385 protein-coding genes, 1 tRNA gene, 5 pseudogenes and 1 CRISPR repeat array (1 of these 392 only partly in view) are annotated in these 461,373 nt (G+C 36.1%); of the genes and pseudogenes, 180 read left to right on the forward strand and 211 right to left on the reverse strand.

The features are described 5' to 3' along the window. Positions 1 to 49: 49 nt before the first annotated feature. The 6 genes from hisB to OZP11_RS02040 form a co-directional block, all read right to left on the reverse strand. A complete protein-coding gene (hisB, locus tag OZP11_RS02015) occupies positions 50 to 1,186 on the reverse strand; it encodes a bifunctional histidinol-phosphatase/imidazoleglycerol-phosphate dehydratase HisB (RefSeq protein ID WP_281233576.1) in 1,137 nt (378 codons plus the stop codon). Between the two features lie 53 nt (positions 1,187 to 1,239). Then, a complete protein-coding gene (gene hisC, locus OZP11_RS02020; RefSeq protein ID WP_281233577.1) occupies positions 1,240 to 2,289 on the reverse strand; it encodes a histidinol-phosphate transaminase in 1,050 nt (349 codons plus the stop codon). Positions 2,290 to 2,457: 168 nt separating this feature from the next. Then, the gene (gene hisD / locus OZP11_RS02025; RefSeq protein WP_281233578.1) at positions 2,458 to 3,741 is read right to left on the reverse strand and encodes a histidinol dehydrogenase; all 1,284 of its coding nucleotides are present in this window, start codon (positions 3,739 to 3,741) and stop codon (positions 2,458 to 2,460) included. Positions 3,742 to 3,896: 155 nt separating this feature from the next. Further along, positions 3,897 to 4,754 carry an ATP phosphoribosyltransferase gene (gene hisG / locus OZP11_RS02030; protein ID WP_281233579.1) on the reverse strand — a complete coding sequence of 286 codons (858 nt, stop codon included), beginning with the start codon at positions 4,752 to 4,754 and terminating at the stop codon, positions 3,897 to 3,899. 328 nt (positions 4,755 to 5,082) lie between these two features. Further along, positions 5,083 to 6,465: a sensor histidine kinase gene (locus OZP11_RS02035; RefSeq protein ID WP_281233580.1), complete on the reverse strand. Its 1,383-nt coding sequence runs from the start codon at positions 6,463 to 6,465 to the stop codon at positions 5,083 to 5,085. Further along, a complete protein-coding gene (locus OZP11_RS02040; RefSeq protein WP_281233581.1) occupies positions 6,466 to 7,134 on the reverse strand; it encodes a response regulator transcription factor in 669 nt (222 codons plus the stop codon). 193 nt (positions 7,135 to 7,327) lie between these two features. Between OZP11_RS02040 and OZP11_RS02045 the strand changes: the two genes are divergently transcribed. Continuing rightward, entirely contained in the window at positions 7,328 to 9,469 is a 2,142-nt protein-coding gene (locus OZP11_RS02045; protein WP_281233582.1) for an LTA synthase family protein, read from the forward strand. A 239-nt stretch (positions 9,470 to 9,708) separates the two neighbouring features. Here OZP11_RS02045 and OZP11_RS02050 read toward each other — a convergent pair whose 3' ends face one another. Then, the gene (locus OZP11_RS02050) at positions 9,709 to 10,707 is read right to left on the reverse strand and encodes a zinc dependent phospholipase C family protein (RefSeq protein ID WP_281233583.1); all 999 of its coding nucleotides are present in this window, start codon (positions 10,705 to 10,707) and stop codon (positions 9,709 to 9,711) included. A gap of 172 nt (positions 10,708 to 10,879) precedes the next feature. Between OZP11_RS02050 and OZP11_RS02055 the strand changes: the two genes are divergently transcribed. Beyond that, complete coding sequence (locus OZP11_RS02055; RefSeq protein WP_281233584.1) at positions 10,880 to 11,830, forward strand: hypothetical protein; 951 nt, start codon at positions 10,880 to 10,882, stop codon at positions 11,828 to 11,830. Positions 11,831 to 11,836: 6 nt separating this feature from the next. Here OZP11_RS02055 and OZP11_RS02060 read toward each other — a convergent pair whose 3' ends face one another. The 20 genes from OZP11_RS02060 to OZP11_RS02155 form a co-directional block, all read right to left on the reverse strand. After that, the gene (locus OZP11_RS02060; RefSeq protein ID WP_281233585.1) at positions 11,837 to 12,799 is read right to left on the reverse strand and encodes a YeiH family protein; all 963 of its coding nucleotides are present in this window, start codon (positions 12,797 to 12,799) and stop codon (positions 11,837 to 11,839) included. A 74-nt stretch (positions 12,800 to 12,873) separates the two neighbouring features. Next, complete coding sequence (locus OZP11_RS02065) at positions 12,874 to 13,770, reverse strand: LysR family transcriptional regulator (protein ID WP_281233586.1); 897 nt, start codon at positions 13,768 to 13,770, stop codon at positions 12,874 to 12,876. An 89-nt stretch (positions 13,771 to 13,859) separates the two neighbouring features. Next, complete coding sequence (locus OZP11_RS02070; protein ID WP_281233587.1) at positions 13,860 to 15,887, reverse strand: hypothetical protein; 2,028 nt, start codon at positions 15,885 to 15,887, stop codon at positions 13,860 to 13,862. 126 nt (positions 15,888 to 16,013) lie between these two features. After that, on the reverse strand, positions 16,014 to 16,760 hold the full coding sequence (gene fabG / locus OZP11_RS02075; protein WP_281233588.1) for a 3-oxoacyl-[acyl-carrier-protein] reductase: 747 nt from the start codon (positions 16,758 to 16,760) through the stop codon (positions 16,014 to 16,016). A 176-nt stretch (positions 16,761 to 16,936) separates the two neighbouring features. Next, positions 16,937 to 17,158 (reverse strand): hypothetical protein, encoded by a 222-nt coding sequence (locus OZP11_RS02080; protein ID WP_281233589.1) that lies wholly within the window; start codon positions 17,156 to 17,158, stop codon positions 16,937 to 16,939. A 140-nt stretch (positions 17,159 to 17,298) separates the two neighbouring features. Further along, entirely contained in the window at positions 17,299 to 18,639 is a 1,341-nt protein-coding gene (locus OZP11_RS02085) for a DUF4302 domain-containing protein (RefSeq protein WP_281233590.1), read from the reverse strand. A gap of 30 nt (positions 18,640 to 18,669) precedes the next feature. Beyond that, positions 18,670 to 19,542, reverse strand: a complete 873-nt coding sequence (locus OZP11_RS02090) for a zinc-binding metallopeptidase (protein WP_281233591.1) — start codon at positions 19,540 to 19,542, stop codon at positions 18,670 to 18,672. 19 nt (positions 19,543 to 19,561) lie between these two features. Further along, positions 19,562 to 21,046 (reverse strand): RagB/SusD family nutrient uptake outer membrane protein, encoded by a 1,485-nt coding sequence (locus tag OZP11_RS02095; protein WP_281233592.1) that lies wholly within the window; start codon positions 21,044 to 21,046, stop codon positions 19,562 to 19,564. A gap of 11 nt (positions 21,047 to 21,057) precedes the next feature. Next, a complete protein-coding gene (locus OZP11_RS02100) occupies positions 21,058 to 24,774 on the reverse strand; it encodes a SusC/RagA family TonB-linked outer membrane protein (RefSeq protein WP_281233593.1) in 3,717 nt (1,238 codons plus the stop codon). 307 nt (positions 24,775 to 25,081) lie between these two features. Beyond that, positions 25,082 to 26,191 (reverse strand): FecR family protein, encoded by a 1,110-nt coding sequence (locus OZP11_RS02105; RefSeq protein WP_281233594.1) that lies wholly within the window; start codon positions 26,189 to 26,191, stop codon positions 25,082 to 25,084. Between the two features lie 89 nt (positions 26,192 to 26,280). After that, entirely contained in the window at positions 26,281 to 26,892 is a 612-nt protein-coding gene (locus OZP11_RS02110) for an RNA polymerase sigma factor (protein ID WP_281233595.1), read from the reverse strand. A gap of 410 nt (positions 26,893 to 27,302) precedes the next feature. Further along, on the reverse strand, positions 27,303 to 27,731 hold the full coding sequence (locus OZP11_RS02115; protein WP_281233596.1) for a hypothetical protein: 429 nt from the start codon (positions 27,729 to 27,731) through the stop codon (positions 27,303 to 27,305). Between the two features lie 136 nt (positions 27,732 to 27,867). After that, the gene (sucD, locus tag OZP11_RS02120) at positions 27,868 to 28,740 is read right to left on the reverse strand and encodes a succinate--CoA ligase subunit alpha (protein ID WP_057118027.1); all 873 of its coding nucleotides are present in this window, start codon (positions 28,738 to 28,740) and stop codon (positions 27,868 to 27,870) included. A gap of 86 nt (positions 28,741 to 28,826) precedes the next feature. Continuing rightward, positions 28,827 to 29,189: a nuclear transport factor 2 family protein gene (locus OZP11_RS02125; protein WP_281233597.1), complete on the reverse strand. Its 363-nt coding sequence runs from the start codon at positions 29,187 to 29,189 to the stop codon at positions 28,827 to 28,829. 1 nt (position 29,190) lies between these two features. Further along, positions 29,191 to 30,120: a UDP-3-O-(3-hydroxymyristoyl)glucosamine N-acyltransferase gene (locus OZP11_RS02130; protein WP_281233598.1), complete on the reverse strand. Its 930-nt coding sequence runs from the start codon at positions 30,118 to 30,120 to the stop codon at positions 29,191 to 29,193. 120 nt (positions 30,121 to 30,240) lie between these two features. Continuing rightward, the gene (gene efp, locus OZP11_RS02135) at positions 30,241 to 30,807 is read right to left on the reverse strand and encodes an elongation factor P (protein ID WP_207296332.1); all 567 of its coding nucleotides are present in this window, start codon (positions 30,805 to 30,807) and stop codon (positions 30,241 to 30,243) included. A 124-nt stretch (positions 30,808 to 30,931) separates the two neighbouring features. Further along, on the reverse strand, positions 30,932 to 31,717 hold the full coding sequence (lpxA, locus tag OZP11_RS02140; RefSeq protein WP_012024961.1) for an acyl-ACP--UDP-N-acetylglucosamine O-acyltransferase: 786 nt from the start codon (positions 31,715 to 31,717) through the stop codon (positions 30,932 to 30,934). 70 nt (positions 31,718 to 31,787) lie between these two features. Next, the gene (locus OZP11_RS02145; protein ID WP_281233599.1) at positions 31,788 to 33,176 is read right to left on the reverse strand and encodes a bifunctional UDP-3-O-[3-hydroxymyristoyl] N-acetylglucosamine deacetylase/3-hydroxyacyl-ACP dehydratase; all 1,389 of its coding nucleotides are present in this window, start codon (positions 33,174 to 33,176) and stop codon (positions 31,788 to 31,790) included. Beyond that, positions 33,169 to 34,212, reverse strand: coding sequence for a UDP-3-O-(3-hydroxymyristoyl)glucosamine N-acyltransferase (gene lpxD / locus OZP11_RS02150; RefSeq protein ID WP_281233600.1), 1,044 nt, complete (start codon positions 34,210 to 34,212; stop codon positions 33,169 to 33,171). The genes OZP11_RS02145 and lpxD (OZP11_RS02150) overlap by 8 nt, the downstream gene beginning before the upstream one ends. Before the next feature lie 39 nt (positions 34,213 to 34,251). After that, complete coding sequence (locus OZP11_RS02155; protein WP_281233601.1) at positions 34,252 to 35,481, reverse strand: HD domain-containing protein; 1,230 nt, start codon at positions 35,479 to 35,481, stop codon at positions 34,252 to 34,254. Positions 35,482 to 35,702: 221 nt separating this feature from the next. Here OZP11_RS02155 and porX point away from each other — a divergent pair, with 221 nt between their 5' ends. The 5 genes from porX (at position 35,703) to OZP11_RS02180 (ending at position 40,235) form a co-directional block, all read left to right on the forward strand. Beyond that, on the forward strand, positions 35,703 to 37,256 hold the full coding sequence (gene porX, locus OZP11_RS02160) for a T9SS response regulator signal transducer PorX (RefSeq protein WP_281233602.1): 1,554 nt from the start codon (positions 35,703 to 35,705) through the stop codon (positions 37,254 to 37,256). An 80-nt stretch (positions 37,257 to 37,336) separates the two neighbouring features. Next, the gene (tsaE, locus tag OZP11_RS02165) at positions 37,337 to 37,744 is read left to right on the forward strand and encodes a tRNA (adenosine(37)-N6)-threonylcarbamoyltransferase complex ATPase subunit type 1 TsaE (protein ID WP_281233603.1); all 408 of its coding nucleotides are present in this window, start codon (positions 37,337 to 37,339) and stop codon (positions 37,742 to 37,744) included. Positions 37,745 to 37,751: 7 nt separating this feature from the next. Beyond that, complete coding sequence (locus OZP11_RS02170) at positions 37,752 to 38,519, forward strand: DUF4262 domain-containing protein (protein WP_281233604.1); 768 nt, start codon at positions 37,752 to 37,754, stop codon at positions 38,517 to 38,519. A gap of 105 nt (positions 38,520 to 38,624) precedes the next feature. Further along, a complete protein-coding gene (locus tag OZP11_RS02175) occupies positions 38,625 to 39,824 on the forward strand; it encodes an alanine dehydrogenase (RefSeq protein ID WP_281233605.1) in 1,200 nt (399 codons plus the stop codon). Between the two features lie 36 nt (positions 39,825 to 39,860). After that, positions 39,861 to 40,235, forward strand: coding sequence for a DUF4258 domain-containing protein (locus OZP11_RS02180; protein ID WP_281233606.1), 375 nt, complete (start codon positions 39,861 to 39,863; stop codon positions 40,233 to 40,235). Between the two features lie 194 nt (positions 40,236 to 40,429). On the opposite strand, the gene OZP11_RS02185 is transcribed toward OZP11_RS02180, so the two are convergent. Further along, positions 40,430 to 41,095, reverse strand: coding sequence for a uracil-DNA glycosylase (locus OZP11_RS02185; RefSeq protein WP_281233607.1), 666 nt, complete (start codon positions 41,093 to 41,095; stop codon positions 40,430 to 40,432). Positions 41,096 to 41,254: 159 nt separating this feature from the next. On the opposite strand from OZP11_RS02185, the gene OZP11_RS02190 reads away from it, so the two are divergent. Both OZP11_RS02190 and OZP11_RS02195 read left to right on the forward strand, forming a co-directional pair. Next, the gene (locus OZP11_RS02190; RefSeq protein ID WP_281233608.1) at positions 41,255 to 43,420 is read left to right on the forward strand and encodes an endonuclease MutS2; all 2,166 of its coding nucleotides are present in this window, start codon (positions 41,255 to 41,257) and stop codon (positions 43,418 to 43,420) included. A 346-nt stretch (positions 43,421 to 43,766) separates the two neighbouring features. Beyond that, entirely contained in the window at positions 43,767 to 44,210 is a 444-nt protein-coding gene (locus OZP11_RS02195) for a thiol-disulfide oxidoreductase DCC family protein (protein WP_281233609.1), read from the forward strand. A gap of 214 nt (positions 44,211 to 44,424) precedes the next feature. On the opposite strand, the gene ettA is transcribed toward OZP11_RS02195, so the two are convergent. From ettA to holA, 3 genes are all read right to left on the reverse strand, one after another. Beyond that, complete coding sequence (gene ettA, locus OZP11_RS02200; RefSeq protein ID WP_198855721.1) at positions 44,425 to 46,116, reverse strand: energy-dependent translational throttle protein EttA; 1,692 nt, start codon at positions 46,114 to 46,116, stop codon at positions 44,425 to 44,427. A gap of 61 nt (positions 46,117 to 46,177) precedes the next feature. Continuing rightward, positions 46,178 to 46,360, reverse strand: coding sequence for a CAL67264 family membrane protein (locus OZP11_RS02205; protein ID WP_281233610.1), 183 nt, complete (start codon positions 46,358 to 46,360; stop codon positions 46,178 to 46,180). Between the two features lie 65 nt (positions 46,361 to 46,425). After that, on the reverse strand, positions 46,426 to 47,430 hold the full coding sequence (gene holA, locus OZP11_RS02210) for a DNA polymerase III subunit delta (RefSeq protein ID WP_281233611.1): 1,005 nt from the start codon (positions 47,428 to 47,430) through the stop codon (positions 46,426 to 46,428). 98 nt (positions 47,431 to 47,528) lie between these two features. On the opposite strand from holA, the gene OZP11_RS02215 reads away from it, so the two are divergent. Genes OZP11_RS02215 through OZP11_RS02225 form a run of 3 tightly spaced genes read left to right on the forward strand, consistent with a single transcriptional unit; the run spans position 47,529 to position 49,880 of the window. Beyond that, on the forward strand, positions 47,529 to 47,981 hold the full coding sequence (locus OZP11_RS02215; RefSeq protein WP_281233612.1) for a type I restriction enzyme HsdR N-terminal domain-containing protein: 453 nt from the start codon (positions 47,529 to 47,531) through the stop codon (positions 47,979 to 47,981). Positions 47,982 to 47,992: 11 nt separating this feature from the next. Further along, entirely contained in the window at positions 47,993 to 49,012 is a 1,020-nt protein-coding gene (locus OZP11_RS02220; protein ID WP_281233613.1) for a glycosyltransferase family 2 protein, read from the forward strand. A 34-nt stretch (positions 49,013 to 49,046) separates the two neighbouring features. Next, positions 49,047 to 49,880 (forward strand): OmpA/MotB family protein, encoded by an 834-nt coding sequence (locus OZP11_RS02225; RefSeq protein ID WP_281233614.1) that lies wholly within the window; start codon positions 49,047 to 49,049, stop codon positions 49,878 to 49,880. Between the two features lie 191 nt (positions 49,881 to 50,071). Here the strand turns inward: OZP11_RS02225 and OZP11_RS02230 are convergent, their stop codons facing one another. From OZP11_RS02230 to OZP11_RS02240, 3 genes are all read right to left on the reverse strand, one after another. After that, positions 50,072 to 50,692, reverse strand: coding sequence for an L-threonylcarbamoyladenylate synthase (locus OZP11_RS02230; RefSeq protein WP_281233615.1), 621 nt, complete (start codon positions 50,690 to 50,692; stop codon positions 50,072 to 50,074). An 86-nt stretch (positions 50,693 to 50,778) separates the two neighbouring features. Beyond that, positions 50,779 to 53,115 (reverse strand): ATP-dependent helicase, encoded by a 2,337-nt coding sequence (locus OZP11_RS02235; protein WP_281233616.1) that lies wholly within the window; start codon positions 53,113 to 53,115, stop codon positions 50,779 to 50,781. Positions 53,116 to 53,411: 296 nt separating this feature from the next. Further along, positions 53,412 to 54,179 (reverse strand): sulfite exporter TauE/SafE family protein, encoded by a 768-nt coding sequence (locus tag OZP11_RS02240; protein WP_281233617.1) that lies wholly within the window; start codon positions 54,177 to 54,179, stop codon positions 53,412 to 53,414. A 124-nt stretch (positions 54,180 to 54,303) separates the two neighbouring features. Here OZP11_RS02240 and OZP11_RS02245 point away from each other — a divergent pair, with 124 nt between their 5' ends. After that, positions 54,304 to 54,828 carry a DUF7935 family protein gene (locus OZP11_RS02245; RefSeq protein WP_281233618.1) on the forward strand — a complete coding sequence of 175 codons (525 nt, stop codon included), beginning with the start codon at positions 54,304 to 54,306 and terminating at the stop codon, positions 54,826 to 54,828. 88 nt (positions 54,829 to 54,916) lie between these two features. Here OZP11_RS02245 and OZP11_RS02250 read toward each other — a convergent pair whose 3' ends face one another. Continuing rightward, positions 54,917 to 55,822: a patatin-like phospholipase family protein gene (locus OZP11_RS02250; RefSeq protein WP_281233619.1), complete on the reverse strand. Its 906-nt coding sequence runs from the start codon at positions 55,820 to 55,822 to the stop codon at positions 54,917 to 54,919. Between the two features lie 98 nt (positions 55,823 to 55,920). Next, positions 55,921 to 57,981, reverse strand: a complete 2,061-nt coding sequence (locus OZP11_RS02255; protein ID WP_281233620.1) for a M1 family aminopeptidase — start codon at positions 57,979 to 57,981, stop codon at positions 55,921 to 55,923. A 100-nt stretch (positions 57,982 to 58,081) separates the two neighbouring features. Here OZP11_RS02255 and OZP11_RS02260 point away from each other — a divergent pair, with 100 nt between their 5' ends. The 3 genes from OZP11_RS02260 to OZP11_RS02270 are packed head-to-tail and all read left to right on the forward strand — an operon-like array spanning position 58,082 to position 59,699. After that, positions 58,082 to 58,804 carry a Dph6-related ATP pyrophosphatase gene (locus OZP11_RS02260; RefSeq protein WP_281235496.1) on the forward strand — a complete coding sequence of 241 codons (723 nt, stop codon included), beginning with the start codon at positions 58,082 to 58,084 and terminating at the stop codon, positions 58,802 to 58,804. A gap of 3 nt (positions 58,805 to 58,807) precedes the next feature. Next, positions 58,808 to 59,194, forward strand: coding sequence for a hypothetical protein (locus OZP11_RS02265; protein WP_281233621.1), 387 nt, complete (start codon positions 58,808 to 58,810; stop codon positions 59,192 to 59,194). A gap of 1 nt (position 59,195) precedes the next feature. Beyond that, positions 59,196 to 59,699, forward strand: coding sequence for a hypothetical protein (locus OZP11_RS02270; protein ID WP_281233622.1), 504 nt, complete (start codon positions 59,196 to 59,198; stop codon positions 59,697 to 59,699). Positions 59,700 to 59,709: 10 nt separating this feature from the next. Here the strand turns inward: OZP11_RS02270 and OZP11_RS02275 are convergent, their stop codons facing one another. The 3 genes from OZP11_RS02275 to OZP11_RS02285 form a co-directional block, all read right to left on the reverse strand. After that, positions 59,710 to 60,102 carry a DUF4348 domain-containing protein gene (locus OZP11_RS02275; protein ID WP_281233623.1) on the reverse strand — a complete coding sequence of 131 codons (393 nt, stop codon included), beginning with the start codon at positions 60,100 to 60,102 and terminating at the stop codon, positions 59,710 to 59,712. After that, complete coding sequence (locus tag OZP11_RS02280; protein ID WP_281233624.1) at positions 60,102 to 60,641, reverse strand: DUF1697 domain-containing protein; 540 nt, start codon at positions 60,639 to 60,641, stop codon at positions 60,102 to 60,104. The genes OZP11_RS02275 and OZP11_RS02280 overlap by 1 nt, the downstream gene beginning before the upstream one ends. A gap of 114 nt (positions 60,642 to 60,755) precedes the next feature. Then, complete coding sequence (locus tag OZP11_RS02285) at positions 60,756 to 62,513, reverse strand: hypothetical protein (RefSeq protein WP_281233625.1); 1,758 nt, start codon at positions 62,511 to 62,513, stop codon at positions 60,756 to 60,758. A 293-nt stretch (positions 62,514 to 62,806) separates the two neighbouring features. On the opposite strand from OZP11_RS02285, the gene recG reads away from it, so the two are divergent. Then, positions 62,807 to 64,915 carry an ATP-dependent DNA helicase RecG gene (gene recG / locus OZP11_RS02290; RefSeq protein WP_281233626.1) on the forward strand — a complete coding sequence of 703 codons (2,109 nt, stop codon included), beginning with the start codon at positions 62,807 to 62,809 and terminating at the stop codon, positions 64,913 to 64,915. A gap of 288 nt (positions 64,916 to 65,203) precedes the next feature. Here recG and OZP11_RS02295 read toward each other — a convergent pair whose 3' ends face one another. The 3 genes from OZP11_RS02295 to OZP11_RS02305 all read right to left on the reverse strand — a co-directional run bounded on the left by OZP11_RS02295 (position 65,204) and on the right by OZP11_RS02305 (position 67,370). Continuing rightward, on the reverse strand, positions 65,204 to 65,806 hold the full coding sequence (locus OZP11_RS02295; protein WP_281233627.1) for a PAS domain-containing protein: 603 nt from the start codon (positions 65,804 to 65,806) through the stop codon (positions 65,204 to 65,206). An 80-nt stretch (positions 65,807 to 65,886) separates the two neighbouring features. Then, positions 65,887 to 66,741: a hypothetical protein gene (locus tag OZP11_RS02300; protein WP_281233628.1), complete on the reverse strand. Its 855-nt coding sequence runs from the start codon at positions 66,739 to 66,741 to the stop codon at positions 65,887 to 65,889. A gap of 29 nt (positions 66,742 to 66,770) precedes the next feature. Continuing rightward, positions 66,771 to 67,370 carry a TlpA family protein disulfide reductase gene (locus OZP11_RS02305; RefSeq protein ID WP_281233629.1) on the reverse strand — a complete coding sequence of 200 codons (600 nt, stop codon included), beginning with the start codon at positions 67,368 to 67,370 and terminating at the stop codon, positions 66,771 to 66,773. A 547-nt stretch (positions 67,371 to 67,917) separates the two neighbouring features. On the opposite strand from OZP11_RS02305, the gene OZP11_RS02310 reads away from it, so the two are divergent. Together OZP11_RS02310 and OZP11_RS02315 are read left to right on the forward strand one after the other, a co-directional pair. After that, positions 67,918 to 68,979, forward strand: coding sequence for an efflux RND transporter periplasmic adaptor subunit (locus tag OZP11_RS02310; RefSeq protein ID WP_281233630.1), 1,062 nt, complete (start codon positions 67,918 to 67,920; stop codon positions 68,977 to 68,979). A 73-nt stretch (positions 68,980 to 69,052) separates the two neighbouring features. Next, positions 69,053 to 72,151: an efflux RND transporter permease subunit gene (locus tag OZP11_RS02315; RefSeq protein ID WP_281233631.1), complete on the forward strand. Its 3,099-nt coding sequence runs from the start codon at positions 69,053 to 69,055 to the stop codon at positions 72,149 to 72,151. On the opposite strand, the pseudogene OZP11_RS24960 reads toward OZP11_RS02315, so the two are convergent. Beyond that, a pseudogene (locus tag OZP11_RS24960) lies at positions 72,077 to 72,262 on the reverse strand (hypothetical protein); the annotation flags it as partial. The gene OZP11_RS02315 and the pseudogene OZP11_RS24960 sit on opposite strands and share 75 nt — an antisense overlap. Between OZP11_RS24960 and OZP11_RS02320 the strand changes: the two are divergent. From OZP11_RS02320 to pheT, 3 genes are all read left to right on the forward strand, one after another. Then, positions 72,213 to 73,523: a TolC family protein gene (locus OZP11_RS02320; protein ID WP_281233632.1), complete on the forward strand. Its 1,311-nt coding sequence runs from the start codon at positions 72,213 to 72,215 to the stop codon at positions 73,521 to 73,523. The pseudogene OZP11_RS24960 and the gene OZP11_RS02320 overlap by 50 nt on opposite strands. Before the next feature lie 29 nt (positions 73,524 to 73,552). After that, positions 73,553 to 74,416, forward strand: a complete 864-nt coding sequence (locus OZP11_RS02325; protein WP_281233633.1) for a bestrophin family protein — start codon at positions 73,553 to 73,555, stop codon at positions 74,414 to 74,416. 191 nt (positions 74,417 to 74,607) lie between these two features. Next, entirely contained in the window at positions 74,608 to 77,028 is a 2,421-nt protein-coding gene (gene pheT / locus OZP11_RS02330) for a phenylalanine--tRNA ligase subunit beta (RefSeq protein ID WP_281233634.1), read from the forward strand. Between the two features lie 260 nt (positions 77,029 to 77,288). Here the strand turns inward: pheT and OZP11_RS02335 are convergent, their stop codons facing one another. Next, positions 77,289 to 78,110, reverse strand: a complete 822-nt coding sequence (locus OZP11_RS02335) for an N-acetylmuramidase domain-containing protein (RefSeq protein WP_281233635.1) — start codon at positions 78,108 to 78,110, stop codon at positions 77,289 to 77,291. 262 nt (positions 78,111 to 78,372) lie between these two features. On the opposite strand from OZP11_RS02335, the gene OZP11_RS02340 reads away from it, so the two are divergent. The 4 genes from OZP11_RS02340 to OZP11_RS02355 are packed head-to-tail and all read left to right on the forward strand — an operon-like array spanning position 78,373 to position 80,859. Further along, a complete protein-coding gene (locus OZP11_RS02340) occupies positions 78,373 to 78,807 on the forward strand; it encodes a hypothetical protein (protein ID WP_281233636.1) in 435 nt (144 codons plus the stop codon). A 9-nt stretch (positions 78,808 to 78,816) separates the two neighbouring features. Continuing rightward, positions 78,817 to 79,464, forward strand: a complete 648-nt coding sequence (locus tag OZP11_RS02345; protein WP_281233637.1) for a hypothetical protein — start codon at positions 78,817 to 78,819, stop codon at positions 79,462 to 79,464. Continuing rightward, positions 79,437 to 80,219: a sensor histidine kinase gene (locus OZP11_RS02350; RefSeq protein ID WP_281233638.1), complete on the forward strand. Its 783-nt coding sequence runs from the start codon at positions 79,437 to 79,439 to the stop codon at positions 80,217 to 80,219. Before OZP11_RS02345 ends, OZP11_RS02350 begins: the two co-directional genes overlap by 28 nt. Next, complete coding sequence (locus tag OZP11_RS02355; RefSeq protein ID WP_281233639.1) at positions 80,209 to 80,859, forward strand: response regulator transcription factor; 651 nt, start codon at positions 80,209 to 80,211, stop codon at positions 80,857 to 80,859. The genes OZP11_RS02350 and OZP11_RS02355 overlap by 11 nt, the downstream gene beginning before the upstream one ends. Position 80,860: 1 nt before the next feature. Here the strand turns inward: OZP11_RS02355 and OZP11_RS02360 are convergent, their stop codons facing one another. Further along, positions 80,861 to 81,373: an adenine phosphoribosyltransferase gene (locus OZP11_RS02360; protein ID WP_281233640.1), complete on the reverse strand. Its 513-nt coding sequence runs from the start codon at positions 81,371 to 81,373 to the stop codon at positions 80,861 to 80,863. Positions 81,374 to 81,486: 113 nt separating this feature from the next. Here OZP11_RS02360 and OZP11_RS02365 point away from each other — a divergent pair. Further along, positions 81,487 to 81,560, forward strand: a tRNA-Arg gene (locus tag OZP11_RS02365). Here OZP11_RS02365 and OZP11_RS02370 read toward each other — a convergent pair. After that, positions 81,526 to 83,076 (reverse strand): recombinase family protein, encoded by a 1,551-nt coding sequence (locus tag OZP11_RS02370; RefSeq protein WP_281233641.1) that lies wholly within the window; start codon positions 83,074 to 83,076, stop codon positions 81,526 to 81,528. The two genes, OZP11_RS02365 and OZP11_RS02370, sit on opposite strands and share 35 nt — an antisense overlap. Continuing rightward, the gene (locus OZP11_RS02375; protein ID WP_281233642.1) at positions 83,073 to 83,243 is read right to left on the reverse strand and encodes a hypothetical protein; all 171 of its coding nucleotides are present in this window, start codon (positions 83,241 to 83,243) and stop codon (positions 83,073 to 83,075) included. Before OZP11_RS02375 ends, OZP11_RS02370 begins: the two co-directional genes overlap by 4 nt. Positions 83,244 to 83,743: 500 nt before the next feature. Here OZP11_RS02375 and OZP11_RS02380 point away from each other — a divergent pair, with 500 nt between their 5' ends. Continuing rightward, complete coding sequence (locus tag OZP11_RS02380; RefSeq protein ID WP_281233643.1) at positions 83,744 to 83,920, forward strand: histone H1; 177 nt, start codon at positions 83,744 to 83,746, stop codon at positions 83,918 to 83,920. A 779-nt stretch (positions 83,921 to 84,699) separates the two neighbouring features. Here the strand turns inward: OZP11_RS02380 and OZP11_RS02385 are convergent. The 12 genes from OZP11_RS02385 to OZP11_RS02440 form a co-directional block, all read right to left on the reverse strand. Next, on the reverse strand, positions 84,700 to 86,799 hold the full coding sequence (locus OZP11_RS02385) for an N-6 DNA methylase (RefSeq protein ID WP_281233644.1): 2,100 nt from the start codon (positions 86,797 to 86,799) through the stop codon (positions 84,700 to 84,702). Beyond that, positions 86,792 to 88,555 (reverse strand): AAA family ATPase, encoded by a 1,764-nt coding sequence (locus tag OZP11_RS02390; RefSeq protein ID WP_281233645.1) that lies wholly within the window; start codon positions 88,553 to 88,555, stop codon positions 86,792 to 86,794. Before OZP11_RS02390 ends, OZP11_RS02385 begins: the two co-directional genes overlap by 8 nt. A gap of 390 nt (positions 88,556 to 88,945) precedes the next feature. Continuing rightward, on the reverse strand, positions 88,946 to 89,638 hold the full coding sequence (locus OZP11_RS02395) for a PP2C family protein-serine/threonine phosphatase (RefSeq protein ID WP_281233646.1): 693 nt from the start codon (positions 89,636 to 89,638) through the stop codon (positions 88,946 to 88,948). Further along, positions 89,638 to 95,064, reverse strand: coding sequence for a methylation-associated defense system ATP-binding protein MAD8 (gene mads8, locus OZP11_RS02400; RefSeq protein WP_281233647.1), 5,427 nt, complete (start codon positions 95,062 to 95,064; stop codon positions 89,638 to 89,640). Before mads8 ends, OZP11_RS02395 begins: the two co-directional genes overlap by 1 nt. Before the next feature lie 6 nt (positions 95,065 to 95,070). Beyond that, positions 95,071 to 96,627 (reverse strand): methylation-associated defense system protein MAD7, encoded by a 1,557-nt coding sequence (gene mads7 / locus OZP11_RS02405; protein ID WP_281233648.1) that lies wholly within the window; start codon positions 96,625 to 96,627, stop codon positions 95,071 to 95,073. Between the two features lie 2 nt (positions 96,628 to 96,629). Further along, positions 96,630 to 101,093: a methylation-associated defense system protein kinase MAD6 gene (mads6, locus tag OZP11_RS02410; protein WP_281233649.1), complete on the reverse strand. Its 4,464-nt coding sequence runs from the start codon at positions 101,091 to 101,093 to the stop codon at positions 96,630 to 96,632. Beyond that, a complete protein-coding gene (gene mads5, locus OZP11_RS02415) occupies positions 101,078 to 102,469 on the reverse strand; it encodes a methylation-associated defense system restriction endonuclease subunit S MAD5 (RefSeq protein ID WP_281233650.1) in 1,392 nt (463 codons plus the stop codon). The genes mads6 and mads5 overlap by 16 nt, the downstream gene beginning before the upstream one ends. A 6-nt stretch (positions 102,470 to 102,475) precedes the next feature. Further along, the gene (gene mads2, locus OZP11_RS02420) at positions 102,476 to 104,485 is read right to left on the reverse strand and encodes a methylation-associated defense system DNA methyltransferase MAD2 (protein ID WP_281233651.1); all 2,010 of its coding nucleotides are present in this window, start codon (positions 104,483 to 104,485) and stop codon (positions 102,476 to 102,478) included. Beyond that, positions 104,478 to 105,206 (reverse strand): DUF6577 family protein, encoded by a 729-nt coding sequence (locus tag OZP11_RS02425; RefSeq protein WP_281233652.1) that lies wholly within the window; start codon positions 105,204 to 105,206, stop codon positions 104,478 to 104,480. The genes mads2 and OZP11_RS02425 overlap by 8 nt, the downstream gene beginning before the upstream one ends. Before the next feature lie 359 nt (positions 105,207 to 105,565). Next, on the reverse strand, positions 105,566 to 106,561 hold the full coding sequence (locus OZP11_RS02430; RefSeq protein ID WP_281233653.1) for a BAR domain-containing protein: 996 nt from the start codon (positions 106,559 to 106,561) through the stop codon (positions 105,566 to 105,568). A 310-nt stretch (positions 106,562 to 106,871) separates the two neighbouring features. Continuing rightward, positions 106,872 to 107,300 carry a hypothetical protein gene (locus OZP11_RS02435; RefSeq protein ID WP_281233654.1) on the reverse strand — a complete coding sequence of 143 codons (429 nt, stop codon included), beginning with the start codon at positions 107,298 to 107,300 and terminating at the stop codon, positions 106,872 to 106,874. A 270-nt stretch (positions 107,301 to 107,570) separates the two neighbouring features. Next, positions 107,571 to 107,888, reverse strand: a complete 318-nt coding sequence (locus OZP11_RS02440) for a hypothetical protein (protein ID WP_281233655.1) — start codon at positions 107,886 to 107,888, stop codon at positions 107,571 to 107,573. Between the two features lie 603 nt (positions 107,889 to 108,491). On the opposite strand from OZP11_RS02440, the gene OZP11_RS02445 reads away from it, so the two are divergent. The 3 genes from OZP11_RS02445 (at position 108,492) to OZP11_RS02455 (ending at position 115,496) form a co-directional block, all read left to right on the forward strand. Next, positions 108,492 to 111,536 carry a SusC/RagA family TonB-linked outer membrane protein gene (locus OZP11_RS02445; RefSeq protein ID WP_281233656.1) on the forward strand — a complete coding sequence of 1,015 codons (3,045 nt, stop codon included), beginning with the start codon at positions 108,492 to 108,494 and terminating at the stop codon, positions 111,534 to 111,536. A 10-nt stretch (positions 111,537 to 111,546) separates the two neighbouring features. Continuing rightward, positions 111,547 to 112,935 carry a RagB/SusD family nutrient uptake outer membrane protein gene (locus tag OZP11_RS02450; RefSeq protein WP_281233657.1) on the forward strand — a complete coding sequence of 463 codons (1,389 nt, stop codon included), beginning with the start codon at positions 111,547 to 111,549 and terminating at the stop codon, positions 112,933 to 112,935. A 68-nt stretch (positions 112,936 to 113,003) separates the two neighbouring features. Continuing rightward, the gene (locus tag OZP11_RS02455; RefSeq protein WP_281233658.1) at positions 113,004 to 115,496 is read left to right on the forward strand and encodes an alpha/beta hydrolase family protein; all 2,493 of its coding nucleotides are present in this window, start codon (positions 113,004 to 113,006) and stop codon (positions 115,494 to 115,496) included. A gap of 32 nt (positions 115,497 to 115,528) precedes the next feature. Here the strand turns inward: OZP11_RS02455 and OZP11_RS02460 are convergent, their stop codons facing one another. The 4 genes from OZP11_RS02460 to OZP11_RS02475 form a co-directional block, all read right to left on the reverse strand. Then, a complete protein-coding gene (locus OZP11_RS02460; protein WP_281233659.1) occupies positions 115,529 to 115,804 on the reverse strand; it encodes a DUF6520 family protein in 276 nt (91 codons plus the stop codon). A gap of 80 nt (positions 115,805 to 115,884) precedes the next feature. After that, positions 115,885 to 117,384 carry a MauE/DoxX family redox-associated membrane protein gene (locus tag OZP11_RS02465; protein ID WP_281233660.1) on the reverse strand — a complete coding sequence of 500 codons (1,500 nt, stop codon included), beginning with the start codon at positions 117,382 to 117,384 and terminating at the stop codon, positions 115,885 to 115,887. Positions 117,385 to 117,464: 80 nt separating this feature from the next. Further along, entirely contained in the window at positions 117,465 to 118,364 is a 900-nt protein-coding gene (locus OZP11_RS02470) for a helix-turn-helix domain-containing protein (RefSeq protein ID WP_281233661.1), read from the reverse strand. 90 nt (positions 118,365 to 118,454) lie between these two features. Continuing rightward, positions 118,455 to 118,838: a DUF7793 family protein gene (locus OZP11_RS02475; RefSeq protein ID WP_281233662.1), complete on the reverse strand. Its 384-nt coding sequence runs from the start codon at positions 118,836 to 118,838 to the stop codon at positions 118,455 to 118,457. Between the two features lie 252 nt (positions 118,839 to 119,090). Between OZP11_RS02475 and OZP11_RS02480 the strand changes: the two genes are divergently transcribed. The 6 genes from OZP11_RS02480 (at position 119,091) to OZP11_RS02505 (ending at position 127,492) form a co-directional block, all read left to right on the forward strand. Then, positions 119,091 to 121,517, forward strand: a complete 2,427-nt coding sequence (locus OZP11_RS02480) for a bifunctional aminotransferase class I/II-fold pyridoxal phosphate-dependent enzyme/GNAT family N-acetyltransferase (protein ID WP_281233663.1) — start codon at positions 119,091 to 119,093, stop codon at positions 121,515 to 121,517. A gap of 100 nt (positions 121,518 to 121,617) precedes the next feature. After that, the gene (locus tag OZP11_RS02485) at positions 121,618 to 122,469 is read left to right on the forward strand and encodes an RteC domain-containing protein (RefSeq protein WP_281233664.1); all 852 of its coding nucleotides are present in this window, start codon (positions 121,618 to 121,620) and stop codon (positions 122,467 to 122,469) included. A 228-nt stretch (positions 122,470 to 122,697) separates the two neighbouring features. Further along, entirely contained in the window at positions 122,698 to 123,006 is a 309-nt protein-coding gene (locus OZP11_RS02490; RefSeq protein ID WP_281233665.1) for a helix-turn-helix domain-containing protein, read from the forward strand. Between the two features lie 81 nt (positions 123,007 to 123,087). Further along, on the forward strand, positions 123,088 to 124,524 hold the full coding sequence (locus OZP11_RS02495) for a DUF3945 domain-containing protein (RefSeq protein WP_281233666.1): 1,437 nt from the start codon (positions 123,088 to 123,090) through the stop codon (positions 124,522 to 124,524). 6 nt (positions 124,525 to 124,530) lie between these two features. After that, positions 124,531 to 126,624 (forward strand): type IA DNA topoisomerase, encoded by a 2,094-nt coding sequence (locus OZP11_RS02500; protein WP_281233667.1) that lies wholly within the window; start codon positions 124,531 to 124,533, stop codon positions 126,622 to 126,624. Then, positions 126,614 to 127,492, forward strand: coding sequence for an ORF6N domain-containing protein (locus OZP11_RS02505; RefSeq protein ID WP_281233668.1), 879 nt, complete (start codon positions 126,614 to 126,616; stop codon positions 127,490 to 127,492). The genes OZP11_RS02500 and OZP11_RS02505 overlap by 11 nt, the downstream gene beginning before the upstream one ends. 94 nt (positions 127,493 to 127,586) lie before the next feature. Here the strand turns inward: OZP11_RS02505 and mobC are convergent, their stop codons facing one another. The 4 genes from mobC to OZP11_RS02525 form a co-directional block, all read right to left on the reverse strand. Then, a complete protein-coding gene (gene mobC / locus OZP11_RS02510) occupies positions 127,587 to 129,605 on the reverse strand; it encodes a conjugal transfer protein MobC (protein WP_281233669.1) in 2,019 nt (672 codons plus the stop codon). Between the two features lie 102 nt (positions 129,606 to 129,707). After that, the gene (gene mobB, locus OZP11_RS02515) at positions 129,708 to 130,997 is read right to left on the reverse strand and encodes a conjugal transfer protein MobB (RefSeq protein ID WP_281233670.1); all 1,290 of its coding nucleotides are present in this window, start codon (positions 130,995 to 130,997) and stop codon (positions 129,708 to 129,710) included. Positions 130,998 to 130,999: 2 nt separating this feature from the next. Then, a complete protein-coding gene (mobA, locus tag OZP11_RS02520) occupies positions 131,000 to 131,437 on the reverse strand; it encodes a conjugal transfer protein MobA (protein ID WP_281233671.1) in 438 nt (145 codons plus the stop codon). Between the two features lie 421 nt (positions 131,438 to 131,858). Next, positions 131,859 to 132,938: an IS110 family RNA-guided transposase gene (locus tag OZP11_RS02525; RefSeq protein WP_253785194.1), complete on the reverse strand. Its 1,080-nt coding sequence runs from the start codon at positions 132,936 to 132,938 to the stop codon at positions 131,859 to 131,861. 800 nt (positions 132,939 to 133,738) lie between these two features. On the opposite strand from OZP11_RS02525, the gene OZP11_RS02530 reads away from it, so the two are divergent. The 15 genes from OZP11_RS02530 (at position 133,739) to OZP11_RS02600 (ending at position 145,205) form a co-directional block, all read left to right on the forward strand. Beyond that, on the forward strand, positions 133,739 to 134,506 hold the full coding sequence (locus OZP11_RS02530) for a ParA family protein (protein WP_281233672.1): 768 nt from the start codon (positions 133,739 to 133,741) through the stop codon (positions 134,504 to 134,506). A 4-nt stretch (positions 134,507 to 134,510) separates the two neighbouring features. Next, positions 134,511 to 134,948: a DUF3408 domain-containing protein gene (locus OZP11_RS02535; RefSeq protein WP_281233673.1), complete on the forward strand. Its 438-nt coding sequence runs from the start codon at positions 134,511 to 134,513 to the stop codon at positions 134,946 to 134,948. A 10-nt stretch (positions 134,949 to 134,958) separates the two neighbouring features. Beyond that, positions 134,959 to 135,231, forward strand: a complete 273-nt coding sequence (locus OZP11_RS02540) for a DUF3408 domain-containing protein (RefSeq protein WP_281233674.1) — start codon at positions 134,959 to 134,961, stop codon at positions 135,229 to 135,231. Positions 135,232 to 135,233: 2 nt separating this feature from the next. Further along, positions 135,234 to 135,872: a conjugal transfer protein TraD gene (locus OZP11_RS02545; protein WP_281233675.1), complete on the forward strand. Its 639-nt coding sequence runs from the start codon at positions 135,234 to 135,236 to the stop codon at positions 135,870 to 135,872. 210 nt (positions 135,873 to 136,082) lie between these two features. After that, positions 136,083 to 136,388: a DUF4134 domain-containing protein gene (locus OZP11_RS02550; RefSeq protein ID WP_281233676.1), complete on the forward strand. Its 306-nt coding sequence runs from the start codon at positions 136,083 to 136,085 to the stop codon at positions 136,386 to 136,388. Positions 136,389 to 136,396: 8 nt separating this feature from the next. Further along, a complete protein-coding gene (locus OZP11_RS02555) occupies positions 136,397 to 136,729 on the forward strand; it encodes a DUF4133 domain-containing protein (RefSeq protein ID WP_281233677.1) in 333 nt (110 codons plus the stop codon). Then, a complete protein-coding gene (locus OZP11_RS02560; protein ID WP_281233678.1) occupies positions 136,726 to 139,230 on the forward strand; it encodes a TraG family conjugative transposon ATPase in 2,505 nt (834 codons plus the stop codon). The genes OZP11_RS02555 and OZP11_RS02560 overlap by 4 nt, the downstream gene beginning before the upstream one ends. A gap of 27 nt (positions 139,231 to 139,257) precedes the next feature. Continuing rightward, a complete protein-coding gene (locus OZP11_RS02565) occupies positions 139,258 to 139,890 on the forward strand; it encodes a DUF4141 domain-containing protein (protein WP_281233679.1) in 633 nt (210 codons plus the stop codon). A 1-nt stretch (position 139,891) separates the two neighbouring features. Continuing rightward, positions 139,892 to 140,887, forward strand: a complete 996-nt coding sequence (gene traJ / locus OZP11_RS02570; protein WP_281233680.1) for a conjugative transposon protein TraJ — start codon at positions 139,892 to 139,894, stop codon at positions 140,885 to 140,887. A gap of 19 nt (positions 140,888 to 140,906) precedes the next feature. Then, on the forward strand, positions 140,907 to 141,530 hold the full coding sequence (gene traK / locus OZP11_RS02575) for a conjugative transposon protein TraK (RefSeq protein ID WP_281233681.1): 624 nt from the start codon (positions 140,907 to 140,909) through the stop codon (positions 141,528 to 141,530). Between the two features lie 9 nt (positions 141,531 to 141,539). After that, entirely contained in the window at positions 141,540 to 141,968 is a 429-nt protein-coding gene (locus OZP11_RS02580; protein ID WP_281233682.1) for a hypothetical protein, read from the forward strand. Between the two features lie 19 nt (positions 141,969 to 141,987). Further along, positions 141,988 to 142,257, forward strand: a complete 270-nt coding sequence (locus OZP11_RS02585) for a nitrogen regulatory IIA protein (protein WP_281233683.1) — start codon at positions 141,988 to 141,990, stop codon at positions 142,255 to 142,257. 4 nt (positions 142,258 to 142,261) lie between these two features. Further along, positions 142,262 to 143,542 (forward strand): conjugative transposon protein TraM, encoded by a 1,281-nt coding sequence (gene traM / locus OZP11_RS02590; protein WP_281233684.1) that lies wholly within the window; start codon positions 142,262 to 142,264, stop codon positions 143,540 to 143,542. A gap of 23 nt (positions 143,543 to 143,565) precedes the next feature. Further along, positions 143,566 to 144,459 (forward strand): conjugative transposon protein TraN, encoded by an 894-nt coding sequence (gene traN, locus OZP11_RS02595; protein WP_281233685.1) that lies wholly within the window; start codon positions 143,566 to 143,568, stop codon positions 144,457 to 144,459. 188 nt (positions 144,460 to 144,647) lie between these two features. After that, positions 144,648 to 145,205: a hypothetical protein gene (locus tag OZP11_RS02600; protein WP_281233686.1), complete on the forward strand. Its 558-nt coding sequence runs from the start codon at positions 144,648 to 144,650 to the stop codon at positions 145,203 to 145,205. A 235-nt stretch (positions 145,206 to 145,440) separates the two neighbouring features. On the opposite strand, the gene OZP11_RS02605 is transcribed toward OZP11_RS02600, so the two are convergent. The 7 genes from OZP11_RS02605 to OZP11_RS02635 form a co-directional block, all read right to left on the reverse strand. After that, entirely contained in the window at positions 145,441 to 146,244 is an 804-nt protein-coding gene (locus OZP11_RS02605) for a PRTRC system ThiF family protein (RefSeq protein ID WP_281233687.1), read from the reverse strand. Continuing rightward, positions 146,241 to 146,969, reverse strand: a complete 729-nt coding sequence (locus OZP11_RS02610) for a PRTRC system protein B (protein ID WP_281233688.1) — start codon at positions 146,967 to 146,969, stop codon at positions 146,241 to 146,243. The genes OZP11_RS02605 and OZP11_RS02610 overlap by 4 nt, the downstream gene beginning before the upstream one ends. Continuing rightward, positions 146,962 to 148,137 (reverse strand): hypothetical protein, encoded by a 1,176-nt coding sequence (locus OZP11_RS02615; protein ID WP_281233689.1) that lies wholly within the window; start codon positions 148,135 to 148,137, stop codon positions 146,962 to 146,964. Before OZP11_RS02615 ends, OZP11_RS02610 begins: the two co-directional genes overlap by 8 nt. A gap of 15 nt (positions 148,138 to 148,152) precedes the next feature. Next, entirely contained in the window at positions 148,153 to 148,371 is a 219-nt protein-coding gene (locus OZP11_RS02620; RefSeq protein WP_281233690.1) for a PRTRC system protein C, read from the reverse strand. A gap of 24 nt (positions 148,372 to 148,395) precedes the next feature. Beyond that, complete coding sequence (locus OZP11_RS02625) at positions 148,396 to 149,052, reverse strand: PRTRC system protein E (protein ID WP_281233691.1); 657 nt, start codon at positions 149,050 to 149,052, stop codon at positions 148,396 to 148,398. A 121-nt stretch (positions 149,053 to 149,173) separates the two neighbouring features. Next, positions 149,174 to 150,247 carry a DUF932 domain-containing protein gene (locus tag OZP11_RS02630; RefSeq protein WP_281233692.1) on the reverse strand — a complete coding sequence of 358 codons (1,074 nt, stop codon included), beginning with the start codon at positions 150,245 to 150,247 and terminating at the stop codon, positions 149,174 to 149,176. A gap of 44 nt (positions 150,248 to 150,291) precedes the next feature. Beyond that, positions 150,292 to 150,720 carry a single-stranded DNA-binding protein gene (locus OZP11_RS02635; RefSeq protein ID WP_281233693.1) on the reverse strand — a complete coding sequence of 143 codons (429 nt, stop codon included), beginning with the start codon at positions 150,718 to 150,720 and terminating at the stop codon, positions 150,292 to 150,294. Positions 150,721 to 151,566: 846 nt separating this feature from the next. On the opposite strand from OZP11_RS02635, the gene OZP11_RS02640 reads away from it, so the two are divergent. From OZP11_RS02640 to OZP11_RS02650, 3 genes are read left to right on the forward strand one after another with little or no spacing between them, the layout of a single operon-like run. Next, positions 151,567 to 152,775: a hypothetical protein gene (locus OZP11_RS02640; protein WP_281233694.1), complete on the forward strand. Its 1,209-nt coding sequence runs from the start codon at positions 151,567 to 151,569 to the stop codon at positions 152,773 to 152,775. Positions 152,776 to 152,780: 5 nt separating this feature from the next. Beyond that, positions 152,781 to 153,806, forward strand: a complete 1,026-nt coding sequence (locus OZP11_RS02645; RefSeq protein WP_281233695.1) for a hypothetical protein — start codon at positions 152,781 to 152,783, stop codon at positions 153,804 to 153,806. A gap of 53 nt (positions 153,807 to 153,859) precedes the next feature. Then, entirely contained in the window at positions 153,860 to 154,555 is a 696-nt protein-coding gene (locus OZP11_RS02650; RefSeq protein ID WP_281233696.1) for an AbiH family protein, read from the forward strand. A gap of 745 nt (positions 154,556 to 155,300) precedes the next feature. Here the strand turns inward: OZP11_RS02650 and OZP11_RS02655 are convergent. Beyond that, positions 155,301 to 157,340 carry an ATP-binding protein gene (locus OZP11_RS02655; RefSeq protein WP_281233697.1) on the reverse strand — a complete coding sequence of 680 codons (2,040 nt, stop codon included), beginning with the start codon at positions 157,338 to 157,340 and terminating at the stop codon, positions 155,301 to 155,303. Between the two features lie 495 nt (positions 157,341 to 157,835). Here OZP11_RS02655 and OZP11_RS02660 point away from each other — a divergent pair, with 495 nt between their 5' ends. Genes OZP11_RS02660 through OZP11_RS02675 form a run of 4 tightly spaced genes read left to right on the forward strand, consistent with a single transcriptional unit; the run spans position 157,836 to position 164,022 of the window. Beyond that, complete coding sequence (locus OZP11_RS02660; RefSeq protein WP_281233698.1) at positions 157,836 to 159,056, forward strand: MBL fold metallo-hydrolase; 1,221 nt, start codon at positions 157,836 to 157,838, stop codon at positions 159,054 to 159,056. After that, positions 159,056 to 160,345 carry a S1 family serine peptidase gene (locus OZP11_RS02665; RefSeq protein ID WP_281233699.1) on the forward strand — a complete coding sequence of 430 codons (1,290 nt, stop codon included), beginning with the start codon at positions 159,056 to 159,058 and terminating at the stop codon, positions 160,343 to 160,345. The genes OZP11_RS02660 and OZP11_RS02665 overlap by 1 nt, the downstream gene beginning before the upstream one ends. Next, on the forward strand, positions 160,332 to 160,880 hold the full coding sequence (locus OZP11_RS02670) for an ABC-three component system middle component 1 (protein WP_056209783.1): 549 nt from the start codon (positions 160,332 to 160,334) through the stop codon (positions 160,878 to 160,880). The genes OZP11_RS02665 and OZP11_RS02670 overlap by 14 nt, the downstream gene beginning before the upstream one ends. Continuing rightward, complete coding sequence (locus OZP11_RS02675) at positions 160,867 to 164,022, forward strand: AAA family ATPase (protein WP_281233700.1); 3,156 nt, start codon at positions 160,867 to 160,869, stop codon at positions 164,020 to 164,022. The genes OZP11_RS02670 and OZP11_RS02675 overlap by 14 nt, the downstream gene beginning before the upstream one ends. A gap of 194 nt (positions 164,023 to 164,216) precedes the next feature. On the opposite strand, the gene OZP11_RS02680 is transcribed toward OZP11_RS02675, so the two are convergent. The 3 genes from OZP11_RS02680 to OZP11_RS02690 all read right to left on the reverse strand — a co-directional run bounded on the left by OZP11_RS02680 (position 164,217) and on the right by OZP11_RS02690 (position 167,074). Continuing rightward, positions 164,217 to 164,924 carry an HNH endonuclease signature motif containing protein gene (locus OZP11_RS02680; protein WP_281233701.1) on the reverse strand — a complete coding sequence of 236 codons (708 nt, stop codon included), beginning with the start codon at positions 164,922 to 164,924 and terminating at the stop codon, positions 164,217 to 164,219. Then, on the reverse strand, positions 164,908 to 166,218 hold the full coding sequence (locus tag OZP11_RS02685; RefSeq protein WP_281233702.1) for an AAA family ATPase: 1,311 nt from the start codon (positions 166,216 to 166,218) through the stop codon (positions 164,908 to 164,910). The genes OZP11_RS02680 and OZP11_RS02685 overlap by 17 nt, the downstream gene beginning before the upstream one ends. A 577-nt stretch (positions 166,219 to 166,795) precedes the next feature. Continuing rightward, a complete protein-coding gene (locus tag OZP11_RS02690) occupies positions 166,796 to 167,074 on the reverse strand; it encodes a hypothetical protein (RefSeq protein ID WP_281233703.1) in 279 nt (92 codons plus the stop codon). Between the two features lie 61 nt (positions 167,075 to 167,135). Between OZP11_RS02690 and dinB the strand changes: the two genes are divergently transcribed. Genes dinB through OZP11_RS02705 form a run of 3 tightly spaced genes read left to right on the forward strand, consistent with a single transcriptional unit; the run spans position 167,136 to position 172,047 of the window. Beyond that, positions 167,136 to 168,317, forward strand: a complete 1,182-nt coding sequence (gene dinB, locus OZP11_RS02695) for a DNA polymerase IV (protein ID WP_281233704.1) — start codon at positions 167,136 to 167,138, stop codon at positions 168,315 to 168,317. 3 nt (positions 168,318 to 168,320) lie between these two features. Beyond that, on the forward strand, positions 168,321 to 171,377 hold the full coding sequence (locus OZP11_RS02700; RefSeq protein ID WP_281233705.1) for a DNA polymerase III subunit alpha: 3,057 nt from the start codon (positions 168,321 to 168,323) through the stop codon (positions 171,375 to 171,377). A gap of 55 nt (positions 171,378 to 171,432) precedes the next feature. Then, a complete protein-coding gene (locus OZP11_RS02705; protein ID WP_281233706.1) occupies positions 171,433 to 172,047 on the forward strand; it encodes an alpha-ketoglutarate-dependent dioxygenase AlkB family protein in 615 nt (204 codons plus the stop codon). Between the two features lie 462 nt (positions 172,048 to 172,509). Here OZP11_RS02705 and OZP11_RS02710 read toward each other — a convergent pair whose 3' ends face one another. Continuing rightward, on the reverse strand, positions 172,510 to 172,644 hold the full coding sequence (locus tag OZP11_RS02710; RefSeq protein ID WP_281233707.1) for a hypothetical protein: 135 nt from the start codon (positions 172,642 to 172,644) through the stop codon (positions 172,510 to 172,512). A gap of 355 nt (positions 172,645 to 172,999) precedes the next feature. Here OZP11_RS02710 and OZP11_RS02715 point away from each other — a divergent pair, with 355 nt between their 5' ends. Together OZP11_RS02715 and OZP11_RS02720 are read left to right on the forward strand one after the other, a co-directional pair. Then, positions 173,000 to 173,575 carry a Crp/Fnr family transcriptional regulator gene (locus OZP11_RS02715; RefSeq protein ID WP_281233708.1) on the forward strand — a complete coding sequence of 192 codons (576 nt, stop codon included), beginning with the start codon at positions 173,000 to 173,002 and terminating at the stop codon, positions 173,573 to 173,575. A 68-nt stretch (positions 173,576 to 173,643) separates the two neighbouring features. After that, complete coding sequence (locus OZP11_RS02720; RefSeq protein ID WP_281233709.1) at positions 173,644 to 174,096, forward strand: carboxymuconolactone decarboxylase family protein; 453 nt, start codon at positions 173,644 to 173,646, stop codon at positions 174,094 to 174,096. A gap of 398 nt (positions 174,097 to 174,494) precedes the next feature. Here the strand turns inward: OZP11_RS02720 and OZP11_RS02725 are convergent, their stop codons facing one another. Then, entirely contained in the window at positions 174,495 to 174,635 is a 141-nt protein-coding gene (locus tag OZP11_RS02725) for a hypothetical protein (RefSeq protein WP_281233710.1), read from the reverse strand. Between the two features lie 820 nt (positions 174,636 to 175,455). Between OZP11_RS02725 and OZP11_RS02730 the strand changes: the two genes are divergently transcribed. Continuing rightward, positions 175,456 to 175,674, forward strand: coding sequence for a hypothetical protein (locus OZP11_RS02730; protein WP_281233711.1), 219 nt, complete (start codon positions 175,456 to 175,458; stop codon positions 175,672 to 175,674). Positions 175,675 to 175,849: 175 nt separating this feature from the next. Further along, positions 175,850 to 176,230, forward strand: a complete 381-nt coding sequence (locus OZP11_RS02735; protein WP_281233712.1) for a response regulator — start codon at positions 175,850 to 175,852, stop codon at positions 176,228 to 176,230. Between the two features lie 222 nt (positions 176,231 to 176,452). Here the strand turns inward: OZP11_RS02735 and OZP11_RS02740 are convergent, their stop codons facing one another. From OZP11_RS02740 to OZP11_RS02750, 3 genes are all read right to left on the reverse strand, one after another. Then, the gene (locus tag OZP11_RS02740) at positions 176,453 to 176,671 is read right to left on the reverse strand and encodes a DUF4287 domain-containing protein (RefSeq protein ID WP_281233713.1); all 219 of its coding nucleotides are present in this window, start codon (positions 176,669 to 176,671) and stop codon (positions 176,453 to 176,455) included. A 452-nt stretch (positions 176,672 to 177,123) separates the two neighbouring features. Next, entirely contained in the window at positions 177,124 to 178,728 is a 1,605-nt protein-coding gene (locus OZP11_RS02745; RefSeq protein ID WP_281233714.1) for an arylsulfatase, read from the reverse strand. A gap of 607 nt (positions 178,729 to 179,335) precedes the next feature. Next, positions 179,336 to 179,791 carry a response regulator gene (locus tag OZP11_RS02750; protein WP_281233715.1) on the reverse strand — a complete coding sequence of 152 codons (456 nt, stop codon included), beginning with the start codon at positions 179,789 to 179,791 and terminating at the stop codon, positions 179,336 to 179,338. 565 nt (positions 179,792 to 180,356) lie between these two features. On the opposite strand from OZP11_RS02750, the gene OZP11_RS02755 reads away from it, so the two are divergent. From OZP11_RS02755 to OZP11_RS02770, 4 genes are all read left to right on the forward strand, one after another. Then, the gene (locus tag OZP11_RS02755) at positions 180,357 to 183,614 is read left to right on the forward strand and encodes a PAS domain S-box protein (protein WP_281233716.1); all 3,258 of its coding nucleotides are present in this window, start codon (positions 180,357 to 180,359) and stop codon (positions 183,612 to 183,614) included. A 46-nt stretch (positions 183,615 to 183,660) separates the two neighbouring features. Further along, positions 183,661 to 184,044 (forward strand): response regulator, encoded by a 384-nt coding sequence (locus tag OZP11_RS02760; RefSeq protein WP_177209583.1) that lies wholly within the window; start codon positions 183,661 to 183,663, stop codon positions 184,042 to 184,044. A gap of 467 nt (positions 184,045 to 184,511) precedes the next feature. Then, positions 184,512 to 186,296: a chloride channel protein gene (locus OZP11_RS02765; protein WP_177209584.1), complete on the forward strand. Its 1,785-nt coding sequence runs from the start codon at positions 184,512 to 184,514 to the stop codon at positions 186,294 to 186,296. A gap of 140 nt (positions 186,297 to 186,436) precedes the next feature. Then, positions 186,437 to 187,747, forward strand: a complete 1,311-nt coding sequence (locus OZP11_RS02770; RefSeq protein ID WP_281235497.1) for a DUF389 domain-containing protein — start codon at positions 186,437 to 186,439, stop codon at positions 187,745 to 187,747. Here the strand turns inward: OZP11_RS02770 and nhaA are convergent. Next, positions 187,744 to 188,937 carry a Na+/H+ antiporter NhaA gene (gene nhaA, locus OZP11_RS02775; RefSeq protein WP_177209585.1) on the reverse strand — a complete coding sequence of 398 codons (1,194 nt, stop codon included), beginning with the start codon at positions 188,935 to 188,937 and terminating at the stop codon, positions 187,744 to 187,746. The genes OZP11_RS02770 and nhaA overlap by 4 nt on opposite strands. Before the next feature lie 185 nt (positions 188,938 to 189,122). Here nhaA and OZP11_RS02780 point away from each other — a divergent pair, with 185 nt between their 5' ends. Further along, complete coding sequence (locus OZP11_RS02780) at positions 189,123 to 189,593, forward strand: DinB family protein (protein WP_255462966.1); 471 nt, start codon at positions 189,123 to 189,125, stop codon at positions 189,591 to 189,593. A 77-nt stretch (positions 189,594 to 189,670) separates the two neighbouring features. Here the strand turns inward: OZP11_RS02780 and OZP11_RS02785 are convergent, their stop codons facing one another. After that, a complete protein-coding gene (locus tag OZP11_RS02785) occupies positions 189,671 to 190,351 on the reverse strand; it encodes a DinB family protein (protein WP_177209587.1) in 681 nt (226 codons plus the stop codon). 140 nt (positions 190,352 to 190,491) lie between these two features. Between OZP11_RS02785 and OZP11_RS02790 the strand changes: the two genes are divergently transcribed. The 3 genes from OZP11_RS02790 to OZP11_RS02800 all read left to right on the forward strand — a co-directional run bounded on the left by OZP11_RS02790 (position 190,492) and on the right by OZP11_RS02800 (position 193,300). Next, positions 190,492 to 191,478: a GlxA family transcriptional regulator gene (locus OZP11_RS02790; RefSeq protein ID WP_177209588.1), complete on the forward strand. Its 987-nt coding sequence runs from the start codon at positions 190,492 to 190,494 to the stop codon at positions 191,476 to 191,478. A 503-nt stretch (positions 191,479 to 191,981) separates the two neighbouring features. Continuing rightward, positions 191,982 to 192,512 carry an RNA polymerase sigma factor gene (locus OZP11_RS02795; protein ID WP_177209589.1) on the forward strand — a complete coding sequence of 177 codons (531 nt, stop codon included), beginning with the start codon at positions 191,982 to 191,984 and terminating at the stop codon, positions 192,510 to 192,512. Beyond that, on the forward strand, positions 192,512 to 193,300 hold the full coding sequence (locus OZP11_RS02800) for an anti-sigma factor (RefSeq protein ID WP_281233717.1): 789 nt from the start codon (positions 192,512 to 192,514) through the stop codon (positions 193,298 to 193,300). The genes OZP11_RS02795 and OZP11_RS02800 overlap by 1 nt, the downstream gene beginning before the upstream one ends. Before the next feature lie 863 nt (positions 193,301 to 194,163). Here the strand turns inward: OZP11_RS02800 and hemA are convergent. The 5 genes from hemA to OZP11_RS02825 form a co-directional block, all read right to left on the reverse strand. After that, positions 194,164 to 195,468 carry a glutamyl-tRNA reductase gene (hemA, locus tag OZP11_RS02805; protein WP_177209591.1) on the reverse strand — a complete coding sequence of 435 codons (1,305 nt, stop codon included), beginning with the start codon at positions 195,466 to 195,468 and terminating at the stop codon, positions 194,164 to 194,166. Between the two features lie 253 nt (positions 195,469 to 195,721). Continuing rightward, complete coding sequence (locus tag OZP11_RS02810) at positions 195,722 to 196,315, reverse strand: globin family protein (RefSeq protein WP_142452369.1); 594 nt, start codon at positions 196,313 to 196,315, stop codon at positions 195,722 to 195,724. Positions 196,316 to 196,336: 21 nt separating this feature from the next. Beyond that, on the reverse strand, positions 196,337 to 196,771 hold the full coding sequence (locus tag OZP11_RS02815) for a hypothetical protein (protein WP_177209592.1): 435 nt from the start codon (positions 196,769 to 196,771) through the stop codon (positions 196,337 to 196,339). A 130-nt stretch (positions 196,772 to 196,901) separates the two neighbouring features. Next, the gene (locus tag OZP11_RS02820; RefSeq protein WP_177209593.1) at positions 196,902 to 197,741 is read right to left on the reverse strand and encodes a DUF5777 family beta-barrel protein; all 840 of its coding nucleotides are present in this window, start codon (positions 197,739 to 197,741) and stop codon (positions 196,902 to 196,904) included. A 27-nt stretch (positions 197,742 to 197,768) separates the two neighbouring features. Next, on the reverse strand, positions 197,769 to 198,158 hold the full coding sequence (locus OZP11_RS02825; protein WP_177209594.1) for an OB-fold protein: 390 nt from the start codon (positions 198,156 to 198,158) through the stop codon (positions 197,769 to 197,771). Positions 198,159 to 198,329: 171 nt separating this feature from the next. Between OZP11_RS02825 and OZP11_RS02830 the strand changes: the two genes are divergently transcribed. The 6 genes from OZP11_RS02830 to OZP11_RS02855 all read left to right on the forward strand — a co-directional run bounded on the left by OZP11_RS02830 (position 198,330) and on the right by OZP11_RS02855 (position 202,617). Beyond that, a complete protein-coding gene (locus OZP11_RS02830) occupies positions 198,330 to 198,698 on the forward strand; it encodes a hypothetical protein (protein ID WP_177209595.1) in 369 nt (122 codons plus the stop codon). Between the two features lie 14 nt (positions 198,699 to 198,712). Then, entirely contained in the window at positions 198,713 to 199,252 is a 540-nt protein-coding gene (locus OZP11_RS02835) for a YceI family protein (RefSeq protein WP_177209596.1), read from the forward strand. A gap of 47 nt (positions 199,253 to 199,299) precedes the next feature. Continuing rightward, positions 199,300 to 199,851 carry a YceI family protein gene (locus OZP11_RS02840; protein WP_177209597.1) on the forward strand — a complete coding sequence of 184 codons (552 nt, stop codon included), beginning with the start codon at positions 199,300 to 199,302 and terminating at the stop codon, positions 199,849 to 199,851. Between the two features lie 48 nt (positions 199,852 to 199,899). Then, complete coding sequence (locus OZP11_RS02845; protein WP_281233718.1) at positions 199,900 to 200,793, forward strand: AraC family transcriptional regulator; 894 nt, start codon at positions 199,900 to 199,902, stop codon at positions 200,791 to 200,793. 108 nt (positions 200,794 to 200,901) lie between these two features. Continuing rightward, positions 200,902 to 201,915, forward strand: a complete 1,014-nt coding sequence (gene hemH, locus OZP11_RS02850; RefSeq protein ID WP_177209599.1) for a ferrochelatase — start codon at positions 200,902 to 200,904, stop codon at positions 201,913 to 201,915. A 147-nt stretch (positions 201,916 to 202,062) separates the two neighbouring features. After that, positions 202,063 to 202,617: a fasciclin domain-containing protein gene (locus tag OZP11_RS02855; RefSeq protein ID WP_177209600.1), complete on the forward strand. Its 555-nt coding sequence runs from the start codon at positions 202,063 to 202,065 to the stop codon at positions 202,615 to 202,617. Positions 202,618 to 203,494: 877 nt separating this feature from the next. Here the strand turns inward: OZP11_RS02855 and OZP11_RS02860 are convergent. From OZP11_RS02860 to OZP11_RS02890, 7 genes are all read right to left on the reverse strand, one after another. After that, positions 203,495 to 203,740 (reverse strand): hypothetical protein, encoded by a 246-nt coding sequence (locus OZP11_RS02860; RefSeq protein WP_177209601.1) that lies wholly within the window; start codon positions 203,738 to 203,740, stop codon positions 203,495 to 203,497. 274 nt (positions 203,741 to 204,014) lie between these two features. Continuing rightward, a complete protein-coding gene (locus OZP11_RS02865) occupies positions 204,015 to 205,505 on the reverse strand; it encodes a DUF1254 domain-containing protein (RefSeq protein WP_281233719.1) in 1,491 nt (496 codons plus the stop codon). A gap of 15 nt (positions 205,506 to 205,520) precedes the next feature. Then, entirely contained in the window at positions 205,521 to 206,975 is a 1,455-nt protein-coding gene (locus tag OZP11_RS02870; RefSeq protein WP_281233720.1) for a DUF1254 domain-containing protein, read from the reverse strand. A 567-nt stretch (positions 206,976 to 207,542) separates the two neighbouring features. After that, the gene (locus OZP11_RS02875; protein ID WP_281233721.1) at positions 207,543 to 209,477 is read right to left on the reverse strand and encodes an OmpA family protein; all 1,935 of its coding nucleotides are present in this window, start codon (positions 209,475 to 209,477) and stop codon (positions 207,543 to 207,545) included. A 14-nt stretch (positions 209,478 to 209,491) separates the two neighbouring features. After that, complete coding sequence (locus tag OZP11_RS02880) at positions 209,492 to 210,409, reverse strand: PorP/SprF family type IX secretion system membrane protein (protein ID WP_229355295.1); 918 nt, start codon at positions 210,407 to 210,409, stop codon at positions 209,492 to 209,494. 44 nt (positions 210,410 to 210,453) lie between these two features. Then, positions 210,454 to 222,255: an Ig-like domain-containing protein gene (locus OZP11_RS02885; protein WP_281233722.1), complete on the reverse strand. Its 11,802-nt coding sequence runs from the start codon at positions 222,253 to 222,255 to the stop codon at positions 210,454 to 210,456. Between the two features lie 1,505 nt (positions 222,256 to 223,760). After that, positions 223,761 to 225,254: a DUF1254 domain-containing protein gene (locus tag OZP11_RS02890; protein WP_113678646.1), complete on the reverse strand. Its 1,494-nt coding sequence runs from the start codon at positions 225,252 to 225,254 to the stop codon at positions 223,761 to 223,763. Positions 225,255 to 227,181: 1,927 nt separating this feature from the next. On the opposite strand from OZP11_RS02890, the gene OZP11_RS02895 reads away from it, so the two are divergent. Then, positions 227,182 to 227,607, forward strand: coding sequence for a response regulator (locus OZP11_RS02895; RefSeq protein ID WP_229350971.1), 426 nt, complete (start codon positions 227,182 to 227,184; stop codon positions 227,605 to 227,607). 100 nt (positions 227,608 to 227,707) lie between these two features. Here OZP11_RS02895 and OZP11_RS02900 read toward each other — a convergent pair whose 3' ends face one another. The 3 genes from OZP11_RS02900 to OZP11_RS24905 form a co-directional block, all read right to left on the reverse strand. Next, positions 227,708 to 228,088 (reverse strand): response regulator, encoded by a 381-nt coding sequence (locus tag OZP11_RS02900; protein ID WP_281233723.1) that lies wholly within the window; start codon positions 228,086 to 228,088, stop codon positions 227,708 to 227,710. Between the two features lie 87 nt (positions 228,089 to 228,175). Then, a complete protein-coding gene (locus OZP11_RS02905; protein WP_281233724.1) occupies positions 228,176 to 232,195 on the reverse strand; it encodes a PAS domain-containing protein in 4,020 nt (1,339 codons plus the stop codon). A 686-nt stretch (positions 232,196 to 232,881) separates the two neighbouring features. After that, positions 232,882 to 233,163 carry a DUF1214 domain-containing protein gene (locus OZP11_RS24905; RefSeq protein ID WP_432419658.1) on the reverse strand — a complete coding sequence of 94 codons (282 nt, stop codon included), beginning with the start codon at positions 233,161 to 233,163 and terminating at the stop codon, positions 232,882 to 232,884. Positions 233,164 to 233,327: 164 nt separating this feature from the next. Between OZP11_RS24905 and OZP11_RS02910 the strand changes: the two genes are divergently transcribed. The 6 genes from OZP11_RS02910 (at position 233,328) to OZP11_RS02935 (ending at position 241,467) form a co-directional block, all read left to right on the forward strand. Beyond that, positions 233,328 to 234,089 (forward strand): phosphatase PAP2 family protein, encoded by a 762-nt coding sequence (locus OZP11_RS02910; protein ID WP_281233725.1) that lies wholly within the window; start codon positions 233,328 to 233,330, stop codon positions 234,087 to 234,089. Positions 234,090 to 234,144: 55 nt separating this feature from the next. Next, complete coding sequence (locus OZP11_RS02915) at positions 234,145 to 234,822, forward strand: response regulator transcription factor (protein ID WP_057119489.1); 678 nt, start codon at positions 234,145 to 234,147, stop codon at positions 234,820 to 234,822. Beyond that, positions 234,815 to 236,080, forward strand: coding sequence for a sensor histidine kinase (locus OZP11_RS02920; RefSeq protein WP_281233726.1), 1,266 nt, complete (start codon positions 234,815 to 234,817; stop codon positions 236,078 to 236,080). Before OZP11_RS02915 ends, OZP11_RS02920 begins: the two co-directional genes overlap by 8 nt. Positions 236,081 to 236,143: 63 nt before the next feature. After that, entirely contained in the window at positions 236,144 to 238,555 is a 2,412-nt protein-coding gene (locus tag OZP11_RS02925) for a TonB-dependent receptor (protein WP_281233727.1), read from the forward strand. Between the two features lie 75 nt (positions 238,556 to 238,630). Then, complete coding sequence (locus OZP11_RS02930) at positions 238,631 to 240,583, forward strand: LTA synthase family protein (RefSeq protein ID WP_281233728.1); 1,953 nt, start codon at positions 238,631 to 238,633, stop codon at positions 240,581 to 240,583. Further along, on the forward strand, positions 240,583 to 241,467 hold the full coding sequence (locus OZP11_RS02935) for a diacylglycerol/lipid kinase family protein (RefSeq protein ID WP_281233729.1): 885 nt from the start codon (positions 240,583 to 240,585) through the stop codon (positions 241,465 to 241,467). Before OZP11_RS02930 ends, OZP11_RS02935 begins: the two co-directional genes overlap by 1 nt. Positions 241,468 to 241,536: 69 nt before the next feature. Here the strand turns inward: OZP11_RS02935 and OZP11_RS02940 are convergent, their stop codons facing one another. The 3 genes from OZP11_RS02940 to OZP11_RS02950 form a co-directional block, all read right to left on the reverse strand. Further along, positions 241,537 to 242,295, reverse strand: coding sequence for a phosphatase PAP2 family protein (locus OZP11_RS02940; RefSeq protein WP_281233730.1), 759 nt, complete (start codon positions 242,293 to 242,295; stop codon positions 241,537 to 241,539). Positions 242,296 to 243,435: 1,140 nt separating this feature from the next. After that, positions 243,436 to 244,530, reverse strand: a complete 1,095-nt coding sequence (locus OZP11_RS02945; RefSeq protein ID WP_281233731.1) for a hypothetical protein — start codon at positions 244,528 to 244,530, stop codon at positions 243,436 to 243,438. A gap of 143 nt (positions 244,531 to 244,673) precedes the next feature. Then, positions 244,674 to 245,819, reverse strand: a complete 1,146-nt coding sequence (locus OZP11_RS02950) for a hypothetical protein (RefSeq protein WP_281233732.1) — start codon at positions 245,817 to 245,819, stop codon at positions 244,674 to 244,676. A 968-nt stretch (positions 245,820 to 246,787) separates the two neighbouring features. Here OZP11_RS02950 and OZP11_RS02955 point away from each other — a divergent pair. From OZP11_RS02955 to OZP11_RS02995, 9 genes are all read left to right on the forward strand, one after another. After that, on the forward strand, positions 246,788 to 247,120 hold the full coding sequence (locus tag OZP11_RS02955) for an ArsR/SmtB family transcription factor (protein WP_281233733.1): 333 nt from the start codon (positions 246,788 to 246,790) through the stop codon (positions 247,118 to 247,120). Between the two features lie 10 nt (positions 247,121 to 247,130). Then, positions 247,131 to 247,616, forward strand: coding sequence for a GNAT family N-acetyltransferase (locus OZP11_RS02960; RefSeq protein ID WP_281233734.1), 486 nt, complete (start codon positions 247,131 to 247,133; stop codon positions 247,614 to 247,616). A 33-nt stretch (positions 247,617 to 247,649) separates the two neighbouring features. Further along, positions 247,650 to 248,123, forward strand: coding sequence for a DUF6428 family protein (locus OZP11_RS02965; RefSeq protein ID WP_281233735.1), 474 nt, complete (start codon positions 247,650 to 247,652; stop codon positions 248,121 to 248,123). 44 nt (positions 248,124 to 248,167) lie between these two features. Next, positions 248,168 to 248,782, forward strand: coding sequence for an arsenate-mycothiol transferase ArsC (locus tag OZP11_RS02970; RefSeq protein ID WP_281233736.1), 615 nt, complete (start codon positions 248,168 to 248,170; stop codon positions 248,780 to 248,782). A gap of 1 nt (position 248,783) precedes the next feature. Continuing rightward, positions 248,784 to 249,863 carry an ACR3 family arsenite efflux transporter gene (arsB, locus tag OZP11_RS02975; RefSeq protein WP_281233737.1) on the forward strand — a complete coding sequence of 360 codons (1,080 nt, stop codon included), beginning with the start codon at positions 248,784 to 248,786 and terminating at the stop codon, positions 249,861 to 249,863. 20 nt (positions 249,864 to 249,883) lie between these two features. Next, positions 249,884 to 250,459, forward strand: coding sequence for a Crp/Fnr family transcriptional regulator (locus OZP11_RS02980; protein WP_281233738.1), 576 nt, complete (start codon positions 249,884 to 249,886; stop codon positions 250,457 to 250,459). Positions 250,460 to 250,527: 68 nt separating this feature from the next. Then, positions 250,528 to 251,091 carry a hypothetical protein gene (locus OZP11_RS02985; protein WP_281233739.1) on the forward strand — a complete coding sequence of 188 codons (564 nt, stop codon included), beginning with the start codon at positions 250,528 to 250,530 and terminating at the stop codon, positions 251,089 to 251,091. Positions 251,092 to 251,124: 33 nt separating this feature from the next. After that, positions 251,125 to 251,688, forward strand: coding sequence for an RNA polymerase sigma factor SigZ (gene sigZ, locus OZP11_RS02990; protein ID WP_281233740.1), 564 nt, complete (start codon positions 251,125 to 251,127; stop codon positions 251,686 to 251,688). A gap of 474 nt (positions 251,689 to 252,162) precedes the next feature. After that, a complete protein-coding gene (locus tag OZP11_RS02995; protein ID WP_281233741.1) occupies positions 252,163 to 253,467 on the forward strand; it encodes a hypothetical protein in 1,305 nt (434 codons plus the stop codon). 676 nt (positions 253,468 to 254,143) lie between these two features. Here the strand turns inward: OZP11_RS02995 and OZP11_RS03000 are convergent. The 5 genes from OZP11_RS03000 to OZP11_RS03020 all read right to left on the reverse strand — a co-directional run bounded on the left by OZP11_RS03000 (position 254,144) and on the right by OZP11_RS03020 (position 261,156). Continuing rightward, positions 254,144 to 257,194 carry an efflux RND transporter permease subunit gene (locus OZP11_RS03000; RefSeq protein ID WP_281233742.1) on the reverse strand — a complete coding sequence of 1,017 codons (3,051 nt, stop codon included), beginning with the start codon at positions 257,192 to 257,194 and terminating at the stop codon, positions 254,144 to 254,146. Between the two features lie 8 nt (positions 257,195 to 257,202). Continuing rightward, positions 257,203 to 258,288, reverse strand: coding sequence for an efflux RND transporter periplasmic adaptor subunit (locus OZP11_RS03005; protein ID WP_281233743.1), 1,086 nt, complete (start codon positions 258,286 to 258,288; stop codon positions 257,203 to 257,205). Positions 258,289 to 258,299: 11 nt separating this feature from the next. Beyond that, entirely contained in the window at positions 258,300 to 259,631 is a 1,332-nt protein-coding gene (locus OZP11_RS03010; protein WP_281233744.1) for a TolC family protein, read from the reverse strand. Between the two features lie 56 nt (positions 259,632 to 259,687). Then, the gene (locus tag OZP11_RS03015; RefSeq protein WP_229350995.1) at positions 259,688 to 260,305 is read right to left on the reverse strand and encodes a TetR/AcrR family transcriptional regulator; all 618 of its coding nucleotides are present in this window, start codon (positions 260,303 to 260,305) and stop codon (positions 259,688 to 259,690) included. Positions 260,306 to 260,388: 83 nt separating this feature from the next. Further along, positions 260,389 to 261,156 carry an SDR family oxidoreductase gene (locus tag OZP11_RS03020; RefSeq protein ID WP_281233745.1) on the reverse strand — a complete coding sequence of 256 codons (768 nt, stop codon included), beginning with the start codon at positions 261,154 to 261,156 and terminating at the stop codon, positions 260,389 to 260,391. A 102-nt stretch (positions 261,157 to 261,258) separates the two neighbouring features. On the opposite strand from OZP11_RS03020, the gene OZP11_RS03025 reads away from it, so the two are divergent. Then, a complete protein-coding gene (locus OZP11_RS03025; protein WP_281233746.1) occupies positions 261,259 to 261,672 on the forward strand; it encodes a winged helix-turn-helix transcriptional regulator in 414 nt (137 codons plus the stop codon). Positions 261,673 to 262,281: 609 nt separating this feature from the next. On the opposite strand, the gene OZP11_RS03030 is transcribed toward OZP11_RS03025, so the two are convergent. From OZP11_RS03030 to OZP11_RS03040, 3 genes are all read right to left on the reverse strand, one after another. Further along, the gene (locus tag OZP11_RS03030) at positions 262,282 to 263,436 is read right to left on the reverse strand and encodes a cation:proton antiporter (RefSeq protein WP_281233747.1); all 1,155 of its coding nucleotides are present in this window, start codon (positions 263,434 to 263,436) and stop codon (positions 262,282 to 262,284) included. A 67-nt stretch (positions 263,437 to 263,503) separates the two neighbouring features. Then, entirely contained in the window at positions 263,504 to 263,956 is a 453-nt protein-coding gene (locus OZP11_RS03035) for an Hsp20/alpha crystallin family protein (RefSeq protein WP_281233748.1), read from the reverse strand. 592 nt (positions 263,957 to 264,548) lie between these two features. Next, a complete protein-coding gene (locus OZP11_RS03040) occupies positions 264,549 to 265,052 on the reverse strand; it encodes a response regulator (RefSeq protein WP_281233749.1) in 504 nt (167 codons plus the stop codon). A gap of 865 nt (positions 265,053 to 265,917) precedes the next feature. Here OZP11_RS03040 and OZP11_RS03045 point away from each other — a divergent pair. Together OZP11_RS03045 and OZP11_RS03050 are read left to right on the forward strand one after the other, a co-directional pair. Then, on the forward strand, positions 265,918 to 266,913 hold the full coding sequence (locus OZP11_RS03045) for an SDR family NAD(P)-dependent oxidoreductase (protein ID WP_281233750.1): 996 nt from the start codon (positions 265,918 to 265,920) through the stop codon (positions 266,911 to 266,913). Between the two features lie 30 nt (positions 266,914 to 266,943). Continuing rightward, on the forward strand, positions 266,944 to 267,762 hold the full coding sequence (locus tag OZP11_RS03050; protein ID WP_281233751.1) for a helix-turn-helix domain-containing protein: 819 nt from the start codon (positions 266,944 to 266,946) through the stop codon (positions 267,760 to 267,762). Positions 267,763 to 268,081: 319 nt separating this feature from the next. Here OZP11_RS03050 and OZP11_RS03055 read toward each other — a convergent pair whose 3' ends face one another. From OZP11_RS03055 to OZP11_RS24910, 4 genes are all read right to left on the reverse strand, one after another. Beyond that, positions 268,082 to 268,522, reverse strand: coding sequence for a nuclear transport factor 2 family protein (locus OZP11_RS03055; RefSeq protein WP_281233752.1), 441 nt, complete (start codon positions 268,520 to 268,522; stop codon positions 268,082 to 268,084). A gap of 29 nt (positions 268,523 to 268,551) precedes the next feature. Beyond that, positions 268,552 to 268,923, reverse strand: a complete 372-nt coding sequence (locus OZP11_RS03060; protein WP_281233753.1) for a hypothetical protein — start codon at positions 268,921 to 268,923, stop codon at positions 268,552 to 268,554. A gap of 140 nt (positions 268,924 to 269,063) precedes the next feature. Continuing rightward, positions 269,064 to 269,594, reverse strand: a complete 531-nt coding sequence (locus OZP11_RS03065; RefSeq protein WP_281233754.1) for a hypothetical protein — start codon at positions 269,592 to 269,594, stop codon at positions 269,064 to 269,066. Between the two features lie 226 nt (positions 269,595 to 269,820). Next, positions 269,821 to 270,030: a DUF6922 domain-containing protein gene (locus tag OZP11_RS24910; RefSeq protein ID WP_432419650.1), complete on the reverse strand. Its 210-nt coding sequence runs from the start codon at positions 270,028 to 270,030 to the stop codon at positions 269,821 to 269,823. 272 nt (positions 270,031 to 270,302) lie between these two features. Between OZP11_RS24910 and OZP11_RS03070 the strand changes: the two genes are divergently transcribed. Next, complete coding sequence (locus OZP11_RS03070) at positions 270,303 to 271,196, forward strand: bestrophin family protein (protein ID WP_281233755.1); 894 nt, start codon at positions 270,303 to 270,305, stop codon at positions 271,194 to 271,196. 79 nt (positions 271,197 to 271,275) lie between these two features. On the opposite strand, the gene OZP11_RS03075 is transcribed toward OZP11_RS03070, so the two are convergent. After that, a complete protein-coding gene (locus OZP11_RS03075; RefSeq protein ID WP_281233756.1) occupies positions 271,276 to 271,410 on the reverse strand; it encodes a histone H1 in 135 nt (44 codons plus the stop codon). A 73-nt stretch (positions 271,411 to 271,483) separates the two neighbouring features. On the opposite strand from OZP11_RS03075, the gene OZP11_RS03080 reads away from it, so the two are divergent. The 6 genes from OZP11_RS03080 to OZP11_RS03105 all read left to right on the forward strand — a co-directional run bounded on the left by OZP11_RS03080 (position 271,484) and on the right by OZP11_RS03105 (position 276,184). Continuing rightward, the gene (locus OZP11_RS03080) at positions 271,484 to 272,362 is read left to right on the forward strand and encodes an alpha/beta hydrolase (RefSeq protein ID WP_281233757.1); all 879 of its coding nucleotides are present in this window, start codon (positions 271,484 to 271,486) and stop codon (positions 272,360 to 272,362) included. After that, positions 272,352 to 272,843 (forward strand): RNA polymerase sigma factor, encoded by a 492-nt coding sequence (locus OZP11_RS03085; protein ID WP_281233758.1) that lies wholly within the window; start codon positions 272,352 to 272,354, stop codon positions 272,841 to 272,843. Before OZP11_RS03080 ends, OZP11_RS03085 begins: the two co-directional genes overlap by 11 nt. A gap of 1 nt (position 272,844) precedes the next feature. Next, positions 272,845 to 273,447 carry a hypothetical protein gene (locus tag OZP11_RS03090; RefSeq protein WP_281233759.1) on the forward strand — a complete coding sequence of 201 codons (603 nt, stop codon included), beginning with the start codon at positions 272,845 to 272,847 and terminating at the stop codon, positions 273,445 to 273,447. 187 nt (positions 273,448 to 273,634) lie between these two features. Beyond that, positions 273,635 to 275,323 carry a TolB-like translocation protein gene (locus OZP11_RS03095; RefSeq protein WP_281233760.1) on the forward strand — a complete coding sequence of 563 codons (1,689 nt, stop codon included), beginning with the start codon at positions 273,635 to 273,637 and terminating at the stop codon, positions 275,321 to 275,323. A gap of 74 nt (positions 275,324 to 275,397) precedes the next feature. Then, a complete protein-coding gene (locus OZP11_RS03100) occupies positions 275,398 to 275,700 on the forward strand; it encodes a DUF1304 domain-containing protein (protein ID WP_281233761.1) in 303 nt (100 codons plus the stop codon). Positions 275,701 to 275,791: 91 nt separating this feature from the next. After that, on the forward strand, positions 275,792 to 276,184 hold the full coding sequence (locus tag OZP11_RS03105) for a VOC family protein (protein WP_281233762.1): 393 nt from the start codon (positions 275,792 to 275,794) through the stop codon (positions 276,182 to 276,184). Positions 276,185 to 276,589: 405 nt separating this feature from the next. On the opposite strand, the gene OZP11_RS03110 is transcribed toward OZP11_RS03105, so the two are convergent. Then, positions 276,590 to 276,835, reverse strand: a complete 246-nt coding sequence (locus OZP11_RS03110) for a hypothetical protein (protein WP_281233763.1) — start codon at positions 276,833 to 276,835, stop codon at positions 276,590 to 276,592. 470 nt (positions 276,836 to 277,305) lie between these two features. On the opposite strand from OZP11_RS03110, the gene OZP11_RS03115 reads away from it, so the two are divergent. Beyond that, a complete protein-coding gene (locus OZP11_RS03115) occupies positions 277,306 to 278,412 on the forward strand; it encodes an adenylate/guanylate cyclase domain-containing protein (RefSeq protein ID WP_281233764.1) in 1,107 nt (368 codons plus the stop codon). Here the strand turns inward: OZP11_RS03115 and OZP11_RS03120 are convergent. Next, on the reverse strand, positions 278,409 to 279,203 hold the full coding sequence (locus tag OZP11_RS03120; protein WP_281233765.1) for a sensor histidine kinase: 795 nt from the start codon (positions 279,201 to 279,203) through the stop codon (positions 278,409 to 278,411). The genes OZP11_RS03115 and OZP11_RS03120 overlap by 4 nt on opposite strands. Before the next feature lie 502 nt (positions 279,204 to 279,705). Between OZP11_RS03120 and OZP11_RS03125 the strand changes: the two genes are divergently transcribed. The 6 genes from OZP11_RS03125 (at position 279,706) to OZP11_RS03150 (ending at position 283,894) form a co-directional block, all read left to right on the forward strand. Further along, entirely contained in the window at positions 279,706 to 280,281 is a 576-nt protein-coding gene (locus tag OZP11_RS03125) for a porin family protein (RefSeq protein WP_281233766.1), read from the forward strand. Positions 280,282 to 280,450: 169 nt separating this feature from the next. After that, positions 280,451 to 281,494: a sensor histidine kinase gene (locus OZP11_RS03130; RefSeq protein WP_281233767.1), complete on the forward strand. Its 1,044-nt coding sequence runs from the start codon at positions 280,451 to 280,453 to the stop codon at positions 281,492 to 281,494. Further along, positions 281,491 to 282,255 carry a LytR/AlgR family response regulator transcription factor gene (locus tag OZP11_RS03135; protein ID WP_281233768.1) on the forward strand — a complete coding sequence of 255 codons (765 nt, stop codon included), beginning with the start codon at positions 281,491 to 281,493 and terminating at the stop codon, positions 282,253 to 282,255. The genes OZP11_RS03130 and OZP11_RS03135 overlap by 4 nt, the downstream gene beginning before the upstream one ends. A gap of 136 nt (positions 282,256 to 282,391) precedes the next feature. Then, entirely contained in the window at positions 282,392 to 282,841 is a 450-nt protein-coding gene (locus OZP11_RS03140; protein WP_281233769.1) for a DUF2141 domain-containing protein, read from the forward strand. Positions 282,842 to 282,869: 28 nt separating this feature from the next. Further along, a complete protein-coding gene (locus tag OZP11_RS03145; protein WP_281233770.1) occupies positions 282,870 to 283,550 on the forward strand; it encodes a DUF4397 domain-containing protein in 681 nt (226 codons plus the stop codon). 83 nt (positions 283,551 to 283,633) lie between these two features. Continuing rightward, positions 283,634 to 283,894 (forward strand): hypothetical protein, encoded by a 261-nt coding sequence (locus OZP11_RS03150; RefSeq protein ID WP_281233771.1) that lies wholly within the window; start codon positions 283,634 to 283,636, stop codon positions 283,892 to 283,894. Between the two features lie 538 nt (positions 283,895 to 284,432). Here the strand turns inward: OZP11_RS03150 and OZP11_RS03155 are convergent. From OZP11_RS03155 to OZP11_RS03180, 6 genes are all read right to left on the reverse strand, one after another. After that, complete coding sequence (locus OZP11_RS03155) at positions 284,433 to 284,990, reverse strand: hypothetical protein (protein ID WP_281233772.1); 558 nt, start codon at positions 284,988 to 284,990, stop codon at positions 284,433 to 284,435. 219 nt (positions 284,991 to 285,209) lie between these two features. Next, the gene (locus OZP11_RS03160; RefSeq protein WP_281233773.1) at positions 285,210 to 285,665 is read right to left on the reverse strand and encodes a hypothetical protein; all 456 of its coding nucleotides are present in this window, start codon (positions 285,663 to 285,665) and stop codon (positions 285,210 to 285,212) included. Between the two features lie 184 nt (positions 285,666 to 285,849). After that, positions 285,850 to 286,359 carry a hypothetical protein gene (locus tag OZP11_RS03165; RefSeq protein ID WP_281233774.1) on the reverse strand — a complete coding sequence of 170 codons (510 nt, stop codon included), beginning with the start codon at positions 286,357 to 286,359 and terminating at the stop codon, positions 285,850 to 285,852. Positions 286,360 to 286,466: 107 nt separating this feature from the next. After that, a complete protein-coding gene (locus tag OZP11_RS03170) occupies positions 286,467 to 288,599 on the reverse strand; it encodes a TonB-dependent siderophore receptor (protein WP_281233775.1) in 2,133 nt (710 codons plus the stop codon). A 672-nt stretch (positions 288,600 to 289,271) separates the two neighbouring features. Further along, positions 289,272 to 290,411 (reverse strand): PepSY-associated TM helix domain-containing protein, encoded by a 1,140-nt coding sequence (locus OZP11_RS03175; protein WP_281233776.1) that lies wholly within the window; start codon positions 290,409 to 290,411, stop codon positions 289,272 to 289,274. A gap of 17 nt (positions 290,412 to 290,428) precedes the next feature. Then, the gene (locus OZP11_RS03180; RefSeq protein WP_281233777.1) at positions 290,429 to 292,771 is read right to left on the reverse strand and encodes a TonB-dependent receptor; all 2,343 of its coding nucleotides are present in this window, start codon (positions 292,769 to 292,771) and stop codon (positions 290,429 to 290,431) included. Between the two features lie 400 nt (positions 292,772 to 293,171). Here OZP11_RS03180 and OZP11_RS03185 point away from each other — a divergent pair, with 400 nt between their 5' ends. The 4 genes from OZP11_RS03185 to OZP11_RS03200 all read left to right on the forward strand — a co-directional run bounded on the left by OZP11_RS03185 (position 293,172) and on the right by OZP11_RS03200 (position 295,577). Beyond that, positions 293,172 to 293,375 (forward strand): hypothetical protein, encoded by a 204-nt coding sequence (locus tag OZP11_RS03185; RefSeq protein WP_281233778.1) that lies wholly within the window; start codon positions 293,172 to 293,174, stop codon positions 293,373 to 293,375. 236 nt (positions 293,376 to 293,611) lie between these two features. After that, on the forward strand, positions 293,612 to 293,803 hold the full coding sequence (locus OZP11_RS03190; protein ID WP_281233779.1) for a hypothetical protein: 192 nt from the start codon (positions 293,612 to 293,614) through the stop codon (positions 293,801 to 293,803). Between the two features lies 1 nt (position 293,804). Beyond that, positions 293,805 to 294,062, forward strand: a complete 258-nt coding sequence (locus tag OZP11_RS03195) for a response regulator (RefSeq protein ID WP_281233780.1) — start codon at positions 293,805 to 293,807, stop codon at positions 294,060 to 294,062. Positions 294,063 to 294,080: 18 nt separating this feature from the next. Then, a complete protein-coding gene (locus OZP11_RS03200; protein WP_281233781.1) occupies positions 294,081 to 295,577 on the forward strand; it encodes a PAS domain-containing sensor histidine kinase in 1,497 nt (498 codons plus the stop codon). 176 nt (positions 295,578 to 295,753) lie between these two features. Here the strand turns inward: OZP11_RS03200 and OZP11_RS03205 are convergent, their stop codons facing one another. The 4 genes from OZP11_RS03205 to OZP11_RS03220 form a co-directional block, all read right to left on the reverse strand. Next, complete coding sequence (locus OZP11_RS03205) at positions 295,754 to 296,200, reverse strand: response regulator (protein ID WP_281233782.1); 447 nt, start codon at positions 296,198 to 296,200, stop codon at positions 295,754 to 295,756. Between the two features lie 405 nt (positions 296,201 to 296,605). After that, the gene (locus OZP11_RS03210) at positions 296,606 to 298,873 is read right to left on the reverse strand and encodes an ATP-binding protein (protein WP_281233783.1); all 2,268 of its coding nucleotides are present in this window, start codon (positions 298,871 to 298,873) and stop codon (positions 296,606 to 296,608) included. Positions 298,874 to 298,993: 120 nt separating this feature from the next. After that, entirely contained in the window at positions 298,994 to 299,449 is a 456-nt protein-coding gene (locus OZP11_RS03215; RefSeq protein ID WP_281233784.1) for a response regulator, read from the reverse strand. Positions 299,450 to 299,768: 319 nt separating this feature from the next. Next, positions 299,769 to 301,187, reverse strand: a complete 1,419-nt coding sequence (locus OZP11_RS03220) for an SDR family oxidoreductase (protein WP_281233785.1) — start codon at positions 301,185 to 301,187, stop codon at positions 299,769 to 299,771. A gap of 166 nt (positions 301,188 to 301,353) precedes the next feature. On the opposite strand from OZP11_RS03220, the pseudogene OZP11_RS03225 reads away from it, so the two are divergent. Together OZP11_RS03225 and OZP11_RS03230 are read left to right on the forward strand one after the other, a co-directional pair. Then, positions 301,354 to 301,643, forward strand: a pseudogene (locus OZP11_RS03225) (TIGR03643 family protein). 139 nt (positions 301,644 to 301,782) lie between these two features. After that, the gene (locus OZP11_RS03230) at positions 301,783 to 301,920 is read left to right on the forward strand and encodes a DUF2256 domain-containing protein (protein ID WP_281233786.1); all 138 of its coding nucleotides are present in this window, start codon (positions 301,783 to 301,785) and stop codon (positions 301,918 to 301,920) included. 6 nt (positions 301,921 to 301,926) lie between these two features. Here OZP11_RS03230 and OZP11_RS03235 read toward each other — a convergent pair whose 3' ends face one another. The 8 genes from OZP11_RS03235 to OZP11_RS03270 form a co-directional block, all read right to left on the reverse strand. Continuing rightward, positions 301,927 to 303,648 (reverse strand): FAD/NAD(P)-binding protein, encoded by a 1,722-nt coding sequence (locus tag OZP11_RS03235; protein WP_281233787.1) that lies wholly within the window; start codon positions 303,646 to 303,648, stop codon positions 301,927 to 301,929. A gap of 421 nt (positions 303,649 to 304,069) precedes the next feature. Next, positions 304,070 to 305,701 (reverse strand): sensor histidine kinase, encoded by a 1,632-nt coding sequence (locus OZP11_RS03240; RefSeq protein ID WP_281233788.1) that lies wholly within the window; start codon positions 305,699 to 305,701, stop codon positions 304,070 to 304,072. A gap of 6 nt (positions 305,702 to 305,707) precedes the next feature. Continuing rightward, positions 305,708 to 306,721: a SpoIIE family protein phosphatase gene (locus tag OZP11_RS03245; protein WP_281233789.1), complete on the reverse strand. Its 1,014-nt coding sequence runs from the start codon at positions 306,719 to 306,721 to the stop codon at positions 305,708 to 305,710. After that, on the reverse strand, positions 306,714 to 307,127 hold the full coding sequence (locus OZP11_RS03250) for an anti-sigma regulatory factor (protein ID WP_281233790.1): 414 nt from the start codon (positions 307,125 to 307,127) through the stop codon (positions 306,714 to 306,716). The genes OZP11_RS03245 and OZP11_RS03250 overlap by 8 nt, the downstream gene beginning before the upstream one ends. Further along, positions 307,108 to 307,506, reverse strand: coding sequence for an STAS domain-containing protein (locus OZP11_RS03255; protein ID WP_281233791.1), 399 nt, complete (start codon positions 307,504 to 307,506; stop codon positions 307,108 to 307,110). Before OZP11_RS03255 ends, OZP11_RS03250 begins: the two co-directional genes overlap by 20 nt. 18 nt (positions 307,507 to 307,524) lie before the next feature. Further along, on the reverse strand, positions 307,525 to 308,352 hold the full coding sequence (locus OZP11_RS03260) for an STAS domain-containing protein (protein ID WP_281233792.1): 828 nt from the start codon (positions 308,350 to 308,352) through the stop codon (positions 307,525 to 307,527). A 120-nt stretch (positions 308,353 to 308,472) separates the two neighbouring features. Then, entirely contained in the window at positions 308,473 to 309,129 is a 657-nt protein-coding gene (locus tag OZP11_RS03265) for a DUF6766 family protein (RefSeq protein ID WP_281233793.1), read from the reverse strand. A 27-nt stretch (positions 309,130 to 309,156) separates the two neighbouring features. Beyond that, positions 309,157 to 309,339, reverse strand: a complete 183-nt coding sequence (locus OZP11_RS03270; protein ID WP_281233794.1) for a hypothetical protein — start codon at positions 309,337 to 309,339, stop codon at positions 309,157 to 309,159. 310 nt (positions 309,340 to 309,649) lie between these two features. Here OZP11_RS03270 and OZP11_RS03275 point away from each other — a divergent pair, with 310 nt between their 5' ends. Both OZP11_RS03275 and OZP11_RS03280 read left to right on the forward strand, forming a co-directional pair. Next, positions 309,650 to 311,791 carry a catalase gene (locus tag OZP11_RS03275; RefSeq protein WP_281233795.1) on the forward strand — a complete coding sequence of 714 codons (2,142 nt, stop codon included), beginning with the start codon at positions 309,650 to 309,652 and terminating at the stop codon, positions 311,789 to 311,791. Positions 311,792 to 311,808: 17 nt separating this feature from the next. Further along, complete coding sequence (locus OZP11_RS03280; RefSeq protein WP_281233796.1) at positions 311,809 to 312,378, forward strand: YciE/YciF ferroxidase family protein; 570 nt, start codon at positions 311,809 to 311,811, stop codon at positions 312,376 to 312,378. Between the two features lie 12 nt (positions 312,379 to 312,390). Here OZP11_RS03280 and OZP11_RS03285 read toward each other — a convergent pair whose 3' ends face one another. From OZP11_RS03285 to OZP11_RS03315, 7 genes are all read right to left on the reverse strand, one after another. Beyond that, positions 312,391 to 312,543, reverse strand: coding sequence for a hypothetical protein (locus OZP11_RS03285; protein ID WP_281233797.1), 153 nt, complete (start codon positions 312,541 to 312,543; stop codon positions 312,391 to 312,393). Positions 312,544 to 313,169: 626 nt separating this feature from the next. Further along, the gene (locus OZP11_RS03290; RefSeq protein ID WP_281233798.1) at positions 313,170 to 313,439 is read right to left on the reverse strand and encodes a ubiquitination-like system serine protease family protein; all 270 of its coding nucleotides are present in this window, start codon (positions 313,437 to 313,439) and stop codon (positions 313,170 to 313,172) included. Beyond that, the gene (locus OZP11_RS03295; RefSeq protein ID WP_281233799.1) at positions 313,420 to 314,598 is read right to left on the reverse strand and encodes a ThiF family adenylyltransferase; all 1,179 of its coding nucleotides are present in this window, start codon (positions 314,596 to 314,598) and stop codon (positions 313,420 to 313,422) included. Before OZP11_RS03295 ends, OZP11_RS03290 begins: the two co-directional genes overlap by 20 nt. Then, positions 314,573 to 315,274, reverse strand: a complete 702-nt coding sequence (locus OZP11_RS03300; RefSeq protein ID WP_281233800.1) for a multiubiquitin domain-containing protein — start codon at positions 315,272 to 315,274, stop codon at positions 314,573 to 314,575. The genes OZP11_RS03295 and OZP11_RS03300 overlap by 26 nt, the downstream gene beginning before the upstream one ends. A 318-nt stretch (positions 315,275 to 315,592) precedes the next feature. Further along, on the reverse strand, positions 315,593 to 315,838 hold the full coding sequence (locus OZP11_RS03305) for a DUF2188 domain-containing protein (RefSeq protein ID WP_281233801.1): 246 nt from the start codon (positions 315,836 to 315,838) through the stop codon (positions 315,593 to 315,595). A 20-nt stretch (positions 315,839 to 315,858) separates the two neighbouring features. Continuing rightward, complete coding sequence (locus OZP11_RS03310) at positions 315,859 to 318,339, reverse strand: S8 family peptidase (protein WP_281233802.1); 2,481 nt, start codon at positions 318,337 to 318,339, stop codon at positions 315,859 to 315,861. A 3-nt stretch (positions 318,340 to 318,342) separates the two neighbouring features. Beyond that, entirely contained in the window at positions 318,343 to 319,530 is a 1,188-nt protein-coding gene (locus OZP11_RS03315; protein ID WP_281233803.1) for an ATP-binding protein, read from the reverse strand. Positions 319,531 to 319,946: 416 nt separating this feature from the next. Between OZP11_RS03315 and OZP11_RS03320 the strand changes: the two genes are divergently transcribed. The 5 genes from OZP11_RS03320 (at position 319,947) to OZP11_RS03340 (ending at position 324,379) form a co-directional block, all read left to right on the forward strand. Further along, positions 319,947 to 320,906 (forward strand): ATP-binding protein, encoded by a 960-nt coding sequence (locus OZP11_RS03320; protein WP_281233804.1) that lies wholly within the window; start codon positions 319,947 to 319,949, stop codon positions 320,904 to 320,906. A 434-nt stretch (positions 320,907 to 321,340) separates the two neighbouring features. After that, positions 321,341 to 321,646, forward strand: a complete 306-nt coding sequence (gene rbp, locus OZP11_RS03325; RefSeq protein ID WP_281233805.1) for an RNA-binding regulator — start codon at positions 321,341 to 321,343, stop codon at positions 321,644 to 321,646. A 326-nt stretch (positions 321,647 to 321,972) separates the two neighbouring features. Further along, positions 321,973 to 322,956, forward strand: coding sequence for a UDP-3-O-(3-hydroxymyristoyl)glucosamine N-acyltransferase (gene lpxD, locus OZP11_RS03330; RefSeq protein WP_281233806.1), 984 nt, complete (start codon positions 321,973 to 321,975; stop codon positions 322,954 to 322,956). A gap of 32 nt (positions 322,957 to 322,988) precedes the next feature. Beyond that, entirely contained in the window at positions 322,989 to 323,237 is a 249-nt protein-coding gene (locus tag OZP11_RS03335; protein ID WP_281233807.1) for a hypothetical protein, read from the forward strand. A 692-nt stretch (positions 323,238 to 323,929) separates the two neighbouring features. Next, positions 323,930 to 324,379 (forward strand): response regulator, encoded by a 450-nt coding sequence (locus tag OZP11_RS03340; RefSeq protein ID WP_281233808.1) that lies wholly within the window; start codon positions 323,930 to 323,932, stop codon positions 324,377 to 324,379. A gap of 348 nt (positions 324,380 to 324,727) precedes the next feature. Here OZP11_RS03340 and OZP11_RS03345 read toward each other — a convergent pair whose 3' ends face one another. Both OZP11_RS03345 and OZP11_RS03350 read right to left on the reverse strand, forming a co-directional pair. Continuing rightward, complete coding sequence (locus OZP11_RS03345) at positions 324,728 to 325,180, reverse strand: response regulator (RefSeq protein WP_281233809.1); 453 nt, start codon at positions 325,178 to 325,180, stop codon at positions 324,728 to 324,730. Positions 325,181 to 325,507: 327 nt separating this feature from the next. Continuing rightward, entirely contained in the window at positions 325,508 to 327,076 is a 1,569-nt protein-coding gene (locus OZP11_RS03350; protein WP_281233810.1) for a recombinase family protein, read from the reverse strand. A 535-nt stretch (positions 327,077 to 327,611) separates the two neighbouring features. Between OZP11_RS03350 and cas1 the strand changes: the two genes are divergently transcribed. Together cas1 and cas2 are read left to right on the forward strand one after the other, a co-directional pair. Continuing rightward, positions 327,612 to 328,526 (forward strand): type II CRISPR-associated endonuclease Cas1, encoded by a 915-nt coding sequence (cas1, locus tag OZP11_RS03355; RefSeq protein ID WP_281233811.1) that lies wholly within the window; start codon positions 327,612 to 327,614, stop codon positions 328,524 to 328,526. After that, on the forward strand, positions 328,502 to 328,831 hold the full coding sequence (gene cas2, locus OZP11_RS03360; protein WP_073485070.1) for a CRISPR-associated endonuclease Cas2: 330 nt from the start codon (positions 328,502 to 328,504) through the stop codon (positions 328,829 to 328,831). Before cas1 ends, cas2 begins: the two co-directional genes overlap by 25 nt. Before the next feature lie 169 nt (positions 328,832 to 329,000). Next, positions 329,001 to 332,463: direct repeats of the CRISPR family, unit length 36 nt; unit sequence AATATCGTGTTTTCTAATCTTTAATCAAACCACAAC. 634 nt (positions 332,464 to 333,097) lie between these two features. On the opposite strand, the gene cas9 is transcribed toward cas2, so the two are convergent. After that, a complete protein-coding gene (gene cas9 / locus OZP11_RS03365; RefSeq protein WP_281233812.1) occupies positions 333,098 to 336,490 on the reverse strand; it encodes a type II CRISPR RNA-guided endonuclease Cas9 in 3,393 nt (1,130 codons plus the stop codon). Positions 336,491 to 337,346: 856 nt separating this feature from the next. Between cas9 and OZP11_RS03370 the strand changes: the two genes are divergently transcribed. Further along, positions 337,347 to 337,532 carry a hypothetical protein gene (locus tag OZP11_RS03370; protein ID WP_281233813.1) on the forward strand — a complete coding sequence of 62 codons (186 nt, stop codon included), beginning with the start codon at positions 337,347 to 337,349 and terminating at the stop codon, positions 337,530 to 337,532. A gap of 252 nt (positions 337,533 to 337,784) precedes the next feature. Here the strand turns inward: OZP11_RS03370 and OZP11_RS03375 are convergent, their stop codons facing one another. Continuing rightward, positions 337,785 to 338,639 carry a hypothetical protein gene (locus tag OZP11_RS03375; RefSeq protein ID WP_281233814.1) on the reverse strand — a complete coding sequence of 285 codons (855 nt, stop codon included), beginning with the start codon at positions 338,637 to 338,639 and terminating at the stop codon, positions 337,785 to 337,787. Between the two features lie 47 nt (positions 338,640 to 338,686). Continuing rightward, positions 338,687 to 343,930, reverse strand: a complete 5,244-nt coding sequence (locus OZP11_RS03380; RefSeq protein ID WP_281233815.1) for an NACHT domain-containing protein — start codon at positions 343,928 to 343,930, stop codon at positions 338,687 to 338,689. A 643-nt stretch (positions 343,931 to 344,573) separates the two neighbouring features. Between OZP11_RS03380 and OZP11_RS03385 the strand changes: the two genes are divergently transcribed. Then, positions 344,574 to 346,337, forward strand: a complete 1,764-nt coding sequence (locus tag OZP11_RS03385) for a hypothetical protein (protein WP_281233816.1) — start codon at positions 344,574 to 344,576, stop codon at positions 346,335 to 346,337. A 130-nt stretch (positions 346,338 to 346,467) separates the two neighbouring features. On the opposite strand, the gene OZP11_RS03390 is transcribed toward OZP11_RS03385, so the two are convergent. The 9 genes from OZP11_RS03390 to OZP11_RS03430 form a co-directional block, all read right to left on the reverse strand. Next, positions 346,468 to 346,992: a hypothetical protein gene (locus OZP11_RS03390; RefSeq protein WP_281233817.1), complete on the reverse strand. Its 525-nt coding sequence runs from the start codon at positions 346,990 to 346,992 to the stop codon at positions 346,468 to 346,470. A gap of 28 nt (positions 346,993 to 347,020) precedes the next feature. Then, positions 347,021 to 347,287, reverse strand: coding sequence for a hypothetical protein (locus tag OZP11_RS03395; protein ID WP_281233818.1), 267 nt, complete (start codon positions 347,285 to 347,287; stop codon positions 347,021 to 347,023). A gap of 354 nt (positions 347,288 to 347,641) precedes the next feature. Next, the gene (locus OZP11_RS03400) at positions 347,642 to 348,856 is read right to left on the reverse strand and encodes a putative phage abortive infection protein (RefSeq protein WP_281233819.1); all 1,215 of its coding nucleotides are present in this window, start codon (positions 348,854 to 348,856) and stop codon (positions 347,642 to 347,644) included. A 22-nt stretch (positions 348,857 to 348,878) separates the two neighbouring features. Beyond that, the gene (locus tag OZP11_RS03405) at positions 348,879 to 349,253 is read right to left on the reverse strand and encodes a hypothetical protein (protein WP_281233820.1); all 375 of its coding nucleotides are present in this window, start codon (positions 349,251 to 349,253) and stop codon (positions 348,879 to 348,881) included. Positions 349,254 to 349,288: 35 nt separating this feature from the next. Further along, positions 349,289 to 349,714 (reverse strand): hypothetical protein, encoded by a 426-nt coding sequence (locus tag OZP11_RS03410; RefSeq protein WP_281233821.1) that lies wholly within the window; start codon positions 349,712 to 349,714, stop codon positions 349,289 to 349,291. 76 nt (positions 349,715 to 349,790) lie between these two features. Further along, positions 349,791 to 350,543 carry a hypothetical protein gene (locus OZP11_RS03415; protein WP_281233822.1) on the reverse strand — a complete coding sequence of 251 codons (753 nt, stop codon included), beginning with the start codon at positions 350,541 to 350,543 and terminating at the stop codon, positions 349,791 to 349,793. 88 nt (positions 350,544 to 350,631) lie between these two features. Further along, a complete protein-coding gene (locus OZP11_RS03420; protein WP_281233823.1) occupies positions 350,632 to 351,372 on the reverse strand; it encodes a hypothetical protein in 741 nt (246 codons plus the stop codon). Between the two features lie 65 nt (positions 351,373 to 351,437). Continuing rightward, positions 351,438 to 352,103 (reverse strand): hypothetical protein, encoded by a 666-nt coding sequence (locus tag OZP11_RS03425; RefSeq protein ID WP_281233824.1) that lies wholly within the window; start codon positions 352,101 to 352,103, stop codon positions 351,438 to 351,440. A 142-nt stretch (positions 352,104 to 352,245) separates the two neighbouring features. Further along, entirely contained in the window at positions 352,246 to 352,785 is a 540-nt protein-coding gene (locus OZP11_RS03430) for a hypothetical protein (protein WP_281233825.1), read from the reverse strand. Between the two features lie 1,236 nt (positions 352,786 to 354,021). On the opposite strand from OZP11_RS03430, the gene OZP11_RS03435 reads away from it, so the two are divergent. Next, positions 354,022 to 354,654 carry a sulfatase-like hydrolase/transferase gene (locus OZP11_RS03435; RefSeq protein WP_281233826.1) on the forward strand — a complete coding sequence of 211 codons (633 nt, stop codon included), beginning with the start codon at positions 354,022 to 354,024 and terminating at the stop codon, positions 354,652 to 354,654. A gap of 9 nt (positions 354,655 to 354,663) precedes the next feature. Further along, positions 354,664 to 355,593, forward strand: a complete 930-nt coding sequence (locus OZP11_RS03440; RefSeq protein ID WP_281233827.1) for a sulfatase-like hydrolase/transferase — start codon at positions 354,664 to 354,666, stop codon at positions 355,591 to 355,593. A gap of 734 nt (positions 355,594 to 356,327) precedes the next feature. Here OZP11_RS03440 and OZP11_RS03445 read toward each other — a convergent pair. Further along, the gene (locus OZP11_RS03445) at positions 356,328 to 357,020 is read right to left on the reverse strand and encodes a LytR/AlgR family response regulator transcription factor (RefSeq protein WP_281233828.1); all 693 of its coding nucleotides are present in this window, start codon (positions 357,018 to 357,020) and stop codon (positions 356,328 to 356,330) included. Further along, positions 357,017 to 357,823, reverse strand: a complete 807-nt coding sequence (locus tag OZP11_RS03450; RefSeq protein ID WP_281233829.1) for a sensor histidine kinase — start codon at positions 357,821 to 357,823, stop codon at positions 357,017 to 357,019. Before OZP11_RS03450 ends, OZP11_RS03445 begins: the two co-directional genes overlap by 4 nt. Before the next feature lie 205 nt (positions 357,824 to 358,028). Between OZP11_RS03450 and OZP11_RS03455 the strand changes: the two genes are divergently transcribed. Then, a complete protein-coding gene (locus tag OZP11_RS03455) occupies positions 358,029 to 359,201 on the forward strand; it encodes a metallophosphoesterase (protein WP_281233830.1) in 1,173 nt (390 codons plus the stop codon). 343 nt (positions 359,202 to 359,544) lie between these two features. On the opposite strand, the gene OZP11_RS03460 is transcribed toward OZP11_RS03455, so the two are convergent. From OZP11_RS03460 to OZP11_RS03480, 5 genes are all read right to left on the reverse strand, one after another. Then, positions 359,545 to 360,312, reverse strand: coding sequence for a LytR/AlgR family response regulator transcription factor (locus OZP11_RS03460; RefSeq protein ID WP_281233831.1), 768 nt, complete (start codon positions 360,310 to 360,312; stop codon positions 359,545 to 359,547). Then, the gene (locus OZP11_RS03465) at positions 360,309 to 361,247 is read right to left on the reverse strand and encodes a sensor histidine kinase (RefSeq protein WP_281233832.1); all 939 of its coding nucleotides are present in this window, start codon (positions 361,245 to 361,247) and stop codon (positions 360,309 to 360,311) included. Before OZP11_RS03465 ends, OZP11_RS03460 begins: the two co-directional genes overlap by 4 nt. Positions 361,248 to 361,413: 166 nt before the next feature. Then, positions 361,414 to 362,160, reverse strand: a complete 747-nt coding sequence (locus tag OZP11_RS03470; RefSeq protein ID WP_281233833.1) for a hypothetical protein — start codon at positions 362,158 to 362,160, stop codon at positions 361,414 to 361,416. 144 nt (positions 362,161 to 362,304) lie between these two features. Continuing rightward, entirely contained in the window at positions 362,305 to 362,766 is a 462-nt protein-coding gene (locus OZP11_RS03475; protein ID WP_281233834.1) for an alpha/beta hydrolase, read from the reverse strand. Between the two features lie 270 nt (positions 362,767 to 363,036). After that, positions 363,037 to 364,014 carry a GlxA family transcriptional regulator gene (locus OZP11_RS03480; RefSeq protein WP_281233835.1) on the reverse strand — a complete coding sequence of 326 codons (978 nt, stop codon included), beginning with the start codon at positions 364,012 to 364,014 and terminating at the stop codon, positions 363,037 to 363,039. Positions 364,015 to 364,156: 142 nt separating this feature from the next. On the opposite strand from OZP11_RS03480, the gene OZP11_RS03485 reads away from it, so the two are divergent. From OZP11_RS03485 to OZP11_RS03490, 3 genes are all read left to right on the forward strand, one after another. Beyond that, complete coding sequence (locus OZP11_RS03485; protein WP_281233836.1) at positions 364,157 to 364,603, forward strand: SRPBCC family protein; 447 nt, start codon at positions 364,157 to 364,159, stop codon at positions 364,601 to 364,603. A gap of 81 nt (positions 364,604 to 364,684) precedes the next feature. Further along, positions 364,685 to 364,891 (forward strand): transposase, encoded by a 207-nt coding sequence (locus tag OZP11_RS24920; RefSeq protein ID WP_432419652.1) that lies wholly within the window; start codon positions 364,685 to 364,687, stop codon positions 364,889 to 364,891. Between the two features lie 6 nt (positions 364,892 to 364,897). Next, entirely contained in the window at positions 364,898 to 365,290 is a 393-nt protein-coding gene (locus OZP11_RS03490) for a helix-turn-helix domain-containing protein (RefSeq protein ID WP_281233837.1), read from the forward strand. A 650-nt stretch (positions 365,291 to 365,940) separates the two neighbouring features. Here OZP11_RS03490 and OZP11_RS03495 read toward each other — a convergent pair. After that, positions 365,941 to 366,783 (reverse strand): MBL fold metallo-hydrolase, encoded by an 843-nt coding sequence (locus OZP11_RS03495; RefSeq protein WP_281233838.1) that lies wholly within the window; start codon positions 366,781 to 366,783, stop codon positions 365,941 to 365,943. A gap of 281 nt (positions 366,784 to 367,064) precedes the next feature. Here OZP11_RS03495 and OZP11_RS03500 point away from each other — a divergent pair, with 281 nt between their 5' ends. From OZP11_RS03500 to OZP11_RS03525, 6 genes are all read left to right on the forward strand, one after another. After that, on the forward strand, positions 367,065 to 367,610 hold the full coding sequence (locus OZP11_RS03500; protein WP_281233839.1) for a cysteine hydrolase family protein: 546 nt from the start codon (positions 367,065 to 367,067) through the stop codon (positions 367,608 to 367,610). Between the two features lie 113 nt (positions 367,611 to 367,723). Further along, positions 367,724 to 368,596: a helix-turn-helix domain-containing protein gene (locus OZP11_RS03505; protein ID WP_281233840.1), complete on the forward strand. Its 873-nt coding sequence runs from the start codon at positions 367,724 to 367,726 to the stop codon at positions 368,594 to 368,596. Between the two features lie 162 nt (positions 368,597 to 368,758). After that, a complete protein-coding gene (locus tag OZP11_RS03510; RefSeq protein ID WP_281233841.1) occupies positions 368,759 to 369,361 on the forward strand; it encodes a TetR/AcrR family transcriptional regulator in 603 nt (200 codons plus the stop codon). Between the two features lie 115 nt (positions 369,362 to 369,476). After that, positions 369,477 to 370,562, forward strand: a complete 1,086-nt coding sequence (locus OZP11_RS03515) for an HlyD family secretion protein (RefSeq protein ID WP_281233842.1) — start codon at positions 369,477 to 369,479, stop codon at positions 370,560 to 370,562. Between the two features lie 3 nt (positions 370,563 to 370,565). Then, positions 370,566 to 372,185, forward strand: a complete 1,620-nt coding sequence (locus OZP11_RS03520; protein ID WP_281233843.1) for a DHA2 family efflux MFS transporter permease subunit — start codon at positions 370,566 to 370,568, stop codon at positions 372,183 to 372,185. A gap of 40 nt (positions 372,186 to 372,225) precedes the next feature. Beyond that, positions 372,226 to 373,560 (forward strand): TolC family protein, encoded by a 1,335-nt coding sequence (locus OZP11_RS03525; RefSeq protein WP_281233844.1) that lies wholly within the window; start codon positions 372,226 to 372,228, stop codon positions 373,558 to 373,560. A gap of 612 nt (positions 373,561 to 374,172) precedes the next feature. On the opposite strand, the gene OZP11_RS03530 is transcribed toward OZP11_RS03525, so the two are convergent. The 4 genes from OZP11_RS03530 to OZP11_RS03545 all read right to left on the reverse strand — a co-directional run bounded on the left by OZP11_RS03530 (position 374,173) and on the right by OZP11_RS03545 (position 378,109). Beyond that, positions 374,173 to 374,625, reverse strand: coding sequence for an Lrp/AsnC family transcriptional regulator (locus tag OZP11_RS03530; RefSeq protein ID WP_083694586.1), 453 nt, complete (start codon positions 374,623 to 374,625; stop codon positions 374,173 to 374,175). A gap of 245 nt (positions 374,626 to 374,870) precedes the next feature. Continuing rightward, complete coding sequence (locus OZP11_RS03535) at positions 374,871 to 375,869, reverse strand: bile acid:sodium symporter family protein (RefSeq protein WP_281233845.1); 999 nt, start codon at positions 375,867 to 375,869, stop codon at positions 374,871 to 374,873. A 125-nt stretch (positions 375,870 to 375,994) separates the two neighbouring features. Further along, a complete protein-coding gene (locus tag OZP11_RS03540; protein ID WP_281233846.1) occupies positions 375,995 to 377,026 on the reverse strand; it encodes a methionine synthase in 1,032 nt (343 codons plus the stop codon). Between the two features lie 30 nt (positions 377,027 to 377,056). Then, positions 377,057 to 378,109, reverse strand: coding sequence for a DUF1852 domain-containing protein (locus OZP11_RS03545; RefSeq protein ID WP_281233847.1), 1,053 nt, complete (start codon positions 378,107 to 378,109; stop codon positions 377,057 to 377,059). A gap of 267 nt (positions 378,110 to 378,376) precedes the next feature. On the opposite strand from OZP11_RS03545, the gene OZP11_RS03550 reads away from it, so the two are divergent. The 3 genes from OZP11_RS03550 (at position 378,377) to OZP11_RS03560 (ending at position 382,154) form a co-directional block, all read left to right on the forward strand. Beyond that, a complete protein-coding gene (locus tag OZP11_RS03550) occupies positions 378,377 to 379,006 on the forward strand; it encodes a nitroreductase family protein (RefSeq protein WP_281233848.1) in 630 nt (209 codons plus the stop codon). A gap of 436 nt (positions 379,007 to 379,442) precedes the next feature. Then, the gene (locus OZP11_RS03555) at positions 379,443 to 380,318 is read left to right on the forward strand and encodes a DUF4421 family protein (protein ID WP_281235498.1); all 876 of its coding nucleotides are present in this window, start codon (positions 379,443 to 379,445) and stop codon (positions 380,316 to 380,318) included. A gap of 225 nt (positions 380,319 to 380,543) precedes the next feature. Further along, positions 380,544 to 382,154, forward strand: coding sequence for a serine hydrolase (locus OZP11_RS03560; RefSeq protein WP_281233849.1), 1,611 nt, complete (start codon positions 380,544 to 380,546; stop codon positions 382,152 to 382,154). A 235-nt stretch (positions 382,155 to 382,389) separates the two neighbouring features. Here OZP11_RS03560 and OZP11_RS03565 read toward each other — a convergent pair whose 3' ends face one another. From OZP11_RS03565 to OZP11_RS03590, 6 genes and pseudogenes are all read right to left on the reverse strand, one after another. After that, a complete protein-coding gene (locus OZP11_RS03565) occupies positions 382,390 to 382,806 on the reverse strand; it encodes a putative quinol monooxygenase (protein WP_281233850.1) in 417 nt (138 codons plus the stop codon). 7 nt (positions 382,807 to 382,813) lie between these two features. After that, entirely contained in the window at positions 382,814 to 383,482 is a 669-nt protein-coding gene (locus tag OZP11_RS03570) for a carboxymuconolactone decarboxylase family protein (RefSeq protein WP_281233851.1), read from the reverse strand. Positions 383,483 to 383,554: 72 nt separating this feature from the next. Next, positions 383,555 to 384,049 (reverse strand): (R)-mandelonitrile lyase, encoded by a 495-nt coding sequence (locus OZP11_RS03575; protein WP_281233852.1) that lies wholly within the window; start codon positions 384,047 to 384,049, stop codon positions 383,555 to 383,557. Positions 384,050 to 384,057: 8 nt separating this feature from the next. After that, positions 384,058 to 384,405, reverse strand: a complete 348-nt coding sequence (locus OZP11_RS03580; protein ID WP_281233853.1) for a cyclophilin-like fold protein — start codon at positions 384,403 to 384,405, stop codon at positions 384,058 to 384,060. A 104-nt stretch (positions 384,406 to 384,509) separates the two neighbouring features. Then, positions 384,510 to 385,265 (reverse strand): annotated as a pseudogene (locus tag OZP11_RS03585) (SDR family NAD(P)-dependent oxidoreductase). Between the two features lie 11 nt (positions 385,266 to 385,276). Further along, positions 385,277 to 386,470 carry an NAD(P)-dependent alcohol dehydrogenase gene (locus OZP11_RS03590; protein ID WP_281233854.1) on the reverse strand — a complete coding sequence of 398 codons (1,194 nt, stop codon included), beginning with the start codon at positions 386,468 to 386,470 and terminating at the stop codon, positions 385,277 to 385,279. Between the two features lie 216 nt (positions 386,471 to 386,686). On the opposite strand from OZP11_RS03590, the gene OZP11_RS24880 reads away from it, so the two are divergent. Both OZP11_RS24880 and OZP11_RS03595 read left to right on the forward strand, forming a co-directional pair. After that, on the forward strand, positions 386,687 to 386,833 hold the full coding sequence (locus tag OZP11_RS24880; RefSeq protein WP_349293773.1) for a hypothetical protein: 147 nt from the start codon (positions 386,687 to 386,689) through the stop codon (positions 386,831 to 386,833). Beyond that, entirely contained in the window at positions 386,799 to 387,575 is a 777-nt protein-coding gene (locus tag OZP11_RS03595) for a helix-turn-helix domain-containing protein (RefSeq protein WP_349293774.1), read from the forward strand. Before OZP11_RS24880 ends, OZP11_RS03595 begins: the two co-directional genes overlap by 35 nt. 173 nt (positions 387,576 to 387,748) lie before the next feature. Here the strand turns inward: OZP11_RS03595 and OZP11_RS03600 are convergent, their stop codons facing one another. Next, positions 387,749 to 388,129 (reverse strand): hypothetical protein, encoded by a 381-nt coding sequence (locus OZP11_RS03600; protein WP_281233855.1) that lies wholly within the window; start codon positions 388,127 to 388,129, stop codon positions 387,749 to 387,751. Positions 388,130 to 388,186: 57 nt separating this feature from the next. Here OZP11_RS03600 and OZP11_RS03605 point away from each other — a divergent pair, with 57 nt between their 5' ends. Beyond that, on the forward strand, positions 388,187 to 389,692 hold the full coding sequence (locus tag OZP11_RS03605; protein WP_281233856.1) for a S41 family peptidase: 1,506 nt from the start codon (positions 388,187 to 388,189) through the stop codon (positions 389,690 to 389,692). Positions 389,693 to 389,803: 111 nt separating this feature from the next. Here OZP11_RS03605 and OZP11_RS03610 read toward each other — a convergent pair whose 3' ends face one another. Continuing rightward, positions 389,804 to 390,829 carry a hypothetical protein gene (locus OZP11_RS03610; RefSeq protein WP_281233857.1) on the reverse strand — a complete coding sequence of 342 codons (1,026 nt, stop codon included), beginning with the start codon at positions 390,827 to 390,829 and terminating at the stop codon, positions 389,804 to 389,806. A 194-nt stretch (positions 390,830 to 391,023) separates the two neighbouring features. Between OZP11_RS03610 and OZP11_RS03615 the strand changes: the two genes are divergently transcribed. The 12 genes from OZP11_RS03615 (at position 391,024) to OZP11_RS03665 (ending at position 399,535) form a co-directional block, all read left to right on the forward strand. Beyond that, positions 391,024 to 391,539 carry an RNA polymerase sigma factor gene (locus OZP11_RS03615; protein ID WP_281233858.1) on the forward strand — a complete coding sequence of 172 codons (516 nt, stop codon included), beginning with the start codon at positions 391,024 to 391,026 and terminating at the stop codon, positions 391,537 to 391,539. A 51-nt stretch (positions 391,540 to 391,590) separates the two neighbouring features. Then, a complete protein-coding gene (locus OZP11_RS03620; RefSeq protein WP_281233859.1) occupies positions 391,591 to 392,490 on the forward strand; it encodes a FecR family protein in 900 nt (299 codons plus the stop codon). A 59-nt stretch (positions 392,491 to 392,549) separates the two neighbouring features. Next, the gene (locus OZP11_RS03625; RefSeq protein WP_281233860.1) at positions 392,550 to 395,024 is read left to right on the forward strand and encodes a TonB-dependent receptor; all 2,475 of its coding nucleotides are present in this window, start codon (positions 392,550 to 392,552) and stop codon (positions 395,022 to 395,024) included. A 130-nt stretch (positions 395,025 to 395,154) separates the two neighbouring features. After that, positions 395,155 to 395,559: an OB-fold protein gene (locus tag OZP11_RS03630; protein ID WP_281233861.1), complete on the forward strand. Its 405-nt coding sequence runs from the start codon at positions 395,155 to 395,157 to the stop codon at positions 395,557 to 395,559. 6 nt (positions 395,560 to 395,565) lie between these two features. Beyond that, positions 395,566 to 396,408 (forward strand): DUF5777 family beta-barrel protein, encoded by an 843-nt coding sequence (locus tag OZP11_RS03635; RefSeq protein ID WP_281233862.1) that lies wholly within the window; start codon positions 395,566 to 395,568, stop codon positions 396,406 to 396,408. Positions 396,409 to 396,429: 21 nt separating this feature from the next. After that, entirely contained in the window at positions 396,430 to 396,822 is a 393-nt protein-coding gene (locus OZP11_RS03640) for a cytochrome c family protein (RefSeq protein WP_281233863.1), read from the forward strand. A 5-nt stretch (positions 396,823 to 396,827) separates the two neighbouring features. Then, positions 396,828 to 397,379 carry a YceI family protein gene (locus OZP11_RS03645; protein ID WP_281233864.1) on the forward strand — a complete coding sequence of 184 codons (552 nt, stop codon included), beginning with the start codon at positions 396,828 to 396,830 and terminating at the stop codon, positions 397,377 to 397,379. Between the two features lie 92 nt (positions 397,380 to 397,471). After that, on the forward strand, positions 397,472 to 397,867 hold the full coding sequence (locus tag OZP11_RS03650) for a hypothetical protein (protein ID WP_281233865.1): 396 nt from the start codon (positions 397,472 to 397,474) through the stop codon (positions 397,865 to 397,867). 281 nt (positions 397,868 to 398,148) lie between these two features. Beyond that, positions 398,149 to 398,310 carry a carbonic anhydrase gene (locus OZP11_RS24925; protein ID WP_432419659.1) on the forward strand — a complete coding sequence of 54 codons (162 nt, stop codon included), beginning with the start codon at positions 398,149 to 398,151 and terminating at the stop codon, positions 398,308 to 398,310. Next, entirely contained in the window at positions 398,264 to 398,494 is a 231-nt protein-coding gene (locus OZP11_RS03655; RefSeq protein ID WP_281233866.1) for a carbonic anhydrase, read from the forward strand. The genes OZP11_RS24925 and OZP11_RS03655 overlap by 47 nt, the downstream gene beginning before the upstream one ends. 6 nt (positions 398,495 to 398,500) lie before the next feature. Then, positions 398,501 to 399,280 (forward strand): DUF2490 domain-containing protein, encoded by a 780-nt coding sequence (locus OZP11_RS03660; protein WP_281233867.1) that lies wholly within the window; start codon positions 398,501 to 398,503, stop codon positions 399,278 to 399,280. A gap of 15 nt (positions 399,281 to 399,295) precedes the next feature. After that, positions 399,296 to 399,535 (forward strand): helix-turn-helix domain-containing protein, encoded by a 240-nt coding sequence (locus tag OZP11_RS03665; RefSeq protein ID WP_281235499.1) that lies wholly within the window; start codon positions 399,296 to 399,298, stop codon positions 399,533 to 399,535. A 147-nt stretch (positions 399,536 to 399,682) separates the two neighbouring features. Here OZP11_RS03665 and OZP11_RS03670 read toward each other — a convergent pair whose 3' ends face one another. Continuing rightward, complete coding sequence (locus OZP11_RS03670) at positions 399,683 to 400,339, reverse strand: outer membrane beta-barrel protein (RefSeq protein WP_281233868.1); 657 nt, start codon at positions 400,337 to 400,339, stop codon at positions 399,683 to 399,685. 593 nt (positions 400,340 to 400,932) lie between these two features. Here OZP11_RS03670 and OZP11_RS03675 point away from each other — a divergent pair. After that, entirely contained in the window at positions 400,933 to 402,891 is a 1,959-nt protein-coding gene (locus OZP11_RS03675) for an LTA synthase family protein (protein ID WP_281233869.1), read from the forward strand. A gap of 3 nt (positions 402,892 to 402,894) precedes the next feature. After that, complete coding sequence (locus OZP11_RS03680) at positions 402,895 to 403,773, forward strand: diacylglycerol/lipid kinase family protein (RefSeq protein WP_281233870.1); 879 nt, start codon at positions 402,895 to 402,897, stop codon at positions 403,771 to 403,773. Positions 403,774 to 403,963: 190 nt separating this feature from the next. Here the strand turns inward: OZP11_RS03680 and OZP11_RS03685 are convergent, their stop codons facing one another. After that, a complete protein-coding gene (locus tag OZP11_RS03685) occupies positions 403,964 to 404,524 on the reverse strand; it encodes a hypothetical protein (RefSeq protein WP_281233871.1) in 561 nt (186 codons plus the stop codon). Positions 404,525 to 404,708: 184 nt separating this feature from the next. On the opposite strand from OZP11_RS03685, the gene OZP11_RS03690 reads away from it, so the two are divergent. Beyond that, a complete protein-coding gene (locus tag OZP11_RS03690; RefSeq protein WP_281233872.1) occupies positions 404,709 to 405,113 on the forward strand; it encodes a helix-turn-helix domain-containing protein in 405 nt (134 codons plus the stop codon). A gap of 97 nt (positions 405,114 to 405,210) precedes the next feature. Here OZP11_RS03690 and OZP11_RS03695 read toward each other — a convergent pair whose 3' ends face one another. The 20 genes and pseudogenes from OZP11_RS03695 to OZP11_RS03795 form a co-directional block, all read right to left on the reverse strand. Beyond that, a complete protein-coding gene (locus tag OZP11_RS03695; RefSeq protein WP_281233873.1) occupies positions 405,211 to 405,789 on the reverse strand; it encodes a hypothetical protein in 579 nt (192 codons plus the stop codon). A gap of 309 nt (positions 405,790 to 406,098) precedes the next feature. Further along, positions 406,099 to 406,623 (reverse strand): hypothetical protein, encoded by a 525-nt coding sequence (locus OZP11_RS03700; protein WP_281233874.1) that lies wholly within the window; start codon positions 406,621 to 406,623, stop codon positions 406,099 to 406,101. 101 nt (positions 406,624 to 406,724) lie between these two features. Then, positions 406,725 to 407,330, reverse strand: coding sequence for a hypothetical protein (locus OZP11_RS03705; RefSeq protein ID WP_281233875.1), 606 nt, complete (start codon positions 407,328 to 407,330; stop codon positions 406,725 to 406,727). Between the two features lie 58 nt (positions 407,331 to 407,388). Beyond that, positions 407,389 to 407,613: a hypothetical protein gene (locus tag OZP11_RS03710; protein ID WP_281233876.1), complete on the reverse strand. Its 225-nt coding sequence runs from the start codon at positions 407,611 to 407,613 to the stop codon at positions 407,389 to 407,391. A gap of 42 nt (positions 407,614 to 407,655) precedes the next feature. Further along, the gene (locus OZP11_RS03715) at positions 407,656 to 408,267 is read right to left on the reverse strand and encodes a hypothetical protein (RefSeq protein ID WP_281233877.1); all 612 of its coding nucleotides are present in this window, start codon (positions 408,265 to 408,267) and stop codon (positions 407,656 to 407,658) included. 364 nt (positions 408,268 to 408,631) lie between these two features. Further along, positions 408,632 to 409,297 carry a hypothetical protein gene (locus OZP11_RS03720; RefSeq protein ID WP_281233878.1) on the reverse strand — a complete coding sequence of 222 codons (666 nt, stop codon included), beginning with the start codon at positions 409,295 to 409,297 and terminating at the stop codon, positions 408,632 to 408,634. A 350-nt stretch (positions 409,298 to 409,647) separates the two neighbouring features. Further along, positions 409,648 to 410,139 (reverse strand): hypothetical protein, encoded by a 492-nt coding sequence (locus tag OZP11_RS03725; protein ID WP_281233879.1) that lies wholly within the window; start codon positions 410,137 to 410,139, stop codon positions 409,648 to 409,650. A 157-nt stretch (positions 410,140 to 410,296) separates the two neighbouring features. After that, positions 410,297 to 410,856: pseudogene (locus OZP11_RS03730) on the reverse strand (REP-associated tyrosine transposase). Between the two features lie 276 nt (positions 410,857 to 411,132). Continuing rightward, positions 411,133 to 411,531, reverse strand: coding sequence for a hypothetical protein (locus tag OZP11_RS03735; RefSeq protein WP_281233881.1), 399 nt, complete (start codon positions 411,529 to 411,531; stop codon positions 411,133 to 411,135). A gap of 482 nt (positions 411,532 to 412,013) precedes the next feature. Then, on the reverse strand, positions 412,014 to 413,153 hold the full coding sequence (locus OZP11_RS03740) for a hypothetical protein (RefSeq protein ID WP_281233882.1): 1,140 nt from the start codon (positions 413,151 to 413,153) through the stop codon (positions 412,014 to 412,016). Between the two features lie 220 nt (positions 413,154 to 413,373). Continuing rightward, positions 413,374 to 413,484, reverse strand: a pseudogene (locus OZP11_RS24930) (REP-associated tyrosine transposase); the annotation flags it as partial. A 119-nt stretch (positions 413,485 to 413,603) separates the two neighbouring features. Beyond that, positions 413,604 to 414,092 (reverse strand): hypothetical protein, encoded by a 489-nt coding sequence (locus OZP11_RS03750; protein WP_281233883.1) that lies wholly within the window; start codon positions 414,090 to 414,092, stop codon positions 413,604 to 413,606. Positions 414,093 to 414,557: 465 nt separating this feature from the next. Further along, on the reverse strand, positions 414,558 to 415,160 hold the full coding sequence (locus OZP11_RS03760) for a hypothetical protein (RefSeq protein ID WP_281233884.1): 603 nt from the start codon (positions 415,158 to 415,160) through the stop codon (positions 414,558 to 414,560). A 24-nt stretch (positions 415,161 to 415,184) separates the two neighbouring features. Continuing rightward, a complete protein-coding gene (locus tag OZP11_RS03765) occupies positions 415,185 to 415,355 on the reverse strand; it encodes a hypothetical protein (RefSeq protein ID WP_281233885.1) in 171 nt (56 codons plus the stop codon). A 232-nt stretch (positions 415,356 to 415,587) separates the two neighbouring features. Further along, on the reverse strand, positions 415,588 to 417,030 hold the full coding sequence (locus OZP11_RS03770; RefSeq protein ID WP_281233886.1) for a hypothetical protein: 1,443 nt from the start codon (positions 417,028 to 417,030) through the stop codon (positions 415,588 to 415,590). Positions 417,031 to 417,297: 267 nt separating this feature from the next. Further along, the gene (locus tag OZP11_RS03775) at positions 417,298 to 418,473 is read right to left on the reverse strand and encodes a hypothetical protein (RefSeq protein ID WP_281233887.1); all 1,176 of its coding nucleotides are present in this window, start codon (positions 418,471 to 418,473) and stop codon (positions 417,298 to 417,300) included. A gap of 373 nt (positions 418,474 to 418,846) precedes the next feature. Further along, on the reverse strand, positions 418,847 to 420,292 hold the full coding sequence (locus OZP11_RS03780) for a hypothetical protein (protein ID WP_281233888.1): 1,446 nt from the start codon (positions 420,290 to 420,292) through the stop codon (positions 418,847 to 418,849). Positions 420,293 to 420,819: 527 nt separating this feature from the next. Beyond that, positions 420,820 to 421,332: a hypothetical protein gene (locus OZP11_RS03785; RefSeq protein ID WP_281233889.1), complete on the reverse strand. Its 513-nt coding sequence runs from the start codon at positions 421,330 to 421,332 to the stop codon at positions 420,820 to 420,822. Positions 421,333 to 421,363: 31 nt separating this feature from the next. Then, positions 421,364 to 422,791: an amino acid permease gene (locus OZP11_RS03790; protein WP_281233890.1), complete on the reverse strand. Its 1,428-nt coding sequence runs from the start codon at positions 422,789 to 422,791 to the stop codon at positions 421,364 to 421,366. A gap of 156 nt (positions 422,792 to 422,947) precedes the next feature. Beyond that, positions 422,948 to 423,646, reverse strand: a complete 699-nt coding sequence (locus tag OZP11_RS03795) for a DUF1826 domain-containing protein (protein ID WP_281233891.1) — start codon at positions 423,644 to 423,646, stop codon at positions 422,948 to 422,950. 285 nt (positions 423,647 to 423,931) lie between these two features. Between OZP11_RS03795 and OZP11_RS03800 the strand changes: the two genes are divergently transcribed. The 5 genes from OZP11_RS03800 to OZP11_RS03820 all read left to right on the forward strand — a co-directional run bounded on the left by OZP11_RS03800 (position 423,932) and on the right by OZP11_RS03820 (position 429,480). Beyond that, a complete protein-coding gene (locus tag OZP11_RS03800; RefSeq protein ID WP_281233892.1) occupies positions 423,932 to 424,459 on the forward strand; it encodes an RBBP9/YdeN family alpha/beta hydrolase in 528 nt (175 codons plus the stop codon). Between the two features lie 185 nt (positions 424,460 to 424,644). Continuing rightward, entirely contained in the window at positions 424,645 to 425,841 is a 1,197-nt protein-coding gene (locus tag OZP11_RS03805) for a helix-turn-helix domain-containing protein (RefSeq protein ID WP_281233893.1), read from the forward strand. A gap of 88 nt (positions 425,842 to 425,929) precedes the next feature. Next, positions 425,930 to 426,484, forward strand: a complete 555-nt coding sequence (locus OZP11_RS03810; protein ID WP_281233894.1) for a porin family protein — start codon at positions 425,930 to 425,932, stop codon at positions 426,482 to 426,484. A 261-nt stretch (positions 426,485 to 426,745) separates the two neighbouring features. Beyond that, positions 426,746 to 427,801 carry a M14 family metallopeptidase gene (locus OZP11_RS03815; RefSeq protein ID WP_281233895.1) on the forward strand — a complete coding sequence of 352 codons (1,056 nt, stop codon included), beginning with the start codon at positions 426,746 to 426,748 and terminating at the stop codon, positions 427,799 to 427,801. Positions 427,802 to 427,992: 191 nt separating this feature from the next. Next, complete coding sequence (locus OZP11_RS03820) at positions 427,993 to 429,480, forward strand: hypothetical protein (RefSeq protein WP_281233896.1); 1,488 nt, start codon at positions 427,993 to 427,995, stop codon at positions 429,478 to 429,480. A gap of 59 nt (positions 429,481 to 429,539) precedes the next feature. Here the strand turns inward: OZP11_RS03820 and OZP11_RS03825 are convergent, their stop codons facing one another. From OZP11_RS03825 to OZP11_RS03840, 4 genes are all read right to left on the reverse strand, one after another. Beyond that, complete coding sequence (locus OZP11_RS03825) at positions 429,540 to 429,935, reverse strand: hypothetical protein (RefSeq protein WP_281233897.1); 396 nt, start codon at positions 429,933 to 429,935, stop codon at positions 429,540 to 429,542. After that, positions 429,935 to 430,843 carry an SGBP N-terminal domain-containing protein gene (locus tag OZP11_RS03830; RefSeq protein WP_281233898.1) on the reverse strand — a complete coding sequence of 303 codons (909 nt, stop codon included), beginning with the start codon at positions 430,841 to 430,843 and terminating at the stop codon, positions 429,935 to 429,937. Before OZP11_RS03830 ends, OZP11_RS03825 begins: the two co-directional genes overlap by 1 nt. A 66-nt stretch (positions 430,844 to 430,909) precedes the next feature. Further along, a complete protein-coding gene (locus OZP11_RS03835; RefSeq protein ID WP_281233899.1) occupies positions 430,910 to 439,429 on the reverse strand; it encodes a T9SS type A sorting domain-containing protein in 8,520 nt (2,839 codons plus the stop codon). 10 nt (positions 439,430 to 439,439) lie between these two features. Next, entirely contained in the window at positions 439,440 to 440,303 is an 864-nt protein-coding gene (locus OZP11_RS03840) for a tail fiber protein (protein WP_281233900.1), read from the reverse strand. Between the two features lie 526 nt (positions 440,304 to 440,829). On the opposite strand from OZP11_RS03840, the gene OZP11_RS03845 reads away from it, so the two are divergent. Both OZP11_RS03845 and OZP11_RS03850 read left to right on the forward strand, forming a co-directional pair. Further along, complete coding sequence (locus tag OZP11_RS03845) at positions 440,830 to 442,497, forward strand: tetratricopeptide repeat protein (RefSeq protein WP_281233901.1); 1,668 nt, start codon at positions 440,830 to 440,832, stop codon at positions 442,495 to 442,497. A gap of 218 nt (positions 442,498 to 442,715) precedes the next feature. Next, positions 442,716 to 443,600 (forward strand): DMT family transporter, encoded by an 885-nt coding sequence (locus OZP11_RS03850; protein WP_281233902.1) that lies wholly within the window; start codon positions 442,716 to 442,718, stop codon positions 443,598 to 443,600. A gap of 81 nt (positions 443,601 to 443,681) precedes the next feature. Here the strand turns inward: OZP11_RS03850 and OZP11_RS03855 are convergent, their stop codons facing one another. After that, positions 443,682 to 444,359, reverse strand: coding sequence for a hypothetical protein (locus OZP11_RS03855; RefSeq protein ID WP_281233903.1), 678 nt, complete (start codon positions 444,357 to 444,359; stop codon positions 443,682 to 443,684). Between the two features lie 92 nt (positions 444,360 to 444,451). Here OZP11_RS03855 and OZP11_RS03860 point away from each other — a divergent pair, with 92 nt between their 5' ends. Beyond that, positions 444,452 to 445,309: a helix-turn-helix domain-containing protein gene (locus tag OZP11_RS03860; RefSeq protein WP_281233904.1), complete on the forward strand. Its 858-nt coding sequence runs from the start codon at positions 444,452 to 444,454 to the stop codon at positions 445,307 to 445,309. A 99-nt stretch (positions 445,310 to 445,408) separates the two neighbouring features. On the opposite strand, the gene OZP11_RS03865 is transcribed toward OZP11_RS03860, so the two are convergent. From OZP11_RS03865 to OZP11_RS03890, 6 genes are all read right to left on the reverse strand, one after another. Continuing rightward, positions 445,409 to 446,284 (reverse strand): ABC transporter ATP-binding protein, encoded by an 876-nt coding sequence (locus OZP11_RS03865; RefSeq protein ID WP_281233905.1) that lies wholly within the window; start codon positions 446,282 to 446,284, stop codon positions 445,409 to 445,411. Further along, entirely contained in the window at positions 446,284 to 446,958 is a 675-nt protein-coding gene (modB, locus tag OZP11_RS03870) for a molybdate ABC transporter permease subunit (protein ID WP_281233906.1), read from the reverse strand. Before modB ends, OZP11_RS03865 begins: the two co-directional genes overlap by 1 nt. Next, on the reverse strand, positions 446,951 to 447,355 hold the full coding sequence (locus tag OZP11_RS03875; RefSeq protein WP_281233907.1) for a TOBE domain-containing protein: 405 nt from the start codon (positions 447,353 to 447,355) through the stop codon (positions 446,951 to 446,953). Before OZP11_RS03875 ends, modB begins: the two co-directional genes overlap by 8 nt. Beyond that, a complete protein-coding gene (gene modA, locus OZP11_RS03880; protein ID WP_281233908.1) occupies positions 447,352 to 448,119 on the reverse strand; it encodes a molybdate ABC transporter substrate-binding protein in 768 nt (255 codons plus the stop codon). Before modA ends, OZP11_RS03875 begins: the two co-directional genes overlap by 4 nt. 119 nt (positions 448,120 to 448,238) lie before the next feature. Then, entirely contained in the window at positions 448,239 to 450,035 is a 1,797-nt protein-coding gene (locus tag OZP11_RS03885) for a S41 family peptidase (protein WP_281233909.1), read from the reverse strand. 77 nt (positions 450,036 to 450,112) lie between these two features. Then, positions 450,113 to 450,883, reverse strand: a complete 771-nt coding sequence (locus OZP11_RS03890) for an AraC family transcriptional regulator (protein ID WP_281233910.1) — start codon at positions 450,881 to 450,883, stop codon at positions 450,113 to 450,115. A gap of 166 nt (positions 450,884 to 451,049) precedes the next feature. Between OZP11_RS03890 and OZP11_RS03895 the strand changes: the two genes are divergently transcribed. Genes OZP11_RS03895 through OZP11_RS03905 form a run of 3 tightly spaced genes read left to right on the forward strand, consistent with a single transcriptional unit; the run spans position 451,050 to position 453,351 of the window. Beyond that, on the forward strand, positions 451,050 to 451,421 hold the full coding sequence (locus OZP11_RS03895; protein ID WP_281233911.1) for a hypothetical protein: 372 nt from the start codon (positions 451,050 to 451,052) through the stop codon (positions 451,419 to 451,421). A gap of 12 nt (positions 451,422 to 451,433) precedes the next feature. Beyond that, entirely contained in the window at positions 451,434 to 452,852 is a 1,419-nt protein-coding gene (locus OZP11_RS03900) for an aminotransferase-like domain-containing protein (protein ID WP_281233912.1), read from the forward strand. Positions 452,853 to 452,859: 7 nt separating this feature from the next. Continuing rightward, entirely contained in the window at positions 452,860 to 453,351 is a 492-nt protein-coding gene (locus tag OZP11_RS03905; RefSeq protein ID WP_281233913.1) for a GNAT family N-acetyltransferase, read from the forward strand. A gap of 85 nt (positions 453,352 to 453,436) precedes the next feature. On the opposite strand, the gene OZP11_RS03910 is transcribed toward OZP11_RS03905, so the two are convergent. Then, positions 453,437 to 454,459: an LLM class flavin-dependent oxidoreductase gene (locus tag OZP11_RS03910; protein ID WP_281233914.1), complete on the reverse strand. Its 1,023-nt coding sequence runs from the start codon at positions 454,457 to 454,459 to the stop codon at positions 453,437 to 453,439. 161 nt (positions 454,460 to 454,620) lie between these two features. On the opposite strand from OZP11_RS03910, the gene OZP11_RS03915 reads away from it, so the two are divergent. The 6 genes from OZP11_RS03915 to OZP11_RS03940 all read left to right on the forward strand — a co-directional run. After that, entirely contained in the window at positions 454,621 to 455,100 is a 480-nt protein-coding gene (locus OZP11_RS03915; RefSeq protein WP_281233915.1) for a hypothetical protein, read from the forward strand. 146 nt (positions 455,101 to 455,246) lie between these two features. Further along, the gene (locus OZP11_RS03920) at positions 455,247 to 456,248 is read left to right on the forward strand and encodes an aldo/keto reductase (protein ID WP_281233916.1); all 1,002 of its coding nucleotides are present in this window, start codon (positions 455,247 to 455,249) and stop codon (positions 456,246 to 456,248) included. 27 nt (positions 456,249 to 456,275) lie between these two features. Further along, the gene (locus OZP11_RS03925) at positions 456,276 to 457,178 is read left to right on the forward strand and encodes a helix-turn-helix domain-containing protein (protein WP_281233917.1); all 903 of its coding nucleotides are present in this window, start codon (positions 456,276 to 456,278) and stop codon (positions 457,176 to 457,178) included. 119 nt (positions 457,179 to 457,297) lie between these two features. Beyond that, a complete protein-coding gene (locus tag OZP11_RS03930) occupies positions 457,298 to 457,879 on the forward strand; it encodes a TetR/AcrR family transcriptional regulator (RefSeq protein WP_281233918.1) in 582 nt (193 codons plus the stop codon). A 50-nt stretch (positions 457,880 to 457,929) separates the two neighbouring features. Beyond that, positions 457,930 to 458,721: an SDR family NAD(P)-dependent oxidoreductase gene (locus tag OZP11_RS03935; protein WP_281233919.1), complete on the forward strand. Its 792-nt coding sequence runs from the start codon at positions 457,930 to 457,932 to the stop codon at positions 458,719 to 458,721. Positions 458,722 to 459,077: 356 nt separating this feature from the next. Continuing rightward, positions 459,078 to 461,373, forward strand: partial view of a T9SS type A sorting domain-containing protein gene (locus OZP11_RS03940; RefSeq protein WP_281233920.1) — the 5' portion only. The gene runs 1,292 nt beyond the window's last position; only the first 2,296 of its 3,588 coding nucleotides appear in the window; it begins with the start codon at positions 459,078 to 459,080; the stop codon falls past the right edge of the window.

Raw genomic sequence — 461,373 nt, forward strand, 5'->3', positions numbered from 1 at the left:
AAGTTCTCTACTTAACGTGAAACCTGAAACTTTAAACTTGAAACAAATTTTAAAGCATTCCTTTCGTCGAAGGCAAAATCATTTTTTCGGTATCTCTTTTTACAGCCACTTTTATCGCTTTTGCGAAAGCTTTAAAGATCGCTTCGATTTTGTGATGCTCGTTGATTCCTTCTGCTTTGATGTTTAAGTTGGCTTTTGCTCCGTCTGTGAACGATTTAAAGAAGTGATAAAACATTTCTGTTGGCATTTTGCCTACCATTTCACGTTTAAATTCTGTTTCCCATATCAGCCAGTTTCTACCTCCGAAGTCAATTGCAGCCTGTGCTAAACAATCGTCCATTGGTAAGCAGAATCCGTAACGCTCGATCCCTAATTTATTTCCTAATGCTTTTGCAAAAACTTCCCCAAGCGCAATTGCCGTATCTTCGATCGTATGATGTTCGTCTACTTCTAAATCGCCTTTAACCGTGATTTCCAAATCCATTTGACCATGACGCGAGATTTGGTCTAACATGTGGTCGAAAAATGCAATTCCGGTATCGATTTTGCTTTTTCCTGTTCCATCAAGGTTCAAGTTGATGTAAATATCAGTTTCATTCGTTTTTCTTGTAATCGATGCCGAACGTGCTTCTAATTTCAAAAATTCGTAAATTCTTTTCCAGTCGGTTGTTTGTAAAGCAATTGTCTCGTTTAATTCTTCACGTTTAGACGAAATTTCATTACTGCCAATTCCATCTGTCATATTCATAAAAATCGCTTTTGCACCAAGGTTTTTAGCCAATTCCACATCGGTTAAACGATCACCCAAAACAAAAGAATTTTCTAAATCATATTCCGGATTGTTAAGGTATTTTGTCAACATTCCGGTTCTTGGCTTTCGGGTTGGCGCATTTTCTTCCGGGAAAGTTCTGTCTACGAAGATTTCATCAAAAACAACTCCTTCATTTTCAAATGCTTTTAGGATAAAATTTTGCGTTGGCCAAAACGTATCTTCAGGAAAACTATCTGTTCCTAATCCGTCCTGATTGGTTACCATTGCTAGTTCGTAATCTAATTCGGCAGCAATTTTAGCCAGATATTGAAACGCTTTCGGATAAAACTCCAGTTTATCTAAACTGTCTAATTGGTAATTTTCAGGTTCTAAAACAATCGTTCCATCACGATCGATAAAAAGTACTTTTTTCATTTTTGTATTGTTTCAGACCTAAAAGGTTTTGAAAACTGTTAGGTCTTGTTGTGTTATTTCAATTGTTTTAATTCTTTAATTACAACCGCATTTTCTTCTTTTGTTCCAATGGTAAAACGAAGACAATTTTCACATAATGGCTGCGTGGTTCTGTTGCGGATAACGATTCCTTTTTCGATTAACTGATCGTATCTTTTATTGGCATCATCTACTTTTGCCAGAATGAAATTAGCTTCTGTCGGATATACTTTCTCAACAAAACTCACTTCAAGTAAAACTTTAAGCAATTCTTCTCTCTGCTCAATAATAGAAGCTATTTCTTGTTTTATTTTATCCGAATCTTTTAAACGTTCGATTGCACGCTGCTGCGTTAATTCGTTTACATTGTAAGGAGGTTTAATTTTGTTTAAAATTGAAATTACAGCCTCAGAAGCATAACAAATTCCTAAACGAATTCCAGCCAAACCATAGGCTTTAGAAAGCGTTTGTGTAATCACTAAATTTGGATAAGCATCTATTTCTGTCATCCAGCTTTCTTTATCTGAAAAGTCAATATACGCTTCATCAATCACTACTAAACCTTTAAAGTTTTGAAGCAGTTTCACCACACTTTCATTAGAAAATGAATTTCCTGTCGGGTTATTTGGCGAGCATAAAAAGATAATTTTTGTATTCTTGTCTACGGCTTCTAAAATCTTTTCTACTTGCGGCTGAAAATCTGTCGATAGAAGAATTTCTCTATTTTCAACTGCATTGATATTCGCTAAAACACCGTACATTCCGTATGTTGGCGGCAGCGAAATAATATTGTCTTTATTGGGTTCGCAAAAGGCTCTAAAAAGTAAATCAAGAACTTCATCACTTCCGTTTCCTAATAAAATCTGATTTTGCTTTACTAAATTATTTTTAGCGAGAATTGCTTTAACCGAATTTTGTTGTGGATCAGGATAACGATTTACCCCGTTTTGAAACGGATTTTCATTGGCATCCAAAAAAATCATTTCGGCTGTATCGAAATCTTCAAACTCATCTCTTGCAGACGAATACGGTTTTAAAGACTTTACGTTTTCACGTGTTATTGTATTTATATCGAAGGTACTCATTGTTGTTTTTTTCTTGTTTTTTTTTAGAAAATAGATGAAAGAAGCAAGAGGAAAGACTTTCTGTCTCACTTATTTCGCTCTTCTTTTTTCTTTCTTCTTTCTTCTTTCTTCTTTCTTCTTTCTTCTTTCTTCTTGCCTCTTTTCTCTACTTTCTCTACTTTCTCTTTCTTACTCTAAACTCTTTAATCTTAACGTCACAGCATTTTTATGCGCTTGCAATCCTTCAGCTTCTGCCATTGTTTCGATTGCTTTTCCTATAGTTTGGATTCCTTTTTCTGAGATTTTCTGGAATGTCATCGATTTCATAAAACTATCCAGATTCACACCGCTGTAATTCTTGGCATAACCGTTTGTTGGTAAGGTGTGATTGGTTCCGGATGCATAATCTCCGGCACTTTCCGGTGTATAATTTCCAATAAAAACAGAACCTGCATTTACGATTCCGTTACAGTAGAAATCATCATATTGAGAGCAGATTATAAAGTGTTCAGGGCCGTATTCATTAATTAAATCTAAAGCTATTTGATCACTTTCAACATAAATTAATTTTGAATTTTCGATTGCTTTTTCAGCGATTGCTTTTCTTGGAAGCAATTCTAATTGAGCCTGAACTTCTTTTTCTACTTCGGCAATTAGTTTTTTTGAAGTAGAAACCAGAATTACCTGACTGTCTGTTCCGTGTTCTGCCTGAGACAATAAATCTGAAGCTACGAAAGCAGGAACTGCTGTATCATCAGCAACAATCAATAATTCTGAAGGGCCCGCCGGCATATCGATTGCCACTCCAAACTGTGTTGCCAGTTGTTTTGCTACTGTTACAAATTGATTTCCAGGTCCGAAGATTTTATATACTTTAGGAATTGATTGTGTTCCAAAAGTCATTCCTGCAATTGCCTGAATACCGCCAACTTTTAAAATTTTAGTTACACCGCATAATTTTGCGGCATACAAAATTGCCGGATTAATTTTTCCTTTTTTATCCGGAGGCGAACACAATACGATTTCTTTACAACCCGCAATATCAGCCGGAACAGCCAGCATTAAAACAGTTGAAAACAAAGGTGCTGTCCCGCCCGGAATATACAAACCAATTTTTTGAATTGGTCTTTTTTCCTGCCAGCAGTTTACTCCCTCGATGGTTTCAATTTCGACTTTTTCGGTTTTCTGTGCTTTGTGGAATTTGTATATATTGTCTTTTGCTAATTGGATTGCTTCTTTTAATTCATTTGGAATCAATTGAACGGCTTCGTTTATTTCTTCAGCCGAAACTTCATAATTTTCCTGAGAAATTCCGTCAAAAATAGAAGTGTATTTTGCTACTGCTTCGTCTCCTTTTTTCTGAACTTCTTTGAAAATTTCTTTTACCGTAACCTCGATATCATCAATGGTCTGGGTAGGTCTTTTTAATATTTCTGACCAGGTTTCTGGTTTTGGATTGTCTATTTTATTCATTTTTTTACGCTTTTAAGCTTTAAGCTATAGGCTATAAACTTTCTAAACTTTGTCTTTTTTTATGCTTTATGCTTTAAGCAATAGGCTTTAAGCTTTTTTTACTTTGTCTTTTTCGGCTTAAAGCTTACTGCCTAAAGCCTATAGCGGGCGGAACCCTAAAGAACCATTTTCTCAATTGGGCAAACTAAAATCCCTTCGGCTCCTACTTCTTTTAACTGGTCAATTACATCCCAAAAAGTGTCTTTATCGATTACGGAGTGAACACTGCTCCAGCCTTCTTGTGCTAATGGAAGTACTGTTAAACTTCTAAGAACCGGAAGGATTTTTCCAACTGCCTCTATTTTGTCGTTTGGCACATTCATTAGTATATATTTTGAGTTTCGGGCTCTTAAAACGGCCTGAATCCTGAATTTTAAAGTATCGATGTGTTTTTGAATTTCTGGTGAAACTTTTGGAGAAACTGCCAGAACGGCTTCGCTTTTCAAAATAACTTCTACTTCTTTTAAGTTGTTTTTGAATAAGGTGCTGCCACTTGAAACAATATCTACAATCGCGTCAGCAAGTCCGATATTCGGGGCAATTTCTACCGAACCTGAAATTTGGTGAATATCAACAGTCAAACCAAATTTACTAAAATATTCGGTAACCGTATTTGGATATGAAGTGGCAATACGAAGGTTAGCTAAATCCTGTACTGAGTTGTATTCGAAAGTTTTAGGAACTGCTACCGAAACCTTACATTTAGAAAATCCCAGTTTCTGTACTACTTCAATTCCTTTTCCTTTTTCGACTAAAAGATTATCACCAACTATGGCTAAATCCACGACTCCGTCAATTAAATACTGAGGAATATCCGAATTTCTAAGATATAAAACTTCAAGAGGAAAATTTGAAGCTTCGGCTTTTAACTGGTCGATTCCGTTGTTGATAGAAATACCGCAGTCTTTAAGGATCTGGATGCTGTCTTCGTTTAAACGACCTGATTTTTGAATTGCAATTTTTAAAGTACTCATTTTTTTTAGTTGTTTGTCTGATTAATAGTTTGAGTACAAAGAATTGGTATAAAAAAACCCGTTTGATGTACTCAAACGGGTTTTAAAATATGATGATTTACACACATACCATTAACACATCGCTTGAGAGCAATAATGTAAATGATGATGATGTAATTGAATTGAAATCATTGTTTGGTTTGTTTTATAATTCTTTGATTCGGTTGCAAATATACTAGATAAAATAATTAAAAAGCAATTTTTATTTTAACTTAACGATAGTTTATTGTTAAAAATTAATTTCGGCACGATTTAGATTATTAATTTCCAAATCATTTTAACAGATGATTTACTCATCAAAAACCAGTGAAACTTTGGTTCCAACGCCAATTTCGCTTTCTATTTTAAAATCGATCTGCAATAAATCAGTCATTCTTTTTACAATGAATAAACCAAGTCCATTTCCTTTAATATCAGAATGATCTAAAGCGTTAGACCTGAAAAACGGATTTAGAATCGACGTCAAATCTTCTTTTTCAATTCCAATTCCCTTATCGGTTATGGTACAGGAAATTTTCTGATTTTCCCTTTTCAGACTGATTAAGACTTCGCTATTGTCATTAGAATATTTAATGGCATTTGATATGATATTTCTAAGAATTGTAACTACAAGGTAATTATCTGAAAAAATGGTAAATTCCTCTTTGGCATCAAAAATAAGATTCATTTTTTTGTCGTTTATCCTTTCTGAGTTCAGAGTCAAAACGTCTAAAATTGTCGCATTGAGATAAATGGATTCTTTATTGATATTCTGTTTTTGATTTTCGAAACGAGCCATTAAAAGCAGCTGATCAACCAATGAATTTAAATGATCGACTTCGCTAATGCAATAGTTTATTTTTTCTTCGTACTCCTTATTATCTCTGGGTTTACGAATCAGTACTTCAAGTGTTCCTTTAATAACGGTTAGAGGCGTCCTTAATTCGTGAGAAGCATCTGATGTAAATTGTTTTTCACGTTCAATCGCATCCTCAATTCTATTTAATAAATTATTGATTGTAGTCGAAAGGACAAACAATTCATCACGTGTTTTTGGAAGTGGAATTCTGGTTTTAAGGTTGTCCTTGGTAATGATTTTAGAGGTATTTATAATCTCATTTATCGGGCTTATACTTCTTCCGGCCAGAAAACGGGCAATAAAAAACAGCAGTAAAAGAATTATTGGAAAGGTAATTAATAAGGTGTCAAGCAGGTTTTCTAAAACCTTTGTTGAATCTGACAATGACATGGCGATAATCAAATATCCTATTTTTTCTGATTTTACATGAAGCGGCACCTGAATCTGCCGGATTTTATTGTTTAATAATTTGGTATCAAACAATTCAAAACCCGATTTACTTTCATCAAATACCAGTTTTTCATTCTTTAAATTGGGTGATTTTTCGATCAGTTTTTTGTTCAAATCTAAAAACTGGACAAAAACCGGATTTACATCTACTGAATTATGTTCTCTTTCTTCCCATTCTTCAGCATCCATTAAAATAACGGCTTTTTTTTCAATTTTTATTTCACTGAGATGATCGCGGACTTCTATTAGTAAGTTTTCATCAATATGATTGTAAACAGTAAGTCTGACAATAAAATAAATAGCCGAAAAGACTGCCAATACCAGCAGTCCTGTGGTAATAATGTAATTTAATGCGATTCTGTTTTTAAAGGAAAGCTGTATCATTTAGAAATCGTCATTAGCAATGTATCCAATACCACGGACGGTTTTTATGTAATCTTCTTCAATTTTGAGGTTGAGTTTTTTTCGAATGGCGTTTATAAAAACGTCAATTACACCTGTGTCATATTCAAAATAAATCTCCCAAACATCTTTTAAAATCTGGTTTCGGGTGCATACTTTTCCTTTGTGCTGCACTAAATACGTTAAAAGCTCGAATTCTCTCTGGGTGAGCGACACTTCTTCTCGGTTTTTTAGAATTATATGTTTGGACAAATCAATGGTTATAGTTCCTAAAGTCAGGGTTTCTGTTCGTTTTTTAGTTCTAAAATGTACTTTTATACGTTCAACCAGTTCTTCAAAACTAAACGGTTTTTTGATATAATCATTCGCCCCTGCTTTTAAGCCTTCTATTGTTTCCTGAACTGTGTCTTTGGCAGTTAAAAAGATTATAGGAGTTGTTTCGTCCTTTATTCGTATGGCTTTGCATAAATCGAGTCCGTTGATTTTCGGCAGCATCCAGTCTAATAAAATCAGGTCAAATTTCTGGTTCTGAACCAATTCAAAACCTTTAGAGCCGTCATTTGCAGTGGTTATTTCATACCCTTCTTCCTGCAGACCCTGTTTTAAAAACTGAACAATTCCTAATTCGTCTTCTACTATTAAAATATGCATTTTTTTGTATTTAATTAAGATCTCCTAACCGATTTGAAAGATCAAAGATAGAAATTAAAAAAATGAGAGTTCAACTTTAACTGCACAGAAAATCATCACCTTAAGCAAATATTAAGTTTGCATTAAGCGAAGTTAAAGTACGGCTTAATCTCAACTTAATCTTTCAAAATTAATTTTGTCAAAATTTTTTCTGATGAATTTACTCAAAAAACTTTCACCGCTTTACAATCTTGCAATTTTCTATTTTGTAATCAGTTTCATTTTACGAATTGTTTTATTCTTTCACCCTATAACACAAACTTCTTTTTCGATTACAGAAAGCCTGAAAATCTTTAGTTTAGGATTAATCTCGGATTTCTTTGTGTTTGTCATTGCGAGTGGTTTTATGTGGCTGTATTTAATTTTTATCTCAAATTCTAAATACAACAAACCTTCGGGGTATATTGTTCTGGCTTTATTATGCGCGTTATTTCTTTATGTGGCTTCAGGAAAAAGTATTCTTGACGAGTATGGAGGTGCTTTGCCGAGAATTGCTTTATTATTTATTGGTATTAAAACTGTTCTGTTCGGAGCTTTCCTTTTCCTGCCAAAATTAAGGGACAAAATCAGGTTCTGGCTTTTTGCTTTTGTTGTTTTCTTATATGTTTTATTGATTCTGCAAAATGGTTTAAGCGAATATTTCTTTTGGAATGAATTTGGTGTAAAATACAATTTCATTGCTGTTAACTATCTTATTTATACTAATGAAGTAATAGGAAACATCATGCAGTCTTATCCTGTTGTTCCTATTTCTTCGGCTTTGTTCATTATAACAGCAGCGATTACTTATTTCATTGTAAAGAGGTCTAAAAATTATCTGACTGAAATTCCGGATTTTTCTGAAAAGTTAAAAATCAGTATTTTATACATCGGATTGTTTTTAGTATCGCTGATTGTAATTCCTGATTTGGCTAAAACTGAAAATTCTAAAAATGTATTTGTAAATGAATTACAGTCTAACGGATTGTATAAATTTTACCTGGCTTTTCAAAACAGCAAATTAGATTATTTCAAATTTTACAAAACGATTCCGGAACAAAAAGCATTTGCTATTTTAAAACAGCAGATACCGGCTATTTCAGGAAAAAATAATTTGCAGCAAATCAAAAATGACGCTGCTGAAACTCGTAAAAATGTAGTTCTTATAACTATCGAAAGTCTTAGTGCCGATTTTATGAAGATGTATGGCAACACGCAGAATATTACCCCCTTTTTAGACAGCCTGGCACAAAAAAGTCTTGTTTTTACGAATATTTATGCTGCCGGAAACCGTACGGTGCGAGGGCTTGAAGCTGTAACATTATGTCTGCCTCCAACTGCCGGCGAAAGTGTTGTAAAAAGAGAGGATAACAAGAATAAGTTTTCGACCGGAGCGGTTTTTAAACAAAAGGGATATACTGTAAAATTCCTTTATGGCGGTGATGCCTTTTTTGATAATATGCAGGATTTCTATTCCGGAAACGGTTATCAGATTTTAGATAAATCGAGTTTTAAACCTGAAGAAATTACGTTTTCAAATGTTTGGGGTGTTTGTGATGAAGATATGTATACGAAAGCGATCAGCGTTATGAACGCCGAAGCAAAAGAAAACAAACCTTTCTTTAATCATATCATGACGGTAAGCAATCACAGACCGTTTACTTATCCGGAAAATAAAATCGATATTCCGGGTAACATTAAATCTCGCGACGGCGGCGTAAAATATACCGATTATGCTTTGAGAAGATTTTTTGAAATGGCCGAAAAACAGCCCTGGTTCAAAAATACAGTTTTTGTAATCGTTGCCGATCATTGCGCCTCAAGTGCAGGAAAAACAGAACTTCCGCTGGATAAATACCGAATCCCGGCTTTAATTTACAGTCCGGAAATGAAACCTGAAAAATACACGAAATTAATGTCGCAGATTGATGTTATGCCAACGCTTTTCGGCCTGCTTCATTTTGATTACGAAAGTAAATTTTTCGGACATGATGTTTTTAAAGCAGATTATAGTCCGCGTGCTTTTATCGCTACTTATCAGGATTTGGGTTTAATAAAAGATAATGTTTTGACGGTTTTATCTCCAAAACAAAAAATCAGACAATTTCAGTTGAAACAGAATCTTAAAGATAATATTTCGCCTGATTGTCAGATATATTATGATCAGATTCCTTTACAATCTGAAAAAACAGATTTGGTAAATCAAACTATTTCGTATTATCAATCGGCATCATATTTATTAAAGGAGAAAGAATATCAATTTAAGGATTTCGATGTAATCGCAAAGAATTCAAAGTTATATGCGAAGGTTCGTTAAAAGTAAGTTATAGGATAATCGTACATTCTTTGCAATTATCTAATTCGTTCCTACGGAATTATATCATTTTTAATTAACTAGTACAATTTTCATAATTGTATTAATTTCATAAATTCAAAAGCCTCAAATTCAATAAGAATTTGAGGCTTTTGCTTATGTTCAATTTTCAAATAAAACAGAAAACGCTGATTTACTTAAAAACCCTGCAGGACTATAAACTGAGACTGCGGCTGATTTTTTTAGTCATTCTGATTCTTCATTCCGAATAAATCACCGCTTTGGAACAATTTTAAATCATCTCTTAAAGCCTGATTGTTTCTTTGCGTAACTGCCGGCGAATCTAAACTGCTTAAATCTGGTTTTCCGGCGTTTACCCATGCCGTATACCAAAAGCTTGCTGTTGCTGTAATCGCTTTTTTCATTTGGTTTTCGACCATTCCGTTTAATTCTTTATGCAGTTTTTCAGCATATTTCTCAGAGAAAACAGCTGTATTGTATTTGGTTTTCATCACTTTTCCGTCAGCGTCCATATTGAATACCTGATTTTCCGGTGTCGAAGTTCGCAGCTTTTTTTCAATATCTAATAATGGCTGTGCTAAACTATGCGTATCATTTATCATATCCCAAACAGCTTTGTGAACATCCTGATAATATTGTGCTTCCGGAACATTTAATTTATAGTTTTTTGCGAATAATTCAGGCAGTCTGCTTTCCCATAGTGAGTGAATCCCTTTTTGATCGCTTAATTGTCCGTCGTGATTTGCAGAAGTATGCAATGGCATATGTGCATCGCCAATATAATGACCTAAATCTGCGGCAAGAAATAAGATTTCCGCTCTGTTTTTTTCTTTGAAAGCTTTGGTTAATTTTACCATCATATCTTCGATATACCAAGGCAGAATACCATTATCACTTAAAAATTTAGCGTCGTATTTTTGTTTTGCTTCTTCTAATGTTTTCGGATAAGTGTCAGCAGGACCAAAATTTTCCATATCAAAATAATGTCTTGGACCTTCTTCTTTATAATTTAGAGCATATTTACGAATATCAGGAACTGAAGCTTCTTGTGTAATAAAATCGATATGATTATAAAAGAAAACTCTAAGCTGGTTGGGCAAAGCCATAACAGCAGCTTTATTAATACGTTCATGGCCTACAATTCCCCATGATAAGGTAAAGAAGCCAATAATTAAAACACAAAGGGTGATTAATTTTGGTCTCATTTGGAAATTTTTCATTTGTTTTTTTATTAGAGGGAGCAAATTTAACTTTAATTAAAGAATACGCAAAGAATACTATTTAAGATTCTGCTTTTTTAACTTTTTAAAGTTTTTCCATCATATAAGTGACAGAAGCTCACTTTAACAATCATTTTCTTTGTATGTTTGTTTTTATTACTAAACCCACTTTATGCGCCGTATTATTTTTTGTTTCGTCCTGTTAATTACCACTTTTTGTTTCGCACAAGAAACTGATATACAGCTTAAAAATATAAGTGATACTATTTTAAATACCAAAAGAGTCCTTAAAGTTTCTGATCCTTTGGATGGTGTAAAAACAATGCACAAATTGTTTCCCGGAAAATTAAACCATCTTGCCGAAAAAAACACTTTCATAAGCTGGAAATGCAAAAATTGTAAACCCGCACCCTTTACAGATGTAAATGGTGTCGAGGGCGATCAGTTATTTCCTTATGAAAACGGAGTTGCTACAAGGCTTTTGACTGCTATTGATTATGCTGATTCCAAAGGAAATCAATTTAAAATACTGGCTTTCAATCATTCTGTTCATGACGAAGACGGTTTACAAACCGGACGTTTTTTCGGCGGTTTATTAGGATTAGCCAAGTTTGTAAAAAACGGAACTGTCTGGGAAATGCGATCGTTTCAGCCTGCTGTTGCTGCTTTTGGTGCTTTTGCTCAGTCTCCAAAACCTAAACTTTTACAAATTGGAGAAGATCAGTTTGCTTTTACATTACTGCATGTAAACGGTGGTGCCGGCGGACCTTTTGAAGGATGGCTGTATCTTGTTGCCGGTTTCGACGGTAGATATCAGCCTATTCTCGAAGTTAATAATTACCAGCTTACCAATATTGAAAGTGTAAAATGGTCCGGTTCGTATACGGTTGTTGATGACGGTACGAAAAAGCATTTTAGAGATATCATCATTAAAACAAAAGGTACTTTTAACAAAGCTGCAAAAGTTGAAGATGAATTTGAAGCAGAACTTCCCGAAGAAATTGCGGCGATGGGAAAAACTAAAAAGTCATTTGATTTTGAAATTGAAAGACGTTTCGCATTTAAAGGAAAATTCTATAAAATGATTGATAAGCCAATCGTAAAATTTTCGAACGTAAAATAATGTTTTCTAGAAATAAAGGATTGAAAACAACGCCAGAACGGCAATAAATATCCAAAGTAAAACACCTTGCAGCAAAGGCTTCACTCCTACTGATTTTAAAGTGCTTATATTTAATGTTGCACCAATTAAAAAAAGTGTTACTGTTAATCCAATCTTAGCAAAATTCACCACGTAAGGTGCAAAAACTGAAACTTTTGGAACATATGAATTTAAAAGCATAGCCAAAATAAACAGTCCTATAAAGTATGGAATTTTGATTTTGCTGTTTTTATTTTTGAAAATTACTGCGGTTAAAAGTGAAATAGGAATTATCCACAAAGCTCTTGCTAATTTTACTGTTGTCGCAATCTGTAAGGCTTCTGTTCCGTATTTGTTTGCAGCCCCCACAACCGAACTTGTATCGTGAATAGCAATGGCACACCATAATCCAAAATCTTTTTGTGATAAATCAAGCTGATGTCCGATAAACGGAAAAACAAACAAAGCAATTGAGTTTAGTATAAAAATAACTCCCAAGGCAATTGAAGTCTGGTTTTCGTTTGATTTAATTACAGGTGAAATTGCAGCGATTGCACTACCACCGCAAATTGCTGTTCCGCAGGAAATTAGATGTGATGTTTTTTTCTCGGTTTTGAACCATTTTCCTAAAAGAAATCCAAAAAGTAAAGTGCTGAAAATGGAAGCGATAGTTAATAGAAAACCTTCTTTTCCTGCTGAAAGTGCACTTGAAGCGTTCATTCCGAATCCTAAGCCTACAACTGAAAACTGTAACAAAAATGTAATGGTCTTATGATTGAATTCGACAAATGGATTTCCGAATACGTTTACAAGCACAACTCCTGCTAACAAAGCAATTGGCGGGGAAATTATTGAGAACAAACAAAGGAAAATTACTGCAATAAAAATAGCCTGCTGCAAATAATGGTTAATTTCAAATAATTGTGACGCTGTATGTTCTTTTGTTTTCAAAATAGGATAACTTATAATTACCCTGCAAAGTTCTGGTGTTTATACCACAATTGCCAATCGCAAATTGCAATTGGCTATAACTTCACGTTATAATGAGCCGAAATATTTTGAATAAACAACTCTGATAATGGGTCTGATTTTCCTTGTAAAGTAATAATGTAAAAGTATCTCTCAATTTCCAGATTTTCTACATCCAAGACAATCAATTCTTTGTTTTTTAACTCTTTACTCACAGCATGAATAGACATAAATGCTAAGCAGTCTGAATTTAATAAATACGATTTTATGCTTTCTGTACTTCCTAACTGCATTTCGATCTGTAAGTCTGAAAGTTTTAAGTTCAGGTTTTTCAAAGCAAATTCTATAACCTCAAGTGTTCCTGAGCCGCGTTCACGGGTAATGAATTTCATTGATTTTAAATCGTTTACCGAAATTTCATTTTGTTTTGCAAATGGATTGTTGCTGCTGCAAACCAAGACCAGTTCGTCATTTAAAAACGGGATGTATTTTATGGATTGATTTTTTGATTGTCCTTCGACAATTCCAATTTCGATTTCTTTATTAATAAGGGCATTTTCAATCTGCTCTGTATTTCCATTCAGCAGATTGACTTTTATATCTTTCTGTTTCTGATGAAAACGAGCCAAAACTGGCGAAATAATATACTGCGAAATGGTTGTACTTGCCCCTAATCTTAGCAAACCCTGACGTTCATTGATAAAAGAACTCATTTCAAAATCTATTTCACGATAAATTTCAAAAATATCTTTTGTATGTTTTAATAGAATTTTTCCTGCTGGTGTTAATGCGATTTTAGAACCGTTTCGTTCAAAGAGCTTGGTTTTATAAGTTTCTTCAAGTTCCTGAATGTGTTTTGAAACGGCTGGCTGTGTAATATACAATTCGGTTGCGGCCTTAGTAAAATTAAGACGGAGCGCAACGGTGTAAAATACTTTTAGCCTGAAGTCCATTTTATGTTATGTTTTGTTTCAAGTTTCAGGTTTCAGGTTTCAGGTTTTCAAACCTTTGTAACTTTTTCTCTCTGAACCCTTGTTATAATCTAAAGCAATCCATTATATTTTCTAACAAACCATTCTGCAGTTAATAAAGCCGCAATCAAAATCAATAACCAAACCCAGTCAATTATTGGTGTTTTAGTCGAAACATTTTTCTCAATCGATTTGTATTCTTTATTTTCAAGAAGCGTGTTAATCAAATCTTCCGCCTGATTTTCAAAGAAAGCTTTTCCGTTGGTTTGCAATGCCAGTTGTTTTAACTTTAAAACATCTGGGTTTACGAATTGTTTTTCAATATCAAAGTCTAAAATTTCAAAATGACTTGAATAAGAAGTATTTGAATTTAATTCTTTTACTGTAAAGTTATATTTTCCAGCTGTTAATCCATCCAGATTTACAGAGAAAGAATTGTTTCCTTTTAATAAGTCGTAGTTTTTACTTTGTTTGGTTTCGGCATTTGTAACCGAAATGGTCAGCCTTGCTTTTTCATCAAACTCGTAATTTTTATTAAAATACTGGGCATTGATTATAATTTCGTCTCCAGAATTATAGAAGTTTTCGTGTGTAACAACCAGTGATTTCTTTGATGCTGATGTTGCCAAAAACTGAATTATTTTATCGATAAAAATATCATATTTTTCAAATGACTGATTGTCGATATGACTTTGCAGACGCCATTTCCAGCTGTTTTCTCCTAAAAGAAAAGCGGTTCGTTTACCTTGATTTTCGGCGAAAGCCAATAAAGGCGCATTTGTAGAAACATTTCTAATTTTTGATGAAAGTAAAACAGAAACATCTCCTTTTGCAGTAATGGTTCCGAATGCATTTTGTAACGGTGGGAAATTTTCAAATCCTATATTATCGATCGCAAATAAATTGAATTGTGACTGAAATTCAGCTAAATAATCTTCTCTCTGACCGCTCATTCTGAATTCTAAATTATTCTGCTGCTGGTTTAAGAAATTAAAATCGGTGTTGTTTCCGGTAATAATAAAAGTGTTTCTTCCTGCTGTTTTGTTATTGTCAAAAACCGGTCTGAAAGCTGTTGTTGGCTGATATAAAACTAAAACCGAAGCTTCTTGTAACTGACTAATATCGTTTGGCTTAACCAAAATCACTTTACGCTGCGCATTAACTTCAATTGATCGTTTTAATGCAGCAATATCAGGATGATTTATTAACGAAACGATTGCAATTGTCGACTTTTGATCGATTATTTCAACTGCAAAGTTTTTGATATTGTTATAACTGTTTTTTTCTTTTGCACTGGATGAAATGCTGGCTCTAAAAACCTGAAGACCAACCTTATCTGCCGGCAATAATAAATTTAAAGAGGCTGTTTTTTTAGACGGAGAAAAAGAAACTTTCTCTCTGGTTATAACTGAATTTCCCTGCGAAATAGTAAAATCGGCTGTTGCTGCCTTGTTTCCTGCATATTGCAGAAATACTTCGACCAGAAATTTATTCTTATGAAAAGCGTATTTATTTACGTTTAGCTGATTTATTTTTAAATCAAAAAAAGTGGTTGTATCTCCCACAACCAAAGGATATACTTTATTGGCAGGATCAAATCGATATACGTAATCGTTTCCTGTTGTCTGATTTCCATCGGTAATAATTACGGTTGGAAAAGTCAGGTTTTTATTGATGCTTTTGAGGTTTTTAGCAACTTGATCGAGATTGGTCTGATTTCCTTTAAAATCAAACTTATCCGAAGTTTTAAAATCGGCATCAAACTGATAGGTCTGAATTTCAAATTTCTCTTTTAATGCAGGATTTGAAACTAGTTTTTGATATAATTCTACTGCTTTTTTATCTGAATTTAATGCAGTTATGGAGCTTGAATTATCTACGGCAATTGCCAGGGGTGTTTTAGTGATTTCGAGCGAACTTTTGGAAACTATCGGATTTATCAATAAAACCAACAATCCGAAAATCGCCAGAAAACGTAAAAAAGCCAAAAACCAAATCAGATTTGATTTGTTTCTGGCTTTAAAAAAATATTGAAAGTACGACAAACCACCTGCTATTACTAATGAAAGTAATATTAATAAAATCGTGTTTGTAGTCATATTATTTAGTGTTCGGTAATCAGTTTTTAGTGATCAGAATTTAAAAATCGGATTATAACAAATGTGTTCTTTTATTATTTTCAGACTGGATTTACTGAATTCTTAAAAACTGAACACGGCAAACTATTAAGTAAGCATTCCTCCGCAAACGTTAAGAACTTGTCCTGTAATGTAAGAACTCATGTCTGAAGCTAAGAAAAGACAAGCGTTTGCTACATCTTCTGTAGTTCCGCCTCGTTTTAACGGAATACCTTCTCTCCATCCTTTTACTACATCTTCGGATAATTTTGCTGTCATTTCAGTTTCGATGAATCCCGGTGCAATGGCGTTGCAGCGAATATTACGAGACCCTAATTCAAGTGCAACAGATTTTGTAAAACCAATTGCTCCTGCTTTAGATGCTGCATAGTTTGTCTGACCTGCATTTCCAGAAACCCCAACAACTGAACTGATGTTGATGATAGATCCTGCACGTTGTTTTAGGAAAGTTTTCTGAATCGCTTTTGTCATATTGAAAACTGATTTCAGGTTAACATCGATTACCTGGTCAAAATCGGCTTCAGACATACGCATTAACAGGTTGTCTTTGGTAATTCCGGCGTTGTTGATTAAGATATCAACTGTTCCAAAATCAGCTAAAACAGCATCAACAAAAGTCTGTGCTTCGTTAAAATCAGCAGCATTTGACTGATATCCTTTTGCTTTAACTCCTAATGCATTTAATTCAGCTTCAAGAGCTTCTGCAGATGCAGCAGATGAGCTGTAGGTAAATGCCACGTTTGCTCCGTGTTTAGCAAAAACTTCTGCAATTCCTTTACCAATTCCACGGCTGGCGCCGGTAATGATTGCTACTTTTCCTTCTAGTAATTTCATATTAAGGTATTCGTTTTTATTTTTCGAATTACAAATATAGAGTATTTGGGCATTTAATAAAATTTGAATTGTAAAAAATGGCTTAGAATATGATTTCTGATGATAAATCTGAAATAGTAAAAAAAAATACCACTTCAGAAATGAAATGGTATTTGTAAATAAACTTATTTTTTAAATCAGCATTCTAAAATAGTTCCATCCGGCAATATTGTAGGCAGGCATGGCACCGGCTCATAAATATCCGCACACGGATAATTAGGATATTCTGCCGGATTTGCATTTATCGGCGCCCAGTTGCCATCTGAACAAACCGGATGCAGTTCTCTTCCCATAATATATTTTTGTTCTTCTTTGCTTAAAACTTCTATTCCTCTAAAATTTAAAATTGACTTCAACATAATAATTTAGGTAATTAAATTTGTCAGCTCAATCATTTTTACGTCTGTTGAGATTCAGACTTTACAGAAAATAAAGAGAAAAAACAGCCCGGTTAAGGGCTGTCCCCTTTCAAAATAAAAATTAAAACTAAAAACTAACCTTAAAGCTCCCAAGCCGACATTCTAAACGAACTTGACGAACTTGTAAATGTAAATACGGTATTGGTATATCCTATTTTAAAGTTTTCTCGTTTAAAATAAATACCGTTAGGATCTGTAAGGTGACTGTCGAAAGCAGCTAAGAATGGCGGTGCCGGAGCTGTTGTATTGCCGCTCCATGACTTATGTTTTAAAATAACCTTTTTACCTTCGGCATCTTCTACTACGTCAACAAAATGGAAAATTGCTCCTCTTCCAACAAATGTATAATAGATGAAATTTCCAAGTGAATGGTTCATATAAATCTGGATTGATGATATGGCCTGTCCTGCAGGAAGCAAATCATCTACCTTAGCCAATTCCTGCTTAAATAATACTGAATTTGTAGATGCGTCTTCTATATAATCTCCAGGATAATATCCAAATACAGCTAATGGTCTTCCCGGAAGCAGCATTTTATAATCGTCTGTTAATATTGGAGGTGTGTTTGTAAACTTAATAGTTGCTGTAACACCGCCTGTTCCTGTTGCCACGAAATTATTCGTTGCGGCATCATATACGAAATTCGTTAATTTTTGATCTTTAACTTTAACCGCCGGTTTTACTGATGCTCCTTCTGCTGTGTAAGCTACTGCAACATTAAAACTGTCGTTTGAATTTGGGATTAAAGAGGTTGCCGTACCAAAACGTGCGTTAGTATTAAAATTAAACTCATACTGTTTTACAGAAGTTCCATCATTTATTTCAATCAGTCTAAATAAAGGGCTTGTAGCTGTTCCTGTAATATGATTGTTCATCAGGGCACTTCCTGCCAAATCTGTCCAGTCTTCATCGGTTGCTTTTACAAATCGTACTTCATGACCATTTCTGTTGGTTCTAAAAATGATTTGTCCATTTTCCTGTCCATAATAGAAGAATTGAAAATCTCCTAAATATCCTTTACCTAATAAAGCTGCTGTTGGAAAGTTAGCTGCATCTGACAATAGATGTATTCTGTTTTGAGTTGTAAAAACCAAACTTACTGTACTTCCTAACTGAATTTCGTACTGGCTGGTTTGTTTGGTTGTTGTATCATCAAAATCTGAAGCCATTTCTACTTTTCCTTCAGGAAGAAATTTAAATACATGTGTAAAACCACCCAATTGTGTACTATCTGTATAATACACAGCCTTCCAGCCTTCTGCTGAAGAAAGAAGCAGATCATTTAATTCTTTTTTACGGGCATTTAATCTTTCAGTTGGTCCCTGATCAAATTTAGGATCAACTTCTGTACTCGTACATGCACCCATTATTACTGCTATAACAGCTATAACGAGGTACTTATATATGCTTTTAATTTTCATAATATTGATTTTTTACTTAATTAGTCATTATTATTTTTTCTTTTGAGTGCTGATTACAGCATCAGTATTTTTTTGTGCTTCATCTCTTAAAGCATAAAAATTGATATTAAAAGCTTCTTTATAATATCGAACAACAAGTGCTTCTTTCTTTTTAATATTTTCCACACCAAAAGGATCTTCAATACTTTCAAGCAAAGCCTGGTATTCTTCAGGTGAGCTTATCAAAATCATCGAAGCAGTTTCTGCAAAATCTTCGGTAACATTTAATCTGGCATAACTTGTTACAAAACCTAATTCTCTTGAATCAGCATCATCTTCTACGTACCAGCTTGATGTATATCCTGAAGGTGTCAGTTTTGACCAGGTTTTAATATCAAATGGTTTGGTCTGGTTCAGGATGTGTACATATTCATGCTGAATGGTGTGAATAAACTCGGTTACATCAGCCCTGTCTGTTTTGTCCAGATCATTTACCTGAAACAGGGAAACTCTCTGTCCGCCTTCTGCTAAACCTAAAGTTCTGGTACCGTTTGTATTTAGGTTCATACCTCCAACTAAAACAAATTCTCTTGGAGCAATTATTTTTACAAAATCAGTTCCGCCAACAGCTGTATAACTGTCGATCCAGATCTTTTTTACTACCTCCATTGCCGGCTGTACTTTATCGACAGCAGGCGGGAATAAATAACGGCTGTTATCTACGAGATTCTGATCCCATTCGTAGTATACTTTAATATTATAAGGATCCAGGAAACTGGTGTCGATCCATCTGTCAAGATCTGTTTTTATAGGAGTTGAATAATCTAACTGACTCTCGGTTGGCTGATCTTCCTGAGCGCATGCAGTAAAAAGTACTAATCCTGTAATTACTGCTATTCTTTTATATAGATTTACTATTTTCATACTAATTTAGATTTGTTTTTTACCTTGGATTTTGCTCTATTCCGTTATCTATTGCTCTCTGAGGTATCTGCAATACTCTTCGTTTATCATTTTTCTGCAGTATATTGTTATTCACAACCTGTCCAAACTGATATGTATTGTGTTCTACAACAAGATTAAAGCGTCTGATATCAAACCATCTTATTCCTTCATGAAGAAACTCTCTTCTTCTAGCTTCTGCAATTGCTTTTATATAAGAAGTCTGCAGAGGAGTTAGTGTATAGTACGGAGTAAACTCATTATCCACAACCGGATACATATCTACAATCATTTCTTCTGTTAATATATCTGCCGCTGGATTGTACCCGCTTGTTCTGGTTCCCAGAAAATATTGTAACTCGTCATTTGCTTCAGCAATCTGATTTTTCATTACAAGAGCTTCAATTCTGTTAAGGTAAAACTCATCATTGCTTAATAAAACGGTACCTGTATAAGCTTCTCCAATTCCGGCAGTTACGTTAGTATATTTAAAATATTCATAGAACTTAGGAACCAAAACCGTTATACCGCCTCTATACTGTCCTGAAGCTGTAATCAGCCAGCGTTTTCCCCAAATATTAGTAGCTGGTCCTAAAATCTGATCGGATCTGTTTCCTGCAAGAGTAAATCTGTTTGTATAACTTCTTCCCCAGATTGAGTTTGGATACGATACTAACAAATTGGTTTCTGTATCTACTTTAGAATATTCCAAAGGTCTGTCAGCAAAAGGAGTGGCATTAAAAGCAGCATAATTTCTCAGGTTATCCGGTTTAGAACCTAAACTTTGAGAAACTTCCAAAACTTTGTCCCAATCTCCTTTTACAAGATAAAAACGGCTTGCAAATGCTTTAGCGGCTTCTACTGTAAAATGATATCTTGGTTCTTTATATTCATTAGTAACATATTTTAAACCTTCTGTAAGATCCTGCTCGATAAAATCGAATACTTCTTTAACGGTATTTCTTTTATAAGGCTCTAATAAAACTTTTTCCGGTTTTGTAACATACGGAACACCAAGATCCTTAGAAGCAGTAGCCGGATTATAGGCATTGCCCCAGAATGAAACCAGCATAAAGTGCGAATACGCTCTTGCTATCAAAGCTTCTCCTTTCTGCGGATTCAAACTTGAAGGATTACCTAACTCGTCAATCGCTGCCAAAGCCTGATTAGCAGCTGCAATTGCTTTGTAAGATGCATTCCAGAATGAAGATTCTGTGTCAATATCAAGCTGGGTCTGCACCTCCCAGTTGTAACTTTGTCTGTTATCAATATCAGAACTGGTTAGCTCACTGTCAAACACATTATCTGACATTGTTTCTGCAATTGCCATATAAGTGTTTTCAGGATAAGCTGTAACTAATAGTTCTGAAATCTTTTCAGGTGTATCGATTTGAGTTCTGTTATCCGGAATCTCTGAAAGAAAATCATCGCAGCTGCAAAGACTTATTATCAATAATAATGAAAGTGCTGTTTTTATATTTTTCATGATTAATCTAATTAAAATGAAAGATTTATAGTAAATGTATACTGAGAAGTGATTGGGAAAGCAACCCCTCCTGTGTTACGGAACTCAGGATCTTGTCCGTTTAGTCTCTTATCTGAATAAATCAGCCAAGGATTCACAGCAGAACCTTTAAGAGTAAAAGTGCTTAATCCTAGTTTTTTCTTGTAATCACTAGGAAATTCCCAGCTAAGTGATACATTTTTCAAACGTACGAAGTCACCATCAGCAACTCTTACATCAGAGAAATTATAAGTATTGTAAGCAATCTGTAAATCTCTTTCTCCGTAATTTCTGTTTAGCAGTCTGTCTGCAATAACCGGAACATTGGTGTAATTTTCATCTCCCGGATTGATCCATCTGTTTGTATATTCTTTTGTAAAAACAGTTAAATCAGTATATTCATTACTGTAAACCGGATTCAAACGAACTTTATTTCCTCCTGATCCTACAACAAAAACATATAAAGACCAGTTTTTGTATGTAAAGGTATTTGCCAGACCCACTGATTTGTTAGGTTCGATTGATCCCTCATATTTCAGATAGCTTGTAACATCTTTTGTATCCTGAAAATCAGCTTTTGTAATATTGTTTTCTGCTCCGTCCTGTAAAAGGAAAGTTGGAAGACCTTCTCTGTTTAATCCTGTAAACTGATACGAATAAATAGAGTTTCTAGGATGTCCTACAGCATTTCCTCCGTTTGAATCGACTAAGTCAAATGCTGTTGGTCTGTTTTGCAGTTTTGTAATTTTCTGATCAAATACTGAGAAATTCAAAGTTGTAGACCATTTAAAACTGTCTGTTTTAATATTTTGAGTTGTTATACCAAATTCAATACCCTTCGTTTCCATATCGGCATTGTTTCCTTGTTTAATAGATTCTCCGCCGATTCCTGAAGTAATTACATAGTCAATTAAATCGAATGCTTTACGACGGTAAATATCTGTCGTTAAAGAGATTCTGTTATTAAACATTCCTAAATCTACTCCAATATTGGTTTCAAATTGTTTCTCCCAAGTTAAGTCCTGGTTTTGTAAATCTTCGATTCTGATAGCATTTTCTCTGTCATCAAGATTAAAACGGTCTGTTATAAAACTCTTATAAATTGCCAGTGAATTGGTCGCAGGACCAGCAGTAGCAGTAAGACCGTAAGAAGCTCTTAAAGCCAAAGTGTTGATTGTTTCATTGTTTTTCATGAAGCTTTCTTCGGCAACATTCCATTTTCCACTGAAAGTATAAGTTGGAAGCCATCTTGATGAATTGCTGTTTCCTTGTCTGTTAGAACCATCGTAACGACCTGTAACAGAAGCTGTATAACGACGATCGTATGTATATCCAACTTTCCCGAAGAAACCTACTGTACGCTCTCTTTCTTCTCCAAATTCATAATAAGAATCTCCTCCATTTACAATTTTTTCAATGATTTTAGGATCAATGAAAGAAGTAAATCCTTTGTCATACTGCAATCCTACAGCTGTAAAATTATCATTTGTTCTGTCCAGAGATCTAAGTTCTGTACCAAAGAAACCTTCTAATTCATGCTTTTCATTTAATGTATTTCTGTACGTAATACTATTTCTAACATTATAAGAAGTCATATCGTTGGTAAACTTTCTTAAGAATCCGCCGCTTGGTAAAACAGATACTTTTGGAGCCGTTAAATCATTTGGATCCTGATATAAAAATACGTTAGCTTCTTGAATTTGTGCATTTTCGTTATCTCCCACACCTGCATTATATGCGCCGACAACATTTGATCCTTCATAAATTTGGTGTTGTCTTGATGTATTAGCATAACGAGCTGATGCTGTTAAATTGTAGTTTAAGTTTTTATTGATTTTATAATCTAAATCCATTTGAAAACGAATGTCTTTTACATCAATTTCCAAAGTATTGTTTGCAAGCTCGTTGATGATATTCATTGGAGCCCAGTTGTTCTGGTAGTACTCCAGATTACCGTTTTCATCATACGGTCTTAAAGTTCTGCTTGTACTTAAAACATAGTTAAATGGGTTGATATCAAAATCTCTGGTTGTTTTTCCAAACACCACATCCTGTTTGCTTTCGTAAGATCCCGGAGCACCTTGTTTACGAATAGATCCTAAAGTAGATAACGTAATATTTAGTTTATCATTTACAAAGAAAGTCCCTTTAATGTTTGATGATAACTGCTGTACATTATCAGCTATTGTCCATCCCGGATCTGTATAATATCCTAAAGACGCATAAAATGTATTGTTTTTTCCACCGCCTGAGAAGCTTAATGAGTGATTTTGAGTAATTGATGGTCTGAATAAAACATTAAACCAGTCCGTATTGGCTAATTCGTATTTTCTTAGGAATTCGTTAATGTAAGGCTGATCGTTTTTAACTCCAAACTGACCTCCGGATGTGTTATAACGGTTTACTTCTTTTGCTAAAATATTATAAGCTCCTCCAAATCTTCCTGTATAAGAAGAACTTAAATCAAGATATCCTTTTTGTTTCATTTCCTGAAATACACTCATAGATTCCTGAGAGTTCAGAATATCATACTGTGTATAACTTGGAACTGTTCTTACGGTGTTTTCTACCGAATAGCTTATTTTTAAAGGTGAATCTCTGCGTCCTTGTTTTGTTGTCACGACCACTACTCCATTTAGCGATCTTGATCCATAAATTGACGTAGCCGATGCATCCTTAAGAACTTCGATACTTTGGATATCATTGGCATTTAAACCTGCTACAGAAGAACTTAACAAAGTTGCTGAGTTTCCTGAAGCTAAATCTGCAAATGTTACATTGATAATATCTTCCTGAACAACACCGTCAATTACCCATAATGGTTTTGTATCTCCAAAAATTGAAGAAGATCCACGCACAGTAATTTTAGGAGCGGTACCAAAAGTTCCTGTAACATTCTGTACGGTTACCCCTGCTGCTTTTCCTTCAATCATTCGGCTTACGTCAACAACACCTTCAACTTTTAATTCTGATCCGGAAATTTTACTGATCGCTCCGGTAAATGTTCTTTTAGAAGTTTTTTCGTAACCTGTCGTTACAATTACCTCTTTTAAATTTTGTCCAGCTTCGGTTAATACTACTGTCGGCGTAACATTCTCGATTCCTATTTCTTTTGTCTCCATACCTACGTAAGAAATAATAAGTCTGTCTGAGTTTGCCGGCATTTCGATCGTAAAATTACCATCGAAATCAGTTAATACAGCTATTTTTGTCCCTTTTGCCATTACAGTAGCTCCTGGAAGAGGGCTTCCGCTCTGATCTGTAATTTTACCTTTAATAATTGGACCTGCTGTTAAGGCTTCAAAAAGAGAATCATGAATATCTGCATTGGCAAAAGAATTAACATTAGCCGATTTTTGCAGAATAATCTGATTGCTCACTTCTGAAAAAGTGATATTAAAAGGCACCAAAATTCGGCTCAAAATACTTGAGAGCGTTTCCTGATTTGCTTCAATACTTACTTTGTTCGCCAATTGGGGAAGTCTGGAATTGTACGAAAATTTTACATGCGCAGACTTTTCAATTTTAGACAATGCATTATCAAGAGTCAAATTTTCAACTGTAATTGTAACTTTGGTATCTAATTTTTTTTGTCCATTTACATTATTTGCCACAGCAAAGCTTGAAAACACAAGTGCTAAGACAAACTGAAATAGTGTTATTTTCATGATTCTATGGAGTAATCGTTGTTTAACAACTGGTTTTTTCATAATTTTGATTTGTTTTGATTAATACTAATTCGAGTGTATTCTAAGAAACGTGAATTGCTCTTTACAGAGAGAAATTCAAACTTGTAAGTGTCGATAATGTTACAGCATTTCGGCACTTTTTTTATGCATTCTTTTCTACATAGGCATTTACTGGTTTTGGTTGGTTTAGTTTTTAGTTTTGTTATTTTGATAAATTAAAAAGGAAATAAATTACATTTCACAATAAAATTGAAGGACTTTACCTCAAAAATTTAATTATTAAAAACAAACAGTCCACGCAGTGTAATTACAGTTACACTACAAAAGACTAATTACAACCGTCTGAGGTTATAATAATCTGGCTGCCATTCATCTCAAAGCTCGTGTTATTGCCTATGCTTTTACAGACAATTTTCAGCTTTTCTGTTAAAGGCTGATCACTCAGTGAAGTGGTTAAATGACAATCTGATAATTTATTTTTTGGATAATCTATATTTACTAAATAAGCCTGTTCGATAGTTTCAAAAATCTGCGAAACCGGAATATCGTTGAATTCAAAACTCAATTGCTCGATATTTCCAACGCTCTGTGTTAAAACAACATCCTGAGTAATATTGGTTATTTTATCAAATTTTAAATTATTGCGATAAAATCGCAGCGCCTGATTGGGCAGCAGAATAATTTCTTCTTTATCTGACTTAGATACTAAATCATTCGACTTTACTTTTACTTTACCTGTGCGGACCAAAATCTCGACATTTGACTGATCTGAATATGCTTTTACCCTAAAACTGGTTCCAACTACTTTTGTAACAATTTCGTTAGCATATACAAAGAATGGCTTTTGCGGATTTTTACTGATTTCAAAAAAACCTTCTCCTGACAGATATACCTTTCTTTCATTACCGGTAAAGATTTTAGGATAGCTTAATTTACTATCCGGTTGTAACAGCACCGAACTTCCATCTGACAAAGTAATGCTCTGTGCTTTATCGGTATTATTAGTCTGCTCAACCAAACCTTCGTTATCGTCTTCGATCAGTTCGTTGTAAGTAACTTTGTTATCTGATTTTAAATAAGACGAATAAAACCATGAAGACAAAAAACAGATAAACAATGTCGCGGCAACACCGGTTAGAACTCGTTTTCTTAAAAATCTAACTTTTACAGTCTTTACTGCTCTTTGATTCTCTTTTTCGCGGATTTTAAGCCAGGTATTTTGCAACGCTCTGTGAATATCAGAACCAGAAAGCTGATTTCCCGGAATTTGCATTGCCAGCAAAATCAACCTTGCATCTTCTACTAATTTAGCACGGTGACGGCTTTCTAAAGTCCACTCTTCCCAGCCATCGTTATCAATCTTGTGCAAAACCCAGGACTGAAATGATTCATCTGATAAAAAATCTTCTAATTCGGTATAATTATTACGTTTTTGCATCTAATAATGAGGTTACAAAAACATAGAGGACAGTTTTCTTATTATATACTCACCAAATTAAGATTTTTTTTGTTTTTTTTTAACTTTATTTAAAGAGTGCTTGAAAATAGTAAAGTAACAAGTGGTAAAGCACCTTTCCATTCCTTACGAAGAGTAAGTAAACCACGATGCAATAAGTTACTCGCTGATTGATAATTAACATCCAGCATTTCTGCAATCTGTTCAACACTCAGTCCCTGATGATATCTCAGGTAAAGCGCCTCTTTTTGTCTGGGAGGCAGTTCATTAAGAAGTTTATTTAAATATTTCACCTTTTCTTTAGTAAACTCATCATCATCGATCAGTTCATTTTCTACCGAAAATTCCAAAAGAAAGGCAATATCATCTGTACTGGCTGTTTTTCTAAAAATATGATCTCTTTCATGCAATCGGGCAATTCTTTTGCGTACGCTCGACAAAAGATATGCTTTTACAACCACAGCACCCTGTAAAGAGTTCCGATATACCCAAATATCTGTAAATACATCCTGTACACAGTCCTGCACTTTTTCAGCAAACGGAGAAAGAGAATTTCCATAGTTTACCAAATCGTTGTAATACCTTTCGAATAATAAAGAAAAAGATTTTTCATCACCAATCTTTAAATTATTCCAAAGCGTAATATCATCAACAGTATTGACAGGCAGAATTCGGGTCTTCATATTTTCAGGGGTTTTTATCACAATGAAAAAGCCAATAATTAATGTAAAAAATACACTATTTTAACATTAACTTTTTATTTTGTTTGATAAATATAGAAAAGTGAAGAATTAAAAACAATTCATTTACAAAAAAGAGACTGTTAGATAACACTGAAAATCGCCTGCTTTCTTTGCTATTACTGGGATTAACCAGAAATGTTAAAATTTTAACATTAGTTGAAGATTTAGAATTTATCGTAAGATTTTACTTTGTTTTTACATTTAAACAAATTTGCTCTCGCTTTATTTAAATCAGCTTTTTAACATAAAAAATAAAGCATTCCGGCTTTTCACTTTGAAAACATAAACAAATAAAAAAGTCTTACTAAACTAAGTAAGACTTTTGAAATTATATTTTGAGAAGAAAATCTTTAAAAAGCGACATTCCATCTTGGTAATTTAGCATTTTCATCTAAGAAATTCTGCAAAACCTGCCCTTCAACAGCAGTTGGAATTGCTTTTGCATCTGCATTAAAAGTTTCGTACCAAACTACTTCAAGTTCTGAAATGTTTTCTAATTTCATTTGTGCAGGCCAAGAGTATTTTCTTCCTGTTTTTGCAAATTGGTGACCGTTTACAATTTTATCGTAAAGTCCGCCGCTTTTACTTTTTAAAGTTCCGTCATTTTGTACCGTTCCGGTAGAACCAACCATAATTAGTTCTTTTTCATTTCCTTCAACTGCAAATACCACAAAAATTCCGGCGCTTCCTTCCGGAGCATTGCAAACTTCTTCTAAACTATCATTTACAGTAAAAGTGAAACTGTTTGTTGATTTAAACTTTTCTAATTCTTTATACATATTTTTTTGTTTAAGCTCCTGAGCAGTTTAAGACTCAGAGATGCTAAGTTCTTTTGTTTTTACTTGTATTACAAAATGGAAAAAAGTCTCAACAAAATTGAGACTTTTTAGAATTTATTATTTTGAATACCGGAGATTATCCAAGTACTTCTTTTACTTTTTTACCAATTTCAGCTGGTGAATCAACAACGTGGATTCCGTTGTCTCTCATGATTTGTTTTTTAGCAGCAGCTGTATCATCAGAACCTCCAACGATAGCACCTGCGTGACCCATTGTTCTACCAGCAGGAGCAGTTTCTCCAGCGATAAAACCAATAACTGGTTTACGGTTACCATCAGCTTTTACCCATCTTGCAGCATCAGCTTCTAACTGACCTCCAATTTCACCAATCATAATGATTGCTTCAGTTTCAGGATCATTCATTAATAATTCAACAGCTTCTTTAGTTGTAGTTCCAATAATTGGATCTCCACCAATTCCAATAGCTGTAGTGATTCCTAAACCTTGTTTTACAACCTGGTCTGCAGCTTCGTAAGTTAAAGTTCCTGATTTAGAAACGATACCAACTGTTCCTTTTTTGAAAACAAAACCTGGCATAATACCAACTTTAGCTTCTCCCGGAGTAATTACACCTGGACAGTTTGGACCAATTAATCTTGAATTTCTTTCTTTAACATAATTATTTGCTTTAATCATGTCTGCTACAGGAATACCTTCTGTAATAGCGATAATTACTTTAATTCCTGCATCAGCAGCTTCCATAATTGCATCAGCAGCAAAAGCAGGCGGAACAAAAATGATAGATGTGTCAGCTCCAGCTTGGTCTACAGCGTCTTTTACTGTATTAAAAACCGGACGGTCTAAATGGCTTGTACCACCTTTTCCAGGAGTTACACCTCCAACAACATTAGTACCGTACTCAATCATTTGAGAAGCGTGGAAAGTTCCTTCGCTTCCTGTAAATCCCTGAACAATTATTTTGGAATCTTTATTAACTAAAACACTCATGATATATATTTTATGTAGTTTTTAAATTTGTGTTGCAAAAATAAGGTTTTGTAATGTAATTTGCCTCTTTTATTGTCAAAAAAATATTAAGAAAATTGACTCATCTGATAACCTCTGTAGAGCTTATCATCTTTTATCTGCCAGATTACTGCAAAATGGGCCAGCAGCATTTCCTCACGCGGGTTCTCGATTGTTTTTACATAATGAGAATAACGTACTGATACTAAATCATCTTCAGTAATAATATGACTTATTCTTACTTTAGAACGCACATAAGCCCTGCTGAGCTCATTGGCCATTTCAAGAATAGAATCATAATTCATCTGAATAAATCCTTTACTGCTGTTCCAGTCAATAATAACATCGGGATGCAGATATGTTTTTAGAATTTCACTATCAATTAAGGCATCCGACTTATAAAATTTTTGTACAAATTCTTTAATAGACATATTACTTTAATTTACTTAGAATTTCAGGAATCTTTTTGATATTGGCTAATTGTTTTAACTTTTCTCTTGATTCTTCGATTGGAGTTCCAAAATATGATTTTCCTCCTTCAACCGATTTAGTAACGCCTGTCTGTCCCATAATAACAGCTTTCGCTCCTATTGTGATGCCGCTTGTTGTTCCTACCTGACCCCAGATGGTAACTTCATCTTCTATAACAACACAGCCCGCAATTCCGGTTTGTGATGCAATTAAACATTTTTTACCTATCACAGAATCATGTCCAACATGCACCTGATTGTCGATTTTTGTTCCTTCTCCAATTGTGGTATCTCCGGTAACTCCTTTGTCAATTGTACAAAGTGCTCCTATACCAACATTATCTTCAATAATAACCCTTCCGCCGGAAATTAACTGATCAAAACCTTCCGGACGTTTTTTGTAATAAAAAGCATCGGCGCCTAAAATAGTTCCGGCATGAATAATTACGTTATCACCAATTATGGTGTGGTCATAAATAGAAACATTCGAATGAATCAGACAGTTTTTTCCAATTTTAACGTGATTACCAATAAAGCTGTTAGGCTGAATCACAGTACCCTCTCCAATTTCAGCAGATGAAGCGATTGCCACATTTGCAAACTGAAAAGGTTTAAAATGTCTGGTTAAAGTATTGAAATCTCTGAAAGGATCATCAGAAATTAAAAGAGCTTTACCTTCCGGGCAGTCCACTTTTTTATTAATTAAAACAATAGTTGCTGCAGATTGTAAAGCTTTGTCGTAGTATTTTGGGTGGTCAACAAAAACAATATCGCCAGGTTCAACAACATGAATCTCATTCATGCCCAAAACCTGAAAGTCTTTATCGCCAACGAATTCGCAGTTAAGCAAACTTGCAATTTCATGTAAAGAATGACTCTTTGGAAATTTCATATATAATAATTAGAAAATTTGTCAATTAGAAAATGAGTCAATTAGAATGTGAATATACAAAATTATGCCGATTCACAAATTATCTAATTGACTCATTGTCAAATTATCTTAATTAAAGACTTACTCTTTTACACGCTCCATGTATGAACCTGTAGCAGTATCGATTTTAATTTTATCTCCTTCGTTAATAAACAATGGTACGTTTACGGATGCTCCAGTCTCAACTGTTGCATTTTTTGTTGCATTTGTAGCTGTATTTCCTTTTACTCCAGGCTCAGCGTAAGTAACTTCAAGAATTACAGATGCAGGCATATCTACAGATAAAGGTAAATCAGTTTCTGTATTAATCTGAACCATTACGTTTGTTCCTTCTTTTAACAAATCCGGAGCATCAAGGATATTTTTGTTTAAAGAGATCTGCTCGAATGTTTCAGCATTCATAAAATGAAATTCATCACCTTCAGGATATAAAAACTGAAATGTATGTGTTTCAACACGGATAACATCAATTTTGTGTCCTGCAGAAAAAGTATTATCCAATACTTTACCTGAAGTTAAACTTTTTAGCTTCGTTCTTACGAAAGCAGGACCTTTTCCTGGTTTTACGTGAAGGAACTCAATAATTTTGTAGATGTCGTGATTAAATTTAATACACAATCCGTTTCTAATATCTGATGTAGATGCCATTTGTTTTTTTATTTTAGATTTTAGAGTGTAGATTTTAGATTTACTAAAGACCTAAAAATACACATTTTTAATATTTTTTATTATCTAGTTTAGAAATCTAAAATCAGAAATCTAAACTCTAAAATTAATAGTTACCTGAATAACCTTTCATTATTCCACGGGATGAATTTCTGATAAAATCTAAAATTTCATCTCTCTCAGGAGTTGCTTCCATTTCAGCTTCAATAATACTTAAAGCCTGAGTTGTGTTGTAATTCTTCTGATATAAAATTCTGTAAATTTCCTGAATTTCTCTAATTTTTTCAGTACTAAATCCTCTTCTTCTTAAACCAACAGAATTAATTCCAACATACGACAATGGTTCTTTAGCCGCTTTTGTATAAGGAGGAACATCTTTTCTTACCAGAGATCCGCCCGAAATCATCGCATGATCCCCAATATGAATAAACTGGTGAATAGCTGCTAAACCGCCAATAACAGCGTGATTACCAACTACAACGTGACCTGCTAAAGCCACACCATTTACGATAATCGCATTATTGCCAATCTCACAGTCATGCGCAATGTGCGCGTAAGCCATTACAAGACAATTATTTCCAAGAATAGTCTGCCCGGAAGCAATTGTTCCTCTGTTTATTGTAACGCACTCTCTAATAGTACAGTTATCTCCAATAATTGCTAAAGAATCTTCCCCGCCAAATTTTAAATCCTGCGGTACTGCCGAAATTACAGCTCCCGGAAAAATGTTGCAGTTTTTTCCTATTCGAGCCCCTTCCATAATGGTTACATTTGAACCAATCCAAGTACCATCACCAATAACAACATTATTGTGAATAGTTGTAAAAGGCTCAATTACAACGTTTTTAGCGATTTTCGCGCCAGGATGAACATATGCTAATGGTTGATTCATCTATATTTTATATTTTAAATTAAAATAATCTGATTTGAGGGCAACAAACCTAAACAATAAATTTGATTAATTATTGTTTTCTTGCAATTTGTGCCATTAATTCTGCCTCAGTCACTAATTTTCCATTTGCATAAGCATTTGCCTGCATATGACAGATCCCTCTTCTGATAGGAGAAATCAACTCACATTTAAAAATTAATGTATCACCCGGCAATACTTTATGTTTAAATTTAACATTGTCAATTTTCATGAAGTATGTTAAATAATTTTCCGGATCCGGAACAGTGCTTAAAACTAAAATCCCACCTGTCTGCGCCATTGCTTCAACAATTAATACTCCAGGCATAACCGGTGCTTCAGGAAAATGTCCTACAAAGAAATTTTCGTTCATCGTAACATTCTTCAATCCAACCACATGACGATCAGACATTTCGATAATTCTGTCGATTAACAAAAATGGAGGTCTGTGAGGAAGCATTGACATAATTTTGTGAATATCCATCAAAGGCTCCTGATTCAAATCATAAACCGGAACATGATTTCTTTGTTCGATTTTAATGATTTTAGCAAGTTTTTTAGCAAATTGAGTATTTACAAAATGACCTGGTTTATTAGCAATAATTTTTCCTTGAATACGTACTCCAATTAGAGATAAATCCCCAATAACATCAAGCAATTTATGTCTTGCTGCTTCGTTTGGATAATGCAGGGTAAGGTTATCTAAAACTCCGTTTGGTTTTACAGAAATTTCATCCTTTCCAAAAGCTTTCTTTAAATTCTCCATTGTAGACTCAGAAATCTCTTTATCTACGTAAACAATAGCATTATTTAAATCACCTCCTTTAATAAGTCCGTTTTCTAACAATGATTCTAATTCATGTAAAAAACTGAAAGTTCTTGAGTTTGCGATTTCTTCTTTAAAATCTGCAATGCTTTTAAGTGTAGCATTCTGAGTACCTAAAACTTTAGTACCAAAATCTACCATTGTAGTAACTTGATAATCATCGCTTGGCATAACAAGAATTTCACTTCCTGTAGCTTCGTCAGTAAACGAAATAACTTCTTTTACTACATAAACATTACGGCTTGCGTCTTGTTCTTCAATACCAGCTTTTTCAATTGCTTCAACAAAATATTTTGATGAACCGTCCATAATAGGAAGTTCAGAGGCATTTAATTCAATAATAATATTGTCCAAGTCGCAGCCAACTACTGCTGCTAACACGTGCTCAGGAGTTTGAATTTTTACACCTAATTTTTCTAAATTAGTGCCTCTTTGCGTGTTTACAACATAATTAGCGTCGGCCTCAATGACTGGCTGACCCTGTAAATCTACTCTGACAAAAGTGAAACCATTATTAATTGGAGCTGGTTTAAAAGTCATTGTAACTTCTTTTCCAGTGTGTAATCCAACTCCTGTTAGTGAAATTTCATTCTTGATGGTCTTCTGTTTAACCATTATTTCCATTTTTTGGGTTTATTATTTGTTTCTTTAATTCTTCCAGTTCGGCAACTATCTTAGGAAAGTTTTTAAAATGCACATACGATTTATTAAAATCAGAATATGACAAAGATGGCGTTCCCTGCAAAATTTCATCATCTTTAATATTTCTTGCTACTCCTGATTGTGCCTGCATTCTAACATTATTACCTATTGTTAAATGTCCAACAATACCTACCTGCCCGCCAATCATACAGTTCTCTCCAATTTTGGTAGATCCGGCAACACCGCTTTGTGCAGCAATTACAGTATTCTTACCAATTTCGACATTGTGAGCGATTTGGATTTGATTGTCTAACTTAACTCCTTTTCTAATTATAGTAGATCCAAGAGTTGCTCTGTCAATTGTAGTGTTTGCACCAATATCAACATTATCTTCAATAATAACGTTACCAATTTGCGGCACTTTACTATATGATCCATCCTCATTTGGGGCAAATCCAAAACCATCTGCACCTATTATAACACCAGAGTGAATCGTGCAATTATTACCAATTACAGTTTCAGAATAAATTTTTGCACCGGCAAAAATAAAAACATTATCTCCAATAACAACATTATCACCAATAAAGCTGTTTGGATAAATTTTTACATTATCACCCAAAACAACATTTTGTCCTATATAACTAAAGCTTCCTAAATATAGATTTTCTCCATGTTTAGTTCCTTCAGACATAAATGACTGAGGTTCGATACCTGTTTTATTTAATTTTACCTGATTATAAAAATGTAAAAGTTTAGAAAAAGCCGCGTAAGCATCTTCAACTTTTATTAAAGTAGTTGTAATATCCTGTTCCGGAACAAAGCTGTCGTTAACAATTGTAACTGTGGCTTTTGTACTGTATATGTAATTGATATATTTGGGATTAGCCAAAAAAGTAAGGGACCCCTCGTCACCCTCTTCTATTTTAGAAAGTCTCGAAACTTCGGCATTGGGATTTCCAACAACTTCACCTTCTAAAATTCCTGCTATTTGTTCTGCTGTAAATTTCATCGCGACAAAAATATAAAAAATAGATTTTAAATGTTAATTTTAGATAAGTTGTTTTGGAAAACAGATATAATATTTTGTTACTAATTTAGATAACGATTTCAAATTCAACTGGTCAGAAGCTTCAACAACATCTTCAATTGTTTTATCTTTTTTCAAAATTCGTATAGGTTCCGCTTCTTTACTATAAGCCTGATTCTTAATTTTACCTCTAAAAATGAAATATCCTGCATCTACTGCCGATATATTATGGGCTTCTGCAAATTCTTCTTTTAAAGACTGTGATTCTTCCACTGGGATTTTCTCTGCACTTAATTTTATCTTTAGCAAATCCCTGTTAATGATCATCTTACTTAAAGTAGAAAGAATAAAATCAGGATGTCTCTGCCATGATTTTAAGGCGCTGATAATATCAAAATCGTCTAATTGAGAAAATAAATCCAGTTTTTCTGTATCAAAATTCTCAAGCGTAATTTTGTTCTGCATGAAATACAGCAATGGCTCACTGCACGGAAGTTTCACTCCTTTTAATGTTAATTCTTTTGCTCTTTTAAGCACTTTCATTAAAATTAATTCGGCTACAAGGCTGGTTTTGTGCAGATACGCCTGCCAGTACATTAATCTTCTGGAAAGCAGAAATTTTTCAACAGAATAAATTCCTTTTTCTTCTATAACTAAAACATCATCTACTACATTCATCATCTGGATTAATCGTCCGGAATTTACATTTCCTTCAGCAACTCCTGTATAAAAACTATCTCTTTTAAGATAATCCATTCTATCCATATCCAATTGACTTGAAATCAACTGCAGCATGAATTTCCTGTGATATTCACCTTTAAAAACCTGAATGGCGAGGCTTAGTTTTCCGTCAAACTCATCATTAAGCTTATTCATAAATAATAAGGAAATAGCCTCATGATTTACATCTTCAACAATACTTCTTTCCATAGCATGCGAAAACGGTCCATGTCCTATATCATGAAGTAAAATAGCGATATACAAAGCACATTCTTCATCGCTGGAAATAGCAACTCCTTTAAAACGGAGCGTTTCAACTGCCTTTTGCATTAAATGCATACAGCCCAGAGCATGATGAAAACGCGTGTGATTGGCTCCCGGATAAACCAAATACGACAATCCCATCTGCGAAATACGGCGTAAACGCTGAAAATAAGGATGCTGGATCAGGTCGTAAATAAGTTCATTGGGGATAGATATGAACCCGTAAATTGGGTCGTTGAATATTTTTAATTTATTAATATGAGTCACTATTGGGTTATTTTTTTGGTCAACAAATATAACTAAAATAAGTATAAACAGATTTGAGTTTTTAACTTAAAAATCCATATTGATCATCAGTAAATTCTTAAAAGTTTAAAAAACGAAAAGAATATCATAAAATAAATTTCATTTTAACATATCTAATTTTATACTATTTTTAATACTTTTTAAGTTCTATAGCTTTAAATTGCATTAAAATAAATTTGTTTATGGATAAAATAAAAATACTTTGGGTCGATGACGAAATCGATCTTCTAAAGCCTCATATATTGTTTCTGGAGAAAAAAAACTACTCCGTAACTACCAGTAATAACGGTCTTGACGCCATTGCACTTTTTGAAGAAGAGAATTTTGATATTGTTTTTCTTGATGAAAATATGCCGGGAATGAGCGGACTGGAAACCTTATCGGAAATGAAAGAAAAAAAATCAGCCATTCCGATGATTATGATCACAAAAAGTGAGGAAGAATATATAATGGAGGAAGCAATTGGTTCTAAAATAGCCGATTATCTTATAAAACCTGTAAATCCAAACCAGATCCTGCTGAGTTTGAAGAAAAACCTGGACGATTCAAGATTAATTTCTGAAAAAACAACTTTAGATTATCAAAAGGAATTCAGAAAAATTTCGATGGAATTAGCAATGGTTAATTCTTATGAAGACTGGGTAGAATTATATAAAAAACTTCTTTTCTGGGAATTAAAACTGGAAAACATCAACGATCAGGCAATGATCGAAATTCTTGAATCTCAAAAAATTGAAGCCAATTCGCAGTTCGGGAAATATATAGAAAGAAATTACGAAGACTGGTTTGCGCCAAAAGCCGATAAACCGATTCAGTCTAATACTCTTTTTAAGGAATTGGTCGTTCCGGAAATCAAAAAGAAAGACAAACCAATTTTATTTGTTGTAATTGATAACCTTCGCTACGATCAGTGGAAATCTTTTGAAACTGTGGTTTCAAATTATTACAAACTCGAAAAGGAGGTTCCGTATTATTCAATTCTTCCAACCGCTACACAATATGCCAGAAACTCTATTTTCTCGGGTTTAATGCCTTTAGAAATGGAAAAACAACATCCGGAATACTGGAAAAATGATGTCGAAGACGGCGGAAAAAACCTGTACGAAGCTGAGTTTTTAACAGCACAATTAAAACGTCTCGGATTAAATATTAAGCAGGATTATTTTAAAATCACCAATTATGCCGGAGGAAAAAAACTGGCAGAAAATTTTAAAGCCTTAAAAGGAAACGATTTGGTAACAGTAGTGTACAACTTCGTAGATATGCTGTCGCACGCCAAAACAGAAATGGAAGTGGTTAAAGAATTGGCTTCTGATGATAAAGCATATCGTTCTTTAACCTTAAGCTGGTTCAAAAACTCTCCTTTATTAGAATTAATCCAGCAGGCACAACTTTTGGGCTTCAAATTGATTTTAACAACAGACCACGGAACAATTAATGTAAAAAATCCGTCGAAAGTTGTGGGAGATAAAAATACAAGCCTAAATTTGCGTTATAAAACAGGCCGTAGTTTAACGTACGAACAAAAAGATGTTTACGTGGTAAAAGAGCCTAAAACCATTGGTCTGCCAGCTATTAACATGAGCAGTTCGTTTATTTTTGCCAAAAATGATTTCTTTCTGGCTTACGTAAACAACTACAACCATTATGTTAGTTATTATAAAAACACATATCAGCATGGAGGTATTTCATTAGAAGAAATGATTATTCCGTTTTTGGTTTTTAATCCTAAATAATGTGTTCTCAGCCGCAGTAAAACTGAAAAGTGTGACTGCGGCTGAAAACTATAACTGCGACCAAACAAATAAATTTAAATATGAATATCGTTTTTTCATTAGATCAAATTCAGGAAACCGCTGAGCAGATTATTGCTTCAAATCCTAAAAAAATAATCCTTTTTAACGGAGAAATGGGAGTTGGAAAAACCACCTTAATTAAGCAGTTATGCAAAAGTTTAGGAGTTCAGGATGCAACAAGCAGCCCTACTTTTTCTTTGGTAAATGAATATTACACTTCTAACAATCAGCTAGTGTATCACTTTGATTTTTACCGATTAAACAAAGAAACTGAAGCACTTGATATGGGTGTCGATGATTATTTGTATTCAGGAAACTGGTGTTTTATCGAATGGTCTGAAAAAATTGCAAATCTGATTCCCGAAGAACATTCTACCATAAACATTGAGTTATTGGCAGATGGGAAAAGAAACCTGACACTAAATTAAATTATAAATGTCAGCCGAAAACGATCACAATTGCATTGATACAGATACTCTGTTTGAAAACACGAAAAGTAATATTGAGAAGTACGGACTTCAGGTTATCATAATTGAAGCTACTGATTATTTACCTTCATTTGCCTATAGTATTGGGCTTTGGGAGAAATACAATCATCCCGAAATAATTTGTTTCGGATTATCAAATTCTCTTCTTCATACCTTAATAAATAATGTCGCGGAAACAGTTAAAGAAAACGAAACTATAATTACAGGTAAAAACTATTCAGGTATTTTTATGAATGGAAGTGCTGAATTTTTAAATGTTCATTCTGATAATATATCCGACTATTTCGGCACAGCAATAAATTATTACAAAAGAAATGATTTTCAAGCTCTTCAATTAATATGGACAGATCGAAATGACAAATTTCCATGGGAAGAAAATTTCGAAGAAGAATTTATACATAAGCAGCCCTTATTAGACAGAAATCATACGTTTAAATTTAGAGAAGCCAGGAACTTAGCCGCTTTCACAACAAAACAATGGCTGGAAGGAAAACCAATTCTAACCGTTTTTCATGACAATGAAGGTGATTGGATATTTTTAACTGATGATGATGCATCAGCTGAAAACCTCATAATTGCAGCACTTGAACAGTTAATCCTAAAAGACAATTCTTTAAATCAGCTTTTCAACCTTGATTATGGTGAAGAAGCCGAAAGAAAATTCATTGGAGATGAATGGACTAGAAGTATTACAGAAGATACTGAGGAAGAATAAACATCTTATAAATATATAAAATTTCAGTTCAGACTATTAGCAGAATTTTTGCATTAATTTTAAAACTTTTTACGTAATTTGTACCCTTAATTTGTTTGCACACCCATGTCAATTACTTTAACCCCGTTTACAAAACAACAATTAATACCACAAGAAGAAAAACTTGAGGTTGGTCGTTTTAAAAGTGAACTTTTCATCGGAATTCCAAAGGAAACCAGCTATCAGGAACGTCGTATCTGTCTGACTCCTGACGCCGTTAATTCACTTACGTATGAAGGACACCGGGTTATGATAGAATCCGGAGCAGGAGAAAGTTCCAGCTATACTGATAAAGAATATGCAGATGCGGGTGCCGAAATAACAAAAGATACTAAACGAGTTTTCAGTTGTCCGCTTCTCTTAAAAGTAGAACCGCCAACATTGGCCGAAATTGAAATGATAAGTCCTGAAACGACAATTATTTCAGCTATTCAGCTTAAAACCAAAAAGAAAGAATATTTTGAAGCTTTGGCAAAAAAGAAAATTACCGCCCTTGCTTTTGAATATATTAAAGATGAAGACGGATCCTATCCGGCCGTAAAATCTTTAAGCGAAATTGCCGGAACCGCATCTATCCTTATTGCAGCCGAATTAATGATTACAGACGAATTTGGAAAAGGACTTTTATTCGGGAACATTACCGGTGTCCCTCCTACCGAAGTCGTAATTATAGGTGCCGGAACAGTTGGCGAATTTGCAGCAAAAACGGCATTAGGGCTAGGTGCCAACGTAAAAGTTTTTGATAATTCAATTACCAAACTTCGTCGATTACAAAACAATTTAAGTCAAAGAATTTTCACATCAACTATTCAGCAAAAAGGCTTATTAAAAGCTTTAAGACGCTGTGATGTCGCTATTGGTGCGATGCGAGGTAAAGAGCGCTGCCCGATTGTAGTAACTGAAACCATGGTCGAGCACATGAAAAAAGGTGCTGTAATTGTAGATGTAAGCATTGATACCGGCGGATGTTTCGAAACTTCGGAAGTAACAACGCATGAAAAACCTACCTTTATAAAAAGCAATGTACTGCATTACTGTGTACCGAATATACCTTCCCGTTATTCTAAAACTGCTTCGCTATCAATCAGTAACATTTTAACACCTTACCTGCATCAGATAGCCGAAGATGGTGGTCTCGAAAGTGCCATCAGATGCAATAAAGGCCTTAAAAACGGGATTTATTTATATCATGGAATCTTAACAAACAAAGCTATCGGCGACTGGTTCGATTTACCGGACAACGATATTAATTTACTTGTATTCTAAAGGAACTTTAATGTACCTTTGCAAAAAAATTATTTCATGAAGTTCGTACACCGTTTTGCATATTATTTGATTGGATTAGTTATGGGATGCTTTTTTGTAGCCCTTGTATTTAGTGGTAAAGACACACGCTGCAATTATTTTCCAAACGCCAGAGTTTTAAATAATCTAAGAACAAAACCATTTCAATATTCCGATAAAGCCATTCAGACTTTAAATGAAAAATGGGTTGACACTGCCGATATCAAAAGCACATTAACATATGGTGATGTCGATTTTGACCAAAGCAATGTACCATTTAACAAAGGAAAACTCTATATTATAGAAGGAAAAACAGCAAAAAATCAGGAAATTATTCTAAAAGTAGTGAATTACGAAAAGAAAGCTGTTTTAGAAGAAATCATTAAAAAATAATTCTTCTCATTTTTGACATTTCGACCGAAGGGAGAAATCGCATAAGAAACTCGACAAAGAATGATAAAATTTCCATGTAGAATTACTTGTGTGATTTCTCCCTTCGGTCGAAATGACAAATCGAATTTAATTCTATCAAAAAGATAAGCAAAAGTGCAAAGTTTTTTCCTTTGAACCTTTGTTCCTAATAAAAATTACCACTCAATTTCTTTTAATCCTTTTGATTTTAAAAAATCATTCGTCTGACTAAAATGTTTGTTTCCAAACCAAAATCCTCTGTTGGCACTTAATGGCGAAGGATGTCCGGATTTTAAGATATGATGTTTCGAAGCGTCAATTAAAGCTGCTTTCTTTTGGGCAAAACCTCCCCAAAGCAAGAAAACAACATTTTCTTTTTCTGCAGAGATTTGTTTGATAACGGCATCTGTAAATTTTTCCCAGCCTTTTCCCTGATGACTTCCCGCTTCAGACTGTCTCACGGTTAAAGTAGCATTTAAAAGAAAAACACCCTGATCTGCCCAGCGTTCCAGATTTCCTGTGGTAGGCAGCGGTTTGCCAAGATCGGTTTCAATTTCTTTGAAAATATTATATAAAGAAGGTGGAAATGAAATTCCATCGTTTACAGAAAAACATAAACCATTTGCCTGATTTGGACCGTGATAAGGATCCTGACCAATAATAACAACTTTTACCTGATCAAAATGACAATGATCAAAAGCTGAAAAAATCTGACTGCCTTTTGGATAACAAACCTTTGTAGTATATTCAGATTTTACAAAAGAAATTAATTCGTTAAAATATGGTTTTTCAAATTCCTCATTCAAAACCGGCTTCCAGGAAGTATGCATTTTTACGTCCATAATATTTTTTTATGCGAATTTCAGGAATTTTTAAGTAAAATCAAAAAGTCGAAAGTTGAAAGTCGACGAAAAATAACAGCAAATGAAAAACTCATAATTAACAATTCACAATTCATGAATGTTTTCGTATTTTTGCTTCTACTTTCTTAAAGAAAATAAATGATTAGTATTACCGAAAAAACATTACAAGACTTACAATTTCCAACCGTACTCGAAACCATTTCAGATGGTTGTAATACTGATATTGGAAAAGAAAAAGCTTTACAAATAAAACCTTTCAGAGATAAAGAAGAATTAATGCAGTCCCTGCTGCAGACATCAGAATATGTATCTTCTTTTCAAAATAATAACGCGATTCCAAATCACGGATTTGACGCCATAACGCATGAAATTAAGTTTCTTGCCATCGAAGACAGTTTTCTTGAAGTAGGAAGTTTTAGAAAAATTGCCAATCTTTCTTCAACAACCAATGTATTACTGAACTTCCTGAAAAAGTTTGATGATTATTATCCAAACTTAAATGCAAGAGCTTCGCGTGTCGAATTGACAAAAGATATCATCACCGCAATTGATGCAATCGTAGACAAATACGGAGAAATTAAAGACAATGCTTCTCCTGCTCTTTCCGGAATCCGCCAGAATATGAATTTGGTCCGTGGTAAAGTAAACCAAAGTTTTGGTGTGGCTTTAACACAGTACAACAGCTTAGGATATCTGGATGATATTAAAGAAAGTTTTGTACAAAACCGCCGCGTTTTGGCTGTTTTAGCCATGTATCGCCGTAAAGTAAAAGGCTCTATTTTAGGAAGTTCCAAAACCGGAAGTATTGCTTACATAGAACCCGAAGCTACTTTAAAATATTCCAGAGAATTAGCCAATCTTGAATATGAAGAAAAGGAAGAGATTACGAGAATTTTAAAAAATTTATCGAACGTAATTCGTCCGTACCTTCCTTTGTTAATTGAATATCAGGACTTTTTAAGCGATATAGACGTCGTGGCCGGGAAAGCCAAATATGCAAACCGCATTAACGGAATTCTGCCGACGATTACTGAGGAAAGAAGATTATTCTTTAGAGAAGCGTATCATCCTATTTTGTATTTAAACAATAAACAAAAACAGGAAGTTACACATCCGCAAACCATTGAGCTAAAACAAGAAAACAGAATTATTGTAATCTCAGGTCCAAATGCCGGAGGAAAAACAATTTCTTTAAAAACAGTTGGTTTGTTACAATTGATGCTGCAATCCGGAATTTTGATTCCGGTTCATGAAAGAAGTGAAACTTTCTTGTTTGACAGAATCTTAACAGATATTGGAGATAATCAATCTATTGAGAATCATTTAAGTACTTATAGCTACCGATTAAAAAACATGAATTACTTTTTAAAAAAATGTAATCATAAAACTATGTTTTTAATTGACGAGTTTGGTACTGGTTCTGACCCAGAATTAGGAGGAGCTTTGGCTGAAATTTTCTTAGAAGAATTTTATCATCGCGAAGCTTTCGGAATTATTACAACGCATTATTCTAATTTAAAAATTCTGGCAAACGAATTGCCTTATGCAACAAATGCGAATATGATGTTCGATGAAAAGTCATTAGAACCAATGTATAAACTAGCATTAGGTCAGGCCGGAAGTTCGTTTACATTTGAAGTTGCACAAAAAAACGGAATTCCGTTTGGGCTAATTAATCGTGCAAAAAAGAAAATCGAAGTTGGGAAAGTTCGTTTTGATAAAACCATTGCAACGCTTCAAAAAGAGAGATCAAAACTTGAAAAAACTTCATTGAATTTAAAAGAGGAAGAAACTAGAGCTCGTGAAGAAAGTAAAAAGATGGAAAACATCAATACCAAAATCCAACAAAAACTGGAAAGCTATCAGGAATTGTATGACAGCAACCAGAAGATTATATATATAGGACAAAAAATTGATGATATTGCTGAGAAGTATTTTAACAACAAAAACAAGAAAGAGCTGATTGGCGAATTTTTGAAAATTGTTGAGATCGAAAACTCAAAACGTAAAAAAGCAACTCCGAAAGAAGTAAAAGCAAAAGTTGAAAAACAAAAAGAAATTATTGCTGAAGTTCAGGTAAAAGTTGAAGAAATTCGAAAAGAGAAAAAAGAGAAAAAACTTAAACCAGTTGTTGAAAAACCAAAACCAATTTTAAAAGTTGGTGACCGCGTAAGAATGCTTGACGGAAGATCTGTTGGAAGTATCGATTCTATTGAAAAAAATAAAGCAACAGTTAATTATGGCATTTTTACTTCGAAAGTAAGTTTGGACGAATTGGAATTGGTTGAAGCAGTCAAAAAATAAGTTTTCAGTCGCAGTCTCGGTTTTTCAGTCTTGAAATTGACTAAAAAAAGACTAAAATTAAAATAAAACGTTTTAATAAACGTTTTTCTTTTTAAAGTGAAATATGATCGCCAATTTCTAAAAACCGATTAAAATCAATTTATGAAAGCCGTTTTTAATCTTTAAAATTGATTTAATTTCAAAAACCATAAATAAATTTTATATACAATAAAAATCTTACAATTCAGAAGCGAATTAAAGCTGGTTCGAGAGAAGTCAAAACAATTTAATTCGTTCTTTAAATCCAAATTGGAAAAATCTATTTAAAGAAATAGAAAGCGTAATGACTTTATAATAACAAATTGTAATGGAAAAACATCGTGAGATTGCTTCATTCCTCGCAATGACTGCAAAAAACAAAAAAATAATCCTTTTTGACGAAGTTTGTAATCTCTGCAGCTCTGCTGTACAGTTTATTATCAATCACGACAAAAAAGATATTTTTAGATTCGTCGCATTGCAATCTGATTTAGGGACTTCAATTTGTAAACATCTAGGAATCAGTTTTTCTAAAATGGATAGTATTATTTTATATGATCCCGGAACAGCATATTTCTATAAGTCTTCTGCAATTCTGGAAATCGCTAAAAACTTTGGAGGTATTTGGAAATTGACTCCTGTTTTTAGAATTGTACCAATTTTTATAAGTGACAGAATTTATGATTATGTTGCAAAAAACAGATACAATTGGTACGGCAAAAAAGAAAGCTGTATGATACCAACTCCGGAATTGAAAGCTAAGTTTTTGTAAAAATTACAATTTCTCTTAATATTGTCATTTCGACTTAAGGAGAAATCTTCATAGGTAGCTCCGTTCCAATTGGCTAATCCTTTGTAGAGTTTCTCGCGAAGATTTCTCCTTAAATCGAAATGACAAACTAAGTGGGAAAACTTAAAAACAAAAAAAATCCCAAATTCACATCAATTGGAATTTGGGATTTTTTATTTGAAATTGATTAGAAATATTATCTAATCAATTTTCTGTATTTCAAACGTTTTGGAGTTAAATCTCCACCAAGACGTTTCTTTTTGTTTTCTTCATAATCAGAGAAACTTCCTTCGAAGAAGTACACTTCAGAATCTCCTTCGAAAGCAAGGATGTGAGTACAAATTCTGTCTAAGAACCATCTGTCATGAGAAATGATAACAGCACAACCTGCAAAATTTTCCAAACCTTCTTCAAGAGCTCGAAGTGTATTTACGTCAAGGTCATTCGTAGGCTCATCCAGTAAAAGTACGTTTCCTTCTTCTTTTAATGTCATCGCTAAGTGTAAACGGTTACGTTCTCCACCAGAAAGCATTGACACTTTTTTGTTCTGCTCACCTCCTCCAAAATTGAAACGTGATAAGTAAGCTCTAGAGTTTACCTGCTTTCCTCCCATCATAATCAATTCCTGACCGTCTGCAAAGTTTTCCCAAATAGATTTATTTGGATCAATATTAGAGTGTGACTGATCTACGTAAGCGATTTTTACAGTATCTCCAACAGAAAATTCACCGCTGTCTGTAGCCTGTTCGCCCATAATCATTTTAAAAATAGTCGATTTACCGGCACCATTTGGTCCAATAATTCCAACAATTCCAGCTTGTGGCAGCGTAAAGTTCAGGTTATCATATAATAATTTATCACCAAATGCTTTCGCAACATTTTTTGCTTCGATAACATTTGTTCCTAAACGAGGTCCATTCGGAATGTAGATTTCTAACTTCTCGTCTAATTGTTTTTGATCTTCATTCAATAATTTGTCGTAGTTCTGTAAACGGGCTTTTTGTTTTGTCTGACGGCCTTTAGCTCCCTGACGAACCCATTCTAACTCACGCTCTAAAGTTTTTCTTCGTTTAGAAGCTACTTTTTCTTCCTGAGCCAGACGGTTTGATTTTTGATCTAACCAAGAAGAATAATTTCCTTTCCACGGAATACCTTCTCCTCTATCCAACTCAAGAATCCAGCCTGCTACATTATCCAAGAAATAACGGTCGTGCGTTACAGCAATTACAGTTCCTGAATATTGTGCTAAATGCTGCTCTAACCAAAGTACAGACTCAGCATCAAGGTGGTTGGTAGGCTCATCCAGAAGCAATACATCCGGCTGCTGCAATAACAAACGGCATAAAGCTACACGACGACGCTCACCTCCTGAAAGGTTTTTAATTGGCGTATCTCCTTCCGGTGTACGCAGCGCATCCATTGCGATTTCTAATTTTGTATCGATTTCCCAAGCACCAAGAGCATCAATTTTGTCTTGTAAAGCGGCCTGGCGATCCATCAATTTATCCATTTTATCCTGATCCTCATAATATTCCGGAAGACCAAATAAATCATTAATCTGATTGTACTCTTCTAAAACCGCCATAGTTTCTGCCGCGCCTTCACGAACTATTTCGATAACTGTTTTAGAATCATCAAGAATTGGTTCCTGCTCTAAATATCCAACTGTATATCCCGGTTGGAATACCACATCTCCCTGATAGTTTTTATCTACACCTGCAATAATTTTTAAAAGAGAAGACTTTCCTGAACCGTTAAGACCCAAAATACCAATCTTAGCACCGTAAAAGAAACTAAGGTAAATATTCTTAAGTACCGGCTTGTCTGCTCCCTGATAGGTTTTACTCAATTTCTGCATTGAGAAAATTACTTTCTTATCGTCTGACATTTTTATGTTCTTTATATAAATTAATTATTTTTCTATTGATTTCCTGAAATTGACACTGCAATTACACTCTTCCTTTCAAAGCATTAAAAACCCATGCGTTAGCAAAAAAACCTACACCTGCTGCTGCAAATCCCCAGCCCGAAACATCTCTGTATCTGAAAGCTCCAAGACCTATAAGCAGTAATCCCATTAGTACCATAACCAAAGTGGCCCATCCTAAAACGGTATTTTTATTCATTCCCATAATTATATAGTAATATTTTGAAGTAGTAAAATTTTTAGAAAGGCAAATATCGTGAATTTTAATGGCTAATTAAATATTTTATACAGCATTTCTTTCAGTAAATCAGATTGCGGTAATGCATTTGCACCAACTCCTTTACTTTTTACATCAATATCACGAAGTGCACCTACAATCTGGCTGACTTTTCGCATTGGATAATTTTTTACGGCTAAGTCGTATTCTTTTAAGAAATAAGGATTTACACCAATCGCTGCCGCAACATTTTTTGGATTTTTATCCTTAAGGCCGTGGTATTTTAAAAGCTGGACAAAAAAACCGAAAACCAGTCCTGTCGTCATTACAAGCGGATACTCTTTAGGATTGTGCGCAAAATTCTCAGCAATTTTGTAAGCCTTCAGCTGATTTCGTTCTCCAATTGCTTTTCGCAGTTCGAATACATTATAATCTTTACTAAACCCAATATTTTCCTCAATATGCTGAGGCGTGATCATGGTTCCTTTTGGCAAAATAATCTGAAGTTTCTCCAGTTCGTTGTTTATTTTGCTTAAATCAGTTCCCAAAAACTCAACCAGCATGGCATTTGCCTTTGGATCAATTGTATATTTTTTCCCGGCCAAAACACGTTTGATCCAGTCTCCTACCTGATTTTCGTAGAGTTTTTTACTTTCGTAAACAATTCCTTTCTGCGCCAGAAGTTTCGTTACTTTCTTTCTCTTATCAAGTGTTTTGTATTTATAACAAAAAACTAAAACTGTGCTTGGCATCGGATTATCAACGTAAGCTTCTATTTTATCTATTGTTCTTGATAATTCCTGCGCTTCCTTTACAATAACAACCTGACGTTCAGCCATCATCGGATAGCGCTTGGCCGTTGAAACAATATCATCAACAGATACATCTCTTCCGTATAAAACAGTCTGATTAAAACCTTTCTCTTCTTCTGCCAGTACATTTTGTTCAATATACTCAGAAAGTTTATCTATATAATATGGTTCTTCGCCCATTAAAAAATAGATTGGTTTTATATCTCCGGCCTTGATATCGTTGACAATTTTTATTACTTCGTCCATTAAATTTAATTTTCAGTATTCAGTATCAGTTTTCAGTTTAGTCAAATAAATAATCAAGTAATTTTCAAATTGACTAATTTTCAAATTATATTTGCTTTATGTTAAAACTAAATTTCCCTACTTATACTTTCCGATTCAAAAATAGCGAAAATAAAGTGTCTATTTTTGATGAAATCAGGAAAAAATTTATAATTCTTACCCCCGAAGAATGGGTTCGCCAGCACGTAGTTCATTATTTAATTCATGAAAAAAAATATCCAAAATCTTTAATAAACGTAGAGAAAGTTTTAACAGTCAACGGATTAAGAAAAAGATACGATGTTGTAGTTTTTAATTCAGACGGTTCTATACATATATTAGTAGAGTGCAAAGCGCCGGAAGTACGGATTTCACAAGCAACTTTTGATCAGATTGCACGCTACAATATGACAATGCAGGCACGATTTTTGAACGTAACAAACGGACTAAGCCATTACTATTGTCAAATGGACTTTGAGAATGAAAAATATCAGTTTTTGCCAGGCTTACCTGATTACATTATTAAAAAATAAATAGAATACTTTTGGATAAAATAGCAGTTGTCATTTTAAATTGGAACGGAGTTAAATTGTTAGAGCAGTTTTTACCGTCGGTTTTGCAATATTCAGAAGGAGCTTCAATCTACGTTGCTGATAATGCATCGACAGATAATTCTGTGGAATTTGTAAAACAAAATTTTCCCACAGTAAAAATAGTTCAAAACACAGGTAATTACGGCTTTGCAAAAGGATATAATGAAGCGCTTAAACACATTGATGCCGAAATATATGCCTTAGTCAATTCAGATATCGAAGTAACCAAAAACTGGCTCAAGCCCATAATTGAAACTTTTGATACTGAAAAAAGAACTGCAGTCATTCAGCCAAAAATTCTTGATTTTAAGAACAAAGAATATTTTGAATATGCAGGCGGAGCAGGCGGATTTATAGATAAATATGGTTTTCCTTACTGCCGGGGCAGAATTTTTGATACAGTAGAAAAAGATGAAGGACAATATGATAACAATTGTGAATTGTTCTGGGCATCCGGGGCCTGCTTTTTTATCAGAAAAGAGGTTTTTGATTATTTAGAAGGTTTTGATGAAGCGTTTTTTGCCCATCAGGAAGAGATTGATTTATGCTGGCGTGCCTTAAATGACGGTTTTATTGTAAAATACAATTCGCAATCTGTTGTTTACCATGTTGGAGGTGCAACATTACAGCAGGGAAATCCAAAAAAGACCTATTTGAATTTTAGGAATTCCCTTTTAATGATGGTTAAAAATCTGCCGGAGAAAGGATTATTTTTTGTTGTATTTTTTAGAATGGTGCTGGACGGAATTGCCGGTATTCGTTTTCTTGCGCAGGGAAAAGTGAAACATACTTTTGCTATTTTAAAAGCTCATTTTTCTTTTTATTCCCTATCTTTAAAATACTATAAAAAAAGAAAAGAATTTCAGATACAGCAATACTATACCGTAAAAAGTGTCGTTTACCTGTATTATATAAAGAAATTACGGGTTTTTAAAGAAATCTTTAACAGTAATCAAAATATTAAAAAGTAAATTTGTAATCAACGTTTAATTAAATATAATACCTATGAGAAAAATAGTTATCGCACTATCAGTATTAATGGCCTTAACGTCTTGTGTATCTAAAAAAGAATATGCTGCACTAGAAGCTAAGAACAAAGAAATTCAAGATTTATTAAACTCTTGCACAGTTAAATTAAATTCTTGTTTAGAAGAAAAAGCAGGATTAGCAGCTACAGCTGAAAGCTATAAACAACACAATCAGGACTTAATTAACAGTTCTAAAGACTTAACCGTTTTAACTACAAAAGGTGCTGAAAACCTTGAAAAATCTTTAGAAAGCTTAAAAGAGAAAGATTTAAAAATTTCAAGACTTCAGGATGCTCTTACAAAAAAAGACAGTGTAACTTTAGCTTTAGTTACAAGTTTAAAAGGAGCAGTTGGAATCAACGATCCGGATATCGAAATCAATGTTGAAAAAGGAGTTGTATTTATCTCTATCGCAGATAAATTATTATTCAAAAGCGGCAGCTACGACGTAAGCGACAAAGCAAAAACTGTTTTGGCTAAAGTTGCAAAAGTAGTAAACGACAAACCTGATTTCGAATGTATGGTTGAAGGTCACACTGATAATGTACCATACAAAAGTAACGGTGTAATCTTAGACAACTGGGATTTAAGTGTTAAACGTTCTACTTCTATCGTTCGTGTATTAACAAATGATCTTGGTGTTAACCCAGCTAAATTAATTGCTGCAGGTAGAAGCTCTTATGTGCCTTTAGTTTCTAACGATACTCCAGAAGACAGATCTCGTAACAGAAGAACTCGTATTGTTGTTATGCCAAAAATCGATCAATTCTACGACATGATCGAAAAAGAAATGAAAAAACAAGCAAAATAATTAAAAGTTAATTTGCTGAAGTATAAAAGAAAAAGCAGGTCGGTTGACCTGCTTTTTTTTGTACTCTTAATTTATTTTTAAACAGCCAATTAAATATAAATTAAGGATAGCTTTTTTTATTAACTAACTAAATTTTAACTATACTAAAGTTACTCATTATTTTTTAACTTTTATATCATTTCAGTAATTATTTACAAAATATCAATATCACCCTTTCCTTCTCTTATCACAACCGGCTCATGCTCAGATAAATCGATGATAGTTGACCCTACATTATCTCCGTAACCACCGTCAATTACCATGTCGACAAGATTTTGCCATTTTTCAAAAATAAGCTCAGGATCAGTCGTATACTCAATTACATCATCTTCATCACGAATCGACGTTGACACAATTGGATTCCCTAACTGGCTTACAATTTCCAAAACTATGTTATTATCGGGCACACGAATACCAACAGTTGTTTTCTTTTTGAACTCTTTTGGTAGATTATTATTTCCCGGTAAGATAAAAGTATACGGTCCGGGAAGTGCTCTCTTTAATATTTTAAAAGTTGATGTATCAATCTGACGAACATAATCAGACAGATTACTTAAGTCATGACAAATAAAAGAGAAATTTGCTTTCTCTAATTTTACGCCTTTAATTTTAGCAATCTTTTCTAACGCTCTCGAATTCGTAATATCACAGCCTAAACCATAAACAGTATCGGTTGGATAAATTACTAAACCGCCATTCTGAAGCACTTTCACTACTTTTGCAATTGCCGCTTCACTGGGTTTATCCGGATATATTTTTATAAATTCTGCCATTGTTTTTTGTTTTATTTTGTTTCAGGTTTCAATGTTCAAGTTAAAACAGAACGTAAAACTTGAAATACGAAACTTGAAACGAATTTTTATCCTATAACATCTAATTTAGCAAATCGCAGTAAAAGCTTCTTAATGCCGCCTACTTCAAATTTTATTTCAGCTTTTTTATCAGCTCCTGCTCCTTCTAAATTAATCACTTCTCCTTTTCCAAAACGTTCATGCATGACCACATTTCCAATGTTCAGAGTGCTGTCGAATAAATTAGCACCTGAACTTGCCGGAGCATTTCCAGAAACTGGTTTTAATTTTCTGATATTCAAATCCGGTTTCGGATTATTATCTGTAATATGTTTTGGCGGTGTTCCTCCTACAGGTTTAGATAAACGCAGTTTTGATTTGTCTACATCACCAAAGATATCACCGTCAATTGGTGATTTATAACGATAACTCGTTTCAGCCGGAGTTAAATGTTCCAAATACTGCCCGTCAATTTCTTCTATAAAACGAGACGGTTCACTGTCAGTCAGTTTACCCCAGCGATAACGGGACTGCGCATAAGTTAAATAAGCCTGATGCTCTGCACGTGTTAATGCCACGTAAAATAAACGGCGTTCTTCTTCCAGTTCGCTTCTGGTACTCATACTCATAGCACTCGGAAACAAATCTTCTTCCATACCTACCACAAAAACATGAGGAAACTCAAGTCCTTTTGCCAGGTGAATCGTCATCAGCGCCACACGATCTTCATCATTAGTATCTTTATCAAGATCAGTCGCCAGAGCAACATCTTCCATAAACTCAGAAAGTACACCTCTTGCTCCGTCAATTTCTCTTTGTCCTTCGGTAAAATCTTTTATACCATTTAAAAGCTCTTCGATATTCTGAATTTTTGCCATTCCTTCCGGGGTAGCATCTTTCTTCAATTCCTGAACCAGACCTGTTTTTTTAGCAACATGATCTGTGATATAAAAAGCGTCCTGATTCTGATCGATTACCTGAAAGCTCTGAATCATGGTAACAAAATCTTTTAGCTTGTTTTTGGTTCCGGCATTTAGTTTCAAATCGATTTTATCGATATTCACCATCACTTCCCAAATCGAACGCTTGTAATGATTGGCTGCAATAGTCAGCTTTTCAACCGTTGTGTCACCAATTCCACGAGCCGGATAATTTATTACGCGAATTAAGGCCTCTTCGTCTTTTGGGTTCAGAACCAGACGTAAATAACATAAAACGTCTTTAATTTCCTTACGCTGATAGAAAGATAAACCTCCGTAGATTCGATACGGAATATCACGTTTTCTTAAGGCGTCTTCCATTGCACGCGACTGGGCATTGGTACGATATAAAATTGCAAAAGATCCGTTATGAAGCTGATTCTGCATCTTTTGCTCAAAAATTGTACTCGCTACAAAACGTCCTTCTTCGGCATCAGTTAAACTTCTATGTACTTTAATTCTTGGTCCAAATTCATTTGCCGTCCAAACCACTTTATCCAGTTTGGTTTTATTATGCTCCATAACCGTATTGGCGGCTTCTACAATATTACGGGTTGAACGGTAATTCTGCTCCAAACGGAACATCACCACACCTTCGTAATCCTTCTGGAAATTCAAAATATTATTAATGTTCGCTCCACGGAACGCATAAATACTCTGCGCATCATCTCCAACCACACAAATATTCTGAAATTTATCAGATAAAGCCCTAACAATCAAATATTGAGAATGGTTCGTATCCTGGTACTCATCAACCAGAATATATCTAAAACGGTTCTGGTATTTTGCTAAAACTTCAGGAAAACGAGTTAATAATTCGTTGGTTTTCAACAACAAATCATCAAAATCCATTGCTCCTGCCTTGAAACATCTTTCAACATACTGCTGATAAATTTCTCCCAATCGAGGTTTTTTAGACATCGCATCTGCTTCCATCAATTCAGGATTGTTGAAATATGCTTTTACTGTAATCAAACTATTCTTGTAGCTCGAAATACGGCCTAAAACCTGTTTTGGTTTATAAATATCGCGATCCAGCTGCATCTCTTTTATAATAGAAGAAATAAGACGCGCAGAATCCTGAGAATCGTAAATGGTAAAATTGGACGGATATCCTAAAAGTTCCGATTCAGCACGCAGAATACGGGCAAAGATTGAGTGAAAGGTTCCCATCCAAAGGTTCTTAGCCTCAGATGCTCCTACAATATCTGAAATTCTATGTTTCATTTCACGTGCTGCCTTATTGGTAAAAGTCAGCGACAAAATATTGAAAGCATCAATTCCCTGATGCATTAGATAAGCAATTCTAATCGTTAAAACACGGGTTTTTCCCGAACCTGCACCAGCAATAATAATCATTGGCCCGTCTTTCTTTAAAACAGGCGCTCTCTGCGCTTCGTTGAGCTGGTCAATATAATTCTGCATGTAGTTTTCTCCTTTTATGCAAAAATAAGAATTTAAAAAGAAAGTTCCTAAGATGCTTTCGAAAGGTTCTAAGATGCTGAGATGCTAAGGCTCTAAGTTTTTCTTGAAGCCAAACAAAAGGCATTTTTTTGAGCATGGTTTCCCGCTTTCGGCTATATCTCTCCGCTCCCCTGCGAGGATACCGCCTCAATCGGGGCTAAAACAAACAGTTTTTTTTAAAGATGTTGAGATTCTTCCTAACTTCTATTTAATTCGAAAAAAAACTTAGATCCTTAGCATCTCAGAACCTTAGTCCCTTATTTAGAAAACACATCATAAGCAAATCGAATCAAAGTACCCACTACCACTATCAAAAAGAAAATCCTGATAAAGCTGTTTCCTTTATTAATTGCCAGTTTTGCGCCCAGCCATCCGCCGAGTCCGTTGCTTATCGCCATTGGAATCGCAATTGTCCAGATGATTTTTCCTTTAATCATAAACAAACAGATTGAACCAAAGTTAGTTGCCAGATTGACCATTTTGGCATTCGCGGAAGCGTGAAGAAAATCAAACCCCAAAAGTGCTATAAAAGCAACGACGAAAAAACTTCCGGTTCCGGGACCGATAAATCCGTCATAAAAACCAACAATAATGCTAATAACAACGGCATACATTATTTGAGTCACCTCTGAATGGTCTTTTGCGACATGCTGGCCAAAATTCTTTTTGGCGTATGTATAAACAAACAATAATGACAAAACAACCAATAAAAGCGGTTTCATAAAATCATTACTCACTAAAGTCAAAATTGTCGATCCTAAAAACGCCGAAGGTACTGCCAGACACATCATTATAATGAGTAATTTCCATTGAATGACTACTTTCTTCAGGTATTGAAAAGCGGCAAAAGCTGTTCCGCTGAATGCAGGGATTTTTAACGTTCCCACCACAGTTGAAACCGGAAGATTAGGCAGTAAAATTAATCCCATAGGCGTCTGGATTAATCCGCCGCCGCCAACAATGGCATCAATAAATCCTGCCGCAAAAGCAGCTAAACAAAGAAAAAATATAACAGATGAATCCATGAAAGAGGTGTTTTGGTAATAGCAAAAATAAGTTGCAAAAGTAAACCTTCCTTTTCGTTTTATTGCTAAAAATTTAAAGTGGATTTCTCATCAAAAAGTATATTTTTGCCTAAAAATTATTTACATGGATTTTACACGAATTATAGAATTAGCAAGTTATACTTTGCCTGCCATTGTTACGGGATTTGTAGCTTACCGTTTTTTTGAACTTCATATAAAAAACAACGACAAAAAACGTGCTTTTTTATTGAACAAACAGGCTCATAAAGAATCACTGCCGCTGCGTCTGCAAGCATACGAGCGTATGACTTTATTTTTGGAACGTATCAATCTGACCAAATTATTAATCCGAATTTCTCCAATCTCACAAAATAAACACGATTACGAGAATTTTGTAATCGACCAGATAGAACAGGAATTTGAGCACAATTTAACACAGCAGATTTATATGTCCGAAGAATGCTGGACCATAATTACTACGGCTAAAAATGCTACTATTCAGGTAATTCGTAAAACTGCCATGAGCGAAAAAGTAGACAATGCCGATAAATTGCGTGAGGTTATCTTAAACGATTTATTAGAAAAACAATCACCAAGCAATGCCGCTTTAAGTTTTATTAAAACTGAAGTTTCTGATTTGTGGTACTAATTATACTTTGGATTTTAGATTGCAGATTTTAGAATATTTTCTAGTCTCAATCTAAAATCTAAAAATACAAATCTGCCAAATCTACAATTTACAATTTACGATTGTCGCTCATAACCTCAGACTTATTCTGAGCATATTCGTAACCTTGTTCCCACCAGTCTTTCATTACATCTTTATTAAAAATCAAGGCGTTATCTGTTAATTTAATTGGAGTGTAATATAAATTAAGTTTTACATTTTTATTGTTTGCCATAAGTTTTCCTATAGCAATGTCGTGTTTTTCTACCTGATCAAGAGCAATTCGGAACAAATCGATCATTAACGAAAACGGGTTTTTACCTATAACCGTTTTAGTCGTATTCACTTCTGTTTCCAGTACAATTACATCAATTTCTGTGGCACCGCGGTTAATCGCTTCACGTATCGGAACCAGGCTTGAAAATCCCCCATCGCCGTATTCGCAATTATTCTTTTCTGCCAGACTCATAAACGGAACATAATTACTCGAAATCCACGACCACTCGCAAAATTCTTCGTACGTACATTCTTTAACCGATTTATATTCGGAATCGTTTTTTGTGAAATTGGTAACGGTTACCACTACATCTGTCTTGAGTTTTTTCAGTTTATTAAAATCACTCAGAGAAAAATTATTCTGAATGTATTTCTTTAATCCTTTGCTTTCTCCAAAAGTTCTTCTTCCTTTAAAAAACTGGCGCAGTACATTAAAGTGATTGATAGTCACAATATCTACCCCGTCTTTATTTTTAACCACAAACGGACAAATATTAAAAATACTCGCCATAGTAACATTAGTATAAATCGAATGAATTTGTTTAATATGCCCAAGAGCCAGATGCGGAATAAGAAGACTTCCTGTTGAAGTTCCCAGATACAAATCGTACTCATATTTTTTTTCTTCGATTAAATACTGGGCAACGCCTCCGGCAAATGCGCCTTTACTGCCGCCGCCAGAAATAACTAATGCTCTCATAGGTGTATTGTAAGTTTGGTTTTTGGTTATAAAGAGTTTTTTTGTGAAGAGTAAAGAAAATAGACTAATTCATAATCTAAAATCTGAAATCCAATAAATTACTCCTTTAATAAACGGTCTAGCTGAAACTGTTCATCGGGGTTCAAATTAGGCAAAATTTCATTAAATGACGCACGCATTTCAGGATTTTTCAACAAAGTGCGTATCGATTCTCTTCCAAACTTCGAAAACTGCCACATATGATGTGTCGTTGTATTTACTAAATTACTCAGAACCTGATCGTTGATAATCTTAAAGGCAATGAGTTTCTCTAACGCATTCTGCCGCGTGGTTGCTTCGTATTTTGTTGTTGAAAAAGAAATTAGTTCATTTATAAGTTCTTCGGGGCTGCTGCTGTAATCCGGTGTTGATAAAGCCAGAGAAAGCCATAAAGTACGCAGATTGTAATCGTTAAAACCTATCCATTCTTTCGATTTATCCAAATATTCTTTTCTGTGATCCGGAAAGTTTTTCCATAAATAAAACAAAGCAATTTCCTGTGTCTGATACGATTTATCATCCAGTAAAGTTTCGTATTCTGCTCTAAAATCTTCTGGAATTTTAGACAAAGTTGCAGCGAGAGTCTGGCGAACCTGAATAGTATTCTGGTGCATTGCTTTTAGCAGCAGTTCTTTTTTACTTTCATATTTTTCGCTTTGCAATTGTGAAATGATTGCTTCTTTTACCGAGTAATGAACATCTGAATCTAATGTTTTATTTAAAAAATCCATTTTTTCGACTAATGGTGTTTTCTTCAATTTATCGATTTCTAAACGAACCTGAATTGCTTTATTCTTACTTAACAAAGCATTTGCCGCTGGTGTATCAAAAGCAGTCGATTCGAGCCAGGTTTTCTGAAACGGAGCCAGATCAAATTTAGATACCTTTCTAACTTCATCGAAGAAATTTTGTGTGTTTACATTTTTGTAAGCATACTTTTTGAGATAACTTTTTACGGCTTTTTTAAATGCTTTATCTCCAATTGATTCGTGCAGAACAAAAAGAGTCCACGCTCCTTTTTCATAAAAAGTCAGCGAGCTGGCCTTTGCATTCAAAACCGGAATCGAATCGGTTCTTGAGGCAAATTTTATCTGTTGTGCCGTATCGTATAATTTGGCATAGAAATAATCGTCTCCAAAAATTTCTCTTTCGGCAAGTAAAGCATAATAAGTTGCAAAACCTTCCTGCAGCCAATGGTGTGTACTGCTTTCGGCTGTAATTAAATCACCAAACCAGTGATGCGCCAGTTCGTGAGCATCTACATTGGTATAATTGCGGTCTATAAAACCAATATCATCCACAACATAGCGTGTTGCAAAAAGCGTGGTTGTGGTATTTTCCATTCCGGCATATAAAAAATCGCGAACGGGAATATTTCTAAAAACCTTCCACGGATATTTTACACCAATTTCTTTTTCGAGAAAATCAAAAATGCGTTTCGAGTAACGATAAGTATTATCAAATCGTGACGCATCCTTGTTTTCGATATAATATTCTAAAGGAATTTTAGATTTAGAAAGAAAATCTTTTCGATCGTATTTACCAACTGAAAGTACCAGTAAATAAGAACTCATTGGATTCTCCATTTCATACTGCCAATGAATTTGATCATTATTTTCGGTTTTGCTTTTTAGGATTCCGTTTGAAATTACCTTATAGTCTTTTTTGTACGTTATTCCTAAATTAAAAATTACCTTTTCGTTTACATCGTCAAAACTCGGAAACCAATTGCTGGTGTATCTTCCCTGCCCCTGCGTCCAGATTTGCAAGTCATCGTTTTCGATATCAACAAAATACAATGCCTGTTTTGGTTTTACGGTATAACTGAATGTCAAATGCTTATTTCCTGTTTGAAAGTTGTTTACGATTTGTAATTCTTTGCTGGTATTTACAAATCGTACATCCTGTCCATCAATCTGAACATTAGTAAATTCCATGTTTTTTGCATCAATTTTAATGGTATCAATTGGCTGCAAAACATCAAAATCGTAATCTACCTGTCCTGAAATTGTTCTTTTTGAATCGTTTATAGTCAATTGCCCGGTAACCGATATAAAATCGACATATTTGGTCTGCTGAGCAAAAATGAAGCTGGATATAAAAAGGAAAATATATTTCATTGAGAATAAATTAATGGCAAATTCCCAAAGTTACAAACCTTTCAGTAACAAATCGAATGAAATTTGTAAGTTTACAATATAAAAATCCTAAATCGTGCCAATACCACAAAAAGCCTTATTTAACTGGAGCAGCGGAAAAGATTCTGCTCTGTCTTTATACAAAATCCTACAGAATCCAGATTTTAAAATTGAATGTCTGCTTACCAGCGTTAATCAGCAGCATCAGCGGATTTCGATGCATGGTGTTCGGACAGAATTATTAAAGGCACAGGCTGAAAGCATTGGTATTCCGTTAAAAATCATGGAGATTCCGGAAATGCCCACAATGGAAGACTACGAAAAAGTAATGACCGAGACCTTAACTGAACTAAAAAATCAGGGAATTACACATTCTGTTTTTGGTGATATTTTTCTGGAAGATTTACGAAAATATCGCGAAGAACAACTGGCTAAAATAGGTTTTGAAGGCGTTTTTCCGCTTTGGAAAATCCCAACGCACGATTTAATTCAGGAATTTATTTCGCTGGGATTTAAAACTATTGTCGTTTGTGTAAACGAACAATTTCTGGACAAAAGTTTTGTGGGCCGGATTATCGATCAGGATTTTATAAATGATCTGCCGAAAAATGTTGATGTATGCGGTGAAAACGGCGAATTTCATACGTTTGCTTTTGACGGACCTGTTTTTTCTAAACCCATTGATTTCGAAATTGGAGAAATCGTTTATCGAAAATATGAAAAACCTAAAAATCAGGATTCTTCAGATTCCTCTGGAACTTCTGATTACGGATTTTGGTTTTGTGATTTAATTAAAAAAGAATAAAAAATGTATTGTAAAAATCTTCTTTCATTAGTAATTATTGTTTTTATTTGCTTTACTTTACAAAGCTGTCTTGCAAGCAGATGCGAAAGACCTCAGATTGTGGGTTATATATACGACGCCGACTCAAAACAGCCTATTGAAAATTGTAAAGTCGGCGAAACAGTAAGTCGGAACAACGGTTATTTTTCACTGGATGAAAAGCGTTACCGCCAGCTTACATTTTTTGGTTTCGAAGCGCCGCCTTTATCTGTTAATGAAAAAATTGAAAAAGAAGGCTACCAGCCGCAGAACATACAATTTATAAATATGCATGGCGGCGGAATCAGAAAGGGGGCATTACATAATACGGATACTATTTACATGAAAAAAATCCCTATACAAACAAACTAATATGATACTGAAAGAAACCGCTGAATTCAAAAAAGTACTTCAATTTCTAAAAGAAATCAATATTGATGTAATTGAAAAAGAACTGGATAACACTTTTTTACCGGGACTGGCTCTGGGCCCGAACTGCATTTATATCGATTACACCAAATTGTTATATCCCGGCGATATTCTGCACGAAGCCGGTCATCTGGCCGTAACCACTGCCGCAGAAAGAAAATTAGTTGGAACCGACGAAATTTCACCTGAATGGCCTACGCAAGGAGAAGAAATTGGTGCTATTTTGTGGTCATTCAGTGCTTCACATCATTTACAGCTGCCTCCGGAATTTGTATTTCATCCTGATGGTTATAAAGGTCATTCAGGTTGGTTTATCACCAATTTCACAGAAGGCAGATATATCGGAATTCATCTTCTGGAATGGATGGGATTGTGTCTTGGAAAAGAAAAGGCAGAAAAAGAACAAAAAGCACCTTTTCCTGCCATGCTAAAATGGGTTCGGGACTAATTTCGGGTATTTAAGTTGACATATCAACCCAGGTTTTTAAATACCACTGTCCTTTTATTTTATGAAAAACGTAATCTACATAAATACCATTATCTGTTCCTCTGCGGTTAATAACAATAGTTTTGCTTTTATGATCGTCTTTTTGTTTATAATCGCTTCCTTTATCGTTGAGTTTGATCATATTATAATTACTTTTAGTAATAACATAATCAGCCAGTTCAAGATCATCATTGTTCATTTTTACTGTCATGGGAAAATTTACCCTGCTTAACTGAAAATTTTTATCAGCAGTAAATTTCTTTAAGAACGCAGTAAAATTTTCATCTGCCGCTGCAGTTTTATTTTGTGCCATTAACGGACTGCTTAAAAGAAAAACAGTTACCAATACAATTATTTTTTTCATTATTCTGTGTACATTTTTAAAAGGTTTGTAACCGTATTCCAGTTGCGGATTGTTGCTGTTACGTTTAATTTTTTCTCAATATATTTTTGATCGAATCTGGTTTTTCCGGCTCCTACGGCGTATTTAATAAAAATCCGGTTTTCATCAATACTGGCTTCATCAGGTTTAAACTGACTGATTTTTAAATCGTTTATATTTTCTTTTTTCAACGTCATTGAAACAAAAGCAACATAGAGTTTTTTAGAATCCATATCTTTTTCTTTCAAAAACGGATTGTTGGCGAAACACGATTCCAAATCTTCTTTGGTTATCATTACAACCGGAACTTCGTGTCCAAAAACCTTAAAGATTTCCTGTTTGATCATAAAACCCACTTTAGAAGCTTCTTCATCACTGTTTACAAAAACATTCCCGGATTGCAGATACGTTCTTACATTCTGAAAACCCAGATTTTCCAGCATTGCTTTCAAAGCTTCCATTTTCATCATATTATGTCCGGAAACATTGATTCCCCGCAAAAGCGCTAAATGTGTTGTCATTTCTTTAATTTTATTCAAAGATAAAAATTGTAATTCTTTTTTATTATTTAAAACTCGTTGATTGCAATTAATTTTAACACTTAGGATGATCGTTTTCTTCGTGACAAAAAAGAATTATTCATCATCATCCTCTTCGCCTGTTTCGATACCAAATTTTACTAAAAAGTCATTTAGTTTCTTTTTGTATTTCTTTTTGGCCTGATCTACAATTTCGTCTGTTTCTTCACTTGATTCTATCGCATTGAGATTAAATTCTTCTTTCACCCATTCCAGAAAGATTTCTTTGTTCTCATTTTCTTCATAATATTCTTCATCTTTATAAAAATACGCATAATCAAAATCGACTGAAATTTCGGTATCAAAAGTAAGAAGATGAATCAGTCTTCGGATATTTTCAGCCACGACGTGAATGCCGCCTTCATCACCAAAAACTACTATCGGACAATTGTTTAAATCATCATCGATAAGCCAATACGCATACGAACTTCCTGAGCCGTTTGCACCGGCAAATTCAATAAAACTGTTGTAGAATTCTTCTTCTTCAGACCAGGTTTTTATTCCGGTTTTATCGTCTATTATTCGAAGTCCAAAACATTCTGAATAGGTTTCTGATCCGTATTTTTTCTCAAATCTGTATAATTTCACCAAATCATCAGGCAATTCATAATCACCAAACTGAGCCGCAAACTCGTCTAATGTAAAACTGTTATCATATTCATCGTCCTCTGTATCCTCTTCCTCGTCCGGAGCTTCGTTAGTCAGGATTTCAAACGTTTTTAAAGCCGTATGTTTTACGCAGAAAAGTTCGATTCCAGGTGCTGTTTCATCGTTCATCCATTGGTATTTTGGATTTCCGTCATCGTAAAGATATTCCAGAATAAGCATGATTTCCTGATCGTCATGACACCATAAAGCGCGCATTCTGATATTAAATCCGTTTGAAATTTCTTCTGAAATCTGGCTGTACTTTTTCCCTTCGTAATCGAAAGGAATAAACGAATAGGTCGTACCGGAAATATGTCTGACTATTTTTCCGTTCTCTTTCAATTCCTGCGTTTCAGACAAAGTATCAACCATATTGACAAACTGCTCACGGAAATTGGTATACATATACCTTTCCTTTTTATCGTAATCCAGAATCGAAAGACCGTCTTTGAAAACCTCAAGGTAATTATTCCCTAAAATTTCTGTGTTAAATGATGATTCAATAAAAGCATCGTTCACAATATCAGATAATTTATGAGTTGATGGGAAATAGTTTTCAACCGAAATAACCGATCCGTCAACATCGGTAACATTACTGCAAATTAGAATATCCGGTCTGTTACTACTGATAATCGCCTGAACATCAGTAAAACGCTCAAAATGCATAAGCATATCATCGGTATAAATGAGCCACGCTCTTACATCGCCTTTTACAAAAAGCTCCCCATGATTGTATTCTCCGGCCAGTACATCACATCGTAAACCACCTCCTAAGTAATGAACACTTCCAAACAAGTTAATATTAACCGTTGTAGTTTCTCCCAGAACAATCAAAGCCGGTGAATTATCAGTATCAAAAGAACTGATGTATTTTTCAACTTTAAGATTTTTTTTAAATATAAAACCTAAGATAAAAATGTCCTGATGTTCCTCTGTATTAAAGCCCATTTCGAACGAATCCATTTCTGCATCTTCTTCTGCCAATAGGAAAACTGGATTTTCTTCGTAATCAGGAAAACGCCAGGTATCTTCAAAAACATTGTAGATTTTATTACCGCTAAAATCAGTTAAATCTCCAATAATAGTATGAGCTTCATGCCGGTTAATGACTTTAAAAGTAATACCGGCAAAAATCAGCGATTCAAAAGGAACTTGTTCTTCTTTCATTATTTTTGGGCTTATATTTTTAACAAATCTAAGTCATTATCTCTATTTATTAAAATATAATATAAGGACTTTACTTAAAAAATGATGCGGTATTTCGGACTTTTAAATTTCCTAATTAAGAGTTATCTTCGCCCTTTAGAAAAGGAATTCTAATACAAAATTCCAAATCTAAAATCAACAATCTAAAATCAACAATCTAAAATCAACAATCTAAAATCAACAATCTAAAATCAACAATCTAAAATCAACAATCTAAAATCTAAAATCTAAAATCTAAAATCTAAAATCCCCGCATGTCTAACAATCTCCTTGAAACTCCTATTGAATACCTAAAAGGTGTTGGTCCCAGCCGGGGGCAGCTTTTACGTAAGGAACTTGGGATTCATAAATATGGCGATCTGGTTAATTTTTATCCAAACCGATACATTGACCGCACACGATATTATAAGATTAATGAATTGCAGAATACCGGAAGTGAGGTTCAGATTATTGGAAAAATCATCAACATCAAAACGGTTGAGTTTGCCAAAAACAAAAAACGTTTAGTTGCCTCTTTTGTAGATGAAACGGGACAGATTGATTTAAACTGGTTTCAGGGACATAAATGGATTCGTGAAAGTTTAAAGCTTAACGAACAATGCGTGATTTTTGGAAAATGTTCGTTGTACGGAAGCCAGTTCAGTATGGCGCATCCCGAAATTGAATTGCTGAGCGAACACGAAAAAAGTCTTCGTTCTGCGATGCAGCCGGTTTATCCGTCAACAGAAACACTGACTAACCGCGGTATTTCAAACCGAACCATCAATAAACTCATGGAACAATTGTTTATTGAAACAGGGGCTTTGTTTACCGAAACTTTTCCGGCTTATTTAATCGAAGAATTAAAGCTGATTTCCAAAAGAGCAGCTTTATTTAATATCCATTTCCCAAAGAGTGCCGAAGCTTTGGCGAAAGCCCAATTCCGATTAAAATTTGAAGAATTATTCTTTATTCAGCTGCAATTAATCACCAAAAATTTAATCCGGAAACATAAAATAAAAGGGCATCCGTTTACAAAAGTGGGTGAATTATTTAACGATTTCTACAAAAACCATCTTCCTTTTGACCTTACTAATGCACAGAAAAGAGTGGTAAAAGAAATCCGTACCGACATGGGAAGCAACGCCCAGATGAACCGTTTACTTCAGGGTGATGTAGGTTCCGGAAAAACTATTGTGGCTTTTATGAGCATGCTTCTGGCAATTGACAATGGTTTTCAGGCATGTTTGATGGCTCCAACGGAAATTTTAGCAAATCAGCACTTTTTAGGATTGTCGGAATTTGCCAATACTTTAAATATAAACATCAAAATATTAACGGGTTCTACCAAAACTTCTGAAAGAAAAATAATCCATGAAGATCTTGAAAGCGGAAGTCTGCAGATCCTGATTGGAACCCATGCTTTGCTTGAAGACAAAGTAAAATTCAAAAACTTAGGTCTTGCCGTTATTGATGAGCAGCACCGTTTTGGTGTAGAACAGCGATCAAAATTGTGGAAGAAAAATGATATTCCGCCACACGTTTTGGTAATGACAGCAACGCCAATCCCGAGAACTCTTGCTATGAGTTTGTACGGCGATCTGGATATTTCGGTTATTGATGAATTACCGCCGGGCAGAAAACCTATTGAAACCGCACATCGTTACGATACCAACCGCTTAAAAGTCTGGAAATTCCTTCGCGATGAAATTGCAAAAGGCAGACAGATTTATATTGTATATCCGCTTATTCAGGAATCGGAAAAAATGGATTATAAGGATTTAATGGATGGTTACGAAAGTATTTCCAGAGATTTTCCGCTGCCGCAATATTCAATTTCGATTCTGCACGGAAAAATGAAACCTGCAGATAAAGACGCCGAAATGAAACGTTTCTCTGAAGGAAAAACGAATATTATGGTTGCCACTACGGTAATCGAAGTAGGTGTAAATGTACCGAATGCGAGTGTTATGATTATCGAAAGTGCCGAACGTTTTGGTTTATCGCAGTTACACCAGTTACGCGGCCGTGTAGGACGTGGTGCGGAACAGAGTTATTGTATTTTAATGACGGGACATAAATTAAGTACCGACAGTAAAACACGAATAGAAACGATGGTTCAGACCAACGACGGTTTCGAAATTGCCGAAGTCGACCTGAAACTCCGCGGTCCCGGAGACATGATGGGAACGCAGCAAAGTGGTGTTTTAAATCTTCAGATAGCCGATATTGTAAAAGACAGGGAAATTTTGTCGTACGCCAGAAACTACGCCATGAAAATACTAAAAGAAGATCCACCGCTCCAAAAACCGGAACACGCGATCCTGAAAGCTGTTTTCATCGAGTTGACGAAGAAGAAAAATATTTGGAATTATATTTCTTAAGGTACAAAGTAACATAGTAACAAAGGTTCAAAGCAAACTTGAAACCTGAAACTTCAAACCTGAAACCTGAAACTTGAAACTTCAAACTTGAAACTTCAAACTTGAAACCTGAAACCTCAAACCTGAAACCTCAAACCTGAAACTTCAAACCTGAAACTTCAAAAAAATACACTCCATTGCATCTCGCTTATTGCTATACTATAAGTTTTAATATTCAGGTGATTTTGATTTGTTGGGGGCAAATTTTGTGTTGAATATTCGATACAATGAAGCATATTTAACTTTTGATTATTTCTTTGACGTGCTTTTCTTTTCGAATATTCCGCCGAATAAACCTTTGCTTATTTTGTTTTTATCATCCTTTCCCGTAGCGATAAGATGATCAACATATTCCATATACGTTTTCTTGCGTTCTTCCAGAAAACCAATCAAATATTCTTCGGAAGCATTTATGCCGCTCGCCTCCTCTATCTGCAAGAGTTTTTTGTACAAAGGCTCAATAAACTTGGTTATTACAGGTTCAGGCACCGACTTTCGGGTTCCGAAGAAACCAACGATTTCACCGTCAGCGTCTGCTACTATTTTAAAATCAGTAACCACCCAGTAATAACGGCCTGTTTTAGCCATATTTTTGATGATAACATGAATATTTTCACTTGATTTGATACTGTCCCACAAGAATTTAAAAATTACCTTGGGCATATCAGGATGTCTTACGATATTATGAGGCTGTCCAATCAGTTCAAATTCATCATATCCGGAAACGTCTATAAAATCTTCATTGGCATACAGAATCGTTCCGTTTTTGTCTGTTTTACTAAGTAATACTTTGTTTTTATTCCAGTCGACCTCTCTGTCAGAAGGCGTTGGGCGGTTAAATCTGGTATCCATATCTATTTCGTTAAAAATTATGTGATAATTAACTGCGTATAAAATATTTTATTATTTGGAAGTTGGTTTTTATACTGTAATTAAACTCTGCCTGTAGTTGATTTTATATGAATATCATTTACCAGATCATCAATTTTCTTGGCACTTTCACGCATCATATCCAGATATGTAAGCAGTTTATCATTATCTGTATGCCCTCTTGTAACATCAATTAATTTTAAAACCGAATTTACCGGAAGTTTCAAATCTAAAGTCGTTTTATGAATAAAGTCATTATATTCTTTTGTAGCCGACATAGAGCTGTATTTTGCCGATGCCAGTTTCATGTTCTCCAATTCATATTCATCAGAAATTTTCGAAATATGATTTTGGCTGTGTTCCTTAAAATAATACGCCCAATAGCCATTCATTAAAAATACCACGGCCGCCAGAACAGTATGAATAATCAGAGTTTCCAGATCAAAATTTACCTGAGAAAAATAAACCTGAAGTCCGTTGGCATCATTATAAATAAAGTTCTGAAGATACGCCAGACCCGCGTGATGCAGAATAACCAAAAGCGTAAGCGGAATCTGCAGTTTCCAGTTCTGGTAAATAATTAAAATCGTACTGGCTATAAAAACCGTAAAATGCATTTCGAACAAACCGTGCATCTGATAAATGTACTGTGCCATGAATACAGCCAGCACAACCGATAAAACATATTGATAAAACTTAGAATTTTTGAGAAAAAATTTTGCCGAATAATACGCCAAAAGGTTCAGGGTTCCAACACCTACACCAATTTCGAAGGTGTCGTACTTAAATGATAATCCAATTCCGAGGAGAAAGTAAGCAACTAAAACATAATTGATAATCGTATCCGATTTTTGTGTCATAGTCGACATAAAACTGTGCAGATAGTCCTGCTCGTTTAAACTGGCTTTTGTTTTCATGGGGTTTTAAATTTAGGTTAATGATAGATTTATTTAGTGCAATTGGGTAAAGAACATCCGTAAGCCCTAAGGGCTAAAGCATTAAAAGAGGGCGATTTTTCCTGCCCCAAAAGCGATTCGATCGCCATTTGGGCATAATTTGTTGCAGCATCTGTGCAATATCTGGTTTTATTGTAATTGCCGCGATAATATAAATTGTGTAAAGGATCCAGAAGAACGGCCTGCGGCGTCGAAATAACACCGCATTTTTTAGCGATGCCTTCATCAAAATACACCGGAATTTGAGCACCAAACTTTTCTTGTATTTCTGATATAGTAAAAGTCTTTTTGGTATTTAAAACCACAATTTTAAAATTGACTTGATTACCGTACTTTTTTATAAGCTCGGTTACATGAGGCACATTGAACCTTGAACAGGGACAATCCGGATTGAAGAAATGAAAAAAAACAGGCTTCGAATCGAAAGCACAACATTGTGATAAATGAATTGCAGATCCCATTGCTACCTTATGATAGTTTTTAGGTATTGGGGTTGGCAGACTGTATTTGAATTCATTATGCCAGAAAAGAAAACCAATTGCCGCAATCAATAATCCGAACCAGAGACTAAGTAATACCTTTTTCTTCATGTAACATTTTTTAATACCAAGAATAAAAATATATAAACAATTGTTAATAAAATTTTTGATTAAATTCTCACTAAACCTCAAAAAACATCACCTATCACTAAATTTTAACAATAAAACAAATAAAACATATAATAAATACTACGTTTTATTTTATTTTGTTTAACATATCAATGTTACAAATAAAAAAAATAAAGAGCAAAAAAAATCCGACAAAATCAGAAAAAATAAATCATTACATTTTAGTCGTTTCGTGCAACTGAAAAAAAGGACCTAAGAACAAAAAACACAAAGCGCTGATTTATAAGTATATAAATCAAAAACAGGACTGTTGACTAAAAAAAACAAAAAAAATCAGGATAAACATTAAACCTTTTATCAAAATCGATATCTAATCTGGTATTTTGTGTTTCGCATATAAAAAAACTAATTTAAAATTACGGTAATACAAGTGTTAAATAAACCCTAACATCTTTCGATTTCCATACAAAAAGTTAAATTTGCGAGTTACAAAAACAAACACCAAAAACACCTATTTCACCTTATCTTTATGAAACTAAAGCACCTAATCTACGCCTTGATAATCATCATCTTAGGAGGATTTATCACTTACAGGATAATTTCGAATAAGAAAAAAAACGACGAATCTAAAAAATTTGGCGACAAAGACAGACCAACTGCTGTTACCGGTCTTGTAATACAAACTTCAACATTTGATAATAATCTATCATTATCAGGATCAATCGAAGCCAATGAACAAATTGAAATTCACAGCGAGGTTTCAGGAATCGTAGAAGGAATTTATTTTAATGAAGGTACAAATGTTTCAAAAGGGCAAGTACTTTTTAAAGTAAACGATATTGAACTAAAAGCACAGCTTAGACAAGCCGAAACCAAAGAAGGTCTTGCTGCAGAAAATGAAAGAAGAGCAAAACTTTTGCTTCAAAAAGAAGCCATCAGCCAGGAAGAAGCAGATGTTGCAAGGGCAGATCACGCATCAGCACAGGCACAAAGCCAGTTAATCAGAGCGCAAATTGCCAAAACATCTGTAAAAGCACCATTTTCAGGAAAAATTGGTCTGCGTTCTATTTCGCCGGGAACCTATATTACGCCAACCGTTTTAGTAGCTAAACTGGTAAATACCGGAAAATTAAAAATTACTTTTTCTATTCCTGAAAAATATGCTTCACAGGTACAATCAGGATTAGTGATTGAATTTACCGTTTCAGGTTCAAACAAAACATACAACGCCAAAATTTATGCAATCGAGCCGGAAGTTGCAGTCGCAACCCGTACCCTTCAGGTTCGTGCTATTGCGGATAATACAGACGGAAAACTTTTTCCCGGAACTTTTGCCGATGTTAAACTGCCTTTAAATATTGTTAAAGACGCTATTGTTGTGCCGTCTCAGGCGATCGTACCTATACAGGACGGAAAAAAAGTTTACATTGCCAATAATGGAAAAGCCAAAGAAGTGATGGTTGATGCTACAACAAGAACTGATTCATCAATTCTGATTTTAGCAGGATTAAGAGCCGGAGACACTTTAATTACCAGCGGTGTTATGTCATTAAAAAATGAAGCGCCAATTAAAGTAAAAGTGCAAAAATAATTTATGATTTCAGATTTTAGATTTCGTGTATCCTGAAATCTAAAATATAAAATCAACAATCCAAAATCATAATATGAGTTTATCAACCACCAGCATAAAAAGGCCTGTTTTAACCATAGTACTGAACTTGTTAATTATTTTGTTCGGTTTTATTGGTTATACATTTTTGGGCGTTAGGGAATTTCCATCTATCGATCCCGCACAGGTTTCCATCAGAACCAATTACACCGGAGCCAATTCAGACATTATTGAATCGCAGATTACGGAACCTCTTGAAAAAGCTGTAAATGCGATTGACGGAATCCGAAATATAACTTCCTCAAGTAATCAGGGAAGCAGTAACATTACCATCGAGTTTAATCTTGATAAAGACTTGGAAGAAGCGGCAAATGACGTGCGTGACAAAGTTTCGCAGGCTATTAGAAATTTACCGCAGGATATCGATGCACCGCCGGTTGTATCAAAGGCAGATGCCGACAGTGAATCAATCATTTCGATGACTGTTCAAAGTGATACAAGAAGTTCTTTAGAATTAAGTGATTATGCCGAAAATGTAATCTCACAGCGTTTAGAAACCATTCCGGGCGTAAGTGCCGTTCAAATCTGGGGACAAAAACGGTATGCGATGCGTTTATGGATAGATCCTGCAAAACTGGCAGCTTACGGCTGTACAGTATCTGAAGTTCGAGCTGCTTTAAACTCACAAAATGTTGAACTGCCTTCTGGTAAATTAACCGGAAACAACACCGAATTAACCGTAAAAACCATTGGGAATCTTTCCAGAGCCGAAGAATTCAATAATATTATCGTTCGTACAGACGGAGATAAAATAGTCCGTTTGAGCGATGTAGGAAGAGCCGAATTAGGCCCTGAAAATATCGAAACAGGATTAACTTCTTCAGGACTTCCCATGATTGGACTTGCCATCGTACCAATGCCCGGAGCAAATTATTTAGATATTTCGGCCGAGTTTTATAAAAAATACGAAGCCTTACAAAAGGACCTGCCAAAAGATATTAAACTTAATATCGCATTAGACAATACATTATTTGTAAAAAAATCGGTTTTAGAAGTTGCCGAAACACTCGGAATATCTATTGTTCTGGTAATCATCATTATCTATCTCTTTTTTAGAGACTGGGCAATTGCATTTCGTCCTTTAATTGATATTCCGGTATCGTTAATTGCCACCTTTTTTATCATGTGGCTTTTTGGATTCTCTATCAACGTACTAACGCTTTTGGCAATTGTACTGGCAACCGGTCTGGTGGTCGATGATGGAATTGTAGTGACCGAGAATATCTTCAAAAAAGTCGAAGAAGGAATGTCTCCAATTGAAGCTGCCATTAAAGGTTCCAATGAAATTTTCTACGCCGTAATTTCTATTTCGGTAACATTGGCCTCGGTGTTTCTGCCTGTAATTTTTCTGGAAGGATTCGTAGGACGTCTTTTTAGGGAATTTGGGGTTGTAATTGGTGCAGCAGTATTGATTTCCGCTTTTGTATCTTTAACCTTAACACCAATGCTTAATGCCTATTTAATGAAAGGCGGCGAGCAGAAAAAATCTAAATTTTATATTAAAACCGAACCATTCTTTGAAAAAATGAACAGCGGTTATGCCGATTCACTGACTCGTTTTATGGATAAAAAATGGCTGAGTTTTCCAATTCTGATCGCGTGTTTTGGATTGATTTATTTATTCTTTACCATTCTCCCAAAAGAAACAGCTCCTTATGACGATCGCAGCTCTGTAACCATGCGTATGACTACACCGGAAGGATCTTCTTATGAATACACCAACCGTTTTATGCAGGAAATATCAAAATTAGTTGATGACTCTATTCCTGAAAAAAGAGTAAGTTTAGTTATTACAGCACCGGGTTCAGGCGGTTCTGCAGCAAATTCAGGTTTCATCAGACTTTCTTTAAAACAGCCGGACGAAAGAGAAAGATCTCAAAAGGACATTGCAGACAAACTTTCGAAATGGACAAAAAAATATCCGGATGCCAAAACTTCTGTTATTCAACAGCCAACAATTGCCGTAAACAGACGCGGCGGACTTCCGATTCAGTATATTATTCAAGCGCCTACTTTTGATAAACTGAGAGAAAAAATTCCTCTTTTTATGGATGAAGTTGGAAAAAGCGACGTTTTTTCTATTACAGATGTAAACTTAAAATTCAACAAACCCGAAATTAACGTGAGTATTGACCGTGCAAAGGCCGAAAGTTTAGGTATCTCTATTCTTGATATTGCACAGACTTTACAGCTTTCGTTAAGCGGACAGCGTTTTGGTTATTTTATTAAAAACGGAAAACAATATCAGGTTATTGGTCAGTTTGATCAAAAAGACAGATCGAAACCTTTGGATTTGACTTCGATGTTTGTAAAAAACAAAAATGGAGAATTGATTCAGATGGATAACGTTGTAAAAGTTGCTGAGCAGAGTAATCCGCCGCAATTGTATCACAACAACCGTTACATGTCGGCTACAGTAGCAGCTGGTTTAGCTCCGGGAAAAAGTATGGGCGACGGAATTCAGGAAATGGACCGAATTAAAGCCAAAGTTTTAGATCAAAGTTTCACAACCGATTTAGCCGGAGAATCACGAGATTTTGTAGAAAGTAGTTCAAACACTTCATTTGCATTTGGATTAGCTTTACTATTAATCTTTTTGATTCTTGCCGCCCAGTTTGAAAGTTTTATCGATCCTTTTATTATCATTTTAACCGTACCAATGGCGGTTGCGGGCGCTTTATTTTCACTTTGGTTATTCAATCAGTCGTGGAATATTTTCAGCCAGATTGGAACCGTAATGCTTATTGGTCTGGTAACCAAAAACGGTATTTTGATCGTTGAATTTGCCAATCAGTTAAGAGAACAAGGTAAACCCAAAATGGAAGCCATTCTGGAAGCTTCAGAAGCACGTTTACGTCCTATTTTAATGACGAGTTTAGCCATTGCATTAGGAGCTCTGCCAATTGCTATGTCACTTGGAGCAGCATCTACCAGTAGAATTGGTATGGGGGTTGTAATTGTGGGAGGAACTATTTTCTCTCTGGCTCTGACACTTTTTGTAATTCCTGCTATTTATTTTATGTGGTCTAAAGCAAGAAAACATTATCCTGAATTTGACCATATCGACGAATACGAAAAAGAAAGTATAAAATAAAACCAAAAAATCACGAATTTTACCTTTTAAATTCGTGATTTTCAGGTAAAAGATAATAAATATGAATATCAAGAATATATACGGCACTTTAGCACTTCTGTTCTTATGCATTTTTCAGGCAGATGCACAGGAAACCCTGTCTATCGAAGAAGCAATGAAAATCGCTTTAGAAAACAATTTTGAGATTAAAATTGCCAAGAATAATTCGGTTATAAGCGAAACAAACGTAACAGTAGGAAATTCAGGAATGCTGCCAACTGTAACCGCTTCTGTAGTTGATAATAACAGTATTATGAACTCGTCTCAAACACGTCAGGACGGTTCTACTACATCATTAGACAATGCCAAAAACAATAGTTTAACCTATGGAGTAAGTTTAGGATGGACAGTTTTTGACGGAATGCGAATGTTCGCCAGACTTGACCAGTTAAAAGAACTTCAAAAATTAGGTGATGCCGAATTAAAACGAACTATTTTACTAAAGATTGGTCAAGTAAATTCAGCATATTACGACTTAGTACAGCAGCAGCAGCAATTAGCCGCTTTAGATACTACAATTGTAATTTCGAAACAAAGATTAGAATTAGCTCAAAATCGTTTTACAATTGGAAAAGCTTCAAAATTAGAAGTTTTAAACGCTCAGGTTGACTTAAACTCAGATCAGGTGGCTTTATTGAGACAGAAAGAATCGTATGCGAATGCTAAAATTTTATTGAACCAGTATCTGGCAAGAGATCCGAAAATTGATTTCAAAGTAACTGATGAAGTTAAAGTTGACAATAAACTGGTTTTGGTAGATTTAATGGAATTGGCACAAAAACAAAACCCGGCATTAGAAGCTCAGATTATCAACAAACGAATTGCCGAATTACAGCTTAAACAAGTCAAATCGACCCGATATCCAACACTTCGATTAACAACTGGTTACAACTTTTCTGAAAGCCAGTCCAGTTTAGGATTTACAAGCGAAACTTCTTCTCGTGGTTTAAATTACGGTTTCAATGCCTCTATGAATATTTTTGACGGTTTTAATCAGCATCGAAATGAAAAAGTAGCCAAACTTCAGATTGAAAACACTAAAATCGTAATCGAACAGCAGAATTTGATTTTAAATACACAATTAAGCACGGCTTTTCAAACGTATTTAACCAATCTGGAATTGATCGATCTGGAAGAAGACAACGAGGCTATAGCGAAGCAAAACCTTGAAATTACGCTGGATAAGTTTAGAATTGGGACCATTACCACTATCGATTTCAGAACGGCACAGCTTAATTATGTCAATGCAAAAGTACGTTACAGCAACGCTCAATATGAGGCAAAATTATCAGAAATTGCTTTAAAAGAATTAGCAGGAAATATTAATTTTTAATATAAATTTGTTTCAAAAAACAAATTTATATGATCTCATATAATACCAAAGACTGGTTTACTTTTATATTCCATTTTCATAAATCGGATACAGTTCGAAAGCTGTTTCCAATCATGCTGGCAATTGGTGTTTATGCTGCCATAGTAGGATATCTGGAGCTTCATTATTTCAAAGTTACCAAAAACGATTACATCCATAATATTCCTATCATGCACGGAATGCTGGGTTTTGTGATCTCGTTATTACTGGTTTTCAGAACCAATACAGCTTACGACCGCTGGTGGGAAGGGCGTAAACTCTGGGGCAGTCTGGTGAACAACAGCCGTAATCTTGCCATAAAACTTTCGGCTATTTTAAAAGATGAAAATGACAGGAAGTTTTTCAGAAAGTTCATTCCCATGTTTGCTGATATTTTATACAAACATTTAAAAGATGAAGAAACCAGCAAACAGCTTTTTGAAGATGTAGATCTAGAATTAGATCATCATAAACACAAGCCTAACCAGCTCAAAAGAATCATGTATCACAAAATAAATGATTTGTATGATTCCGGAAAAATTACAGGCGAGCAGCTTATTATACTAAATGATGAATTTCAGGCATTCACAGACATCTGCGGTGCCTGCGAACGCATCAAAAACACGCCTATTCCCTATTCTTACAGTGCCTTCATCAAAAAATTTATCTTTTTTTACATCATGACACTTCCTTTTGGATATTCGGTCAGCTTAGGATATTTTGTGGCTCCGGTTGTCGTTTTTATCTTTTATGTTCTGGCGAGTTTAGAACTTATCGCAGAAGAAATCGAAGATCCGTTTGGTGATGATGAAAACGATCTTCCAACCAAGAAAATATCAGAAAATATCAAAAGACACGTCGAAGAACTGATTTAAACAAACCATAAAGCCAATTTTACTATACCTTTTTTATTAAATTTAAAGATTTATCTAAAATTGAGTATGTAATTTTTACCGCTTTTTTACTAAATACAACGAATAAGAAAAAACCAAATAATTTCTTTCTTACTACAATCCGCAATCCTTATATTTGTAACCTTGTACAAAAAAAGAATAATAAAGCTAACATGAAAATATCTTACAACTGGTTAAAACAATTCATTAAAACAGACTGGACATCTGAGCAGACTTCAGAATTACTTACTGATTTAGGTCTTGAAGTAGAAGTTGTCGAAAAATACCAATCTGTTAAAGGCGGTTTAGAAGGGGTTGTTGTAGGACACGTTCTCACTTGCGAAAAACACCCTGATGCCGACAGACTGAAAGTTACAACTGTAAATATTGGTTTAGAAGCTCCTATACAAATTGTATGCGGCGCTGCAAATGTTGCCGCAGGTCAAAAAGTTCCGGTTGCCACAATTGGAACTGTTTTATATGATAAAGAGGGTGCTGAATTTACAATTAAAAAAGGAAAAATACGCGGACAGGAAAGCCACGGAATGATTTGCGCCGAAGATGAACTGGGTCTTGGCAGCAGTCATGACGGAATTATGGTTCTGGATGAAAGTCTGGTTCCGGGAACTCCTGCAGCCGAGGTATTTAAAATTGCCAATGACGAAGTTTTTGAAATTGGTTTAACTCCAAACCGTGCCGACGCAATGAGCCATTACGGAACAGCGCGTGATTTAAGAGCCGGAATGTTGCAGCGTGGTGTAAACGTAGAATTAATTACGCCGTCTGTAAGCAATTTTAGAGTTGATATGCGTACGCTTAAGATTGATGTAAATGTTGAAGAACCAACACTGGCACCAAGATACTGCGGGGTTACCATTTCGGGAATTACAGTTCAGGATTCTCCGGCATGGTTACAAGATCGTTTAAAGGCTATCGGGTTAACTCCTAAAAATAATATTGTTGACGTTACTAATTATGTTTTACACGAATTAGGACAGCCGCTTCATGCTTTTGATGCTGCAAAAATCAACGGAAAGATAATCGTAAAAACACTGCCTGCAGGTACAAAATTCGTAACGCTTGATGATGTTGAAAGAACATTACACGCAGAAGATTTAATGATCTGCGACGAAAAAGGACCACTTTGTATTGCCGGTGTTTTTGGAGGAAAAAAATCAGGTGTTTCTGAAGGAACAACTTCTATTTTCTTAGAAAGTGCTTATTTTGATGCTGTAAGCGTTCGTAAAACAGCAAAAAGACACCAATTAAATACAGATGCTTCTTTTAGATTTGAAAGAGGAATTGACCCAACAATTACAGAATACGCACTAAAACGTGCCGCGCTTTTAATTCAGGAAGTAGCAGGCGGAAAAGTAACTTCTGATGTGGTAGAAGTTTATCCTAAAAAAATAGAAGATTTCTCTGTTTTATTAAATTTCAGCCACGTTTCTAAAATCATTGGTCAGGAAATTCCAAAAGATACGATCAAAAAAATATTAGTTTCTCTGGATATTAAAGTCAACAGCGTTTCAGATACCGGTCTTGGCTTAACTATTCCAGCTTATCGTGTTGATGTACAGCGTGAAATTGACGTTATAGAAGAAATCTTAAGAGTCTACGGTTACAATAATATTGAGTTTTCTAAAAAATTCAATGCAACGGTAGCCAATTCTCCAAGAACAGAAGATTATAAAGTACAAAACGTTATTGCTTCTCAGTTAAACTCTCAGGGTTTCCATGAAATGATGGCAAACTCATTAACAACTGCTGCGTATGCAAAACTATCGACTGTTTTAAAAGAAGAACACAACGTAACGATGCTGAATCCTCTAAGCAGTGATTTGGCAGCAATGCGCCAGTCATTATTATTTTCTGCCTTAGAAGCCGTTTCTTATAATATCAACAGAAAAAATTCGGATTTAAAATTATTTGAATTTGGAAAATCATATCACAAATACCTAAACGGTTACGAAGAGCACAAACATTTGACTTTATCTATTTCCGGAGACCGAAATAAAGAAAGCTGGACAAATCCGCAAAAAGGAACTGATTTCTTTTTACTAAAAGGATATGTAAGAGCTGTTTTAAATCGTCTTGGAATTGAAAAAGTTTCAAATATGCCTGTACAGTCGGATGTTTTCTCTGAAGGAACTTCTATCTGTTACAACAATGATACTTTGGTCGAAATGGGTGTAATTAAAAAATCGATTTTAAAACATTTCGGAATCAAACAAGATGTGTATTATGCCGATTTTAACTGGGATTTAGTCCTAAAAATCATTACAGGAAAAATTAAATATACTGAGATTCCTAAATATCCTGAAGTACGTAGAGATTTAGCGCTTCTGATTGACGAAAAAACAACTTATGAAAGTATTTACAATCTGGCTAAACAAAGCGAAAAAACACTTTTAAAAGACGTTAATTTATTTGACGTATACCAAGGCGACAAACTTCCGGAAGGTAAAAAATCATATGCTTTGAGTTTCACAATCCAGGACAGCACTAAAACGCTTACTGATGCTCAAATCGATAAAATTATGTCAAAATTACAACAGACTTTTGAAACCGAACTTGGCGCAAGTCTGAGATAAGTTTTTAATTATAGTTTACACTAGAACCCGATGGATTTTTCAGAATCTGTCGGGTTTTATTTTTTTGGTTTCTTTTGTTTCAGGTATGAAGTTTCAGGTTTCACGTTATTGGTTTGCGGATAGTTTTACCGCAAAGATTCGCAAAGTTTTTATTCAGAAAAAGATCTTGCAAACCCTGCATCAGATAACTATCGGAATTGCACCACTTTCAGTTAACCTGAAACCTGAAACTTGAAACCTGAAACTTAAAAACACCTCTATCATTTAGAATATTTCTGATAGGCCCGCATTAGTTTCTCGTCGTATTTATTGGTTTTATAAGCCGGTCCGTTATATTTAGAAGCAAAAGCAGCCCAGTTTTTATTTCTTAAGGGAGTAATTAGATTATTCTTTTCCAAAAACAATCCAAAAGCTTTTAAATGTTCGCCTTCGTTTTGACGCATTTTGATTACGAATTCATCAATACTTTTATAACCAATAGAAACAGCATTAAACCCCATTATCTGAAACGATCCCCACGAAGCTGCACTGTTAGCGGCATCTTCAAAATCTTTACCTCCCAGACTGATTGCTTTTTCAAGACGTTCATATTCTCCCGCTCCGCCAACATAGTATTTCTTTGTATATTTTGGAAAAAGAATATTTGCCGTTGTACTGTTTACATACTTTTTAGGGTCGATTTTTCGCTTTTCTAATTCTTTCCAGAAAATATGACCCTCAAATAAAATTTTTGGTCTTCCGTCAACAAGAAACCCTTTTCCGTTACTTTCCACTTCATTTACCGCTTTTACAATGGCCAGTTCGAGATTAAAACGCTTTGAAAAATCAATAAGATCCTGTTCCGAAAGCAGTTTGCTGTTAGAAGAAAATAATCCCTGCGTTTTTTGTAATAATGCTGACCAGCTTTTCAATCCCACTACTCCATCTACAACCAGCTTATTCTTTAACTGAAAATCTCTTACCGCTTTATCTGTCGCTGCTCCAAAATAATCTGAAACAACAACTTTATATCCAAGATTTGAAAGAAGTTCATTTAAATAATATACTTCATTTGATCGTGCACCCAATTTTATCGTTTTCATTTTTCTCTTATTTAAATTAAAAACTGATTTTCTTTTTTTCAGCAGATTTCAATCTCCTTTTTTCTGCCTAAAACAATCCATATAAAATTACCAAAAATTAAAAGCTTACAAACCAGTATTTTAACCTGTTTTTAAAAAATTTCACCTACAAAAAAAAGGGTATTTTCCCCCTTGTTCAATTTTTGGGTTTCAAATAATTTTGTCGCCTGCAAACGATTAAAAAAGTGAACTAAACCATTAACCAATTAATTATTTAACAATCATGAAAAATCCACCCGCAAAACCCGCTCAGTTAATAACTAAAGAATTTGCAAAACAGCTTAATGTAAATTACAACAAGAAAAAAGCGGCATCAGTAACCGGAAAATCCAAAAAGAAAGAAGACGCAAATGCCATCTGGTATTCATTGGAAGCATTAGAAAGTTATATACATTATATCAAAACCAACGGTGCTAAAGAAGGCTATAATGTAGACGGAATACGTTTTTATTTTGGCACCTATCCGGAAGATGAAGCTCATGGAGAAAAAGCCGGACTGACTACTTTGTTCCTGGTTCCAACAGGAAAAAAAGTAGAAAGCAATGAAGATCAGCTTAAAAGTTTTGCTTTAGTTGAAGACGAAACACCTGCTGACATTCAAAGTCTTTCACCAATGAATTACGGAAACATCGGAAGACCGCCAAGTTTAGTATATTAATAGAAATTTATGTTTGAATTTTTAAGATCTTATATCATTTATTTAGCTTTGTTATCAGGAAGCATCGGATTAATTTCTATGCATAAATTACCTGGTAAGAAAGCTAAATTTTTAGTAATTTTAATTTGGTTTTCGATCCTGACAGAAATCGTTGGGTATTACTTTACGTACCTGACAGGCTTGTTAAATTATTATGTATATAATGTTTACATGTTTGTCAGCTTTTCAGCCTATATATTACTTTTACGAAGCCTTTTACAAAAAATAAATCACAGACTAACCGCCGTTCTCTGCCTGACGTTGTTTATTATTTCTTTTATTTTAAACAGTTTGTATTTTCAGCAGGATGCCAATCGTTCTTTTACATACAGTTTTGCGATTGGAGTTTTATTGGTTCTGATTTTATCTTGTTTGTATCTGGTTGAGATTTTTAATTCAGACAAAATTTTAAACTTTAAGCGATCTGTCTTTTTCTGGTACATTTTAGGCATACTGGTTTTTCATGTACCATTTACGCCTTTTATGCTTGCCATAAACTGGTTTTTAATCAAGCAGGATGATTCTGTATTTAGTCTTGTGTTGTTTATCTTAAATTTTCTGGCACATAGCTGCTACATTATAGGATTTTTATGGAGCGAAAAGAAATACAATTATTAGTCATTTCATTGGGTATCGTTTTCTTTACCCTGCTGCTTATCCTGCTTTTCATTTTCTTTTATTTCATAAAGAAGAAAAACACCTATATGGTAGAAAAAATGGAAGCCGAAATGTATTTCCAGTCCGAATTGGTCAAAACCAGAATCGAGATCAAAGACCAGACGCTTTCTGAAATAAGCAAAGAGCTTCATGATAATATCGGACAGATTATTTCGGTTGCCATCATGCAGCTCAATATTGGTATTAGTAATAAAGGAATTCCGGTTTCGGAACTTAAAGACCTTAAAAGTGTATTGGCAAAATCATTAGACGAATTACGAATTTTATCGCGGATTATCAATAAAGATAATTTACTGCAGCACAACTTTGTTGAGGCTATCCAGCTGGATCTGGAACGAATAAAAAAGCTCAAAAAAATCAAATATAATTTTAATCTCACCGGAGAAATTCCGCTGATTAATGAAGAACACGATCTGATTATTTACCGGATATTTCAGGAAGCACTTCACAACAGTTTAAAACATTCCCGAAGCGATTTGTTTGATGTGCATATTGAAGTAACCCCGGTTGTTTTCAGACTTATACTCAAAGATTTTGGAATTGGATATAATTTAGACAGTTCCAATTCAGGAATAGGACTTAATAACATGAAACTCAGAGCCAAATTAATTGGCGCCAGACTCAGCATCGATTCCGGCCAGTCCGGAACAACCGTAACCCTCGAATATCCCTTAACCCAATCTGATGAAAACTAACCCCAAAAACAAAATAATAATCGTAGACGACCACCTTCTTTTTTCGCAGTCGCTTGAACTGCTAATTAAAAGTTTTGGAGATTACGAAGTCATAAATCGTTTTGAAAACGGTAAGGTATTTATTTCCTTTCTGGAAGCAAATATCGACACCAATATAGATTTAGTCCTCCTGGACGTAAATATGCCCGTTCTCGACGGAATAAGCACTATGAAATGGCTTCAGGAAAACCGCCCTAACCTAAAAGTAATAGCATTATCTGTAAATGATGACGAAGAAATCATTATTAAGATGATTACCAACGGAGCAAAAGGCTATCTTTTAAAAGATACTTCACCGGAAGTTTTCAGGGATGCGATTGAATGCGTAATCGAAAAAGGATTTTATTTTACCGAATTAGTTTCAGGAATGCTGATCAATAAAGTCAACAGTGATAATAAAAAAATCAGCCTGAAAGAAAAAGAACTGGTTTTTATAAAACATGCCTGCACCGAAATGACGTATAAAGAAATTGCATCAGAAATGTGTCTGAGTCCTAAAACCATCGACGGATACAGGGAATGTTTGTTTGATAAATTAGAGATAAAAACGAGAATTGGTTTGGTGTTATACGCTGTTAAAAATAAAATTGTTTTGGTGTAACTTAGTACGAAAGTGCTGCAAAGAACGGATATTCTTTGATTTTTTCTCTTCCGTTAAGAAAAGCTAATTCCATTAAAAAGTTGCATTGTACAATTTCGCCGCCTAATTCTTCTACCAGATCGCAGACTGCTTTTGCGGTACCGCCGGTTGCCAGAACGTCGTCGTGAATTAAAACACGATCGCCTTTCTGAATGGCATCTCTGTGCATTTCGAGTATATCTGTGCCATATTCTAACTCATACGAAGCCGAAATCGTTTCAAACGGAAGCTTTTTAGGTTTCCTTACCGGAACAAAACCGGCTTTTAGTTCCTGTGCCAATAACATTCCGAAAAAAAAGCCACGGCTTTCTGCTCCTACTACTTTGTCAATTTTCTGTCCTTTTAAAGAATTTACCAGAATTGATAAGCATTCTTGTCTTGCTTCAACATCATTTAATAGTGGAGTGATATCTTTAAATAAAATTCCTTGTTTAGGAAAGTCCTGAATATCACGTATATAATTTTCAATCTTCATTTTTTTTTATTTTTCTGTATTTTTTTGCTTGTTTATCTCGAATTTATCTCTATCTTTGCACCCGCAAACAGCATTTAACAAAGCTACAAAAAATAGCTGAATGAAACAAAAAAGGCCTCGTGGCGCAACTGAATAGCGCATCTGATTACGGCTCAGAAGGTTACAGGTTTGAATCCTGTCGAGGTCACTACTCGGGACAAAAGAAAAATATCATCTTTTGTCCCGTTTTTTTTTGCCCGTAATCTATTGTTTACCAGATAGATACAGTTGACGATTTCATTGACTCGGGCGGTGCGGATTTTATTTTCTTGAAATGTGAAATTTTCTGGAAAAATTAAACCAATTACTTCTCTAGAATCAGCTAAAGTCCCACCATCAAAGGCTTCACCTAGCTTTAAAAGGTTTTCCAATCCAGTCGTGGTTAGGTGCTCTATACTGGCTCTGTCGTCTTCTACATCTCCAATGTCCTTTTCCAACTTACTGATAACTTCATTGTATTCAATTTTCATAAGATTGTAATCTACAGCATCTATTTTCTCGGTAACTAATAAATTTCTGGCTACTGATAATTTCTTTTCATAAACTGCAATCTGCTCAAGGGACTTCTTTTTTTCGCCAGCTATTACTCCAGTATGCTCTCTGTAACCTTCAAGCAGAACTGCGGTATATAATTTCTTAACTTCTTCTAAAGGTTTAAATTTATTTAAATGGTCTTTAAATACCTTATTAGCTATTTCGGAATTCACTCTCCATTTACAAACTTTATCACAGTGATAATAATAGTAATATTTATTTCTTCCTTTACATTTACTTCCTGTTAACTTCTGACCACACTTTGGACATAGAAAAAAACCTCGCAAAGGAAAATTCTCAATAGTCTTAATTTTTGGTCTATAAGTTCGCGCTTTACTATCAAGAACATCCTGTACCCGATAAAATAATCCCTCACTGATTATTGGCTCATGCTGCCCATTGACCCATCTCTCCTCTTCATCTCTGTACTTAGGAACAACAATCTTTCCGCAATAAAGTGGATTTCTTATAATAAGCCACAAGTTATTCTTAGAAATAGCAAAACCTTTTTCTTTGGCCATTTGATAAATAGATTCAGTACTAAAAATATTTTTTGCAATCTGTTCAAAAATCCAAATAACCTTTACAGCTTTATCCGGTACAATGGCAATATACTTTTTCCCATCCTCCGTTATTTTATTAGCGTATCCATAAGGAGCCATTCCCATATGCCTACCCTCTTTCTTTCCACGTCTAAGCCCTTGAAATGTATTTAGTGCTCTTCTGTCATTTTCAACCTCAGGTGCAGCCAAATAAAAAGCCAGCATCATTTTGTTTTCCGGAACACTGAGGTCAAGTGGCTGTTCAATAGCCTGTGGCTCTACACCCAGTTTCCTTAAAACATTTATCATTTGGTAAGCATCGCCTGCATTACGGCTGAACCTATCCCACTTCATAAAAAGAACCAGATTAATTTTATTTTTATATTTTTTCAAATCAGCAAGAAATTTTTTCCATTGAGGCCTGTTAAAAGTCTTTGCCGAATGATCTTCATAAATTACATTACGTATCTGTATCTGATTTATGCTGCAATATTTCCTTAACATTTCTTCTTGATTACGTTGCGAGAAACCTTTTTCTGCCTGCTCATCAGTACTTACACGAATGTACAAGTCCGCTATCTTACTCATTTTCTAATATTTAAATGTTTTAACACAGCGATATTAGCAATTATTCTTAAGAAATACAAGATTTCCTCTGCCTGTTCAATAGTTACATCTAGTCCCTCAGACCTAAGCATCTGTAAAGCTTTTTCCGGGGTCAACTTTGAATTACTGTAGTCAATATCTTTCTCCATAATCACACTTTTTAAAATTCTTAAAAATGTAATTTAAATGCAGAAAAACTTCAAATATAATTAACAGCAGTACTTGGCCTTATAAGGAAGTCTATTGCCGACTTGAATCTTTTTGATCCTTTAATACTTTAGAAGATATCAAAAAAAACTAATTTTAGACTGATTCGAATCCAACAGTAAGTATCTGTATAAGATGATTTTACCATCATAAAAATAAAGGTTTCGTTGACTATATAAATGATCTGAAGAGCGACTATCTTATAGAACTCCTTAAAAATTCTGGTACCTACCGCACTTATAAAGTTAGTGCATTAGCTGATGAAGCACGATTTAGTAGCGCTGCTCGTTTTACAAATGCATTTCAGTCCAGAACTGGGACTTGAGTTAGTTATTTTCTTAAACAATTAAAAAAGGAAATATATAACAACAATTTTTATGTTACATTGTTTTGTTTCTAATGCAAAATTTACTTTTGCTCACTTAATTAAAAAAATTGTGTCATGAAAGATCTATTTGAAAAAATCAAGGCAGAAATCGAAACATTTAAAACAGAGTCAGAATCTCTAATTGAAAAAGGATTTAAAGCCGCTGGAGCAAGAGCTCGTAAATCAACTTTAGAAATTGAAAAACTTTTGAAAGAGTTTCGAAAAGTTTCTATTGAGGAATCTAAAAAATAAATTCTATATTTATCTATTACTTGATTTGCCCTAAAGTTATCTTTAGGGCATTTTTTTTAATTTTCAGTAGATTTCTATTTCGTATCTATTGACTATCAAGCCAATCTGTAGGTATTAATTTCTTGTTCCTTCTCTTGGCCACCTGTATTTTGTAGCATCAGTGTAACGTTTATTTTTATTCAAGTAAGGATGTTCCAATACAATAACTTGCAGGCCATTTTGTTTTTCTACTTCTTCAAAAATAATAACAACTGATTACCAATACATTACACACCAATAGTACAATATGGAACGAAGTAATAATTTTATTTCACGAAAGAACATATTTCCTTTCTGAAAGCCAATCATTTTAAACTTAATTAGACAGGCTTAGTTTCTGAATAAACTAAGTTTTTTTTAATTGGAAAGAAATTCTACTTGATCATTAAAAAGGAAACTGTATCTCCAATTTTTTATCTCTTCTAAAATCTTACTGTTATATTCATTAATGCTCTATCAGCGCCGAAACATATTAATATAATAAAAATGATGCATCGTACCAAGTAGAGTCATATTAAGATCATTAACAGGTTAAATTGACCATCGTAGGTTTCAATACTGCTTCTCCCCTCCAAAGGGTAAAAGAAGCTGAAACGCAAGTTTTTCAATCTTTTCAAAAACCCATAAAAAAGGCAGTAAAACCTGCAAATCCAAGGATTCGCAGTTTTTTTTTTATACTGCTTTTCAATTTTTTTAAAACCGCTCTAAATCTCTACGGCAGAAAACTGGTTTGCTTTTCTTTACAACTCTTTATAATTGTAAATTTTCTGTAAAATACTAATTTGCAATAATTTTAAATTTTCGATTTTTTTACTTTGCAATTCTATTACCGAATTAATTGTGTCAAACATATTTTTCATCTCATTTGCCACTTTCTTTTGTAAATCAAGTGGAGGCAGAGATATTTTAATGTTAAGTAAATCTTTTTCTGAAATTGATGGAAATGCACTTCCCTTAATCAACGGATTTATGAATTGCTGAAAAGTTTCAGACAATAGATAATAAAATAAATAGTCTGCGCTCAACAAATTTTTATTTGGTCGCAAAATACAAAATACTGATGATACGACCGTCCTCTCATAATCTTCTCGAATTACCGCGATATTTTTTAAATTTGGGCGGTTTAGCGAAAAAATAATATCTCCTTTCACAGCACCATTTTTTGTCTTGTTGGGTAACTCTTTGCTACTTAAAATTTTTGGCGCTTCAATTTTGTTTCTTTGCGTATTAATGGACTGTAAGTCAATATATGTAACAATATCATTATTAGATATTTCAGTATGATTTTTTACCTTTTCAACTAAATTAGATAATCTTACCGTTTCCCAATTTGAATTATAGTATTCCTCTTTAACAAGTTCAAATATTGAAGGGTTTACTTTTGCTAAATAATTTTCCTCTTCAAAAGATATAGATTCAATTTGTGAAATTAAATTTTCTGGTTTAAAAAGTTCCAAGTCAACAATTTTATTTGGATTCTTAGCACTTAAATTAAATTCCATTTTTTCGTTAAATGATACAGTCCAATCGTCTGGAGATTCAGAATTTTTATTATTTGTTGAGTTACGTCTTTCTACATTTTTATATAAATCAATGAATTCTTTAAAGTGGGCATCGGTAACAGGTCTATTTTTTGTAAAAATGAACGGGGCTTTTAACTCATAATACCATATTTTAGAAGTTTTAGATTTTTTATCGAAAAATATAACATTCATCTTGGCACCACTGTAAGGCAAGAAAATACCTCCCGGCAAACTCAAAATCGTATGCACGTTAAAATTTTCTAATAAATTCTTCCTAACTTCATTAAAAACGTAACTTTTCTGAATCAATAAACTATCTGGCACTACTATCGCAGCCCTACCTTCTGGTCCTAACGAGTCCATAAAATGTTGTAAAAAAAGTAATTCCAAGGAATTTGTAGCATCATAAAAATTATTTTTTGAAAAACTTTTCCCAAAAGGCGGATGAGATACAACTACATCAAATTTTCCCTTAATTTGCAAATTATTTTCCGTGTTTTTAAGAGTATCTTGATTATATATATTTGGCGTTACTATTCCATTAAGGATCAGGTTTACCATTCCAAGGACGTAACCTGTAGAGGATATTTCACTTCCATAAAATGTATCATTTTGAATAATTTTCCAATCTAATGGAGTTAAATTGTTTTTTTTACTTGACTTCATGTGCTCAAAAGCTTTAGTCAAAAAACCAGCACTACCAAGGGCTCCATCATATATTTGTTCTCCAAATTTTGGATCAATACATTCTATTATTGCTTTTATAATAGGCATTGGAGTATAAAAACCTTGGTAATTTTTACTATCCGTTCCTAAATCAGTCAGCAAATTTTGATAAACTTGGGAAGTTCGCGAAAAATCATAGCCTTCAAAATCTAATGTATCAACAATATCTAAAACTTCCTGTAAAATTTGTTCATTTGTAATATGGTTATCCAATAATTCAAAAATAGATCCAATTGTATATTTTATCGATTTGGAATGAACGCAATTATGTTTCAATTCTTTCAAATACGGAAATAATTGATTATTTACAAAGTCAACTACATTATTTTTTTTATAGTAATCGATTTCTGATGAATTTTTCCGAATATTTGAAACGGCCCATCGTTTCCATCTAAATTGATTTGGTAGAAAATAATCAAACTCCATTTCATTTAACACAGTATCATTTTGTGTTTGCATTTCATAATTATCCAAAAATTTTAGAAGTATAATCCATGAAATTTGCTCGGTGTAGTCTATTACGCCAATTATACCCTTATCTCTTCTTAGAATATTTTTTATTCTATCTATTTTATCTTCCCAGTTATTCATCCTGTATTTTATTTTGCATAAAATTATACACTATAGTTATATCTTCAGAAATTTCTTGTGACGGAATATGACTAATCATTTCTTTTAGCATTTCTTCATTAAATCCCGTATCGTCAGCATTATATAATGGTCGTAATATTGTTTTAAAATCACCTTCTCTTATATCTGTAATATTATCTAAAGTAGACCCTTCATGCAATTTTGGTAAATGATATAACTTATTTATTTCATCTAATAGATTCTTGTTTTTCAGTAATGTAGGTGATAATAAATAATTTTCAATTTCTCTTCTCTTCCAACACAGTAAGTGGGTTGAAGTTTTTTTAGAATTAAATTCGCGTAGATGTTTAAATTTTAGAGGAATATCAACAGTTAGATCTTCGTGAATTGAATTGGCTAAAAAATTATCTTTATCACACATTAAAAAGATATTTTCAGTTCTTATATCTTTATTACCATAGTTTACATTATAAAATTCATCAACAAAAAACAACTTACTTAATCCTAAAATTTCTGTAGTAGTATTAAAGCTGGATTCTTTACCTATGGGAACAATTTGATCTAATATTGCTTCTGCTTGATGTCCTATTTTTTTTTTTGCTAAAAATTTGAATATAGTCCAATCATTCACATGATCCATTAGGATGGTATATTTAACTCTGGACAATATTTCAAACTGATAATTTTTTTTACCTACTATATTGTCCAAACGTTTGGACAGCTCCAAAAAGGCGAGTTTCTCTTCCACTTTCCCATTTTCAATTAATTTTATGTTTTCAATTTTATTATGAAGAATTGATTCTGAAATATGTGTAGTTGCAATAATGACTCCTTTACTATTATTAATTACATTCCACATTTTATTCAAATTAGTATAATGAAGATGTGAATCGATTTCATCAAACAAAAAAATTGTATTTTCATCGTCAAACAAATCCATTATTGCATAGGTAGATAGCATTTGATATTCTCCATCACTCAGATGTTTGAACTCTAAGCCATTATCAAATCGAAGATTAAACTCTGAGAGTTCGGAATTTGAAAGCCAACCATTAGTACATAGAGCCCAAAAGCTAAATATTTTGTCAATGTCTTTATGAACGAATATTTCATAAGCCTTCTCTGAATTAAAAGTCAGCCATCTTTTTACTAAATTATCGCTATTTTGAAAATCAAAGTTAATTCCAAAAACAGATATTATATTTTCTATTGTTTCGTGAAATTCTGTATGTCGCATTAAGTTTTGTTCCAATTCACTACCATTGGCATCATCATTTGTTCCGCGCTCTTCACCTAAAATTTCATCTCTAATTTGAAAAACGTAGTTTTTTCTTATTCGAAACCTAAAATCTAAACAACTAGACTTATCAGTGCCAAATTCATCAATTAGAATGTAACCTCTTGTTTTTAAAAAATCTCGGACTAAACCGTCTTCTTTAAATACAGACGCAAAGAATATTAATAGTTTGCTCCATTCAGAATTAAAATAAAACGATTGAATAGATTCGTTTCTTTCCCTTAAATATCTCCTATTTGTTTTTTTGTGAGCGTTAAAAAGCTCACTAAATAATTCATTTTGTCCAGAGCTAAAGCAAATCACGCGATAATCATCATCATCAATATATTTTTTAAAAATTGACTGAAGTATTGATGATTTTCCAGCACCATTTCCACCTATAAAGGTTGTAACGCCGTTATTGAGTTTCAGAACTTGATCCTCACTTGATAATTTACTCCTAAATTCTAATGTAACCATATTATTAGTGTTATACCTGTATAAAATACTGATCAATAACCAATTGATGCCGTTTGTTATTTTTTTTAAAATAATTTACTGTATTAAAAATTTCAGCTTTTGAATTTCTAATACTTTCAAAAATATTTCAACCGATTTAATCTACGATTTTACTTTAAATTTATTTGTAACTTTTTCTTTGTAAAATAAAAAGCAAATATTCCTCAAAATTACTCTAAAAATTACCTTTTACGCTTCTCTTCCAATCTTTTTTGTCCAGTTTTCTTTAATTCGTTCAACCGCACATTTTTTTACTAATCGCCTCTTATTAATATAATAATTTGTTGTCTCTCAAGAATAAACACAAATGAAATTCATCGAAAACATTAATGTGTTAACGTAGTCTATGTATTAAATATGGATAACTGTCATCGAAAAATTATCTTTAGCATTAGTCCTACACAAAGTTTCAACTTTGTTAACACCTCCAAGCACTGAGTCAGTAGATTTAAAAACATGATTAATTTGATAAGAGTCCAATATATCGGAAACACCATCAGAATATATTACTACTAAATCTTCCTTGAGTAAATTAGAAGAGTAACATTCAATTATTCCGTCTTTTATTTTACCCGAAATTGAGCGAGTGACAATATGTTTGTAGCGATCTAAATTAGTTATTACATTACCATTTTCAATCATTTGATTAATAAGTGTATGGGAATGGCTTTCAAAAAAGATTTCTTTATTTCTAATGAAAATTATTTTAACATCTCCAACCCAAAAGAAATAAGCTAAGTTATCTACTACTATTATGCCAGCTAAAGTTGCACCAATTTTAGCGTCGAAATCTTGCGATTTTTGTTTAATTACAAGGTTTGATTTATTTACTGCTTTTTGAATTTCTTTCTCGTTAATTTCTTTCACAGTAGATAGATATGTGTAAATATTTTCTGCAACAAGTTTGGATGCGATATCCCCAAATTCGTAACCTCCCATACCATCTACGACCATATACAAATTGCAATTAGAATTTATTGATTTTGAAAATAAAAAATCCTGATTGCTTGTTCTACCACCTTTATTTGAAAATGAATATACCATTAATGCTCTCCTGTTGCTTGTTTTGTTGCACCTCCATGTTTTGTAACTCTAGGACGAGTAGAAACTTTTATAGGTTTTAGTGTAATACTTTGTTCTGAAGCTTTTGTTGACCATAAAAATCCTTCGCCAGGTTTTAAAATACTCATATCGGCAGGTGTTAAATTACTCAATTGCGTAATCGATTTTTGTATGTGTTTGAGCCACTGTGGGCTATTAAATTTATGTAGAAGAACAATACTACTCAATTCTATAATTTCATTTGGTAAGCTTGGTGGATCTTGACTGGCAATCATAATACTGACACCTTTATGTCTCATTTCTCTAATTGCAGTAACAATATTTCCAGTAAGATCTTTATTGTCCATATACTTATGAGCTTCATCAAAGACAATGAATTTATTGAAATGTTTATCATTATAAGTCTTTACACCCGAAAAGATATTAAGCATGATGACAAATAGTCCAAGTGCTTCATCTTTAACAATAAATTCATCTCTTAAGTCAACAATAATTAATCTTCCAGGTTTTAAGAAATCTCGAATATAAAAACTGTCGTCAATGTATTCTCTGGCAAAGCTCAATTTTTGTCTGGCTAAAGCTTTTTGACTATTTGAAAGTAATTCCGAGGACTCAACACTTTCACTCAAGCCTGCCATAGTAATGTTTCTTCTTTGTTCTCTCATTAATGATTTCAATTGTTTGATATAGGCGGAATCATTACCTACAGCACCCAGTAAGAACATCCAATCTTGAACATTCAGTTCCATTGAATTGAATGAGATTGGCTTAATATCAATTGAAGGATATTCAAGACGTCGATCTTCTATTTTATCTCTAGGAGTTAGTAAAATCACATCTTTGATTGAGTCAGGTTCAGCCCCATATTGATCTTTCAACTTCTGTAATTCTGTTTTATTATTATTAGAATATATCATTGAAGTAAATTCAGGTTCGTAATCCATACTTTCACTGTAATGAAAAATAACTCCTGCAAGTGGTGATGGCAAAGTATTAATATTTGAAAATTGTTTCAAAACCATTTCAGTTATAGTTCCAATGGTATAACTTTTTCCGCCTCCCTGAACACCAAACAAACTGATTGTATTGGTCTCGCTCAAATCGATAGCAATTTTTTTATTTTGAATACTCTTTCCTAAAATACCAAATTGTGGACTTTCTGAACTTTTCCCAACAATAATATCATAATCAGGCTTTATATAAATAGTATTATTTACAACCTCATCCATTTCTTTATTTACAATTCCATTTGGGCTATCTGGTTTTGGAACAAAAGGAATATTATCATCATCATCTAAATCGTCGTTATTATCATTTTCATCAAATTCAATGGAAGAAGTTGATTCTAAAATAATATCCTTATTCTCAGTAGGAATTTCTACTATTGGAGTTTGATCTTGTTGCTGCTTAATTTTCGATTTAAATCTTTGCAAGAAGGGTTTTAAAGCTTCATTTGTTCCTAAAGCAATTCCTAGCTCCTTGTCAAACTCTTTCTCTTCTAATCGAGTAGTATTTAAATCCGAATCCGGATCTAAAATATCTTCAATTAGTTTTGCACCAAAAGTAAAGAATGTAAGATTGTCATCAACAACTTCTTTTTCATGTCTTTTTGCAAATGAAAAGTCAAAAATAAATCCTAACTGATTAAACTTTAAATCAAAACCTTTATCTAATGTCTGAAGGAAAGAACAATAAGTATTATATGCATTTTCAGAAAGATAATTATAACGATAAGCTCTTTCAATATAAAAACTTAGCAATGCTTTAAACTCCTTATTTTTTATTTCTCGATCCAGTCTGTCTACTGATGTATAATTGTTTGGGTCAAAATGATGTCTTAAGGCCAGAATAGTATTTTCTATCTGTTCTCTCATTTTCAATTTTAAATCTTCCTTCTCTGCAACTCCGATAGATTTTCGACATTTTATTTCAATAATCGAAATAGAAATTTCGCGTTTGTCTTTATCAATTGAAAATAGCAGATTATCAGCTCTGCTTTTTGAATTAGAAGAAAGATTTTCAAAAATATTTTGATGTAAATCAATTGGGACTAAAACCGCTTCTTCGAGAAAACCTTTTTTCTCTAATACTCTTTTAGTAAATGCAGAGCCAATTACTTCAAATGCCTTATTCTTAGTAGAGTTTAATTGTAATACTAGCGAACCACTAACAGCCCGTAGATCTTCAAGAATTACTTTGATTTTCTTTTCATCTTCAGGGTTGTGTATATTCAAATTAAATTCCTCAAAATGCGGTCCCAATAAACCCAGTACTTCTGATGATGGTTTAGTAGTTAAGAAAGAAGATATACCTGATATTTCCTCTCCAGGAACATAATCTAAAAGAAATGGTATATTTCCATCTTTTGAAGGTTGATCAAAAAATTGCGGACCCAAATTTTTATCAAAAGTAACAACCCAATCAGAAAACTCATGCAATTGTGAAAGTAATACTTTATCTCTATTGGAAAGTCTTAATTCAATAGATGGAATTGCCTCAGTTGAATTTATGGCTAAAGAACCAGCAACAAAAAATTGCAGCGATGCAAATAAAGAACTACACAAAAGATTTTGACTAAAATTGCCAACTACATCAACATCAATATACCTGTTCCATTTGATGTTATCATCAACTTCTTCAACTTCTATAGAATGCTCCAATAATAAACCATTCAAATAAAACGATTTTATATCACGATGAGGTTTGAACAGAGTTACATTAACTGCAAATGGATTAACCAAGAAACTTAAGTGAGCACCATATTTTGATGGACCCTGTAAGTATTCATTAATATTATTAATAGAGAATCTTAATTTTGGAAACAATCTGTTTTTAGAAGGTTGAGAAAATAATTCGGCTTCTTCAGAAATATTAGTTTCTGGATTTAATAAATTCTTTAATGCTTTACCATGTTCAATGATAGAATCTCCTCCAATGAAAATACGAACTTCAAATTTGATTTCCATATAATCTGGATTTTTGCCTATTTCAACAAAAGAATCTGAAAATATACTGGCATCACCAACGTTGAATAAATTCACTACCAACTTATCAGTATATGGATGCTGAAGCAGGAAATTTTTCACATGCCTAACCACCAATTTTTTACTGATGTCTGTTTCAACATAATTGTCTGTTGAAATATTAAATAGCGTTCTAAAATAGTGTTTTAGTTGCTGAGTAACAGGTACTAAAGATTCATTGTTACTAACGTTAAAATTATCAAAATAGATAGCCCATCCAAAAGAAAGCTCTCCGGCATAATCATAATTCTTGAAAGTACCAGGTTCCACATAAACCAATGGATTTATTTCTGGAGACAAACTACCTAAGAATAGTTCTTCAAGTTGTCCCCATTCCTCTAAATGGACATTATAATCTATAGTTTTTTGATACCAGTTGTCAAACAGTTCAGTTAATTGTAAAACCCACGATAATCGCAAAGGATGCAAAGGCGACATTAGTAAAGAGGAAACGGAGCTTCCGTCAGGAAGCTTGGTTTTAACTTTTACTAAATCTAAAATTTGAATTTCACTTAAAAAATGTTTTACAGTTTCTTTTTCATCTTCATTCAACTCTTCGTTAAAAAGATTACTTTTTAATTGTAATAACCACTCATTATAAACCTTTAAATAGCTTTTAATCGTTGCTTTAAAAAGATATACATTACTGGTTTCAATAATACCATTAGCAGTTTCATTTGAATTTTTAATAGCTTCAAAAAGCTGATGTCTTAGCTGAATAAGTTCTTTTGGAGCAATATCAGTTAATTCACTTTTTTCAAAACTTATACCTTGTAGTCCAACAAAAGAAATATTATTACTTAAAGAGCAATTAATATGACCTAACTGATTGCTATGTTTCAAAAACTCACTTTCTAGTAAGCGTAACTTAGTAGATAAATTGATTTGATAATTATGTTTTGCCGAATAATTAATATGGAAGGTAGATATATGTTTAGGCTTTTCATCATTTAACCAAACGTTCGACAAATCACTTGGAAGAGGTGATTCAATAAGATCACCATTCTTTAAACGCTCAATATTATACTTGAAAAAAGCTTGTAAGACATTGTTTAATTTATCCTTACGTTGGGTTTCCTCTTTTTCCGGATTTTCGTCAAAGAAATAATCGAAATCATCAGAGTCACAAGACAACTTGAATCTGTAATTCTTTTTAGTGTCAAGGTTTTTCTCTTCTAGTTCCCATGCTTTCTGAATCGGGGCATCCTTAAAATCATCATTAGAATTTAAAATATTACCGTGTTCATCCTCTGCCAAAACTTTCAAAAAATAAGAACCTTCATCAAACATATTAGGATTTAATTCAATTTTAGCTTCTCTATAAGGCGTGTTAGCATTACTGTTTTTTATTTTTCGTAAAGTAGTAACTTCCTCCCCGGAACCCCCATCAACAGACATTAAAACAATTTTAAAAAATTTTAAATTTTCAATATTTTTTGGTAATGGACTAGTTGTATATCTTATGGTAATATTGGATTTAACATTCTCTTTAGCTTTAAGCACTTTTCGTCCTTCTTCAATTGAAAAATCCGTTGATCTGATTTCATTAATAAACAAATTAACTTTGTCAAATTTTAAATTTGGAATTGACCATTTATCAAAACTTAAATTTGAATATGATGAAGATATTAATTCACAAATACGCTCTTTTGATTTTACCTCTTTTTCACTTCTGAAAAAATCAATAAAATCCTTTTGAAGAGTATCTTGTTCAATAGGTAATTCATTAATTCTATCATATAAGGGTCTATTGAACGAACTCAATAAATTAATACTATTTTGGTTAAAATTTAATCTTGAAAATATTAATTCTTCATTCTCTAATAAATCTTCATCAGGCAATAAATCTAACTGATAAAGATTCTTGCCCATACTCTTGGAATTATATTGACTATCTTCAAGGGCAATCAAATAATCAATAACCTTGGACGTTTCTAATTTGTTAACAGACAAATAACTAAATACAGACTGGAATGTGCGTTTTTTATCCAAAGGTATTTTTGCAATCAGTTCTTCTTTCAACTTAATTTCAATACCCTCTAAAGATATCTCTTTAAAAGTAGCATTACCATAGGAGTCTTCAGCAGCAGTTCTACTATTAGAAGGTATAAGAACCAACAAAGGTTTTTCCTGTTGGTTTCTAAATTCAATTAATTTAGTGGCAGAAATATAATGCTTGCCTGTATTTTCTTCAGAAACAATAAAAGTATTGATGCTAGGATATTTTTCGGATAGTTCATCCCATAGATATAAAAGTTCATTATTGCCAAAACCAGTTATTTTCATACAGTGGCCGGCTTTGGCAGAAATAAACTCATTATGATATAATGATATCACAAGATCTATTATATGTTGATAATAAGAATTAATCTTTGTAAGCTCCATGGAATATTATTTTAGTTCGTAACGAGGTCTTATTTTTTGTAAAATATAGGCATCACTCAAATCATTATAAAAACCTATTTGTCGTAATTTTTGTTTGAATGCCTCTACATTTTCTTTAAATGCCAAATGGGTATTCAAATCCGAATCTTTGAATCTGGTTTCAGACAATCCATTTATGATCAAACCATATCGTTCTTTTATTTTTTCTGTCAATTCTTCTATGGATAAACTCTTTGTGATAAATCCGTCACCTTCTCTGTGTAAAACTTGAATTTGTACTAAAGCTTCCAATAATCTTGTTCCCAAAACAAATCGTCTTGGGTGCTTTTTACTTCTCCCTTGAGCAATAAATCCTCTCTCATTATTTTTTTGAGACAAATTATCAATAAACTGAACATGGTATTTATATTGATAAGGACCTCGTGTTTTTACAAGTAATTCAATGTATTTGTCAAAATAATTGGTCTCATATTTCACCATAGAATTCAATAATTCTTTATCCTCATCATCTAACGTACTTTGAATGTTATTCCAAAGCACTTGAAAATAAAGGTCAAAATCATTTGGTGGATTTTTTAAAACCTCTAAAGCCCTGTCCAAATGTTTAGAATTATTTTTCTCCAAATTTTCCTTTTTTAGTACAGCATTAATCTGAAAAGTAGCTTTGATGTAATCATATATAGAGTTATACATTTTATCGGTATCCTCAATAGCAACTTTAGAAATTTTACTTTCAAAATCATCGGTACTATCTAGTACAATGCTCCAGTCGTCTTTTATGTCAAATTTACCTTCAGTTAAAATTTTAGGTAATAAATAAATCAACTTTTGAATGTACAAAGACAAATGAAAGGAAGTAATTGTCTTCAAATAATCAATCAATACATTTCTTGGAATTTCTCTTTTATAAACTAAAAGGCGTCTAACATCATCACAATACAATTCTGCTTGTTCACTCAGAATCGGTTTTATCTGATTTAACGTTGAAGAGCTTTCAATAAAACCGGGTCTGACCTTTTTTATCAAATGTAAAATACCAAGACTATCAACATCTAAGGTTCTTGTATTACTTATGGTATCCGTAGTTTTGTCCCAACCTTCCATTAGAAACTGTTTCAAATCATCTTTAACTTGAGGATTTTGTCCCAACATCAAATAAACCTGATCCGCAGTAAAATAATCACGGGTGTTTTGCGCATTTCTGACACGGTAACTTTCCAAATGTATTGGTCTTAAAGAGGATATTTTTTCTTTATCCAAATTACCTCTGTTTACCATGTTCACTAGATTGGTGCGCATCCATATTTCTATTGCATCAGAATTTTCAGTGAACCCAGAAATCGAACCTTCTTCTTCAAGAACCGAGAAAGCTTTTTTCAATTTATCAATATCTATAAAAGCATTTTCACTAGCTCTGTTTCTCTGTTTAGGTCTAATTCCGTCATGGCGTAACAACATAAACAAATTAACCATTGTATAGTCAATGTTGATCGCTTTAGCATCAGCAGTAAATAGAAGCTCATTTCTAAAAACACTTTCATCTTTATTTAATTTGATAGCCATAGTTAAAAGGTTACTGGTTCTACATTAATATGATTGGAACTGTCTTTCTTAATTGTGTAGAAAGTAATATCGTCTCGGGTTACAACGATTTCATTGTAACTCAAGTTCTCAAGTAAATTCTTAAATACAATTAATTCAATGAATTTACCTTTTAGATCATTCAGAGACGGGCTAAAACCTTGCTGAATGAAATATAACATTTCGTATAAATCAAGAGAAATAGTCAATCGAATGTGTTTTTCTTCCTTATGTCTAAAAATAAGACTGTCCGGTTCATATTCTAAATACTTAACTAAGTGTTCTGTTTTATTAACAAACAATTCAAAATCACTTAATTTAAACAATTTAAAAGATTGCCCTATTGGGTCTCTAACATCAGAAGAAGATAAAACCAAACTATCTTTATCAAGGTTTTCGTTATTACAGCCTTCATTTAAAGAAACTGCTCTCGAAATACTTTGCTTAATGGATTCTTGATTATTCGAACTCTTAAGAATATTCACAAAAGTAAATACAGAATGATATGGCAGTCTTAGCAAATAAGATGGCATTTTAAGAAGATTAGATGTAGTTTCATCTCTAAAGTTAGTCTCTATTAATTCTGCTTTGCCTTCAAAGTATTGATGCCTAACAAAACTCTTATGTTGACCTTTAATTTTTTGAATAACCTCCGAGGTTTGTTCATGAGCAGGAATATATAGCTTTTTAGCATTAAACATCTCTAATAAAGAGTTTTCTCTTTCTGCAAATTCAAGATAATTTTTAGGCAAATGCTTACTGAAAAACAAATCCCTGTCCAAATGTGGTATTGCGACTTCACCAATATCGGTTTCTCTTAATAATTTAATAAGTCGATCTTGATTAGCACTATCCTGTACTGAAGGATTGGTAATATTAAAATAATAATATTGCCAATATTTTTCCGGCTCATTATCTTTTAATTGTGCTAACGATTTTAAATCCTCACAAGAATAATCACGCGTTAAAGTATAAGCTATTAAAGACCTCATATCCCTCATTGTCACATGAAGTTCTCTCTTTAAGCTAACTGTTTTAATCAACCATTCCATTCTTGAAATAATGGTATCTCCGGCCGCGCTATCATTAAAACTGTCTACATTATATTTTATGAAACATTCTTTATTCAAAGAACAACCATTACATTGTTTCCAAAGCTCTTTTTTAGTAAGTGCTTTAACCTGATTACGGAATAAACTTCCGTTTTCATCATTTTGAGCAACTACAGAACGTAAATTTAGATTTACAATCATTAATCCCTCTGGTAACTTGGTGTGACCTTCTTCGTAAAAATAATTTTCAATTATAGTAGCTAGTTTAGAATGTTTAACTGAAGTCGTTAAAAACTCAACCAATCTTCCCTCATTAATTGCAATAATCCTACCTTCTTTTGACTGATTATAATTTGTTAATCCTTCAAAAGGAGAGAAGAAGGTATCTAAAACATCATTATTAATATTGCTTTCTTCATCCTGTGAGCCGTCATAGTTACTTTCAAAGGCAATACCATTAATTTTAAATCTAGCTCCATTCCTATGAGTATGCTGAAGGACTTCTTTTACATTCGAATCATTCTCAATTTTTTTAATAAAAGCAGTCTTGCCATCACCGGCATTACCGGTTATGATTAACAATTTATATTGACCGTCAACGATAGCTGGAATTAAACTTTTGTCCAACTTTGTAGGTGTATAGGTAAGCTCATCAAATTCACTAGAATTAAAGTTGACCCTAGTTCCTGCATTTCCGTAACGAGATTGGCTGTACAATGAATTCAAATAATCAACAATATTTGCACCTTCAACACTTATTTTAAAAGCTTTAATTTTATCTTTATTGTTGTCAAAAAGAAGTTTAATACTATCATATACTCGGTCAATATTACCAGCGGTAAATGATTTAGCACCGCCTTTCCAAAAAATGTCACTGATAATAGTTTCGTCATCAACTTTCAATAATATTTTAATAGGATTTTCTAAATCAATAGTACTCTTATAATTTTCGAGTTTTCCTTTAAAACGCAAAAGCGCATTTTCAACAGCCTCATGTAAATCTACATACATATTCATTTTATCATACAACTTCAAATTGAATGAGCTACCTTGGTAGATAATTAATTGGGTATGATATAATTTATTGCGGGCACTAATACCATCTTCATCACTTGGAGTAGCATCAAGTAATCTGTCTTCTAACAAAATTACTGCATCGTACATTTCTTGAGCAGAACCAAATCGTTCTTCTCGTTTCGTACCAATAGCTTTAATTAAAAAGGCGGCAAACTCATTAGAAATTCTTGGCTCAATATCTTTTGGATGATTAGGTATTTTACTAGCAAATGGCATTTTGCTTGGATGCCAAGGATATTTTTTACAAATCAGTTCATATAATGTAACCCCCAAAGCAAAAGTATCAGCTGATAAATCCCAATTAACCCTGTAGTTGTCCGAAATTAAATCTGGGGCTAAATAAGGATTAGTACCAACAAAATCTTTGTTTTCGGTGCTCGAAGAGGCGACATTAAAATCTATAAGTACAAATCGCGAAGCATTATCCCAAATAATATTGTGAGGTTTAATATCTCGGTGCATTAATGGCTTCTCTTTAGATTGCATGACCACCAAAGCTGACAATATATCTTTCCCTACCTCATATACGCTATGTATTGGTAATCGGGCATCGGTTCGGGTGTAATTACTTAGATTTTCTCCTTCAAGATATTCCATTACAGTAAAAAATTGTCCGCTTGCAGATTCATCATTCCAAACAAACTTTACAATGTTATTATGATTCAAATCTTTTAAAGCTTCATACTCGTCTTTTACAGAAGAAAAAGTAACACTTTCATTAAATAATTTTAAAGTGTAATAAGCATCCTGAATTCGATGCCTTACTTTAAAAACTTTTGAATAGCCTCCTTTTCCTAAGGTTTCATATATAGTATAAGTACCAATAGTATCTCCTTCCTTTAGCTCCGCATAGTCATGCGTTGTCGGTACCACAATAGCCGGTATGGGTTTCGGATGTTCTGTTGAATTACTCTCAAGTGCTTGAAGAATAAATTCCTCTAAAGCATCTACGCTTTCAATACGGGTAGTATCGTCTGTTTGGATAGTCTTATAACAAACCTCATCCAGCCATTTTGGTAAATTAGAATTGAGTTTAGTAGGCAATTTATCTTCTGTTAATTTACCTCCCAGTTTATCTAATTCATAAGGAGTTTTAAACGGTTCGATATCCGTAAATAACCAGTAAATCAATACACCTAAAGAATAAATATCAGAAGCTTGATTGGCATCACCAACAGTCAATTCTAGCGGATGGTACGCTGTGGCATTATTAGCATTGATGGTTGGCATCACGGTATAACCTTCGTCACTATGGTCTATAAAATAGGACTTGCCAAAATTTCCTAAATAGGCATAACCACTACTTAGGTAAATATTATCTGGATTAATATCTCTGTGAAATATATTTTCTTTATGGGCTTCTTTCAAAGCTACCATCACATTTCGAATAATATTAATTTTCTCAGGAAAAGTAAATGTTTTATGTCTGGCTTCTGAACGAAGAGAATTCTCTTCGAGAAAGTCAGTAATTTCATAAAACATATGATTAACCTCGTCAATTCTAAATTCCACATTTAAGATAAAGGGTTTTGCTTTGATTTTACTCAAAGCATTATATTGATTCTTAATGCGTTCTTCTCGTTTCTGTAGTTCTTCTTTTGATAATCCGCTAGCCTGAAGTGCATATTCTTTAATCCTTCTTCTAACTGAAGAAGTAATACCTTTTTGCTTCACTAAATATTCTACGAAATTAGGTTCCTGTTGTAATACTTCAACAATTTCATAACCTTCAACCTCTCGTTTTTCATTGGGAGATTTTTTACTTTGATTGCCAATCAAATAATCAACTATTGATTTTTGAATTGAAAGTATATTATCTTTTAATTGTCCACTACTATAAGGATCAGTAATAAATTCAACCAACCTATTATTTAATTCAAAAGTCAATTTTTGAGCTTCACGAGAAATAATTGGTTGATACGAATTCTGGTAAGAAAGAGAAACCATATTTTGTATCCAGGCTTTGCCCCAATTAGAGTCTTCCTCTTTTAACTTAGAAGCTAGAATAGCTGTTTTTTGACGTCCTGTTTTCAAAGGATTTTGCATCTGGCGGTCATTCAAATACCAGTAATTATCATCACCTTCAATGCGACCTTTCCAGTCTTTATTTTCAATGTTAAAGACAGCATGGGGAGTTACAACAACAAGGTCATATTCCCAATATTGAGTTCTGTTGTTTCGCGGATTGGTAGAAGCAATTTCTACGTTAGGAATTAAAAAATAATTTTCAGGAAGATTAACTTCCAGAAAATCCAATAATCGCTTTTCTCCGGCATTAACTACGTTCTCAAAATAGGGTGGTTTTAAGATTTTTGCCATGATTCTATTTCTTTTTCTATGAGGTTAATAGCAGTTTCTTCTTCTTTAAAAGCTACGTACATTAAATCCTTATATTTCTTTACCGATTCCGTTACTTTTTCATAGACATCTTTTGATGGTACATAAATAGGCAATAAATCTATATGAAATGGTTCTACTCTTTCTATTACAGATCCATATTTAAGAGATTGAATGTATTCATACATAAATTCTGTTTTTAAATATGCAAAAAGATATTCAATTGAAATTTCTGAATTGCCTTTTTCTATACGAATAATATCTTGTGAACCTACTGCCTTTTTCTCTTCATATTCTTTACTAATCAATTTAATATCTCCTACCGTACCTGCACATGTAAATAAAATCTGTCCCTCTTTTAGTGTAAGTTCATTAAGGAATGGTGTTTTCGTCTTTGACAAGTATTCACACGAATTGAATGGATTCATTTTGTTTAATTCCGACCCTTTTATATATGGCAACCCATGCTGCTTTAGTACCTTAATTCTTTTAAAAATACCTGGTCTAAAAACTTTAAACTTTAAATTAGATATAGTTTTAAATGCAACTCCTTTGTCAATTAATTCCCCGTAGGTTTTAACACCTGCATTTACATATACGGGAGAATCTAATCTCTTTTGATAGTTATTAGTAATACTTACAATTGAAGAAGTTCCAAATAAAACCTTTTGGTATTTATTATCTAATTTTAAACTTTCAGAAACAAAAAAAATGGAATTATTTAGTATTTTGTTAGCTTCTGCTCTTTTTCGGGAGGCAGATTGAATTAGGTCATTAATTTCCAATTGTAAATGCTGAGGAAAAATAGGAATTGGTAAATTCATTATATGATGAGGTTCGATATGCTGTACAACCCCTCCATATCCAGATTGCGTCAACAATCCGTATCCATATTTAGAAGATAAGTATGCATATAAGAAACCTTTTTTTATTGTATTTTCTTTTGGTATCACTCTAATTAGATCGTGAGTTCCAACTCTTCCTTCAAAATCGTCATTTGTATATACAGTATTACCTATAGTACCTGAACAAGTAATCAAGATCCAATCTTTTTGAATTTTTAACGTCTGTGCTTTATTAGTGAGTTTTTTGGAAATGTACTTCCTACTGTTAATGTCTGATTTTATCATGTCTGAACCAGTTAAATACGGCCATCCGTGATCTTCGTCTTTAACATATGCTCTTTTGAATATATTGCCTGAAAAAATTCTTTCACTTTCTTTAGATAATATAGTCAATTCATAAGGGCATTTCTTCAGTTTAATTTTAGTTACTGGACCATCACTTAAATGAAAAGATGCATCAAGTCTCAAATCGCTTTCTGAAAACCAACTATTTTTAATGTTTAATATTTTCATCTGATTTTAAGAGTTAACAAATTGAAGATAAGCTTTAGATATTTTTGGTAAATCATCATCTAATTTCTTAATTTTTTCTTTCCTGCTTTTTACATGATTTGTGCCGTCTTTTCTTGTCAAGAAGTACTCGGTTATATTTTCAAAAAGCAATTCTGCACCGTCTTCGTCTCTAAGATAAATTGGATTCCCTCTACGGTCTTTACCTAGTTTTTCAGCAATAGCCATAAATACTTCATAATCTTCCAAACTATCTTGAGCTAATTGTTTTTCTAATTCAGTTTTCTTTTCTAAGAAAAGCAAAGAAGCTTGTACACCAACTTGAGGTAAAAAAGCTTCTACTGCCAAATCAACAGAAGCTAAAATTTTAAACTTTTCTAATATCCAACCTCTTACCTTTAACATATTAGGATTTCCTAAAATACCATCAGGCAATACAATAGCCATTCGTCCACCAGGTTTTAAAAAAGTATAACAAGCTTCAATAAATAGTACTTCTGGTGCATCACTGTATTTAGAAAGTTCATAGCGTTCAGCTACTTCTTTTTCTACTTTTACTTTAGCCCCAAAGGGCGGGTTAGTAAAAATCACATCAAAAGTGCCACGGGCATCATTAAAATATCGGTCTTCAACATCTCCCATAACGGTGAGACTTCGGTTTATAGCAGTTTCAATTTTCGTAATCTCTTCAGGATGATCCCATTTCGGGTAAGCAAGTGAATTAACATGAAAAACATTAGCATGACCGTCACCAGCCATGACCATATTCATCCTTGCTGCTTTTTTTAAATCAGGATCGAAATCAAAACCAAAAATGCTATTTTCTGCATATTCTTTTACACGTTCATTAACCTCAAAAGAGTTATATTTAGCTGTCAAAAGAGGTCCATTTAAATCAGGATATAATTCTTGGGCGATTTGTTTTCGCACATGGTCAAGTACCATAACAATAAATCCACCTGAACCACACGCTGGATCTAGAACACGATGTTTTTCAGTTGGATCAAGCATTTCAACCATCGCCTTTACAATGTTTCTAGGGGTGAAAAATTGTCCCGCCTCTTGTTTTAAGGTGTTACTTACAATAGTTTCATATGCCATTCCTTTCACGTCAATAGAGGCATTCAAGAAAGAATATTTTGCAAGTTCACCAGCTATAAACGCCACTCCTTTATCTGTCAATTCGATTCCCTCATTTCCCGTAAAAACTTCCGAAAACATGGAGTTATCTTTTAACTTTTGAAAGATAGCTTTAATTCTATCAGCAACAGCTTTTCTTCCAGCTTCTGTATTTTGTTCTTTAACACCAACCCAAAACTCTCTTCTATAACTAATATCAATCTCAATAAATCTTCGCTTTTCATCATAAAGTTTACAGAAAATGAGGTTTAGCAATTGCCAAAAAGCATCTTTTTTTCGTCCTTCATTTCCGTAAATATAATCATGAGCTCTTTTAAAAACCTTTATCAATGAGTCATTTGCAGGTATTCTACTATAAGATCGATCAGCTCTATCAATATCTGCTAATGTTTCTCCTTCACCAGGAAAATCAGACAAGTCAGTAAATATAAAATCGTAACTTATTGCATCATCTTCTTTTTGTAAAAAATGATAACTAGAACCATTTGCCCACAATCCGAAGTGACAGCTTTCCACAGACGCCATTGCATTTTCAAGGGTTACAGTTAACCCCTTTTTGCTGTCAGTTTCTTTTATTTTATCATCTTGAACCACACAAATTCTGATTATGTTACTTTGTATATGGATTTTACCCTTTTCAAAAACAACTAATTCAACTTTCTGTTTTTTAGCTTTTCCTGTATCTGGGTCAACAAACTCAATTTTGAAGTCACGTTCCATATCATCCAAATCAAAACCATACTCCTCATTAAGCATGCGAACAACCGACTGAAGATTAACTTCTGCGCTAGTGGCTTTCTTTGCTTCAAAAGTCAGCAAGCAAAGAACCTGATTATCGTCTAAAATTATTTCATCTTGGGTATTAGTCTCATTAGTCATTATTTATATTTTGTATAAGTTGTTCAATTTCTTTTCGTTGGTCTCTTCTCGCAGCATACCTGAGAAGCTTATTTTTATTTACATTGTATTTTTTAAAAGCATTTTTAAAAATTTCCTCAATGGAGTAATCTAAATATTTTAGATAATTTTCAGAAAGTAGCCAGGCATTGACCAAAACACCTTCAATGGTAGGCAATATATAATCTCCATTATTTTGTATTGGAGTTTCAGAAATTAAAGGATACAATAATATCACATCACTTTGTGGAAGAATATAGCGTTGGATAATTTCATGATTAGGCTCTAAAAAGGTTGGCTTGCTAAATAACTGCATTTGATTAAATAAGTCATTAAGTCCTTCTTTTTGCACTAACAAAAAAACTGTTCTTTTATCATTCTCCTTGTTAATAATTAAATCAAGCATTTCTGTATCCCAAACAACTAATTCCGATGAAACAAGTGATTTAGTTTTATTATAAATCCGCTTTGTTTTCAAACTTGCTTCTGCAGTAAATTCTGGTTTAAAATCAAAAGTGTACAAACCTCGACCTGATTGATAGATAAGATTGTCATTTTTTAGCTGATTAATTTTCCATGAAATTGTATTAGTAGACAAATCTGGGAATAGGTTCAAAAGAAACAGACCTAATTCTTTAGATGTAATTGCTTTTTGTTTAGAAAAATTTTCTTTAATTGCAAAAGCTAGCTCTGTATTTTTCATATTATTTTTTAGCAAGATCAAAGATAACTAAATACTATCTATTCCACAAAACTTTGGCAATTTTTTTTTAAAAATGCCAATATATTGAACATTAATCTAAAAGTTTAAAAATGACAAACTCAATTATTTTCAGTTTTTCACAATTGAGAATATAACCTTGAAGATTTTCTTTTATTGATTTGTCATTCGAAGTTTATTTATTCTCATCGTTTTTAATTCTAAATCGTACTCGTTGTAAAACCTTATCAGTTGCCAATAAAAGCGAACGGTACAAGCTGATTATACAAATTCATTTGTCAAATCAATATCCAGAGAATCAAAGTTCAGTAATTTCCCGAAGTATTTATTATGCAAATCATCTATTTTTTGACTGTCTCATTCCATTTATACTCTGCCAAGACATAGTCTTTTGGAATACAGCTTCTGATTTTTTTATAGTATTCTATAATTTCTTTTCTTTCTTTTTTGAGAGTTTCTAAAAAAGTTTGTGATTTCGCCGTTCCTAAACATTTTTCTTCAAGTTCTGAACCTAAACTTAAAGTTTGGTTCATAATTTTGAAATGATTGATAAAAATACCTTTATTTGTAATTAGGGGACTTTCTCTAAAATATTGAGTAATAATCATAATTACGTTTAAGATTCTTAAAATCGGATGCGGATGTGTTCCTTCCTCATAATACATTTCATCTTTAAATGAATCGAATGTTAAAAAATAGAGCAAAACACCTGAACAAAAAATCTCTATAATTGATTCTATTTTTTCAGCGTTCAATTCTTCTCCAGAAATTTTAAATACATATTGATGAACATGGGCCGCAATAGCAATTGCGCTAAAACTGTCTGCATCGATCTCCAGTTTATGCCTAGTAAAATCAAATACTTCTGGTTGTGTTGGTCTCTCTGCAAGATAAGTACTTAAATCCTTTGATTGCTGTATTAAATGCCCCAATTCATGGTAGAAAGTAAAGTGTTGAGCCGCTTGATAAACTAAATCATTTCCCGGATTATCCAAAAACTTATGAAACTCAGGATATTTATTTTTAAAAACATCATCAATTTCTTTTTTATCTAGCAAATTTTGTATTAGAGATATCAGTAGGCCTGCATTAAATAAAATTATTCCATAACCCTTTGAAATGCCGGCTTTTGCATTTGGTACGCGGTCATTATAATAAAAGATATAACTCGACTCAACACCGTATTTGATTGCACCTGATAAAGTATCACGATAAAAATCAAATGTGTTTCTAAATTCATCTACATATGGAGATAAATTTATATCAAATATTTGATTATCGATAAAATCTGTATTGGCAATTATTTCTTCGACTTCATTCTTATATTCGTGTGCCATTTTTTTTCGACATTTATGTGCTGTTATATTTTACCTCTTTAAAGCTTAATTAAATCGGATTCAATCAGTTGTAACTTTGCTTCTATCAAAATATCATTAATTATTTGCAAACATTCAGTTCTTAAAAGATTGAATTTATTACAAAATTTGTATAAAGTATTTCGAAGCAAGTTGGATAATGCTTAATCATTAAAATAGAGAACAACTTTCTATTACGACAGATGTAAAATTTGCTTAGTAACTACTGTGCCTTCAGCCTTTTTTATTTAAATTTTCAATTTCGCTTCCACATCACTTAGGAGACCAATAATTATTCAGAGTAATATCCATGCTTTTTTAGATGGGAAAAAACATCCTTGGTAAAGCCTTCAATATTTGGATTTAAAATTAAATTATCCATTATAACTTCTGCAGGCTTATTTTCTTGGAATTGAATTTCGTGATTAAGAAATGCGTTTTCGACAAATCTTTTAAGGTCCGTAATATCTTTAGTTTTATTTTCAATTACAAAATCAGAAAAATATTCCGACAGATAACCAACAGCTTCTTTTTTAGAATTTTTTTCTAAAAAATGTGACGCGATCCTAAAGCCAAATCTGCATGCATCTTTCATCCCATCAGAAGCCTTGAATAATTCTAAAACTATTTCAGGATTAGATTCCAGTAAAGGTTTTGTTTTTAGAATCTCGATGTTGAAATCTAAACGTATTAATTTAAAATCAGCATTATATATTTTCATATGATTTGATTTTAACTAAGCTAAACCTACGTATAACTTATTTGTAATAGCCATAAATATCTTTAATAAACTGTAATTTGGTTGGCTTAAGCAATTGTTTAAATTTTAAGATCAAACATACAAAACCAATCTTGTTTTCTTTTACGGTTTTCCATAATCTGTATCATTAACCGTTGCAAAATAATTCCTTTTATAATGAAATGGTTACCGTATAAATACCTGTTTTTATTTTTCATTGAGAATAAAAAAAAGATGCCGAAGCATCTTTTTTTATTTTTCTAGTCCGTAACCCTTTTTCACTAGATTACCTTTATTTTTTTTACTAAATTTTAAATTATTATCTTCCTCTTCAACTAATTTAAAAAAATCGGACAAAGAAATTTCCAAATAATCACAGATTGCAAATAACTTACTACAAGTAACATTGTGGTCACTTGATGCATACCTTTCCAAGCCCAAATTCTTTCCTATCTCAGCATAATAGTCGTTATTTTCAGCTAAAATGGCTTTACCGCGATCAGTATAAAGTTTTGTAATTACAGTAGTAATTGCTTTTGTTAGCTCTTCAATTTTTATCTGCTTTCTCATACTAACAAATTGAGTAATAAAAAAATACGACCACAATTACACATGTGTAAATGAAATTTTATATATTTGTATTATTAATTACATGAATTTTTAATGTAATTTTGCGATTCTTCATTTAAAATATTTGAGGCATTGCTTTGAATCTCGGACAGAAAACTGGTAATTTTTTAACACACGAGAGGATAAGTTTGATGCTCACGACCTAGGCGTGGGCTCACTTATTGTTGTGTGGGTATACCAGTACCTCTGTTCGATAAGCTGAGTTCCATGCCTTTTTTTTATGGCTATAATTCTGAAATTACTCTGCTTTAACTCATAGCTACGTTTTATATTTTAAGTCTCGCAATAACCAACAAATTTTGAATTAGTTAGTTGAGAAACACACTGCCCAAACCTGGCTGCAACATGGCAAAGCGGTGTGGCTTCTCAATCATTAACCTTTAAACTTAAATGCCTATGAAATAAACTACTTGAAGCTAAAATTGAAAGTTCAACATTCAAACTTTAAGATAAAATAAAAAAAGGCCCTCTAACTCTTCTTGGCGGTTGACTAGAGGACCACAGCTAATAAAACCAAAGTTTCATTTAACCAATCCCAAAAATATGAATATTTTTTCATTTTCAATGGGTGGAAGAGCTTGTTATTGCCTAATTTTTATAGGTTTTCTTGCGTCTTTTTCACCAATGTCTGCCAAAAATGACTCTACTCAAGACAATTTTTTACCCCAACAACATAAGGTTCAGGGTACTGTCACAGATGGTACTAATCCTCTGCCTGGTGTAACTATTGCAATTAAAAACAAAAAAAACAATTCAGTAATTTCTGATTACAGCGGTCAGTTCTTTCTCACCACCTCTCATTATGATACACTGGTAGTCTCCTATATCGGTTTTAAAACTGCTCTTGTTCCAATTCAGGGACGTTCAGTGGTGAATATTATACTCTCTTATGATACTACAACTCTTCAGGAGGTGAAAGTTAATGCAGGATATTATTCTGTAAAAGAAAGTGAAAGAACAGGAAGTATTGCAAGAATTACATCAAAAGACATTGATACACAACCTGTCAGCAATGCTTTAGCAGCCTTACAAGGGCGAATGGCGGGGGTAAATATAACACAAACTACAGGTGTACCGGGCGGAGGATTCACAATTCAGGTACGTGGTCGTAACAGCATCCGTACTGACGGAAACAATCCCTTATACATTGTAGACGGTATGCCATTTATGTCAGACAATCGCACTAACAGTAGCGCATCTGCCGGTATTCTGGCAGGTGGAATGAGTGCATTAAATGGTATAAATCCTTCTGATATAGACAGCATAGAGATCCTTAAGGATGCAGATGCGACCGCAATTTATGGTTCACGCGGCGCCAACGGTGTAGTATTGATTACGACCCGCAAAGGCAAAGCTGGAAAAACTACTTTTACTACAAATGCATACACAGGTGCCGGACGAGTTACACGCTTCATCGATTTAATGAAGACACCTCAATACCTCAACATGCGGCGCCAAGCATTTGCTAATGATGGTATTACTAACTATCCTGAATGGGCTTATGATCTCAACGGAACTTGGGATCAGGATCGTTACACCGATTGGCAAAAAGAATTGCTAGGGGGAACTTCTTTAATTCAAAATATCGAAGTAGGGACTTCCGGAGGAAACGAATCCACCCAATTTCTAATTAAAGGTACAATATATCAAGAAGGAACAGTCTTTCCTGGTGATTTTGGCTACCGCAAATCTTCTGTACATACAAGCCTAAACCATCGTTCGGAAAATAAACGTTTCAATGCTTTACTAGCTGTCAATTATGTTTCCGACAACAACGACCTTCCTGGCAATAACCTAACCGTCCAAGCATACTCCTTGGCGCCCAATGCTCCAGCTCTGTACACACCCTCTGGGGAACTCAATTGGGAAAATTCTACTTGGGAAAATCCAATGGCTGTTCTAGAACAGAAATATCTTGCCAATACACGTACTTTAACCTCATCAGCCAATTTAGGATATATAATTGGAAATGGTTTTGAGGTTAAAGCTACCCTTGGCTATGCTGAGAACCGCCTGGAAGAAATGCGCCAAAGCCCACACACTATATACGATCCGGCATACAATTACACAAGCGCCAACTCTACTCTTTTAGTCAGTAATGGCAAACAAGAATCCTGGAGCGTTGAACCACAATTAAACTGGAAAAAATCCTTTGGGGAATCTTCGTTTGAAATACTGCTTGGAACCACTTTTCAAGAGCGTAATGCTCAGACACTTTCAGTTACCGGAGCTAACTTTGCAAGTAATTCACTTATTGGTAATTTGCAAGCTGCCACTACCAGCCGTGTAACATTATACGATGTGATGCGTTACCGATATAATGCAGTATTTGGCCGGATCAATTATAATCTTTCCGGAAAATACATCCTTAACCTAACGGGTCGTCGAGATGGTTCTAGCCGTTTTGGACCTGGCAATAATTTTGCAAATTTCGGAGCGGCGGGTGCGGTCTGGATTTTTAGTAAGGAAAACTTTGTCAAGGACAATATTCATTTCCTAAGTTTTGGTAAAATACGCTCCAGCTACGGAATTACGGGCAGCGACCAAATAGGAGACTATCAGTTTATGGATAATTATGCTCCTACAGGAGTAAACTATCAAGGATATATAGGATTGCAACCGATACGACTTTATAATTCAGACTTTAGCTGGGAAACCAATAAAAAGCTGGAAGCAGCGGTCGAACTTGGATTCTTTTCTGATCGCCTTCTACTTACAACAGCGTGGTACCAGAACCATTCTTCCAATCAGCTTGTAGGCATACCTCTTCCCGGAACAACAGGATTTACCTCAGTGCAAGCCAACTTAGGCGCTACTGTTCAAAATTCCGGATGGGAGTTCGAATTGCGCACTACTAATTTTCAAACTGCAAACTTCAAATGGAATACTACAGCCAATCTGACCTTCGCACGCAACCAACTATTAGAATTTCCTGGACTTGAAACATCAACTTATGCCACGCAGTACATTATAGGACAGCCGCTTGATATTAGAATGTCTTATCAATACACAGGCATTGATGCCGAAACGGGACTATATACCTTCCGAGACTTTAATGGCGACGGACAACTTACGATAGCCGAAGACCGCAAAAAGGCCGTTAACCTTACGCCTCAATTTTTTGGCGGCCTACAAAATAGCATCAGCTATAAAAACTGGCAACTAGATTTTCTTTTTCAATTCGTCAAACAGAAAGGCTTCAATTACGCTTATTTAGGCGGTGTGCCGGGTGGTCTAGGTAATCAGTCCGTCCAGGCAGGCAATGCTTGGCAACCGGAAAATCAAACCGCTAACGTGCAGATGTATACCTCCGGCTCAAATGCAGCCGCTTTGACTTCCTTCGACCGCTTTGTTATGAGTGACGGGGCAATAACAGACGCTTCCTACATTCGTCTTAAAAACTTGTCTCTCTCCTATGCACTTCCACAAGCTTGGGTAAAGACCGCAAACTGTAGATTATACTTCCAAGCGCAGAATCTATTCACTTTTACCAAATACCAAGGTCCGGATCCCGAGAATCAGACACAAGGCGGACTACCTCCACTTCGTGTGCTCTCTATTGGTGTACAACTTAATTTTCAACCTTAAATAAAATAATATGGATAATAAAATAAAACTTATGCCCATGCAATTTGAGCTGATCAACTTATTTTTTTCACTTATACTCCTTACCTCGTGTGAAAATTTTGTGGAGTCCGATGTCCCCCCATCCCAACTTCCCGGGGTAACTGTATTTGAGGACGTCTCGACCGCTAATGCTGCCGTGGTAAATATCTATAGTAGGCTGCAAAGTAATACACTTGTTACGGGTTCTTCTTCAGGCATTTCCAACCTCATGGCCAGTTACGCTGATGAGCTGCAATATAATGGAAGCAGTGCTATTGAACAGGCATTTGCCCAAAACAACGTGTTACCGTCTAATACAACCAATTTGACAATATGGAATAATAGCTACAATCTAATTTACGCTGCAAATGCCATCATCGAAGGTCTGGAAAAATCTGTTAATGTGAAGAAGACCGATAAAGACCCTTTAATAGGAGAAGCAATTTTCTTAAGAAGTTACATCCATTTTTATCTGACACAGCTTTATGGCGGTATTCCTTACGTTACCCAAACTGACTATACTATTAATAGCTCGCTGCCACGGACGGATAGAACTAGTTTATATACCTTGTTGCTGGCAGATCTGGAAAATGCGCGCAAGCTCCTCCCTGAAACTTATACAGACAGCTATAGGTTACGTGCAAATAAAAGCGTCGCTACTGCACTTAAAGCGAGGATTGCCTTGTATTCTGAACAATGGGAATTAGCTTCGCAATCCGCACAGGAGGTAATTGATAATCCGCTGTACAAATTTGTAACAACTCCTAGCAGCGTTTTTCTACGAAATAGTTCAGGTACGCTTTGGCAGTTGATGCCTGCTATTGCAGGCGCAAACACCCTTGAAGCACAAACCTTTATCACTGCAAGTTCTCCACTTCGTGCCTTAAGTCCCCAACTTATTGCTGCTTTCGAGCCTAATGATACAAGGCTTGCCAATTGGACGGCTACACGGAGCAACTCAGGAGGAACGTGGCGCTATGCCTATAAATATAAAATTAATAACAATTCGGGAACATCTCAGGAATATTCAATACAGTTACGCATTGAGGAAATGCTTTTAATACTCGCAGAAGCACAGGCAAGACTAGGTAACCTTAACCAAGCTGTTACAATTCTTACCCCTATACGCAGCCGTGCTGGCCTTCTTCCTGTCACGGTTACTGATCAAAATCAGGTATTAAAAGTCATTTTACACGAAAGACAGGTTGAACTATTTACTGAAAATGGACACCGATTTTTTGACTTGAAAAGGTTCGGAACTGCCGACGCAATTCTAAATGCTATTAAGTCCGGCTGGGAAAGTTCGGATGAACTGTTGCCAGTTCCCGAGCGTGAACTATTGCTCAATCCCAATTTACTGCCTCAAAATCAAGGTTATTAACAATTGCAAATTAGAGATAAAACTAGTCCTAATAGGTTTTATCTCCAGTAAGCACACAAAAAAGCATTATGAAAGTTATAATCTATTTAATATCCGTCATTTTCTCAGCAGGTTTTACCTTGGCTGTTCATGGACAAGCAATTGAACCATCACTATATCAGGGAAAAATTGCATCAAATGGTTCATGGATTACTTATACCTTATCGTACGGTAAAATAGATACATTGTTTGTTGAGAATACAGATACAAACATTCGCTATTCCTTTCCAGAAGCTTCTAATGAATCTTTCTCCCATGAGGATAAATGGATGGCCTGCACAAAGTCGGATTCCCTATATGTTTTCGATTTGATCAGTGCAAAAAAGCATATCATTCCTTCTATCACTAACTATCGCTTTTTGACAGGGAAGAAATTATTGTCTTTCGGATATGGAAAAATGGCAATACACGAACTGCCTAGAGGGAAGATCTATACGTTTGAGGGCTGTTTGTCTTTCTATCCTAATAAAAAAGAAACGACAATAGCTATTATTAGCGGCAAAGAAACAAATGAAATTTCGCTATTAGATCTTTCAACGAAAGTACCTAAACGGACAATGCTGCTTTCAGTAACGAATAAAATTTCTGGTCTGGTCTGGTCGCAATCCAGCTCGGCATTTGCGTTTTTCGAAAAACACAACTCAGGTAATCTCGTTCATTATTTCAACCTCAAAAATAATAATCATAAGGTTTTCGAAATCTCAGCCTTGAAAAGTATTTCAGGGAACTTCTCTATTCCCGGCTCCAGACTTTTTATATCAAATGACGGTAATCAGGTTTTCTTCGATACAGTAGAAACTAATAATCAAAACAGTAATACTAATGATCCTTTAGTCTGGACAGGCGAAATGAGAAAACTTCCCTTAGTACCTCATCCTAAACCAGTTCCTTTGTGGCAAATGTGGCTGCCAGATAACGATAAACTCATTTCAGTCGAAACCCCTGATTATCCTTTATCAATTCTGACGGCAGAAGAAAAATATGCCGTTTTAATGACCCAAAAAGTAGAAGATCCCTCTGTAATTCACGAAAGCGACAAAGCCGATCTAACTTTGATGAATCTAGAAACGGGTAATAAAAAATTATTAGTTAAGGACGCTGTTTATGAGCGTGATCAAATCCTTATATCACGCGAAGATAAAATAGTATGGTTCAAGGACAAGAATTGGTATTCGTACGATTTTGAAACCGAAAAAAGCTTTTGTCTGACTTGTAATATTCCATCTATATTTTATGACACTAATAATGACAGACCCGGCATAGCCAAAGCATGTGGGATGGCGGGTTGGTTTGCTCAGGGAAGCCAAGCCATCGTTTATGATGAATTTGATATTTGGTTAATAGCTAAAGGCAAACTACCGATACGTATCACACATGGCCGTGAAAAAAACACAGTTTATCGTGTCAGAAATCCCAAAACCGATTGGGAACCAAACGGTAAGCTAAATAGTATGGCGGGAGAAATCTATGCAGGAAAAGATTTAGCGTTACTGACAAAAAATCTAAACACGATGGAATCTGGAATTGCCCTCTGGACCCCTAAGGGAGGACTGTATGAATGGCCTACCTCCTTCCACGAGACTTATGGAATCCAAAAAGCCAAGCTAGGTGACAGAATAACATACGTACGTTCTTCCTATAACATCCCACCACAAATCGTCGTTAGTAAGCATAAGTCACTGAAAGTAATCAAGACATCAAAAAATGGCAACGAACCACAAAAAGTTAAGATTATTTCTTATAAGGGTTTACGAGACGAGAATCTTAAGGGAGCGCTTTTCTACCCCACTGCTTATAATCCTGCTATCAAATATCCTATGATTGTTTTTATATATGAACGTTATAGTTATATGGCACACGAATATATGCCAGTCAAATCATCTGGAAAAATCGGCTTCAATCCAGCTCAATATGTACGTAATGGTTATTTCGTATTATGCCCTGATATCAATTACCAGCTTAATGAAATTGGCAAATCAGCGTTGTTTAGTGTGAATCAAGCCATAGAAAAAACATCATCAGTGGCAAACATAGACATAAATCGCCTGGGATTGATCGGTCACTCATTCGGAGGGTTTGAAACCGTGGCAATCTTAACCCAATGTGATAGGTTTAAAGTAGCAGTTTCCGGAGCAGGTGTCATGGATTTGACATCACATTACCTTAGCGTTGACAATAATGGACGAGAACGAAAGAAGAAATTCGAGAATGGACAACAACGATTAAGATTTGCTTTCTATCAAAAAGGTTTTCAGGATAATTCTCCCATACTTAGTGCATACAAAATTAAAACACCGTTATTACTTTGGACAGGAGATGAGGATGGTGTGGTAAATCCCGACCAAAGCACCAGTATGTTCTTGGCTCTACGTCGTTTAGGCAAAACTACAGTTTTACTTAAATATCCGAAACAAGATCATGTGTTATCAGACGCAGGAGCTCAGGAAGATTTGGGATTAAAAATTATGCAATGGTTTGACTATCAACTCATCGGAAATCCATCTCCTACTTGGTATGATTAAAAAACGAAAGGTGTCCCGTAGGACACCTTTTCTTAATTTACTGGTCTTGAAAGCACTTCAGTACATTCACCAGTAATAGAGTTCTTGCCGAATGCCTGTCTGTTCTGTCCATTATAAAACAGCATGCAAGCAGGTCCATCATCAGTATTACATTGTGTTTCTACAGCACATGGATTACCTGGCAAATTAATCCAACCTGCCTCTGGCAGTAATTCCTTATGTGCTGGCTTTTGGAAAGCAAAAGCACCGCCAATCGCAAGAAGAATGGCAAAAACAGGAAGCGAATGTTTAAAAAATGTAGTTTTCATAATTTAAAATTATTAAGTTACGGTCTACTCTATCACAGGTTTTCGACCATCCCCTGGCAACCGGCCCGGTATTTCTTATCTTATTTGAATTCAAAAGTTGTATCATCAAGTTTATAAAGCACTACATAGTGATTAGTAAGTCCAACAAGCAGATCACCACATACCTTAAACTTTATAATCTTTTCCTTTTCATGATTATATAGGTAAAAACTGAACTCGTAGCTTCTATCTCTTAAATTGTACACATCAACTATAGTAGCGTTTTTGAGAGCTTCTTCTGACTCGTACTTACCCAGCCTTTCAGAGCTGACAAAAAGGTACTTTCCCCAAGTGCTATTCCATTTCTGTATGAGAGGAGGCTGTCCAATCATACTATGTACTCTTGACGAATCTTCTTTCGCTATTTTTATATTCGCCCATGAAACAGTATCAATAGTTTTACCTTGGAAATTGGATTGGAGATTTTTTGCATCTGCAACCACAAAAGTGTTCCGATAGTAATAATTGTAAATTAGCTTATTCAATTGGGCATTGTATATAAGCATCCCGTCTGTATCAAATATCCCATCCGTTTGACGGGTAAGAATCTCTGCTAGCGAAACCTTCATGGGATTGCCGTTTTGCAATATCCCCAGTATATTTAAGTTTTTTTTCTTATGTAATTGTCGAAAACCAAATCCATTATCAGTAGGTATCAATTCCGAAAAGGAAATTTTGCTGGTTACTTCCCCATTGACTTGCCAATCCGTAGTTTTACCTTGATAAATGACTGGAACCGTTCCATCATAAAGAAAGAATTTAGATCCTTCAATTCGAATTTGCGGATTAGAAAACTTATATTTCTTAGAATTCTTAAAATTGATAGACACTGTTTTAACAATTTGCATAGAAGTATCAATTTCCAAAAGGTGTAACGGGGCCGAACTGTTTCCTAGGAAAATTGTTTTTCCATTGAAGCCTGCTATGTAATAAGAATTATATTTCAGTTCGATACTCTTGCCTTTTATAGCTGGGTGGTGGGGATAACGTCTTAAAAAGGCATTATTACGATGAACTTTTTCTTCTGATAATAAAAATAACACTAACACTAATAAGGAACAGAGCGCAAAATTTGAACCAGCCAAAACTAAAAATTTTATAAATCTTTGTTTACTTTCATTGTAAGAGAACCACAATGCTATAGCTGCCAAAAAAACAAATGCTAGATTGAAAATAAGATGTTCTTTCCATCCCATCTTTTCCAGAATTCCACCACATGAGCAAGGTATATAAGAGCTGAAATTGAGAATTATAAAAATATATGTTGTGAACATACTCATCATCCCCATTCCTAGCCATAATCCTGCGCGGCGTGACTTTGGCATCGTTAGTAATAACGATATGACAATTTCGCTAATCGGTACACTCCATGCGACCATATCAGCAAAAGCGCTTAATAGAGGCGATTTTGCTATTTGAATGCGGAAGTGTTCAATTTGAAGCAACTTGCTTACTGACGCATAAACAAAAAGTAGTATATATAAAAGACAGATAATATCAACTATATTTTTTTTAAATCCCGTTTTCGCATTCAGTATCATATTTATTCGATTTGAATTCAACAATGTAAAATTCTGAATTCCAAACTTATAACACTTATACTATCGGGATCAAAAATTAATTATGAAGGATTAAAGTGATCCAATGGCAAAAAACCACCGGCTTTACCTCTGCCGAGTTCTTTAGGAGAAAATCCAAACTGCTTCTTGAATGATTTAGAAAAATTAGGGTAGCTGTTAAAACCATTCATAAAGGAAATATTCTTCAGCGGAATATCGGTCTGCTCTATCATAAGGTAAGCCCTTTTTAGGCGCTGCTCTGTATAAAACTTGTATACACTTGTATGAAAAAAATGCCTGAATCCGTCTTTGAGTTTAAAATCATTTGTACCAAACTGTCTTGCCAGTTCCTTAACGGAGGGTAATGGCTCAGTCAAATTCGCCAGTACATAATCATAAACCCGCTGTATAAGTCTCGCGTCAGTTTGTTTGAAATTAGAATGCCTGCTTAAATTAATTTCAAATGATTCCGAAGCAGTTTCATTAAGCTGGAGAAAGGGGGCCACAAAACTAAGAACGGTAAACTTACCGTCCGATAATCTCGATACCGAACACTCGGCGGTTACAATCAGCTTTTTGAATGTTATGAAATTCAGTGTAATGATCTCGCCTGATAAAAGCATTTCTTCCAATTCTTTTCTCTCAATGTCAGACATACTGCTGAAGTCATCGATTAAGAAATCCTGTATCGGGCGTCTAAGCATTTCTGCTGCATTATAACCCAAAATTTCCAAGGCGCCCTGATTTACATTTTTTATGGAGTGGTCTTCATCTAAAATAAAAGTAGCAGGAGTTACCATCCTGTGGGTAATGTAGGGATTCACAAAACCGGAATGAAATGCAGACTCTTTAAGTTCTTCGGCGACCATATTTACCAGAACCACCAGAGTTTCAATTTCATCATCATAAGTACTAAGGGGAATATGACCATTGAAGTTGCCCCGTGCTATCTCAAATAACATCTTGTGCATTGATAGTAGCCGCTTGCGATTGTGGGGTCTCTTCATCGGTCGTGATTTTATTTATATATGTCTGCCCAGTTAGATCATTTTCTAAAGAAAGCCTTTAAGATAATCCAGTGCCTCCTGCTCAATAGTAAAAATTCTTGTAGGCACAGATGGCTTGCTGATTTCCAGATAAAAAGTGCTCATCGTCATTGAAACGTTTTCACTGCCAATCAATGCGACTGCTTTTGCAAGCAGAGATCCGGATTTAGCCAGATAGTCTCTAGCTGCTTTGTCAATCGAGGCTATGCCTCTGGTATCACAAAATACTGGTAATTGTCTCTCATTTTGAAATGCAATCCTGTCAGCTACAACACGCATAGCCACTTCTAAATCAATTGCAGTATTGGGCTTGTATTCGAAAAAAAGAATTCCCTTTTCAATCCAAAACCTCGCATTTCGATTCTCATAAGATTCATGTGCCGCAATCATGTCCTATCAGTTTTTAAATAAAGGGTTATAATTTAACAAAAATATAAAGATTAAGAAACATTATAATTGTCAATTGTGGATTATTTCTTGCAAAACACACTAATTTGTTGTTAAATCGGGAATTACCCTTGCCAAATTGGGAGTAAAATATCTGTCAATAAAAATACTTTCAAATTTTATAAGGAATTTTAGATGTCTGTTTTCCAGATATTTAAAAATAATAATTCTAAAACTTAAAAAACCTTATAAAAAATGGCAAAAATAAAACACAACAATTTTATTGATACAGTCGATACCGTTTTTTCAAATGCAAAAGAAAAAGGCATATTACACCTTTACGCTGAAGGTGAATATCTCAATGGGCGAAGCATAAAAATTAACGGAAACGAAATGCTCCATTTCGGAACTACAGGATATCTTGGACTCGAACAGGACAAAAGGCTAAAAGAGGCAGCAATAAGCGCCATTACTAATTATGGAACGCAGTTCCCGCTTTCTAAAACTTATCTTTCCCATCCCTTATATGCGGAACTGGAAAGCAAGATTGAGCAGATGTACAGTATAAAGCCAATCATAACTAAGAACAGTACCCTTGGACATATGGCAATCATCCCAACCCTGATAAGAGATGAAGATGCCGTTATTATTGATCATCAGGCTCATTGGAGTGTGCAGAATGCTTGTCAGATTCTTAAGCTAAGGGGAATACCAGTGGAGATGATACGCCATAATAATCTCGAAATGCTGGAGGACAAAATTCGAATGATGCAGGGGAAATCGGGGAAAATATGGTACATGGCGGATGGTGTTTATTCAATGTACGGGGATTATGCGCCGGTACAAGAGCTGTTGAACCTTGCCAGAAAGTATCCGCAGCTCCACCTCTATTTTGATGATGTCCATGGAATGAGCTGGAAAGGAAAAAATGGAACAGGTTTTATCTTTGACAGTATTGGAACGTTAGAAGAAAATATTGTGGTTGTCAGCACGCTGAGCAAAACTTTTGGTGCCAGCGGCGCAACATTTTTCTGCACCGATCGTAAATTACGCGAAAAGATTAAAACTTTTGGCGGTCCTCTTACCTTCTCAGCTCAGCTTGAACCTGCATCAGTTGCCGCTGCCATCGCATCCTGCGAAATACATCTCTCTGCGGAAATCTATGAGCGCCAAGCTGCACTTGCAAAAAAAACAGCCCATTTCAGCAAGCTCCTTTCAAACAGCAATCTGCCCCTAGTCTCTGAAAATGATTCTCCAGTTTTCTTTCTTGGAATGGGCACCCCAGCTACTGCTTATAATTTTACAAAGCGCCTTTTCTCAGATGGGTTTTATCTCAACCTTGGCATTTATCCGGCAGTACCTATAAAAAATACCGGAATCCGTATCACGATATCGGCGCATAATAAAATTGAAGATATTACAGATCTTGCCCGTGCAATGGATCACCACTTTCATAAAGCTGTAGAAGAAACAGGAAGCAGTGACCAGAAAATACGACAGGCTTTTAGAATTGATATAAAAACTAAGCTTCCTGCTGTAAAACAGCAAACTCAACTGCTGCAGATTGAAGAGACAGCAACAATAGCGAACATAGACAAGCATGAATGGAACAAATATCTGGGTGCTCATAATATTTTGGATTGGGAAGGAATGCAGTATCTCGAGCAGACTTTCGCAAACGCTCAGGATCCTGGCAATAAATGGGATTTTTTCTATTATATTATCCGTGACCAGAACATGCAAGTGGTTTTAATGACCTACTGTACATTGGGGTTCTGGAAAGATGATATGCTGGCTACAGAATCTGTATCAAGGCACATTGAAGAAATTAGAAAAACAGACCCCATGCATATGACTTCCAAAGTATTAAGTACCGGCTCATTATTTACTGAAGGACTGCATTGCTATATCGACAAGGATCATCCTCTGGCAGAGCATTCAATGAGAATGCTATTAAATAAGCTTGAGGAATCATACAATTTGCTGGATGCCGACATGCTCGTTCTGCGTGATTTTGAAACCGGATTCCGCTGGGATGAAATGATAAGAAATCAAGGGTATTTTAGAATCGATATGCCAGAATCATGTGTTATTGAAAATAAAAACTTCCCGGCAGTTGAGAATTATGGTTCCCTGCTTTCTACGCGTTCACGCCAGCATTTCAATCGGGAAATACTGCCTTACGAAAAATTCTATGCTGTTGAAATAAAAGATTGCCTCAACAAAGAAGAACTAAATAGGGCGTACCAGCTATACTGCAACGTAAAGGAACGCAACCTTGCTATAAATACCTTTACATACAAAAGTGAAGTATTTGAAAATATGAACAGCTGTCCAAACTGGGAGTTTATAATTCTTACCTTCAAAGATGCCCCTGAAAAGAATTTCGTTGGGATAATGTTCTGCTATAAAAATTCAGGAAATGTATATGTACCTGAACTTATAGGCATGGACTACATTGCGGGCGACGGCTTCAACTTGTACAGACAGCTTTTGTACCAAACAATCAAAAGAGCACGAGAGCTTGAAATTGGACGAATTGATTTCGGCATATCTGCAAGTTTTGAGAAGAAAAAACTTGGCGCTTCTGTAATACCGAAAGTGGCTTATGTACAGGCCAGGGATAACTACGCTATGGAATTAATGCAGACACTGCAGAATGAAACCAATACTGCGCGCTGATATAATACATTTTAATTTTCAACGAAAAGTAACGTCATAATGTATCTGGGCAGCAATGCCCATGCTTTTACTTGTTCAAATACATCTAAATTCTGTTGCCATGATAAGATCGACATGTGAGAACGCACTTCAGGTTATTCGAAAAGCAGAACAGGAATTCAGCTTAGACCCTGAACATATAATTGAAAAATCCTACCACATGACTACCGTGCTTCGAAACTTGCTTAGTACGGTTAAAAAAAATGTTTTAGAAAAAGGATTCTCCGATGAAAATGAAGAGATTAATTTTTTCAAAAGTATCAAACCCCAGATACTGGGAAAATTGATTTTCTATAATAAAGTTTTCCGAATTGAGGCGGCCTGCCCGGTTGTAACGGGAAAAATGCATCATAAATATTTTTCCAATGAGCTCAATCTCCTTAAGCAGGAATATAAAGAGCACTTTTATAACACTGATTTTTATCGCTACTACCGCACGGGAAGAACCGAATGGGACCACCATTTTTTTTGTCGGGGAAAAATAGATCTTCATGAGGGAGTTAATAGTTTTGTTTTTGAAATTGACACTCAATTTTCCACCTATTATGATTATAAGGTAGCCCGCATAATTGCTAACGAAATGCTCAATAGTTACCTCGTTTCTAAAATTGAACCTGACACCCAGCAGACCGCCATTTTTTCAGACGGAAATACAGCAAACAGAGACTTTTTCTGGACAGATTCAAAGAATGCTCTGATCGAATTAATTTACGCACTTCACGCATCAGGCAGTATTTCTCATGGAAAAGCCGGCATTCGTAAAATCAGCATGGTTTTCCAGCTGCTTTTCAGGATCCAGCTCGGCGATGTTCATCATGCCTTTCATAGAATGAAAGACAGGGCTGACAGCAAAAGTATTTTTCTGGATCAGCTGAAATTATCGCTTAAACAGCACATGGAAAAAGAGGTCTAATTTTTTTTTAAAACTTGTAATTTTCTTGCCAATGAGATGCAATTGGCATTAAATAACTACTAGCATACAATTACTTCTATATGCTCAAGTACCCCAGTAAATCAGCAACTCATCGTAATTTTTATTCCGTTAAAATTTTCATAAAACAGCATTTTACATTGGCTGATATTGGCAATGAAAAACTTTTGCCATTAGCAATTTTGCATCAGTAATGTAAAACACACAGCCATGAATATAGACAGAATGGAATTCATTTCCTGGATGGAACGAATCATAGAACGTTTCGATCTTTTGAGCGCGCATATCAGTGAACTTGAAAAAAAACGCGGAAGTGTTGACGGTGAAGAGCTATTGGATAATCAAGATATATTGCAGATGCTTAAAATAAGCGGGAGATCACTACAGCGTTACCGATCAATCGGTAAGCTGCCCTATTATACAATCAGCGGAAAAATATATTATAAACTATCGGATGTACACCAGTTCATCAGAGAAAGTATCAATGTCCGAATGCCAAAAACATACGCCAAGGAGTGAAAAATAGGGCCAATAGATTCCAGCTTTTAGTGAGCTACTTTTCACCTTTTAATTTCGCAATTGAATTTAAAATTAAAGATCATGAGCGAACAAATTAAAGATACACTAAATACTCCTGAAGAGTTATCAGATATACTGCTGGTATTCGATAAAGAGAAAAAGAAAATCATGGCGGTAAAAGGCATTGACCAAAATGGTAATCTGGAAACTGTTGACCCGACCCACAAAAATCAGAATCAATTTATGCGGGTAGACAAGCACGGGGATGTGTTTTCTAATTTCTTTTCTAATTTTTTCAGCCAACTGAAGAACCCAACTAATTTTTCTTTCTTCAAAATCCCTGCTCTGCTGGCTGTTGATACTTCAAAAGAGATGCAGAAACATGTAGATCATCCTACACCTGAAGGTGAGCAATTAATGAAACAGCACGAAGTAAAAGATTATAAACAAAAAAATGAAATTAATATGGAAACAGCACAGACAAATCCGGAAACAAGTGAATACAAATACAAACCGGAACAGATCGATTGGGAAACATTAAACCATTTAGGTTTAAGCAAAGAAAAACTTGAAAAAATGAGTCTGCTTGATCCCCTGCTAAAAGGATACAAAACAAATGAGCTTGTACCGGTAAGTCTTAACCTTGGTACTGCCGTCACCAGAATGGATGCCCGTTTATCGCTTAAACAAAACGACGAAGGACAGGTCGTATTGGCCATTCATGGCATCCGAAAAGAACCTAATCTGAATTATCCTTTTTTCGGTCACGAATTCAGCAAGGAAGATAAAGACAATCTACTGCAAACAGGCAATATGGGACGTGTAGTGAATCTAACCAATCCAAAAAACAATGAAATCATGCCCTCCATTATCAGTATAGACAGACTAACTAATGAAGTCGTGGCTTTGCGCGCGGATTTCATTAAAATTCCCGATGAAATTAAAGGAGTTAAGTTGAGTGAAGAGCAAAAACAAACTTTATTTGAAGGGAAACCACTTCCATTGGAAGGTATGGTTTCCAAGAAAGGAACTGCCTTTGATGCATCTGTGCAATTCAATGCCGATAAACGTTTTGTTGAATTTCTCTTTGACCGAAATGATTCAAATAAACAGACACAAAGCAATCAGCAGAACCAAACTCAGGGAGCACCAAAAAACTTTAGGGATAAAGAACTCGATAATGAGCAATATCAAAAGCTCAAAGATGGCCAGACTGTTTATATCAGCGGCTTAGTGGATAAAAAAGGGAAAGAATACAATGGATATATTACTTACAACGAGGAAACCAATAAAACAGATTTTTCATTTCAAAATCCAGATAAAATCAAAGAACAGATAAAACCTTCTGAAGCGCATAAAACACAGACCGCCGTCAATTCCGAAGGCAAAACTAATGAAGCTACCAAGAACATACAGGAGCCTTTAAAATCAGGACAGACAAATCCTGAGAACAAGAAACAGCAGGAAAAACAAGAAGAATCTGATGCACCTTCTAAATCAAAAGGGCGTAAAATGTAATAAGATATGATAACAATCATTACAGAAAAGCCCAGTGTAGCAAGGGAAATAGCCGTTATAATCAGAGCCACCGAAAAAAAAGATGGCTACCTGAAAGGTAACGGCTATTTTGTTACATGGGCGTTAGGCCATCTCATAGGATTAGGAATGCCCGAAGATTATGGCATCACGGGATTTGATAAAGGATCACTTCCGATAGTCCCAAAACCTTTTTTGTTGACTGTCCGAAAGGTCAGTAAAGATAAGGGCTACTCTGCCGATACAGGTGCAGTAAAACAACTGAAAATCATTGAAGAACTCTTTAATAATAGCGATAGCATTATAGTTGCTACCGATGCGGGACGTGAGGGCGAGCTTATTTTCAGGTACATTTACGAATACCTGAAATGCACCAAACCCTTTGAACGTCTTTGGATAAGCTCCCTTACCGAAAAAGCCATTAAACAAGGCTTTGATAATCTCAAAGACGGAAAAGAATTTGACGGATTATATAAGGCAGCCCAAGCCAGGAGCCGTGCCGACTGGCTAGTGGGTATCAATGCTACACAAGCGCTCTCCATTGCAGCAGCCAACGGGGTTTATTCACTCGGAAGAGTGCAGACACCTACGTTGGCTTTAATATGCAAACGCTATCTGGAAAACAGGAGTTTCAAAGTAAAAAATTACTGGCAGATACAGTTGTCCCATAGCAAAGAAATGATAGATTTTAAAAGTATCTCAAAAAACAAATGGGAAGACAAAAAACTAGCCGGTGATGTGATAAAAGCCATTGCGCGAAGCCAAACGGCAATAATTACATCACAAGTGACCAAAAGCGTTACAGAGCAACCGCCTTTATTGTTCGACCTTACCGGTCTGCAAAAGGAGGCCAATAAAAAATTAAACCTTTCTGCCGAAGAAACTCTAAACATTTCCCAGAGTCTTTACGAACAGAAATTTATCACATACCCACGTACCGCAAGCAAACACATTGCTGAAGATATGTGGGCAGAGATTCCCAACCTTGTAAGAGCTTTACAAAAGAGGGAAAATATTAAACAAAACTTATGTCAAATTAAATGGCGCCGTTTTAATAAACATATCGTCAACGATTTGCGCGTAACTGACCATCATGGATTATTAACTACTGATAAAATCCCATCTGCCCTGACTCCAAAGGAAAATGCGGTTTATAATATGATTGCATATCGATTACTCGAAGCCGTTTCACAACCCTGCATCAAAGAGATAACTGATGTCGACTTACAGGTACTGCATTATGATTTTACATCAAAAGGCTGTAAGATTATAGAATCCGGGTGGCGTTCCATTAAAGGCAGTTTCCTCGATGATGATAGAGAACATGTAATGGATTTGCCTGAGCTGAAAAAGGACGATGAACTTAAAATAAAAGAAGCTTCTATTCTGGAAAAGAAAACCAAACCGCCTGTGCTTTACACTGAAGCAGGCCTTTTGTCAGCTATGGAAAGTGCCGGAAATAATATCGAAAATCAAGGTGAGCGAAAGGTTTTGCAAAATTTAGGTATCGGCACTGCAGCTACAAGGGCATCAATTATCGAAATATTGTTTACCCGTAATTACATAAATAGGGAAAACAAATCTTTGGTACCAACCGAAAAGGGATTATTGGTATATGAACTCGTCAAAGACAAAAAAATAGCACATGTGGCGATGACTGCTCAATGGGAACTTGCATTGGAAAAAATCGAAAACAACGAATCAGATGCCGGAACATTTCAAAGGGAAATGGAAAATTACGCTGCATCTATTGTCAATGAATTGCTGCAGACTCCTATTGCCAAAAGCTGCTTGCCAGACCTCATCTGCCCCAAATGTAAAAGCCAACAGCTTATCATACGTGACAAAATAGTAAAGTGTCCTGATGAAACTTGTAGCTGGGTGCAGTTCCGCAATGTCTGCGGTGCGAAAATCAGTATAGACAATATTAAAAGTCTTGTCAGCAAGGGTACAACTTCACTGATCAAAGGAATGAAAAGCAGGTCTGGAAAGAAATTCGATGCATACATCGTACTGAATGATAATGCCGAAGCTATATTTAAATTTGCAAAAAACAAAAGCTTCCCAAGTAATGGAAAATAAACCTACCATTAGCACTATGGAAATCAGAAATCTGATTTATTCCATAAATGGAAAGCAAGTGATGCTGGATAGCAACCTTGCTTCATTGTATCAGGTGGAAACAAAGAACCTAAACAAAGCTGTAAAAAGGAATATAGAAAGGTTTCCTGCATCGTTTTGCTTTCAACTAAACGAAGAGGAAGCTGAAATCTTGAGGTTCCAGATTGGAACCTCAACCTTGAGTTATGGTGGAAGACGCTATTTACCTTATGTCTTTACGGAACAGGGTGTTGCAATGGCATCTGCTATACTCCGTTCTCACATTGCCGTTAAGGTCAGTGTAGAAATTATGGAAGCCTTTGTAGAAATGCGTAGAATCCTTATAAGCAACGCCTCTCTTTTTCATCGATTGGATAAAATTGAACTCAAACAATTAGAAGCGGACCAAAAATTTGAAGAAATTTTTAAGGCTTTAGAAAGCGATAAGCTTCATAGCGAAAAAGGTATTTTCTATAACGGGCAGGTTTTTGATGCCTATGCCTTTGTTTCCGATATTATCCGAACTGCCAAAAACTCTATTATCCTGCTTGATAATTATGTCGATGACACAGTACTAACTTTACTGGGTAAACGCAGCGATGATGTCACCGCAACTATTTATACCAAAAATATCAGCAATCAGCTGCGGCTGGATGTGCAGCGATACAATAGCCAATATCCCAGGATTGAAATCGAAATTTTCTCTGATGCTCACGACCGTTTTTTGATAATTGACGATACTGAACTCTATCACATCGGAGCCTCGCTCAAAGATCTGGGCAAAAAATGGTTTGCTTTTTCGAGAATGGATATTGAGGTTGGCAAAATGCTGCAAATATTGAATAATTAAATAAATAAACCCTCTGAATTACCAGAGGGGTTTGTTATATTTTAGATTTATAGAAAAGCTTGGCCATGGTCAAAACTTTAACTTAGAATCTCATTTACTCGCTCTTCTTAGTGCTATCGTTTTGTATCAAATGCTTTAAATTGGGATCATTCTTTATACGTTCCATTTCGGTTTCTATAACCAGTACAACATCCTTTTTTATCTGTCTGTAATTATCCTCTATTGACTGTTTCATATTGTCTTTCCCATCTTCGTCAATAAAAGATAAGATTTCCGGTATTTTTTGATACCCTTTAGTTTCGCAAGCAACCTTTTCATTATCCACTACAATCTCAGCATGGAAGATTTTCTGCTCAATACGTTCCTCAAAATTGTCCGATACAGAGCCAACAAAAAAGCCTTGTGTCAGTGTGGATATTTTGGAAGCTGGTATAAGACTATCCAATTGAGTTGATATTGAAGTTGATGTATCGTTGCGGTTGATGCTCATACTCTGCCTTTTCTGCAATACTTTCCCGAATCTTTCCGACAGGCTTTTTGCAGTTTCTCCGACCACTTGGCCGCTAAAAATATTACCTACGGTGTTCTGAATTACCTTGCTCTCTTTGTCGCCATAATCCCTTGTCAGCTGCGAATAATCCTGAAAGCCCAAACAAACAGCCACCTTATTACTTCTAGCGGTTGCAATAAGGTTATCCAATCCCCTAAAGTATATAGTAGGCAACTCGTCTATAATAACCGAACTCTTCAACTGACCCTTTTTGTTAATAAGCTTAACGATACGGGAATTGTATAATCCCAGCGCAGCAGAATAGATATTTTGGCGGTCTGGATTATTGCCTACGCATAATATCTTAGGTTCTTTGGGATTGTTGATGTCCAATGAAAAATCATCGCCTGTCATAACCCAGTAGAGTTGCGGCGAAATCATTCTTGAAAGAGGAATTTTTGCAGAGGCTATCTGTCCCTGTAATTGGTCTTGTGCGCCTCCCTGCCAGGCATCCATAAATGGCGACAGATAGTTTTCCAAGTCGGGATATGAGGTTAAAATCGTGAATACGTCAGAATATTTTTTATTCAAGAGTTCAATAGCGTGTGGGAACGTACAATACTTACCGTCGTCATAAATTTTCAGGTACCAAATGATTGCAGCCAAAAGGATAATCGGGCTTTCGACGAAAAAATCGCCCTGCTTCTGTATCCAGCTACGATTGAGGTTTAGCATTATGGTATATGCTGCTTCGTAAGCATCCGAGATATCCGTCATGAAATCGGGATTAAGAGGATTGCAACGGTGGCTCTTTCGGGGGTCATCAAAGTTGATGACATAGAATTTTGGTTGTGCTTTGTATTTATCGCTGTGCTTTAATAAATGATTATATGCAATGGTAGAAAGATCATCAAATTTGAAATCGTAGATGTACATTGAGAAACCTTTCTCAATCTGCTGTTTAATATAATTGTTTACGATTGCGTATGATTTTCCTGAGCCCGGAGTACCTAAGACAATCGTTGCTCGAAAAGGATTGACTATGTTAATCCACCCATTGTTCCATTTTCCTTTGTAATAAAACTTCGTGGGTAGATTGACAGAATATTCATTTTCCATCAATGTAGTTTCCTGCATAAAACTTTCGTTCTCGTTATTGAAAACATCGTCCATGAGATTGTTACGAAGCAGTCGGCTCATCCAGACTCCGGCAACCATTAAAGCGATATATCCTAAACCAGTTGTAACGATATAAGAAATTGCAGCGGTATTGATTGATAGCTTTAATAAAGCTGTGTTCAGAAAAAACAGAATAAACCCAATTGCCAAAGCAATATAAATTTTAGCCCAGGTTATCTTCTGGTTCTTAACTCCTTTTGAACCCAGGCAGCTTAAAGCTAATAACAACAAGGCAAATACTTTGGTATAAAGAGTATGCGAGAACAATCCCGCGGTACGCTGAAAATTGTCTAATATTTTGTTGATTACCTCTAGTGTCCAGCCCCTATCTATAAAGTAACCGTAGCAAAACCAATAAAGGTGCATCAGTATCAATAAGATACCTACTGCCCGCATAAAAGCCATAATTTTGGCTAATCCTCTTACATCATCTTCTCCCTGCATTATTTTAATTTTTAATGTGAGGGCATGAATTTAAAGGCTGTTCAGCTAGGCTATTTCAATGTGGAAATCATAGGCGGTGTGTGGCAGTGTTTGGCTGAATTCTTATTTCTGTCCTCTTTTGCGGTTTCTTTTTTTCTTCAATCTATTAGCAAAATCCTGTTCCTGGTAATCTTCTCCCTGAGCTTCTGGAAATAAGCCACCAAATGCATCAAGCAAATTCTCTTCATCTTTTTCGGCAGTATTAAGGAAGTCGAACAAATGATGAGGTTCATTTGCAGGAAGATCTGTATTATTTGATGTCGATATTTTCGATTGTAGTAAAACCGGTCCTTTTATTTCAGGTTCGATATTGTTGTTCCAATAATCATTAAAAGTATTGGCAGAAAACTCTTTTCCTAATCTTGAACCGTTCCACACTGTTTTAGAATTATGGTCTATAAAGGTAATTCCGTAAATACGTCCTGTATCATTTCTCCGTGCTACCACGTTAATTCCTTGCTCCCGTAACTGTTTTTTAAAAGCATCCTCGTCACTTGTTGATTGCACGGCAATGGTAACGGCAGCTTTAATGGTCGGCTTTGCCAGATGGTCTTTTAAACTTTCTTTGCATTTTGCATAATGGAATTCCAGAGCCGGAAGTCCGGCATTCTTTCCAAATAAAGAAGCCTTGAAAGGATGTCCAGCTCTTTCGCCTTTTTCATCCAAAGGTATATATAACAAACCCTGCTGCATTTTTCCTTTCAACTCGCCCTGCACTTTTTCGGTGGTAATATTAAAAAGAGAAAGCAAAGCATTAAATTCTCCTAAAGTTTGGAATTGATAATAGTTAGCCAGGTGACGAACTACGGAAGCTATCTGACTTTTAACATCACCTGCCTTATAATCTACAGGACGGAAAACCTTGTCTATCTGTTTATGCTCTTTATCTGTTGCAGGTATCAATCCATATTTCCTTTCAAGTTCACGGCAGACGTTCATAGAGCGCATTTTCTCATAACTATCCGAAATCTTTTTACCCTGTTCATCAACGCACACCGATACAATATGGATATGGCTACGGTCAATATCAGTATGTTTGAACACAACATAAGGCTGCAGTCCGTAACCCATTTCCTGCATATACGCATCTGCCATTTCCATGAACCTGTCGTCACTTACTTTGTCTTTCGGATCGGGATTAAGCGAGATATGCAACGTATGTTTCTCTGTATTGCGGTTGGCAATGAGATAAGGAGTAAAAGATTGGGCTAATTGTGCAACGGAATAATTACCGCTAGCGGTTTCAATTATCTTATTGCCAAACAATATCTCCCCTTTTTCATTCTCAACTTTGAGCTGGTTGTAGGCTAAAGCTCCGTATAAATTTGCGCTCCTTCCGATTTTTGCTATCATTTCTAAGGCTGTTTTTTCAGATATTTTGCGTCAAATTCTTCAGTTATCTGGATGATTTTTTGGCATAGTGCCGCCATTTCAGCAGTTTGTTTTTCCAATTTATATAGAAAAGCCGCCGCCTTTTTCTCGGAAAAATGACGGTACAATAGCTTTACAATCTGGTTATAATTCACGCCTACGGAGCGGAACTGACTATGAAACGAAGTCAACCGCATATAAAAATCAACCGTTCCTTTGTCAATTTTAATCGATTTCATCTCCCTGCTGAACAGCAGTGAGGTGATAAATTTTGCTTTGTTGGGAATTCCCGATGTTTCAAAATGTGATAAAAGTTTGGCATTTTCCGTATCTGTCAGACGAAATACATGGCGGTGGATGCTCGGGTCGCTTTTGGGCGTGCGTCCACCCTTGTGCTTTTTATTGTTATTGTTCACCCTCATTATCTATCCATTATTAAATTTTATACAAAAACCTGACTTCTATGTTGTAATCAAAGTTTTTCTTCAGTTATTTTTATTTACATCAAAAAATAATTTCCTTTGTATTAGGGAGTTGAAGGGGAAACAGGCTCTGCTGAGGAGCAACCTGTCAGCAATAGGCTTCCTGCGTTACACTGTAACAATATTTTCAGGGGATGATTTATCATCCTCTTTTTTTATTTGTTACAAGTATCGCTCAATGGCTAAAAAAACCTTTCACTCATAAATAATTACTATAAAAACAACCTTCTATCAGTAGACATTAAATGCTACATTTCGCTTTTTCAATTTTTATAGTTGAGGGCCGCAAACTTCGGATAGTAATCTAGTTACAGTCGGGGATTAAGCGGTCACCTCATATTTGTTGTTTTTATAGCTCTTATTACTTAATACCACAGGCATATATTTTTTCATTTTTCAAAACATAATAAATTCTGTTTAATAATTTCCGTGCAATTCTTATGATGGCCTTATTTGGCTGCATCCGTCTACAATATTCATTATAGGATATGGATAGAGCAGGATCAAACCGGATAGTCATCCATGCACATTCTACCAGTATTCTTTTCAATATTTTTTGCCCTCTGAATGTAATTTGTCCTATACTTTCTTTTTCTCCGCTCGAATAAAAGTTGGGAACTAATCCAATATAAGAAGCAAAAGAGTCAGTATTTTTAAAACGTGCTATATCCTCAATTTGAGTTAGTAAAGTAATTGCGCTAATTCTGCCAATTCCAGGGATACTTACCAATAAGCCAAACTGTTTACTATAGCGTTCTTCTTCGCTTAGATCTCTGATTTTTCTGTTTACCTCAAGCAATAGTTTTCGCAGACTTTCCACCTCGGAAACAAGAAACCCTAAAGAATCTATACCGTATGGTGAAGATAGTTGTACATCTTCCCTTAACCATTTGATAAAACGTTTAGTCCAGTGTGTATAAGGGCTCTTGAACTGTTCGGGCATGTCTATTCCGTAAAAGTGAAGAAAAGCTTTAACCCTGCATTTCAATCTTACCAGATCCTTTACTAACATATCCCTTGTTCTCACCAAAGAACGGTCTTCTAAAGTTTTTATTTTCAAGACGTGAATTGCATTAAGCTGTCCCGCTCTTAAGGCTCTTGCAATTTTTCTACTGTCAATGGGGTCGTTCTTTTGGAAGAGTTCTTTTTGCGAAGTTGGAACATCAGCAGCATTAATGACAATATTTTTTATTCCTAGTTCCAGTAATTGGTAATGTGCCCAAAATCCACTAAATCCTGCTTCATAAGCAGAATAATATTCACAGTCAGGGAAATTTCTTGTTAGATAATCCGCTAAAACAGTTGCACTCGGAGGCTGTGTAAAGGTTTTATGAACTATATTCTCTGTTAAGATTGTCACAGTCCAGCTTTTTAGATGTACATCTATTCCAACAAAAATTTTTTGTTCGTTTTCTCTAATTTTGATCATTAGTTCTTGCATAAGTCATTGTTTATTTGATATTTACTATTCTATATCAAATTTATAAAACCAAATAAAGGCTTATGCCTTTTCTATTGAACATTTGACAAACATAGCGACTTCGGAAGGTTTTTCCAGCCCCCGGCAAGGCAAGTTGTTTTGGGGCACTATTCGAATTTAGAGTGCCTCAAAACACAACTTGCCGTGTTCTGGTGAACACAAAAATCCGCCCTTCGGGACGGATTAGATGTAACAGGGAAAACGGCTCGAGGCTGTTCCCGTTGTCTTCCATTTTTTCAGAAGTCTTTTGCATAAATCTGTTGTTAAAATCCATCTTACAAAGTAACCCCTTGTTTACAAAAGGATTGTAATAGGTAGAAGTGCCAAACACTTCCTTTGAGCGACAACCAATACCACATAGATATAATGGACTGAAAATGATTCGTCCTTTGTTTTTAAATGTTGGCAGGAGGACAATCAGCCAATACTTCAAGACAAGTGGATTGAGCACATTACAGATTGCATATCATCTGGTTTTCATGATTGCAAGATTGCAACAATGCGGAAATTTTGGAAAGCTTGACGGCTTGCCGTGCGACTATCTTGAATTCCTGAAGGAGCGGTTGAAGGAATATAAGTAAGATGGAATTACCGCCTGACTAGATACAGGAATGAATCCAGTGATGCTGTACTTAAAAAAAGCAAGCAATCAGAAATGCCGGCCGGCATCCCTGACAGCTACCAGGTGCTAAATGGTAAGCTTGAAATCAGTGTGCCCGAAAACTGTATTGCTAGGACATATAAACTTTAAATTATCAAATATGAACACAAAAAAGAAACCTCTGTTTATCGCCTTTTCTTCTCAAAAAGGCGGTGTTGGCAAAAGTACATTTACAACCCTTCTAGCTAGTGTGCTGCACTATCGGTTGGGCTATAACGTAGCCGTATTTGATGCGGATTTTCCACAGCACAGCCTTGTGAAAATGAAGGCAAGGGATTTGGCAATGGTAATGGAAAACGAAGCTTTGAAAAAGCTAGCATATCGACAGTTTACTAACATCAATAAAAAAGCCTATCCCATCATGCCGTACAAAGCAGACAGCGCATTGGAAGCAGCTCAAGAGTTTGTAAATGATTCTCCTACTCCCGTTGATGTTGTATTCTTCGACCTGCCCGGAACCGTTAACACGCCCGGCATCCTGAAAGCATTGGCAGGAATGCACCACATTTTTAGCCCGATCACGGCTGACCGTGTGGTAATGGAAAGTACACTGATCTTCACACAGCTTTTGCAGGATGTAATTATGAAAAAAGGAGAAACTTCCATAGAAACTATTAACCTGTTCTGGAACCAGGTTGACGGCAGGGAGAGCACGCCTTTGTATAAAGTGTATAACCAACTCATTGAAGAATTAGGTTTAAGCCTTATGCAAAGCCAAATCAAGAGCAGCACACGTTTTCGCAAAGAAAGTGAAGTAGACAGCAAAACCGTTTTCCGTTCCACCATAATGCCTCCAGATGAACGCTTGATGAAAGCGTGTCAATTAGACCTGTTCATAGACGAATTTTTAAAAATTATTCAATTGTAGCTTTATGGAAAAGGAAAATAAGAGAAAAACCCCGCCGGACATTAATGAAGAACTCATGATGGACCTGATGGCTGACGGCGTCAAAAAAGAAGGGATACAGTTTCCGCCTGAGCCAATTGAAGAGACAAAAAAGATAGATGTAAAACAGGAAGAGTCACTGTCAATTAAACCTGCACAAAGGGAAAAGAACCGAGCAAAGAAAAGTGTTGACGGAAGCTATGGGGGCCACTTTTTGAAAACCCACTCAATGACCAAACGTGGAGAGAAGAGTATTTACATCCGTCAGGAATATCACGAACGTTTGTCCCGCATTGTTCAGGTAATAGGGAAAAATCAGATACCACTGTATGCTTATCTCGACAATATTCTCGAACATCATTTTGAAATATTTGAGAAAGCAATTACTGAAGATTTTAATGAGAAGTTTAAACCCATTTTTTAATATTATGATTATGAAAAATTTATTTAAGAAAACCAAGCTGCCTGTACAAATCGGGCAATACAAAGACATTTTTTTACACCCGGCAGAATTTGTAGCTAGAAACGGTAAGTCGGTATATATCAGTGACGATTTTCACAGGAAGATTTCACGTATTGTTTTTATCCTCGGCGATGGAAAAATCACAATCTCAGATTACATGTACAATGTGCTAAAGCAGCATTTTCAGGATTTTGGAGAGGACATAGAGACGCTGCATATTGAAAAACAAAAACCAATTCTTTGATTATGGAAACTCTTATTGTGATATGTCTGCTAATAGTTATAATACTGCTTCTGCAGGACAAGATTGTCATTAAGAAAAGCTTAAAGCAACAGCAGACTAAAAAGGGAAAAATTAACCCAGACCTTCCGTATATTATGGGTCAGCCCAAACCTGTGAGAAGCCTTTCAGTTTCAAACAATGCCAATGAAAGCCAAATCGAGGAAACAGCGGTAAATCCCTATAATTTTGACATTGAATACGACGAAAATGAAAACGTAGGTGTTCAAATTCCGCAGGAAGAGCTGGATGAATTTTTCAGTAATATGCCTGATTTTGAACAGGAAGAAGAAGAATGGAACAGGTACGGAATATCCGGCGCAGATGACGGTTTTGCCCAAGGGGTTACCTTCGAGGAACTAAGCTCCGTGGGGATGCTGCTTCAAAAAGATAAATTGGAGCCCTCTCAACAGGAAACAGCGATAGCTTTGGTTCAGAAAATACAGGGAACCGAATTATTCAGCCTGCTGGAAAATTCCATAGAAAGTGCTTCCCGAAAAATAGCCGAGCTATTGGACGGGAGCCTTTCTTCTGAAAAGGATTCCAGATCTTCCTATCTGCGGAACATTAATTTAAATGAATTTGATATTGGGGAGTATGTCTGAAAGGGCATACTCCCCCTTTCTCGTTAACAAAAAACGTCAAACTTAAAATGTTTGACGTTTTTTTTATGCCAAAACACTGAGAATAGCGCCACAGCTGGTCAACTGATTCCACAGACAGCCACTTCACTGCAAGCATTCGATATTCATTACACTTTTGTTGCCAGAGCCCGCGTAGTGCGGGAATACAGTAACAATCTAAAGTGTTTCATTATGCAAAAACAAAGCAAAAAATTCCTGCCGTCAGTAATCATAATACTGTCATCCTTAAAATTATCGGCGCAGGGAAACGGAACAGCAGGCATCACGGAAGCCACCCAAATGGTTACCTCCTATTTTGATCCTGCTACACAGCTCATCTACGCCATTGGAGCTGTGGTCGGTCTGATCGGCGGGGTTAAGGTGTACAATAAATTCAGCAGCGGAGATCCCGACACCTCAAAAACCGCGGCGAGCTGGTTCGGCGCCTGTATCTTCCTTATTGTCGCGGCTACCATCCTTCGCTCCTTCTTCCTTTAACCTTGCCTATGAATACTTACAACATCAACAAAGGCATAGGAAGAACAGTCGAGTTCAGGGGACTCAAGGCACAGTACCTGTTCATCTTCGCAGGAGGGCTGCTTGGGATACTTATCCTGGTCATGATTTTATACATGGCCGGGACCAGTTCCTATATCTGTCTTTTTCTCAGTACAGGCGGTGCCTCGCTCATTGTATGGCAGACCTTCTCGCTGAACAGAAAGTACGGGGAACACGGACTGATGAAAATTGGGGCAAAAAAAAGGCATCCCCGTTACATCATCTGCCGCAAGCCAGTACGACGTTATTTAAGGTCAACCGCTAAATCCAGCATTGTATGAGAAACGCAGCCAAGACTACAACACTGGAAAGCAGATTTCCGCTGCTGGCAGTAGAGAACAACTGCATCCTTTCAAAGGATGCGGATATTACCGCCTGCTTTGAAGTCCGTCTGCCTGAACTCTTCACGGTGGCTTCGGCCGAATATGAAGCGATTCATTCTGCCTGGCATAAGGCCATTAAGACCCTACCCGATTTTACGATTGTCCATAAACAGGATTGGTACATCAGGGAGAATTATGATCCTGAAATGGACAAGGATGTCCAGAGTTTTCTGGCCAGATCTTATCAGCGGCACTTTAATCAGCGCCCGTTCCTGAACCATTACTGTTATCTGTTTCTTACCAAAACCACCAAAGAGCGCATGCGGATGCAGAGCAATTTCTCCTCACTGTGCAAAGGTGTACTAATACCAAAAGAAATCAGGGATAAAGAAACAGTTCACCGTTTTATGGAAGCCGTCGCTCAGTTTGAGCGCATTATAAACGACTGCGGATTTGTCAAAATCAGCCGTATGAGCGAAGAAGACATCATCGGTGAGCAACGCAGACCGGGACTGTTGGAACAGTACCTAACCCTTTCAAAGGAATCAGGTACCTCGATGCAGGATATTGTGCTGGGCAGCGAAGAGGTACGCGTAGGAAATAACAGGCTGTGCCTTCATACGCTTTCAGACACCGACGACTTGCCCTCATCGGTATCTTCTGATACGCGATATGAAAAATTGTCCACAGACCGCAGCGACTGCCGTTTATCTTTTGCAGCTCCTGTGGGGCTACTGCTGAACTGCAATCACATTTACAACCAGTACCTGTTTTTGGACAACAGTGAGGAGAACCTGCAGAAGTTTGAAAAGTCCGCCCGAAACATGCACTCGCTGGCACGCTACAGCCGTGCCAACCAGATCAACAAAGAGTGGATAGAACGCTATCTGAATGAGGCGCATTCCTTTGGACTGTCGTCAATCCGCGCACACTTCAATATCATGGCATGGTCAGACGACCATTCCGAACTTAAACAGCTGAAGAACGACTGCGGGAGCGCACTGGCCCTTATGGAATGCAAGCCAAGGCACAATACTACTGATACCGCGGCGCTGTACTGGGCGGGTATGCCCGGCAATGCAGGAGATTTTCCAAGCGAGGAAAGCTTTTACACCTTCACTGAACCGGCATTGTGCTTCTTCACCCAAGAAACCAATTACCATGATTCCCCATCGCCATTCGGGATCAAGATGGCAGACCGGCTGACGGGAAAACCTATCCATCTGGACATTTCAGACTTACCGATGAAACGCGGTATCATTACCAACCGCAATAAGTTCATACTCGGTCCATCGGGAAGCGGCAAGTCTTTTTTCACCAATCATATGGTGAGGCAGTATTATGAACAGGGCGCTCATGTCCTGCTGGTAGATACCGGTAACTCCTATCAGGGATTGTGCGGGCTGATCAATGGAAAAACCAAAGGCGAAGACGGGGTGTATTTTACCTATACCGAGGACAATCCCATTGCCTTTAACCCTTTCTATACCGATGACGGGGTTTTCGATATTGAAAAAAGAGAAAGTATTAAGACGCTCATACTGACATTATGGAAACGTGATGACGAGCCTCCCACCCGCTCCGAGGAAGTGGCACTCTCCAATGCCGTAAGCGGCTATATCGAAAAAATTAAGAGCGATGACGTATTTCCGTCTTTCAATGGTTTTTACGAGTATGTTCAGGGAGATTACCGAAGCGTGCTGATAGAAAAACAGGTAAGGGAAAAAGACTTTGACATTGCCAATTTTCTTAATGTACTGGAGCCTTATTACAAAGGCGGCGAGTATGATTACCTGCTGAATTCCGACAAGCAGCTGGATCTGCTTTCCAAACGTTTTATAGTCTTTGAGATTGATGCGATCAAGGAGCATAAAATCCTTTTTCCAATCGTAACGATCATCATTATGGAAGTGTTCATCAACAAGATGAGAAGACTTAAAGGCATCCGAAAACTTATCTTGATTGAAGAGGCTTGGAAAGCTATTGCAAAGGAAGGTATGGCAAATTATATAAAGTATTTATTTAAGACTGTTCGGAAGTTCTTTGGCGAGGCCATTGTGGTGACCCAAGAAGTAGATGACATTATCCAGTCTCCTATTGTTAAGGAAAGCATCATCAATAATTCGGACTGCAAGATACTTCTCGATCAGCGCAAATACATGAATAAGTTTGATGAAATACAGGCCATGCTCGGACTGACAGACAAGGAAAAAGCGCAGGTGTTATCCATTAATATGAACAACGATGCATCACGTCTTTACAAAGAAGTATGGATTGGTTTGGGAGGAACGCACTCGGCAGTATATGCCACAGAAGTGTCCGCTGAGGAATATTTCGCTTACACGACAGAAGAAACAGAAAAAATGGAGGTGATGCAGCTTGCTGCTGAACTTGGCGGCAATGTAGAGCTCGCCATCAAGCAGATTGCCAGTAGGCGCCGCGAAAAGGAAAATCAGTAATCAATAACAATTTAAAAATCGATAACAATGAAAAAAATACTATTTATGGTTTCTGTGGCAATTATGCTTGCCTCGGCACCATCAGCAAAGGCCCAGTTTGTGGTTACCGATCCGGCCAATCTTGCCTCGGGGATTCTCAACAGCGCCAACGAGATCATACAGACTTCCTCTACAGTCAGCAATGTGGTCAAAAATTTCAAGGAAGTCGAAAAGGTATACAAACAGGGCAAAGAATATTACGATAAGCTGCAGGCGATTAACAATCTGGTAAAAGACGCACGCAAGGTACAGCAGACCGTCCTTTTGGTGGGTGATGTATCGGAAATGTATGTGCAAAATTTCGGAAGGATGCTTAATGATCCAAACTTTTCGGCAAGAGAACTCACCGCCATTGCCAAGGGATATTCGGCACTGCTGGGAGAGAGTACCGAGCTTTTGAAAGAACTCAAGCAGATTGTCACCTCCTCGAGCCTGTCACTCAGTGATAAGGAGCGAATGGACATTATCGACCGTGTATACAAAGAGGTAAAAGAATACCACAGCCTGGTGCGCTACTACACCAATAAGAATATATCGGTGAGTATCCTGCGAGCTAAAAAGCAGAACAGCACCAAAAGGGTTCTTGAGCTTTACGGCACCCCAAACCAAAAATACTGGTAATATGGAATTCAATAATCTTCATGAGGTCCTTCGCTCGCTGTATGATGAGATGCTGCCACTGTCCGCCGATATGGCGGCGGTGGCCAAAGGACTAGCAGGACTCGGGGCGCTGTTTTTTGTGGCCTTGAAAGTCTGGCAGGCACTCAGCCGCGCGGAACCTATTGATGTCTACCCGCTTCTGCGCCCTTTTGCACTGGGGCTCTGCATCATGTTTTTCCCGACGATCGTGCTGGGTACAATCAATGCCGTATTAAGCCCGATAGTTCAGGGAACACATAGCATTCTGGAAGATCAGGTATTGGACCTGAACGATCTTCAGGCAAAAAAAGACCTGCTGGAGCATGAAGCGATGATCCGCAATCCCGAAACCGCCTATATGGTATCGGACGAGGAGTTCGACAAGAAACTGGACGAGCTGGGCTGGTCGCCTTCGGACATCGGGACAATGGCCGGAATGTATATGGACAGGCAGACCTATCAGATAGAGAAAATAATAAAAGATTGGTTTCGCAACCTGCTCGAAATACTATTTCAGGCTGCAGCGCTGGTGATCGACACCATACGCACTTTCTTTCTCATAGTGCTGTCCATCCTCGGGCCTATCGCATTTGCCATATCAGTCTGGGACGGATTCCAGTCAACTCTTACGCAGTGGATTACAAGGTATGCCAGCGTTTATCTCTGGCTTCCTGTAGCGGACCTGTTCAGCTCGATGCTGGCCAGGATCCAGTCCCTGATCATTGAAAGAGACATAGAAATGCTTGCCGATCCCACTTTCGTTCCCGACACCTCAAACACCGTATACATCATTTTTATGATTATCGGCATAGTGGGCTATTTTACCATTCCAACAGTAACAGGCTGGATTATACAGGCAGGCGGCGCAGGAAACTTTTCACGCAACATCCACCAGACTGCCATGAAGTCCGGAAATATAGCAGGCGCTGGCGCAGGTTCGGCAGCAGGCAACATTGCCGGAAGGCTGGTCAATAAGTAATCACTAAACATTCATTAAAATGGAATTTAAAACACTCAGAAACATAGAAAACAGTTTTCAGCAAATCAGGCTGTATGCCATCTTATTTGCCGTGCTCTGTGCACTAGTGACCGGATACGCGCTTTGGAGATCGTATGGTTTCGCCGAGCAGCAGCGCCAGAAAATTTATGTGTTGGACAATGGCAAATCACTCATGCTCGCACTTGCTCAGGACGCTTCGATCAACCGTCCTGTGGAAGCCCGAGAGCACGTAAGGCGTTTTCACGAGCTGTTCTTTACCCTGGCGCCCGACAAAAATGCCATTGAAAGTAATATGAAAAGGGCATTTAGCCTTGCCGATAAAAGTGCCTTTAACTACTACAAGGACCTTTTGGAAAAAGGTTATTACAACCGGATTATATCAGGCAATGTACAGCAGCGTATCGAAATGGACAGCGTGGTCTGCAATTTTGAGACTTACCCTTATGTGGTGCGGAGCTATGCAAAGCAGATTATCATACGTTCGAGTAATGTAACCAAAAGAAGTCTGGTTACCACATGCCTACTGGTTAACTCGGTGCGCTCGGACAATAATCCGCAGGGCTTTAATATTGAAAGGTTTGCGGTGGTTGAAAACAGGGATATGGAAGTCATCAAACGTTAAAAAAATCATATGGAAGCATTATTAGATTTAGACACATTTGCGAGAATCCTGACTGAAAAAGGATTTAACGGCTATTTCCATACGCAGGGTGCGTACGCAGGAAAGTTAAAAGACAGCATCAGCGAATACCTTGAAAACTGCAAAAATGGAAAAGACAGTTTGCCTAAAGAGGACTTGCTGCTGACAGGCTACCTGCAATGGTCAGGCGAAGACAAGCCCAGTGTACGATGCATTATGCTGGTAAAATACCTGAACGGTAAATTTTCTCTCAACAGAATGGAGGTGGCAAGGAAAGACCAATTTGGACAGCTGCTGAAAAAAACGCAACTGACAAACCTGTCTGTTACATCTGCGCCCAGCGCGTCGCAGGCAGTCGCCTTGGTCAATGATGAACAGCACCAAAAAAGAGATAAATGTCCAAAGCGTTTTAAGCTTTAAGAACAAAAATAGCAAGGTTATGAATAAATTAAGAGCAAATATAAACCAATGGCTGGAAGGGCTCGACAAGAACTGGGAAGCAATGCCGATAAAAAGGCAGCATAAGGTGATACTGTACTTTTTTGCAGCCTATGTGCTGCTGACCGCAGTTGTCATTTTCAACGTATGCCGCGATACGTTATACGCAAGAAACAATATGGCTCTAGAACATATCGAAAGCCCTGCCTCGTCAGGGGAAGAAAGTCCGGCGTCCCTACAGGACTCCCTGAGGCCAATTAAAAAAAAATAGGATTATGAAAGAAAATAAAAAAAAGGTCAGCCTTCTCTCAGAAGAGGCTCGCCAAAACAGTTCCTCGTTTTTGCCTGATGAAAAAAAGACAACTGTCGAGCGTATTAAAAAGCCGCTGATTTTCACACTGATGGGAATTGTATGTATCGGCTGTATGTATCTGATCTTTAAGCCCTCGAAAGATAAAAAGCAGATCGAAAGCATTGGTCTGAACGACAGCGTGCCGCAGGCAAGCGGATCTGTGCTGCAGGCAGACAAACAGAAAGCGTATGAGCAGGAAATACTCGAAGACAAAGAAGAGCAAAAAAAGAAAGGTTTAACCACGCTGTCTGATTACTGGAATGAGGATAACGCTGAGCAGAAACAATCAATGCCTGATGACGCGGAAGAAACTAACAATCCGGCGCTGAACACGTACCGTACTGCCCAAAGCACGCTGGGCTCATTCTATCAGCAGGACAACGGAGAAACCAAGGAACTGCGCCGACAGCTTGAGGACCTGAAGCAGGAGCTCGCGCAAAAGGAAATTCCCAAAGCTGCCACGTTTGATGACCAGCTGGAACTTATGGAAAAATCCTATCAGATGGCAGCCAAATACCTTCCCTCAGGCTACGCTTCTGTCGAGCCTGCAGTCAAAAACACTGCAGTAGCAAAGACGGAATCAGAAGAGAAGAATTTTTCGGCAATGGTTCCTGCAAAAAAAAGCAAAGTCTCCTCGCTGTATCAACTTGCGTCCGATAGAAATTTTATTGCAGAATGGAACACGGGAAGAGGTATTAATTCTGCCGGTTCAATGCAAGAAACGCTTCAGCCAAGAAACAGTATCAGGGCCTGTGTGCATCAAACACAAACTATTATTGGCGAAGCAGGTGTTTCACTTCGTCTTATAGAACCTGCAATGATATCGGGGCGTATCATAGCAGCTGGCACAATAGTGACGGCAAATGCCAAGATTCAGGCAGGCCACCTGCAGTTGAAAGTCACATCCATCGAACTGGAGGGCTCCATCATTCCTGTAGACATTGCTATTTATGACCTTGACGGCCAGCAGGGAGTCCCAGTTCCTTATTCTGCCGAAAGAAGTGCCCTGACTGAAATGGCGGGCAACATGAGCCAGCAGTCCGGCACGAGCCTTATGATGACACAGTCTGCAGGACAGCAGGTGGCCGCTGACCTGAGCCGCGGGGTTGTTCAGGGCATCTCGGGCTATTTCGCCAAAAAAGTGAGGACACCTAAAGTGACCCTAAAAGCAGGACATCAGGTGTATTTGGTTTCCAAAAAATAACAGCAATCTAAAATCAATTAATTATGAAAAATCAATTTAAACTATTTTGGGCAGCAGCCTTTTTAATAACATATTCATTAGGCGCATCTGCTCAGGAAAACGAAGCCACGAGCCTTGATTTAGGAACTATACCGCCCTACCATATGCAGGTTACTTATGACAAAACTTCCCATCTTATTTTCCCGTCCCCTATCCGATACGTGGATCTTGGAAGTGGATACCTGATTGCCTCAAAGGCCGAGGATGCTGAAAACGTCCTTCGCGTCAAGGCATCGGTCCAGACTTTTGAAGAGGAAACCAATTTTTCGGTGATTACAGATGACGGCCGTTTTTACAATTTTAACGTGCGCTACAGCGCCAGCCCGCCTGCCCTCAGCTATGATCTTATGGCGATGCAGAAGAACTTTGACAAAGTCAGTGCAAGCGATGTTCTTTTTGAGGAGCTTGGAAAAACACCGCCCTCACTGGCCGGACTGATCCTGGAAACTATATACAAAAACAACAAGCGAATCGTAAAGCACATTGCATCGGAGAGTTTCGGCATTCAGTTCAGCTTAAAGGGCATCTATATCCACAACGGGAAGTATTATTTCCATACACAGCTTGAAAACCAAACCAATGTACCTTTCAGCATTGACTTTATGAGTTTCAAGGTGGTGGATAAAAAAACAGCCAGACGCACTGCCACCCAGCAAAGGCCGATTTTGCCGCTGCGCATTTACAAAACCCTTGATGAGATTCCCGGAAAAGCCACAGACCAGAATGTGTTTCTCTTGGACCAGTTTACAATAGCAGATGACAAACTGCTGCTAATTGAGATTTTTGAGAAAAACGGAGGCAGGCACCAGACACTCAAGATTAAAAATTCAGATCTTGTAAAAGCCAAGGTGATAAACAGTATGCACCTTAAATTTTAACAACTATTAAAAAATTTAGAAATTAAAAAGTATTACAGCCCGAAGCATTGCTTTGGGCTGTTTTGTTTACTGAGCTTAAGCCTTTCCTGCAAATACATTGCATAACTCAATTAACGTTAGTATCTTAGCACTGAACTGTAAAAGCCAAATTCTTTCTTTTTTGGCAACAAGGATTTAACTGTATTGTTATGCAAAATGTTATCGACCGCACCAATAAATTTTACCTGTTAATGTCCCGAAAAGTACTCTCTAAAAAAGAATATGGGGTGCTTGAAAAACTGTTGATAGAAAAAATGTCTTTTGAGCAGGCGGCGCAGAAATATGGGGTAACATCCGAAGATGTGCAGGAACTTTACCAGAGAACGTGCAGTAAAGTCAAAGCAGTGGCCGAGCTGTTTTCAGAAATCGATCAATACGAGAAAAAACTTCAGAAGTTAAAGCGTCAATTAAATCCAGATCCCAGCCCCGCTGCTATGAGAAAAGAAAAAGCGGAAAAAGACCGCCAAAAACTGCTCCTTGACAGTTCTTTTCCATTCAGCAAAAGACTGCTAAGCGTACTGGAAACTTTAGAGATCAAAACCATTGGGGAGCTTTCCGATATACCGCTAAAGGACTTTCAAAATTTCAATGGATTTAAAATAAAGTGCAAAGAAGAGCTCACTGCCTTTATCGAGTTTGAAAATATCCAATATCTTTTCAAAGGCTTTGCGGTCTGGAAAAAACAGCCCATTGTGCGGTTTAAATAAGTAAAAGCCTCTCTTAAAGCGGTCTTCTTTTGCTTCTTTTCTTTGGCCGTCCTCGGAAAGAAAAGAAGTCCGCCCAAAAACAGCAAAAGGGATGATAAGCATCCCTTAAAAAAAACGCAGCGGGTCTGCTAAAATAGCGGGCACTGCATTTTGGCAGAGTCGCTCTACCGATTAAACGCAAAAAGACTGTCCCGACCAAAGGAAGGGAGTGTCTTTTTGCCGCCCGATTTCGGGCTTATCCCACCCCAATGGGCTGTGACCGAAAATCTTTCAGATTCAGAAAAAATCCACGGTTCTCCGTCATTCCCTCTCGAAACAGATTCCACAATAGCGAGCATCCCATCTGCGCCAAAGCGGAATTAATAAACAAATCCTGTTTTTCAAGCGCCTCGGCAAGCGAACAGCTCGGCGTGTCGTCCTTCGTTTCAGATTCCTGTAGAAGCTCCCCAAATTCCTCGGTCAAAAACGGCAGACGCTCCACCGTTTCAAATTTTTCGGACTTAGGCTGTGGAATTTCCCCAACAGTAGCGAGTATGACCTGCCCTGTATACTGGCTGTTGCCAAAATCCATCCAGTATTTGGGGTCGTCCCTGTGATGCCTTTGGTTGCTATACTTTAAAATATCGGCAATTTCAAAACGGGACTTCACGCTGTCTGTACAAGTAATGTAAATACTTGCCTTGGCATTACTCGGCAGTTTTCCAAAGCTATCCTTTACAAATTTGACGGTTTCCGCTTTCCAGTTTGTACCCGTAAAACGGTTGGCACGGTTGATAAGTGCCACGGATTTATACAGTCCGACCTCGCTGGGCGCAAAACGCTGTCTGCCAAGGTTGGCATTTGTGATAATATCATCATCCCAAAGACGAACCGAAAGCCCTGCATGCCCGAGGGCTGTGAGGCTGTGGTTCATTTCCATAAGAGCGGTCAGCACCTTTGAGCCTGTGCCGCCTGCCCCGATAAGGTTAACCGCTATTGGATTAGTCGGGCTTATCAAATAAGGGTCTGTAAAATGCATTTTGGTTTTCTCGGTATTCATGACAATAGGTTTTTAAGTGTTTTGTTATTCTTTTTCAATACTGCTGTGGGAAAGGCTTTGCCTGTCGAGATTAAGTCTTTCCACAGGCTGACGCAGTTGCCTTTTACGGGGCTGTTCTCTCCCATCAGGTGGCTGAAGTAGCTGTTGAAAAAATAATCCTCCCACGCCCTTGTAAATTCCTCCACCGATGCAGAGTTTTTAATATCGATACTCACCGAGCCCATACATACCCTGCCATCCTCATAGATATTGAAAAATGGCGCATAGTACAGTGTTGTTTTCTCCGTGGGTCTTCTGTTGCTTAAAACGGCAAATACCCTAAGGCTGTTTTTATTTGCCTGCCAGATCATGGAAGGCACAAACCCCTGACCGCTTGGAATCCCCAAGCCCTCTATAAAATAAAGCGGTCTTTTTTGGGATTTGGTGTACCATATCACAGCGCCTTTGTCCCTGCTTGGATTGATGTGCAGTATAGTGGTTGGCAGAATCCCGACGGGTTTTAAAAAAGCAGACTGCTTCTGCTTTTCGGTTAGAAGTGCTTTGGCGAGCGCCACTGCTTCACGCTCTGTCAACGGATGCGCATTGATAGGCGTGCCGTTTCTATCCATATCAAAATGCTCTACATATACTTCTTTATCTAAACCTTTACTTTCATATAAAACAAGGGCGGATTTCGGGTGGTAAAGCGTCCCGAAACCCTCTGCTATATCAACTGCATTATTCATTTTCGTGGTATTTATAATTATACAATAAAGCGCACAACTCGTCCAAAAGGGCAAACAGCAGGCTTTCAAAATCAAGGCTGTTTTGGGGCAGTTCTTCTCCGTCAAAACATTTTAAAATCATCGGCTCATCCATTGCACCGTACTCGTTAAACTCATTGTTGATGCTCTCTTCAATGCTTTCATAAAGCCATCCTTTAGTATCGGAGATAAAGGAAATGTACTTTTCCATCCCGATACTCTCACTTTCCGTGTCTTCGTCTTCATCCCCGTCATTCATTGGCGCATTTCGAAAAATGCTTTCATGGGGATAGTCGCTGTATAATGCAAAAGCTTTTTTAGCTATACCCAAACACTGCTTATCAAAGGCATCACAGCTTTTAAAAGCTTTTAAACGCCCTTCGAACACTTCTAAATTTATGCGGTTGAAAATCTTCTTTTCGATACATTCCCCGATAAGTTCTGCCTTGTCATACTCCCGAATATACCTCTCGTTTTCTTCCCTGTCCTCGTCCTGTTCTGTCCATTCCCTGTGCATTTCATAGAGCCAGTACAGATAACTGCCCTGCTGTCTGAAATACGGTACATCGGCACTATGATACAGATACGAGCAGACCGATAAAAGCAGATGCGCATTCTGTTTGTGCTTCGATTCTCTGAGCATTTGATAAATTGGTTGTATAGGGATATAATACAGCGTCGTGCCCGTGCTGTATTTTTCCTCGCTGAGAAGATACGTTCTGTGGCTGTCCTGCAATAACCGCAGTTCGGAAAAGTTCTCTACACTTTTTTTGAGCTTTTCCTGTAAATCCCATACAGCCAATGCCATATTATAGGGATATTCAAAATGAGAGGTTGGCATCGGCACAATGCGGTAATGCCCTGCTAGGCTGTCAAGAGAGCTATAAAAATCGCTTTCCATTTTGGAAATATCCCCACAAGCCTGTAGCGTTTTACTCTCTTGTAGTCTGGGCAGAAAAGAAACCTTTAGAAAACCATCGGTAGCATTTCCGCAGGCACTGACCTTGGTTTGTCTTTCTGCACCTCGCCTGTATCCTTGGGTCTCTGCATCCAATGCATAAACCCTGCGAGCTGTGCGTGAAGCTGTTTTTGTCTTTTTCGCTCGGGCAGTTGCACTGTTCCCGATATAATTGTCTGTTGCATAATTCATGGCTTTAAATTTTGGTTAGCCTTTTGTTCCCATTACCGTTTCAAATCGGTACTCGACCGCATCGTCCCTGATGGCGGGGGCTGATATTTTGGCGGTGGTCAGTATCGGATAGGTCGGGGCATAAAAATTCAGTACTGCTTCGGTACTCCATCTCGGTTCGGGGTCTGAAAGCCTGATTTCCTGCCCTTTGTCTTTGAGTATAAAAACCCGCTGTAATTGTGCTCTTAATAACATGATTTCATTATTTAGATTAATATCCTACTCCTCTGCTTCGGGGTCATCTTCCCAATATTCCGTTTCTTCCTCTTCCGTTTCATGTTCCTGTGCATCACTACTATCATTAGCATACTCGGGAAAAAGCGCCTCTCGGGGTGGTTCGGGTTTTGCAGTTTCTGTTGTACTTCCGAACAAATCGGGCGCAAACTGGGCTGATAATTCAGCTTTGCGTCTTCGTATCTCCTCCGCTTTTAGTGGAAACTCATGTATTTCGGGCACTTTTATCCATGCCTCACGGAATTTCCCTTCTTTTTCCAGTTCGTTGGCTTTTGCTATGGCATCGCTGAATTTTTTGTCTTTGGCTTCCTGTTCTTTTTTCTGCTTGTCTTCCTTTTCCTTTTCCATTGCCGACTGCATTTTGGTCTGCTCGAGCTGTTTCATATAGCCTTCCATGTCCACCATAAGACCCGAGGCGGACTGCATGGGCGCTGTTATATTCTCAAAAAAACCGCTGTCGAGTTCCTCGGCTGTTCCCCGCAGGTTTAAAGGCGGTATGCTGTGCTTTGCAGTATCCCCGCACGCCTCGTTTTGGAGCATGACCAGTACAATAAGCCTGTCCTCTGCGCCTTTTGCTATTGTAATGTGCAAATCCCCTATAATCTGCAACTGCGCTATCTGATTGAAAAAATTGGTATTCATTGCTTAAAATTTAAATTGTTATTTGTTTCCTCTTTGTGCGTATGGATTTATAATTTTGATAATACCGACGCTTTTTGCAAGGCTGTCACGCTCTCGCAACAGCCTTTCTTTATCTGCCTTGCTAATTCAGGTTAAGGATTTCCGATCCGTCCGCCTGAAAACTCATACATAAATCGAATGCCTTTTGGGCTTTTCCCTGGGCTGTGCCTCCCATAACAATCGACTGTAGTTTGGCTTCATCGTCCTTGTATTTTCGCACATTCTGATAGTAGCCCGTAACTCCATTGTACGCCCCGAAAAGCGTGCCTTTGGTTGTGTCCATCTGCTGTGATTCGCTCGCCATGGCGTAGGCAAAAGCGTCCTCTACCGTATTTTTAAACACGCTAGACAGTTCATCTTCTGCCCCTTTTTTGATTAAAGCGAGTGTTTCGGTATTAGGGCATAATGCCAATTGAATCAGTTTTTTAACTTCCCTGTCTGTTACTTTAACTTGAGCCCACTCATTGAAAATGCCTTCCAATTGGGTGCTTAATTTGTCCGCCAGTCCCATTACTTTATGGGCATCATCAAGTCGCTGTTTAGCACCCGAGGTATGGCGGATGCGCACCACGTTGCTCATCGAGCGAAGCGAAGCGTTAAGCGTGTTTTGGCATACGATGCGGATGGGCGTAAAAGCCGCTGTGATGCTTCCGCTACCGTCGTGGGAGGTAGTCAGGAAAATATACTTTTCGGTCACGTCATCCCCTTTTCCCACACGGATATAATCAGGGAGTTTGGCTGTAATGAAAATGCGCTCTCCCTGCCCGAGTGCCCCTGCCGTTTCGTACAGTATACCGTCACCGCCCCCGACAATCGCATCAAAAAAACTGAACGCCTCACGATTCTGCACGATATGGTAGTCTTTCCCAACCACGCCCAAAACTGCATTGCTGTCTGTGCGTATGGTGGCAAAACAGTCAGGAACTGCCAGTTCCGTACTGCCCACTTCAATACCCTCACGGGTTGCGATAATTTCAGAACCCTTGGTGTAAAGCGGGCTTTTTGCCACCTGATAGTCAAGCCCTGCGTGTTTGATGGCTTCGGAGCTTGTCGGGTACTGCTCCACGATCTGCCCGAGCCCGTGCCATGCTTTTTCCTTTACGCTGAAAAAAGAGTAATTGCCAGTTTTGCTGTTGTAATTGATATTATGTGCCATGATATTTGATTTTAAAATTTATACTTGGTTTGTAATGCCGTTGCTTAAAACGGCACATCGTCCTCAGGCTCTTTTAAGGTGGCTTTTTTGCTTTCTCCCTGTACCGCATTGTGTCCAGTTTGAACCGCCTGCGCATTTTGAACTCCCTGCGCTCCTTCAGGCTTCTTCCCGCCCCCGTGCAGTTTGATATTCGAGGTATTGAAGTTCAGCCCCGCGCGAGGTTCCCCGTCATTCCCTTTCCACGCCCTTGCGCTTACCATACCAGTGAGTTCCACCACCGTGCCTTTGGTCAGCCACTGGGCAACCCTCGGGCTTATCCAGTAGGCGCACTCGAAAAAGGTGGTCTGCTCTACCCTGTCGCCTTTTTTGTTTTTGTAGCTCTCGTTGATGGCTACCGAAAAATTTACTACCTGTCTCCTGTCTGACAATGTGCTTACTTTCGCATCTTTTGTCACTCTTCCTGTAATGTTCATGATTCCTGATTTTTAAATATTTATTTACTTTTATTTACTCTACTACTTTAGTTCTATAGTTCCTCGTACCCCTTGTATCTTTTTACATTCCTCAAACCCAAAAAACCAAACTCCAAAAGTCCAACACCACACTGCAACCCACCGCCTTAATACTTTTCATCTTCCCGCCACACCGCCTTTCTATCGCCCCCCTGTTTACTTTCTTTTCCCGCCCCGCATTTTTACTTTTGACTTTTTATTTTTTTTTGAAATTTTATTCGGCAATGAGAGCAGGCGCTGTTTTGTTTCATCATGGCGTTTTCAATATTTCAATTCTCATTTCTGACATTTTTTTTTATTCGTCTAAAGAGCCGCAGTATGCTATGTTTTGTTTCATGAGCATAAAAAGGTAAGTGTCCGGCAAAAGCAAGGCTCCGGCAAAAATACAACCCGCAAGGGTGGAGATTTTTTGCCAGGACCTGAAAGGCCACGGCCTTGCTTTTGCTCAAGGACACGGACTACCTTTGCTCCTGAAATAAAACAAAAGCATACAGGCTATTTGATAAAAAGCAAAAGGGAAGCAATTGGGATACTAGGGATAAAGAGCAGCCAGGAAGAAAAGCAGTAAGCACTGGGGTGAATTCGAAAAACAGTCCTGTGAAACCGGTTACTGTTGCAGAAACCACAAGCCGGAATTAACTACTGAAAGTACAGCCGCACAGCTAAAAAGATTTGGTATTTATTCTTATATTCGCTTAAAAATCTTACTAATACACAAACCAGCTAAAAGTCATATTGACCCCATTTTATGGTTGGTATAATTTAATAAGCAGTGATTGTATAAAGACAAATAACAAATACTAAACGATGAGCGATTTATTCAGAAAATATTATTTAAGTGATTTTGTAAATGATTACAGAAAATCGCTTTTCGAACGTATTGACAAATTGGAAATAACTGATAATACGAATATTTCCGAGCTTGCTGAAAGCCTAAAATCTGAATTCACAATTTATCCAATTGTTCTGGGGCCAGCTGCACCTTCACAGCCAAAAGAAACAACCAAACAAATGTACAATCCCTGGGGACAATTGATTAACCAGGGTGTTCTTGAGATTATTGTCACAATTCCATTTGAGGGAAACCATAAGCTATTTTACTGCATGCCTTCGCGATCCACGATTGTTTATCTTGAGGATAATGTTGTCATTGGCAATACTAATATCAAGGCAACAATCACGCTGACTCAGTTTGACGAGAACGCTTATTTTTCAGAAGTAAACGAAATTATCAGCACTGTAAGCACAAACTTACCCGCAATACACGACGAAATTAAACCTTGGAATGACAGACTTGAAAATTTAATTCAGCAAGCCTTAGAAAGCAGAAAAGGAGTTGTGTCAAAGAAGTTTGATTTTATGGAAAAAATTGGATTGAAAGTTAATCCAAAATCTACGGAATATTTAGTCCCGCCAACTATAACAAAAAAAGCAATTCCAACCCCGGCAACAGAAACAAGTAAAACAGTAGCAAAAGAAAAAGTTCCAATACTTCAGGAAGAAGTTTATGCAGATATAAGGGAAGTTTTATATAATGTCGGAAAAGCAATTGAACGGAAACCTTCATTATACAAGGATAAGCATGAAGAAGATTTACGAGATGTTTTCTTGCTGTTTCTTGAAACAAGATATGAAGCTGCAACAGGAGTTGGGGAAGCATTCAATAAAAAAGGTAAGACAGACATTCTTCTAAAGTATGCAAAAGACGGAACGAATCTCTTTGTTGCTGAATGCAAGTTTTGGAAAGGACAAAAAAAATTAACTGAAGGCATTGATCAATTATTAGGTTACTTGACACATAGAGACACTAAAACAGCATTGATAATTTTTGTAGACCAAAAAGAAATGACAACTGTTGTAAGCACAATAAAAAGTGAAATTATTAAGCACGAAAATTACAGCAGACATATCAAGGACACATATGAACATTCCATTAATTACGAATTTACTTTGCCTGATGATGGGGACAAGAAAATTCAAGTTGAAGTAACGCTTTTTCACTTTCCTAAAATATAACGAATATGATAGAAAAAGTAGCCAATAACAAATATAATACTGAAGAATTAAATCTAAATAGTACAGAAGAAATTCTCGAGAAAGTTAACTATTATAGAACCCTTTTAGGCAAAACCCATGATTTATCAAATGAAGATTTTGCCAGATTACAAAATGACATTCATACTTTTTTCAATATTAAACCCGGCAGTTATCGAAAGGATCCTCCAGAAAGAATGGTTCGCATTTCAATAAATAATCAAATTTTAAAAGACTCTGAATTAAGTTATTTAACTGATATTTCTCAACTTCTTGCGCCTCCTATTGACTTATGTAATTATGGCCGTTGTAATTTACCCAAACATCAAGTACTTTACTGTGGCATTAATGAAGCAGAAGCATATTGGGAAATGAAACCAAAAAAAGGTGATGTAATTACCCTATCTCATTTCAAACTGAAAGAGGGTGCCACGGTTAATTGCAATTTAATCCAAAAAGATAAAACTATAAATCCTGTATTTGAAAATCAATTACAAGAGGTCTTCCACATCTTGGAGGATTTCTTTGTCGATGTTTTTAGTCTTGAAGTATCCAGAGGCCGACCACGAGATTATCTTTTTAGTGCTGAGCTATCCTCTCAATTTTTGTTTTATCCAGTTCCCTCAAAAGATAATATCGAGGCTATAATTTATCCAAGTGTACAGAAGAAAAAATTTGGTCACAATATTGCTGTATTAAATAGTATTGTCTTAGAAAAATATGATCTGATTGGAGTTGAAACACGATTTATCTTAGAGGAGTATCAAAATACAGATCCCGAAAGTTATGATCTTACAACAGATAATTTGATTGCTTCATTTGGAACCGAGTCCTTTGATTTTGAAAAAGGAAAAATATTATACGATCCTGTAGTAGATGAAATTTTTCAATTTCTTAGGAAATTACAAACTCTTCCATCAGGCCAACAAAGATTGTCTAAAGATAATATTACTTTCAATTTAACTTTAGGAAAATGCACTGTGAAATCATTTATTAAAAAAGATAAATTGTAATATCAAAACATGTTTTTTTTAATCTCTAATTGTTTAATCAAAAAATAAACAACATGCATACTTTATATATTATCGGCAATGGCTTTGACCTATTTAATGGTCTTAAAACACGTTATGCCGATTTTCACAATTTTGTAATTCAAAATTTCCCAGATTTAGAGAATAAAATTGAAAATTACTTTTTATTCGAAACAGACGATAAATATCTATGGAAGAACTTCGAAAATGATTTAGCGACATTTCAATACGAAAACCTACTAGGTGACCTAAACAATATTGATGTTCAAAGCGAAAGCTTCAAGCCCAGCGAAGTATTTGGTTTGGAAGATGAAATAAATGAAGAAGTTGAGCATTTGATTGATGATATTAAAGATGCATTTAGAGAATGGATAGAAGAACTTGAACTTCCAGCTAAAAAAAAAGGATTGGCTAAAATTAAAGAAGATGCAAATTTTATAAACTTTAATTACACGGATACTTTAGAGGTGCTTTATTCGGTTCCTATTAGTAAAATTCTATACATCCATAATAAAGCCAACGATTACACCTCTGAACTAATTTTTGGTCATGGTATGTTACAGCAGAGGGATCCTGCAAAAGAAGAGCTTGATGAGTTTGGAGACTCTAACAGAACTTTATTTACGGATTCCGAAAATGCTGCCAGATATCCATTTTATGCTTTAATAAAAAATACCGCCTCGATTTTAGATAGCAACTCTACTTATTTCGATAATATTAAATTCTTTTAATGAAGTAATTGTTTTAGGGCATTCCCTTGGAGAGGTTGACTGGCCCTATTTTAAAAAGGTTCAACAATTACTACCAGATACAAATTGGAAGATTAGCTATTACTCGCAAGACGAGAAATTAAATCTTAAATCCACCGCAATTGAGATGCTTGGTATAAACGATGATAAAATTCAGATGATAAGGATTGATGAGCTTTAAAAACTGATGTTGAGTACAGAGAATTAAACATTAATATTAGTAAATCCAAAAAAAGCGTCTAATCGCAGGAGAACTCAAATGTACTTCTATTTAGATGGTCAAATATGTCCTCGTCGCCACCCTAGCAACGATAGCAGTGGGAATCCTTTTGTGCCAGGGTTCTGCACAAAAGATTGGAAAGTAAAGAGGAAGGGCTCCTAAAAAATAATATTATACACAATTAACAATGCTTATCACTCCGAATAAGATTCCGGCAACATTTCCCGGTACAGTAAAGATCACAAAAAAATCCAGCCCCTAAATGCCCCGGCTGCAAGTCTGCCTAAGATGCATTCAAGAATAATTCGACTAATCAAAAAAAGTTAATCTCTTTAAAAGCATTCAATAAGGGCAATAATACGCTAATTTTGCAGTTTACCATTACCTAACAGCATAAAGCAATAATAACTACAAGAAAATAATTAAATATTTTTTTTAACAAGATTTATCCTTTTAATTTTAAATTGCATTAGAAATTAAAACCTCAAAGATTATTCATAAGAGATATTAATTAACAGAAACTTTTTTGAGTGTTGAATTATATTTTCCAAAATCTACTTCTTCAAAATCTTTAGCTGCTTTTTGCTGCACGTCTACATCTTTTGTTTTGAGCTCAGATGACATATAGCTCAGCTTTCTTTTTACATTTTCGATTAAATCAGACCACCTCATAACCCATATTTCAATTTTACCAGTAGAACTTTGAAAGTATAAATAAGGGTTATCATTATTTTTCCTTATACCTTCAAGTTTAAATTCGGTGTCTGAATTAATAGCTGAACTTACAAGAAGAATCTTGAAACTTACATTTTGACTTATTGAATTATTCTTATCAATCTCTCGTGCATACTTTTCTACCTGAAGTAATTCTTTTGAACTAATTTTCACTCTGGGAGCTTTAAGTTCAACTACTAGAACTTCCCTTTTCTTATAATCTAGAATTCTTTCATTATATAAAAAAAGATCAGTTATAGACCGTAATGGTGTTTCAATCTCGGTATTAATATTATCGTCATTCTTTGATGGTTTATATGACAAACAATCTTCTCTTAATTTTAACAGATTATTCTCAAGGTTTTTATCGGATAATGCTTTTGTATTTTGATTAAATTCCTCCCCAAAAACCCACAACATTTTTTCTAAAAATTTATGCAGTTCTTTTCTTTCCTTCACGTTTTTAGAAATTTCACTATAAACAAGTTTCTCAAGAAACTCCAAGTCTTCAATTTTTTTGGCTACTTTATCTGAAAATTCAATTACGCTTTCTAAATCTGTCTTTTCTAAAAGATTAGTAAACTTAGTTATGGTTTTGGAATTGAGATGCAGAATATTTTTTATAATATTATCGAGTTCTCCATTCGAAATTGTACGGTCAATTAAAGGATATATAATTTCCCGAAGTTTATTATTTTCATTTAATAAATGATACTTATCTTCAACTAAAAAAGCAAGCTTATCAAAGATTACTTCTTTAGATTTCGAACTACTGGACTTGTCTTTAAAAGGATAAAACTCGTCGTTCTTTAACTTTAAACTGAAATTATCGTATTCTGCATTTCGCGCTCTATAAAACTCACTAACGCTGTCTTTTACGAATTGACGAAAATTTTTCCAATCTTCATCCATTTCGTCTAAGTCAATATTCCTATAAAGATCTGTTGGAAGTGTGTTAGATTCCACGTAAACATACCATCCTCCTATTTTTGGACTTAGCCATTGTGCATCAAATTCAAAACCGTTGCCAATAGTTTGAATACCAGCATTGTTTGTCGTCAAAAACACTTTTATTTTATCAACCTTTTTTATTTGAATAAAATTAAACACAACTTTATGTTCCGTTCCTTTTTGATCTGTAAAGGGAAATATTTTAGCTACAGGACTGTCAATTATAAAGTGCGAAGGCTCCATCTTTTTCCCGTTGACATGAAAAATAATATCTTTATTAAAAATTTTCAGGGAATATTTTTCAAAGATGGCATCTTGGATATTATTTTGAAGAAATTTATCTATAATTTTCTTTTTTGGCTCTTTATCAGTGATGACACTATCATAAAAATCATTAATTGTGACCTGATAATATGTTTTATGACTTTTCCCCTCTAAAACCTGCTCATTTGACTCTACATCTATATCAGACACATTTAGGTTCTTGCCGAACATATCAAAATGCAACGGTATTAGAGACTTTGTAAAACTCTTAGATTTATCCGAATAACCGACCGTCTCTATAGATACCTCTTTACCTAATTGAAAACTAGCAAATCTTCCAATACCTTTGCCACCGTCTTTATTTGTTGTACCAATATCAAATAGTTTTCTCTCTAAGTCAGTTACGTGCACGCCGATACCATCATCTTTAATTACTAACTTTTTAATCAATGAAGGGGTAATTTCATCTTCCCCGGCATATGCGATATCAATCCAAATATTTGTAGCCTTTGCGTGAATAGAATTATTCATAAGCTCACTGAAAGCCGTAAACGTACTAATATAATTAGCAAATAATTCATTTACAAGTCTTGAATTTGTTGTTAGTTTCCTTCCCATAATATTTCCTTTGAGGTTCTAAAAATAGTCGAAAAAAAAAAAAAAACCTACATGATTTAAACTAATAAAAGAAACGTTAACTAATATTTATAACTGAAAAATTAGTGATACCAGTAGTTTAAAAAATCTATAATCTTAAAAATCGATTATAAAATTAACCATTGAAATTTACTGGAAGTGTAGCAGCCTGCTTTAAAAAAACTCGAGGCAATAAAAACTCAGCATCACATAATCAATAAAACGTAAAATAAACTTCAATTTTAATTACAGTACTCCTGCCTGAATTGCACTAAAATGCTTTACTTATTCTAAAAATAGTGGTCATCGTTTTTTCTAAAGAACGTAATTCAAATCTAATTTTCCAAGCCATAATTAATCATTTATTTAACATTATTGCTTTTAATAGTAAGTTTGTTCTAATAAAATACTTTTTTTTAAATGCTGGAGAATAAAAAAAATACTACATTTAGCAACCACTATAACTAATTGAATCTAATGCTTACAATACATCTTTTACCCGCTCTTTATGGAGATACAATTTTAATTGATATTGCTAAAAATGAAAATCAACCAAATACAAATATACTTGTAGACTGTGGTTTTAATTTTACTTCCGGATTGCTCCCATTGCTTGAAGATCACCATACAAAGGGAAAAATCATTGACAGATTCATTATTACTCATTATGATGAAGACCATATCAGCAGCGCAGCAAAACTTATAAAAGATAATGGATCAGCTTCAAGTCCTAAGATAATTAAAATTGATCAGGTCTGGCATAATGCTTACAGGCATTTGCAATTTGAAAAACAGAATCTGAAACCACTAAGCCCATTAGAAGAAGGCCTGCTTAAAAATTTTATTGCTTCGCAAAATCCTCAGGATACTTCTAGAGGAACCCAAATCGGAGCTAAACAAGCATCTAAACTAGGCAAAGAATTACTGTCAGGAGACTACAGCTGGAATACTGATTTCCAAGGCCAGGCAGTATGTATCGAGCATAAAACCGAAGTATTGATTAAAGAAGGAGTCAAAATAATTCTTCTCGGACCTAATAAAACACAATTACAAGCGCTTGAAAGTGCATTTAAAAGAGGACTGAAAGAATTTGGAGTTACGCTATCTGCCAGTGAATTTATAGATGATGCTTTCGAGCTTTATATTAAATCGATTGAGAAAGGAGAAGTTGAAAATTATCAAGGCGAAATTACAGGTTCTTTAATCTCTTCTTTCACGCCCGAAATTATTGAATCTATAGTTAAAAATGCAAAGTATAAAGCAGATAGGACTGTTGGGAATGGAAGTTCAATTTCATTTATTTTGGAAGCTGACCATAAAAAAATATTATTTTTAGCTGATGCCCATGCCGAACCAATTATAGAGCAGTTGCAACTTTTATACCCGGGTCAGGACAAACTTTTCTTTGATGCTGTTAAGGTGGGGCATCATGGCAGTTTAGCCAACAACCCTCGAAAGCTTTATGATTACATAGATAGTCCACTATACCTCATATCAACAAATGGCGAACATCCTTCTCATGCTCATCCTGATATAGAGACACTTGCTTTTATAATCAACAGACCGCTTCCTGAAAACTTAACCAGCAGAAAATTGTTTTTTAATTATGCTCCAAAAAACTTGGCAGGTATTTTCGATGATAATTTGAAAGAAAAATTAAATTATACTACTGAAGTTTCTAATAAAATTGATCTTTAATGACAGAGACTAATCACTTAACAATTTGTACTTGGAAAGTACTTAACAGCGAGAGTATTCCAGAAGGCACAGCTTTTTTTATCTCAGAAAATCTTCTGCTGACATCATTGCATGTAGTTGAAGATTTTGCTGACCAGACATTTTATATTGAAAATAGGGAAAATGCAAAATTTAAAGTCACCGTCAAAGACTCCTGCAAAATTAATGATTTGGCAATTTTAATTACCGAAGAATTTAATTCCGAAAATATAGTAATTCTATGCGATGAAGATCCTTTAATAAGTGCCGAGTGGTCGTCTTTTGGTTTTCCTGCAACAGTAGATGGCTCGAAAGTGGGGTCCAAAATTGCAGGCACTATTTTTAATAAAATAGACATTGAACATACTCATGATATTGTACTGGAAACCAATGGTATTGCTCTTCTTAAGGAATTTAGAGGGTTTTCCGGGTCTGGAGTTCTCAACTGTAATCAATACGTTACTGCGGTACTTAGGTACAAGGATGTAAATCATTTATGCTCGGTAAGTATAAAAAAAGCTAAAGATTTCCTTATACGTAACAATGTTGCTATTAAAAATGATGAGCTAGGAGACTTCACTAATTATGTATCTGCGGCCTTTGATTACACATCTGACCCTTTCAAAGGTCTTGGACAGGCCCAAGCTAAAGCTGTTGCAAAGAAAACTTCTCCGCAAAATATTGCAGTAGGACTCGGTGGAAAGCTGATGGTACCGGAACGTTCCGGGACATTACAACAGATTATAGGTTATTTGAAAAGCCAGACAGTAATAAACCAGGAATTATGGAGAGCATGGTTAGAATTTTTGACCTACGTTCAATTTCTTAAAGGCGAATATTCAAATATAAATGCAATTTGCATCTCTCTTCCTAAAACTGAAGTTTCAAAATTAATTCCAGGAGTTGAAACACCAATTACGCAAGACATAAACTTGACATTACAGTTCTATTTTACTGAAGAAAAGGTATACTTCGACATTGCTAAAGAGTATATTCTGGAAAAATCATTTGCCGGCACGCTACAAAATAATCAGTGCCATATTTTTCATTCACATAACACAATGTTTGGCCTTAATGTGATTAGTGCGGAAGATAAGAAAAAAATTGTATTTAATATTGCAGGCCCACCTGATGCAGGCTTAAATATTGCTGAATCTATTTACTGCGGTATACTCAGTTTCACAGAACTAAGCAGAAAAGTCACTTCAAGTCAATCGCTTGAAGACATAACCGATAACCTAACGAAAATTTTCACTGATGCAATTAGTTAAATCCAGACAAACAATAGAAGAACTCTCCAAATTTGATGACTTTTTCAATACCTCAGGAACTGAATGCTGGCAAAAACCTTCCGGAAGTATCAATTTATATGTCTTCTCAATAATTTACGAAACTGCCGCAGAGCTTGAAAAAAAATATAAAGAACTCAGAGATCACATTGCAGTAAGTTTTCAAAGCAAAAGAGATAGTCATGCAGAACGCTGGAATTTATACTTGCTGTATTTGGTAAAAGAAGATGTACCTGAAGAGCTTAAACAGATAATACTACAAGATAAATTTTCTGCACGAAAAATGGTATGCAGGATCGAAAACAATCAAATTAATGATGATTATATAAAATCCTTAATAGGAAAAACATTAATCGATATCGAAATTCCGCTGCGTCAAGTATCCACAGATCAACTTGAGCAGGTCATTAATGCCAATCATCCTGAGGTGGCTCAGGCGATACAAGCAATTGGGACGATGACCAATAGGGATAATTTACAAAATCTAATCAATATCTTAACTGATGAGCAAAATTAAAAACATTAAGATTGACGACTTTCGCATATATAAAGGAAGCCAAGAATTTAGTTTTTCTGGTACCGGACCGCTATCGAATCTGATGGTAATTTACGCACCAAACGGTTATGGCAAAACATCTTTTTTTGATGCTGTTGAATGGTGTTATGCCAGCAAAATAAGAAGATTTGAAACGGATGTGCTAGGCCATGAGATAAACAGAAGGGACTATTCGAGCGGAGACAAGATATTAATTACCAATAGACAAAGTTTTAAAGAAGGAAGAAGTGGCTCTGTTAAAATTAGCACTGATGATCAGAAAGTTATTGAACGAACTGCCACCGAACGTAAAGGAGTTAGGGTAGATTTTAAATACGATTATAAAACTGTCAGCTATCTAACTTCTGATTACGATCAGCCAGTACTGGACAGATTAGTTAAAACTAATATTTTAACTCAAGACCAAATCGATGAGTTTCTGCGTCATACTAAGCCAGATCAGCGGTTCTTGCAGTTGCAGAACTTTTGGCCAGAAGGAGAGAATGCAATTTCAATTCTGCGTGATTTAGACAGCTATGTAAATATGCTGCAAAAGGAAAAAGTTGACCTTCATGGAAGCATAACCCTGGCCGAACAACAAATTAAGGATTTTCTAAATGCCGAAGATCAGATACTGCCTTTAAATAAATCAATAAAAGATCTTACAGAGAACTCAAAAACAGGATTAAAAATCGAGGAACTGACAAATAATGTAAACAAGGAGTCTTATCAGGCTATTTTAGCTACAACACAAACATATATAGAGCGTGCTAAACTTATTGAACGCAACAGTAGCGAGCAAATCGCTGTCTTGCTTAATCTTCAAAAGGATTTCACAAATTACCTGCTATGGAAAAAAAACGAACCAATATTAGACGACAATTTCAGTAAATTATCTGAATTGGCAAAATTGCACGCTGATCTTAAATCTCACAAAGATGTAGGTAAAGTACTTGATACCAAATTATCCTTTCTTTTAAATTCAAAACAAAAACTCACTCGATTACTCGAATTGATTGATCTTGTTGATGTCGTTTATAAAACAATTTCGGATCAAAAAGAAATTGTAAAAAACAGCCGTCTCGATATTGACAAACATTTTCATTACTTAGAAGGCTCCCGCAGGGTAATACTCGAATTACAATCCACACTCAAAGATTGGATTACGCAACGTGACAGCTTAGACAAAAGCTTATCTGAATGGGACACTGAATTGCAGAAATATAACTTTTGGAAAGAAGAAACAGAAAAAACTACAAAAAAATTAAAAGAGCTTAATGATTCTTTTGAAGAAAAAGAGGCAAAGATCAGTGCTCAAATTGACAAAAGAAGCCAGTTTCACGCAATTGAAGAAAAAAGAAATTATGAATATTTGCCTGAAACAGATCAGGAAAAACTTTCTAAGGAACTTGTAGAGCGCAACGATATACTATCATTAATTATTACAAATAAAAATGAAATAGAAAAACTTCATTCAGATCTCAACAAGTCTACATCTTTAGATGAAACCTTTGAAAGATTAATAACTTGGGGAGAAGAATATGTAAAGAATACTGATGCTGATCACTGTCCTCTTTGCGCAACAAAATTTACTGATGTCTCTATTTTGATTAGGGAAATTGAACAACAAAAATCAGCAGTTACCGCTACAGATAAATTGAAAGCTGACCTGAATACTGCACTTGCAAGTGAAAAAGATCTTTTGGAAAAATTAGCAGTTCCAAACCAAAAAATTGCTCTATATATAAAACATTCTCTCGAACTTTTTCAGAATGAAATTACTTTGCTTCAAACACAGAGAGCACAGATCACGGTTGATATTAGCAACACCAAAAACAGCTTGGAAAATTCACAGCGCGAAGTCAAGAAGAGTCTTTCAGTGCTACAGCCCGATCTTGATGAAACGGATAATAAAAAAGATTTTGATTTTCAAAAGATTAAATCTGATATGCAGCTTAAATTATTAGAAATAAGCATAAAATGCAAACGGTTAGAAAACATAGTACAATATAGAAATAATGCAATCTCGACTTTAGACAATAAAATTTCAATATTGAAAAACAAGATTTCTACAAGTGAAAATACTATAGCAATTTCTCGGGCTGACATTACTTTGATAGAAGCCGAGCAAATTAAGTCAGAGTTAAATTTGCCTATCGACACATTTTATAAAAAAATATTAAATAGCAGGCTGTCGGATGTTACAACAGAACATACATCTTTTCAAAATGAAAAACAGAAAAATATTGATAAAATATTAGAAATACAAAATAACATCAATGCATCTTCAGTCCAAATTTCGGAAGCGGACATTCCCGGTCTTCGCCTTGCAAAACAAGATGAAATTGCTGAAAATCATCAAAAAATCAACAAATACAAATTAATTTTTAAGTCTTTCTCAGAAATATCCGAACCTACAGTGGATTTTTTTACAAAGGAATTAGATAAACTGCAAAAATATCTTGATAATGTTGAAGCTGAAGTGAAAGATCTTGAGGAGCTGTTAATCAATTTGCAAGTTATTGAAAAAAATGTTTTAAAAAATTCAACAGAACGGGATATTAAACGATGGCAGGAAAAGATCGGCCCCTTGGATCTGGCGATAGATAAAGTTAAAAACGCTCGAACAACTTCAAAAAAATATATTAATAATGAAATTAATAATTATTTTAATCAAGACGTAATCAATCAGATTTATTCCAGAATTGAGCCTCATCCAAATCTTAATGAGATCAAAATTAATCCAAAAGTCACAGATAAAGGCCCTATATTGGATATAAAGGCTGTGAGTAATGATGAAGAACTTGATCCCTCTTTATATCTAAGTGCTGGTCAGCTAAATGTCTTGTCGCTAAGTATTTTTTTAGCAAATGCATTTGAAAAGCAAAGTGACGAGATTGATACTATATTTATGGATGATCCAATTCAAAACTTAAGTGATATTAATATGCTTTCCTTCATAGATTTAATCCGCACGATGATTACAAAATATGATCGTCAGATTGTAATATCCTCTCATGATGAAAACTTTTATAAATTAATGCGAAATAAGATGCCCTCAGATGAATTTAATGTACGTTATTATGAAATAGAAAGTTTTGGAAAAGCGAGGCATATTCTGTAGATCTAAAATATTTATTTTAAAAAAAAACTCCAAAATCCAATGATTTTTGGAGTTTTTTTTGATTAATATATACAATAGCTTATTAAAGCTAAGATCTGTATAATCTATTTGACTGTATCAAAAAAACTAATATTATAAATGTCCATTTACCTTCTTAGAATAACAATCCATCATGAAATTACAGATTTGCAAAATTAAATCTGACCGCCATGCCTCATTAGCCGACTACCAGTAATCGGATCAAATTGTTTGAAATTTTTAAACCTGTCTTGCCATAACAAGTCAATACTATCCAGGACTGTCTGTTCCCCCTCAAATACTTTACACCAGAGAGAATAAAATCCAATCAATGAGGTTTCAGCGATTTGTTCCGCCATATCTATTCTACATGGATTAGCTATATCATTTCTTATCTTAGACCAGCGATTATAGGACGACATTGCAGTAATCATGACTTCATCCCTCAGCCTCCATCTTGTATCTGCTTCAGTAGGTGCATCTGCATTGCCTGGATACCTGTTTAGACCTACTAACTTAATTAAAGCTGCAGCTTGTGAATTTTGAGCAGGTGTCAAATTTGTTCTGACTTCTACAATCCTTTCATCCAGCGTGTAGTCAAATAATAAATCTGTATTGTCGATATCCGGCCAGAAGTACCCAGTTCTGCTAACATTGTTGTCCGACTTAATGGTGTTGCAATATTTACAGGAAAGCAAAAAATTGCCCCAATCAAGTTCATCTCCACCATGATGAATCGGATGTACATGTTCCACTTCAATCATATTGTTTGTTCCCATCTCGCAATAAGAACAATAATATCCAATCTGTTCTGCTAAATCATGTCTGGCATTGCCGTAGGTAGTATAGACAACTGCAGAAGTTCCCTTATCTATTGGCCTCATCTTTATTTTTTAGATATTCCTGTAAAATTTTTTCTTCTTCAATAACAGAAAACAATGCTGTATCCGAGCTAAAGGGCTTTGCGGCCTGTTCAAACTTATTTTTTAAATCTTCATCCAGTGTGCCATTTTTTATCGCATTGTAGTAAAAAGGCGCTAATTCAAAAAGATCCTGGCGTTTTTTACTCCATTGCGGATTATCTACCTTTTGATGTATTTCTGCGATATCTTCAATGCTTAAATTTATTCCGCTGTTATTTTCTTTTATGCTGTTATTATGAATAATCAAAAGCTCATTTTCTTCTGTTTCCTGAATAATAAAAGGAGAGTGAGTGGTGCATATGAATTGGATTTTAGGAAAGGTGGATTTTAAAGCATCCACAATTTTTCGCTGCCATTCAGGATGCAAATGCAAGTCAAGTTCATCAATTAGGATAATTCCTTCTGTTTCCAGCAGAGCTCTTTCTTTTAAATGAGGATTCAATGTTGTTGCTTTATATGCAATGTCTGATATAAGGGCAAAAAAATTGCGGGTACCATCACTTAAATAAGTGAAGGGAAGCACTCTTCCATCAATTAATTCAACTTTTAATCCTTGTGGTTTATCCGGATCAAACTCAAAATAAAAATTTTTACAATTAGGAAGATGTTTGATAACTGCTTCCTGTACAAGATTCATCGCAATATCTTCAGTTCTTTTTTGAATTTTTGAAATCTCTTTAGCTTTGAACCATTTATGAAATTGCTTATAAGTTGATTTTGATTCCAGACATTTGTCATAAGCCCGGAAGCGAGAAGCAATATGAACTTTCGAATCATCATCTTTTTTCAATGATTTCATTTCTTTTGCCTCATCAAAGAGGCGTCCCGTTGCATAATAAGCAAGAAGGGGCAAATTTAAATTCTCTCCTATAGAAATTGAGTTGTCCAACATTTCTGCATATGAGCTAAGATCTCTTGCATCAGTAGAAGTTGTTCTGTTTTTAATTCCATTTAATGACCTTCTCCAGCTTAATTGGTTTTTGTCAATCTTTCCATAAGCTTCTACTTCAACTGGGAATTGATATTCCTCAGAAAATTCAAAATTAGCAATACGGACATCATTTTTACTGATTCCTTTAGCATATACGTTGCGAACTCCAAGAAAAAAAGACGACATTGCGACAGTGAGAGCTTCTAACAATGCTGTTTTACCGCTGCCATTATCACCAATAATAAGATTAAAATTGGAATGAAAATCGACTTCAAGATCTCCATAACCTCTAAAATTTCTTACGTGAAGTTTATCTATTCTCATTATTCTAAATTAAACGATTTTATATTATGTATTAATTCTTAATAATACCATCCAAAAATCTTGTTGTGGTCAAATTTAGTCAAATTGAAATAATTAACATCGTTGTTTCTTAATTAAGTGAAGCAGTTTACCAATCAAATTTTATCTTGATAAGAATTATATTTTTAAGTGTTAGACTTTTTCTTGAATTCAAAAGTCTTCACAGCTTAATTACATATTTAAAAATATGATTATTTAATTGATTTAAAGAAGAAACGCTAGAGCTTAATTTACTTACTTTCTGTCATTTAATCAACAATTATCCTACCATTCGATCAAATTAATATTTTAAAATAACTAGTATCATTCAAACGCTTCCAATTCAAAATAACGATTCAGTTCAGGTTTAATCAGATAAGTCCCCTCCCTAAATTTAAACTATAGTAATAGCCAAACCTACTAGCCCCGATAGCAGTGGAAATCCTTCTGCGCCGGGGTTCGGCGCAGAAGATTGCAACGGATAGCGGGAAAAAGCTCCTAAAAAATAATATTATAAACAATTGACACGGGACTGGGCACAAAAGACTGCTTCTTGGTTTCACTGCTGCTCAGGTGTAATGCACAGCGGAAAAAGCTCAAAAAAAAATATCAAACCAAAAACAATATCAAACCTAAAAACAAAACACAGCCCGCTCCCACCCAAACCCTCCCGCATCATACCAACATCATTTCCCCCCACAGCCAAAACCACCTCCTCAACTTCCCCTTCACTCCCCCCAGCTGAAAATTCTGAATAAACCCAAAACCGCCCCAAACCGGCATCCCTCAAACCTTCTGTAAAACAAGGAACTTTAAATTTTGTTGCTATTTGTAACATATAAAAATTAAAAAATGTTCTTATCTGTACTAATTTTGTCCTGTATAAAATGAAGCAGCGTATGGAAAGGTCCATTGTACATATCGATATGAATACGTTTTTCGTGTCCTGCGAAAGACTGGCCAATTCAGAGCTTAACGGAATACCGCTCATTATCGGGGGCGGCGAGAGAGGTGTTGTAGCATCGTGTTCCTATGAGGCAAGACGTTTCGGGGTCCGCTCTGCCATGCCCATCCACATGGCCATGAAACTCTGCCCGCAGGCCAAAATCATGAAAGGCGATATGGAATTGTATTCCAGATTATCCCACGACATTACAGAGATCATTCAGGAAAAAGCGCCTGTGGTGGAGAAGGCCAGCATCGATGAATTTTATCTGGATATTACCGGTATGGACAAATTCCATGGCAGCTATAAATGGACAAACGAACTGGCCCAGACCATAATCAAAGAAACAGGCCTGCCCCTCACCTTTGCCCTTTCCATTAACAAAACCGTATCTAAGATCGGCACTGGGGAAGGAAAACAGAAACAGAACCTTGAAATCCCAGAGCATCAGGTACAGTCTTTTTTAAATCCCTTGTCCATCCAGAAAATACCCATGGTGGGCGAGAAGACCTTTCAGCTGCTCTCAAGGATCGGGATCCGCAAAATAGAAACCCTTTCGAAAATGCCGCGGGAGGTACTCCAGCAGATGATCGGCAAAAACGGCAGTGAACTCTGGAAAAAAGCCAACGGCATTGACCATAATCCCGTGGAGCCTTATACCGAGCGAAAATCCATTTCCACCGAGCATACCTTTTCCCAGGATACCATCGATATCCCAAGACTCAAAAGGATCATATTGGGCATGGTGGAAAAACTGGCCTTTCAGCTCCGATCAGAAGAGTGGCTCACATCAACTGTGACCATTAAAATACGATATGCCAACTTTGACACCGAAACCAAGCAGTGCCGCGTGCAGTACACCTCGGCCGATCACATCCTGACCCAGGCCGTCACGGATTTGTTTGAGAAATTATACCAGCGCCGGATGAGGCTCCGCCTTATCGGGGTAAGGTTCAGCGGACTTGTAAGGGGCACCTACCAGATAAACCTGTTTGAGGACACCGAGGAGATGCTCGCCCTGTATCAGGCCATGGATAAAATGAAAACACGTTACGGCTTTGATGCGGTGATGCGCTGCGCGGGGGCATCGTTCAAGCCCAACACTAAAGACGAAATTTTAAAACGCAGAAAATAAACCATGTACCTTAACTGCCACTCTTTTCATTCCCTTCGCTACGGCACGATTCCCCTTGAGGACTTGATCAGCCAGGCGGCCGCCTGCGGGGTTAACGCTATGGCACTGACCGATATCAATACCGTAACGGGGATTTACGATTTTATTAAAGGATGCCGGAATGCGGGCATCAAACCCATAGTCGGGATGGAATTCCGCTCCGGGCATCAGCTGCGCTACATTGGACTGGCTAAAAATGCCTCAGGCCTTGCCGAGATGAACCGTTTTCTGACCCAACATAATTTTGAAAAAACACCCCTGCCCTTATCTGCTCCTGATTTTAAAGATGTTTTTGTGATTTATCCCCTGGAGAACGCGCCGGATTTATTAAGGGAAAATGAATACATCGGCATTCGTGCCGAGCAGCTGCAAAAACTGGTTTTATCGGACTGGAGAAACAGGCAGATCAAAATGGTTATCCTGCAGCCCGTTACCTTCCGCACCAAAAGGGAATATAACCTGCACCGGATCCTTCGCGCCATTGATTTGAACCTTATCCTTTCCAGGCTTACTGCCTCTGATTACTGCAGCCGGACTGAAGTGATGGTGCCGCTGGAAACCCTGCTGTCGTGCTTTTCGGAATATCCACAGATTATTTTAAATACCGAAAAAATAACGGCAGACTGCCATTTTGAATTTGATTTTGCAGCGCCTAAAAACAAGAAATTCTACACCAATAACCGCAAGTATGACATGAACCTTCTCTCCACCCTGGCCAAACAGGGTTTGGAATGGCGGTACGGTACAAATAATGCCCAGGCCAAATCACGGATGTTCAAAGAACTCAAAGTGATCGACCAGCTCGAGTTCAGCGGTTACTTTCTCATTACATGGGACATCATCCGCTTTAGCAACTCGCAGGGATTCCTGCATATCGGCAGGGGAAGCGGGGCCAACAGCATCATTGCTTATTGCTTAGGAATAACTGATATCTGTCCTCTGGAACTGGACTTATACTTTGAAAGGTTCCTAAACCTGAACCGCAAGAGCCCTCCTGATTTTGATATCGACTGGAGCTGGAAAGAGCGCGACACGATCCTGGAATACATTTTCTCGCGCTATGGCTATGACCATGTGGCTTTCTGCGGCACTAATGTGGAATTTAAATACCGTTCCATCTTTCGGGAAGTCGGCAAAGTCTTTGGGCTTCCCAAGGAAGAACTCGACGCGCTGGCTAAAAATCCAATGGAACTGCACTTGACCAACAAAGTGGTAAAACAGGTCCAGGAATATGGGATGCTGCTGGAGAAATACCCCAACCAAAGAAGCATGCACTCCTGCGGGATCCTGATCTCCGAGGAGCCTATCACCAATTACACGCCGCTGGAAATGCCCCCAAAAGGATTTCCAATTGTGCTTTTTGATATGCATACAGCCGAGGACATAGGTCTTGAAAAATTCGATATATTAAGCCAAAGGGGTATCGGCCATATTGATGACAGCGTGAAGCTTATCGAGAAAAACCGCGGCATACGGCTCAATATCCGTGATACGGCCATTTCCAAAAATGAGGCCACCTGTAATGCGTTTCTGGGAATCGGCAGGACTATCGGCTGTTTCTACATCGAAAGCCCGGCCATGCGGGGTCTTTTGCGCCGTCTGAAGTGCGACAATTACAAAACCCTTGTCGCTGCTTCCTCCATCATACGTCCCGGCGTGGCGCAGTCAGGCATGATGAAAGAATATATTTTCCGCCATAACCATCCCGATAAGTTCGAGTATTTCCATCCTGTATTCCAAGAACAATTAGGCGAAACCTATGGCATTATGGTCTATCAGGAAGACGTGATCAAAATTGCCCTGCATTATGGGGGGCTTCCCGCAGCAGACGGGGATATCCTGCGCCGTGCCATGTCAGGAAAAGGACGCTCTAAAGCGGCGCTTCAGAAAGTAAAGGATAATTTCTTTGTTTCCTGTGCAGCCCAGGGACATCCACTGAAGCTCAGCGAGGAGATTTACCGGCAGATTGAATCCTTTGCCGGATACTCCTTCTGCAAGGCGCACTCTGCCTCTTATGCCGTGGAGAGCTACCAGAGCCTGTATCTGAAAGTGCATTATCCTGTGGAATTTATGGTGGCGGTGATCAACAATCAGGGCGGCTTTTACAGAACCGAGGTGTACGTGCATGAGGCAAGGATGTCCGGTGCCGCAATACACAATCCGTGCGTGAACAAAAGCGAACTGGAAACCACCCTTTACGGCTCGGATGTTTATCTGGGCTTCATGCACCTGCAGAGCCTGGAATCTAAAATAGCGATACAAATACAGACAGAACGCGAAAATAATGGGGAATATAAATCACTGGAGGATTTTATCAACCGCATTCCGATTGGTATCGAAGGTATACAGATCCTGATTTTTATAGGGGCATTCCGTTTTACGGGAAAAACAAAAAACCAGCTGCTGGTTATTGCCCGGCTTATAATGGTAAATTTCAAGCCTGAGAACCGAAGCCTTATGCTGATTCAGCAGCCCGTTAAGGAATATGAACTTCCTAAACTGGAACGTTCTGAATTTGAAGATGCTTTTGACGAGATTGAGCTGTTGAGTTTTCCGGTCTCCTGCTCCCCTTTTGATCTGCTGCAGACTAAATTCAGAGGTGATGTATTGGCAAAAGATTTATTAAAACATCATAAAAAAACAGTACGCATGCTGGCTTATCTGATTTCCAGAAAACATGTGCCAACGAAAATGGGCGCCATGTATTTCGGGACATGGATAGACGCTCAGGGGGAACTTTTCGATACAGCCCATTTCACAGGAAGCCTGAAGGAATATCCCTTTCAGGGAGGCGGCTGTTACCTGCTGCTGGGCCATGTGGAAGTGGATTATCACTTCCCGACTGTAACGGTTACCAAAATGGCAAAGATGCCTTTTATTGCCGATCCCAGGTATTCGAATTCTGATCAGAGGCAGTTTAAAGTACATGGACAGCTGCGGGAGGATGTCAGCATGACCGACCGCCAGCCCTACCCGCAGGAGCATGAAATCAACCTGCCAAGGCTTAAAATGGGGAATTAACAATACCTTTTTTCCTTCCCGTTTATAAATGATCTATAATTAAAAACCAATCAAAATGATGCTATTTGATGACACCGAAATTTTTTCATCAGGCAAAGGCGGCAAAAGGATTTTTGACGTCCCTGATGCGGACCTGATGCTGATTGATAATTTTTTCAGCAAGGAAGAATCCGATTATTACTATAATTTTTTATACCATAATTCCCAGTGGAGGGAATATGAAATGCCGATGTACGATAAAGTGGTCACTGCCCCCAGAATGATTACATGGTACGGCGAGACAAGAAGGCCCGAAAGAAAATCAAATCCCGACTGGCCCGCCGAACTGCTTCAGATCCGCGAACGCGTGGAGCAGCATACCGCTATTAATTTTAATGCCGTGCTGCTCAACCTCTACAGGGACGGCAGTGACGGGGTCGGCTGGCACAGCGACAAAACTACCAGTACCAATAAAGACATGAATATCGCATCGGTAACCTTTGGGGAAACACGGCTGTTCCGCCTGCGCCATAAAACCCTCAAGCACATCCCCCAGATTGAAATTCCCCTGCATCACGGTACTTTCCTGCTTATGGCAGGACATACCAATACGTATTGGGAGCATCAGGTCCCCAAAACAGCCCGGGAAGTGCTGCCTAGGATCAACCTTACCTTCAGGCAGGTAAAGTAAAATTAAACAGGCCTGCAGGCATTGCTCTATTATCACTGTTTTTCCACACCTGCTTCTCTGCTTCAGGCGGGAATTTACCTTCAGACCCTGCTGCGGATACCGCTGAAAGCAAGGATAAAAAATGGTGGAAGTTCTGAAATAAAATTTCTATTGATAACTTTTTCTTTTACAGCACCGGCAAGCTGCGCCAGTTATTGGTATACTACAAAACAGGGCTCCTCAGAGCCCCAGCCCCGATTGCTTCGCCAGTTCGCTTCGCTCATGTGCAGCGGAAATCCTTTTGTGCCGGGTTTCGGCACAAAAGATTGGAATGAATAGCGGGAAAAGCTCCTAAAAAATAATATTTAATAGTCCTCAATGCTTTTTTAGTATCACTTAGGAAATCAAAAAACGTCCCTATCATTGTAAAGGACGCTTTTTATTCTTTCTTTTAAAATTTACTTAAAATTAAGCAGACAATAATTAACTGAAGAAAATCGATACACTGTCCTCCAGCTGCTCGCGGGCAATAAATGCCGTAATAAATTCCTGTACTTCACCAGCGGTTCCTGTTTCAATATCAAAAGAATTGATATGAAACTCCGCGTCCTGGTCCAAAATGTGGATAATCTGGGTGTAGCCCTGCGGTACTGCCAAACCAAATTCACAAAGCCGCTAAGGACAAACACTAAATGCAGTAAACGATTTTTTCGGATCATCCAGAACTTGTTGCTCGACTGAGGCAAAATGTTGATTTATTTCTCATGAAAAACGGATTTGAATTTAGGTGCAGTATCGGTGCATTAAGCTTCAAAATTAACTTTAGACACTGTAATGAAATACCGCGTAAAACTTAATATCGAAACATTACAAAACTTATTATTTGCTATATTTGCAATGATAGCACGCCAGCGGCACCATTCGGATTAAAAAGCTGGCCAAACAGTCAAAACCAATATGTCATTTACTCCGGATGTACAATATACTCAAAAACCACATAGCCAAGTTCGCAGAGGTCTCAGACAGTGACTTTGAGCAGATCAAAAAATACTTCGACATAAAAGAAACGTGTAAAAAAGAAAACCTGCTAAAGGAGGGACAGATCTGCCGGCATCATTATTTTGTTTTGGAAGGCCTGCTTAGAAAGTTTTATATTAATGAGAAAGGCACCGAACAGACCACTGAATTTGCCATAGAAACCTGGTGGCTTACCGATAACTTTGCCTACGAGAACCAGCTCGCGACAGAATTTTTTATTCAGGCCGTAGAGAAATCCACGCTGCTTTACATCACTTCGGAGAACCAGCAGAAGCTCCTGGAGAAGTTTCCGGTAATGGAGCGCTATTTCCGTTTTGTCTACCAGCGGGCTTATGCAGCTGCCCAGAAACGCATCAAATTTCTTTTCTCTTTCTCCAAGGAAGAGTTTTATTTCCAGGCTGTCAGAAACCACCCCGAATTCATCCAGCGTGTACCCCAATACCTGATCGCCTCCTATCTGGGATTCACTCCCGAGTATTTGAGCGAAATCCGCAAAAGGCTTCTTTCTTAAACCAGTTTAAGTTTTTTTATTTTCTTATTATTCAATTTTGCATGGAACAATTTTAAAAGAATAATACCATGCAAAAAAGACTTAACATTAAGCAGGCCGCCCCGGACGCACTAAAAGCGATGATCGGCCTTGAAAGCTACCTTTCAAAGATTTCCATATCCAAGACAGCCAAAGAACTCATAAAGATACGTGCCTCGCAGATCAACGGCTGTGCCTACTGCATCAACATCCATACCCAGGACGCCGTTAAAAACGGCGAGTCAAACCAGCGCATTTTTCTCTTGAGTGCCTGGAGGGAAGCCGGGGACATTTTTACAGCAGAGGAAAAAGCAGTACTGGCGGTAACCGAAGAAATAACGCTGATCCATGAGAATGGACTAACGGATGAAACCTACTCAAAGGCACTGCTGTATTTCAGCGAAAACCAGATAGCAGATATAATAACGGCCGTAATTACCATCAATCTTTGGAACAGGGTTGTTCTCAGCACCCGCCTTCTTATAGGAGAAAGTCTAGCATAAGATAGCAAAAAAAACGGATTTAATCACGAATGATTCCAAAGGTTTAGAATTGCAATAGAATTTGATTATAAGGGGCCCGATTTGTTTCGGGCTCACTGCTTTTACGAAAAACTCATTTAGGATTTCCAATTTGTAAAGTATTTAATATTTCCAAAGGACATTACATTGGTGATATTCCGCTATTTGCCACAAAACTATCCGGTCAGCTGCTAGCTTTGATAGCAGCGTAAATCCTTTAGCGCTGGAGTCCAGCGCAGAAGATTAGAACGGATAGCGGGAACAGCTCATAAAAAATGCCTTAGAAGCCCTTGCCAACTAAAGGGTTTGTTGACAGTCAGAAATTTTGTAAAATTCTTTTATCAGCAAACTAAAGCTAAACAAATCGCAGGCAAATGCCGTTAAACGATAATTGTAATGAGCAGCACCGCTATAAACGAAAGTATCGAAAAAACCATCACATTTATCATCATGCTTTTTCGTTTTATTGAATCCTGCGCTTTATCTATTTCATTGATTCTTTTCTTTTCGTGCGTTTTCATTATATACTTTAATTTTGAATAAATGCAAAATTATAGCGCATAGGCGGGAAAAATTTACAACTTAATCCTTCCATTTATCATAATTCCGATAAATGGCTGGTCGATAAACGACACTGGTGCTGCCTTCAAATTTTATCACAAAAAAGTAATACAGTTTGTTCTGTTTAAATAGATTATTCAATAACTTTTCCATCGATCCCCAGCAGGACATCCAAACCAAATTCATAAAGTCAATGAAAGTCAGTGCCTACTTCCAATACGCCAATCTCTTCAAATCCGCCATAAAGTGGTGTAATCTGTCCTCTAGGGGGCACAAACAAGCCAAATGGCGCCAATTGAAGACAATTTGCGCCATTTTTTTTATAATCTCACTTATTTTTATAAGTCTAAAGAGCCGGGCTCCTCAGCAGCCCCAGCCCCGATTGCTTCGCCAGTTCGCTTCGCTCGTGTGCAGTGAAAATCCTTTTGTGCCGGTGTTCGGCGCAAAAGATTGCAACGGATAGCGGGAACAGCTCCAAAAAAATAATAGTATATACAAATGCCCCGGGTTTCGGCACAAAAGATTGCTTCGCCAGTTCGCCAGCTCGGGTGGAACGTATAGCAGAAAAAAACTGCAAAAAAAATAATATTAAAATATTAGACGGATGACTTTCGATTTCTAGAAATACAGTGATTCTTCCAACAACTTCGATAATCTAAATCGCGTGTCAGGGCGTCCCGCTGACTTAACACAAAAACGGAGGACAATAAAAATAAAACCCGTAATTTTGCCTTTTTACATTAATGCTAAAGCTGCCAAAGCGTTGGGCGGGCATGAGATATGAAGAAATTTGAAATTAAAGACGCAGGACAGAATAATTGGCTGGTATCACACAACGAAGTACCAAAATTCACCTGCCAGTTTGAAAATAAAAAGTTCAATGATGAGAGGATCATAAATGGCCTTGCCGATCCTACCGGCAGCCCCAAGGAAGTGCAGCTGCTTGAGAAAATGGAGCAGTGGCTAAGGCGCTATCACAAAGGCAAAATAGAGGGATAAGGTTTTTTCCCAAAGCAGCACAGACCCGGCCTCTGCGCTGCTGCCGGCACATTGAAGACCAGCGGCGGATCTCTCCCATTGCCTGATTGTATACAGGCCTTTGCCCCGGGCAGGATTTATATAAAATTTACTGCAAGATTTATTTTTATACCCAATAATTTACTAACTGGGACAAATGGGCTATACAACCATTTTTCATATTGATGATGACCATGACGATATTTACTATTTTGCCGCGGCAATAGAGCACCTATCAGGCACGGCCAAATGTTTCTCATTTGCCAATGCCGCCAAAGCGCTGCACACGCTTCAAAGCGGCGAGATACTCCCTGATGCTATTTTTCTTGATCTGAACATGCCGGTCATAAACGGGCAGGAATTTCTCGCGCAGCTAAAAGCGAGCAAGGGCCTTGGCGATATACCGGTAATTATACTTTCCACCTCAGAGGATCCCGATACCCAGCAGCAGCTAAAGGCAGAGGGCGCGAGGGGTTTTCTGACAAAACCTTCCAGCGTCAAAGAGCTGGCACAGCTGCTGCGCCCCTATTTCACTTAAAACAAGTATCTGTAACGCCCCCCTTTATGCCATGCAGATCGGTTCCTTAGTTATAAAGCTGGAAAAAAGGTCTTAATAGCAAATTGGCTATAATCGCTGAGAAGGCCAATACAAAACAGGGTAAGTTTATCGAGGAGAAACAGAAGTGATCTCTGCTCTGCAAACTGCTACAGGACTTATCAATTTTTTCCCTGTTACGCTTTTGGCAATTTTTTATTTATTTTACTCTGTTTTACCTTTGAAGGCAGCATAGATCGCCATTGCATGACCATGGCCGAGCATAAACTCCTCTTTTAGCCAGTTTGTAATTTCAGTTGCTTTTACTGTCTTTACAAGTTCCCCATTTTCCATGAAACCTTTTGCCTGGGCCAGCTTTTTAAAGTCTTCGGGGCTCTTTCCTGTTTTGGTCTTAATGTTATCAATATACGCTTGAAATGACATAATGTGCAAGTATTTGTTTTTAAATCTTTATGTAATAAAAATAGTATAACTTTTTCAATTGTGAAGCAGTTATATGTAATAATATTTTTTGCTCTGATCATGACCTCCTTTATTAACTGCATCCTTCTTTATCTTTGGGACGCTTCTCAAGGCACTTCCCTGCTTTCAATATGTAAACTGGCATCTAAAGACATTCAGCTATTGATGTTAATCCTGTCTGCAGCTTTTCTCAAATATCATTAAGTATTGTTTCAGCCCAGACGCTAGCTCATAGAATCTCTTTTGTTTTAAAGTACATAATAATTTCTTAGCAAAATTTTAAATAGGATTTTATAACAAAAAGAAAAGAGCCAACAACTTAAATTTAAGTATTATTGGCTCTCCATGCAACAGTTTTAAAATTACAAAAAAAATTAGAAACATTCTTTAATAATTATCTTATTTTTTAATTCTCACCCTCCTCCGCTTCTTTTTGCATTTGATGTTGCTTTAAGTTTTTCCTGAACATTTTTAAACATTAAATAATCATTAATTGTTGTCGGGCCTGGGTACATTTGGCTCTGTAAAGGATTTGGCGGGTATTTTTCATAGGTTTTAACAAACTCTCCCAGAATCTTTTGAATGGTTGGCAGAAACCAGGTTTTCTCTGTAAAATTGTTCATAAATAAATCGTAGCGCTCTTGCGGATCTGCCCACAAATCAAATATCTGCGGTACGGTTGCCACATAACTGGATGCCCCTTTCCAGCCTAAATTAGAGTCTACCGCTAAACCACCTGTTGCTTGTCCGTTATCACCACGCAGATTAAATACCGCTTTGAATTTACCAATTCGGATTGCGCCTGGAGCCAATTCGTCCTCCGTAAAATAAAGCCACATATTTCTCTTAGATTTACCTGTGCCAAATAAAACCGGAGACATATCATAACTGTCAAAAATTGTCGGTTTTCCATCCCTGTCGACCGTTGGCAGTTCCTGCCCGGACAAAGCTGCAAAGGTTGCCATAAAATCAAGTGTTCCCAAAATATCACTATTCTTGCTATTTGGCTTAATCTGCCCAGGCCACCATGCCAGAGTTGGAATACGGCTTCCTCCTTCACGGTCTGTTCCTTTTGTGCCTCTAAAAGGAGTATAACCGCAGTCAGGATATACATCCTGCCAAGTACCATTATCCACTGTATAGATGATTAAAGTGTTTTCTGCAATGCCCAGATTGCGCACCTCATCCATAATACGTCCTATTCTTGAATCCAGCTCAACAATACAATCGGCGTATTTATTTTTTCCTGCAGATTTACCTACATAATCCGGGTGAGGCAGGTTAGGCTGATGGTTTTTGGCAAAAGAAATTTCCATGAAAAAAGGCTTGTCTTTTTTCGCATTTTCCTTTAGCCATTTTATAGATTCTTCTTCTGTGTATTGATCCAAGAACGGAATTACTTTTCCATCTATTTTCCTAACTTCCCTGTATGGTTTTCCAGCTTCGCCCTCCAAAGCACCTTTGGTCCCTTTAACCCAAGTTGCCCTGATATCGTCCGGCATGTCAGCATTCCAATCGGGATCGGTATAGGTGTAAGCATTTAGGTGGTACAAAGTTACGTTCTTCATCACATCAAATCCCTGCGCAATTGGCATAGAATAATCCTCTTCGCCAAGGTGCCATTTTCCTGCAAAAAAAGTATTATAGTTTTTACGTTTTAATAAAGATGCCAATGTCCATTCGGCTTTAGGCAGTCCTCCTCCATCCCCGGGGAATGCAACTGTTGTCATACCGCTTCTATTGGGTATTCTTCCGGTTATCAAAGCTGCTCTTCCCGGCGTACAGCTTGGCTGTCCGTAAAAGGACCAGAACTGCATTCCTTCATTTGCCATGCGGTCTATGTTGGGCGTTGCGGCTCCTCTGGCCTCCCCGCCGCCATAAGGGCCTAAATCACCCCATCCGGTATCATCTGAGAGCAGGATAATAATATTGGGGCTTTTTTTGGTCTGGGCATCCATAACGGCGCACGTAAATAACGACAGCACCAATACTACTAGTAGATGTTTTCTTTTTTTCATAATAAGAGATTTATAATTATACAAGAGATTAAGTTGGTATCCTGAAGAAGCTGCTTTTATAAAACTGATTAAAATTTTATGCTGAAGCCGCCACTTATTTGAAGTAATTATAAATTTAAGGAAAGATCCTACGCTGAATATCCGAAGATGCTGTAAAATGGTTGCATTTTATAATTTGCAACAATAAAACAAAAAGTGCAACCATTTCGATCCGCAAAAATCAAATCGTTAATCACAATCTGAAAAGATTAGTGCATACAGAGGTGGATCAAAGCAGTATGAAAAAATTTGAAATCAGGGACATAGGAGAAAACAGATGGCTGGTCTCCCACAACGAGCAGCCAAAATTCAGGTGGCCTTTGAAAATAAAAAATGCAGAGAAAACAGGACCATCAAAGGGCCTGCCGATCCAACGGGCAATCCCGGGGAAGTGCAGCTGCTGGAGAAAATGCAGCAATGGCTGCGGCGGTACCACTCCCAGAAAACCGATGGGGAAATTCAGGACTAATGCTCTGATATAGATTATCGATCGATGCTACTCATAGCAATACAAATGGATTGTAAATAAGCAGTCATAACCTGCACCGCTGTTATGCATAAGCACAGTTTATTCAAACAAAAACTGCCTGTTGGCTTCCAGGGCAGCGACAAGGTTCATGCTCAGGATCTCCCCAAGCAGGGATTTGAGCTTTTCAAAGGAGCTGGGCTTGACCGCGTAAAATGCGGCGCCCATCTGCCTTGCCCTTTGGATATTCTCGGGATCGCTGCTGGTGGAAAGCATCACCACATTGACTTTTTTTAACCCGCCCTTATGGTTTCTGATTTCCTCAAGGCATTCCAGACCTGATTTTCGGGGCATATTGATATCCAGGAAAATAAAATCGGGAAGCTCTGCGCCGGAAAGCGCAAGCAGGTTATCGATGAGCTCCACACCGTCCTGGGCTACCTTAAGGACCACACCGGGATCAACTTCACGGATGGCATCGGTAAAGAAATCCCTGTCGTCACTGTCGTCATCGGCTAAATAAATAGATTTCGGGGCACTATGCACACTCACAGCCATAAGCAATAAAATTTATATCAAACCAAAAGTGATGTATCAAATGCAAAATGATAGGCTCATTTACAGCTCAGGTCAGTTGAAGGATAAGGAAATTATTCCATCCATTAGATTGGGGAAATACAAATATAATTCATATTTAGGAAAAAACATCTTAAAAAAACAGCTTTTTACATTTTGTTAATGAGCCCTTTCAGCGAAAAATCAATGTTTACCTGCACAGTACTTTCCATGTAGGCAGGCTGCTGCCGGGGGAAAGCAGAGTCGCTACATTTCGCAAACTTTTCCTTGCGAAGTTCGTATCTAATTGGAAAATTCAATACCGTTCATACTGCCTGCAGTGCATACAGATAGATTAAAGGCACAAAATACCGCAATACGGTAGTTTTGCAAAAACCGACTTAATTTTGTAATTTCCAAGTCAAAAGATATAAGGCATTTCACACCTGGCTTTCCAATATTTGCATCACAAATGCTTTTTGCGAGAAGGGCTTAAAAAATAAAATTTCTTACTTTTACAAAAACTAATGCTGTGCCAATCTGCAGCAGCCCTTATAAAACCAGAAACTTGAACCATCACCCAAATACTTCAGACTTTTACTTTCTACAAAATGGTGGCGAAGCCGCCGGGCTCATTGGCAATATTGACTGGCAGCGCCATACTTTGGGCCCTGTTGAGAGCTGGCCGGAGAGCCTCAAAAATACCATTGCCACAATTGTGTCCTCCAAGTTCCCGATGTTCCTCTGGTGGGGCGATGAACTAATCCAGTTCTACAATGACGCCTACCGTCCCAGTTTTGGAAACCAAGGAAAACACCCCAAAGCCATGGGCCAGAAAGCCGTAGACTGCTGGCCGGAAATATGGGATTTTATACATCCCCTGATCCAAAAAGTGCTGTCGACAGGAGAAAGTGTCTGGTATGACGACCTTTTGCTGCCAATTTTCCGAAACGGCAAAATGGAAGACGTGTACTGGACTTTCAGCTACAGTCCCATAAGGGACGACCAGCGGCAGATCAAGGGTGTGCTTGTAATCTGCAATGAAACCACCCAAAAGGTAAACAACATCCTGCACCTGCAGCAAAGCAGCGACGAGCTGGAGTTTGCCATTAATGCAGCCGAATTCGGGACCTATGACCTGGATCCGGCCACGCGCCGCTTCTCTGCCAATGCAAGGCTAAAGGAGTGGTTCGGGCTCAAGGCCGATCAGCAGGTGCAGCTGGACCATGCCCTGGAATCTATCGCAGAGAAGGACCGCCAGCGTGTTACCGAATCGATAAATAATGCCCTTGTGTACGAATCAGGCGGCCGTTATGATATTGAATACACCATTATCCACCCCCATACCAAAATACCGCGCATTGTACATGCCCTGGGTAAGGCATGGTTTGACAGCAATAAAAAAGCCTACCGTTTTAACGGCATCCTGCAGGATGTCACCCAGCACCGAAATGCGGCCCGGGAGCTTCAAAAATCAAGACAGCTCACCGACCTTACCATACAGAGCATGGGCCTTGGCCTTTTCAGCGTGGACTATGACGCCAATACACTGGAGTACTCTGCCGGGTTTAGCAGGATACTCACAGGAAACTTTAAACCCGGACTGGGCAGGAAAGACTTTCTCAAGCACGTGCACCCCGATGACCTGCATCTGAGGTCCGGCGCCATCCAGAGCGGTATCGAGAATGGCACTTTTTACTATGCGCCAAGGGTGATCTGGGACGATGGCAGCATACACCATATTGCCGTATCGGCAGCCCGAATTGTAAACCCCGAGGGCAAAACAGCCCTGTTTTCGGGAACGGTTGCCGATATCACCGAGAGGGAAAACAGCCGCCTGGCCCTTGAAGAGGCGCAGTCGCGCCTTGAGATGAACAAACGGGAGGCAGACCGCCATTTTTCAAATGTAACGGACAGCTCCCCCACCGGATTATGGCTTTGCAATCCCCAGGGCAACTTTACCTATTTCAACAAGACCCTGATTGATTTCACCGGGGTTCCCTACCAGGAACTGCTGGCCGGAAAATGGACCTGGGTCATTGACGAGCAGGACTATAAAAAAACCAAAGAAGCATACCTTGGGGCACTGGAGCAGAAAAGCCATTTCGATGTCCTTTTCAGGGCACGCAAATATACTGGAGAACTGATCTGGTGCCGTGCTGCGGGCGACCCCTTCTATGATGCCCAGGGAGAGTACGGCGGCTACGCAGGGTTCTGCATGGATATGGATGAAATGATTTCCGTACGCCAGGCCGTGATTGAAAGCCAGTATAAGGTGTCCTCTATGATTGAGCAGTCCCCGGTGGGGATCTGCCTTTTTACGGGCCTTGAGATGAAAATCGAAATTGCCAATGATATCATGATCGGATACTGGGGCAAAGACCGCTCTGTGGTAGGGCTTGCCCTGGAAGAGGCCGTTCCCGAGCTCAAGGGCCAGCCTTTTACCGATATCCTGCAACAGGTTTACCTTACCGGGGAAACCTATTACGGTCATGCCCTACCGGCAGAGCTGAAGCTCAACGGGAAACTCAGCACCTATTACTTCGAGTTTACCTATACCCCGATCCGTGATTCCAAAGGCGAAATATACGGGGTTATGGACATTGCCATTGATGTTACCGATCAGGTCACTGCCACAAAAAAACTCGAAGAGACCAGACTGGCCCTTACAGGGGCCATTGAACTGGCCGAGCTGGCCACCTGGTCTCTGGATGCCGGAAATAAGGCCATCACCTGTTCTGAGCGCTTCAAGGACTGGCTCGGTTTAAGTGACAGCACCGCAGACCGTGAGGAGTTCCTGCAGCGCATCAGCGAACCCTACAGGCATAAGGTATCCGCGGCCCTGGAAGAGGCGCTGAGCGGTTCGGCCGAGCATTTTTATGATTATGAATTTGAGATTGTTAACAAAATAACCGGCCAGCACCGCATTATCCATGCCAACGCACAGGTGCAGTCCGGCAAGGATGGTCTTGTCAAGTCACTGAGCGGCACCGCGCGCGACGTGACCAAAGAGAGGGAGCTCCAGCAGGAACTTACCTTTAAGGTACGGGAACAGACCGCAGAGCTTGAGTCCAAAAACGCCCAGCTGGAGACCAATAACCATGAGCTTTCGCAGTTTGCCTATATCGCTTCCCATGACCTGCAGGAACCTGTTAGAAAGATCAGTATCTTTACCGATATGCTGCGAAACAACCTGGAGAAGAACCCCGAGAAGGCCTACTTTTATACCGAGAAGATCAGCTCTTCTTCCAGAAGGATGGAAAACCTGATCAAAGATGTGCTGCAGTTCTCAAAACTGACCCATAATTCCCAAGAGTTTGTCCCTGTAGGGCTCAATGATGTGGTCAGCGAGATCCTGACCGATTTTGAGCTGGTAATCGAGCAGAAAAATGCGCTTGTGAGCATCGGGGAACTTCCCGTTGTGGAAGCCATACCTCTTCAGATGTCGCAGCTTTTCGGCAACCTGGTCTCCAATGCCCTTAAATATACCCGGCCGGGTATCAGGCCTGAAATCGACATTACCGCACAGACGGCCGGCGAATCTGAAATCAGGCTCCATGCCCTGGATTTGAAAGCTGCTTATATAAAAATAGAAGTGCGCGATAATGGCATTGGGTTCTCCCAGGAGTATGCCCATCAGATTTTCCACATCTTCCAGCGCCTGCACTCCAACGAAGAGTATTCAGGCACCGGGATCGGCCTTGCCATGTGCCGCAAGATCCTGCAGAACCATCAGGGAGAAATTTCTGTCTCCTCACAAGAGGGGGCCGGAACTGCTTTTAGCGTTATTTTGCCTTTAGTTCATAAAAAAAATGGCGGATTATGAAAAATAATAGTGAAAATAGTATATTTACACTCCCTTATTACACATTATGACGACCATTTTTTTAATTGATGATGATGCCGATGACCGCGAAATCTTTGCGGACCTGCTGGCCGAAACCCATCCTTCAATTCTACTGCAGCAAGCCGTAAACGGGGCTGATGCCTTTGAAAAACTCAGATCTGAGAACTTTAGAAAACCGGATTTAATTTTTCTGGACCTCAATATGCCCATTATGGACGGGCGGACATTCCTGCAGCGCATTAAAATGGATCCGGACTTCGGCGATATACCCGTAATCATCTACACGACCTCCTCAAGTGATCCCGACAGGAGCTTTGCCATGGAAAACAAGGCCGCGTTTTTTCTGACCAAGCAATATTCGCTGGAGCAGCAAAGAAAAGATATTATGGAGGTAATAGGGCGTTTCTAAGCTCACAAGGTTTTAAAGAAACAGTCCCCTGAACAGGCAGTATTTTGAAGACGAAAAAAAAGGCCGTTATCTGCCTGAAGAAAATGGCCGCACAAGACAGGAAACTTTTGAAGAAACCTTCTTTATTTCTTCCAAGGTAGAAATAATCTTCATATTTAGAATATGCTTAAGCCGGGTTTGAGTTTTTCAAACCAGCCGGGTCTGCCCCCATACAATGCAGCGCCCATCTGTACTTCTTTCTGCATATCCTGAGATTCGATGATGGTGGAAGGCATGATGATGCTGATTGGTGGGACAATGTTATCATTAGCAATAACACAGAAACAACATACAACGCGATTCAAAAATAACAGGTATCATTGCATTATATCTGGATTAAATTGGCATTAGATTAACATTTCATTTTTCCCGAAAACCGTTTTTGAGAGTTAACTTTGTATTTCTACAATACAATACAATTCAATAAAATGTTCCAAAAACAATTCGTAAAGGCAAAGAACCTCTTAATTTGGGGTCAGGAAAAATTAACCAGAAAACAGTTCATCTTCCTTTCCAGTGTCTTAATCGGAATTACTTCTGCCTTTGCCGTTATTTTTTTAAAAGCCTTTGCGCACTGGGTCTATTCACTTGCAACTTATATTAACAGTACATTAAAACTAAGTTTTATCAATAGTATTTTACCCATTATTGGTATCCTGCTGACTGTTTTTGTTGTGAGAAGAGTATTAGGAGGAACCCTAGAAAAAGGAACTTCACAAATTTTATATATTGTTGCGAGAAAAGCCAGTATTATTCCCAAAAAACAAATGTATGCCCAGATTATCACCAGCTCACTCACTGTTGGTCTCGGGGGATCTGCCGGACTGGAAAGCCCGATTGTCATAACAGGCGCCGCTTTTGGTTCCAACTTTGCCCAGCAGTTCAAGTTAACTTATCAGGAACGGACCTTATTGATTGGCTGCGGCGTCGCCGCCGGTATAGCAGCCGCTTTTAACGCCCCGATAGCAGGGGTCTTATTTGCCATTGAGGTATTGCTGGTTGATGTAACCATTTCTGCCTTCACCCCTATCATGATTGCAGCCGCCACAGGTACACTGGTCTCTACAATTGTATTAAATGATGATATATTACTGGCTTTTAGGCAAAAACAAACGTTCGATTATCATAATATCCCCTTTTATGTACTAATGGGACTTTTTACCGGTTTCATCGCTGTTTTCTATGTACGGAATTTTCTAAAAACCGAGCACTATTTTGCCCATTTGAAATTTGGCATTTATAAAAAAGCACTGATCGGAGCCTGCATTTTAGGTCTTATGATTTTTATATTTCCGACCCTTTTTGGCGAAGGGTATGAAAGCATTAAAACCCTGGCTGATAAAGATCCTGGGAAGCTGCTGGAAAATACGCTCTTTGCAGATTATGCCGGTGATCATTGGGTTTTACTGGTTTTTGTGGGCTTATCAATGCTGCTCAAGGCCTTTGCTTCGGGTATTACCCTTGGAAGCGGCGGTAATGGCGGTAATTTTGCCCCTTCCCTGTTTCTGGGCTCTTACGCTGGCTATTTCTTTTCAAAATTTTTAAATCTGACAGGCCTTACCGATTTACCGGTCAGCAATTTCACTCTTGTTGGTATGGCCGGAATCCTGAGCGGGTTATTTCACGCGCCGCTTACCGCTATTTTCCTTATTGCGGAGATCACCGGAGGATATGATCTGATGATTCCCCTTATGATAGTTGCCTCTGTGAGTTTTGCTGTTTCCAAACGTTTTGAAAAACACTCCCTGGATGTAAAGAATCTGGCCAAAAAAGGAAATGTTTTTACCAGTAACAAGGACACTAATATCCTCTGCACACTGGAAATCGAGGATCTTGTCAAAAAAGATTACCTCACCGTGGAAGCCACTCAGTACCTTGAGAATGTAGCCGAACTTCTTGCACACTCAGACCAGGTGATTTTTGGCGTTGTCAGTGATGAAAATGATTTGGAAGGCCTCGTTTATTTCAATGATATACGGGAAGTAATTTTCGACAATCTTAAAACCAAAAATATCATTGTCAGGGATATTATGGTGCAGCCCATCCAGACAGTCCACCTCTTTGACAGCATGGAAACGGTGATGAACAAGTTTGAAAAAAGCAATAAGGTCTTCCTTCCCGTGCTGAAAAATGGCAAATATTACGGTTTTATCACCAAATCAGATGTACTGGAGTCCTACAGAAACAGGCTTAAATCCATGATTTTTGAATAAAATTTTGCGTTAAATACAGCTACACTTACACCAATTTCCATCTGTTGTCATTTACGCATTAAGCCTAATAATTACTAAAATTAGTCTTATCTTAGCTATACATGCCAAAAAAAGGTATTTAGCTACTAATTTTATAGATGATGAGAAAAATTACAGATTTACTCAACCTTCGGGACGGAGAAGATGACAGGGCAAAAACCTTAGAGGCCGTAAAGAAAAACATAACCTTCAAAGGGGCCAACCTTTGGATTCTGGCCTGCGCCATTATTGTGGCTTCGGTTGGACTGAATGTAAACTCAACGGCTGTTATCATTGGGGCCATGCTGATATCCCCTCTTATGGGACCCATTGTAGGTGCCGGGTTTGCACTGGGCATTTACGACTTTTCACTGCTTAAAAAATCCCTCAATAACCTGCTTATTGCAACAGTGGTAAGTCTGGTGGTTTCAACGTTATATTTTTACCTGAGCCCTTTCAAGGATGTACAGTCTGAACTGCTGTCCAGGACATCCCCTAATATTTATGATATCCTTATTGCTTTTTTTGGGGGTGTCGTGGGGGTGATTGCCGTCACAAGGTCCGAAAAAGGAAATCCTATTCCCGGGGTTGCCATCGCAACGGCGCTTATGCCGCCATTATGTACGGCTGGTTACGGTATCGCTACCGCGCAGTGGACCTTCTTCCTTGGCGCCTTTTATCTCTACTGCATCAACTGCGTATTTATAGGAATTGCCACTTTTTTAATTATTAAATATCTTAATTATCCAGCCGTTAAACAGGTAGATGAAAAACATCAAAAACGCGTAAAATATACCATCGCTTTTTTAATTACCATTATGCTGGTGCCCAGCAGTTATCTTGCCTACTCGCTCTACAGGGAACAGCAGTTTAAAAAAAATGTAAATCTTTTTATCGAAAGCGAGTTCAGCAATAAAGGGTATACTGTAGTTTATAAAAAAACCGATTTTAATTCCAAAAGTAAAAAACTCGAACTGGCTTTCCTATCAAAGCGTTTCTCCGCTTTAGAAATAAAAGATCTTACCAACAGGCTGAACCGCAACAAATACCTGGCCGGCACCCAGTTACAGATTCGACAGGACAGCACCGATCGTTTCAATGCTTTAAAAGGGGATATCCTGAACCAGATCAAAAGCAGTGAAAATGAAATGAGTCTCAAGGACGTCAAGATCATGCAGCTGGAAAAAGAACTGACCAAAAACAAATTTGACAGCCGTCAGATTTTAAAAGAGACCAGGGTGTTATTTCCCGCTATAAGTTCACTCTCCATAACCAAAAGCACATTAATCAATCAGAAGGACAGCGCCACTGCCATAACGGCTGTCATCTATGATGCCCCCAAAGACCTTAATAAGGCTGAAAATGAAAAATTACAAAAATGGCTTAATGAGAGATTATCAGTTAAAGATGTGGAACTTTTCAGGAAGCCTTAATGCTCCTGAAAAGTCTTTTTTTGCTTTTTATTGTACAGACTCAAAATACAAAACCCGGAAATACCCGCTATTGTAGAGGCGATTAATATGGCGAATTTGGCTTCATTTTGATGCAGCAGGTCTCCAAACGAGAGCAAGGCAATAAAGATGGACATCGTAAAACCGATTCCACCCAATAACCCGAGTCCCAAGACGTGGGTCCATGTAGTTGATTGGGGAAGCTGGGCAATTTTAAATTTTACCGACAACCATGACATCGCAAAGATTCCAATTGGCTTTCCTAAAAACAATCCAAGGATAATACCCAGCCCCAGATTACTGAAAAGTCCCTCTATCATCGTTGATTCAAAAGTGATATTGGTATTGACAAGGGCAAACACAGGCATAATGATAAAATTGACAGGACGCGTGAGGGCATGTTCTAATTTTTCAAGCGGCGAATCGGTATCTTCTTCATTAGTGGGCAGCGTAATGGCTACCAGTACACCGGCAATAGTGGCATGAATGCCCGAGTGATGAATAAAATACCAGATAACAACCCCAGGAACCAGGTAAAAAAGCAGATTTTTAATCCCCATCCGATTAAAGATAATCAGTAACACAAAAAGTGCCCCTGCATATCCTAAATAGACAAAATTCAATTCTGAGGAATAAAATATAGCAATTACCAAAATAGCAATAAGATCATCGACAATAGCCAGGGCAGCTAAAAATATTTTAAGCCCTGAAGGGACTTTATTTCCCAAAAGGGACAAAATCCCCAGTGCGAATGCAATGTCTGTGGCCATTGGAATACCCCAGCCTTTTGAGGTATGCAGATCTCCATTATTAAAAAAGAAATAAATCAAAGCCGGAACGGCTACACCCCCTATTGCCGCTAAAACCGGCAGGGAAGCCTGGGAAAATGAAGAGAGCTCCCCTTCAATTATTTCCCTTTTTATTTCCAATCCTACAAGCAGAAAAAAAATCGCCATAAGCCCGTCATTGATCCACAGTAAAATGGGATATTTTAAATGCAAAGAAGATGTATTGAATCCGAGTTCTAAATTAAGGATTTCCTTAAAACCTTCCGACCACCCGGAATTAGCGATAAAAAGCGATATAATAACACAGATTAATAATATAATGCCTCCTGCTGAAGAAGAACGGAAGAAATGAGAGAATATCTTAAGGTTTATAAGTTTTGCCATAAATACAAATTTAGCTTTTCAAAACTGTCTCTGCAAATATTTAGGCTGGGCAATTCATTTTATAATTATTCTAATTTTTAGTTTTATATTAGCTCAATAAAATATTTAACAATATTAATCCGAAAGAATATAGCAATAAGGTTTAGATTTAATTTTTTTCCTAATTAAAAAGTCTGATTATAAGTATGAAGAAATATTTGATAGATACATTTATATTTAATGACACTGCCAATAAAAAACTTCTTTTGAAAATCCTGCAGTTATCCGATAAAACCGAGGCGGTTAAACTTTTTAGCCACTTAATAAATTCTCAATATAAATGGATGGCAAGAATCTTACATGATCCAAAAGCAGCACAAATGTCTTGGTGGGATCCTCTTTATTGCTTTGATGATTTAGAAAAACAATGGAGTAAAAGTCTCGATTTATGGCTTAAATATATCGCATCGAAGACTGATGAAGAATTAAGTGATGAAGTCACATTCATTGGATTTGACAATACCAAATGGGCAGTAAGTCCAAAAGATATTGCCTTACAGTTAAACTATCATTCGATTCATCACAGGGCACAAATTCAAACGCTAATTTGCCAGCAGGGAATTGAACCCGACTTTCTGGATTACATAGGGACAAAGTATCGGAAATTAACCCCATAAAACAATTAAATTGTAAATTTAAATCATCACCAGACAAGCTGTCAATCCTAATTTAATCTGGCTTGGTTTCAGTATTATTATTTCTTTGGAAAATCAATATTAGCTTTTATCTCCTCAATTTGCTGTGTATGCCTATTACTGTGGGCCGAAATGAGCAGTATGAATTGATACGCATCATAGGTGCCGATAGGAAGCACAGATACATGGTTTCGTAAGTCTTCTCTTGTGCTTTTAACAAAAGTGATCAATTTTTCACGGTTCTCTTTAAAAGAAGCAAGCGCCTCCGCCATTGTTTTATGATTCGAATTTGCCGGTTCTAAAGCCTGGAATGTTTTTGATTTTTGCGAGCGATCTTCCACGGCCTTGATTAATTGCTGATCCGTAAATTTAATTCCTTCTCTTTTTTCGGGGTTTGCCGGATGCTTTAATGATTCTTCGATCATCGCCCAAAGTACTTTTTCTGCAGCAGCAATATGTTTGACACAATCTTCCACACTCCATTTGTCGGCAGCAGGCTTAAATGTTGATTGTTCCCCGTTCAGGCTTTTTACTGCATCAAAAACCCCTGATTCGGTTTCTTTTAAAAATTGAACAGCATAATCCCTTTCCTGAGCCGTAAGAAGATTTTTTTCAGTTTTAACAGGTGTTGTTCTCATAGTCGTTGCTTTTATTTGATTAGCATTTATTTGCTGGGCATTACATGTATAACCGCTAAGGCTGATAAAAGCCAGTGTAAAAAAGGTAACTGTGTTTTTCATAAATTAAATATTTAGTTTTTTATAGGAACATTGAATAACAAATGTACTGTCCAAATTACGTTTTTAAAGGGTGTTATTCAGACAATTTAACGGGTTGATTTGGACAGCATAAAGTTTTATCTTTACGCAAAGCAGTATTTATGAAAAACTTAACCATACTTGTTCCTGACGGCGAAAATAACCTGAGCAGCATTGTTGGCGCCTATAAGATTTTTACGCGGGCTAACAACTATCAGAAAGAAATTGGAAAAAGAGAAATTTTCAACATTGAACTGGCAGGGATTTCAGACGAAGTCGGGTTCTATGGCGGATTGTTTACTGCAAGACCGCACAAAAATATAGCAGAAATCAGCAAAACCGACCTTGTTATTATACCATCGTTAAACCATAATTATCAGCAGGCTATTAAAGTTAATGGCCAATTGATAGATTGGTTAGGAAAACAATATCGATATGGAGCCAGCATTGCCAGTATATGTACCGGAGCTTACCTTTTGGCAGCATCAGGATTACTGGACGGTAAGAGTTGTTCTACCCATTGGTCAGCTGCAAATGAACTAAAGCAGCGCTATCCTAAAGTCAATCTACAAACCGATCAGCTGATCACAGATGAAAAGGGAATTTATACCAATGGCGGGGCTTATTCTTTCCTGAACCTTATCCTTTATCTGGTGGAGAAATATTACGACAGACAAACTGCCATTTTTTGTTCCAAGGTTTTCCAGATTGATATAGGCAGGCAAAATCAGTCAACTTTTATTATTTTCGAGGGACAAAAAACACATAGCGATGAACTGGTTAAAAAAGCACAGGTATATATGGAAAGCAAACCGGAAGAAAAGATCTCAATTGAACATCTGGCCGCCAGTCTTGCCATTGGCAGGCGCAACTTTGACCGTCGCTTTATAAAAGCTACTGGTAATACGCCAACAGAATATCTGCAAAGGATAAAAGTAGAAGCTGCTAAAAAATCTTTCGAAACAAGCCGCAGGACTATTAATGAAATTATGTACGAGGTGGGTTATTCAGACCTTAAAGCCTTCCGGGAGGTGTTTAGGAAAATTACAGGGCTGTCGCCATTAGAATATCGGAACAAATACAATAAAGATGTAATGCAGGGCGGATAACTCTAAATTCAACTAACTAAACTGGGTATGCTTCTTTTTGCCACAAAAAGGTAATGTTGGCTGTCTGCTTCTAATAAATCATAAAAGAAATATCTTATTTAAAATCATTTGTGAAATCAAATATTTTTTTTCAGTGCCTAGCGGGGCATCCAAACCGAAATACTAAAAAATATAGAGACATCTTCTACTTCCAGTAAGGGCCAATCTCATTTAGAAAATTATTCATCATCTCAACCATTAGTTGAATCTTAAGTTCTAATAAATGATATTAATAATTGCCGCTCGACAGAGGTTAAAAATTGACTTATTCCTGTTTATGGAAATAGAAAAAGCAACGGTGCAAGAGAAGAACATCCTCACAGCTTACCCCTCGAAAATTGGCATTTTGAAAGTGATACCCTTTATTTCTGCTTTTAGACTATTTACGTAAAAATAAATTACCTTTATCCGGCATTACCACTTTATAAGAAATTAAAATTTATTTAAGCTTTAAATCCAATCCTATGAGCCAAGAAGAATTATTGGTATTAATCCGCAAAAAAGATGAAAGAGCTTTCACCCATCTCTACGATATGTACTCAAAAAGCTTATTTTCGGTCATAAATGTTCTGGTAAAAAACCGGGAAGAAGCCGAAGATGTCCTGCAGGAAGTCTTTGTAAAAATCTGGAAGAACATCGATACATACAGCGAAAGCAAGGGCCGGTTCTACACCTGGATCCTTAATATTGCAAGGAATACATCTATTGACAAGCTGCGATCCAAAAATTTCAACAACACCCAAAAAAACCTTTCCTCGGATAATTTCGTAAATCTATTAGATGATAGCAACAAGCTCACAAACAGAATTGATTCTATAGGAATTCAGGAATTCGTAAAAAAACTGAAACCTAAATGTATCGAGATTATTGATTTGCTATTCTTTAAGGGATATACCCAACAGGAAGCATCGGAAGAGCTTGCCATGCCGCTGGGCACTATCAAAACACAAAACAGAAACTGTATCAACGATTTAAGAAATTATTTAAAGATATAATGGAAGATAAGCAATATATTGAATCAGGCATTTTAGAACTTTACGTTTACGGCCTGCTGACAGAAAAAGAGAACCTGGAAATTGCCGAACTGGCCAGAGAAAACCCCGAGGTTGAAAGTGAAATCATTTCTATAGAAAAAGCTGTTTCGGTCTTATCATCAAGCTTCTCACCTTTCCATTCGGTTGCCAATTTCGAGAAAACAAAAGCGCGTTTAGAGCTTAACCATGGTAAAGTTGTCAATATAAAATCACCATCAAACCGTTCGCAGTACTTGAGCTGGGCGGCTGCCGTATTACTACTCTTAGGTTTTGGATATCAGACTTTAGAACTGGCAAAATCTAAACAGGCAGTCTCTGAGGCTGGAGGCGAAAAAAATAAAATTGAAAGAGAATATGCTTTTTTAGACCAGCAGAATAAACAGAGTGAGAAAAACCTGAGCATTGTGAGAGACATTAAAAACACAAGCGTTACTCTGGGCGGACAATCAGTATCTCCGGCATCATTTGCAAAAGTGTACTGGAACAAAGAAACAAAAACGACTTATATCGACGCGGCAGGTCTGCCAAACCCTCCAAAAGGAATGGTTTACCAGGTTTGGTCTTTAAAACTAAGTCCGGTGCTTACACCAACAAGTATTGGTCTGCTGGATAATTTTGAAGCAAACTCTCAAAAAATCTTCGCCGTAAGCCAAACCGATTCCGCTGAGGCTTTTGGCATCACGCTGGAACCTGCAGGGGGAAGCCTTACACCTACAATGGAGCAGCTTTATACTTTAGGAAAAGTCTAATTCTATAAAAAGTCCAAACTAAAAAGCGCATATTGATCCTATTCAATATGCGCTTTTTGGGATTCAATACTATACTCTGGCGGAACTTTATCCAAACCCCTTAGTCGTAGTAAAAAAATCTAAAATCATCGTCAAATTTTGATTTGAATAGTTTCTCATGATAATAGTTTAAATTTGTGCAGCCAAAGTAGAATTTTAATGCCTGGTTTCAATAATTAGATCCTTTCGACTGATACTTTATTTGATTAAAAAGTTTAAGCTTAAGTTTTTTTAGTGTTTAACCCTTAAAGATGCTTATAAACTGTTTTTGACTAATAATTTCAAATAATCATCTTCCCAATCCACTTGAAAAATAAGATAAATTAAAGCTTAGCGTAAGTTAAAAGTTAACAGGATTCGAACACCAAAAATGGAATAGCCTACATCCTCCTTTTTTTTAAATTTCTATTAATTGAAATAATGAAAACCTATTAAAAATGGTTGACTATTTATCATTTATTGAATTTTCCGCTCTCATTCTCTGATTATCAATTGTTGCTCAGCTGAGAAAGAAAATTAGTTTACTGCTCAAGCTGGCAAGCCGGCCTGCCTTTTTTAAAATGGCTTAATGATCTCAGGTTATTTATAGTAAAAAAGCTAATTATAAAATTAATTAATAATCATATAATTATCATCAAATTAATTAGTATAACTTTACCAAATGAGGAATTGATTACTCCCATGCAGAATTAAGTAAACATTTTTTGGAAGATTATGTTTATGGACAAGCCCGTCGCAGCGTGCAGCGCAGCTGACGGGTTCTATTTTTGTATCACTTGCTTCAGAACTTTGCTGTAGGTTTGAAACTGCAGCTGATTAAGCATTTATGACAGATTGATTTTGTATTTTTCTTCTATTGGTGAAAAAGCCTTATTCGGTGCAAGTTCTCCTATCTGAAATACTTTTTCAATAAATTCAATACTTTGATCTACTGAAGTATTTTCATTTTTTAAGTGGGCTGCAAAATGGTTTGTTAATTTTTGAATAATTCTTGAACTGATTAAATCCATCTGTGCATCATCAAAATGGGTTGTTTTCTTTTTTTGAAAAGTAAATTCTGCTGATACAATATCATTTAGCTTGGATTTTAAGGCATGAATAGTCGGAGCACATTTTCGGCCGTTCACCCAGGTATTCAGTTCTAATTTCAGATCATCAATAATGGCTTCCGCAGCAGGAATATGCTGTTTTCTCTTTTCTAGCGTGTCATCAGTAATTTGAGATAAATCATCCAGATGTATCAAAGTTACACCGGGGATTTCTTCTACATTGGTATCTACATTGCGAGGGATGGATAAATCCAAGATCAATAAGGGTTTCTGTAAAGCAAGCGATGTTTTGTCAATAGTCGGATTTTGTGCTCCTGTAGCTACAACCAGCACATCGGCCTGTTGCAGTTCCTGTTTTAAATCAGCATAATCTTTTACAATAACATTCAGCTTGCTAGCCAGTAACTCGGCTTTGTTTTTTGTTCTGTTTATAAGGGCAATATGGCTGTTTTTAGTATGTTTTACTAAGTTTTCGCACGTATTTCTTCCTATTTTCCCCGTTCCGAATAACAAAATATTTTTGTTTCCAATATCCGCCACATTTCGGATAATATACTGCACTGATGCAAAAGAAACTGAAGTTGCACCAGAAGAAATTTTCGTCTCCGTTTTAACTTTTTTGCTCGCCTGAATAACTGTATTTACCAACCGGTCCAGAAATGTATTGACCAAACCTTCCCGTTTACTATTGTTAAAGGCGGTTTTAATCTGGCTGATGATTTCAAAATCACCCAGAATCTGACTGTCTAAACCTGTTCCTACCCGAAACATGTGGCTGACAGCTTCTTGATTCTTATAGATATAAGCAGCCTGCCGAAATTCTTCTACAGATCCATTGCTATTTTCGCAAAGCAGTTTGATGAGTTCATAAGGATGATGGGCAAAACCATAAATTTCAGTTCTATTGCAGGTAGAAGTAACTATTAATGATTCTATACCTTCCGCTTTGGCCTGCATCAATAAATCAGATTGCGCTTTAGTATCTAAACTAAATTTTCCTCTAATTGCTGCATCTGCTTTCTTATAGCTTAACCCTAATGCGTAAAAAGTAGTGGATCTGGACATATTAAAATTTTCCATATTTATGCTCTGCTTAAAAAGTTCAAAAAAATATTACTAACTAATTTATATATAACAACGCCAGAAGGATTTAATATATCTCTGGGAAGTAAATGGATTCAAATTGGCAATTTTATATAATTCATGCCATTATACAAGAAATCTGAGTTTCAAAATATTTATGTACTGATTGTATAATATTAAGAGTCCGGCACTGCAAATAGTAATGAAATATAAAACGCTGCCTTAATAAGGCAGCGTTTTGAGAAGAAAATTATTTTTGAACTATAGGAGTTCTCAATGATTCCAATACAGCAACGATATCAGTATAAAGTTCTGTATTTGAAGCAACACCGTTTGCATTGGCCGCAGCCCCTACATACCCTTCGAATTTTGTATAATCCGCACTGCTGGATTTTGTCCCCATACGAGGATTTTTTGCAGGATCATGAGCAGCAACCATGTTCAAACCAGAATATGTATTTACAGCATTGGTGCCTCCCGTGTTAAATGAAAAGAAATCAGTCAGATTATCTGATAATTTAGCAATATTGGTAGACTGGGTAGTTCCAGTTTCTGCCAACAAAGGGGCAAAATGTGCCTGCAGGTTTCCTGCAGCATTCGATTGAACGTCAGCAACAATTAATCCTATAGCTGAATTTACGACTTTTCGGAAACTCAAACGTCCCTGCTCGATCATCTGACCTGAATTATCGGGATCGGCAACCATTTTAGTCCCGCCTAAGCGTTCATAGATTGATGCCTTTACAGGAGGTGCTGGGGTTTCGTCGTCATTACTGCTGCAGGAAATCATAGCTGCAGATGCAGCAAGTAATACACTAAGTGTAAGTTTTGAATAAATTTTCATAAATTTAAAGGTATTAAAGGGTTAATTAAAAAAACGATTTATCTTTTGAGACAGTCTATAGCTCAAACTATTTTGATTCATGGGGCAGACTTCTTTGTTTGCTAAATTGGCTGGTAAAATATAACGCTGGGCATCATAACGTCCTTTAGCCATCAACTCTTTGAAAACTTTCTCAGAGTTTGTAATTTTATTGTTGTGGAAGTACACCACAACATTTCTTTTAACGATGATAGAGTCTGATGTCAGGCCTTTTATGCTTCTAAGGTCGGCACAGATTTTTCTGGCCTGCAGAGAATCGATATCTGATTTAAAATCGATTCTGCTTACCTGAAGATTTGGCGTATCATAAACCGGTGGTTTGGCCGTTATGATATGAAAAAGCAAAATCGCGACAAACAGCCCAAATATCCCACTAAGTATAAAGATTCCTCTTTTGATTATTTTATTAGTTTTCATAGTTCTTTTAAGTTTTTAAAATTATCTACGTGTACTTCATCGCTGCGGTTTTAGAAATAATTGAAAATCGATCAATTTAGAATCATTTTAAATACAGAAATTACCTAATAATTTAATTATAAAGCAGATACTAGAAAACCCTGGCAAGATTGAATCCAAAAAATATATCTCCTTTTGTCCAGTCGCCAGTGGTTCTTCCCAGATACCCAGCCTCATCAATTGCCTGTGAACTGGTAAAATGCATTTGGAAAACATGTCCGCCGGTTTCTAAATCAAAACCTATAGATAATGGATTTTTATAAAGAGAATTTGGCGCCCTGTTTAAATGCGCCGCATAATCCATATTTAAGGACCAGCGCTTAGCGAATTTATATCTTCCTCCAAATCCTATGGCATATTGGGAATTGCTTTGGTCTACGTCATCAACAAAGTTTTGATGAAAGAATGACGGCACAATTTCTAAAGACAGCTTTTCAGAGAATTTTCTGGAAATCAGCAGCTGCGCAACATACGTAAGCCTGTCTTTAAATTGAAGTTTAGGATACAGGCTTTCTTTTAATGTATTGTTGATAGACAAACTATTAAAGCCGGCGATAGTAACAGGAAAACCGTCCTTTATTTGAGGAAGCAACATATACTTTGTCGCAAAATCATAAGCAAATTCACTTCTGGCGGCACTTACGTTGAGTTCATTTGTTACACCGTAAATAAATTTAATCTGCGTATTGGCATTATCGAGTCCATAGAAACCTTCAAAGCCATCTTTAATAGAGCCGAATCGGTGTGCAACAACAAAATACAAATCGCCTTTTGCGGCCAATTTAGTAGATTCGAGATTAACGATTTTTAAGGCTTTGAATGCAGATGTCACTTTTTCTTTTGCAGAAGGAGTTTCTACTCCAGACAATAAATCGGTTTGGGAGAAGGTTAAGAGCGGAAATAAAAAAAATAATAGAATAAAGTTTTTCATGAGGTTAGTTTTAAATTGTTATTTGTATTAGTGTACAACTGAAGATTGGTCTATTTTAAATTCCTGGAGCAATTCGTCATATCCTAAAAAACGCCCTTTAATTTTTAGGGTTTTTCCAGATATAATATTTTGCGGCAAACGGTTTTTGAATGTCACAAATACTTTTTCGCTCATAACAATTCCATTATTGGCTTTATCAATACTTGTTACTCGTGCAGATAGTTCAATTGTTTTGTCCTGATATTTGATGTAAGCCAGAGAGTCGTTTGAAGTAAACTCTCTTTCTAGTTCGTTAACGGTTACAACATAATCGGCAGTTTCTGATTCTATATTTCTATGCCCTTTGTAGATGTAGAGGCATGCGGAAATTCCGATTATTATAAAAAGGAAAATTGTAATTAGTATTTTTTTTCTCATAACTGGTTTTTAGTATTTCAAATTATCTACGTTAAAAAATACCTATTGGATTTAAATCATTAAATATGCCTCTTGCCAAATCTGTATTATTCTTTTCAACGTATATAATTTTGAAATGCCTGATGATCCTTAAAAAAATCATGTATTTATTTATAACTAAAAACCAATCTTATGAATTTAAAAACCCTTTTGGCCATCTCATCATTAGCTTCAATCTTTGTAAGCTGTGCCAACGATGATCCAAGTACTTTAATTGACTCTACACCAATTAATGGTTTGGCAACATACAGCCAAAATGTAAAATCTATTATTGATAATAACTGTGTTGTATGCCATGCGGCAGTTCCTAAAAATGGAGCGCCGATGTCTTTAGTTACTTATGAACAGGTTAAAAATGCAGTTTTAAATCGAGGATTGCTTACACGAATTTCTTTAGAAAATGGAGATAGTTCCTTAATGCCACAGGGTGGCCCAAGATTGCCTCAAGCGACTATTGACATTATAAATAAATGGAATCAGGATGGATTATTAGAACAATAATCCAGAACAAGAAAATGAAGAAAATCATAATTATGCCAATGCTATTGGCTTCTTTTATTGTTTTTTCACAAGAGAAAATAGTAACCAAATCAGCAACAATAACCCTTGAAGCTTCAGTTCCCTCTTTTCAGCCGGTTGTGGGAACTAACAGCAGCGTAACTTTTGTTTTAAATCCCGTAACAGGAGAAGTAGCAAGTCTGGCTTTAATGAAAGGATTTGAATTTGAAATGGCATTAATGGAAGAACATTTTAATGAAAATTACATGGAAACCGATAAATATCCAAAAGCTATTTTTAGAGGGCAAATAGAAGGATTCGACATTAAAAATCTAACTGAAGATTATAAAGATTATATCATAAAAGGAAAATTAGAAGTACATGGAAAATCCAAGGATATAAGTGCCAGTGCAAAAATTACAAGATCGGGTTCCAGAGTCACCCTTATATCTGATTTTGAAATAAATGCAAGTGATTTTAACATTCCAATTCCAGCGCTTATTAAATATAAACTGGATAATAAAGTCAAAATTCAAATTATTGCAGTTTTAAAATAAGACTGCGCAAAAGTAGAATGATTTTATAAAAAAATAAAGGCGAAATAATGAAAAAAACAATACTTATTGCAATGCTGTGTGTTTGCGCCATTGGCGTATCACAAGAAAAAATGGTCAGTAAATCGGCAAAAGTTACTTTTGAAGCTTCCGTTGCTTCTTTTGAAGAAGTTAAAGCAGTAAATCGGAATGTTACTTTTGTTTTGAATCCAGCAACAGGAGAGATTGCAAGTTTAGCCCTGATGAAAGGTTTCCAGTTTAAGGTTGCTTTAATGGAAGAACACTTTAATGAAAATTACATCGAAAGTGACCAATATCCAAAAGCCGTATTTAAAGGAAAAATAGAAGGATTTGATCTTCAAAGTTTAAGCGCAGATGCTAAGGATTTTATCATTAAAGGCAAATTAGAACTTCACGGTAAATCCAGGGATATAAATACAGCTGCAAAGATAAGCAGATCACCATCAGGGGTTAGCATTTCATGTAATTTCAGCGTAAATGCCAGTGATTTTAATATTGAAATCCCAAATTTGGTTAAAAGCAAGCTTTCCAATAAAATAAATATCCAGGTTGCCGCAGTCTTAGGGGCAAATAGGCAATAACCGCCTAAACACTATCTTGAAAAGTCAATAATTTTTTATATCAAATAAATGCAGGAAGAAATACAAATTGAGCAAGGCCTTACCCTTATCCGTTTCCAGAACGAGAGTTCAGAATCTTTTTTTGCACAGCACGAAATAGGTGCCGGCCTGATACAGTTTCATTTCGGACTAAAAGGCAATGCATTTTTTTTGTCCAGTCAGGATCATTGCACTTTAGAATTGAAAGAGGAAAAATCACTGATTTTGTGCAATCTGCAGCAATCATTGCTTCAATTAGAGCTTTCTCCAAATTCATGGGTGATTTCAGTTATTGTTTCGATTGAGAAATTTCACTCATTATTTTCCGTTAAAACAGATTATATTACTATTTTAAGCCCCGATAATAAGAAAAAAAAGGATTATACCGAAGGGAACATTAGTCCTTCGATGGCTATTGTTTTGAGACAGTTGTTTCATTATAGCCTTCATCCCTCCCTAAAGAACCTTTATTATAAAGGAAAAGTATACGAATTGTTGAGTTTGTATTTCAATAAAATGGAAGATCCAAACGCAGGACAATGTCCATTTTTGATTGATGAAGATAACGTGCTGAAAATCAGAAAAGCCAGAGAAATCATTATCGCCAATATGGCCGAACCACCGGGATTACAGCAATTGGCAGATGAAATTGGACTGAACATGAAAAAATTAAAAATAGGTTTCAAACAAATTTACGGAGATACGGTTTATGGTTTTCTGTTTGATTACAAAATGGATTTCGCCAGAAAACTGCTTGACAGCGGTTCCTACAATGTAAATGAAGTGGGGCTTAAAATAGGTTACAGCACCGGAAGCCACTTTATTGTGGGATTCAGGAAAAAATTTTCCACAACTCCAAAGAAATACCTGATGTCTGTTACTACCAACTTTAAAACATCGTCGATTTTATTACAGCATAAATAAAAAATAATATTTTTCCTTTTTCTAAAAGGCAGCCAATACTATTTTTAGCATCAATTTAAACAACAAATACTTAAAGCCTGAAGCTTAAAGTAAAAAGCAAAAAAAAAAATGAAAGGTGTATTATTAGTAAATTTAGGATCTCCCGAAAGCCCGACACCAAAAGATGTAAAGCCCTATTTAGATGAATTTTTAATGGATAAATATGTGATCGATGTTCCGTATTTACTAAGAGCTTTATTAGTCCGAGGCATCATCTTAAGAAAAAGACCCGAAGAATCGGCACATGCTTATGCAAAAATCTGGTGGGATGAAGGTTCTCCCCTTGTGGTGCTTTCAGAAAGAATGCAGAAAAAAGTACAGCCTTTGGTAAACGTTCCGGTTTCTTTGGCAATGCGTTACGGAAGTATGACTATCGAGAAAGGACTGCAGGAACTGCACGTAAAAGGAGTTACAGAAGTACTGCTTTTTCCGCTGTATCCGCAATATGCAATGGCTTCAACATTAACTATTTTGGTTAAAGCAGAAGAAATCCGCAAGAAGAAATTTCCACAAATGACTTTTACCGATGTTCCTGCGTTTTACAATAAACCGGATTATATAAGGAATCTGGCGGATTCCATTCAGAAACATTTAGCCGGATTTCAATACGATCATTTGTTATTCTCGTATCACGGAATCCCGGAACGTCACATCCGCAAAACAGATGTAACCAAATCCCATTGCAAAATTGACGGGTCCTGCTGCATGACACCTTCGCCGGCACATAATTTTTGTTATCGTCACCAATGTTATCAAACCACAAAGCAAGTCGTACAATTATTAGGTCTTCCCGAGGATAAATACAGCTTAACTTTCCAGTCGCGACTAGCTGGAGATAAATGGCTTGAGCCTTACACTGATATTGAAATTGATAAAATGCCGGCAAAAGGAATTAAAAATCTGGCCGTTGTAACACCTGCTTTCGTTTCGGATTGTTTAGAAACGCTCGAAGAAATCGCCATGCGCGCCAAAGAAGATTTTGAGATAAATGGAGGAGAAAATTTCCTGGCTATTCCCTGTTTGAATGACGACCAGAACTGGTGCCAGACTGTTAGCAACTGGATTAATGACTGGGCTGAATAATGCTAAAATAGCAATAGGGAATATTGGAGCTTTCATTATTACTATATCAATTCGTCCCTTGTATTAATTTTAATTTATTTTTTTACCTCTTTTAAAACCAAAAAGAATATTAAAGCGTAAATGACTTTATAACTTAAAAAAGTAATTATGAAAACTAGAAAATTTTTAGCAGCAGCAATCCTGGCATTGGGATTTGGATTGACATCATTTGCACAAAAAACAGTAATGGTTGGCGGAGCAGCTATGTATCCTAATAAAAATATTATAGAAAATGCGGTAAACTCAAAGGATCATACCACCTTGGTAGCAGCAGTAAAAGCAGCAGGATTAGTTGAAACTTTACAAGGTAAAGGGCCATTTACTGTTTTTGCACCAACAAATGAAGCATTTAGTAAATTGCCGGCTGGAACTGTTGAAACATTATTGAAACCTGAGAATATTAAATCATTACAAACTATATTGACATATCATGTAGTGGCCGGTAAAATGAATAGTTCTGATATTGCAAAAGCAATAAAAGCTGGTAAAGGAAAAGCTTCTTTAAAAACAGTTAGCGGCGGAACTCTAACTGCCTGGATGGATGGAAAAGATTTGTACATTAGTGACGAGAGCGGCTATAAGGCTAAAGTTACAATTTCAGATGTAAATCAATCTAATGGTGTCATACATGTAGTGGACACAGTACTGCTTCCAAAAATGTAGTTTGCTGAAAATAAATTACAACTATATAAAAAGCCCTGAAATTTCAGGGCTTTTTATATAGTTACTATGCAATACAACAGTAATAGTCTATTGTATAAGAGTTTTTGATTACCATTTTATTGCCACCTCAGGACTTTAAATACTTTGTACCTGATATTTCTTTTTTTCCAAAAAATTAAGGCAGTCTCTTTTTACTTTGAGTAAAATAACATATAAAACTAAATATATTTCTGCTTCAATCCCCAACAGGACATCCAAACCAAGTTCTTAGTGCAGCTAAAAGACAGTGCCTACTTCCAGTACGCCAATCTCTTCAAATCCTCCATAAAATGGTGTGTAATCTGTCCTTTAGGGATCACAAAGCCAAATGGCGCCAATTGAAGCCAAATGGCACCATTTTTTTATTTATACTAGTAAAACGCTGACTTTATTTCATTTTTGCTATTATTTTTTCTAATTACTTCAATTTCGAAAATGAAATCTCACATTAAAACTGTTTAATAATTCATCATTATTTGTATTTTCCGCTCATTTTTTCAAATATAACTGCTGCTTGAGTGTAGTAACTAATTTACTCATTGCCTCAACCATCTCCCATAGCTTTAATCCCAAATAGCTGCTTTAAATTCTCCAATGACAAACTAGGCAAACCTAGCCCCGATAGAAGTGCAAATCCTTTTGAGCCGGAGTTCGGTTCAAAAGATTGAAACGCATAGCGGGAATAGCTCCCTAAAACATATAATAACTGGAACCTACTAATATTTCATCCGGCTAAAAAATTAATTACCGCAACCCCAAAAAACGCAGGATCTTTGATAAAAGCAAAAAGCCCGCCGGCCTGACTGCCGGCGGGCTCTGGTTTATACAGACATTTTGATTATTTGATGCTGATCGTGTCCAGAAGGTTTTCCTGATCTATGAAAGCGGCAATGTACTGCCGGGCTTCATTTCGTTTATCTATGGCAGTTTCAAAGGTATTGATATGGAACTCCTCGTCCTGGTCCAGGATATGGATGATCTCGGTATATCCTTTTGAAACCAGGCTTCCTTTGAGTCTGAGGATCGTATGCTGCTGGCGGGCATCCAAATCTTTTCTCACCTGTAGTTGTATCGCTTTTTCCATTGTGAAAGATCTGTTGGTTTTTATGTCATATTTTATTCAAATTTAGTGATTTTGATTGTACGCAGATCTGCTGATGCGTCAAAAAAATGGGAGTCCGAAAAATGAAAACCTTGCAAGGCCCATACAGCAGATTTTTCATCTGTTTTAAATTTGCGGCAAATAGTTGGCGTATGCTGTTCTTAAAACAAAAACGTAGAAAAAAGAGCCAGGGCACGTTTAAGTCATAAATATAATATCAAACCCAAACTGCTTTCAAAGCTACAATCTCAAAGCATCATTCAACTTTTATTACTGCCGGCGGAGTCCATTTTCCATTTACTACTTCCTGCTTTGGCCAGTAAGTGCGAAGATAAAGGGAAAAATCCCCCTTTTCCACTGCAGGAAGCCAGTTGTTCTGCCTTTTTGCCTCAGTTGGCGCTGACTGGACATAAATCGTGAGCGAACCGTCCGGATTATATGCCATTGTCTTGTTCTTTGTCCCCAATGAATATCTGTTGAGCTTGTTGATTTCAAAAAAGTGATGCTCGTTATATAATGTAAGTGACCAAAATCCATTAACAGGAGGCAGCTGCCCTTTGGCAAAAGTAATTTTATATTTGTTCGAGCTGTTCAATCGGCCTCCTTCTGAATCCAGATCCTGATAAAAGTAGCGTGTTTCATTTGGGGCATTGACCAGGATATTGGATTTGGCTACTGCAGTGCGCGTAAAATAATCCGTGCCCCACGAGGCGCCGTTCGCTACCCCTGACCAGTGAAACGGCAATTGTATCCCCCAGCTGCGGAATTCCATTAAAGGTTTTATTACCTGACGCTCTGTCTCAAGCGCTGCATCGATCATCGCCTGTTTTAGTTTTGGGTCTTTCTTTGCGGCTTCCACTACAGCAAGTATCTGCTTGTATTTCGCCTCCTCGCCTGGCAGTGGCTTTGCATCTGCCAGCACAAGAGGCAGCTCGTCAAAGAATGTCTGGGGGTTTACCCATACCGCTTCTTCTTTTCCTCCTTCGCCTCCGGGAAGTTTTTTGATATTGGCCCAATCGATGGTTTTCATTTTGCCGTCATAATCAGACAAGGGATACATAACCACTGATTTGAGTACCTCCTGAATTGCTTTTCGGTCTTCTTTTGTGTCATCAAGAAAAACACGGGGCCCCACGAGTCCAGTATTGGTTGACGAACGGAAAACTTTTATTATTCCCTTAGGCACCTCTCCTTTCCAGTCCGGTCCTGCCAATAAATAAAATCCCGGCTTATTGTCGTACATCTTTCCCAATTTTGCGAAACTTTCGGTGCGCAGATCAACTATCTGGTAGACCCAAAAACGTTTGCCAAAATCAGGCACTTGCACCACAACCGGCGATTGGTCCAAAGCAAGGCATCCAATACCGTAAACCACATCCTGGTTCGGGCAGGCTATGGCACGTTCTGTCGGTATCACATAATCGGTAAGCATTGTAAACTGATTCAGCGGAGCCATAAGCAGAGGTCCTGACAAGGCCAGCTCTTTTACATCCTTGAAAGCCATGCGGCGGTTGTACATGTTTACCAGCGGCCATGCCCAAAAATAGGCCTCTTTAGCGGCCAAAGCGGCATACTCTTGAGTAATTTTTACATTGGTGTCGGGACCCGTTGGCAGCTGGCGTGCTGCCTGGGCTGGCGTTAGGCTGTCAATCCCTTTAGAATTTGATGCTTCCGCATCACTGTTTTTATTTTGGTTGCATGCCGTCAAGGCTGCAATCAAAATCACGCAGATGAGTTTCTTTTCCATAAGTTTAGCAATTGATTATTTAACCTCTTCTATATCTCCAAGTTTCCATACCCTCTCGAAAAAAGGTTTTTCCGGGCCGTAAATCCTGAATAATACTTCAAATTTTCCTTTAGGGTCCGTTGGAATCCAATTTGATTCTTTGCCTGCAGGAGATTTTGGGCCAAAGTAAATATCAACCGAGCCATCTGTATTCTTTTGGATCTCTGTCGCATTCGATGCTCTGCTTGCACGCGGCAGATTTTTGATAAGGCAATGTGTTGTACGGTCGTAGACTGTTGCCGACCAGTATTGCTTGGTTGGTACATTTGCAGGCACGTGGAGCATATAGGTTTTATCGCCGTCAAGCGCGCGGCCTTCCTTGTCTTTTCCTGCAATAAGATATATTTGTGCTGTACCCAGGCGTTTTATGCCTACATAACCGATTGAATAGGTCAGTGCTCGGGCATCTGTAGGATAAATATCAGATTCCGCATATCCCGAAGATCCCGCCTTGACGAGTTCCGGCATTGCGGGAACAGCCCATTTTGCATCAGGATTTATCGGCGGAAACCCCTTTTCAAGCATTGCTTCCAAATAGTCATGCGCACTTTTTGCCGCTGCATTCAGAATCTCGGTGGTTCGTGCATCAGGGTTATAGGCTTTCCCTTTTTCAATGCCTATGCTTTTTAGTTTATCAATCATCGCCTTATCGCGCACCAGTATAGGCTGGCTTTGCACAATGCGGTCAAGGGAGATGAAAAACCGGCTGTTGTAGGGGATGACGGAATTGTAAAGCACATCTTTCACGTCTGTATATTTTGTTTGGCCGGGATTTTTGGCTTTGGCAAGCGGATATAGTTTTAGCTGTTTGCCGTAATTGACGGCATTCACTATATCGGCATCACTGTGGCTGGGCAGGTTGGAGCGGAACAATCCATACCCCTCATAGGTATCGGCTTTCAGTACAATGTATCCTTTAGGAATATTTTCCTTATAGTCAGGCGGCAGTATCAGATATTTGCCGCCTGCGCCCTTGTCTGCCCCGTAAGGTCCTGCATCTTCAAGGGGCATCTGCCAGATATTGTCAATATTGGCGGCAAAGGAGCCTTTTTTTGCCGCAGGGACATCTATGACTATTGGCCCGGCATCCTTTGTGTTGAAAAAAAACATAAAGTAAATCGCGTCGGGATTTGGCGTTAATGTCTGATTATGCCAGTCTACGGGTTTTGACCAAAATATGATCTCATTTTGTTTCCCTTTGGTGCTGCCCAGCATTGCCTGAAGCATAAGGTCATAATTAACGGCAGGTATCCCCCATACTAAAGCTTCGATTGCGCGCTGGTAAACAATCTGTTCCTTGATGCTGGCAGGTTTGAATTCTGCCGAAACAGCACCCTCAATATCGGCTTTCTCACCGGAATTTGCTGATGGTGTTTGGTTGCATGACGTCAATAGCAGGACAAATGAAAAGACAAAAAGACTTTTTTTCATAATATATCGAATTTTAGCAGTTATATATCTTCTTCCTTAGTTATACATCCTTCATATAAAAAAGGAAACTATTAAATAATTTGTAGTGCCATTAAAAAAAATCCCTCTGATGTGGCTATTAAAATACTAAGCTTTATGAATTCTTTAAATGCATAACATATAACACTACATATCAAATAATTACATAAAAATAAACAAAATTCCTACAACTTTTATTTTTCCTTTTATTTTTTTATCTGCCTTATTAAATTGAACGGAACTGCAGAATATTACTGTCCAATTTGATGTGCTGCCGAGACAAAAAAAGGTTTATTCCTCAGAATCGGAACGCAGGTTTTAATACATAAGTAGAAGTCTCATCGACAGCGATTTCAGGTGTAAAGTTCATATCCTGCTTTGCTCTTGCAATTAGTCATACGCAAAGAAAATCTAAAAAATGCCGCAATGTTTCAATTCAACAAAACCATTGAAAATTGGACCAGATGCTTTCTGCCGGGATCATATTTTTTTTAAAAATAGGTGTTTTCTGTTTTCTTCTGACCAGTCGAAGCATATTGGTTTTGCTGTTTACAGAGCGGTTACTATAAATTGGCTTCTTCTGTTTTTCTGATGTTCCTCTTCACCGCATATCACCCCATCTGCACACTTATTGACAAGCTGGGTCTCTCCATATCCTTTTCCTGTTAAACGATTTTTGTCCACTCCATTTTTTATGAGCCAGTTTATAGTTGATTTCACTCTTCGGTCAGACAGAGAGTAGTTATATGACCCCGTCGCCCTGCTGTCGGTATGGGAGCGAATATCGAGTTTCATTGTTGGATGCTGATTCAAGACATCCAGAATTTTTTCAAGATCGAATACTGCATCAGAACGGATATCAGACTTATCGAGATCGAAGTAAATCATTTTGATTCCAAAGCATTTTCCCAAGTCGTCCCCTACTGCAACTTTGCATAGCGATTTATCTAATGCGATTGGCAGATTGGTTTTTCCGGCAGCTTTTCCAATAGTTATATTTAACTCTTTTGTTGCGTAATCCGGTTTTTCGGCTCTTACATTATAGGTTTTGCCGCATTCTGCAGAAAAACTGTACTGCCCCGATGTATTGGAAACCGTTGAGTTTATAATTTTTTGATTTTCGTATAAAGTCACTTTTGTTTCTGGAAGCACAGCACCGTTTTCTGAATCTGTTATGGCGCCATATAATTCCTGCAGGCATTTTAACCTTCTTGTTTCCAGAAATTTATAGATATCATCAGAACCTTGCCCACCGTCTTTATTGGAACTGAAATATCCTTTTCTGGAAACGGGATCAATGATATAAGCGAAATCATCTTTAGGTGAATTGATATCATTGCCAAGGTTCCGAATACCGCTTATGGTTCCGTTGTCTTCAATCTGTCCCACAAATACATCGAGTCCGCCCAGTCCGGGATAACCGTCTGAGGCAAAATAGATTTCGTTTTCGCTGGTTGCGTAGGGAAAGGTTTCTTTTCCTTCAGTATTGATGCCTTTCCCTAGATTAATAGGCGTCCCAAAACTGCCGTTTCCGTTAATGCTGACTTTGTAAATATCCGACTGTCCAAAAGTACCCGGCATATCGGATGCAAAATACAGCGTTTTTTCATCCGGGCTCAGCGAAGGATGTGCCGTGCTGTAATTATCGCTTGTAAAGGGAAGCGCTGTTACTTTTATCCATTTTCCGTTTTCAAGTCTGGCCTGGTAAATCCTTACCAGCGTAATTTTACCAGCGTCTTTGCCTTTTTTGCCGTTGGCATAATTGTTTCGGGTAAAATAAACCGTTTTTCCGTCTTTGGTAAAAACAGGAGATGATTCGTGAAAACGACTGTTGATCTCCGATTTGATTTTATTTACTTTTAACGCGCCGCCGCTTTGGGCATCAAGATCGGCACTGTAGATATTGGTGAAGTATTCTCCGGTCCATTTGTGCTTTCGCTGCGAGAAATTCCCTGTATCTCTGGCCGAGGCAAAGTATATTTTACTATCGTAGACAAAACTTCCGTAATCCGAATATTTCGAATTGATGCCGGCATCTTCAATCTTGTAGCGGCCTGAATTGGCTCTTATTTCATCCAGATAATGGGCATCATCATTATAGCGCCCTGCTCTGGAATCGTTTTTGTATCTTGCGATGAATTCATTCATGATTAAAGTGGCTTTATCCACCTGCCCTTCTGCTTTTAAAGACTGTGCGTATCTGTAATAATATTCGGCCTCGGGCGAAGCGTTTAATGCGAATAACTCTCCGTACCATTTGGCTGCTCCCTCAAACTCAGAATTGAAATAATAGGAATTTCCGAGCCTCTTAAACAGATCTTCAGACTTGTATCCCTTGTCGGCTACTCTTTCATAGGTTTTTATGGCATCGATATAGGCATAGCCATCGTATTTTTTATCCCCCGATTTCAATTTGGAATCTTGGGCATAGCTGTCAAATGAAAAACAGATTATCGTTAAGGCGAAAAGTATATAATTTTTCATAATCATTTGTTTTTTTAGAAGAAACGGGGAGTTGTCATTTTGCCATGATTTTTAAAGAATTCATAACGTAGGAATATCTCGTGCGATCCTGAATTATAATTGTTCAGTTTTGTGGTTTCACGATCATATCCATAACCTACATACAATCCGTCAGTGATCTGAAATCCAGCCATTGCGCTTAATGAGGCGCTCCATCTGTAGGCAGCTCCGATTACAAATCTGTCAATAAACATAAAATTGGCAGAAATATCAACCTGAAGCGGCGCTCCTTCTACCATTTTGGCCAGTATAGCAGGTTTGAATTTATAATACTGGTACTTATCAAGATTAAGGACATAGCCCCCCATTAAATAATAATTGATTTTGTCCTTATAAATGGCAACATCATTATCATCGTACCTGTTGGTTTCGATAAAATTAGGAACCGAAAGCCCTATATAAGCCTTGTCAGAATGCCAGTAAACCCCTGCTCCCACATTGGGAGAAAACTTGTTCTGAAGGTCTTGAAACTGCGGGTCTCCCTGATCGGCGGGATTTAGTTTATTGATATCCAGATTGAATATATTGGCAGTTCCTTTTATCCCAAAAGAGAGCTTGAAATCAGCTGAAGTCCGAACAGTATAGGATATGTCTGCCGATATATCGTTCTGGTTGGTCGGTCCGATTTTGTCGTTTACAAGCGACAGCCCTACCCCTAGATTGCTGTTGTTGATTGGCGTATTGATCGAGAAGCTGCTTGTCTGGGGCGCTCCATCTAAGCCAACCCACTGGGTGCGGTATAATCCAAAAATACTTAAAGCGCCTCGTGATCCCGCATACGCTGGATTGATATTGATCGTATTGTACATATACTGCGTAAATTGGGAATCCTGCTGGCAGTATCCTGCAATTGCCGTCAAAATCAAAACGAACGAAAAAAACTTTGTTTTCATATGTCTTTAGATTATAAAAGGGATAAAAGCTCCCTGTATGGAATTTAATTTTTTATATACAAATAACCCGATTTCTCCTGCGTCCTATTTGACCTTTCATTCTGATATTTCAAGGTATAGAAATAGGTTCCATCCGGCAGGCGGTCACCTCTTGAGATTGTTGTCCTTCCGTCTGAATATCCCTGGAATATGTTTCTGTTTGACCCATAACCCGAGGTCTCGAAGACTTTTACTCCCCAGCGGTTATAAATCTCAACACTATTACTTGGATAGCACTCCAATCCCTGTATATGGAATTCGTCATTAATTCCGTCTCCATTTGGAGAGACAGCATTAAACACTTCTATGACACAGTTAACAACATCAACCACTGTTGGATTATCACCTAAAAAATTTTCATCGTCAGAAAGGGCATTTACTTTTGCTCCCGAAGGCGACGTCCCTTCTGCCAAGGCCTGATTAGTGACTGATCCTGCATCGATATCAGCGCGTGTAATTACATACACGGCGCTGAAATTTGTTGCATTAATCTCTTGCGGCGCTAAAGTGATCGGGCTGCCGGACAGCACTATTGCAGGCAGATTATCCGTTATCAATACATTTGTCAAGGTCGTATTCCCCGTGTTTTTAACCTCAAAATTATACCTGATTGTCTCTCCTTCTTCGGCAAATCCGTTGCTGTTCTCATCTATTACAACAGCTTTTTTTATTACCGCAATGCCTGATTCTGCGGTCAATGGGGTGATGCTGCAGGTTGGACAGAGGGGATCTACCGGACATGCGGTACATGGCAGCGGATCGGTTGATATTGCAGAAACATCATTTCCTTTAGGATCTTTTCCTATTGCTTTCGCAAGGTTGTAGACTACTGATCTATCAAGATCAGCCTGCGTTACCATATGAACGGCTGTAAATGTCACGGTATCTGCCGCACCTGGGGCTAATGAAGACAAAGGTCCTCCTGCTACAGCGGCATTATCATCAAGTACGATAATATTGTTCAATATTGTGCTTCCAATATTTATCACTGTAAAAGAATATTCTATTCTGTCGCCGATATCAATTTTTCCGTCACCGTTCCCATCCACATAGGTTCCGTGTTTGGCAAGTGAAATGCCAGCGATATTGTCTGTCGGCAAATCGGTCGAACAGCCTGCAGGATTGGTACATGAAGGATCTGGATTCCCAGGATTATTAGGATCCTCCGGTTTAGAAGGCACCTCCGCCCCCCCATTTGCTGATGCTGTGGCAAGGTTTGCAATTGTTGTTATACCTTTAAGATCTGACGCTGTCTTAACTTTGAAGCTGAAGCTCTGGATCATGTCAACTCCCAAATTGGTAGCCGTAAAAATGACTATTCCGTCTGTAAGTGTCCCCCCGCTTACATAAGTTGTATTTGCTGGTACAGCATCTCTAATTGTTACAGCGTCGATTTTGGCACTTCCTGTATTTTTAACGGTAAGCCTATAGGTTAACTCTTCATTGGCCTGCGCTTTGCCGTCTCCATCTGCATCAAGTACTGTTTTCACTAAGGTAAATACAGCAGGACAATTATCTACATTCAATGTAATTAAATTGCTTTGCTTTGAAGTGCATATTCCATTACTTACCAAAGCACTGTAAGTTCCCGCATCAGAAGCTGATGCCTCTGCTATCACATAAGAGGAACTTACAGCTCCAGTGATTGCTGTGCCATCTTTATACCACTGAAAAATTCCTGTGCCTGCTGCGCTGATTGTTGCACTGTTGCCTGCACATATTGACGCTTGTCCTGCTAAGCTGATAATTGGATCTTTTGGTAATGCGTTTATGGTTACAACTACAGCCTTGACTGCTGAACATCCCTCTGCTGTTGTTCCCTTTATATAGTAAATGCCGCTGCTGGTTACTGCATTTGCGTTGGCAAGAACTGTTGCAGCTGCAGCATCCGTGAAATAACTAAAGGCCAGCCCTGCTGTACTACCAGTGGTTACAGCTGGCAAGGTCAGGTCAACCGAGGTGCCAGAACATACTGCTGCAGGGCTGGTGATTGCTAAAACCGGTGCTGGATTGATATTTACCTGCACTGGCTTGGTATCCCAACATCCATCTGCTGTTGTTCCCTTAATATAGTAAGTGCCAGCCGCTGTGATGGCATTGGCATTGGCCAGAGGCTGTGTACCTGCCGCATCGCTGAAATAGGAATACGTCAGATCTGCTGTGCTTCCAGAGGTTACTGCAGGCAGAGTCAGGTTCACCGAGGTGCCAGAACATACTGCTGCAGGGTTGGTGACCGCTACAACCGGTGCTGGGTCGATGGTTACCTGTACTGGCTTGGTATCTGAACATCCCGCTGCAGTTGTTCCTTTTATGTAATATGTGCCCCCTGTTGCTACTGCATCTGCATTGGCAAGAGCAATAGTGCCCGCCGCATCCGTAAAATAAGCAAAACTCAGGTTTGCCGTGCTTCCAGCGGTTACTGCCGCCGCGGTAAGATCTACTGTCGTACCTGAGCATACTGCCGCCGGGCTGGTAATCACTACTGCGGGTGTTGGGGTTACAATAACAGAGCTTGTCGCATTATCAGAAAAAGTATTAACTCCATTGCTCACGGTAGCCTGCAGGCTGACAACATAAGTGCCTGCCGCCGCATAACTATGTGTAGGGGCCAGATCAGTGCTTGCCGTGGTTCCATCACCGAAATCCCAAATCAGGCCTGTCAAGGAATAGCCTGCTGCTATAGTAGAGGCGCTGGTAAATTCAAACGCATTTCCTACAAGGCACTCATTGGCAGGATACACCGAAATGTCAGCCGCCACATTCGGATTTTTGGTTATCGAAATGGCCTCACTTGCGGCTGCCGTACAGCCATAGCCGTTAGTGACTGTCAGGGCTACTGTATAGCTGCCCGCAACATCATACTGGTGCGTTGGAATAGCTGCTGAAGAAGTGCCTCCATCGCCGAAATCCCAGCTATAGCTCAAACCTGCTACCGCAGAGATTGGGGTAAAGACATACTGGTCATTTGCGTTATTGATCGCATCATAGGTAAATGACGCATCCGGCTGGGGATTGACAACGACGTTTACCGAGCTGATTGAAGAACATCCTGTGGCAGGGTCAGTCCCCTGAATATAATAAGTATCACTTGCTGCGATGGCATCAGCATTGGCCAAAGGCTGGGTACCTGCCGCATCGCTGAAATAGGAATATACCAGATTTGCTGTGCTTCCAGAGGTTATTGCCGGCAAGGTCAGGTCAACCGAGGTGCCAGAACATACTGCTGCAGGGGTGGTGATCGATACAATCGGTGCTGGATTGATGGTTACCTGCACTGGTTTAGCATCTGAACATCCCTCTGCTGTTGTTCCCTTTATATAGTAAGTGCCAGCCGCTGTGATGGCATTGGCATTGGCCAGAGGCTGGGTACCTGCCGCATCGCTGAAATAAGAATATACCAGATTTGCTGTGCTTCCAGAAGTTATTGCCGGCAAGGTCAGGTCAACCGAGGTGCCAGAACATACTGCTGCAGGGCTGGTGATTGCTAAAACCGGTGCTGGATTGATATTTACCTGCACTGGTTTGGTATCCGAACATCCATCTGCTGTTGTTCCCTTAATATAGTAAGTGCCAGCCGCTGTGATGGCATTGGCATTGGCCAGAGGCTGGGTACCTGCCGCATCGCTGAAATAGGAATACGTCAGATCTGCTGTGCTTCCAGAGGTTACTGCAGGCAGAGTCAGGTTCACCGAGGTGCCAGAACATACTGCTGCAGGGTTGGTGACCGCTACAACCGGTGCTGGGTAGATGGTTACCTGCACTGGCTTGGTATCTGAACATCCCGCTGCAGTTGTTCCTTTTATGTAATATGTGCCCCCTGTTGTTACTGCATCTGCATTGGCAAGAGCAATAGTGCCCGCCGCATCCGTAAAATAAGCAAAACTCAGGTTTGCCGTGCTTCCAGCGGTTACTGCCGCCGCGGTAAGATCTACTGTCGTACCTGAGCATACTGCCGCCGGGCTGGTAATCACTACTGCGGGTGTTGGGGTTACAATAACAGAGCTTGTCGCATTATCAGAAAAAGTATTGACTCCATTGCTCACGGTAGCCTGCAGGCTGACAACATAAGTGCCTGCCGCCGCATAACTATGTGTAGGGGCCAGATCAGTGCTTGCCGTGGTTCCATCACCGAAATCCCAAATCAGGCCTGTCAAGGAATAGCCTGCTGCTATAGTAGAGGCGCTGGTAAATTCAAACGCATTTCCTACAAGGCACTCATTGGCAGGATATACCGAAATGTCAGCCGCCACATTCGGATTTTTGGTTATCGAAATGGCCTCACTTGCGGCTGCCGTACAGCCATAGCCGTTAGTGACTGTCAGAGCTACTGTATAGCTGCCCGCAACATCATACTGGTGCGTTGGAATAGCTGCTGAAGAAGTGCCTCCATCGCCGAAATCCCAGCTATAGCTCAAACCTGCTACCGCAGAGATTGGGGTAAAGACATACTGGTCATTTGCGTTATTGATCGCATCATAGGTAAATGACGCATCCGGCTGGGGATTGACAACGACGTTTACCGAGCTGATTGAAGAACATCCTGTGGCAGGGTCAGTCCCCTGAATATAATAAGTATCACTTGCTGTGATGGCATCAGCATTGGCCAAAGGCTGGGTACCTGCCGCATCGCTGAAATAGGAATATACCAGATTTGCTGTGCTTCCAGAGGTTATTGCCGGCAAGGTCAGGTCAACCGAGGTGCCAGAACATACTGCTGCAGGGCTGGTGATCGATACAATCGGTGCTGGATTGATGGTTACCTGAACTGGTTTGGCATCTGAACATCCCTCTGCTGTTGTTCCCTTTATATAGTAAGTGCCAGCCGCTGTGATGGCATTGGCATTGGCCAGAGGCTGGGTACCTGCCGCATCGCTGAAATAGGAATACGTCAGATCTGCTGTGCTTCCAGAGGTTACTGCAGGCAGAGTCAGGTTCACCGAGGTGCCAGAACATACTGCTGCAGGGTTGGTGACCGCTACAACAGGTGCTGGGTTAACCGTCACCGCTACGTTCTGGATTACAGAACATCCCTCTGGAGTGGTTCCTTTTATGTAATAGGTGCCTCCTGCGGTTACTGAAGACGGATTGGACAGCAAGGTGGTGGCTGCCGAATCGGTAAAATAAGCGAAGGCCAGCCCGGATGTGCTTCCCGCTGTTACGGACGCGGCGGTAAGGTCAACCGATGTCCCTGAACATACTGCTGGCGGGTTGGTAACAGCTACTGTAGGTATTGGATTGACGGTTATATGCACCGGACTGATCGCATAACAGCCCTCTGGTGTAGTTCCTTTGATATAATAAGTACCCCCTGTTGTGACTGAAGCTGGATTAGAAAGTAAAATACTGCCTGCAGCATCAATGAAATAAGTAAAGATCAGATTTGATGCACTTCCCGTTGTAACTGTCGGTTCTGTCAAGTCAACTGAAATACCTGAACATACTGCTGGCGGATTAGTAATGTTTACAGCTGGTATAGGATTAATAGTTACCACTACATATTGCATTGCTGAACATCCTTCTAGTGTTGTCCCTTTTATATAATAAGTGCCGCCTTCTGCTACTGCCTCGGGGTTGGCAAGGACTGTTGCAGCTTCAGCGTCTGTAAAATAAGTGAAAGTCATATTTGCGGTGCTTCCAGCAGTTATTGAGGGCGCGGTCAAATCTACTGTTGTTCCTGAACATACTGCTGATGGATCGGATGTTACCACTATAGGAGTCGGATAAACCGTTACCGTTACAGGCTGGATTGATGAGCATCCTTCTGGTGTTGTTCCTTTTATGTAATAAATGCCGCTTGTCGTTACTCCTTCTGCACTGTCAAGTACTACAGTGCCTGCGGCATCTGTAAAATATGTAAAGTTCAGATTAGGTGTGCTTCCTGCAGTTACTTCTGCCGCAGTAATATTTACGATAGTGCCCTCGCATACTGGTGCAGGATCAGTCACACTTACAACCGGTATTGGGTTAATAGTTACCTGAACAGGACTGATTGCAGAACATCCCTCTGGTGTTGTTCCTTTTATGTAATAGGTGCCGCCAGCTGTTACTGCATCTGCATTAGCAAAAGCTGCAGTGCCGGCTGCATCTGTAAAATAAGCAAACGTCAGGTTCGATGTGCTTCCTGCCGTTACTGCCGCTGCAGTCAAGTCCACCGAAACACCTGAACATACTGCTGGCGGTGGCGTTGTTGTTACTGTGGGAGTCGGATCAATTGTTACAGTGACAGGCTCTATTGCTGAGCATCCTTCTGATGTCGTCGCTTTTATATAATAAATGCCGCTTGCCATTACTGCATCTGCATCGTCAAGGACTATTGTGCCTGCGGAATCTGTAAAATAAGTAAAGGTCAGATTGGCTGTGCTTCCAGCTGTGACGGACAGAGCCGTCAAATCAACTGTGCCCGAACAAACCGCTGGCGGGTTGTCAATCACTAAAGACGGCGCTGGGTTGATCGTTACCAGTACCGGAGTAATCGCAGAGCATCCTCCCGGCGTTGTTCCCCGAATATAATAAGTGCCGCTTGATGTCACAGCGTTTGCATTGGCTAAAGGCTGCGTGGCAGCCGCATCACTGAAATAAGCAAACGACAGCCCCGCTGTGCTGCCTGCTGTTATATCCGGCGCTGTCAGATCAACTGCTGTACCCGCACAGGCTGCCGATGGGCTGTTGACAACTACAAACGGTGTTGGAGTTACGGTTACCTTCACGGGACTTATCGACGAACATCCCTCAGGCGTTGTTCCCTTAATGTAATAAATGCCGCTTGTTGTTATGGCATCTGCCCCATCCAAAGTTTGCGTCCCATCCTGATCAATAAAATAGCTATATGCCAAATTAGCGGTACTGCCAGAAGTTACTGCTGCTGCTGTAATATCTACTGTAGTGCCCTCGCATACTGCTGGCGGATTGTTAACTGTTACAACAGGCAGCGGATTGATAGTTACCTGCACCGGACTTATCGCAAAACATCCCTCGGGAGTTGTTCCCTGAATATAATAAGTACCTCCTGCTGTTACTGCATCTGGATTGGCGAGGGCCACCGTTCCTGTGGCATCTGTAAAATAAGCAAAGGTAAGATTTGATGTGCTTCCCGAGGTTATTGCCGGTGCTGTCAAATCAATAGGAGAGCCTGAACATACTGCCGCCGGATTGGTAATGGTTACTGCAGGTGTTGCGATTACTAGAACAGAACTCGTGGCATTATCGGTAAAAGTATTTACGCCATTACTGACCGTAGCCTGGAGATTTACAACATAAGTACCTGCTGCCGCATAATTATGAATTGGATTCAATGCAGTACTTACTGGTGCGCCATCGCCAAAATCCCAAATGAGACCTGTTAGCGAATAGCCCGATGCTATGATAGAGGCACTTGTAAATTCAAACGCATTTCCAATAAGGCACTCATTGGCAGGAAACACCGAAATGTCTGCTGTCACATTCGGATTTTTGCTTATGGAAATAGTTTGAGCTGTGACGTCAGTGCAGCCATTGAGATTGGCAGCGGTAAGCGTTATAGTATAGGTGCCCAGTAAATCATACTGATGTGTTGGAACAGCTGCAGAAGAAGTTCCTCCGTCTCCGAAATCCCAGCTATAAGTAACATCTGCGGCGGTAGAGATTGGTGTAAAGGTATACTCGTCATTTATGTTATTGATTGCATCATAGGTAAATGAAGCATCAGGCTGCAGGTTGACTTCTACAGCTACTGGGCTGATTGAAGAACAGCCCGTCGCAGGATCAGTTCCCCTGATATAATAAGTACCGCCTGCTGTGATTGCAGTTGCATCAGCCAAAGGCTGCGTCCCTGCTGCATCGCTAAAATAGGAATAAGTTAAACTTGGTGTGCTTCCTGAAGTCACAGCTGCTGATGTAAGGTCTACGGCTCCTGGTGAGCACACTGGTGCCGGATTGGTAATTGCAACAGTTGGCAACGGGTTTATAGTTATTGTTGCTGCAGCGCTAGACGGACACGGTGCAAATGAATATGAGGCAACAACATTTACAGTATATGTACCTGGAGTACTTGCCGCCAAATCAATCTCACCGCTATTGGGATTTATAACCAGACCGGCTGTTGAGGTGAATGTGAATGCATGTGATGCGCCGAGAAGATTGGATCCTGTCAGCCTGTGGCGGCGCAATACGGGATCTGGAGGGGCTGACCATGTGACTATCAGATCTGGCAATACTGTTCCAGATCCGCAGAAGGGACCGCCAGGATATGTCAGACTTGTATCTGCCGGCGCCAAGTTGCTTACTGCCACCGCTTTTATGGCTGAATCGCATCCTGTAACAGTATCTGTTCCTTTTATATAATACGTGCCTGGAATTGTGACTGCAGCGGGATTGGCCAATGCGATAGCACCTGCGGTATCTGTAAAATAGGTAAAAGTCAAATTTGCCGAGCTGCCAGCGGTTACCGCAGGCAAAGTGAGATCCACAGCAGTTCCTGCGCAGACGGGATCAGGGTCAGTGATTGCTAATACTGGAATGGGATTAACAGATACAGTCACAGCCTTGATTGCGGAACATCCTGCCGCATTTGTTCCTTTTATGTAATAGGTTCCGCCAGCTGTAACTGCACCAGGCGCACCAAGTGCAATTGTCCCTGCAGCATCTGTGAAATAAGCAAACGTCAGGTTTGGAGTACTTCCAGCAGTTACTGCCGGAGCAGTCAAATCAACTGAAGTCCCCGAACATACTGCCGCAGGAGCATTGGTAACTAATGTGGGAGTCGGGTTAATTGTTACAGCCACACCCTGTATTGCCGAACACCCAGCTGCAGTTGTTCCTTTAATGTAATAAGTTCCGCTTGCCGTCACTGCGCTTGGCGAAGCGAGAACTGCTGTAGCAGCCGCATCTGTAAAGTAAGTAAACGTTAGATTTGCAGTGCTTCCAGCAGTTACTGATGGTGCAGTAAGGTTAACTGATGTACCTGAACACACTGCTGGCGGAGCCGCTGTTACCACTGTAGGGCTCGGATTAAATGAAACTGCTACAGCCTTAATTGCCGAACATCCAGATGCAGTTGTTCCTTTTATATAATAAGTCCCCCCTGCTGTTACTGCACTTGGCGTATCAAGAACTGATGTTCCTGCTGCATCAGTAAAATAAGTATAGGTAAGGCCTGCTGTACTTCCAGCGGTTACTGACGATGCAGTCAGGTCGACTGGTGTGCCTGCACATACTTTAGGCGGGGCCGCTGTGACCACTGTTGGAACCGGATTGACCGTTACCGTTACAGGCTGGATTGCGGAACATCCTGCTGCAGTCGCAGCTTTAATGTAATAAGTGCCACTGGCAGCAACTGCATCAGCATTGGCAAGAGCGGCTGTGCCGGCTGCATCAGTAAAATAAGTAAATGCAACACCTGCTGTGCTCCCTGCCGTTACAGCTGCATCTTTAAGATTTACTGTACCAGGCGAGCACACTGTAGCAGGATTGTTAATAACAATTGTTGGCAGGGGATTTAAAGTTATCACTAAGCCGGCGGTGTTGGTAGTATTGCAAGGCGCTCCAACAGTCACTGCACAAGTATAATTATTTACTCCTGCACTAAGATCAGTGTAGCTGACAGCCGGACTTTTTAAATTTTGATTTCCTGAATTGATACCTGGACCAGTCCATAAATAGGAAGTTGCACCAGATATATCAACATCTAATTGAATGGTGCCTGAATTTAATTTGCATAATGTTGGATTGTTCAAACCATTTGCAGAGGCTGTCGGTGCACTTGCCACACCAATTTGTGCTGACTGTGTTACAACATTTCCGCATCCATCCTGTACTTTGAAATAATAAGTTCCTTTGCTTAGTGCTGTAAACTGATTTGAGCTTTGAAAAACCCCATATGTTGTCCCTCCGTCTCTACTTAAAGCATACGACAATGCATTATTGGGAGCTGGTGAAATACTGGTGGCAGTAATTGTAAGTATTCCGTCAGCTGCGCCGTCACTGCAGACAAAACCTCCAGTACTGCTTCTGTCTACCTTGACAGTATTGCTTGCGTCATAGGTAACCGTTTCAGTCAGTACATTGGTATTGCCTCCCTTAATGCGCAGTCCGAAAACGTAGGTGCCGTAATTCAAGCCATTAAACGGGAGTGATGCCGTTGTACTGGCTAAATCTCTTACCTGCCCCACATTTGAAGGCCCTGAAACGATAATGACCTGATAAGCACTGGCTACATCGAAATTACCTTTCATTGTATAATTAAAACCTCCGCAGACCGGTGTCATTGTGCCGGCTGAAAGGGTTGCAACATACCCCTGTACAACTGCATTCATGGATTTCGTACCGCAGGGGCCTGTTATGCTAAGCGTATAATTCCCTTTTGGCCAATATCCAGCTGGATCTGTCGGATTTACTCTTGGAAGTGTAGCATTGCCTGTCGAATTTAATGTCACGCTGCCGGTTGTTCCTAAGGGCACCAAAGGATTGCTGGATGCTGTTACAGTATAAGTCAGTACATCCCCTATTTGATAGGGAGTATTGGAAAGGATCAGCAAGCCATATCCCAGCACATTCAAATTAGGCTGTACAGCTGACAAAAATTGTGAAGGTGTAAATGAAGGCTCAGCGGGAATAATTATTTGAGATGAGGGATTACCTAAAAAATTTCCAGTTGTATTTCCCGCTGCATCAATATAGGTAAAATTATAAGTGGCTCCTGCAGTAAAACCGCTTAAGGTCGCAGGAATACTTGACAATGTCTGTGTAATTACATCGGAAGGATCGGCAGTATTGGTAAAAACCATATCCATCGGAAGGCAGGTCAGCAAATTGGCTCTAACGCTCAGTAAGCCAGTTCCTCCACAATTAGATGTAGTTATGGTTCCTCCATTATATACGTGCCTGATTGGAAATTCTTTTGTGTTGCCGCACTGATCCATCAGTACTACCCTCATATTATTAATGTCTGCGTATATGTCTTCACGGGTAGCTGCGAGCGGCATTTTAAAACTTATAGTCTGCGGTGAAATACCATCCGCTCCTACGGTAGCATTTCCGTCTGTACCAATTCCATATAACTGGCCCTGAAACTTTATTTTCCAGCTAAACAATGCTGCATCAGCAGCAGAGATAACAGTACTGTTCGAAATATATTGAAAACCAGCTTCCACCATTATGATTATCGGTGATGAACAGGCAGAAGTCTGGTGTTTAGGATACGCATAGCCTATTCCTAGTTTAAAATCGTTTACAGTTACGGTAGGATTGGTGACAGCTGTTGATCCAGTGACAGTTTGTCCGCAGGCATCTGTAGCACTTACAATGTAACTGCCTGCAGGCTGTGCATTAAAAGCAAAATTAGAAGCGCTTACGGCACCGCTATCCTGAATTATTGAACCAGGAGAAGACTGCAGTGCTATCTTGTAGGTTATCGGTAATTTACCGCCTGTAACCGTAGTTGTTAAAACTGCAGATCCTCCAGAACAGCTGGCAACTTTAGTTGGCGTCGCAATGCTCATCGGCGTATAACCGTCTGAAACTGCTATATTTGCGCTGGTAAAAATTGTTCCTGTACTTGTATTGCGCCCTTTAAGCGTGTAAGTCCCGGTGGAAAGAGCCTCAAAAAGAGGGTTAGTCGTAAATTGAGCAGGATCATTTGGAATTGGTGCAATCACAACATTATTTTTAAGCAATTGATACTGGGGAGAAGTCCATCCTGCATTGTTGCTGGCCGTGATAGTACCTCCGCCCAGACAGCCGGTTGTACCTGGAGTACCCGATACGGTTTGTGCAGAGGAAAAAATACTTAGAAAAAAAATTAAAATTAGAGTTAATGTAAATTTCGATTTCATAACTATTTTTATATTAAATTATAAACTTTACCACTCAAGCAATCAGGATATCCTTTAAGCAGATATTGGGCAGGCTTGATCACTCCTTGCTAGCTATTATCAACTAACTGCGAAGAAAAATCTACCAAAATATCATTGAAGACTTAAAAACAATCATCTATTTCAAAAGCAGACTGCTTATCTAACCTGATTCAAATTTTTAGCTGATCAGCAATATCTTACCTTCCAATACTCTAAATTTTGCGACAAACTTTATATTTATCACTGTTTAATTTTATTATTTGGAATCTGGCTTGGGCAATGAAAATTTAACTAGACATTTTCCTTGGCAGTTATTCATTATATGGCATTAAAATAAGTACCACAACTGCAAAAAAAATAAAGCCTTAGATCATGTAAAGCACATATTAATAGTACGGGCAAATAAAAAGTGCGAATAGGAATAAATTCAGATGGCGGAAAGAAGATAGAATATGATGTAAGACGACGCAATCAATTTTCTAAATGACAGTGCTGCAATTTTTTGAATTAAAGAACGTTGCAGTACATCTGCGCAATATCTTGCATTATCATATATAGTTAAGGCTACAATTAAAGTAAGTAAGCAATTATTATATTTTTTTTATACAATAACGTTATTTCTTACAAAAGTAAACAAGTAGATAAAAAAAAAACTGTTGCAACAACAATTTCATGTTGCAAATTATAAAATGAAACAATATTTAACATAACTGCTTAGCAATAAAAAAACTAATGCTTTAAGCTTTAAAGCATTTAAGACTCTAGTAGTTTTCTTACAAAAAATCATAGCAAGGTGTTTAAAAAATAATATTGAGGCATAAAGCGAGATTAGTATTCATTTTTTAATGATTTTTAAAATTTCATTTTCAAATGCAACAAAATCAATTAAAATGACACTTTTAGGTTCTGTCGTATCTATCAAAATCAAATCTAAGAATTTAGGGGATATAAAAGTTAACCCGCCAGCATACAGAATGATTTAAATATAGAGATCCCGGTCTAATCATCTGATTCTTCCGAAGCATATGCACAACTTCAATTCCGTTTAGAGTTCTTTTTGCAGATTAAAAACTTTTAAAACCTAATTCGTTTTTTATCAGCTATTTGACAAAACGATAGTCCTGTTCGATAATAGAGCCAAATAAAGACAATTCTGGCTTAATGGCAATAATCTTCTCGAATCCTACATAATATTTGTAGAATTGTATATTAGTTTACTGCCATAAACCAATTTAGTTTCTATAATTTTTACATCAATCCTAACAGAACATCCAAACCAAATTTATAAAGCCAATGAAAGACAGGCACTACATGTAGTAAGCTAATTTCTTTAAATCATCCAGAAATGATGTTGTAATTTGTCCTGTCGAGGTCACAACGCCAAATGGCGCCAATTGAAGACAATTGGCGCCATTTTTTATTTATTTTTACTATATAATCAACTTAAAATAATTTTTTCCTTTACTTTCTCTTTTTGACTGAAATTAAATTTTTACTACAGACGGAGGCGTCCATTGATTTTTAATAACGGACTGCTTTGGGCCGTAGCATCTGAAATATAAACAGAAATCATCTGCAGGGCTTGGCAGCCAATTGGCTTTTTTGTCCCCTTCAGGCTCCGCATGCTGCACATACAATGTAAGGGAACCATCGACATTGTACTTTAAATCCCGGTTTTTGGTTCCAACCGAATAGCGTTTTATGACATTGGGATAGAAAAAGTGATGCTCGTCATAAAGTGTAAGAGACCAGAAGCCGTCTACAGGCGGAAGGTTACCTTTTGCAAATGTCAGGGTATACTGTTTAGAACCATTCAGTCGAGATCCTTTTGAATCGAGATCCTGATAAAAATACTTTGTTTCTTTACCTGCATTCACCAGTATATTGGATTTTGCTATGGCTGTACGGGTGAAATAATCCGTTCCAAAAGCAGCACAGTTATCGGCAGTGGTCCAGTTCCCTGGAAGAGGTATTCCCCAGTTGCGAAATTGCAGTAATGGATCAACCAGTTCTTTGTCCGCTTTATGGGCTTCATCAATCATCGCTTTTTTCAATGCAGGATCTTTCTTTGCTGCTTCGATCACCGACAGTACCTGTGCGTAACGAGCTTCCTCGCCGGGCAATGGAGGAGCATCTTTCAATACAATAGGAAGCTGATCGAAAAAGGTATCTGGAAAGACCCATTTCGTTTCTTCAGATCCGCCATCTTTTGTCGGCGAACCTAAGGATGGAAGCCTACTCCAGTCCTGCTGTTTCATTTTTCCGTCAAATTTATCCAGAGCATAGACATCAATAGAATTAATTATGGCCTGGACTGCATTTTTATCTGAGGGCGTATCATCCTGAAAAACTCTAGGTACAATAAAGGCTGTGCCTGTTTTGCTGTAAAATACTTTAGTGATTCCTTTAGGCACCTCTCCTTTCCAGTTAGGCCCCGCCAGCATGTAAAACCCTGGTTTTGTACCATACATCTTCCCAAGCTGGGCAAAAGCATCTGTGCGAAGATCCACCACCTGATATACCCAGAAACGCTTGCCAAAATCCGGAACCTGTATCACGACGGGAGTCTCATCAAGAGCGGCAATAGCAGCTCCGTAAACCACATCCTGATTTGGACAGGCAACCCAGCGCTGTTCAGGCTTAATATAATCATGCAACATTGCCAAAGAATTTAATGGCGCAAATGGCAGTACGCCATTCATAAGACCTACTTTTGGTGACTGCTTGAACGCAAGACGTCTGTTGTAAATGTTTTCCATTGGCCAAGCCCAGAAATAGGCATCTCTTGCGACCTGTCTTGCATAAGATTCTGTAATCTTTACATTTACATCGGGGCCATTCGGTACTGAATCCGAAAATTTGCCTGAAACATCAGCATCAGTTTCTGCAGAAGATAATGTTCCATTTTTATCACTTTTATTCTGATTGCACGCTGTCATTGCAAGAAGTACAATGATTAAAATCAATTTGTTTTTCATCTTTTAAAATTTAAAAAATAACTATAGCTTATTTAATTTTTTCTACGTCATTTAGTTTCCACCTCTGATCATACAGCTTTGGAGTTGGGCCTTAAAAGCGGGCTAAAATTTTAAATTTCCCTTTAGGGTCCGTTGGAATTCAATTTGATTCGCCGGATTCAGGTGCAGTTGATTTTAGCAAAAGCATCAACCGCTAGTTGAAAATGTACTGCCAGCATGCACCAAATGGCAGATTCTATTCCTCGTTGATACAAAATCTGTTCCTGAATATTATCGTGCTTAAAATCTGGAATTGCCGAAACCTTACATAATCTACTAAAAAATAAACAATTTCAAATTATTATACAGTTTAAAGCTACAATATTTTTTTTAAAATACATTAACTTTTATGCACAAGTATAAAAATCAACAACATTAACTAGAGCTTCTCGTCCAAGTATCGTTTTTGCTTATGTCAAGTCATGGCAATTTTTGCTCTGGACTTGGTACTATCATGCCACAAAATGTTAATGAGAATATTAAATAAGTTCAGCAAACCATTCAACTACACATATGTACACAAAATATCGGGAAGACTTATCAAACCATAAAAAAATGAAAAAGATTTATTTAAATACAAGATTGTAATTTATAGAGCCATAGAAAGACAATTTTACCTTAACTTAAAACATTCTTTCAAAATCCTCGATAATAGTTGTAGAATTGTATAGTATTTTATAGAAATAAATCAATTTTTAACCTCAATCGAACGACATTTAATGAGTTAATTAAATATTTTTTATCTTCCAGAAAATAGGCAAATTAAATGTCCAATTCAATTACTTTCTGATTGGATTAAAGCAATATGAAAACACTAGTATCCTTACCAAATTTTAATTTGAATAATCTACGAATTATTATATAATTTTACTAAAAACTGGCTCACTTTCTTCAGGAAGTAATAAATTTTATTGTCAAAAATTTTTTCTAAACCTTTATATCTTAATAAATATAAATATATAGATGTTTTAACATTTTTTAACTTTTAACCCTTACAATACATACAAACCGCTTCCAAATAAAAAATCAAAATAATTATCTTACAAATTCACTTGAAAGTAAGCCAATTTCTTTAAATCATTCATAAAATGGTTTGTAAATTGTTCAGTAAGGGTCACAAAGCCAAATGGCGCCAATTGAAGATAATTGGCGCCATTTTTTTATTTACATTGGTAGATAAACTAACTTTGAATCATTTTTTTGTTTTATTTTCTTTTTTTTAGAATCACGTTAAAACAAAAAAACAGCTGCTATAGATTTTTTATAAAAAAAATTAGATGTTTTTTTAAATTTTTCCTTCGATTACTTAACAGGATTCGAACACCCAGAATGGAGAAATTATGACTTTTTAATGTCCTTATTTTTTTCTCTAAAAAAATAGACTATTTGCTAAAACACAACAATTGGCTTCCAATACGCAGTTCTTCAAAGAGAAAACAGGGCTATCCGGCAGCTGTAGCCCCGATAGCAGTGGAAATCCTTTTGTGCCGGAGTTCGGCGCAAAAGATTGCAACGCATAGCGGGAATAGCTCCTGAAAAATAATATTATAAAATTTACACGGGGCTGGGCACAAAGGACTGCTTCGCCAGTTCACTGACGCTCGGGTGGAATGCATAGCGGGAACAACTCCTTCATAGAACCAAAGAAAGACAACTCTGCATTAAAGCAAAACAATGTTTTTAAATCCTTTCTAATATTTGTCGAATTGTATTATAGAGACCTAAATTTTTATCAGCCAATATTGGCATGAAATAAATCTAAGAATTGATTTTTCATAAATTCAATTGTTAATTACTGCTTAACTAAGGCAAAAATTGGGTTATTCCCATTATAAGTTTCTTTCAAATCTAAAAAAATAAATGCGGAAAAAATATGTAACTTTGCCTTATGAGAAGAAACGGCGAAATAATTATAATTGAGGATGATGAAGATGACAGAAATTTTCTTAAAGACATATTTGAGAGTCTGGGGTATCCGAACAAAGTAGTTTTTATCGAAGATCCTACTCTGGCTATTCCCTATTTATCTTCTCCAGATATAAATCCTTTTCTCATTCTTTCTGATATCAATATGCCGAAAATTGACGGTTTTCAATTACGAAGCCAGATTCTAGCTAATGATGATATAAGTGAAAAATGCGTGCCGTACATTTTTCTTTCCACTTCGAAAAATCCTGAAAACGTAACAAAAGCCTACGCTTATAATGTACAGGGCTATTTTAGCAAAGAAGAAAATTTTCCGGCTTACAGGTTAATGATACAAAATATAATGGAATACTGGAAGACAAGCCTGACCCCTGTAACGGTTTGCTGATAATTACTGCTGTTTTATCTTAATATTGCCGGCTTGCTGATTTATAAAAATTTTTACTGCAATAAAGTCATTTTTTTCTTGAAAACCCGGCAGCATTAAACTATAATATTAATTCCTTAAGCATTCTGACCAGTTCATTATAACTGCTGGGTTTGCTCATATACCGGATAATCTCTCTCTTTTCCAGAAGATCGAAAACAAATTCTTCAGAAGGAGTTGAAATTAATATTACCGGAATGCTTCTCAATTTCTCTTTACTTTTCATCTGCTGCAGGAAGTCTTTGCCATTCATTAACGGCATATTGTAATCTAAAAATATCAGGTCGGGAAGATTTTCTAAAGTTTCCAGTTCCTGCAATGCCTTTACAGGATTATCAATGTGGCGCATTATTATTTTTTCATTGACAAAACCGACAGCCTCCATAAATATTTCAGCGTCATCGGGATCATCATCAACCAGAAGTATATTTTTATATAACATAAGTGTTTTTTCTTTAACCTTTCGGTTCGGCAGAGAGCAGCTCTTTATAATATACGCATTATTGCTGCAACAGGTTTGCATAATGCTTTAAGATGCAGGAAGAAAAATATGAAATGTGGTTCCCTTTCCATATTCTGATTCTGCATACATTAACCCATGATGATTGTTGACAATTCTCCTGCACAGCGCCAGTCCGATGCCGCTGCCGGGAAAAATATTCTGTTCGTGCAGCCGTTTGAAGATTTCAAAAATCTGCTTCTCATAGCCTTTTTCAAATCCAATTCCGTTATCACTGAACAAAATGTGATGATACTCTCCTTCAACAAGGGGAGAATCTGTAAACTGGGCCGCATAATCATGCGGTACCAGAACAGCGCTTATTGTAATTTTCGGCGCAATATCATCTCTGGTAAATTTCAGCGAATTGCCGACCAGATTATAAAAAAGCTGATTCATCTGAAGACCGACAGCTTTTACAACCGGCAGCTTTCCAGCTTCAATTGAAGCATTTTTTTCCTCAACAGCCAGCTCAAAGTCAATCCAGATATTTTTGATAACTTCATTCAGATCAATCGCCTGCTGGCTCTTTTGAGGCTGTATCAGTCTTGAGAAAGCAAGAAGATCAGTAATGAGCTGGCTCATCCTGGCTGCAGAAAAAGTTATTTTTTCAATCATTATCTTAGGATCTTTACCAGGGTGATTCTCCTGAAGCAGGCCTGCAAAAATCTGAATTTTCCGAAGCGGTTCCTGAAGATCATGGCTTGCCACATATGCAAACTGCGCCAGCTCCTGATTGGAATGCTTAAGGGCATCATTGGACTGTTCTAAATCAGCATTGGAAGACTGCAACTCTTTCAGCACTGCCGCAAGTTCTTTTGTCCTGAGCTCCACTTCACTTTCAAGGGCAAGCTGAAGTTCCCTGTGGATCGTAATATCCTGAGCAGTCCCCTGAATCACCGACGGCTTCCCATCCAGATCAAAATAAGTCTGTCCCACTGCATGAATAACCTTTTCCTGTCCCGTAATGCCGTGTATAATTCTGTATTCAGCCTCATATCTGCCTTCTGAACCTGGTTTCTGGGCTGCAAAAAATGCCTCAGTCACCCGGTCATAGTCTGAAGGTTTTATCAGTGCGCGTATTTCCGATGACGGCATTTGGGCTGCCTTTAATCCGAACATGGAAGCGTGACGCTCTGATACTGTGGTAATTCCCGAAGATATGTCCAGTGACCATGTTCCGAGCTGCGCCACTTCTACTGCAGAGCGGAGAGCAGACTCTGCCTGTTCCGCTTTTTTTATTGAAACAATTTCATCTGTGACATCCGAACCGACATAAAGCACAGCATAAACTTCTCCCCTCTCATCGTTTAGAGGAGTCAGGCTGATATTATGATAACGGATTTCTCTTTCTTCGGTATTAATTCCAGGCATGCCGCCGGCATAAAAACTTTTTCCTGAGCGAAATACCTCCTGTGCCGATTTTAGGAAATTCTCCGAATTGCTGGATTTCAGCACTGCCTTAAGAGGCTGTCCTATTATAGAACTTCCCTTATTAATGACAGCCATAAAACGATCATTAGGATTTTCAATGACTAAATCCCTGCCCGCAAATACGCTTATCGCAACAGGGGCAGCATCTAAAACAGTGCGAAGCTTGGATTCGCTTTCCTTAAGGGCTATTTCTGTCAGTTTACTCTGCGTAACATCCGTTGCATGAACAATTACTCCTATTACCTCCCCATCATTATTTTTATGTGGCGTATATACAATGCTCAGCCATCTGGTGATTCCCATGCGTGAGGGCGCAAACATTTCATATTTCTCCTGATCTCCGCCGTAAGCAATTTCAAGATGGGGAAGTGTTTTTGCGTACGCAGCTTCTCCCAGAAATTCTCTTACGCTTTTTCCTATGGCTTCACTCGCGTCTACAGAAAACCAATCCATAAAAACCCTGTTATAACTCTGGTAGCGCTGTTCCTTATCTAGATAGAAAATCATGGCCGGGACTGTATCGCGCAGTAACTGCAGGTGGGCTTCACTTTCCTGCATTGCTTTTTGCGCGATGACCTGCGCCGTCACATCAATGGCAATATCTAAAATAGCATAAATTTCTCCTGATTTGTTTCGCAGCGGTGTATAGGAAATATTGTAATAGTTATTATTCAGCACTCCATTCTGCATTATTTTCACCAGTGAAGCAGGAGAAATAAAAGGAATTCCGGTTGTAAAGACATCATCAAGAATTTTAAGGTAAGCCTGGCCCTCAGAAATAAGTTCAGGCATGGCTTCTCTTAACGGCAGTCCTAAAATATCAGGGCCTTTGCCCACTATATCTATAAATGTCTGGTTAGGATATTCTATAATCAGGTCGCGGCCGGTAAACAGGCCAATGCCTGCCGGTGCCGCCGCAATGAGGTTTTTTAGTTTTGTTTCACTTTCTTCCACTTCTCTGCGGCTCAATACCTGTCTGGTTACATCAGTTGCAACTACCAGTATAACAGCTGGTTTACCTGCAGCATTCCGATTAATCTGATAGGTCAGATCCACATAAATATGCTCCAGCTTTTCATTTCTAAGCAATTCAACCTCCACTTCCTTAGCAATAAAAGCATTACCGGTACGGATTACTTCCCTCAGCAGATCATCAAAACCCTGCCCCTTGAGCTCCGGAAGTGCCTCAAGAAGGGGTTTGCCGATAATATCTTCAGCTTTGCGGCCTACCAGTTCGCCGTAAAAAGTATTGGCGCTTATAAAAACCAGATCATCTCCTATTCCTATCGTGGCAATACCGACGGGAGACTGCTCAAACATAACAGCGAGCTCGTTGTGGCTCTCTGAAGCCTGCTGCTGTGCTTTCACTGCAGGTGTTACATCCGAATACATAGCAAGAACGGCATAAACGGCGCCGGTCTTATCAAAAAGAGGTGTCAGGGAATAATCGAAATACTGTTCTTTTTCTGATTTTACATTTTTTATTCTGGCTGCTGTAGCTTTGTATTCTTTTCCAGTCAGATAAACTTCATTGAGCCTGTCATATAAATCATAATCTCTTATGTCAGAAAAAACATCTTTTAATTTTCTGCCGATAATATCATTTTCTTTTCCCCAATACTGCAGGACTGCCTGATTGGCCAGTTCAATGTAAAACTCTCTTCCCCTGAATAATGCAGTGCCCACAGGTGCTTTTTCAATAAGTGTCCGAAAACGAAATTCTCCTTCTTCCAGCTGCTCCTCTTTTTCTTTTTCAAGTGTTATATCCACTGCGATGGCAGTGATATATTTACTGCCTGCTGCATCGCTTACAACAGAGACGCTATTGTTTACCCATAGTATTGAACCGTCACGTTTTACATAGCGTTTGGTAATCATAAAATCTTTTCCGTCCCTGATGCAGGCCTCAAGAAGTATCATATTGCGCTGCAGGTCATCAGGATGTGTCAGATCTCCAAGATTCATCTGTACTATTTCCTCCCGGCTGTAGCCAAGCATCTCGCAGTATCGGTCATTAACTTCCGTCACTCGTCCTTCTATATTGGCCTGTGCAATTCCGGCCTGAGACTGTTTAAGTACATTGTTAAGCTGTGTTCTTACAGAACCTGATTCTATTACATTGGGAATAACAGCTGAATTTTCTATGCAGGTGCCAAAGACTCCTTCCCTATTCCCGCTCTGGCCGAAAACTGCGCTGCATGCGACAGTAAGATAAATTTCCTGCAGGCTGTTATTTCTGCTTACAGCAGTTATAATATTAGACTCTAATCTAATTGCTTTTTGATTTATAACCTGTTCAATGATATCTGATATTGTTTCCCATCCAAAAGGCATTGCATCTTTAAAGCGGGTTTCAAAAGTCGATGTTTTTATGCCGTTATCAGAAAAGAAAGCGCTGAAAGAATCATTGTAGAAAAAGAACCTTTCTTTTCCCCATATCAGAAACATCGGAACTCCTGAACCGAGCATAATTGCCAGTGATGTCTCCAGCTGCGGCGGCCATTTCTCCGGCGCACCTAAAGAAGTTTCAGACCAGTTAAACTCACTGATAAGAGAACCTAATTCTCCAATATTACTTAAAAACGGATGTTGAGATCCCCTGCTGTCCAACTGCACTCTTTGTAGTATTTGATTTCAAATGGAAAGGTAGCGTAATTTTAACAAATCACCAATTAATTTGATTGTCCATTATTTGAACCGGACTGCATCAATTTATTACAATACTAGTGACTAATTTAATCTGCTGGCCTCCTAAAAACATCTCGAAACGTATTTCCAGTTTCAGAGAAATTATGAATTGTAAATCTTGATATTGATTGTTTTCCTACTGAGGTAAAAAATTGGTTCATAGCTCTAAATCCAAAACAGAAATTCATACAGCCAAAGAAAGACAATCATGCCACAACTTAAAACAATCTTTACAAATCCTCCATAATATTTGTAGAATTGTATGTTAGTTTACTGGTATGAACCAGTTGAGTTTTTATAATTTTTTACATCAATCCCCAACAGGACATCTAAACCAAATTTACATAGCCAATGGAAGACAGACACTACATATAGAAAGCCAATTTCTTCAAATCATCCAAAAATGATGTCGTAATTTGTCCTGTCCCCGTCACAAAGAGCCAAAAGGCGCCAATTGAAGACAATTGGCGCCTTTTTTATTAAAAAAAAATATTAATCAATATATTATCGAATTTTTTGTTTTTACTTCCTTTGTTACCACCCTTTTATTTCGTTTTATTGTTAGAAACAAATAAATTGAGTTTTGATAACTGCAGCTGGACTCCACTCATCTTTTAAAGTTTTTCTTCAGGCCAATAACACCGTACATATAAAGAAAAAGTGCCTTTTCGAGCGGAAAGCCAATTGTCGATTTTATCACTATCTGGTTTGGAGTTTTGCACATACAGCGTTAGTGAGCCGTGAGCATTATATTTTAAATTTTTATTTTTTGTTCCTAAAGAGTAACGCTTAAACTCATTTGATGCAAAAAAGTGGTGATCATCATAAAGGATAAGTAAACAAAATCCTTTGACAGGAAGAGTTTGTCCTTTTGTAAAAGTAATGGTTTTTATTATTTCTTTATAGTAAAACGGATTGCTAACATATTAAATAAAGTATAGTAATTTATATAAAACTTGTTACTCTTTAATCAATTTTCTGATTAAGTTTAAGTAAGTTAAAAATATGATACCTTTAATAACAATCAAGCTATTTTACAACAATAAGAACAAATCATTTTATGAAAAAAATAATCATTATAGTTATTTTACAATTTTTGACTTGTTCCGTCTTTGGGCAAAATACTGTTCCAAAGCATTCTATAATAACTGATACCGTAAAAAACATTCGTTTCAATTACAAACAGCTTATTATTCCCGGAATTTTAATTGGATATGGTTTTTGGGGAAATGAAAGCGGACAGATAAAAAGTTTCAACAATCAAATACGTGATGAATTTACAGAAGATATTGATTGTAAGATTTCGATAGATGATTTTTCGAGATATGCTCCTGCTGTTTCAGTTTATGCACTTAATGCGTTTGGGGTTGAAGGAAAAAATAATATGCGTGACCGTTCTGTAATTTTAATCACTTCAACAATTATAAATGTGGGAACTGTTTTTGCTTTAAAATCACTCAGTAATGTGGAACGTCCTGATGGAACTTCAAACAATTCATTTCCTTCAGGTCATACCGCTATTGCTTTTGCAGGCGCAGAATTTTTATATCAGGAATATAAAGACAAATCAATATGGTACGGCGTTGCGGGTTATGCAGTTGCCGCAGGAACCGGAATATTTCGCATGTACAATAACAGACACTGGCTTACAGATGTTGCCGCAGGTGCAGGAATTGGAATTTTGAGTACCAAAATTGCGTATTGGGTAAATCCCTATATTACAAGAAAATTATGGCATGGCGAACACAAAAAATCGATGTCTTTTATAGCTCCATCTTACGATGGTAAAAATTTGACAATCTGCTATTTCAAAACATTTTAAGCTTACGCGATACTAATATTCAGATTTTCTTCAAAATTCATTTGTAAATTGCGACATGAAAATTCTTATTATTGAAGATGAGCAAGAAATTGCACAAAGCATCAAAGAGTACTTTAAAACAAATGGCGTTCAATGCGAAACAGCCGAAAATTACGATTTGGCACTCAGCAAAATCGACAGCTATGATTACGATTGTATTCTGCTGGATTTAATGCTGCCTGATGGTGACGGATTTGATATATTAAAAGAGCTAAAAGCGAAGAATAAAACAGAAGGCGTTATCATAATTTCGGCAAAAGAAAACCTTGAAACACGTTTGGAAGGATTTAATCTCGGCGCAGATGATTATCTTACCAAACCTTTTCATCTTGCTGAACTTTTGGTGAGAATGCAGGCGCTTATTCGCCGCAAGAATTTTAAAGGAAGCAACAGCATTACATTCAATGAAATTGTCATCGAAATTTTCTCAAAGACAGTCTTTGTAAATGATATAAAACTGGATATTACAAAAAAAGAACTGGATTTACTCCTCTTTTTAATTGGCAACGAAAATAAGGTATTATCTAAATCCTCGATTGCAGAACATCTTTCTGGCGATATGGCAGATATGCTTGACAATCATGATTTTATATATGCTCATATTAAAAATCTAAAAAAGAAACTCACACAAGCCGGAAGTGGCGATTATATCAAAACAGTGTATGGTTTGGGTTATAAATGGGAAAATGAATAACAAAAAACTACTTCGCAAAACAACAAACAGCTTTCTTTTATATGCCGTTATCATATTATTGATAGCTGCACCGGTATTTTATTATATCTGTCAGTGGCTGTATGTTTATGAAACCGATGAAGTACTGCTTTTTCATAAAGGCGCTTTTATAAACGAAAGCCACAACAATTACACTGCTAATGATATCGCCGCCTGGAACAAATACAATCCTAATATATCTATTGTTAAAGATATGGGTGTAACGAAAGATTCCATTGTGGGTAAAATGATATTTGAAGCTTTAGCCAATGAAAAAGAACCGTTTAGAATATTGTATGCTCCGGTTGATATCAACGGAAAAAGATACACCTATATAGAAAAGCGAAATCTGGTTGAAATGGAAGGAATGGTTTTTAGTGTGGCCGTTATGTTCCTGTTCATCATCATCATTTTACTTACCGGAATAATCTGGATTTCAAAAAGATCAGCAAAAATAATCTGGAAACCTTTTTACAATACATTAAGCCAGATAGAAGATTTTGAAATTGATAAAAGTAATCCGCCACATTTTATTCCAACCGATATTGACGAATTTGCGCGTTTAAATAAAAGTCTCGAAAGTTTAATCGAAAAAAATACAGCCATTTACAAAAGCCAGCGCGAATTTGTAGAAAATGCAGCACATGAACTTCAGACTCCATTGGCTTTATTCCAAACCAAAATAGACATTCTCCAGCAATTAGAATTAAATGAAGAACAATCGACTTTAGTTGGTTCTCTAAACAAAGATGTATCAAGACTCAACAGACTGAATAAAAATCTTTTATTGCTTTCTAAAATTGATAATGAAAGTTATCTCGAAAAAAACACCATTAGTTTAAATGAGTATTTTGAGAAACATCTTGACTTTTTTACAGAGCAGGCCAAAGCTAAAAACCTGACTATTCAAACTGAATTTAAAGATGCTTTAAGTGTTCAGGGAAATGCAGCATTGGCAGAAGTGTTATTAAATAATTTATTTCTAAATGCTATTCGTCATAATAAAAAGGATGGCAGGATAGAAATTCAAATAGAAAACAATGCACTTCGATTCACAAACACAGGACAGGAAACAGCCTTGGCAGCAGAAAATATTTTCAACCGTTTTTCAAAAGTAAATCCTTCTTCGCAGGGAAATGGACTCGGATTGGCGATCATTAAAAAGATATGCGAAATCAATCACTGGGAAATTCAATATTATTTTAATGAGAATCTGCATATTTTCGAGGTGAAATTTTAAAAATTCAAACTTCCTACAGAATCGGTTATGAGCTTTGTACTATTCTTTTTTTAAATAGTACAAATGAAATCAAAAACAATACTACTGTTATCTTTTCTGTTGATAATAGTACTGCAGTTATCCGCCCAAAAAAAATCGGTAACCATTTCCGGAATTGTAAAAGACAGTAATTCTAAAACTGTAATACCTTATGCTAATGTGGTTTTAAAATCTTCAAAAGATTCTAAAATTTTCTTTGGCACCGTAAGCGGTGAAGACGGACGTTTTACAATTGCAGCCGTAAATTCAGGAAATTACATTTTAGAAGTAAGCGTTGTTGGTTTTAAAACCAAATCCCAAACCTTGTTTGTGGGCAGTCTTTCTGATTATTTAGATCTTGGAAACATTGAAATTCAGGAAGATATCAATACGTTATCCGAAGTTGTTGTCAGCTCAAAAACACAGCAAAACCCCGTAACATTAGATAAAAAAGTTTTTGCTGTTGCCGATAATATTACGCAAAGCGGAGGTTCTGTTTTGCAATCCATGCAAAATTTACCCGGAGTTACCGTTCAAAACGGAAAAGTACAATTAAGAGGAAATGATAAAGTAACCATTTTAATCGACGGTAAACAAACCGCTTTGACCGGATTTGGAAATCAGTCCGGACTCGATAATATTCCGGCTTCTGCTATCGAAAAAATTGAAATTATAAACAATCCATCTTCTAAATATGATGCCAACGGAAATGCCGGAATCATCAATATTATTTACAAAAAAAACAAACAAGACGGCTTAAACGGAAAAATAGGAATTAGTTCGGGATACGGAGCTTTATGGGAGCGTCAGGCGAATCTGCCAACGATAAGACCTCAATATAAAGTGACGCCTAAAATTAATCCGAGCCTTTCGCTAAACTACAGAAAAGATAAAATAAATGCTTATTTACAAGCCGATTATCTCTATGCAGAAACGCTTAACAAAAATGAATTTGTTACCAGAACTTATGATGACGGCAACGTAATTAATCAGCAGACAAAGCGAAATCGGGATACACATTTTACTACGCTTAAAACCGGAATTGACTGGAATTATAATGACCGAAATACTTTTTCTTTTTCCGGGCTTTACGGCCGTGAAAAAATTATCGATCACGGAGACGAACCCTTTTTTAATCAGGATAATACGGAGCGTTTGCGTTTGTGGCAGTTTTTAGAAGACGAGCTTAAAACAACCGTTATGGTAAGCGGTTCTTATCAGCATAAATTCAAACAGGCTGGCCGTAAATTAAATGCAGGAATTAATTATACGTATCATCAGGAAGATGAAAAATATTTCTTTGATAATATTCTGCCGGCATCTACGGGCCGCGATGCTTTTAAACTGCTTTCGGATGAAAAAGTAATCGACCTTAATTTAGATTATGTACAACCATTAAAATACGGACGTTTTGAAACCGGAATTAAATTTAGAAACAGAGAGATTCCGACCAATATGCAGTTTTTTCCGGGAGAAAATTCTCCAATAGATGCAAATGCCGGAGGCTGGGCCACTTATAAAGAAATCATTCCGGCTGTTTACGGAAGTTATATTTATGAAAGTGAAAGAATTGAAGCAGAATTAGGGCTTCGTTATGAATATGTTGATCTTAAGTACGATGTAAATCCAAATCATCCTACTTATAAAAGCAACGGATATAATTATACAGAACCTTTCCCAAGTGTTAAACTGGCTTATAAAATTGATGATAAAAACAAATTCACCGCTTTTTATAACCGCCGTGTCGACAGGCCAAATGAAGTCGATATTCGTATTTTTCCAAAATACGATGATGCCGAAATTATTAAAGTAGGAAACCCTGCCCTGCGCCCGCAATATACAAGTGCGTTTGAAGCAGGTTATAAAACCGATTTTAACAAAGGCTATTTTTTAGCCTCTTTGTATTACCGTGTTATCAATGGAACTATTACCAGAATTGCGACTACAGTTCCCGGCAGTTCAATCATTTATAATGTATTTCAAAATGCTCTGGAAAGTTCTTCTTTTGGTGCCGAAATTGTGTACGCAAAAGAAATCAATTCGTGGTATTCTTTCAACATCAATGGATATATATATAAAAATACAATAGACGCCTTTACGGTCACCAATTTATATCCTGTTCCATCAACTTATACGGGCAGTCTTCAGGAAATAACTTCGGGAAATGTAAAATGGAACAATACCTTTTTGTTCAATAAAACACTTTCCGGGCAGGTTTCTATGGTATATCTCGCACCTGATATAATTCCGCAGGGAAAAATAGATTCGCGCTTTTCTACAGATTTGGGTGTAAAAAAGATGGTTCAAAAAGGAAAAGGCGAAATCTTTCTAAATGCCACAGATATTTTCAATACGCTGGTAATCAAAAAAGAAATTCAAGGCGAAGGATTTCACTATACAAGCAAGGATTATTATGAAACACAAGTCGTTCGTTTTGGGTACAGTTACAAGTTTTAACGGTATTCAAAATGAAATTCAAAATTAATTCAGAATTGCATTATAAAATTTGCAAACGAATGTTAAATAATAATTATGAACAAATTATCTTCAAAGTTCGGCAGATATTCACTGTTGATGCATTTTATTTTTTGGTTTTTAATACTATCTCAATTTTTAAGAATTTCCTTTTTCCTTTGGCAGTATAGCGAAGTTTCGTGGAATATTATCGATCTTTTAAGAACCCTGCTAACAGGTCTTTTCTTTGATTTTGGTACCGTTGCATTCATTTCCATTTGCAGTGTATTATATTATACTGTAATGCCAAATAAATGGGTAGGTTCTTTTTTAGATAAAATCTTAATTTACTTTTTTACATCCTTAACCGTTTTTATTCTTGTTTTTACCTTTTTTGCCGAATTGACATTTTGGGATGAATTTAAAACCAAATTTAATTTCATAGCCGTTGATTATCTTATATATACGCATGAAGTTGTAGCTAACATTCAACAGTCCTATCCCCTGCCCATTTTAATTGGCGGTGTATTACTGCTTACTTTTGTATTTCTGTTTATTTTTTATAAAAGAGGCGCTTTTACAACTACGTTTACGTCTAAAGCGAGTTTGAAAACGAGGCTTTCAGTTTTATTTTGTACGATTGGCATTGCTTTATTTTTTGGTTTCTTTATCACCAATAATCAGGCAGAATGGTCTCAAAACAGATACAATTCAGAAATATCAAAATCTGGTATTTATTCCTTTTTTGCCGCTTTTAGAAACAACCAAATGAAATATGTTGATTTCTATACTTCTATTCATAATGATAAAGCTTTTGGTATTATTAGAAAGAAATTAGCCGATCCTAATTCCATTTATACCCGAAAAGATTATTCTATTCACAGAAAAATTACAGACAGCAATCCATCTCTTGAAAACAAGAATGTTGTCTTTGTTTTGGTAGAAAGTTTGAGCGGAAGCTTTTTAAAGGAATTTGGAAATAAAGAAAACATCACTCCTTTTCTGGACAGTCTTGCCCAAAAAAGCATCTTCTTTAAAAATTTATATGCCACAGGAACCAGAACCGTGAGAGGAATGGAAGCCGTGACTTTGTGTATTCCGCCTACGCCGGGTCAAAGTATTGTAAAAAGACCTGATAATCAAAATTTGTATACCGTTTGCAGCGTTTTCAAATCCAGAAAATACGATTGTAATTTTTTCTACGGCGGCGACGGATATTTTGATAATATGAATGCCTATTTTGGAGGAAACGGATTTAATATTTACGATCGCGGACGCGGAAGTGTATTGAGCGATGAGATCAAAACTACTCGTAATAATATTAACGACAATGAAGTAACGTTTGAAAATGCGTGGGGAATTTGCGATGAAGATATTTTCAATAAAATGCTAAAAGTCGCCGATTCTCAATACAAAACCGGAAAACCGTTTTTCAATTTTGTAATGACAACATCCAATCACAGGCCATTTACTTATCCTTCGGGAAAAATTGATATCCCTTCTGGAACAAGTCGTGAAGGTGCCGTAAAATATACTGATTTTGCATTAAAAGAATTATTCAGAAAAGCCCAGACAAAACCCTGGTTTAAAAATACCGTTTTTGTAATAATTGCAGATCATTGTGCCAGCAGTGCCGGAAAAGATGAAATTGATGTGGCCAACTATCATATTCCGGCCTTCATTGTTAATTTACCTGAAAATCAGAAAATAAAGAAACAATGTTCTCAAATTGATTTATGGCCTACACTTTTTTCTCTTTTTCATTGGAATTACGAGTCTGATTTTTTTGGGAAAAATGTTTTGGATTCTCAATTTGAACAGCGTGCTTTAATGGGAACCTATCGAAAATTAGTCTTGATGAAAAAAGAGAAAGTAATGATTTTATCTGATCAGAAAAAACAGGCGTTTTATTCCTGGAATAAAGAAGATAATAGTTTGAAATCACTTCCTATAGATCAGTCTTTTTTAGAAGAAACAATTTCGTGGTACCAAACCGCCGATTTCCTTTTTACCAATAAACTTTTACAATAATGATTTATATTCATTTTATAATTAACCCAATTTCCGGAAGCGGTAAACATAATTTGTCTGCTTCTTATATCTTAAGCCAGTTTCCTAAAGATCAATATAAAATTGAGGTTGATTATACAAACCAAAAAAAGCACGCAATAGAACTCACAAAAGCTGCTATTGCACAAAACCCAGATTATATAATTGCATGCGGCGGAGACGGAACTATAAATGAAGTAGCTTCTTCGCTTATAGGAACTTCCGTAAAATTAGGAATTATTCCTGTAGGTTCAGGAAACGGACTGGCCTCTAATTTGAATATTCCAAGAGATTTTGACAAAGCAATTGCTATCATTAAAAAAGGGCATGCGACAGCAATGGATGTGGGACAAGTAAATGACAAATACTTTTTTAGCAATATGGGAATTGGCATTGATGCGCTTATTATTAAAAAATACGAACGAGCAGGAAAAAGAACACTTCCGGCTTATATCAAAGCAGCAATGTCTTCGAGTTTAGAATTTAAGACTCAAAAAACGATTGTACATTTTGACAATCAAACCCTTGAAATAAATCCGCTGATGTTGTTTATATCTAATTCTAACGAAATGGGTTATAATATGAGTCTTACTCCAAAAGCAAGTCTTCAGGACGGATTACTGGATATGATTGTAATTCCGAAATTATCTTTTTTGGAAAAAATAATGCTGGGGTTTAACGTGCTTCGAAATTCAATCGAAAAATTCAAAAAAGCACAGCACTTTTTAGTAAAAGAAATTCAAATTGAAATGCCGTCAAAAATCTTTATCGATTCTCAAATTGACGGAGAACAGCATAATTTGAAAACAAATAAATTAAACATAAAAATACTGCCCGGAGCACTCAACGTTTTAGTAGATTTATAAAATAAAATTTCCATAGAAAGAACCTTTTTAATTCTCTCTATGGAATATTTTTTTGTTTTAAACTCAGATTTAAAATTGTCTCACAAAGCTGCAGCCCAATTCTTTTCCGTTATAAAAAGGCATAATCATCGATGTAGTTTTGTTTTCTTTTGAAGATTTAAAAACTTTATTCTGCAAATACGGATACATCCAATATGCCGCTTTTGTACTTAAAATTCCAATTCCCGCGCCTGCCACAACATCTGTAAGCCAGTGTCTGTCATTATACATTCTAAAAAGTCCCGTTCCTGTCGCGACCGCATATCCTGCAATTCCATACCAAATCGATTGGTCTTTGTATTCCTGATACATAAATTCTGCGCCTGCAAAAGCTGTTGCAGTATGACCCGAAGGAAAAGAATTGTTAGAAGATCCGTCCGGTCTTTCTACTTTAGTAATATTTTTTAGGGCAAATACCGAAGCACTCATCATCAAGTAGGAACTTGCCAAAATAATAGAACGATCTTTCAGATTATTTTTTCCTTTTATACCCAAAGCGTTTAATCCGTATACAGAAGCCGCAGGCGCCCATTGCGAGAAATCATCAATAGAGATTTTGTGATCAATATCTTCATTAACTTCATCTTTAATTTCTTGATTATAACTTTTAAGCTGGTCGCTTTCTAAACCAATAAAACCATAACCAAGAAGAACGCCGGGAATGATCAATTGTTTGTAATTAAACTTTAGATTGTGCACACTATCTTGTACTACAATTGTATCACTTACTGTGTTTTGCGCACAAACAGAAGCCATACCAAAAATAAATAACAGGAACGTTTTTCGCATTTTAAATAGAAATTAGAAATTAATAATGACGCTTGGTGAATAAAAATTAACGTACTTCTTCCTCATAGAAAACATTAAATTACATACTTTATATTTACTCAGTTAATGTTAAAGTAAGGCAAAGTTGAGTACCAATTTTGAAGAAATTCTGTATTTACGATTTAGTTAGTTCTTTAAAAAATATTTAATCCAATAAAAATCTGACTTTACTGCTTCATTAATGCACATGTCATCGTGATATCAAAAGTGTTTCAAATCAGTTTGGTTGTTAAAGCTTGCTTCGGAAGATCACTTTTTGAAATGAAAGCATAAGGTTTTATATTTGTATTTTATAAAATTATTTTGTTTTACGTTTGTAGGAGAATCATCGCACATCTATTTTTGCAAAAAAACAGCACTTTAGAAAAATCCATTATTGCTGAATCCAGGTTTTAGCCTGCATCTGATATAAAAAGGTAGAGACTTTTGCACAAATCCCCAACAGGACATCTAAACCAAAGTTACTAAGCCAATGAAAGACAGTGTCTACATGTAGTAGGCCAATAACTTTAAATCTTCCATAAATTTTGTTGAAATTTGTCCCGTCGAGGTCACTCAGCCAAATGGCGCCAATTGAAGACAATTGGCGCCATTTTTTTATTTATGCTACTAAACACGCTGGCTTTTAATCATTTTTGCTTTTCTTTTCTTTCTTTAAAAAAATAGCAAAATTGCTTCAGTGTATATATTTATATAAAAAACAGCACAGATAGTTAATTTATCATTCGATAACTTAACAGGACTCGAACACCCAGAATATAGCGAAATTTTGATTTTATACCATCTTTTTTTTTAGTTACTGTTCTTCAGAAATGTAATTTATAAACGGTTTGATATTTTATGATTATTTAAATTTCCCGCTTTCATTTTTCAAAAATAATTGCTGCTCAAATAAAGCAAAAAATGGTTTATGACAGCAAACGGAGTAATAAAAAAGTTCTTAAACGAAAAAGAATAAATTCTTCATCACGAAAGCGCTATCAACATTTTAGAAAATAGTGTATCATTTCATAATTTCTCAAATCTTCCCCGAACATATCTGTGATTGTTAATTGTTACTCAACTGAAGTCAAAAATTGATTTATTTCTTGATACATCAGCTTATTTTTTCTCGGCATATTTTATAAAATATACAAATAAAAAGTTCTGGTCCAATACGTTTGTGACTTTATCAAAACCTAAGTTTTCAATTTCCTTATTGAGTTCCGTTAAATTAACTGTCTTATTTTGATCTGAATCCAGATTTAAAATAACTTCTGAATCCTTTTTAGTTCTGGTGCACTTGATAATTAACTGACCAATAACCACATCTTTATTTAGATATAAAGATGCACTTCCCATTTCTGCTGCTTTCAGCTCAAAGTCCTTCAGCGGAAAGTTCATTTTGTTTAGCGCACACATCATTCCAACATAACTTTGGGTATTCAAGTCTGCCACATTTAATTTTTGCAGCCATCGATCCATCTCACGTTTGGTGCTCTCATTCTGTCTGGACTTATATGACAAATCAATCAGGTTTAGACCTGCAATTTTAATATCTACATTTGTATTTGAAATTTCAGTATCATTCATGCAGAGTGATCTTCTCTGATTTCGCGCCAGCTCAACGCCTATCTCTTCGTTAAATTTTAAGGTCAGCAGGCTGTAGCTGCCATCCTGCATACTGATTCTTAAAGGCGATACTGCAGGCACTCCATTGCTTAAAACCGTTTTTTTTGTCTTTGGATCCCAGCGCCTAATCATACTGGTAGATAATTCAATTTCAGAATGCGACAGCGGTATGGTAATATCAAAAGGAATTGCTTTTCTGTTGGGATTTTGCTGCACATTAGCCTTAATCTCAAAATAATTAAAATCTGATCTGCAGGGGGTTAAATTCAATATATAGTCGCTTCGTTTATATACAAGCTTAATGGGACTGCTGCTGTAAATTGTCACACTGCCAGCCGATGCATCTTTTACAAACAACTGTTCGTAATCTTTGATGCCGTTTTTAAAATCAAAACCGCTTTTCTTAAAGTCATCATAACTGAGTAGTGTTTTTAATTTTTTCGGAGGCTCCTCTGAAGTATTTTTAGCTATATTAAGGCATTCGCATCTGTTTGGAAGAATCTCTGCATTTATTTTTTCCTGAGTATATCCTGCAACAGAAAACACTAGGCATGTTACCCATATATATAAGTTCCAATTTTTCATTCTATTAATTTTTTAAGCAGCTGTTTTTTTAATTAATTCCTATTACTTGATTTTATCTAGATCTAATGATAGCTTTATTTTACGGCACTCACTGCTGTATCTTACAGCCCTATAAGGCGGCGCCACTTATTTGATCTGACAAATTATAAAAAATATTCAATCTTTCTTTCGGCAGTCAAGGTAGGCTCTCCCTGATCTGTTCCTTCCAGATACATTTCACATCTAATCCAGTTATTGTGGCTGTCATATTGATATTTAAAATACTTCTGCTGCTTGTCTAAGGTACTCTGAGGATAGTAGGCAGGATTGTCTACAAGTGCTTTGATATTGATAAGATCGCCTTGTTCATTATATGTTTTAAGGATATTTCTTCTGCCCATTGTCTGCGCCGAACCATCTCTGGTATAAATTTTCACACTTTGCACATAATCTCTATCCGGATGGTATGCATATTCCTGCCTGCCCGCTACTGTAGAACATCCGAACATTTCAATCTGCGTGATTCTCCCTTTTGAATCGTACTGATATTTGAGCTCTAAGTCCTTGCAGAACCTGCTCTTGGTCCCCATAGCGTTATAAGAAGAAGCAAACTCTGCATCTTTTGTCCCAGCAGAAATCTTTTGGCTTATGACTTGTCCTTTATCATTGTAAACAAATTGCTTGACATCATCTAGATCCTCTTCCTTTGGAACCTTGCTTCTGGTTTTGGAATCGTATTTTTCACTGTATAATTTTTCTTCGGTAATCCTCCCCTCATTGTCAAATTTATAAACATAAAACTTAGACATATAGGCGGCCTGAAGCCTGCCATCCCTTTTCAGCTGTACCTGCAGCGTCTGATCGGGCTTCAGTAAAAGATTATAATTATAAAGGGGATAATATTGTTTGAGCGGAGTTTTATATTTATTTTTTCTGGCAATATCCTTTTTATCGTATAGATAATGATTACTGTTATTTTCTTGAATATCAGCAAAAGACAAATATTCCTCTTTGATATAGCCATCGCCAACTGACTGGACAATCCTTTGATTTTCATCAAATCCTAAAAAAGCATTATTAATAATAAAATTGTTGGCTTTAGCTGTAGCTATATCATGGTCAGAAAGGCCAGTTCTTGCTGCACTGAATTTAACGTACACAGCCTTTACAGAATCCTTCAAATTCAGATTGAAACCAATAATATTATTCTTAGAAGAATAAATACTGTTGTATTTCATTTCCAATTGTGCCCTTGAGCCAATCGGCAACATTAAAATACATAATAAAACCCCCTTACAAAATGTGCGCATATTAGAGCAATATTTAATTTTCCAGTCTAGTTATTTTTTTGCCGATAAATTAACAAAATTGCTTTTAGTTCTCCAACAAATCTAGGTGAAAATAAGTGTGTAATGACTGCAAGTATCAGTCCATATTGAATTCTATTATTCAAAAGAACATATTACCATGATTAATGAAAATCTACAAACAGAAGAAAACCTTTTTTTTTGCATCAGTACAAAAACAATTAATAATTAAGCTCAAAAATTTTAACTTCTTTAAAATTAGTAAAACATGGTAATCGAATTTTTGCCTGAATAATCTCAAAACTATAATTTAATTTTGCTAATAAACTGCTTTAAATTCTTCATTTAAAAACCTTATAATTTCATTAAAGTAATAGTGAAAGGGATTGCTTTTGTGCCACAAAACCTAAATTGCATAAAATAATTCATAGAGCCAAAGAAAGACAACCCTTCCTTAACTTAAGACATTCTTTTAAAATCCTCCATAAATTTTGTAAATTGATATATCAGTTTAATGCGATGAATCAATTGAGTTTTTATAATTTTTGCATCAATCCCCAACAGGACATCTAAACCAAATTTACAAAGCCAATGGAAGACAGACCACTACATATAGAAAGCCAATTTCTTCAAATCATCCAAAAATGATGTTGTAATTTGTCCTGTCCCCGTCACTCTTAAAAAAACGTTAAATCTTTCGATTTAGCGTTTTTTTTATGCCTTTTACAAACCATTTAACGAGCTTTTACTTCAAAAAATAGATTATTTATAAATCCTGTCAAGTTAACCATTCAGGATTCAAACCACTCAAATACCTAGTAAACACAAAGACCAGAATAGCACCTTAACAATATTTTAAGAGATTTTTCAAATTAAATCACTCTCAAAGCAATTAAACAAATTAAAAATAACAACATAAATCATTGCTTATTCAATTTTATATCGTAATATTGCAATATAAATATAAAACGATGGGAGCAACAAAAACAGATCACTTTACAGAAAGCCAGAATGAGCTGGCTGTTTTAGCCAAGGCGCTGGGCCATCCTGCGCGTATTGCTATTATGGAATATTTATTAAAAGTGGATGCCTGCATCTGCGGAGATATTGTAAACGAACTTCCCCTTTCACAGCCGACAGTTTCACAGCATCTGAAAGAATTGAAAAATGCAGGACTGATTAAAGGAAGCATCGAAGGAAATTCTATCTGTTACTGCATCAATGAGCCTGGGCTGGAAAAGATAAAAGGCTTTTTTGAGCACATATCTGATCATTTAGCAAAAAAGAAAAACGAATGCTGTTAATCTAATAGATATGGAAATCAGAAAACTATTAGTTGAAGACTGGAATCAAGTAAAATCAATCTATCAAAAAGGAATTGATACCGGCAACGCCACGTTCCAGACCAGCGCCCCTTCGTGGGAAGACTGGGATCAGTCTCATCTTGCATCTTGCCGAATTGTGATGGAAGAAAATAACAAAGTAATTGGATGGGCTGCCCTTACCCCTGTTTCTTCCCGCTGCGTTTACGCTGGAGTTGCAGAAGTGAGCGTATACGTGGATCCTGCAAATTCAGGAAAAGGAATTGGTCTTGCCCTTTTAAAGGAACTTGTAAAACAGAGTGAAACAGAAGGAATCTGGACGCTTCAGGCAGGGATCTTTCCTGAGAACACGGCAAGTCTCCGCATTCATGAAAAAGCAGGCTTCAGGATACTTGGAACAAGGGAGAAAATCGGAAAACAAAATGGTATCTGGAGAGATACTGCGCTTCTTGAAAGAAGAAGCAGTCTTATTAATTAATAAAAAATATAGTTTAACTAAATATAAAAAATTATGAAACTTTCAGAAATTAAAGAAGTGCTTAAAACAGTTGAGGCTGTAAATTTTGAACTGCCAGACGGCACATTTGTACCAGAATATTTTCATGTAACCGAAGTAGGTCTGGTTACCAAAAACTTCATCGACTGCGGAGGAACAGTAAGAAAAGAGACTGTCGTAAATTTCCAGCTTTGGGATGCCAACGACTACGAGCACAGGCTTAAACCTCAGAAACTGATTCATATCATTGAGCTTTCAGAAAAAGTATTGGGAATTGAAGATTATGAAATTGAGGTAGAATACCAGAACACAACCATCGGGAAATACGATTTGGACTTTAACGGTAAAAACTTCACTCTACTCAATAAACAGACAGCCTGTCTTGCTCAGGAACAGTGCGGTATTCCATCTGACAAACCTAAAGTAAAATTATCTCAGCTAAATGCGGACAATGCTAATTCATGCACTCCAGGCGGAGGATGCTGCTAATCATTAAAGAGATAATTAATAAACCTTTTACAGCCCACAAAACTATGTTATATCCGCAAATTGAGAATACCGTTAAATCATTTGATTTTAAGCAAATCTCCGAAGATCGCAAAGCAGTCCTGCAGCCATTAATCGACTTCATTCAGACTAAAGTTGACAATAATCTGGAAACCAGGTTAAATTTAATCTGTACTCATAATTCAAGAAGAAGCCATCTCTCGCAGGTATGGGCGCAGACAGCGGCTGCCTTTTATGATGTAAAAAATGTCTCATGCTATTCAGGAGGAACTGAGGCCACTGCTCTTTTCCCGATGGCTGCGGAGACTTTGAAGTATTCAGGATTCAACATCAAAACTCTTTCAGAGGGATCGAACCCTTTTTATTCCATAAAATATTCAGCTGACGAACTTCCTGTCATTGGTTTTTCCAAAACCTATGATGATGATTTCAATCCTGAAAGCGGATTCGCCGCAATAATGACCTGCTCACAGGCTGACGGCGGATGCCCTTTTATAGCAGGAGCAGAGAAAAGAATTCCGATCACTTTTGAAGATCCAAAAATTTCTGACGGAACGCCTCAGCAGAAGGAAACTTATCTGGAGCGCAGCCTGCAGATAGGAACTGAAATGTTTTACGTATTCTCGCAAATAAAAAAATAAAATGTCAGCAAATAACTGTGCGCCAGCCGTCAAACGCAAAAAACTAGGCTTCCTTGACCGCTTCTTGACCCTTTGGATTTTTCTTGCCATGGCAATAGGAGTGGCAATAGGATATTTTATTCCTTCCAGCGGAGATTTCATCAATTCTTTCTCCAGCGGAACAACAAACATTCCATTGGCAATAGGGCTTATCCTGATGATGTATCCGCCTCTGGCAAAAGTAAAATATGAGCAGATGGGACAGGTTTTCAAAAACACAAAAGTCTTGGGTGCCTCTTTATTCCTAAATTGGATTGTAGGCCCTGTCTTGATGTTTTTATTAGCATTGCTGTTTTTGAACGGATATCCTGAATACATGATTGGAGTGATCCTGATCGGTTTGGCTCGCTGTATCGCAATGGTTGTGGTATGGAACGATCTGGCAGACGGAAACCGCGAATATGCTGCAGGGCTTATTGCCCTGAACAGCATTTTTCAGGTGCTGCTTTATAGCGTATATGCATACATCTTTATAACCATCCTCCCTCCCTATTTTGGATATGACGGTTTTGAGGTGAACATCAGCATTGCTCAGATTGCCGAGAGCGTCGGTATCTATTTAGGTATTCCTTTTGCTCTTGGAATTATAAGCCGTTATGCTTTGATAGCTTTAAAAGGTTCTGAATGGTTTGAGAATAAGTACGTGCCATTCATCTCACCTATTACTCTTATTTCATTGCTCTTTACAATCATTGTAATGTTCAGCCTGAAAGGGGAACTTATTGTTCAGATCCCTATGGATGTTGTGCGCATTGCAATACCGCTTGTGATTTACTTTACTTTGATGTTTATCATCAGTTTCTTTATCGGCAAATATTTTGGGGCAGACTATTCAAAAGCCACATCTATTGCATTTACAGCAACAGGGAATAATTTTGAACTTGCCATTGCCGTGGCAATCGGAGTATTTGGAATAAACAGCGGACAAGCCTTCGCAGGTGTTATAGGTCCTCTGGTAGAAGTGCCTGCTCTTATAGCCTTGGTAAATCTTGCTTTCTGGTTTAGAAAAAAGTTCTATTCAAATCGTACTGACAGTTTGTAAGTTTTTAAAAATTCATAAGAATGGAAGGCTTTAAATTATTTTTGCGGAGTATTGCTGCAGTCAGCGACCAGGAATTTGAAAATTACGGTCAATATTTCAAAACACGCACTATAAGCAGAGGGAGTTATTTTGCAGAAATTGGCAAAACATCTCATGAGGCCGCTTTCATAAAGAAAGGACTGCTCAGGACCTATTACATAAATGAAAAATCCGAAGAAGTGACTTCCTGCTTCTGCGCTGAAAATAATCTCACGGCTTCATATAAGAGCTTTATTTCGCAGCAGCCTTCGGAACTTTCCATTCAGGCAGTGGAAGATACCCAGCTTATAACAATCAGTTACAATGACCTGCAGATTCTCTATCAGAAGAGTCCGCTATGGCAGAATATAGGAAGGACAATTGCCGAGCGGCAGTATATGGTTATGGAGCAGTATGCCAGTGTTTTGTGCAATGAAACCGCAAAGGAAAAATACATGCGCATGCTTAAGGAACAGCCTGCAGTTGTAAACAAGGCTTCAGTAAATGATATTGCAAGTTATCTTGGAATAACACGCAGGACACTCAGCAGGATAAGAAATGAGATAGCACAAAAATAGAGGACATTTGTCCTTCGTTTTAATTATGCTTCCCCATAGTTTTGCTTTTATAATCAATCAAAAATAAAATGGAAACAGCAATTATCATTTCATCCTTCTTTCTTGTCCTTTTTGCGGTCTTGGCCTTGTATGATGGCTTTTATCTGCATATTTTCAAATACCAGCTTCACAATCGGGAAGAAAGTAAAACCGAGCACATTACCCATACATTGAGAGCTGTTTTCTTTCCGGCAATCCTTTATTTTTTGTTCTTGAAACAGGATAATCATACTAGTTTTGTAATAGGCTTAACCATAGTTCTTTTGGATATAATGGTGCTCGGGTATGACGCTTTTATAGAGAAAGACAGCAGGCAGTTTATGGGAGGGCTTCCGCGCTGGGAATATATTGTCCATTTATTCGTAAATGGGTTTCATTTTGCGTCAATTGCGGTTTATCTCTCCATCAGGTTTACTTTTCAAAATGGGGAAATAATGATTTCCAATATCAATCAATCTCCGGGATTCTTTAATCTGTTAATTGTAAATCTACTGCCGGGAGCTATCCTAATGGCACTTCTTCATGTTTTCTTATGCATGCCAAAAACAGCCCTTATCTGGAATAATTTCAGAGGTAAAATCAATTGTTGCTAATCCCGCTTTCTGCATAAGCAGAACATAAAAACTATGAGTTTGGAAATAAATACTATTCACAATCAGTTTTATATCATTTTAGGCAAGTATATTAAGGCGCGCATAAATGATACCCACGATGCATCTGATGTTTTGCAGGAAGTTTTTATAAAGATAAACGAGAATTTAGGATCACTGACCGACGAAGGCAAACTAAAAAGCTGGATTTTCACAATCACAAGAAATTCCATTATTGACTATTACCGAAAAAATTCAAATCATAAAAAATCGGAGCTGACCGAATGTATGATGCAAAAAGTAATGCATGAAACAGATTTTGATACTTCGGAAAGTCTGGACTGCTGTTTAATAAAATTCATTGAGCGCCTGCCGGAAGACTATCGGGATATTATCATGGACAGCGAAATACATGGAATCAAACAGAAAGACTTAACAGAAAAATACAGCCTTGCCTATCCTTCCATACGGTCTCGCGTGCAAAGAGGCAGATCCAAATTAAAGGAAATGCTTCTGGATTGCTGCAGTATTGAATTAGACCGCCGTGGAAATGTTATGAATGTTACCTCTAAAAAATCATGCAGCGGAGGAAAATGCTGATATCACCGGATCATTTACGGAAGGTTCATATATAAAAATTCAGGCTGTTAGAAAAAAAATCAGCAAAGTCTGCATCATTTTTAGATTAGTACGTCTTAAGTAGTATTAATCATTAAAAATTAAAATTATGAAAAACAAAATGTACCTTACTCTTGCAGCATTGGTATTGTCAGCTGGAAGTATCTTCGCTTATGCAAACTTGTCAAAAACTGATGCGGAGAAAAATTGCACTGAAAAATGTTCAACCCATTGCTGCAAAGACGATTCGGCAACTTGTGCTCCGAAAGATTGCAAAAAGTAATTTTTTTTTGCAATTATCAATTAATTATAAGACAACTTTTTGAGTTGTCTTATTTTTTATATCAATTATTTAACAAAAAAATTATAAATAAGAATTATCAAACTTAATTATAGTATTGCAAATAGGCATACTATTGTTACTTTTATACACTAATTCTATAGGATATAAGAAGCATGATAATCAAAACACCTGCGAATAAAGGAATCTTATTGCCTTTTATTATTTTATCTGTATTTCAATTATGTGCACAGCAAAAAGACAGCTTATCCCAACAGTTCCTAATGAATATTGAAATCAGGCCAAGAGCCGAATACACTTCAAATTATATCCTTCCTCCTAACGACTCAATTGATCCTTACTTTTACATCACCCAGAGAAACAGAATTTCAATGCAATATGCTAGAGAAAAATGGCTTGTAAAATCGGATTTACAAGAAATTCATTTTTGGGATGAAAACAACAAAGCTTCCAAAGTTGGAAGCATTAATTTTTATCAGTTGTATTTTGAGACTAAGTTTAAATCCCTAAATATACGATTGGGAAGGCAGAGTGTTTTATTGGACAATGGCAGATTATTCTCCGATGCTCCCTGGGCACAGCAAGGGAGAGCTCATGAAGGAATTAGGATAATAAAATCCTCAAAATATTTCTCTAATGACTTTTTCTTTTTATTTACTCGAAAGTATGGAACTGAGTTTGAACCGACCTACTCACCTGTTGCATCGAATAAATATAAATATCTGTTGTTAAATAACCTCACCTACAATGACAATCATGGATTTTTATTTTCCTCATTGAATACTGTTGATTTTTTAGAAAATGCAAATTCTGGGAAATTATACAGCCGTGCAACAGCAGGCGGAAGAATAGAATATAAAACCAAACAATGGTATTATACCTTAAATTCATACTTGCAGTTTGGACGTAATGCAAAAGGCCAGAAATTATTCGCTTACTATTTCCAACCTGAGGTTAAGTTGTCTTTACTAAAATCTACTTGGCGTTTAGGCGCTGAAATAATAAGTGGCAGTAGTCCTCATATATCAGATGGCAGTTCCGGCGATTTTGATGTTTTATATGGCGTGACATGGAAGTTCAATGGAAATATGAATGTCTTCACCCGTTTTCCAACCGACGTTAACGGCAAAGGTTTAGTAAATCCCTATCTATTTACTGTAATTCCTTTAAATAGTAAACTATCGCTTCGTTCTGATTTTCACCTTTTTTATACTCAATATCCTCTTCTAAATAATTTGGACCAGAAAATGACAAAGTTTCTTGGATATGAATCTGATCTTTCTTTGAAATACATACCTGTCAAAGAACTAGAAATTAATTATGCCTTTTCTTTTTATAAATCAACAAACACTATGGAATATCTGCCAAAAATACAAGATGAAAATAAACTTGCTATTTGGAGTTATTTAATGATTTCATATTCTTTTAATGCTGTCAATTTAAAGCATTATAAAAATTAATATATTTCAAAAGAATAAAATCTCTTTGTTTATGATTTTTGATGTTTAGAATTATATCAACAACAAATTTTGATGTGAATTTTCTAAAAATATTATTTTAGTTTTAATCACTCCAATTTATGTTTTTATGCAACGATGTTCCACCAAAAAAATATTTTAGAAAAAATAAAAATACATGACAATATTTAGCTTTTTTAACATTTAACCCTTACGATACATACAAACCTTTTCAAATCAAAAAATTAAAATAATTATCTTACAAATTCACTTGAAAATAGGCTAATTTCTTTAAATCATTCATAAAATGGTTTGTAAATTGTTCAGTAAGGGTCACAAAGCCAAATGGCGCCAATTGTCTTCAATTGGCGCCATTCTTTTATTTAACCCTTATCAATAAATGAGTTTGACTCGTTTTTGCTTTATTTTCTTCATAAAGAAACAAACTTCAGAAAAACATTATTTATATGAGAAACAAGATAAATTTAAATTTTAGCGTTCGATAACTTAACAGGATTCGAACACCAAGAACAGAGCTGAAATTAAGTTTTACATTTTCAAAATTTGATAATTTCCTGTCTTCCCTTATCAATCTTTTTTAAGAAAAAAAGCCAGCAGTCTAAAACACACTGCCGGCTTTAAAAATTATCTTAATTTCAAAAAAATCTTTTCTCTCTTCTTACATCTTTTCAATACTAGGAGGGATCAATTTATACATCACGGGCGTTACAATCCGTGATAATATTGTAGAACTGATTAAACCGCCAATTAACACAATTGCCAATGGTGCGATCAAAGGATTTGAGTTTAATGCAATCGGAATCAAACCGCAAATTGCAGTAATTGAAGTCAGCACTACAGGCAGAAAACGTGTTTCTCCTGCAATTGAAATAGCTTCATCGATCGAATGTCCTTCCTGCCTTAACTGATTGGTGAAATCTACCAGCAGCAAAGAGTTCTTTACCTGAATTCCCGAGAGACCTATAAAACCGATTATAGCAACCAAAGACATCGGACTTCCATTGAGAAGCAATAATAGCACGCCACCTAAAATCCCCAGCGGAATAATAGATAATACAATAATAATTCCTTTAAAAGTTTTAAACTGCAGCAGTAAAACCGCCACAAACAAAAAGGTACTCAAAATAATTACGGCCAAAAAATTACCGCCCAGCGCATCGCCTTCGGATTCTTTTTCACCTGATAATTTATAGTAATATCCTTTTGGCATTTTCAATTGATCCAGTTTTGGAACAATGTGCGTCAATAAATCATTGGCATAATACCCTTTTGCCGATAAAGCGGTTACTTTTGAAAAGCGTGATTTATTAAAATGGTTAATCGCCGTTGGAGAAGTTTCAAACGAAATTTCAGCAATCTGGTTTAGGGCAATCGGAGTTCCCTGAAGGTTATTTACGTACAAGTTTTTCAAAGCGTCAAGGTTCGAAAATTTATCTCGGGGCAATGTCAGCGTAACATTTCTGGCATCTCCCCTATCATCTATATAATCACCGACTGTTAATCCTGCTACCGAAAGACGGATTACCTTATCTACATCGCTGGTCAATACGCCCAATGTTCTGGCTTTTTCTTTATTGATTTTAACTTTAACATCAGTTTTATACGTATTCAGTTCATTGTTGATATACACGGTTCCTTCCTGATTTCTAAGAATAGTCTCTACCTGTGAAGAAAGCTTACGTAACACTTCCTGATCTTCACCAAATAATCTTACGACAATATTAGCTTCTAATGGTGTTCCCTGTTCAAAATCTTTTACCTCCACTTTTGCGTAAGGCATCGTTTTAAATTTATTTCGAAGTTCTTCAATCAAAGCTGTTTTCTCTGATGGTTTAGCTTCATCTTCGAGCTGGACAAAAATCTGCGCAAAATCGGGTTTTCTGTCCTGGGGATGCACATTGTAATAAATCTGCGGATTTCCTTTACCAACGTTCGAAGTGTAATACACAATTTCCTTATGATTTTTAAGCTCTGCTTCTACAATTTTGGTCACACGGTCACTTTCTGAAATATTGGCCTGAAGGGGCATTTTTATATTGATAAGAAACATCGGTTTTTCTGAAGTTGGAAATAATTTAAAACCCGTTACTTTAAACAATCCAAAAGCAGTGATGCTTAAAACTATAGAAATAGCAATAGTTGTTCTAGGATATTTTAATGCTTTGGGCATAATATCACGATACGCTCTGGTCAGGAATTTTTGCAGATACTGAAGAAAAATATTTCCTCCCGCATGATCGTGCGTTTTTAAAAATCGGCTTCCTAAAAACGGCACCAATGTTAAAGCTACAATCATCGATGCCAGTACACTGGTAATAACTGCCATTGGAAGACTTCTGATAAATTCTCCCGAAACATCCGGCAGGAAAGCCAGCGGTAAAAATGCAATTATAAGTGTTGCAGTACAGCCTACAACGGCAATTCCGATTTGTTTGGTACCTTTAAGGACTGCATCCATTTTAGAATGTCCTTCCCGCAGCCATCGCTCTATGTTTTCGACTACCACAATACTGTCATCCACCAACAATCCTAAAGCTACCACAAGACCAACAATACTTAACTGATTTAAAGAAAAGCCAAAAGCATTCATTGCAATTAATCCCAATGCGAGGGATAACGGAATGGAAATCATCACAATTCCCGAAGCTCTTAAACCTAATGGAAGTAATGTCACAATTACCAAAACAATTGCCAGCGTAAAATCAAAACCTAAATGTCCCAAACGCTGCGATACCATATTCGCCTGATCGAAGTTTTTTACTAATTTGATGTTTGAGGGTAATTCTTTAGAAAATTCATCTACAATTGGCAGGAATTCTTTCTGCACATCTGTAATGTTTACATTGTCTTTCATTCCGGCTGTCACTAGCACACAACGGTGTCCGTTGATGCGGGTAATATGATCGACGACCTGTGACTTGTAGCCTACTTCGGCTACATCTTTCATATAGATTATTTTACCGTTAGCATTGTAAATTACTGTATTGGATACATCGTCCGCATTTTTAAATTTACCGCTAGTTTTTACATTAAATACTTTACTGCCTAAATCAATGCTTCCTCCTGGAATATCGGCCGCTTCGCTCTGCAGGCTTGCCATGACTACATTTAACGGAATTTTTAATTGGGCCAACTTTTCAAGCTGTAAATCAATACGAATTTCCTGCTCGGGAAATCCAGCATATTTTACATCTTTCAGATTGGTAATTTTCTCAATTTTAGATTTAAGTTTATCCGCTTCATCGCGAAGTTTTTTGTCTGATGCATTTTCTGAAACCAACGCTATCTGAAGGATTTTCACATCAGAAGAAGCAATTTTTTCGGTTTTTATCTGATAAATATCTTTTGGAAGTTCGCTGTTTTTAAGAGCATTCATTTCCGTAGAAATCTCCTGATATTTATTATCAACATCTACTCCGTATTTAAATTTTACCTGAAAAGCTGCAACACCGTCTTCTACTGTGGTTAATATTTTTTCGATGTTTTCGAGTCCGTAAATTTTATTCTCGATTGGTTTTACAACCTGCTCCTCCATATCCTTTGGACTTGTCCCGGGATAGATTACCGTAATTAAATATTGCGGCGGATGTGTTGAAGGATCTTCCGCCCTAGGCATGGTAAACAACGTAAGATACCCTACCACAGCAACCAGCAGAAATATAATCAGTGTAAACTGATAATTTTTAACAGCAAAGTTTGTTATTTTCATAATACTGATTATTTAATGATCTTGATAGTTGATTGTTCGTTGAGATAAGCACTGTTTGAGATCACAATCTGATCTGTTTTCTGAAGACCTTCTTTTATGAATACTTTATTGTTCTCAAATTTATTAATGGTCACCAGCTGTCGTTTTACTTTGTTGTTTTCCACAATAAAAACAAACGCTTTGTTTCCGTCAGCTTCAATAAGCGAATTGTACGGAATGATGATGAAATCTTCTGAGTGCTCTGCCTTTATTTCGGCTTTTCCAAACATCCCCACCGCTGGTTTGCTTTTTTTAAGGCTCAGTTTTAATTCGACCTGAAAAGAACCTAGTGCTGCATCTGCCGCCTGCGATTTTCTAAAAATAAAGGCATCGAATTTTTCATCAGGATAACCGTCAAGCGTCACAGTGGCTTTCTGCCCTACTTTTACCGCGGCCCATTCTTTGTCTGTCAATCCTACTTTTAGCAGATAATTATTGTTTTGGGTGGTTTCATTTATAGCCAGAATTGGCGATCCTGCGCCAACTACTTCTCCTTCGCTGGCTATTTTTTTCGAAACAAAACCATTCGCAGCAGCATAAATTTTAGAATAACGCGCATTAAAAGCAACCGCATCTTTCTGTTTTTTAGCAATGTCAAGGCCCGTTTTGGTATTCTGAAGCTGTTCTAATGTATAAACACTGTCTTTGTACAAATTGCTTGCTCGTTTATAATCACGCTCGTACTTTTTGAGATTCAAATCGGTTTGGTTCAATCCTGCATTAATCTCTGTTTCGTCTAATGATGCCAGAAGCTGGCCTTTCTTAAAAAACTGGCCTTCTTCAACATAAATACGACTGATGACCCCTCCTATTTTAAATCCATAATTGGCCTGATTTTCTGTTGTTACTAAACCTGATGCGCTTATGGTATTGTTAAGAGCAAAAGATTCGACCGGAGCTGTTTTAATCGGGATGACATCCGCGCTTTCAAAGGGCGAATTTTCCTTTTTTTCTTCTTTACAGGCGTAAAAAAGCGTTAAAGCAAGCAATATAATCAACCCTTTTTTGGAGGCTGCGATATGTTTTTTTAGATAATTGTGAATCGTTAATTTCATGTTTTTTATTTTTAGTTAAAAGTAAAAGTGGCGTTGGCTCTTTCTAATTCTGCAAAAGCAATCCAGGAGTTATAAAGCGAAATATTAGTGTTAAGCTGCGCATTCACCCATTGGTTCTGTGCATCAAGCAGTTCTATATATATTGCCTGGCCTTCCTTGTACAATTTGGTAATGTCATCATTGTACTTTTTGGCCGACTGCTTTTGATTTTTATCAGCATTGAACTGCTCTAAGGCCGATTTTAGATTGTTCTGTGAAACCTGAAGCTGAAGCAGCAGCTGCTGTTTTACATTATCAGTTTGCGAGATGATTTTTTTACTGTCTTCTTCAACTTGCTTCAGCTTCCATTTGTTTTTGTTTCCCGAAAAGATATTCCACTCCAGCCCCACTCCGGCAAAATAGTAGCGTGAGTTTTTATCCGACTGAAAATCAAAATCCTGAATTCCGAAATCGGCAAAGCCGTTTACTTTTGGCAGCCAGTACGATTTGGTCAGTCTGCTTACATTTTCGTTTATTTCTTTTGCCTGAGTGAGCTTTTGCAGCTCTTCTCTATTTTGGGTATTTTCTGAAAGTACTTCTATTGGCAGTGCTTCACTCTGATCAGTTTCTATTGCGGCATCAAGTTTTTGATTCAATAAAAAATTAAAATAGGATCTGGCATTATTACTGGTTTGTCGGGCGGTTTCTAAATTGGCCTGAATGCGGATTACCTCATTATCGCTTCGTAAAACGGCAGTCCGGTTTATTTTTTCATTTTTAAATAAAGCCTGATTTACCCTTTGGTTTTCTTTTACCAAAGCCAGGGCATCTTCATAAATCTTAATACCTTCAACCGATTGCAGGTATTTGTAATAAGCAATTTTAATTTCCTTTACTAACTCTCTTTGATAGATTTCGAGTTCTATTTTTTGAAGCGTCGTCTGCTGGGCTTTTATTCTTTTATTATAAATAATTTCAAAATTCAGCAATGGCATCGTGGTATGAATTTTAGCATCATAAAAATTATCCGGATTTATCAAGACCGACTGATTTTCTAACATCGGAAAAGCGTTAGAATTGGTAATTTGATTTAAAGTATTATACACCGGATTCAGCATATCTCCAATTGGAATATCGATTGTCCTTCCGCCTTCTGCTTTGGTGTAACTTCCATTTAGGGAAACTGTTGGATAAAATAAAGCTCGTGCTTCTTTTAAGGCATACATGCTTTTATTAATATCAAAATTATGCTGCCTGATTACTTCGTTATTTTTTAAGCCGGTCTTTATATAAGTTTCCAGCTTGTTCTGTGCATACCCTGAATATCCTAGACAGAGTATTGCAAAAGTTAGTTTAATTTTCATTTATTGTACATTGTTTATTATTTGAACATTGTTCATTTTTTTGGGCAAAAAAATTTTTAAAGCTTTTCTATCATTTTTAGATATTCATTGTATCCGTCATACAAAATGGTATCGGGATTCGTAAAATTTACATTTTTAATTCTCTGGTGAATTTCCAGACAGCACATGCCATGTACCAAACTCCAAACCATAAATGCCAGCGGCTCTACATTATGGCCTTTAAAATAACCTTTGTTAATACATTCTTCAATAGTTTTTTTAACTAATCCAAATGCTGTGCATCCTTCATCCCAATCTTCATTCTCGGAGTCTTTCAGGAATTCTATTGGAGCTTTTAGATTAAACATCAAATCGTACATTTCAGAATTTTCGATGGCAAATTTGATATAGGCAAATCCCATTTTCTTTAATCTTTCCTTCGGATCTTCTATAGTATATAACTCCATAAAATAACTATCTAATTCCTGAAAACCTATTGTATGAAGATCATGGAGAATATCATTTTTATCTTTAAAATAAACATAAACAGTGCCTACACTGTAGTTAATTTCTTCAGCAATGTTTCTTATGGTGGTATGTTCAATTCCTTTTTCAACAAAAAGCTTTTTAGCACCTTTTAATATCAGGGCTTTTAAAGCTTCTTTTTCTTTTGCTTTTCTATCAATTGTACTCATACTTATTTTTATTACTGCAGACAAAGATATAAAATAAAATGAACGCTGTTCATTTTTTATTCAGTTAAATATTTTTATACAAATTAAGATTGCAATCTGGCCGTAATACCTTTATGATTCAATAACTTGTAAGCTAACTTTGGTAAAAATCTATTTAACAGATAAATCGCTTTTGTATCGCCAACACGAATAGTGTACGTATTGTTTTTTAATCCTTTTATTAAAGCATCAATTAGCACATCTGGTGTTATCGATTTACCTTCCATTCCCTCAGACATATTTGTTTTTACCAACGGTGGCAATAATTCAAATATTTTTATTCTGCTTCCAATTATCTGTAAATGATCTCGTAATGCTTCTGTATAAAAACGTACCGCAGCTTTTGATGCTGAATAAGTTGGTACAAGATTAGACGGCGTGTAACTCAATATCGATGATGTATTGATAATAGCTGCTTCTTTTCTGCTTTTAAGCATATCCAGAAAAAGATCATTTAAGAGAATAACTCCTAAGTAGTTAGTATTAATTTCCATGGCAGCTTTTTCAAAATGTTTTGAATTACTGAAACCTAAATTATCCTGACCATTCATAATTCCGGCATTGTTATAAAGTATATCGATACCACCCATTTCATTAATTTGGTTGTACAAAGCAACCGCGGCTTCCTGGCTGGACGCATCACTTTTAATGGTCGTAATGGATGGATACATTTTTTTGGCAAGATCCAATTTTTTCTGATCTCTTCCTGTAATAATTACTTTAGCACCTTCTGTAATGAACTGTTTTGCAGCCTCTAATCCGATTCCGGCAGATCCACCTGTAATCAAAATTATCTTACCTTTTAATTCCATAATTTTTCTATTTAGTTTATTATTTCTATATTTGCTTGCGAAATGCAAGTGCAAATATAAATACATTTACTTGCAAAAAGCAAGTGATTTTAATTTTATTTTATGAAAACTCAAAAAAAGAGATCAGACTGCCCGGTAAGTTTTTCACTTGAAGCCTTTGGTGACAAGTGGTCGCTGTTGATTGTTAGAGATTTAATGCTTAAAAAAAAATGTACCTATGGCGAATTGGCAAAATCCGATGAGAAGATCGCAACTAACATTTTAGCCGCTCGACTGCTCTCGTTAGAAGAAAACGGAATTATTCAGAAAATGGAGCATCCCGACAGTAAAGCCAAAGTATTGTATCAATTGACACAGAAAGGAATGGATTTAATTCCAATAATTGTTGAAATTAATCTTTGGGCAGAAAAGTATACCAACATTCCTGAAGAAAGAAAGGAATTGCTGGCACAAATGAATGCTGATAAGGAAGGATTTATTAAAAATGCTTTAAAAGAACTTGAATTAAATCTATAGTATAGATTACATAGCTACTACTTTTTTTGCCACGATAAATTTGGACTGGAATGTGCATGACAAAACACGCCCCCGCAGGTGCAGAACTGCCTCCAATTTTGTCACACAAGCTAAGGCGGTTTTAATAAAAGAGGTTAGCGATTTGTTCAAACCAAATTACCAAAGCCACTGGAAGACAAACAACTACATATAATAAGCCAATTTCTTCAAATCATCCAAAAAAAATGTTGAAATTTGTCCCGTCGGGGTCACAAACAAGCCAAATGTCACCAATTGAAGACAATTGGTGACATTTTTTTATAACCTTACTTATTTTTATTAGTCAAAAGTGCCGGGCTCCTCAGCAGCCCTAGCCCCGATAGCAGTTAAAATCCTTTTGCGCCGGGGTTCGGCGTAAAAGATTGGAACGGATAGCGAGAAGAGCTCCTAAAAAAACACTGTCAATCACAGTATATTTTATCATGCTAATAGCAATTCATATTATCTTAGACAGGCCGCTTGCAATCAATTCATCACTGGCATATTTTTTCTTAGGATGTTTTAAAAAACCTATTCTAAGAAAAAAAAATTACGGACCTGCAGGTCAAAAGAAAAAATAATCTTTCGCTTCTATTTCAGCCTGAAAATCAGCCGCTGAATAATCATAAGCCAGATTGCAGTCAGCATCATCGTTGAAGTAATTACAGCCAATGTTATTTGATACGTATAATTTTCTACTAATTTTAAAGAAGCTGCCATGGTCATTAAAATAAAACTGAATTCCCCTATCTGCGATAAGAGTGCCCCTGCATATAAACTGTCTCGCCAGGAGTTCTTAGTCAGTTTAAAAAGAATGGTATTAATCAGGCTGTTTATAAAGAGTACTGAAAATGAAATCAATATAATTGTACCTGTATTTTGAATAAAAAAATTAATATCTAACTGCAGTCCTACAGCTAAGAAAAAGAAAGCCATAAAAAATACCCTAAAAGGAATAAGGGAACTACCCAGCCAGCGGGTTGCCTTATCATGCCCGATTAATATTCCTGAAGCAAAAGCACCAAAGGCAGTAGACAAGCCAAACCATCCGCTGATCCAAGCCATTGTGAAACAGATACTAAAGCCGATAAAAACCTGCAGTTCATGGTCAACAGTAATCTCTTTGCGCATCGGAATTTTAAAAAGTTTTTTAGTCAGAGCCCCTTTCAAAAAAAGAATCATCAATACGCCTCCTGCGCATACTTTTATCAATTGAACTGCTGATACAGCGGTACCTGACATAAAATTCAAAGCCAGCATCATAGGTATAACCAATATATCCTGCATTAATAATACACCGCAGGTAATCATGCCGAGCTGACTTTTAATTTGGCCTGTTCTGGCCAGATACTGAAATACAATGGCCGAACTGCTGATGCTGATTGTAAAGGCAGTCAGTACAATTATTGTCATTTCCCATCCTGCATATGATCCAACAAAATACATGCAGATAAAACTAAGCACGACCTGAACAACTGAAATCAACAGCGGCTTGTAAAAATTACGCGTGAGATATTGAAGGTCAATCTCGCTTCCTATGGAAAACATCATAATAATGATCCCTATCTCACCAAGCTCTGATATCACATCAGGTTTGTGGATAATATTAAATACCTGAGGACCTAAAAGCACACCGGCCGCTATGTAGGCGATAAAATAAGGCTGCTTTAACCGCCGAAGCAATAAAATCAACAATAAGACAATAAGGGAAAGCACAGCAATCCCCGAGAATAATTGTGAGAGCATATTTTAAATTATTATCAAGAAAGCTGCCTTTATGGGGCAGCTTTCAATAAAAAATTCATAAAAGTTTTTAAGAAATCTCTATCATCCTTGGAGACTTTTGTCTGGCCTGTTCCAGTTTTGGAATAGACAGCAGTAAAATTCCATTTTCGTATCGGGCACGAATTCTATCTTCGTCCACTACATTTTTGGGAAGCACAAAACTTCTCTGGAAAGATTGGTAGCTGAACTCTCTGCGGGTGTAATTTTCTTGCTCTTTATTAACGTGTTCCTGCTTAAAGGAAGAAATAAGCAGCTGTCCATTATCAAGGGTAACCTTAAAGTCATCCCTGCTCATGCCGGGAGCTGCAACCTCTACTTCATAATTCTCGTCAGTTTCCTTAATATTCACTGAAGGCAGTGTGGTGCTTGTGGTTGAAAAATTGTTGTTTTCCCAATTGAAAAGATCGCGGCCAAAAACATCATCAAAAAACAAGCGTTGGAAAGCCGGCACATGGCTTCCGTTTCTTTTAATAAGATTCATAACAGTAATTTTTAAAATTGTTATACAATAAATTTTTGAACTTGCACAAAGGTGTGCACAAGGAAAAAAAACAAAAAATATGCCAGGGATTAATTCTGACATTTTTTCATAGTAGAAAAATGAAAAAATGTCATTTTAATCTACGATGAAGACCTTTTTTCGCACTGCTTATTTTCAGTATTGAGAGAATCTGCTGTCCTTACTTTTTACGATCCAAATTTAGAAGTTTCAGGAAAAAATGTCACTTCACCTGTAGAAATGTCGTGTGATCCTCCAACAATTCCAATTTCTCCATTTTCAATCATTTCTTTCAATATCGGACTGCGCTGCATTATCGATGAAACGGTACGCTTAACAATCTCTTCAAATCTACTCGTGGTTTCTAATTCAATAAAGAGGTTCTAATACGCAGCTTTCCTTAGCCCCGATAAAAGTGAAATCCTTTGCGGCGGAACTTGACGCAAAGATTGCTTCGACAGTTCGCTTGCGCTCGGGTGGAACGTATAGCGCGGAAAAGCTCCTAAAAAGACAATTAAATAGAATAAAGGGCATAATTGTAGAAAAAAAGCCAACTTCGGGTATGAATTCCTTATTAGTCCCGCTGCGATATATTCTTTTCAGAAACAAAAAATAAACTTATAACGGGTCTCAATAAAGCTTTGGCCCAGTGCAGAAGAAAGACTTTCTTTAGCAGCAGCACAAAGCCGGCAAAAGAATTTGGCTTCTGGACATAAAGGTCCGCCCCCTTTTCAAAGGTATCTTCAATATCCGAAGGATGGTTCCAGGTGGAGAGCATGACCGCAGGAATGTCGCGAAGCTCTTTATCGCCCTTTATTTCTTTCAGCGCCTGTTTGCCCCCTTTAACAGGCATATTGACATCTATAAAAATAATATCGGGATCGGGCTGGGATTTATCCCTGAGTGTATTCACGAGCTGCTGCCCGTTTTCAACCGCAGTTACCTCAGAGGGAATATCAGCTTCATCAAGGGCATCAATGAATAATTCCTGATCGTCCTTATCATCCTCGGCCAGTATAATTTTTACCGGCTCCTTTTCATTTAAGTTTTCACCAGAGGGGGTTTCAGAGCTTGTCATCTTTAGGCAGTTTTACAATTCTCAAAAGTACGGAAAATACATAAATGAAATGATAACCTGCAAAATTTAAAACATCGAGTTTAAGGGATTCTGTCTGAAATGATCTTTGGTCATCTATAGATGCTGGCAGTTTTTACTACTGATATTGAAACTGAAAATGACAGGCAGGCAAAAAATACTAGATACGTTAATATATTTGGATGATAAGGAATATATTTTTTAAACTCATTACTCATTACTGACAGAAGTTACATTACTATAAAAAAGGGCCTTATTAAATTACAGAATAAAGTTCTTTTGCAATTAACTGAATTAGCATTTAACCGTTTTTTAGCGCCCTAGTTAATCACTGAATTACGTTTAAGGAACAAAGGATTATACCAAATTCCGGGCAGTTAAGAATAAATCCATATCATTGGTTCAAATCGTACCAATAATTATAGGTAGTGTTAAATACTAGAGACAAATAGTGAAACCTCCTTTAAAAATGGTTTACTATATCATCATCTCTTGAATTTTCATCTCTTATAACTTGATTACTAGTTGTTGCTCGACTGAGGCAAAATATGGTTGGTTCCTCCAGCACTTGTATATTGGGTTGATTTTGCTTTTCTCATTGTCTGTAAACATCATTAAACTGATATAGCATCAGCTTGAATAGTAATGCTATAAATGTAGTACTATTAAAAACATTACTGGAAATAAACCCCTGGTTTGATTGGCTTTAGAATTATTATTTTAAGTTTAATATGACTCGCCGATTTTTAATTCGGACGTTTAAACAATGTATATTGAGACGTTTAAACAAAGTCATGTGTTCGTGTATCCTCTAATTTTGTCCTGTTAAATAACTTAAATTAAAAAAATGGAACAGAATAATTATCAGGGAAAATTGCAGAAAGCTACAGGTTCCGGATTTGATGCCAAATCCACCTCAAACAAGGTTATAAAAGGAATTGATCTTAAGGGAAAAATTGCCATTGTTACGGGCGGAAATACAGGTATTGGTCTGGAAACGGTGAAAACACTTGCCAGAGCCGGCGCAACAGTGATCGTACCTGCCAGAGATGTCGAAAAAGCCAAAAGAAATCTGGAAGGAATTGCAAATGTGCAAATAGAAAAAATGGATTTAATGAATCCCGATTCTATAGATGCTTTTGCTGAAAAGTTTTTGCTTTCAGGACAACCGCTTCATCTGCTCATTAACAATGCAGGAATTATGTGGGTGCCGCTCCGCAGGGATAAGCGAGGATATGAATCGCAGCTGGCAACCAATTATCTGGCGCTGTTTCAGATCACAGCAAGATTATGGCCTGCATTAAAAAAAGCAGATGGCGCAAGGGTGGTTAATGTTTCTTCAGGAGGACACCAATTTTCAGATTTTGATTTTGAAGATCCTAATTTTCTAAATCGGGAGTATGAAACTTTGCAGGGATATGGACAGTCAAAAACAGCAGTTAATCTTTTTTCGGTTGAATTAGATACACTTGCAAAAGCCTATAATGTGCGCAGTTATTCTTTATGTCCGGGCGCTGTTGGAGAAACAGAATTAGCAAGGGAAGCACCAGTTGATTTGTTTCAAAAACTGGGTTACAGTGATGCTGAAGGAAATATACTGCCGGAAGTTGCAGCGTCATTAAAAACAATTCCGCAAGGTGCATCTACAACCCTTTGGGCAGCCACGAGCAAATTGCTGAATGATATTGGCGGGGTTTATTGTGAAAATACAGATATAGCAGCATTGAGTTCAAATGATGCAATTATTGGCGGTATTAAATCGTATTCATTAGATCAAAAAAATGCAAAACGTTTGTGGAAATTAAGCGAGGAGATGACTGGAATAAAATTCGATCTTCATTAATATTTGTATCTTTATACCACACAAGCAATTATGGATTATCAGGTAAATTACATAAACCCAGAGATTAAACTTTCTAGTTATACCGGCAAGCTGTTTAAAACGGAAGCCGCGTTTAATGATCATTTGCTTGTGTGGTTAATTTCGGGGGAAACGAAAATTATTCAGGCAGATGAAACTTTTGTATTTGGTGCTGGAAATACTTTTTTAATTCCCCGAAATCAATTGGCTGCCATCATTAATATTCCAAAAGATGGTTTGCCGCACAAAGCAGTTGCCATGCATTTATCGGCAAAAAGACTTCGGGAATTTTATGATCACGAAAATGCAAAGTTAAAAACGGCGACACCAAAAATTTTCAGTTTCCATAAACATCCTTTATTGGAAAGCTGCTTGGCTTCGCTGATTCCTTATTTTGAAATGCAGGAAAATTTTCCCGAAAATATCGCTTCCTTAAAAATTACTGAGGCAATTTCGATACTTAGAACTATTGACCCGCATATAGATGCTGTACTGGCAAACTTTGATGAACCTTACAAGATTGATTTAATTGCTTTTATGGAGAAGAACTTTATGTTTAATATGCCATTGGAAAAGTTTGGCTATTTAACAGGCCGGAGTCTGACCACTTTTAAGCGTGATTTTCATAAGGCTTTCAACATTACACCGCAACGCTGGCTAACCAAAAAAAGATTAGAACTAGCCCATTATCAGCTTAGTGAAAAAAACAAAAAACCTGTTGACATTTATTATGAAACAGGTTTTGAAAATTTATCGCATTTTTCATTTGCATTCAAAAAACAGTTTGGTTATTCGCCAACTGAATTGCAAAGAATGAATAAAAATTTTTAAAGGATTGTTTGGTTAATGGCCTCTCTAAAAACGAGTGCTGTTTCTTTCAAATTTGCTGTAATAAGCTATGCAAGTTTATCTACTTTAAATAAATTATTACGTAATTCATCAATCCCCACCGGGTCATCCAAATCAAATTCATAAATCCAATGAAATACAGATAATTACATATTAATAAGCCATTTTCTTCAAATCATCCAAAAACAATGTTGAAATTTGTCCATTCGAGGTCATAAAAGCCGAATGGCACCAATTGTCTTCAAATGGTGCCATTTTTGTTTTACAACTGATAAGGTTTTTTACTCAAAGTATCTTCTAATTAAGGCTTTTTTTCGATGACAAATGCTTTGAGCTCTGCTATCTTCCCATCTTCGAATCGCCAGATATCACAATAATCAAAATGTTCATATTTTCCGGCCTTATTTTTTAATCGGATTTCCCCCGTCACCATAACAAAATTGTCTTCTTCGATTGCCTTTTCCACACTGAACACCGGTGGCTCCAAGTAGAATTCTTTCATATAAGCACGCACTTCTTCTTTTCCATTAAGAATACGCTCACCAATGAAAACCCATTTGGTATTTGCGGTACAGTAAGCTAAAAAACTTTCGTAATCGCCATTTTTCACAAATTCATTGGCTTTGTGTAAGATTGTTGTATTTGTCATTTTTGTCTGTTTTTTTAAATGATTATTTTTTGTTTGGGCACTAACATTGGATGTGACAATAAATAGTGTGATAATGATTAATGATTTTTTCATTTTAAATTGTAGTAAAACGTTAAGGAACATTAGATATTCTCTTCAATAGTTTGAATTCCAAATTCTGCCAGACGTCTTATAATATTATCCGATGAAACTATGGTTTCAGGAAGGTATAGACCTCCTGTTTTATGCGCAGTCTGTCCATTCAGGCCAAGAACCCTCTCTGCGATCATATAGACGCCTACCGCAGTTAGATGAGAATTCCCTTTAGGACCGGAAACAATGGTTCTGATTTTCTTCGGTTCTCCGGATGATGAGATCCCTTCTATCTCAATATACAAATCGTGTGATGCTGTCAAACCATTACTGCTGCCTATTGATTCCCCAATAATGAAATCAAACCGAATATTGCGGGCACTCGTAAAAGCTGCGATACTCGGAACGTCAAGGGTACTCATTGGATGTCCAATAGCCGATGATCCACCATACAGGTTAATCGGTCTTGCATTATTTTTTGAATCCACATACTGCCAATTTCCATCCTGACGGATCAGTGCCTTACCTACAAAACCACTAACTTCTTCTGCAACCAATGGTCCTACCGGATCTTTTTCATCGTATAGTCCGGCAGTTTTAAATCGGTGCCGATATCTTTACCTTCACTGTAGTTTTTTTCACGATATTTTATCTTATCTGTAAAAAATATTTTATTTGACTTGAAAGTTTTTAATATGTCCAATTCTCTTTTTTGCTTTTTAAGATTGGTTTTTCCGAGATAAAGCAATCCTGAGCACATACCTATTACATATTTCCCATCCTTGTTTTTTCTTGCATAAACAATTAATTGCGTATTTTCAGGAATGAATATGGAACAGGAACTTCCCATACTCCCATCGCTTCTTCCAGCTACATAAATTGCTTTTAGATTTTCGCCTTTAAAAAGTTCATTGATGATAAACTCTGTTTTATAGAGTTCTTCCGAGTTTTCATTTTTATAGTTCTTTACGATTTTAATTTTAGCAACAAAATCAGATTCTATATATTTTTCTGTTATTGCACTATCATCACAAATGCAGGCAAATAGTGGAAAGGAAAACAGCAATAAAACAATTTGTGATATTTTTTTCATTGTTTGCGGTTTAAAATTGGGGAAAAGATTCTCATACTCCAGCCGGTTTGGTATTAAATTAGACTTTTTCTTTAGGTCTTCATACCGAGGCTAAATCAAGTCAAAGGGTTTGCCCTTGCCATTGAGCCAGCAGTATATTTCTTCCTTTTTGAGTTCGGGAAAGAATTTGAGTGCTTCTTCAATGCAATAGTTGGACAGAAAAGAATCTGATCACCAATGGCTGTAATTACTTTTTCATAGCCGTAAAAACGCATGATCTCATCAATCTGATCCTGTCCCCACACTCTATAATACGTCCGATTGCCATTTTATATCCCCCTTGCCAAACGATCTTGTCAATTCTGAAATCCCAGAAGAATTTAGGATGAAGGTCAGGGATGTTTTTAGCTGATTCGATTATTTTTTTTAAAATTTGGTTACTATCAAATATAAGCAATTTCTAGAATTATCTGCGACAACCTCTCTTTTTATTGAGGTTTTAAGTCAAATTCCGGCTTTGTTGTTTGAATTTACATTAAAGGGCTTTCAGCAGCTTTAAGTTAAATGAAGCTTTTATATCAACAGTATTTGCCTGGTTTACAACATGATTTCTTTTTGATTTATCCAGGCAATTATATTCCTAAAATTATATAACAATTACCCAAAATATTAGTACTTCAAAAATATCCTGTTCTTTAATTTTGTCTATAAATTTCAAACCATCCCCTTATGCTCACTAATACTAAAATCCCGGTTTCATACCTTTTCAATAAAGTCAAGTATGAAATTTTCTTTGTGCTGGTCATCGGCATGCTGGTTCATTATCTCACTACGGAGTTTAAAAACATTATTCCTTTAATGCCCATCACTATTCCCGCATTCATCGGAACGGCCATTTCGGTGATACTCTCCTTCAAGCTCAATCAGTCTTATGACCGCTGGTGGGAAGCCCGAAAAATTTGGGGAAGCATCGTCAACGACAGCAGAAGCCTGGTGTTGCAGCTGCAGTCATTTGTAGACAGGGAACATCAAAATGAAATCAGGGAAATTGGCCTCAGGCACATCGCCTGGTGCTACAGTCTGGGACAGACCTTGCGAGGCTTGGATCCTGTCGCTGGTTTGGAGAATTTTATTTCCGAAGCTGAAATACAAGAAGCTTCAAAACAAAGCAACAAACCCTTGGCCGTGCTGCAAGTCAATACCCTTCAGATAGCAGCGCTGAAAGAGAAAAAGGCCCTTGATATTTTCTCACAGGTGCAGCTCAACAATACCATGGTCAATTTTTCCAATTATATGGGAATGGCCGAGCGCATCAAAAACACTGTTTTTCCGATAACCTACAGGATATTTCTGCATTTTTTCATCTACATTTTTATTGTAACCCTTTCCATTGCCCTGAGGGATATCGAAAGCTATTTTGAAATCCCTTTGCTTTTAACCATTTCAACGACTTTTTTCCTTTTGGAAAAGACCGCCACCCACCTACAGGATCCTTTCAGAAACCGGCCGACCGATACCCCGGTAACGGCGATTGCCAGAACCATTGAAATAAACATCAAGGATTTATTGAAAGAAAAAGAAATTCCTGAACCTTTGGCGCCTGAAAAATATTATCAGTTATAGATTCTTGAAATTTATCTGCAAATCTCCTTTAAAAAAGAGGGCTGCCTTTAAAAAGACAGCCCCCAGAGGAAGAATGATTTTATTTTTTCGATTCTTCGATAGAAACTTTTCTAAACTCCTTCAATAGTTTTTCGATTTCTAAAGTTGATTTGCGGGCTCTTGCTCCGGCCGCTTTAACGCAGCTGCCCCCTATGCCATGGGCATTATATTTCAATAAAAATGTTTCTTTTTTGTAAGATTTCAAATCACTGGGCATCTAATCCTACAGAAATCAAAACATTATACCAATGAAACGACAATTTTTTATTCTCGCGATGTTTCTTTTTACCCTTCACGCGACAGCGCAGCACGCAGTCAAGGTCACGGCAGTGAGCAAAAAAGGTGATCCAATGATTTTTCTACCCCACATCGGCTGTTCATCTGCAATGTGGCAGGAAATCGCTGAAAAATACAGCGGCCGTTTCGCCTGCTATCTAGCCGATTTTGCAGGCTTTAACGGCCAGAAACCCCTTGACAGCTTATACACAGAAAATTATGTGAACGATTTGCGGGCATTCATCAAAAAAGAAAAACTAAAAAATGTTATTTTAGTGGGACAGAATTATGGTGCCTTTGTGGCTGTCAAATTAACCTCGGATAAAAGTCTGAGCATCAAAAACATCATTGCCTGCGATTTTTATCCCAAACTCAGCATGGTGCTGGATCCGGCGATGACAGACCAGAAGCTGCAAACCATCAAAAAGGGCATCCGTGAGGCAACCCTGCAAATGAACCCTGCCGATTTTGAGGCCAACCAGAGACAAACAGCGGAAATGATGAATTTTACAGATTCGAAAAATGTTGACCGTTTTGTCGAGTGGCAGAAAAAATCAGACAGAAAAACACTTGCAGAAACCCTGTGTGAACAATTTAGCGCAGATTTGCTTTCGGAGCTCCAAGAAAATAAAATCCCGATACTGGTTTTAACCACTTGGTATTTTGCAAAAAAGTATAAAAACATGCCGATTTCTGAAGCTGATAAAAAGCTGAAGGAAATGTATGGCGATACGCCAAATATTACGCATGCCGTAACCGAGCAGGCAAAAGATTTTATGGCAAATGACCAGCCAGAATGGTTTATCAGTGAAATGGATAAATTCTTAAAACAGCCTGCTGTTGGAAAATAAGCAAAAAATATTCGACCAGCTTTTTACCCAATACCGAGACTGGATTTTTCGTCTGTGCTGCACCTACACCAGAAGCGAAGCACAGGCAGAAGATTTGGTACAGGAATGTTTTTCCAAAGTATGGATAAATCTATCTTCATTCGAACATCGCTCGGATTACAGTACTTGGATTTACAGGATTGCGGCCAATACCTGCCTGATGCAGCTGCGAAAAGAAAAAAACAGTCCGGTAGAATACCATGAGAACCTAAAAGACAATTCTCCTGAGGAAAAACCGAACGATAAGGAAGAGCAGTCCGTTTTCTTATATAAAGCCATCGCCCAGCTCAATGAAATAGACCGCATCATCATCTCGATGGTGCTCGAGGATGTTTCCCAGAAACAAATTGGGGATGTACTGGGAATCACCGAAAATAATGTAAATGTCAAGGTGCATCGCATCAAGAAGCAACTCAAAGAAATACTATCAAAAAACAACTGACATGGAAAAGGATTTTGAAGAACTAAAAACGCTCTTTCAGCAGAAGAAGCCTTCAGCTGCCTTTTCTCAAAAGGTTGTTGATCAAAAAGTCAAAGATGATATTTCGGGGCTGAAAATAAATCATCTTAAAACAATAATTACATTCATCATAACGCCAATAGCCCTTGTTTACATTGACAGCTTAAATGCAGAAAAAATGGATACATCCGCTTCAGGATTTTGGATTTTGATTGGCTGTTCTTTGTATTACGCCTTGAGCAAAACCTATCTTCTTTATCGCCTGAGTAAAATAAGGCCCATAGAGAGTGTTCTGGAAACCGTTAAAAAATTAGAACGCTATAAAAAACTCAATATTTGGATGCATACTTACGGCGAGGTTTTGTATGTTTTGATACTGGGTTTTGGCGTGTATTTGTACCTTAGACCGGTACTTGACAAATTCCTGCTGGATAAAACCGGACGTACTATCCTTTGTTTTTGGTGGGTCTGGGGAATTTGTATTCTATGGATGTTTTTTTACACCTTCGTTATCAAGCGCAGACGCATGAAAAAAGACGTTGCCATACTTGAAAAATATATGCAATACATTAAATCGGAGATATGATTAAATATCAAAAAGATAAAGCAACACTTGAAGCAGCTATCCAGGAAACATTACGGTAGTATTTTTAGAGAACACCGAAACCAGATTCTGTAGGATTTCGGTGTTTTGCTGTTTGTAATCCCAATAAATGAAATAAACTATGTAAGATTTTCTTTTTCACTGCATCTAAATAGAAAAAGAAAATATTATGAGAAAAATCAAAAATCTATTGCTGTGCATTTTATCTTTTAATAGCATTGTTAAAGCCCAGATCAATTCTGAAATCAAACTTTTTTCACCTGAGGTCATCTCTAATGGTAACGTATTCGGACTTACCATTTCGCCTGATGGAAGCAAAACTTACTTTGTCAATTCTTTTGGAGGAAGAAAAAAACTCCAGATAATGCAGAGTGAAAAAGTAAACGGAAAATGGCAGACACCAAAACCTGCTTTTTTTTCAGATCAAAAGTTTCGCGAAATAGACCCCTTTATTTCTCCAGACGGAAATACTATTCTATACAATTCAAGAAAAAGTCCCCAAAAGAATGCCAGTGATGATAAAGATCTCGATATCTGGATGGTGAGACGCAGTAAGGGAAAATGGGGCAAACCTTTTGCTCTTGGTGAGATCAACAGCAATGACAACGAGACTTATGCTACAATGACTGCCAACGGAAATATCTATTTTGGACTGCGCAGTGATCAAAAAGGCTATGGAGGTAACGATATCTACGTATCGAGGTTCGTGAAGGGCAAATACCAAAAACCCGTCAATCTGGGCTATCCCATCAATACAAAAAATGATCAAGGCAACAGTTACATCTCCCCTGATGAAAATTATATGATTTTCTCATCAGATGGACAAACATCAGGTTTTGGGCAGTCAGACCTTTACATCAGTTTTAATCTAAACGGTAAATGGACTTTGCCTCTCAATCTTGGTGATGGAATCAATTCGGAACAAAACGATTTCTGTCCGGTAGTTTTCAATCACGATACGCTCCTTTTTGCCAGATCTGAAAAAACTGGTGATCACTTAACAGAAAATATTTATACTGGAACAATCAACATTCCATTTCTTAGAGCTTTAGCGACAACACAACCAATATCAGCCCTTCACAACACAATCCCTGAAGGCGATGCTTATGGAATCACTTTTTCACCGGAGGGCAAATATGCCTACACTACTAAAAGCAGTGCAGATAGAAGTGTTTGTGAAATTTATCGTTTAGAAAATGGTTCAGATTACCATTTTCTAAACCCCGAAAAAATGGACATATGGCAGTTGACGCCCAATGTTTCTAATCCGGTTATCAGCCATGATGGCACATTTGCACTGCTGCGAATTTCAGAAACTGGCAAAGATCCTGACCTGTATATTTCAAGAAAAGATGTGCAGGGAAACTGGCAGAAACCTGTTCCCTTACCTGAGAACATAAATACGTCTGTCGATCAATATTATCCAGAACTAACCGCAGAAAATCACCTTTATTATTCGAGTAACGGCGATGTGTTTTATTCCGAATTCAGAAATGGACAGTGGCAGGATCCGTCTCCGGTAAAAGAGCTCAACACCAGTAATTTCTCCGAAAGCAATCTCGCTGTGAGCCGTGATGGAAAATGGCTGGTTTTCCTTTCCAACCGTACTGGGGTTTATGGGGCTTATGATTTGTATCTCTGTAAAAAAACATCCGAAAAGTGGTCTGAACCTGTTAATCTTGGTCCGGGTATCAATACCAATGCAATGGAATACCAGCCGAGATTTTCACTGGACAATAAAAAACTCTATTTTACCCGCTCGGTTTTTACAGATGGAAAAAGACAGGGAAAAGATCAGGTCATGGAAGTTGAGATTAGCGATTTGTTATCGAAATGGCAGTTACCTTCCCTAAATTGAAATACAATCAATAATCATCGGGTTTATCAAGAAACTGTGACAAATAAAACCCGCCTCGATGAAGATCTGATGGTGTGCGTCCAAAGAAATACTTAAATGGGCAGGAAGACCTTCAATTCCATACCCGCGCATTTATTCCCAGAAAAAAAGCATTGGCCGCCAACCAGGGGCTTTACAGCGGCTTTCTTGCCGCGGGGCTTATATGGTCATTGTTTATCTCTGATTTGTTCTGGCAGCGCAACATTGCACTGTTTTTTCTTTCCTGCATTTTGACCGCGGCAATTTACAGGGCTCTTACAGCCGGCAGGGCTATTTTCTTCAAGCAGGGACTTCCTGCATTGGCCGCCCTTGTTCTGGTGTTATGGCCTTCTTGTTAATACGCCGTCAACAGAAAAAAAAACGACCAAATGGTTTGTCCGAGATTAAAATTTAGGCTATTTTTAATACTGTAAAATCAAAACCTGCCCAATGAAGCACATACAACTGATCCAGACCATTCTTTATGTGGAAAATCAGCAATCAAGCGCTGATTTTTATAAGCAGCTCTTCCGACAGAAGCCTGATCTTGATGTTCCGGGAATGACAGAATTCATCCTGGCTGAAAACTGCAAACTGGGCTTGATGCCCAATAAGGGTATTGCAAAAATCCTTGCCCCTGCCATGCCTGATCCTGCTCTGGGAAATGGTATTCCAAGATGCGAGCTGTATTTTTATGTGCAGGATATTGAAATGGAATTTGAAAATGCGCTGAGGATCGGCGCCAGACTAATCAGCGGCATAGAAGACCGTGACTGGGGCGACAGGGCCTGTTATTTTGCGGACCCCGACGGACATATCATTGCCTGGGCTGAGAGATTATAGCGCCGGCATAAGAAGACCAAGGGCTTTCATTTAGGGTTGGGACTTGTAATACTATACATGTCTTAATAGCGAAATACACTTGTCCCGGATCTTTATGAGCGCCGTCCATCCAATATGCTCCGTTTTTATTAATAAAAATGAAATTGTTGTCTATGAACTTTATTTCGCAAAAAAGCTAAATAAGGCGAAAATCCCTTATTTTCTTTTTTGGAATCCAGCAGCACTATAGTCCTACAAAGCAGGACAGTCGTGATCTGCTTTTTTTTTATCTCTCAGCTGTCAGAAACCACATTGTTATATCCATGCCTGAATCTTTGACAACAGACCAAGACATACATCAAATACCGCAATGCAACGTACTTAAATCATTCATAGAATCTGTTTTTTTTGCAGTCGGAATACTTTTTATTCCAATGAGATGCTCTCAGAGAGGTTTTCCCTGGCCAGGAATGCCGAAATATACCCCTCGACTTCCGTTCTGCGTACAGTTGCCGTTCTAAAAGTGTTGATATGAAACTCCTCATCCTGGTCCAGGATATGGATAATCTCTGTGTAGCCCTTTGAAATGAGGCTTCCTTTGAGTTTAATGAAAGTGAGCTGCTGGCGCGCATCCAGATCTTTTCTCACTTTTAGCTGTATCATTTTTTCCATTGCAAAAGATTCGCTCTTTGTTTCCTTAGTTTAATTGTTCCAGGTGTTCTACAATCAAATATAGCTATTCTGCTGCTATTGCCCGGCCCTGAAAATGTTAAAAATTCCTAGTTTTGTCTTTTCCATACAAGATGTACGCTTCACCCCCCATTTTGTCCGTTTGAGCTTATTTTTTTAAGCACCAAAGACGTTGGCTTTATAAATTCGCACAGGCTTGAGCGCGTTTATAACAGCCATAAAGGCAGGTCTTTCCCTGCACCTGGCTGCCGGCTTTTAGTGTGGATTTCATTTTTTATATGCGGCCGCCTGTTTGTGCTTTTTTAGTTTTATTTATCAATCATCATTTCAAGCACGGCGGCTGCTTCAAAACTGCCTCTAAGATGTAGCGCAACTTTTCAAAAGCCCATGCCGTAGAAGATTTCGTGCTACTTCTTTTTGATGCTTAACTACTTGTAAACACTCAAAAAACTATGCCATTTTCAGCCTTCCGCCTGCGCTATTACTATCAGGAAATATTCCACATCACCCTTCTTTGGATCATCACTGGACTGCTTTTTGTCTATATAAAATTCAACGACCTGCACGATCTCTACATCTGCAGCAATTATCCATTTCCTGCAGGGACCACCAAAAGCCGCATATATGCCTTCTCCCTGGCGAGCTCCTTTGTGATCGGTCTGATGATGGCCCTGCTGCACACACTTGTATATCCCCGTCTCATCAGGACCCATAATCTTCTTATAACCGCAGGGCTGCGCAGCCTTGTTTTCTGTATTCTGGCTATTGTTCTGCTGCTGCTTTTCTTTGGGGAATCTCCATACCGGTTCTCCGCAAATCTCACCATGCAGAGCGCAGCGGCAGACATAACGGTATACCTGATCTTCATAGAGACCCTAATAGGGATGACCGTCACCCTCAGGCGGAGCTTGGGAAAGAATTATTACAGGAATTTTATCCGATCAACCTATTTTACCCCTGCCCTTGAAAACAGGGTCTTTATGTTCATGGACCTTAAAAATTCCACAGAGTCGGTGGAAAGGATGGGAAGCATCGCTTTCAGCAGCTTTATTCAGGACTGCTTCAAAGACCTCTGCGAGCAAGCGATGGACTATGGAGGTGAAATCTACCAGTTTGTCGGGGACGAAGCGGTCATTACATGGCCTGCAGCACATCATTTTGATTACAGCCTTTCTCTGGAGCTTCATTTTGCCCTAAAGGCACGCCTGGCAGATAAAGAAAAACAATACCTGGACAGGCACGATAATTTTCCCTGCTTTAGAAGCTCGGTGCACTGCGGGGAGGTATCGGCCGCACTTGTGGGGCGCTATAAGCAGGAAATCGCCTATCATGGCGGGGTGCTGAACCTGTGTTCGCGAATGCAGTCCATGTGCAGGGATTATGACATTGATCTGGTGATATCTGAAAAAATCCATCAGCAGCTCTCCATAAGCTCTTCGAGGTTCAGCTTCAAAGCCATGGATGGTCTTTGTTTCAAGGGAATTGAAAAAAAACAGCTGGCCTACAGCGTAAGCCTGCCTTCAAAGGGGCGCCTTGAGCCTGGGTGCCGAACAATCTAGTGCTTGAAAATAATACTTACAGCTGTACCCTGCGCTTCACCGCTCTGTATTTCCAGCCTGCAGCCGATTTTCTCGGCCAGGCTCATGACAAGCTGCAGGCCCAGTGCGGAACCTGTCTCTCCATCAGTTCCCCTGCCCGGCAGGGCCTGATTTTTTATCGCACTGAGCTTATCGATATCCATACCTTTTCCATTATCGCTTATAACCAGCTCCCACGGGCTCGATGTGATGGAAATACGACCGTTGAAGGGGGTGAACTTTACAGCATTTGAAACCAGGTTTCGGACAATTACCATAAGGATGTCAAAGTCAGTCTCAATGTTCTCAAGCTGCTCAAGGTCGGTGGAAATGGTTATATTCTTGCGCTCACAGGATAACTTAACTCCGCCGGCCACTTCAGAAACCAGAAGCGGAAAATCAATCAACACGGGCTTCAACTGAAGGCTGTTGAAATTCAGCCGTGCCCAGCTGAAGCTCGTCTCCAGCAATTGCAGCACCCTGGAAGATTCCTCGCGTATCTGGCGCATCATAGGTACAAACTCATCAGGTGAAAGATCCCTATTCTCGGCAAGGGAGGCCATTGTATACAGGTTGGCCAGAGGACTGCGCAGGTCGTGGCCCAGAATGGAGAGCATCATATCATTGCTGGAATTGGCCTTTTTTAACTCTTCCTGCAGCATGACATCGCTGTTGATATCCACATAGGCAATAATGAACAGGCTGTCCAGAACCGATGCCTTGATTTCAAACCATCGCCTTTCCCCTGAGCTGCAGGTGAGATGGACTTTCATTTTTATAAATTTCTGCTCGCCTCTTTCAATCTCCGCCGCCTGCTTTTCCAGGAGGTTAAAACCACGCTGCGGTACTCCCCCTGGGGATAGAGAAGCTCCAGCAGCGCATCCTTGCAAGGGGCTTCCTTGAGGCTGTAGCCGATCTGGGAGCTAAATTTTTTGTTGTAGAACAAACACTTATCCAGACTCGGCTTGCGATCCCAGACTATGATAGGATAGGGAAGAAAATCAACTAGTTTTCTGAGTTCTTTTCTGGATATTTCAGAATCATTAAAAAGGGTCATAACGGTAGGACTGGTATTACATTGGGACTGTTTGAAAGTGCAAAATAAAGGATTTCTGATTATTCTGTAAACAAAAAATGGCCAAAAATTAAATGGTTGTCCCTTTGGGCGCTTCAACCGAAATCTTGTCCGTTTCACCGAAGTTTTTCACAGTTTCTCATCACACCGCCACTAAATTTGCTGGGATTTAAAATTATAGCAACATTAAAATAAAAAGTATGAAAAAATTAATTCTGCTCAGCCTTATACTGGCATCTTCAAACCTTTTCAGTCAGAGTTTTTTGGACAGGCTCCACCTGGGCATCAAAGCAGGTGCCAACTACAGTGATTTTAGCAATGCCGGATTTGAGACAGAAGGGCTTGCGGGCTTTCATGCGGGGGTCGCAGTGGCCCTCGACATCAATGAGCGTTTCAGCATCCAGGAGGATTTTCTTTACTCCACACAGGGTGCAAAATTAAAAGGGGGCCCTCTGGATGGAAAAGAACTGAAATTATCCTATGCCGCCATTCCCATTGTGGTGAAGTACAAGACCAGCTTCGGACTCTATTTTGAGGCAGGTCCGCAGGTCGGTATCCTGGTTTCTGAAGATTTTAAGACCCTTACTCATGCTGATTTTGCAGAAAAAATAGACGCCGGCATGGTGGCGGGAATCGGATACCAGTTTGAAAACGGCCTGGGTATCGGAGCGCGTTATTATTTTGGACTAACCGATGTGGGCAAGTTAAAATCAGCCTCAGTCAATACCGATTTTCAGAACAATTCTTCCCAGGTAAGCCTCTTTTATATGTTTTAATCAAAGGATCGTGCCCGGGCGCATAATGATCTTTTTTTATTCCCGACTGCCTGTCCAAGGCAGCGGGATTAATTGTTTAAAAACCATAACCGGAATCTGGTAATCTTTTGTATTTTAAAGCCCTGATAAAACACTCAAACAATCCGTCCTCTTAAAAGAACAACATCCAATGAATAGCATAGCCAAATCTTTTAATCCAGTGATCATGAAGGATATATACCGAATGAATATCTTCTTTACGCTGCTGGTTTCCCTTCTGGCCTTTTTTTATCTGATTATCTTCAAACCTTCTGCCGTACTGGTGCTTTTCATGACCCTTAAAAACGTGAGTTATCTGCTGATGCTGACCTTCTCACTCTCTGCGATCCTGAAATACTGCGCCGAGAAATTTCCGCATGACCTGTTTCGATTCAGGCTCTGCAGGTATGCAGCCAGCTTCGGCACTGCTGTGCTGCTGCAGATGATCGTATGGCCCGTCTTTGCTTTTCTGGCAGAGGTAGAATGGAGATTTGATGATATGGATCTGGTGCTTACCTTTCTGATGGAAGCCGTGTTTTTCACCATCCTTCTGCTCCTGCTGCAGGACTTTGCCATCATCAGGCTGGCCAAAAGAAATGCAGAACTTGAAAATTCAACCCTGCAGCTGCGCACAGCCCAGGCTGAAATCCTGCTTCTCAAACAGCAGATACACCCCCATTTTTTATTCAATTCGCTCAATACCCTGAAGGCACTTTATAAAAAAGATATAATTCTTGGCGAAAAGTACCTCATACAGCTTGCCGCCTTCCTTCGCACCGGCGTATCATTGAACAGCAGCACGATTATACCCCTGGAGCAGGAAGTCGAATTCTGCAGGAATTATCTCCAGATGCAGCAGCTGCGCTTTGGAAGTGCTCTGGAGTGGGAAATACACATAAACGATCCTGGAATGCTCCAGGGCAAAGTCCCGGCCTTCTCCCTGCAGCCACTTGCAGAGAATGCCATCAAGCACAATAAATTCACCATACAACACCCCTTAAAAATAATTATCGAACAAAAACAGGATCTCATATCACTGTCCAATTCAATCAATCAGAAGCAGCCCGGGGAAACCTCGCTGAAAAGCGGACTGGCCAATCTGGCAGAACGATGCCTGATTTGTTCAGGAAGCGAAATTTCGATCAGTAATAACGGTCTTACCTTCTCGGTTGCTTTTAAAATAACAGACCCATGAAAATCATAATTATTGAAGACGAAAGCTTTGTGGCGGAAGATCTGGCAGCAAGCCTGAAAAACTGCAGTCCTGATATCCAGATCACAGCCATACTTACTTCTGTCAAAGAAGCCACAGCCTATTTCAGTGAAAACCCCGCCCCTGACCTTATCTTCAGCGACATCCAGCTGGGCGACGGCCTGAGCTTTGAAATTATGCAGGCTGTCTCGATCCAGGCCCCCGTAATTTTCTGCACTGCATTCAATGAATATGCCCTGGATGCCTTCAAGGCCAACGGCATTGAATATATCCTTAAACCCTTCAGTGAAGAGCAGCTCAGAAAAGCACTTCACAAATACACCTCCATGCGCAGTCTCTTTAATGGCAATCTGGCCCTTAAGTACCACAAAGCAATGGAAACCATCTCAAGACTGACCCCCGATGCCAGCCAGACCATCATGGTAAAATTCAGGGACAGGCTGCTTCCCTTCACTCTTGATAAAATTGCCCTTTTTTATGTGGAATCCGAAACTACAGTGCTGCACTGTTTTAACGGCAAAAGCTATATTATGGCAGAAAGCCTGGAGGAGCTTGAGAAAAGAACCGCTCCGCTTTTCTTCCGGATAAACCGCCAGCAGCTGGTCAGCCGCCGATCCATTGCCGAGGTAGCCGACTATTTTCCCCGCAGGCTTAAAGTGAGTCTAAATATTCCTTTTCATAAGGAAATTTTTGTGAGCCGCGAAAAAAGAAGCAGGGTTTTGGACTGGCTGGCCCGATCATAAACCCATGGGCAGCCCGGACTGTTATACTTCCGGGCATTGTCCGTTTGAAGTGCAAAGTTGTCCGTCTGGCGTACTTTTTCAAGGCTCTTTTGAAAATCCACCCTTACATTCGCGTCATAATCTTAAATGATATGACATGGCAGACAACCCATTTCCCCTTCGCAGTATTTTCATTCTCACTGCTCTTTTATTTATCTCTTCGGCCGCTTGCTACGGGCAAAACCTGCATCTGCTGGTAAGCGGTATGCGCTCGGAGAAAGGAAACATCATACTGAATGTTTTCAAGGATAAGGAATCGTACAGCCGCCAGCAACCGTTTAAAAAATTGATATTTGAGAAAAACGGCCCCAAAGGCGGAACGATGATCATCAGCTTTGATCTGAATCCAGCCCTGTACGGCATCACCTTGGTGGATGATGAAAACAAGGACGGCCAGCTCAATAAAAACTTTCTGGGAATCCCAAAAGAAGGTTTCGGCTTCTCCAATTTTTTTATGGAAAAAATGAAAAAACCCGATTTTGACGACTTTAAGACGGCTGTCAAATCCACAGGCAATAAAATTGCCATCAGAGTAAAATACATGTAAATCCTAAAATTTAATAAACAACTGAATTATGAGAACTAAAACCACCGCTGTGATCAAAGCAGCATTTGTACTTGCCGCCATGATAGTGCTGTCTTCGTGCGACAGCAACGAAGTAGATCCTTTCGGCTCGGGAAGGCTTAAAGTCGTAAATGCCGCACCGGATTCCGGCTCCCAGAAATTCATACTTGCCAATATCCCGTATATCGGAAATCTCAGTTATAAGGAGCATTCGGTATCGTATCATAAAGTGGCCGTAGGCAATAACCTTGTTGCCCAGTACAGGGATGAAGGAGACAATGACCTGTATGCTTCCCAGGAACTGGATCTGGATGACGATAAGACCTATACGGTGTATCTTACCGGAGGATCACGTTCCGATGCCGGGGTACGGCTTTTTGAGGATAACCTCTCCGCTCCGTCAAGCGGAAAGGCAAAGGTTAAATTTCTGCACCTTAGCGACGCTGGCCCCTCTTCAATAAATTTCACCGATGCAGCCGGGATAAGCCTTTCGGGGACCCTGGCCCGTTATACCCAAAGCAGCTATGCCGAGGTAAACGCAGGAGTTCTCGCCATACACGCACATTCCAGCGGGGCAACAGCCGACCTGGCCTTACTGGAATCGAATTTTCAGGATGGAAAAATCTATACGGTCTATATTTCCGGAAATGCTTCATCGGGCTACAGTATAGAGCAGATCCTGCACAATTAGCCCGCGGGAGGCAACTACATAAACAACAGTCGGGGCCGCTGTGGGGAGCGGTTCCGGCAATTTTTTTTTTAATACTTTCTATTATGTCTTACAGCCAAACCCAGGCTTTTAGCTCCTTCTTTGAGATCAAAGCCCCTCTTGAAGAAGTATTTAAAAGCTTCTTTAGATCTGACATGCTGCAGGTCCTGAAAAACTTTCCGGGCCTTCCTGAATTTATAAACTATACAGCCAAAAAAAAAACACAAAACCCGGGTACAGCCATCCCATTTTTTTCATCAATGGCAATACGGCAAGACGCACCCTTGTTGATTATGTACCGCAAGAATCATTTTCTGCCGCTATAGATAATTTCACAGCACTGCCCTTGGCAGGCTTTTCTCAGATCACCTACAAGTTCACCTTTATTGAAGACCCTGTGATAAGGGCGGTTAAGATACACTGTGAATTCACATTCCATTTCAGCTACCTACTGGGTGTACTGCTCTACCAGCATAGGACGCGCAGGCTGCTGCAGCACAACCTGGAGCTACTGGTCCTACTAATTGACAGGAATCTAAAATTATAAAGGAAAGAAACTTAAAAAAAATGCTGCCGTCTCCCTTTAATTTTATGCCTCTTTTAGTAATCTGCAATAATAGGATTGGATATTTGAATGCTTCGCGCAGCACAAAGAAAAAGCTCCAGAAAAATCTGGAGCTTTTTTTGTTTATTTTAGATTTACTTAAGCTTGATTCTGACTGCGCATGCACATTCTTGGACATTCGCACATCTTTTCATACAACACTCTTCGAACAGTAGGTTTGCCAAATCTGCCAAATACAAAACCATCTTTCCATTGCGCCAATTGCCCGGATGCGTTGCAGTAGCTGTTATGAGCAGATTTTATTCTAACCTTTCAAAGAGGAATTCCCCACCTGCACACGAATAACGATATTCAAGTCCGTCTTTATCTCTTCCACCTGAATTCCATAATTTTAAAGATTCATTTTCCATATGGATTTGCCACGTAGAGCTGTCTTTGAATCTGAATTCAAAGAAGTATCGGAAATATCTTGAATCTTCTTTGAATACAATTTTTTCTGTTCTAACTATTTGATTTAGATGTTTAAACTCAATTTTGTTTTCAGTAATTTGAACTTCGTCGAAATTTGGTTTTGTTTCGTATTTCGTTAGCTTCCATTTTCCTTTCACTTTATCAAAAAGTTCCTTTCTTAAAATGTGACTTATTGAATCAGATTTTTTAAGAGACGCTTTTCCAATTTCATTGGTTGGATAAAATGAATATGCTGAAGTGAAAAAATTGTAGGCAACTTTTAAATTTTTAGTTTTCAAGTTTTCTTGCCCTTTTTCAAAGCAATCTTTCTGTATAAGTTCAAGTTTATCCTGAGCAAAAGAAAATGTTGTAAATAATAAAAATATGTAATTTATTGTAGTTTTCATAAAATTACTCATAATGTTCTGGTATTACAACGGTTTTGCTAAATCCCAAATACAAACCAATTTTTCTATTAAGCCAAATCCCCCAGCTTGCTTGAAGCGTGTGTTAGGCTACGTTGTGATGGGTATGTTTGGCGAGTTGTGAAATTTGACTTTGGCGGTTTCAAAATTAATTTCTGTTTTAGATTCAAATTTTCTGACCACCCATTTTTGTAGATGCTTTTATATTTTGTTTTTACACATCAGATATCGACAGATCTCCTCTTTCTTTTCAACAATAATCTTGTCTGTTGCCAATCTTTCAAGTGTTTCTGGTGGCAAATTATTGTCAGCACGATATTTTATTATTTGTTGGTAAAATTTATCTATTATTCGCTTGTCGACCTCTGAAACATTTTTTTGATTAAAATTAGTTATTCCTAGTATCCAAACATCTGTATATTCCTGTTTTGCTTTATATAAAGTTGATAATTTCGTTGAAAGCTCGAAAGACAAATCTTTATTGGTTAAAATGACTAAACTTGGTCTTGAACTACTATAACTTGAACTAACAAATTGATAAGTTGCATATGCTTTTCCATCAAGCTCACGATAGTGATCAGAAATCTCAATGCTAACATTTTGACTGAATGAAATTTGGGATTGGAAAATCAAAAAGATAAATAATATTCTTTTCATTATTTTATGTTTTTGTTCCTAATTTATCTTACAATGACGCCTAACGTTCTTGCACTACAGTGGGTTTGGGACTAAACTAAGACCTATTTTCGGATTTGCCAAATCATTCCAAATACAAAACCATCTTTCCATAAACCAATTGCCCAACTCCGTTGTAGCGGCTGTTGCCAGCAGTGATGCTTGTTTAGCTTTTAATAATCGATTCTAATTTAAAAGTCTTTTGCCCAATATCTTTGAAAATTGTTCTTATTTGTACAGTGAAGAAATCATTTAATGATTCCCAACTACTAACATTTATACCATAGTACCCATTTTTATCAATATTATTCACAATACTTAAATTTCCAATTTTTAATAGATTATCCCGAAATTTTAAAAAGTCTTTTCGCCAAATAATAAGATTATAACTACCGATTAAAAAAGGTTTTATTTCAGGATGGAAAGCCCACATCTTTTCTTGCTCTTCCAATGAATATTTATAATAATAAGCACTTGAAGTTCCACAACCCCAAAAAGATTCTTTTGTTATTTCTATTTCATCTGGACATTTTGAATTATTATAAGTTAAAGCTATAAACGTAAAATTTTGAGGACTTTTTTTATTAGTTTCGGTACACATTATAACTTTATAATTTCCATCAACAGTTTTAAAAGCTAATAAATCGCCTTGCATAATGCTTTTAATTTTTTCCATTTCATTATCGAAAACAGTTCATTTTTTGAGTTTTTTTTGGCTCATTGCTGCCAACTAGTATAATGAAGTTATTGTGCCTTTTTCACTGAAAGTATAGCATTAAAGCTTTACAATTTTAATTTGAAAGATAAAACCATCTGACGAAGGGTTCCCGGAGTAATCATACCACGACCGCCGTACCAATAATGCTCATTAAGCAGATTATTGGCAGAAAGCGAAAATACATAGCCTGTTTTCTCAAAACTTAGAACCGAGTTGATTATAGTGTAAGGATTGGTGTAAAAAGAACCATTAGTGTTATTAATCATCAAATCTTTACCATAATGACTGCCCCCTATACCTATCGAAAAACCTTGCAGGGCCTTTGACTGCACAGTATAATTCACGTACCATGTTCCGGAAAGCTTAGGACCTGAATCTACAGGTCTCAGCCCTTGGGTAAGCGCATCCGAGACAATAAGTCTGCTGTCATTATAGGCAAAACCCGCATGCAAAAACAGTCCTTTTATTGGATTTGATTCCAAATCGGCTTCAAAACCGCTGCTGCGCTGCTCACCGTCCTGCAGATAGGAAGCCGTATCATTTGGGTTCTGTCTTACCACATTGGTTACATCAATAGTATAATAACTCAAAACGGCATCCAAAAGGTTCTTTTTTAAGGAAACTTTAACACCCGATTCCCATTGATTTCCATAAACGGGCTGGAAATTTGTCATCTGCCCGTTTACCGATTGCGGTGCTTGAGGTTGGAAACCATTCATGTAATTGGCAAATAGTGCAATTCTCTCGGGAATAATCTGGTAATTGATCCCCAATTTCGGAGAAACAGCCGTTTGTGTATAATCACCTGTAGTTGTTGCTGTTAATAAATCCTCAGTTCCTTTGTTGTTGATGTAATTGATTCGGGCACTAAGCATTACACTTATATTCTCCAATGGGTTGATAACATCCGAAACATATAGGGAATACTGATCCTGAATCGCCTTATAGTTCTCTCCATAGGGTTTTAAGGCCAATTGCCCAGAAATATATTCATTATTAACATAAGCATTCTCAGGATCCGGGGCAGTTGCCGAAACTTTAGTAAAATTCATGGATTTACTGGCAATACCATACAAATAATGATAATATTCAACACCTGCAATCAGCCGGTTTTTCATATTACCAATTTTAAAATTCCCGACAAAATCCTGTTGAATTTGCTGGCTGGTAATATTTTCCGGATACATTCTGTACACTCTTCGTGTCACATTTTGACTGTCATCATCTAATCTCAGCCGGATGTAATCGCCCGGAGTTTTATTATTGACTGAAATTAAATTGGTTTCCGATTTCCAATTTTCTGAAAGCCTGTAAATGACTTTTCCGTAAATATTTACCGCCTTGTTATTTATCGTCATCGAGTTGTCATTGAAAGAACGGTAATAATCCAAATGGAGTTCATCAGCCGATCTAGCAGTCCCCAAAGCCACTTGGTAGAGCGGATTATTAGTAGCGGTTTTATTCAAAATCTCGGCATCAAGCTGAATACTCAGATCATCGCTGATCCTGTAAGCGATACTGGGCGCTAAAAAAAATGTTTTTGAAAAACCCTGGTCCTGAAAAGTATCACTGTAGTTATAAGCGCCGGTCAATCTTGCAAGAACCTTTCCTTCTTTGTCAAGAGGCCTGTTGATGTCAATAGTGGCTCGCTGCAGATTGTAAGATCCACCCTGTACAGTAATGTCGGCAAAAGTGGTCTGTTGGGGTTTTACGGTAACACGATTAATGAGTCCCCCGAAAGTAACCATAGTGGAGCCACCACCACCAAATATTACGGCGCTTGGTCCTTTGATCACTTCGAGTTGGGCGATGTTGACCGGATCCATATCTGAGGCCACATAACCGTTTACACCATTTCTGAAGCTCGATCGGGTACGGAATCCCCGGATGGTATAATAAGGTGAAATTCCCGCCCAACTTGGAGCAACGCCAGCGGCGTTGAGCAACATTTGGCCCTGGGTGAAAAAGTTTCTGTTTCTGATAAGCTGGGGAGAAACCGAAGCGGTCACCTGAGGATTCTCCAGGTTTTTGAGCGGCAGTTTGGAAGCCAGTCCACTTGCAACATCTTTGGACTTTCTGACCCCTTCAATAATCACCTCGTCCATCAAGGTATACTTGACCGCTGTACTGTCTTTCTCCTGCGCATAGTTTTGCAATGAGGCCACAAAAGCCAGCGCGAAGAATATTGCTTTTTTCATTTTGTATTTTTATAAAATTGTAATTTAATTAAAGTGCAGGCACTCTTTCATTGTCGCGAAACAATGAAAAACGATTCCAATCGGAATTGAAATTAGAATTTATATAAAAACAGTAGGGGGATGAAAAGTCTGTGTTGAAAATGAATTAGGCTTATTGTCCAGTCCAGCCGGAAAACAGGCTTTCCTTGCGATAGGCCTAATTAATTTGAGAGTGTTGTTTGAGGTCTGTAAAATGTAAACCAACTCTGTTTTTTCTTTCAGGTTGTTCTGCATCTTCTTTTCATTGTCATCGTATTTCTTGAGACTTTTTTGAAGTTCACATCGGCCGTTGCAGGTATTAAAAACCTTTTTTCGCTACAGGCAGATGGTCTTTACAATTTCCTGCTGCTCCACTTTAAAAGCTGCATAAACAAAAACACTACCAAAAGATGGAACCAGGATAATGCAGCCAAGCAATAGGATCAGATACTTTTTCAATTTGTTGTTTTTGTTTACCGGTGCAAAAATACCATTTTTTGTTTTTATTTTAAAGAAAGTTCTTATTTACTTGCTCAAAAAACACCACCATTCTTATGGGCAGACTTGCAGCTTTCAGCCCTTCCTTTTAACTATTCTTATAATGCCCAAACCTCTACTGATTTAAGCGCCAGTAAAGCAAACCAAATCGTAAATCTATTTCTTCTTTTTATTTCTTCCCCACCAGATCAAAAAACCGCTCACAGGAAGAAGTGCGCAAAACAGCGCAATAAAGCAGGCTAAAATTTTGGTTGGCAAACCATAAATACTGCCTGTATGAATGGCGTAATTACTGTTTCTCCATTTAGCTCCAAGTGTTTTATCCCTATGGGTTACTTTATAATAATTCTCAGCCGAGTGACTATTGTAGGTATAACTGTCGGATTCATCCCAGCCCGAATTCCCTTCATGTCGCACAAAAGTGGTAATTGGAACTGCTTCTTTAGCGCTTTTTTCAGGCAGTGAAAGACCGATGGAATTCCAATTTGGGATTTTTTCTTTTGTGTCTTTAACGATATATTCCAACGGATTTAAGGTTTTTGCACTGCTTTGTTTCGAGATTTCCGGAGCTTTGCTCCAGACCTTTTCAGGATCATTGCCCAGGATTCTGTAGATTCCGTTTGTCCACCAGCCAAAGGTCCAGACCAATCCTGTAATGGCAAAAACCAGAATAAAGAGAAAAGTATAAATACCTCCAATATTATGGATATCATAGTTTTTACGTTTCCATTTTGTGGTGCTTTTCCATCTAAACCAAACCCTTTGTCTCAGTGCTGCTTTATTTTTGGGCCACCAGAGATAGATGCCCGTTAAGATCAGAATGAAAATAATCAAGGTTGAAAATCCCACGATATAATGACCCACATCGTAGGTCAGCAGCAAATTTTGATGCAATACTCTAAGATTAAAAATCCAGTCGTATCGTAGATCGACCTGTCCGAGTTCCTTTGCTGTATATTGGTCGATATAGATATTACTGTAATTCTCATAATCTGAAAATGCTGTCCAATGGGGCTTTGTATTTTCTTTATAACTGGTAAAAACATAACTTTTTTCCGGGTTCTTGTCAATTATGGCATAATCAGCAAGCGGATGCTTTTTCCTGATCACAGCAAAAAGGCTGTCCAGTGGCAGAACATTGGATTTGACCTGCGGCACGAAAATTTTATCCTCATGATACCAGGATGTCAGTTCTTGGTCCCATACAAAAATACTGGCCGCGAGCATGCTTATAAATACAACAAGCCCGGAGGTAAGTCCGAACCATAAATGTATTTTATTTAAAAATTTTCTCATCTAATACTTGTAAAAAATTAGAATGTATAACCTACATTGACAAGGAAATTACTCGGAGCACCGGTAAAATTTCGCTGATAGTTGTAACCGCCTATCAAGTATTTCTTATCAAAAATATTATTGAAATTAACCCCGATTGTAAAACGGTCTACTTTATAATAAGCAGCCGCATTAAAAACTACATAGGAAGGCAATTGCAGCGTACGTACAAATGTTTCCCTTTTAGAAACCTGACTATGACCAATTGCAAGACCTAATCCTTTTATTTTCCCTTCAGTAAAGCTGTATTTTATCCAGCTTCCGCTGATATTTTTTGGCGCATTTTCCTTTGTAAGCCCCACCTGATTGTTTGGGTCACCTTTTATCGATTCTGTAATAATTGCATTGTTGTAGGCATAACTTAGATTCACACTCCAGTTGTTATCAATTCTTCCTGTGGCCTCCACTTCAAAACCCCTGGCACGCTCCTGCCCTCTCTGCTCGAGCAGATCCGGATTTGAAGCATCGTTTGCATTAACCAGTATGTTGTTTTTGGTAATTTGGTATACCGCCGTTCCCACAAAAAGCCTTTTATTGAAGAATTCTGCTTTTGATCCTACTTCAAATAAATTGCTTGTCATAGGATCAAATGGCCCCCCTGTGTTTGCATTTCCGAAAATCGCAGCATTCTGGGCTTCAAATCCTGTTGCATACGTTCCGTAAACATTGATATTATCAGCAACACTATAGGTAAGACCGACTTTAGGAAGTAGTGCTTTTTCTGTTTTATTGCCATCAGTGATCCCTGCAGCGGCATTTTCAGGAAAAGTGTAAAACTCCTGTCTTAAGCTTAACAGCAACTGGATTTTCTTGTATTTGATCAAGTCCTGAACATAAAATCCGTTAGTGTAATATTTGCTGATTTCATTCCCTGATGCAGTAAACTTATAGGTTTCAATTGGACGTATGAGATAAGTTGGATTCAATAAATCAAAATTACTCACATTGCCGGATTCATTCTCGGCATCTCTTTGGTACTGATTGATTTCTCCATTAATGTAATCGTAACCTGCAACGGCCTGATGCTGCAATTCCCCTGTTTTGAATTTTGAGGAAAAGTAAGTCGAAAGGTTATTTCCCTGCTGAATCGTTTTGCGGTCATTAAAATACATGGCAATCATTGTAGGGGTGATATAACCGTTGAAACCATGCTCGTTCAATTGCTCATCATACCTCACTTTTAAATAAGAGGCATTGAAGGTCAAATGCTCACTTATGACCTGGCTGAAAGACAAAGTCAAGGCCAATGTTTTACTTTTCAGATAATCATCAGGCTGGGCAATATTAAAACCGATCGGAGTGGCAAAAAGATCGGTAGTCCCCTGGATAATGGTTCTTCCCCTGTCGAGTTTGGTATCCAGATTGGTATATACCAAATCGGCATTAAAACGGGTTCCCTCTTTTGGTATGAACGAAACAGAAGGTGCAATTACAATCGATTTATTGCTGATTTGATCTCTGTAGGTATCGGCGTTTTCATATCCTAAATTCAATCTGTACAAAAGTGTTTTATCATCATTTACAGGCCCGGTAAAATCAGCAGAGGCTCTAAAGGTATTGAAGCTTCCTGTTGAAAACTGAATCGCCTGCCTTGCTTCGTCCAATGGTTTTTTGGTAATCATGTTGATGGTTCCCCCCGGGCTTGAGTTCCCAAAAACAGCAGATGCCGGTCCTTTAATGTATTCAACTCGCTCAATATTTACAAGCAGCGGACTTGTCCAGAAAGTATTTACGCCGCGAAGACCATTGATCAGCCTTCCGTTGCTGTCATTGTTTCTGAATCCTCGAATGGTAATATCATCATAGGTGCTGAATTCGTTAACACCCGCAACGTTTTTTCCAACCTCTTTCAAACGCAATGCCTGTTGATCCTGAATGAGTTCTTTGGTTACAAAGGATATACTTTGCGGTACATCTATAACTCTCATTTCCAGTTTTGTTGCCGAAAAAGTATTATCGTTTTTATACGATGATTTCTTTCTTCCGGTAACTTCAACAGATTGAAGCTCATTTGTTGTTTCTACTAAAAAAACTTCAGGAACCAGGGTTATTTCATTTTCCTTAAGTTCCACGTTGATTTGCTGCGTCTGAAAACCTACAGCTGATATTATTACTGTTTTATTACCCGAAGGCAGGTTTTTCAAGATATACTCTCCACGATTGTCTGTTAGAGTTGCCGCCGCATTTTCTTTGATTTTTATATTAACCGTTTCAGAACTGCCGTTTGCAGTTTTGACCGTACCTGAAATACCTGAGGTTTGGGAAAATATAAAATTACCGACTAAGCAGAAAAAACTACTTATTACAATTTTTTTCTTCATCACTTTTGGTTGTTAAATTTTGTGCAAAAATAAAGTTATTTTTATTTATTCTAAATAAAACACAAAGCAAATTGAAATTAATTTTAACAAAAACAGTCCCAAAACAAATTTGAAAGACTTTGATTATAGTCAATTAAAATACATTGAAGAAATATCGCACTTGTAATAAAATTAAAATCAAACCATCATAATCTATTTTAAACATATCATTGCTATAAAAACAAAACCAAGTAAATCAAATGTGATAGCATTTGACTTCAAGCACGAAGAACCCAAATAATGAAAATAGCTCCATGCAGGAGCAAAAACTTCTAAATTATATAAATCCAAGCCAGAATTCTATAAATAACCGACTCATTATTCATGTAATTTTGAAATTAAAAATAAAAACATCGATATCATGAATTCATCCGCAGCCGACTTTACTATTTCCAGCTCAGCAGAACAATTTAATATCCAATCAAATTCTAATTTTAAAGATGCAGAATTTTATTCTGAAAAATATCATATGGCCGACTTATATTCTAAACATGAAGATGAGCCCGATTTGATTGCGAGTTTTTATATAGGAACGATGGCAACTTTGATGAAAAAGATAATTTAAATTAATTGGACTCACAGTATAATTTGGCAGGCAGTGCTTTAGATTTTCAAGGGACTGCTAATCTGCATGCCACACATCTAGAGTAAAATCATCAATATTTTACTTCGTTACCAAATGGTTATAAATTTTCAAATATAAATCAATTACAAGCAGCAAGAGGTGCACGATAATTACCTTTGGCAATCGGATATTAAAATTGTATCTTTGAGATTAGTGCTATAATTCAGAATATTTCTATGGATCAAAAATTATTTAAACACGTCCTGCTGGCAGATGACGATTTGGATGACTGCGAATTTTTTTCAGATGTTTTTAAAACAAATTTTCCGGATGTGAAACTAACTGTTTCAAATGACGGCAAAGTATTAATGAACCTGCTTGAAGGTCCGCCTGCTGCAGAAGCAGATATGATTTTTTTTAGATCTTAACATGCCGATTTTATCAGGTCCCCAATGTCTTGAAAAGATTAGAACCTCACTGGAACTCAACAAGCACATTGTCGTTATTTTCAGCACCAGCAGCAGTCCCTCCGACATCCAGAAAATGTATTCACTGGGAGCCAATTATTTTATCACAAAGCCTGCTGCGTATAATGATTTGTCTACACTGATCAATAAAGCGATGTCTTTGGTATCCCAGACTGATACTCAGCAGCCTTCATTTGAAAACTTTCATATTAAAATTTAATTATTATTTTTTGCAGTCATGATGGAACTTCCAGACTCAGTAAGAGAAAATGTTTTACGCAGTGTTATCGATACGGCGCCTTTTCCGATCGGAGTATACACAGGAGAAAAGATGAAAATTGTTCTGGCCAATAAGTGCATGATTCAAACCTATGGGAAAGGACCTGATGTGATAGGGACCAACTACACCGAAATTCTTCCTGAACTTGAAAATCAGCAGATATTTGATCAGCTCCGCGAGGTTCTGCATACCGGCAAACCTTATGAAGCAAAAAATGCAAGAGTTGACATCGTGGTGGACGGCGAACTCAAACCCCATTACTTCAATTATAACTTTACGCCTATCTTCGGTGCGCAGGGAGAAGTCTATGGCGTAATGAATACTGCTGCTGAAGTGACCGAACTTAATGTTGCCAGACAGCAGACCATAGAGATTGAAAAAAAATTAAGGCTGGCTGTTGAATCCTCACAGCTCGGCACATTCGAAATTGATATCAATAAGGGTATGATCGCAGGATCAAAACGTTTTACAAGCTTTTTTGAATTGGAAAAACATGAGTTTCACCTCGGAACTCTGGTCACTTTTATCCATGAAGATGATACTGCGCTTTGGCAGGATTCAATAAGAGGAGTTTCAGACTCAGGAGACTTCAATTGTGAAATAAGGGTAGTTATCAATGGGAAGGTTCACTGGATGAGGTTTTCCGGAACACTCTCTGAAAGCGACAATAAACAAAATATTTTAGTGGGAATTGCTCAGGATATAACCGAGCAGAAAAAGAATGCCCAAGAGCTTATGCAGCTTGTGGAACAGCGCACCCTTGAACTCAAACGTTCCAATGATGACCTTAAACAGTTTGGACATGTCATCAGCCATGATTTGAAAGAACCGGTCCGCAAAGTTCTGTTATTCTCCAATATTCTAAAGGATGATATAGACAATGGACTAACTCCAAAAATCAGCCAATATGCCGATAAAATAAATAAAAGTGCCGCACGCCTGACAGAGATGATTGATTCCATATTAAATTATTCCTCTGCCGGAAGTCCGGATTTGGAAGAGACAGTCGATCTAAACTATATAATAGAGAGTATACAAGAGGATCTTGAAATAAAAATTCTGGAAAAACATGCTGTAATTGAATATTTAAAACTCCCGCTCATCCGCGGTTCTAAAATTTTATTTCATCAGCTGTTCTACAACCTGATTGCCAACTCGCTGAAGTTCTCCCGCGAGAACGTTGATTCTTGCATCAAAATAGACCATACTATTGATGCTGAAAACTTAAAAATCAAAGTAACTGACAATGGCATCGGGATTGCTGCTGAGAATTCCCAAAAAATCTTTAATGTTTTTGAGAGACTTCATTCCAAGGATGCCTATGAAGGGACAGGATTAGGACTTGCACTATGTAAAAAAATTGTAGAGAGACACGGGGGAAAAATGATGAATATTGAACCTGAAAGTACAGGTGCCGTTTTTGAAATTACCCTGCCGGCAGCTATTTTGCAGTAATGCCGTTTTACAATTATGCCATAAATAGGCAAAAGCAGTTCAAATTGCATATTTATGCTATTTATTTTTTATGTATGCGTTTATAAAAACCATATACATAAATTTCAGATAAAGAACCTGTTCTTAATATTGAAATGTGCAAAATTTTTCTATCTAGATTTTCTAAAACGTAAGGCTTATATAAGACGAAATTTCTTTCTGTTGTCCAGAAGATTCCAATCCATCTTCATAACCTCACTGAGAAACAATCTCATAACCTCAAATGAATTTGGTTTTACAGCATAAAATGAAGCCCCAAGTTCTCGAGCCGATTCAATATCTGAAGGACCACTGCTGGTAGAGAGCATAATAACATTTACATATTTTAAATTTCCATCCTGCATTTTGATTTCTCTCAGACACTCCAGACCGCTTTTTCCAGGCCTATTGATATCAAGGAAAATGAGATCTGGCACCACTGCTTTACTTTCAAGAAGACTTTTCATCAGATACATGCCATCTTCCAATTGACGTATAATAGCATCAGGATCAACATCCAAAAGCGCATCGGCTAAAAAATCTCTGTCATCCTCATCATCATCCACTATAAATATGTGGCGGGAAGTATTTTTTGGAACAGCCATACTTTACTAATCAGCAGTTAAAAGATAAAACAGGAATTTAAAAATCTTGAAATGTTTAGATCTCCAATATAAGTCTACGCAAATCGATGAAAGACAGAATTATATTAGAAAATGGATTACTATAAGCAAAGATAGTTAATAAATTTAGAACTGCCCCCTTAGAACTTTCATCTAAGCCGTGAACAATTGGCTTTAAATTTATTTTTTACCTCTCTTACAAAAGTTGGATATAGTTTTTATTTCAGTTGCTGATGAAACTTAGTTTTTAAAACAGAAATAAAAACCAAAAGCTAAATTAAAAATTATAACAGCAGAAGTTAAAGTTCTGGTCTAAAGTCCTGCCAAAAGATTCCAAACGAAAATTATACAGTTAATTTGCAAATTTAAATACTCTTAAAAATAGATTCAAATTAGACTGTCTTCAGGATCGCAGGGAAAGTAAATGGTTATGCTTGCCCCCTCTCCGACTTTTCCTTCGGCAGTAATTGTTCCGCCTACTGTCTGCATGATTTTTTTACAAAGTGCCAGCCCAATACCTGATCCGGTGTACTCTTGCTGGGTATGGAGCCTTGTAAAAACTTTAAATAAAGAATCTGCATGAATTTGATCAAAACCAATTCCATTATCTGAAAATTTAACCCAGTTACAATATACGTGAAACAGTGGCTTTATAATTACTGGTTCCTGCGAAGCAGTTATCTTTATGACAGACGAACGGTTCGGAGATGCATATTTTAATGAATTTTGAATAATATTTAAGAATAACTGCTTCATTAAAAAGCCTATTGCCTGCACTTCTGGAAGTTTCTCGCACTCAATAACCGCATTATTTTCAGAAACTGCCTCACCTATTTCCTCTATAACAGATTCAAAAATTTGATTCAGATCTATTTTTTCAGCAGCCTCTCTGGTGTTTTTAATCCTGGTGTATTTCAAGATATCCTGCAGCAGTTCACGCATTCTTGAAGCAGATTTTGAAACACGCAGCAGAGAATCAAAATCAGGATCATCATGATTGCCTCCTTTCTCCGCAAGCAGTTTTGAAGTAATCATCTGAATTTTTCTAAGAGGCTCCTGCAGATCATGTGTACTGATCCAGTTTATATTTTCAAGTTCAGAATTGGTCTCCTTTAAAATTTCACTTTGAAGCCTGTATTTTTCTTCTTCCTCACTAAGGAGAATCATCATTAAATTATGATGAAGTGAATGTGCATATTTCGCAGCTGAATTTATTTCGTACTGCCTCCAGATACTGCTCTGCCCTTTAACAACCTGTTTCCAGGTATTAAATGAGTTTCTTGGATGGAGTCCTTTTTCATCCTTCACTATGCTTTTTTCCGGATCGCCTGCCCAGTTAATTTCTGAGACGGTTTCTGGACGGTACCAGATGATATGGTTTGAATTCCCGAGAGGATGGTAAATTACACCGGCAAAACTAGAGAATCTTTTTAAATCAGGAAAATCATCACTTATTTTTCTTGTCACGTAAAACTCACCGGATCTTTTATGCTCTGCCTGCTCCACAAAAGCTTTTATCTGATGATCTTCAGGGGTTATACCGTTCTTGTAGATTTTATTTCTGAATGATATCGAAACTCCTCCGGCATTGCACAGGGTCAGCAGCTCCGGCATTCTGATAATGGCATTCAAAGAATCTTCAGCAAGGGGCAGATCATGAGCTGTCAAATGCTCTAATGCTTCAATGGATTTCTTAGCATTTATATTTTCGTCATTTGATTCCCGGATATCAATCTGTGAGGTAATAAATTGGCCCTGAAGTTTTGCAGCAAGCCGCACCGCCGGCGAAATATTCTTCTGTGAATAATGATGGCAGGCAATCAGTCCCCATAGCCGGTCATGGTGAATAAGGGAAATGGTGAGCGTAGCCCCGACGCCCATATTTTTGAGATACTGTACATGAATGGGTGAAGTGCTTCTTAAAATCGACAGGCTTAAATCAAGGTTTTTATGCTCTTTGTTATCAATGGTAAAAATGGGCACGGCCTGGTAATTAATATCGACAATTAACCTAAGCTGATTCCTGATATATAATTCCCTTGCCTGCACCGGAATATCGGTATGTGGATAATGCAGTCCTAAAAAAGGCTCCAGGTCATTTCTGCAGCTTTCAGCATAAACCTCGCCATTATATTGTTCGTCAAAACGATAGATCATTACACGGTCATACCCTGTTATTTCCCTTGTTCCCTCTGCTACAAGTGCGCAAAGATCTTTCAGCGATCTTGTATTGTTCATCTGCGTTACAAACTGAATTGTCTGGGTATAGACATCTCCCAGAATCTGTTTATCGAACTGAGGTTCAGCCTCTAGAACATAAATCCCATCACTCTGATGAATATTGACCTGAAATTTTTTTCCAAGCAATTCTATTTCAAGCGGAAATACATCCTGAACGGTATCTGAATTTATATAGTTAAAAATTCGCTGCTGTGACGCGCTGCCAAAAACAGTTTCAAATTTATTTCCTAATATCTGGGTATGGCTAACCTCAATAAAAGATGAAATATTACTGGTGCAGTAGTCTATAGTCCAATCCGCAGTAAGTCCGATTAAAAAACCATGCGGCTGGATCTGTCCAGGAATGTGTATGGGCTCTTGGTCACAGTTGGTTAATGTAACCAGATCGCGGTTAACTATATCTTTAATATTCATTAAAATAATTGAATTTAGAAAGTATCAATATATGCTTTTAGAGCAGAAAACTTTACCTTTTGTGTTAGCAGCATAATTGTAATATTAATATCCTGCAGATCAAAAATGATTTTACCGCATCTAATTAAACGGGAAAATATTTTCTGGCAGATTGGAGTGCAAACTCTCCAGTGTGCTTTTCAAATCAGTCTGCACCCCGATGCAAAGCTGCTTCATTATCGATTGCAATTCACTAAAATCAGAAGGCTTAACAATATAGGCAACCGCACCTAATGCATTTGCCTCATCTATACCTTTCAAAGCATTGGAAGTGGCCATCATTATAACCGGTACATTACCGAACTTCAAATCCTGCTTAATAATATTTAATAGTTCCCAGCCGTTCATTTTCGGCATTCCCGCATCCAGTAATATCAAATCAGGCAGTGAATCCAATTCGGAAAGTAATCGAAGCGCCGCGTCACCGCTGTCCACAAATTTAATTGCAAAAGCTTCCTCTGTTCCCTTCATTGCCCACTTAAAAAATTCCGCATCGTCAAAATCATCATCTACCAGTAAAATTATTTTTCTATCCATTATATAAATATAGTATCACAGCAATTTTATGAGCTGCAATGATGTAAGTAAATTTAAGTATCCATTCTTTTTAAAGCAAGAGAAAAAAGTAGTTTATTGCTAAAGTTGAAAAACTGCCAACAATAAATTTCCTTTTTTAATGGATACCTTTTATTCTATTTTTTATTTTAATTTTTAGCAATCTCTTAAACAGCTCATTATAATATAATCCAAAGGCGCTCTCGCAGGTTTACGATCTAAAAAAAACAATCTTACAATAAGTAACTTTTTTTATACTATTTAAGATCTAAAGATATATCATAAAAACTTTAATTATCTCTTATTCTATAACTAATTCATTTATCATCCCGTTAAATATAAAACCATGAAAAGGCAACACAGCATACCAGTAAAGCTTGCCTAACATTCCTCTTGGTTTAAAGGTCGCCGCCTGATACAAGGTATTATTGAAAATTTTAAATTCAAGCCATGCCTCACCGGGAAGTTTCATCTCTGCATACAAAATTAATTTACCTTCTTTTTTATCTGCATAAACCACACGCCAAAAATCGAGCGCATCGCCGGCATGAATTTCATGTCTGCTTGTTCTTCCCCTTCTGGCGCCTACACCTCCAAAAATCTTATCGATAAACCCGCGAAGACTCCAAAGCCAATCTCCGTAATACCACCCAGTTTCCCCACCAATAGACCAAATTTTGGCAATGGTACGATCTCTGTTTATAATTTTTCGCTTTCTTCTGTCAATAAAACAATCTTTTTTAGGAACCTTGAAATAATAAGCAACACTTCCTTTAAACTGACCGCTGATCTGTGCGTCTTTCCAGCTTGAAGCCACTGCATCTTCATCAATTTTTATCAGCGCCTTCTGCAATGCCTGATGGTAATTCATCGGCTTGACATCCAGCAAATCATTAATTCTATTGTCACTGCAGATAACCTCTACTTTCATGCTACTCACTAAAGCTGTAGCCAGTTTGAAAGAGGTAGAAGTAATAAAATACAGCCAATATGATGATAATTTTGGTGTCATTACCGGAAGCGTATAAATATATCTTTTGAGTTTTTTAGCCTCAGCAAACTTTAAGAGCATTTCCTTATAGGTTAAAATATCAGAACCGCCAATATCAAAACTCTCGTTATAAGTTTTAGGATTCAGCAATGCTTTCATTAAAAATTCTAAAACATCAGCAATAGCAATGGGCTGGCATCTGGTATTAAGCCATTTTGGAGTAATCATTACAGGAAGTTTATGAACCAGATCCCGAATAATTTCAAAAGAAGCGCTGCCCGATCCTACAATAATTCCTGCCCTGAGCGTGGTGGTCGGGGTTTTTCCTGTCTTTAGAATTTCCTCTACTGCTTTTCTAGAAGATAAATGTTTGGATAAGACCCTATCGTTTATAATGCCGCTTAAGTAAATAATCTGTTTGGCTTTCGTTTTGTTTATTTTTTCTTTAAAATTATTAGCCGAAATACTTTCGAGTTCATCATAATTATCAGCGCCAGACATGGAATGTATAAGGTAATAAGCAGCATCAATATCATTATGAATATTTTCTACGCTTTGTGATTCTAAAAAGTCAACTTCAATAACTTGTACATTTCCTGAAGCTTTTTCGGGAAAATAAAATCGGTTCTTATCCCGTACACAACAAATCACTTCATGCCCATGTTCCAGCAGTAAAGGCAGCAGCCTTTTGCCGATGTAACCCGTTGCGCCTGTTAGTAGAATTTTCATGGTTCTGTTGTTTATATTTTTTCGAGCCAGCTTAAATAATAACGAATTAAAGTTTAAAGGTAGTTATTGTTTAACTTTTACCAAACAACATTAAACAAAAACAATTTTAAATAAGTATCTTAGCATTAGAATTGTTCCGTTTTGATAGTCCAAACACAATATTAATATGAATACAAAACATCGTACCTTTTCGGTTATAGAACTGGATCGCATAATTGAAATGGCATGGGAAGACAGAACCACTTTTGATGCTATAAATTTCAGTTTAATTTATCTGAAGCTGATGTAAAGGCATTAATGAAAAAAGAACTCAAATTCAGCAGTTACAAATTATGGCGCAAACGAGTTGAAAGCTGCAACACTAAACATGCGTCAAAACGCCCAGCTGAAATTGTCCGTTTTAAATGCAGCAGACAGCGTGAGATTTCAAACAATAAAATTTCAAAGACAAGATAAAAAACCTCTTTTTCGAAAATACATTTATGAATCAATATTGTAAAAATTGAGCAAAAATGAAGGTAAATATTGTATTGCCACTATTTAGCACATCAAAAAAGAAATTAAAGTTCAAAAAATTGAAACAGCATTCATTTTAATGCGAAAAGTAAAAAAAGAAAATCTGCCTACTAAGATCTGCACAGTCTGCAATCGCCATTTCTCGTGGAGGAAGAAATGGGAAAAAGTATGGGATGACGTTAAATACTGCAGTTCTAAATGCAGAAAAAACAAATAATAATTATTAATCCCTCAGAATATCTTTTACTATGCGCAGAGAAGCTGCTTCACAAAAATCCAAGCCAGAATAATCGGGATTTAATCCTCCAATATAAGGCACAGCCATGATATATAAGTTTTCATTGTAGGCGCCGTATTGATCCATAATTTGAAAATTGTCATTAATGGCTATTCCAGAAACATTCAAAAAATAATCGCCGTTTTCATCTTTCTCAACTTTCTCAGGATCAGTGTCAAACGCAGTCTGCCCTAACTCTGAAGATTTAAATTTTAAACGCGCCGGTCTAATCGCTTTTTGATCCAGCAGACTCTTGAAGGGAAAATCATCGTAAGACAAATGAGGCTGTCCCACACAGTCTACAAATGTTTTATAATATACAGACATTTGATTATTATTGGCATCCATAAAATTATATAGAATTCCACCTCCGTTTTGCGGCTCAACGGTACTGTCATCGCCTACAGGGACAAGATCGAGAACACCAGCCTGATGCAGAGCAAGCAATTCTTCACATGATTTCTGGGGAACAAATGCAATTACTATAGAAATTAGCGGCATCAGCACTTTTTGAAGCCGCTGCATATCTTCTGCAGAAAAATATTTTGCTGGATGGTTCATCGCAAAACTGAGCACTGCCAGCATTTCTTTCCAGTAGATTGATTCCTGCCTTTTAATAGATTTCTCAGCCTGCACGTATTCAGCTCTTAAAAGCTGGAAAGGATCAAGACGCTCGCGCAGTTCCATCATATCAGCTACAAAATCTTCAATTGAAAAATCTTTAATACGCTGATAAAATTCTGGGTCTTTTTCACGGAATATTTCCTTAAAATCCTTTTCAAAAATGAAATCAAGGGATAAAAATCCATCATTACTTTTTCTGTGAAGCTCTATTTCTTCCTTAGTTAGCAAAGAGCCATTCGAAAGATGTGAATCTTCTAAATGAAAACGAACCGCGGGAAGCATGCCGCTTCTGGAATGCATCATTATTTTAAAATCTGCACTTTCAGGGTTTAATTTAAAACAAAGAGCGTTATCTGTATCTTTTTCGAATGAACCGTTATTTCTTGCAAGTGTTCTTATGGCGTCAATTGCTGTTAACGAAGAACCTTTTACAGCAATTGGATGATTGAAATGCTTTGCCAGTTTTACAGGAGGATATGGTGCATCATAATAGCCTGAAACTTTGCCTTCATAACGCATCGGCCAGTTATGGCCTGTGCAGATAACTGCATAATCAAATTCATGTTCCATACCATTCACAGTTTCCACCCTCACGGTTTGATTTGTAGTGTCATAAATAATATCTGCAACTGTGCTTTCAAAATGTACGGTAGTTCTAATTCCCCTTTTCTTCCCTGTTTTACGCAATATTTCAAACTGCGCTGAAAGATAGCTTCCAAATAGAAGTCTCGGTATGACCTTATACTCATTAAATTGATCTGGTTTAAAATTATATTGCTGAAGCAATTCGGCAGGTGCAGTATAAATCCACTCCGACATTGCTGATACTATATGCGGTACTTCATTATCGGATACATTTGTGATATGCTCTATATTTGCCCCTTCCGTGCTGTAAGGCATTCCAGATCCAAGCTCCTTTTTTCTCTCAAAAATAGTAATCTCAAAATCATTTGAACTGGATTCAACCAATCTCTTGTAAACAAAAAGCCCGCTTGGACCTCCTCCTAAAATTGCAATGCGTTTTTTTGTACTTTTAGTTTTCATTGATTTTTTGTTTAATACATAATTATAAAAGTGCAGAAACTGTAGGGCTTTTTGTAATGGATTGAAATAATATAGAAATTATTATCTTTATATAATTATAAAATACAAATATCATCAACCATATAGGCAGTCAGTTATATGATTCAAAAATGAAATTATATAATTACTCTCTTATTAAATAAAAAATTGCTTAAAGAATTAGGCAGAACTATCTCATTTGAGGCGTTTCCAATTTTATCAAAAAAAAACTTTTTTTTGATAAGAGAGTAAGAAAAGCTAAAGCGAATATTTGGATGGTTTTCGCAATTAATAATCCTAAATGTGATTTGTTAAGATAAATATGAAATTGGCAATTGCAGAAGAAACGAAATTTATAGATTAGTAATGGCATTTTTACTCATATTACTGCAATAAAAAAATATTAATTCTTTGGAAGATAGATCCAAAAAGTAGTCCCTTGTCCTGGTATACTGGTAAAATTAATGGTTCCGTTATGGTTTTCAATAATACGTTTGCACAATGCCAAACCAATACCATTCCCGCTGTACTGATCTCTTTGATGCAGCCGCTGGAACATATCAAAGATTCGTCCTGAATATTCACTGTCCATTCCAATTCCATTATCTTGAATTGAAATTACATGAAAATTCCCTGAAGGAGCTTGAACATCAAAAGCGGTGTTGCTTTGGGCTGAAATTATACGTGAGGAAATATTTACCGCAGGCTGTGCAGCATTAAATTTTAACGCATTATTTATTAAATTATAAAACAGCTGGCGCAGCTGCGTATCAATTCCATTAACAACCGGAAGCGGACTTAAATTTATAACTGCTTTTTTTTCTTCAATAATAAGGCTCAAATCGTCTAAAGTTTGTGTTGCAACATCATTAAGATCTATTTCTGCTGTAAATTTATCATGATTATTGACACGGGAGTAATTAAGAACATCTGAAATCAAATTAGATAATCTGCCGGCTGCCAGAGTAATTTTATCAAAATAATAAAGCGTTTTCTGCTGCTCTGTCAAATGTTCCGCTGCTCTTGAAATCATAATCATTATTTTTCGCAGCGGTTCCTGAAGATCATGACTTGTTATAAAGGCAAACTGTTCCAGTTCCTTGTTTTTGAATTTGAGTTTTGAGTTGGCACTTTCAAGTTCAAGCTGTATTTTTCTGAGCTCTGAATTATCCTTCAGCGTTTCAACTATCATTTTCTGGGCATTATTATTTACAAAATAAATAAGCCAGCTTCCTATAGAACCGTCTTCGGATTTATTTGGCATAATTGAAACATTATGCCAAATATAAATATCCTCTTTTTTAATACGGATATCAGCAGAAAAATCTCTTTTGTTTTTTTTGACATTGCTCCATCCTTCAATAATCAGCTGTACATCGTCATGATGTATGAATGCACCAAGGCTTTTTTTATCAAAAGAATGAAAAGGAAGTTTTAGGTAAATTTCAAATGCATTGTTTGCCAGCAGCACTATGTTTCGGTCATTGACGATGCAGATTAAAACAGGAATTGTATCAACAAGAGTTCTGTAGCGGTTTTCACTTTCTCCCAGTTTTTCTGAAAGCGCTACAAGCTCAATATTCTTTTTTCTGATTTCATCATAAGCAGAAATGGGCGGTTCATACTTGAAATAATCAACCAGAGTATTTATTTTGGCATCTGAAAGAAGCCCTGGTGACGGGACTTGATGGCTTAAAGTTGTTACCGATTTGTTGTCGGCATAATGGTACTCTATATTGCCTGATATTTTGGCGGCATATTTATAGGCTTCGGGGTTGCATTTTTTAAGATCGACTTTATCGGTAAGCACAGCCAATATTTCTTTGTGACTCGCTCTGATAATGTTGATTCCCAATACCAGCACCGAATTTTTTCCATTGGCAATGGAACATCTTGCCACTTCTGAAACAGCGGTAGAAAAACGGGTCTGTGACGATAAAGGCATGCCACACATTTCAGCGATTTTCATAGAACGCTTATGAGCCAATATGAGGTCCATTTCATTGTCAAGATTAATTTTTACAATTTCCTTCATAAAGCCTTAAATTATTTTTCCAACCAAAATTGTAGCATCATCAGTTCCCCTAACATTGTCTTTATACAAGGCAGAAGCAATAATAGCCGGACTCTGTTTAATTATAGAATTAAGTTCACTTAAATTCCATCTTGTTCTAAGCCCATCGCTGTGCATGATAATAATCTGATGCTTTTGATAGGGAACAACTGTGCTATTGAGCGTGCGGGGAATATTATGACCTATAATACCGTTATACGGGGTATACGTTTTGTTATCAAGTCCGTTATAGATACGTGTATTGATATTACCTATACCGCAGATATTCCAGCTTTCTGTTTCATAATCAACGGCAGCAATAGTCGCAACAAGTCCTCTGCTTTTTTTAACGTGCTCATGAACATATCGAAGCACTGCCACAGGATCATTTTCTGTACATTGCTTAAAAGATCTAATTGCTTGTTCAACTGCTTCGTGAGCATTTGCTCCGTGTCCTAATCCATCTCCAACAAAAATCTGAAAACCTTTTCTGGTATATTTAATATGATACCCGTCTCCGCATACTCGCTCGCCTGGATAATTTACGCTTAATGCTGACATATCCAACTTTGTAGTTGAATTTGGAATCGAAACATCGGGTTTATCACAGATTTTAATATATTGGACCGTTCCCCATCCGCGCATAGAATAAATCTGAAAATCATTGCTTAATCTCTTAATCGCACCAATGCCATGACCAAGTGTACTCGAGGTAGAATATCCGTCTTTCATTATTTTGGAAATATTGTCAATACCAGTTCCTTTATCCAGACAGTATATTTCTATTTCATTACAGCTCCCATGATTATGTGCTCTGTAAAGCAGATCTCCACCACCTGCATATTTAATAAGATTAGAAGTAAGTTCGGCAATAATAATATCAGTTTCAGCAGCTCTGTGCGGTTTGAAACCTAATTGAAGTGCTAAATTATGTATCTCTCGTTTAATAAAAGCGATAAGACTTCTATCGTCAATTTTGTAAACGGAAAAAGTATTATCCATTTTTCCACTTTATTATAGTTACGGTTGTACCGTTTCCTAATTGGGTTTGTATATCAAATTCATTTACCAGCCTTTTTGTGCCGGGCAGGCCAAGGCCTAAACTTTTTCCGGTGCTGTAACCGTCCTGCATAGCAAGAGTTATATCTTTTATGCCAGGCCCTTTGTCAATAAAAGTTACGCGTACACCTAGATCACGTCCGTTGGTTACAGATTCTATTATAACTTTCCCTCCTCCTCCGTACTTTAGAAGATTACGGACAAGTTCGCTTGTTGCAGTAATTAACTTGGTCTGATTTAAAATGCTCATTCCAATTTTTACACCATATTCCTTTACGCGGTTGCGCAATGGAACTACATCCTGCTCTTTTACTATAAGCAGTTCCTCTTTATTCGTTGCTGTCGTCATACGTCTGCTCCTCGTTATCGCCATTGTACATTTTCGCGCGAAGCAAATCCATGCCTTTCTCAACATTTAAGGCACTTATGACACCGTTTAAAGATAATCCAAGTTCAACCAGTGTAATAGCAACCGCAGGCTGCATACCAACCACTACTGTTTGGGCATCCATAATTTTTGACATAACCGCGATGTTTCCTAAAATTCTTCCCATAAAGGAATCAATAATAGAAACAGCAGATATATCAATTAAGACACCCTTTGAATTATGTTTATTTATAGTATTTATTAAATCAGATTCAAGATTTTCAGCCAATTGGTCATACAGATCGACCTGTATGGTAACCAGCAGAAAATCTCCCATCTTGAGTATTGGAATTCTTTCCATGTCAATAATCTTAATTCGTTATTTTCTTTTCACAACCGTAAGCTGAAGCATTTCAAAGGCTGTTTGAAGAGCACTTGCAAGTGAAGCTTTAGTAATAATTCCAGTAAGATCAATTCCTAAATGCACGACAGTTTGTGCAATTTCAGGACGAATACCGCTGATAATACACTCTGCTCCCATTAATCTTGTTGCGCTTACCGTTTTTATAAGATGCTGGGCTACAAGTGAATCTACCGCTGGCACACCTGAAATATCAAGTATGGCAATAGAACTGCCTGTATCAACAATCTGCTGTAAGAGATTTTCCATTACCACCTGTGTTCTGGAACTGTCAAGGGTTCCTATAATAGGAAGTGCTACAACACCATCCCAAACACGGATAACTGGTGTCGAAATCTCACTTATCTCGTCAATCTGTCTTGAAATAACATCTTCACGTCCTTTCATGTAAGATTCAAAAGTTAAGATTGTCATATTATCCAATAATTTGCCTAACTCCAAATTAGCGCTGTATAATTTTGACGAATCAGATTCTATTTCTGAAAGAATTCTAGAAGCTGACTCCTTAAAAGCAATCAAGTATTGTGCATTTTCGCGGGGAGAAAAACCGCGCCTGCCTCTCGAACTTGAAATTCCGATTAACAGATCGTGAACCTTTTCGAATTCATCTGAATCAGTATTTCCATTTGAATGCTGTAACACATCCAGTAAAAGGGCTGCGAACTCTTTTGATTCTTCTTCTTCTGTTGCTCCATCAGTAGAACCGCTTGCTTGTAAAAGCTCAGACCATGTAGTCAATAATTTGTTTTGGTGCTCTTTCAAGCTTGCCAGGAGATTGTTCTGCATTTGTTGTGATATTTGGATATTCATGTAAATGTAGACAATTAATTTAAGCAAAACTGTCTAAATTCAGAAAATACTTTGTAAAAAAAACACCTGTTAATTCTTTATATACAATTGGGTTTATTATTCTCCCGTCTGCATATGCGGAGCATCTACAGGTTTAGATTGAGAGGATCCAATCTGTCTCAGATAAATGGAAAAAATAACTATAGCAAATACCGACAGAAATTCGCTCTGCCAGTTCTGGAAAGACTCAAACCAAAACCGCGAATCTCCGATATATGCCGATGCAGTTTCCAGAGGCAAACCTTTTAATGCCAACTGTTCATTTTCATCTTTTAAACTTCCATAAAAATGTGAGGCCATTGAAATAAAAAACAATAAAAACAAGGCAATACTTAGAGAATGCTTGTACACAGCTAATATCCACCCTCCTTTTTTAACCGGCCATGGAACATTTTTTCTTTTATCTGATGGTTCTCTGTCAACTTCTTCCTGTTTATCTAAATCCTTAGATTCTGATGAACCTTTCTGCTGCAAAAAAATTGTCAATACCACTAACAAAGCCATCTGCAGAAATTCACTTTCCCAATTTTCAAATGTAGATTCTATAAAATGTCCTGTAGAGAAATACGAAAATAGAGTAATTTGCGGCGCACCGTCTTCTAAAAGATCTTTATTGTGCTCTGCAAATCCAAATAAAATCTGTCCCGCAAAAGAGGCTATAAATAATAGAAAGAAACAAATCGAAAGCCCATTATTGCGTAAAAATTTTTTCATGGTTTTAGGTGCAAATATTATATATTACTATTTATCTAAGTTATCTTCGGCGGGCAATAACTGGGATTCCATAAATTTTCCTTTTACAATTGTTCCAGCTTCATCCTCCCATTCTGTCACAACATTCTCTATCAAATCTGGTTCAAAACCAATAACTTTCATTACCTGTCCGCCAAACTCCTGTTGCACTTTCTCTCCTTTTTTAAACATAAAATTTAATTTTTAAAAATTACACTATTGATTTGCTATTCGAAATTAAAGGTATATAAGCTTTATTGGAATACTTTATATTATTGTTCTACTTTATTACATTATTACACTTTCAAAAAAAAAAAAAACAAACAACTATATATCAACAACTTAAATCATTAATTCTGTAACATGAGATTGTAATTCTATAACTGGATCTATTATAGTAGAGGTAAATTTGAAAGCCTGAAAAATGATTTGCAGTTTATTGCAACTCAATTTCTAAACTTCTTTTTCAGGTTCTATTTTTAACTATTAACAACTACCTCATATGAAAAATTTTCAGGATGAAAAGCAACGAGATCTGCTGATCAACAAATCAGACGGCACTAATAAGTTTCTGACCACCGATCAGGGTGTCAGAATTAATGACGACAATAATTCTCTTAAAGCAGGAGAAAGAGGTCCTTCTTTACTTGAAGATTTTATTCTTAGAGAAAAAATTACACATTTTGACCACGAAAGAATTCCTGAAAGAATCGTTCACGCAAGGGGATCTGGTGCACATGGATTCTTTGAAGTTACTAATCCAATACCAGAACTAACCAAAGCAGGTTTCCTGCAGGAGAAAGGTCTTAAAACGCCTGTTTTTACAAGATTCTCCACAGTTGCAGGATCTCGAGGATCTACAGATCTGGCACGCGATGTACGTGGATTTTCGGTTAAATTTTACACGCAGGAAGGCATCTATGATCTTGTTGGAAATAATGTTCCTGTTTTCTTTATTCAGGATGCATCAAAATTTCCTGACCTTATTCATGCTGTAAAACCAGAACCACACAATGAAATCCCGCAGGCTGCTTCTGCACATGATACCTTCTGGGACTTTATATCACTAATGCCAGAATCGATGCACATGATCATGTGGGCGATGTCTGACCGTGCTATTCCGAGAAGCTATCGTATGATGGAAGGTTTTGGAGTACATACTTTCAGATTAATCAATGAAGCTGGCGAATCTGTGTTTGTGAAATTTCATTGGAAACCTAAATTAGGAACCCACGCAGTTGCTTGGGATGAAGCACAGAAAATTTCAGGAAAAAATCCCGACTTTCACAGACAGGATCTTTGGGAAGCAATCGAAGCAGGAAACTTCCCAGAATGGGACTTAGGCGTTCAGATTATTCCATCAGAAGATGAAAATAAATATGAATTTGATCTGCTTGACCCTACTAAACTGGTTCCCGAAGAACTGGTGCCTGTCACTATAATAGGAAGAATGGTTTTGAACAAAAACCCCGATAACTTTTTTGCAGAAACAGAACAGATTGCTTTTCATCCCGGACATGTAGTTCCTGGAATCGATTTTACAAATGATCCTTTACTGCAGGGACGCTTGTTTTCGTACACAGATACACAGCTTTCCAGATTAGGAAGTCCTAATTTTCATGAAATCCCGATTAACCGCAGTGTAGCGCCTGTACATAATAATCAGCGTGACGGACATATGCGCCAGGAAATTAATACCGGACGTGTCAGTTATCATCCTAATTCTCTTGGAGGAGGCTGTCCTTATCAGGCAAAAATTGCAGAAGGAGGATTTGCTAGTTTTAATGAACGCATCGATGCGCATAAAATAAGAGAAAGAAGTGAAAGTTTTAACGATCATTTCGGACAGGCAAAATTATTTTTCAACAGCCAGACCCCTGCAGAAAAAAGCCATATTGTTAAAGCACTTCGTTTTGAACTGGGAAAAGTCGAAACCACAGCCATAAGACTGAGAATGCTTGGGCTTTTATCACAAGTTGACCAAGAACTGGCCGAAAAAGTAGCCATTGGACTTGGGGCAACGGTTCCTCCTGTTTTAGAAAAACCGCTGAATCACGGTGTATCTCCTGAAAATGAAAACGGAAAACAGGAATCAACCACAATGGAGCAGTCTGTAAAATCATCTGATGCATTAAGCATGCTGAAAAATCCAGTTAATTCGCCAACGATTGCCTCGAGAAAAGTCGCTATCATTTGTGCCGACGGAGTTTCTGAAGCTGCAGTATCTAACATGAAAAAAGCATTGCTTCAGGATGATGCTAAAGGCTGTATTGTGGCACCGCATCTCGGAGCTGTAATTTCAGATACTGATGGGGAAATTCACGTAGATTTCAGCTTTCTTACCGCATCATCGGTGTTGTTTGATGCTGTTTATATACCAGATGGACTTGGTCTGACTGTTCTGGCGGAAAGTGATGAAGTAAATGAATTTTTAAACGATGCTTACAAACACTGCAAAGTAATTGGAGCTGACGGAAAAGCTGTTTCTTTATTAAGTGCTGCAAATTTTGCTTCTAAAATCACAAATGATGATCAAGGGCTTATTGTTAGTAAAGAAGCTGCACGTGAAAAATTTGCAAAAGACTTTATACAAGCAATGGGAAAACATAGATTTTGGGAACGCGAACCAAATCTGTACAATTAAAACTAAATTAAAGAACTATGAAAAATTCAGAAAAACCAAATCATACAAAAAGGGCAGACAAAACTCCCAAAAATGGAATTGTACAGCCTGCAGCTGATGCTGCCGCAGAATTAAAAGCTTTATTTGTTGACAGCCTTAAAGACATATATTGGGCAGAAAATGCCTTGGTTGGTGCGCTTCCTAAAATGCAGCATAATGCAACAGATGCAAGTCTTGCTTCAGCTATAAAAGAACATCATGCCGTAACACAAAATCAGGTTAAAAGAATAGAAAAGGTTTTTGAACTGATTGGTGAAAAGGCAGAGGGAAAAAAATGCGAGGCTATGGCAGGATTACTTAAAGAAGGAGACAGTATTCTGGAAGAAACACAGCCTGGAGCAGTTCGTGACGCAGGAATTATTGCAGCTTCACAAAAAATCGAGCATTACGAAATAGCGACCTATGGAACGCTTGTGGCATTTGCTAAAACGCTGGGAGAAAACGACGCTGCAAAATTGCTGACTCAGACACTTGCTGAAGAAAAGGAAGCAGACTGTTTACTTAATGATATCGCATTAAACACTGTAAATATTGTAGCTGCAGAATAAAAGCTACATTATTTAAAAATCATAAACAAACATTTTATTACGATTGTTTTCGAAATATAACGAGATTTTTAACTGAGTCCAAAACGGGAAAACTAAACCAAATATACGAAGATAATGAAAGATAGCGTCTACCTGCAGTACGCCAATTTCTTTAAATCGTTCCATAAAGTTTATCGTAATTTGTCCCGTAGAGGTCACTCAGCCAGATGGCGCCAATTGTTTTCAATTGGCGCCATTTTTTTATTTATACTAATAAATACGCTGACTTTGAATCATTTTGCTTTTATTTACTTTCTTTAAAATAAGGCTAAAACAAAGATTCAACTGCCTTATAGTATATATTGTTTTGAAAAACAAAACAAATAGTTGATTTATGATTCGATAACTTAACAGGATTCGAACACAAATTTGTGAAAATGAAATTTCATTTTAAAATGATTTAATATTTCATAATTATTTGAATTTAACGTTCTCATTTTTCCAAACACAATTGTTTCCAGAATGAAACAAAATAAATTATTTATTCCCTTTTGGTTCTTTTTCAATTTTTATCTTATAAGAAAAACGAACTTCGATAGATTCAGCTCTTTGTAAAACCTATACTATTTACTTTTTTGATATCTTGGCTTCGGGAAATTTACAAGTGCCTTCTAAAATTTCTTTTCTCGGACGATACAAACGAACAGAAATAAACCAATTTTTAACTCCAGTCGAACAACAATCAATAAGTATAGACTTATTACTTTTTCCCACCCAAAAAGCTAAGACTAATGTTATTTTTTTTTTACTATTTATGAAATTCTTGCTACAAAATTCAAGGAAGACTTATTTAACTGAGATTGGCATTCAAAATTCCAGTTACCTATAGAAGGGTGAAGTGTGACAGCTTTACCGTTAAAAGTTAACTTCCAATCTGTCGGAGACAATGGGGTTACCACTTCATTTCCGCATCCGCACACACATTTGTGTATTGCTGTACAGTATTCAATCGAAATATACAAAATACCATCTTCAATCTTTTCAGGAATAAACTCAATAAATTTAAACTGCAACATCTTCATTAAAAATTTTAGAAACCCCGATAGAATAGGAACTGTGATATTCGTTTTCTAAATCAACATAAATACCGCGTACTTTTTTCCACTTCAAAACGGCAAAAATTGCATTGAGAGCATTTAGTTCAGCAATCTGAATATTCGTCCCATACTCATTATTATCAGAATCTTCAGAAAAAATACGAAGAGGAAGATGGTCTATTTTGTCAGGTGTAGCAGATGTAACCCTCACTGCTCCGGTAAGCCTGCCATCAACAACATTAACGCCTAAACCTACATCTGAAAAAGCTACTCCCAAGTCCGCCAGATAGTCCGTTATTAGTTTCCTTGCCGCATTTTTGTCCACGCATACAAACACATAATCCATTCTGCCCAGTTCATGAAGATTATCGTTTTTCACGTAGTAATCATGGACATGAATATGCTTGTGCATATTGGCATAAACCTTATAATAATATCCCACTTTCTTTAGATTTTCATCAAGATCTTTCAAAGACGCAGCACCAGGTGAACGGAAAGCGTTATGCTGGTCAAAACTATCTGCGTCATAAAGATGGATTTCTGCTACTGGAGTTTTAGCTATCATATCCAGAATATAAGCTCCTGTACCTCCCAATCCAATTATTGCTATCTTCTGGCCTTCCAGCTTCGCATTTATACCTTCAATATTTGCACGGCTTGAATTGGTATCAATATATTGGAAAACTGTTTCACCAGCAATATCTGCCATTAGCTTAAAGGTCTTTTCTGTAACGGAAGGATCCAGAAATTTTGCTGGTGCAGAAATAATATCTGCATACCTCTTCATTTTTTCATAGTAATTAGGATACCCTGCGGGTGGCTTGTTTGAAAAAGATCTGTTTACCAAAATCTGAGCGTTCAATGCTGAATCAGCGTTAATATGCTGAATAGCCGCAATGATTTCACCATCAGCTCCGCAAGGATTATTACCAGTAAAATGTACTACATGAGTATCGGGTATTGCTGTGTGACTATTGGCAATTAAAGTTAGGGTACTTACCAGCACTCCATATTCTATCTCTTTGTTTTGATTTACATAAGGTATATGGTGGATAAGTAAATATCCACCACGTACCTCGATCTCGTAACCTTCGTCTCTTAGACGTTTAAGGTCTGGGCTATGATTTATCAGTTGCTGTGACATCGAAGATCATTTTATTTTTGACACGTACACTTGAACCTTTAACCATAGTGCCTTCTGGTTTAGGTTCCCATCCCCTGCTGTAAGTAACTGTATATCCTTTATTAGGGTTATTGTCATAAGAACCAAAAGCCAGAACAACCAACTGCTCAAAGGAAATATCGGGCTGCTTCCATTGATGAACACGCGCATTTACAATTATGGTCAATTCCTGCGGTCTTGGCTTTGAGAAAAACTTCTCTTTACCTGGCCTGCCTAAATCAACTATTTCATCGTCTAAAATCTGATCATCCTGCCACCCCTCCTTGATGTCAAGAAAAATGTCATCACCAGCTGGTATACTACCCAATTCTCTGATTTGAATACCTCTAATGTATTGCTTATACCAAGTAAAAGGCATATCATTAATAAAAAACTGGAGCTTTTTCTTTACAAAGAAATACTCTGTTTCTGGACGAGCCAGATTAACTCGTTTTTCGTTTTCAATAAGCTCATCTTGATAAGGTTTGCTGATTGACAAATACAGCTCAATTTCTAATGGTATTCCTGCCAGTTGCTTTAATTCAGCACCAGTTTTGTACTGTTCGAAAGTCTCATAGTTTTTTCCCTCTATTACAAATTTTAGAAGTACTTTTCCGTTAGGGGCATTCTTTTCCCCTTGTTCAATATTTGAATTCATTCTTAAATCAAATTTGATATTAAATAATATATAAATTGCTTAAAGCCTATCATTTCGGCCATAAATCAGGAAAAATCCTGTGATAATTTTAAATCTGATGCAATTGAAATTTATATCGTTAATACCAAGCCCTGCGGCCTTAAATAAATCGGCCGGAGGTTTAAAATCACAAAAAGCTTGCTTATTTCAAATAAAGGAGGTAGTTTTGAAGTGCAAACATTACTACCAAGAGCCTTGCAAGGGCTTTTGTTTCCTTCAAAGGAATTAAGCCAGGTGATTTTCGCCTGGTTTTTTATTCATTAAAAAGTTTTTTTCTCATTAGAATTTTGTGTCTTTTCTTGATTTTGGATCATTTCCTGGTTTGACCGTGTCGCTGTCTCTTATTGGACCACCATTAGCACGATGGATGCGCACTTCTCCTCCGCCATTATTTGACGAAAATTGTTTTGCAAGTTGTTCAGCCTGCTTTTGAGTGGTGGTAATGGCCGAAGCCTTTTTACCTCCTTCTTTTTGGACATTCCAACCTTCCTGCCCTTTTTTCTGTGTTACATGGTAATTTGCCATAACTATATTTAAATTAAGAATTAAACTCTTGAGACAATTCGAGCAGCAGTTTTGATATCAACTGCCTGAACTCCTAATGATTGCAGCATTTGGCGCATATCGTTGAATACAGGTTCTTCTCCATTAGGATCTGAAATAGTCAATATTGCTGTAAATGGCACGCCAGCTGAAGGTATTGTAACTCCGTCTCTGGAAAGATACTCTACATCTAACTTCCATTCGGTAGATGGACCTACTCCTCGGGGGAAAGTTTTTTCATAAACTTTTACTGGACTCCACTTAAAAGAATGTTCAATTTGATCCTTTTCATTTAAACTTCCATCCCCTTCATCTGGTGTATAAATAGCATTTAATCGCCCTTTGTACTTTCCATCTTTTTGTAGCTGTCTAAGAGCTGCATCAATATTTATTCTGACAAACTCAGAGCCAAATTTGTGATCAAATCTTGGTGTGCTTACTATGGTAAGTTTAGCATGTCCAAAACATTTTCCTGCTCTTACCAAACTTGGAGGCCATGAAAATTTAAAGCTCATTTTGTGCCCGCTTACTGCCCTGTTTGCAAAAACTAATGTTATCGCAGAAGGATTTCCATTCAATATATCTTCAGAACCTCCAGGAATTCCAAATCCAACCAAATGCTTTGTAACATTTCTAAGATTTTTATCGTTAAGTGACTCAGGCAGTACAGCATGATGAATTCCCAGCCCTATCAAGGTTTCTCTTGAAACTAAACCTTCAATGGAATGATCAAGACTAGCTAAGGTCTTTGCGACGTTAGGAGCGGCATAACTGGTTCCGCATCCGTCGATAATATTACTGTCAGGATCCAAGGATAATAAACCACGTCCAAAAATTGGGTGAATCGTTCCTGAGCCACCAATATGTCCAAAATCAGGCTTAAGCCCCACTCGCAGTCCGGGCCCGCGACAGCTATAATTACTTAATGCATAAGGAACTACACCATCGATATGTGGCGGATTTAACGCCGAAACACTAACATTCCGGCAGCTTTCTGCTGGCCTTTTAATAGTATCATTCCTTGATGATGCCAATATTTTCAAGGCATCAAAATGATCAGAGGGCCACTCTTTTCTAATATCCCGTGGATGAGTATTGCCTGCTGAAATCACAAAAATCACATCATTTTCTTCAGCAATTTTATCTAGAATCTGCGCCGGAACACTATATCCAGTTGTTGACGCGTGCTCTTCTATATTGAGACTAAAATTAAATATTCTAACACCTGTTTTAGCTTTAAGTTCCTGAACAGCAGTTTCTAGCTCATTGAAAAACTCTAAAGGTTTTGAATAATAAAAACTATATCTGTCAATACGAGGCAATATATCCAAATCTATGATTTTACAGCCATCAGCCTCCCTGCAGATAGCTTTTCCATTCAGTTGCTGTCCAAATATTGCTAATCCAGCTATAAATGTACCATGATTTTCATCTTTATCAGAACCGCTGATTAATCCCCAACGGTCTTCAACCCAGTCGCCATAAACATCTGAAACTCCTCCATCCACCACACATATCTTGGGATAAGATTCTTTTTGGTTAGGAGCAATAACATTGAAGGTCTCACCTTTTGCATTGGACTTTACTGCAGAACTTTGGGTAATTATAGGAGGAAGCGTAACTTTCTTAACTAACGGATGGTTCCCTAAATATTCCAGCAATTGATTATGTTTATCCAAGCTTAAATCAATGGCTTTTTTCTCTCCAGTCTTACCTGCTGTTGATGATGCATATAGTTGTATTACTGCTGTAGAACTACTTTTTTCCAACTTTATGCCAAACACAGCAGCAGAACCTCTTCCAGTAGTTATTCTTGACACAAATACACCTATTTCCAAATTTGATAGTCCCTCAAAAAAACTATTAAACAAATCGAATTTGTATTTGCTTAATAAATCCCAATCTTGTCTTGCTGGCGGAGCTTCAAATAATTCCACCATATAGGCCCCACCTGTCTGAGGATTATCCAGCCATTTCACAGCTTCGTTCACTGAAAAATTCCTTTTGTCACTGGCAGAATAAAGACTAATCCCTTCAATTGCCCCTATTTCGCTTCTCAGTCTTGAAGGACTTGGTTCAGGCTTTCCGTTTCTCTCCTTATATCGCGTTTCTGTTTCAGCCTGTCCTACTTTAGTATTTATTTTATCTATGCTTTCCGGAGTCAGTTCGACAAATAATTCTCCAAGGTCACCCGCACCAATTACTGGTGCAACATCTCTTTTAAAAACCTGTGAAGTCGGGCGGTGGCTTTTTGCTAATGCAGTCTGCTTTAATGTAACTTTTGCGTACGAAACCTTAGCAAAGCTGCTAACTAACTGCATGCTCTTAATATCATTCAGCTGACTTTGAATACTATCTCTATGTTCGATAAATTCAGTGTCATTCCCGGCAAAAAAGTCTTTAAAACCGCCGCCTCCATTATTTTCCAATGCCTCTATAAATGCATCACTATTTAATACTATTTGAACAGGACTGTTTGCCATAACTTATATTTTTTCAGAATCTTTAAACTTTGATAACTGCTTGCTCAAACTTGACGGAGTAATTCCAAACAGCGAAGCAATATCTTTCTGTTTAAAAGAATAAACCTTATCATTTAAAAGCATATTTATAAAATCATCAACACTATGAAGCATAATACTTCGCTTTTTTGAATCGACTCGTCCCGAATTAAGTAAAGCAAACTGTTTCATTACCTCTACAATATTACTTTCCTTTTCTAAGACAAAAGCTCTCTTTAACCACCTTGAAAGCATTTCGGCATCAGCTCCTGATGAATCATCAAGACACCAAGCCAGAAACTTGATTTCGCTTTCATTAAACTCTAAAGGTTCGATAAAATTGCTAAGCAGTTGAATCATAACCTCTGGAGAAGGTTTAGGGATTTCAACCTGTATATCGAATCTACGCCAAATTGCAGGATCAAGAAGACTTTCGTGGTTAGTTACACCAATTGTAAAACCTTTCTCATGTCTGGAATCAAGACTCTGCAATAAAGTATTCACTACTCTTTTTACTTCACCGACTTCCTGTGGATCATTTCGCAGTTTGGCTATTGCATCAAACTCATCAAGAAGTAAGATACAATTGTATCTATTAGCAAAAGCAAACAAATTACCTATGTTACGAGATGTTGTGCCTAGATAAGAAGACATAAGACCTTCTAATCTAGCCAAAACAACTGGCAATCCTATTTGTTTAGCAATCCATTTTGCTAAATGAGTTTTACCAGTTCCTGGCGCACCATAAATCAGACATGAGCTGGCAGGCGTAGCATTAATTTCCAGAAGCTTATCGAATTGATTCCATTCATTGACGATTGACTGAATTGCAAGTTGAATATTTTCTTCAAACACCGGAGCTTTTTCAGGCAGATCACTTGGAAAAAAAATTTCAGCCAATGCTGTCGATGTCTCCTTATCTACAGGAATAGAAGTTTTAGGAGTTAACTCCTCTCCTTTTAGCACAACAAAAGATCTTTGGATTTTACTTGGGGACATATCCAGTGATGCTTCAGAAGCAGTCAACAATGCATCCAGAGATTTAACCTCCTTAGTAAATCCGTCTTTCTCCAAGCTTTCTTTTAACCTTCTGATCTGATGAATAACAGCTTCATTCGGAGTTGCTAATGCAGACCTGCTAAGAGCTTGTATAATACTAAAGTATTTAAGCATTTTGTTTTTTATATTTGGGTTTATTACAGCAAATATAAAACATTTATTTCCAAATAAAAAAAATATTTTCTATTTTTTTAATAATTATTTCCAATAAATAGAAAAAATTTCCACAAAAACCTTTTGAATTGCTTTTTTAGATTATTTGTTTTTACAAAAAAAAGGAGCTGCCTTTTAGACAAACTCCTCAATATTAAAATTCTCTAAATCATTTTTCCGCAAAATGGAAATAATGGAATCAGTTTCAGAAGAAAGGCTCCCGTCCAATAACTCGGCTATTTTCCAGTTCTGCAGTGCCTTCAAAAATTTGAAAACGGTAAAAAATTCCTCGAAAAAGATTTGAACCTTACAAAACTGGCAGGATATTTCAATACAAATACCAAATACTTTTCGTAAAGATTGCGGGAGACAATCTTATGATCATTGTCAACGACATCCTGGATCTGTCTAAAATTGAGTCAGGTAGCCTGACCCTCGAGCAGCGACCGTTTGATCTAAAGAAAACACTCAAACATGTCTATGACCTCTTAAGGGTCAAAGTCCATGATGGCGTGGAGTTTAACCTGTATCTCGATGCCGGGCTTCCTGAAATAATTTCCGGAGATCCGGGCAGGCTTAACCAGATACTGGTAAATCTGGCCGGCAATGCCCTTAAGTTCACCATGGAAGGGGAAGTGACCATCTCTGTAAAAAAAACAGCAGAAACAGACGACAGCTGCCAGATCCGCTTTGTGGTGAAAGATACCGGAATCGGCATATCTCAGAAGCATCTTGATACCATTTTCGGACGGTTTACCCAGGCTGAGCAGAGCACAACCAGAAAGTTCGGAGGCACAGGACTCGGGCTTAACATTGTAAAACAGCTTGTTGAACTGCATGATTCAAATATTCAGGTAAAAAGCATAGAAGGAAGCGGGTCGGAGTTTTACTTCACATTATCTTATAAAAAAGCAGTCTTGGAAACCAGCCCGCCTGAAGCGAAACTCTTCAATGATCTTGGCAGGCTCAGCATACTGCTTTGTGAGGACAACTACCTCAACCAGAAACTGGCACAGAACGTAATTGAAGGATTCGGATTTAAAATAGATATAGCCGAAAACGGAAGCCAGGGCATAGAAATGCTAGCGCACGGAGAATATGACCTGATGCTTATGGATCTGCAGATGCCTATTCACGACGGCTACCAGACGACTAAATATATAAGAAAAGAAATGAATAACCCTATCCCTATTATCGCCATGACTGCACATTCCCTGGCAGGAGAACTGCACCGATGCCTGGATGCTGGCATGAACGGCTATGTACCTAAACCTTTTAAGCAGCATGAACTTTTGGAAGCAATAAAATCAGTTCTAAAAAAAGACATAATCTTTTAAAGCAACCACTATAAGTATGGAAAAATAATCTGTTTTTAAGCAACTTCAGAAAATAAAATTTTATTTTTAAATGGTTTAATAATTCATAATCATTTGAATCTCCCTTCTCATTTTTTCAAATATTATCATTCCTTGACGGAGGCAAAAAATTGGTTTATTCATAAAGCGGATAATAACGTAATACAGCTGTAAAGATTAAAGTAAATACATCGTAAAACTTAGGATCACAGAATTAAATTATTGATTTTCAGTTTTTTTTACCAAACTTTTTTTAATAACATGCCTGCGATAAATATATAATGCTATCTTTGCTGTAATTGGTATTCTGCCAATGCTCACTCTGATAAGCAGATCTGTCCATCTTGTAAAATTTGTCCTCCCTTACTCTTCAGTTTAGGCATACAGCCGCCTTAATTTTTAAAACATTTTACATTATGAATATCTTTGTAGCAAAACTGGGGTTTGGAACCTCGGAGGATCAGGTGCGCGACGCTTTCGCAGCTTATGGAACAGTAACCTCTGTAAAAATAATTATGGATCCGTTTACAGGCCGCTCAAAATGCTTCGGTTTTGTTGAAATGCCTGACCAATCTGATGCTGAAAAAGCAATAAAAGGGCTGAACAACTCCGAACTGGACAGCCAGACTGTAGTGGTAAACGAAGCCCGACCTAAGCCTGATGTTTTGGACTACAGCTCCAGCAGAGGCGCATCAAATTATTCTAAGGACAGAAGAAGATAGCTGCAGTCTCTGGCAATGCTCTGATCAGACCAGCGGCCAAATCTACATAGAGCTGATGCATAATGGCTCGTTATTACTATAATAAATTTCTTTGCTTCAGACACTAATCTGAAACCAATAAATCATAATGCTTCTAGCAGGCATGGAATTAAACTTTACTTTTTTTTATAACAGGAATTATCTTTTTTTTTAAATCAGAGCTGAAAACCTACCTGCGAAAGGCATCAGGTACAACTGCTGCTGCTTTTTTATAATCATCAATTGTATGGCGGTTGCCAGCTAAATTATAAATTTAAGATACTGCCATACATAATAATCATATTTACATGAAAAAATTTTCAGTACATGAGATCTGCACACATCTTCATGGCATAACTGACGGCAAAACGTCGGCAATGGTATCCTCTGCGGGGAGCCCTGAAACCGTCCAGCCACATCAGATTACTTTTCTCGGAAACAAAAAATTTGAAAGGCTTTGGCCGAAATCCAAAGCTCTTGTTGCTGTTGTGGATAAGAATAGCGTCCTAGATCCCGGCCCCGGCAGGGCACTGATCAAAGTAGACAGTGTTGAGCTGGCTATGTGCCGAGTGCTTGAACTTTTCAGACCTGCGGCTGTCATGTTTGAAAACAACATCCATCACTCAGCAGTAATCCATAAGTCCGCTGAAATAGGCAATCAGACAAAAATAGGAGCTGGCGTCTACATAGGCGCAGGATGCAAACTGGAGCATAATGTTACTATTTACCCTAATGTTACCATACTTGACGGCTGTTTTATCGGTTCCGGAACTGTTATATGGCCTGGGACTGTCATACGTGAAAACTGTCGCATCGGCCTAAGGACAATCATACATTCCAATGCTGTTATCGGTGCCGACGGGTTTGGTTTTGTGAAGTGTCCTGTTGAAGGACTCGTAAAGGTCCCCCATATCGGAAATGTTGTTATCGGTGATGATGTAGAAATCGGTGCGGGAGTCTGCATAGACCGCGCAAAATTCGCCTCAACTGTTATTGGAAATGGCTGTAAAATCGATAATCTGGTACAGATTGGGCATAACTGCATTGTAGGCGAGCACTGTATCATAGCAGGAAACAGCGGACTGGCGGGTTCTGTGAAACTTGGCAGAGGCGTGGTCATCGGAGGGGGAAGCAGCATTAAGGATCATGTCACACTTGGAGACGGAGCTACCGTCGGCGGCGGATCGGGAGTAATCTCCGATGTCAGTCCAGGTGATACCGTATTAGGATATCCTGCTCTTAAAGCTGCGGTTACTTTGAAACACTGGGCATCGATCAAAGAAAAAAAGTAATCCAATAGTTTAATTTAATACTGAAGCGAAATATGGCCGACTCATTTTTTAAAAAAGAAAATAACAAGAAAAAAGCTCTTCTTAAAAAGCAGAAAGCACTCAGGAAGCTTGAAAGAAAAACTAACAACCTCAAGGGCAAAGGCTTTCAGAGCATGATTATCTACGTGGATGAACATGGACATTTCACATCTATGGCTGCTGAAAGCCGCACGGTCAAAGAAAGCCACAAGAGAATGCTGTCCAAAGAACCAAAAACACCATCTGCTACGGGAAAGAACTAGATGCGTTATACTGCCGGCATGGTTGATGTACTGAGCACTGAGCTCTAAAAATTGACAGATACTCTATCATCAATAAAACCAAAGGCTGAAATATGAAGCCCACGAGGATTTGATTATCTACCTGAAGAGCACCTCACCGGGAAAGGATAAAGAAAGCAATTGACTTCCCTCTCCAAAAATGAAAATTCATGTTTGTTACCCGAATTTATTGTCCGCAGCATGATGTCATTAGCGGTATCTGAAAAATGCCACTGCCTCAACCAGCGGAGTAATTATCTATCAGTAAAACTTTATCTAAGACAAAAAATGAGGATGCAAAAAAGGCGAATATGAAATGCAGATAATAAAGATTCCATGCATAATAAAAAAACACATGTCACCCAATAGCTTAATTCACCCAACAAATTTTCATTACTTAATTTTTCATGGCATCATGGCAAGTATTTTTATCATTAGCCTCTTTTTATAGCAGACTACTCTTAAAAATATATAATTTAACAAAAGCTTACATAATTCCCATGTTTTACATGGGAATTATGTAAAAAATTAAATTTTATTTTGTTACAAATCCTGCATTTCCGCTCCTTAGGGTATATTGCAGTTAGAAACATGCACGGCATCAGCAAACCCTTAATTTGGAATTGAAATTGAAAAGCTGTAAATTTGATTTATGTTGAATTAACGCAAAAAATATGACCAAAAGGTTATTTAATCACATTTTGCTGGCAGACGACGATATCGATGACTGCGACTTTTTTGCCGAAGCAGTCAGGGACCACTTTCCTGATATGAAACTCTCCATTATGCATGATGGAGCCAAATTGATCAGCCTTCTAGAAAATCCCCAAACTCCTAAATCAGAGCTGGTCTTCCTAGATCTTAATATGCCTATTATGTCTGGAGAGGAATGTCTTATAAAAATCAGAAATTCGGATGCCTTAAAAAAGCATATCATTATTGTTTTCAGCACCAGCAGCAATACTGCGGATATCGAAAAAATGTATTCCCTTGGGGCAAATTATTTTATCACAAAACCAGTTCTATACAGCCATCTTCCTATTCTTATAAAAAAAGCATTATCTTTAGTGTCGCAGCCCGATAATCTCCAGCCAGCTTTTGAAAACTTTCACGTCAAGATATAAAGACTCCTTTGGGTCACTAAAAAATGGCGGAAAATTAATTAGGCACTCCAAGTATCATACTGTGTGCTATTCAATTTTTACATTAATCGAAGAAAAGTCGAATCCATTCATCATAAAAAAATAATGGATTTTAAACATTTCCGCCACAAAAGCCAAGACAGATTTACGCAAAATCTGCCATTCAAATTTTATGAAAGAATGTTGCCGCATAATTTTCTTCCGTGCATCTATCTCCCTGCAAATTTTCTGCCGATATTCAAAATCGTCTATAAAAGCCAAGCATAATATAACATTAGCAGACTGAAAAAAGCGTGTCTGCGATAGAAATATGACAGCATGCCTAAATATTTAAAATCCAATGTGAAATATCCTGGTGTCTTTTTCAGAAGTCTCCCATTCCATTTCTATTACAGTTCCTGCCAGCTTTTTAAGATCTTTATAATTACTCGGCTTGACAGCATAAAAATCTGCTCCCAGTTCAAATGCTTTTTCGATGCTGGACCTATCGCTGTCAGTGGAATAGATAATGATCTTTGCTTTCATGCCTGATCCGGTTTCCTTCCTGATCGTTTCAATGCAATGAACCATCTCTATGCCAGGCATACCGGTATTGAGAAAAATAAAATCAGGAAAAATATCAGACAATTTAGATAACTGGTCTGTAAGCTGGTCTCTTGTGCTGATCTCTAGAATCTCAAATGGCTGATTTAGGGTCAGTAATGCCTCATGGAGCAGCATTCGGTCGTCCTCATCATGGTCAGCAATACATACAACCTTTTTGGAATTTTCAGGCTCGGGCATTATATTTAGTTTGTCAGGCAAACATAAAACTATAATCTAAGAATCCGCAGCCGCTTATATTTCTATAATACTTTGTAAATTTTTAAAAAATGGAATTACATCCGTTATCCGGTTAATAATGTTTAAAGATAGTTCTACCATTATTACCAAACAATTAAAAGTAAAATAGTTTGACAATTTCCATGCTAAAAATGGGAATTATGTAATTTACTAGTAAGAATTTACGCTCAAAAGAATCAAATACTGATTTGACACCATTTCTGCCGCCAAATTTTACGGCTTCCAATTTAAATCAAATATTTTGTTCTCCTCATTATATACATTCTCTTAATTTGTTTTCAACTGCTGCTCAAAGGCTAACAATGCAATCTCATTTAGAAAATTATTTATCATCTCCTCATTATTAAAATCCTGCTCTTTCATTGAGCGATTTTTAACTAATTCTAACCCGAATATTTTTTTTATAAATTCTGGAAGCATATTGAGAATATTTGCGTCAGCAATAACTTTTTCAGGAAAAAACAGCCTCGCAATTCTTTGTTTCATTAATACATCTGACAGCTCGTAAACCTCTGCTAAGCGATGGAATATACTATCACCTGCATTCTTTGCATAAATCCCTGACCCTGCATTTAAGGCCAGCTCACGCAATTCCGAAGCATATTTTTTCAAATAAGCTTTACAGTTTTCCTTTATCAGAAAATAATCATCATAATCAATTTTTCCTTCTGAAAAAAGCCTATGTGCATTTAAGCTTCTGTCAATTGATCCATCCATTGCTTTTCCAATCTCACGCTTTTTTATTTGATAGTCCTGCTGTCTTCCCTTATCAATCTCTTTCAATAAATCATTGGCTATTTTACAGAAAGAGACATCAATCTTAATGTCCTTAAGAAACAGCTGGAAACCTGCATTAATATAATCAGCCCTGATTCTATATTTGCATTTTCCGGTACAATGATAGTAATAGTATTTCCTGCTCCTTCCCTGTGAAGAACTTCCGGTTAGTGTTTTTCCGCAATCAGGACACAGCAGAATTCCCCTTAATAAATAGTTTTCATTAAGAACTCTTTTCTTTTTAACAAGTCTTGAGTTTCTTAGATTTCTTAAATTTTTTTGTACTTGTTCAAAAAGTGCCACGGATACAATTCCTGCATGCAGTCCGTCAATAATCCTGCTCTTTTCATTTCCGGTTTCAGGAATTTTGATCTGCCCGCAATAAATAGGATTTCGCACTAACATGTAAAAGGCACTTCTGCTGCATTTTAAGCCTTTAGCAACAGCCTCTTTATATATTTCTGACAGCGTAACTCTTTTTGCCTTAATTATTTCTTCAAACACTTCCCTAATTATAAAAGCTTCAGGGGCATAAGCAGCAATATACTTTTTCCCATCTGCTGTTATTTTATTCCTATATCCTAAAGGAGCCTTATTTATCCAGCGTCCCTCCAGCCTCGCTTTCTGAAGACCTAAGCTTACGTTCCGGCTTTTCTTATCATTTTCAACTTCAGATGTGGCCAGATACACGGCAAGTATTATCTTGCTTTCGGGTATGGAAAAATCAATCGGCTGATCTATGGCTTGGAGCGATACTCCTAATTTTTGAAGTTTCTCAAGCATTATGTAGGCATCTGTGATATTACGGCTGAATCTGTCCCAGTATGTAAAAAGAATAGTTACAGGAGAATTTTTAAGATATTTGATCTTAGTCATTAATTTATTCCACGCCGGACGGTTAAATGTTTTAGCCGAAAAATCCTCAAATATCGTTTCAGCAATAACGAGACTGTTATATTTACAGTAATGCACAAGCCGTTCTAACTGGCTGCGCTGGGAATATCCTTTTACAGCCTGCTCATCGGTACTTACTCGTATGTACAGATAAACCACAGGCATAAGCAGGTAGATTTTACGGGGAAATCATTATTATTTAAAACGTAAAATTTAGGAAATTATTAGAAACGCAGGATACTAAATGTAAACAACATGTACTTAAAAGTCTATTGGACTTGATTTTTTTTTTTTGCAATAAAAATTTAAAGGGAATATAAAGCAATGTCAGTCTTCAAATATCAAAATGACAATTATGATAAAAGAATATTAAAATAAAGAATTCAGGAAAATTTAATGAAATAAAAAATAGTTAATCTTCAAGCTATTTCTTTTTTTGTTTGACTTAAAAAAAACTTTTAAGCATGAAAACTTAATGGATTAATTGCTTTTAATTGTTATCAATAATATGGCGTCAACACTTAATATATATTTCAAAACCAAGGATTAACTAATCTTTCATTATATAAATTGTTGAGCTAAAATCTGTAAATTATGGAAAACCGTAAAAACAAAATTTCTTTTAAGTCTAACTTTCGACAAATAATAAAGATTTCACTTAAGTTGAATCAAAGGATATTTATAATTTCAAATTGAATATATGTTAAAGAGAACTATTTTAATTGAAAACAAATTTTCCATAACGGCAAAAAACAATCAGCTTGTGCTAAAATCAGAAATAAAAGAGAGCTCTATTCCAATTGAAGATATTGGTTTTCTTGTTCTCGATCATAATGAAATCTACCTCAGCATTCCTGCTATGAATTTACTTGTTGATAACAATACCTCTATTGTTATCTGCGGAAAGAATCATCTCCCTAACGGGATGCTGTTAAATCTTAACAGCCATCATATTCAGCAGGAAATATTCAAAAATCAGATTGAGGCTTCCATACCATTAAAAAAGCAGTTATGGCAGCAGACAATAATTGAAAAAATTAAAAACCAAGGTCAGCTGCTAGAGAAAATAACTAATTCTAAAAATAGTTTTTCATTCCTTGCAGGCAAAGTATTAAGCGGAGATTCATCTAATATGGAAGGGGCTGCGGCGCAGCAATATTGGAAATATTTCCCTCAACCAAATTTAGAATTTGATGGAATAAAAAGGGAACGATATGGAGACTATCCGAATAATTTTTTGAATTATGGATACGCAATTTTAAGAGCAGCAACTGCAAGAGCTCTTTCCGGAAGCGGCCTGCTCAATACGTTAGGAATCCACCACAAAAGCAAGTATAATGCTTTTGCACTTGCTGATGATATCATGGAACCGTTTCGTCCCATTGTGGATGAAAAAGTCTTTGAAATTATGCAAAATTTCAAAGAGCAAGAGCTAAACACAGCTATTAAGGCGGAATTATTACAAATACTAACTAGGACAGTTTATTTTAAAGATGAGAAAAGCCCTTTAATGATAGGTTTGCAAAAAACTGCAAGTTCACTCCAACAATGCTTCACAGGAAATCGAAAAAAAATTAAATATCCTGCCTTATGGAGCTTAACGGATATAGAATAATGTGGCTGTTTGTTTTTTTTGATCTCCCCACAGAAACAAAAAAAGACAGACGAAATGCATCTGGATTTAGAAACAATTTACTAAAAGATGGATTTTCGATGATGCAATATTCTGTTTATGTACGCCACTGCGCAAGCAGCGAAAGCGCTGATGTTCATGAAAAAAGAATCCACAAACTACTTCCGCCATTAGGAAAAGTAAGTGTACTTCGAATAACGGATAAGCAATTTGGCAATATCTTAAATTTTTGGGGAAAAGCAGCCTTACCATCAGCACCTCAGCCTACACAACTAGAATTATTCTAGTACTGATCTTTTATAATTATTAGCAAAGTTTCAACATTCAAGACCTTATTTACTAAACCCTACAATAAAAAAAATGCCTCAATTATGGGTTATCAGACCATAAAAGAGGCATTTTTCTGAACGATATTTACATCTAAAGCTTTATATATCAGAAGGAAACGAGCCAACTAATATCGTGTTTTCTAATCTTTAATCAAACCACAACTAGGTACTGTTGTACTTTGTCTATCACCACAATATCGTGTTTTCTAATCTTTAATCAAACCACAACAATAAGATCTTTTGCTTTTAATAAGCAGTAATATCGTGTTTTCTAATCTTTAATCAAACCACAACTGCCAATTGCTTTTCAAGGTTTTTTAATTCAATATCGTGTTTTCTAATCTTTAATCAAACCACAACCGGTTTTACATTTTCAACAATCCACAAGCCAATATCGTGTTTTCTAATCTTTAATCAAACCACAACACGTTAAACTTGCCTATTGATTGAGCTGTTAATATCGTGTTTTCTAATCTTTAATCAAACCACAACGCAGACGAATCATTGCTCTTTCCTATTATAAATATCGTGTTTTCTAATCTTTAATCAAACCACAACTAATCTGTATTATTGTTTTGGCGAGTATTTAATATCGTGTTTTCTAATCTTTAATCAAACCACAACAGGAGAGGACATTTTTTCAAATAATAAGAAAATATCGTGTTTTCTAATCTTTAATCAAACCACAACACAGATACTGGAACATTTGACGAAGCGACAAATATCGTGTTTTCTAATCTTTAATCAAACCACAACACTGCCTTTTTCCTTGTTTAAAACAGAAAAATATCGTGTTTTCTAATCTTTAATCAAACCACAACCTGTTGACTATTCATCTTCTTTATTTCTACAATATCGTGTTTTCTAATCTTTAATCAAACCACAACGGCAGAAGGATCTGATTGTTTAACTGTAAAAATATCGTGTTTTCTAATCTTTAATCAAACCACAACATTTCATCCTTAATCCAAAGAATAAAGCCAAATATCGTGTTTTCTAATCTTTAATCAAACCACAACTGAAGTTGTCAAATATTTTTTGATATTCAGAATATCGTGTTTTCTAATCTTTAATCAAACCACAACATATTTTTCATGCATTTCGTTACGCTGCTTAATATCGTGTTTTCTAATCTTTAATCAAACCACAACGAGGCCGGGGTAAATTTTACAAAAGTAAAAAATATCGTGTTTTCTAATCTTTAATCAAACCACAACTTTTACAAAACGGATTAATTAAGAAAATCAAATATCGTGTTTTCTAATCTTTAATCAAACCACAACTGCAACTTCACACTTAGCATCTTTTACAGCAATATCGTGTTTTCTAATCTTTAATCAAACCACAACTAGTCTGTATTATTATTTTGCCGAGTATTTAATATCGTGTTTTCTAATCTTTAATCAAACCACAACAACAATGTTTCTTGGTCAATATTATCAGCAAATATCGTGTTTTCTAATCTTTAATCAAACCACAACCGGAAAAACGTCAATAGGGAAGTTCTTACAAATATCGTGTTTTCTAATCTTTAATCAAACCACAACATAATCGTTAATACTATTCCTGCATTTTGAAATATCGTGTTTTCTAATCTTTAATCAAACCACAACGTCGTTAATTTGTTTCATAAAATATGTTTTAATATCGTGTTTTCTAATCTTTAATCAAACCACAACTGAATCAAATCGATTATGCTGACTATTTCAATATCGTGTTTTCTAATCTTTAATCAAACCACAACGTACAGTCGCACAACATTGCGATAGTAATAAATATCGTGTTTTCTAATCTTTAATCAAACCACAACTCTGCTGTGAAATATACACGTTGCGTAATTAATATCGTGTTTTCTAATCTTTAATCAAACCACAACATGGACCATGTTAGCCATGTAAAGAAGTAAAATATCGTGTTTTCTAATCTTTAATCAAACCACAACTTTGTACCAGAAATAAAAGTTAGCCCTGAAAATATCGTGTTTTCTAATCTTTAATCAAACCACAACATTTTATTATACAATGTATCGCCCAAAATAAATATCGTGTTTTCTAATCTTTAATCAAACCACAACTCCCTTTTCGACGGATCGGCCTGCGGCATGAATATCGTGTTTTCTAATCTTTAATCAAACCACAACGATTGTATGATGATTATACATCATTTTATAAATATCGTGTTTTCTAATCTTTAATCAAACCACAACATATGTACCGAACAAAAACATAGAGGATGAAATATCGTGTTTTCTAATCTTTAATCAAACCACAACGTATGAACTGCCTTTTCCTGGAATAAACTTAATATCGTGTTTTCTAATCTTTAATCAAACCACAACGGGTCATTTCTTTTAAAATAGAAACGAACCAATATCGTGTTTTCTAATCTTTAATCAAACCACAACCAGAACAGCCATAAGCCGTTTTGCCTTTTAAATATCGTGTTTTCTAATCTTTAATCAAACCACAACTTCTTTGTTCGTTGTTATTCTTACGATTTTAATATCGTGTTTTCTAATCTTTAATCAAACCACAACGTCTATTTGTACCTTGAAGCTTCCGAATAGAATATCGTGTTTTCTAATCTTTAATCAAACCACAACCGGACTCGTTTCTCATGTCTAGTCCGAGCAAATATCGTGTTTTCTAATCTTTAATCAAACCACAACACGTGACTAGTTTTCTTTCGAATATTGTATAATATCGTGTTTTCTAATCTTTAATCAAACCACAACTGGGTGAGTCGTTGTCATACTTGCCGAAGTAATATCGTGTTTTCTAATCTTTAATCAAACCACAACGAAGCAATCGAAACATTACAAGAAAAAGGAATATCGTGTTTTCTAATCTTTAATCAAACCACAACCGCTGTAGGCGTCACAACCTCAATCAATGAAATATCGTGTTTTCTAATCTTTAATCAAACCACAACTAGAATTCGATTCTTGTTTGCTCATTTTCTAATATCGTGTTTTCTAATCTTTAATCAAACCACAACTATATTATCAAGTATAGGACACACGCTTTTAATATCGTGTTTTCTAATCTTTAATCAAACCACAACTAGCTTGAAAAATGCTAAACTTGATCGTACAATATCGTGTTTTCTAATCTTTAATCAAACCACAACATTGCAACCGGAACATCGTAATAAGAATTAAATATCGTGTTTTCTAATCTTTAATCAAACCACAACTAATGGCGCTCCGTCGGTTATTGGTTCTTAATATCGTGTTTTCTAATCTTTAATCAAACCACAACTTGTTTTAGTTTCTCTATTTTAATTTTTTGAATATCGTGTTTTCTAATCTTTAATCAAACCACAACACACTATGCACATCTGTTTTAATTTTTACAAATATCGTGTTTTCTAATCTTTAATCAAACCACAACGGAACAACACTAGGTATGGTAACAGACCCGAATATCGTGTTTTCTAATCTTTAATCAAACCACAACAGGAATGCCAACACGTGACATAATACTGTCAATATCGTGTTTTCTAATCTTTAATCAAACCACAACTTGTGTTCCGTCTGGTTTATGACCAAGAAAAATATCGTGTTTTCTAATCTTTAATCAAACCACAACGAAAAGTTACAGCATTCCTACTGGGCGAATGCCATACCTTTTCGTTGTGGTTTGGATGTTTAAAATTTGAATTATGTCAAAGAACTATTATCAAAATCTTGTCTTCCTGTAATGGTAATAATCTCTATCCCTTCATCCCTTTTGATTTGATAATAAATATTATCAACAACACATACGCAATACGATATCCTTTCTTTATGAAGTCTGCTGATGGAAATAAAAAAGGATTTCCCTCTATCCTATAAAACAATCATAAAACATAATAAAATAGCTAATCCACTTGATTAACAACAAACTCACCAATCCCATAATAATAAATTCTTCTTAGATCTTCTTTGGCTTCGCTACTTAAATAAAGCTATACATTAGGCAGACCTTTTTTGAATTCTGCCAACATTTCTTCTTTAGTTTGTTTTTTTTCAAAACCGCTTTTTTCTCCTTTACCTATTTTAGCACAAACTCATAATATTCATCTTGTGAACTAGCTTGCTTAATCAAATAATTAATAGCTTCACTTTTACTACTAGATTCTTTATACTAACCTAATTTTTCAACCACTCTCCATTAGGTACTATTAAAGATATACTCTGTTGTATCATAATAATAACTTTGATTGGTAAATTTACATCAAATTTTAAGTAAAATTATATTTTGAAATTTTTCCCGAAACTGAAATTTTTACTTTTATTGGATTAAAAAAATCCCAACCTGTTTTACCCGAACCAAATCCTCTAATTTGTTCATAAATAGGTGAAACTTTGTTTTGAGATTCTGCATTAAAAGACTGCCTAAACTCATAATATTTTGAAGACAAACTTTGAACTCTATATAGACTGTCTCTTAAAATTTCATAATCTGGATTTTCCCAATTAATTTCATCTTCATTTACCCCCAATAAGAACATATCATTAATATGCAAAGTGGTAATTATTTTACTTCCATCTGCTGGCAATTGATAAGTTGGAAATCCTTTTCTTTTTCTTTCTACAACCGTCCAAAATGTAACTACTTCTTCTTTTAAATTCCCTTTTTCATCTTTATAAATAAGTACATGATGATTATTTCTAGGGTTTACCCATTGATTTATATCGTCTTTTAATTTTTCAGCTCCACTAATATTTTCTTTCATTCTGACTTTTAAAATTGGAACTGGACTACCATTTTTATTTGGCAGGAAAATTTGTGGTTGTTTAACTCCGTTTTCATCAACATTGAAAAAAGTATTAGCAGGAATGGTACCTTTTACGAATCCGCCCAGTTCCTGAATCTTTTTATGAATTAATTTTTTAACAACTTCATCAACCACTTTTTCTAATTGTTTCTCGGTTGTTAAACTATCAATTGATTTCCTAACATGAAATGCTTCATTTCCATCAAAATTTCGTTTACCAAAAACAGTTTCCTTATGCAATTGCCCTCGTGCTGCAACTCCCTTATTTATATATGTTTTTCCGTTTTTCTCCACTTTAGTGTATCGAGTTGTAATATCATTAGAAATACGTTTATGCGAAATCAATATTTTATCAATTGCTTTCTCAGCATCAAATCGGAAAGTTTCCCAAGGCATAGGAAAATCTTTTAAATCATAATTTCTATTGTAACGATTCCATTTTGACAATTCCTGTAAATAACTTGTCTTCCCACATGCCATAACCAAAGCATCAATTGCATGATGACGATGGTCTTCTCGAGTTTTAGCATTTTCATCATTCAAAACCGTATTCAAACCCCATTTTTGACGTAGGTTGGCTGTCATTTGACCAGGAGAAACATTTACCTTTTCGCATATTTGTTTTAAATAAGACGATGCTTCTTTACTTATAAATCGTGTATCATTTAATTGTCTTGAAGAAAAATCATCGTCAAATTTTTGCTGTACAAATCGCTTGAATTTTTGATAGGCATTGGGATACTCTTTAGTATCAGAAAACAATTTTAAAGCACGTTCTTTTCTAGCAATCCAATCCAGCTCATCGTTTCCATAAAATTCAAAAGGTGTTTTGTCTCCTTTTCGTCTATTTTCATCCGCATAGCATAATGTTTTATTATTAAAACTATCGTTTAACGAACGACTCCAAGGATGGATATGCTCTATTTGTATTTCCCCTGTAAAAAGTTTGGTAACTGGAATTACAACACCTGTATAAGGACAAGTCTGCTTGCATTCCTCCCAAAGCTTAAATCTTAGAATGTTGTCATGAGAAACTCTTACGTACTTTTCTACTTCCTTTTTTACTCTGTCATTTTCTCTCTCCAATCGTTTTTGATCTTTGCGTATCTTATTTCGCTGTGATTTTGATATTTTAAGATCACGGGCCATCTCTACTTTTATTTCGTCAAGCTGCCCATGCTCTTCGATTAATTCATTGACCAATTTTCGTAATTCAAATAAAGCTGTAATTACAATTGGATTTCTAATAGCTTGAATATCCTTATCTGCCTGTTTCCCAGTTGGCAGTTTTTGTAATAATGATACCGTATCAATTGTTGCAGAATGATGGTAAAGTTTTTTTGATTGTTTGTTATTAAATTCAAATTCTTTACGTAATAAATCCTTAATTGTATTTATAAATCCGCCTGAAATTTTAGACCTAACTATACCTTCAATATTATCAATCAAATCTAGTTGTTTTAGATTGTTTTCTACCGTGTCATTTTGCCATTTGTCACCAAATGCATTTTTAATTCCGCCCATAACCACTGCAATATCATAGGTATACCCTTGCTGCAAAAAAGGCAAAATATTTCCAATAGCTTTTCGACTTAAACTAGCATAGCCGTCTTTTACATTAAACCTTGAAATTGCAATTGCTTGTTCTTCACTAAAATTCCAATTCTTAACAGCATATTCTTTTAGGTTTGATTTACTATCAAAAAAATACAGAACATGCCAAATATCTTCTTGCTCTTTATCTGAAAAATCAAACCATCTTTTGCCAAAGAATTTCTTATTGGATAAATTAGAGATAGTATGTGTACCAGCAATTTTATCATCGTCTTTGTAATTGAATTTGAATTCCGCACTTTCTTTCCCAATAGCTTTTCGGAGTTTTTTAAATTCAATTTTATCAAATGAAAGCAATTGCTCAACTAGTTTGGCTTTTTCTTCTTCAGATATTTTCTTCCCATTATATTCGACTGTATTAACCCATTGCCAAATTCTAAACATTTCTACAGGAATAGCACTTATAGGACATTTAGTTTTTGAAGGTTCAAAAGAACAGTTTCCAACTAAATGCTTTTGAGAACGCAAAGGTCTTTGATGAAATAAAATACCGTCTTCTGTGTAATTATCTTGTTTTCTACCCCCTAAAATTGTTTTTAATTCATAATTCAAAACCGAATGAAATTCTGACTGTTTATTCCAAATCATTTCAAATTCGTCAATATACATTCTACGAGTAGTATATCTGTTTCTGATTCTTTCTAGTCCATCTTGAAAAGGCTGATTTTCTTTTGGATAAATGTCATATAAATATGAGCCCAATGTTTTTCCTTCGATACTTTCTAAAGTATAATCAATTCCTATTTTTCCTTCTTTAGCATTTCCTTTAAAAATAGCTCCATCATCGCTTCCTCCTTTTCTACTATTACTTAAAAATCCTCTTCTTTGAATTAGATGATAAAAAATTCTACCTATTTCTTCTAAAGATAATTTCTCCTTCAATGCTTTTTGACGCAATTCATAAGGATTCATAGCAAACCAAGTTGCTAATTTTTCATTAGGGAACTGTTTAGTTTGTTTCCAATCTTCAAAATCTTCGGTGTTTATTGGACACATATTGTTTTCAGAAAGTGATTTTAGTAACACTTTCTTTCTTAGCCTTCGTCTAAAAAACTGACGTCGAACTCCTCTAGCTCCTGTTCGACTTGCATTCTTAGAAATTTCATTATCGCCATCACCAAGATTTTCAACCCCCATTGGAAAAATTCTACTTCCAATCCCTAAAATTTTATTTAATTTATCGTCAATTAATGCCCAACCTATCGAGTTAGTTCCTAAATCTAATCCTAAAATCTTTGCCATATTTCTTAAATTTAATCTGCACGGAATTTACTATAAAAAAAATTAAGACAATTACGGTTTTCCTTTTTCTACCATAATACTTTTTATATATATTTGTGACTGATTAAAATTTCTAATCTTTAATCTTATCATAATAAGGCTAAATGCCGTAGATGAAAATCTTTAGTCCTGCTTCGGTGGGACTTTTTTATTTATATATTAAAAGATTAATTATTAAGTCTACCCATTTTCAAACTTAGTCTCCTGTTTTTTACAAAAAGCCAATATTTTTTAGGTAAAAAATAAAAATATTATTACTCTTTCTTCTTTATAAGAAAAACTTTTAATCAAATAAATTATCATTTTGTTAAAAATTCCGAAAATCAATAGATTTATTTGTAAATTCTAGACAGTAATTCACAGCATCAAAGAAAGACAATCCTGCCTTAACTATAATAATCTTTTCAAATCCTCCATAATATTTGTAGAATTGTATATTGGTTTACAGCCATGAACAAATTGAGTTTTTATATTTTTTTTCCTAAATCCCCAACAGGACATCTAAACCAAAATTATAAAGCCAATGCAAGACAGCCCCTACATGTAGTAAGCCAATTTCTTCAAATCATCCAAAAATGATGTTGTAATTTGTCCCGTCGAGGTCACAACTAAAAAAACGTTAAAACTTAGGTTTTAGCGTTTTTTTTATGTTTTATATCTATTTTTTATAAGTTTTAACCTACTTAATCAAGCGGTTTAGACATCCTGTCGAGGTGACTACTCAGGATTTAAACCAAAATTAACACACTGATTTACAGATACAAAACATTTAACTTATCTTTATATTATGAATAATTTAACACTAAAAACCTAAATTATGAATTATAGAGATGAACAATACAAGGGAAAAATTTCTGCAGAAAAGGCACAAAAAATACTTAAAAAAGAAGGAATTAATGTAACCGTTGAGCTAGCAGAAGAAATATTATATTTTCTTCGAAAGCTGGCTAATATGCATATGCAACATTTTTTAGAAAAAAATGATAAAAAGAAAAAGGGATGACTATAAAATTAGAGATTATATTTTTTGTATCTCAAAAATATAAAAATAATCTTACAGATTTATTTAAGCTTTTTTAGGTAACGATAGGCAAAATCTAACATATATTTGGTAAAGAATTGCTGCATATTATTTGATTCAGTCTCTCATTTTTTCAGATTTAATGTTGATCGACTGAAGCGAAAAGTTGGTTTATTCCACGCTTAATACGAAACAAGAAACAATGAAGATGAAAGAGTCATTTTAGCGATCTTTTCAATTAGAATCTTCTAATATTCTCTTTAGATTTTTTCTAATTTCTCGGCCTTTATATGTCGCAAAATTTAATTTAGTGCTTATTTTATGGAGTTTTTTTAAATTCAGATTTGCCAGAAATAGGATATTTAATTTCATTTGAAGCCGTTCTTTTTTATTATCAATCAGATAAGACAGTCGTATAAATAAAACTTCATAATTCATATAAAGGGCCAAAAGATATAGAAAGGGCAGTAAAAGAAATGTATAAACAACCGGAAGAAATAAACTTTTTAAATTCTCAGCGGTTATCAAGCTTTTATAATCTATTAATGTTTTATAACAGACATAAATAAAAATAAGAATTCCAAGTCCGGCAAACAGCCCTTTTAAGCAGCTGGCGGTCTTCAAATGGTCAGGATTTGTTCTTGAAGAATTTTCTGCTACAATCTGCATTACACCTATAAAAGTCATAACTGGGATTATAACCATTTCGATCTCAAAACTAAAAGTGTAAAAATTAGTAATAAACTCCAGAGGTATAACTGCTTTTAAGTTATCAATTATTATTGGTATGAAATAAGAACGTTCTTTTGCTTTATTTATATTAAAAAACAAAATGGTGGCTGAAGTTAAAGACCATAATATTGTATCTTTAAGCTGACCCATATTCCATACACCAGCTGTATAAAAAGCAATTGTTATGGCTCCTATATAGCAAAACATTGCCCATAAAGGAATTTGTATCTTACGATCAAAAAAATTGCTTAAAAGATCGAAAATGCCTTTAAATTTTACGACTAAAAGAGCAACAATAATAAATATGGAAGTCCATATAATTATCGCAGTTTCTCTGGTTGAGAAGATTTCAAACATAGTTTTTTTATTTAATGGTTTTGCTCGGCCACACGTAAGTCATTTGATTATATAAGCAAGCTGCCCTGCAACTCTAGTCCAATAGCATTCTGCCTTGCAACAAGAAAGGTTACTATTTCTTTAAAATTTTTCAAGACAGTAGCGTCGCTGTTAATCGTTTCCTTGTGGTCTTCCCAAAGAAAACTTGCTGTTGTAGCTAATGAGTCTTCATATTTAAAATCTACTCGCACATAACCTTTAGGAGTTTCCAACTCCTCCGCTACGTTACTTAGTTTCAGGTGGCTGTTTATTATTTGAAGTCCATCTTTTACAACTGTAAGGCCAGCTTTCGTTTTTAAAATTCGAATTATTTTATAAATAGCATCCTGATCTCCGACATGCTTTTGCGCCCATTTAATATTTTCTGGAGCTATCCTGACAAAGAAATCCAAATAGTCTTCATTTTTCCAATAAATGAGAATGGTATCAGTCAAACCCATTAAAGAATACCATATTTCCTTTCTGTCATATCTTGCTTTTAAAGTCCAGCTATCACAGGAATAAGCATATGAAATCATCTTAAACCATTCTTGAAAAAAAAGTCCATGACTTTCCTTTTTTACAAGGTTGAAAGTAAAGAATCGCATGCAAAAATAGTCTATATAGCTGCCGGCGGAATATCCATAATCGAAAATAGGCTTCCAATAATTTTCTGCTTCCAAATTATCTTCTGCGTTAATTTCTGATACAAATTCAGTTATACGGTCCATAGCCCAAAAGTGAAAACTATTGGGAGAATCCCTGCGGTGTTTTGAATCAGTTCTCACTTCTCCTAATTCGAAAATAATCTGATTCACAATCTGTTTCCAGAACAACAGTACATAGCTGCGTTCTTCATTATCAATTTTATAAAGTTGTGGAATTGAGCCAAAGGCCCGCTTAATCATTTCCAAATCAATTCCGGGTTTGTTTCCAGTTCTCTCATCAGTGTCAAAGCCCCTGTTTTCCCTTTTCCCTTTTGGAGAAACAGGTCTTAATTCTGACCAATTGATTAATGTTCTGCTTGTTTTGCTAGTAATAAAATCATTTAGAATGGCTTGTGCATATTTATCTAAGTTAAAAACTTTAAGATTTTTTGCCGTTGTAGCTCTAGCATAATTTTCCCTATTGTCCTTATCTAACGCAAGACTCCATAAAATTGCAAAATTTTGAATTTGTATAAATTCCTCATCATTCCATTTTAAGTTCTTGGATATCATAGAGAACAAAAGCTCAGAAGTTGAATAGGATGATTTAAGTATCAAAACACCCATTAGCCTTCTCAAATTTTTATTAGACAGATCATCTGTCCACAGCAACGCTAAAATCCTTGCAGCAAATGCCTGCCATGAAAAGTCTAAATCATCTTGGATGCGATCATGCCTGCCTACAGCAAATGTGTTTAGGACATCTCCGGTGTAAGCAACAATCCATTTTAATTGTTCTGAATGAGTGATTAACCATTCTTTATTAGAGACTAAAATAGCGCACCCTCCCAATACGTTTTGGTGCTTGCCATGCATTTGAGAATGCGGATCCTCATCATCTAATGCTGCAAAATTCTGGACTTTTGACCATAGCTCATCGCATTGCTCTGGTTCATGCTTTATTTCTTTCTCGAGCTGCTGGTAACACTGAAAAGGAAATGTGAATAAGTCGCTATTTTCAGCTATACCCTCACGTGCCTCTTTATATTTAATGGTTAATTCTTCAGGTTCTTTGTATTGAAGATAATGGTTTCCCTTATACTCTAATTCAACATAGTTATTATAATTATAATAGTTTATCAGATTATTTAAATAGATATTGGTTGATCCCCGTGACTCGATTTGATCAAGAAGTGTTATCCATGACTCCACTATTGGAATATAGTATTCTTGCAGATCTTTGTTGTGTAAAAACAAAGAAAGTGAAACCTTTAATATGGATTCTTTTCGATGTGGCATTCCATGCCATTCCTTGGCCAAATTCCATGTCTTTTCCCCTAAAGAAAACGCTCCTGTCATTTGATGTCCTTCAATACCCTGTCCTCCATACTGAAGTGGCTTTTCCCATTCATAAAAATTGAAATCTTTCAGCAGAGGTTTTAATTCTTCAAGAAATAAGACTGGATGATATTTTCCAATAGAAATCAGTATTCCTAGATACGCCACCGAATTTCCATTTGTCAAGATTAATTCAATATAATCCTTGACTGGCTTTTGTGCATCTATCTGGTCAACAAGAAATTTTTCCAAAGCCATTAATGCAGAAACAATACTGTGCGGAGCTCCTGTTGAATCTCTAAACCAAAAATATACTCCGGAGTCCCCAATGAATTCTCGATCTGTAGAATTAAGATTTATATTGATTTTTGGAATTTCTTTCTGTTCATAAGTAAACTTATTTGTCCATTGCTGTGTTGCGAAATTAACGAGCGTTACAATAAAATCTATCCCGCATTTTGGCTGGCTTCTTAAAAAATATAAAAAAGCCCCTCTAGTATAAAAGGGAGGAAACCATCCATGCGGTACGTTGATATCCAAATCATAACTATGATCATATCCAAAAGATATTTCTTCTGGAGCTTCGATAAACAATGCTAGCAAGATCACTTTGGCTGATTCTGGGTACAAATCTATGATTGGGTTCAGCGCATTTTCTTCCATACAAATTTTTTCAAAAGCACTATCCGGTCTCTCATAGGGGCCATCGGTCCATTGAATCTTATCTCTTATCTTAAAACTGCTAAAAATGGAAACCGATCCATCATTTCTTGCAGGTTCCTGCTGATTGTCCTGTCTTTCCACTTTTGTGCGCTTACATAATTTTAATGACAGCTCAATAACTTCTTCTGGTAATTCATTAATTGCCTTAAGTAATACTTTATAAGCCAGCTCATCTCCATTTCCTTTCACATAACCGCCATTGAATTTAAAATCAAACATTTTTTTACCATTTTCGACAGCTATTTCAGAGCATTCCTGTCTGTACGGAAATTTTGAAGGTGTATAGTCTAGCCAGATTTTAGCAATTTCTGCAGCTTGCTCTCCAGCTAGTGTTAAGACTTCAGATTTGTAGAAATAAATGAATTTTAAAACTTCTCCCCAATAAAAGTGGTTTGGCATCCTGTTGTAGGTAGATGCTTCAGCTATAGTATACCCCCCCATCTCTTTTGCCATTTTTAAAACATTCTGATTTGGAAGTGTGGCTTTTATTAAAAACAGTGCCAAAAATCTTTTTAGAAGTTCTCCTTCATTGGGTTGCAAAAAATTCCAAAGCGCCAGCAAATGAGTATAGGTCGATGCCGAAAAAATAATTGACTCAAGCAGCAAATCCTGAATTATTTTTTCCTTGGCATTTTTGGCATCCAATGTCTTAAATAACTTAATCCATTCTGAAGCATCATTTTTTTTATCCAGCAGGTAAATGCCGTAAAGCCGAATCCCCTTGCACCACAAAGCAGATAAAAGTTCCTTTGTCTGAAGATAGCTATTTACATTGGTATTATTAGCTCTAATAAGTTTATATCTAGCCCAATCTCCAAATAAATCATGCGTCAAATAAAGCTTATCTTCATTTTCAATAAAAATTTTGCTTTCTTTCAGTATATCGACCGGTGCCGAATCTGCGATGCCAAAATCTGAAGTTGCGATGCCTACAGAAAGATTTTCAGCTTGTTTTTCAGAAAATTCTTTAATAAATCGTGAGCTTGCTGCTCCCTTAGATTCTATCTCTTCCTTCCAAATCCAATCAATAATAGTAGATTCCCCAATAAAATCAGATTCTGAAATAATAGCATTTTGAGTTAAATTGTAAGCCAGCAAATCCAGATACTTTAAATTGTTCAGGATCGATCGTAAATGTTCATGCTTAAACAATTCCGCTAACTTTGGAAAATGGGTAACTAATTCAGATACATTCGTAAATACATCTTTACCCACCTTAAAAGTAATGGAATCTAGGGTTATGTTTATTCTGTAAAGCCTTTCCAGCACATCATTAAAATCATCAGTCTGGCATGTGATAATAATTTTCCAGCAGGATGATGGCTTTCCCGCAATAGCAAGAATAGGATAAAGCAGATTCAATTCAGTTTGTTTAAAAAACCGGTCGATACCATCAATAAACAAATATCCATTTTGCTGTGCTTTAGTGAACAAATCTGGCAAATCATTTTCAATTCCATAAAAATTATTTAAGCCGCCATGCTCCAGTGACTGGGAATCTATCCAAACATATTTGTCTTGTTGCGAAAGTTTTTGCTGGATATATTTTTTTGCCAATACAGATTTACCATACCCAGATTTGCCTAAAATAAAAACAGTTTGGCTGCCTTTCAATAAACTTTCAATTTCATCCAATTCCACTGAATTAGATAATACTACTTTATTTCCGATTTTATCTTGAATTGAATCAGTCCTTAATTTACTTCTGGCTATAATTTTATTCCAGTCATTAATATGGTTTGTATAACCTTTTAGTTGAAAATGGTTTTTAAGTTTATCAATTAATAACTGATAGTCTAAAAATCCTGATGTTGGTGCCAGCTCTGCTCGGAAAGAACATATATTTTTATATAATTGATGCTCACGTTTACCATCAGGGGCCGTTAAAGAGTCGGTGCATATAGCAATGATCTGTTTTTCATCATTAGAAACTGCGTCCTCAAAATCAAATTCAAGCAACAAAAGCCTACTGATGACCTTTACAGTTTCGTTTTCATTTATAGAGTGCGACTTCGCAATATCATCTGGACAATAAAATCCTTTGTAGATTTTTTTAAGGGATTGGGAAAATGCTTGGTCAGACTGATTTATTCTCTGATGCAGGGTTGCAGCATCCTGGCTTTGTGAAAATCTGATTAAAGTATTTAAATCCTTTGAAATAGCAGGTGGCAGCTTTGAATTTGCAATGCAAAGGTAATCTGAATCTTTATTAAAAACAGCCGAATCGACATTCAAATATTGATTCCAAATATCCCTCAATAATTCATTATTCGGCCCTTTCGAATTTATTTGGATATTACTTTTACTTGAAATAGCTACACGATGGATAACTGCGTTAGCATCTTCTGTAATCAGTAATAAATCGTCGAATAACCATCCTTCCGGTCTTATTTGATACTCAATCTTCCTAATCTTCCCTATCTCATGGCCAAAAGGACTTCTGTCGGACAAAAAATGCGAAATAAACCACGCTGATGCTTTATCTTCAAAAACAAAACCTCCACCTCCTGTTTGTTTAGAAGTGGCAACTTTTCTTACTGCAGTAACCTTTTTGCCTTTTGCCATACTTTTTATAGTCTATTATTTACAATTATAAATATGTCAAAAACTACTCGGATATGCAAGTAAAAATTGTAGATAAACTTATAAAAAGTGCTTCAAACCCCGACAGAATATCTAAACCAAAATACTGAAGACAAATAAAGACGCCAATTACTTGAAGTACGCCAATCACTTTAAATTTTAAAAAAATGTATAGAAATTTGTCTCATTCCTGTCGCTGAGGCAAATGGCGTCAATTGAAGACAATTGACCCCCATTTTTTTTACATCCTCTGTAAATAAAGTTTCTTAGACTCATTTTTAATTTTATTTTTTTTTAAAACTATAATAAAAACAAGAAGCAAACTGCAAAGAATACATATTTACATGAAAAATAAGATAAATTTAAAATTTACCGTTCGATAAATAAACAGGATTCAAACACCAAGAATATATGCAAAAATATTGAGGTTAGCTCTTTTAGTTAAATACAGTTTTCTATTTATTTCCTCTTATTATATAAAAATTTAAGCTACAGAAAAACAAATTATATAGGTTAAAAACCATTTGTGGATATTGTTATCTCTGTAATAGTTTTTAAAACAATTTATAATCTGTATTTTTTTTATATTTAGCTTACAACAATTTAAAAACATAAACCGTATCCTATGTTAGGTTATTTAGTTAAATATTCAGAATTCTTTGGTATTCCTGCTCCTGAAAATCCTCTTGATCTTATCCGAGATATTCCTAAAGAGGAACTAATAGTTACAATTGCCGGAATCAATGCAAAACTCAAACCGCTGACATCAGTAAAATCAGATCAATCCAGAACAACGCAGATTGAAAGCCTTAGATTGATTTTCATTGATAACCACAAGCCTCTCGCCGAATCTATTTGTGTGCCTTTAATACGGCATTATATGGCAATGCCTGCTAACTATAATTTATTTTCAAGGGTTACCTGTCTGCATGCAATTCAGGAAATAACTAATAGTGATGATTTTACAGAACAGGTTCCTCAGTATAGCTATATGAACCGGGAAAACATTTTCCGATTCCTGCTTATCTCCAATGAGCAGATCCTGACAGGGGATAAAAATTATAAAGAAGAAGGTTACAATGAACTAGGACTTGACTTCTTTGAATTTTTTGGATTCAGGGAACTTCATCACAATCAATATAACGAGACTTCAAACTTTTTAAACATCCTTTACAAATCATTTTACTTATTCGATAAAATTGAAAGTGACTACTTTTACGGACAGCATTTCAGAAACTTTTTAACCTGGAATTATAATGTTGAAAGCACAAATGACTTCCTGAAGCATCTTTTGGGAAGTACTATCGCCAGTAATGATGAGAAATTAGGGCTTAGATATATCAATGTACGGAAAGACAACACGGAAGCTGTTAAAGTATTGGATGCTTTCAGTGTAAGGGAAAAAGAAAACTATGCTAAAGACGATCTGAGAGTCTTTGATTTTCTTCCTCTTAAAAAAGCCCCCTTATTCAGATGCAAGGAAAAAGACGATAAAGATATCATAAGCTATGTTGTCATCGATGAAGGGTTTTATATTGAGAAATCCTATTCTCTCTTCATAAATGATTTCTGGTTTAAGTACCTTAAACCTAATAATATTAGAAACAGGGAAGAATGGGGCAGTTTTATAGGATCGTCGTTTTTTGAGCCTTTCATAGAAGATATTTTAAAAGAATCTTTTTCAAAAACACCCAGCACTGTTCTCAGATCATCTTCAGAACTGTTATTTAATATTGAAGGCAGACCTATCGAATATGCGGACTTCTATATTAGGAACCAACAGAAAATTGCCCTACTGGAGGTAAAAAGCGGCTTTATACCACTAGATCACGGCTACAAAACTGTATCAACCATTGAAGACTATCGTCTACTTGATCTAAACAAGTTTAATAAAGACTACGGACTCACCCAGCTGGCAGAAAAGACTATTAAAAAATTTCATCTCTATAAAAAGGAAATAAATGATCCGTCTTTCAATCTAGACAGAAAGGTGCAGATATATCCTGTGCTCGTTGTGAATGACCCCATTATCAGCTCGGGAATTTTTCCTTTTGTGCTAAAAAGGAAATTCAACGACCTGCTTGCGAAGGAAGGTGTTTCAAAAAAAGAAAAAAGACATCTCATTACTGACCTCTGCATCATCAATATCGCTCATCTGCAAGAGTTGGAAGAAAATCTAAAAAATAAGAAAGTCGAGTTTTTTGCTGTATTAGATCTGTATCTTCTAATGTCTGATTCGAGCAATAAAGCAAACTACAAAGGATACAAATTCCTGCGTAACTTTGATCACGTGCTGAATTTCAAGCTTAAGGATAATCTGATTTCTTCCAGAGTACTTAATTATTTTTTGAGAGAAAATAGGTATGCACCATCAGATTCTGAGTCTTAAAAATTTTAAACAAAGGAACGAAGATGATGATTCTTTACATTTACCTGCTTAATCTCCTTCAGCATTTTCTTAGAGGATCTATTATTCATAAGATGCTTCATTTTTAGGAGAACTATTCTTAAAGGGTAATTTAATGAACCCTCACAATTTGAGATTCCGGAAAATCAATATCAAGATATTTCTTTATAATTCCAATTATGACATCAATACGGGTTCCGATAACTACAGATCTATTTTTGACTGGCCAATCGGTCATTATCGCAGTTAATTTAGGTTTTATAATTCCTGAAATTAAATGCGTAGGATCTGTAAACCATAAACCACAGCCACTAATACCATGAAGATCAGGTCCCGTTCCAAAGGTATTACTCTTGCCGTTGTAAGCAGATTTTTTATTATAAAATGCCATAACATTCACAGCTGGATTTCGATTTAATTTTGAATATTGATCTATTTTTACAGAAGAAGTAAAATAAAAAAATGTAGTGGCTTCAAAAATATCGGTTTTATACAAAACTTTTGATTTTGAAGATGGATAGCCCAGAAATGTGTAGTATTCTCCATCTTTGAACGCATGATTTATAGCTAAGTCATCAGCCTGTAGAAAACTATATTTTCTCAAAATATGTGGGACACAGTAATCATCTAATTTCAAAACAGCAACATCTATTCCATCCTTGTCCCTACCTACTTACTTGGTCATTATAAAAAGTTGTTCCACCAGGCTTAATAATTTCATAGTCTTCTGATAAAAAAATAAATAAATCCCTGTACCTATCGAAAACATGAGCTGCTGAAACAAGAAAGTAGTGGTCTTTAATCTGAATAAACACCCCTGTCCCATGAACTTTATAAGTAGAACCTTTGGTAAGGAGCATACAGGTGTAGCTTCTCATTGAACCCAGACTCATTAATTGAAGCTCTTTATATAATTCTTCCAATGTTTTCATCTGCTAAAAAAAATTAATTAAAAATTATATTAATTATGTTTTTAACAAAGCTTGAAATCACTTATTGATATTGGTTGGAACCAACTTATTTAAATGCTGTATATTAAAAGTAAAACAACCTTAAATTGCATATCACTCATAAGTTATTCACTGTCAAATACTTACAAATAAAGTTATAAAACAAATAAAAGGCAACAACTACCTTCAATTAATATCTTTCAAGCTTTGTGAAAAAAAATAAATAAATTTGTCCAATCAAGGGATTGAAACTTGATATTGCTTTTAAAGACATTTTTTTAATGTTTCGAGAATTGCAGCTGTACCTCACTTAATTAAAAAACTATTATTCTTTTGTCAGTTAGGATCAATTTCAAACATCTTTCCAATTCTTAATTGTACTTTTTTTGTACGTAAATAATTAACCTGATCAGAAATATATTTATCGTCAAATAAAATCTGATACCATAAATTATGGACCATACAATATTCCGTAAAAAATGCATTTACTTCATTTTCCCAGTCATCTCCATATTCACTAAGCCAATTGTAAAACAATAATATCTGTTCATGATTTGATAATTGAGCCCTTAAAATTCTCAAGTATTTCATTCTTTCTTCATAATCAGTCACAATAGTGCTATTCGCTATAGACTTCACGGTTAAAAATAGATGTCTAAAGTAGTGCCCAAGTCTTTGGGAATGTCCTGAAAACGGTTTGTAATTAAAGTATAACTGAACATTTGGCAGAAACTCTTTTCTATCTTTATTAGTGGTTATCTCCTGCTGCACTGGTTTTTCGTGGTTTCTTCTTGCTTTTTTAAATAATTCAATTAAAATAATTTCATCTTGATTCGATTTTGCATAAGCATCTAATCCCGAAAAAAATAAATTATAGCATTTCTGAAACCCAGATTTATCAAGCTTATGGTCTTTGCTGTAAAGGCTTAAAATACATTCAAATTCCGTTTTCATTACAACAAACGATTTTCTGCCTTCTGTAATTTTTTCAAATCTCTTTAATGTATTTTCTGTTTCATCGAAATCATATCCATTTATTTTCATTTCATTAATGTTCTCTCTATGAAGCCTAAGCATTTCATAGAATTGAGATTCAAACTGCTGAAGTTTATTCTGTTGATTTTGATTATTAATTTGCTCTTGAAGCTGGTCCTTGCTCTCTTTTTGCTCTAATTCAAATAATTCTCGCTGTTGTAAATTTGCTCTGTATTGAATATAAAAAGCGAGGCCTGTTACAATTACACCTGCAAGAGCAATAAATGGGTTCATAAGCCCTCCTATTGTATCTCCAATTTGACCTGTTTGGCTAAAGTCAAAATCTTCATTTATTGGCGGACGAGTAAAAATAAATGGAGAGATGAATGCAAAAAAAACAAAAATAAAAGAAAGAATTAATAAAAAATAAATTTTCCAATTTAGTTGAGAAGTCTTTTTTTTTCTATTTTTCTTATCTTTCTTTTCTTGATTTGTTTTATGCCAGTAAAATAGATACGCACAAATGGATAGCATCAAAAAAGTAATGAAAGAATTTATTATAATGTAGGTTGTCATATATTTTATTAAGTATATCTGTTTAAACTTTTTCTAAAACTTTTTTAAATGCAATGTAGCTTTTCAAAAATAATTTAGATTTTATAGAAAAAACAATGCTGATTTTTTGCATGTGCTTTTTATCAAGCTCTTTAATATTTTTGTAATCAATATCATCGTTTTCCAGATATTTTTTACGAAGTTCATCAATCAATTCATCATTCTCATTTATCCAATTAGAACAGTAGCTTTTTAGTACTAGTATTTCCTTTTTAGAAAAATCAAAAATTTCAATTCTGACTTTGCTCAAAATCAAATCTGCTATTTCTGGAAAATCATTTTTATATTGCGAATTACCCAAGAATATGATTTCTTTTAATACGGATAATTCTATTGGATCAAATTTAATAGTTCTCATTTTGAAAATTGTAATGCTCTTTATCTATAAGTAGCTTATATTTTTTTTACAACTAGTAAGGAAACTTCGTCATATTTATTTTTTAATAAATCAAATAGTTCTAACAAGAACTCTTCCAATTTATTATCTAAAAGACTTTTGGTAACAGCTGGAAAATCAACATCTACCTCTTTATCTAAATAAAAAAACTCATGATAAATTTCTTTTTGCGAAGTATTTGAATAAGTGTTTGTAAATGTCACTTCATAGGATACGTAATATCGGTGTTTTAATTTTATTATTTCATTTTGAAGTGATGAAAGTTGTTTCCTAAGTTCATTAACTTCGATATTTAGACCTTCAATTTCATCGATGTTTTGTGAGGTAAGGTTTTCTTTTAAAAAATTCAGTTTAGTTCCTTTAAGAATTAAACTATAACGAATTTCAGATATTTGCTTTTCCAGTTCTTTTACTTCTTTCATGTATTTATTATTTAAAATTCAAACTTTTTGCTTTTATTCATTATAGATATTTCAACTAAGAAAGTTTTAGATGTTTTTATAAATATTTTAATCCCTCGACTTTTCCTGTATCTACATTTAAAACAAAACCAATATCTCGATCTCTGGCACTTCCCTCCTTTTTATATTTCTGATTAAACGCTAAGAAAACAATTTTCTTCTGCGTTATTATTATTGGATCACTAAAAGTTATTAAGATTTTTTTTGTTTCTCCTGATTTAAATCTTAGACAATAGTTACTGCCTAATCCGCATTTACCTTCTGCTAATTTCCATAACTCCATACCTTTTATATCTTCAACCTTTGTTGAATTATCAATGTTACAGCCACAACTTCTGCTATAAGTTGTGGAGCCAGAAAAGTATTGTTTGTCCAATGATGTGATTGCATAATAATTTGGTATTGGTGCCATCATTTCCTTTTCATATGGATTTGTGAATTCTAAAGTTATCGACAAGATATATCCATCTACTTTTTCAGCAATAGAATATTCATCAGCTTTCGATTCAAATTCATCTTTGATCAAATTTGACTTAATACCGGCTATCTTAACATCATAGACATAATTACTGTTAGGTAAAGAATATTTAATATTGCTGTAATCAATTTTGTCTTTATCAGCTTCAATATCATTTATTTTTTGCTGCAATTCCGTTGTTTTTTTCTCTTCTGCATTTTGATTAACTTTCTCACTTGGCTTAAAGAAAAACCAGATTAAAAATGCAATGAAAATGATTAGAGTAATTATACAGCCTGGCTTCTTTTTTTGTTCGTTTGCTTGATTTTCCATAAATAAAAGTCATTCATTTTCTTTGTAACTTCAAAAAATTACAATACTAATTTTTCTAAAGAATTAAAGTTATCACAACTTTAGTAAGCTATATGTTTATGTCTTCTGCACCATATTCTTTAAACCAATCGATAATTGATTTCCTTATTGCTAAACTGTCGGTATTAAAATGACTTGGAGACTTATAAAGCTCGTAAAGCCACGTTTTAGAATAGTCATCCTCGTCAATATTTCTTGAATACAGTTTTACATAATTTTTAGGCATTTTATCCTTTTCCACAGCAAAACTATATTGCAATGGTCTGTACAATTTATTCAATTCTTTTGCTATACTTTTAGGTAAAAGAGGATTTTTTCGATGCTTTAAAAATGGAAAACAGTTTTCAATGTTATTACTTGCAACATATATGGATTCAAATTTAGAGTAATTAAATCCAATCGATATTTCAAAAAAACTTAAGGTAAAGCCTGTAGCAATTAGATGTTCTTTCCCATGTGGATCAATCTTCGTCTCATACAACATATTTGACAAAATTGTTGAACTAATATCTGTGGCCAAATCTGAGACAAGCTCTAATTGTTTATTATGGAATTGCTTTTTTACATCAAAATTTTTAAAAGCTTTGTAGGCAATTACTACTAAAATTATATTTAAAACTAGCCCCCACAAAGAAATTAGAAATGACTGAAAAGTAGCAAATTCAGATAGTTTTTGACTATCAATCGAATCTTCGATTTTGGTGTAAAAACTATTAAAATATAAAACTGTTGGAATTATTATACCGGATAATATTACAATGGTTATCAGTATGATTTGTTTGATTTTCATGCTTTTATAATAAATGAAAGTGCTATCAATAAACTTTAAGAAATTTCAAGGTTAGTAATTTTAACTCAGCTCCCTTTAACATATATCGTCATTTTTTGCAGTTTGTGCAAATATTCATTTTGATTTTCTTCCTCTACAAAGTAATTTATAAAAAGGCTGAATGCTCTATGAAATTCGTCTATGTTATCACTAAAAACATTTTTTCTGTCTGGAAAAATATGATCAAAATCTGCAATTTTATACGTGACTAAAGTACTCTTAGAATCTCGTGCAACTCCAAAAAAATAAGAGTCATATTCAACTAAAATTTCTTTTTGTGATATTTCTTTGATTTTAATTAATATGCGTTCTAAAAATTTATCGATATTTTCAATTACTCTAATTTTAAACTCTCCAAGTTTTTGTTCTTGAATTGATTCTTTAATGTCAATTTTAATATATGGATTTAAAATTCTAACAATCTTTTGTTGTTCCGTTGTATAGCTATTTGGAGAAACATATACAGACTCTAAACTATTTAAATTTTCAGTAATCAAAACTTTTTTGCCATCATAAATATCTTCAAAGAGATAACTCACCGTTGTTAGGACTCCTCTTATAAGATTATAATTATCAACATTGCTTTGCGTTTTCTTCCCTGTCAAATTATTTTTCGGAAACTTAATAGCTTGACTTTTATCTTCCGGATTTTCATAGATTGTCCAATTTCCTCCTTCTCCTAAAAATTCCATTTTATTGCTGTAGTTTTATAATACACTGATCTGATTCTATTTTGTTGTGGATTTATTTTAATCCTTTTCCTATTTATCAAATGACAAAACATAATAAGATTATATGTGTTTAAATAATCATTGACACTATATAAGGAACAAATTATTTTGATCTCATAGATATTTTGACAAAAATTGGCTCGCTTTCATTGATAATATTAGAAAAATCAAAAGTTGAAACATGAGATTCACTTGGAGGAAATTCTAATCGATCTACTAAGTAAGCATAACATTCTTTCCCATGATTTAAATTCAATACGGGAAATTTATACTGTGAACTTTGGTAATCTTCTTTTATTTCAGGATCATTTGTCAAGCCAACTTCACATGTAAAAAACTGATTTTCTTCACCTTCTGCCCAATTTTTCTTTTTAATCTGATCTTTCTTGATAATTTCATACATGAATTGCTGTTCAACAAATTCAGTTGTTGGATTTATATTTCCATCATTTGCAAAATTTAGAATTTGTTGAAATTGTTTTTCATGATAACTAAAATTTTTATGTGAATTAAAATATGCTGAGATGTCATTTGTATCTCCAAATCCATTTGTTTCGGATAGTTTTTTAGCTGCATATTCCAATTCTCTCCCAGCTCTTTCATAATTGGAATATAGTTCAGAATATTTTTCTTGAAATGTCATAATCTTTATTGATTTGCTTAGTTTATAGTATAATTGTCGTTAAGGTTGATAAGTTAATTACCGTGTTTTTTCAAAAAGATTACAGGTTTAGTCATTGAACAGCAAACATACCAAACCATTTTGCTTTTTTTTTACGGTTTTCCATAATCTATGTAATAAATAAGTTGTAAAATAATTATTTTGATCATAAAAAAACTACAGTACAAATACCCGTTTTTAGCTTCTAATTTGTAAAAAAGCTTTCGAAGGATTTTTACAATTTTCACGATTATCTTTTATTGGCTTTGCATTTGTGTAGAAAATCAGAACTGGACTTGATAACTTTTCCATCACAAAAAAAATAAAGCGAATAAAAAAAGTATAATAGATTTATTTAAAAGTACAAGACAGTAATTCATAGAGCCATAGAAAGACAATTCTGCCTTAACTTAAAACATTCTTTTAAATCCTCCATAAATTTTGTAAATTTATATATCAGCTTAATGCGAGGAATCAATTGAGTTTTCACAATTTTTGCGTCAATCCTACTCAGGACATCTAAACCAAAATTATAAAGCCAATGGAAGACAGACACTACATATAGAAAGCCAATTTCTTCAAATCATCCAAAAATGATGTTGTAATTTGTCCTGTCCCCGTCACAAAGCCAAATGGCGCCAATTGAAGACAATTGGCGCCATTTTTAATTTAGAATAGTAACTTTAGATTATTTGCCCTTATAATTTTACTTATTCTCAATCACACTTAGGCTATGCAATTATAATAAATGCAAGAAATTTGTAAATGAATCCCTTTATAACTTAACATGATTCCACCGGTTGGAATAAGCTAATTTTAAGATTAACATTTTCCTAAATTTTACTAAAATATTCTTTCAATAGCTAATTATAAAAGATACGCTTGAAATTATTTTTTACTCTCATTAAAGGATTTCGCACTTTTATTTTCACATATTAAGGGTGTCCAACTTCCGCCAAAACTTAAACTAAATAGACTTGCTACTCTCCATCTTTTATAAATATTTGTTTCGAGGCCTAAGTAAAAATCCTTTATGTATAAATCATGATGAATTATAATTTTCATTTGAAAATTGTATAGATTACAAAGCAAATATGTTTCATATCCTGTAAAAATGTTTCAAATTACAAAATGGAACAACATTTCTTGTGAAATTTACCTGACAAAAACTCGGAAGGAATTAATTTTGAAATAGTTAAACAAATCATACTTCAAATTATGAAAGCACTATCTACTTTAATCGTGTTGTTTGAAATGACCATTTGTACTAGCTTATGGGCTCAAAAAAAACCAAACATATTGGTTATTTTTGGTGATGACGTTGGAATTTCAAATATAAGCACTTATGGAAACGGAGTCGTTGGATATAAGACTCCAAATCTGGATCAACTGGCATCAGAAGGAATTGTTTTTACCGACTATTATGCCGAAAACAGCTGTACAGCGGGAAGGTCTTCCTTTATTACAGGTCAAACACCAAAACGTACTGGTTTGTCTAAAGTGGGCATTCCGGGTGCTCCTGTAGGCCTTCAGGATAGGGACATAACAATCGCACAAGCACTGAAGACTCTGGGATACAGCACAGGCCAGTTTGGAAAAAACCACCTGGGCGATTTGGATCAGTTTCTGCCTACCGCACATGGATTTGATGAGTTCTTCGGCAATCTATATCATCTAAACGCGGAAGAAGAGCCTGAGTGGCCTAACTTCCCAAAAGATGATCCGTCATTTACCAAAAATTACATGCCGCGCGGGGTTATACGCTCTACCGCAGGCGGCAAGATTGAGGATACGGGGCCTCTGAACAGGAAAAGAATGGAAACAATCGATGATGAAACTACCGCAGCATGAATCGATTACATGAAAAGACAGGCAGCTGCCGGAAAACCATTTTTCTCCTGGATGAATTTTACCCGTATGCACGTATTTACCCATGTTCGCCCCGAAATGCGCGGAAGAAGCGGAATGCCAGATAATGAGTATGCTGATGGTATGCTGGAAATGGATGATAATGTCGGCAAGCTTATGAAGGCACTCAAAGAAATTGGCATTGAGAACAATACCATTGTTGTCTTCACAACAGACAACGGCCCCAACCAATTCAGCTGGCCTGATGCTGCCACAACTCCTTTTAGAAGCGAAAAGAATACAAACTGGGAGGGAGCCTACAGGGTTCCTGCTTTTGTTAGATGGCCTGGACAGATTAAAGCCGGACAGATGACCAATGAAATGTTTTCAGGACTGGATTGGTTTCCGACTTTTCTGGCGGCTGCTGGAAATAATTCCATCAAAGATGAATTATTGAAAGGTAAAAGCATAGGTTCAAAAAATTTCAAAGTCCATCTGGACGGCTACAACCAGCTTGATTTTCTAACGGGAAAATCTGCAAAAAGCGCAAGGACTGAATTTGCATATTTTAATGACGATGCGCAGATGGTGGCATTTAGGCATCAGGATTGGAAAATCATTATCCGAGAACAGCCATCCCCAGGAGGCTTTTCGGTTTGGCGGGATCCTTTCAAGACCTATCGCATCCCTCTTTTGTTTAATCTTCGCATGGATCCATTCGAACGCGCCAATATAGTCTCTGACCAATATGACGACTGGCAGCTAAAAAATGACTTCAAAATTGGGCAGGTGACTTTTCATGCAATTGCATTTTTGGAAACTTTTATTGACTATCCTCCTTCTCAGCTTCCTGCAACGTTCGCTCCTGATGCAATTGAGGAACAAATAGACAAAATAAATGGCCAAAAATTAAAGCCTAATGCTGTTACTCGTTCGAAATAATATGTGTAAATGTAATCTCGTAAAAACCCTCTTCCGAGGGTTTTTCTATATAAAGATGCTATAATCTTTTTTGGGCTTCCCTCTAGCAGTGCCATAGAAAATAAAGACCAATACTGTTTAAACCAGTTCTAAAAGTTTGGAAAGTTAACGTTATAATTTATTATTTTCTTTGACAGGAGTACATACTTAAATCTTGACAGAATGCAAAAACGGGAGATTAATCATTTCAAAATTATTAAATGCATGAAATAAAAAGCATTCTGACTACAAAACTGAAGTCACTTACATTCCGTCCGACTCTAATATTCAGTAATGAACAGTATTGAAAGGGATTACTTTTGTGGCACAAAACATAAATCGAGAATAATTCATAGAGCCAAAGAAAGACAATCTTACCTTAGCTTAAAACAATCCTTTCAAATCCTCTATAATATTTGTAGAATTGTAAATTACTTTAATCCCATAAACCAATTAAGTTTTTATATTTTTTTACATCAATCCCCAACGGGACATCTAAACCAAATTTACAAAGCCAATGAAAGACAGAGACTACATATAGTAAGCCAATTGCTTTAAATCATCCAAAAATGATGTTGAAATTTGTCCTGTTCCTGTCACAACGCCAAAAGGCGCCAATTGAAGACAATTGGCGCCTTTTTTTATTTAATATACTATATCCTGAATTGTTTCAATCTCTGTTCAATATCAATAACAATTGTGAAACATAGTAAAAACTACTTTAGCAATTGAAGAATATTGAATTTATACATTTTGCCAATAGGAATCTTGTGGGTTGCAATAAATATAATGTTCCCTTCAATGCTATTAATCTGTTTTGCAGCTACAGCAAATGATTTGTGGGTCTGCACAAATTCATTCTTTGGCAGCAGTTCCAAAAATGAAGAGATTTTTTCACGAATTGTAATGGTCCGATCTCTAGTTATAATTTTGGTGTAATTCCCTGTTGCTTCAATATAAAGTATTTTTTCAATCTCCAGTTGGATGTGTTTTTTATTGCTCTGAATAAATATTCGATTATGACTACTATTATTTTCAAACTGTATAGCCTTTTGATTAGGTGGGCTAAAGGCTTTATTTATTGCTTTTAGAAAACGTTCAAAACCAAAAGGCTTAAGCAAATAATCCGAAATAGGATATTCGTATCCTTCCAAAGCAAATTCACTATAAGCGGTCGTAATGATTACTTTTGGCGGATTTTGCAACGTTTTTAGAAAATCAAAACCTTTTAAAACAGGCATATTCAAATCCAAAAAAATCAGATCTGCTTCATTGGTGTTAAGAAACTCAAAGGCATCCAAAGCATCATAGCACTTTCTAATTAATTTCATATTGGGTACTAGATCGCAATACCCTTTAATAATATCGTGAGCGATAGGTTCATCGTCAATAATCAAATATCTAATCATAATCGTTTCAAAATTAGCCGCGCCTGATAGACACTTTCTGTTATCGAAAAACTCAATACATGCTGATTGGGATAAATTAATTCCAGCCTTCTTTTCAGATTTTTCAAACCTATTCCAGATGAAATATTCATTTTTTCATAGTTGTTTTCAATTTCAAAACAGATTTGGTTTTGTGAAGCGGTCAAATTCATTTTGACATAAGCATTTTGCCTCAAATTTTCGACTCCGTGTTTGAAAGCGTTTTCCAAAAGTATGATAAACAATAAGGGAACTACTTTTTGGCTTTGATCTACATCACAATTAAAATCAACTGTTATGTGTTTATGGTAACGCATTGTGTGCAGCTCGATATAGTTTTTCAAAAAATCAATTTCTTCCTGAATTGCAACCACCTCCTTTTCTCCTTCATAAATGCTGTAACGCATCATATCCGAAAGTTTCAATATTAATTCTTGTGCTTTTCGCGAATCTTTAGCAACCAAACCATATAAATTATTAAGCGTATTAAAAAAGAAATGCGGGCTAACCTGGCTTTTCAAAAGCATCAATTCAGCTTTTGTTTTTTCACTTTTCAGTTTGTTGATAAAAATAATTTGTTGAATAAGCCAAACGACCCCAAGTCCACCAAGCAACGCATAATAACAAATTACAATCAGACCAACTTTTGGGTGGTAGTTTCCTAAAAAAACTACCGATTTATTTTGTGTAAAAATCACTTCATAAACCGTAATCATTACAGGAACAAACGCGGCCACCAGAAGAGCGGCCACCATCCATTTCAAATTTCTTTTCAGGGTCATCATAATACAATATTACAACTATAAATAAGCCTCTGCAAACTTGTTGACAAACAACAATCAAAACGTGTTGAAATAACGAAAAGAAGTGACATAAGTACTTTGCGTACTCCAAAAATACTTTTTGTCAGGCAAATTAAGACGTTGGTCACAATTATTTGAGCAACAATGCAGACGTCTTTATGTTTACCGAAATTAATCGAAAAAAGAAATGAAAAAGAGAATTTTAAGATATGTAAAACATATCAGTATCACATTTGTAATATTAGCCGCTATGGCAATTTCATTCGGATTGTATCACGGAGCTAGTTTTCGTTATGCAGAAAATCCCGAAATGATGAATTGGGATAAAGATGGTCCCTATATTTTTAATAAAAATGATAGTGTTTTGAGTGTAAATTACATTAGAGGAAATCAGGATGATGGATTTTATTTAGACCAAAAAGAATATGCTTCAAATTCCAAGATTCCGGCTTATTGTTATTTCCCCTTAGATTCTACGCGATTTGAATTTTATCTCGATAACACTATCATAATTCCTAGAAACACTTACGATGACAAAGCTAAAATTCTAGCCATATCTGATATTGAAAGCGGTTTCAGAACTTTTCGTGATTTTTTGATTGCCAATAAAGTCATTGACAAAAAGCTCAATTGGTCGTTTGGGAATGGCCATCTTGTTTTACTTGGTGATTTTGTAGACAGGGATTTTTCTACCACCCAAGTGCTTTGGTTTATTTACAAATTAGAGCAGGAGGCAAATGAGAAAGGCGGAACAGTTCATTTTATTTTGGGAAACCATGAATTAAAAAATATGCAGGGAAATTTTGAATCTACCTCTCCGAAATATTACCACGTTGCTTCTATCTTAAAAAAACGGCAAACCGAATTGTATGATAAAAATTCTTTTCTTGGCAGATGGATGTCGAGCAAAAATACCATCGAAAAAATTAATGGCATCCTTTTTTCGCACGGCGGATTACATTCTGATTTGGGCAATTATAAAATAGATCTTGACGAGGTAAATCAAATAATTCGCAATAATTATTACAAACCTTACTATCCTAATCCACGAAAAAATATAGAACAATTATTGATTTCCTCACACAAAGGAATCGCTTGGTATCGAGGTTATTTTAAAGACGATTTGGCCCAAGAAGATGTAGAACGAAATCTTAATAAATTTGATGCAAAAGCAATCGTAGTTGGCCATACCCTTCAGCCGAAAGTCAATAGCCAATTCAACAAAAAAGTAATTGGCATTGACGTCAAACATCCAAAAGATTATTCGAAAAGCTTTCCCAATCAAGAATCAGAAGGTCTGCTGATTGAAGGCAACAATTATTACAGGGTTTTGCATAATGGAGAAATGAAGAAAATTTAGTGTAGATCTCTATATCTCAAATCCAAGAAAGAAATTTCACACGTTTTATCAAGCACGCAAACTAAATGGACTTGGTGTATTTTCCGTTACGGAAAATTGACAGGAATTTTGAAGAAATGCAACTATCCATACTTTGTGTTAAAACCTATTTTTTTTGGAACTAGCAAATTTTTTCAAAAAGTTGAGGCTTGTTTTTTATTGAAAAAAAATCACTTTAAATCTTATTTTGATAAAAATCATTAAGGAAGAACACATATATCCTTGTTTTAAAATCACCATGACAATGATAATATGAATGATCTTCCTTTTTTGATTAAGTTTAAATCCTTATCTGCTCAAAACTCTATTTCTCTACCCATTCTCGAAATGCGGACGTTTGACTTCGACTGGTTTTGAGATAGTTTTTGTAATCTTTTAATTTAATAGCCAGTGTGTTTTTATCATAACGTTCTATTTTTTCAATATAAGGTTTGTGGATTAGTTCTGCTCGATTAATGCGGTAAAAGTCAAAAGGATTGAGTTGTTCTTCTATTTCCTTTAAAGTGCGTTCGGACAGCAGATGTTTTTTTTCTTGATGATCATAAGCAAAGACAACGCCCTCATCGGCTTTAAAAAACATAATGCTCTGCGTGTCCAAAAAGTAAATCCCCTGCTGCGTGTTGACCACAAAACGCTTCTTGTAAGACTTATCTGCTAAATTCTGACGGATGAGCTGGGTTAAATTCATAATAGCATTTTGTTCCTCCGAATCCGAATCTTTAAGCAGACGGAATTTGTCCCAAGCCTTTTTAAACCGCTCTCTGGAAAAAGGTTTCAGCAGGTAAGCTATACCATTTCCCTCAAAAGCATCCATCCAAAATTGGTCATAGGCCGTGGTGAAAATTATCGGACAAAGAAGAGAGACTTGTTGGTAAATTTCAAAAGCATTGCCGTCCAGCAATTCGATGTCCGAAAAAATAAGGTCAGGCTGGTGGTGGCTCAAAAATTCGATGGCAGATTGCACAGTATCCAATTCTGCTACAATTTCAACAGGCGAATCCAATTCTTCGATAAAGCGTTTGAGTTTATTCCTTGCCGGTATTTCATCTTCTATAATGAGTATTTTTATCATGTATTTTGATTGTTAATTATAGGAACACGGACCGAAAAAATATTATCTATTTGATTAATTTCTATCGGCTTTCCAGAAAGTAGTCCATACTGTTCCTTTAAATTCTTCAATGCCCGTCCTGATGTGGGCTTTACGTTCCGTTTTAGATTGATATTGTTGGATACAAAAATATCTGCTTCAGTTTTTATTTCGATGCAGACTGGATTTTCTTTCGTTCCCAGATTATGTTGTACCGCATTTTCAAGGAGCAATTGCAGGGTCATTGGAACGATAAAGCCGTTTATGCTTTTATTTTCTATCTTCAATTGATAGGCATTTCCGTATTTATAATGAATTAGCTTGAAGTATTGCCGGGCAAAAACAATTTCTTCTTCAATACGAACCAATTCCTTATCTGTTGATTGCAATACATAACGGTAAATTTCGGCAAATTCATTCAGGAAATCGGAGGCTTTGTCTTTGTCCTCTTCTATAAGCTGGTCCAATACATTCAGATTGTTAAACAGAAAATGTGGATTAAGCTGCTTTTTTAGCTGGTTGATTTTACTTTCCGACAATGCTTCATTGTAGGATGCCAATTTCTGTTGTTTTTTTATATTGTCTTGATAATAGTAGTAGGCAAGAAAAAAACTGCTGTAGATAAATCCATCAAGAAAATGTGAAAATAGCGAAATCGTCAATGTCTGAGGGTTAAAATTCCGCTCTACAGTATCAAACGCAAGTGCAGTCAAAAATCCGATCAGTAGCATTGAAATCACAAACATAAACAATGATGAGCCTAAAATTTTCAGCATAGTACCTGTGTTGAAGCCATCACTTTTCTGCCATTTTCGTATAAAGAAAAGAATTATAACAAACAAAATTCCTATGCCCATTAATGTGGCCAGTGCCGCTTCCGGAGTAAAAGTATAAGCGTTGATATACTGCCTTGCCACAATACGGGTGTAAATAGACTGTAAATATGCAAACAGCACAATAAACAGCAGGAAGCTGCGGTTTACATTTATTTTATGGATGAAATTTGTTCATTGGCATTTTGATAAGGCAATTTACGAAAAAAAAGTCCTGTATTCCACAGGACATTTCGTTTTGATGTTATTTTCAATTTTTCTTCTCTGGAAAAGAAGCAATCGTATTTCCTTTATCATCAAAGAAATCGAGTTTTGCATTGTTTTCCTTATCTACATAAAACATCCCTCTCGGCATCCCTTTGTCATCGTAAAGAAACAGTCCGTTATTCTGGCTTCTTGATTTGCCCAGCATAACACGCGGAACGCCTCCCACCAAGTCTTGTGCTTCATATTCTCTGTATTTTTCCTCAATCACTTTCGGATCTTTTTTGCGCAGTTCTTCCAATTCCGTCATAATTTCCATGGTTTTGAGCTGTGACTCCTTAATAGGCCGATCGTTGAACGCCAGCGTACTACTCACAAATCTTTTGCCATCCTTTTCCATATCTTGTGTCAGCAGCTGCATTACCTGATCGCCGTCGTACTGATCGTAAGTAAGGGAAAGACCTGCAGAATGACCTTTTTCGTTCTTCTTGCCGTCGTAGATGAATCCGCCTGCCTCTATACCTTCTTCATTGAAGAACAGCATTCCCGAACGCTTCTTGCGGTCTGCATTGGTAGAACGATTGTTGACTTTTTGAGTTCCGTTCGGAAAACGCTCTACATTGGTAATGATCATTTTCACTGTACCGTCTTTTTCAACGATGTTGATACGTTCAACATCAATCTCTGTAAATTTTTGGTTGCCTAATTTTTTGAATGCAGATGTTGTAAGCAGTGTTACGCCGATAGCTACAAATGCTGCAAATGTTCTTAAAAATACAAGTTCTCTATTCATTTTTTTTAAAGTTTTAGTCATTAAACAGGACAAAACTATGATGCCGTTATTTCATATTCAACCCAAAAACAATAAGTGCAGGAAATAAAGGAATGAACTAAGGTAAATGAAGATCGAAACCTTTTTGGCTATTTAAAAATGAATTTATTTTAGTTTAAATCTATAGCCATCTTCTATTCTGTTCGAGGGTCTGTCGACATTTCTTGGAAATCCTCCGCTTGCTCCTTGATAAGAGGCGTCTGCAGCAATTGTAATATATCCTAGTTCGGCTAACTGTTGTGCATATGAGCCTGCAACTTGTTCTTTTATACCTCCATTTGGATGTGCTACCACAATAGCGGCATATTTTTTTGATGGATCATAGTTTGGTGGTGTATAAACATTGGCAGCTATGTCAATATTGTGCAGCTTACAAGTAACAGGATGGACATTTACTTTTCCAGGAACATTTTCCGTTATTGCGTTTTCATATACAAGAGTCCATTGATTTATCTTCTTTAACCCTTCCAATTGCACTGTGCAATCATCTTGCTTTGCTTGAGCAGAGACTTTCAATGAAAAGATGGAAGTGGCTGTAACAAGTATCCAAAATCTAAAATCTTTCATTTTAATAATTTTTTTTGTTATACAATTTTAATAGCACAAAGTTACTTGGTAGATCTTCAGGTGAGTTTTCAATTTAGTTCTTTATTTTGTGCTTTTTCGTTCAAAATTGATCACATGAATTTTCTGGTCTTCATAGCAAAAAAATGGCTGCGTAAAATAAAAAAATGGATTTTATGGAGTGAAGCTATTACTAAAATAAATTGTCTGAAGAAACAAGCTGCAGATTTACAGGCTTGGTAAACTATTTTGACATGTGGTAAATTAGGCATTTTAAATTGCTTCATGTTTGTTGTAGCGGTCCTTGTATACGGCCGGCAGAACTCCCGTAATTCTTCTGAACACCTGGCGGAAGGCATTGACGTCCGAATAGCCCACCTCGTACATGACCTCGGCGATGCTCTTGCCGGTGCTCTCAAAGGCTTTTTTGGCAATCTCGACCCTGATGCGCTGCAGGTATTCCAGGGGCGTATTGCCTGTGGCCCTTATGAAACGGCGGTCGAAATTGCGGCGGCTCAGTGCAAACTGGCCTGCAAGGTCCTGCATCGATATCTTTTCATGCCCGTTGTCCTCCAGGTACTCCTGCGCCTGGATAATGACCCGGTCCATATGCCGCTTCTGGCCCGTGAAGATCGTATAGGGCGACTGGCTCTGCCGGTCCATATCGATCTGGAATACCTTAGAACAGTAGATGGCCGTCTCCCTGTCAAAGTATTTCTCTACCAGGTAGAGCAGCAGGTTCAGGAAGGAAAAGGCGCCCCCGTTGGTATAGAGGCCGTCCTGGTCGGTAATGAGCTTGTCCCTTTCAAGCCGTACCTCAGGAAACAGCTCCAGCATCTGGTGGTGGGCAGCCCAGTGCGTTGAGCAGCTTTTCCCGTCCAGCAGGCCGGCCGCGGCCAGCATGAAGGCACCCGTGCATATGCTCGCGATCTCTGCGCCACCGGCCCGCTGTCGGGCTATCCAGCCGATCATCTCCTGGTTGTCACGTATGGCGTTGGCAAAATTATGGTTCAGGGAGGGCACCACCACAAGGTCCGTGGCCTGGATGGCTGAAAAAGCCAGATGGGGACGCACGGCAAAAAGCCCGCCCTTGAAGCCCACTTCCGGCTGGCTGCCGGCAAGCTGTATCCTATAGCCCTTTCCCCTTTTATTGGTCCAGAATTCATTGGCCCTGGACAGTATCTTATAGGATCCCACGATGCTGCTCAGGTTGCTGTCGCCTTCCGGAATCAAAATAGTGATGTGTTTCATCGGTCCTGTTTTCAACAAAGATAGGAAACGTTGCTGTCCAAATCAACATCCAAGATTGGCCATTTCGCCCATGTCCTACTGTTAAATAACTGGCTATCTTTGGATTATTATTTAATCAACTTTAAACCTAAAAATAAAAACTATGAATGAAATAGTGCACAGGATCGCAGTGAAGGGATCCTCGGCCGAGGAGGTATATCAGAGGCTGGCCACCCTGGAGGGGCTCAAATCGTGGTGGACGGTGGATACTGCCGGGACACCTGAAAAAGTAGGTGGGAAAATAGAGTTCCGTTTTGTCGGCGGCGGCTTCGAAATGGAGGTCGCAAAGCTGGAGCCCGGAAAGCTTGTGGAATGGAACGTGGTCGGAGGCGAAAAGGAATGGATCGGCTCGGTGATACGATGGGAACTGAAGGAGGATGGCGGATACTCCGTTGTGCTTTTCAGCCACACCAAGTGGAAGGAGAAATCCGAGTTCATGCAGCACTGCAGCACCAAATGGGCCATCTTTCTGATGAGCCTGAAATCGGCTCTTGAAACCGGTCAGGGGGCACCGAATCCCCATGATGTGAAGATCGACAACTGGAATTGATGTATGTTCTGATACTAGAGAAAAAAAAGGGAAGCCATTGAACTGCCCCCAAAAAGTTAGATACTATTTGGGGGCATTTTTATGGAAAGAAAAGTCAAATACAGTTATGAATTTAAGCTTCTTTGTGTCAATGAAGTTTTAAAAAAGAATTATTCAATTAATTCAGTTGCAAAAGAGAAAAATTTAAGAATATCAAATCTCTGTAAATGGATTAGTTTTTACAAAAAGGTTGGTAAAGAAGGGCTATTACCTAGAAAGAATCAATACTATTCTGTTGATTTTAAGTAAAATGTATTGCAGGGAATTATAGATAAATCACTATCTTTGGAAGACACTTGTGTTGAGTTTAATATTCCTAGTAGTTCTGTTATCATTCAGTGGCAGAAGAATTATCAAAAACAAGGAGTTTTAGGCTTACAGAATAAACCTAAAGGAAGACCTAAGCCTATGACTTTCAAAAGAACCAAAAAGAAATCCACCAAACCTCTTACTAGAGAAGATGAAAGGGATTACTTTTGTGCCACAAAACCTAAATCGTATAAAGTAGTTCATAGAGCCAAAGAAAGACAATCCTGCCTTTACGTAAAACAATCTTTTAAAATCCTCCATAAAATTTGTAAATTTATATATCAGTTTAGTGCGATGAATCAATTGAGTTTTTATAATTTTTGCATCAATCCTACTTAGCACATCTAAACCAAATTTACATAGCCAATGGAAAACAGACACTACATATAGAAAGCCACTTTCTTCAAATCATCCAAAAATGATGTTGTAATTTGTCCTGTCCCCGTCACTCTTAAAGAAACGTTAAATTTTCGGATTTAGCGTTTTTTTTTATGCCTTCTCGGGACTATTTAACCCGTTTTTACTTCTAAAAACAAGCGATTTGTATGTCCTGTAAAGTTAACCTTAGTGGATTCAAACCGCTCTTATGCATTGCAAACATTATACTTAACAAATTTGTTGTGTTTATATTAACAATAATTTTAGTTTTATGGAATTTGACAATGAAAATCTCAAAGAAAAAACTACATGTCTGAAGACTCATAAGGTATTCACATGATGCTGAGGATGACGATTGTTATTGTCATAAAAAATCAAAAATATTTAAAAAAGATATTGTACAAAAAAGTCTAAACGAAGAACTTAAACTCGTCATTTAGACCTTTTTTTCATATAGGAACTATTTCAATTTATGTCATCACAAAATGCTTTTCTATACTATTTAAGCGGCGGAGCCATCTGTGATTTAATATCCGTAAGATCGAAATGCGCACGTTTCTCAAATATTTTTCCATCTTTAAGAGTTAAAAGCATCATTAGTGAAATTTAATTTAAAGTTTAATTCTCTCACCATCCGCAGCAATGATTACTTTCTTAGAAATGCCATTGCTTTTTACATAATCTGCAAGTTCTTTTCTACTCAGAATGCAATGATTGATAGCTTCCATATGTATTGCAACAATTGTAGCATTCGGTAAAACTTTGTGCACTTTTAAAACATCTTCTTTCCCCATAATAATGGCTCCAAAACCATCCACCTGAGCGAAGCCTGTATTTAAAACAACAACATCGGGTTTCAAACTTTTTAAAACAGCTTCAAAAGAATCTGTCCAAATCGCGTCACCAACAAAATATACTGACTTTTGGCCTGCTTCATTAAAGAAATAACCTGAGACTTCACCTAATCTTTCTGCCAATTGAGGATTCGCATATGCCTCGTCCGACCCATGTTGGGCATGAATTTTTTGAATTTGGATATTCTTAAATTTCGATTTATCCGATAAAATTCGTACATCTTTGAATCCTTCATTTCGCACAATTTCAGCATCTTCCTTGTTCTGAGTCAAAACAGGCTTATCTTTTGAAAGCATTTTTATAGCTGCTTCATCCCAATGGTCAGGATGCAGATGTGTTAAAAGCACTGCATCTGGTTCAAGAAGACTTTCGGCTGTAACTGGAAGTTCAACTAGTGGATTACGCAGATTTGAATTTGCCGTTCCCGGAAAACCTGGATAAGCACCTTTTTTTGCTAGCATAGGATCAATAAGAAATTCACTGCCTGAGTAGCGAAACACCACAGTAGCATTTCTGATTAATTGGATACTTGTCTGCTTCTGTCCATAAGACGAAGACATAAATGCAATTAAAGCAATTGCTAAAACTAATTTTTTCATGTTTTTATTATTTAGATTATCATCATCCGCCGGCATTATAAATAAAGATACAGGCAGAAATAAATTTTGATGCAAAGGTAAATTGGTGATTTACAGAACAGGCTACCAAATAATAATCAATAAATGCCATTCTGATAAGCTAATTGAAATTATGTCGAAATAATTTTCATCACTCTTCCTAGTTGATTTATCAAAATGGCAGTTTTAAAATCTGATTTGGTAGCAACGAGCCTGCTACTTCCATATAACTTTGTATTTGATAAACTTAAAAACAGTGAATTATGAGCAAAGCATTAATTGTTATAGACATACAGAATGATTACTTTGAAAATGGAGCAATGGAACTTTCAGGCGCTCTAAAGGCAAGCGAAAACGCGGCTAAAATTATTGAAAAATTCAGGTCTGAAGAACAGCCAGTTATACATGTTCAGCATTTATCCGTAGCTCCTGGGGCATTTTTCTTTCTGCCTGAAACAGAAGGCGTCAAAATCCACCAGAATGTAAAACCGCTGGAATCTGAAAAGGTTATAACGAAATATTATCCTAACAGTTTTAGGGATACTGATCTCTTGGAATATCTAAAATCACAAAACATCACAGAACTTGTTTTTACAGGAATGATGACTCATATTTGCGTGGATGCTACTGTAAGAGCGGCAAAAGATTTTGAATTTGAATGCACTGTGATAGGCAATGCCTGCGCTACAAGAGATTTGGAAGTAAACGGTCAAAAGGTAAATGCTGCAGATGTACAGACAGCGTTTCTTGCAGGATTGAGTTTTTTCTATGCTTCTGTAATAAACACGAACGATTATCTGGCAGTTTAAAACGCTTAATAGGAAAACCAATAATATAATTTATCTAAATTTTTACTAAATTTGAAATGCATCTGTCTTATACAGGTGCTTCTCTGTTTTATTAATGCAACAAATAAAAACGGTTGAGAACAATTAAATTTCATAAGTCGGAATGCGGCGTTGATATTCTACTAAATGTTTTAAGAGGCAATGATGTAAAAGTCAACTACCTGAAAACAGAAATGTATAATGCTGATTTTTTTGAGATTCTTCTTTTTAAAAAAGCAAAAGGCACTCTTATTTTAAATCAGCAGAAAATAACGATAAACGACGATACCATTGTATTTATTTCTCCTTTTCAGAAAAGACAATGGAATTTAGAACCTGACGGTTTAGATTTTACTATACTTGTTTTTCAGGAAGATTTTCTAAATGATTTTTTCTCAGATAAATTTTTCACCTACCGCCTATTGTACTTTTATCAGTTAAACTTTCCGCTAAGTATCAGTATTGACAAGGCAGATCTTGAAAAGGCATGCAGCCTGCTTACAGAAATAAAAGGAGAACTTTTGGAGCCAAAACCTGACAGCGTGCACATTATACGTTCGCTTTTATACTATTTATTGCAGAAATTCAACCGTGAATATGCTAATAGATTTGATCTTTCTCTTGAGAAAGCAGAAAATAATTACGCCTATCAGTTTAAACAATTACTCGAACTTCATATTACTGAAAAACAGCGAATCGATGACTATGTCTCTTTATTAGGCATAAGCCGTATAACTATTAATTCGGCTGTTAAAAAGCAGTTTAACGTTACCGCAACACATCTTCTAAAGCAAAGACTTCTCTTTGAGATAAAAAATTACCTTATCCACTCAGGAAAAAATGTTTCAGAAATTGCGGATGAGCTGCACTTTTCTGAACCCAGCCATTTAATGCGTTTCTTTAAAATGCAGACTGGAATGACGACTACGGAATTTTTAGCGGATTATCAGAATGATACATTTAGCTAATTATAAGCGTTGATAATGAGCCTGTAATGGATATCCAAATGGATAGCACTTTTTTTTTATTCTTAATAGTTGTACAATAAAATAAACATTTTACTTTTGCATACCGATCGTTCGGTTTTTAATTTTACCTTGAAGAAGCCTTTTAAACCTATATTCACAGCTATGAAAGAAACAAAGCAGCACATACTTGAAACAAGCTACAAACTATTCTTGAGCAAAACTTTCAAAGAAGTTTCAATGAAAGAATTGGTCGATGCCGCGGGATTGTCAAAAGGCGCTTTTTATCATTACTTTTCCAGTAAAGAGGAATTATTCAGGGAAGTTATCGAACAGCATCTTATGGGGAAAATATTGTTCTATTACGATAAATTGGATAATAGTTCCCTACAGTCTTTTTATACCAATTACCTAGAGCTTCTAAATCAATACTCTGCTCAAAGGGCAGAATCCAATGACAGTAATCTGCTTACCATGATATTTGAAGCAATCAGAATGTTTCCTGAACTTAGAGAAAACTTTTCTAAACTTAACACTCTTGAGCTTAATATTTGGACAGAAGTTGTTGTCCGTGCAAAACAGAATGATGAAATCAAAACAAAGATGAGTAATGAAAGCATTGCTCAAATTTTCATATTTACAAGGATTGCCGTCGGTATTCGAAGAAATATGGGAATAGAACTGCATCCTGAAAAAATAATAACAGAAAAACTAAGAACTGTTTGGAATGATTTCTACAATGAACTTAAATCCGATTTAATTTCCTAAGCTTTAACTTTTACATACAATCAAGACATTCGTCCCACGAATAAAAATAAAAACATTCAAAAACATACCGACTGGTCGGACTAAAAATTATTAAACTCTAAATTAGAAATCAGAAATGGAAAAAAAAACAGAATCAAAAAAATCCGTAAAAAAAATAAAGATAATTGCGATAGCCATTACGGCTGTACTTGCCATTACATTAACAGTTCATTTTACAGGAGCGCAATATGAATCGACCGACAATGCGCAACTTGACAGCAACCTCTACTCTATCCGCTCGGGCGTTACCGGATTTGTTAAAGAAATACACTTTCAAGACAATCAGAAAGTAAAAAGAGGAGATACTCTTATTATTTTTGATACAGATGAGTTGCAGGCAAAAGTGCAGCAGGCTCAGGCGGTTCTTCTAAACTCTAAAGCAAATCTGTCGGTATCCAAAAACAACGCATCAGCGGGAAGCGATAATGCATCGGCTTCACAAAAGACAGCAGAATCAAACAGGCAAGCAATTGGCGCAGCAAAAGCCAAACTGAATAAAGCGCAGCTAGATCTTGAGAGAGTAAATAAGCTACTGGACGTTAAAGGTGCTACGCAGGAACAGCTTGACAATGCAAAAGCAAACCTGCAGATAGCCCAGTCAGAATACAAAAAATCTTTAAATCAGGAACAGTCTGCGTTGGCATCTTTTAAGGGAGCAAAATCACAAGCCAGGGCTTACTCAGGCCAGATTGGACTTTCGAATGCACAAATCTCACAGCGTCAGGCAGAACTAAATTTAGCTCTAAAACAGCTATCTTATGCATATGTGATTGCTCCATGCGACGGAATCGTAACCAAACGCGCATTCAATCAAGGGCAGTATGTAACAATAGGACAGTCTTTATGCGTTGTGGTCGATTCTGAAAAACACTGGATTACAGCTAATTTCAAAGAAACGCAGATCGAGAAAATGAAAATTGGCAACAATGTCATAATAAAATTAGATTCTCATTCTAATATAGAATTAAACGGCAAAATTGAGTCTTTTGGAGGTGCTACAGGCGCGAAATTCAGTCTGCTTCCACCTGATAATGCTACTGGCAATTTTATCAAAATCACACAACGTGTTCCTGTCCGCATATCAATAGATAATTTCCCACCTGCCAAAAAGTATGAGCTTTTTCCAGGACTAAGCGCTTTTGTGAAAGTTAAAGTAAACTAAAAAATGGAAAATAATTTTTCTGAAAAGGATGAAGCAAACACAGCTGAATCCGAAAAAAAAACGGAAACAGTTGTATATCCTCAAGGCCTCGAGAAATGGTTACTAGTCATTACCGCTATTTCATGCGCAGTACTGGAACTTATTGATACAACTATTGTAAATGTCGCCTTGAGAGAAATCAGCGGTAATATTGGTGCTACGACAACAGAGATTGCATGGGTCATTACGTCTTACGGAATTGCTAATGTTATTATTATTCCTCTATCAAGCATGCTCTCCAACCTCTTTGGGAGAAAGATCTACTTCAGCAGTTCTGTTATCATATTTACATTCGCCTCATTGATGTGCGGTTTATCCGACAGCTTATGGGTACTGGTTTTCTGGCGTTTTATCCAAGGCATTGGTGGTGGTGGCCTTCTGTCAACCGCGCAATCAATTATTTTAGGTGCATTTCCCCCCAAAGAAGCCGCAACAGGTCAGGCCATTTTCGGACTGGGAGTCATACTCGGCCCTACATTTGGCCCTGTCTTAGGTGGTTTTATAACTGATAACTTTTCGTGGCACTGGATATTCTTTGTAAACGTGCCTATTGGTGTAATCGCCGCCTTACTCGCTATGAGATACGTAACAAATCTTCCCGGTGTGGAAAAATTAAAGAAAATCGATTGGTGGGGAATTGTATTTCTAGTCGTCGGCATTGGATCTCTGCAGTTCATTTTAGAAGAAGGTTCGTCAAAAGACTGGTTTGAAAGTTCAGAAATTGTATTTTTCTTTATCACAGCCGTTCTAGGTATTATCGCTTTTATTGTCCGTGAGCTTTCTATAGATTATCCAGCAGTGAATCTTCGTCTGTATAAAAGTTTCAATCTTGCGATGGGTAATGTCTTGAATTTTGTTATTGGGATGGTAATCAATGGTTCTGTATTTATTTTCCCTCTTTTTACACAAGTTGCGTTAGGATGGACGGCTACAAAGCAGGGAGCTTTTATGATACCCGGAGCTATTGCAACTTCCATAGGCATGATCATTGTCAGCCGATTTCTAAACAAAGGATCTAACCCAAAAACCATAATGCTCATAGGTCTTTTAATGAATTCCACTTTTCTTTTTATGCTTTCATTTTCAGGACCGGAATCAAATGAAAGTCATTTCTTCTGGCCATTTATAATCAGAGGATTTGGAACTGCCTTAATGATGATGCCTATACTAGGATTAGCAGTTGCTGGATTGCAGGGAAAGGATTTGGCCCAGGCAACTGGACTATCAAATATGCTCCGACAAATGGGTGGTGCTGTTGGAATTGCTATCATTAACATTTACCTGAACCGTTCGACAGCCGATATTCACGGAAACATGATTGGAAATGTTTCAGATTATAGCGAAGCAGCCAACGAACGGCTTGCATCTTTTACGCAAATGTTTTCTCAGGCAGGCTATTCCAGCGATCAGGCCTCACAAGCGGCTTACAGCATGCTGGACGGAATTGTCACCAAGCAGCAGATGCTGGTAAGCTACAATCAAGGCTTTGGCATGTTAGGAGGAGCCGTTTTATTCTGTATTCCTTTCATACTGCTGATCAGATATAATAAGAAAGAAAAAATGAGGGTAGTAAATGACCACTAAGAAATTTTTCCTTATTTCCCTAATAAACAAAGAATTAACAATGATAAAAAAAGTTTCACTAGTTCTATTGATCCTGAGTTCAATTTCAGGATATTCACAAGAAAAAAACGAGAGCACTATAGAAATAAATCTACAGCAGGCTGTAGAATTAGGTTTGAAGAACCGATATGATATACAATCCCATAAATACAATGTCGATCTAAACCAGAATGAAATTTCTAAATCCAAAAAAGAATGGCTTCCAGAAATTTCATCTACTGGAAGCGTAATCTATAATACTCAGATCCAGCAGGCTTATGTCCCTGCGGGCTTTTCTCCTAACGGACAGCCGGCCCTCTTCCCGTTCTCGCCTGATAACCACACCTCTTTCAGCCTAGAGCTGAATCAGCCGATTTTCAAACCGGGCATAGGAACTGATGTAAAAATCTCCAAAAATAAATTAGAACTGTCCAAAGAAAAAAACAGGGCTGATGAGGACATCATTAAAGAGCAAATTACGCTGGCCTATTATAATGTTACCCTTAAAGAGCTACAGCAGAAAATTGCTATCAATGAAGAGATGCGCTACAAGCAGTATGCTGATTTGAATGATGGGAAATTTAAAGCCGGCACATTAATCGAAACTGACAATATGAAAGCCAAACTGGATTATGAAAATGCAAAAGTGGAAACACAGAAAGCAAAACAAAACTACGGACTGGCTTTGGCAAAATTGAAATATGAGATAAACGTTTCTGACAATACTGCCATTACACTTTCAGAATCTTTGGATTCAGCAAGTTATGGCAAACTAAATGAAACAATGCTGTCTGCTTCGGATACCAACAAACGTACGGAGATAAAACAGCTTATTATCAAAAAGGAAGGCCTTAAGCTTGAACTGGATAGGACAAGACAGGCTGCTATTCCTACAGTTTCACTCGTTGCCAACTTTACGGAACATTTTCAATACTCTAATTTTGATTACAGTTTAGGCCAATGGTGGACTCCCTACAGCTATGTCGGAATGCAGTTTAAAATTCCCATCAGTTCCAACATAAAAAATCAGAATGAAATCCATGAGAGAAAAATGCAGATTGCTCAAAATGAACTGGATTTAAAGCAGAAAACGGCTGATGTGAGCTATGAAATACTAAAATCTCAAACGGAAGTTTTTAATGCACAGCAGAATATGCAGATGACGAAAAACAACTACGAGCTGTCTGAGAAAATCTTCAATTACCAAAAACAACAGTTTGAACTCGGCTCCCGCCTTTACAGCGATATTCTGGAAACAGAAAGAACACTACGACAATCGGAACAGAACTACATACAGTCTGTATATGATTATTTATCGGCAAATGTTAGTCATCAAAAGGCCATTGGTGCATTTTAGACTTAACCAGCAATATCATCGCTAAATTTTTATATGAATATTGTCCACAATTCTATCTAAATTTCGCTCTTATAATACATGGTCTTAATATTTGAAATCTCCTTCCAAATTGTATCTCATAAATTTGATATTATATGGAATTAAAGAAATTTAAAATTTAACCCCAACGATACATACAAACTGCTCTTGAATAAAAATTTAAAATAATTATCTTACAAATTCACTTGAAAATAAGCTAATTTCTTTAAATCATTCATAAAATGGTTTGTAAATTGTTCAGTAAGGTCACAAAAAGAGATAACTAATTGATAGTTATCTCTTTTTTATGCACAAATCTGTAAATTTTTCAAGCCTTGACGACCTTATATTTGTGGTTCGCTTTTTTTCACAGGAAATACTTAGTCAATTTGAAATAAAAAGGCTAAAAGTGGTGTTGCTAGAAATTTAATCGAAGCTGAACGATGGTTCGAAATCCCGCTAAGGATATAGTTTTTTTCTCTTTTGACTTATCGCAGTTTTTGATGTTAAATATAAAATAATTCCAAAATGGACTTAATACCTTTTCTTTCACAAAAGCTAAGGTGAATTTCAAATAAATAAGCTATCGCGGAACTATCCATACATATTTTTTATCTCCGACATAACAAAGGTACTTTGGGTACTCCCTATACTTTCAACTGATCCCAATTTATTAAACACAAAATCCTGATAATGCTTCATGTCTTTGGCAGAAACTTTCATTAAAAAATCGTAATCACCTGAGATATTATAACATTCTACAACTTCTTCTATTTTCATAATATCACTAACAAATTGATTTCCAATATTACGATCGTGTTGTTTAAGTTTGATATTACAGAAAACAATAAATCCCCTGTTTAATTTTTCTGCATCAAGGAGTGCTATATACTTCTTAATATATCCACTGTTTTCTAATCTTTTAATTCGCTCAAAAACAGGCGATGCCGAAAGATTAACCATCTTAGCAAGCTCTTTTACTGTATACTTAGAATTATCATGCAGTATATTTAGTAACTGAAGATCAATATCATCTATCTGCTCCATATTTTTTTTTACTTTGTATTTTATTTTAATTTATTTCTAAATTAGAATAAAATTCTTCAAATACAATTAAAAACAATATAAAAATCTTATTCTAAACAAATTAAAGATATATCTACCTGCAAAACTTATTTTTACAACATAAAAAAACCTAAAGACAATGTTTTATAGAATGACGCAGAGTAAATTACATCTATGCAACTTTAATAAAGTTTCAAGAAAACTTCCATTATCAGTCAAATTGACTATTAAAACTGTACTTCTTTTCGTCGAGCCATACCCTGGGCTATGATACTTGCAGCAATCAATTGCAAGGCATGATAAAGCATGAGCGGCAGCAATACGATGCCTGTGATAGTACTGTACTGAAAAAGTACTTTTGACATAACGGTGCCGTGTACCAATGACTTTTTAGACCCGCAGAATAAGACAGTAATACGGTCTTCATCTGAAAAACCAAGCAGGCGGCTGAGTAGTCCCACACAAAAGAATACGGCAAAAAACAACGCCATCATCCCCGCAGCTAGTCCAGCAAGTTCAAGACCGGTGAAGCCTTCGAAAAGATGTTCAGAAAATGACTTGCAAAACGATGTGTAAATAATCGTTAGAATAACTGCCTGATCGAAATATTTGAGCTGTTTCTTGTATTTTTCGGCAATAGCGCCGAAACGGGGATTGAGGCTTATGCCAATGATGACAGGCAGCAAGACTTGCAAAATCAACTTTAAGCCGATTTGGGTGACATCAAAATCACCTGTCGCAGAAGCAATGAACAACCCAACCCAAAGCGGCGTAACCACTACGCCAATCAAACTGGAAATACTCGCATTGAAAATAGCTGCTGGAATGTTTCCCTTGGCGATGGAAACCATGACAACGGAAGAGGATACTGTAGACGGTAAAGCTGCCAGGAAAAATACACCCAGCCAAAGCAGTTCGAAGCCGTTATTGACAAACAACGGACGAAATGCCAGAACAATAAGCGGGAAAAATAAAAAGGTTGTCAACTGGACAACAATGTGCATTTTCCAGTTGGAAAGTCCAGCTTTTAGTTTCTCAACACTTAGCCGCATGCCATAAAACAAGAAAATCAAGGAAACACCGGCATTAGCAATCTCCTCCAACGAAACAGGTTCTTTGACCAAGCCTGGCTTTGGTAAAAAATAAGCCATCAGAATCATGGCGGCTATCATTAACAGGAAACCGTCGAAACCTGCTTTTTTTAATAATTCTAATAATTTCTTCAAAGTGTTTTAAATATTATCCTCCCGTAGAGTCAAGATTACAAAATCTGTCCGCAGAGTCGCTCTGTTAAATTCTACGGACAGCAGGCTTCAAACAAAGAAACCACATTCAAATTAATACATTGAGACTAAATCCCAAGTTCTTTACGTATAATTTCTGCTCCTGCGCTTAAAGCACTTAATTTGCCTCTAGCTACGTTTCGAGATAGCGGTGCCATACCGCAGTTTGTCGAAGGATAAAGATTTTCGGCATCTACAAACTCAAGAGCTTTACGCAGGGTATCAGCGACTTCTTCTGGTGTTTCGATAGTGTTCGTTGCCACATCGATAGCACCAACCATCACTTTTTTACCGCGAACAAGTTCCATTAAATTTAAAGGCACATTGGAGTTGTGACATTCTAAAGACACCACATCAATTTTAGACTTTTGAATTTTCGGAAAAATTTCTTCGTATTGCCGCCACTCTGAACCTAATGTCTTTTTCCAATCAGTATTTGCCTGTATTCCATAACCATAGCAAATATGAACCGCAGTTTGACAATGTAAACCTTCAATGGCTCTTTCTAATGCTGCCATTCCCCAATCGTTTACTTCATCAAAGAACACATTAAATGCAGGTTCATCAAACTGGATAATATCTACTCCTGCGTCCTGAAGTTCTCTTGCTTCTTCATTGAGTGCTTTTGCAAATTCCCACGCCAGCTTTTCCCGGCTTTTATAATGGTCGTCGTACAAGGTATCTACCATTGTCAGCGGACCTGGCAATGCCCATTTTATAGGTTTATTAGTCTGTTTACGTAAAAATTTAGCATCTTCAGCAAAAACTGCTTTTTGACGTGCAACCTCACCTACCACCACTGGAACACTCGCGTCGTAACGGTTACGGATTTTTACTGTTTTACGATTTTCAAAATCTACACCGCTTAAATGCTCGATAAAAGTCGTCACAAAATGCTGGCGAGTCTGCTCGCCGTCACAAATGATATCTAGATCTGCCAATTGTTGTTCCTGCAAAGAAATGCGCAATGCATCTTGTTTTCCTTCAAGCAGCTGATCACCCTCTAATTTCCATGGTGACCAAAGTTTTTCGGGTGGTGCAAGCCAGGCAGGTTTGGGTAAACTTCCAACAATAGAGGTGGGTAATAATAATTTCTTCATAATAGTATAATTTTAATGCGTTGTAATCAGTTAAAGAATAAAATTAGCAGACCATTGTTCCAAAAGACTTTTGTAAGGTTTAATGAAATGCTCTTCTGCGTATTTACCCTGTTCAACAGCCATTCGGCTGCGCTCTTCTCGGTCATAAACCACGCGGGTCAGTGAATAATCTTCGTGTTTAAGACTAGGTTGATAGATTTTCCCAGCAACTGAATTTGCATTGTAAATTTCAGGGCGATAAATTTTCTGGAAAGTCTCCATTGTGCTGATTGAGCTGATTAGTCCAAGATCAGTATAATCTGCAAGTAGATCTCCGGAATGATAAAAAGCCATCGGTGCAACACTGTTCGGAGGCATGAAAAAACGAACTTTTAAGCCCATTTTAGAGAAATATTCATCAGTGATGGAATACTGATCCTGCTGGTACTCAAAACCCAGAACGGGGTGCTGATACTCAGTTCGAGTATAAGTTTTGCTGCCCGATACACTTAGACAAATGACTGGCGGCATCTTAAAGTGCTCTTTATAAGCAGCTGAACTCACAAAGCACTTATAAAGTTTTCCGTGCAAATCACCAAAATTTTCAGGAATACAAAAATCAGATTTATTTTTATTGTGCTCGATCAATAAAATACTGAAATCATAATCACGTACGTAAGAAGAAAAATTATTCCCAGCAATACCTTCGATGTGCTGGCTGGTTTTACGATCAAAAATATTCGTTTTTAAAACTTCAATCAACGGCAGATTGTTAATACCATTCTTATCATCAATACGCATCGTTACTGTGATGATTTCAAGTTCTACAAGGTAACGATCCGCTTTTGGATTATCCGAATAAGCCAATGCATTGAATCGATTGTTAATCATATTTAAGGCATTACGTAAGTTTTGTTGGCGATTAGCTCCTCTAGCCAGGTTTGCAAAATTGGTTGTCAGACGCGTTTGACTTGAGGGGTGATAGTTTTCATCTAAACAAGTGCTTTTTAGTGTGAATTCAAAATCATTCTGGATTGTATTCTGGATGTTTTCAATATCCTGCTTTTCGTCTATTCCCCTATCTTCTTGTGTGTTCGCTTTCATCTGATGATACTATTTAGTTTTTTTACCCTGCAAATTTTAAAATAAAAGATTAAATATTTTTACAAACACTTAAAATCAGATAATTATTCTTTTTATAGGCATTTATAAAGATTAATAATCTTCAAACAAATACAATAATGAAGAAAAACAGATAATTATTCTGTAGTGAACTAAGCTGAGTGATTTGGGATTTCCTGGAGCACTCCAAAAACTCGAAAAAGAAAACAATAAAATTTATATTTGCCAAAATTTAAGACAGACATAGCAATGAATTTGATAGAAAATTTAAAGTGGCGCTACGCCGCAAAAGCTTACAATAACATTAAAGTAACAGAAGAAAAGGTCGATCAGATCTTAGAGGCTATAAATCTTTCAGCATCTTCTTGTGGTCTGCAATCTTATCGTGTTTTTGTTGTAAGTAATCCAGAAATCCAAAAGAAATTAGGTGCCGATTCGTACAATGGACAGATTAGCTCTTGCTCTCATTTGTTGGTTTTTGCTGCATTCACTGACATGACTTCGAGTTACATTGACGATTACATAGCAATGACAGAAAAACAAAGAGGTCTTGATGCTGGTGCCTTATCAGGATTTAGAAATGGACTTCATTCCTATTTCAGCGCTATTAACGCAGAACAAAAAGCTCTTTGGGCAGCCAAACAGGCTTATATTGCACTGGGAACTGCACTTATTGCTGCTGCAGAATTGAGAGTGGACGCCACTCCTATCGAAGGATTTAATGCTGCCACTATCGATGAGGTTTTAGGTTTGAAAGAAAAAGGGCTGCATTCTACTGTTATCCTCGCTCTAGGATATCGGGATTCGGAAAAAGACTATATGGCAGCTGCCAAAAAAGTTCGTTTACCTATAGATGAAATGATAACTAAAGTTTACTAATATTTTTAGATATGTAAATTATTATGGTAAAAGTACAGGTTCAACCTTGCAGACTTGATGCTTTTTCTTCCACAAAAAGCTCTGCAAATTATACAGTTGTTATCCTGCATAAGTTTTGTGACAAAATTACGGTGCATTGTATTATGGAAAATTTAAAAGTTATTACATTTTAATAAATTTAAAAATGCATATATTTTAACAATTAAACTCGGCAGAACCAAATTTTTATTTTATATAATAGAATTTTATTTTAGCACAATGGATCAATATTTAAAACACATACTATGAAAGGTGAAAAAAGAGTTCTTTCAATTTTAGTTTGTGCTTCTTTTTCGCACTGTTTACTGATGGTATCGCAGATTAATGTAACAACTAATTTTATGAAATTTTGAATCTAAAAAAAATAACACTATGTCTATTATTCATATTTTCAGGATTGGTTGCAAAGGCACAAATTGACTCTTCATATATAAAAACATATCCTCAAAGGATACGAATTATGGGATATATTTCCTCTAGCTTTATTCAGATTACCGACGATAATGAAAATAATTACATCCCTAATAATCGGTTAACGGCAGGGTTGGGTTTTGCTATAAAAAACACCATTTTCAGTTTTCAGCCAGGATACGGCTTTTTTCCATTAAAAGACAATAAAGAATATGGAAAGTCCAAAACTATGGATTTTCAGATACACAACTACGGACGAAAAATGATTCTTGATTTATTTTTACAAAATTATAAAGGATTTTACACGGAAAATAATTCCGGAGAAGTTAGAAATATTTTTCCGGACATGTCTGTTTTACATATTGGTGCAGAAGCAACTTATCTATTTAATAACAAAAAATTTTCAAGCAAAGCCGCATTTGATCTTAACGAAATACAGCTGCAATCGGCAGGGAGCTGGCTTTTAGGAGGAGGAGCTTATTTCTATAATTTGAAAGGAATCGAAAACGGCACTTCTAACTCTACCAGTGAATTTGAAAACTTACAATTGGGTATTAATGGTGGATATGCTTATTCGTGGAGGGTTGATGAACATTGGCTGCTTTCGGGAATGGTGAAAGGTGGTGCTAATTTTGGAAATACCCCCAAAGCAGTCAGTAAAGGAAAAATGGAAGTTTATCCAACAGCATTCGGACGCCTTGCCGGGAATTACCAAAAAAACAACTGGGGTCTTTCCATGATTGTTATAATTGGAAACAAATCTGTTTATCCTATTCAAATTGATAAATTGACCCTAACAACAATAAGCATGCAATTGTCTTTTGTAAAACATCTTGACAATCTTTATAAACGAAAGAAATGAAAAGAGAATACTTAAAACAAAATCCTAAAAATAGTATGTAATTTGTTCTTTCCCTATCTATTTAATAAATAAAGCAGGATATTATTGAATGTGTTAGACTTAGCTTGTGTTCTCAATTTTGCTTGAAAATTCAGTTAGGAATTTTCATTTGTAATCTTTTATTATAAATTTACACAACTGTCAAAAGAGCAAACCTTTTAGAATTCAATCAAAAATCAAAAAACCATGAAATCAATTCAATCAATCACTTTTATTTTATTATTTATAACACAATTGTTTTTTGCACAAAGTAAGAAAGAAAAATTAGAAGAACTTTTTGAATTTTACAATCAGCAAAATGTGTTTAACGGTTCTGTTTTTATTTCTGAAAAAGGAGAAACTTTACTAGATAGAGGTTATGGGTTTTCAAATGTAGATTTAAAAAAGGAAAATAACGCTAACAGCATTTTTCAAATATATTCTATTACAAAAACTTTTACAGCAACGGTAATTTTAAAATTAGTAGAAGAAAAAAAACTTTCATTACAGGATAAACTTTCAAAGTTCTATCCGGATTATCCTGATGCAAGTACTATTTCAATTGAAAGTTTGCTAACCCATACCTCTGGAATTTATGAATATACCAGAGGCAATGATATGAAAGACCAAACAGAAAAATCATTTGTTGAATTTCAAAAAACTAAACCTTTGGATTTTCCTGCTGGAACTGATTGGAGTTATTCTAACTCAGGATATTATTTTCTAGGCTATGTAATTCAAAAAGTTACTGGAATGAGTTACGAAAAAGCAGTCGAAAAATACATATTTAAACCATTGAAAATGAAGCAAAGTGGTTTTGCTTTTAAAAATCTAAAAAGTGAAAATAAAACCACTGGTTACGAGATTTTTTCTGAAAAAGAACAAAAACCATCTATTGTTTATGATCCACCTATGCCTTTTGCAGCTGGTGGAATATACTCAACTGTTGAAGATTTAAACAAATATTATAATGGCTTAAAAAATTACAAAATTATCTCCAAAGAAAGTTTAGAAAAAGCATATACACCTTTCAAAAACAATTATGGATATGGTTGGATTACAATGCCAATGTTTAAAAAAATGACCGTTGGCCATAGTGGTTATGGAGCTGGTTTTTGCAGCAATTTTGTTCAAATTCCCGAAGATAACATCTGCATTATACTGCTCACAAATACAGAAAGAGGTTTAAACTCTGCCACTTATGCTATTATGAAAACTTTGTATAATTTGTATAATGACGATTATAAAATTCCAGTTGTAGCCAACGTAAGCTCAGAAACTTTAAAGCAATATGAGGGAGCATATCAAGTAGAAGACAATTTTATAGTTTACCTTACAATTGAAAACAATAAACTAAAATTGAAAAGTGGAAACGGCCCAACAACTATTCTATATCCTGTAAAAGAAAATTTATTCTTCGCCGAAGAATTAATGGGTGATGTAGTTTTTGAAAGGAACAAGACTTCAGAAATAGAGTCATTAAGTTTTCATCCAGGAAATCAACTAAAAAAAGCAAAAAAAATATTTCCTTCTTGGGGAATTGTAGGAACTGCCACAGACAAAGGCTGGGAAGGTCCTGATGCAAAACTTGTTGAAACTGAAACAAAAGGAATCTGGACAATTAAAAATATGACTTTAAAAACAGGAGAGTTTAAATTTCGTTTTAATGACGATTGGACTTTAAATTTTGGAAAAGATATGAGTGACGGAATAATGCCACAAGGAAATAATATAGAAATTTTATCAGGCGTTTATGATATTACTTTAGACATAACTGATTACGAGAAACCAAAATACAAAATTTTCAAGAAAAGTTAAAAAAAAGCCTGCGACATATTTACAACATGTAAGCCAATTTCTTCAAATCATCCAAAAAAATCTTGAAATGTGTGCCGTCGACTAAAAGAGACAACTAATTGATGGTTGTCTCTTTTTTTACACACAAACACGTAGATTTTTCAAACCTTTACAGCCTGACATTTACGATTCATTTTTTGTTAACCAAAAATTAAGCATCTTAAAACCGAGCAAATAACTAAGATACTTTCTCTCCTTAATTATATTTTTTAAACATCTCTGGCATTGTCTCTGGATCGAGAGGATTCATATCCACAAGTTTTAATGACTTGACCATTTTTAGTGTAGAAGTTTTGTAAACCAGAAAGTGAGGTGTTTTCAAATGTGACTGATACGATTCTTTATCAGCATAAATCTCTAAAATTCTTACCTGATTTGGATCTTCCTTTTGAAACATCGGGAAAATTGCAATCACTCCAGGTTCTAACCGAACAGATGCTTCTGCTTCTTCTTTAAGAATTGCTTTGTATTGTTCCAGATATTCCGGCACTATTTCAATTTCAGACATTCGAACCATTTGATCTTTTTTTTGTGCAGAAACGATATGGCTGTTTAACAATGAAAAAAATATAAGAAGAAATAATCCAGATGGAGTTATAAATGACTTTTTCATAAGCTAATTATTTGTTTTGTTTTACCGCTATCACTTTTGTCAAAACTTCTTTAGCTGTATCGGCCTGTTGTTTTCCAATATGTTTTTCGATTAAATCGAGAGCTTGCAATAATTGCGTTTCAGTAATTCCAGTGTTCATGCCCATCCCCATATGAGCCTGCAATTGAGGTGCCACGCCAGACATTGAAGCGAGAGCTGCTATAGTTGTCAATTCCCTCTGCTCAAAAGTCAGTACATCACGATTAAAGATATCGGCAAACAAGTGTTCCTTTAAAAAAGTATCAATTGCCGGTGCGAATGCATTTGCGCCCTTCAATTGCTTTTCTTCAATGCCTGTAAGCTGTTGCAGATTTTGTTTTCCCGATTGATACTTGTCTAATGTATTATCAATTTTAGAAGCTTCTCTACCTTCTTTATCCTGAATACCTTTTGTTTTTCTTTCTTCAACGACAGCCATAAAGGCAGTAATGCCATTTAAACTTCTCGGAAAACCGCAGTATGCATAAAGCTGAACCAATATCTCTTTGATTTCATTTGTGGTAAGACCAGTATCAAGTCCGTTCTTAAATTCAACTTTTAAATGATCAATATCGCCAACTGCAGTTAGTGCTGAAATTGTTACGATACTTTGTTCCTGAGTATTTAAGGATTTATTTATAGGATTTTGTGCGCTCATTGAATTTGCAATTAACATGAAAACAAAAAATAGTATCAGCAGAAATTTTCTTTTGTTTGTCATGATTTACTATTACTTATTTACATTTTTATAATCCTCTTCCGAAACTGCTTCAAGCCAGACCACATTCGTATCGCCCGAATAATTCGTAATCGCAATGTGAACCAATTTACTTTTCGCCGATGCACCGTGCCAGTGCTCTACATTTTCTGGAATGTTTACAATATCACCCTTTTTAAGGTTTTGTGCTGGTTTTCCTTTTTCCTGATAAAAACCTTCCCCTTCTGTCACAATTAATACCTGCCCTTTCGGATGTGTGTGCCAATTGGTTCTTGCTCCTTCCTCAAATGTTACGCTTCCCATTGCAAACTCGTTGTTTTTATCTTTTGCCAATAAAGGCGTTAGGAAAGCATTTCCTGTAAACCAGTCATTTGATAATTTATCTCCTTTTGGAAAAATCGAATTGTTGTTCTGCTCTGTCATCTCTTTTCTGTTTTTATTAATACTGCATCCCGATGATAGTAAAACACCGCTTATAATCAGGCATGCGAAAATTGTTTTTTTCATAGTTGATTCTATTCCAATTCTATTTTTACTATTACAGCATCTTTCGTATTAAAAGCTTCCATGCCGCTTGTAATCTTACCTAAAGAAATCAAACCCGTTGCATAAGTGAAATTTTTATAAAACAATGCAAGGTTGCCCCAAGGTGCATAGTAAGTAAGATCCCCAACAGATGCGGCATAGCCGTTTGGCGCGCTTTGGATTGTAAGCCTTTTACTTAAATCACTTACTTTTTCTGTATTATTGTAATCTCTCAAAGTCAATGTTAAAGGCAATAAAGCAACAAAGTCCTGACTCGTGGGATTGTCATGCAAAACTGCTTCCGCCAGTTTATCTCCTACCTTTATTCTTAATTTCATTACTTAATTGATTGAAATAAAATTCGCTTTCATGGGACAAATTCTATTGATTAAATTTAATAAATATTTGACATGCAATAAAATGAACAATCAATAGTTTCAAATTACTGTACTGTATAACCTCCATCAACAGAAATAGCCTGTCCGATTACATAAGTAGATGCGCTGCTGCAAAGCCAAAGCACTACATCGGCAATTTCTTCGGCCTTTCCCAGACGTTTAATAGGAAGCTGCTGTACTAATATTTCCATTTCATCAGCTTGATTAACCAGCATATCGTCTACCATTGGCGTAATGATAATTCCTGGACAAACTGCGTTAATTCTGATATTCTAAGGCGCATACTCCAAAGCAGCACTTTTTGTCATCCCTAAAATACCATGTTTAGAGGCATGATAAGCTGCACGTCCCGGAACCCCAACCAATCCTCCTAGTGAAGAATTGTTTACAATAGCTCCACTTCCCTGCTTGCGCATCTGCTGCAATTCGTATTTCATAAAATTCCACACTCCTTTTAGATTTACATTCAGTGTACGGTCGTATATTTCATTGCTTACATCGGCAAGTTCTTGAGGCGGTGCCTGTATTCCTGCGTTGTTAAATGCAAAATCAATGCTTCCAAACTGTTTTACTATTTTTTCAATTGTGCTTTTAACCTGTTCTTCGTCTGCAACATCACAGATGAATGCTTCAGCTTTATATCCTGCGGCTTTAAGTTCTTCTGCTTGTGCACTGGCATCTAATATATCCACCAAAGCTACATATGCTCCTGCTTCCGCAAATGCTTTAGTTGCAGCAAGTCCCATACCCATTGAAGCGCCTGTTACTACTGCCACTCTATCTTTAAAATCTTCTTTCATTTCTTTTATTCTTAAAAAGTTGAAGCATCAATTACATAACGATAACGTGCTTTTTTATTTACTACTTTGTCCCAAGCTTCATTAATTTCGTCTGCCTTGATAATCTCAATCTGTGGATAAATTTTATTAAGTGCACAATAGTCCATTACTTCCTGAGTTTCTGGTATGCCTCCAATAAGAGAACCGTTGAAATTAACGCGGTTGAATATCATATTGAAATTATTGATCGTTAGTTCGCCATTTATAGGCTGACCGACCTGAGTGAAAAATCCGTTTGGTTTAACGCACGAAATGTAATTTGACATCTCATAAGCGTAAGGCACTGTCGAAATCATATAATCCAATTTCCCGAAATGCGGTTTAAGCTGATTCTGTTTTTCATCAACAATAATGACTTCTTTAGCTCCAAATGATTTGATATCGTTCACCTTATCTGCTGAAGTTGTGAAGGCATATACATCAGCACCTTTTGCTGCTGCTATTTTCACAGCAAGGTGTCCAAGTCCTCCAATTCCGATAACACCTACTTTATCCCCTTTTTTAATTCCTGTTTTCATCATAGGCGAATACGTTGTGATACCTGCACACAATAATGGTGCTGCATAATGCAAGTCTATATTTTGGGGAATTTTTATGGCAAAATGTTCCGTAACTACAATATTGTTTGAATATCCCCCTTGCGTAATGCCGCTTGGCGATGCAGCATCTGGCGCACCGTAAGTTCCTACCATACCAGTAGTTTCACAATGATGCTCTTCTCCGTTTTTACAGCTTGTACATTCCATGCAGCTGTTTACCATACACCCTACACCAGCCTTATCGCCTACTTTAAACTTGGTTACTTTATTACCCACCGCAGCAACCACACCTGCGATTTCATGACCTGGCACCTGCGGATATTTTTGCGGACCCCAGTGATCCCTAATTGTATGAATATCCGAATGGCATATGCCTGAGAATTTGATATCTATAAGAATGTCATGATCACCTATCGCTCTGCGTTCGAATTCCCAAGATTTAAGAGGTGATTCTTTATCTGTTCCTGCATACCCTTTTGATTTTATCAATTTGTCCATAGTTACATTTTTAATTTCGTTATTTTTAATATTGCTTTCGCTGGCAAACAGACCTGAAACATCTGCAAGTGCTAAACCAGTTCCAGCCAGTGCTGCCTGCTGCAGAAACTTTCTTCTTGATTCTTCCATATCGTTTTTAACTTTTTATATTTCTGTTATGCATATCTATCTTTTTCTAAAGAAGACCGCTGTAATTCAATGTTCATTTTACTTTTACAAAATTCAGCATAAGCGGAAAGATGGCATTTATATATTCTACTGTTATACCTACCACTTTTACTGATTCTGCATTTAAGGCATACAAAAGGGCATTACATTCAATACCTTTGTGTAAAAATTACTATTATGAGTTCTGTAGAAAGATTTGATACAGTAAAGCAGTATAATGATTCAGTGGGTGCTGATACACTGCATCCGCTTGTAACTGTGGTAGATTTCGAGAACATTCCGCCGTTATATGGGGGTTTATGCCGTATTTTTAAAAGAGGTTAAGTGCGGTGATATAAGATACGGCTGCCAGCCTTACGATTACGAAGACGGAACATTAGTTTTTATTGCTCCGGGACAGGTTTATGGTATAGATACTAAAGGAGAAAAGATTACTCCAAAAGGGAAAGCACTGGTTTTTCATCCTGATCTAATTGCAGGAACTAATCTTGGAAAAACAATAAAAGAGTATTCCTTCTTTTCTTATCAGGTCAATGAAGCGCTGCATCTTTCTAAAAAAGAAAGCACCGTTATTAGTGACTGTTTTGATAAAATTGCAACTGAAATTGAATTAAACATTGATAAACACAGTAAGAGTTTAATAGTATCGAATATTGAACTTTTTCTTAAATACTTCATGCGTTTTTATGACCGTCAGTTTATTACCCGAACAAATGTTAACAACGATATTTTAACCCGATTTGAAAATCAGCTGAATGAATATTTCTTATCAGACAAACCTTCTTTAATCGGTCTGCCATCTGTGGGATATTTTGCCGATCAGTTAAACTTGTCTGCTAATTACTTTGGTGATTTGATTAAGAAGGAAACAGGCAGCACTGCATTAGATTATATACAGTCAAAATTAATTGAACTTGCCAAAGAAAAGATATTAGAGCAGAATAAGACCATCACAGAAGTGTCTGATGAACTTGGCTTTAAATACCAGCAGCATTTTACAAGACTGTTCAAACAGAAAGTAGGAATGGCACCTGTCGAGTTTAAAAGCTTAAATAAATTGAATTAGAAAAAAATTACTGTTCGATTTCAAAAAATGAAATCTCATTTAAGAACGGTTTAATATTTAAAAATTATATGAATTTCCCGCTCTTAATTTTTCAAATATAATTGTTGCTCGATTGCAGCAAATAATCGGTTTATTTCCGTTTGGTTTGAACCCGAAAATCAATTTTTTGGAGCCTAGTCTGTGATCAATTTGAATTTTACAGGTTGAAAAAAGATATTTGAATTTTTCTCAAAATAAATTCCATTTTCTTTTTTATCTAGTTTTACTTTGTAATTATGAATTAAGGCAGTTTGCGCAATAACATTTACTTGGTAAGTATCTCCAGTTTTATTTGCCATAGACATATCCTGAATAATACCATTAATCACAACCGATTTAGGAACAACAGCAGTGTCATCTAGTTTAAAACTAACTATATATCCTCTTTCACTATTACTGCTGTAACTTTTATACGTTTGATTATTAATATCCAAAAGTTGTCTGGAGCAGGAAAAAAGAAAAAAAAGTCCAAAAGAAAATAATAAAAAGACGGCTTTAGGAATACTATTTTTCATACTTTTAGCGTTTTTGCACCCAACAAATTTAACTTAAATTAAACGATTGAAAAAATAATGAAATTAAAATATATTGTTAAAACATTACTTGTAGGATTGGTTTTTACAGCTTGCAGCAAAGATTCTGATTCTGACACTAAAGAGACCGCAGCTACCACCACGCCCGACGAGATTAACAACTTTGTTTGGAAAGCTATGAATTCCTGGTATTACTGGCAATCTAACGTCGCCGATTTGTCTGACAGCAAAATCACTTCTACCGCTGCATATAACAGTTTTATCAATGGGAAAACTCCCGATGCGCTTTTTTATTCACTTCTATACCAAAGAGGAACTGTTGATAGATTCTCCTGGATTGAAAACAGTAATGAGATAGTGCAGGTTTCAAAAATTGCTGAAGTTGAAAAAAAAGGCGGTTTTAGTTATGCAATTTATCCTAAAGATGCATCCAATACCAATATGGTAGCCTTAATTAACTACATTGTACCCGGCTCACCAGCAGCTTTGGCGGGATTGAAAAGAGGAGACGTTATTACAAAAATAAATGGAAGCCAGCTTACTTCAAGTAATTATGGCCAATTAGAAGACATACAAATCACCGTTACTCTGGCAGCAAGCGTGCAATTTACAAGCAGTAATATGGTAACCACAGACAAAGCAGGAACTGTAACTGTAACAAAAACTGCTATTGATGAAAACCCGGTTGCTTATTACGAAAAGAAAGTATATGGAGCAAAGAACGTAGGCTATCTGGTGTTTAATGGTTTCAAGTCAGATTATAATGACGAGCTCAATGCCGCTTTCGCTAAAATGAAATCAGATGGAATTAACGAATTGGTTTTAGATTTAAGATACAACGGAGGAGGTTCATTAGAAACTGCAGTTGCTCTGGCACAAATGATTAACGGAAGTTTTACCAACAAACCATATATTTACTTAGACTTCAATAATAAACACAATAATGTAGACGGCTATGAAAATCTTTCTGAAAAAGTAAACATTTTTAACCTTGTTGATAACGAGCCGACTTTTCAGAGAGAAGAAAATATAAACAGTCTTACTTTGACAAATATATATGTGCTGGTAAGCTTTCAAACCGCTTCTGCCAGCGAGCTCACCATACAATGTCTTAAAAAATACATTAACGTAATCACAATAGGCGAAGAAACGGTTGGCAAATTTGTAGGTTCCAACACGCTCTACGATTCTCCTGACTATAATTATATCTCCTACGCCAATCGAAGCACTAAACACAAATGGCAATTGCAGCCCATTACATTTTCATACTATAACAAAGACAAAGACCCAAATCCAGCGAAAATTATACCTGATTACGAAATTAACCCATATAGCACTTTCTTAAATCTGGTTGAATTTGGAAACGTAAAAGATCCTTATTTGAATAAAGCTCTCGAATTAATTACAGGCCAAACAATGCGAACTGCAGCAAAAAACGCCGATGCTTCTCTTTTATTAAAAATTGACAATCTTGCTGCATTAAACCCTACAAATACTGCAAAAGGTTTATATATAGAGAATTTTAAAAGATTGAATAAAGAATAAATAACAGCGAAATTAAAAGTTAAAACGAAAGTTTTAGCTTTTTTTTTGGCTTTTCCTTATCTCTTTAACCAGTTACTATCTCTAAAAAATAATTGGCAGATGCGACAAAACCTATTTTTTAATAAGATAAAGATAATCTGTTGTATTGCCAACGTTTCGTAAGCGAATCTGCGAATTATTAAACTCGAACAATTTCCAGCTGCTGTTATTTAGTTTACTCAGTAATTCTGAGCTAAAATTTAACTTCAATTCCTTAACGCCATACTGCAGCATATTGCATTCCCATTGGCCAGTTTCAGAAACCCCAGCTTTTGCAGCAATAACAGATTTATCACTTTTAAAAACAAAAGAATAACCATCATAAGAAGCTGTTTGATCTGAACCTTTATAAAAATAAGGAATACTCCAGGAACCATTAGTAATAACGCTTTCAAAGTCAAGCGTTGTGCCATTATTTTCCGGACAATTGTCTATGGCATATTTAATTGCATTTTCAAAGTCAGAATTATTGGTAAGCAATTTATTCAGACCATTATAATCTACAATTGAAATGGGATATTTTAAAGAAATATACTGGCTGTCAGTCAAGTTTTTTATAAAATTAAAAAAAATCTGATCGCTTGTAATCGACACCGAACTTACTGCTTGATTTGCACTGTTGTAAACATCAATCGTAATGGGATAATTGATATTTAATCCGTTGATTTTCGATAAAAGATCGGGATAAAGATTCCAGTAATCAATCAAATCATCAAAATCACTCTGATTAGGAATAAATTTTTCGATGTAATTATAATACACCATCGTTACCGGAAAATTTATTTTCACGATATCATCATCAGTATCGCTGGCATTAATAGTATCCCATACTTTTTGGTAATCGGCAGTAGAATTAAGTGCAATCTGTGTGTTATTTACTGTAACCGTGTATGGAAATTTTAAGGCACAATAGCTTGATCCGTCAATTATATTGTCTTGTACAGTAGGAACCATGGCTACTCGCTGCAGATAAGAAGTAAGCGGAGAAACCTTCGTTACCGTATCTTGATTATTAGAGCTTTGCTCGTTAATTTCATCTTGACAAGATCCTAAAAAAAGAAAAGGTACCAGTAATAAATATTTTCTTAGAGACAGCATATTTTGATTTTTACAAAGGTAACAAAATTTAGAAATTGTTTTTTCTAATTAATAAATCAAGGATTTCAGTTTCCCCTTAATACTAAATTATCAAAAGCCAATAGCATTTATTCTTAAATAAAACAATCTCATTTGGTTCTACCCTACTTAAATTAAAAACAAATACTTTTGCATTTTCCAAACCACAAACCTAAATGCCAAACAAGCCCGAATCAAACACTTGTGACGAAATAATTTTTTCGTCTTTTTTCAAAAGCCAGATCAAAGCACTACGTAATTTCCTTTTTTACAAATTCGGCGATATGCAAAAGGCCGAAGATGCAGCGCAGGAAGCTTTTTTAAAACTTTGGCAGAATTGTTCTTCGGTTCCGCTCGAAAAGGCAAAATCTTATGTGTACACCATTGCAAAAAATAGCAGCCTGAATGAAATCGCTCATCAAAAAGTGGTACTCAAATACGAAAACGATTTTACAGGTTTGGATAAAACCAATCAGACTCCTGAATATATTTTGGAAGAAAAACAATTTCAGAACAAACTTTTAAAAGCAATCGAAAATTTAAACGAGAAACAACGTGTTGCTTTCTTAATGCACAGAATTGACGGAAAAAAATACAGCGAAATTGCCGAAGATCTAAATATCAGCGTAAAAGCGGTAGAAAAACGCATTCATCTAGCTTTGTTACGCTTACGTAAAGAAATTGATCTCTAAAAAGTAGGGTAAATTTAGTCCTAACTGTTTTAATAACATAATACCGGTACAATGAAAAAGAATCACTTACTGGCCAAATGGCTTAACGATGATTTGACTGAAGAAGAATTAGCTGCTTTTAAAGCCAGTCCAGATTTTGAAAAATATCAAAGAATTAAAAATTATACAGATCATTTAACAGTGGATGATTTGGACGAAAATGCTATGCTGGCTTCTATTTTGAAACAGAAAAAAGAAGTTCCAAAAGTAATTCCGTTATACAAAACAGGGTTGTTCCGTGCGGCGGCGATTTTTATTCTGGCTCTCGGAATTACACTTGCTTTTAATATGCTGGTCCCTCAGACTGAAACAGCGGGTTTTGCAGAAAAAAACGCTTTTTCTCTGCCTGATAATTCTGAAGTGGTTCTAAACTCCGGTTCTGAAATTCAATATAAAAAATGGAACTGGAACCAAAACAGACATCTCGAACTACAAGGAGAAGCTTATTTTAAAGCAGCAAAAGGAAAACGTTTTGAAGTAGAAACCAAACTGGGAAAAGTAACCGTTTTAGGAACACAGTTTAATGTTAAGGTTAGAAAAAACAGGTTTGATGTTGTTTGTTATGAAGGGCGTGTAAAAGTGAATTATGCAGACAAACAAATTCTTTTGACCCATGGTCAGGCTGTAAGTTTTCAGAATGGAAATCAAATTCAAATGGAAACCAATTCGCTAAAACCGGAATGGATTGACCATCAGATCAGTTTTTACAAAGAAAACATCAGAACTATTTTGGATGAAGTTGAAAGACAGTATAACATTAGTATTGAGCTGAAAACTAAAGACACAACCTCTTTATTTACAGGAAAATTACCTGCTGAAAATCTCGATACTGCATTGCAGATTCTAAGTACAACCTATAACTTGAAAATTCAAAAAATCTCGAACCATAAAATAATTATCGACGCAAAATAATGCTGCGCCCAAAGCAATACCGTTTTTTGTTTTGCATTTTTTTCTATGTCCTAAATTTATTGGGACAAGAGAAAGGAAAAGCTGTGCCCTTCAGTAAAATTATTATTGATATTGAACAACAACATCACATAAGTTTTAATTATCTCGAAGATAATGTGACAGGACTAAAATTAAGTCCACCAAACAAATCACTTTCTCTGGAACAAAAACTCCGCTATCTTTCTCAAAACACTGATTTGTCATTTGAAAACATTGACAACAAATTCATCAATGTCTATAAAAGGAAAGACAAAACCCCAATAATCTGCGGATATGTTTTTTCTTCATTAGACAAAAAACCTATTGAGGGAGCCAATCTCAATTTAGCTGGAAAAATTTATGCTTCAACTAATTCAGACGGTTATTTTGAATTTGAGAAAACCGATAAAAACTCGCTTGTAATAAGTCATGTGGGATTTTGTTCCAAAAGAATTTCAATTGGGAATACTGATTCAAAAAACTGCCTGAAATTACTCTTGGAACCAGAAGTTACAGAATTAAAAGAAATCAAAGCCGGATCTATTCTTGCTTCCGGTATTTCTAAAAATACAGACGGATCATTTGAAATAAAACCTAAGAAATTTGGTATTCTTCCGGGACTTATTGAACCAGATGCTTTGCAAGCCATGCAGCAGATTCCGGGGGTAAACAGCATCGATGAAAGCGTTTCAAGCATTAACGTACGCGGCGGAACACATGATCAGAATTTGTTTTTATGGAACGGAATCCGAATGTTTCAAACTGGTCATTTTTTCGGTTTGATTTCTGTCTTTAATCCAAATTTGGCACACACGATTTCGATTTACAAAAATGGAAGTTCTGCTTTTTTTGGCGAAAGTGTATCGAGTGTGGTTGCTATTTCCAGCACTCCTCAAACAGAAGAAAAAAACAGTTTCAGCGCGGGAATCAATATGATCAATGCCGATGTTTATGGAAAATACAATCTTTCTAAAAAGAGTTTTATCGAAATCTCTGCCCGAAAATCGATTACTGATTTTGTAGAAACACCTACTTATAAAGAATATTTCAATAAAGTATTTCAAAATACCACTATTACTGACTTCAATCAAAAACAGAATGTCGATTATCGAAGCGACAAGAAATTTGGTTTTTATGATGCTACTTTCAAATATTTCCAAAAAATAGGAGCCAAAGATCAGCTCATACTTGATTTGATAACGATACAGGACAATCTGGAAGTTTTCCAGAGCGCAACAGTTTACAATATTTTAAGATCTGAAAACAGCAATTTACGTCAACAGAACTACGGTGGTAATTTATCATGGAAAAGAAACTGGAACAGCTTTAATACAACAAAAATCAACATTTACAATTCTTCCTATGAACTTCTGGGGAATCAGGAAAACAGTATCGGAAATCAGATTGCAATTCAGGAAAATACCGTTAACAATAACGGAATCAATTTAGAAAATCAACATGTTCTGAATTCTAAATTTGTTCTAAGTGACGGTTATCAATTTAATGAAATCGGTATTACCAATTTAGAACGTGTAAACAATCCTGAATTTTATCGTAAAGTAAAAGATGTCCTAAGAACACACGCTTTAATTTTTGAAGGAAAATATAATGATACGATCAGCAGATTATATTTTAAAGCCGGAGCACGAATTAATTATATTGAAAAATTTCAAAAATGCATTGTTGAACCGCGGGTTCAGTTTAATTATGGTATCAACAAAAACCTCAATCTTGAATTGTTAGGAGAACTCAAAAGCCAAAATTCGCAGCAGATTATCGATTTGCAGAAAGATTATTTCGGAATCGAAAAAAGACGTTGGATTGTATCTAATAATACAACAGTTCCCATTCAGAGAAGCAGACAGCTGTCTTTAAGTTTATTCTACAAAAAGAATGACTGGCTTTTGGATATCGAGAATTTTTATAAAAGAGTAAACGGCATTATCACTGCGAGTCAGGGTTTTCAGAATCAGTTAGAATTTGTACGAACAACGGGAGATTATGAAGTATTAGGAACAGAAATTCTAATTCAGAAAAAACTGCATCACTTTCTGACCTGGCTGAGTTATACTTTTAATGATAACAACTATGATTTTCCTAATTATGAATTTCAAAGATTTCCAAACAATTTTGAGTTATCTCACACGCTTTCATGGGCGGTAATGTACGAGAAAAACAATTTCAAAATTGCTTTGGGAACCAGATGGTCTTCCGGAAGGCCTAAAACCTCTACAGACAATTCCAGTATAAATCCTTCAGACCCAGTTTTGGTTTACAACAGACCTAACAATACCAATCTTCATGTTTTTTCGCAGGTTAACCTTTCTTCAACATACAAATGGGAAACAGCTAAAGGGATTGAATACAAAATAGGATTATCTATTTTGAATATCTTAAATCGAAAAAACGAAATAGGCGAATATTACCGAATTAGCTCGCTAACCAATTCTATTGAAGAAGTTGAAACTTTTGCACTGCAAAGAACTCCAAATGTGAGTTTTAGAGTTTCTTTATAAACTGCACCATACAAACATAAAAAAGTGTTTGTATCCTTTTTTATTTTTTTCCTGATAAAATCACATTTTTTTGGTAGGGTAATCTGCATGATACCTGTTTTACTATTAAACCCATCAAAAAAAATTGAAAATGAAAAGAAAAAAAGCAGTCACACTCCTTGCCGTTTTGCTTCTGATCGTTTCGGGAGGTATCTATTTGTATTACGGTTTTCTTTTTAAAGAAGCCCGTAACATCGCAGCAGAAAATCCGGAAACCAGCATAACGGCAGCGGCACTAATTGAGGATTACAATTCCGATCCTAAAAAAGCAGATTTAAAATACCTTAACAAAACTATCGAGGTAACAGGTAAAGTAACCAAAGAAACAGATTCTGTTATGATACTTGAAAATACTGTTTTCTGCCTTTTTACTCAAAAAACCAAACACAATCTCCTAAGTTCTAATGCAGTCATTAAAGGAAAATGCATTGGTTATGACGAGCTATTTCAGGAAATCAAATTAGACCAGTGTACGATTAAAAATCCAAACAATTAACCATTTATGAAAAAACTCTTAATCCCTTTTTGCTTCTTTATGGCCACTATGGCTTATTCGCAGGACGATTTACTCAAAAGCCTTGATTCTACGCAGGTAGATGCCAATTACTCTACAGCAACTTTTAAAGCCTTGCAGCTGGTAACCTTACAAACAACAAAAATGCCCGCAAAAAAGGAATTTTACTTTGTTGTTTCGCATCGTTTTGGTACTGTAAAAGATGGTCTTGACAGCTTCTTTGGTCTGGATAATGCTACTACAAAACTGGGCGGTATTTATGGAATTACAGATTGGCTTTCTGCCAGTCTTTCAAGACATACTTTAAACAAAATGTATGAAACAGGTTTAAAATACCGATTGGTCAGACAATACGATCATTTTCCTGTAGATATTGTGGGATATAGCGTTGCCGATATTAATACTTTTTTAGAAAAAGATCAATATCCGGGTTTAGAATTTAAACATCGCGTGACTTTCGTACAGCAAGTATTGATTTCAAGAAAATTCAGCGAAAAATTCTCACTTGAATTAGTGCCTTCGTTTATACACAAAAATCTTTACAATCCTGAAATTGAAAGAGATAATCAGTTTTCTTTCGGAGGAGGCGGACGCTATAAAATCACTAAAAGATTGTCTGTAAACTTAGAGTACATGCACAATTTTGATAAACCTGATTTTTACAAAAACCCTTTGTCAGTGGGTCTTGACATAGAAACTGGCGGACACGTTTTCCAGCTTATTTTCACTAATTCACAATCAATGAGCGAAAGCGGATACATTACTAATGCATCTGGAGACTGGGGCAAAGGTGACTTCTTCTTCGGATTTAACTTATACAGAGTATTTTAATTAACCACAAAAAAACAAATTATGAAAAAGGTATTAGCACTAACAATTTTAATGGCAATATTTACGAGCTGCAGTGATTCAGACACTTATCAGGAAATCGAAACACCGCCAACAACAGGAACACCAGATCCAGACCCAAATCCTGAGCCTGCAACTGCAGTAACCTATACTAAAAATGTAAAATCAATTATCGACGCTAATTGCATTGGCTGTCATCAAAGCGGAAGATCTGCAGGCTTCAGACCATTGACAACGTATGCTGAAGTAAAAGCTGCCGTTGAAAACGCAAACTTATTAGGCAGAATACAGCTCCAAACGGGTCAACAAGGTATTATGCCTCAAGGAGGAAGAATGTCTCAGACCAATATTGATTTGATTGTAAAATGGAACACAGACGGATTAAAAGAAAATTAATTGCTATGAAAAAAGTATTTTTTAGCTGCTTAATGATGTTCCTTTTGATTGGAATAAACAGTACGTCAGCACAAAAACTAATAACAAAAACCGGAAATATCAAGTTTCAGGCTTCTATGCCATCTTATGAAGAAGTTGCGGCCGAAAACAAAAGTGTTTCTGCAATATTAGATCAAACAACAGGAGATTTTGCATCTTTGGTACTTATAAAAGGCTTCCGTTTTAAAGTGGCTTTGATGGAAGAACATTTCAATGAAAATTATATGGAATCCGAAAAGTTCTCAAAAGCTTCATTAAAAGGAAAAATAATCGATTTTGATATTTCTAAAATTACCAATACCCCAAAAAACTTTACTCTAAAAGGAGATCTTACTATTCACGGCAAAACAAATCCCGTAACCATTACAGTAAAAATTTCAAAAGCGGCTAATGGGATCACCATTAATGGTTCATTTGAAGCAAAACCGGAAGATTACAACATTGAAATTCCAGGTTTGGTGAGAAAGAAAATTGCTGATAAAGTCAAAATTGATTACAGCTTTTTAATGACTAAATAAATGTCTTCTAAATACATCATTGGACATTTTTAATAGAGGCCGGTTTCATACTTAGCCGGCCTCTTTTTTACCACTAACCTAACCCGCTTTTTATGATTTGGAAAAATTATACCGTTATAGGTGAAGATGTAGATGATGTTATGGTAATGCAAAACACCGCTTATGTCTCTTATACCATACGATTACTGTATCGGTTTTTATATGAGAACGGACTTTCCAGAGAGAAACTTAGAACACTAAATCTGGGTATTCAACAAGGAAATCATGGATTGATCTGTTATAAAAATCTAATGTTTACCGAGCCTTTTTTAGTTGAAATGAACCAGTTCAACATTGAAGATAAAATGAATTTTAAAAGTACTTTTTTCAATTCGAAGAACGAATGCTGTGCCGAAATCAACAGCGAAGTACAATGGTTTGATTCTATCAACATGAAAATTATTGCAACCCCAAAACATATTCTTCAACATTTTACAATAAAAAGCTAGAATTTCCTCAACAGAAACCTTATCCGTTCAGGATACTGCTAATGGAATAATCAAATTAAAAATCTTGTAATACGACAGGAGCGGATACCTTTTGTACATTTATTTAGTGTATTTTAGCGCGGAAACCGATAACTCTTAATAATTAAAATAAACATTTTTTGGAAGATTATGTTTATGGACAGCCCGTCTCTGCCTAACAGCTGCTGACGGGTTTTATTTTATAGCAAGACATATTTTTTGTTTTGCTATAGAATTTAATGCTGATTATTTTACTTAATACTATGGAGTTTGCCTGTAAAGTTTCAGACGCAAAACTAGTTTTAATAATGGGACACCAGCACTGCCGGGCTATTAAAGGTCCAATTGATGATGTAAAATTGGACAAATATTACCGCCATGCTTTCAAAAATAAAACCTGCCGCAGCAATGAGCCTGGATTTTAAAGGTGAAAAAACATCCCAAAATGAAAATTTTATTAAACTTGTGTCAGAAAATAACGTAATTTACACTGTGGATCAAATTCGTAAAAAAAGCCCAATTCTTAAAGAAATGGAAGAGAAAGGAGAAATAAAAATTGCAGGTGTATTTTATAATTTGACAGATGGAACACTTGAATTTTTAAAATAATTATGAATGGATAAAAAATTATTGGTCTTCATTTTTTTAGTCGGCAGTTTACAAGCTGCAATCGCGCAGAATAATCGTATTAATACAAACAACACCATTGGATGGTACAATTTTTTTGGGACATTTAAAATCTCAGAAAAATTTGGAATACATACAGAATACCAATGGAGAAGAAATGAAATGATTACCGAATGGCAGCAAAGCCTGCTGCGGGTTGGTATCAATTACAACTTAAATTCAAGAGTTCAGTTCAGAGCTGGTTATGGCTGGATCGAAACCTATCCTTATGGAGAAATACCTCTCAATGGAATGGGAAGAGATTTTACAGAACATAGAATTTTTGAAATGGTGCAGCTGAATCATAGAGAAGGAATCGTTGACCTCTCGCATAGATTCATGTTAGAACAAAGATTTGTAGGCAGATATAGTTCAATAGATCAGACATCAGAAGACGAATTTCCGTTATTAAACAGAATTCGATATATGATCAGGGTTCAGGTGCCTTTAAAAGGAAAAGAGATTAAAGATAAAACACCGTATTTAGCTTTTTATGATGAAATTTTTATTGGATTTGGAAAAAATGTAAATATGAACGTTTTTGATCAGAACAGAATTGGAGTTCTATTAGGTTACAGGTTTAATAAAAATATAAGAATTGAAGGAGGTTACCTCAATCAAACCGTACAGCTGGGAAGACAGATAGAAGGCAGAAATGTTTTTCAAAATAATAATGGATTTATATTGAATACCAATTTAAATTTTGACCTCAGTAAAACCAACAAATAAAACTACAGACTAAATATTTCTGCCAAATATTTAAGTGACCTCTTAAAGATAGAAACAGATAAGACTGCCCTTGAACTGATTCACCTTCATATTATAAACGAAGCAAAAAAACTCTTGTTAGATCAAAGCACCTCCATTTCTGAAATTGCCCATACCCTTGGTTTTGAAAACCTTCCTTATTTTTCAAGACTTTTTAAAAAAGAAACAGGACAAACTCCTATGAAATACCGTCAATCCATAAAACATAAACAATAGATAGCTTTATTTTTAAAGACTAACGAGAAAGTTGCTTCTGATTTTTCTTTAAGAATTGCTTTAATTTTCGAAAAAAAGCCCGAGAGATTTCACGGGCTTTTTCGAAAATATCTTAAAGTAAAAATGAAATATTATACTTTGCAATTATCATTTGCTGAAATCATAACTAATGACAGCTCCAAGTCCGAATTGAAATGTCGAAGCATAATCCGTAACTGCCACTGCTCCCCAGTAATAATCCCAATAGTAATCATATCCAACAGCGGCCGACATAGACTGCAGATAAGCATTTAGGTTAATAGACAACGGCGAACTGGTTTTTACTTTAACACCCGCTTTTACTTCCCAGGCAAAATAAGTCCCGTTGCCGCTTTTTGGTGTTTCAAGAATTGCCACACCCGCCCCTGCCCCAAGAAACGGAAGCGCTTTTTGAGAACTTGAACCAAAATAATAGGTATAGTCAGCCAATATATAATTTATAGCACCTTTATCATCTCCTGCATTAATCTGAGTTCCTGCAGGAATAATATTGGCTCCATTCGTTAAAGGAACTTTTGTATACAAAGGCATCCTTGTATCGAGCCTGTTGTATTTTAGTTCTATAGACGCATTATTCATAATAAAATACTCCAGACCTGCGCCATACTCAAAACCATCTTCGACCCTTGCGTATGACGAGTCAAAATCTACTTTATCAGAAAAGGTATAACCTCCATAGAGATTAAGCAGAAATGAATGGGCGTTTTGTGCAGAAGCTGCCATTGAGAAAAAAAAGATTGCAGCTAAAAAATAATACTTTTTCATAATTTTTATTTTTAATTAAACAATTTTACGTTCGCAGCCTATCAGTTTAATGTGATATCTGATAACTTCCATGTTTCATCAAACCATGAGACTGCAATGGTCCATATAATCCAGAATCAAAGAGACCTTTTTTCACTTCTTACTTCGCTTTCTTTTTTGCAGACTGCAAAGGCAGAAATTTAGAAATACTTTTTTCATAGTAAATAACTTTAAGGTTGACGATTTGTTTATTTATTCCCAAAATTATCTTACAAAAATAATTTTCAGTAAAAATGAGTCCTTCATTAGGTTGCAAATTACAAGATGCAACCATTTTATTGTAAAATGAGACAAGCTGATAGAAGTATATGCAAAGTCTTCTGCAATCACAAAATTTTCATTCCGGCTGTATTTCAGTATCTGGAAATAGCTTTTTTAACTTCCGCACCGCTTAAATCTCACCCAAATTCACTTCCTGTCAGCATTACGAAAAACAAATAAGATTTAATTTTTTTAAGATACGATTTTTCTTATATTTGCATGATAATTTTGAATTAAAATTCTGTATTTAATCATTTTACCACATAGATCTAATACATTATTTATAAAAAATTATGCAGAAATTATTGTTATCCCGCAGCAGGTACGCTGTATTGTTCTATTTTTTAATTTGGTTTTTTATTCTTTCACTAATCTTAAGAATTAGTTTCTTTATCTGGCAGTACAACGAGGTATCCTGGAATATTCCGGATTTTTTAAGAACAATCTTTACAGGGTTATTCTTCGATATCGGAACCCTGTCTTTCCTTCTCATTCCTGCATTTCTTTACTACTCTTTAATGCCTGACAGGTGGATTGGCTCTATTGCAGATAAAATCATTATATATTTCTTTACCTTTCTTGGCATTTTTATACTTGTTTTTACATTTTTTGCCGAACTTACATTTTGGGATGAATTTAAAACCCGTTTTAACTTCATTGCCGTAGATTATTTAATCTACACACATGAAGTTGTGGCCAATATAGAAGAGTCCTATCCGCTTCCGTTATTAATTGGAGGAGTTCTGGTATTAACATTCTTTTTTCTTTTTGTATTTTATAAAAGAGAAGCATTCGCAAATGCTTTCAACTCTAAAGCAAGATTAAAAACACGCATTACAGCTCTGGCCGTTGCTGCTTCAATTGCGGTTTCCTTTGGTTTTAAAGTTTATAATTATCAGGCCGAATGGTCTCCCAACCGATATAATTCTGAAATTTCCAAATCAGGAATCTATTCCTTTTTTGCAGCTTTTAGAAACAACCAGATGAAATTTACTGATTTCTACACCTCGATAGATAATGATAAAGCATTTGGAATTATTAAATCGAAACTGACCGATTCACAAACGGTGTATACTGGTCCCGGATATTCCATCCATCGAAAAATAACGGACAGTATTGGCTCTGCAGAACGCAAAAATGTCGTTTTTATACTTGTTGAAAGCCTCAGTGCCAGTTTTCTTAAAGAGTTTGGAAACAAAGAAAACATTACGCCTTTTTTGGATAGTCTGGCTCAGAAAAGTATATTTTTTGAAAACCTTTATGCTACGGGAACCCGTACGGTAAGAGGCATGGAGGCCGTAACATTATCCATTCCGCCTACTCCGGGACAATCCATTGTAAAACGTCCTGAGAACCAAAATCTCTATACAATCTCAAATGTATTTAATGAGAAAAACTATCACTGTAACTTTTTCTACGGAGGAGACGGTTATTTTGATAATATGAATGCTTATTTCGGAGGCAACGGTTTTACAATCTACGACCGCGGACGCGGCAGTGTGCTGAGTGATAAGATAAAAACCGTTCGTCACAATATTGAGGACAGCGAAATTACTTTTGAAAATGCTTGGGGAACCTGCGACGGGGATATTTTTGACAAAATGCTTAAAACGGCAGACCAGCATCATAAGGACAATAAACCTTTCTTTAATTTTGTCATGACCACATCCAACCACAGGCCTTATACTTATCCTTCGGGCAAAATTGATATTCCATCAGGAACAGGTCGTGAAGGCGCCGTAAAATATACCGATTTTGCTCTCAGCGAGTTGTTCAGGAAAGCGGCTTTAAAACCGTGGTTTAAAAATACGGTTTTTGTGATCATTGCAGACCACTGTGCCAGCAGCGCAGGAAAAGACGAAATTGATGTAGCCAATTACCACATTCCCGCCTTTATTGTAAACCTTCCTGAAAGCTATAATCAGAAAATTGCAAAACAATGTTCGCAGATTGATTTGTGGCCTACCCTGTTCTCTATTTTTAACTGGAATTACGAATCTGATTTTTTTGGAAAAAATGTACTCGACCCGAATTTTGAACAAAGAGCATTTATGGGAACATACCGCAAACTGGTACTCATGAAAAATGAAAAAGTGATGATTCTTTCTGATCAGAAAAAGCAGGCTTTTTATTCCTGGGATAAAAAAGACAACAGCCTAAAACCGCTTCCTATGGACAATGAATTTCTGGAAGAAACTATTTCGTGGTACCAGACTGCAGATTACCTTTTTACCAACAAACTTTTGAAGTAGATCATGATATATATACATTTTATAATAAACCCAATATCGGGCAGCGGAAAACACAATCTTTCACAATCGTATCTTCTGAAGCATTTTCCTTCTGATAAATACCTGATTGAGGCAGATTACACCAACTCTAAAAAGCATGCCATAGAACTTACCGAAAAAGCCATAAAACAAAAACCTGATTATATTATTGCCTGCGGAGGCGACGGCACGATTAACGAAGTGGCATCCTGTATGGTAGGCACTGATATTGTATTAGGAATTTTACCCGTAGGATCCGGAAATGGACTGGCATCAAACTTAAATATTCCGCGAAAAATAAAAAGGGCAATTGATATTATCAAAAACGGAAAAACAGATTGCATTGATGTGGGGAAAATCAACGAACATTATTTTTTTAGTAATACAGGCGTTGGTATTGATGCTTTAATTATACAGAAATATGAAAATTCAGGTAACAGAAAGCTTTCCTCTTATATTAAAGCTGCCCTTTCTGCCAGTTTTCAATACGAAGCGGCACCTGCCAGTATTTCTTTTGACGGAAAAGAAATTAACGTGAATCCCTTTATGCTGTTTATCTCAAATTCGAACGAAATGGGATATAAAATGAGCCTTACGCCAAAAGCCAGCCTCAGCGACGGTTTACTTGACATGGTTGTTATTCCTGAACTTTCATTTTTAGAAAAAATGCTTTTGGGCACGTATGTTCTGGGACGTTCTATTGAGAAATTTAAAAAGGCTGAACATTACGCTGTTAAAAATGTAAAAATAAAAATACCCGAAAAGATTTTTATAAATACCCAGATAGATGGAGAAATTCATGCTATAAAAACCAACAAAATTAACGTAAGCATACTGCCAAAAAGTTTGAAAGTGCTGGTTTAGTTTTCGGATTAAACAACACAAAGATCAAATTAAGGCAAAGCCTGAATAGTAACCAGTAAATATTCATTTTAAAGATGCACTAAACTACCAAAAAGAAGCTCCCTGACCTCTTTGTAACTGCATAATTATTATGAATCAGAAGTCAGGAGACATTCGCAGAAAGATACCGATAAACTCTTTGATCAGCAGTTTATTCCGTTACTGAAACAATGTGAATCGTTCTCCTGATTTTTTCTACACTTCTTTCTCTTATAAATTCAGCTGCATCGAGCATTTTGATAAAATACAGATAACACGTCGTGAGGTCAGAATAAGGATCTCCTGTATGCGGAGACAATGAAAACTCAAGAGTTTGGTATAGAAATAATTCAAAATCTTCGAGAGTTTTTTCCTCAAATGCTTTTTGAAATACAATAAAAGGATTCTCGTATTCATCGTTTGTCAAGGATGAAAAATGAAAAACCGTTTCGGAACGTAAAGAAGCTTTAACTTTCCATTTTTTGCTTTTCTTTTGCAGACAATATCCAACTTTAAGAAAAAACCTAAAAGCAGAATACAACACAAAAACATCCGATGGATTGTGCTGTTTGCAGACTTTTGTTTTACAGCTGTAAATTACCGCTTCGTTTAAATTCTGTTTATAATAATCAAGACGCGCAAAGGCAAAAAAAGCATCAATTGCCTTAAACGGATTTCCTGAGTCAAACCCTGCCCAAAATCCGGTTTCGAAGGATACATCATTCTTTTTCATAGTAAGTAGGTTTAAAATTCAGAAGCGAAATTCTACTCTTTCGAAAAGATAAACTATTCTAAAAACAGATATATTATCCTACAAAAATAGATGCGTTTTTAGAGTATATTTTTCTATCTTTGAAACTCAGGATTTTTAAACTATACGGCTTTATTTTTGAGCTTTTAGAAAATTGATATTAATTATGGAACAGAAAATACATCAGGGAAGAAACGTAAAACGTTTTAGAGAAATGCTTAACATAAAGCAGGAAGCATTGGCTTATGATTTGGGCGAAGACTGGAACCAAAAGAAAATTTCGATGCTGGAGCAGAAAGACGTAATCGAAGATAATCTGCTGAAACAAATCTCAGCTGTATTGAAAATTCCTGTTGAGGCTTTTCAGAATTTTGATGAAGAGCAAGCGATCAATATTATTTCTAATACTTTTCATGACGAAGCATTCATCGGTAATTCTGGTGGTACTTATAATGTTAATCCATTGCAAGAAATTTTAAAGCTTCATGAAGAAAAGATCGCTTTGTATGAAAGGATGTTAAAGGAGAAAGAGGAAATGATGGTTAAGCTTGAGAAGTTGATTGGTAAGTAATTATTTTTAAAAATATATTGATTTTGGAAAGAGGCTTTTTCTTAAAGTCTCTTTTTTTTTTTGAGTATTATCTAAAATTTAGCCATTCTATATAATATTATAACGGAATTATTGGTTCAGCATTTTGATAATATTCGAAACCAGTCCATGTGAAATCAGTCTTATCTGAATTTCCTATATCTTCTGGATAAATATCAGATTGATAATCTACCTCATCATATATCATATATAAAGTTCCATCATTATTGATATAGTCAAATTTATATTTAAGTTCTCCATTCTCATAATAGTATTTTTCTGTTTCCTCTGGAATAAAAACATTTCCTTCTAATTTATATCTACAATAGCAAATAGTTTCTCCAATTGAATTATATACTAAAATTCTTTTATATGCCAATATGCTATTATTATAACTTAAATAGTCTTTAACCTTATGGCCATTAACTAAATGCTCATATTCAAATGAAACTCCAGGGTTTGTCAACAAAATAGTATCTATTTGTGATTGAGAAGTAACATAAAAAGAAGTATTGACCAATAATCCATTTTGATATCGTTCTTTTTTAAAGGGCAAATTATTTTCTAAATAAACTTTAAAATATTCTTGAAGATTATTTACTTGTGAATAACTTATCTCGTTGCCAAGATAGTTATTGTATTTAATTGATGTACTCATGTTATTCTTTATTATAGTTATATGATGGTGAGATATAAAAATTACTATCCTTAATAATTATTGAAATATTTACACGTTATCCCCCCACCCGTAAACATATGGTTTATATTGAGAAGTACGTTTAAAATAATTATCTTTTAGAACCCGATCGCGCGGATTTGTAATCCGTGCCGCAAGTTGAGTAAACGCAACAGTTTAGCATTTCAAAATAAATATAACAAAACAACATCTAAATCATTTTCTAAACCAGAATAATTCCTTGCCGAACTAAAATAATAATCTTCCCTCCCGCTGGCGCGAGCGTAAGAGCTAAAATTTACTTTTTAATTGAGCAACATATTGAGTTTCTGTTAAATTGAAATCATTAGGTTCCAATACCAAAGTAAATGTTATATTATTCAAGGTAATTAAATAGTATATATCTGATGTTGGCCATCTTTTATATTGTAGTGGGTTGGCTTTTATTGCGGTAAATGCCTGACCAATTATGGTTTTATAACAATCCCCTGCATGACATTGTTCTTTAAAATTCTTTAGCTCTATTAAAAAATCTCTCAAACCTAAGGTAGGCACTTCGTATCTTTCTACTTTGTCAAAGTCTCCGTACCGAGATATTGTAGTATCGGAAGATACATAAAAAAAATCTGTACCCCAATTCAAATAATCTAACTGTCCTGCAATAACTGCATTTAATTCTCCTAAAGTTTCTGTTATATGGCTTAAACTCATATCTGATAAAGCTGATGCCTGATTTAAATCTGAAGTACTTACTCCAATCATTACCTCTCTATTTATTGAATATTTTGTTACAAGTATCTGATATTCATACATCATAATATATTGTTTATACTTTACGTTCACGAGCGGGACGCTCGCGCCAGCGGAGGGGGATATATCTGAGTGATCGGGATATATCTGCGCGCTCGCGGGGTATTTTAAATTATAATAATTCCATCAGGCACAGCTGGTTCTGCATTTAAGTAATATGAGGAGTATTGATTCCACTGTTCAAAATTTGGCATTAGACTTAATTCATCAGATCTAAGAGGCTCGTAAAAGCCTAAGGACAAATTTAAAACTGATACATACAGCAATTCGCCTGAAGTATGATAGTAAAATTCTAACTCATATCCATCGGAATCTTCATAAAATTTAACCGTTTGATTATAAATAGATAAATTAGTTTCTTTATCAATATCTTGAATCATGAAGCAAAATTCTTCATTATTAACAATGGTCAAATCTTTGTTTTGTAGTATTCCGTTGAGGTATTCAAAACAAAAATGTTTGAAATAATTATTATTAACCTTTTCCACTTCAATTATGATAATACTACCTTTACTATTTGTTGCCAATATGTCTGTATGATAAGCTCCTCTGTCAATATAGAATTCTACAACGCTTAATTTATTTTTATCATAAAGTTCTTTTTTCAAGATCTTATTATTGTCATCTTTAAAAACTTTGTAATACAAGTCCATAGATGTAATTTGCTGTTCTGTTACTGATTTATTTACTAAATTGCTATATATTGTCTTCATTCTTGTAAATTTAAAATAATGTATGGAGGTGTTCCTTGTTTATCTAAAGAAGCATCTTTTATAGTAATATCAAATTTTGGATCATCTTCACTATAACTAATGATGATATATAATACGGATTTTTTATATCATCCTTTATTCTAAATGTTTTTTTGTTCTCTGAAGTATATTTAATAATTGTTACTCCATAAATGATTTGTCTATTTTTGTAATTAATTTTAATCTTTTCACTCTCTTTTCTGTACTGCTCTTTCTTTCTTCCTTTACCAGCTTCTTCAGACATCCCGATCGCGCGGATTTGTAATCAGTGTCTACAAAAAACTTATTATAGCTTAAAATTACTTTTCCTTTTTATCTTTATTACTTTTTCTTTTTTAATTTCTCTTTTAACCAAATTTAAATTTGGCTTATGTAATTTTTCATCAAAGGAATTTTGTATTGCACGAAAGGTTGCTGCTTCATATGCAATAAGTCTTGCTTCAGTTGGATGATAACTAGTATCAATAATTTCAAAAATAAATTTTTTAAGATCTCCTCTCTCCTTTTCTATAAAGTCAATAAATAGATTGGCGACCTTATCAACACAATCTCTATAAACTTTAGGTAATACTTTCTCATTTACGCTCCAGACTACTTCTGAATTATTCTTAGCAGAAGAATAAAGTTTAAATTTCACATGCCCATAACGATCACTTCCAGAAATCATTATACAAGTACCTTCTCCATTAAGTTCTAAATTATCTTGAATTATTCTGTTTTTATCAAAACTTTCAAATTTTTCGAAATACTCATTCCTTTCTAATTCCTCTCGTGAATATACTATATTGGCGTTTACAGCAGAGGATTCCTTAGCAACTTCTTCAATAGAGATTACTTTTACTTCCTTGCTTTTAGTCTTTATAAACTTAAAGTTTTTAAATAAATCAAATATTTTCATACTAGAAAGCAGTTTATTTTCTGTTATCTCAAAATTAGTAAAACTATCTATTTTTTCGTTTTAAAAACTTATAAAACAAAAAGAAACTGATCGCGCAGATTTGCAATCCGTGCCCGCAAAGTTGAGTAAACGCAACAGTTTAGCATTTCAAAATAAATATAACAAAACAACATCTAAATCATTTTCTAAACCAGAATAATTCCTTGCCGAACTAAAATACTAATCTTCTGGTGAACTAACAGTTTTATCTTTTAATTGATTATTGTGAATATCACTTTGCGGGCACAGATTACAAATCTGTGCTATCGTTGCTGAGATATATCTGCGCGATAGGGAAATATATCTTCGCGATAGGGAATTTTACTCATAGTTGGAAATTTGGAATAAATGGTTCAAAATTTAAAAAATAGTCTCTCATTTCTTGATTCATGAGATTTAAGATGTAACCGCCTTCATTTTCTTCTAAAAATCGTTCCAAAGTTTTGTATGGTTTTATAAACAATTCCGTATTTGTCCAAGCACTAAATGAGCCATCACTTTTATGTCCGAATATGATATGATCTCCATTCTTAAAAGTACCATCTATTTCACCATCAGAAATTAAATTTTTGTTACTCAAATTGAATATTTTTGAACAGCCTCTAGAAGGTTGATTATCGGCATCAAAACCAATTGATGCAATTTCTTCTCCCTTACTATTAAAAACAATTTTACCGTAGGAATTGCTTAATACTCCATTTTGGTAATAGTTTTTTCTCCAAACATTATACCCGTTGATTTGCTCAAAGTTGCTGAATATGCCCCATCTATGAGTATTGTCAATTTTGGTTATGACATCAGTAATATTTTCTAAAGAATCCATAAAATAGTGACCTTCATTAATAGTGTTTTCTTCTAAATAATGAATTTTTGTTTTTAATTCATTGGTAATAAGATCATATTCTAATTTATAATATTCTGATAAATTATTCTTTTGCAATTCAGTTATTACTGTACCAAAAGAATTTTGATATTGTGTTTTAGTACTCATTATTAATTTGTTTAATATTTAAATTTCATCATTGGCAAAATACCCCCGATCACGCGGATTTGCAATCCGTGCCCACAAAGTTGAGTAAACGCAACAGTTTGGCATTTCAAAATAAATATAACAAAACAACATCTAAATCATTTTCTAAACCAGAATAATTCCTTGCCTAACTAAAATAATAATCTTCCGGCCGCACTAAAAAATATGTGCTATCGTTGCGGAGATATATCTGCGCTATCTGGTTCAATTTATATCAATTTTTAAAAACTTTTTCAGGTAAGTATTCAAACTTTTTACAGAACAAGACAACTTTACGTTCACGAGCGGGGCGCTCGCGCTAGCGGGGGATTTTAAAGAACATATATTATGAGAGGCTGATTTACAGATAAGGAATGTTGGAGAGCTGTTTTTAAAAGATTCATATAGTGCGCAAGTGATTCCCCATCACTATGGGAAAAATCATTTTCAAATACCCCAAAAAATCTTAAAAAAGGAGTAGTAGAATCATATAAATTAATGAAATTAGAAATTCCTTTATATTGTTTTAATAAATCTTGCTTTTCATTATTTAAAGCAGGTATTAAATCATTTTCTATAAAAGTAATTGCTTCTAGAATATCTGAAGTTACAAAATGTGCTTCTAAATCATTAGAAGTTAAATTTCCTTCTGATAATTCATAATTAAACCTATATGCCCATTCAGTCAGAGTAGCATCAAATAGTTTTTTTGCTTTTGTTGAATTTAATGTCACAGCATAATACATACATAACGCAAAAGTTCCTAAATCAAAATGAATTTCTTCATCGTTATATTCGAAAAATATTGCTCTAGATTTTTCCATGTTTTAAAATTTATTTTTTAATGATTGATATGTACTTTCAATTAAAGCTTCTTTTGTGGTATTTAATATTTCTGGATGGATTTTTTGAAAATCTTCCGGATCGCGCGGATTTGCAATCCGTGCCCACAAAGTTGAGTAAACGCAACAGTTTGGCATTTCAAAATAAATATAATAAAGCAACATCTAAATCATTTTCTGAAACCTGAATAATCCCTTCCTTGCCGAACTAAAATAGTAATCTTCTGGTGAACTAACAGTTTTATCTTTTACTGGATTATTGTGGATATATTCTACTTTTTGCTTAATGAACTTATTGCTGTAAATATGTTCTGCATGATAACCGTTTTGCCAAACTTTATAAGTCTGATTTTTTTTAAAATGCTCACATGCTTTTTGAAAATATTCCAGCATCCATTCTCTTCTGCTTTCGGGTTCATCGATTATAGTCTGTATTATTTTTTTGGATGTAAATTTTTTAAAATCCCTAATAATATCCGATAATACAAAACCATCCGTTCCTTTGCACAACAAATGGATATGACTGCTCATGATACAATAAGCATAAATTTCTAAGCCTTTATTTTCCTGACAATATTTTAAAGCATTTATTAAAACATTTTTTTGATTTAGTCGAGTAAATATATCTATCCAGCCTACAGCAGTTATAGTTATAAAATATGCCTCATCAGTTGTTGTTGCTTTGTATCTTGTCGACATTGTCTTTTTCTTACAAAAACAAACAAAATCAAAGTAAGAAAATTAGCTCTTTTTGTAAACTATTGACGAAATCGCTTTGCGGGCACAGATTACAAATCTGCGCGATCGTTGCGGAGATATATCTGCGCGATCGGGTTCGGGTTGCAGAAAAGTTTATAAAAATATGCTCCAGTTTTATCTCCAAATTTGTATTTTCTGCTCATTATTTTTTTGAGCTAATATAAGAAATACTTTACGTTCACGAGCGAGACGTTCGCGCTAGCGGGGGCGATCGGGTTATCTATTAGAGAGCCAATTTGGATTTGGTATAGTTTGTAAAAAAGTCTTCCATTCCTGTAAAATTTGCAAAAAGTCTGAAATAGGTACTTCCACTGGTTTTCCAGTTGTATTGAAAACAGCTCTAAAGGGAGGCGACTTTATCTCAACACTTTCATCTTGATTTCCTCCCCAAATATTGTAACCCTCAAAAGGTATATTCAAATCTAAATTTAAAGAGGTAATATCGTCTATGATTTCTTGCGTTAATTGAATCCCATTTGGCTCGAGAAAACTCGCTATTTCATGATTTTTTGAATGACCATTAATTAATGAAACACCAATGCTTGGTTTTATAGTTACACCATCTGCTAATGTCCATATATGAAAATTTAGATTATATTGATTTGCTATACTCATAAAATATGATGATTTTAAAATTTATTGAAATTCAAAATAAGGATAATGATTATTAAAAGGTTGTTGTAAATTATATCTATGATAATTTACATGTTTTATCATAACAGGAGTGCCGTCTAATAAATTGCTTCCCGATCGCGCGGATTTGCAATCCGTGCCCACAAAGTTGAGTAAACGCAACAGTTTGGCATTTCAAAATAAATATAACAAAACAACATCTAAATCATTTTCTAAACCAGAATAATTCCTTGCCGAACTAAAATAATAATCTTCCGGCCGCACTAAAAAATATGTGCTATCGTTGCGGAGATATATCTGCGATATCTGGTTCAATTTATATCAATTTTTAAAAACTTTTTCACGTAAGTATTCAAACTTTTTACAGAACAAGACAACTTTACGTTCACGAGCGGGGCGCTCGCGCTAGCGGATGATGCCAATTTCTCATTATTATTTTTTTTATTTTATTTGCTGTGTTAGCATTAATTATTATACGTATTTGTGAAAAATAAATGATCATTTGTTTTGTCAATTTCCACATTATCCAAAGCTCCTAAACCTATGCCTGATTGAGAGTTTTTTGGAATTACAAAAAAGGCACTAAATATTTTATCATCGTCTAATGAAGAGAGTCTATCATTATTAGAATTAGGATCAATACCTGAATAATAATGTTTAAAATCTTCTTTTTGAGTATCAAAATAGGATACGTCAATGTTTCTAAAAGTGCTTAAATTATAATGTTTAGTGTCTTCTGAATTTTTATTGTTTCCATAGAATTTTTCTGCATTAAATGGTTTCTCTGCAAAGTATTCTAATGTTCTTATCGTCAAGGCTGACACAATCAAATTTATTTCTCTAAGTTTTTTTATTTCTGGACAATTGAACCTTTTAAATTTGGTACCGTCTTTCTTTTGGAATATGTACACTTTGTCATTATGCTGGCGTGTAAGCGCATCAAAGCCATCTACTAAATGTCCAGATTCATTGTCAATTGCATAACTTTCATAGTCATATTGGCCAAATTGCTCACTTTTATACATTTCTTCAATTGATAAATTTTTTATTGATTCTTTTATTTTATCATCATTTAAGAAACGATCTCTGTCAAGTTTGTTTATAATGGCAATATGATAGGGATCTTCAACATAGAGGTAACGAAAAGTGGATTTTGACTTTTTTGTTGACGAATTTTTAACTCTTTTTAAAGTTTGTGGCTCTAATTGATAATTGTATTTCTTGCCCTGATTGCAACAATTATCTTTAGTTAAAACAATTTTCTCAAAGCTATAAGAAACATTCAAAGGATCATAAAGCCTCAGCTTCAACTTTTCAGGTAATGCCTCTAAGTTTTGATACCCCTTTTCATTATATTTTTTGTGATAAGCCATGATTGTATTATACCCAGCAGGTATTTTATCAAAATAATAGAACTTACCTTTCTTGTTGTACAAGCCAATGATCGGAGGGATTTCAAAACCTTCAAGAGTTACTTTTGCGTCATCAATGTTTTTGCCCGTTTCAGCATCCTCAAGATAGATTTTTATTTGATGTGCCTCCTTTTGCTGAGCATAGATGAACAATGATAAGAAAGAGAAAACAAGTGTAAATAACTGTTTCATAGTAGTGGTATTGTTAAATTGATTTGAGATTATTATACCTCAAAAGGCTTTTTGGTTTAGTATAGAAGCTTATCAAAGCTAATTTAAAACAATAATCAAAATCTAATCATTTTACATCATACTCTTATTAAAATAAGTGATAAAGTTTTCTAATGAACCCGTTAGCGCAGATTTGCAATCTGTGCCCGTAAAGTTGAGTAATCGGAACAGTTAAGCGTTTTAATAAAACAACATCTAAATCATTTTCTAAGTCTGAATAATTCCTTGCTGAACTAAAATAATAATCTTCCGCAGAACTAACAATTTTATCTTTTACTGGATTATTATGAATATCACTTTGCGGGCACAAATTGCAAATCTGCACTATCGTTTAGAGAATATATCTGCGCTATCGGGTCGGGGTCATAACTAATATTAGTAAGATCGTCAATTAAGTCTCCTGCTTCATGGTTAATCTTGGTAACTTATAATGATTGGAGTATTGAGATCTAGAGATTCTTGTAGAAGTTCTTTTATTTCAATCAACATATCAATATAATAATCAACATATTCCGGTACATGATCATAATTTATGTTTAAATTAAAACTCCAATCATTCCCATTATTAACTTCATTCTTTAAATTATCAAAACCGCCATATTTTTCCCATATATTCAGTGTTTCATTTTGTAATGATGGAATAACTTGATTTGATATTGATTGAATACTTTCTTCAATATCGCCTGAATCAAAATGTGCAGACATATCATTAAAAGCATTTAGATTTCCAATACCTAAATGGTTTTCTAATCTAAAAGCTATTTCTTTTTCTAATAAAAAATAAAGTTTAGTAGCTAAATCATAGTTAATATTCTTTATGTAAAAAAGTAATGTGCTTAATTCGTCTTTTCTGAAATAAGTATCTATATTTCCTATTTTGTATCTAATATCTAGTGGCATAGTATTTTTTTTAATCTGTTATAATTTCCGATCGCGCGGATTTGCAATCCGTGCCCACAAAGTTGAGTAAACGCAACAGTTTGGCATTTCAAAATAAATATAACAAAACAACATCTAAATCATTTTCTAAACCAGAATAATTCCTTGCCGAACTAAAATAATAATCTTCCACTGAACGAACAATTTTATCTTTTAATTGATTATTGTGAATATCGCTTTGCGGGCACAGATTACAAATCTGCGCTATCGTTGCGGAGATATATCTGCGTGATCGGGTTTGTAATCCGTGCCCGCAACAGTAAGAACACAAAACAAATCATTCAAACAAAAATTACACAAAGTAATATGCTTTTCTATACTTACAACGAGAAACTTACCAATCTTTGCGGGCACAGATTGCAAATCTGCGCTATCGTTGCTGAGATATATCTGCGCGCTCGGGGTCGCTCGCGCTCGCGGGGTATTTTAAACTATAATAATTCCATCAGGTACAGCTGGCTCTGCATTTAAATAATATGATGAATATTGATTCCACCATTCGAAATTTGGGACTAAGCCTAATTCACTAGGTCTGTATTGTTCATAAAATTTGATTGTATCATTTATGACAAAAATAGAAGCTAATTCTCCTGAAGAATAGTACATAAATTCAAACTGATAACCATTTACTTCATCATCATAATATTTGTATGTTTTGCCATATAAAGGTAAATTAGTCTCCATATCTAAATCTTGGGTCATTATCAACATATCTTTAAAATTAATGATCTCAATTCCTTTTTCTTTCAATATACTATCGCGATACAGAAAGCTGTAATGTCTGGTATAATTAAAATCAATATCTTCTATTTCTGTAATTTTTAATAAATTTGAGTTTTGAACAAGAAGTTCTTCATGGGAAAAACCTTTATCGATATAATAAAAAGTATCCTTGAGAATTTTATCGTCGTAATATTCAACTTTTCTAAGTTTATTATTTTCTTTGAATGTTTTTTTAAAAGAGTAAGCAGAAGAGACTTGTTGCTCTGTAAGAGGGATTCCGTGTAAATTAGTGAACGTTATTTCCATTTGCATTAGTTTATATGTTAAGAATTATATATGGAGGAGTTCCATAGAATTGTCTTTTATTGTTATATCAAAAGCACGTTTTTTTTCTGTGTAGTTAACGATTGTTGAAGTGAAATTAATGTCAACGCGGTCTTCTGCCATAATTTGAAAATAATTGTTTGCCTGAGGAATATATTTAATAATTAAGTATCCCATTATGAGTCTTTTTTCTCGGTAAATATTGTGGATTAATACGCTCTTTTGTAAATAACTTTTTCTTTGTTTTTCAATCTTAGTCAGTTCACATAATTTATGTCAAGCTTTTGAATATTCATCAACCAGTTTTTTTATCTCATTATTGCTTACAAATAAATACAAATCTAAATCGCCTGGTATCGTTGCTGAGATAAATCTGCGCGATCGGGTTGTTTTAAGCTCATTTTTTACACTAAGAAAATTTTTCAAAATAACTGTTTGGTAATACAATTTTTATCAATTTTGTTATATAGGATGAAAACAATATCATAAGTAATAAAATAATAAAATACACTGTATCAGTTGTAAATAATAAATTAACATTAAAAATTAGAGCACTTAAATACCATAAATAATAATGGTAGAATATTAATGTTAAAAAAAATGTAATTGATGTAGTTATAAAACCATTCAAATTATTGATTCTAAGTTTATTATTTAATACAATCTTACCAAAAAATATTAATTGAACTACTGTAATTGTTAAAAATATTCCTTCCTTGAAGAATAGTGTTTTATCAGAAAATACAGCGAAATAATTTGAGATTGTAAGGAACAATAAACCCATAAATAAAAATGAAGAACCATTTTGTAAAGATGGCTCAATTGGTCTTATTTCTTTTTTAAACTTTAATTTTTCAAGTTTTTTATCAAGAAAAGAAGTCTTTTGAGATAAAATTAAAATAATTATTCCCGATATAAGATATAAATGCATCGCATAAGAGGTCCCATTTAAATATCTAATGACAGGACAAAAAACTAATAAAATACCTAATATCAGTAATGCAAATCGCAATGTTGAAATGGTCTTAATTCTCGCAAAAATTGAATGAAGGCTTAAAAAGACTAAAGGAAGTATGACATGAAATGTAAAATTTTTAATGAAATACATATTATTGTTTATTTCGTAAGTAGGTAATTTGAATAAGAATTTTTGTAGATTATATAGAAATAGAATCCAAAAAAATAGGATGAAAGTAAAATGATAATTTCTAATCAATGTACCTTTTTGTATTAGTAATCTAAAAACTAGCGGAGAACTAAAAGTAATAAGTAAAACAATTAAACGGAGCATGAATTCAAAAGGATTTAATGAACCAGTCCCATATCCATAATCCCAGAAAAAATAGAAATACAAAAGTATTGGAATCATTGAAAAAATGAAAATATAATTTGATTGTATTTTAGAATAAGAATTAATGCTACGAATGATAAATTGTATGATAATCTTATGAAGTAAAATTAAAACTAAAAATATTATTGAAACTGTAGAGAGGAGTTTATCCCAAAAGTTAATTTCGGGAGAAGTAAAGAAAAGAATGGTGAGTCGGAAAAGACTGAATGTTACAAAAATAACTTTTAAAATTAAGTACTGGTTTAGTTTATTTAATTCAACGACGTAATTTTTTCGATAAAAAATATAACTCAAAATATTTACATTTTTTATTAATACTATAAAGAAAAAACAACTATAAAATACAATCATCCAATCTAAAGAAAAAACAGAAAATATATTAGTTATATTATCTTTATTTATGTCAAATGCAGCTCCTATTGTATATTTAAAAAGTAAGCTATATATCAAAAAAAATCCTAGAACCCTAAAAATTAGATTGCTTAATTGTCTTAATTGCATTTTAAAATATATTTATTTAATAATTCCGATTATCCAAATATAGTTTGTTTTTAAATAAAATTATTTTTAGCAATAAAAGGATTGCTTTTTTATCTAAATAATCTTGCTCACCCCTGCTGGCGCGAGCGTCCCGCTCGTGTACACACAGAAGATCAATTCATATCAATTTCTAAAAACATTTTCAGGCCAGTATTCAATCTTTTTTCCAGAACAAAAAATACTTTACGTTCACGAGCGGGACACTCGCGCTAGCGGATTTTATATTTGTTATTTTATAATTTTTAAATTATTTGGTACAGTATTAAAGAAATAGAATTGATCTTTAAAGTTTTTTTTATTTATATAAGCATCTAATGTTCCTAAACCAATTCCTGAGTTTTGATTTTTTGGAATTATAAAAAACAATGATCTAATTGAAGAATCACTGTTCAGTGTTTCCTCTTTTTTGTATTTTTTATCACCGAAATACATTTCGGATTCTTCTTTAGAATTTTTGAAGAATATTTCTTCCGGAGTTGATAGCATACCAAAATCATAGTTGCTAATGCTGTATTGATGAACATTTGTATTGATACTATGATTATACAATTCTTTGAACGATTCGTTTTTGAACTTTGAATTAGCGTAATATTCAATAACTCTGTTTGATATAGAGGCTACTGTCAAATTGAATTCTCTTAATTCCTTAATTTCTTTACTGTTAAATCTGTCGAATTTGGTAGTGTCTTTTTTATGAAAGAAAAAGACATTATAGCAGTTAAAACCATAAGGTGGATAGCTTCCATATTTTTGAATTTCAACTTCTGAGTATTGATTTTTATAAAACCTTCCTTCAATAAATTCATACATGTTTAATGTATAGCGTTTCTCAGTGCCAGATTTGTATTCGGTGTATTTGAGGGATAATTTATCTAATAAATTTTTAATGCTTTCATTAGAAAAAAAGTCTTTATAGCTATATTTTGTAATAATCGCTATGTGAAACGGGTCTTCATTGTAGAGATATTTAAAATTTCTATTTTCTATTTCTTTACGCTGAAGAGTTTTTATGTAACTGCTTACTTTAGAATAATCTTTTTGAAAGTTTTTTAATTTAGGTTTCTCAAAACTATAAGAAACATAGTTTGGATCATAAAGCCTCAGCTTCAACTTTTCAGGTAATGCCTCTAAGTTTTGATACCCCTTTTCATTATATTTTTTGTGATAAGCCATGATTGTATTATACCCAGCAGGTATTTTATCAAAATAATAGAACTTACCTTTCTTGTTGTACAAGCCAATGATCGGAGGGATTTCAAAACCTTCAAGAGTTACTTTTGCGTCATCAATGTTTTTGCCCGTTTCAGCATCTTCAAGATAGATTTTTATTTGATGTGCCTCCTTTTGCTGAGCATAGATGAACAATGATAGGAAAGAGAAAACAAGTGTAAATAACTGTTTCATAGTAGTGGTATTGTTAAATTGATTTGAGATTATTATACCTCAAAAGGCTTTTTGGTTTAGTATAGAAGCTTATCAAAGCTAATTTAAAACAATAATCAAAATCTAATCATTTTACATTATACTCTTATTAAAATAAGTGATAAAGTTTTCTAATGAATATTATAAAATAGTAAACGAGCACCAATAGTAAAACCTGTTAGCGCAGATTTGAAATCTGTGCCCGTAAAGTTGAGTAACCGGAACAGTTAAGCGTTTTAATAAAACAACATCTAAATCATTTTCTAAGTCTGAATAATTCCTTGCCGAACTAAAATGATAATCTTCCGCAGAACTAACCAAATCTGCGCGATAGGGCTTGTTTTAAGCTCATGTTTTACACTAAGAAATTTTTTTTAAAATAACTGTTTGGTAATACAATTTTAAGCAATTTTGTTACATAAGAAGAAAATAGTATAGTAAGTAGTAAAATTATATAATATAGTAGATCAACAGTAAACAATGAAGTACTATTAAAAAAATGATTACCTAAGTACCATAAGTAATTATTGCAGAATATTAATATTAGAAAGAATGTAACTATTGTGGTTATAAAATCATCCGAATTATCAAGTCGAAGTTTCTTTTTCCGTACTATAATTGCAATAATTACTAATTGGAGTATAGTAATAATTAAAAATATTATTTCCCTCAAAGTTGGTTTATAGTCAAAAGCTATAACAAAGTCCTTTGAAATTGTAAGAACTATTAAAGTAATAAAAAAAAATGAAGAACTATTTTCTAAAGTGGGGTCTACAATTTTTCTCTTATTTTCAAACTTTAATTTTTCAAGTCTTCTATCAAAAAAAACAGTCTTTTGGGATAAAAATAGGGAAAAAACTCCCGATATTAGATATGACAGTGCATAAGAAGTTGCATTTAAATATCTAAAAACAGCACAGAAAACTAATAAAACTCCACACATAAAGAATGTAAATTGCAATGTTGAAATAGTTTTGAGTTTCGTAAAGAACGAATGAAGATTTAGCAAGAATAAAGGCATTAAAACATGAAATGTCAAATCTTTAATGAGATAGATATTATCTCTTTCATAATTAGGGAATTTCAATAAAAAGGCCTGCAAATTATATAGAAATAAAGTCCAGAAAAATAAAATGAATGTAAAATGATAACTTGTAATCAAAGTATCTTTTTGCACGAATAATCTAAAAAATAAAGGAGAGCTTAAAGTAATGAGTAAAATGATCAGACGAAAAATGAATTCAGAAAGATTTAATGAACTGTTACCAAACCCATAATCCCAGAAAAAATAAAAAAATACAAGAATTGGTATCATCGAAAAAATAAAAATATAATTTGATTGTATTTTAGAATAAGAATTAATTCTACTAATTATGAATTTAATAATACTCTTATGAAATAAGAGTAAAAGAAAAAATATTATTGAAGGTATAGAGACAAGTTTACCACCAAAGCTATTTTCGGGAAAAGTAAAGAAAAGAATAGCTAATCGAAAAATACTAAATGCTACAAAAATAACTTTTAAAATCCGGTACTGATTTAAGTCATTCAGTTCAATAACATAATTTTTTCGATAAAAAAGAGAAGTCAAAATACTTGAGTTTTTTATTAAAACTATAAAACATAATATATTTATAAAAATGATATTCATGTTAATCGAAAATCGATGTGGAAATTCCTGATGAACAGATAATTTGTTAATATCAAATACAGCTCCTATTGTATACTTAAAAAGCAAACTATATATTAGAAAAGCTCCTAAAAGTTTAAAAATTAAATTACTAAATTTTCTTATTTCCACTTTAAAATTATTTGTCAGAATTATATATTTTACAAATACAATATTTTACAAGAAAAAACACCATAATAATACGAGCGTCTCGCTCGTGAAGGTACAGTTATATTTTTACATTAATTATCAAAATATCGTAGTTTGGGCCACTAACTATAAAAGCACCTCCAACTTCAGAATCGAACTCTTCATTTAAAGGAAAAAAACATCTATCACCTAAAACCTGTCAAAAAATCAATATTGCCATTTGGCAACATTCTAAATTTATGAATAATACCCGATAGCGCGGATTTGTAATCCGTGCCCGCAAAGTATATCTTAACAGATTAAAAAAGAAAATGCCTTTTTTTATTTACGTTTCCTAAAATATTTAGGGACATAAAATAATAGAAAAATTACCAGAATAATAAATACAATTTCCATTTTTGAGTTTAATTAGATTTCAATTATAAAATTAAATTATTAAAACAGTTTCATGATATCCAATTTCGCGGATTTGCAATCCGTACCAGCAAAGTATATCTTAACAGACTAAATTAACAATAATAAACAACAGCATCTTTGAATTGCGTAAAAGCGTCTTCTTCTTCTCGTCTGCGCGATTTGCTAAAAAGAGTCCATGTAGAGCAGTTAATAATACATGCTTTCATAAATCCGAAAGATATAATTACCGTAGAAGCAGCACTATTAGATCCAGATTCATACTTGTCTTTTGTAAAAGTATACGATTTTACTTCGCTCCAATATTTTTTTTCGTTCTGTTTATTATTTATAATAAATCCTTCATGATCAACATGTATGCTAATTCTGCGTAGATTCAGCATAAAAAATACTTTTACAGCAAGCGCGACAAAAAAGATAAGGCAAATAATAACTGCAGTTATATAAAGCCAAACCGGCAGATAGGATTGCATCATTGGTTCCAGATAAAAAGAAAGCTTTGCAAATCCTAAAATAAAAAAGAAAATTACTGGAACGCTATACAACAAGTTCATGTAACGAAAAGAACTAAAATGTAACGTTTTTGGAACTTGTAAACTATGCTGCATTTATTTTCGTTTAAAATATTCTGATTGAAACTTAATTGTTTTTCGCTTTAAAAACCTTATAAAACACAAAAAGAATCCCCAGCCAAACCGGAATTAACTCTACCGATATCTCCATATTCGTCATCCACATGATGGCTAAAATACCCAATAAAAAGGCAAAACAGATATAATTACTTACGGGATAAAATATCGATGCAAACTTGGTTTTGGTGTTTTCTTTGTCTTTCGCTTGTCTGAATTTTAAATGCGTATACGAAATCATAACCCAGTTAATAACCAGGCAAGAAACGACCAAAGACATTAAAATACTAAAAGCTTCTTTGGGAATTACTTTGTTTATTAAAATACAAATCGCAGCAAAACAGGAAGAAACTAAAATGGCATTAACGGGTACCGAATGTTTGTTGAGCTTCTTTAAAAACTTTGGCGCACTCTCCTGATCTGCCAATCCAAATAACATACGCGAGTTACTGTAAACACTGCTGTTATAAACTGATAAAGCGGCAGTTAATACAATTAAATTAAGCACATTGGCGATAAGTTTTGTAAAAAAGATTTTCTGTCCGAACAACTCAAATTCCATTCCGTTTAAGTTTTGAAAAACCATTACAAACGGACTGCTGTCTGTTGTAATTTGTCTCCATGGCGACAAAGCAAATAGAATAACCAACGCGCCAACATAAAATATAAGGATTCTATAAATAACCTGATTGGTTGCTTTCGGGATGTTTTTTTCGGGATTTTCAGCTTCGGCGGCGGTAATTCCAATGAGTTCTAATCCGCCAAAGGAGAACATAATCAAAGCCATTGCAGACAATAAACCCTGGAAATCCCCAGTTGAAGTTTTCTCAAAAATACCTTTTGGGAAAAAACCTCCGTCGTTATATAAATTATGAATCGAAGCGTGTTCTCCTCCTGTTCCGCTCAATAACAAATAAGTACCAAAAAGAATCATGGCAATAATGGCTGCGACTTTTATAATAGAAAACCAAAATTCGGTTTCTCCGTAGACTTTTACCGAGGCAAAATTCAAAGCATTAATAACCAGAAAGAAAAACAAACTGGATGCCCAAAGCGGAATTTCGGGCCACCAAAACTGCACGTAAACCCCAATGGCTGTAAGTTCTGCCATACTTACGAGGATATACAAAATCCAATAATTCCAACCGGATGCAAAACCGGCAAACGAACCGCAATATTTATAAGCAAAATAGCTGAAACTTCCTGAAACGGGTTCTTCGACAACCATTTCGCCAAGCTGCCTCATGATAAAAAAAGCAATAATTCCGGCAATAGCATAGCCTAAAATAACAGAGGGACCTGCCAGTACGGCCGCCGGACCAATGCCAAGGAAAAGACCTGTTCCTATAGAACCGCCTAAGGCTATTAACTGAATGTGTCGGTTAGTCAGCCCGCGTTTAAGCTGATTCTCTTGTGGAATATCCTGATTTTTTTTCACAGATTAGGTTTTAAATGTTTTTGGAAATGTATAAAAAGCGAAGATAAGTTAAAAAAGCAATCGTACAAAAGATCATTTTGTTACATATTTTGGAATCAAACGCAAACATCTTCTTTTCGATCTTAAATTTAAAAGAGTATTGGCAGGATTCTTTAATCAGCAAATCAGGAGCAATCTATATTCTCCTTCATTTTCTACTGGTGCTCTATGGATACACGGTAATACTTTTTGTTGAGGATGATCGACCGCCAGACGCCAAAGATGCATTTGTCCTAAATTAATGGGTTCTGCATCTTCATTAAGCTGATAATGCAAGTCAAAGTAATTCTCCTTCAGAAAATCTTCGAATTCTTCCTCTGTTCCATCATGCAGCTCTTTTAGTTTTGCCCGGATTTCGGGAATCAGGATTTTCTGCTCTGCTTGCGAATTCGGGATAATATCACTAGCCGCTCCGTGATAGGTGCATAAAAAAGTATCTGATGGAACAGGAGAACGATCAACATGCCACGAATATACATCGGCAGCTATGAAATCAAATTCATCATCGCGCTCATAACACTTTAGTAAATTAAGAGAAGGCGACGCGCCAAAATCTGTCAATAATTGTAGATCATTCAGGATTATTTCCCTTGCTGTATTTCCTTTTTCTGATAATTGGAGAGCGATTAAATCTTCGGCAGAAACTTCGGTTATATTTTCCTTCAAACGTAATTTGGTTACAATCTCATTAAAATCACCATCCAGATTTCGATACCAGCACAACGCATTTATTCCGCCTTTGAAGTCGGTATTTACAAGTTCAGAAAAACCGGCTACTGTACCAATTTGACCACCGTCAGAAAATGTATTGCTCATGATAACATTAAAAGTTCACTGCAAAAATAGGTAATAGTTATCAATTCTTTTTGATAAGTTCCGGTGTAGTTATCCGGATAATTGGTAGTGATTTAAAGCTTAAATTCCGTTTACTAAAGTTTTTCAGCTTACCGATCATAACTTTTTTAATAATGGTTATAATTTGCTATTGCTGCCATGAAATCCATTCTTTACTTTTACAGAAATTAATACTAAATCAGTAAAGATTCAACAACAACAACAACAACAACAACAACAACAACAACAACAACAACAACAACACAAATGACTAATTACTTAATCGTACCTGGCCTGGGGAACTCAGGAGAGGATCACTGGCAGACTTATTTTGAAAAATCAGGAAGCAATTTCTACAGAATCGAACAGCAGGAATGGGAAAAACCAGCCTGTAAAGACTGGATCGAAACGATCGACAAAAAAGTTTCTGAATTTGATCCTTCTACTGTAGTGCTGGTTGGACACAGTTTAGGATGTTCGACTATTGCGCACTGGGCCGCTGCATACAAAAAACAAATTAAGGGTGCTCTTCTTGTAGCTCCAAGTGATCTCGAAGCACCGCAGTATACATTTCCTGCAACGGGTTTTGCTCCGATTCCTCTTGACAAAATCAACTTTCCGACTATAGTAGTCGCGAGTGCAGATGATGTTTGGGTTTCGCTGGAAAGAGCCGGATTTTTTGCAGATCACTGGGGAAGTAAATTTATAAACATTGGAAATGCCGGGCACATTAACGCCGCATCCGGACATACCAACTGGGATGAAGGTCTTGAAATATTAAAAACGATTGGCTAAACAAAAGACTGAAAATCAATCAAAAAGAGCCTCTCAAATAATAGCAGCAGTACTAAAAAAACTCCATTTACAGTGGAGTTTTTTTTATGAATATCTGATTCTTTTAGTTAATCATTTCTTAATCTGTTAAGAAAATTCAAGGGTATTAACATAAATTCGTCCTGTCCATTCGTATGAAATAAACTATGATTTTATACGATGACATTCCAAAACAAAATCTTAAAAACAACCTTAATAGTAAAGAATTGATTTATACAACACTTTTAAATATTGCGGTTTTTCAGGGAATAGTCTTAGGCTTAATTATTTTAAAGTCTGCCATATTCAACAGTAAGTCCAACAAATATCTGGCATTCTTACTTTTTACACTTTCTATTATTTTACTGAATCATGTTTTTGAGGTTGAAGATGCCTTTACCCCCTATCCTTTTCTGCGCTTTATTGATCATATCGAATGGGTATTTCTACTGCCTGCCTGTATGTTTATGTTTATAATAAACCGGATTGATGATACTGTAAAAAGCAGGCAAAAATCGTATTTGTGTTTTATTCCGTTTGCTTATTCCGCAAGTATTCATATTGCATTTGATCTTGATCGTGTTGCAGGAATTTATACCATTCCTGAGTCATACAGCGGTCTGATAAATATACTTGGCTTGATTCATCTTATTTTAGCCGTCACATTTATTCCTTTTCTGCTGTGTTACTCTTATTTCATGATCAAACATTTAAAAGATCCCGAAGAGAAAAAATGGATTGTAACATTGCTGACTATTGTTACTTCTTCGATATTCTCTTTTCTTATTATCGCTCTGGCGGGGCTCTTTCTTCAGTACGATACTACTTTTACTATGAGTACTTTGGCTTTAGCGGCAACATTTATAATTCACTGGACATCTTACATAGGAATTTACAAATACAAACTGGCCAAGAACAAAGAGGCTGTCTATAATTTTCTAAACAACGATTTAACCATTTCGGCTGCCAATCTGCAAATTGCAGAAGATTGCAGACAAGACGAATACAAAGAATCTATAACGGCAGATAATCTTTATTTCCAGAAACTGGAAGCGCTCTGCAAAAACGAGCACATTTATACAGACAGTACTTTAAGCCGGGAAAAAGCAGCCGAAAAATTAGGTATCAGTGCGGGTTATGTTTCACAAATCGTCAATACGATAACAGGAGACAACTTTGCCAATTACATAAATAACTATCGGGTTGAAGCAGTAAAGGAAATGATTTCAAATGCCGAATACGAAAACTACAATCTTTTGGCAATGGGATTAGAATCCGGCTTTACTTCCAAAACAACTTTTTACAAAGCCTTTAAAAAAGTGACCGGCCAGACGCCAAACGAGTATAAAAATACCTGCAAATAAGTACCATTTTGTACAATTTTAAGCTTTTGAAACCTTCTCTAATTTTTCTTGTGTGATTTTTGCATCCAAATAATTCAAATCACATTTTATGAAAAAAATTTTATTGCTAGCTGTTTTTACAGTTTTTGGGTTTGCGAATGTTAAAGCACAGGAAATTAAATTTGGTGTTAAAGGAGGTTTAAACTTTTCAACTATCACCGGAGATGATACCGAAGGTATCAATTATGTAACATCCTATAATATTGGTGTTGTATCTGAAATTCCATTATCAGAAAAATTCTCTTTCCAGCCTGAGGCATTATATTCTCGTCAGGGATATACTTTCGACGATGATATTGTTGCACTAAATTATGTAAACGTTCCTTTAATGGGAAAATACTATGTTACGAAAGGATTTAGTGTTGAAGCAGGACCGCAGATTGGTTTTTTAGTTTCTGCCAAAAATGATAAAACAGATGTAAAAGATTCCTTTAATACGTTTGATTTTGGTGTTAATTTCGGTCTTGGTTACAAATTTGAAAACGGACTTAATTTTAGTGCCAGATACAATCTGGGATTAACTGATATTAATAATATCGAGGATTATTCCGGAAAAAATAAAAACGGCATATTTCAGGTATCCGTTGGTTATTTCTTTTTCTAAAACATAATCACAAACCTTATTATAAACTAAAAATCCTTATTCAAAAAGAGTAAGGATTTTTTAGATCTATACTTCCCTATTTTTAGTATAAAACAAAAACAGCCTCGGCATTTTCTCCTTGTTTTCCTTTGTTTTTTTAGGATATTCAAAACATAAATCGGTATATTTGCAGTATTATCGCAATTTAGTTGCGTTAGTGCTGCATTTCGATATAGTATTATTCCGTATTCGTGCAGTTTTAATCCAAACAAATTATACAGAATGCTAAAAAAATTCCGTCCATACCTTTTCATGCTGCTATTTTCCTGCACCACAATCGCACAATCATCTTATTATTTTGAAAATAAAGAAATAAAACCGGGTACAAAAGAACATTTTCTTATTCCTGTTTCTACAGAAAATAATGCGACCTTAATTCCTATAACCGTATTTAACGGAATTAAAAATGGAAAAACCTTAGGAATTACAGCCGGTGTTCACGGTTATGAGCTTTCCCCAATTATGGCTGCACAAAAATTAATCACTTCTATTGATCCTGCAAAACTAAGCGGGGTCGTTATCCTGGTTCAAATAGCAAACCTTGAAAGTTTTCTTGGAAGATCGCCTTATGTGAGTCCGGTTGATGGAAAAAATTTGGGAAGAACTTTTCCGGGAAGTAAAGACGGAACCAACACAGAAAAAATTGCAGACTATATAACTCAAAACATCATTGCAAAAGCAGATTATTTTCTTGATATGCATTCAGGTGATGCGCCCGAAGATCTTATACAGTACGGAGCCTATTACAGTAATGCTGCTATGCCCGAAATTTCTAAGACAGGCCGGGAAATGGCGATAGCTTTAGGATTTGACCGCGTTGTTGTTTTTAATACCGACGGAAAAAAATATATGCACAAAAATGAACTGAGCCTTTATTGCACTGCCGAAGCCTTTAAACGAGGAATTCCTTCTATTGATATTGAATGCGGACGTTTAGGGATTATGGAAGAATCTGCAGTCAAAAAAAATGAACAGAGTGTTATTCGCCTTTTGGAACATTTGAATTTTTTATCTCTAAAATCACAAAAAAATAAAACAAAAGAACCTTTGATTATTTCTGACAGGATCTACACCGAATCTAAATTTGACGGCATATTTTATCCGGAGAAAAAAGCCGGAGAATATGTTAAAAAAGGAATGAAACTGGGCTGCGTTACCAATTATTTTGGAGAAGTTTTACAAACTGTGTATGCAGAAGATGATGGACTTTTAATGCTGATTATTTCAACGCCTGCCATTAATAAAGGCGAATCTTTAACCGTGATTGGCAAAATTTAAATACCTACAATTAGTATACAAATCAAGCAAAAAGCCTAAGAATAATTTCTTAGGCTTTTTGCATCCCGGTACACTTTATAAGATGATTTTTTATTTCTAATCCCAACCTTTTTTATATAATTGTACTCTGTATATAAAAAGCTCATTGTAATTTCTTTAATCATTTTCTGAATCCAAACTTTATCCAAAACATGAAAAACCACTCGCTGTTTCTCTGCTTTTTTATTTTTTCTGCTCAAATGGGTTTTGGACAAAAAGTCTTTAAAATAACCGATGGCGAATTACAGTTCGTTCATCCAAAAGAAGGGGTTTACATCAAAAAAAATAATGTTTTTTATCTGGTGCGGCTTGAGCATGCCGATAATTACAAAATGCTGTCTGAGGGATTAAAATATGAATTGTCTGCCCGAAATACCGATGAAATAGAAAAGAGGAAAAAAGATTCATCGACGGTTTCTGCTTCAGATATAATCAAATATGATTTTAAAAAACTGGATGTTTTAAAATTCACCACAAAAAATGACATCACTTACAATGATAATTATCGATTGTATAAGTTTAACCCAAATTTCTTTGTAGTCAGTATATTAGAAGATTCTATTCAGCGTCCGAGAAACGAATATCTTTTTCATTATGTTGTTCTGGATTTCGGAAACAATAAGAAAATCATTTACCATCCAGAAGGCTTTATTGTTCCGACAAAGCAAAAAGTACAGTTTTTATTCCGAAAGGAAGAAATCAACGATTCTTTTAAAAGTTATGATATCGCTGCAAATCCGGAACTGAAAGCAAGTGACATTCATTTGGTAAATGGAGGCAGCTTAATTCTTAATCACGATTTTTACAAAATTGACACCTTACAGAATAAAAAAGTAAGGATTAAAAATATTTATAATCAAACTCTTATTGATAAAAAATTCGACTCTATTGCTTTTAATGCTTTTTTTATTGCCGGATATAAAAACAATAAAATTGAACTCTATAACTATACCTTCCGCAATTTGAAATTAGACAGCATAAAAAGTTTCAGTTTTCAATCGTTTTACCCCAGTATACAGGTTATTGACCACAATAATTTAAGGAACATAAATCTTGCCGGAACCAATTATACTTCTTCTGATCTAAATTACTACATGAGTTTTAATCATTTTTTTCCAAATCAGGAATGCAGATTCAACATTACTAAAAAAGATGATTATTTTTATTTTGAAACCGATTGTATAAATTCAATTATCAGAAATTATTCGGGTTACGAGAGCCGTTTTAAAATCAAAAACTCGAATGAATTTGAAACCATTCAGTTTTTAGATCAGCCTTCTTCTTTTATTTTATATTCTGAAATGATGGGATATACCCATAAAGATCCTTTTATTATTTATACGAAACTTAAAAACGGAAAATTCAATCTCAACTCACTTGAATATTTGCTTACAGAAAAACCGGCAAAGGAAATTGAAGATTTTAATACTGTTTTACCCAAAAATCTGGACTCTGTTTATGATGAATGGCAGCAGATATACCGCATAGAAAAAAATGGTTTGTTTACCTTCTATCCTATTATCAAAGATATTAAATATAAAAAACTGGAAGAATTTCAAGGGAACTATGCCCGCTTTGAATTACCAAACGGACAAAAAGGCTGGCTTTCTTTACAAGGAAAAGAATATTTGGACAACTAATTTAAACAAAGAGCTGTCAATAATTTGACAGCTCTTTTCTATGTACGAACTTTATTCGTTTATTCTACCAGTTCAAAATCTCCCTGGTCAATATAAGTAAGGACAGCTTTATGATTGCTTCCTACTATTTGTGCGGCATTTACACCATTGCTCAAAGTAACCGGATTAACCTGCGAAAGAGCAGTTGTAAAAGTCATTGAATATACAACTCCGTTTACCGTGTAATCTACTCTAAAAGGTCTGTTAACATCTGCATGACTGGTTTCGATCTTAATTCCGTATTTTACATTGGGGCTGATACATTCATTTTCGGCTATTTTTGAACCGTCAGCATGTACAAAAGAAATACTCTGCGCACTAATCGCTATTTCCTCCGGCTCCCGTTCTTTATCATCTGAACAACTAAAAAACACAAACGCTGCTGCTGCTAAAATATAATATTGTTTAATTTTCATTACTGTTGTTTTAGATTTATTACTATTTCTTTATCAATACCGCCAACACTTACAGTATATTTTCCGGCTTCCAGATTATTAAATATGGTCTGCCCATTCAGAATGTTTTGAGTACTTATTACCGTACCGTCTTTTACTAAATCAGCTTGGGTATTATTTTCCTCATATAAAACTTTAATAACGCCGCCGGCATAACATACGGCGTCTTTTTTATAAAACTGTGCACTGCCTAATTTTACCGTAATTGTCCATTGTTTTACTACTGACTGATCTTCTGAAAGTACCTGAACCTGCACCGGATTTGTAAAATCGATAGTATTTGATCCTGAAATTTTATTGGCTGCTCCTATAAACAATTTTGCTCCCGGGCTTAATTCAAACAAAGCATTCAATGCTGAAAGATTGGTTTCTTTTCCGGCGTAAAGCGTTATTTGTGAACCTTGAATCGTTTTAGCAGTTTTTAAATCCTTAAAACTAAAGTCTGTTATTTCGGATTCGCTTCTCAAAGCGGGGCTTGCAAAACTGTATGACTGGAACAAATCGCCATAATGCTTGTTGTTTTCAAATACCTTTGTCTTTTCTACGTTTTTAACCGTATTGTTTTCCGCATCATAGATTTTGAAATTAACGATTTCATTATCTGTATTAGAAAAAACAGTCAGATAAACAACATACTTTTTTTCATTTGATACATAAATCGGGCTGGCTGTGCCTCGGCATTCTCCGTTAACAAAAGCGGCCAGTTTATCGCTGGTGCTTGTTAAGTCTTTTCCATCTACATTCAGGAAACCTTCGAATGACATCGTGTACTGAAATTTATTTTCATTTACTGACCAGTCCGGCGATTGGCCAAAAACAGTACTGCTTACAATAAAAAGCAATAATGCTGTATAGATATAATTTCTCATTTTTAATTGATTATAAACTCCTAAAACAAACTTTAAAAGCTGTTTTAGGAGCTCAATTATGGGTTATTAATTTTTTATGATTTTAGTTCTTACCAGCTTTCCGTCGACTCCGGTTTCTACAATGTAGACACCCTGAGCAATATCCGGAGAAATTGAAATCACATTTTTGCCGCTTTCGACAGTAGTCTTCCGGCTGAATACCAATTGACCGTTTATTGAATAAAGCAAAATACTTACCTCCTGTTTTTTAGCCGCATTAAGTTCTATGTTCAAAATAGCTGCAAATGGGTTTGGATAGATACTGTTTTCACTTTTTGAAACTTCTTCTAAAATAACCGGATCAGCAATTGTTCCCAGTACTTCATTTCCTTTAAAAGTAAATGATTTTGAAGTTTCTTTTTTCGTAAATCCATTTCCAAGAGTAAAGGAAAGTTCTTCTGTATCATCGCCAAAAATGGTTATAAAACTCAGTTCTTTTCCGTTTATGGTCTGATTTACTGCCGTTCCTTTTAAAATACCTTTTGAATCATAAACAAACAATTCGTCAAATCCGTTTGGCAGTAAAACAACCGCATTCATATTCTGCGAATATTTTTTAAACTCAGAGGCGATTGCTTCCTGTACGTTGTTTGAAACCGATTTTCCTGAAGCATTTTTGCTTCTGTCTAAATTATCAGGATACTTAAAAGTTTGTTCTTTACTTGATTTAATCATGTATCCTTTTCCGGCTTCTAAGTATTTTAAAGTTCCGTTCCAGCCAATAACAGGATCGTAGATTGCAAACAAATTCTGCGATTTCACGACATCTCCGTCAGCAGCATCAAAATAAGCCAAAGCCTCATTTGTTGTCTGATTAGATGCCAGCGGATACGCAAGCCAGTTCCAGTTTTCTTTAATTGGGAAACTCCACGCAGTAACGTCTACGCTTTTTCCTTTGATTTTTAAAGTCTGTTCTTGTGTTACATTTATTTTGTACATTTTAGAAGAAGAAAGTCCTCCGTTTGCACTAATTGTACCAGACCATCCGCTGTTTGCAGGATTCGATTTATCTGTAAAATACGTATCCAGTAATGCAGGAGAATGACTTAAAATTCGGTTAGAAGTTTCTAAAGTTAAATTTTTCGTCAAGGTATTTAAATCTGAGAAATTGGTATCATTTACATTTAAAGACACCCAAGTCCATCCTTTATTCAGTTTAATTTCCTGTTCTATTAAACCTGAATTTATAAAAATATAAGGACTGCTTAAAGTTCCCAATACTTCATTATTCATAAAAGTAATAGACGGATTAAACTCTACATTAGCTTCTAAAATTTTACCCTGAGAAGAATCCCAGATTTTAAACTTGAGGTTTTCGCCCGAATTTGTATTGCTGTAAACCGTCAAAAAGGCAAAATATTCTTTGTACGCTTCATTGTAAACCAGTTTTACAGATCCTCTGACTTCATCATTATAAAAGGCAGCAATTTTATCATAAGGATCAACAGACAATACGCCGTCAACTTTAATTTTTCCGATGATGTTCATGCTGTAATCAAAATGAGTAGGATCAACATTCCAGTTTGGTTCCGGAGCCAGTACTCTTAGTTTTACCTGTAATTTTTGGTCGTAACCAAAATCAGTTTCCAAATACAAATTCTCCAGATATTCCCCAACAGCAACGTCTTCATCGACTACTGCTTTGACGGTGGTTTTACTGTTAGGATCGATTGTTCCGCTTGTTTTACTTAAAGTTAACCAGCCAGGTGCATTGTTAATACTGAATGGCTGTTGTTTTCCTCCTTTGTTAACTAAAGTAATTTCGAAAGTTTTGGCTTCACTGTTATTCTTTGTAAGATCAACAATTTCGTTGTATCCTTCGGCAAACCAGCTCACTTCATTTCGGTTAACATAAGCGGTCCAGGTAACCGGAGATTCCTGCATATTATTGGCACTGTCAAATACTCTGTGCACCGTAATATCTAAGATTTGTCCTTCTAAAGATGCCCAGTCGGTTACAACCGGCGAAATGATCATTTCACCTTCTTTAATCACATTTGTAGTTCCAAATTTAATCAGCTGGCGTTCCGGCTGAATCGCAGGCGCATCATTTGAATAATTTACACTTCCGCCGCTTAAAACAGCGTTGTTTACTACTACAGTCTGATTTGTATCTGCATGATAATATCTTGGCCCGTTTCCTGTAACCGGATCCGGAACATTTAATCTTGAGTACAATATTAAACCAATGCTTTCTACATCTACTTCATTATAACTGTCTCTGTTGATTTGTTCGACATTACGAAGCGTGTTCCATAAACGGAATTCGTCTATTTTACCCGTAAAAAGACGATCAGCCGATTCTCTTCCGGCAAGATCTCTTGCTCCTCTTGCTCCCAGCCAGATTTTATTTCCGGAGAAACCTCCAATTGCGGTCATCTGGTTTGAAGACACTAATTTGGTATCTACATAGGTTCTAAGTGATCCAGTTCTGTTAAACAATAACGTAACATGGTGCCATGCATTATCTGATAGTCCTTTTGTTGTTAAAACATAAGACTGACCTTCACTTTTCAGCAGAAGATTACCTGAAGTATTCATATCAACAGACCATTTATTTGATAATCCGTTACTTTGAATAACATCTGAACCATCCCCTTTTCCGTTTGAGAATATTGTAGCTTCCTGCGAAGTTTCGGTTTTAATCCAAAATTCCATTGTAGCGTCCATCTCTTTGGTAATCTGAACAAAATTAACATTGTCCATAACCAGATATTGTCCGTTATTAAAATCGTACGAAGTTCCTTTTGGTTTAATATCCCAGGAAGCATTTACCGATGCATGTTTAAATCTCACTAAATCTTTAGCCAGAGCGTCTCTTCCTTCATTCATTGGCCAATAGCCTGCAAGATTAGCTTCGTTACCAATTAATTTAGCATACATTTTTGCATACGAATCTTCTCTGGTCAGTGTTTTATTCCATAAACGAAGATCATGTACGTTTCCTTTAAACGTATTTCCTCCTACTACCAAGGCATTATTATTGGCAAATTGAACATTGGCCTTACCGCCTTTTGAAGCAATTTCGGTATCATCTTCAAAAATTCTGTGATCACCGCTGCTGCTGTCATATGTAAAAGTATAATGATGAAACAGGTTGTCTTTTTTCACACTTCCCTGTACAGTAATATCACCTAAAGTAAAAGAAATATTTCCGTTGCTTAATCCGATGTTTAAACCGCCGTCCTGCGAAACGATATATGTTCCGGAAGTGGTCTGGGTTTCGTTGTTCATCCAGAATTCAAGACTTAAATTTCCTGAACTAATTCCGGGATTATTAATTACCGCTGTATTGCCGCTTCCTTCGAAACGCAAACTTACATTGTGATCAATTTTTAATTGATTCGTCTGCCCTTTTATTTCGATTGTAGTTACTGACGGATTGTAAAATATGTTTTCGTTAAAACTAACTTTCAAATCATCGCCGGCACTTAAAATACCGTTTGTTGGCAGCGGTGTTCCAAATAACTGAGGCGCACTTAAATCAACAAGTCCTGATACAATTTCTGTTATAAATTCGGTGTCGTTTGTACAAGTACTTCTGGCTCTAATTTGGTAATTCCCATTAGATAATTTTAGAGCAGCCATATCAAAATTATACGTCAGACTTACTGCTGAACCTATGGATGAGATCTGCGTTTCATTATTACTTACAGCTTCATTATAAAATTCAGGAGTTGCGTAATACGTCTGCAGACGAACCCAGTTAGGGCTTGTTGCTAATTTATACTCAAGATCAATTTTCTTGAAACTTTTAAACTTAGTATTATATCCTGTCAGGTTTATTGCCAGCGGTTTAGTCGATCCGTCTGTATTAAAAGCTTTCTCTCTGTTGTAAACCCAGTTGTTCAAAGGTGCACTTACGACTACGCTTGAACATGACGGAATAAAACTTGCCGAAATAAATACTTCTGAACTTACATCTTCGCCGTCACACATAGACTGTAATCTGACTTTAATGTCTTTATATTCGTAAATATCTGAAATCGATTTACCTAAAGTAAGTTTGTAAATTACTTCTTTTCCGTAAGGCACATGTACGATCGTACCGTTTGGTTCAATGTTAATTAAGGCATTGTTTGGATTCGTTGTATTGTCTACCACTAATAAAAAGTTGGTATCAAGTCCTGCTGCGCTGTTGTTTGTTAGTTTCAATTCAAACTCAGCATTTTTATTTTCTGCAACATTAGTTACGTCATTATCGGTTACGACAATTTCAGGGACTTCTACTTTTTGAGTAGCAAAATTTAACGATTCACGTTTATCTTCAGGAAGCTCTGCAATTGTCTGAGCTGTATCGCTGTAAGTTGCTTTATTGTAAAAAATCGTTTTATCCTCTGTTTCATGCGGACAGGATGTTTTACCTCCCTGAGTGATAAATATAGGTCCGTTACCATCAAATGCATCGACTACATTTACACTTAAAAAGTTTGCCGGATCATTGTCTTTAATCGTATAACTTATATTAGTTGTAGTTGCTTGTTCTTTTGAAAGTGAAGAATTGATATCCTGCTGAAAAAATGCATTTGTAGTCGTGATAATCCCTACATTATTTACCGCGAAACCAAGCTTCCCTGTTAATGATTCATCGATGATAAGATTATACGAATAAGAATCTGTCTCTACAATACTGGTTTCGACACTTTGCGTATAAGATCCTAAACCTGAATCGAATGAAACATTTTTTTGAAAGTTTTCATCTAATAAACTTTTAATTTCATTAGACTGATTAAGCTGATTAGTCAGTTTTTGCTTGGCAACAGGGTCATCTACCTCATTATAAGCCGAATTAATTTTATTTCTAAGATTGTTTATAACCGTTGTCAAATTGGCTCTATTCGCATCCGGAGTATTTTTGGCTGCATATTTAGCTTTTTCGTTGTCTAAAATGATCTTTCTCCAGAGTCTGATTTTCTCTTTATATTGTTCCCGCTTATTTACATTTTCAGTTGAATTAGAATCCGGTCCGTTTAAGTTGTTTGTAATAAACAATTCATATTCCGGAATTAAAACGTTTAAAATATGTTTCTGCGAATACATAAAAGTAGTCGGGCTTGTACGATTATTAAACATTAAAGCCTTCTGCTTGCTTACATAAACCGGATTCGAAGTGGTACCCACATTTACATAATCACCATTTGGAATAGTACTAGAAGCTTCAACATTATCAAAAGATCCGTAAAAGATATTTTTGGAGTTCCCAATGTACAAATCACCATCTGAACCTACATAATCTGTGGCATCACTGGTTGAGATTGCTTTGTTAAACGTATAGGTACTCGTGATTGTTTTACCATCAGAAGAAGTATTGTTAAGACCAACACCGCTATCGGCGCCGTTTACTACTTCAGATTCTGTTTCCGGAGTAGGCACGATACCCCCGCTGATTACAAATTTGATTCCCGAATTGACATTTACATTCTGGGTAAATCCTTCCTGATGTGCAAGAGAAGTTTCAGAAGTAAACGAAATGCTCTGTCCTTTCTCGATTGTAGCAAAACTGTTCGATCCCGGAGGGTCCCTTAAAATTATGGCAGGAACGTCCGGAGCTTCCGTTACAAAAGTCTGGCTTCCGTCTGATGCACCTCCTAAAATAATTCCGGTATCATTAAAATTCTCAACCGGATAATCGACTTCGTTTAATCGGTATTTTAAACTGCTTTTGATCTCAAACGGCGCTGTAATCGAAGGTATTCCTGCCTTAAAAGCATACGTTAAAGTACTGCCATTTGTGGTAATCGTTTCTGAATCCTTCAAAGCCAGATTGTTTGTTCTTACCAGTTCGCCATCTGTAACCGGAACTTTTACTTCTACAGGCGTTCCTGAGTCGTTATTGATATAACGTTCAAAACGATTCATTACAATTTTATACGCCATAAACTGCGTGTAAATTGGTTTTGCAAAGTTTTCTGTAGATACTTTCGTACCGCCTGCATCAATGGTTTTATCCGAAGTCTGCTCTGTTACCTGCAATACCGGAGTCGATCTGTAGGTAAAACTTTTTTCGTAATGATACGGTGTTCCTGTCAGCGTTTTATCTACATTGTTTTCTGTGTATTTAAACTCAGGCGTTTTTACAGTTGGAATTTCAGCAAAATCAAATACTTCTGTAGTTCCTGCTTTTAATAAGAAAATATCCGGATTGGTTTTAATTTTAAAATCAGCCTCGTTCAGATTGTATTTTAAAGGCAGTACCGAAACTCTGTATTCTCCCGAAGCTGCATTGGTAGTAAAATTAAACTTGGTCAGATCTGAAACATTAGCCCCAACAGGCGCATATCCTAATGTAAAATTGGCTGTACCAATATTGTTTTTGGCACTGACTTCAAGATTCTTTGTAATTCCGGAGTCGATAATTGTTTTAAATACATAGTTTTCACCTCCAAAACCAATAACTTTCTCTGCTTCTACAGAACCTCCCACTACTTTACCTACTACGGTAACTCGGGTTGTGTCTATAAAATACACATCTTCATTAGAATCTTCAAAAAACTCTTTAAATTCACTTGTGGCTGCCGGAAAACGTCCGTTGTAATTAAATTGATGGCCGTCTTTTTTTACGGTGATGTAATGCTTCCCGATAGGAACACTTATATCAAAATAACCTTCATCATCAGTAACTACCGGAATGTTATTGGCATCGAGCACAATATTTCCGTCAATATATACATTAGCACCCGTTGTATAAATTCGGGCAAAACGATCTAAATAATCATCGGATTTATCTAAAGGAGTTCCGGCATCATTTTTCCAATATTCTCCTTTAGAATATTTTACGCCGTTTATTTCGTAATAATTGTATCCTTCATCCAAGATATTAGCACCGCCGCCAATCCATTCATCATTTTCAATGGCTTTTTCTATGCCGCCTTTAAAGGTCACATAAGATGGAAACACATCTCTGGAATCAAACAATACTCTTCCTTTAAAACTAAACGAAGACTGATCGATAAAATCAATTTTATTAACGACCTCTGACCCCTGTCCTAAATAAACCAACTGCTGGTTTGGCTCAAATTTATGCTGGCCGTACATAGGCGTAATGTTATACGATTCTCCTGTACCGGAATATTGTATGGCACTAATTTCGTAATTTCCTTTACTGTCCGTTACCCCCAGAATCCCCAGCTGAGAAGTCGTTGGATAATTCTCTACTGCCGAAGCCCATAAAACTTTATTGCTTTCTGTTGTATTAGTATCCCAAAGCTTACCGTGGTTCTCATTATAATTAAAACCGCTGCGGGATAAGTCATACGCATATCTTCCTACTTTTTCGTTGGCTCTCAGGTAACTTACCATTCTGGAATCGTTTCCGCTGATAAATCTCGAATAATCTGTTCTGATTACAGAAGGTTCTAATGCGGCTTTCCAGATTCTTATCTCGTCAACATAACTTGATTTTCCTCCTCCAACTTTAGCATTGTCCCAGGTTACACCCGAAAGTTTTGTGGTACCGTTTGGAATTACGGCTGCAAAATCGGCATACGTTTTATCAAACCCTTTAACTTCAGTTACGTAAGCCTGTGTAATTTGTCTTCCGTTAATGTATAATAAAGGCGTCTGATTATCATTGACTACTACACTAAAATGCACAAAAGAGGTATTAAATTCCGAAACCGGAACAAGAAGATCATTTCCTCTGGCATTTAAATTACCTGAAGGAAAATAATTCTTCAAAGTATATTTGTTACTGCCAATGGTTACATCCAGTGATTTAGCCGCCGGATTTAATTTTACAGTAACATCCAGATTATCAGCACTTTTTGTACTGGACAAATTAAACAATCGAATCGCTGTTTGTGAATCATTTGTATACCCTCCGTTTGGTTTTACCCAAGCCTGAAAAGTTGCAGCATTCGAAATTAGTGTACTTAAACCGCTTATATCCACAAAACCCGCAGCCGGTATATTCAATCCGCTTCCTTTGGCACTATCACTGCCGCTTGGTGTTGCTGTAACTACAACGTCTTTAACGGGATTTCCGCCTTTATAACTCACATTTCCCGTTACAACCGCTGTAGGATTTCTATACCCAATTCCGGTTATATACGTGCTGTATAATTGCGGCGTTGCGCTTACTCCCACGGCTTCTACCTTATATTCGTACAAAATGCCTCCTTCTACATATTTGTCTTCATACGTAGTTTCTGTAGGCGAAAGACCCACTACCAGATTATAAGGAAGATTTCCTGCCTCTGTATAAACCCTTCTGTAGATTTTAATGCTTTTTACCAAATTTTCATTGGCTCTTAAATTCCATGTAATTAAAACCTTATCGCCATAAAAACCTTTTGAAACACCAAAAGATTCTTCGGCAAATGTGCTGTATAAATACAAAATATCCCATGGAAAACGAATATCTGCAGGATTGTTAACCCTTGCTCCTGTTTTGTTTTGGCCCAAAAATGGAAGTCCAACCTGTATGTTGAAACCATTTTTTTTAATTGCCTGCGAAACGGGTACTATTCTGGCTCCTCCAATGTTATTTTGAGCATAGAGTCCCGCTCCCAGAACAAACATTCCGAGAACTGCAATTATTTTCTTCATAATTACAGCTTTATAATTTGATGATATAGTTTACACCATAGTTTATTGGGCGTGATTCTGTTGCAGTACCATCTGCCTGAGTTGTAAAGGTGTGATTGTGATTACCGCTATAACCTGATGGGATGTTTCTTCTTCCTATCGCATGACCTCCTCCATCAAAACCTCCATCTGCATTGCCTTGATCATATATATAAGTGCTCCACTCGGTATGGCTGTGCTCGCCATTTGTACTTGTTGTACCTGTGTGCGTATGGCTTTTATTAGCTGAATTTTGAACCGTATTTAGACTATTTGCTTGTATTTCTGCGGCATTAGATGTGTTAGCATTCTGTCCGGCCCCTCTTAAAAACATACCTCTTAAATCGGGTGCATTTGTTCCTACCATACCAATCAAAGTTTTAGCAGTTACTGGCAATGGCGCTCCATTACAAAGTACCCAGCCTTCCGGAGCTGCAGTACCAATAAAAGGCATAATTGAACCTGTTGGAACACCGTTATTAGCAGAAATAGCATACGGTACATGACGAAGTTTTTCATCTGAAATAACTTCAGAACCTTTTTCTATTCTTAAATAAGCTGCATTATTAGCAAACAAGCCGTTATTTACCGCCGTTGGGTCAATTACATCCGAAAAAACTCCAAATGCATCAGTTATTACATTTCTGTTAACTTTATAAATAGTCTGTTCAATACTTGAAGCATCCAGATAGTAAAGCGTAAATGTAAGAGTAATAGTCTGATTGGTTAAAGCAGTATTGTTCATATCTCTGGCAATTCCTTGTACGGCAATTCCCGACTGAGAAGCTGAACTTTGGGCGTAATTGGACATTGCTGCACAAAAAAGGCACAACACTAAAAGTAATTTTGATTTCATAGACATCATTTAAAAAATTAATAAATTGGAAGTAATTAAAGACCTTTCGCGTCTTATATATAAACGCCCGAAATTATTTTAAAAAAAAGGATTAAGTAAATAATCAGTAGAGACAAAAAGAGGACAAATTAGTAACTGTAAAAACATAAACAGTTAATTTACAAATACTTCAAAAAAGACACTTTGGGACAGCGTTTACAAAACGAAATTTTAAGGTAAAATTCTGCCGTTTTCTAATGCAGAAATACAGCGCAAACTCTTTCAATTTTTACAAATAGAAATTTCTGACAGGGTACCAAATGCTATTGGAAAGCTTTTTTTACAAATTTGTTTTTTAGTACCAAAACCGATTGTGAAACGCTATAAGAAAACTTTTATATTTGAAATTCAGAAGCCGTTAGTTTCAATAAATACAGCCGTTTGTTAAAGTTTTTCAAAGCAAAAACATTTATTTTTTTTAGTTTAGCGGCCTCTAAGCCCCCAGTCCAAAATGATTCTCTGTACAAAAAAAATTAGATACTTTTTTGTGTTATCTGCCTTTGTTTATTTTACACAATCCTATAAAACATCTCCTGCTGCAGAATCAATTAAGGATATCGAATCTATAATTATCAAAGAAAACAATGCTAAAAAAGATACTGCAGAACTCAAAAAACGGTTATCATTTTTAGAAAAATCTTTGGACACAAAATCACAAATCCTTTACAATGCACTGCTGGCCAACGGTTTTTCTGTATTTTTTGACAAAATAAACAATCGAAGCGAGCACCACTTTTTAAAATCAATTGAAGGAGCTAAAAAACTCAATGATCCCAGTCTGATTATCTGGACACAACTGAATTATTCAAAGTATTTATATTTCTACTGCCAGATCGATAAACTGACTCCAATTGTACTCAAAACAATGGAAGAATGCAGTCAAATTGATCCTTCGGAAATGATTTTACCCGATGAAACTTTTAAATTCTTTGGCTGGATAATGTCTACCGTCGAGGATGATTCTGCTATCAGTTATTATAAAAAGTCCATGCAGTATATGGAAAATCCTTCTACAGAATCTGCAGGTGTTTTAAATGCCATTGGCAACTGTTATTTCAGAAACGAAGATTTATCGAATGCCATGCGATGTTTTAATGAAGCTGAAGTCATTGCACTAAAAGTAGGTGACAGCGTAAGGTATGCAAAAATCTTAGGCGACAAAGCACTTGTTTATGAAAAAAAAGGAAATCTGAAAGATGCTGTGCGTCTTTTAAATCAGGATATTCGCTATTCTCAAAAATTCAAAATTGATAAAAATGAGATGTATGCTTCTATCTTATTAGCCAAAGTGCTTTTAAAACTGAAAGATACAACCGAAACTGAAAAAATTCTGGAAAGAGCCGGAAAAATTGCCGCATCAAAATCCTATTACAGAAGTTCATTAAAAGAAGTAATCGAATTAAAACTTAGTATTTTAAACGGAAAAAATCCTGAAAAAGAATTGCTCTTAAGACGTCAGCTGAAACAAATTGAAGAATATCTGCTGAAAACAAACGGAAATACCGTCCTGCAAAGATCCTACTGGCTTATTCAGAAGGAAAAATATGAAAATGACACTAAAAAGATCAGAACGCAGCTGGAACAAAGAGAAAAAATGACAAGTTTTTTTATTCTCATTTTAATCGCAACTATTGTATTAAGTCTGATTACGTATTATTCTTTAAACAGAAAATTAAAAGCAAAAAGAATAAAACTGGAAAATGACAGGCTCTTTTTTGAACAGAAACTCAATGATGCCAGTTCGAATATAAACACCTATGCCGAATATCTGAAAAATAAAAACCAGCAGATATCTATTTTGGAAAATGAACTGGAGGAAATTAAAAACTCGGCTCCGTTACCGTCAGAAGAAGAAAAAATAAAACTTGAAGAAATACTAAGTTCGCATCTTATGACAGATGAAAACTGGAATACCTTTAAAAGGGAATTTATAAAACAACATACCGGTTTCTATAATTCTGTAATGGAAAATTTTCCGGAGTTAAAAGAATCCAATCTTAAAATAATTATGCTCCAGAAATTAGATTATAACAATTACGAAATGTCTAATTTACTAGGTGTTACAATCGATGCTATCAAAAAAAGCAAACAGAGATTAAAGAAGAAATTAGGCGAAAGATACGATCTCTTGTTTGAAATTATTGACGATAAATAATTGTAGTTTAATAAACCATGGTTTAAAACCATTTTTCTGCGTCGGGGATTCAGAAATATTTCAAAAAAAACCTTAGCTAAATCCTTGACAAATAGACATTAACAGACCAAATAAAAATACCTGCTTTAAAATGCGGCTTGACAAATAATTAAGTACATTTGCTGCGATTATTTCAAAACAAATTTTTACCACTATTCCCCTTTTACTGAACATTTACTTTGAAAACAAAAGGTTATTTCTTTGCTGTTGTTTCTGCGGCAACTTATGGGCTTATACCCTTATTTATACTGCCTGTTAAATTAGAAAAATTTTCTATCGACGTTACCTTATTTTATAGGTTTCTTATTGCCGCCGCCTTTGTACTGGGAATCCTGATTTATAAAAAGGAACAAATAAAAATCAATAAAATCGAGTTGTCACTTTTCTCTTTACTGGGTATTCTTTTTGCTTTAAGTTCAGAGTTTCTTTTTCTGGCCTATGATTATCTTTCGGCTGGAATTGCTTCTACTATACTTTTTGTATATCCGGTGCTGGTTGCCTTGATTATGGCTTTTTTTTACGGCGAAAAAATAGGCAGGCTTACTATGATTTCTCTCTGTGTAGTACTTACGGGAATCTACATTCTGAGCATAAAACAAAACGCACTCGATATCAATTATACCGGACTGTTTATTGCCCTTTTAAGTGCTTTGTGCTACGCTGTGTATATTGTTAAAATAAACACAACGAAAATCAAAGCATCAGGATTTAAAATTACGTTTTATTCCCTGCTTTTTTCTTCAAGTTATTATTTAGTAAAAGCACTTGCATTAAAGCAGTCGTTAGTACTGCCATCATCAAAAATGCTGCTTAACATTACTCTGTTTGCTTTTATCACCTCTGTAATCTCTATTTTATCACTTGTTTTTGCTATAAAAAAGATCGGATCAACATCGGCATCCATTATGGGCGCTCTTGAACCTGTTGTAGCAGTTGGAATAAGTGTAGTGCTTTTTAGTGAACATCTTACCTGGAAATTAAGCATTGGCATCGTTTTTATTCTTCTGGGTGTCGTAATTAATATTATTGCCGACAGCAGGCAGGCTAAAAAATTAAATGAATGATTTTACAGAATTTCTGTTATTCATTCTCCATTATAAAAATAGCAATGTAACTTTACATCGCTATTCCTTTTTTAATCTGAATTATTGTTTTAAAACTTTAAGGTTTTTAAAATAACCCTCCGTTCCGGGTCCAACCCAAAGACCAATCGAACCGTTGTTTTTGGCACCATGTTTCATATCTAAAACCACAATCGAAGGCTGTTCATTATTGTTAAGATACAATCTGGCTTCTGATCCTTTTACAACAATCTTCATTTTAATCCATGAATCCATTTTCATATCGGCGTACGATTCATACTTTTCTGGCGCTTCCTTTCTCAATAAGTCAAACTTAAAATCCGGATAAGCAAAATATTGTACAGAATGATTTCTTCTAATCTGGTCTTCGCTTCTCCCGTTATCAGGACGGATGTAAATACTTTCAAACTTTGAATTATCCTGATTTATTCTAAATGCCAAACCTATAAATCCCCTCGCCCAATCCGGCGCATCCGGTAAAAATTTACTTAAAACATCGACCTCAATGGTTCCGTTTTCAAAATCGAAATCATTTAATTTGACAAAAGTCGGTTCGTCGAAAAGTTTAACCGACGGGTCCATTATTACCTTAATCGTCTCTTTACTGCCTGTTTTTACATTTTCAAAAGTGGCAAGTCCTGCTGTCAGTTTGCTTTTCTGTAATGAGATTTCCTGTCCGGTTGAAACAGCTGTCATAAATACAGTAAAAACGGCACTCAGAATTATATTCTTTTTCATCATGATTTAATTATTTAAATAGTATGAAGCAAAATTATTCTGAAGATGTTTTCTGTTTCCCGTAAAAACACACAAAGAAACAGTAATTTTGCACTATGGAAGTTTATTCTCTTTTTCAGGATCTCGATCTCAAATTCTACCATTGGGAAAAAGGCGTTTATGAGGCACATAAACACAACTTTTTTGAGTTTGTTTATATCCTTAAAGGCCAGGGAATTCAAACTATAAACAACAAACCGTATGCCTATAAAAAGGGTGATTTTTTCTTACTGATTCCAAACGATGTACATCACTTCGAGGTCAGCGAAGCAACAGATTTTCATGTGCTTCTTTTTAATAAAATCTATTTTAACAGGGAAAACATAAAACAGGATAAACTGATTGATTTCTCTATGATTTTCAAACATTTAGAATTTATTCTTTTAAATGCCGGATATATAAAGCAGCCCATTTTTACTGATTCTTCAGAAAGAGCTGTAATGGCGCTTCTTATGAATCACATGCAGTCTGAATATGAAAATAAAAACATATTTTTTGAAACCATTATTCAAAATACGGTGGTGCATATTTTATGTCTGACTGCCAGAAAGATCAGAGAAGAGGTTTTAGGAGAATTTCTGAATAATGGAGCGGACTCCAATATTACCGAGGTTATATTCTATATTCAGGACAACATTTATGATAACGAAAAAATCAAAGTTTCCAATCTGGCTTCCAGATTTAATAAATCCAGAAACCTTTTTGGATTATACTTCAAATCGAATACAGGATTCACTGCAAAAGAATATATCTTAAATTACAAATGTAATTTAGTTAAAAACAAACTGCTGTATACCAATCATTCTATCGGTGAAATCGCTTACAGTTTAGGTTTTACAGACGAAAATCATCTTAATAAATTTCTAAAAGCCCGGCTGGGTATGACGGCTTCGGCATTCAGGAAAATAAATTAAAAAACAGATTACTCTTTCGCAATCCGAATGATAAGGTGTGAAACTTCAAGTACAGAACGCGCAGGGCGGTTTTCTTCCGGCACATTTTTTATTTTGAAATTACACCAAAATCTGAATTACAGGATTAAATGCTTTTGAAGCCACAAGGACTTTCTGCCCTATTTTATATTCCTGTGCCTCATCTTCTGTGGCGATCACTTTTACGATCGTATTTCCCGATGAAACCTGAACAATATAAATCACGTCGCTTTTAGTAATGCTGATTATCTCTCCTGTTACCTGAAATTTACTGCTTATTTTTTGTTCCGAAAAAACGTGCTCAGGAGTTCCTTCTTTTATAATTTTTCCTTTATCAACCACAATAACTTTATCCGAAAGTTTAAAAATCTCTGCAATTGAATGACTTATCATAATGGTAGTCAAATTATATTTTTGATGAATTTTCAGAATATAATCCTGAAGTTTAAACCGCATGTCATCATCAAGCGCCGATAAAGGTTCGTCTAATAAAAGAAGCTTCGGTCTTCGTACAATTGCCCTTGCCAGTGCAACACGCTGTTTTTGCCCGCCTGATAAATTTTGCGGTCTGGTGTTTTGCAGCGACTGCAATTCCATTAAATCGATCAGCTCTGAAACTATTTCTTTCGAATCATTTTTTGATAAGGCAAATTCCAGATTTTCTTTTACTGTTAAATTAGGAAATAAAGCAAAATCCTGAAAAACAAAACCAATAGAACGTTTCTGAACATGAAGATGTATTTTTCTGTTAGAATCATCCCAAATTTCTTCTCCTATTTTTATAAAAGCTTTTTCTGCCCGTGTAAGTCCTGCTAATGTTCGCAGTATAGTTGTTTTTCCGGCTCCTGAATTTCCGTAAACAGCAACAAATTGTCCTTTCTCAATCGTCAGAGAAATATCCAAAGGCAGTTCGCCGTCTGCTGTCTGCAGCATTTTGTAAGCACTAATCTGTATCATTAATAAAGAATCGTTTTTCGGGATTTGTTATTGATAAGATGAACAACCAATAAAATAGTAAAAGAAAATACAAACAATATTCCGGCGTATATATTGGCATTATCGTAATTCATCGATTCAACTTCTTCGTAAATTGCAATCGAAACTACTTTTGTTTCTTCAGGAATACTTCCTCCCACCATCAAAACTACGCCAAATTCGCCTAGAGTATGGGCAAATGTCATAATAATTCCTGTAAATAACGAAGCACGAATATTAGGGAGTAAAATTTTAGTAAGGGTTGTAAATCTGGATTTCCCCAAAGTAAAAGACGCTTCCTGCAAAGCCGGTGAAAGGTTTTTTAATCCGGATAAAACAGGATTTACCATAAACGGCAGGCTGTATAATACAGATGCCGCTATTAATCCTTCAAAAGTAAAAACAAGTCTTACATCGAAATAATCAGATAAAAATTTCCCAAATGCATTTTCAGGACTAAAAGCTATTAAAAGATAAAATCCTAAAACAGAAGGCGGTAAAACTAAGGGCAGACTTATGAGCGCTTCAACAACGGCTTTTAAACGGAAACGGCTGTAACATAACCAATAACACAACGGCACCGAAACCACAAAAAGAATTAATGTGGTAATAAGCGCCAGTTTTGCCGTGAGCCATAAAGGATCTAAATTAATCATTGCGAGATAAGCTTACTTCGTTTGTTTTTATTAAGGCTGTAACGAGATCTTTTTCTTTTAAATCAAGTTGTTCGCAGGCATTTGTGGTAATAATGGATTTTAAAATCTGATCGTCCATCACCAAATTAATCTGACTGAGTATGACGCCTTTTTTTATGGATTCAATACGGCAGGGAATCTTGTTCTGAACACTGATTGCGGTATTTGCATCTTTAGAAATAATCACTTCTGTTTCTTTAAAGATAATTTTGACCGTGTTATTTTCTCTCAAATAATCTGATGTTTCGGGAGTATCTAAAACAATAGAAGAAAAAGCAAACTGATGCGATTTTACTTTTACCAGCGAAAGACCTTCATGCGACTGAATAGCGGTTATAATTCCTTTTAGTACATTCATTTCGCATTCGTATCATATCCGTAATATTTCAAAATAGCAGCTGCTTTTTTTGAAGATATAAAATCATAAAATTTCAAAGCACCGGCATTGCCTTTTCCGTGTTTTAAGATCACACAGCCTTGTTCTAAAGGAGAATGGCTTTTTTCCGGAATAATATAATACTTCCCGCCTTCCTTTTTCATATTTGGCATAAGAACAAGGGATAAAGCAGTAATACCAATATCGGCGTTTCCGGTTGTGATAAATTGGGCTGCCTGTGTAATATTGTCGCCAAAAACCAGTTTATTCTTTACTTTATCGTATATCTTGTAGAATTTTAGACTCTCGACTGCTTTTTCTCCATACGGCGCAACGGCAGGATTACCAATAGCTATTTTGCGGATTCCGGAATCTAACAGACTGTTTATTTTTGTTTTATTCGGGTCTGTTTTTTTGCTCCAGATCACCAGTTTTCCAACTGCATACTTTTTTACTTTCGAAGCGGTTAATTTATTGCTTTCGAGTTTATTTGGGTACTCCATATCTGCTGAAAAGAATAAATCAAAAGGAGCACCGTTGGAAATCTGTTCATAAAATTTTCCCGAAGCACCATACGTAATCTGCAGATTAATTCCCGGATTCTGCGCTTTAAAAACCGTATTCACCGAATCTAAAGCTGCTTTAAGATTTGCCGCCGCAACAATTGTAAATTTCTGTTGTGCATTTGCAGTTCCGGACAGCAGTAAAACTGCCGCTATCACTTTTATCATTCGTATGCTGCTCATTTTCTAATATTTTCTGTATCCGCTTTAAATTAAAGAATACTCTTAAGATTATAAAAGTAACAATTCTTATATTAGAAACAAAGCGAACCGCCGTCAGGATTGGTATTACATGAGGATTTCTACGATTTTTTGGATGCGATTAATTCTTTTACATATTCCATTTCCCTGTCATATCCGGAAAAATAATCTTTAATACGAGGCTGTACTTCGTAATCAGGCATTACTCCCCGCCCAAAAGGGATTTTATTCTCTTTGGGTTCTATTACGAATTTACATAACGGAATCCTTCCTGTAATTTTTGTATGCGGAAGTGTGAAACTAAGAAAACTGCCGCTTGAATTTCCGTAATAGCCTCCTCCCGTTTCTTCTCCAATGAATTTTGCCCGGGTATAGTTTTTTGCCAGTGCAGCAAACTCTGATCCACCGGAAAAAGTAAGCCCGGAAATCAAGATATACAAATCGCCTTTAAAGTTTTTTGCGTTTGGTTTTTCGCCTTCATAATGTCCTTTTTTGTTTAAATACCTGCCATCTTCAGCGAGATAAAAGTCTTCTTTTAATTCTGCAATTAGAGTATCTTTTTCATTTGCGTAATTGGTATGTTCCAAAAAGGAATAGGTAAATCCGGGAATTTCAACATAGTTGTATTTTTTATATTCCTGATTCGTCAGATAAGACAAAAAATGGTCTTCCATACCCTGTTCGCCGCCTTCATTTTTTCTGATATCTACAATGAGGTTCTTTATTTTTTGAGAAGAAATACTGTCGAATGCTTTTTCAAGAAAGGTCTGAAACCCTTTTCGTTTATCATTGTAACTACCAAGACTAAAGGTATTTACTGTAATGACTGCCGTTGAGGTTTTGGCATCTAATGAAAAATCGGATGCTTTACTAAATGTATAATTTGGAATTGATTTTTTAATTTCTTCATATAGTTTTGTAAAGTCTTTAAAATTGCATGAAGGCACATTTTCATACACCACTTTTTCACCATTCTCCGGATTTACAAGTTCCAGTTTATTAAATTTTGATTCCGGAAAATAGCGCGCGTAATATTTAGAAAACGAACCTTCGATCCAGCGGTATTTACTGGTCATATTAAATCCGTCGGCGGGTTCTATGTCCAGCATTTTTTTCATAATACTTTCTATAGATTCTCCATTTATCCCGGAGAGCACCAAGCCTTTTAGTTTAAATTCTTTAAAGTCATTTATAACATATATTTTTTTACCTAAAACCTTGATTCCAAAAGGCAGATACGTTCCTTTTTGTTTTAAATACGCTGTTATTTCATCCGAAATTTTGATGTTGCAATGCCCTTCTTTGGTAAACGAAACTACAGGAGCCAGAATCCGGTAGAATTCCAGCGCATTCATAGGTTTTGTTATCTTGCTTTTTTGAAGGCTGCAAATACTGTCAAATTGTGTTCTGGAATTGTACCAAAGACCAATTCTGGTTTCATAATACGCATTTTGCAGTAAATTAAAATCTGACAAAAGATCCTTAACCGGAATCTTTTTGAGTGTATTTGAAACTTTTTGAACTTCAATTGTATATTTCCCTGTCTGCGGATTTGATTTTTCATCAAGCGGTTTAATTCCTATTGTAAACTCAGCTGTTTTATCAGGAGAAAACAAAATTTTCTCAGGCCCCGTTGTACCGTTTGGAGAGTCAACTTCAGCCAGTAATTTCGCGTCGCTGCCAGTAAGCGAAACAACCAGATCGATTCCCTGCTGCTGTACGTTTATGGTATAATACGTGTTTTCAGTAAGACTGATGGTAAAGAAATGTTCTTCATTTTTTCTTATCTCAAGATTTTCAATAAGATGGTTTAGTTTGACCGTTTCCTTTTTCTGTTGTGCTTTTGCAGAAATAAAAAGACATACTGCCAAAAATATCAAAAAAAATATCTTTTTCATTTTAGATGCAATTAGGAAAACCCAAATGTACAATGCTTTAGCGAAAGGTTATTGTACAATATTGCAGCTTTATGTTCTTAAGATATTTTATACTGCGATGGCGTTACGCCCGTAAATTCTTTAAATTTCCGGCAAAAATGGGCTGTATCATAAAATCCGCTTTCAATTGCCGCGTCGCCTAATTCAAGACCTTCGTTCAGGAGAATCTTTGATTTTTCGATTCGTTTTAAAATGATATAATTGTTTGGAGTCAGTCCCGTTTCATGTTTAAACAAGCGCAGAAATTTATATTTGTCAAGCCCAAAACTTTTTGCGGATTCTTGGAGTGAAAACTTCTCGCCTATTCTGTCTTCTAAAAATCTTGAAAACAAATTGATTTCGGCATTTTTAAACATTTTATTTTTTCCCCATCGCTGTATCAGTTTTTCTAAGATGGTGAGTAATATCTTTTCAACATTAATTTCACTATTACCGAAATTTTGAGATAAGAAATAAAAATCCCAAAACAGCTGCTCATCGTAAACGATTTTCTCATCAAAGAAAACCTCGTTGTTATTGTTGAGCCTTTTCATAACATCCGGTGCGATGTAAAAGGTAAAAAAGGAATTTCCGGTTTTTCCGTCGCAGGGCGTTGCATGCACCTCATACGGATTGGTAATCGATAAGGTTCCTGCCGGAGCATGTAAATGTTTATCTGTAAGCTTAGTATCGAAAGTATGTTTTAAAATCAGCGCAATATTAAACGTATCATGTGTATGATATGGAAAACTAACTGTATTGTTCTGAGCATTTAAGAGCTCAAGACCATCCAGTATTGGAAGTTTATGATAGGTATTACTATTTTTCACAGCTGCCGGAATTGTATCTGTACTTCTCTGCTAAAGTAAAGAAAAAAACGAAGCCGCCTGGTACAATTCAGCCCCAGATTTCCACTTTAAATCTGTATCCATAAAAATAACGATTTCTGTATCTGTATCTATTTTTAACATCCCTTTAATTTTGCAGAAAAAAGATATGGAAACAAAAACTCAAAATTTAATACAATTAAAATTTAGAGAAGTATATGTGTTCGATATTAACAGCCTTCAGGATATATTTCACCAGTACTCGCACAAAAATGATTCAAAAAAAACATCCTTTGGAATTCCGTTTTTACTATGTCAACAAGAGAATAAAATAATTGCATTTGCCAGTCTGGTTCTTGATAAGGATCACAATGTAAACTATGCAATTTTTGAAAACGGCGCTTTAAATGCAGATGAAAAAACCGAATTTACAAACTACATATCCTATTTTCTTAAGAAAAAAAGAAATGATAATTTTAGTGATGCGAAACAGCTCAAAGAAAGCAGTAATTGTATAGCTGAATGGCTTGAACTTAATTAGTCAAAGATCAAAATGAAAAAAACGGAAACATTATACTTAAAGGTTGCTAAAATTATCGAAGACCAGATTCACAATGAGACTTTGCTGATTGGTGATAAACTGCCCTCGGTACGAAGTGCGCATACGCTTTATAATGTTAGTTTAAATACTATAAAATTAGCTTACCTGGAACTGGAGAGCCGGTCAATGATTGAATCCCGTCCCAAAATGGGATTTTTTGTGAGTAAAAGTTCGCAGCGAAATTTAGAGCTGCCCAGCGTTGCTACAATTAATCAGGAAGAAACCAAAAATACTCCCGAAGATTTAATTGATAAAGTTTTTGGCACTCTTAATCAGTCAGATGTGACTCAATTTGCATTGGGTATTCCCGGAAAAAACTTTCTGCCGTTAACAAAACTGAACAAAAGTATTATTACCACCGTACGAAACAGAAATGATGCAGGGACTTCGTATGAGCCGGTACAGGGTACAGAAGATTTACGACGGGCCATTGCAAAATGGTCATTAGTAATGGAAGGCAAAATTACCGAAGACGATCTTGTAATTACGTCCGGTGCAATGAGTGCTGTTTATAATGCTTTAATGGCAGTGACTTCTCCCGGAGACAGCGTTGCCGTAGAAAGTCCGGCGTATTTTGGAATACTTCAGGCCATTAAAATGTTAGGGCTAAAAGCAGTTGAAATTCCAACACATCCGTTGTACGGACTCGATTTGGATGCATTAAAAAAAGTGATGCCCGAAATAACGGCTTGCTGTATTGTAAGTAATTTTAACAATCCGATGGGTTTTCAAATGCCCGATGAAAATAAAAAAGAATTAGTCAAAATGATAACTGCTTATAATATTCCTTTAATTGAAGATGATATTTACGGCAATCTTTATTTTGGCACTGAACGTCCTAAACCTTGTAAATTTTATGATGAAGAAGGTCTTGTACTATGGATAGGATCTGTTTCAAAAACACTTGCACCGGGATATAGAGTCGGCTGGATTGCTCCGGGTAAATTTAAAAATAAAATAATTCGTCAGAAACTGGTTCAAACCGTCTGCAGTCCTTCTTTATATTCTGATGTAATTACAGATTTTTTAGAACACGGCCGCTACGATCATCATTTAAGGAACTTCAGAAACAAACTTTATACTAACTTTCTGCAGATAAATCGTGCCGTTGAATCTTACTTTCCTGATAATACAAAAATATCACAGCCAAAAGGAGGTTTCATGTTATGGCTGGAACTGGATCAGCGAATTTCTACAACAGATTTATTTAATAAAGCTTTAGCACAAAAAATCAATTTTGCTCCCGGCAGAATTTTTTCGCAATACAACCAGTATAATAATTGCATGAGACTTACTTATGCTCTTGAGTGGAATGAACGTGTAGAAGACAGTATTAAAAAATTAGGCAAAATAGTTAAAAACAGCATTTAATAAAATTATGGAATACAAGAATAATCCGGACAAACCGGAAATAGTAACCTACAATACTAAATATCAAAAAGCATTTAAAGATTTAAATATAGAATGGATTGCTGCTTATTTTGAAATTGAACCCAGTGATCTAAAAGCTTTAGATCATCCTCAGGAATACATTATTGATAAAGGAGGTGAAATTTTTTCGGCAATTTTAAACGACGAAGTTGTTGGGGTTTGTGCCATGCTGAAAAGTGAACATACAGATTTTGATTACGAATTGGTAAAAATGGCGGTAAGTCCAAAAGCACAAGGAAAAGGCGCCGGATTTTTACTGGCACAAAATGCCATAAAATGGGCAGCAGCACAGGGTGCCTCAAAAATTTACCTGGAAAGCAATACCAAACTTGGACCGGCAATTAAACTATACGAAAAGTTAGGTTTTAAAGAGATAAAAGGCATTTCTTCTCCTTACAAAAGAGTCGATATACAAATGGTCTTACATATAAATGATTAGCCAAAACACGAAATCCCACAGCATAATAAAGCAAAAGCCCCGATTTATTAAAATCAGGGGCTTTTAAATGTTCTTTTTTAAAACGTTAGCGCCAGCCTAATTCCGGAGCTACATGTTCCAGAATAGAAGATAATATGTGCACATTATAATCAACACCCAGGGTGTTAGGAATAGTCAGCAACACGGTATCTGCTTCTTTGATGGCTTCGTCTTCGGCGAGTTCTTTTATTAATTTATCCGGTTCGGCGGCATAACTTTTTCCAAAGACTGCCCTTTTCTCTGGTTCAATATATCCAAAACTATCTGAGCCTTTGCCTTGTCCGCCAAAATAGTATCGGTCCTGCTCGTTGACAATTGCAAAAATCGAACGGCTTACAGAAACCCTTGGTTCACGATCATGCCCGGCTTTCTTCCAGGCTTCTTTATACAATCGTATCTGCTCTGCCTGCTGGATATGAAAAGGTTTCCCGCTTTCGTCAAACTTGAGAGTTGAACTCTGCAGGTGCATACCATTTTCGGCAGCCCAGACAGCGGTTGCGTTAGATCCTGCTCCCCACCAGATTCGATCTCTTAATCCTTCAGAATGCGGCTCGACACGAAGCAATCCCGGCGGATTCGGGAACATCGGATACGGATTCGGCTCTGCAAATCCTTCTCCTTTTAATCCTTCTAAAAAATCTAATGCTTTTTTGCGTCCCATGTCGGCATCGGTTTCACCTTTCTCTGGTTCATAACCAAAATAACTCCAGCCGTCAATAACCTGCTCCGGTGATCCTCTGCTGATTCCAAGCTGCAAACGTCCTCCTGAAATCAGATCGGCTGCACCGGCATCTTCCAGCATATACAACGGATTTTCATACCGCATATCGATTACACCTGTCCCTATTTCAATTTTGCTTGTTTTGGCACCAATGGCCGAAAGTAAAGGGAAAGGCGACGCCAGCTGCTGCGCAAAATGATGTACACGAAAATAAGCTCCGTCTACTCCTATTTCTTCTGCAGCCACAGCCAGATCAATCGATTGGAGTAATGTATCTCCCGCTGTACGAGTTTGGTAGGACGGATTATTGGACCAATGCCCAAATGATAAAAATCCTATCTTCTTCATAAATGGCTTAATTTTTTTACTCTTCCAAATATACGCATCATAACCGAGTAATATGGCATTTTTGCCGATAATATAAGACTGTAAAGTTTGAATGCTATTATGTAACAAATGATTCGTACAAAGAAGGTAAATTTGAAATGCTTTACTAAAAATTGATCATTATGAAAAATTTTCTAATCCTATTACTTTCAATTTTCTTTTTTTCCTGTCAGCAGAAAGAAAACAAAAATACAGCTGTTCCTGTGACCGAATCTCCATCTCCTGCCAAAAAGGAAATGAAAGAAAATAAACAAATGGGTGATACTATTTTTATGAATTACAAGAATGAAAATGGTTTATTTACAGCAGAAGGTTTAGTCGATTCTATCCAATCTCACGTTTATATCAAATTTAAAAATGAATACCCCGCCAAACTGAACGGAAAGATTATTCCGGAGCCGGGTTTAGGGAACATTCGTTTTAACCAAATTATCTTTCCGGATAAAACCTCAGACGGACCTTTTGGTATTGAACTGAAAACCAATATTGAACAAAAAGGAGATTACATTTTGGTTATTGGCCACTCGCAAATGGCTGACGGTAAATACTGGGGTAAATTTAAAGTTGAAATTGAAAATAAAAAAAGAGAGACCGGGAACTGAGAGAATATTTTACCAAATAGAATATCGTATCAAACTTTGACTAAGCTTTTACATCCATCTGTAATCTGCATACAATCTTCTGTAATCTGCAAACCTCTGATCATGCCTTTTCTTATGAAATTTGCATTCAAATAAAATTATACAAGATGAAACAGATAAAATTAGGAAATCAGGGATTAATCATTCCGCCAATAGGTTTGGGATGTATGGGAATGACCGGTTTTGAAGAAGGAAACATGTACGGTCCCGCAGATGAGAAAGAAGCAATACAAACCATCCACCGTTCGCTCGAACTGGGAGGTAATTTTCTCGATACGGCTGATTTGTACGGTCCTTTAAAAAACGAACAGCTGATTGCAAAAGCCATAGGAAATGAACGTGACAAGTACATTCTGGCAACAAAATTTGGCTGGGAAATCGATGACAATAACAAAATAACCTGGGCCATTAACGGAAGCAGAAACTATATCAAAAAAGCGGTAGAACGTTCACTAAAAAATTTGAATACCGATTATATCGATCTGTATTACATGCACCGTCTGGACAAAAACACACCGATAGAAGAAACGGTTGATGCCATGAGCGATCTGGTTAAGGAAGGAAAAGTGAAATACATCGGACTTTCGGAAGTGTCATCTGAAACTATTAAAAAAGCACACAATGTTCATCCCATAACAGCCGTTCAAAGCGAATATTCTTTATTTGAAAGAACCGCAGAAGAAAAAGGCGTATTAAAAACACTGGAAGAACTAAAAATTAGTTTTGTGGCTTATTCTCCTCTGGGACGCGGCTTTTTATCAGGAGAGATTCGTTCAATAGATGATCTTCCCGAAAATGATTTCCGAAGAGCAATTCCGCGTTTTCAGGAAAACTATTTCCATAAAAATATTGAACTGGTGAAAGCGGTCGAAAAAATGGCCGAAGAAAAAAATGTAACGTCATCACAGCTTGCTCTTGCATGGATCATCAATAAAGGAATTGTACCTATTCCGGGAACCAAACGCAGAAAGTATCTGGAACAGAATATCGCTACTGCCAATATAGAACTGACTCCGAATGACATTCAAAAACTGGAAAGTATCGTACCTTTGGGAACAGATACCGGAGCTCCGTATGATGAATTTAGTATGGGACTCTTAGACTACTAAAAGAACTAAACTTAAAAAGACGCTGTTATGAATACCATTGCCTCTGTATCTGCTTTTCACCGCCTGCTCTCTCTTCCGGAGCCCAAACATCCTATGGTAAGTGTTATAAACTTATCCGAAAGTGTTTTTCTGGATGATGAAATCTGGAAAGGTTTCGTCAATAAATTCTATTGCGTTGCTTTAAAGAGAGATGCAAAAGGAAAAATCAAATACGGTCAGGGACATTATGATTATGACAAAGGCGTACTCAGTTTTACTGCACCCAATCAGGTGCAGTATCTCGATCTTCAAAATGTAGAGTGCGGAGCGGGTTATTTACTGATATTCCACGAAGATTTTCTTCTGAAACATCCGCTGTCACAAAGGATATTTGATTTTGGCTTTTTCTCTTATGCCGTAAACGAAGCACTGCATCTATCTGAACAGGAAGAAAACTATCTGATCGAAATTCTGGACCGTATCGACAAAGAATGCCAGCATATCGACCGCCATACCCAGGAGATTATTTTGTCGCAGATTGATCTGCTTTTAAATTATTCAAGCCGTTTTTACGAGAGACAGTTTATAACCCGTAAAAGTAACAGTCATGCACTGCTAACAAAATTTGAAAGGTTTATAAATGAGTATTATACTAATGAAAGTACTGCCGAAAAAGGTCTTTTAAGCGTTAGTTTAATTGCCGAAGCCCTCAATCTTTCACCAAATTATTTAAGTGATTTCCTCAAAATTCATACAGGACGGAATACAAAAGAACATATTTATGAAAAACTGATTAATAAAGCGAAAGAAAAACTATCCGCAACCGAGTTAACGGTCAGCGAGATTGCCTACAATCTTGGTTTTGAACATCCGCAGTCTTTCAGTACGCTTTTTAAAAAACGTACACAAATGGCACCTTTGGAATTTCGGGAAAAGATCAGAAATAATTAATTCAAATAAAAGATTGATAATCAGCGATTAAATCTTTAATTTATAAATATTGTAGTTAAAAATTGTTTCTAATTCTGTTTTTATATAATTTTGTATCGATTATTACAAAATAAAACAAAATGCGCGGACGCCCGACTATTTACGAAGATTCTAATATTATAAAAAAAGCACAGGAACTTTTTTGGCAGAAAGGCTACAACGCGACCTCTTTAAGCGATTTACAAAAAGCAACCGGTGCAGGCGCAGGAAGTTTTTACAACACCTTTAAAGGAGGAAAAAAAGAGGTTTTTAAAAAAGCTGTTCAGGAACGCAGACTTGCTTTTGAGTCTTTTAAAAACGAATTAAACAGAAGTGAATCTCCATTAGAACTGATTAAAGATTTTTTTAGAAGTATTGCAGAAGCTGCTAAAAATGAGCATTTAAAAGGATGCATCATTGCCAATACGGTTGTAGAAATGACTTTTATAGACGAAGGTCTTGAAGCTGATGCGGTTGAAATTTTAAAAGAAGTCGAACAAATGTTTACTGAAGTTATAAAAGACGAACAAACAAAAGGCCGTATAAAAACACAAACTGCTCCCGACATTCTCGGAAAATATCTTATCACGTTTTGGTGCGGGCTTAATACGCTGCGCAGAATGTATCCCGACAAAAATGTCTTAAAAAATCAGATCGAAATGCAATTAGCTGTTATCAGCTAATTTTTTTGACCATTTATGTATCAATCATTACAAAAATAAGTATAAAAAAAATGGATTTAAAATTAGAAGGAAAAACAGCTTTTATAAGCGGTTCGACACAAGGAATTGGTTTTGCAATTGCAAAGCAGTTACTGGCTGAAAAAGCAGCTGTCATTATTAACGGAAGAAACGAAGAAAAAATAAATGAAGCGGTTATAAAACTACGAACAGAATTTCCTAATGCTGAAATATCCGGAATAAAAGCCGATTTCGAAAAAAAAGAGGAAGTCAGTAAATTAGCAGATCAGCTTTCTGACATTGACATTCTGATTAATAATGTTGGAGTTTTTGATTTAAGAAACTTCGAAGATCTTGAAGATGAAGACTGGTATAAAATTTTTGAAATCAATGTAATGAGTTCTGTCAGACTTTCGAAGAAACTATTACCGCAGATGTTACAGAAAAAATCAGGAAGAATTGTTTTTATAAGCAGTGAATCAGGCGTAAACATTCCCGGAAATATGATTCATTACGGAATGACAAAAGCCGCTATGACAGCTGTCGCAAATGGCTTATCTAAACTAACAATCGGAACCGAAGTCACTGTAAATACAATCCTGGGCGGACCAACCTACTCTGACGGCGCGGCTTCGGCTATAGAACAAATTGCCTCGATGCAGCAGATTGAGACGGAACAAATGAAAAACATTATTATGCAGCAGACAAATCCGCATTCTTTACTGCAGCGTTTTATAGATCCGTCTGAGATTGCCTCGCTTGCCGCTTATCTTGCAAGTCCGCTGTCATTAGCCACAAACGGAGCTTCACTAAGAGCTGACGGAGGTGTTTTACGAACAGTTTAGGACAAATCTTCAGTATTTAAAAAAGGGGTTTCAATTAAGAATTCGATTACTATAAAAACAGAAAGAGATTATCCCTTTTGCTAAAATGGAAAAGTTCTTTAAAGAGAATTTGAAGTAAAAATATGATGCCTTTCTAAAAAGAGTTTCCTAAACAGGAAGCTCTTTCTTTTTATTACGGAGTCAAATTCTTATTACTGTCAAATTTCTTGATTTTTCATACGAAATTACAGCGTATTTAAGCACTGGAAATTCTCGTTAAAAATGTTTACTATTTCGTTTTAACAAGTATTTATTTTTATATTTTTGAAGCAATATTTCTTAATTTTTTGAAAATTTTAAAACCTAACCATTTATATATGAAAATAAAACTACTTTTATTACTATTATTAACAGTTTCAATAAATTTTTACGGACAGACCGGATTTGAAGAAAGCATAGCTATAGGAAGTCCTCATGCTACTTACCGGCCTCAATTGGTTAAAGCAGCAGATCTTGATGGTGACAATGATCTTGATGTCATCACTTTTGGAAATCAACAGCTAAACTGGTATGAAAATGCTGACGGTAAAGGAAGCTTTGAAAAAAAGAAAACTATTGCCGCAACAAATGGAAGTGCGGGAGCTTTATATACCTTCGACTTTGATAAAGACGGAGACATGGATATATTAGTTTCTGTGTCAAACAAACTTACTATTTACAAAAACAATGGCTCAGGAAATTTCACAGCTGCGCAATCATTTACACTTGGTTCACGAGATTTAAACCCCGCTGTACTAACAGATATTGATGGTGACGGTACTATAGACATTCTCTGTTATTACAGTAACAATGTTCCCACTGTTACGCAGCCTAAACTTGTATGGTTCAAAAACGACGGTACAGGAAATTTTGGACAAGAACAAGTAATTACAAGCAATCGTGATGACTTACTTTTAGCGTCAGCCCTAAGTGCAGACGATCTCGATGGCGATGGAGATCAGGATATTATCATTGGCTACAGAGATTACAGCAAAATTGCCTGGCTTAAAAACCTAGATGGAAAAGGTACTTACAGCGCACCGCAGATAATAACAATGTCTGCACGCGGATTGACTTCTATTACAACTGCAGATATCGATCATGATGGAGATAAGGATGTAATTGTCTCATCAGCATCTAAAAACCAGGTGTTGTGGTATAAAAATATTGATGGCTTAGGAACTTTTGACAGCGAAATTATTATTACATCTGATGTTACTGAAAGCCAGAAAGTTTTAGTAACTGATATCAATAATGATACTAAAGTTGATGTTGTATATACAGCTAAAAATGAAATTGGATGGATGAACAACGCTGCAGGTACAGGCAATTTAAGCGCGAAGCAGGTAATTACCAATACCGCTTTTGGCGTAAAAGATGTAGTAATGGCCGATATTGACGGAGACGGAATAAAGGACTTGATTTCAGCGTCTGAGGATGATGATAAAGTCGCCTGGTACAAACATGACGGAAATGGTAATTTTGGAAGACAGGAAATAATTGCCAGAAGAATTCAAAACCCAACCCACGTTTATTCAGGAGATTTTGACGGCGACAATGATATCGATCTGCTAGTAAATTCAAAAGACGATGCTAAACTGGCATGGCTTGAAAACACAGATGGTCTGGGTTTTTATGGTAAACAGCACATTATTACCGAAAGTGTTACTTCTGGAAATATTACACCTTATGCATATCCTGCAGATCTTGACGGAGACGGCGATCTGGATATTATTTGTACCAATAAATCGGTGCTGTTTTGGTATGAAAACGATGGACTGGGAAATTTTAATATACAACATGTCATTAACAGTAAAAGCTCGCCAACCATTATTCGGGCTAAAGACATAGATGGCGATGGTGATATGGATATAATTTGCGGTGTATACGAATCAGCCAAAATTTCATGGTATAAAAATGACTCAAAAGGAAACTTTGGTCCTGAATTAATAATCGCAGATACACAAAATAATAACAGTTCGCTGACCTCGATGGAAATAGCTGATATGGATGGTGATAATAATCCGGATATTATTGCATCAGAATTTAGCAGAGACACTTACTTCTACCGAAACAAAAATGGATTAGGAGATTTTGAGCTCGTATATAACTCTGTTTTCAGCAAACTGCAAGCTGTCTATCCCGCCGATGTTGATGGAGATGGTGATAACGACATTGTTGGGGTAAGCGCTCAGGGCGGAAGACCTTTTGATTCCGTTATCTGGTATGAGAACACTACCGGAAAGGGCGATTTTATGAGTAAACACGATATCACAGAGGAAACAATAGAAGGCAAAGCAATACATGCAGCAGATATTGATAATGATGGTGATATAGATGTATTTACAGTTTCCGGTAATTCGAGAACATCAAGTGTACTTACACTATTTGAAAATGACGGAAAAGGTTCTTTTGCAGCAGGAAAAATAATTCATGAAATCTCAGATTACTTTGTCGGCCAGGATGTTAAAACTGCCGATGTCGATAACGACGGGGATCTTGATATTTTAACAGTCTTTGGTTACGGTTGGACAATTGGCAAAGTTTCTGTTTTTGAGAATTTAGGTCCTTTGCGCAATACCATACAAGGAAAAGTTCTTATTGATGCTGATTCTAATGGATGCTCTGCTGACG

The sequence above is a fragment of the Flavobacterium gelatinilyticum genome (assembly GCF_027111295.1).
Lineage (GTDB): Bacteria > Bacteroidota > Bacteroidia > Flavobacteriales > Flavobacteriaceae > Flavobacterium > Flavobacterium gelatinilyticum.

Coding starts and splice junctions, on each gene's coding strand:
- OZP11_RS03380 (WP_281233815.1), bottom strand. CDS start 343,930: ATGGCAAAAGGCAAAAAGGTTACTGCAGTAAGAAAAGTTGCCACTTCT.
- OZP11_RS03815 (WP_281233895.1), top strand. CDS start 426,746: ATGCTAAAAAAATTCCGTCCATACCTTTTCATGCTGCTATTTTCCTGC.
- OZP11_RS02345 (WP_281233637.1), top strand. CDS start 78,817: ATGTTTGAATTTTTAAGATCTTATATCATTTATTTAGCTTTGTTATCA.
- OZP11_RS02840 (WP_177209597.1), top strand. CDS start 199,300: ATGAAAAAAACAATACTTATTGCAATGCTGTGTGTTTGCGCCATTGGC.
- OZP11_RS03660 (WP_281233867.1), top strand. CDS start 398,501: ATGGATAAAAAATTATTGGTCTTCATTTTTTTAGTCGGCAGTTTACAA.
- OZP11_RS03675 (WP_281233869.1), top strand. CDS start 400,933: ATGCAGAAATTATTGTTATCCCGCAGCAGGTACGCTGTATTGTTCTAT.
- OZP11_RS03520 (WP_281233843.1), top strand. CDS start 370,566: ATGGAAAATAATTTTTCTGAAAAGGATGAAGCAAACACAGCTGAATCC.
- OZP11_RS02825 (WP_177209594.1), bottom strand. CDS start 198,158: ATGAGAAAAAAAATACTAATTACAATTTTCCTTTTTATAATAATCGGA.
- mads2 (WP_281233651.1), bottom strand. CDS start 104,485: ATGACTAATGAGACTAATACCCAAGATGAAATAATTTTAGACGATAAT.
- OZP11_RS02725 (WP_281233710.1), bottom strand. CDS start 174,635: ATGAAAACGCACGAAAAGAAAAGAATCAATGAAATAGATAAAGCGCAG.
- OZP11_RS02735 (WP_281233712.1), top strand. CDS start 175,850: ATGGGCTATACAACCATTTTTCATATTGATGATGACCATGACGATATT.
- OZP11_RS03450 (WP_281233829.1), bottom strand. CDS start 357,823: ATGATGACCCTGAAAAGAAATTTGAAATGGATGGTGGCCGCTCTTCTG.
- OZP11_RS03065 (WP_281233754.1), bottom strand. CDS start 269,594: ATGAAAAAAATATCACAAATTGTTTTATTGCTGTTTTCCTTTCCACTA.
- OZP11_RS02900 (WP_281233723.1), bottom strand. CDS start 228,088: ATGTTATATAAAAATATACTTCTGGTTGATGATGATCCCGATGACGCT.
- OZP11_RS03345 (WP_281233809.1), bottom strand. CDS start 325,180: ATGCCCGAGCCTGAAAATTCCAAAAAGGTTGTATGTATTGCTGACCAT.
- OZP11_RS03405 (WP_281233820.1), bottom strand. CDS start 349,253: ATGAGAACTATTAAATTTGATCCAATAGAATTATCCGTATTAAAAGAA.
- OZP11_RS03395 (WP_281233818.1), bottom strand. CDS start 347,287: ATGAAAACATTGGAAGAATTATATAAAGAGCTTCAATTAATGAGTCTG.
- OZP11_RS02690 (WP_281233703.1), bottom strand. CDS start 167,074: ATGTTACAAATAGCAACAAAATTTAAAGTTCCTTGTTTTACAGAAGGT.
- OZP11_RS03055 (WP_281233752.1), bottom strand. CDS start 268,522: ATGAAAAAATCATTAATCATTATCACACTATTTATTGTCACATCCAAT.
- OZP11_RS03090 (WP_281233759.1), top strand. CDS start 272,845: ATGGAAAAGGATTTTGAAGAACTAAAAACGCTCTTTCAGCAGAAGAAG.
- OZP11_RS02960 (WP_281233734.1), top strand. CDS start 247,131: ATGGAAATCAGAAAACTATTAGTTGAAGACTGGAATCAAGTAAAATCA.
- OZP11_RS03895 (WP_281233911.1), top strand. CDS start 451,050: ATGGAAACAAAAACTCAAAATTTAATACAATTAAAATTTAGAGAAGTA.
- mads5 (WP_281233650.1), bottom strand. CDS start 102,469: ATGAAAATATTAAACATTAAAAATAGTTGGTTTTCAGAAAGCGATTTG.
- OZP11_RS02620 (WP_281233690.1), bottom strand. CDS start 148,371: ATGTTATTAAGAGCACAATTACAGCGGGTTTTTATACTCAAAGACAAA.
- OZP11_RS02810 (WP_142452369.1), bottom strand. CDS start 196,315: ATGAAAATTTATTCAAAACTTACACTTAGTGTATTACTTGCTGCATCT.
- OZP11_RS03190 (WP_281233779.1), top strand. CDS start 293,612: ATGGATCAAAAATTATTTAAACACGTCCTGCTGGCAGATGACGATTTG.
- traM (WP_281233684.1), top strand. CDS start 142,262: ATGAAAGAAAATAAAAAAAAGGTCAGCCTTCTCTCAGAAGAGGCTCGC.
- OZP11_RS02730 (WP_281233711.1), top strand. CDS start 175,456: ATGAAGAAATTTGAAATTAAAGACGCAGGACAGAATAATTGGCTGGTA.
- OZP11_RS03680 (WP_281233870.1), top strand. CDS start 402,895: ATGATATATATACATTTTATAATAAACCCAATATCGGGCAGCGGAAAA.
- OZP11_RS03690 (WP_281233872.1), top strand. CDS start 404,709: ATGGAACAGAAAATACATCAGGGAAGAAACGTAAAACGTTTTAGAGAA.
- OZP11_RS02090 (WP_281233591.1), bottom strand. CDS start 19,542: ATGAAAATAGTAAATCTATATAAAAGAATAGCAGTAATTACAGGATTA.
- OZP11_RS03285 (WP_281233797.1), bottom strand. CDS start 312,543: ATGGAACGATTTAAAGAAATTGGCGTACTGCAGGTAGACGCTATCTTT.
- OZP11_RS03185 (WP_281233778.1), top strand. CDS start 293,172: ATGAATTCATCCGCAGCCGACTTTACTATTTCCAGCTCAGCAGAACAA.
- OZP11_RS02560 (WP_281233678.1), top strand. CDS start 136,726: ATGAGAAACGCAGCCAAGACTACAACACTGGAAAGCAGATTTCCGCTG.
- OZP11_RS02205 (WP_281233610.1), bottom strand. CDS start 46,360: ATGGGAATGAATAAAAATACCGTTTTAGGATGGGCCACTTTGGTTATG.
- OZP11_RS03140 (WP_281233769.1), top strand. CDS start 282,392: ATGGCAGACAACCCATTTCCCCTTCGCAGTATTTTCATTCTCACTGCT.
- OZP11_RS03710 (WP_281233876.1), bottom strand. CDS start 407,613: ATGTCTGAAGAAGCTGGTAAAGGAAGAAAGAAAGAGCAGTACAGAAAA.
- OZP11_RS03170 (WP_281233775.1), bottom strand. CDS start 288,599: ATGAAAAAAGCAATATTCTTCGCGCTGGCTTTTGTGGCCTCATTGCAA.
- OZP11_RS03650 (WP_281233865.1), top strand. CDS start 397,472: ATGATTTGGAAAAATTATACCGTTATAGGTGAAGATGTAGATGATGTT.
- OZP11_RS02315 (WP_281233631.1), top strand. CDS start 69,053: ATGAGTTTATCAACCACCAGCATAAAAAGGCCTGTTTTAACCATAGTA.
- OZP11_RS03045 (WP_281233750.1), top strand. CDS start 265,918: ATGGAACAGAATAATTATCAGGGAAAATTGCAGAAAGCTACAGGTTCC.
- OZP11_RS03595 (WP_349293774.1), top strand. CDS start 386,799: ATGGGGGTTTATGCCGTATTTTTAAAAGAGGTTAAGTGCGGTGATATA.
- OZP11_RS03825 (WP_281233897.1), bottom strand. CDS start 429,935: ATGAAAATTAAACAATATTATATTTTAGCAGCAGCAGCGTTTGTGTTT.
- OZP11_RS02800 (WP_281233717.1), top strand. CDS start 192,512: ATGGAAGATAAGCAATATATTGAATCAGGCATTTTAGAACTTTACGTT.
- OZP11_RS02635 (WP_281233693.1), bottom strand. CDS start 150,720: ATGAACATTACAGGAAGAGTGACAAAAGATGCGAAAGTAAGCACATTG.
- OZP11_RS03260 (WP_281233792.1), bottom strand. CDS start 308,352: ATGCAGAACAATCTCCTGGCAAGCTTGAAAGAGCACCAAAACAAATTA.
- hisC (WP_281233577.1), bottom strand. CDS start 2,289: ATGAGTACCTTCGATATAAATACAATAACACGTGAAAACGTAAAGTCT.
- hisB (WP_281233576.1), bottom strand. CDS start 1,186: ATGAAAAAAGTACTTTTTATCGATCGTGATGGAACGATTGTTTTAGAA.
- OZP11_RS03290 (WP_281233798.1), bottom strand. CDS start 313,439: ATGAAGATGTTGCAGTTTAAATTTATTGAGTTTATTCCTGAAAAGATT.
- OZP11_RS03775 (WP_281233887.1), bottom strand. CDS start 418,473: ATGAAACAGTTATTTACACTTGTTTTCTCTTTCCTATCATTGTTCATC.
- OZP11_RS02655 (WP_281233697.1), bottom strand. CDS start 157,340: ATGGGAAGGAAACTAACAACAAATTCAAGACTTGTAAATGAATTATTT.
- OZP11_RS03840 (WP_281233900.1), bottom strand. CDS start 440,303: ATGAAATCAAAATTACTTTTAGTGTTGTGCCTTTTTTGTGCAGCAATG.
- OZP11_RS02175 (WP_281233605.1), top strand. CDS start 38,625: ATGTCAATTACTTTAACCCCGTTTACAAAACAACAATTAATACCACAA.
- OZP11_RS02985 (WP_281233739.1), top strand. CDS start 250,528: ATGGAAACAGCAATTATCATTTCATCCTTCTTTCTTGTCCTTTTTGCG.
- OZP11_RS02855 (WP_177209600.1), top strand. CDS start 202,063: ATGAAAACTAGAAAATTTTTAGCAGCAGCAATCCTGGCATTGGGATTT.
- OZP11_RS02310 (WP_281233630.1), top strand. CDS start 67,918: ATGAAACTAAAGCACCTAATCTACGCCTTGATAATCATCATCTTAGGA.
- OZP11_RS02630 (WP_281233692.1), bottom strand. CDS start 150,247: ATGGCACATAATATCAATTACAACAGCAAAACTGGCAATTACTCTTTT.
- OZP11_RS03565 (WP_281233850.1), bottom strand. CDS start 382,806: ATGAAAAAGTCATTTATAACTCCATCTGGATTATTTCTTCTTATATTT.
- OZP11_RS03930 (WP_281233918.1), top strand. CDS start 457,298: ATGCGCGGACGCCCGACTATTTACGAAGATTCTAATATTATAAAAAAA.
- OZP11_RS02750 (WP_281233715.1), bottom strand. CDS start 179,791: ATGGCTGTGAGTGTGCATAGTGCCCCGAAATCTATTTATTTAGCCGAT.
- OZP11_RS03275 (WP_281233795.1), top strand. CDS start 309,650: ATGAAAAATTTTCAGGATGAAAAGCAACGAGATCTGCTGATCAACAAA.
- OZP11_RS03030 (WP_281233747.1), bottom strand. CDS start 263,436: ATGCTCTCACAATTATTCTCGGGGATTGCTGTGCTTTCCCTTATTGTC.
- OZP11_RS03570 (WP_281233851.1), bottom strand. CDS start 383,482: ATGAGCGCACAAAATCCTATAAATAAATCCTTAAATACTCAGGAACAA.
- OZP11_RS02915 (WP_057119489.1), top strand. CDS start 234,145: ATGAAAATTCTTATTATTGAAGATGAGCAAGAAATTGCACAAAGCATC.
- OZP11_RS02835 (WP_177209596.1), top strand. CDS start 198,713: ATGAAGAAAATCATAATTATGCCAATGCTATTGGCTTCTTTTATTGTT.
- OZP11_RS03255 (WP_281233791.1), bottom strand. CDS start 307,506: ATGGAAAGAATTCCAATACTCAAGATGGGAGATTTTCTGCTGGTTACC.
- OZP11_RS03210 (WP_281233783.1), bottom strand. CDS start 298,873: ATGAATATTAAAGATATAGTTAACCGCGATCTGGTTACATTAACCAAC.
- OZP11_RS02435 (WP_281233654.1), bottom strand. CDS start 107,300: ATGAAAATATATAATGCTGATTTTAAATTAATACGTTTAGATTTCAAC.
- OZP11_RS02495 (WP_281233666.1), top strand. CDS start 123,088: ATGAGCGAACAAATTAAAGATACACTAAATACTCCTGAAGAGTTATCA.
- OZP11_RS02115 (WP_281233596.1), bottom strand. CDS start 27,731: ATGTATAAAGAATTAGAAAAGTTTAAATCAACAAACAGTTTCACTTTT.
- OZP11_RS02740 (WP_281233713.1), bottom strand. CDS start 176,671: ATGTCATTTCAAGCGTATATTGATAACATTAAGACCAAAACAGGAAAG.
- OZP11_RS02950 (WP_281233732.1), bottom strand. CDS start 245,819: ATGCGCACATTTTGTAAGGGGGTTTTATTATGTATTTTAATGTTGCCG.
- OZP11_RS03310 (WP_281233802.1), bottom strand. CDS start 318,339: ATGGCAAACAGTCCTGTTCAAATAGTATTAAATAGTGATGCATTTATA.
- OZP11_RS02170 (WP_281233604.1), top strand. CDS start 37,752: ATGTCAGCCGAAAACGATCACAATTGCATTGATACAGATACTCTGTTT.
- hemA (WP_177209591.1), bottom strand. CDS start 195,468: ATGGAAAATTTTAATATGTCCAGATCCACTACTTTTTACGCATTAGGG.
- OZP11_RS02230 (WP_281233615.1), bottom strand. CDS start 50,692: ATGGCAGAATTTATAAAAATATATCCGGATAAACCCAGTGAAGCGGCA.
- OZP11_RS02050 (WP_281233583.1), bottom strand. CDS start 10,707: ATGAAAAATTTCCAAATGAGACCAAAATTAATCACCCTTTGTGTTTTA.
- OZP11_RS02045 (WP_281233582.1), top strand. CDS start 7,328: ATGAATTTACTCAAAAAACTTTCACCGCTTTACAATCTTGCAATTTTC.
- OZP11_RS24925 (WP_432419659.1), top strand. CDS start 398,149: ATGGAGTTTGCCTGTAAAGTTTCAGACGCAAAACTAGTTTTAATAATG.
- OZP11_RS03060 (WP_281233753.1), bottom strand. CDS start 268,923: ATGAGTACCCTTGACGTTCCGAGTATCGCAGCTTTTACGAGTGCCCGC.
- OZP11_RS02475 (WP_281233662.1), bottom strand. CDS start 118,838: ATGATTGCGGCACATGAATCTTATGAGAATCGAAATGCGAGGTTTTGG.
- OZP11_RS03430 (WP_281233825.1), bottom strand. CDS start 352,785: ATGACATTTCAAGAAAAATATTCTGAACTATATTCCAATTATGAAAGA.
- OZP11_RS03300 (WP_281233800.1), bottom strand. CDS start 315,274: ATGAATTCAAATATTGAACAAGGGGAAAAGAATGCCCCTAACGGAAAA.
- OZP11_RS03670 (WP_281233868.1), bottom strand. CDS start 400,339: ATGAAAAAGTATTATTTTTTAGCTGCAATCTTTTTTTTCTCAATGGCA.
- OZP11_RS03830 (WP_281233898.1), bottom strand. CDS start 430,843: ATGAGAAATTATATCTATACAGCATTATTGCTTTTTATTGTAAGCAGT.
- OZP11_RS02680 (WP_281233701.1), bottom strand. CDS start 164,924: ATGAGGCCAATAGATAAGGGAACTTCTGCAGTTGTCTATACTACCTAC.
- OZP11_RS03095 (WP_281233760.1), top strand. CDS start 273,635: ATGAGAAAAATCAAAAATCTATTGCTGTGCATTTTATCTTTTAATAGC.
- OZP11_RS02965 (WP_281233735.1), top strand. CDS start 247,650: ATGAAACTTTCAGAAATTAAAGAAGTGCTTAAAACAGTTGAGGCTGTA.
- OZP11_RS02250 (WP_281233619.1), bottom strand. CDS start 55,822: ATGAGAGCATTAGTTATTTCTGGCGGCGGCAGTAAAGGCGCATTTGCC.
- OZP11_RS02535 (WP_281233673.1), top strand. CDS start 134,511: ATGGAAAAGGAAAATAAGAGAAAAACCCCGCCGGACATTAATGAAGAA.
- OZP11_RS03420 (WP_281233823.1), bottom strand. CDS start 351,372: ATGAAAATCAAACAAATCATACTGATAACCATTGTAATATTATCCGGT.
- OZP11_RS03515 (WP_281233842.1), top strand. CDS start 369,477: ATGGAAAAAAAAACAGAATCAAAAAAATCCGTAAAAAAAATAAAGATA.
- OZP11_RS02540 (WP_281233674.1), top strand. CDS start 134,959: ATGAAAAATTTATTTAAGAAAACCAAGCTGCCTGTACAAATCGGGCAA.
- OZP11_RS02240 (WP_281233617.1), bottom strand. CDS start 54,179: ATGGATTCATCTGTTATATTTTTTCTTTGTTTAGCTGCTTTTGCGGCA.
- OZP11_RS02265 (WP_281233621.1), top strand. CDS start 58,808: ATGTATTGTAAAAATCTTCTTTCATTAGTAATTATTGTTTTTATTTGC.
- OZP11_RS03400 (WP_281233819.1), bottom strand. CDS start 348,856: ATGACAACCTACATTATAATAAATTCTTTCATTACTTTTTTGATGCTA.
- OZP11_RS02970 (WP_281233736.1), top strand. CDS start 248,168: ATGTTATATCCGCAAATTGAGAATACCGTTAAATCATTTGATTTTAAG.
- OZP11_RS02430 (WP_281233653.1), bottom strand. CDS start 106,561: ATGGCACACGAATATAAGAATGAAGTCGAAGAAATAATTGCCAATACA.
- OZP11_RS02705 (WP_281233706.1), top strand. CDS start 171,433: ATGATGCTATTTGATGACACCGAAATTTTTTCATCAGGCAAAGGCGGC.
- OZP11_RS03620 (WP_281233859.1), top strand. CDS start 391,591: ATGAAAAAGAATCACTTACTGGCCAAATGGCTTAACGATGATTTGACT.
- OZP11_RS03820 (WP_281233896.1), top strand. CDS start 427,993: ATGAAAAACCACTCGCTGTTTCTCTGCTTTTTTATTTTTTCTGCTCAA.
- OZP11_RS03375 (WP_281233814.1), bottom strand. CDS start 338,639: ATGTTTGAAATCTTCTCAACCAGAGAAACTGCGATAATTATATGGACT.
- rbp (WP_281233805.1), top strand. CDS start 321,341: ATGAATATCTTTGTAGCAAAACTGGGGTTTGGAACCTCGGAGGATCAG.
- OZP11_RS02255 (WP_281233620.1), bottom strand. CDS start 57,981: ATGAAATATATTTTCCTTTTTATATCCAGCTTCATTTTTGCTCAGCAG.
- OZP11_RS03525 (WP_281233844.1), top strand. CDS start 372,226: ATGATAAAAAAAGTTTCACTAGTTCTATTGATCCTGAGTTCAATTTCA.
- OZP11_RS02940 (WP_281233730.1), bottom strand. CDS start 242,295: ATGCGAAAAACGTTCCTGTTATTTATTTTTGGTATGGCTTCTGTTTGT.
- OZP11_RS03040 (WP_281233749.1), bottom strand. CDS start 265,052: ATGACAAGCTCTGAAACCCCCTCTGGTGAAAACTTAAATGAAAAGGAG.
- OZP11_RS02440 (WP_281233655.1), bottom strand. CDS start 107,888: ATGAGAAAGCAGATAAAAATTGAAGAGCTAACAAAAGCAATTACTACT.
- OZP11_RS02370 (WP_281233641.1), bottom strand. CDS start 83,076: ATGAGTAAGATAGCGGACTTGTACATTCGTGTAAGTACTGATGAGCAG.
- OZP11_RS02980 (WP_281233738.1), top strand. CDS start 249,884: ATGGAAGGCTTTAAATTATTTTTGCGGAGTATTGCTGCAGTCAGCGAC.
- OZP11_RS03910 (WP_281233914.1), bottom strand. CDS start 454,459: ATGAAGAAGATAGGATTTTTATCATTTGGGCATTGGTCCAATAATCCG.
- OZP11_RS02860 (WP_177209601.1), bottom strand. CDS start 203,740: ATGGAAAAAGCGATACAACTACAGGTGAGAAAAGATTTGGATGCCCGC.
- OZP11_RS03760 (WP_281233884.1), bottom strand. CDS start 415,160: ATGGAAATAACGTTCACTAATTTACACGGAATCCCTCTTACAGAGCAA.
- OZP11_RS02145 (WP_281233599.1), bottom strand. CDS start 33,176: ATGGTTAAACAGAAGACCATCAAGAATGAAATTTCACTAACAGGAGTT.
- OZP11_RS02190 (WP_281233608.1), top strand. CDS start 41,255: ATGATTAGTATTACCGAAAAAACATTACAAGACTTACAATTTCCAACC.
- OZP11_RS03485 (WP_281233836.1), top strand. CDS start 364,157: ATGAATGAAATAGTGCACAGGATCGCAGTGAAGGGATCCTCGGCCGAG.
- traN (WP_281233685.1), top strand. CDS start 143,566: ATGAAAAATCAATTTAAACTATTTTGGGCAGCAGCCTTTTTAATAACA.
- OZP11_RS03035 (WP_281233748.1), bottom strand. CDS start 263,956: ATGAATCTTATTAAAAGAAACGGAAGCCATGTGCCGGCTTTCCAACGC.
- OZP11_RS03460 (WP_281233831.1), bottom strand. CDS start 360,312: ATGATAAAAATACTCATTATAGAAGATGAAATACCGGCAAGGAATAAA.
- OZP11_RS02390 (WP_281233645.1), bottom strand. CDS start 88,555: ATGGTTACATTAGAATTTAGGAGTAAATTATCAAGTGAGGATCAAGTT.
- OZP11_RS03350 (WP_281233810.1), bottom strand. CDS start 327,076: ATGCCTGTGGTTTATCTGTACATACGAGTAAGTACCGATGAGCAGGCT.
- OZP11_RS03480 (WP_281233835.1), bottom strand. CDS start 364,014: ATGAAACACATCACTATTTTGATTCCGGAAGGCGACAGCAACCTGAGC.
- OZP11_RS03135 (WP_281233768.1), top strand. CDS start 281,491: ATGAAAATCATAATTATTGAAGACGAAAGCTTTGTGGCGGAAGATCTG.
- OZP11_RS03250 (WP_281233790.1), bottom strand. CDS start 307,127: ATGACGACAGCAACGAATAAAGAGGAACTGCTTATAGTAAAAGAGCAG.
- OZP11_RS02995 (WP_281233741.1), top strand. CDS start 252,163: ATGATAATCAAAACACCTGCGAATAAAGGAATCTTATTGCCTTTTATT.
- OZP11_RS03120 (WP_281233765.1), bottom strand. CDS start 279,203: ATGAAAGTCCATCTCACCTGCAGCTCAGGGGAAAGGCGATGGTTTGAA.
- OZP11_RS02700 (WP_281233705.1), top strand. CDS start 168,321: ATGTACCTTAACTGCCACTCTTTTCATTCCCTTCGCTACGGCACGATT.
- OZP11_RS03335 (WP_281233807.1), top strand. CDS start 322,989: ATGGCCGACTCATTTTTTAAAAAAGAAAATAACAAGAAAAAAGCTCTT.
- OZP11_RS03315 (WP_281233803.1), bottom strand. CDS start 319,530: ATGCTTAAATACTTTAGTATTATACAAGCTCTTAGCAGGTCTGCATTA.
- OZP11_RS03580 (WP_281233853.1), bottom strand. CDS start 384,405: ATGAAATTAAGAATAAAGGTAGGAGATAAACTGGCGGAAGCAGTTTTG.
- dinB (WP_281233704.1), top strand. CDS start 167,136: ATGGAAAGGTCCATTGTACATATCGATATGAATACGTTTTTCGTGTCC.
- OZP11_RS03795 (WP_281233891.1), bottom strand. CDS start 423,646: ATGAGCAATACATTTTCTGACGGTGGTCAAATTGGTACAGTAGCCGGT.
- OZP11_RS03725 (WP_281233879.1), bottom strand. CDS start 410,139: ATGGAAAAATCTAGAGCAATATTTTTCGAATATAACGATGAAGAAATT.
- OZP11_RS03715 (WP_281233877.1), bottom strand. CDS start 408,267: ATGAAAATATTTGATTTATTTAAAAACTTTAAGTTTATAAAGACTAAA.
- OZP11_RS03810 (WP_281233894.1), top strand. CDS start 425,930: ATGAAAAAAATTTTATTGCTAGCTGTTTTTACAGTTTTTGGGTTTGCG.
- OZP11_RS02110 (WP_281233595.1), bottom strand. CDS start 26,892: ATGAAGACCCGAATTCTGCCTGTCAATACTGTTGATGATATTACGCTT.
- OZP11_RS03220 (WP_281233785.1), bottom strand. CDS start 301,187: ATGAAAATTCTACTAACAGGCGCAACGGGTTACATCGGCAAAAGGCTG.
- OZP11_RS02035 (WP_281233580.1), bottom strand. CDS start 6,465: ATGATACAGCTTTCCTTTAAAAACAGAATCGCATTAAATTACATTATT.
- OZP11_RS03410 (WP_281233821.1), bottom strand. CDS start 349,714: ATGAAAGAAGTAAAAGAACTGGAAAAGCAAATATCTGAAATTCGTTAT.
- OZP11_RS03435 (WP_281233826.1), top strand. CDS start 354,022: ATGAAAGCACTATCTACTTTAATCGTGTTGTTTGAAATGACCATTTGT.
- hemH (WP_177209599.1), top strand. CDS start 200,902: ATGAAAGGTGTATTATTAGTAAATTTAGGATCTCCCGAAAGCCCGACA.
- OZP11_RS02815 (WP_177209592.1), bottom strand. CDS start 196,771: ATGAAAACTAATAAAATAATCAAAAGAGGAATCTTTATACTTAGTGGG.
- OZP11_RS02955 (WP_281233733.1), top strand. CDS start 246,788: ATGGGAGCAACAAAAACAGATCACTTTACAGAAAGCCAGAATGAGCTG.
- OZP11_RS02455 (WP_281233658.1), top strand. CDS start 113,004: ATGAAAGTTATAATCTATTTAATATCCGTCATTTTCTCAGCAGGTTTT.
- OZP11_RS03885 (WP_281233909.1), bottom strand. CDS start 450,035: ATGAAAAAGATATTTTTTTTGATATTTTTGGCAGTATGTCTTTTTATT.
- fabG (WP_281233588.1), bottom strand. CDS start 16,760: ATGAAATTACTAGAAGGAAAAGTAGCAATCATTACCGGCGCCAGCCGT.
- OZP11_RS03600 (WP_281233855.1), bottom strand. CDS start 388,129: ATGAAAAATAGTATTCCTAAAGCCGTCTTTTTATTATTTTCTTTTGGA.
- OZP11_RS02505 (WP_281233668.1), top strand. CDS start 126,614: ATGGAAAATAAACCTACCATTAGCACTATGGAAATCAGAAATCTGATT.
- OZP11_RS03070 (WP_281233755.1), top strand. CDS start 270,303: ATGCTCACTAATACTAAAATCCCGGTTTCATACCTTTTCAATAAAGTC.
- hisD (WP_281233578.1), bottom strand. CDS start 3,741: ATGAATAAAATAGACAATCCAAAACCAGAAACCTGGTCAGAAATATTA.
- OZP11_RS02640 (WP_281233694.1), top strand. CDS start 151,567: ATGAGCGATTTATTCAGAAAATATTATTTAAGTGATTTTGTAAATGAT.
- sucD (WP_057118027.1), bottom strand. CDS start 28,740: ATGAGTGTTTTAGTTAATAAAGATTCCAAAATAATTGTTCAGGGATTT.
- traK (WP_281233681.1), top strand. CDS start 140,907: ATGGAATTTAAAACACTCAGAAACATAGAAAACAGTTTTCAGCAAATC.
- OZP11_RS02745 (WP_281233714.1), bottom strand. CDS start 178,728: ATGAAAAAAAGAAAACATCTACTAGTAGTATTGGTGCTGTCGTTATTT.
- cas1 (WP_281233811.1), top strand. CDS start 327,612: ATGTTAAAGAGAACTATTTTAATTGAAAACAAATTTTCCATAACGGCA.
- OZP11_RS03145 (WP_281233770.1), top strand. CDS start 282,870: ATGAGAACTAAAACCACCGCTGTGATCAAAGCAGCATTTGTACTTGCC.
- OZP11_RS03575 (WP_281233852.1), bottom strand. CDS start 384,049: ATGAAAAAAACAATTTTCGCATGCCTGATTATAAGCGGTGTTTTACTA.
- OZP11_RS02480 (WP_281233663.1), top strand. CDS start 119,091: ATGGCAAAAATAAAACACAACAATTTTATTGATACAGTCGATACCGTT.
- OZP11_RS03695 (WP_281233873.1), bottom strand. CDS start 405,789: ATGAGTACATCAATTAAATACAATAACTATCTTGGCAACGAGATAAGT.
- OZP11_RS02085 (WP_281233590.1), bottom strand. CDS start 18,639: ATGAAAATTAAAAGCATATATAAGTACCTCGTTATAGCTGTTATAGCA.
- OZP11_RS02305 (WP_281233629.1), bottom strand. CDS start 67,370: ATGAAGAAAAAGGTATTACTTAGTCTCTGGTTCGGATTATTGATTGCG.
- OZP11_RS02270 (WP_281233622.1), top strand. CDS start 59,196: ATGATACTGAAAGAAACCGCTGAATTCAAAAAAGTACTTCAATTTCTA.
- OZP11_RS03545 (WP_281233847.1), bottom strand. CDS start 378,109: ATGAAAGCGAACACACAAGAAGATAGGGGAATAGACGAAAAGCAGGAT.
- OZP11_RS02895 (WP_229350971.1), top strand. CDS start 227,182: ATGAGAAGAAACGGCGAAATAATTATAATTGAGGATGATGAAGATGAC.
- OZP11_RS03610 (WP_281233857.1), bottom strand. CDS start 390,829: ATGCTGTCTCTAAGAAAATATTTATTACTGGTACCTTTTCTTTTTTTA.
- OZP11_RS03205 (WP_281233782.1), bottom strand. CDS start 296,200: ATGGCTGTTCCAAAAAATACTTCCCGCCACATATTTATAGTGGATGAT.
- OZP11_RS03705 (WP_281233875.1), bottom strand. CDS start 407,330: ATGAAGACAATATATAGCAATTTAGTAAATAAATCAGTAACAGAACAG.
- OZP11_RS03020 (WP_281233745.1), bottom strand. CDS start 261,156: ATGGAATTAAAAGGTAAGATAATTTTGATTACAGGTGGATCTGCCGGA.
- OZP11_RS02920 (WP_281233726.1), top strand. CDS start 234,815: ATGAATAACAAAAAACTACTTCGCAAAACAACAAACAGCTTTCTTTTA.
- OZP11_RS02605 (WP_281233687.1), bottom strand. CDS start 146,244: ATGAATACCGAGAAAACCAAAATGCATTTTACAGACCCTTATTTGATA.
- mads7 (WP_281233648.1), bottom strand. CDS start 96,627: ATGGCTATCAAATTAAATAAAGATGAAAGTGTTTTTAGAAATGAGCTT.
- OZP11_RS03015 (WP_229350995.1), bottom strand. CDS start 260,305: ATGAGTACAATTGATAGAAAAGCAAAAGAAAAAGAAGCTTTAAAAGCC.
- OZP11_RS02830 (WP_177209595.1), top strand. CDS start 198,330: ATGAATTTAAAAACCCTTTTGGCCATCTCATCATTAGCTTCAATCTTT.
- OZP11_RS03685 (WP_281233871.1), bottom strand. CDS start 404,524: ATGAAAAAGAATGATGTATCCTTCGAAACCGGATTTTGGGCAGGGTTT.
- OZP11_RS02335 (WP_281233635.1), bottom strand. CDS start 78,110: ATGAAAACGATAAAATTGGGTGCACGATCAAATGAAGTATATTATTTA.
- OZP11_RS02930 (WP_281233728.1), top strand. CDS start 238,631: ATGAACAAATTATCTTCAAAGTTCGGCAGATATTCACTGTTGATGCAT.
- OZP11_RS03110 (WP_281233763.1), bottom strand. CDS start 276,835: ATGGAAAAAATGATACAGCTAAAAGTGAGAAAAGATCTGGATGCGCGC.
- OZP11_RS02300 (WP_281233628.1), bottom strand. CDS start 66,741: ATGAAAACAAAAGCCAGTTTAAACGAGCAGGACTATCTGCACAGTTTT.
- porX (WP_281233602.1), top strand. CDS start 35,703: ATGGATAAAATAAAAATACTTTGGGTCGATGACGAAATCGATCTTCTA.
- lpxA (WP_012024961.1), bottom strand. CDS start 31,717: ATGAATCAACCATTAGCATATGTTCATCCTGGCGCGAAAATCGCTAAA.
- OZP11_RS02785 (WP_177209587.1), bottom strand. CDS start 190,351: ATGAAAAACACAGTTACCTTTTTTACACTGGCTTTTATCAGCCTTAGC.
- OZP11_RS03280 (WP_281233796.1), top strand. CDS start 311,809: ATGAAAAATTCAGAAAAACCAAATCATACAAAAAGGGCAGACAAAACT.
- OZP11_RS03470 (WP_281233833.1), bottom strand. CDS start 362,160: ATGAATAGAGAACTTGTATTTTTAAGAACATTTGCAGCATTTGTAGCT.
- OZP11_RS02380 (WP_281233643.1), top strand. CDS start 83,744: ATGAAAGATCTATTTGAAAAAATCAAGGCAGAAATCGAAACATTTAAA.
- OZP11_RS02795 (WP_177209589.1), top strand. CDS start 191,982: ATGAGCCAAGAAGAATTATTGGTATTAATCCGCAAAAAAGATGAAAGA.
- OZP11_RS03320 (WP_281233804.1), top strand. CDS start 319,947: ATGATCATTGTCAACGACATCCTGGATCTGTCTAAAATTGAGTCAGGT.
- mads8 (WP_281233647.1), bottom strand. CDS start 95,064: ATGGAGCTTACAAAGATTAATTCTTATTATCAACATATAATAGATCTT.
- OZP11_RS03115 (WP_281233764.1), top strand. CDS start 277,306: ATGCCATTTTCAGCCTTCCGCCTGCGCTATTACTATCAGGAAATATTC.
- OZP11_RS02490 (WP_281233665.1), top strand. CDS start 122,698: ATGAATATAGACAGAATGGAATTCATTTCCTGGATGGAACGAATCATA.
- OZP11_RS03295 (WP_281233799.1), bottom strand. CDS start 314,598: ATGTCACAGCAACTGATAAATCATAGCCCAGACCTTAAACGTCTAAGA.
- OZP11_RS03720 (WP_281233878.1), bottom strand. CDS start 409,297: ATGAGTACTAAAACACAATATCAAAATTCTTTTGGTACAGTAATAACT.
- OZP11_RS03805 (WP_281233893.1), top strand. CDS start 424,645: ATGATTTTATACGATGACATTCCAAAACAAAATCTTAAAAACAACCTT.
- OZP11_RS03230 (WP_281233786.1), top strand. CDS start 301,783: ATGCGAAAAGTAAAAAAAGAAAATCTGCCTACTAAGATCTGCACAGTC.
- OZP11_RS03605 (WP_281233856.1), top strand. CDS start 388,187: ATGAAATTAAAATATATTGTTAAAACATTACTTGTAGGATTGGTTTTT.
- OZP11_RS03240 (WP_281233788.1), bottom strand. CDS start 305,701: ATGAAGGAAATTGTAAAAATTAATCTTGACAATGAAATGGACCTCATA.
- OZP11_RS02295 (WP_281233627.1), bottom strand. CDS start 65,806: ATGGATACCAGATTTAACCGCCCAACGCCTTCTGACAGAGAGGTCGAC.
- OZP11_RS02565 (WP_281233679.1), top strand. CDS start 139,258: ATGAAAAAAATACTATTTATGGTTTCTGTGGCAATTATGCTTGCCTCG.
- OZP11_RS03160 (WP_281233773.1), bottom strand. CDS start 285,665: ATGAAAAGAATATTATTTATCTTTTTGATTTTCCAATCCCAAATTTCA.
- OZP11_RS02385 (WP_281233644.1), bottom strand. CDS start 86,799: ATGAATAACTGGGAAGATAAAATAGATAGAATAAAAAATATTCTAAGA.
- OZP11_RS03635 (WP_281233862.1), top strand. CDS start 395,566: ATGAAAAAACTCTTAATCCCTTTTTGCTTCTTTATGGCCACTATGGCT.
- OZP11_RS02625 (WP_281233691.1), bottom strand. CDS start 149,052: ATGAATACCAATTTTTTCAATCAGATAGCGCAGTTGCAGATTATAGGG.
- OZP11_RS02105 (WP_281233594.1), bottom strand. CDS start 26,191: ATGCAAAAACGTAATAATTATACCGAATTAGAAGATTTTTTATCAGAT.
- OZP11_RS02890 (WP_113678646.1), bottom strand. CDS start 225,254: ATGAAAAACAAATTGATTTTAATCATTGTACTTCTTGCAATGACAGCG.
- modA (WP_281233908.1), bottom strand. CDS start 448,119: ATGAGCAGCATACGAATGATAAAAGTGATAGCGGCAGTTTTACTGCTG.
- OZP11_RS02445 (WP_281233656.1), top strand. CDS start 108,492: ATGAATATTTTTTCATTTTCAATGGGTGGAAGAGCTTGTTATTGCCTA.
- OZP11_RS02500 (WP_281233667.1), top strand. CDS start 124,531: ATGATAACAATCATTACAGAAAAGCCCAGTGTAGCAAGGGAAATAGCC.
- OZP11_RS03150 (WP_281233771.1), top strand. CDS start 283,634: ATGTCTTACAGCCAAACCCAGGCTTTTAGCTCCTTCTTTGAGATCAAA.
- OZP11_RS02585 (WP_281233683.1), top strand. CDS start 141,988: ATGAATAAATTAAGAGCAAATATAAACCAATGGCTGGAAGGGCTCGAC.
- OZP11_RS03425 (WP_281233824.1), bottom strand. CDS start 352,103: ATGGAATTTTTAGGAGAAGGAGGAAATTGGACAATCTATGAAAATCCG.
- OZP11_RS02885 (WP_281233722.1), bottom strand. CDS start 222,255: ATGAAATCGAAATTTACATTAACTCTAATTTTAATTTTTTTTCTAAGT.
- OZP11_RS03530 (WP_083694586.1), bottom strand. CDS start 374,625: ATGGAGCAGATAGATGATATTGATCTTCAGTTACTAAATATACTGCAT.
- OZP11_RS02720 (WP_281233709.1), top strand. CDS start 173,644: ATGCAAAAAAGACTTAACATTAAGCAGGCCGCCCCGGACGCACTAAAA.
- OZP11_RS02675 (WP_281233700.1), top strand. CDS start 160,867: ATGAGCAAAATTAAAAACATTAAGATTGACGACTTTCGCATATATAAA.
- OZP11_RS02925 (WP_281233727.1), top strand. CDS start 236,144: ATGAAATCAAAAACAATACTACTGTTATCTTTTCTGTTGATAATAGTA.
- OZP11_RS03415 (WP_281233822.1), bottom strand. CDS start 350,543: ATGGAAAATCAAGCAAACGAACAAAAAAAGAAGCCAGGCTGTATAATT.
- OZP11_RS02555 (WP_281233677.1), top strand. CDS start 136,397: ATGAATACTTACAACATCAACAAAGGCATAGGAAGAACAGTCGAGTTC.
- OZP11_RS02245 (WP_281233618.1), top strand. CDS start 54,304: ATGGATTTTACACGAATTATAGAATTAGCAAGTTATACTTTGCCTGCC.
- OZP11_RS03835 (WP_281233899.1), bottom strand. CDS start 439,429: ATGAAGAAAATAATTGCAGTTCTCGGAATGTTTGTTCTGGGAGCGGGA.
- OZP11_RS02130 (WP_281233598.1), bottom strand. CDS start 30,120: ATGAAATTTCCAAAGAGTCATTCTTTACATGAAATTGCAAGTTTGCTT.
- OZP11_RS02180 (WP_281233606.1), top strand. CDS start 39,861: ATGAAGTTCGTACACCGTTTTGCATATTATTTGATTGGATTAGTTATG.
- OZP11_RS03740 (WP_281233882.1), bottom strand. CDS start 413,153: ATGAAACAGTTATTTACACTTGTTTTCTCTTTCTTATCATTGTTCATC.
- OZP11_RS03540 (WP_281233846.1), bottom strand. CDS start 377,026: ATGAAGAAATTATTATTACCCACCTCTATTGTTGGAAGTTTACCCAAA.
- OZP11_RS03050 (WP_281233751.1), top strand. CDS start 266,944: ATGGATTATCAGGTAAATTACATAAACCCAGAGATTAAACTTTCTAGT.
- OZP11_RS03125 (WP_281233766.1), top strand. CDS start 279,706: ATGAAAAAATTAATTCTGCTCAGCCTTATACTGGCATCTTCAAACCTT.
- OZP11_RS03000 (WP_281233742.1), bottom strand. CDS start 257,194: ATGAAAATAACAAACTTTGCTGTTAAAAATTATCAGTTTACACTGATT.
- OZP11_RS03445 (WP_281233828.1), bottom strand. CDS start 357,020: ATGATTAGATATTTGATTATTGACGATGAACCTATCGCTCACGATATT.
- arsB (WP_281233737.1), top strand. CDS start 248,784: ATGTCAGCAAATAACTGTGCGCCAGCCGTCAAACGCAAAAAACTAGGC.
- lpxD (WP_281233806.1), top strand. CDS start 321,973: ATGAAAAAATTTTCAGTACATGAGATCTGCACACATCTTCATGGCATA.
- OZP11_RS02600 (WP_281233686.1), top strand. CDS start 144,648: ATGCAAAATGTTATCGACCGCACCAATAAATTTTACCTGTTAATGTCC.
- OZP11_RS02395 (WP_281233646.1), bottom strand. CDS start 89,638: ATGGTATATTCATTTTCAAATAAAGGTGGTAGAACAAGCAATCAGGAT.
- traJ (WP_281233680.1), top strand. CDS start 139,892: ATGGAATTCAATAATCTTCATGAGGTCCTTCGCTCGCTGTATGATGAG.
- OZP11_RS02100 (WP_281233593.1), bottom strand. CDS start 24,774: ATGAAAAAACCAGTTGTTAAACAACGATTACTCCATAGAATCATGAAA.
- OZP11_RS03750 (WP_281233883.1), bottom strand. CDS start 414,092: ATGCCACTAGATATTAGATACAAAATAGGAAATATAGATACTTATTTC.
- OZP11_RS03265 (WP_281233793.1), bottom strand. CDS start 309,129: ATGAAAAAATTTTTACGCAATAATGGGCTTTCGATTTGTTTCTTTCTA.
- OZP11_RS02235 (WP_281233616.1), bottom strand. CDS start 53,115: ATGCAGAATTATATTGACCAGCTCAACGAAGCGCAGAGAGCGCCTGTT.
- OZP11_RS02425 (WP_281233652.1), bottom strand. CDS start 105,206: ATGAAAAATACAGAGCTAGCTTTTGCAATTAAAGAAAATTTTTCTAAA.
- OZP11_RS02070 (WP_281233587.1), bottom strand. CDS start 15,887: ATGACTACAAACACGATTTTATTAATATTACTTTCATTAGTAATAGCA.
- OZP11_RS02910 (WP_281233725.1), top strand. CDS start 233,328: ATGAAAAAAATAATCATTATAGTTATTTTACAATTTTTGACTTGTTCC.
- OZP11_RS02765 (WP_177209584.1), top strand. CDS start 184,512: ATGTTCCAAAAACAATTCGTAAAGGCAAAGAACCTCTTAATTTGGGGT.
- mobB (WP_281233670.1), bottom strand. CDS start 130,997: ATGATAGCAAAAATCGGAAGGAGCGCAAATTTATACGGAGCTTTAGCC.
- OZP11_RS03655 (WP_281233866.1), top strand. CDS start 398,264: ATGCTTTCAAAAATAAAACCTGCCGCAGCAATGAGCCTGGATTTTAAA.
- OZP11_RS03270 (WP_281233794.1), bottom strand. CDS start 309,339: ATGTTTAAAAAAGGAGAGAAAGTGCAACAGGAGTTTGGCGGACAGGTA.
- OZP11_RS02080 (WP_281233589.1), bottom strand. CDS start 17,158: ATGTTGAAGTCAATTTTAAATTTTAGAGGAATAGAAGTTTTAAGCAAA.
- OZP11_RS02865 (WP_281233719.1), bottom strand. CDS start 205,505: ATGGAAAAGAAACTCATCTGCGTGATTTTGATTGCAGCCTTGACGGCA.
- OZP11_RS02550 (WP_281233676.1), top strand. CDS start 136,083: ATGCAAAAACAAAGCAAAAAATTCCTGCCGTCAGTAATCATAATACTG.
- OZP11_RS02845 (WP_281233718.1), top strand. CDS start 199,900: ATGCAGGAAGAAATACAAATTGAGCAAGGCCTTACCCTTATCCGTTTC.
- OZP11_RS03165 (WP_281233774.1), bottom strand. CDS start 286,359: ATGGAAAAAATTAAAAGCATTATGCAAGGCGATTTATTAGCTTTTAAA.
- pheT (WP_281233634.1), top strand. CDS start 74,608: ATGAAAATATCTTACAACTGGTTAAAACAATTCATTAAAACAGACTGG.
- OZP11_RS03385 (WP_281233816.1), top strand. CDS start 344,574: ATGTTAGGTTATTTAGTTAAATATTCAGAATTCTTTGGTATTCCTGCT.
- OZP11_RS02460 (WP_281233659.1), bottom strand. CDS start 115,804: ATGAAAACTACATTTTTTAAACATTCGCTTCCTGTTTTTGCCATTCTT.
- OZP11_RS03305 (WP_281233801.1), bottom strand. CDS start 315,838: ATGGCAAATTACCATGTAACACAGAAAAAAGGGCAGGAAGGTTGGAAT.
- OZP11_RS02715 (WP_281233708.1), top strand. CDS start 173,000: ATGTACAATATACTCAAAAACCACATAGCCAAGTTCGCAGAGGTCTCA.
- OZP11_RS02195 (WP_281233609.1), top strand. CDS start 43,767: ATGGAAAAACATCGTGAGATTGCTTCATTCCTCGCAATGACTGCAAAA.
- OZP11_RS03105 (WP_281233762.1), top strand. CDS start 275,792: ATGAAGCACATACAACTGATCCAGACCATTCTTTATGTGGAAAATCAG.
- mads6 (WP_281233649.1), bottom strand. CDS start 101,093: ATGGCAAAAATCTTAAAACCACCCTATTTTGAGAACGTAGTTAATGCC.
- efp (WP_207296332.1), bottom strand. CDS start 30,807: ATGGCATCTACATCAGATATTAGAAACGGATTGTGTATTAAATTTAAT.
- OZP11_RS02665 (WP_281233699.1), top strand. CDS start 159,056: ATGACAGAGACTAATCACTTAACAATTTGTACTTGGAAAGTACTTAAC.
- OZP11_RS03765 (WP_281233885.1), bottom strand. CDS start 415,355: ATGGGATACTTAATTATTAAATATATTCCTCAGGCAAACAATTATTTT.
- OZP11_RS02465 (WP_281233660.1), bottom strand. CDS start 117,384: ATGATACTGAATGCGAAAACGGGATTTAAAAAAAATATAGTTGATATT.
- OZP11_RS03905 (WP_281233913.1), top strand. CDS start 452,860: ATGGAATACAAGAATAATCCGGACAAACCGGAAATAGTAACCTACAAT.
- ettA (WP_198855721.1), bottom strand. CDS start 46,116: ATGTCAGACGATAAGAAAGTAATTTTCTCAATGCAGAAATTGAGTAAA.
- OZP11_RS03935 (WP_281233919.1), top strand. CDS start 457,930: ATGGATTTAAAATTAGAAGGAAAAACAGCTTTTATAAGCGGTTCGACA.
- OZP11_RS03475 (WP_281233834.1), bottom strand. CDS start 362,766: ATGAAAGATTTTAGATTTTGGATACTTGTTACAGCCACTTCCATCTTT.
- OZP11_RS03920 (WP_281233916.1), top strand. CDS start 455,247: ATGAAACAGATAAAATTAGGAAATCAGGGATTAATCATTCCGCCAATA.
- nhaA (WP_177209585.1), bottom strand. CDS start 188,937: ATGGCAAAACTTATAAACCTTAAGATATTCTCTCATTTCTTCCGTTCT.
- OZP11_RS02185 (WP_281233607.1), bottom strand. CDS start 41,095: ATGGACGTAAAAATGCATACTTCCTGGAAGCCGGTTTTGAATGAGGAA.
- OZP11_RS03700 (WP_281233874.1), bottom strand. CDS start 406,623: ATGATGTATGAATATCAGATACTTGTAACAAAATATTCAATAAATAGA.
- OZP11_RS02065 (WP_281233586.1), bottom strand. CDS start 13,770: ATGGACTTCAGGCTAAAAGTATTTTACACCGTTGCGCTCCGTCTTAAT.
- OZP11_RS02525 (WP_253785194.1), bottom strand. CDS start 132,938: ATGCAAGAACTAATGATCAAAATTAGAGAAAACGAACAAAAAATTTTT.
- OZP11_RS03550 (WP_281233848.1), top strand. CDS start 378,377: ATGAATTTGATAGAAAATTTAAAGTGGCGCTACGCCGCAAAAGCTTAC.
- modB (WP_281233906.1), bottom strand. CDS start 446,958: ATGATTAATTTAGATCCTTTATGGCTCACGGCAAAACTGGCGCTTATT.
- OZP11_RS03010 (WP_281233744.1), bottom strand. CDS start 259,631: ATGAAAATTAAACTAACTTTTGCAATACTCTGTCTAGGATATTCAGGG.
- OZP11_RS03875 (WP_281233907.1), bottom strand. CDS start 447,355: ATGAATGTACTAAAAGGAATTATAACCGCTATTCAGTCGCATGAAGGT.
- OZP11_RS03080 (WP_281233757.1), top strand. CDS start 271,484: ATGAAACGACAATTTTTTATTCTCGCGATGTTTCTTTTTACCCTTCAC.
- recG (WP_281233626.1), top strand. CDS start 62,807: ATGTCTAACAATCTCCTTGAAACTCCTATTGAATACCTAAAAGGTGTT.
- OZP11_RS03865 (WP_281233905.1), bottom strand. CDS start 446,284: ATGATACAGATTAGTGCTTACAAAATGCTGCAGACAGCAGACGGCGAA.
- OZP11_RS03455 (WP_281233830.1), top strand. CDS start 358,029: ATGAAAAAGAGAATTTTAAGATATGTAAAACATATCAGTATCACATTT.
- OZP11_RS03200 (WP_281233781.1), top strand. CDS start 294,081: ATGATGGAACTTCCAGACTCAGTAAGAGAAAATGTTTTACGCAGTGTT.
- OZP11_RS03615 (WP_281233858.1), top strand. CDS start 391,024: ATGCCAAACAAGCCCGAATCAAACACTTGTGACGAAATAATTTTTTCG.
- OZP11_RS03175 (WP_281233776.1), bottom strand. CDS start 290,411: ATGAGAAAATTTTTAAATAAAATACATTTATGGTTCGGACTTACCTCC.
- OZP11_RS02360 (WP_281233640.1), bottom strand. CDS start 81,373: ATGAAGATTGAAAATTATATACGTGATATTCAGGACTTTCCTAAACAA.
- OZP11_RS02870 (WP_281233720.1), bottom strand. CDS start 206,975: ATGAAAAAAAGTCTTTTTGTCTTTTCATTTGTCCTGCTATTGACGTCA.
- OZP11_RS02615 (WP_281233689.1), bottom strand. CDS start 148,137: ATGAATTATGCAACAGACAATTATATCGGGAACAGTGCAACTGCCCGA.
- OZP11_RS03025 (WP_281233746.1), top strand. CDS start 261,259: ATGAAAACTCAAAAAAAGAGATCAGACTGCCCGGTAAGTTTTTCACTT.
- OZP11_RS03340 (WP_281233808.1), top strand. CDS start 323,930: ATGACCAAAAGGTTATTTAATCACATTTTGCTGGCAGACGACGATATC.
- lpxD (WP_281233600.1), bottom strand. CDS start 34,212: ATGAAATTTACAGCAGAACAAATAGCAGGAATTTTAGAAGGTGAAGTT.
- OZP11_RS02340 (WP_281233636.1), top strand. CDS start 78,373: ATGAAAAATCCACCCGCAAAACCCGCTCAGTTAATAACTAAAGAATTT.
- OZP11_RS03235 (WP_281233787.1), bottom strand. CDS start 303,648: ATGAAAACTAAAAGTACAAAAAAACGCATTGCAATTTTAGGAGGAGGT.
- OZP11_RS03440 (WP_281233827.1), top strand. CDS start 354,664: ATGAAAAGACAGGCAGCTGCCGGAAAACCATTTTTCTCCTGGATGAAT.
- OZP11_RS02935 (WP_281233729.1), top strand. CDS start 240,583: ATGATTTATATTCATTTTATAATTAACCCAATTTCCGGAAGCGGTAAA.
- OZP11_RS03915 (WP_281233915.1), top strand. CDS start 454,621: ATGAAAAATTTTCTAATCCTATTACTTTCAATTTTCTTTTTTTCCTGT.
- OZP11_RS03560 (WP_281233849.1), top strand. CDS start 380,544: ATGAAATCAATTCAATCAATCACTTTTATTTTATTATTTATAACACAA.
- OZP11_RS03500 (WP_281233839.1), top strand. CDS start 367,065: ATGAGCAAAGCATTAATTGTTATAGACATACAGAATGATTACTTTGAA.
- mobA (WP_281233671.1), bottom strand. CDS start 131,437: ATGAGGGTGAACAATAACAATAAAAAGCACAAGGGTGGACGCACGCCC.
- OZP11_RS24880 (WP_349293773.1), top strand. CDS start 386,687: ATGAGTTCTGTAGAAAGATTTGATACAGTAAAGCAGTATAATGATTCA.
- OZP11_RS03855 (WP_281233903.1), bottom strand. CDS start 444,359: ATGATGAAAAAGAATATAATTCTGAGTGCCGTTTTTACTGTATTTATG.
- OZP11_RS02225 (WP_281233614.1), top strand. CDS start 49,047: ATGAGAAAAATAGTTATCGCACTATCAGTATTAATGGCCTTAACGTCT.
- holA (WP_281233611.1), bottom strand. CDS start 47,430: ATGGACGAAGTAATAAAAATTGTCAACGATATCAAGGCCGGAGATATA.
- OZP11_RS02215 (WP_281233612.1), top strand. CDS start 47,529: ATGTTAAAACTAAATTTCCCTACTTATACTTTCCGATTCAAAAATAGC.
- OZP11_RS03645 (WP_281233864.1), top strand. CDS start 396,828: ATGAAAAAAGTATTTTTTAGCTGCTTAATGATGTTCCTTTTGATTGGA.
- OZP11_RS02760 (WP_177209583.1), top strand. CDS start 183,661: ATGACGACCATTTTTTTAATTGATGATGATGCCGATGACCGCGAAATC.
- OZP11_RS03785 (WP_281233889.1), bottom strand. CDS start 421,332: ATGCAGCATAGTTTACAAGTTCCAAAAACGTTACATTTTAGTTCTTTT.
- OZP11_RS02580 (WP_281233682.1), top strand. CDS start 141,540: ATGGAAGCATTATTAGATTTAGACACATTTGCGAGAATCCTGACTGAA.
- cas2 (WP_073485070.1), top strand. CDS start 328,502: ATGGAGCTTAACGGATATAGAATAATGTGGCTGTTTGTTTTTTTTGAT.
- OZP11_RS02610 (WP_281233688.1), bottom strand. CDS start 146,969: ATGAATAATGCAGTTGATATAGCAGAGGGTTTCGGGACGCTTTACCAC.
- OZP11_RS03630 (WP_281233861.1), top strand. CDS start 395,155: ATGAAAAGAAAAAAAGCAGTCACACTCCTTGCCGTTTTGCTTCTGATC.
- OZP11_RS03925 (WP_281233917.1), top strand. CDS start 456,276: ATGAATACCATTGCCTCTGTATCTGCTTTTCACCGCCTGCTCTCTCTT.
- hisG (WP_281233579.1), bottom strand. CDS start 4,754: ATGAGTACTTTAAAAATTGCAATTCAAAAATCAGGTCGTTTAAACGAA.
- OZP11_RS02095 (WP_281233592.1), bottom strand. CDS start 21,046: ATGAAAAATATAAAAACAGCACTTTCATTATTATTGATAATAAGTCTT.
- OZP11_RS03860 (WP_281233904.1), top strand. CDS start 444,452: ATGGAAGTTTATTCTCTTTTTCAGGATCTCGATCTCAAATTCTACCAT.
- OZP11_RS03155 (WP_281233772.1), bottom strand. CDS start 284,990: ATGAAAACTACAATAAATTACATATTTTTATTATTTACAACATTTTCT.
- OZP11_RS02660 (WP_281233698.1), top strand. CDS start 157,836: ATGCTTACAATACATCTTTTACCCGCTCTTTATGGAGATACAATTTTA.
- OZP11_RS02875 (WP_281233721.1), bottom strand. CDS start 209,477: ATGAAAAATTATATACTTTTCGCCTTAACGATAATCTGTTTTTCATTT.
- OZP11_RS02770 (WP_281235497.1), top strand. CDS start 186,437: ATGAGAAAAATTACAGATTTACTCAACCTTCGGGACGGAGAAGATGAC.
- OZP11_RS03245 (WP_281233789.1), bottom strand. CDS start 306,721: ATGGATAATACTTTTTCCGTTTACAAAATTGACGATAGAAGTCTTATC.
- OZP11_RS02125 (WP_281233597.1), bottom strand. CDS start 29,189: ATGTCTATTAAAGAATTTGTACAAAAATTTTATAAGTCGGATGCCTTA.
- OZP11_RS02670 (WP_056209783.1), top strand. CDS start 160,332: ATGCAATTAGTTAAATCCAGACAAACAATAGAAGAACTCTCCAAATTT.
- OZP11_RS02350 (WP_281233638.1), top strand. CDS start 79,437: ATGGAGCGAAAAGAAATACAATTATTAGTCATTTCATTGGGTATCGTT.
- OZP11_RS02685 (WP_281233702.1), bottom strand. CDS start 166,218: ATGAGAATAGATAAACTTCACGTAAGAAATTTTAGAGGTTATGGAGAT.
- OZP11_RS02355 (WP_281233639.1), top strand. CDS start 80,209: ATGAAAACTAACCCCAAAAACAAAATAATAATCGTAGACGACCACCTT.
- OZP11_RS02450 (WP_281233657.1), top strand. CDS start 111,547: ATGGATAATAAAATAAAACTTATGCCCATGCAATTTGAGCTGATCAAC.
- OZP11_RS02945 (WP_281233731.1), bottom strand. CDS start 244,530: ATGAAAAATTGGAACTTATATATATGGGTAACATGCCTAGTGTTTTCT.
- tsaE (WP_281233603.1), top strand. CDS start 37,337: ATGAATATCGTTTTTTCATTAGATCAAATTCAGGAAACCGCTGAGCAG.
- mobC (WP_281233669.1), bottom strand. CDS start 129,605: ATGCAGGGAGAAGATGATGTAAGAGGATTAGCCAAAATTATGGCTTTT.
- OZP11_RS02280 (WP_281233624.1), bottom strand. CDS start 60,641: ATGACAACACATTTAGCGCTTTTGCGGGGAATCAATGTTTCCGGACAT.
- OZP11_RS02325 (WP_281233633.1), top strand. CDS start 73,553: ATGATCTCATATAATACCAAAGACTGGTTTACTTTTATATTCCATTTT.
- OZP11_RS02780 (WP_255462966.1), top strand. CDS start 189,123: ATGAAGAAATATTTGATAGATACATTTATATTTAATGACACTGCCAAT.
- OZP11_RS03495 (WP_281233838.1), bottom strand. CDS start 366,783: ATGAAAAAATTAGTTTTAGCAATTGCTTTAATTGCATTTATGTCTTCG.
- OZP11_RS02485 (WP_281233664.1), top strand. CDS start 121,618: ATGATAAGATCGACATGTGAGAACGCACTTCAGGTTATTCGAAAAGCA.
- OZP11_RS03005 (WP_281233743.1), bottom strand. CDS start 258,288: ATGAAATTAACGATTCACAATTATCTAAAAAAACATATCGCAGCCTCC.
- OZP11_RS02285 (WP_281233625.1), bottom strand. CDS start 62,513: ATGAAAGAAGAACAAGTTCCTTTTGAATCGCTGATTTTTGCCGGTATT.
- OZP11_RS03510 (WP_281233841.1), top strand. CDS start 368,759: ATGAAAGAAACAAAGCAGCACATACTTGAAACAAGCTACAAACTATTC.
- OZP11_RS02545 (WP_281233675.1), top strand. CDS start 135,234: ATGGAAACTCTTATTGTGATATGTCTGCTAATAGTTATAATACTGCTT.
- OZP11_RS03195 (WP_281233780.1), top strand. CDS start 293,805: ATGCCGATTTTATCAGGTCCCCAATGTCTTGAAAAGATTAGAACCTCA.
- OZP11_RS02880 (WP_229355295.1), bottom strand. CDS start 210,409: ATGAAAACAAAGTTTTTTTCGTTCGTTTTGATTTTGACGGCAATTGCA.
- OZP11_RS02820 (WP_177209593.1), bottom strand. CDS start 197,741: ATGAAAAACTTTATTCTATTATTTTTTTTATTTCCGCTCTTAACCTTC.
- OZP11_RS03590 (WP_281233854.1), bottom strand. CDS start 386,470: ATGGAAGAATCAAGAAGAAAGTTTCTGCAGCAGGCAGCACTGGCTGGA.
- OZP11_RS02375 (WP_281233642.1), bottom strand. CDS start 83,243: ATGGAGAAAGATATTGACTACAGTAATTCAAAGTTGACCCCGGAAAAA.
- OZP11_RS03370 (WP_281233813.1), top strand. CDS start 337,347: ATGAATTATAGAGATGAACAATACAAGGGAAAAATTTCTGCAGAAAAG.
- OZP11_RS02645 (WP_281233695.1), top strand. CDS start 152,781: ATGATAGAAAAAGTAGCCAATAACAAATATAATACTGAAGAATTAAAT.
- OZP11_RS03130 (WP_281233767.1), top strand. CDS start 280,451: ATGAATAGCATAGCCAAATCTTTTAATCCAGTGATCATGAAGGATATA.
- OZP11_RS02275 (WP_281233623.1), bottom strand. CDS start 60,102: ATGAAAAAAATAATTGTATTGGTAACTGTTTTTCTTTTAAGCAGTCCG.
- OZP11_RS02530 (WP_281233672.1), top strand. CDS start 133,739: ATGAACACAAAAAAGAAACCTCTGTTTATCGCCTTTTCTTCTCAAAAA.
- OZP11_RS03800 (WP_281233892.1), top strand. CDS start 423,932: ATGACTAATTACTTAATCGTACCTGGCCTGGGGAACTCAGGAGAGGAT.
- OZP11_RS24920 (WP_432419652.1), top strand. CDS start 364,685: ATGGAAAGAAAAGTCAAATACAGTTATGAATTTAAGCTTCTTTGTGTC.
- OZP11_RS03900 (WP_281233912.1), top strand. CDS start 451,434: ATGAAAAAAACGGAAACATTATACTTAAAGGTTGCTAAAATTATCGAA.
- OZP11_RS03215 (WP_281233784.1), bottom strand. CDS start 299,449: ATGGATAGAAAAATAATTTTACTGGTAGATGATGATTTTGACGATGCG.
- OZP11_RS03770 (WP_281233886.1), bottom strand. CDS start 417,030: ATGCAATTAAGACAATTAAGCAATCTAATTTTTAGGGTTCTAGGATTT.
- OZP11_RS02055 (WP_281233584.1), top strand. CDS start 10,880: ATGCGCCGTATTATTTTTTGTTTCGTCCTGTTAATTACCACTTTTTGT.
- OZP11_RS02320 (WP_281233632.1), top strand. CDS start 72,213: ATGAATATCAAGAATATATACGGCACTTTAGCACTTCTGTTCTTATGC.
- OZP11_RS02790 (WP_177209588.1), top strand. CDS start 190,492: ATGAAAAACTTAACCATACTTGTTCCTGACGGCGAAAATAACCTGAGC.
- OZP11_RS03640 (WP_281233863.1), top strand. CDS start 396,430: ATGAAAAAGGTATTAGCACTAACAATTTTAATGGCAATATTTACGAGC.
- OZP11_RS02470 (WP_281233661.1), bottom strand. CDS start 118,364: ATGTTATTTGAGATAGCACGGGGCAACTTCAATGGTCATATTCCCCTT.
- OZP11_RS02040 (WP_281233581.1), bottom strand. CDS start 7,134: ATGCATATTTTAATAGTAGAAGACGAATTAGGAATTGTTCAGTTTTTA.
- OZP11_RS03735 (WP_281233881.1), bottom strand. CDS start 411,531: ATGAGTATAGCAAATCAATATAATCTAAATTTTCATATATGGACATTA.
- OZP11_RS03180 (WP_281233777.1), bottom strand. CDS start 292,771: ATGAAGAAAAAAATTGTAATAAGTAGTTTTTTCTGCTTAGTCGGTAAT.
- OZP11_RS02650 (WP_281233696.1), top strand. CDS start 153,860: ATGCATACTTTATATATTATCGGCAATGGCTTTGACCTATTTAATGGT.
- cas9 (WP_281233812.1), bottom strand. CDS start 336,490: ATGGCAAAGATTTTAGGATTAGATTTAGGAACTAACTCGATAGGTTGG.
- sigZ (WP_281233740.1), top strand. CDS start 251,125: ATGAGTTTGGAAATAAATACTATTCACAATCAGTTTTATATCATTTTA.